The organism is Streptomyces sp. NPDC001599, from assembly GCF_042893535.1.
In the GTDB taxonomy this organism is placed as follows: Bacteria; Actinomycetota; Actinomycetes; order Streptomycetales; family Streptomycetaceae; genus Streptomyces.
Genome location: NZ_JBIAVA010000001.1, coordinates 224513 through 679821 on the forward strand (window position 1 = coordinate 224513; position 455309 = coordinate 679821).

Below are 455309 nucleotides of genomic sequence, written 5' to 3' on the forward strand. Positions count from 1 at the left end.
TCCACCCCCCACCGACCGGGATGGGAGACCCATGGCCACCGGCCTGCTCCTGAGCGGCACGATCGCCGCGCTCCTCACCTCCGTGCTGCCCGCGCAGCAGCACCAGTCCTCCGGCGGGTTCGAGGACCCGCCGCCGGACAAGATCGTCATCAAGGTCGCCACCGTGAACGGCTCCGGCTGTCCGCAGGGCACGGCGGCGGTCGCCGTCTCCGAGGACAACACGGCGTTCACCGTCACGTACAGCGACTACCTCGCCCAGGCGGGCGGCGACTCCGCGCCCACCGACTTCCGCAAGAACTGCCAGCTCAACCTGCTCGTCCACGTCCCGCAGGGCTTCACCTACGCCGTCGCCAGTGCGGACTACCGCGGCTTCGCCGCCCTCCAGCCCGGCGCGAAGGGCACCCAGCGGGCCTCGTACTACTTCCAGGGCTCCCCGAACACGGAGTACCGCACCCACCCCTTCGGCGGCCCCTACAACGACAACTGGCAGGCCACCGACAGCACCGACTGGGCGCAGCTGGTCTGGGCGCCCTGCGGGGTCCAGCGCAACTTCAACATCAACACGGAGCTGCGGGTGAGCACCGGGACCTCCGACCCCGACGAGGTGAGTTTCATGACGATGGACTCCACGGACGGCGACATCAGCACGGTGTACCACCTGGCCTGGAAGGAGTGCCCGGAGTCCTGACCGGGCCGCCGCGGCCCCCTCCGGGGAGTCACCTCGCGGCGGGCGTGCCGTCCGGCCGGCACAGCAGCGGCTTGTCCAGCTCGGCGCAGGGGCGGTGGCCCTTGGAGCGGACGATGTCCTTGCCGACCTCGTCGGCGAGGTAGCGCAGGAAGCCCGCCGCCAGGGAGTCGGCCGGCGGCTCGCCGTAGGTGTAGGCGATCTCCGTCTGCCAGTACGGGTACGCCCCCTGGTCGGCGCCCTCCAGGGTGGCCGGGTAGCCGTCGATGCGGATCTGCCGTACGTCGTCGTGCGCGGCGGCGGCGCCGACCTCGCTGTGGCCCAGGGCCCCCGGGGTCGAGGCCACCGTGTCCAGCAGTGTCCCGGTGCCGCCCACCTCGCAGCGGCCCGGCCGGTCGCGGTCGAGCCCCGCGCAGTCGGGGGTGGTGACCGCCGGCAGCGGGCGGCCGCCGAGGACCTGCCGTTCGAGCGTGGTCCGGGTGCCCGAGCCGGGGTTCCGGCTGACCAGGTGGATGGGGACGTCGTTGCCTCCCACCTGGCTCCAGTTGGTGACGCGCCCGGCGTAGACGTCCCGTACCTGCTTCAGGGACAGGTCCTCGACGCCTGCCCCCTTGTGCACGACCAGGGTGAACAGGGACAGCGCGACGGGCCTCGGCAGCAGCCGCGGCCGGCCGTCGGACTTCGGTCCGTCGCTGAAGGCCAGTCTGTCGCCGAGGCCCCGGCCTTCCGGGAGCCGGGCGCCCGCGCCGGCGGCGGCGAGCGTGTCGAGCCCGTCGACGCTGCCCTTGAAGGAGGTGGCGGTGAGCGGGATGCGGGCGTCCGGGCAGGTCCGCTCGTACTGCTCCGCGGCCTCCCGCAGCACCGGCGCGAAGGCCGTGGAACCCGACAGGTGCAGGGTCCCGGCGGCGCAGTCCAGCGGCGCGGCGGCGTCCTCGCCCCCGGCCAGGGTGAACGCCGACTGGGTGGCGCTGACCAGGATGAGCGAGGCGAGCAGCCAGCGGACCTGGCGCGAGGCGAAGGGGTAGTACGCGGTCTTCCTGATGTTCCCGCCGCGCACCCCGCCGACGATCCCGGCGGTGACCTCCGGCTCGGGGAACTCGGGTTCGGTGAAGCCCTCCTCGCGGTCCAGGACCGCCAGGACCTTGTAGTGCGCCCGGCGGTTGAGGATCACCTTCGGCAGCTTGACGACCCGGCCCGTGGTCTCGAACCCCTCGGCCCCCGGCACGAAGAAGGTGGGCGGCACCTGGGGGCTGCGCTCGGTGACGGTCATGCCGACGACGCGGCGGCCGGGGAAGGCGATGCGTATGCCCACCGGGTCGTTGGCGGGAGCGACGTAGTCGGCGGCGACGACGGGGCTCCAGCCGGCGTTCTCGATCCGCAGCAGGACGACCGAGGGGTCGCGCAGGTTCGTACCGTCCCACTGCATGCGCTGCAACACCGTGGTGTCGGGCCCCGAGGCGGCCGAATCGCGGATCGTGGTGTCCAACTGGACGCGGTAGCCGAGCCGTTTGCGGCCCGCCAGCACGAACTCCCACAGCGCGGCCGCCACGGGCACGGCCAGACCCAGGACGGCGGCCAAGGACCCCCAGGACAGACTCACGTCCGGCTCCCCCTCAGGACGGTGACACGGGAGGCCATGGTGGCGGGGGAGTGGCGGGAGGGGGCGCGGCTCCGGTGACTCCACGGTTCGAATTCACGCGCCGGTCACCTTCGACACCCGCTGTTTTCCGGACATCAACCGCCGCTTTCGCCCGGGACATTGACGCGCAAGCGCTTCGATTCTAGGTTCCGTCACTGCGCCACGTCCGACATCGCGAATGTTGTTCGTGATACCGAACAGACAGGAGTCCCCCATGCGTCGCAGACGAGCCGCACTCCTCGCTCTCCCCACCGCAGCCCTGCTCGCCCTCGTCCCCTCCACGGCGTCGGCCTACCCGAACCCCGGCCGGGTCACCGGCTCCGTCGTCACGCACGACCCGACGATGATCCGCACCGCGTCCGGGCAGTACCGGCTCTACGCCACCGGCGGCGGCATCAGCAGCAAGGCGTCCTCGGACCGCACCGCCTTCTCCGCGGGCGCCGACGCCTTCGGCTCCCTGCCCGGCTGGTGGTCGCAGTACTCCGACGTTCCGGAGGCCTGGGCGCCGGACATCTCGTACCACGGCGGCAGGTACCTGATGTACTACTCCGTCTCGTCCTTCGGCGTGAACACCTCCGCCATCGGCCTCGCGGTCTCCACCACCGGGGCGCCGGGCAGCTGGAGCGACCAGGGCGTCGTCTACACCTCGAACTCCGCCGGCGACTACAACGCCATCGACCCGAACCTCTTCGTCGACGACGACGGCACCTGGTGGCTGTCCTTCGGCAGTTGGTGGACCGGCATCAAGATGATCCGGATCGACCCGGCCACCGGCAAGCAGCTCGCCTCCGACACCGCCCGCCGCTCCCTCGCCTCCCGGCCGACGGGCACCAAGGCCGTCGAGGCCCCGTACGTCGTCAAGCGGAACGGGTACTACTACCTCTTCGCCTCGTACGACGTCTGCTGCGACGGCACCAGCTCCACCTACAAGGTCAAGGTCGGCCGGGCGACCAGCGTCACCGGGCCCTACCGGGACCGCAACGGCGTCTCGATGATGGACAACGGCGGAACGCCGGTGCTGGAGTCGCACGGCAGCGTCATCGGACCCGGCGGTCAGTCGATCATGAACGACGTGGACGGCGACCTGATCGTCTACCACTACTACGACGGCAACGACAACGGCACGCCCAAGCTCGGCATCAACCTCCTGGACTGGAGCAGCGGCTGGCCCGTGGCGTACTGAGCCGCCCGCCGGTACCCACGAGCGCGCCGGCCCCGTACGTCACTCCGGGTCGTCGTGGCCCCGCAGGTGCAGCGAGCGGAGGGCCACCTCGATGGCGAAGCGGTGGTCGGGGTCGGCGAGCCGGTCGCCCAGGTAGGCGTCCAGGGTCCGCAGGCGGTAGCGCACGGTCTGCGCGTGCACGCCCAGCATCTCGCCGACCTGCTCCGCGGGCGCCCGGGTGGACACGTGCACGCGCAGGGTCTCCACCAGCCGGTCGCGCCGCCTGGCCGGCAACTCGTCGAGCGGGGCCAGTTCACGGGCCGCGACCCGGTCGACCAGGGCGGAGTCGGACAGCAGCCACAGGGTCGTCAGGTGATCCTCGCAGCGGATCAGCGGGGCGTCGGGTATGACATCGTCGTCCACGAGCTGAAGCACCCGGCGGGCCCAGCGGACGGAGTCGGCGGCCTGGCCGACCGGCACGGTCAGGCCCACCGCGGCGCGGGTGCCGGCCAGGGCCGTGCGGATCATGTCGAGTCGGGCGGGGGTGAGGTCCCCGGGCACCAGCAGGTGCGGCTGCGGTATGTCGAGGTCGGCGAGGACGTCCCGGTCGAGCCCGGCCTGGAGGTGCTCCGGCGCCGGAGGGTGCAGCGCGACCAGGAAGCAGGACCGGGGCAGCTCCCAGGCGGCGGCCTTGCACAGTTCGGAGACGGCCGTCCGGGGCAGCGGCGAGGCGGCGAGCAGGAAGTGCAGTAACTGTCTTCGTAACGCGGACTCCTCGGAGGCGGCCCGCTCCCGGACCTCCGCGTAGCCCTCGCGGGTGATCGCCTCCAGCTCCTCGACGTAGGCGAAGAGGGCGTCGGCGAAGGCGAGGATCAGCGCGGGGGAGAGGCTGTACTGCCGGCCCAGGGTCTTGGCCCGGCGCAGCGCGATACGGGCGCCGAGCCGGTAGGCACCTTGCAGGACCTCCAGGTCGCGGCCCTCGTAGGCCTCCACCCGGCCGAACCTGCGCAGCAGTTCGTCCCGCAGCTCCGAACTGCTGGAAGGGTCGGCCACCCGGTCCACGAAGGCGGTCAGCGCCTGCTCGACGCCCTGGCGGATCGCGTCCCCGTCCGGGCCGTTGAGCAGCCTGCCGTACACCGGATAGCTGCGGGTGACCTCGGTGCGTATCTCGTTCAGCAGCCCCGGGAGCAGCGGCCGCATGAAGGCCGCGAACTTCTTGGGGAGGGGGTCGAGCGGTTCACCGAGCACCGAAGGACGCGCGATTGAGGGCATGAGTGATCCCTTGCCGTCGACATGTCCGGCGAGGTGGGCCGACCGGGCCCCGCCCTCGGCGGGCGGAGCCTGGACCGGTCCACTGGGCGTTCACCGGTCTGGCAAAGCTGAAGGTAAATCAACTTTGTTGTGTTGTACATCTCTTGGGGAGGAATCGTGTCCCGGTTGTGTGTGCCTTTGGCTGTTACTCGACGGCGGAGTGCCAGTTCTCGGCCAGGACCTTGCCGGCGTCGGGGACGACGGTCCCGGGGGCGTTGAGCCCGGTGAGGTGGGTCCGGGTGTCGTTCAGGGTGACGCTGTTGTTCCCGGCGGCGGAGGGCAGCCCGGTCTTCGCGTTCACCGCGAGGTTGATCAGACCGATGTTCAGGCCGCAGCCGGTGGCGCCGGGCACCGCGAAGGTGCTGTCGTTCTGGGTGGCGCCGGTCAGGTTGATGCGGCTCATCTCGCCGGCCGCGTCCGCGGTGCCGTCGCCCTGGAAGAAGGTCATGCCGAACTCGGGGTAGTTGCGGTTCTCCGGGCGCAGCACGATCGGGTTGGCGGCCGTCCCGATGTAGCAGTTGTCGCCGAGCAGCGGGTTCTCCAGGTGGATGCGGACCGGCAGGGCGACGATGGGCAGGTCGGTGAGGACGCCCGCGGTCTGGTCGAAGGCGTAGGGCGCGCCGGCCGACTCCATGGTGGCGGTGATCTTGTTGAGGCTGGAGTTCTCCAGCGACTCGCAGATGCCCGTGATGACGAATATGTCGCTCGGGCACATCAGACCGAGCAGTCCGCCGGGCACGGTGGCGGGCTCGGCGACCAGCGCGCCGGAGGCGGGGGCGACCACGCTGCTGGTGCCGTCCGCGTTCTGGACGATGCCCATCTGGAGGTTGGTTCTGCCGGTCGTCACCGTGGTGTCGCCCAGTTTGATGGAGCCGCTCGCCGAGGTGGACACCACGCACTGCGGGGTCTTCTCGAAGCCGTCGGCCGCCAGCATCGCCGGGGCGTCCACGGGGCAGCGGGTGAAGGGGGCCCACTCGCCGTTCAGCGCCGGGTCGGCGGCGGTCGCCGTGCCCAGCGAGGCGAAGGCGCCGAGCGCGGTCAGCGCGGACACGGTGGCGAGCCGGGTGCGGGTGGAGATCCGGGGCATGGTGGTGGCCTTCCGTGGAGGTGTGGGACAGGGATCAGCGCTCGGCGACGGGGATCTCGTAGGGCTGGAGGTCCTCGGTGCACTGGCCTTCGTTCTCAGGGCTCGGGAAGACGGGGGCGGCGATCGCGCACGTCTGGCCCTGGACCTGCTTGATGTAGTTGCCCGGACCCGAGACGGAGGCGGTGAGCAGTCGGTCGAGGTCCTCGCCGTCGCTGCCGCAGCCGGTGAAGGCGGGGATGGTCACCTCGCCGGACAGCGCGCCGCCGCTCAGGAGCAGATAGCCGGTGGCCGGCAGGCCGATGAGCTGCTCGCCCCGGCCGTACAGCACCAGGTGGTCACCGGGGAAGTTCGCGGGGTCCGGGTCCTCGGAGGTGAGGGACGTCTCGGTCCGGCATTCGGAACCGACGTCCAGGGGTGTTCCGTTGACCTCGAGGTCCAGCACGTGCAGGACCAGCGGGGCCCGGACGTAGGTGTCGGTGATCGTGGTGAAGTCGGACAGCCGTATCTTCATGCGAGAGTCGATCCGCATGGTCCCCGTCTGCTCCAGCACCATGGTGGCCTTCACCGGGGCGAAGTCGAAGGACAGGAACGTCGCTTCGAAGGGCGGGGTCTGCTTGCGCTCCCGGTAGTGGAAGTTCGCGTACGACAGGGTGTCGAAGATCAGGTACTCCGGATCCGGCGGGCCCGGCACGGGCAGCCCCTGCTCGATCAGCACGCAGGACGGCGGGAGGTACGCGGCGCCCTTCATCTTCTTCACGTTGGCGTAGCCGGTGACATAGGCGTTGAGCGACACATCCGTGGGCGGGTGCTGCTCGTCGTAGCGGCAGGGCGGGACGTCGTCGCGGTCCGCGGCGGCGCCGGGGGTGTTCTCCAGTACCTTCGGCGAGCGCTCGGACTGCCGTTCCGGCCGCCGGTCCCCCGGCCCGTCCCGCCGTCCGTCGCCGTCCGGCGCCCCGGAGGACTCGGCCGGCCCCGACGAGGACGGTGAACCGCTCGGGGCCTGCCCGTCCGCGCCGACCGGTACGGTGGCCAGCAGCCCCTGGCCGGGCGCGTCCTCGGCGAGGGTGCAGTCGACGGTCAGCGAGCCGGGGTCCGCGGTGGCCGGGTCCGCCGCCCCGAGCGCCAGGTCGATCGCGAGGGCGCCGGCGGAGAACGTCAGGTCGCCGTCGCTCCGGCCGGCCACCGAGGGGACGTCTCCCCGCGTCACCAGTGTCAGCGGTCCCGACCCGGGCAGCGCGACGGGCTCGGCGCCGCCCCGCCAGGTCGCCGCGGCCGTGGCCGCGTTCTGGGCGACGCCGACGGCGAGCCGGGTGGCCGCCCGTACCTCGGCCGCGTCGCGCGCGGTGAGGTCCGCGACCGCCTCCGCCGGGAGTTCGACGGTGGTGGTGACGTCGGACGGCGTGAACGCCTCGCCCGCCTCGGCCCGTTCGGGGAACTCCGCCGAGACCCGCACCGTCGCGGGCAGCTGCCCCGAGGGGAGGGTGCAGACGTAGGGGAGTTCGGCCTCGACCTCCTGGGTGCCAGAGGCCGAGGCGGTGGTCGGGACCAGGGCGGCGAGCACGACGAACGCGGCGATCGACGTGGTCCGGGCACGGGCCCGGGACGGCCGCGGGGCGGCTGCTGGCGTGGCTTTCATGCGACTCCGCTCGGATGGCTCGGACGGGGCGCGCCGGTCTGCTCGGGCGCGCGGCACGGGGCCCGCGAACGCCCGGCCGGGGTACCGGCCGGGCGGGCGGGGCTGGTCGGCGGCCTACGGGTTGGAGCCGACGATGGTGGGGATGGCGCCGGTGCTCGCCACCGTGACGGCGTAGTTGCCCTTGAAGGTGGGCTTGGTGGTGGGGGTGACGATCGCACCGCAGTTGACCGGGTTGCTGACCGCCAGTTCACCGGCGGTGCTGTTGATCGCCAGGATGCCGGTGGAGTTGGTGTAGGTGCCGGAGGCCTTGCCCGTCACCGTGAACTTGCAGGCGCCGGCGGTGACGTTGGCCTTGACGTTGCCGACATAGCCCTTGGTGACACCGGTCGAGGCGTTGTAGTCCACCGCGATGACGTCCCACGGGGTGACCGACGTGGTGGTGACGTTGCCCAGGACGCTGGTGCACGGCGAGCCGGACGCGCCGAAGTTCATGGTGGTGATGTCGGCGACGTCCCCGGGGTTGCCGGTGGCGCTCGCCATCGTCCCGGCCGCCGTCGAGGTCGTGCACGTCATGGGGATGGTGGCGGTGAGCACGATGTTGCCGACGTTCACGGCCTTGAAGGCGGCCGGCGAGGGGGTGACCGTCCACACCGTGGAGGGCACCGCCGAGGAGGGGACGGCGGCGAGGCCGAGCGCCGACGCAGCCGCACACACCACGAGGGCCGACCTTCTCATGTTCTTCTTCATGACTCGGACTCTCCTTGAGGGTTGACCGGATTGGGCCGTGACGTTACTCGTCGGAAACATAGGCGAACAATGCGGCCGTCCATGATTCTTTGAAAAGTGGAACAAGCTGTTTCCGGGGTGAGTGAAACGCGATTCGGCTTAGTCATCCGGTGCCAAGGTCGAAGCGTTCGGCTCGCGGTGATCCTGCTCCGCCACCGTCCCATGCGAGAGGGTTCCGATACTCACCCGATGACAAGTGGCCGGCGGGTTCTTGTGACTTCCCTGACAGGTTCCGGATGGCCGAAGTCGGTATCCCGGAAAACTCCGGACCCGGTGTTGCCCGCCGAGGTTACTCGGCCGTAACGTGCCGGTGCGGTGCTCGGTTCCAGGTCGGTGGCCCCCGTCGGCCGGAGCCATGGCGGACGCGTTCCGGCCCACCCTCCATCGGGCCGGGGTGCCCGCCGGCGGGGTCCCGCGGGATCCACACCCCCCGGAACCGCGAGACCCTGCCCTGTCTCCCCGGAGACAAGTGCGGGGCGGGGAGGTTGTCAGCGCGGTGACAAGTTCCGCGGGGGCGCCGGAGATCCGTGCCGCACCCGTTGTCAGTGCGCTTCGGGCCGACTTAACGTGCGGGCCCGCAGCGCGTATCCGATCGGCGTCCGCTGGAGGTGATATGGGAATCGAAGTAGTGGTCGAGGGTCTGACCAAGTCCTTCGGTAAGCAGAGCATCTGGCGGGACGTGTCACTCACTCTTCCGGCGGGAGAGGTCAGCGTGATGCTGGGCCCGTCCGGAACCGGTAAGACCGTTTTCCTCAAGTCGCTCATCGGGCTGCTCAAACCCGAGAAGGGCCGTGTCCTCATCAACGGGGTGGACATGGTGAACAGTCCGGAAAGAGACATCTACGAGACCCGGAAACTCTTCGGTCTCATGTTCCAGGACGGCGCCCTCTTCGGGTCCATGTCCCTTTTCGACAACATCGCCTTCCCGCTGCGCGAACACACCCGCAAGAAGGAGTCCGAGATCCGCCGCATCGTCATGGAGCGGATCGAGGTCGTCGGGCTGCTGGGCGCCGAGGGAAAGCTTCCGGGGGAGATCAGCGGAGGCATGCGCAAGCGGGCGGGACTGGCCCGCGCGCTCGTCCTCGACCCGCAGATCATCCTGTGCGACGAACCGGACTCCGGTCTCGACCCGGTCCGCACCGCCTACATCTCCCAGCTGCTGATCGACCTGAACGCGCAGCTCGACGCGACGATGCTGATCGTCACCCACAACCTCGACATCGCCGCCACCGTGCCGGACAACATGGGGATGCTCTTCCTGCGTCAACTCGTCACCTTCGGCCCGCGCGAGGTGCTGCTCACCAGCGAGGAGCCGGTCGTGGCGCAGTTCCTGGGCGGCCGGCGCGAGGGGCCCATCGGGATGTCCGAGGAGAAGGACGCGGCCACCCTCGCCGCCGAGGCGGACGCCGCCCCCGCGGCCCCGGCCGCACCCCGGGAGATCGTGCCCCAGCTGGAACCCTCGCCGGGCCTGCCGCCGCGCCGGGCCGTCGCCCGCCGGCGTGAGCGTGTCATGGGCATGATCGAGTCGTTGCCGCCCGCCGCGCGGTCCGCCATCCGGGACACCTACGCGAAGAGTTCCGGGGCGGCCACCCTGCCGATGCCCGCCGCCGGGAGCGGCGCGTGATCACCGGCGCGCTGCGGCAGACCGGGCGGCTCTTCGCGCTCGCGGCGGAAGTGGTCCGGGCCGTGTTCCGAAGACCCTTCCAGTTCCGCGAGTTCGTCGAGCAGTTCTGGTTCGTCGCCAGCGTGACCATCCTGCCCGCCGCCCTGGTCTCGATCCCCTTCGGAGCCGTCATCGCCCTCCAGGTCGGCTCCCTGACCGAGCAGCTCGGCGCCCAGTCGTTCACCGGCGGCGCCAGCGTCCTCGCCGTCGTCCAGCAGGCCAGCCCGCTCATCGTCGCGCTGCTCATCGCGGGCGCCGGCGGCTCGGCGATCTGCGCCGACCTAGGCTCCCGCAAGATCCGCGAGGAACTCGACGCCATGGAGGTCATGGGCGTCTCCCCGGTGCAGCGGCTGGTCGTGCCCCGGGTCCTGGCCGCGATGGGCGTCGCGGTCCTGCTCAACGGCCTGGTCTCCGTCGTCGGCATCCTCGGCGGCTACTTCTTCAACGTCATCATGCAGGGCGGCACCCCCGGCGCGTACCTCTCCAGCTTCTCCGCCCTCGCCCAGCTGCCCGACCTCTACATCAGCGAACTCAAGGCGCTGATCTTCGGGTTCATCGCGGGCATCGTCGCCGCCTACCGCGGCCTCAACCCGCGCGGCGGCCCCAAGGGCGTCGGCGACGCCGTCAACCAGTCCGTCGTCATCACGTTCCTGCTGCTCTTCTTCGTCAACATGGTGATGACGGCCGTCTACCTCCAGATCGTCCCGCCGAAGGGAGGCTGAGGTCCGATGGCCTCCCCGCTCGTCTGGCTCGACCGCTCCGGCGACCAACTCCTCTTCTACGTCCGGGCCCTGCTGTGGGTCCCGCGGACCCTGCGCCGCTACCTCAAGGAGGTGCAGCGCCTGCTCGCGGAGGTGGCCTTCGGCTCCGGCGGCCTCGGCGTCATCGGCGGCACCATCGGCGTGATGATCGCGATGACGCTCTTCACCGGGACCGTCGTCGGGATCCAGGGCTACGCGGCCCTCGACCAGATCGGCACGGCCGCGTTCACCGGATTCGTCTCCGCCTACTTCAACACCCGTGAGATCGCGCCCCTGGTCGCCGGACTCGCCCTCTCCGCGACCGTCGGGGCCGGCTTCACCGCCCAGCTCGGCGCGATGCGCATCAACGAGGAGGTCGACGCGCTGGAAGGCATGGGCATCCGCTCCATGCCCTACCTCGTCACCACCCGCATCATCGCCGGCGTCGTCGCCATCATCCCCCTCTACGCGATCGGGCTGCTCTCCTCCTTCCTGGCCTCCCGCTACGTGACCGTCCTGTTCAACGGGCAGTCCCGGGGGACCTACGACCACTACTTCAACCTCTTCCTCTCCCCGACGGACGTGCTGCTCTCCGTCCTGAAGGTGCTGATCTTCAGCGTGATGGTGATCGTCGCCCACTGCTACTACGGCTACCGCGCCTCCGGCGGCCCCGCCGGCGTCGGCGTCGCCGTCGGCCGGTCGGTGCGCAACGCCATCGTGCTGATCAGCGTCACCGACTTCTTCCTCTCGCTGGCCCTGTGGGGCGCGACCACGACCGTGAAGGTGGCGGGGTGAGATGAGCCGACCGGAAGGACACACACTGCGCCGCCGGCTCGCCGGGGTCGTGTTCGTGCTGGTGCCCGCCCTGCTGATCTGGCTGGCCGTCGCCGTCTACGACAAGAAGTTCACCGACTCCGACCCCGTGGTCGTCGAGACCGGCAGCGCCGGCAACCAGATGCACCCCGGCGCCGAGGTGAAACTGCGCGGCGTCGTCGTCGGCGAGGTCCGCGCCATCGACGCCACCGGTGACGGCGCCCGGCTCACCCTCGCCATGAAGCCCGGCGCGCTGGACGACGTACCGTCCGACGTCCGCGCGCAGATGCTGCCCACCACCCTGTTCGGCGAGCGGTTCGTGGCCCTCGTACCGCCCGCGGACCCCTCGCCCGAGCCGCTGGCCGCCGGGGCCGTCGTCCCCCAGGACCGGTCCGCGAACGCCATCGAGCTCCAGCAGGTGCTCGACGACGTCCTGCCGATGCTCACCGCCGTCCAGCCGCAGAAGCTCTCCGCGACCCTGTCCGCCGTCTCGCAGGCCCTCGAAGGCCGCGGGGAGCGGCTCGGCGACACGCTCACCCTGCTGGACGAGCACCTGGCGGAGTTCAATCCCAACCTGCCCGCCCTCAACCGTGACCTCAAGGAACTCGTGAAGGTCAGCCATGTCTACGCGGACGCCGCGCCCGACATCATCACGGCGCTCACCGACTTCACCACCACCAGCGGCACCCTCGCCGAGCAGGAGGCGGAACTCGCCGCCACGCTCGGCGCCACCACCCGGACGGCCGAGGACGTGACGGCCTTCCTGCACAAGAACAAGGACAACATCATCCGGCTCGGCGACACCAGCCGCCCCACCCTGGAACTGCTCGCCGAGTACTCCCCGGCCTTCCCCTGCACCCTGCGCACCCTCGCCGAGTTCGTGCCGGCCATGGACAAGGCGCTCGGCAAGGGCACCGACCGGCCCGGCATCCACGTCGACGTCACCAGCGTCGCCTCGCGCGGCGCCTACCGGCCCGGCCGCGACACCCCGGTGTACGACTCCGGCGGCGGGCCCCGCTGCCCCTCCGTGCCCTATCTCGGCGCCCTGCCCCGGCCCACCGCACAGGCCGCCACCCCGGCGGCCGAGCAGGACCTCGGGCCCGCCAACTCCCCGCAGGAGAACGACCTCGTCAACGAACTCCTCGCCCCCGCCGCCGGGAAGAGCCCCGGTGACCTGCCCGACTGGAGCAGCCTGCTCGTCGGCCCCGTCTACCGCGGTACGGAGGTGACCCTCGGATGACCGGCGCCGACCACGCGCACACCCGGCGCCGTCCGCTGACCGGACCGCTGGTCAAGTCCCTCGTCTTCGTGGTGGTCACCGCCCTCGCCACCACCGTGCTCGGTCTGAGCGTCGCCGGCACCAGTGTCGACTCCGGCTCCGGCACCGGCACCTACAAGGCCCTGTTCACCGACGTCACCGGACTCGTCGACGGCGACAGCGTGCGGATCTCCGGGGTGACGGTCGGCGAGGTGACCGACGTACGCGTCGTCGACCGGCGCACCGCCCAGGTCACCTTCACCGTCCGCGACGACCGCAGGCTGCCCCGCTCGACCACCGCCGCGGTGAAGTACCTCAACATGGTCGGCCAGCGCTACGTCTCCCTCGGCCGCGGCAGCGGCGACCTCACCGGCACCCTCCCGGACGGCGGCACCGTCCCGCTGGAGCGCACCACGCCCGCGCTCGACCTGACCCTGCTCTTCAACGGCTTCAAGCCGCTGTTCGAGGGCCTCTCCCCGAAGGACGTCAACGAACTCGCCGGATCGATCGTGCAGGTGCTCCAGGGCGAGGGCGCCACCGTCGACAGCCTGATCCGCCACGTCGGCTCGCTCGGCACGACCGTCGCCGCCAAGGACAAGGTGATCGGCGAGGTCGTCGAGAACCTCACCACCGTCCTGGACACCCTCAACGACCGCGAGGACGGCTTCGACGACCTCGTGGTCACCCTCCAGAAGCTCGTCACCGGCTTCAACCAGGACCGCAAACCCCTCGGCGAGGCCGTCGCCGCCATGGGCGACCTGACCACCGTCACCGCGGGACTCCTCGAGGACGGACGCGCCCCCCTCAAGAAGGACATCCGCGAACTGGGCCGGCTCTCGGCGGGCCTCGGCGAGCACACCCCGCAGATCGAGGACTTCCTGGAGAAGAGCCCCGCCAAGATGACCGCCCTGGCCCGCCTGTCCTCCTACGGCTCGTGGTTCAACCTCTACCTCTGCGAGGCGCGCGTGAGCGGAGTGAGCACCTCCGACGGCTCGAAGCCGCCGACCGGCATCGCGATCACCGAATCGAGGTGCCGCGGATGACGCGCCCCCGCGGGAAGCCGCTGTTCAGGCCGGTCAAGGAGCGCAACCCCGTCGCCGTCGGCGTCGCCGGACTGCTCGTCCTCACCCTGGTCGCCCTCCTCGTCTACAACGTCGACCGGCTGCCGTTCGGCGGCGGCACCACCTACAGCGCCGACTTCTCCGAGTCCGCCGGTCTCGACGAGGGCGACGAGGTGCGCATCGCCGGCGTCAAGGTCGGCCAGGTCACCCAAGTCGCGCTCGACGGCGCCAAGGTCAAGGTCACCTTCGAGGTCGAGGACGCCTGGATCGGCGACCGGACGACCGCCGCCATCGCCATCAAGACCGTCCTCGGCGACAAGTACCTGGCGCTCGACCCGCTCGGCTCCGGCCGCCAGGACCCCGACGCCCGCATCCCGCTCGCCCGCACCACCTCCCCCTACGACGTGACGCAGGCCTTCCAGGACCTCAGCGGCACCGTCGACGACATCGACACCGGACGGCTCGCGGAGAGCTTCGAGACCATCTCCGACACCTTCAAGGACTCCCCGCCGCACGTGCGCAAGGCGGCCACCGGCCTGTCCGACCTGTCGAAGTCGATCTCGAAGCGCGACGCCAAGCTCTCCGAACTCCTCAAGGGCAGTGCCCGGTTCACCAAGACGCTGGAGAACAACAAGTCCAGTTTCGAGACCCTCATCGAGGACGGCGGCCCGCTGCTCGGCGAACTCCGCGACCGCCGCACCGCCATCAGCGCCCTGCTCAAGGGCAGCCAGGACCTCGGCACCGAACTCGGCGGCCTCGTCAAGGACAACGAGAAGCAGCTCGGCCCCACCCTGAAGGCGCTCGGCCGCGTCACCAGCGTCCTGGAGAAGAACAACACCCGGCTCGGCGAGACCCTCGCGCTGGTCGGCCCGTACTACCGCCTCGTCGGCAACACCCTGGGCAACGGCCGCTGGTTCGACAGCTACCTCTGCGGCGTCGTGCCCCGCGACTACCTGCCCGAGACCTCCCAGCCCGAGACCGGATGCCTGCCCCCGAAACAGTCGGCGGCGGCCCAGGGGAGCGGTGCGCGATGACCCGACGCCGAAAGATCCTCACCGGGGTGCTCGCCCTCGTGGTGCTCGCCGCCGGCGGCCTGGCCGCCGCCCGGGCCCTGGAAGCCGACGGCACCCGCGTCACCGCGTACTTCGACCGCGCCATCGGCGTCTACGCCGGGTCCGACCTGCGCATCCTCGGGGTGCGGGTCGGCGAGGTGGAGTCGGTGGATCCCGAGGGCACCAGGGTCCGCGTCGGCCTCCGCCTGGACGACGGGATCAAGGTCCCCAGGGACGCGCGGGCCGTCGTCGTCGCACCGAGCGTCGTCGCCGACCGCTACGTGCAGCTGACCCCCGCCTACCGAGAGGGCCCCGCCCTCGCCGACGGTGCCGTGCTGCCCGCCTCCCGCAACCACGTCCCCGTCGAGATCGACCAGATCTACGACTCCATCACCGAACTCGGCGAAGCCCTCGGCCCGGACGGCGCCAACTCCGACGGCGCCCTGTCCGAACTGCTGAAGACCGGCGCCGACAACCTCGACGGCAACGGCGAGGCCATCGGCGACAGCGTCGAGGAGTTCGGCAAGGCCGCCAAGACCCTCGACGGCAGCAGCGGCGACCTGTTCAGAACGCTCTCCAGCCTCCAGACCTTCACCACCATGCTGAAGAACAAGGACACCGACGTGCGCACCGCCCAGGAACGCCTGGACGAGGTCGTCAGCTTCTTCGCCGACAACAAGGACGACCTCACCGGCGCCCTGGAGGAACTCGGCAAGGCCCTCGGCCAGGTCAAGACCTTCATCGAGGACAACCGGGGCGAGCTGAAGGAGAACGTCGACCGGCTCGTCCCCCTCACCCGGACCCTGGTCGAGCAACGCGCCTCGCTCGCCGAGGCGCTGGACGTCGCACCGCTGGCCGCCGACAACGTCGTGAACGCCTACAACCCCGACACCCGCACCCTCGACGGCCGCGCCAACCTCAACGAGATCAGCAGCGGCGGCCCGCTGCTGCCGCTGCCCGTGGCCGGGACGGAGAAGACGGAGAAGACGAAGAAGACGGAGAAGGGGGAGGGGAGATGAAGCGCGCAACGCTCCCCAGGGGCCGGACGGCCGGACTCACCGCCGGCTCACTGGTCGCCGTCGGACTCGCCCTCGCCCTGACCGTCGGCGGGGTGAGCGTCGTACCGAGCGGCTTCGACGGCATCGAGGACCTGCCGCTGCCCGGCGGCGCCGACCTCGGCGACCACCCCTACACCGTCACCGCGGAACTCCAGGACGTGCTCAGCCTCGTCCCGCACTCCGCGGTACGGGTCAACGACGTCGCCGTCGGCCGGATCACCCGCATCGAACTCGGCGAGGACGACTGGTCGGCCCGCGTCACCATGGAGATCAACGGCGAGGTGCGGCTGCCGGCCGACGCCACCGCGCGGCTCGAACAGTCCAGCCTGCTGGGCGAGAAGTACGTCCAGCTCGTCGCGCCCGCCAAGGAGACCGGAACCGGCCGGCTGGCCGACGGGAGCGTCATCCCGCTCGCCCGCACCAGCCGCAACACCGAGGTCGAGGAGGTGTTCGGCGCGCTGTCCCTGCTCCTCAACGGCGGCGGCGTCAATCAGCTCAAGACCATCACCCGGGAGCTCAACGCCGCGCTCGGCGGCCGCGAACCCGAGGTCCGCTCGATGCTGAAACGGGTCAACACCCTGGTGGGCGACCTCGACGACCACCGCGGAGACATCACCGACGCCCTCGACGCCGTCAACCGGCTCTCCTCCACCCTCGCCACCCGCAAGGAAGACGTCGGCACCGTCCTCACCGACCTCTCGCCCGGGCTGAAGACGCTGGAGGAGCAGCGCGGGTCCCTGCTGACCATGCTGCGCTCCCTCGACACGCTGTCCGGCGTCGCCGTCTCCACCATCAACGCGAGCAAGGACGACATGATCGCCGACCTCAAGGCCGTCGCGCCGACGCTGAGGGCCCTGGCCGACGCGGGCACGGACCTGCCCGACTCGCTCCAGGTGCTGCTGACGTACCCGTTCACCGACGAGGTGCTGCGCGGGGTGAAGGGCGACTACCTCAACACCTACCTGAGCATGGTCGCCGTGCCCGGGACCGAGGTGATCCCGCCGCTGGTGGACGGGGGCACGCCCGGGCCGTCCCCGTCCACGACCCTGATGGAGGACGACGGGTCCGGCCCTGCCGCCAGGAAGCGGTCCCCGGGAAAGCCGGGCTCCGCCTCGCCGCTCCCGCTGCCGTCCGTGTCCGGGGCCGGACCGGCGTCCGGAGGTGAACACGGGTGATCACCCTCGCCGTACGGCTGAAGAACGTCGCCTTCCTCCTCATCGCCGTCCTCGCCCTCTCCTTCCTCGGCATCCGCTACGCCGACCTGGGCCGCTACGTGGGCGTCGCCGACTACTACACCGTGGACGTGCAACTCCCGCGCACCGGCGGACTGTTCACCCACTCCGACGTGACCTACCGGGGCGTCTCGGTGGGCCGCGTCGGCCCGATCGACCTCACCGCCGAGGGCGTCGTGGCCGAACTCCGCATCAAGAAGTCCGCGCCCCGCATCCCCGCCGACACCAAGGCCGTGGTCGCCGGGCTCTCCGCCGTCGGCGAGCAGTACATCGACCTGCGGCCCGAGAGCGACGGCTCCCCCTACCTCGCCGACGGCACCCGCATCGAACAGGCCGACACCGAGGTGCCCGCCCCCGTCACCGACGTCCTCACCAGCGTCGACGACCTCGTCGGCTCCGTCCCGCTGGAGGACCTGCGCACGGTCGTCGACGAGTTCGGCAAGGCCTTCGAAGGACACGGCGACGACCTCCAGGTGCTGCTCGACAGCGGCAGCGACTTCGTCGAGGCCGCCGACCGCGCCCTGCCGTCCACCACGCTGCTCATCAACGACGGCGAGACCGTCCTGCGCACCCAGGCCCAGGAGGCGCGGGCCATCCGCGACTTCGCCGTCGGCGCGAAGGACCTGGCCGCCGCCCTCAAGGGCTCCGACGCCGACCTGCGCCGCCTGCTCGCCGTCACCCCCGAGGCCGCCACCCAGGTCAGCGGGTTGCTGCGGGACCTCGACCCGAGCCTCGGCGTCGTCCTCGCCAACCTCCTGACCACCTCCGAGGTCGCCGTCACCCGGCAGCGCGGCATCGAGGAACTCCTCGTGAAGTACCCGGCGGCCGTCTCCGCCGGAGCCACCGCCGTCGACGGCGGCAAGCTGGACCTCGGCCTGGCCGTCACCTTCTTCAGCCCCCTGCCCTGCACCGACGGCTACGGCGGCACCCGCTACCGCAACGGTCTCGACCTCGGCACCGCGCCCGCCCTCAACACCGACGCCGCCTGCACCGCCCCGGCGTCGGGCGGGAAGAACGTACGCGGCTCGGCCAACGCCCCGAAGGGCGGCGCGGTCCCCGACCCGGCCACACCCGGCTCCCTGCCCTCGGGCAGCGGCCGGACCACCCCGGCGGGGGGCGGCTCCCCGGCGCTCCCCGGCGCGCTCGCCCTGCCGGGACAGAGCGGTGAGGCACCGGACGACCTGACGGACCTCCTCGCCCCGGCCGCCGGGGGTGCGCGATGAGGCGGCCCCGGATCCTCGCCGGAGCGGGGCTCGCGCTGGCCCTGGCCCTCTGCGGCACCGGCGCGTGGACGTACACGCAGGCCCGCACCGACGACGGGCTCGCGTACGGCCGGGAGCGGGACGAGGCGCTCGCCGACGGGCGCGAGGGCATCGCCGTACTCACCACGCTCGACGCCACCACCCGGCAGCGGGCGGAGCGGAGCATCCGGGACTGGCGTGCCGTCTCCACCGGGCCGTTGCGCAAGGAACTCGGCGCCACCGAGGCGGCGGCCGGGACCTCGGCGCGCGGCACCGTCACCGAGGCCGCCGTCACCGCACTCGACACGCGGTCGGGCACGGCCAAGCTCATCGCCACCGTGCGCGTCGAGGTCACCCCCGGCGGGGCGAAGAAGCCGTCCACCGACCGCAAGCGCCTGGAGGCGGTCCTGGCCCGCACGGGCGAGGGGGAGTGGAAGGTGCGGGCACTGAGCGCCGTACCCGTGGCGGAGGAGAGGGGCGAGGAGCGATGACACCGACGTGGTTGCTGGGCAGGTCCGCTCCGCCGGAGCCCGGCCCCGAGACGGACCCGGACACGGGCTCGGCACCGGACACCGGCCCCGTGGACGCGCCCGCCGAGACCGCCGAGACCGCCGAGACCGCCGGGGACGCCGGGGACGCCGGGGACGCGGCGGCCGAGAAGCGCGGGCGCAACGGGCGCCTGCGGAGGGCGGCGCTGGCCGGGACCGCCGCGGTCCTCGTCCTCGGCGGCTGCGGATTCTTCTACGCGGCCCACCAGCTGCGCTCCGCGGCACCCGCCCGGAACCAGGCGCTCACCGACACCGAGGCCACCTCCCGCGTCGCGGGCGAGGTCGGCAACGCCCTCGCCCGGATCTTCTCCTACACCCCGGACGGCACCGCGGCCGCCGAACGCTCCGCGAGCACCGTCCTCGACGGCCGCGCCGCCCGCCAGTACGAGACCCTCTTCGCCCGGGTCCGCGACGACCTCACCGAGCAGCGCGTCACCCTGAGCACCCGGGCCGTGCGCACCGGAGTGATCGAACTCGACGGGGACAGGGCCCGCCTGCTGGTCTTCCTCGACCAGACCTCCCACCGAGACAAGGGCAAGGGCAAGGACGAGGGTGACGCCGGGGCCACCACCGCCGCGGCCCAGCTCACCGTCACCGCACGGCTCGACGACGACCGTTGGCGGATCGTCGACATCAAGGCCCGCTGACCATGCGCGGGAGACTGGAGCACCCCATGAAACGCGCGGTCCGCCTCCTCGGCGTCGGTCGCTCCCGGCCGCTGCCCGCCCTGGCCCTCGTCCTCACCCTCGTCGCGGGCGGCTTCGCCGCCTGGGCCGGTCAGGACTGGTACCGGGCGGCCCACGACGAGCGTGCCGCGTACGCCGCACAGCGGGACGCGGCACTCTCCGCCGGGGAGCAGGCCGTGCAGAACCTGAACACGCTCGACCACCGCGAGCTGAACCGCGGCCTGGACCTGTGGGAGTCGTCGACCACCGGCGAGCTGCACGACCAACTCGCCTCCGGGCGCGACGAGTTCGCCGCCCAGGTGAAGGAGGCGAAGACGGTCAGCACCGCCCGGGTGCTGTCCGGCGCCGTCACCGAACTCGACGACCGCGCCGGACGGGCCCGGGTGCTGGTCGCCCTGCGCGTCACCGTCAGGGCGGCCGACGGAGCGAAGACCGACAAGGACAGCCGCATGCTCGGCGAACTCACCCGGACCGACGGCCGGTGGAAGCTGAGCGCCCTGGGCCAGGCGCCCGTCGGCGGGACGTCGACCGGCTGAGCCGGTCCCGTACCGCGAGAGCCGGCCGCAGCGAGGAGGACACCGCACCATGTCGACGACCCGTCACCACATCAACCGCCAGCGCCGCCGCCAGGCCCGCGAGACCCGGCCCGCCGCCCCCGCCGCCCCTGCCGCGCGCCCGGAACGCCCGCCGGTCCGGACCGGCGGGCGCGGCGCCACGGCCGTCCTGACGCCCGCGGACGCCGTCACCGCCGACCCGCCCGCGGCCGGGGACGAGAAGGCCACCCCGCCCCGGTCGCGGCGCCCCGCGGTCCTCGCGCTGCTCTGCGCGCTGACCATCCTCCTCGGCGGCTTCGCGGGCTGGGCGCACGCGGAGGCCGAGGGGCTCAGGTCCGAACCCGCCCGCGGCAACACCGCACTGACCGACCTCGCCCGTACCAGCGAGATCAAGGGCCAGGCGGCCAAGGCCGTCGACCGCCTCTTCTCCTACGACCACGCCGACCCCGGCGCCCTCGACAAGGCGGCGCGGGACCTCCTGACGGGCAAGGCCGTCGACCAGCACCGCGACCTGCTCGCCGACGTCCGCGCGCGTGCCGACGAGCAGAAGGCGGTGATCACCACGACGGTCACCGAGAGCGCGGTCGAACGCATCGACGGCGACCGGGCCCGGGTCCTCGTCTACGCCGACCAGAGCAGCGTCGCCACCACCGGCAAGAAGACCGCGACGGACGACAAGGGCAAGGCCGGAGAGGACGACTCCGCCGCCCGGGACGAGGGCGTGTACGCGGCGGCCATGCTCGCCGTCGACGTCGTGCACCGCGACGGACGCTGGCTGGTCTCCGCCCTCGACACCTTCGGCCGCTGAACCGCCCGGCCGGCCGCACCCCCGCCCCGCATCACCTTGCCCGCACCACCTCCGGATCCGACAGGAGTGACGACCATGTCCGTACGCCGTGCCCGACGCCTGTACTCCGGCCGGGCCCGCAAGGGACTGCGCACGACCGCGCTCGCGGTGGCGGCCATGGCGGCCCTCACCGCCTCCCAGGCCCCCGGCCTCACCCGGGACGCCGAGGACAGCCACGCGGGGCCGGCCGCCGACGAACTGGGCCTGCCGACGGCGGACGGCCCGTTCGCCGCGCTCGCGCCACCGGGCGACGGCTCCTACCACACCGAACTCCCGCCGCTGAGGACGCGGAAGGGCGGACCTGTCCCGCCCGCACTCGGACCGGAGATCCGCGCCCAGTCCGGCATCCCGGCCACCGTGCTGCGGGCCTACCGCGCCGCCGAGACGGCCGTCGGCAGGACGGACCCCGGCTGCCGGCTGCCCTGGGAACTGCTCGCGGCGATCGGCAAGGTCGAGTCCGGACAGGCACGCGGGGGCGCGGTCGACGGCAACGGCACGACCCTGCGCCGCATCACCGGGCCGCCCCTCGACGGCCGGGGCTTCGCCCTGATCCGGGACACCGACGGCGGCGCCCACGACGGCGACACGGTCTACGACCGGGCGGTGGGCCCGATGCAGTTCCTGCCGTCGACCTGGGCCCGCTGGGGCGCGGACGGCAACGGCGACGGCCGCGCCGACCCGGACAACATCTTCGACGCGGCGCTGGCGGCCGGACACTACCTGTGCGCCGGCGACCGGGACCTGGGCCGGGCGGCGGACCTGGACCGGGCGGTCCTCAGCTACAACAACTCCCGCACCTATCTGCGCCTGGTCAGGTACTGGCTGGAGTTCTACAGCCGCGGCGTCCACCCCGTCCCCGACGGCAAGGGCGTCGTCCCGAAGAGTCCCGGCGCGGGCGGCGACACCCCGGCGACCGAGCCGGTCGACCGCGAGGGCGGCGGGGGCCGTGGGGACGGCGGTGGCGGCGGGGACGGCGGCATCGTCATCGGCCCGGACCCGGGCACCACGCCGGGCAGCCCAGGGCCGTCCACCCCGACGGTGCCGTCGCCGAGCCAGGACCCCTCCCAGCCACCCACCGACACCCCCACCGAAACGCCCACCGGGTCCCCCAGCGGGACCCCCACCGACACCCCCGCTCCCTCGCCGGACCCGACCGGGCCGAGCCCTTCGCCCACTCCCACGGACGACTGCTCCGCGGAACCGGCAACCGCGTCCCCCGACCCCACGGCCTCCCCGACGGACGCACCCTGCCCGAGCCCGTCGGACACCGCGCCGACGCCGGACACTCCGGCCGGGTAGGGGCGGCCGCCGGGGGTCAGCCCGCCTGGCCCATCCCGGCCGCGTTCGGCCAGCCCGTCGCCGGGACCGACTCCAGGCCGTTGGTGCCCCTGACCTGGGCGGCCGTGAGACCGCCGCGGGCCGGGACGCCGGGCGGGGTGGGCCCGAACGGCGGTGGGTACGCGGCGGCCGGTGCCGGTGCCGGTGCGGGCGCGGGTGCGGGCGCCGGAGCCGGCAGGGGCTGCGGGGCCGGTGCCGGGTGGGGGACCGGCACCGGCCCGGGATACGGCACCGGCTGGGGGCCCGGCACCGGCTGGGGCACCGGCGCGGGGCCGGGCACGGCGGCCGCCGCCGGAGCCACCGGCACCGCCGCGGGGAGCGGCATGCCGGTGCCGGTGCCGGCGGCGGGGGCCGGAGCGGCGGCGAGCCCCGGGGCACCGGCACCGGCGGTCCGGGCGGTGATCGCGCGCATGCCGGAGCCGTTGGTCTCGTACATCAGGCGGTCCACCGCCGCCGTGCCCGAGCTGTAGCCGGTCCCGGTGGCCGGCCCGGGCACGGCGGCTCCCCTCCCGGCCCCGTAGAGCACCTGTTCCAGGCCGGACACCAGGCGACGCACGTCGGCCTGGGGGCGCACCACGAGACGCAGGAAGCGGCTGGACGAACCGATCTTGTTGCCGCACTCCCGGACCAGCACCCGGTGCTCGGTGAGCATGCGGTCGCGCACGGCGGTGCCCTCCGCGCCCACGGGGAGGCGGACGAAGAGGAAGTTGCCCTGGGAGGGATAGACGGTCAGGCCGGGCAGCGCGGACAGCTGGGCCGCCATCTCCAGGCGGTCGCGGCGCACCTGGTGCAGACTCCGCGCGTACTCGGGACCGTGGTCGCGCAGCATGAACACCACATGCTCGGCGAAGGAGTTGAGGTTCCACTTGGGGAGCATGGCGCGCACCCGGCCGGCGAGCGCCGGGTTGGCGACCAGGTAGCCGAAGCGGATGCCGTGCAGCCCGAAGTTCTTGCCGAGGCTGCGCAGCACGACGACGTTGGGGCGCAGCATCGCCTCCTGGACCACGCTGGGTTCGGCCTCCGCGTCGGCGAACTCCAGGAAGGACTCGTCGATCACCACCAGGTCCCGGTCGGCCATCGCGTCCATGAACTGCACCAGCGCCTGCTTGTGCAGATAGCCGCCGTCGGGGTTGTTGGGGTTGCAGACGACCACGGCCCGGGTGCCCCGGGCGCGGACGAACTCGCCGTACCGGGCGAGGTCGAGCGCGAAGCCGCCGGCCTCCTGGAGCGGGAACATGTCGACCCGCTTGCCGGTCTCCATGGGCTGGTCGGTCCAGCGGCCGAAGGTGGGGACGGGGACGGCGAGGGACTCCCGGACCAGCAGGTGGTCGATCCAGGTGATCAGCTCCGTGGAGCCGTTGCCCATCGCCACGCACTGCGGCGGGAGCTGGAGCAGACTGCACAGTTCGGCGGTGATGGTGTCGGCGCTGCTCGGGTAGTACGTGACGATGTCGCGCAGCCGGCCGGCCATCTCCTCGAACATCGCCGGGGTGGGGAAGTACGGGTTGCAGGGGATGCAGAAGTCCACCGGACCGGCCCCCGCCGCCTCGCCGCTCTCCCGCGCCAGCGCCGCCATCGAGGGGCTGTGCGCCGCGGTGCTGCGGAACAACGAGGTGACGTTGCCGGACAAGTGGACCTCCGTAAGTGGGCGGCCCGTGCGGGGGACACGGGCCGCCCCTCTATACGGAGACGGACGGGGCACCGTTCAACGGGTGTGAAGAAAGTGTGCCCGCGACCGGTCGTCGGCTACGCGTCGAACGAGTGGACCGTCGACGTCCGGTACGTCTCGCCGGGCCGCAGCACCGTCGACGGGAACGACGGCTGGTTCGGCGAGTCCGGGAAGTGCTGCGTCTCCAGGCACAGGGCGTCGCCCTGGCGGTAGAGGGAGCCGCCGGTGCCGGTGAGGGTGCCGTCGAGGAAGTTGCCCGAGTAGAACTGGAGCCCGGGCTGGTCGGTGGCGATGCGCAGGGTGCGGCCGGAGGCGTTCTCGCGCAGGGTGGCGATGTGCTCGGGGCGGTCGGTGATGCCCTTGTCGAGCACCCAGTTGTGGTCGAAGCCCTTGGCGGTGACCAGCTGCGGGTGGGCGTCCCGGATGTCCCGGCCGATCGGCTTTCCCCGGCGGAAGTCGAAGGGGGTGCCGGACACCCGGGCCAGCTCTCCGGTGGGGATCAGACCCGCGTCGGTGGGCGTGAAGCGGGAGGCGGCGATCGACAGCTCGTGGTCCTCGATCGTGCCGCTGCCCTCGCCGGCCAGGTTCCAGTAGACGTGGCTGGTGAGGTTGACGACGGTGGCCTTGTCGGTGGTGGCCTCGTAGTCGATGCGCCAGTCGCCGCGCCGGGTGAGGGTGTACGTCACCTTCGCCCTGAGCGTGCCCGGGTAGCCCATCTCCCCGTCGACGCTGGTGTAGTGCAGCACCAGGCCGGTGTCGGAGCCCGCGGTGAACGGCTCGACGTCCCACACCCGGTAGTCGAAGCCGAGGGCGCCGCCGTGCAGGGAGTTCTCGCCGTCGTTGACGGAGAGCTGGTACTCCTTGCCGTCCAGGGTGAAGCGGCCCTTGGCGATGCGGTTGCCGTAGCGCCCGATCAGGGCGCCGAAGTGCGGGCTGCGGGCGACGTAGTCCTCGATGTTGTCGAAGCCCAGCGAGACGTTCGCGTAGCGGCCCCGGCGGTCCGGGATCTCCAGGGACTGCACGACGCCGCCGTACGACAGCACCTTCATGCGCGTGCCGCCGTTCTCCAGCGACCAGCGGTACACCTTCGTCCCGTCGGCCAGCTTGCCGAAGAGCTCCTTCACCGGTTTCCTGCCTCCCGAGGCGTGCGCCGTGCCGCCGACCGCGGTGGCGGCCACACCGGCCGCTGCCGCCGACGCGATGACCGTTCGTCTGCTCAGTTCCATACGTGCGGCTCCTGTACTTCCGTGAGAAGAAGCGGGCCCCGCCGTGAGTGGCGGGGCCCGAGATCCGTTACGAACCCACCCTGCGCTTGTTCCACACGTCGAACCCGACCGCCGCCAGCAGCACCGCGCCCTTGATGACCTGCTGCCAGTCGGTGCCGATGCCGACGAGGTTCATGCCGTTGTTCAGCACGCCCAGGACCAGGCCGCCGATGATCGCGCCGAGGACCGTGCCGACGCCGCCGCTCATCGACGCGCCGCCGATGAACGAGGCGGCGATGGCCTCCAGCTCGAAGTTGAGGCCCGCCTTGGGCGAGGCCGCGTTGAAGCGGGCGGCGAAGACCAGACCCGCCAGGGCCGCGAGCATGCCCATGTTCAGGAAGACCAGGAAGGTGACCTTCTTGTCCTTCACGCCCGACAGCTTGGCCGCGGGCAGGTTGCCGCCGATGGCGTAGATGTGGCGGCCGATGATCGCATTGCGCATCAGATAGCCGAAGCCGACCACCAGCACGCCCAGGATGAGCAGCACGATCGGGGCGCCCTTGTAGCTGGCCAGCAGCAGCGTGACCACGAGGACGGCGGCGATCAGCGCGACCAGCTTGAGCAGGAACAGGTTGAGCGGCGGCACCTCGAGGGCGAACTCCTGCTGCCGCTTGCGGTCGCGGACCTCCTGGTAGACCACGAAGGCGATCAGGGCGAAGCCCAGCAGCAGGGTGAGGTTGTGGTAGTTGGTGTTCGGGCCGACCTCCGGCAGGAAGCCGTTGGCGATCTTCTGCAGGTCCTTGGGGAAGGGGCCGAGGGTCTGGCCCTTGAGGAAGATCTCCGTCAGACCGCGGAAGAGCAGCATGCCCGCGAGGGTCACGATGAACGACGGTATGCCGAGATAGGCGATGAAGAAGCCCTGCACGGCGCCGGCGGCGGCGCCGATGGCCAGGCAGAGGATCACCGCCACCGGCCAGGGCAGGTCGTGGTTGACCATCAGGACGGCGGCCGTCGCGCCGACGAAGGCGGTCAGTGAACCCACCGACAGGTCGATGTGGCCCGCGATGATGACGAGCATCATGCCGATCGCGAGGATCAGGATGTAGCTGTTCTGGAGCACCAGGTTGGAGACGTTGCGCGGCAGCAGCAGGTCGCCGTCCGACCACACCGCGAACAGCACCACGATCAGGCCGAGGGCCATCAGCATGCCGTACTGGCGCATGTTGCGGCGCATGCCGTCGAGCATCAGCTGCAGCAGGCCGCCGCCGGAGGCGGCACCCTCTCTGCCGGGCGGCGCCGGTGCCGGGGTCTTGGCGGTCACGTCCGTGCTCATCGGCTTACCTCTTCGTCCTTCTGGTCCATCTTGTCCTTCGTCATCTGCCGCATCAGCGCCTCCTGCGAGGCCTCGGCCCGCGAGAACTCACCCGTCAGCCGTCCCGCGGCCATCGTGTAGATGCGGTCGCACATGCCGAGCAGCTCCGGCAGCTCGGAGGAGATGAACACGACCGCCTTGCCCTCGGCCGCCAGGCGGTCGATGACCGTGTAGATCTCGTACTTGGCGCCCACGTCGATGCCGCGCGTGGGTTCGTCCAGGATCAGCACCTCGGGACCCGCGAAGATCCACTTGCTGAGGACGACCTTCTGCTGGTTGCCGCCGGACAGCTTGCCGACCGGCTCGAAGACCGTCGGCGCCTTGATGTTCATCGACTTGCGGTAGTCCTCGGCGACCTGCCGCTCACCGTGCTCGTCGACCACGCCCCGCTTGGAGACCTTGCCCAGCGCGGTCAGCGAGATGTTCCGGTTGATGGTGTCGATGAGGTTGAGGCCGTAGTGCTTGCGGTCCTCGGTGACGTACGCGATCCCGTGCCCGACCGCCTCCGGGACGGTCTTCGTGCGGATCTCCCTGCCGTCCCGGAGGACCGTGCCGCCCGCGTGCCGGCCGTAGGTGCGGCCGAAGACGCTCATCGCCAGTTCGGTGCGCCCGGCGCCCATGAGCCCGGCGATGCCGACGATCTCGCCGCGCCGCACCTCGATCGAGACGTCGTCGACGACCTTGCGCTGCTGGTCGATGGGGTGGTGCACGGTCCAGTTGCGGATCTCCAGGGCCGGGGCCGTGCCCTCCTCGGGCTGGTGCGGGGTCCGGTCCGGGAAGCGGTTCTCCAGGTCGCGGCCGACCATCCCGCTGATGATCCGGTCCTCGGTGGTCTCCGCCGCCTTCACGTCGAGCGTCTCGATGGAGCGCCCGTCGCGGATGATCGTGACCGAGTCGGCGACCCGGCGGATCTCGTTCAGCTTGTGCGAGATGATGATCGAGGTGATGCCCTGATCCTTCAACTGAAGGATCAGGTCGAGGAGTTTGCCGCTGTCCTCGTCGTTGAGTGCCGCCGTCGGCTCGTCGAGGATGAGCAGCTTCACCTTCTTCGACAGCGCCTTGGCGATCTCCACCAGCTGCTGCTTGCCCACGCCGATGTCGGCGACGCGGGTCTCCGGGTGCTCGTCGAGACCGACCCGGCGCAGCAGTTCGGTGGCGTGCCTGAGGGTGTCGTTCCAGTTGATCAGTCCGCGCTTGGCGTGCTCGTTGCCGAGGAAGATGTTCTCCGCGATCGACAGGTACGGCACCAGGGCCAGCTCCTGGTGGATGATCACGATGCCGTGCTGCTCGCTCGCCCGGATGTCCTTGAACCGGCAGGTCTCGCCCTCGAAGAGGACGTCCCCCTCGTAACTGCCGTGCGGATGGACTCCGGAGAGCACCTTCATCAGGGTGGACTTTCCGGCGCCGTTCTCCCCGCAGATGGCGTGGACCTCGCCCTGGCGAACGGTGAGCGTGACGTCCGACAGCGCTTTGACACCGGGAAAGGTCTTGACGATCGAGCGCATTTCCAGGACGGGTCCCGCCATGGTCGTGCCTTCCAATCCTTGTTGGGGCCCGGTTAGTTGAGCTTGTCCGCGGAGTAGTAGCCGCCGTCGACGAGGATCTTCTCCCAGTTGCTCTTGTCGACGCTGACCGGCTGGAGCAGGTAGGCGGGGACGACCTTGGAGCCGTTGTCGTACGACTTGGTGTCGTTGACCTCGGGCTTCTTGTCGTTCAGGACCGCGTCGACCATGTTCGCGGCGACCTTGGCGAGCTCGCGCAGGTCCTTGAAGACGGTCTGGGTCTGCTGGCCCGCCTTGATCGACTTCACCGAGGCGATCTCGGCGTCCTGGCCGGTGACGACCGGCATGGCCTTGCTGCCGGAGCCGTAGCCGTCCGACTTCAGGGCGGACAGGATGCCGATGGAGATGCCGTCGTAGGGCGAGAGCACCGCGTCGACCCGGGCGCTGCGGTAGCTGGAGGTGAGCAGGTCGTCCATGCGCTTCTGCGCGGTGCCGCCGTCCCAGCGCAGGGTGGTGACCTGGTTGAGGTCGGTCTGCTTGGAGCGGACGACCAGCTGGCCCTTGTCCATGTACGGCTTCAGGACCTTCATCGCGCCGTTGAAGAAGTACCGGGTGTTGTTGTCGTCGTTGGAGCCGGCGAACAGCTCGATGTTGAAGGGGCCCTTCTTGCCCGCCTTCAGACCGAGCTTGTCGACGATGTAGCCGCCCTGCAGCTCGCCGACCTTCTCGTTGTCGAACGAGGCGTAGTAGTCGACGTTCTCCGTGCCGAGGATCAGCCGGTCGTAGGAGATGACCGGGATGTCGGCGTCCTTGGCCTGCTGCATGACGTTGCCGAGGGACTTGTTGTCGATCGCGGCCACGATCAGGGCGTCCACGCCCTGCGTGATCATGTTCTCGATCTGCGAGACCTGCTGGTCCGGGTCGTCCTCGCCGAAGACCAGCTTGGTCTCGAAGCCCTTGGCCTTCAGTTCCTTCTCGACGTTGGCGCCGTCGGTGATCCAGCGCTCGGAGGACTTGGTCGGCATCGCGATGCCGACGGTGGCGCCGTCGCTGCCCGACTTGTCCTCCTCGCTGCCGCCCTCGCCGCTCTGGCCGCAGGCGGACAGGGTGAGGGCGAGCGAGGCGGCGGAGGCTATCGCGGCGAGTGCGGCTCTGCGGTTGCGCATGGTCATCATCCTTGATGTGAGGGCTGGGTCGGCGAGGCAGGTGTGTGGGATTGTGCGCGGTCGTGTCGTCTTTTGAGAAGGGAGTTTCCGGAACGTTATGACGAGATCTCGAACCGGTTGAGCGGTCCCGGCAGCCGGGTGCCGAGCGGCGCCATGTCGCCGTCCGCCCCGTGCCGGGCGAGCAGGTCGAGGGCGAGCCGGCCGCGCCGCACCCGCTCCTTCGCGGTGGCCAGCGTCAGTTCCCGCAGGTGGTGGCCGTACGGATAGATCCCGGGCGCCTTGGAGAGGCCGAACTTCAGGTACAGCGGGGCGCCGCGCCGGACCAGCTCGGCGACCTCGTACATGCGGACGTAGCCGCCGAGGTCGTCGGGAGCCTCGATGTACATGTCCATCGGCGCGGCCGAAACCCGCCGTATTTCGGTCAGGTGATCCGGCGTCAGGTCGCTGGGGACGTTGATGGAGTCGGCGCCGAGCCGCTCGTACACCGCGTACGAGGCCGGGTTGACCGGACCGACGAGCGCGGAGAGCTTGAGCGTGGTGTCGGCGGGGAGGATGCCGGCCGCACGGGCCCGGTGCAGCGTCCACAGCACGCCCTCGTCGGCGACGAGCAGGCACTTGACGCCCAGCTCGCTCGCGCGCACGGCGTCCTCGACGCACCCGGCGACCGCGGCGTGGCCGCGCGCCCTGAGGCCCGCGCCGCCCGAGTCGGTCCGGGTGGAGCCGCCGATGTCCCAGGTGCCGCGCGGGCCGGTGAACAGGCAGAGCTCGATGTCGCGTTCGGCGGTGGCCTCGACCATCTCGGTGATCTCGGCGTCGGTCAGCATCCACACGCCGCTGCCCTGGCTGATCCGGTGGATCGGCACGTCCAGCCGCGAGGACTCCTTGAGCACCACCCCCAGCGCCTCCGGACCCTCGCAGGACGGGATCTCGGTGCGCCAGCGGCCGCCGCCCGGGAAGGAGTGCGGCGAGGCGTCGGCGGGGTCGGGGGCGGGCGCGGCCAGGCCGAGGGCGGTGAGGGCCTGCTCACCGGGCCTGCGTGCGGCGGCCGTGGCGGAAGCGTCGGTCACAAGCGTTCCTTAGTGTTCGATATGTCGGACGAAGTTCGCGGCCCTGGGCGTGGGTGGCGCGGGCGCGCGACGTCCGTTCCGTTGGGTGTACGCCGGTGCGGAGGCCGTCAGGTCGCCCCCGCACCGGCGTACGGCTCAGGGCAGGGCGTCCGGGTGCAGCAGCACCTTGCCGACCTTCGGGTCGCCGGAGCCCACCAGCTCGATGGCCTCCGAGAACTCCGCGAGCGGCAGCTCGTGCGTCACCAGCGGCCGCGGATCGAGCAGACCGGCGGCGAAGACCCGCACCGTGTGCGCCCAGGCGTCCGGCGGCGCCCCGAAGACGGTGTGCACCTCCAACTGCCGTACGACCAGGTCGGTCGGGTCGAGGCCGTCGGCGCCCGGGGCCGGGATGCCGGTCAGCACCAGGCGCCCGCCCCGGCGCAGCAGCGCGGCGGCGGTACGCGCGGCGTCCGCGGACCCGGCGGTCTCGATCACGACGTCGAAGTCGTCCGTCAGCGGCCGGTCCTTGGTCCGGAAGTCGGTCGCGCCGAACTGCCGCGACAGCGCCTCCCGGTCCCCGCGCGTGCCGACGACCAGCAGCTCGGCGGGGGAGGCGGCGCGCAGGAACTGCACGGCGAACATGCCGAGCGTGCCCGTGCCGACGACGGCGACGCGCTCGCCGGGCCGGGCGTTCGCCTTCAGCGCGGCGGCGGCGATGCAGGCCGCGGGCTCCAGCAGGGCGGCCGCGGTGAGATCGGCGTCCTCGGGCAGGGCGTGCAGCAGCCGGGCGGGCAGGGTCAGCGTCGGGGCCATGGCACCCGGCTGGGTGAACCCGGTCTCCTCGTACCCGGCCGTGCACAGCGTCGTCTCGCCGGCGTGGCAGCGGTCGCACACCTGGCAGTTGCGGAAGCCCTCACCCACGACCTTCCGGCCGACGAGCGAGCCCGGCACTCCGGTGCCGACCCGCTCCACGGTCCCGGACCACTCGTGCCCGGGGGTGAGCGGGTAACGCACGTACCCTTCGGGCCGGTTGCCCTGGTAGACCTCGCGGTCGCTGCCGCAGATCCCCGCGGCGTGCACCCGCACCAGCGCCTCGCCGGGCCCCGGTTCGCGCGGCTCGTGCGGCACGAGCCGGTGCACCCCCGGCGCCTCGACGACGACCGCGTCGCTCATGCCCCGGCCCCCTTGGGGGCGCGCTTCTCCCAGCCCTCGGCCCACAGGTCGAACCGCGCCTGCTGCTGCGGGAACTCCGCCGCCGCGTCGGTGTCCAGCTCGACCCCGAGGCCGGGCGCGTCGGAGAGGTGGAAGCACCCGTCCTCCGGGTCCACCTGCGGGGCGCCCTTGACGACCTTCTTGATCTCCGCGTCCGCGAAGTCGTTGAAGTGCTCAAGGATCTTGAAGTTCGGCGAGGTGAACCCGACCTGGAGCGAGGCCGCGGTGAGCACGGAACCGCCGACGTTGTGCGGGGCGACCAGCGTGTAGTGCGTCTCGGCGGTCGCGGCCAGCTTCCGGGTCTCCCAGATGCCGCCGATGTGGCCGACGTCGGGCTGGATGACGTCCACGGACTGGTCCTCGAACAGCTCGCGGAACTCGATCCGGTCGTGGATGCGCTCACCGGTGGCGACCGGGATGTCGACCTTCTCGGCGACCTTCTTCAGCGCCCTCAGGTTCTCCGGCGGTACCGGCTCCTCCAGCCAGGCCGGCTTGAACGGCGCGAGTTCCCGCGCGAGCCGGACGGCGGTGGACGGCGAGAACCGGCCGTGCATCTCCAGCATCAGCTCCGCGTCCGGCCCGATGGCGTCCCGCACGGCTTCGATCAGCGACACGGCGTAGTTCGTCTGCTGCTGGTCCAGCTCGAAGTGCCCGGTGCCGAACGGGTCGATCTTCAGCGCCCGGTACCCGCGCTCCATGACGCCCTGCGCGGCCTTGTGGTACGCCTCCGGCGTCCGCTCGGTGGTGTACCAGCCGTTGGCGTAGGCCTTGACCTTGTCGGTGACCTTGCCGCCCAGCAGCTGCCACACCGGGACGCCGAGAGCCTTGCCCTTGATGTCCCAGCACGCCATCTCGACGACCGCGATGCCGGACATCACGATCTCGCCCGCGCGGCCGTAGTCGCCGTACTTCATGCGGCGGACCAGGGCCTCGACAGCGAACGGGTCGGAACCGAGAATGTGGTTGGCCTCGGCCTCCTTCAGGTAGCCGAGGAGAGCGTCGGTGTGCCCCAGCATCCGGGTCTCGCCGACTCCGGTGAGGCCCTCGTCGGTGTGCACCTGGACGTACGTCAGGTTGCGCCACGGCGTCCCGACCACGTGTGTGCTGATTCCGGTGATGCGCACGGCGGCTGCCCTTCGCGTTGTTCGATATTTCGTCACTCGTTCGAAATGCTGGCGTGACAGTAAGGACGGGGTGTGCGGGGTGTCAATGGGTCGGACACATAACGGTTTCGGCAGTTTCGGATCGGGGGAAGGATTGAGGTCGCGCGCTTCCCCACACAACATTCACAGTGGCCTCTAGGAACGCGCCCGTCCCGGAACTTAACCTTCCCGCGTCATGGACTACTGCCACCCGTGCCGACGGCACCTCAACGGCGCCCTCGCCTGCCCGGGCTGCGGCACGCCCTGCCACGAACTCCGCGCGCCGGACGACCACCTGACGGCGGGTGAGAAAACCCCGCCCCGGCTCGCGGACAAGGCGACGACGGACGTCGAGACCCCCGACGAGGCCCGTGACGACACCCGTGACGAGGGTGCGGACGCGGGTGCGGGCGACGCCGCTCCCGGCGCCCGGTCCAGCCGCCGTGACCGCAAGGCCGCCGCCCACCGCAGGCGCCGCCGCCGCACCCTGCTCGTCGCCGCGGGCTTCGTCCTGGCGGCCGGGGGACTGAGCCTGGCCGAACTCGGCATGGACGCCCCGCACTCCGCGGAGAAGCCGGCCGCGGCGGGCGGCGAGACGACGGACGGCGAGGCGACGAGGGAGGTGGGCGAGGCGTCGGCGGTCCCGGTCGACGACACCGTGCGGACGACGACGCCCTCGGGCTCTCCGTCCCCCGGCGCATCGGCGTCGACAACGGTGTCGGCGTCCCCGTCGGAGTCCCCGGAGGCCTCGGAGTCCCCGACGGCGACCGGGTCCGACTCCCCGTCGGCCTCCCGCCCTCCGTCCCCGGACCCCACCGGCCCCGCGAACCCGGACCCGTCGTCCCCCGAGTCCGACGACGACCCGCCCCCGACGACGTCCCCCACCCCGCCGGAGCCCCCGGACCCGACCCCCACGGAAACCTGCGACCGTTTCCTGTGGTGGTGCACGTAGGCGTTCCGCTCACGAGGAGAACCTGTACCCGGCGAAGTCGGCGACGTGGACATACCCGATGCGCCGGTAGAGGGCGTTGCTGGTGGGGTTCTCCGGGTCCGTGAAGAGGACGACGTCCGTCGCCCCCGCGGCCAGCGCGGCGCCGCTCACCTCGACCGTCACCGCTCCGGCGTAGCCGCGGCCGCGAAGGTGGGCCGGGGTGTAGACGGGGTCCACCCGGACCATGCCGCCGACGACCGGGGTCGCGGCCGCCATCGCCACGGGGGTGCCCTCCGGGGTCTCCCACAGCGTGAAGTGCCGGTCGCCGAAACGCGAGGCGTCCCAGGAGCCGGCGTCGATCAGGTCGATGGAGCGCTGCTCCCCGACATCGACGCAGAACTCACGGCACCAGCGGACGACTTGCGCACGGTCCTTGCCGCTCGTGCGCCGCCCCCGGCCTTCCGGGGACGGCCGCGGCGCGGTGAGCGTGCCGAGACGGTGGAGATACGTCCGCCAGAAGAGCTCCGGAGCCGCACCCGTGTGCCGCCGCCACGACTCGGCGAAAGCGCCGGCGGTGTCGCGGTCGGCGACGACGTTGGCGGGGGAGTGGCCGAGGCCGGCCAGGCGGGCGGCGAGGATGCCGGTCTGCTCGACGGAGAGGGGCGTGAGGCCCAGACGGCCCTGCGGAGTGAGATAGCAGACCGCACGTACCTCGCCACCTGCCTCGAGCCGGCCGAAGACGCCGGCTGGGGCGTCATGGTCGGCCGCCCCGCGTATCCGCAGCCTCTCGATGTCCGTCAGTGCCGTGTTGTGCAGGGCGGGACGCGAGGACAGGAAGCCGCCGGCTCGGGCGAGGAAGTCGTCGACGTCGTGAGTGAGGTACCAGTCGTCCGGGAGCATGCCGCATGGTCCCAGGCCGCCCTCGGACGGCGACACGGGGCGGTTCGAAACGCGGTGGGGGTCAGCCCTCCGGCGAGCCCTCCCCGACCATCAGACGCAGCGCGTCCCGCAGCGCCACCCGCTCCCCCTCCGACAACCCCGCCAGCGGCTCCCGCGCGAACCGCAGTGACTCCCGCAGTCCCCGGGCCACCCGGCGCCCCTCCTCCGTCGCCGCCGCGACCTTCACCCGTCGGTCGCCGGGGTCGGGCCGCCGCTCGACCAGGCCCCGTGCCTCCAGCCGGTCCACGATCCCCGTGACGTTCGACGGCTCGCACTTCAGCTTCTGGGCCAGCTTCCGCATCGGCAGCGGCTCCAGCGACAGCAGACTCAGCAGCTTGGCCTGCGCCCCGGTCAGTGCGCGCTGCGCCGCCGCCTCCTCGTAGTCCGCGTGGAAGCGGGCCACGACCTCGCCGATCAGTTCGACGACTTCAAGGGTGAGAGCGTCGGGTCGGCGGGTCGTGTCGCGTGGTGTGGCCATGGAAACCAGGGTACCCATTTGTTTGACAAGCTGAAATGTTCAGCCGCATGGTTGTTTCAGTGCATGAAACATTCTCGGCAGGCAAGTCCCGAGCGAGCCCCGAGCAACCCCCAGGAAAGGTGCCCCATGACCGACTCCCCCGCCCTCCCCGCCGTCAACCGCGCATGGCACCTGGTCACCCGCCCGGTCGGCTGGCCGAAGCCCGAGGACTTCGCGCTCGTCGAGGCGGAGGTCCCCACCCCGGGCGACGGGCAGGTGCTGGTGCGCAACCTGTACGTCTCCGTCGACCCCTACATGCGGGGCCGCATGAGCGCCGCCAAGTCCTACGCCGCTCCCTACGAGCTGGACAAGCCCATGCTGGGCGGTGCCGTCGGCGAGGTCGTCGCCTCCAACGCCGAGGGCATCGCCGTCGGCGACCACGTCCTGCACTTCTTCGGCTGGCGCGAGTACGCCGCCGTGGACGCGAAGAGTGCCGTCAAGGTGGACCCGGACGCGGCACCCCTGTCGACGTACCTGGGTGTGCTCGGCATGACGGGGCTCACCGCCTACGCCGGTCTGCTGCGCACCGCCTCCTTCAAGGAGGGCGACTCCGTCTTCGTCTCGGGCGCTGCGGGCGCCGTCGGCAGCCAGGTGGGGCAGATCGCCAAGCTCAAGGGCGCCTCGCGGGTCATCGGCTCGGCCGGCTCGGACGAGAAGGTCAAGCTGCTCCTCGACGAGTACGGCTTCGACGCCGCCTTCAACTACAAGAGCGGCCCGGTGAGCGAGCAGCTGCGCGCCGCCGCCCCGGACGGCGTCGACGTCTACTTCGACAACGTCGGCGGCGACCACCTGGAGGCCGCCATCGGCTCCCTCAACCTGAACGGCCGCATCGCCATCTGCGGCGCGATCTCCGTCTACAACAACACCGAGCCCGCGCCCGGCCCCAAGAACCTCGCCCGTCTCATCCAGACCCGCGGCCGCATCGAGGGCTTCCTGGTCGGCGACCACTACGACCTCCAGCCGAAGTTCGTCGAGGAGGTCGGCCCCTGGGTCCGCACCGGCGAGCTGAAGTACCGCGAGACCGTCGTCGAGGGCATCGAGAACAACCTGGAGGCGTTCCTCGGGGTCCTGCGCGGCGACAACACCGGCAAGATGATCGTCAAGCTCTGACCCTCCGGCGAGGAGGGAGCGGGCTTCACTGGACTTCCGGCATGCGGTAGCGTCATTCCGAAATCCGTCGTGATCGTGGGCGCGAGTCACGGCGGACCTAGGAGGAAGACACCCGTATGCCCATCCAGCAGTCCGAAGTCCTCTACACCGCCGTCGCCACCGCCGAGAACGGCCGCGACGGCCGGGTGGCCACCGACGACGGCAAGCTCGACGTCGTCGTGAACCCGCCCAAGGAGATGGGCGGCAACGGCGCCGGCACCAACCCGGAGCAGCTGTTCGCCGCCGGGTACAGCGCCTGCTTCCAGGGCGCCCTCGGCGTCGTGGCCCGCGCGGAGGGCGCCGACATCTCCGGATCCACCGTCACCGCGAAGGTCGGCATCGGCAAGAACGACGACGGCTTCGGCATCATCGTCGAGATCTCCGCCGAGATCCCGACGGTCGACACCGCCACCGCGCGGTCGCTGGTGGAGAAGGCCCACCAGGTCTGCCCGTACTCCAAGGCGACCCGCGGCAACATCACCGTGACGCTCGTCTGACCGGGGCCGGCCGGGCCGGGAACGGGCCGGCGCGCCGACCGGTAGAGTGCCGCCCATGCGTGATCTTGGGGCGGGGTTCGGTCATCTGCTGAAGGGCCAGCGCTGGGTGGCCCGGCACGGCCGGAGCTACGGTTTCGGGCTCGTCCCGGGCCTGATCACCCTGGTCCTCTACGTGGGCGTGCTGGTCGCGCTCGCGCTGTGGGGCGAGGACTTCGTCGCCTGGGTGACCCCCTTCGCCGACGACTGGTCGAGTCCCTGGCTCGGACTCTTCCGCGGCTTCCTCACCGCCGTCCTGTTCGCCCTCGCCCTGCTCCTCGCCGTCCTCACCTTCACCGCGGTGACCCTGCTGGTCGGCCAGCCCTTCTACGAGGCCCTCTCCGAACGCGTCGACCGCGACGTCTCCCCGGACGGCACGGCGCCCCGCTCGGACCTCCCGCTCTGGCGCGAGCTGTGGATCTCCGGCCGCGACAGCCTGCGGATCCTCCTGCGCGCCGCGGTCTGGGGCGTGCTGCTCTTCGCGCTCGGCTTCATTCCGGTCGTCGGCCAGACCGTGGTCCCGGTGGTCGGCTTCTTCGTCACCGGCTTCTTCCTCACCGAGGAGCTGGCCGCCGTCGCCCTCCAGCGCCGCGGGGTCGAACTGCGCGAACGCCTGGCCCTCCTGCGCTCCCGCCGGATGCTGGTCTGGGGCTTCGGCACTCCGCTGGGCGTGTCCTTCCTGGTGCCGTTCGTCGCCGTGTTCCTGATGCCGGGCGCCGTCGCCGGCGCCACGCTCCTCGCCCGGGAACTGCTGGGCGAGGAGACCCGCGACGGCGCCGAGGACCGGACCGAGGGCGGCCCGGCCGACCCGGCGGTCAGCCCCGGTCAGCCCCCGAGGCACTGACCGCCACGGCCACGATCGCCCGCGCCTGCGCCACGATGTCCAGCCTGTTGCGCACGAACTCCGGGTCGGTGACCGCCCCCGTCGCCGGATCGGTGTTCCCCGCCCCGAACTGAAGCACCGGTGTGTGCACGTGCCCGCCCGGCAGCGTGCCGTGCAGCCCGAGCCGGTCCCGCAGCAGCGTCGCGCGGTAGGCGATCTCGTTGGAGAGGTAGTTCCCGCCGCCGCCCTCCCGGGCCGTCGACCCGGGCGTGGGCCCGTCGGGCCGTACGACCGCCTCGCTGCCTCCCGCCGGGATCTCCGTCACGCTCGTGTTGTCGTACACCGGGAAGCGGCCGGTGTCCGCCGCCGTGATCGCCGCGTACGGCAGCGTGGTCGTCGTCCACTGCGGCTGCGAGGCCGGGTCCGCCACCGGGACCGTCTCCGTGCGGGAGACGTTGTCGTTGTCCGGGAAACCGCCCCGCCAGGCCCCGTTGGTCCGCTCCACGTCGAACCGGCCGACCCGGCCCTGGCTCACCGTGGTGAACAGGTCCACCCGCGGCAGATACGGCCGCAGCGCCCGCTCCACCGTGCCCTCGGCGAAGTCCGCCCAGCGCACCGGGAACACCGCCGTCTCCACCCGGGCGGGCCCGTCCGGGGTGTCGATCACCGTGCCGTCCAGGGCGAGCGCGACGGCGCCGGACGGGTTGGAGATCCGGATGTCCCGGTCCAGCGTGAAGGGGTCGAAGCCGGTGAGCAGCACCCGCTTGACCCCCTTGCCCTGCCCGCCGTGGCGTCCGTCCGGCAGACGCAGGTCGGCCTGGCCGCGCGAGGTGCGCTCCAGCTCCGTCAGCAGCGCGGCCCGCTGCCGCTCGCCCAGACCGAACCCGGGCTCCCAGGTGCGCAGCTCCCGCGTCATCCCGAGCCGTGCCCAGTACAGCGGGCGGTCGTCGTCCCGGCTGAGGTCCCCGCGGGCCGGCCCGCGCCCCTGCACCCGGTCCACCGCCCGCCGCCACAGCGCCGCGCCCTCGCGCGCCACGACGGCACGCGCCTCGCGGTAGGAGTCCGCCCGCCCGAGTCCCCGGGCGAACGCCGGTGCCACCGCGGCGAATCCGGAGCGGCGCAGGATCTCCCGGGGCACGTCCCCGTCGAGCCGCCGCTCCTCCACGGTCGGTGCGGGGGCGGCGCTGCCCGCCCGGGGTGCCGCCGTCGCCGTCGTGGGGGCGGCGAGTCCCGCCACCAGGGCCAGTCCGAGTACGCCGATCCGAACACGTATGGGTCTCAAGGGAGTCCAGGTCCTTCCGTCGCCGTGGGGTGCTGCCGGAACGGCGGCAGTATCCCGTGACGGAAGGGGTGCGCGCCATGGCGCCTGGCAGACCGACTCGTAGCTGTTTGTGAAGGATTCGTACGAACTCCTGATCGGACACCCGATCGCGGACCGCTGGATCACCGCGGCGATTACCGTCGGACCCGGGACGCCCGCGAGCGCGCCGTCCCCGTGAACAGCCCCGGTCCGGGACCTGACGGCCGGGCCGGGGCTCAGCCCCCGGCCCCGGGGTGGCCTACCGGCGTACCGAGAAGCCGTACACCGTCTCCGAGCGGAACACCTCGCCCGGCCGCAGCACCGTGCTCGGGAAGCCCGGCCGGTTCGGGGAGTCGGGGAAGTGCTGGGTCTCCAGCGCGATCCCGTCCCCGGGGGCGAAGGGCTCGCCCAGGTGGTCGGCGGTGTACAGCTGGAGGCCCGGCTCGGTCGTCGCCACCGTGAGCACCCGCCCCGACGCCGGGTCGTACAGCTCGGCGACCTCCTCGGCCGCGTCGGTCACGCCCTTGTCCAGGACGAAGTTGTGGTCGTAGCCCGAGCCGACCTTGCGCGCCCGCCGGAAGTCGAAGCGCGTGTCCGTCACGTCGTCGAGGCCGCCCGTCGGGATCAGCCCGGCGTCGACCGGCGTGATCCGGGAGGCGGCCAGCCGCAGTTCGTGCCCGCCCGCGTGCCCGGAGCCGCTCAGGTTGAAGTAGCTGTGGTTCGTCGGGTTCAGCACGGTCGGCGCGTCCGTGACCGCCTCGTACACGATCCGCAGCGCGCCCGACTCGTCCAGCGTGTACGTCGCCGACATCTCCAGGCGCCCCGGGAAGCCCTCCTCGCCGTGCGGGGAGACGTGGCTCAGCCGGACGCCCTCCTCGACCGCCGCCACGTCCCACACGCGCTTGTCGAAGCCCCGCGCGCCGCCGTGCAGCGTGTTGGGCCCCTCGTTGGGCGCCAGCGCGTACGTCCGCCCGTCCAGCGGGAAGCGCCCGCCCGCGATCCGGTTGGCGTACCGCCCGACCAGCGCGCCGAAGTAGGGCTCCGGGTGCGCCACGTAGCCGTCCAGGTCCGCGAACCCCAGGACCACGTCGGCGGTGTGACCGTCCCGGTCCGGCACCTCGGCCGACTGCACGATCCCGCCGTACGACAGGACCCGCACCCGTACGCCGGCCCGCTCCAGGGTCCAGCGGTGTACCGGGGTGCCGTCGGAAAGTGTGCCGAAGAGTTCGCTCATGTCCGGAACTCTAGGACACGCCCAGGTCAGCGGCCGGGTCAGGGACTCTTCGCGGTGACCGCGCGGTAGGCGATCTCCGCCAGCCTGGCCTGGCCGTCCACACTCGGGTGGAACCAGTCCCAGTGGCTCAACTGGTCCGTGCCGAACCGGAACTCGTGCACCGCGCCGTCGTCGGTGCGGCACCGCCGGTCCTTCGCGCAGACCTCCCGCAGCACCTCGTTGTAGTCCGCCACCCGGTCGCGCACCGTGTTGCGCCGCAGGGTCGCCGCCGAGTCCAGGGAGTCCGCGTCGCCCAGCATCGACGGGCACAGGCCGAGCTTCCACACCTGCTTGCCCAGCGGGTTGGTGCGGCCCTGGGACCAGAGCCGCTTGAGGTCCGGGATGCTCGACACGTACACCTGCGCCTTGGGGAGCTTCTTGCGCAGGGTGGCCATCGCCTCCTCGAACTGCGCCCGGAAGTCCGCCACCGGCGTCATCGCCGAGGTCGTGGACCGGCACGCGTCGTTCGCCCCGGCCATCACCGCCACCAGCTCCGGCTCGCGCCGCGCCGCCCGCGTCACCTGGGCGGTCAGATCCGCCATCCGGGCCCCGGTGACCGCGTAGTTCCAGCTGTGCTCGGCCGCGTCCGCCTTCCCCAGCAGCCGTACGGCCAGCGAGTCGACCTTCGTGCTGCTGCCGGTCGCCCAGGACACCTCCGGGCAGTCCGACAGCACCGCACAGGCGTCGAAGCCGCGCGTGATGGAGTCGCCCACGGCGGCGACGGACGCCGGGCTCGTGTCCCAGGCGGGCGCCGTCCTCGTCCGCTTCGACGCGCTGCCGGAGGGGGCGGGGGAGTCGCCGCCCGCAGCGTCGCAGCCCGCCGCACCCACGCCCAGGACGGCGACGGTCAGGACGGCGAGCGCGGCACGCGCCCGGCGACGGCCGTACCGCGTCCGCTGGTCCGTCCCTCGACCCATACCGGTCCCACCCCTCGGCTCGTGCCTCCACCGTGCTCAACCCATGACACCGCGCGAGGGTTCCCGAGGGCGGCGATGCAACGGCTCACACCCGTACAAGCGTCCTGCCGGGTGAATGGCGGAGGTTTGTCGGCGGCGGGACCGACGGTACGTCACACTCCTTGCCCCGCCGCACGGTAGCCTCGCCATCAACGTGGCCCGCCCGGTCACGGCCGTTCCACCCGTTCCACCCGTTCCGAGAAGTCCCGCTCAGCCCGGAGGTTCCGGTGACGACACGTGGAGTCCTGTACGTGCACTCCGCGCCGCGCGCGCTCTGCCCGCACGTCGAGTGGGCCGTCGCCGGGGTGCTCGGCACGCGCGTCGGCCTGGACTGGATCCGGCAGCCCGCCGCGCCCGGCACCTGGCGCTCGGAGTTCTCCTGGCAGGGGCAGGCCGGCATCGCCTCCAAACTCGCCTCCGCGCTGCGCGGCTGGCAGCTGCTCCGCTTCGAGGTCACCGCCGAGCCCTCCGCGAACGCCGAGGGCGAGCGCTACAGCTGCACCCCCGACCTCGGCATCTTCCACGCCGTCACCGGCATCCACGGCGACATCATGATCCCCGAGGACCGGCTGCGCGCCGCCCTGGTCCGCTCCCAGCGCGGCGAGACCGACCTCGAGTCGGACATCGCCAAGCTCCTCGGCAAGCCCTGGGACGACGAACTGGAACCCTTCCGCCACGCCGGCGAGGGCGCCCCGGTCCGCTGGCTGCACCAGGTGGTGTGACGCCCCGCCCGTCCGCACCCGCGGAGGGAACACGCGTGAAGGGCCCCCACCGGCCGGTGGGGGCCCTTCACGTACGTACGGCGGTCGCTCAGACCGACCGGAACGCGAGCACCACGTTGTGCCCGCCGAAGCCGAACGAGTCGTTCAGCGCGGCGATACGGCCCTCGACCGGCAGCTTGCGGGCCTCGCCGCGGACGATGTCCGCGTTGGCCTCGGCCTCCGGGTCGAGGTTCTCGACGTTGATGGTCGGCGGTGCCACCCGGTGGTACAGCGCGAGCACGGTCGCCACCGACTCCACGCCGCCCGCGCCGCCGAGGAGGTGACCGGTCATCGACTTGGTGGCGGAGACCGCCATGTGGTCGACGTCGTCGCCCAGGACCTTGCGCAGCGCCTTCAGCTCGGCGATGTCACCGGCAGGCGTCGAGGTGGCGTGCGCGTTGACGTGCACGATCTCGGCCGGGTCCAGGTCGTTGCCGTCCAGCAGGTTCTGCAGGGCGGCGGAGATGCCGCGGCCCTCCGGCTCCGGCTGCACGATGTCGTGGCTGTCGGCGGAGATGCCTTGGCCGACCGCCTCCGCGTAGACGCGGGCACCGCGCGCGGCGGCGTGCTCGGCGGACTCCAGGACCAGGACGCCGGCGCCCTCACCGAGGACGAAGCCGTCGCGGCCCGTGTCGAAGGGGCGGGAGGCACCCTGCGGGTCGTCGTTGTTCTTGGACATCGCCATCATGTTGCCGAACGCGGCGATGGGCAGCGGGTGGATCGCCGCCTCCGTGCCACCCGCGACGACGACGTCGGCGCGGCCGGTGCGGATCATCTCGATGGCGTAGCCGATGGCCTCGGCGCCCGAGGCGCAGGCGGAGACCGGAGTGTGCACGCCCGCGCGGGCGCCCACGGCCAGGCCGACGTTGGCCGAGGGGCCGTTCGGCATCAGCATGGGGACGGTGTGCGGGGAGACGCGGCGGACGCCCTTCTCCTTCAGCACGTCGTACTGGTCGAGCAGCGTGGTCACGCCGCCGATGCCGGACGCGATGACCGCACCGAGCCGGTCGGGGTCGACGTGGGCCGCGCCGTCTTCGGCGGGGCTCTCGCCCGCCTTGCCGGCGTACCCGGCGTCCTTCCAGGCCTCCTGCGCCGCGATCAGCGCGAACTGCGCCGAGCGGTCCAGGCGGCGGGCCTGCGGCCGCGGGATGACCTCGGAGGGGTCGACGGCGGCCGGCGCTGCGATGCGGACCGCCTGGTCGGCGGCCCACTCCTGCTCCAGGGGCTTGGCGCCGGACCTGCCGGCGACCAGACCCTCCCAGGTCGAGGCTGCGTCGCCACCCAGCGGTGTGGTTGCGCCGATACCGGTGACGACCACGGTGCGATTGGTCGAGCTCACGGGAATTCTTTCTCCAACGGGATACGGATTCGTACGGCGCCACCGCCGGGCGGCGGGGCAGTCTGCCCGGATCTGCCCGTTACCCGGGTCATGCCCGAGTATCGGCGGATCAGGCCTGGTGGTCGAGGATGTACTTCGTCGCGTCGCCGACCGTCTTGAGGTTCTTGACGTCGTCGTCCGGGATCTTGACGTCGAAGCGCTCTTCGGCGGCGACGACGACCTCGACCATGGACAGCGAGTCGACGTCCAGGTCGTCGGTGAAGGACTTGTCCAGCTTGACGTCCTCAACCGGGATGCCGGCGATCTCGTTCACGATCTCCGCGAGACCGGCGACGATCTCTTCCTGAGTGGCGGCCATGATGGCGCTCCTTCTTTGTTGTCCAGAGGGTGTGGCGGCCCGCCGCGTCGGCGGCAGGCGGTGCTGCTCTCCGTTCCGGACCGGGGTGATCCGGCACGGAGTGCCTAGGGGAGGGTAACGACCGTCGCGGCGTAGACGAGACCCGCCCCGAAGCCGATGACGAGCGCGGTGTCGCCGCTCCTCGCGTCGCCGGTCGCCAGGAGCCGCTCCATCGCGAGCGGAATCGAGGCGGCCGAGGTGTTGCCGGTGGTGCGGATGTCACGGGCGACCGTGACGTGCTCCGGCAGCTTCAGTGTCTTCACCATCGAGTCGATGATCCGCACGTTGGCCTGGTGCGGGATGAAGACGTCCAGGTCGTCCGGGCTGATCCCGGCCGCGTCCAGCGCCTGCTGGGCGACCTTCGCCATCTCGAACACGGCCCAGCGGAACACCGCCTGGCCCTCCTGCGTGATCGCAGGAAACTTGACGTTGCCCTCGGAGTCGACGGGCAGTTCGGAGACGTCGCCGGTGGGGGTCCCCCCGCCGGAGCGAAGCCGGAGGTGGGGGAGGAAGCGGTCCCAGGAGACCGTCTGCTTGATCGTTTCGGCCTTGTCGCCCTCCGAGCCCCAGACCGTCGGGCCGATCGCCGGCTCCTGGGACGGGCCGACCACGACCGCGCCGGCGCCGTCGCCGAACAGGAAGGCCGTGGCCCGGTCCTCCAGGTCGGTCAGGTCGGACAGCCGCTCCACGCCGATGACCAGCACATACTCTGCCGAACCTTCGACGACCATGCCCTTGGCCAGGGTCAGCCCGTAGCCGAAGCCCGCACAGCCGGCCGAGATGTCGAAGGCCGCGGCCTTGTCCGTGCCGAGGCGGTCGGCGATCTCGGTGGCGATGGCCGGGGTCTGGCTGAAGTGCGACACGGTCGAGACGACCACGGCACCGATCCGGGAGGCGTCGATCCCGGCGTCGGCGAGCGCCTTGCCGGAGGCCTCCACCGACATCGCCGCGACGGTCTCCTCGGGTCCGGCCCAGTGCCGGGTCTCGATGCCGGAGCGCGAGCGGATCCACTCGTCGGACGAGTCGATCTTCTCGAGGATCACCTCGTTCGGCACCACCCGGGTCGGACGGTATCCGCCGACGCCGAGGATGCGCGCGTACGGGGCGCCCTTGCTGGGCTTGATCTTCGACATGCTCTCGCGCTCCTTGTCAGGCCTGGGTGTGCTCGGCGACGAGCTCGCGGGCCGCGTCGAGGTTGTCGGGGGTCTTCAGGGCCAGCGTCTTCACACCGGGCAGCGCCCGCTTGGCCAGCCCGGTCAGCGTGCCGCCCGGACACACCTCGATGATCGCGGTGACGCCCAGCTCCTTGAACGTCTCCATGCACAGGTCCCAGCGCACCGGGTTGGCGACCTGGCCGACCAGCCGGTCCAGCACCTCGGTGCCGGAGGCGACGGCCCGCCCGTCCTTGTTGGAGACGTAGGTCACCTTCGGGTCGGCCGGCGTCAGCGCCTTGGCGGCCTCGGCGAGCTTGTCCACGGCGGGGGCCATGTGGCGGGTGTGGAACGCGCCGGCCACCTTCAGCGGGACGACCTTGCGGACGCCCTCGGGCTTGTCCTCGTTCAGCGCGGCCAGCTGCTCCATGGTGCCCGCAGCCACGATCTGACCGGCGCCGTTCACGTTCGCCGGGGTCAGGCCGAGCTTCTCCAGGTGCGCGACGCTCACCTCGGGGTCGCCCCCGAGCAGCGCCGACATCCCGGTCTCGGTGACCGCGGCGGCCTCGGCCATGGCCAGGCCGCGGCGGCGTACGAGGGACAGCGCGGCGGTGTCGTCGAGGACGCCCGCGAAGACGGCGGCGGTGATCTCGCCCACGCTGTGGCCGGCGACCGCGCCGGGGGCGATCTCGGCAATGTCACCGAGTGCCGCGGCGGAGAGGATTCCGGCGGCGACCAGCAGCGGCTGGGCCACGGACGTGTCTCGGATCTCGTCCGCGTCGGCCTTGGTGCCGAAGTGGGCGAGATCGAGTCCGATGGCGTCCGACCACGCGGCGACGCGGTCAGCGGCACCGGGGAGGGCGAGCCAGTCAGTCAGAAAGCCGGGCGTCTGGGCGCCCTGGCCGGGAGCGACGAGTACGAGCACTCTCACACTCTCTCTTGAGGACGGCCACGACCGCCCGTGGGGACAGGGACGAAGAACAGGAGCGGGTTTTGTGGACCCTGTACAAAATCCTAGAGCTGCGGATCTCCGTCGGCCAGACGCCCCAGGATGAGCGCGATCCGCAGTGTGAACGCAGACCGTACATCAGAGGGTGACCACCCGGTGACGTCAGTCACACGTCGGAGCCGGTAGCGCACGGTGTTCGGGTGAACGAAGAGCATCCGGGCGGCGCCCTCCAGACTGCTCGCCTGTTCGAGATAGACGCTGAGCGTCTCAAGGAGCGCCGCCCCCGCTTCCTCCAACGGTCTGTAGATCTCCTCCACCAGTTGCTCACGGGCCGAGGGGTCGGAGGCGATCGCGCGCTCCGGCAGGAGATCGTCGGCGAGCACCGGACGCGGCGCGTCCTGCCAGGCGGTGCACGCCTTCAGCCCGGCCGCGGCGGCCTGCGCGGACCGGGTCGCGGCCAGCAGGTCCGGCACCACGGGCCCGGCGACGACCGGACCCTGCGCGAACGGCCCGATCAGCGACTTCGCCACCGCCAGCGGGTCGTTGCGGCCCCCGGCGATCACCACGAGCCGGTCCCCGAGCACCCCGGTCAGCACCTGGAGCTTGGCGTGCCGGGCCGCCCGCCGGATGGCCTCCACGGTCAGCTCGGAGTCCCCGTCGGGAGCGGTGCCGAGGACGACACAGACGTGCTCGGGCGAGTTCCACCCGAGGGCGGCGGCCCGGGACACGGCCCCTTCGTCGGCCTCGCCGCTGAGCACGGCGTTCACCACCAGCGACTCCAGGCGCGCGTCCCAGGCACCGCGTGCCTCGGCGGCCTGCGCGTAGACCTGGGCGGTCGCGAAGGCGATCTCCCGGGCGTACACCAGCAGCGCCTCGCGCAGCACCGACTCGTCGCCGGGAGCCGCCACCTCGTCGATCGCGGACTCCATCACCTCGATGGTGGTCCGCACCATCTCCACGGTCTGCCGCAGCGTGATCGCCCGGGTCAGCTCGCGCGGGGCGGTCCCGAAGACGTCGGTGGAGATGGCCTGGGGCGCGTCCGGCTGCCGGAACCACTCGGTGAACGCGGCGATGCCGGCCTGGGCGACCAGCCCGATCCAGGAACGGTTCTCCGGTGGCATGGCCCGGTACCACGGCAGCGTCTCGTCCATGCGTGCGATGGCCTGCGCGGCGAGCGAACCGGAGGACTGCTCCAGCCGCTTCAGGGTCGCGGTATGCGGGTGGGCGGGCTGGGCGGGGGCGTCGGGCTTACCGGTTTCGGGTTCGGGCACGTGGACAAGACTGCCTTATCGGGCCGGGCGGGTGTGCCGCCGGGGCTACCGTGAACGACGTGATGGACGTACACCGCGCCGACGAGCGCTACCCGGGCGGTGATCCGGCAGCCGGGATCACCTCCCGCCACGCCTTCTCCTTCGGCCCCCACTACGACCCCGACAACCTGCGCTTCGGGGCCCTGCTGGCCTGCAACGAGGAGCGCCTCGCCCCCGGCGCGGGCTTCGACGAGCACCCGCACAGCCACACGGAGATCGTCACCTGGGTCGTGGCGGGCGAACTGACCCACCGCGACAGCACCGGCCACGAGACGGTGGTCCGCGCCGGGGACGTGCAACGCCTCAGCGCTGCGGGCGGCGTCCGCCACGTCGAACGCAACGACGCCGCCGTCCCCCTCACCTTCGTCCAGATGTGGCTGGCCCCGCACGACCCCGGCGGCGACCCCGCCTACGAGATCGTCCGGGGCATCGCCGACTCCACCCCGTACGCCGTCCCCGAGGCCGGCGCGATGCTCCACGTACGCCGCCTGGTCCCGGGGGAGCGGACGGCGGTGCCGGACGGGGCGTACGTGTACGTACACGTGGTGCGGGGCGAGGTGGACCTGGACGGTGAGCGGCTGGGCCCGGGCGACGCGGCCCGCGTCACGGCCGCCGAGGCGCTGGAGGTGGTGGCGGTGACGCGGGCCGAGGTGCTGGTGTGGGAGATGGCGGGGCGGTGACGCCCCGGGTGACGGATGGGTCAGGGCCGACGGCCCGCTACATACACCGCGCTCCCGTAGGCGTGTCCGTCCGGCTCCTCCACTCGGAATCCGGCTGAGTCGAGGATCGCCAGCAGGGCAACCTGCATGCGGTCGTTGATGTTCTTGTGGTGGAGGACGACCGCGGGCGGGTTCGCGTAGTCGATGCCCCGCGCGAAGAGCTCGAGGGCGGCGTCCCGCAGTTTTGCCTCTGTACGCCAGTCCACGAACACCCCGCCGTCGAGAACGGGATCCACGTGCACGGCGGCCCCGGGGCGCGGGCCCCCTTCCTCGAGGTCTGCCCGGTAGGCGGCCAGTCCCGATCGAGCCAGCTCCCGGCAGACCTCGTCAGCCAGAGCGCTTCGCTCCACGAGGACGGCCGGCGAAGCCTTTGGCGGCAGGTCGAATGTGTGCTCAGTCATGGGCCTCGTTCCCCTCGGTGAGTCGTTGGGTCGTTGTCGGTCGCGCCCTTTGCTGCCCGTTGGCTTGCCTGACGTACGAGTCCAGCAGACTTCTCGACTCCTTCGCGTATTCGGGGTGGTAAGGGACCGACCAGGTTACCGGGGTCCCCTCCTTCAGGGCGCCGGTCAGGACGGAAGCGCAGGCGGGACAGGGCTGCCGCTCCGTGTACAGGGCGGTGATCTGTCCGGGTGTGAAACCCTTCGCTTCCAACTTGCCGAGGATCTCGGTTTCGGAATGACCGGAAAATTTGCTGTTGGCGATGACAAAGTCGCCTGTCTTGGGGTCGTTCCAGCCCGGCACCTTGGCGACGGCGACGTTGTGATCGCCTTCGTAATACTCGGATTCCGTCCGGTACCGGTATGCCCAGTGGCTCATCTCGTCACTGTTGTAAGCGACCAACCCCACGGGGCAACCGCCGACGGCTGCGGGCGCCCGTGCGGTCAGTTTCCCACGTGTCCTGGTACAGGTTTTGACGAATCCGTCGAGTCCCTTGACCCCGATGCGGAACGCGGCGTCTGTAGGGAGACCGAGGGCGCGAAGGGCCTTGTAGGCGTCGGCGAAGCCGATGCCGCTTCGTGCGGCGGCGTCGAATGCCTTGACGGCATCCGCGATGGGTCGGATGATCTTGCCCGCGAAGAGGCTCGCGACGTCCACGACCACCCATCCGCAGCCGCCCCAGCTACCGCTCGCGCCGCCCGGGGCGATCTTCTGGGCGCACTTGATCCAGCTGCCGAAGAGGATGTCGACCGGGTCGACGCCCTTCTGGTACTCGGCGATCGTGATGGTGTGGGTGACCTCGGTGGACAGTTCGTCGGAGGTGTACTCGCCGAGGTAGAGCGTCGCGCCGGAGGGGCACATGTACTGCGTGGTGTCCAGGTCCTCCGCCGTGCACAGGTAGAGGTCGACGACCTCCTTGTACCGGAGCTTCGTGGTCATGGTGCAGTCGCCGTTGTAGAAGAGCTCGTCGATGAAGCCCTCGCAGCCGTCAGACTGCTTCACGACCTCCGGTTCGCCGATCTTCACGATGTGGTCGACCACGTAGAACAGGTCGCCGATGGGAACGCCGGTCTGGTCGACGACCGTTCCCTCGTCGATCTGTTCCGCGTTCGCCTTTGCCTCGGCCTGCTCGGCCGCCTGCTGGGCCGACTCGGCGTACTTCTGGGCGTCCTTGGCAGCCTCCTCCGCCGCCGCGGCCTCGGTGGCGGCGTGGTCGGCGGCGTCCCTGGCGTCCTTGGCGGCCTGTTCGGCCTCGGTCGCCGCGGTGCGGGCCGCCTCGGCGTCCAGGGCGGCCTGGTCGGCGGAGTCGCGGGCGTCCTTCGCATGGCCCTCGGCCCGGCCGGCCGCGCTGTCGGCCGCTGCCGCGTCCTCGGTGGCCTGGGTGTCGTAGGCGATGGTGCGGGTGAGTGACTGTGCGGCCTGGGTCGCGTACGAGGCCGCATCCGCCGAGTACCCCAGGGCCTCCTTGGCGGAGTTGCGCGCGTCCGCCGCGTAACCGAGGGCCTCGGCGGCCAGTGTGTAGGCGGCCTTGGCGTCACCGCTTGCCGCGTTGGCCACACTCTGCGCCTGGGCAGCAGACTCCTCCGCGTTCTGCGCGTGCGCCTCGGCGACGGCCTGCTGCTGTTCGGCGATCGTCTTCGACGACTGTCCGGTCAGTACGGCGAGTCCGGCGGCCGAGTCGGTGGTGACATACGGCGATCCCAGCTGGATGGCGTCGTTGGCCGGTGCGGCGACCTGCGCGGCCGAGTTGCCGGCGTCCACCGCGGCCTGCGCGGTGGTGTAGGCGTAGCCCGTGGACTCGTTGGCACCGGCGAGCGCGGTGACCGCCTCGGCCTTGGCCGCGTCCGCCTCCTTCTTGGCGTCGGCGGCGTGCTGCTCGGCGTCGTCGGCCAACTCCACCGCCGTACGGGCCGCCGTCGCGGCGGTCTTGGACGCCTTGATGGCATCCGCCGCCGCACTGGTCGCGGTCCTCACCGCGGCGTCCGCCGTCAGCTTGGCGGCCTGGGCGGCGTCGGAGTCGGCCCGGGACCGCTTCGCCGCGGCCTCCGCCCGAGTGGCCGCCGCGTCGGCATCGGCTGCTGCCTTGGTCGCCTTGTCCGCCTCGGAACGTGCGGCGACGGCCGCCGTCTCCGCGTCGTCGGCGGCGGCATCGGCGTCGTTGGCCGCCTTCCGGGCCTCCTGCGCATTGTCCTCGGACGCGGACGCCTGGGCATAGGCCTCCTTGGCATCGGCCTTGGCTCGGGCGGCGTTCGCCTTCTGCTCGGCGTCCCAGGCGTCGTCGCGCAGGGCTTTGGCCTTGTCGCGGGCGGCCTCCGCGCCCTTGCGCTTCTCGGTGGCCGTGGTGTCGGCGGTCTCCGCCCGTTCCTTGGCGTCCTTGGCCTCGGTCGCGCGTTGCTGGGCGTTGGTCTTGTGCTCCGCGGCCTCGGCCTGCTTCTGCGCCGCGGTCTCCTTCTCGGCCTTGGCGGTGGCCTCCTCCTTCTCCGCGGCGAGTCTCTTGGCGTGGGCCGTGGCCGCGGCGGCCTTCGCGTCGGCCTCGGCGTTCTGCGTCTCGGTGAGTTTGGCCTTCGCGGTGTCGCGGGCGGCCTTGGCGTTGCTCGCCTGGACGGCTGCAGCCTCCGCTGCGGCCTTGGCCTGCTCCTTGGCCGCCTGAGCGGCGGCGGTACGGAACGCGGCCTGGGTACCGGCTGCCTGCGCCACTGCCCGTGCGGCGATGGTGGCGCTGTCCCCGGCGGAGGCCTTGGTGGCGGCCAATGCAGTGTCGCCGGCCTTCAGCATCGCGTTCAGCGCGGCGGACGACGCCTTGGTGACCTGGTCCTTCTGCTGGCCCACGAGCAGGGCCCGGCCCCGGGGAGAGCCCGCGCCGTCGGCGATGGCGTACGCGGTGGTCAGGGACTCGTCGGAGTCCGCCGCCGCCATGCCCGCGATCTGTGCCTGCCGCCTGATCACCCCGAGCTGCTCGGCTGCCTTGGTCCGGGCAGCGCTGACGCCCTTGGTCGCCTGGGTGAACTGGCCGGTTGTCGGATAGTCGAGATCGTCCGTGCCGTTGTGGCCGGACGGCACGATGTCGAACTTCTGCGGATCGGTGTCGTTGCACCGCCACAGCCACGCGTCCTGGCTGTTGGCGTAGGTGTGCAGGTCCAGACACTTGCCGCTGCCCGTGTTCCGGAGCTGGGTGGTGCGGTTCGGGGTGAACTCCCAGCCCTGGGCGCCGTTCTGCTTGCACGTCCACTGCTGGATGCGGGTGCCGTCGGCCGTTCCGTCGCGGTTCACGTCCAGGCACTTGCCGGAGTTGACGTTCACCAGCGAGTTGCCGTCGATCCGCCACTTCTGGTTGGCGCCGCCGTTGCAGGTGTACATCTGCACCACGGCACCGTCGGCCTTCGAGTTGCCAGCGACCTCCAGGCACTTGTCGGCAGCGGCGTGGATGTGGACGATCATCGGGCTGTCCCCGATCCAGCCCGCTCCACCCGGCGACCAGTAGTCCTGCCAGCGGGCGAGGTGGTCGGCGGTCCAGGACTGGCCCAGCATCTCCCCGAGCGCCTTCGCGCCCGTCTCCAATGCCTGCGTCGCGTCCCGGTTGGCGTCGATGATCTGGCTGCGCTGGGTGGACTGCGCGCCGATCTCCCGCTGCCACTCCGCCGAAGCTGTGGCCACCACCTTGCCGAGCACCCTGCTCGGGTCGAGCGGGTTGCGCCAACCGCAGGCCGCGAACCGCGTCTTGAGATCCTCGACGGCCAGCCGGAACGGCAGGCTGCCGGGCTCGGGGGCGGTGCGGGGGAAACCGCCGGAAGAGAGGAACAGCCGGGCGTCGTCCGCCCCCATCTCGGTGAGACCGTCGGTCAGTTCTTCGTACGCCTGCTTCTCGGCGTACGCCTGTTGCCACTCGTCGCTCGGCAGTGACGGATCGGGGTCACCGTACAGCGGGGCTCCGAGCTTCTTCACCGCCTGGGCGGTCGCCTCGTCGGCCACCGGGGTGGGGTCCTCGTAGAAGAGGCCCTCGTCCTTCCAGTACTGCTCCCCGAGCCACTTCGAGTAGCCGACCTGGCCGAAGAAGTCCTTGCCGGTGGGTACCCCGGGTGGCCAGTAGAAGTCGGCTTCGGACGTGAAGCCGCCGGGGTACGACAGGCCGTCCAAGGGCTTCTTCCAGGTGTCGACGCGTGCGTTGAGCGCGCTGTTGTTCTGGTCGAAGGCGGTCTTGTCTTTCTGGAACGCCACCGAAAGGGGAGAGTCGGCCCAGTACTCGCGATTCGCAGCGAGGCGCAACTGCTCGGGCGTCCACTCCAGAGCGTTTCGCGCCAGGGTGTGCATCTGCGGTCCGCCGAGCCGCAGGGAGTCGGCCATCAGACACTGGTCCTGCCGCAGTTGCTCGGCGGCGTCGGCGTCGAAACCGTCGTAGCTGTCGGCGACGGCACTGGTGCCGGGCAGAGGGCCGTCGGAAGGGGGTTCGGGGCCGATGAGTCCGGCGACCACGGCGCCGATCACCGTTAGGGGTATGAGGGGTGCGGAGGCGACACGCAGTCGTCGGGCACCGGATCTGCCGGGCGGGCCGTCAGATGGTCTGCGGGGGCGTCTGAGACGCACAGGAGCTTCCTTCGTCGATGACGGAGACGGACGAAGACGCCCCGGACGAAGGAACGGAAGGCACGACGAAACCCGTCACCACGCCTGCGGCAGTCCACGGCCGTCCTGTAACCGCGCACCGGAAGAGGAGGCTTCCCACCCGGCGCGCCGGGTCACTGTAGGCATGCGCCATGATCACGTCACAAGATCGCGAACGGCGTCCGGCTGAAACGCAATTGTGGAGAAGTGGTGGCGATTACGCGTGGATTCTGTGTGTCACCTGGGGGGATGCTGTCCCGGTCGGTCGATTCGACTGATGGAGGTTGACCCGAATTCGCCTCTCGGTGCCCGTCGGCCGACAGGTGCTGTGCGGACTACCGCAGGCCGTCGACGAACGCCTGCCAGGCGTGTGCGCCGAGGGTGACGACCGGACCGGCCGGGTTCTTGCTGTCGCGCACGGGGACGGTGCCAGTAGGGCAGTTCTCGGCGACCTCGACGCATTCGCCGCCGTTGCTTCCGCTGTAACTGGACTTGCGCCACTCAACGTTGCTCAGTGCTGTGCGGGACCGCATAGCGTTCCTCCATCACGCGGGTGATCAGTCTCGCCGAGTCCTCGGGGGAGAGGGCTGAGGCTTGCAGTCGAGCGTAGCCGAATGAACGTTCCTTGATCACGTCCGGACTGGCGGTCATGTGCCCGCAGTCGTAGCCGTCTTTGTAGAAGAGGTCAGGGTCGGCGTCGAACCTCAGCAGCGTGAACGTACCCATCATGCCCGCGTGTTGGCCCACGGCAAGGGGAAGGACCTGGATCTGAACCCAGGGGGCAGCCGTGAAGCCCAGCAAGTGGGCGAGCTGGTCGCGCATGACCTCAGGCCCACCGATCTCGCGCAGCAGTGCCGCCTCGTCCAGGATGACCCACAGCGCGGGAGGCTGGTCTCGCTGGAGGATGCGCTGGCGTTCCAGTCGGGCGGCGACCATCTCGTCCACGTTGCCGCCCTCGACGCCGAGCACTGCCCGCGCGTACTCCTCCGTCTGCAGCAGCCCGTAGACCAGCTGCGACTGGTACGTCGAGATGTACGCCGCCTTCGCCTCCATCTCCGCGTACGGCTGGAACCACGTGGGGAGTTGGCTGCGTAGGACGAGTCCGATCAGACGGGAGAACAGTCCGTCCGTGCCCAGCGCGGCGTCCACCCGCTCGGAGAAGTCCCGCGTCGGGACCTTCTTCGTGGTCTCGATCTGGCCGACCAGGGAGCCGGTGCAGAAGATGATGTCGCCGAGCTGGCCCTGCCTGAGGCCGTGGGCCTCGCGCTGGCGGCGCAGCTCCCAGCCGTAGTAGTCGAGTGGGGAGGCGGTCGGGTCGAGGGACTGGATGTTGGCCACTGCGGCACCTCACTCCGGGACTGCGGGGACCACGGACGGCAACACCTCGCGGCGTTCACTTCCGTGCGTAGTCGAGCGTACGCATTCCGTCACGGTGCTGTGGCGTGAATCACGTAACCGGCCCGCAGGCGGCGGACGTCAAGAGCTGGCACCGTGACGAGTGTTGCCTGTCCGGCCCGGTGTGGCGCGTCAGCCCCGTACTTCCGCCAGCACCCCGTCAGTGAAGGGCGGCCACGCCTCGACCGCCCAGGGGCCGAAGGCGCGGTCGGTGAGGGATACGCAGGCCAGGGCGGCGTCCGGGTCGATCCACAGGAACGTGCCGGACTGGCCGAAGTGGCCGAAGGTGCGCGGGGAGGAGGCGGAGCCCGTCCAGTGCGGGGACTTGCCGTCGCGGATCTCGAAGCCGAGGCCCCAGTCGTTGGGGTTCTGGTGGCCGTAGCCCGGCAGCACGCCCTTCGTGCCGGGGTACTGGACCGTCATCGCCTCGGCGACCGTCCGCGGGTCCAGCAGACGCGGTGCCTGGACCTCGGCGGCGAAGCGGAGCAGGTCGTCCACCGTGGACACGCCGTCCTTCGCCGGGGAGCCCGCCAACGAGGTGGACGTCATGGCCAGCGGCTCCAGCACCGCCTGCCGCGCGTACTCGGCGAACGGCATGTCCGCCGCCTTCGCGATGTGGTCGCCGAGCTGCTCGAAACCGGCGTTGGAGTACAGCCGGCGATCCCCGGGCGGGGCCGTCACGCGGTGCTCGTCGAAGGCCAGGCCCGAGGTGTGGGCGAGCAGGTGGCGGACCGTCGCCCCGGGCGGACCGGCGGGCTCGTCCAGCTCGATCGCGCCCTCCTCGTAGGCCACCAGCGCCGCGTAGGCCGCCAGCGGCTTGGTGACCGAGGCGAGCGGGAAGCGGTGCGCGGCCGGGCCGTGGGTGCCGAGGACGGTGCCGTCGGCCCGTACGACGCCCGCCGCGGCGGTGGGGACCGGCCAGTTCTCGATCGACGCGAGGCTCTTCAAGGACATGGCGTCGAGCCTAAGCGGCTCACAGGTACAGCCGCATGGAGGGGTCCGGGTCCCGGGTGAAGCCCATCGACGCGTACAGGGGCTCGGCGTCCGCGGAGGCGGTCAGCATGACGTGCCCGGCGCCCCGCTCGCGGAACCACTGGAGCAGCTCCTCCATGCAGGCGCGGGCGTACCCCCGGCGCCGGGCCTCCGGGTCCGTCGCCACGCTGAAGACGTAGCCGATCAGCCCGTGCGGATTGCCGGCCCTCCCGATCCGGTACTCCAGCGTGCCGGCCACCAGCGCCGCCAGCGCCCCGGGCCGCTCCGGGTGCTCGACGACGAACGCCGCGAAGTCCCCGTCCGGGTCGGCGAGCCTCGCCCGCAGCGTCGGCAGGGACTCGGCGTGCCAGTCGGTGGGCGCGGGCGCCCGGCCCAGCGAATCGATCATCACCTGACGCAGACGGAGCACTTCCCCCACGTCCTCGGCCACAGCACGGCGTACGAGACTCATGCCCGCACGTTAGTGACCGGCCGGGGCGTGTGTCCTGCGTATTTCCCACCGCCGGTTTCTCACCGGGGCCGCTTGCCTGGAGTGCACTCGAAGGTCATAGCGTTGGGGCATGACGGTGATGCAGACCACGGCCGGGCCCCTCGTGCCGAACGCCACCAGCAACGCCACCGGCAACGCCACCGGAACGGACATCTGCTCCGCCCCGCCCCCGCGCCACCCGCGCCCCGACGGGCAGGACCGCTACACCATCAGCGAGGTCGTCGCGTTCACCGGCCTGACGGCGCACACGCTGCGCTGGTACGAGCGGATCGGCCTGATGTCCCACATCGACCGCTCGCACACCGGGCAGCGCCGCTACAGCAACCGCGACCTGGACTGGCTCGACTTCGTCGGCAAGCTGCGGATGACCGGCATGCCGGTCGCCGACATGGTGCGGTACGCCGAGATGGTGCGCGAGGGCGAGAGCACCTACCTCGACCGGCGGGAGCTGCTGGAGTCCACTCGGCGCGACGTGCTGACGCGGATCGCCGAACTCCAGGACACCGTCGCCGTACTCGACCGCAAGATCAGTTTCTACGGGGACGCCGGACGTGCCCGTGAAGGGGAGAGGAACCGATGACCGACAGCAGGATCCCGACGGCACGGCTCGGCACGGGCGGCCCGGAGGTGGGCGCCCAGGGCCTCGGCTGCATGGGCATGAGCTTCGGATACGGCCCCTCGGACGCCGAGGCCTCCCGCGCCACCCTGGAACGGGCGCTGGAGCTGGGCGTGACGCTCTACGACACCGCCGACGCGTACGGCGCCGGTGAGAACGAGCGCTTCCTCGCGCCGTTCTTCAAGGCCCACCGCGACGAGGTCGTCGTCGCGACCAAGTTCGCCCTGACGATCCCGCCGGACGAGCCGACCAAGAGGATCATCCGCAACGACGCGCCGTACATCCGCGAGGCCGTCGAGGCGAGCCTGCGCCGCCTGGACCTCGACGTGATCGACCTCTACTACATGCACCGGCGCGACGTGAACGTGCCGATCGAGGAGACCGTCGCCGTCATGGCCGACCTGGTCCGCGAGGGCAAGGTCAAGCAGCTCGGGCTGAGCGAGGTGACGGGGGACGAGCTGCGGGCCGCGCAGACCGTGCACCCCATCGCCGCCGTGCAGTCGGAGTGGTCGCTGTTCAGCCGGGACATCGAGGCGGGCGTGGTACCGGCCGCCCGCGAACTGGGCGTCGCCCTCGTCCCGTACTCGCCGCTCGGCCGGGGCTTCCTCACCGGCTCCTTCGCCAACGCCGAACAGGACCTCACCGACGGTGACTTCCGCCGTCAGCAGCCTCGCTTCACCGGCGACAACGCGGCGGCCAACGCGGCCCTCCTCACCCCGGTCCGCGACCTCGCCGAGGCCCACGGCGCCACCCTCGGTCAGATCGCCCTGGCCTGGGTCCAGCAGCGGTCCCAGGTCCACGGCCTGCCGGTGATCCCGATCCCGGGCACCCGGAAGCCGGCCCGGGTGGAGGAGAACACGGCGGCGACGAGGCTCGTCCTGACGGAGGCAGAGCTGGCCCTGCTGGAGCCGATCGCGGAGAAGGTTGCGGGGGACCGCTACGCGGACATGACGTTCGCCTCAGCCGGACGGGAGTAGAGCTAAAGCTCCGCCAGCAACTCTGCCTTCTTCGAGGAGAACTCCTCGTCCGTCACCAGCCCCTGCTGATGCAGCTCCCCCAGGTGCCGGATCCGCTCGGCGATGTCGGCCGGGTCCCGCCGGGGCGCCGGCACGGTAATCGGCACCGGGGCGCTCGCGCCCCGTTCCCGCACCGCCGCCAGCACCGCCGCCGCGAACGGCAGCGACTCGTGCACCGGCCCGTACCCCAGCCCGAACACGACCGCTGCCGGATCCTGGTCGGCCTGGGGGACGGCCGGCGCGGCCCCCGCGGCCGCACCGGCCGCCGACGCGTCGGCGTCGCGCGGCAGCAGCCGCAGGTACCCCTCGAACATCTCGGGGGAACGCCACTCCACCCCGCCCAGGTCGGCGACCGGGAAGCTCTGGTCGCCGGCCTTCCACTTCGCCGACGACGCGCCCGTCCAGGACCAGCGGAAGGACACGGCCTTCCCGTCGAAGGACGCCTTCCCGTCGTACGCCTTGAAGTGCAGCGGTGCCTCGGGCGGCGCCACCAGGTAGCGCTCGGTCCGGTCCGACTCGGTCAGCAGCGACCGCAGCTCGTCCGCGTAGTACTCCGCGAGCGTCCCCCGTTCGGCGGGCAGCACCAGCCGGTAGGGGTCGCCGCTCTCCTTCAGCTGTCCGGCCGCCGCCTCGATCAGCGGATCGGCGCCCGCGCGCGGTTCGACGCGCAGCACGACGGTGCCACGCCTGCCGGGCGTGAGTGTCACGCCGGCGATGGCCTCCAGGGGCACACGGCGTTCCCCCAGGGCCTGAAACAGCTTGGGTGTTCGAATCCCCCGTTCGTAGCGGATGAGCACGGAGTCGGACTCGAACTCCCAGGCGGCATGAAATCCGGCCAGTACGTCACCCATGCGGCTCATCGTATGCGGCACGAGCCTTCCCGTCCCCTCCCCGTGCAAACCGGAGTTTCTGCGCCTCTACGCGCGTCCGGCCGCCGTAGCCGCGGACAAACCCGCCCGGCATGTGTCGTCTTCGCCGGCGCAGGCGACCGTGCGGTATGCGCCAACCCCGATCCCCGCGAAGTTCCGCAGGCTGTCCGTGCCCGGCACGAAGTAGCCGCTGTGGCCCCGGGCGTCCCGCGCGGACAGCACCCGCGCCCCGAATCCGGCGGACACCGGATCGGCGCCGTGCCCGAGGCCGCCGACCTCCAGGTACGGCACGTCCTGGATCCAGTCGTCGGCGTCCCGCATCGCCCACACGCGGGCGGAGGTGTCCAGGTGGGAGGCGTTCTCGGCGCGCATGCCCGGGCTGCCGGCCACCGCTATGTCGGTCACCCTCGCGGGGAGCGTGTCGGCGGCGAGGCCGCACACCACCGAGCCGTAGCTGTGGCAGAAGAGGGAGACGGGGGCCTGGCCGGGCAGCGCCCGCAGCAGCGCGTTCAGCCGTGCCGCCCCGTGTGCGGCGCGGTTCGCGGTGGCCGCCTCCATGCCGAGGCCGCTGGGCGAGGTGTAGTCGGCCCAGGCGATCACGGCCGTGCCGGTGCCGGGGCTCGCCGCGCGCTCGGCCGCGTACAGCGACTTCGCCATGCCGACGGGCGCCGCGTACTTCTTGCGGTCGGTGCGCTGGAAGGTGAGCAGTTCGGTGTCCACGCCGGGCACGACGACGGACACGCGCTCGGCGCGGTCCAGGTTCCCGAAGACCTCGGCGACCCTGCCCGAGCCCGCCGGGTCGAAGGCGAGGATGTGCCGGCCGGGGTCGAGCAGCGCCTCGTAGTTGTGCATCCGTCTGCCGGCCTCGCGCTGCCCGGCCGGGGACAGCCGCTTGTCGTGCGTGCGCTCCCGCTCCACCGACCGCGCCTTCTCCAGCGCCGAGCGGTTGGCGAGGTAGCGCAGCTGGACGGGGGCGCCGTTCATGTTGCCGACGGCCAGGGGATACCGGTGGGCCAGGCTGGTGCGCTGCCATGCGGTGAGCGAAGCGAAGAAGCGGGCCAGCCGGGCGGGCGTCGCCTGCGCGTCGGGCAGCCGCCGCCCGTCGATCCGGCCGTGCTCCCAGGCCGTGACGGACGCTTCGAGGGCGGTGGGGCCCCGCTGGTCGCGCAGGGCGGTCCAGCCGGTGGTCGCCAGCATCACGAACACCACGGCCAGGGCGAGCAGTACGCGCCAGACGTTCAGCTGTGGGGAGGTGTCGAAGGAAGTCACTGGGAGGACACACTAGGAGAACGGGCCAGTCTCGCGTGAATCCAGTGACACGGATCACGTTTCGGCGCGGCGCCAGTTCCCGGTGAGCGCGGGCGCCACCTGGTCGAGGTAATCGGCCGTCAGGTCCCGCAGCGCCGCCAGGCTCGCGTCGTCGCGCGCCGACCAGATCCGCTCGGTGACCCGCATCACCGCTCCGAAGACGGCCACGACCACGCGGGGCCGGGGGTCGGTGTCCACGTCGAGGCCCTCGCGGACGGCGACGACCCGGGCGATCTCCTCCTCCAGCTCCGTCGCGCGCCGCAGGTGCGCGGCGAGCAGCGCGGGCGTCGACTCGATCACCCGGTAGAAGCGCATGTGCAGCTCGAGCGGGACCAGCTGCTCGACGGCCTCGCCGATGGTGCTCCAGCTCTCCGCGAGCGCATGGCGCAGCGCGTCCAGGGGCGCCTCCTCGGGCGGACGGGCGAGCACGGCCCGGACGAAGTGCGACTCCGCGAGCCGGGCCACGAAGAACGCCGCATCCTCCTTGGAGGCGAAGTACCGGAAGAAGGTGCGCTGCGAGACGTCGGCGGCCTCGGCGATGTCGTCGACGGTCGTCTCCTCGTAGCCGCGCTCGGTGAACAGTTCGAGGGCGGAGCGCAGGAGCAGGTCCCGGGTGCGCTGTTTCTTGAGTTCGCGCAGGCCAGGACGGGAGACCGCTGGTGAGGTCTCCGGGGGCGCCGACGTGCCGGCCACCTTCAAAAGTTCTCTCCTTCGTACGGTTTCCCCTGTTCAGGCTATATGGGGGATGTCTTGTCAGTTACTGACTCGTGAATTGGTTTGTCAACTGTCAGAGGCTGTCATTAGCCTCAGCGGTATGACTAGTCAGACCACCATCGACAAGCCGGGACCGGGTGACGGCACCCCGGCGGGTTCAGCGCCCGCCAAGGGATGGCGCGGCCATCCGTGGGTCACCCTCGTCACCGTCGCGGTCGGGGTCATGATGGTGGCCCTGGACGGCACCATCGTGGCGATCGCCAACCCGGCCATCCAGGACGACCTGGACGCCAGCCTCGCGGACGTCCAGTGGATCACCAACGCCTACTTCCTCGCGCTCGCGGTCGCCCTGATCACCGCGGGCAAGCTCGGTGACCGCTTCGGCCACCGGCAGACCTTCCTCATCGGCGTGGCGGGCTTCGCGGCCTCCTCCGGCGCCATCGGCCTGTCCGGCAGCATCGCCGCGGTCATCGTCTTCCGTGTCTTCCAGGGCCTGTTCGGCGCGTTGCTGATGCCGGCCGCGCTCGGCCTGCTGCGGGCCACCTTCCCGGCCGAGAAGCTCAACATGGCCATCGGCATCTGGGGCATGGTCATCGGCGCCTCCACCGCGGGCGGCCCGATCCTCGGCGGCGTGCTGGTCGAGCACGTCAACTGGCAGTCGGTGTTCTTCATCAACGTGCCGGTGGGCATCGTCGCCGTCGTGCTCGGCGTCATGATCCTGCTGGACCACCGGGCCGAGAACGCGCCGCGCTCCTTCGACGTCCTCGGCATCGTGCTGCTGTCGGCCTCGATGTTCGCCCTCGTCTGGGCGTTGATCAAGGCCCCCGAGTGGGGCTGGAGCTCCGGGCAGACCTGGGTCTACATCGGCGGGGCGGTGGTCGGCTTCGTCCTGTTCTCCGTGTGGGAGACCAAGGTGAAGGAGCCGCTGATCCCGCTGGCGATGTTCCGCTCGGTCGCGCTGTCGGCCGGTGTGGTCCTGATGGTCCTGATGGCCATCGCCTTCATGGGCGGCCTGTTCTTCGTCACCTTCTACCTGCAGAACGTCCACGGCATGAGCCCCGTCGACGCCGGTCTGCACCTGCTGCCGCTCACCGGCATGATGATCGTCGCCTCGCCGCTGGCCGGCGCGATGATCACCAAGGTCGGCCCGCGCATCCCGTTGGCCGGCGGCATGGTGTGCACCGCCGTCGCCATGTTCGGCATCTCCACGCTGGAGACGGACACCGGCAGCGGTCTGATGTCGATCTGGTTCGCCCTGCTCGGCCTCGGCCTGGCGCCCGTCATGGTCGGCGCCACCGAGGTCATCGTCGGCAACGCGCCGATGGAGCTCTCGGGCGTGGCCGGCGGTCTCCAGCAGGCGGCGATGCAGATCGGCGGCAGCCTCGGCACGGCCGTGCTGGGCGCCGTGATGGCCTCCAAGGTCGACAGCGACCTCCCGGGCAACTGGGCGGACGCGGGCCTGCCGGAGCTGACGCCGGAGCAGGCGGACCAGGCCTCCGAGGCGGTCCGGGTCGGTGTCCCGCCGGTGGCCCCGGGCACCCCCGCCGAGGTCGCCGGGAAGATCGCGGACGTCGCCCACGACACCTTCATCTCCGGCATGAGCCTGGCCTCGCTGGTCGCCGCCGGGGTCGCGGTCGTGGCGGTGTTCGTCGCCTTCCTGACCAAGCGCGGCGAGAACGCCGAGGCGGGCGCGGGCGTGGGCCACATCTGATCCGGCCCCCTGAGTCCGGCGGCCCCGTCCCCCGTTTCGTCCATCAGGGTGACAGGGGCCGCGAACCCTCCCCTCCACCAGACCTAGCAGGTCACAGTGGGTCACGTCCTCCGCAGGGCACGGAGGGCGTGCGGCTGCGGCGCGCTGCCGGAGGGGGGCGGCGCGCAGGCAGCGCGTGCGAAGCAGGCATGACACTCCGCACGGGGGTACCCGAAGTACACAGGGAGCCCATGGAGTTGATGATGGCGAGCTTCGGACATGGATCGCGCAGGCGCCCCCGCTCACGTGGCCGGACGTGGTCACGGACCGGGCCGGATCGCGCGGCGCTCGCGGTGGGCCCCGGCTTCTGGCACCCGTCCGGCTCGTAGGAGCGACGACTCCGGGCGACGGCACCGTCCAGCCCGGCGCGGCGTCACCCTTCGCCCGGATGTTCCCACCCCCGCCCGTCATGGGCGGGGGTGAGCCATGTGCCGCCCCGGCGGGGGCCCGGGGTACGCCCTACGCGTCCCCGCCGGCCACCCCCGGGTCCGCCGCCGTCACGTCGAGCAGCCGGTACCGGTCGATCGCCTGCTTCAGCACCGACCGGTCGACCTTCCCCTCCCGGGCCAGCTCGCTCAGCACGCCCACCACGATCGACTCCGCGTCGATGTGGAAGAACCGCCGCGCCGCGCCCCGGGTGTCCGCGAAGCCGAACCCGTCCGCGCCCAGCGACTGGTACGTCCCCGGCACCCACCGCGCGATCTGGTCCGGCACCGACCGCATCCAGTCGGACACCGCCACGAACGGCCCCTGAGCCCCCGCCAGCTTCCGCGTCACCCAGGGCACCTGCTGCTCCTCCTCCGGATGCAGCAGGTTGTGCTCCTCGCAGGCCACGGCCTCGCGCCGCAGCTCGTTCCAGGAGGTCGCCGACCAGACGTCGGCGCGCACGTTCCACTCCTCGGCGAGGATGCGCTGCGCCTCCACGGCCCACGGCACCGCGACCCCGGACGCCATGATCTGCGCCGGGATCGAGCCGCCCGTGCCCTCGCTGAAGCGGTACACGCCCTTGAGGATGCCCTCGACGTCCACGTTCTCGGGCTCGGCCGGGTGCCGGATGGGCTCGTTGTAGACGGTGAGGTAGTAGAAGACGTCCTCGCCGTGCGGGTGCTGCTCGTCCCCGCCGTACATCCGGCGCAGCCCGTCCTTGACGATGTGCGCGATCTCGAACCCGAAGGCGGGGTCGTACGCCACGCACGCCGGGTTGGTCGAGGCCAGCAGCTGCGAGTGGCCGTCCGCGTGCTGGAGGCCCTCACCGGTCAGGGTCGTACGGCCGGCGGTCGCGCCCAGGACGAAACCGCGCGCCAACTGGTCGCCCATCTGCCAGAACTGGTCGCCGGTGCGCTGGAAACCGAACATCGAGTAGAAGACGTACACCGGGATGAGCGGTTCGCCGTGCGTGGCGTACGCCGATCCCGCCGCGATCAGCGAGGCCGTGCAGCCGGCCTCGGAGATGCCGTCGTGCAGCATCTGCCCGTTCGGCGCCTCCTTGTAGGCGAGCAGCAGATCGCGGTCCACCGACTCGTACTGCTGCCCGAGCGGGTTGTAGATCTTCGCACTCGGGAAGAACGAGTCCATGCCGAACGTGCGGTACTCGTCCGGCGCGATCAGCACGAACCGCTTGCCAAGCTCCTTGTCCCGCATGAGGTCCTTCAGCAGGCGCACAAAGGCCATCGTCGTCGCGATGGACTGCTGGCCCGAACCCTTCTTCACGGTCGCGTACGTCTTGTCGTCCGGCAGCGCGAGCGGCTTCGACCGCACCACCCGGGTCGGCACGTACCCGCCGCAACCCAGGCGCCGGTCGTGCATGTACTGCATCTCCTCGGTCTCCCGGCCGGGGTGGTAGTACGGCGGCGGGCCGGACTCCAGCTCCTTGTCGGAGATCGGCAGATGCAGCCGGTCGCGGAAGCGCTTGAGATCGTCGACCGTCAGCTTCTTCATCTGGTGCGTGGCGTTGCGGCCCTCGAAGTTCGGTCCCAGCGTCCAGCCCTTGATCGTCTTGGCCAGGATGACCGTCGGCTGGCCCTTGTGCTCCAGCGCCGCCTTGTACGCCGCGTAGATCTTGCGGTGGTCGTGACCGCCGCGGCCCAGGTGCAGGATCTGGTCGTCGGTCATGTTCTCGACCATCGCGCGCAGCCGGTGGTCGTCGCCGAAGAAGTGGTCGCGGATGTAGGCGCCGGACTCGGTGGCATACGTCTGGAACTGGCCGTCCGGCGTCGTGTTCATGCGGTTGACCAGCACGCCGTCGCGGTCCTGGGCCAGCAGCGGGTCCCAGGTGCGGTCCCAGACCAGCTTGATCACGTTCCAGCCGGCGCCCCGGAAGACCGACTCCAGCTCCTGGATGATCTTGCCGTTGCCGCGCACCGGGCCGTCGAGGCGCTGGAGGTTGCAGTTGACCACGAAGGTCAGGTTGTCCAGGCCCTCCCGGGCGGCGATGGACAGCTGGCCCAGCGACTCCGGCTCGTCCATCTCGCCGTCGCCGAGGAAGGCCCACACGTGCGACTTGGAGGTGTCCGCGATCCCCCGCGCGTGCATGTAGCGGTTCATCCGCGCCTGGAAGATCGCGCCGATCGGGCCGAGGCCCATCGAGACCGTCGGGAACTCCCAGAAGTCCGGCATCGACCGCGGGTGCGGGTACGAGGACAGCGCGTGCGGCGCCTTGGACTTCTCCTGGCGGAAGCCGTCGAGGTGCTCCTCGCTGAGCCGGTCCAGCAGGTACGCGCGCGCGTAGATGCCGGGTGAGGCGTGCCCCTGGAAGAAGACCTGGTCGCCGCCGTCGCCCTCGTCCTTGCCCCGGAAGAAGTGGTTGAAGCCCACGTCGTACAGGGAGGCGGAGGAGGCGAAGGTCGCGATGTGGCCGCCGACGCCGATCCCGGGCCGCTGCGCGCGCGAGACCATCACCGCCGCGTTCCACCGGGTGGCGTTGAGGATCTTGCGCTCGATCTCCTCGTTGCCGGGGAAGAACGGCTCGCTCTTGGTCGGGATGGTGTTGACGTAGTCCGTGCTGCGCATCTCGGGCACGGCCACGCGCTTCTCGCGGGCCCGTTCGATCAGCCGCAGCATCAGGTAGCGGGCCCGTTCCCGGCCGCGCTCGTCGACGGCGGCGTCGAGCGAGTCGAGCCACTCCTGGGTCTCCTCGGGGTCGAAGTCAGGAACCTGACTGGGAAGGCCGCCAATGATGATCGGACTGCGATCACTGCGATCGGATGCGGAAGCCACGCTGTTCCTTCGCTGTCAGAGGGCCGTTTTTCCGGGTTTCTCTCCGGGTTCCTCCCCGGTTCTTCCCGGGTTTCTGCGCCGATTCCCCCGCCGGTTCCCCATCGTGTACCTCGCGGGGGCAATCGTCATCTGTACCGTGGGGTAACCGGTTCTCCCGTGAGGATCGGGGGCACGTTCATTCGAGTCTCGTACCCACACATGGTTCCCAAATACGCAAACGGGGCAGATAGGTGTGGTGTACGTCACCTTCGGGCCGGACGGCATGGCTGGAGTTGCGGCGACACGGCCGGGATCGTCACCGTTTCGGCGGTCCCAGACGCCGGGTACTTGCGCGATCCGTCCCGCCCGTGTGGACTACGGCCAAGCCTCGCGCACGCGCGTGGCTGAAGACATCTACCGAAACATGATCAGGAGGCAACCCGTGAGCGCGACCGCGGACCACGCGGAGGAGCGGACGAACCCTGCCGCCAGGCTGGGTTTCCAGCCCGGGCAGGTGGTCCAGGAGATCGGCTACGACGACGACGTCGACCAGGAGCTCCGCGAGGCCATTGAGGGCGCCGTCGAGGGCGAGCTGGTGGACGAGGACTACGAGGACGTGGCCGATGCCGTCGTGCTGTGGTTCCGTGACGACGACGGCGACCTGACGGATGCGCTGGTGGATGCCACCACGTACATCGAAGAGGGCGGGTCGATCCTCCTTCTCACGCCGAAGACCGGCCGTGACGGTTACGTCGAGGCCAGTGACATCTCGGAAGCCTCGACGACCGCCGGACTGACGGCGTCCAAGAGCGTCAGCGTCGGCAAGGACTGGAGCGGCAGCCGGCTGGCGACGCCCAAGGCCGCCAAGTCCAAGCGGTAGCCCGGCCGGGCTCCGTGACATTCCGGACTCCGGGCGGGTCGACGGCCGACGGCTGTCGGCCCGTCCGCGGGTCCGCGACCGTCCCTGCGTAGGGTGTTTCCAGCGAATCACCCGCGGAGATCTTCCCGCGGAGAACTTCCTACGGAAGGGACGAACGGGACATGGCGATCCAGGTCGGCGACAAGGCCCCCGACTTCGAACTCAAGGACAACCACGGCAGGGCCGTCCGGCTGTCCGAGTTCCGCGGCCGGAAGAACGTCGTGCTGCTCTTCTACCCCTTCGCCTTCACCGGTGTGTGCACCGGCGAGCTGTGCGAGGTGCGCGACAACCTGCCGCAGTTCTCCGACCGGGACACCGAGGTGCTCGCCGTCTCCAACGACTCCATCCACACCCTGCGCGTCTTCGCCGAGCAGGAGGGCCTGGAGTACCCGCTGCTCTCCGACTTCTGGCCGCACGGCAACGTCTCGCGCGCCTACGGCGTCTTCGACGAGGACAAGGGTTGCGCCGTCCGCGGCACCTTCGTGATCGACCAGGAGGGCGTCGTGCGCTGGACCGTGGTCAACGCTCTGCCGGACGCCCGTGACCTCGCCGAGTACGTGAAGGCGCTCGACGCCCTGTGACCGGCGTCCGCCGGGCCGACACCACGTGATTTGTCGGCTCCGGGGACTGCGGGGCGCGGGAACCCGTCACTAGGATCAACTCGTTGATCCGATATCCACGCACTACGGGGCACCCCGCCCCTGGACACCAATGGAGGACTCGTGGGAGTCAGCCTCAGCAAGGGCGGCAACGTTTCGCTGACCAAGGAGGCCCCCGGCCTGACCGCGGTCATCGTCGGTCTGGGGTGGGACATCCGCACCACGACCGGCACCGACTTCGACCTCGACGCCAGCGCGCTGCTGCTGAACAGCGGCGGCAAGGTCGCCAGTGACGCGCACTTCATCTTCTTCAACAACCTGAAGAGCCCGGACGGATCGGTCGAGCACACCGGCGACAACATCACCGGTGAGGGCGAGGGCGACGACGAGCAGATCAAGATCAACCTCGCCACGGTCCCGGCCGACATCGAGAAGATCGTCTTCCCGGTCTCGATCTACGACGCCGAGAACCGCCAGCAGTCCTTCGGCCAGGTGCGCAACGCGTTCATCCGCGTCGTCAACCAGGCCGGCGAGGCCGAGATCGCCCGCTACGACCTGAGCGAGGACGCCTCCACGGAGACCGCCATGGTCTTCGGCGAGCTGTACCGCCACGGCGCGGAGTGGAAGTTCCGCGCCATCGGCCAGGGCTACGCCTCCGGCCTGCGCGGCATCGCCCAGGACTTCGGCGTGAACGTCTGAGCGACTGTCTCGACACGTCCGGCGCCGCACGGTTTACGTGCGGCGCCGGACGCGCAGGAAACCAGGAACCATCACCCGGGGAGGGACCATCACCATGGGCGTCACGCTTGCCAAGGGCGGCAACGTCTCCCTGTCCAAGGCCGCACCGAACCTCACGCAGGTACTGGTCGGGCTCGGCTGGGACGCGCGTTCCACCACCGGAGCACCCTTCGACCTCGACGCGAGCGCACTCGTGTGCAGCAGCGGCCGGGTGCTCGGCGACGAGTGGTTCGTCTTCTACAACCAGCTCAAGAGCCCGGACGGCTCGATCGAGCACACCGGCGACAACCTCACCGGCGAGGGCGACGGCGACGACGAGTCGCTGCTGGTCGACCTCTCCAAGGTGCCGGCCCACTGCGACAAGATCGTCTTCCCGGTCTCGATCCACATGGCCGACGAGCGCGGCCAGACCTTCGGCCAGGTCAGCAACGCCTTCATCCGGGTCGTCAACCAGGCCGACGGCCAGGAACTGGCCCGCTACGACCTCAGCGAGGACGCCTCCACGGAGACCGCGATGATCTTCGGCGAGCTCTACCGCTACCAGGGCGAGTGGAAGTTCCGTGCAGTGGGGCAGGGGTACGCGTCGGGGCTTCGCGGCATCGCTCTAGACTTCGGAGTCAACGTTTCGTAAAGCCGAGTACGGCGCGGGGGAGCCCCGTACACACACGATTGGGTAGCCAGTGCTTCTGAAAACCTTCGGCTGGTCGTTCGCGGTCACCGCGCTCGGCCTGGTCGCGGCGGTCTTCTACGGGGGGTGGACCGCCTTCGGCATCGTGGCGATCCTCTCCATCATGGAGATCTCGCTGTCCTTCGACAACGCGGTGGTCAACGCCGGGATCCTGAAGAAGATGAATGCCTTCTGGCAGAAGATCTTCCTCACCATCGGCATCCTGATCGCCGTGTTCGGCATGCGCCTGGTCTTCCCGGTCGTGATCGTGGCGATCAGCGCGTCGCTGGGGCCGATCGAGGCCGTCGACCTCGCGCTCACCGACAAGGACCGCTATCAGGAGCTGGTGACGGACGCCCATCCGTCGATCGCCGCCTTCGGTGGCATGTTCCTCCTCATGATCTTCCTCGACTTCATCTTCGAGGACCGGGACATCAAGTGGCTGGCCTGGCTGGAGCGTCCGCTGGCCAAGCTGGGCAAGGTCGACATGCTGTCGGTCTGCATCGCCCTGATCGTGCTGCTGGTCTCCGCGATCACCTTCGGCGCCCACGCCCACCAGCACGGCGGCGCCCATGCCGACAAGGCGGAGACGGTCCTGCTCGCGGGCATCGCGGGCCTGATCACCTACATGATCGTCGGCGGTCTCTCCGGCTACTTCGAGGACAAACTCGAAGAGGAGGAGGAACGCGAGCACGAGGCCGAGGAAGAGGCCGAACGCACGGGCAAGCCCAAGTCGGCCGTCAAGCTGGCGGGCAAGGCCGCGTTCTTCATGTTCCTCTACCTGGAGGTCCTGGACGCGTCCTTCTCCTTCGACGGCGTCATCGGCGCCTTCGCCATCACCAACGACATCGTCCTGATGGCCCTCGGCCTGGGCATCGGCGCCATGTACGTCCGTTCGCTCACGGTCTACCTGGTCCGCCAGGGCACCCTCGACGACTACGTCTACCTGGAGCACGGCGCCCACTACGCCATCGGCGCCCTCGCCGTCATCCTCCTGGTCACCATCCAGTACGAGATCCACGAGATCATCACCGGCCTCGTCGGCGTCGCCCTGATCGGCTGGTCCTTCTTCTCCTCGGTGCGCCGCAACCGCGCACTGGCGGCGGCCGGGGGAGACGGCGACCAGGAGAAGGCGGAGGTCTCCTCCGGGGTGTGAAACCCTTGATCCCCGGGCCGGGGTGCGCCCCCGGTGCGCCCGCACCCCTGGTGTGAACCCGGCCCGGACGAGGAACGCTCTGAGCGGGGCGGCCGACGAGGACGACTCCTCGGGGCCGCCCCGTCGGCGGTGACGCGAAGGTGGGGCGGGAATGGGCTTCTTGGACGGGCTGTGGCGCGGCCGCGAGTCCGAGTTCGACTCGGGCAGCGCGGCGACCAACTCCATACAGCTGACCAAACGGCACAGTCAGGTCTCCCTGACCAAGCAGGGCGCCGCGACCGGCAATCTCCGCGTCAACCTCTCCTGGCGGATGCGGACCTCCGACATCTCTGGCGTCCAGCGGGAGAGCCTGCTGCGGCACCCCTTCAAGGCGCTCAAGCCCCCCGAGGTCGTCGGCCACAGCCAGAGCATGGTCAACGTCGACCTCGACCTCGGCTGCCTCTACGAACTCAAGGACGGCACCCGCGGGGTGGTCCAGCCGCTCGGCGGCTTCCTGGGCGACGTCAACGCCCCGCCGTACGTCAAGCTCAGCGGCGACGACCGCTTCGGCTCGGCCTCCGGCGAGACGCTCTACGTCAACCTCGACCACAAGGACGAGATCAAGCGCCTGCTGCTCTTCGCCTACATCTACGACCAGACGCCGGCCTTCGACCGGACGCACGCCGTCGTCACGCTCTACCCCAGCAACGGGCCCCGCATCGAGATAGGCCTCGACGAGCGGCATCCGCAGGCCCGGTCCTGTGCCGTGGTGATGATCGAGAACGTCAAGGACGAGATCCTCGTCCGCCGCGAGGTGAAGTTCGTCTACGGCTTCCAGGGCGAGCTGGACCGGCTGTACGGCTGGGGTCTGCAATGGGGCCGCGGGCACAAGAGCAAGGCGGAGCGCTGAGCCCCGGCCACCGGCCGCCGTCCGCGAGGGCTACCGGCCGACGAACTGCGGGCCCTGCGGAGGCAGCCGGAAGTCCGGATCGGGCGCCCCGGTGACCGGCTGCGGATAGCCGTAGCCGGACTGCGCTCCCGTGACCCCGGCGGCGGCAGGCGCCTGCGGATAGCCGTACCCGGGCCGGCCGGCGTCCGGCTGGGGGTAGCCGTAGGCGGGCTGGGCCGTCGCCGGCTGCTGCGGATAGCCGTACGCGGGCTGCGTCGGCACGCCGGTGGGCTGCTCGGGCGGCAGGGGGCGGGATGGGCCCGGGAGCGGCTGTACGGCCGTCGGGTGGTCGGGGCCGACCGCCGGCGGCGCGGGGCTGGACTGGGCGGGCGTCGGCTGGTCGGGCGTGGCCTGCGAGGGGGCGGACGGGGCTGCGGGGGCCGTCGGCGTGGCGTCGGGCCGGGGGGCCGACATGGGGTCGTCCGCGCCCTCCGACTCGTCCACCGAGATGCCGAAGTCGGTCGCCAGGCCCTTGAGCCCGTTGGAGTAGCCCTCGCCCAGCGCCCGGAACTTCCAGCCCTCCCCGCGCCGGTACAGCTCGCCGCAGATCAGCGCCGTCTCCTGGCCGGTCTCCGGTGTGACGTCGAAGTACGCCAGCGGTTCCGCGTCGGCCGCCGCGTCGTGCAGCAGGATGCGCAGCGACCGGACGCGGTCGAAGGTCACGCCGTCCGCCGACGCGACCAGCAGGATCCGGCCCACCGAGGGCTCGACGCCGGAGAGGTCCGTCTGGATCGTGTCGGTCAGGCCCTCGGCGACCCGCTTCTTGCCGAGCCGCCAGACCTGGCCGGAGGGATGCCGTGGCTGGTTGTAGAAGACGAAGTCCTCGTCGGAACGCACGCGGTCGTCCGGCCCCAGCAGCAGCGCGGAGGCGTCGACGTCGGGAACCCCCTGCCCGGGAGTCCAGCGCAGCACGGCGCGTACCGTGGTGGCTTGCAGCGGGACGTTCGACCCCTTCAGCATCGCGTGCGTCATGTCGTCATCCTGCCCCCTCGGTCCTGGTCACGACAACGCGGGGGCGGGTACTCGGCTCGCGTCCGCCCGCCTCGGGTCGCCGTCGCCGACACGGCCGGGTTACCTGGAATTCATGCCCGGTGGGAACCTCCGACATCACTACCTACGTACTATTACCGGCCACCTTTCGACGATTCCAGGTCGCCCAGACACCACGGGGGAGTTTAAATGCGTCATTTCGGACAGATAGCCCCTGATGTGCGGAAGCGTCTCTTTCATCAGGAGCCCTGCTCCTTCACGGCGGACTCCCCGGCCAGGCTGCTGTCCGCGGCCCTGGGCGCCACGCTCTACAGTCCGGCCACCCGGCCCAGCCTCGCCGACGACATCCTGAAGCAGGGCGCGCGCGGGCTGGTGTCGATGGTGCTGTGCCTGGAGGACTCGATCGACGACGCCGACGTACCCGTCGGCGAGGCCAACCTCGTCCGTCAGCTCACGGACCTGGCGGAACGTTCCGGCGACGACGTCCCCCTGCTGTTCGTCCGGGTCCGCACCCCCGAGCAGATACCCGACCTCGTACGGCGCCTCGGCCCCGCCGTGCGACTGCTGTCCGGGTTCGTGCTGCCGAAGTTCACCGAGGAACGCGGCATGCCCTTCCTGGAGGCGCTCGCCGCCGCCGAGACCAGCAGCGGCCGCAGGCTCTTCGCCATGCCCGTGCTCGAGTCCCCCGACCTGCTGTACCGGGAGTCCCGGGTCCAGACGCTGGAGGGCATCTTCCGCGCGGTCGACAAGTACCGCGACCGCGTGCTGGCCCTGCGGCTCGGCGTGACCGACTTCTGCTCCTCCTACGGGCTGCGCCGGGGCCCCGACATGACGGCCTACGACGTCCAGATCGTTGCCTCCGTGATCGCCGACGTGGTCAACATGCTCGCCCGCGCCGACGGCACCGGATTCACGGTGACCGGGCCCGTGTGGGAGTACTTCCGCGTCCAGGAGCGGATGTTCAAGCCGCAACTGCGCCAGAGCCCCTTCCTGGAGGGACAGGCCGTCGAACTGCGCCAGAAGCTCATCGAGCACTCCATGGACGGCCTGCTGCGCGAGATCTCCCTGGACCGGGCCAACGGTCTGCTGGGCAAGACCTGCATCCACCCCTCGCACGTGCTCCCCGTGCACGCGCTGTCCGTGGTCAGCCACGAGGAGTTCAGCGACGCCCAGGACATCCTGCGGCCCGAACGCTGCGGCGGAGGCGTGATGAGGTCGGCCTACACGAACAAGATGAACGAGGTGAAGCCGCACCGCGCCTGGGCCGAGCGGACCCTGCTGCGCGCCGAGATCTTCGGCGTGGCGAACGAGGACATCGGCTTCGTGGAGCTGCTCGCCGCCGGACTCTCCGACTGAACGCCGGGCGACCGGACGCAAGCGATCCACAACCGACGCCGGGCCCACGCCGCGGCGGACAACGGGAGGCACGAGTACATGACGGAGCGGGCGCACGCCGAGGGGCACGCCGAAAAGCACGCCGGAGAGCACGCCGGAGTCTGGTCCGGCAGCTGGGTCGCCGAGCGGCTCGGCGTCGGACTCGCCGGCGACGAGGCGCTGACCGGCATGCTGGGGCTCGCCCTGCGCCGCAACCCCAAGCGGGCACACCTGCTCGTCTCGAACGTGCTCGGCAAGCACGTCCCGCAGTCGCCCTCCGTCGTCTACGGCCACGGCGTCGCCCTCGGCCGGCGCGTCCGCGAACTGCTCGGCGCCGAGGAGGCCGAACGCGCCGTCGTCCTCGGCTACGCGGAGACCGCCACCGGACTCGGCCACTCCGTCGCCGACGGCCTGGGCCCCGCGCCCTACCTGCACTCCACCCGCCGTCCGGTCGCCCAAGTCGCCCGGGCGGGCGGCTTCGAGGAATCCCACTCGCACGCGACCTCCCACCTGCTGCTGCCCGAGGACCCGGCGCTGCTGGCCGGCGACGGGCCGCTGGTCCTCGTCGACGACGAGTTCTCCACCGGCAACACGGTGCTCAACACCGTCCGCGCCCTGCACGAGCGCTATCCCCGCAAGCGGTACGTCGTGGTCGCCCTGGTCGACATGCGCTCGCCCGCGGACGCCGGCCGGCTGGACGACTTCGCCCGGGAGATCGGCGCCCGCGTGGACCTGGTGACCACCGCCTCCGGCACGGTCCGGCTGCCGCCGGGCGTGCTGGAGAAGGGGCAGGAGCTGGTCGCCCGGCACGAGGCGACGGCCACGGAGCCGACCGGCCCCGCTCCGGACGCGCCCCCGGCCGGATCCGTCGAGCGCGTCCGGCTGCGCTGGCCGCACGACGTGCCCGACGGCGGACGGCACGGATTCACCGCCGCCCACCGGGCCCGGCTGGAGGCCGCCCTGCCCGCCATGGCGGCACGGATCGCCGACGCGCTCCCCGCCGGCGCCCGACGCGTGCTCGTCCTCGGCTTCGAGGAGCTCATGTACGCCCCCCTCCGCCTGGCCCACACGCTGGAGCAGACCGTGGGCGGCGACGTCGACGTGCGCTACTCCACCACCACCCGGTCTCCCGTCCTCGCCGTCGACGACCCCGGCTACGCCATCCGCACCCGCCTCGTCTTCCCCGCGCACGACGACCCGGCCGACGGCCCCGGCGAGCGCTACGCCTACAACGTCGCGGGCGGCGGCTTCGACACCGTCGTCGCCGTCGTCGACTCGGCCGCCGACACCCCCGCGCTGCACGCCCCGGACGGACTGCCGGCCCGGCTCGCCGCCCACGTCCCGCACGTCCTGCTCGCGGTCGTCCCCTCGTACGTCCCGCGCCCCCCGCACGCCCCCGAAAGGCCCTCCATGCTGCCCGAGCCCCTGCGTGGCCCCGACTTCTCCTCGTACGCGCCCGACGAGGTCGGCTGGCTGCTCCAGGACCTCTCGGACGTGACGCTGGAGGCGCCGACCGAGGAGCGCGAGGAGGCGATCCAGAGCGGCGGCGCGCACTACGCCGAGTCGCTGCCCGTGGAGTACCAGCCCAGCGAGCAGTACCAGGACCTGTTCCACGCGGCGCTCGAGACGTCCGCGGCCCGGCTGGCGCGCGCCGTCGGCGCCGTCACCGAGATCGTGCTCGCGGAACGGTCGCCCCGCCCCGTCCTGGTCTCCCTCGCCCGTGCGGGCACTCCCGTCGGCGTTCTGATGCGCCGCTGGGCGCAGTTCCGCCATGGTCTCGACCTCCCCCACTACGCCGTGTCGATCGTCCGGGGCCGCGGCATCGACGCCAACGCGCTGCGCTGGCTGGCCGACCACCACGACCCCGCCGACGTCGTCTTCGTCGACGGCTGGACCGGCAAGGGCGCCATCACCCGCGAACTCGCCGCCGCCCTGCGCGAATTCGAGGCCACCGACGGCATCACCGGCTTCGACCCGGAAATCGCCGTACTGGCCGATCCCGGCTCCTGCGTACGCACCTACGGCACCCGTGACGACTTCCTCATCCCCTCCGCCTGCCTCAACTCCACCGTCTCCGGCCTGATATCCCGCACCGTGCTCCGCGCCGACCTGGTCGGCCCGCACGACTTCCACGGCGCGAAGTTCTACCGCGAACTCGCCGGCGCCGACCTGTCACCGGACTTCCTCGACGCCGTCGCCGCCCGCTTCCCCGACGTCACGGACACGGTCGACACCCAGGCGAAGGACCTCCTCTCCGCCGACCGCACCCCCACCTGGGAGGGCTGGGCCGCCGTCGAGCGGATCAGCGAGGAGTACGGCATCCACGACGTGAACCTCGTCAAGCCCGGCGTCGGCGAGACCACGCGGGTGATGCTGCGCCGCGTCCCGTGGAAGGTGCTGGCCCGCACCGGAGCCGGCGCCGACCTGGACCATGTCCGCCTGCTGGCCGAACAGCGGGGCGTGCCCGTCGAGGAGGTCGCCGACCTCCCGTACACCTGTGTCGGGCTGATCCACCCCCAGTACACGCGGGGCGCCACCGGCGCCGACGGCAAGGCGGTGACGCTCTGATGCCCGTACTCGTCGCCAGCGACCTCGACCGCACGCTCATCTACTCCGCGGCCGCCCTCGGACTGACCATGCCCGACCTGAGGGCACCCCGCCTGCTGTGCGTCGAGGTCTACGAGAGCAGACCCCTCTCCTACCTGACCGAGACGGCCGCCCAACTGCTGACCGACCTCGGCGACTCGGCCCTCTTCGTGCCGACCACCACCCGGACCCGCAAGCAGTACCAGCGGATCAACCTCCCGGGCCCCGCGCCGAAGTACGCGATCTGCGCCAACGGCGGCCACCTGCTGGTGGACGGCGTCTCCGACCCCACCTGGCACGCCCGGGTGACCGCACGGCTGGCCGACGAATGCGCCTCGCTCGCCGAGGTCCGCGACCACCTGACGAACACCGCCGACCCGCTGTGGGTGCGCAAGCACCGGGTCGCCGAGGACCTCTTCGCCTACCTGGTCGTCGAACGCGACCTGCTGCCCCAGGACTGGGTGAAGGAACTCGCCGTGTGGGCCGAGAACCGCGGCTGGACCGTGTCCCTCCAGGGCCGCAAGATCTACGCCGTGCCCAAGCCGCTCACCAAGAGCGCCGCCGTGCACGAGGTCGCCCGCCGCACCGGCGCCGAACTCACCCTCGCCGCCGGGGACTCGCTCCTCGACGCCGACCTGCTCCTCGCCGCCGACCGCGGCTGGCGCCCGGGCCACGGCGAACTGGCCGACTCCGGATGGACGGCACCGACGATCAGCGCCTTGCCCGAGCGCGGCGTCCTGGCCGGTGAGCGGATCCTCCGCGAGTTCCTGCGCGCGGTGCGCCCGACTCGCTGAACCCGCCGTCCCCGTCCCCGGCACCGCCCCCGGTGCCGGGGCAGCCGTCGTCGTCGGCCGGCGGTTGTATGTCCCGCCGCCCGTCGTCGCCGCGGCCCCGCCGACGGTGACCGGCGCCCGGCCGCAGCAGCCGCATGACGACGAAGACCACCAGCGCCAGGGCGGCCGCCGCGAGGATCACCTTCGAATAGGTGGAGGCGATGCCCGAGACCTCCGACCAGTTGTCCCCCAGTGCGTAGCCCGCGAGCACGAACACGGTGTTCCAGATCGCGCTGCCCAGCGTCGTCAGGGCGAGGAAGACGGGCAGCCGCATCCGCTCCACACCCGCCGGCACGGAGATCAGGCTGCGGAAGATGGGGATCATCCGCCCGAAGAACACCGCCTTGGTCCCGTGCCGGAGGAACCACGCCTCCGTCTTCTCTATGTCGGACACCTTCACCAGCGGCAGCTTCCCCGCTATCGCCACCGTGCGGTCCCGGCCGAGCAGGGCACCGATCCCGTACAGGGCGAGCGCGCCGATCACCGAACCCGCCGTCGTCCACAGCAGGACGGCGATCAGGCTCATCCGGCCGGAGCTCGCCGCGAACCCGGCCAGCGGCAGGATCACCTCGCTCGGCAGGGGAGGAAAGAGGTTCTCCAGAGCGATGGCGAGACCGGCACCGGGGGCGCCGAGGGCGTCCATGAGGTCGTTGATCCACTGCGGTGCCGCACCGCTGTCCGCGGCCGGCTGCGCTGCGATGGCTGTCATGACGACCACGCTAGAAAATCGCGGCTGAAGGGACCCTGAGGAAGACCGCATGATCGATTGCGGTGTACCGCAGGCGGGAATTGCGGTTTTCCGCAGTGTGCCAGCCCACCGCGCCCGACTAGCCTCGCGATCATGCGAGTCATGGCGCGACGTGTAGTGCGGTGCGGGGCGGGCCTCATCCTGGGGACCGCCGCGGCCGCCGTCGAGCTGCTCTTCGCCCTGCTGGCCGGCGTGGCCCTGCTGCCGGTGGCCGCCTGGCCGAAGGGCCGCCGGGCCGTACTGCGCCCGGTCCTCGCGGGCGCGCGGGTCCTGACGGAGCTGGAGCGGGGCCGGCTGCGGATGTGGCTCGACCTGCGCGTCACGCCCGCGTACGAGGACGTGCGGGCGCTGCGGTACGTCGCCTGCCACTGGGCCCTGGGCGTCCTGGGCGGGGTCGTGATGCTGACGGCCGCCATCGGCCTGGCGTACGGCACCTTCGGGCTGTACGGCTGGCTCCTGCTGGACGGCATACGCAACCCCGGTTCGCTGGTCCTCGGCAGTCTGGGCGGCTTCTTCCTCGTGTTCCTCACCGTGCAGGGAATATTCGGTGTGGTGGGACTGGAGGGGCAGCTGGCCCGGCACTTCCTCGGCCCGCGCCACCAGGAGGAGCTGGAGCGGCGGATCGCCGAGCTGTCCGCCAGCCGCGCCGCCGTGGTCGACGCGGTGAACGACGAACGGCGCCGCATCGAGCGCGACCTGCACGACGGTGTGCAGCAGCGCCTCGTCGCCCTCGGCATGCTGCTCGGCCGGGCCCGCCGCAGCCAGGACGCCGGCCGCCGGGACCGCCTGCTGGGCCAGGCCCACGACGAGAGCCGCCGTGCCCTGGACGAGCTGCGCGAGGTGGCCTGGCGGATCTACCCGACCACGCTGGACGAGGCGGGGCTGCGCGCGGCCCTGGAGACGGTCGCCGAGCGGGCGTCCGTACCGGTGGGGGTGGAGTACGACCTGGCCGAGGAGCCCGAGCAGGCCGTGGCGACCGTCGCGTACTTCGTGGTCTGCGAGGCGGTCACCAACGCGGTCAAGCACGCGGCGCCGACCCGGATAAGCGTCGCAGTCAGAGCGGAGGAGAAACGGATGTACGTGAGCGTGCGGGACGACGGCTGCGGCGGGGCGAACGCCGCGGGCAGCGGACTGTTCGGCCTCGCCCGGCGCGTCGCCGCCCTCGACGGCAGCCTCAGCGTGGTCAGCCCGCCGGGAGGGCCGACCCTCGTCGCCGCGGAGCTGCCATGCGGGTGATCCTCGCCGAGGACTCGACCCTGCTGAGGGAGGGGCTGGTGCGGCTGCTGGCGGAGGAGGGCCACGAGGTCCTCGCGGCTGTCGGCAACGCCGAGCTGCTGCTGAAGGCGGTCGCCGAGGACCAGCCGGACGTGGTCGTCGCCGATGTCCGGATGCCGCCCACGCACACGGACGAGGGCCTGCGCGCGGCCCTGGAGATACGCGGACGGTGGCCGGGGGTCGGAGTGCTGGTGCTCTCGCAGTACGTGGAGAAGCGGTACGCGACCGAGCTGCTCACCGGGGAGACGGAAGGAGTCGGATATCTGCTCAAGGACCGGGTGGTCCAGGTCGACGAGTTCCTCGACGCGCTGGAGCGGGTGGCCGCCGGACGCGCCGCGTTCGACCCGGAGGTCGTCCGTCAGCTGCTCGGCCGGACGACGCACACCGACCTGCTCGCCCGGCTGACCGTGCGGGAGCGGGACGTGCTGGCCGAGATGGCGCAGGGCCACACCAACGCGGCGATCGCGCATCGGCTGCACATCTCGCAGAGCGCGGTGGAGAAACACACCAACGCGATCTTCGACAAACTCGAGCTGACCGGAGGGGAGGGCTATTCACGCAGGGTGCTCGCGGTCCTGCGCTACCTGGGGAGCTGACGGGAGCCGAGGGCGATCCGGCAGGAGCGCAAGGGCGCCGGGCTCAGCCGCAGCAGCCGCCACCGCAGCAACCCCCACCGCCACCGCCGCCCGACGACGGCGCCGGTGCGGAGGCCGAGCCGCCGACCGCGACCGTCGACAGCAGCTTCACCGTGTCGTCGTGGCCCGCCGGACAGGCGGCGGGAGCGGAGGACTCGGCCATGGGACGGCTCAGTTCGAAGGTGTCGCCGCAGCTGCGGCAGCGGTACTCGTAGCGAGGCATGGGCACAGATTAACCGGCACGGCCGCCCACAGGTCCCGGTCGGCCGATCCCGGTGATCAGTGACCGGCCCCGCGCTCCTCGCGGATCTGGGTGACCACATGGGCCACCGTCTGCCGGACCGCTTCCGTCTCCGTCAGGAAGTGCCAGTAGTTGGGGTGCCGCCCCTCCAGCGTGGTGATCGCCCGTTCCAGCCGGGCCACGGCCTCGTCCAGGGGACGTGCGTGACGGGGCTCGGGGGTGTTGCGGCCGGCCATGGCCAGGCGCTGGGCGTCGCGGATCGCGAAGCGGGTGCGCTCGATCTCCTGCTGCGGGTCCTTCTGCACGGCGTTCAGCTGCCGCAGCCGGTCGCCTGCCGCCGATACGGCCTCGTCGGTCGAGTTCAGCAGTGCTCGCACCGTCGACAGCAGGGCGGTGGCGTCGGGCCAGCGCTGGTCGTCGCGGGCGGTCTGCGCCTCGGCCAGCTTCCGCTCGGCCTGCCGGACCGATTCGGTGGCCTGGTCCGGCACGTGCTGGAGGTCCTGCCAGCAGGCGGCGGTGAACCGGCGCCGCAGCTCGCTCAGCACCGGCTCGACCTGTTCGGTGCGGGTGGTCAGCGCCTGGGCGCGGGTGCGCAGGGAGACCAGGCGGTGGCCGATCTCGGCGGCGCGCTCGGGCAGTCGTTCCGCCTCGGCGCGGACCGCCTCGGCCTCACGGGTGACCCGTTCGGCCCGCTCCAGGGTCTGGGGCACCCCGTGCTGTCCCGCGCCCTGGTTCAGCCGGGTCAGTTCCGGACCGAGGGTGGCGAGACGGGTGGCGAGGTCGTCCGCCTTCAGACCGGAGCCGCGTGCGGCGTCCAGGGCGTTGGAGGCGGCGAGCAGGGCCTGCCGGGCCCGTTCGACGGCGGGCGCCAGCCGGGCCAGCTGGGTCTCCGCCTTGCCCAGCAGTGGGCCGAGGCCCTCGGCGAAGCGGTCGAGTTCCTGTTTGACCCGGCCCAGCTCGGTCCTGGCGGCGGTCAGTTCCGTGCGGGCGCGGGAGGCGGCCGACGCTTCCAGGTCGTCCCGGTCCAGGTCGTGGGCGTCGACGGCGCTGATGTACTGGTGGCTGACCTCGTCGATGCGCCGGCCGAGGGCATCGAAGTCGGTGACCGCACGCCGGGCGGCGGGGGAGGAGTCGACGGCCGCGATCGTCTCTATCGAGATCCGCAGGTCCCGCTGGGCGGTGTCCAGTTCGTAGAACGCGGCGGCCGCGTCGTCCTTCGCGGTCTGGGCCTCCGCCCGCTGGCTCTCGGCCCGCCCGCCGAACCAGCGCCGTGTACCGCCCCCGGCGAATGCCGCGGGGAGCGCGAGCACGGCCAGCAGGGGCAGACCCATCAGGGTGAGCGTGCCGGTGACCACGCCGGCCCGGCGCCGGCGGAAGCGGTGCGGCAGGCGCTGGGCGCGCGCCACCATCGGCGAGTACGGCTGCGATGGCGTCGCCGTCACATCACTCTCCCGTGTCGTCCGTCCTGCCCGGGTTCATTCTCCCACCCGTTAGGGACGAACACACGGGCCGGTCAGTTCGCGGTTCGCACGGTGATTCTGCCGTCGACGGACCGGGCGTCGACCACGTGCGTGCCGGCGTCGTCGGTGGGCACGGACACGTCGACCGCGCCGTCGTCGGTGTCGGTGGACACCTTGTACGTGGCCCGGGGCAGCGAGATCGTCGCGGAGCCGTCGTCGGTGCGGGACTCCACCTGGTCCGGGACGGTGCCGAGGTCCAGCCGGACCGAGCCGTCGCGGGTGTGCGTCCGCACCTGGCGGGAGGAGACCGCGGCGCGTACGGAACCGTCGTCGGTGCGCACTTCCAGCGGCCCGGAGGAGTCGGTGACGTGCACGGAGCCGTCGCCGGTACGGATGTTCAGCGCGTCCTCGAAGCCGCTGGCCCGCACGCTGCCGTCCCCTTCCTTCACCTTGACGGCGATGCCGCGCGGCACCTCGATGCGGTGCTTGGCCGCGCAGTCGGCGACGACGCCGGAGCAGTGCATCCGCAGCACCAGCCGGTCGCCGTCCATCTTCCAGGTCACCTCGGGGTCCGAGCCGATGGCGACCGACCCGGAGAACCACCGCGTGACCTGGATCTTCCCGGACGCGTGGTCGTCCGAGGCGACGATCTCCAGGGCGGAGTCGTCGGAGTCGACGGTGAGCGTACGGCCCTGGAGGGCGAACGACCGGTGCTCGGGGTCGTTGTCGTCCGAGGCGGAGGCGCAGGCGCTGAGGCCCGCGACGAGGACGGCGACGGCGCCGACGGCGGCCAACGTGCGGACGGGAACGGTACGGGCGGGCATGACGGTCTCCCCCTGGACGGACGACGAGGTGCCGCACCCGGGGCCCTCCGCGCGGCGGAGACCTTCCCGGTGAGGCTCTTCGACCGTACGGAGCGGGCGCTCACGCCGGGATCCGGGCCGCTACCGGATCGAGGGTGGGGTTAACCCCCGACCCCGCCCGAGCACGGTGGGAACGCGTTTGCCGGGCAGCGCCCCGGGCCATGTAGGCTGTCGACTCGTCCTGGGTGCGTAGCTCAGGGGTAGAGCGCCTGCCTTACAAGCAGGATGTCGGCGGTTCGAAACCGTCCGCGCCCACCAGGACCGGCGCCGTCGTCGGCGCGGAGGCCCCCGGAGATCTTCCGGGGGCCTTACGCGTGCGGGCCCTCATGCGCGTGTTTCAGCTCCGACCGGGCGCTCACCTGGTCCGGGCCGGTTATCTCCGACCAGTAGCGATGGGTGCTGACGAACACGGCCAGCTCGCGCTCGCGCTGCCGGAGCTTCTCGACCTCGGCCTGCTCGTCCGCCGACCAGCCGGGGGAGGCCGGGCGTTCGACCTTGCGCCAGCCGTTGTCGTCGCTGAAGCCGTCGAGCGGTTCGACGGACCAGGGAAGTCTCTTGAGCAGGGCCGACAGCTCGGCCCGGACCTGATGCAGTTCCTCCTGACCGGCGAGGAGATCACTGGGGAAATCATAGGTCGTAGCCACGTTTCAATGATACGCCTGTTCGATTTTGAGGCGCGCGTTCCCTTCGGTGGTTCACGCGAAAGGGTGGCCCCGCGGCCCGGCCCGACTGTCAGACCCCTGCCCTACCGTGAAAGACATGGACGGCATGGACGAGCGGATCGCGCCGGGCGTCGACCACGCCGTCTCCAACGCGGTCTGCCGAGGGGCCGGGGTCAGGCTCCCCGGGCAGGTCGGCTTCGAGTATCCGAAGGGCCACTGGATCAGGTCGAACGACTGGCGGGTGGACCTCGAGAAGGGAGACTGACGTCATGTGCCGCAGCATCAAGACCCTGCGTCCGCCCGTGCTGGCCGAGGAGGCCACCGAGGACGAGATCAGGGCCGCCGCCCTTCAGTACGTACGCAAGGTCTCCGGATTCCGTGCGCCCGCCGCGCACAACCAGGAGGTCTTCGACCGCGCCGTCGAGGCCGTCACCGAGGCCACGACCGAGCTGCTGGCCGACCTGGAAATACGGGGAGGCGCCGGAGCGCGAAAGGCCTCCTGACGCCGAGGGGCGGCCCGGCGAGCCGTCTGACGCCGAGTCGTGGCGCCCTCGCGAGCTGGTCGGTCGATGCCCGGCGCCACGCGGCCTCGGGTGCCATGCGGCCTCGGGTGCCATGCCGCTTCCGGCGTCACGCGGCCTCCGGTGCCATGCGGCCTCCGGCGCTACGAGGGACTTGCTGCCACGAGTTTCACGCAGCCATGAGTCTCCGCCGCGCCGCTACGACGCCTCCGTCGTTCGTGGCTGGCGGCGCATCAGGTAGGCCGCTGCCGCGCCCGCACCGAAGAGCGCCACCAGCGACACTCCCGTCGCCAGCCACGTGGCGCCCAGCCACTGGCCGCCGAAGTAGCCGAGGGCGACGCTGTACGCGGCCCAGGCCAGGCCGGCCAGGGCCGACCAGGGGAGGAACTCCCGGACCCGGCGATGGGCCGCGCCGGCGACGAGTGAGACGACCGAGCGGCCGGCGGGGGCGAAACGGGCCAGGACGACGAGGGCGCCGCCGCCGCGGGCCAGGGCGCCGCCGAGACGTTCCTGCGCGGTGGTCAGCCGCCGGGAACGGGCGATCGCGCGGTCCAGCCGTGCCCCGCCGCGCCAGGCGAGGCGGTAGACGGCCAGGTCGCCGACGACGGAGGCGGTCGCCGCGCAGAGCGTGAGGACGAGGATGTCGGGGACGTCCTGCGGGACCCGTCCGGCGGCCGCCGCTCCCGAACCCGCGGCCGCCGCCGTCGCCGCCGTGATCACCAGGACCCCGCTCGGCAGCACCGGCAGGAAGATGTCGAGGAGCACCGAGGCGCCCACCAGCACATAAATCCATGGGCTGCTGACCAGCGACCCGATACTTCCCAGACCTTCGACCACGACAACTCCCCGGTACTCCCCCGTGGGCCGGGCCATGCCGCGAGACGCGGGGACGGCAGGAGCGGCCAATGACAGCCATACAGCGTACGCCCGGGGTGTGACAGAGGGTTCACAGGGGGCTTGTGTGATCGACGCAAGGCGTTCACACGGAGGAGGGGGCCCGCGGCGGTCCGGTCAGGCGGCGACCGGCGTCTGCCGCTCGGGGGCGGACTCGTCCCGCTCGGACACGCGGCGGGCGAGGAGACGGTCCAGGCCGAAGGCGCCGGAACCGGTGAAGGCGAGCAGCAGGAAGGCCCAGCAGAACATGGCGGGGGCCTCACCGCCGTTCTCCATCGGCCACAGGGCGTTCGGCTGGTGCACCTTGAAGTAGGCGTAGGCCATCGAGCCGGAGCAGATGACCGCGGCCGGGCGGGTGCCGAGGCCCAGTAGGACGAGGCCGCCGCCGACCAGTTGGATCACGGCCGCGTACCAGCCCGGCCAGGTTCCCGCGTCGATCGTGCCGCCCGTCATCGCGGCGCCGCCGAGGACGCCGAAGAGGGAGGCGGCGCCGTGGCAGGCGAAGAGCAGGCCGACGACTATGCGGAACAGGCCGAGAACATACGGCTGGGCGCTGGTGCTGTTGAGGCGTGCGGGCATACGGGGGTGCTCCTTCGGTCGGCCGGCCGGGGCGGGCCGGTGGGGGACGGAACCGAGTGGGCTGCCCACGTTAGGTGAGCCTAATGAGTACTTGCAAGTTCAACATTCCGCCATAACCTGACGTGCAGTCACCTGCCCGACGCTGCCGCCGGTCCAGGTGGGAGCGCTCCCACACGCGCGGCGCGGCCCGCCGATGTGACTCGATTCATACCCCGCCCCGCACTCGCCGACTCGTGCCGGAACAACGCCGTGCGGCTACGTCAGCTCCCGGTCCGTGACCGTCCGCAGGACGTTCGTCCCGTCCCGGTTCGCGCGGGCCTGTTCCAGGCGCAGCCGGGCCGACCGCCCCCGCAGGGTCAGCGTCATGATCTGGTTGCCGAACCAGGGCCCGCCGGTCCTGCGCCAGCCCACCGCCGGGGGCGCACAGCGTCCGTGCCGGGCGATGCGCCGCCCGAGGGCCCGCGCCGGAGCGCTCCAGCCGAAGCGGAAGCCGAGGCGGATCGAGACCGGCACCGAGTTGTGGACGGGGGAACAGGTCAGCTGGGCCACCCGCGCGTCGGGCGTACGCCCCGGCCACGACGGCTCGGCCACGTAGGCGTGGTGGACGTCGCCCGACAGCACGCTCACCGTCGCGGGCGCCCCCGGCCCGGTACCGGCATCGGCGATCAGGTCGCCGAGGGCGTCGAAGGACGAGGGGAACGCGGACCAGTGCTCCAGGTCGGCGCCGCGCCGTATCCGTTCCCCGATCCGTGCCCAGCGGGGGCCCCGCTCGCCGCCGCACATCGCGGCGTTCCACGCCTCCACGTCGTGCACCAGGTGGGGCAGCAGCCAGGGCAGGGAGGTGCCGATCAGCAGGTGGTCGTAAGCACCGTCACTGTCACCGTCACTGTCGCCGTCGCCGTCGCCGTCGCCGTCGCCGTCGCCGTCGCCCCGTCCCTCCATGACCTGCTCGCGCAGCCAGGCGGCCTCGCCCGGGTCGAGCATCGTGCGGCGGTCCTCCTCCAGGACGCGAGCCGCGCGGGAGTCGACCATCAGCAGCCGGGTGCGCCCGAAGTCGCGGCGGTAGCTCCAGCGGACGGAGGCCGGATCGGCGTCGGCCCGTGCGGCGAACTCCCGCAGGACGTCGGTGCCGTCGGCCGCCTCCCGGACGGCCGTGTAGAGCGGGTCGGCGGCCAGTTCGTCCGGGGAGAGGTTGCCCAGCTGCTGGTACACCCAGTACGACATCAGCCCGCTCAGCACCCGCTCCTGCCACCAGTCGGTGGCCCGCATGTCGGCGAGCCAGGCGGCGGAGGTGTTCCAGTCGTCGATGACGTCGTGGTCGTCGAAGATCATGCAGCTCGGCACGGTGGACAGCAGCCAGCGCACCTCGGGGTCGAGCCAGGACTCGTAGTAGAGCCGGGTGTACTCCTCGTAGTCGGCGACCTGGGCGCCGGGGCCCGCCTCCACGTCGCGGCGGCCGGCGATCCACTCGCGCGTGGCGTCGGAGATCTCGTCGGCGTACACCTGGTCGCCGAGCAGCAGCAGAACGTCCGGGCGGGCGCCGCCGGGATCGGCCGCGACGCGCGCGGAGAGGGTGTCCAGGGCGTCGGGGCCCACCCGGCCCTTGCCTCCCGAGGGCGGCGCCGCCCAGCGGCAGGAGCCGAAGGCGACGCGCATGCCGTCGTCGTCCCCGGGCGTGGCGATCACCGACGGTGGGAAGCGGGAGTCGCGCGGCGGCCACACGCCCGTGCCGTCGAGCAGCACCTCGTACTCCGTCGCCGTGCCGGGGGTCAGCCCGCCGACCGGGACCAGCGCGTAGTGGTGGTCCGCGATCCTGAAGCTGCGGGCCGTGCCCCGGGCGCCGTCGGCGCAGCGCACCTCGGCCGTGCAGGGGCGGTCCGTCTCGACCCAGACGGTCGCGCACGCACCGTCGGTGTACCTCAGCAGTGGGCCCAGGCGCAGTTCCGCCATGATGATCCTCTCCTCCGTCGCCCCGTACGGTACGGAACGACGGAGGCCGGTGGGGAGGTTCCGCGCCGAACGGACGGTGTACGGGCCGTCAGCAGTTGGCGAGGTAGCCCTGGAGGGCGGACTTCTCCGCCGAGTCGACCGAGAGGTCGTAGTAGTACTTCACCTGCACCCAGGCGCGCACGTACGTGCAGCGGTAGGCGCTGCGCGAGGGCATCCAGGTGGCCGGGTCCTGGTCGCCCTTGGACTGGTTGACGTTGTCGGTGACGGCGAGGAGCTGGGGCCGGGTCAGGTCGTTGGCGAAGGACTGCCGCAGCGAGGTGGTCCAGGAGTCGGCGCCGGAGTCCCAGGCCTCGGCGAGCGGCACCAGGTGGTCGATGTCGACGTCGGAGGAGGCGGACCAGGTGGCCCCGTCGTAGGGGGAGTACCAACTGCCGCTGGTGGCGGCGCAGGAGGAGTCGGTGACGACGTTCGTGCCGTCGCGCTTGAGGATCGTCTCGCGGGTGTTGCAGGTGCCGGACTGGGTGATCCAGTGCGGGAAGAGGTCGCGGTCGTAACCGGTGCGGTCCTCGGTGGCCACCGTGAGGGAGGCGAGGTAGGTGCGGGCGGTGGCGGCGCTGACCGGGGTGGGGAGGGCGGCGGAGGCGGCCGGGCCGTTGAGGAGCCCGGCGGAGGCTATGAGCCCGGTGAACGCGGCGAGGAAACCGAGCCGTCGACGCGCGTAGAACTTCGGCATGCGAACTCCCTTGGGGTGTGGGGGTGTTGGGACGCGGGCAGGGGAATGCTCGCGACGCCGCATGGCGCACAGGTGTGCGGTCGGTTAGAAGTTAGTGACGTGTGCATGGCACGTCCAGGAGTGCGACGAGACTCGTGACAAGAGTTCGAGGCGGGACCTTCGGCCCTCGGTTCCGGCCGAGGGGTCGCGTACGATGGACGGCGCAGAAGGGGAGTAGCTCTTCGCCGGACCGTCGACATACTGCTCAGCCCGCCTGAGCCGGCGCCCGGAGGCAGGCCTCGCACGCGAGGCAGGCCAGCGAGACCTTCGGCAAGCAGTGCACGCCCGTGCCGTACGGCAGGGGTGGATCCGTGTGCTGCCGTGCCGAGGTGTCGCGTGTCGCGGAGGTCGTGAAAGCCGCGCAACCAGCACTCTCGGTGGGGTGGCCCCGACCGATTGAGGAATCTTGATCAGCCTGACCGTGACGGCGCTCGTCTTCGGTGTCGTCTTCCTCGCCGAACTGCCGGACAAGACCGCCCTCGCCGGCCTCGTCCTCGGCACCCGCTACCGCGCCTCGTACGTCTTCGCGGGCGTGGCCGCCGCCTTCCTGCTGCACGTCGTGCTGGCGGTCGCGGCCGGAAGCGTGCTGACCCTGCTGCCCCAGCAGCTCGTGCACGCGATCACCGGTGTGCTGTTCCTGGGCGGCGCCGCCGTGCTGCTGATGAAGAAGGACGACGGGGACGAGGAGATCCGCAAGCCGGAGGACCAGTCCTTCTGGAAGGTCGCCGGGGCGGGCTTCATGCTCATCCTGGTCGCCGAGTTCGGTGACCTGACGCAGATCATGACGGCCAACCTCGCGGCCCGTTACGACGACCCGCTCTCCGTCGGCCTCGGCGCGGTGCTCGCGCTGTGGGCGGTGGCCGGGCTCGGCATCGTCGGTGGAAAGGCCCTGATGAAGCGGGTGCCGCTGGGGCTGATCACGAAGATCGCGGCCGTGCTCATGCTGGGCCTCGGCGTGTGGAGCCTGTGGGAGGCGATCGCCGGCTGAGCGGCCGGCGGGTGCGGAGAGGCGCGTGCCGGTGGCGCGAACCCGGTCTATTTTGTACCGTGGATGAACAAAGTGGCTCCCGCCCGTTCTCCCTGACCGGCGGGCGGGGCCGCCTTGTTCCCTCCCCGCCCCTTGGAGTCTGCCGATGACGGCCACCGCCACCACCGTTCTGCCCGCCCGCGCCCTGCTGCTCGACATGGACGGCACCCTCGTCAACTCGGACGCCGCCGTGGACCGTGTCTGGCGGCGCTGGGCCGACCGGCACGGGCTGGACGGCGACGAGGTCATGAAGGTCGTCCACGGACGGCAGGGCTATGCCTCGATGGCGCTGCTGCTGCCGGACCGGCCCATGGAGCAGAACCACGCCGACAACGCGCGCATGCTCGCCGAGGAGACCGCCGACACCGAGGGCGTCGTCGCGATCCCCGGCGCGGCGGAGTTCCTCGCCTCGCTGCGCGGGCTGCCGCACGCCCTGGTGACCTCGGCCGACGTGGCCCTGTCCACCGCGCGGATGGCCGCCGCCGGGCTCGCGCAGCCGGACGTCCGGGTCACCGCCGAGTCGGTCGGTGCGAGCAAGCCCGACCCGGAGGGCTTCCTCAAGGGCGCCGCCGAACTGGGCATCGCCCCCGCCGACTGCATCGTCTTCGAGGACTCCGGCGCCGGTGTCGCGGCCGGACGTGCCGCCGGGATGCGGGTCGTCGGGGTCGGACCGCGCGCCGGGTTCCACGGGCCGGACGTGGTCGTGGAGGACCTGACGCGGGTGCGCGTCGAGGCCGACGCGGACGGCGGGCTGCGCCTGCACATCGGCTGACGGGGGCTGCCGAGCGGCCCGCCGCCCCTACGGTTCCCGGGTCTCCGACTCCAGCTTGCGGCGGGTGTCCGGGCCGTAGACGCCGACCCTGTCGGTGCGGATGCGGTTCTCCCACTGGTACTGGCGGACGGCGTCCTCGACCTGGCGGTCGTAGTCCCCGTCGAGGTCGCCCCAGTACATCCACTTCTCCTTCAGGCGCTGCTGGAGTTCCACGACCTCCGGGCCCTGGTCGCCGTGGCGCAGTGTGGGGCCGCCGCCGGGGTCCCGGTCGTCCTCCTCGGACTCCTGCGGGGCGTCGTCGGCCGGCGCGCTCGTGCTCCGCGTCGGCTCGGCCGACCGGGACGGTGTGGGCGAGGCGCTCGACGCCGACGGGGACGGCGAGGCCGAGGCGCTCGCACTGGCCGACGGCGAGGCGGACTCGGACGGGGAGGAGGACGCGGAGGGCGACGCCGGGGCGGAGGACGCGCTCGGTTCCGGACTGGGCGGGGCCTCGCTGGTCGACGGGTCCGGCACGCTCGCCCGGACCTCGTCCGGCAGCGCCCCGTCCCGCGACGGGGTGTCGTACGAGAACAGCCCGCTGGCGAAGCCCGCCGCGCCGATCACGACCACGACCGCTCCGGCGGCACTCAGCAGGACGCCCTTGCGCCGCCCTCGCGGTGGCCGTCCGCCGCCTGCGCCTCCCGTCCCCGGGTCCGCCCGGGGGAGGGGCGCGGTGGCGGATGCCTCGAACAGGCGCAGGTCGTGCGCGCTGGGCGAGCCCGCGGAGGGGGCCAGCGGCGTCGGCAGCGCGGAGGTCGCCTCCGTGTCCCCGCCGGGCGAGTCGGTACCGGGGTCGGCTCCGGAACCGGCACCGGCCCCGGCGTCGACGGCGCGCAGTGTCATGGTGGCGTCCGGGTCGGAATCGGACGCGGGCGCGGCGCTGGGCGCACCGGACGCGTCGGGCGCATCCGAAGACCCCCCGGCGTCGGCGCCGTCCAGCTCGACGTACGGCCGTATGCGCAGCGGATCGAAGTCCTCCGCCGCTGCCGCCTGGGCCGTGCGTGCGTCGCGCAGGGCGTCGGACGCCCTGGTTCCGCAGGCGCAGGACGGGGTGTTGTCCACCGCCCTGGGTGTGCCGCACTCCGGGCAGGCGGCCCCCGCCGGCCGGTCCTGCGACGGTTCCTTCTGCTGCTCCACGCGTTCGTCCCTCCCCTCGCGACTCCCCTCGCGAACTCCAGAGATTATGCAGATCTTCTCCATACTTCGGCGCACACGCCCCCGGAATGCCGGCCTCCAGGAGGACTGAAACGGCCATAACTGGTCACACCGACCAGGATGGACCGTGACACCTGTGGAGGTCGGGATGGCCGGAGACGTGCGCGAGACGACGGAGTCGGAGCCGGACCCGGCGCGGCCCGCCGCACCGGGGGAGCGGGAGCAGGTCTCCAGCGGCGTACTCGTCTCCATCGGAGCCCTGCTCCTCGGCATGCTGCTCGCCGCACTCGACCAGACCATCGTGTCGACGGCGCTGCCGACCATCGTCAGCGATCTGGGCGGCCTCGAGCACCTGTCCTGGGTGGTCACCGCCTACCTCCTGGCGGCGACCGCCGCGACCCCGCTGTGGGGCAAGCTCGGCGACCAGTACGGGCGCAAGAGGCTGTTCCAGCTGGCGATCGGGATCTTCCTGGTCGGTTCCGCGCTGTGCGGCATCGCGCAGGGCATGGGCCAGCTGATCGCCTTCCGCGCCCTCCAGGGCCTGGGCGGCGGCGGCTTGATGGTGCTTTCGATGGCGATCGTCGGCGACCTGGTGCCGCCCCGTGAACGAGGCCGCTACCAGGGCCTGTTCGGCGCCGTCTTCGGCGCGACCAGCGTGCTCGGCCCACTGCTGGGCGGGGTCTTCACCGAGCACCTCAGCTGGCGCTGGGTCTTCTACATCAACCTGCCCATCGGCGTCGTCGCGCTCGCCGTGATCGCCGCGGTCCTGCACATCCCGCGCCGCGCCGCCCGGCACGTCATCGACTATCTCGGCACCCTGCTCATCGCCTCCGTCGCCACCAGCCTGGTGCTCGTGGCCTCGCTCGGCGGCACGACCTGGGCCTGGGGCTCCCCGCAGATCATCGGGCTCGCGGTGCTGGCGGTGGTCCTGGCCGTGCTCTTCGTGGCCGTGGAGCGCAGGGCGGCCGAGCCCGTCCTGCCGCTGAAGCTCTTCCGCGTCCGCACCTTCACGCTGTCCGCGGTCATCAGCTTCGTCATCGGCTTCGCGATGTTCGGCGCGATGACGTACCTGCCGACGTTCTTGCAGGTCGTGCGCGGTGTCTCCCCCACCGTGTCCGGTGTGTACATGCTGCCGATGGTGTTCGGCCTGCTGCTGTCGTCGACCGTCTCCGGGCAGATCGTCAGCCGTACCGGCCGCTGGAAGGTGTTCCCCGTCGCGGGCACCGCCGTCACCACCCTCGGTCTGCTCCTGCTGCACCAGCTCGACGAGCACAGCTCCACCGGCGAGGTGAGCGCCTACTTCTTCGTCTTCGGCCTGGGCCTCGGCCTGGTGATGCAGGTCCTCGTCCTCATCGTGCAGAACGCCGTCCCCTACGAGGACCTGGGCGTCGCCACCTCCGGCGCGACCTTCTTCCGGTCCATCGGCGCGTCGTTCGGCGTGGCCATCTTCGGCACGATCTTCGCGAGCCGCCTCGGCGACCAGCTCACGGACGCCTTCCGGGGCGCCGCCCTGCCGCCCGGCGTCTCCGTGGACACCCTCAAGGCCGACCCGCGCGGCATCGGCGCCCTCCCGCCCGCGCTGCGTCCCGACGCGATCCACGCCTACGCCTCCTCCATCACCGACGTCTTCCTGTACGCCGCTCCCGTCGCCCTGCTCGCCTTCCTGCTGGCCTGGTTCCTCAAGGAGGACCGGCTGCGCGGCTCGGTCACGGCGCCGGACGCCACCCAGACCCTCGCCAGCAACCCGGTGGAGCGCTCCTCGCACGACGAGGTGTGCCGCGCCCTGTCGGTGCTCGGCACCCGGGAGGGCCGCCGGGAGATCTACCGCAGGATCACCGCGCGGGCGGGCTACGACCTGCTGCCCGCGTCGAGCTGGATGCTGCTGCGGGTCAGGAAGTACGGCCGGGTCGAACCGGCCCAGCTGGCGGAACGCAGCCCGGTCCCGCTGGCCACCGTGATGGCGGCGGCCCGGCAGGTGGAGGAGCGGCACCTCGCCGTCCGCGAGGGCCCCGACCTGGTCCTCACCCGCCGGGGCCGGGAGGTCGCCGAACGGCTGGCGCTGGCCCGCGAGGACTCGCTCGCCGAACTGCTCGGCGACTGGTGGGGCCCGGACCGCCCGACCGACCTGGTGCGGCTGGTGCGGGAGCTGACCGGGGAACTGTGCGGCTCGGAGCGGGAGCGCCCGCACGAGGGGCGCACGCCCGCGCGGGCAGGCTGAGCGCCGCCGTCAGGAGCCGCGGTCCGGGCGCAGCCGCTTGGCGAACCAGTGCTCGGCGTACGGACTCTCGTTGTAGGCCTCGGTCTCGGTGTAGCCGAGGCGCGCGTACAGGGCGCGGGCCTCGACGAGGTCGCCCCGCGTGTCCAGGACCATGCGCATCGCCCCGAGCGCCCGTGCCGCGTCCTCGGCGGCCCGCACGAGCAGCGCGGCGCCGCCCCGGCCGCGCATCGGGCCGTACAGGAACACCCGGGTCAGCTCGGCGGTGGTGTCGTCCAGCAGCCGGACGCCCGAGGTGCCGGCCGGTGCACCGCCGTAGCGCGCGACCAGCAGGCGTCCGCGGGGCGGTACGAGGTCGGCACCCGGGTACGCGGCGATCTCCCGCTCCAGCTCGTCGGGGTCGGTCGCACGGCCCTCGTGGAGCCGGTACCAGCGGTCGCTCACCTCCGTGTAGTACGCGCGCCAGAGGGCGGCGGCGACGGGGGAGTCGTACGGTTCCGGGTCGACGGTCCAGGTCATGGCCCGCATTGTCGGCCGGGGACCGGTGTCCCGGGCAAGCGTATTTTCCCACCGGTGGGCCGGCGGTGCACGCCGTGCGCCGTTTGAGCGCGGACTGCGGGGCAACACGAACGGCGAACCGGCCCGCTCGTAGAGACGGCAGGCCGACAAACCCGGAAGGCACTCATGTCCACAGGCGTGATCATCGCTTTGATCGTGATCGTGGCGGTCGTGCTCGTCGTCGCGGCCGTCCTTGCCCTGCGCGCACGGGGCCCCCAGCACGGCGGAAGCCTGAAGCGGCGCTTCGGGCCCGAGTACGACCTGGCCGTGGCCCGGCACGACGGCGACACCAAGGCGGCCGAACGCGAACTGGCCGAACGGGTGCGGCGGCACGGGTCGTTGCACACGCGGCCCCTCGAACCCGCCGAGCGCGAGCGCTTCGAGGCGCGCTGGGCCGCGGTCCAGGAGCGCTTCGTCGACTCCCCGCGCGAGGCGGTCGGCGAGGCGGACCGGCTGCTCGCGGAACTCGCCGGCGCCCGGGGCTTCCCGGACGGCGGCCAGTACGAGGAGCAGCTCACGGCGCTGTCCGTGCACCACGCGCACCACGTCGAGGGCTACCGCCGCGTGCACCGCGTGACCCACGCACGCGTGGACGACGCCCGGGACGGGGGTGCGGGCACGGAGGAGATGCGTGAGGCCCTCGTCGAGGCCCGGGCCCTGTTCGAGGCCCTGGTGCGCCAGGACCGCCACGACGACGGCCGGCAGCGGGCCGGTACGGAAACCGGCGGGTCACTCGCGCACCACGCCCCCGCGTCCCACGCGTGGTCGCTCGGCAAGCGCCGGCCGAAGGAGAGCTGAGGAAATGTCCGACGTGACAGGCAAGCACGGCACCCCGACCGAGCCCCGCACCCCCACCGAGCCCGGCACCCCCACCGAGCCCGGCACGGCGGCCGGACCCGGTTCGGCGGCCGAACGCGGTATCCCGGCCGAGTCCGCCACCACTGCCGGTGCCGGCGCGACCCCCGGGCCCGGCGCGACGACCGAGCCCGGCATCACCCACGAGCCCGGCACGGCCCCCGTATTCGGTACCACCGGCGAAACAGCTCCCGTGGCCGGCCCGGCAGGCGGGCCGTCGGACGTCCCGGTGGGTGCCGGCTCGCTCCTCCCGCCCGGGGAGTCCGACCGGCTCGGTGAGCGGCTGCACCAGGCCGTGGCCGGGTTCGTCGACGCGCCGCGGGCCTCCGTGGAGGAGGCCGACCGGGTCCTGGAGGAGATCGCCGCCCGCTTCGCGGACGCCGTGGCGCACCGCCGCCGGACCCTGCGCACCTCGTGGCACGAGGCCGGCGGGGACAAGGACGCGCCGAGCACGGACACCGAGCAACTCCGCCTGGCCCTGCGGGACTACCGCGAGCTGGCGGACCAGCTGATGCGCCGGTGAACGACGGGCGTCACCGCTCCGCCCGGCCCTCCCGCCACTGCCGTACGACCTCTTCGACGTCGTAGGGCTTCAGACCCAGCGGGGGGCCGGGCGGCGGCTTGAACATGACGTCGCGGATCTTGACGTTGATCTCCTCGACGATGCGGCGGACCACCCGCTCCGACGGTGCCTTCGCCGCCGCCTCCAGGGCGTCCTCCGCCTCCTTGCGCAGGGCCAGCGTGGGCGGCAGCACGGAGAATCCCTCGCGGGCCATCTTCCGCTTGACCCACCACAGTTCGTCGTAGGTGCTGTCCATCTCGCCGGGCAGGGGTTTGCCCACGCCCGGCAGCTCGGCGAACTCGCCGCGCGCCTCCGCGTCTCGAATCTGTTTGTCGACCCAGGACTCGAAGTCGACGCCAGGTGGCTTTCGCTCGGTCATGACCCCATTGTGCCGGACGCCGGACACGGCTTCACCGGTCGATCTATCATGCGGCGGCGACAAGCCAACGGGACCTCGAAGGAGCGCACGTGCTCGAACTCACCATGGCCGCCGTCACCGCGGCGGACGCGGGTGCCACGGCCGGCATGCAGATGGCCGACGCGCCCAGCGAGCCGGACGCGGTGCTGCGGGTGGGCAGGGACAAGTCCGTGTGCCGGCTGTCGACGCCGGACGACTGGCTGTTCGTCTCCCGGGTCCACCTGGAATTCCGCTGCGGAGCCGACGGCACCTGGCGGCTGAGCTGGCTGCGCGGCTCCCAGCCGGACCCCTCCAGCGAGGTCCGGCTGACCATCGGCGAACACCGGCAGGCCCTGCCGTACGGCGGCACCGTGCCGCTGCCCAGGGGCGGCAGCGGCGAGGTGGTGGTGCAGGACCGCGCGGAGCCGCGCAGCGTCAACGTCGGCTTCTACCACGAGGTGTAGGCGCGGCCCCGCGCTCGGGCCGGCGGCTCAGGCCAGCACGCGCGCCAGCGCGAAACCGTCGTACCCCTTGGTGCCGACCGTCTGGAGCGCGGTGCCGCTGAGCCGGGGGTGGCTGCCGATCAGCTCGATGGCGGCGCGGGTGCCGCGCACGTCGTCGCCGGTGTCGTCGGCGTCGGCCACCCGGCCGCCGCGGACCACGTTGTCGATGACGATCAGGCTGCCGGTGCTGGTGAGTTTCAGGGCCCACTCGAGGTAGTGCGGGTTGTTGCCCTTGTCGGCGTCGATGAAGACCAGGTCGAAGGGCGGCGGGTTCTCGTCGGCGAGCTTCGGCAGGGACTCCAGTGCGGGACCCACCCGTACGTCGACGAGCGCGTCGAGTCCGGCGCGGGCGATGTTGCGGGTGGCGACCTCCGCGTGCCGGGCGCTGTACTCCAGCGTGACCAGGCGGCCCTCGGCGGGCAGGGCGCGGGCCAGCCAGATGGTGCTGTAGCCGCCCAGGGTGCCGATCTCCAGGATGGTGCGGGCGCCCTGGATCTGGGCGAGGAGCTGGAGGAGCTTGCCCTGGTTGGCGGCGACGTTCACCGGAGGCAGCCCGGCGGCGTCGCTCTCCCTGCGGGCGGCCGCCAGGGCGTCGTCGTCCGGTGCGAGGTGGGTGACGAAGTAGGTGTCGACGTCGTCCCAGACCTGCGACTCGCTCATGCGGGGCCTCCCGTGTGCGTGGTGACGTGTTCCCGGCCCGTGGGCCGGACCTGTGCCCCGCGGCGGAAGAGCTGGCGGGAGCCGCCCTCCGGGCCGGGGGCGACGGCTTCGGCGGGGGTGAAGCCGAGGCGCTCGTAGAAGGCGCGGGCGCCGCTCTCGGTGGCGCCGGGGTGGTCGGCGCCGAAGGTGACCACCTCGATGTCGGCCGGTTCCCGCACCCACCTGCGCATCGCGTCCCGCATCAGCGCACGGCCGACGCCCCCCGCACGGGCCTGCCGGGACACGACCAGCCAGTGGACGTGGTGGACGACCGGCCGGTCCGCGTCCGCGTCCGTGCCGAACAGAAGCCCGCCGAGCAGCTCCGTACCCGTACCCGCGGCCGGGCTCGCACCCCTGCCCGTACCCGGGCTCGCGTCGGTGTCCGGGTACGGGGCGACGGCGACCAGGGCCGCGCCCCGGCGGATGTGCTCGCGCACCGCGTCGTGGAATCCGGCGTCCTCGACCATCGGGCCGAACCAGTGCTCCACCTGGCCCGCCAGGCCCAGGAAGCCGGGGAAGTCCCGCTCCTCTGCGAGTCTGACCATCATCCTGGCAGTCTCGCAGACAAGGGCGGTCAGCGCCGTTGCTCCACCGCCGGTGCCGAGCCCGGCAGCGGGCGGCCCGCCGACTCCGTCATGAACCACACCGCGACGCCGCCGACCACGGCCGCGGCCATCATGTAGTACGCGGGCATCATCATGTCGCCCGTCGCCCCGATCAGCGCCGTCACCACCAGCGGCGTCGTCCCGCCGAACAGCGACACCGACACGTTGAAGCCGATCGACAGCGAGCCGTACCGCACCCGCGTCGGGAACAGCGCCGGCAGCGCCGACGGCATCGACGCCGTGAAGCACACCAGCAGCAGGCCCAGCGCGGCCATGCCCAGGGCCACCGCGAGCAGGCTGCCCTCGCGGATCAGCAGCAGCGCCGGGACGGACAGCAGCAGGAAGCCCGCGCAGCCCGCGGCGATCACCGGCCGCCGCCCGACCCGGTCGGTCAGCGCGCCCGCGAACGGCTGGACGACCATCATCAGCGCCATCACGCCCAGCACCACGAGCAGCCCGTGCGTCTCGTCGTACTTCAGTTCGCTGGTCAGATAGCTCGGCATGTACGACAGCAGCATGTAGTCGGTGACGTTGAAGACCAGCACCAGGCCGACGCAGAGCAGCAGCGCCCGCCACTGACCGGTGACCATCTCGCGCAGCGGCACCTTCACCCGCTCCGTCTCCGCCTTCGCCACCTCGGCCGCGAACGCCGGGGTCTCCTCCAGCCGCATCCGCAGGTACAGGCCGACGATGCCCATCGGGCCCGCGATCAGGAACGGGATGCGCCAGCCCCAGGACATCAGATCGCCGTCCGACAGCAGCGCCGTCATCAGCGTCACCAGACCGGCGCCGCCGATGTACCCGGCGAGCGTGCCGAACTCCAGCCAGCTGCCGAGGAACCCGCGCCGCCGGTCCGGCGCGTACTCGGCGATGAAGGTGGACGCGCCCGCGTACTCACCGCCGGTGGAGAACCCCTGCACCAGCCGTGCGACCAGCAGCAGCACCGGCGCCCAGACGCCGATCGTCGCGTACGACGGAATCAGACCGATGGCGAACGTGCCCGCCGCCATCATGATCATCGTCACGGCGAGCACCTTCTGCCGCCCGACCCGGTCCCCGAGCGGACCGAAGACCATGCCGCCCAGCGGACGCACCAGGAACGCCGCCGCGAAGGCGCCGAAGGTGGAGAGCAACTGCGCGGTCGGGTTGCCCGACGGGAAGAAGACCTTGCCCAGCGTCACGGCGATGTAGCTGTAGACGCCGAAGTCGAACCACTCCATCGCGTTGCCCAGCGCCGCCGCCTTGACGGCACGCCGGACGAGGGCGGGATCGGTGGCGGTGGGCGCGCCGGGGGCACGCGGGACGGCGGGTACGGGACTGGTGCGGAACGGGGGAGTGGCGACGGGGGCGGCCGACAAAACTACGCTCGCCTGCTTTCGACGGGGACAGGGACGGAGGCGGGGGAACGCCACGACCCGCACGGCGGCGCTGTCGCCGGGCCGGAAAGAGCCCGCGGCACTCGGCCACGGGCGGAAAAGCGACCATAGGCGCTGATGCTCCGCTTACGCCCGGTATGCTTTTCGTTGCACTGTGCACCAAAATGGCGTACACGCAGGGGACATGCGCGCGCCGCGTGCCGTTCCCTCACCCGCGCTCTGTGATCCTTCTCGCTCCCCGGGTCGAGAAGCGGGCGGCTGTCAGGTTGAGTGGGGGTCGCCCGCGTCTTCCTCCGGGGGTGGTGCGAGCCTCATAGGGTTCGCGGGAACGACACACCGCGTCCACGAGCGCGGTGCGTACGGTACGAACGGGGCGGGAGGCCGACGAGGCGTGGCGAATGCGGAGCACAGTGGGCGACCGGCGGAGTCCTTCGGAGCCTCGGCCGCCGACGTGACCAGAGCACGATGGCGCGTCGCACGCCTCGGCCTGTGGCTGATCGCCGCCGTCCTGGCCGTACGACAGGTGGCCGCCGTCCTCGGCACCCCGCGCGGGGAACGCCTGACGGACCTGGAGACCTGGGTCGGCGAGCACGGCGTCCTGCACGTGGAGGGGTCCCTCTACGACTCCACGCAGTTCACCGGGACGCCCTTCGTGGGTCTCGTCCTCAAGCCCTTCACCCGCGCCGCCGAGCAGGCCCTCGGCTGGGGCTGGACCTTCGGCTCGCTGCTGCTGGTCGTCGCGCTCGGCCTGGTCGCCGCCCGCGCCCTGCCCCAGCCGGTCGGACGCCGTACGGCGCTGCTGGCGGCGCCGGTCGCCATCAGCCTGCTGATGCTGTCGCTCCCGGTGCGCAACGCGTTCTGGCTCGGCCAGACCAGCATCATCCCGGTCCTCCTCGTCCTGCTGGGCTGCTTCGCCGTACGCGGGGCCCAGGGCGACCGGGTGGGCGGCGTGCTGATCGGCGTCGCCGCCGCCTTCCAGCCGACCGTCCTGCTCTTCGTCCCGCTGCTGTGGTTCACCGACCGCAGACGCGCCGCCGTGTCGACCGGGATCACCTTCGCCGCCTGCACCGCCGTCGCCTGGGCGGCCATGGCCCAGGACTCCTACACGTACTGGGTGCACCACATGGCGGGCGTCGGCCTGGGCGGCGAGGCCGACGACCTCGCCAACCAGTCGCTGCACGGCGTGCTGCTCCGCCTCGGCCTGAACGGCCCGCTGGAGATCGCCCTCTTCCTCCTGCTCGGCGCCGCCGTCGCCGTCCTCGCCCTGCGCCGCGCCGTGCGCTACGCCCGTGACGGCCAGCTCCTGCTCGCCGTCGCCGTCACCGGCTGCGCGGCCGTGGCCGTCTCCCCGGCCACCTGGCAGCACCAGCTGCTGTGGGTGCTGCCCGCCGTCGTCGGCCGGGTCGGCAAGCGGGCCTCGGACCGGTACGTGTGGCCGGTCGCCGTCGTCCTGGTGATGACGCTGCCCGCGAAGATGATGCTGCCGAACATGTCGGCCCTGTACCCGCTGCGGGACAACGTCGTCCTGCTCGCCGCGCTGGCCGCCGCCGTCGCCGTGCCCTTCCTTTCGCGCACGTCGCCCTACTTCGACAACCCGGTCCCCACGGCCTACGCGCCCCCCGTCCCGACCCGGTTCAAGCACGTCCCGCTGCTGCCGTTCCTGCGCCGGGTCCTCACCCGTCCCAACCTCCTCCTGGAGCTGCTCCTCATCCGGGTCACCTACGCCGCCTACTCCCAGGTCCGCCTCGCGGCGACCGGCGGCAGCAACTCGGCGGGCCGGGCGCGCGCCGAGGAGCACGGCACGCAGATCCTGGACATCGAGCGGTTCCTGCACATTGACATCGAGCACGCGATCAACCACGCGGTGGTGAAGGTCGGCTGGCTGCGGGACTTCTTCGACTTCTACTACACGTCGTTCCACTTCGTCGTCCCGCTGGCCGTCCTCGGCGTCCTGTACTGGCGCCGACCCGTCGACTACCGCTGGGCCCGCGCCTCCCTGGGCTTCGCCACCCTGCTGGCCCTGGTCGGCTTCTGGCTCTACCCGCTGGCCCCGCCGCGGCTGATGCCGGGGCTCGGGATCATCGACACCGTGCACGGCGTGCAGGACTTCTCCAAGCCGGACTACGGCACGCTGACGCACCTCACCAACCAGTACGCGGCGATGCCGTCGCTGCACTTCGGCTGGTCCCTGTGGTGCGGGGTGGCGATCGCGATCATCGCGCCGAGGATGTGGATGAAGGCCCTGGGCCTGCTCCACCCGCTCTTCACCGTCTCGGCGATCGTGGCGACCGGCAACCACTGGGTCCTGGACGCGGTGGGCGGCGCGGCGGTGGTCGCGGCGGGCTTCGGGCTGACGTACTGGTTCCAGGGCCCGCGGGCCAGGACGGTCACGGCGGTGGCGGCGACGGAGGCGGGGACGAAGACGGCCCGGGAGCCCGCGGCGGACGTCAGCAGCGATCCCCCGGCCCCGGCGAAGGACCGTACCGGGAGCTGATCCGGTACTCACCCGGCGCCCCGACGGTCAGCCGGGTGAACTCGCCCTCCTGCTTCAGGCACCCGCCGTCGCTGCGCAGCCACGGCGACCAGGCGACCCGCACGGTCACCGCGCCGGGCCTGTCCACGCGCAGCACCAGGTCGGCGGGGGTGGTCTCCACGACCGTGCCGGGCGCGGAGACGAGCGGTACGGCGTCCCGCACCCGGAAGACCTGCCAGTGCGGGTCCCGCCAGACGGGCTCCAGCCAGTCGGGCCGCAGCTCCGGGTCCCGCACCAGCTCCGCCTCCGCCCTGGCCGGGCCGTCCGGCCTGCCGAGCGGAACGACGACGAAGCCGACCGCCCAGCGGTCCAGCCACGCCCGGTAGGCGGCCGCGGAGAAGGTACCGTCGTAGAAGAGACGGCCGCGTTCCACGTCGAGCTGCCGGTTCCAGCCGCGGGCCAGGTTCACGTGCGGGGCGAGCAGGGTGGCCTCGCGGTGGTTGCGGGCGGGCACCACCTCCACCCGTGTCCGGTCGGCGCCAAGCCCCTCCAGGGCCGCCACGACGCCGTCCGTCTCGGCGGCCCAGGCCGGCACGACGGTGGACACCTTCAGATCGTCGACGGTCTTCTTCCCCACCCAGCCCGCGGAGTAGACGAGCGAGACGGCCAGCAGCCCCGGCAGCAGCCGCCGCGACCGGGCCGCGGTGAGCGCCGGAGGGGCGGTGAGCAGCGCGGCCAGCAGCACGGCGGGCGCGAACAGCTCCGCGAACCGCTCGACGTTCGTGCCGACCGGCGAGGCGATCAGATACGTCAGGACGGTCCCGAGCGCGTAAACGGCCCCGCTCCACCGGGCGACCCGCCAGGTACGCGGGGCCAGCACGGTGACGGCGAGGCCGAGCACGACCGGCGGCCAGATGCGGTCCGCCGGCATGGGCTGCTCCCCGGTGAAGGGGAAGAACAGCGTCGTCAGCCCGACGACGGCCGCCGGGGGTATGAGCAGCACCAGGGCCCGCCGCCAGTCCCGCACCAGCAGGAACGCGGCCCCCACGACGGCCAGGAACAGCCCGGCCACCGGCGAGGCCGCCGTCGCCAGCGCCGCGTACCCGGCGGCGAGCCACAGCCGCCGCTCCCGCACCAGCGGCACGCAGGCCGCCAGCGCGAGGGCGACACCGAGCGCGAAGGTGGTCCGGCCCGAGGCGACGTCGCACCACAGCGCGAGGGAGGCGAGCAGCGCGGGCCACACCGGCCGGCGCACCCCGCCCCGCACCATCAGCACGGCCGCCAGCCAGGAGGCGGCGAGACCGGACACGACCGTGACCGTGCGCACGCCGAGCGCCGCCATCAAGTACGGGGATATGACGCTGTAGTTGGCGGTGTGCATCCCGCCGTACCAGAACAGCCCGTACGCCGAACCCCCGTGCCGCGACGCGAAGTCCGCCCACGCCTCCTGCGCGGCGAGGTCACCGCCGCCCGTGGCGAGAAACGCCCACCACACCACGTACAGCGGAATGGTGGGCAACGTGGCGAGCAGCGGCACGCGATACCGGCGCCCGAAGTCGCGCAGGGCGTCGCCCGGACGTCTGTCCTGACCCCGTTCGGACCGGGGGGCGGTGAGTTCGGCAGGGGCCACGGTCGGGGGGTTCCGTTCGGCGTCGTCGGGGGTGCCCGGCGTGGACACACGTGCGAAGACGATAATTCGAACGGAAACGTTGGCCCGGACCGGGCCTGATTACTCGGCCGTGGCGGCCCAGCCGACGAAGGTGGTGAAGGTGGCGGGGGTCAGGGTGAGGACCGGGCCCGCCGGGGTCTTGGAGTCGCGGACGGCGACGGTGGCGTGGAGGGTCACTTCGGCGACCTCGACGCAGTTGCCGCCTTGGTCGCCGCTGTACGACGACTTGCGCCAGGCCAGCCGACCGACCGGCGCGCACTCCACGCACTGGCCGCCCTGGTCGCCGCTGTAGCTGGACTTACGCCACTGGATCCCCGTCAGAGTCGCGTTGCTCTCCATAGCGTTCCTCCATCAAGCGCCGGATCAGCTCCGCCGAGTCTCTGAGGGAGAGTGCGGATGCCTGGAGATGATCGTATCGGAGTGAGCAGTCCTTGACGGTGTTCGGGTTGGCGGTCGGATGCCCGCTGCCGTACCCCTCGGTGTAGATGATGGGCGGGTCTCCCGCGAAACGGTAGACGTCGAACGAGCCTTGGAGGCCGGCGTGCGCGCCCGCCGCGTAGGGCAGGATCTGGACGTTGATCCGTGGGTTGGCTTCGAGGGTCAACAGGTGGGCCAGTTGCTCACGCATGGTCTCCCGGCCGCCCATTTCCTGGCGCAGCGCGCACTCGCTGAGCACGGCCCAGAAGACCGGTGGTTCGTCCTTCTCGAAGATCTTCTGGCGCGCGATCCGGACCGATGTCCGGTCGTCGAGGTTGCTTTGGTCCAGCACTCCGAGGACGGCACGGGCGTAGGCCTCGGTCTGGAGGAGCCCGTGGACCATGTGCGTGTCGAAGGAGTAGATCTCAGTGGCCCGCACCTCCAACTCGGCCACCTGTTGGAACCAGGCCGGAACCTGGCTGCGCATCACCAGGTCGACCAGCCGGGACAGTAGCCCGCCCGTGCCCAGCGCCGCGTCGACGCGTTCACTGAACTCAGGCGTCGGAACCTTCCGGGCCGTCTCGATCTGGCCCACCAGCGAGCCGGTGTAGTTGACGATGTCGCCGAGTTGCCGCTGGGTGAGCCCGGCCGCCTCGCGATGGCGGCGCAGCTCGAAGCCGTAGTAGTCGAGCGGTGACGCGCCCGGGTCGAGGACGTTGATGTGGGTCATGCGCAGAGCCCCCTCTCGCACAACTCGGTCCACGGCGGGACCGGTTGTATCCGTTCGGTAGCCCACGGTAGTCGTGCGACGTCAGGCTCGTGCCGTGAACGAATACTTTCCCTCGGTCCTCCTGGGCCACTGCGCGAACCAGTACCGGATGAGCTTCACGGCCGGTGCGCACTCGGCGCGGCACGTCCGGCGCATCGTCCGCTCGTACCTGCGCGAGTGGGACCTCGCCGAGCTGACCGACGCGGTCGAACTCGGCGTGACCGAGCTGCTGGCGAACGTCGTGCGTCATGTCCCGGACCGGCGCTGCACGCTGCTGTTGCGGCGGCAGGCGGGCGGTGCCCGGGTGGAGGTGGCGGACGGGAGTCCCCGGCAGCCCGTACCGTCCGCCTGGGTGAGCGACGACGCGGAGTGCGGCCGGGGGCTGGTGCTGCTGGACGCGGTGGTCGACAAGTGGGGCGTGGGGCCGGGGCCCGGGGGTGGCAAGACGGTGTGGTTCGAGTGCGGGGTCGGCTCCGCGCCCGACTAGAGCATCCGGGCCAGGCGCCGGGCGGTGGACTCGTCGGCCGGCGTCATCACCGTCATCCGGTGTCCGGTGTCCGGGACATGGGTGGAGACGAAGTTCAGCTGGAGCCGCCCGACGAGGGGGCTGTCGAGGCGCTTCGTCTCGTACTGCCGGGGCAGTACGTCGTGCCGGGCCCACAGCTGGGCGAACTCCTCCGACCGCTCCCGGAGGTCGTCGACGATGCCGGCGGCGGCAGCGGCCCCCAGCTCGGTGCCGATCTCGGTGCGCATCCTCGCGACCATCCGGGCGGCGACCAGGTCGCCGTTGACGTAGCGGCTGCGCCAGTCGGGGTCGGTGAAGAACTGCACCGCGCAGTTGCGCTCACCGGGCGGGATGAGGTCCATGTCGGTGAAGAGGAACCGGTAGGCACGGTTGTAGGCCACCACGTCGAAGAGCGGCGTCTGCAGGCACGCGGGGAACGGGTCGAGCTTGTCCAGGACGGGTTGGAACGCGGCGGGGAGCCCCGGGTCGTCCTCGGCGGGCCCGTCCTTCGGCGTACTCGATCCGGCGAGCCGGTGCAGGTGCCGTTGCTCGACCTCGTCGAGGTGCAGGACGCGGGCGACCGCCCGGAGGACCTGGGTGCTGACGTTGATCGGCCGGCCCTGTTCGAGCCAGGTGTACCAGGTGACGCCGACCGCGGCGAGGACGGCGACCTCCTCACGCCGCAGACCGGGCGTCCGCCTTCGCCCGGTGGACGGCAGGCCCGCCTGCTGCGGGGTCACGCGCTCGCGGCGGCTCCGGAGGAAGTCGCCGAGTTCACGCCGGATCGCGGCGGACCTGGACGCTGTCATGTCATCAGCCTCCCCTACGGAGAACCTGGCATCCAGGTGCTGGTCAGTACCCCCATAAAGGGGCTCCTGGTGCCAGGATAAGCAGCCCTTCATGGTCGAGGTCATGACGACATCTTCCGCACCGAAGAACGACCGTGCCGCGCCACCGCCCGCGCAGGCTCCCGCGCAACCGCCGGCTCCCGGGCTGGGGACGGGGCGGCTCCTGACGACACTGTCGGCGCTGCTGCTGTCGGTGGTCAGCTTCTCGGCCGCGGGCATCGCCGTACCCGACATCGGAGCGTCCCTGGGGGCCACCGCCGCCGAGCAGTCCCTGGTGGTGTCGGTGTACGCGCTGGGGTTCGCCGTCCCGATGGTCCTGGGCGGCAGGCTCGGCGACCTGTACGGGCGACGCCTGCTCTTCCTGACCGGCATGGCCGGCTTCACCCTGTTCTCCCTGGGCGCGATGCTCGCCCCGAACATCACCGTGCTGATCGTCGCGCGAGCCCTCACCGGGATCTCCGCGGCGGCCATGGTCCCTCAGGTGCTGGCGACGATCACGGCGTCGACCCAGGGGGCCGAACGGGCTCGTGCCGTGGCGCTGTTCGGCGCGACCGCGGGCGGGGCCACCGCGATCGGTCAGGTCCTCGGCGGCGTGCTGCTGTCCGCCCCGCTGCCCGGTGCCTCCTGGCGCGCGGTCTTCGCGATGAGCGTGGTCATGGGCGTGACGGCGTTCGGCGCGGCGCTGCGCCGGCTGCCCGACACCCGGGCGCCCGGCCACCGGTCACTCGACCTGGCCGGGACCGCCCTGCTCGGGCTCGCCCTGCTGGCGCTCATGCTGCCGGTCTCCCAGGGGAGCGCCCTGGGCTGGCCGGTCTGGTGCTGGGCGTTGCTGGGGGCGGCGCCGGTGCTCTTCGCGGCATTCTGGCGGTGGCAGCTGCGGCTGCACCGCGGCGACGGCGTGCCGCTCGTACCGCCGCCGCTGTTCCGGCTCGGGTCGTACCGGATCGGACTGGTGATGGCGCTGCTGCTCCAGTCGGCGTTCGGCGCGTTCACGTTCCTCTACGCGGTCTCCACGCAGACGGGGCTCGGCTGGTCGCCCATGCACGCGGCCCTCGTGCTGCTGCCGTTCTCCCTGTGCTTCCTCACCGTGTCGATCTGGTCGGGGAAGCTCGCGCCCCGCTTCGGGTTCCGCAGGCTCCTGGTCGTCGGCGGAATCATTCAGGCCGCGCTCCTGAGCGGCACGGCCGGGTCCGTGTTCGTCCAGGGGGCCGGCCTGGACTCGTGGACGTTCGGCGCTCTGCTCGTCGGGGTCGGGGTAGGACAGGCCTTCATGTTCGGGCCGCTCGTCGGTGCGATGATCGCGGAGGTCCCGTCGACCATGGCGGGAGCGGCGTCCGGCACGCTGCAGACCACCCAGCAAGCCGCGATGGGCCTCGGCGTCGCCGTCGCCGGCGGCCTGCTGGGCGCGGCCCTGTCCGGCTCCACCGTCCCGGCAGGTGAGGCATACACGACCGCGCTGGCGATCTGCATGCTCGTCCAGGCGGCTTTCGCCCTCGTCTTCGCCCTGTGCGCGCTTGTCCTGCCCCGGCGCTGAAAGGGGCCCTGGCTAGGTCAGGGACTCCTGCGACGGTACGACGACCCCGTACATGTCGGCGACGGTGGCGAGGGCGCTGTAGTGCACCTGGCGGGCGTCGAGTTCGGTGTCCGCGACCGGGAGGGCGCGGGTGGCGCAGGCGTCGGCGACGACCGTGGGGCGGTTGCCGCGCAGGAAGGCGCCCTGGGCGGTGAAGGCCACGCACATGTGGGTCATGAAGCCGATGACGACGAGGTCGTTGTTGCCCGCCGCGTCGACGTGCTCGCCGAGGTCGGTGCCGAAGAAGGAGTCCGGCGCCTTCTTGGTGACGACGGGCTCGCCGTCGACCGGTGCGACGCTCGGGTGGATCTGCCCGATCTCGGCCCCGAGGTCGTACGGGCTGCCCTCGCCGCCGTCGTGGACGACGTGGACGACCTTGGCGCCCTCCCGGCGGGCACGGGCCAGCAGTCGGGCGCCCGCGTCCAGCGCGGCCTGCCAGCCTTCGAGTTCCATCACGCCGGTCGTGTAGGTGTTCTGGTAGTCGACGAGGACCAGCGTGGAGTCGGCGAGCTTGGCGGGGGTGTCGTCGAGTCCGCTGAGACGGCGCAGCGTGGTTCTGGGCATGGGGGCTCCGTGGTGTCGGTCGGGATGGTGCGGGGCTGATTGGCCTCTGCCCACGACGCTACGACCGATGACGGGATGTCGGCAATGTCGTCTAACCTGCATATACCGACATGGCCGCGTGACTGCTGGAGGCACCGTGAACTCCGTCGGACGACTGATCGTCGTCGTGCTCTTCGAGGGCGTCGACCTGCTCGACGTGACCGGGCCGCCGGAGGTGTTCTCCCTCGCGCGGCGCGAGACGGAGGACGCGGCGGGCTACGAGGTGGTCCTCGCCGCCGGGGCCATGGCCCCGGTCACCACCGCCGCCGGTGTCCGCGTCCTGCCCGACACCACCTTCGACGACCTGTCCGCGCGGCGCATCGACACCCTGATCGTGCCCGGCGCGGTCGAGATCGACGGCCGACGCCGGGTGCGGGCGGTCACCGACCCCGCAGTGGTCGAATGGGTTCGACGCCTCGCGGCACGGACCCGGCGGGTCACGTCCGTCTGCGTCGGGGCGCACGTGCTGGCCGCCGCCGGACTGCTCGACGGCAAGCGCGCCACCACGCACTGGTCGACCGCGCGGCAGCTCGCCGACGAGCATCCGGCGGTCGAGGTCGACGCCGACCCGATCTTCATCCGCGAGGGCGACGTGTGGACCGGGGCGGGCATCAGCTCCTGCCTCGACCTCTCCCTGGCCCTCGTCGCCGACGATCTCGGCGAGGCGGTGGCGCTGCGGGTGGCCCGGCAGCTCGTGATGTACCTGAAGAGGCCGAGCGGGCAGAGCCAGTTCAGCGTGCCGCTGGAGCAGGTCTCCACGACCCGGCGCGTCGAGGACCTCCGGCACCACATCATGCGCAACATCGCCGCACCGCTCACCGTCACCGACCTCGCGGCCCACGCCCACGTCAGCGACCGGCAGCTCACCCGCATCTTCAAGACCGAACTCGGCACGACGCCGTACGCGTACGTCGAGTCGGCGCGCGTGGAAGTGGCGCGCCAGCAGCTCGAGTCCACGGACGCGACCCTGGAACGCGTCGCCTCCGCCTGCGGCTTCGGGACGGTGGACACCCTGGTCAGGGCCTTCCGCCGCAGACTCGACACGACCCCGACCGAGTACCGGCGCCGGTTCCGGACCCTCCCCGCCTGAGGTGGGATCCCGGCACGGAACGCCGAGCGCGGGGAGCCCCGTCGGGGCAGGTGGCCGAGGGGTCCCCTGCCCCGACGGGGCTCGATCCGCCGGACGGGCGGCTCACCGGCGTCCGGCGAAGGCCGGTGCCGTGCGCGGCGCTCCTCGGCTCAGCCGAAGTTCACGTCGCTGCACCACATGTACGCCTGGTCGAGGTGCGAGGCCTGCCAGATCACGAACAGCACGTGGTGTCCGGTGTACCCGGAGGTCTGGACGGGGAACGTGATGTTCTGTGCCGGAGCGAAGCGGCCGGTCTGCGTGATGAAGTCGAGGTTGCCCCAGCCCAGGGTCTGGGTCTTGGGGTCGAAGCCCTGCTTGCTCACGTAGACCTTGAAGTAGTCGGCACCATGGGACGCCTGGTCGTACAGCTGCACCGAGAAGTTGCTGCCGACGTCGGTGGTCTTCCACTGGCCGGGCTTGTTCAGACTGGCGTTCCTCGCGAGGTTGTTGCTGCAGAGCGTCCCGTCGGGGGTCTTCGCCTGGAACTGGCCACCGAGGCCGTCGCGGAGGGCGCTCATCCAGTTCCACATGGTGTCGGCGTTGGCCTGGAAGGCCTGCCAGCACATGGGGTCCTGGGTCTGCATGGCCGGGTTCGTGTGGTTGCTGCCCCACGTCTGCCAGCACTGGTACGCGCGGGTGGCGGGAGAGACGATGGTGCCGTGGGCCTGGGCGGGGGTGGACCAGGCCAGTGCGCCGACGACCACGGCGAACAGCATGGCGAGCGCCTGGAGGGGCCGGCGCAGGGCCGACCGCGAACGCCCGGTTAACGGACTCGTTGCGTGCATGTGGGGGGAACTCCTTCCAGAGACAAGGCTGTTATGGGAGCGCTCCCAAAGTGACGACTCCTCAATGAAATGTCAATGAAACAGACAAACTTGATCACGGGAGTGGGTCGCGGTCGGGGAATCCGCCCTGGTGCGGGTGTCGGCGCCCCTCCCGTACTCGGGCACCGGCCCCTCCCGCGGCGACTGCGGAAGCACGCCTCGCCGTCGAGTCCCACCCGTCGCATCCGGAGGGGCGACGGCCTACCATGACGCCGCGTCAGTTCACGGTCCCGCGCATCCGGGCCGGCAGAGGAGACCGCCGTCACGGCCGAGTCCCCGCCAGCACCACGCAAGCCGTTCGGTCAACCGTCACTCCATCGAGATGAGGTTCCATGAACCGAAACCGAACCGCCGTCGGCGCGTTCGTCGTGGCCCTGTGCACCGCCGGCCTCGCCCTCGGCCCGGCGAGTGCCGCGAGCGCCGGCGAGGCGAAGTCCCGCGTCGGAGCCGACTGGGAGACCCAGTCGATCGTCTTCACGGCCGCCGCGGGCCACACCAACGACCTCAACGTCTTCTTCATGTACACCAGCGACGGCATCCAGCGGATCGGCTTCCGCGACGTGGTACCGCTCCAACCGGGCGACCACTGCGCGTACTCCTCGGCCGAGGACACCACCGCCGTCGTCTGCGAACTGCCCGCCGACGCCCCCCGTCCCGACCGGATCGACATCCACCTCGGCGACGGCGACGACACGGTCGCCGCCTTCACCCCCGGGGTCGGCACCGTCAGCGGCGGCTCGGGCGACGACGAACTGCACGCCCACACGGCACGCACCGTGCTGGGCGGCGACGGGAACGACATGGTCATGGGGCCCGCCGTGCTGCACGGCGGCGACGGCGTGGACCACCTCATGGGAGACGACGAGAACCAGCGGATGTGGGGTGGCGCGGGCGACGACATGATCGAGGGCTACGGCGGCGACGACACCGTGTACGCCGGCTCCGGCGACGACCATGCCATGGGCGGGGACGGCCGCGACGTCGTCCTCGGCGGCCCCGGCGACGACATGCTGCACGGCGAGGGCGGCGACGACCTCGTCGGTGGCGGCCTCGGAAAGGACACCGTCGACGGCGGACCGGGCCGCGACATCGTCCTCCCGTAGGCGCACCCGGCGCACCGTCCTCCCGTGCGCGCGCCACCCCGTACGAAGGCCCCGCCCCGTGGCGCGACCGGCGTCGCGGGCGCGGTCGGCGTGGTGGCACCGCCGTCGGCGCCCCGGTCACGTGGCGCGGGTCAGCCGGTCGGCCGCTCGAACGTGACCGGCGTCTCGAAGGCCGCCCTGCGGGTCGCGCGGCGCAGCGCCTTCAGGACCGGGGTGCCGAGGGCCAGGGTCAGGACGACGGTCATGGCGGCGCGGCCGCCGTCCCAGCCCAGCGACGTGGCCAGGCAGTAGGCGAGGAAGTGGGCCAGGTTGGCGGGCAGCGACGCGTCCGGGTCGAAGGCGATGTTCGAGGAGAGCGTGTTCATGAAGGTCCAGCCCGCCAGGTTCATCACCGTGCCGTAGGCGAAGGCCGCAAGGAAGCCGTACGCCGCCAGCATCAGCAGCTCCGCGCGGCCGCGCAGGCGGTCGGGGCCCGGCAGCAGGCCCGCGCCCATCGTGAACCAGCCCATCGCCAGCATCTGGAACGGCATCCACGGCCCCACCCCGCCCGTGAGCAGCGCCGACGCGAACATGGTGACCGAGCCGAGGACGAAGCCGAAGCCGGGGCCCAGGACCCGACCGCTGAGGACCATGAGGAAGAACATCGGCTCCAGGCCGGCCGTCCCGGCGCCGATGGGGCGCAGGGCCGCGCCCGCCGCCGCCAGGACGCCGAGCATGGCCACCGCCTTGGGGCCCAGGCCGGACTCCGAGATGGTGGCCGCCACGACGGCCACCAGCAGCACCAGCACGCCCGCGAACAGCCACGGCGCGTCCTGCGTGTGCGCGTTCAGCGACGCGTCCGGCGGGGCCAGGAAGGGCCAGCCGAAGCCCGCCACGCCCACCGCGCTGACCAGCACGAGGGCGGCGACGGAGCGGGGGCCCAGGCGCACGGCGCGGGCCTGGCGCTGGGGAGGGGAGCCGCCGGTCATGACAGGGCCTCCCGAACCTGGGCCACGGTCAGCCACTTGCGCGGCGCCAGCACCTTGGCGACCTGTGGGGCGTAGGACGGCGAGGCCACCACCACGTCCGCCGCCGGGCCGTCGGCGATCACCTCGCCCTCGGCGAGGAGCACGACGCGGTGGGCCAGCTCGGCGGCCAGTTCCACGTCGTGCGTGGCCAGCACGATCGCGTGGCCCTCGGCGGCCAGGCCGCGCAGGATGCCGGCCAGCCGGGCCTTCGCCGCGTAGTCCAGGCCGCGGGTCGGCTCGTCCAGGAGGAGGAGGGGAGGGCGGGCGGTCAGGACGACGGACAGGGCGAGGGTGAGGCGCTGGCCCTCCGAGAGGTCCCGGGGGTGGGTGTCGTCCGTGATGCCGGGGAGCAGTTCCGACAGCAGCGCGAGGCAGGTGCCGGGGGCCGCGTCCGCGTCCCGGTCGGCGGCCGCGCACTCGGCGGCGACCGTGTCGGCGTACAGCAGGTCGCGCGGCTCCTGCGGGACCAGGCCGACGCGCCGTACGAGGTCGCGCGGCGCCGTGCGGTGCGGCACGGCGTCCCCGGCGTGGACCGAACCCGCCGACGGCTCGACCAGGCCGACGAGGGCCGAGAGCAGGGTCGACTTCCCGGCGCCGTTGCGGCCCATCAGGGCGACCGTCTCACCGGGGGAGACCTTCAGGTCGACGTGGCGCAGGGCCTGGACGCGGTCGCGGCGCACGGCGAGGGCGCGGACCTCGGCGGCGTACGGGGTGGGCGCCGAGGGATTCTCCGGGCGCTTTCCGCGGCGGCGCCAGCGGGAGGTGACGGGGCGCGGGGCGGGTGGCGCCGGGAGCGGGGCGGACGGCCGCGGGGTGTGGTCCGGGATCTCCCGGCCGGCCAGGCGTTCGCGCAGCGGGGCGGCCCGGCGGCGGGCGTCCCGGATCGTCAGCGGCAGCGGGGACCAGCCCGCCAGCCTGCCCAGGTCCACGACCGGTGGGTACACCGGGGACACGGCCATCACGTCCGCCGGAGCGCCGAGGAGCGGTGCCTCGCCGGGGGCCGGGAGCAGGACGACCTGGTCGGCGTACTGGATGACCCGTTCCAGGCGGTGCTCGGCCATCAGGACGGTCGTACCGAGGTCGTGGACCAGGCGTTGGAGGACGGCCAGGACCTCCTCGGCGGCGGCGGGGTCCAGGGCGGAGGTCGGCTCGTCCAGGACCAGGACGTCGGGGTGCGGGGTGAGGACCGAGCCGATGGCGACCCGCTGCTGCTGGCCGCCGGAGAGGGTGGCGATCGGGCGGGAGCGGAGGTCGGAGAGGCCCAGCAGGTCCAGGGTCTCCTCGACGCGGCGGCGCATCACGTCCGGGGCGAGGCCCAAAGACTCCATGCCGTAGGCCAGTTCGTCCTCGACGGTGTCCGTCACGAAGTGGGAGAGCGGGTCCTGGCCGACCGTGCCCACCACGTCGGCGAGTTCGCGCGGCTTGTGGGTGCGGGTGTCGCGCCCGGCCACGGTGACCCGGCCGCGCAGGGTGCCGCCGGTGAAGTGCGGGACCAGGCCGCCGACCGCGCCGAGGACGGTGGACTTGCCGACGCCGGAAGGACCGGCGAGCAGGACCAGTTCGCCTTCCGGTACCTCGAAGTCCACGGCCCGGACGGTGGGTTGGGTGGCGCCGTCGTAGGTGACCGACACGTCCTCGAAGCGGATCACGACGGCTCCTTCACGGACGTCTGCACGGCGGTCTCGGGTGCGGGGGTGACGAACGCCGGGAGCAGGCCGAGGAGTACGGCCGCCGCCGGCCACAGGGGGAGGGACGGTGCGACCAGGGGGACCACGCCCGGGTGCAGCGCCGCCGGGTCGCGGGCGGCGGCGAGGAAGAGCAGCGCGGCGACCGTCGCGCCGGAGGCGGTGACCAGCCAGGCCCGGGCGTCCCAGCGGTCGGGGCGGTACCGGGTGCGGACCGTGCGACGGCCGCCGAGCCACAGGCCCGCGACGGCGGCGGCGACACCGGCCAGGAGTACGGGGATGCCGTACGTGCCGCCCGCGGCGGTCAGCAGTCCGTACGTTCCCGCACAGATGCCGAGCAGGCCGCCGAGGGTGAGGGCGGCGGTGGTACGGCGCACGGGGGCCGGTACCTGTGCGGTACGGCCGTAGCCGCGGGCGTCCATCGCGGCGGCGAGGGCGACGGAGCGTTCCAGGGCGCCCTCCAGGACGGGGAGCCCCACCTGGAGCAGGCCCCGTACGCCCCGGTCCGGGCGGCCGCGCAGGCGGCGGGCGGCGCGCAGGCGCTGGACGTCGGCGATGAGGTTCGGCGCGAAGGTGAGGGCCACGACCACGGCGACGCCCATCTCGTACAGGGCGCCGGGGAGGGACTTCAGGAGGCGGGAGGGGTTGGCGAGGGCGTTCGCGGCGCCGACGCAGATGAGCAGGGTGGCCAGCTTCATCGCGTCGTACAGCGCGAAGGTGAGGCCCTCAGCGGTGACCCGGCCGCCGAGGCGGATGCCCTGCGCCCAGTCGGGGAGGGGGACTTCGGGGAGGGTGAGGAGGGTGTGGGTGCCGGGGATGGGGGAGCCGAGGAGGGTGGTGAAGAGGAGGCGGATGAGGAGGACGGCGAGGGCGAGTTTGACGAAGGCGCCGTAGGAGCGGGACCAGGGGGCGTGGGGGCGGCGGGTGACCACCACGTAGGCGGAGACGGTGATGAGGAGGGTGAGGAGGAGGGGGTTGGTGGTGCGGGTGGCGGCGGTGCCGAGGGCCAGCGCCCAGAGCCACCAGGCGCCGGGGTGCAGGGCGCCCCGGCGCTGGTGGCGGGCGGGGGTGGGGGCGCTTGCCCGCGCTGACGGGGTGTCGCCTGCGCCCACCCGTGCCGCCCCAGCGGCACGACTGCCCGCAGGGGATGCGGCGCGATTGCCCGCAGGGGATGCGGCGTTAGCGGGTTGCATTTCTGCGCCGCCTTGACTGCCAGGTCGCCGCGCCGGCCAAAGCCGCCACCACCGCTATGCCCGCGTAGAGGCCGATCGACGGGCCGTCGTCGTCGCCCTCGCCGTCCTCCGTGGCCTTCGGGGCGGCCGAGACGCCGGAGTCCTCCTTCTGCGACACCTGTTCGCCGCAGCCCGACTTCGGGTAGCCCGCTATCGCGCACAGCAGCGCGTTGGTGTTGTAGCGCAGGGGGTCGGCGACGGCGGCCAGGGCGTCGGCCGTGGTCGCGTCGGGGGAGAGCCGGGCGCAGGCGGTGCGGGGGGCGGGCGGGGTCTCGCCGGACGGGGCGTCGGGGGCCGTGCCGAAGTCGAGGACCAGCGCCACCCGCTTGGTGCCGTCCTCGGCCGGGGTCTTCGCGCAGATCGACGCGAAGTCCGCCGTGCCGCGCGGCTGGGCCGCGTCGCCCGAGTTCTCGCTCACCGCGAAGCGGAAGCCCTGGACGTCACCGTCGGAGGGGCGGGTCATGGACGGGCCCTGGGTGGCGTAGACCCACTTCGCGCCGTCGCGGTCCCAGAAGGACCAGTAGCGGTAGCCGGCGGCCTGCGCCTGGCCCGCGGTCCCGATCAGCAGGAACGCGGCCAGGAGGAGGGGGACGAGGCGGCGGGGCGTCACGGCTGCTGCTTCTTGTTGCGGTTGCTGAGCAGGAAGCCGATGCCGACGCCGAAGAGCAGGCAGACGCCGACGAACCACCAGACGCCGAAGGGGGAGTCGTCGTCCTTCTTCTCGTCCTTCGTCTTCTCGTCGTCGCTCGTCGTCGCGGTGTCCTTGGCCGTCGTGCCCTGCGGAGCGGGTCCCGTCGCGTTCAGCTTCGCGACCAGGTCCGTGCCGCCGAAGTCGCGCGGGTCGGTGCCCGTGGCGTGCGCGGCGAAGATCAGCTGGGCGTAGGCGGCCGGACCGCTCTCCCCGGCCCACTTCGCGGCGTTCTTCTTCAGCCAGGCCAGTGGCTCGGCCGCCTTGTCCGCGCCGCCCTGTGCGGCGAGGGCGACGACCGCGTCGGCGGTGTTGCCGTAGTCGGGCTGGTCGGCGGAGCCGCCGAGGGCGGAGACGAGGTGGCCGTCCTTGGCGAGCGTGTCGCTGAGATACGCGGCGGCGTTGACGGCGGCGCGCTCGCGGTCGGGCTTGCCCGCGTCGGCGCAGGACGCGGCGTCGGTCTTCCTGCCCGCCTCGGCGACCAGGCCCTCGCCGAGCGCGCCGAGGACACCCGCGGCGGTCGCGTCCGCGTTGGGGAGCAGCTTGCCGTCCTTGTCGGGCTGGAAGGCGAAGGCGCCCGCGCCCTTGTCCTTCGCGCAGGGCAGGGCGAAGGTCAGCAGGGCGTCGTAGGGGGACTTGCCGTCCTTCTCGACGTCCTCGGGGTTCGTCTCGGTGGCCGTCAGCGCGCCGATGACGACGGAGGTGGAGTTGGCGTCGCTGGGGGTGCCGGGGACGTAGCCCCAGCCGCCGTCCTCGTTCTGTACGGACTTCAGCCAGCCGAGGGCTTCCTCGATCACGTCGCCGTGCCCGCCGACGGCCCACAGGGCCTGGACGGCGGCGGCCGTGTTGTTGGTGTCGACCATGGTCTTGGCGTCGCAGGGCTTGGACGGGTCGGCGCGGAAGGGGGCGAAGGCGCCGTTCGCGCACTGCTGGTCCGTGAGCCACTTCACGGCCGTCGAGGACGGGACCACGCCCGCAGTGTCCTGCGCGAGCAGCGCGAGGGACTGGCGCCAGACACCGTCGTACTGGGGGTCGGTGCTCCCGTACAGCCCGGACGGTGCGGTCCTGGACGGGGAGGAGGACGGCGACGGATCGGCGGCGACCGCGGGCGCGGTGGCGGCGCCGATCACGGCTGTGGCGGCCAGAGCCGCGGCGCTGCTGCGACGGCGGACGTTCATGATCGGCGGGTGCCTTTCCCTGTGCGGGGTCCGGCAGCACGGGGCACCCCCGGCGGCTCGGCCCCGTATGCCTCGACGGTGCCCGTGCGCCGGCGGGTGCCGGGCACGTGAGCCGGTCACATCCGTGCGGGGCAGTCCGGCTCACCGTCCGGGAGCCTCGGGGAGGCTCGGCGGGCGGCTCACGGTTGCGGGTCAGCGCCGGAATTGCACCGGCTTCCCCCCGTACGGGTGATGACGACGCCGCCACCTTACCCGTCTCCCGGGTCCGGGCCGAGGGGTGGCCGGGGCGGGAGCAGCGGCCGGGGATACATTCCCGGGCATGCGGACGGGGAGACTGATCGGGGCGGGGCGTTCGGCCGACGTGTACGAGGTGGACGCGGGACGGGTGCTGCGGCGCGACCGGGAGGGCGTCGGGGACGCGGTGGCCGAGGGCGCGGTGATGGAACACGTGCGGAGGCACGGCTACCCCGTGCCACGGGTGTGGCCCGGGGCGACGGAGTCACCGCGCACGGACCTGGTCATGGAGCGGCTGACCGGGCCGACGATGCTGCGGGCCTGGCAGGACGGGGCATTGGCTCCCCAGGAGGTGGGCGGCATGCTCGCCGGGCTGCTGCGACGCCTGCACCGGGTACCCGCGTACCGCAGCGCCGACCCGGCCGCGCGCGTTCTCCACCTGGACCTGCACCCGGACAACGTGATCCTCACGGCGGACGGGCCCCGGGTGATCGACTGGTCCAACACCGAGGAGGGGGATCCCGCGCTGGACTGGGGCATGTCCGCGGTGATCCTCGCCCAGGTGGCGGCCGCCGGCGGACCGATGTCCGGGCCCGTCGAGGGCACGCTGGCCGCGCTGCTCGCCGATCCCCGTGCCCTCACGCCGGACGGTCTCGCCGAGGCGCTGCGGCGCCGGGCGGCCAACCCGACCATGAGCCGGGACGAGGTGGAGCTGCTGCCCGCCGCGGAGGCGCTGATCCGCTCCCGCCTGGACTGAACGGCGAGGCGCTCAGGGGCGCTCGGCCGCCTCTGCCGTCCCGGCCTCCGTCAGGTCGATCAGCCGGCACACCGTCTCGATGTCCACCCGCACCTGGGCGAGGGAGGTGCGGCCCGCCAGCCAGGTGATCAGGGTCGAGAGCCAGGTGTGCTCGACGACCCGGACCGCCGACAGCTGCTCGGGGGTCGGGTTCTCCAGCCCGCCCATCGCGTCCAGGATGATCGCCGTGGTCTGCCGGGAGACCTGGTCGACCTCCGGGGAGACGCTGCGGTCGGCGAAGGTCAGGGCACGGGCCATCGCCTCGGCCAGCCGGGGCTCGCGCTGCAACGCGCCGAAGGCCCGCATCAGGGTCTGCGCCACCCGGTCCGCGGCGGTCTCGCCGGTGGGCGGGCTCTTGCGCAGGGCGCCGTGCAGCCGCTCCAGCTGGTCGTGCATGGTCGCGACCAGCAGATGCACCTTGGACGGGAAGTACCGGTACAGCGTGCCGAGGGCGACCTGCGAGGACTCCGCGACCTCCCGCATCTGCACCGCCTCGAAGCCGCCCCGGCAGGCCAGCTGGGCGGTCGCGTGCAGGATGCGGCGGCGGCGCTCCCGCTGGCGCTCGGTGAGGGGCGGGGCGGTGGAGCGGTGCGCCGAAACGGGCGCCTTCGCCGCCGGGTTGTGCACCTTGGTCACCTACTTCCTCGGCGCGAGATCCGGGTCCCGCGTCCGGATCCCCCCGAGCCCGGCGCGACGGTGTGCCGCGCCGTGGCGTGAATCACCTGATCCACTCGGCACAGGGTCTCTACCTGCCGGTAGATTCGGAGCCTCTGACGATCAAGTCTGAAACTTGTTCTAGATTAACCTCCCGACGTAGTGTCGCGGGACAGCGCAGTGAGGAGGGGGCCCAGAGTGACCGCCGAGGCCAGTCAGACGGGTCCCCGTCCGGAGCCAGCCGCCGACGGCCTGCCACCGCTGCGCATCGCCCTCCTCACCTACAAGGGGAACCCGTTCTGCGGCGGCCAGGGCGTCTACGTCCGCCACCTCTCCCGCGAACTGGCCCGCCTCGGCCACCGCGTCGAGGTCATCGGCGCCCAGCCCTACCCCGTCCTGGACGACGGACCCCTCGTCGGCGACCGGCTCTCGCTCACCGAGCTGCCCAGCCTCGACCTCTACCGCCAGCCCGACCCCTTCCGCACCCCGAGGCGGGGCGAGTACCGGGACTGGATCGACGCGCTCGAGGTCGGCACGATGTGGACCGGCGGCTTCCCCGAGCCCCTCACCTTCTCGCTGCGCGCCCGCCGCCATCTGCGGGCCCGCCGCGGCGACTTCGACGTCGTCCACGACAACCAGACCCTCGGCTACGGCCTGCTGGGCGACGTGGGCGCGCCCCTGGTCACCACCATCCACCACCCCATCACCGTCGACCGGCAGCTCGAACTCGACGCCGCCGACGGTCGCAAGCGCCGCTACTCGGTCCGCCGCTGGTACGCCTTCACCCGGATGCAGAAGCGCGTCGCCCGCCGCCTGCCCTCCGTGCTCACCGTCTCCGGCACCTCCCGCCAGGAGATCGTCGACCACCTCGGCGTACGGGACGACCGCATCCACGTCGTCCACATCGGCGCCGACACCGACCTGTTCTCGCCCGACCCGTCGGTGCCGCGGGTGCCGGGCCGGATCGTGACGACCTCCAGCGCGGACGTACCGCTCAAGGGCCTCGTCTTCCTCGTCGAGGCGCTGGCCAAGGCGCGCACGGAGCATCCGCGGGCCCACCTCGTCGTCGTCGGCAAGCGGCCCGCCGAGGGGCCCGTCGCCCAGGCGATCCAGCGGTACGGCCTCGAAGGCGCCGTCGAGTTCGTCAAGGGCATCTCGGACGCCGAACTGGTCGACCTCGTGCGGTCCGCCGAGGTCGCCTGCGTGCCCTCGCTGTACGAGGGGTTCTCGCTGCCCGCCGCCGAGGCCATGGCGACCGGCACGGCGCTGCTGGCCACCACCGGCGGGGCCGTCCCCGAGGTCGCCGGACCCGACGGGGAGACCTGCCTCGCGGTGCCGCCGGGCGACGCGGACGCGCTGGCCGCCGGGCTGAACCGGCTGCTCGGCGACCGCGAACTGCGGGCCAGGCTCGGCGCCGCCGGACGCGAGCGCGTGCTGCGCCACTTCACCTGGGCCCGCGCCGCCGAGGGCACCGTCGCCCGCTACCGCGAGGCCATCGGCCACCGTCCCTCCGGCACGAGCACGGGCACGGGCGCCCCGAGCGCCGCGAGTGCCCCGGGGGCCGGGCCCGCGGGCCGGAAGCCGACCTCGGCCCCAGCCCCGACCGCGACCCCGACCACCAGTGACACCGGCGTCTATCCCGAAAGCAGGGCCACGTGCTGACCGTCGACTTCTCCCGGTTCCCGCTCGCCCCCGGCGATCGCGTCCTGGACCTCGGCTGCGGCGCCGGCCGGCACGCGTTCGAGTGCTATCGGCGCGGGGCACGGGTCGTCGCGCTGGACCAGAACGCGGAGGAGATCCGCGAGGTCGCCAAGTGGTTCGCGGCGATGGAGGAGGCCGGTGAGGCCCCGGCCGGTGCCACCGCGACCGCCATGGAGGGCGACGCGCTCGCCCTGCCCTTCCCCGACGAGTCCTTCGACGTCGTCATCATCTCCGAGGTGATGGAGCACATCCCCGACGACAAGGGCGTCCTCGCCGAGATGGTCCGCGTCCTCAAGCCCGGCGGACGCATCGCGATCACCGTGCCGCGCTACGGCCCCGAGAAGGTCTGCTGGACCCTGTCCGACGCGTACCACGAGGTCGAGGGCGGCCACATCCGCATCTACCGGGCCGACCAGCTCCTCGCTCGCATCCGCGAGGCCGGACTCAAGCCGTACGGCACCCACCACGCACACGCGCTGCACTCGCCGTACTGGTGGCTGAAGTGCGCGTTCGGCGTCGACAACGACAAGGCGCTGCCGGTGCGGGCGTACCACAAGCTGCTGGTGTGGGACATCATGAAGAAGCCGCTGGCGACGCGGGTCGCCGAGCAGGCGCTGAACCCGCTGATCGGCAAGAGCTTCGTCGCCTACGCGACCAAGCCGCACCTGCCGACGGTGGACGCCGCGTGACCGCGCCCCGCACCCCCGGCACACCCCGCACTCCGCGCACCGAACACCTCGTCCTGCCCGGCGTCCTCACCGCCGACGAGGCCGCCGCGACCGTCCGGGGCATCCTCGCCGTCCAGCGCGAGGACGGCGCGATCCCGTGGTTCCGCGGGCACCACCTCGACCCGTGGGACCACGTCGAGGCGGCGATGGCCCTGGACACGGCCGACGAGCACGAGGCCGCCGAGCGGGCCTACGCGTGGCTGGCCCGGCACCAGAACCAGGACGGCTCCTGGTACGCCGCCTACGCCGACGGGGACTTCGCCGACGTCACCGACCGCGGCCGGGAGACCAACTTCGTCGCCTACGTCGCGGTCGGCGTCTGGCACCACTACCTCGCCACCGGCGACGACCTGTTCCTGGACAGGATGTGGCCCGTCGTCCACGCGGCGGTCGAGTTCGTGCTGCGCCTCCAGCAGCCCGGCGGGCAGATCGGCTGGCGCCGGGGCGACGACGGCACCGACACCACCGACGCGCTGCTGACCGGCAGTTCCTCCGTCCACCACGCCCTGCGCTGCGCGCTCGCCATCGCCGAGCAGCGCGAAGAGCCGCAGCCCGACTGGGAGTTGGCGGCGGGCGCGCTGCGGCACGCCATCCGCCGCCACCCGGAGCGCTTCCTGGACAAGGGCCGCTACTCGATGGACTGGTACTACCCGGTCCTCGGCGGCGCGCTGACCGGCACGGAGGCCAGGTCCCGCATCAAGGAGAGCTGGGACCGTTTCGTGGTCCCGGGCCTCGGCGTGCGCTGCGTCGTACCCAACCCGTGGGTGACGGGCGGCGAGTCGGCCGAACTCGCGCTCGCCCTGTGGGCGGTGGGCGAGTCCGACCACGCCCTGGAGATCCTCCAGTCCATCCAGCACCTGCGGGACCCGGACAGCGGCCTGTACTGGACGGGCTACGTCTTCGAGGACGAGGCGGTCTGGCCCCGCGAACTGACCACCTGGACGGCCGGTTCCCTGCTCCTGGCCGTCGCCGCGCTCGGCGGCCACGAGGCCACCTGCCAGGTCTTCGCGGGCGACCGGCTGCCGCGGGGCCTGGACCCCGACTGCTGCGTCTGAGGGCCGGCCGGCGTCAGCCCCGGTGGAGACGGTTGGCGACGGCGTGGCCGACGAAGAGGTAGACGACCGCGGCCAGTCCGTACCCGGCGACCACGCGGGCCCAGGCCTCGTCGAAGGTGAAGAGGTCGTGCGACCAGCCGGCCAGCCAGTCGGCCGCGTCATGGACGAACCGCACCAGGTCGTTGGCCCGGTTGGCGTCCAACAGATACATCAGGATCCACAGTCCGAGGATGAAGGCCATGATGTCCGCGATCACCGCGACGGCCGTTCCGGCGGAGTGGGAGCCACTGCGCGTTCGAGGGGACATGCCTTCCGTCTGGCCCGCAAAGCGCGTTCGAAACCTACGGCCCCTCGCCCGGAAGTACCGGTGGGCGAGGGGCCGTTGAGGTGATCGGAGGAGCGGGGCCGGTCAGCCGCGCTGGATGCCCGAGGTGTCCTGGAGGACGCCGCGGCGCCCGTCCTGGGTCTGCGCGACCAGGTTGGCGCCGCGCTGCTCGACGGCCAGGTACCAGGTACCCGGCGCCAGCTCGGCGATTGGCGTCGGGGAGCCGTCCTCCGCGAACAGCGGACGCGGCACCGGCACGGCGAACCAGAACGGGGAGAAGTCCCCGGCCGGCTGCGCCTGCGCCTGCTGCGGGGCCTGCGGCTGGCCGGGCTGGGGCTGACCGGGCTGCGGGTGGCCCGGCTGCGGCTGGCCGCCGAAGGACGGACCGGGCTGACCCGGCTGTCCGGGCTGGCCCGGCTGACCGCCGTACGGCTGCTGCTGGGCGCCCGGGTAGCCGTAACCACCCTGGGGCTGGCCGCCGTAGGGCTGCGGCGCGGCCGGACGGGCGGCCGGGATCAGGGTGCCCTTGAGGGCCGGGAGCAGCGGCGTGGCCACGGCCGCGGCGGCCATGACCAGCGTGGCGACGAGAGCGAGGATCAGGCCCGTCCCGGCACCGATGCCGCTCGCACCCCCGTCGTTGTCGAAGGCGCCCGCCGGGTCGAAGATGTTGCCGAGCGCGCACCACGCGGCGAAGACCGTGAACGCGATGCCGAACTGGCCGAGGTCGAGACCCGCCACCTTCTTGGGCTGCGGCATGGCGCGGTTCACGACGACGAGCGCGGCGCCGATGACGCCCGCCAGGACGACACCGAGCACGACCGAGCCACTGCCCCACAGGCTGGGGATGTCGGCGCTGTCCGGCGCACCGTCGATCGAGTAGATGTCGAGGAACGACGCGATCAACAGCAACACCGCTGCTCCGATCACCACGCCGTCGCCTCGAGTGAGCGAGCGGATATTCACTTCAGGTCCTTCGTAGGTCGTCTCGTCGTCGGTAGAGGCGTCGCTGTCACGACGGCGCCGAAAGGTTCCGGTGTGAAGCGCGGGGGTGGCCCCTCATCGTACGGACGACACTATCGTCCGGACCTCGGGGCTGTCCGCAGGGATCGGGACGCCGGTCACTACCCGCGCAGGAAACTCACGATTCCCTCAGACATCCCCTGCGCCGCCTTCTGCCGCCAACTGCCGCTGGTCAGCAGGGCCGCGTCCTTGCTGTCGCGCATGTTGCCGCACTCGATGAACACCTTGGGAACCGTTGACAGATTGAGACCGCCCAGGTCCGTGCGCGTGACCAGACCGGTGCCGTCGCCGAGGTAGTTCGAGGGCGCGGTGCCCGTGACGCGCACGAAACTGCCCGCGACGCGCTTGCCCAGTTCGGCGGAGGGCGCCACGATCGCGCGGGTGTCGGCGGCCCCCTCGTGCACCGGGCCCGGCATGATCACGTGGAAGCCGCGGTTGCCCGCCCCCGACCCGTCGGCATGGATCGAGATCGCGGCGTCGGCCTTCGCCTCGTTGCCGATCCGGGCCCGTTCGTCCACGCAGGGGCCGAAGGAACGGTCGCCGTCCTGCGTCAGCTTCACGGTCGCGCCCTGCTCCTCCAGGAGGGTGCGCAGCCGGTGGGCCACGTCGAGGGTGAACTTCGCCTCGGGCCAGCCCGCGTTGGTGGCCGTGCCCGTCGTGTCGCACTCCTTCCAGTGCGTGCCGACGTTCACCTTGCGGTTGATCTCGGACGCGTGCTGGAAGTTGGCGGCGTTGTGGCCGGGGTCGATGACGACGACCCTGCCCTCGAGAGGCCCGGAGGCGGGGAGTCCGGAGGCGGACGCGGACGGGGCCTTCGACGTGGGGGCGGGCGAGGAACCCGCGGGCTTCTCGGCGCCGCCCTCGGACGCGGGAGCACCGGAGGCCGACGGCGCCGCCGACGTCCGTACGGCGCCCGCCCGGTCGGAGCCGCCCCCGTCCCCGTCGCCGGGGCCGTCGACCGCCGCGTACACCCCCCACCCGAGCAGCGCCCCCGGCACCAGCGCGGCGACCGCCACGGTCAACGGGCGGCGCAGCGGGGAGCGGCGGGGCTGGGGAGGTTCGAAGTCCGGGCCTGTGTACGACACGTCAGCGACTCTAACCGCGCCCTCAGATCCCCGCGCCGGTTCGCCGCAGGACGCGCAGCGAGTCGGTCGCGGAGACCTCGGTGAACGCGCCGGACGCCAGCGCCCTGAGGTGGACGCGGTAGGGGGCCTGGCCGGTGAACTCGTCGGCCGGGTCGGGGAAGACGTCGTGGATGGCCAGCAGGCCGCCGTCGGCGACGTGCGGGGCCCAGCCCTCGTAGTCGGCGTTCGCGTGCTCGTCGGTGTGGCCGCCGTCGATGAAGACGAGGCCGAGGGGCGAGTTCCAGACCGCGGCGATCTGGGGGGAGCGGCCGACCAGTGCGATCACGTGCTCCTCCAGACCGGCCCGGTGCAGGGTGCGGCGGAAGGTGGGCAGGGTGTCCATCACGCCCAGCTCCGGGTCGACCGTCTCCGGGTCGTGGTAGTCCCAGCCCGGCTGCTGCTCCTCGCTGCCCCGGTGGTGGTCGACGGTGAGCGCGGCGACCCCGGCCCGGCGGGCCGCGTCGGCGAGCAGCACGGTGGAACGCCCGCAGTACGTGCCGACCTCCAGCAGCGGCAGCCCGAGCCCGCCCGCCTCCACGGCGGCGGCGTACAGCGCGCGGCCCTCGTGCGCGGGCATGAACCCCTTCGCGGCCTCGAAGGCGGCCAGGACTTCGGGGGCGGGGCTGGGGGCGGAGGCGGGGGCCGCGGTCATGGGGGCCTTTCGGTGGTCGTGCGGGGTGTTGCAGGGCGTTGCGGGGATGTGCCGGCGCCCCATGCTGCCGTACCCCCCGCCGCGTGGTGCGACAGGGGGTACGGGGGCCGGGCGGGCGGGGCGAGGGTCAGGCGGGGACCGTCTCGCCCGGCAGGGACAGGTCCAGGTCGACCGGGCGGTCACCGCCGTGGGTGGCCGCGTGGGCGAGCGGGGCGTGGCCCGCGGCACGGGCCGCCAGGACGTACGGGCCCTGGGCGGGCACGGCGAGGGCGTAGCTGCCGTCGCCCGCGGAGAGGGTCGCGCCCGCCTGCCGTCCGTGCCGGTCGATCAGGGTGACCTTGGCGCGGGCGACGGGGGCGCCGTCGGCGGCCAGCACCCGGCCCCGGAAGCCGTGCGGGTGCTGCCCGGCCCCGGCGAGCGCCTGCTCGGCGCGGGCCAGGTTCGCGTCCTCCTCGCTGCTCGCGCGCAGCTGCGAGACCGCCGCCGGGGTGCTGCGGGGCAGGAAGAAGGCCAGGACCAGGCCGACGGCGACCGCGCCCGCCGCGATCATGAAGGAGACGCGGAAGCCGTGCAGGGTGGGGACGGCGACGCCGCCCACGTCGTTCGCCGTGTTGGCCAGCACCATGCCGATGACGGCGCTCGACACGGACGTACCGATGGACCGCATCAGCGTGTTGAGGCCGTTGGCGGCGCCCGTCTCGGAGGCCGGGACCGCGCTGATGATCAGGGCGGGCAGGGAGGAGTAGGCGAGGCCGATGCCCGCGCCGATCAGCACCGAGGTGACGACGGTCTGCCAGGCGGCGCTCATCAGGCCGAGACCGCCGGCGTAACCGATGCCGATGATCACCAGGCCGATGATGAGGGTGGTGCGGGGGCCGTAGCGGGCGGACAGGCGGGCGTAGACCGGCGCGGTGAACATCATCGTCAGGCCCAGCGGCGCTACGCACAGGCCCGCGACCACCATCGACTGACCGAGGCCGTAGCCGGTCTCCGAGGGCAGCTGGAGGAGCTGCGGCAGGACGAGGGAGATGACGAAGAAGGAGACGCCGACCATGATCGAGGCGAGGTTGGTGAGCAGCACCTCGCGGCGGGCCGTGGTGCGCAGGTCGACCAGCGGGGCCGCGACGCGCAGCTCCATGAGGCCCCACAGGAGCAGTACGACGACGGCGGCGGCGAACAGGCCCAGCGTGGTGGGCGACGACCAGCCCCAGTCGCTGCCCTTGCTGAGCGGCAGCAGGAAGAGGATCAGACCGGCGGTCAGGCCGAGCGCGCCCGGCAGGTCGAAGGAGCCCTTGGCGCGCAGCGGGGACTCCGGCACGACCAGCAGGGTCAGGGCGATGGAGACGACGCCGAGGCCGGCGGCGCCGTAGTACAGGGCGTGCCAGTCGGTGTTCTGTGCGACCAGGGCCGCGGCGGGCAGCGCCAGACCGCCGCCGACGCCGATCGAGGAACTCATCAGGGCCATCGCCGAGCCGAGCCGCTCGCGGGGCAGCATGTCGCGCATCAGGCCGATGCCGAGGGGTATGGCGCCCATCGCGACGCCCTGGAGCGTACGGCCGACGATCATCGGGACCAGGGCGTCGGTGAGCGCGCTGAGCAGCGCGCCGGCGACCATCACCGACAGGCTGGCGATCAGCATGCGGCGCTTGCCGAACAGGTCGCCGAGCCGGCCCATGATCGGCGTGGCCACGGCTCCGGACAGGAGCGTGGAGGTCAGGACCCAGCTGGCGTTGCTGGGTGAGGTGTCCAGAAGTCGGGGCAGGTCCTTGATGACGGGGACCAGCAGGGTCTGCATCACCGCGACGACGATGCCCGCGAACGCGAGCACCGGGACGGTGGCCCGGGTAGCTCGCCGCGCGGGCTCGTCGGTCGTCGTGTGGGACATGGGGTGGGGCCTCCAGGCCGGAGATGGCGGGTGCGGTGCGTGATCGTGATACGTGCAAGCTGAACCTCGTGCGCCCGGGCAACTATTCCGTTGCTTCGAGTCCCTAACTAATTCTTGACCTTCTCTTGGCGTTCAGGGGAGGGAGACGGAAGGGGAGGGGAGACCGAGGGGGTGGCTGGGGGTGGCTAGGTCGCGAGACCTAGGCCCGTCCGGGGCCGAAATACCGATGCAAGGGGCAGGCGCCGGTTGAGACCATGACACCCATGCTCGAAGCCACCGGTTCCCCCGCCTCCGCCGCCACGCGGATATCCCCGCGCCGTACCCCGCCCACCTGGCTGGTCGTGGCGCTCGCCTGCGCCGGACAGTTCCTGGTCGTGCTCGACGTGTCCGTCGTCAACGTCGCCCTGCCCTCGATGCGGGCCGACCTCGGCCTGAGCGCGCAGGGGCTCCAGTGGGTGGTCAACGCCTACGCCATCGCCTTCGCCGGGTTCATGCTGCTCGGCGGGCGGGCCGGCGACCTCTACGGGCGCAAGCGGATGTTCCTGGTCGGGCTCGGGCTCTTCACGCTGGCCTCACTGGGCGGCGGCCTCGCGCAGGAGGGCTGGCAGCTGCTCGTCGCGCGCGCCCTGCAAGGGCTGGGCGCGGCCGTACTCGCCCCCTCGACGCTGACGATCCTGACCGCCGCGGTGCCGGAGGGCGCGGCGCGGGCCCGTGCGATCGCGACCTGGACCGCCGTGGGCGCGGGCGGCGGCGCCGCGGGCGGTCTGGTGGGCGGCGCCCTGGTGGACGGGCTGTCCTGGCGCTGGGTGCTGCTGATCAACGTGCCGGTGGGCGCGGTCGTGCTGGCGGGTGCCGCGCGGTGGCTGGCCGAGAGCAGGGGCGGCCCGCGGCGCCGGCTCGACCTGCCGGGCGCGCTGCTGGTGACCGCCGGTCTCGCCACGCTGGCCTACGGCATCTCGCAGACCGAGTCCGAGGGGTGGGCGGCCCCGGCGGCGCTGGTGCCGCTGCTGGCCGGACTCGCGCTGCTCGGGCTCTTCCTCCTCGTCGAGGCACGGACGGCGGCGCCGCTGATGCCGCTCGGGCTGCTGCGGCTGCGGTCGGTGGCGTCGGCGAACGTGGCGATGCTGGTGTCCGGCTCGTCGATGTTCTCCATGTGGTTCTTCATGACCCTGTACGCGCAGAACGTGCTCGGCTACTCCCCGCTGGAGGCGGGCCTGGCCCTCGTGCCCAGCTCCCTGGCGGTGATCCTCGGCTCGAAGGCCGCCCCGCGGTTCCTGCCGGTGCTGGGCGCGCGCAACGTGGCGGTGCTCGGCACGCTCGTCGCGGCGGTCGGCTTCGGCTGGCAGTCGACGATGACCGCGGACGGCGGCTATGTGACCGCGATCATGATCCCCGGCGTACTGATGATGCTGGGCGCGGGCATCGCGGCGACCCCGCTGGCCTCGCTGGCCATCTCCGGCGCGGCGCCCGGGGACGCCGGACTGGTCTCCGGGCTGATCAACACCTCCCGGACGATGGGCGGTTCGCTGGGACTCGCGGCGATGTCGACGATCGCGGCCACCCGGTCCGGGGGCGAGGACGCGGGCCCGGCGGCCCTGACGGACGGCTACGCGCTGGTCTTCCGCACGGCAGCGGTGGTCCTGGTCGCCGCGGCCCTCCTGATGTGGACCTGGCTCCCGGCAGGCCGCCCGAAGCCCGAGCTGAAGGCCCACAGCACAGACTGAGCGCCCCAAGGGGGCACCTTCTGTCGCCGGGTCGGTGCAGCGCCCCAAAGGGGCGCGGGGAACTGCGCGAGCAACCCCCACGGGCCCGCGGCCGACGAACCGCCCCGGCCGCGGCCGACGAACTGGCCCGGGGCCCAGTCAGAGCCACCCCTGTCCCCGCGCCGCGCGGAGCGCCTCCGTGCGGTTGCGGGTGGCGGTCTTGCCGATGGCCGCAGAGAGGTAGTTGCGCACCGTGGACTCGGACAGATGCAGCGCGCCGGCGATGTCGGCGACCGTCGCACCGTCCGCCGAGGCCCGCAGGACGTCGCACTCCCGCGCGGTGAGCGGGCTGGGACCCGCGCTGAGCGCGGCGGCGGCGAGCGCCGGGTCGACGACGGTCTCGCCGTCCAGCACCCGGCGGATCGCCCCGGCCAGCTCCTCCACCGGGCCGTCCTTGACCAGGAAACCGGCGGCGCCCGCCTCCATGGCCCGCCGGAGGTACCCGGGGCGGCCGAACGTGGTCAGGATCAGCACCCGGCAGCCGGGCGCCCGCTCCCGCAGCTCGGCGGCGGCGTCCAGTCCGCTCAGGCCCGGCAGTTCGATGTCGAGGAGGGCGATGTCGGGGCGGTGCGTGAGCGCGGCGGCGACGATCTCGTCCCCGGCCGACACCTGCGCGACCACCTCGATGTCGTCCTCCATCCCGAGCAGCAGCGCGAGCGCGCCCCGCATCATGCCCTGGTCCTCGGCGAGGAGGACGCGAACGGGGTGGGCGGGGGGCGTCTCGTCGGTCACGGGGCAAGAGTAGAGGGCAGACGCTCAAGGGCAGGTGCTCAAGGGCAGGTGCTCCAGGGCAGGTACTGGAGGGCAGACGCACCGGAAGCCCGGGGCCTCGCCCGGCGCGGGCGCTACGCCGGTGCGCCCACCGGCTTCCCCTCCGCCGGAACCGGCAGCTCCGCCGTCACCGAGAACCCGCCCCGGGGTTCCACCCCCGCCGTCAGCGACCCGCCCGCCGTGGCGAGGCGCTCCCTGAGCCCGGTCAGACCGGTGCCCGGCCCCTGGGTGGAGAGGGCGGCGCCCGTGCCGTTGTCCGTGACCGTCAGCCGGACCCGGTCCGCACTGCCCGCGACCGCGATCTCGCACCGGCTCGCCCCGCTGTGCCGTACGACGTTGGTGACCGCCTCCCGCACCACCCACCCCAGCAGCGCCTCCGCCTGCGGGGGCAGCGGCGGTCCTGAGCGGCGCACCACCGGGTCCACGTCCGCCGCGCTCAGCGCGGAACGCGCCCGGTCCAGCTCGGTGCCGAGGCTGCCCTCCCGGTAGCCGGTGACCGCCTCGCGGACCTCGGTCAGCGCCTGGCGGCCGACCGACTCGATGTCCGTGATCTGGGTCAGCGCCGCGTCCAGGTCGCGGGGCGCCAGCCGGCGGGCGGCCTCCGACTTGACCACGATCACGGACAGCGTGTGTCCCAGCAGGTCGTGCAGGTCCCGCGAGAACCGCAGCCGCTCCTCCGCCACCGCCCGCGTGGCCAGTTCCTCCCGGGCGGCCCGCAACTGACGTACGGCGTCGGACAGGCTCAGGATCGCGGCCGTCACCATCGTCGACAGGAAGGTCCCGTAGGCGATGTTCAGGCCGTTCCAGCCGTCCTTGACGCCCGCCACCGCACCCGCCACCACCGCCAGCGACCAGCCCCAGCGGCCCAGCCACCGGCCGCGCAGCGCCGCCCCCGCGGCCAGGCCGAGCAGCGGGAAGAACAGCAGCCAACTGCCCCCGTACGCCAGTGCCAGACCACAGGTCACCAGCGCCATGGCGGCCAGCGCCAGCCGCGTGGACGGCGACTCGCGCAGCTCCTTGTCGAAGGAGCGGAAGGCGACGTAGATGTAGAGCGAGTTGAAGACGAACAGGCCGAGGCCGCCGACCCAGGGGTTGGAGCTGTTCCCCTGGAAGATGTTCGCCAGGCTGCCCAGACCCATCAGCAGCCACGGCAGCAGCGTGAAACCGGTGGGCGGCGGCCCCATCCGCTCCGACCTCTCGCCGCCCGCGCCGGCCGGATCGGCCGGATCGGACTGCCGGGCCAGCTGCCACGCGTCCAGACGGCACGACATGCTGCGCAGCCGCCCTCGGGTCCCGGTCATGGGTGTCGGCTCCCTTCCACTCCGGCGCCCGGGGCGCTCAGTCGTTCGCCGCGACACGGCGGTAGGACAGGACGGCGTACGCGCCGAAGGCCAGCAGCCACCCCGTCAGAACGAGAATGGCACCCGCGGGAGGCGCGTGCCCCGTGGCGACCGAGGTGCCCAGCTGCGCGAAGCGGTTGGTCGGGGTGTACGCCGACACCGTGCGCAGCCACTGAGGGAACAGCACCAGCGGGAACCACAGCCCGCCGAGCACCGCGAGACCCAGGTTGGCCACCATGTTCGCCACACCCGTGGTCTGCCCGGTCAGCCGGTAGCCGTTGCCCAGCCCCAGCAGCGTGAACGGCACGGACCCGAGCCACAGCAGCAGCGCCAGCGCCGCCCACTGCCAGGCGGCCAGCCGCACGCCGTTGAGCAGACCGCCCGCGGCGAGCACGGCCGTGATCGCGGGCAGCACGGTGACCGAGGCGGTCAGGGCACGGCCCACGACCACCTGGTGCGGGCGCATCGGAGTCACCCGCAACTGCCGCAGCCAGCCGATGGCACGGTCCTCGGCGACCCCGCCGCCGGTGTTGAGGGCGGAGCCGACCGCGCCGTACGCGGCCATGCCGACCATCGCGCCCGTCTTCCACTCGCCCGCGTCGCCCCCGAGGTTGGTGAACAGCAGGTACATCAGCACCGGCATGGCGACACCGCCGACGACGAAGCCGGGGTCGCGCAGTGTGCGGCGCGTTTCCAGGATCAGGTAGTCCCTCATCGCACGCTCTCCTTCTCCGGCACCGGTGCCGCCGTCGTCAGGGCCAGGAACGCGTCGTCCAGGGACGCGGGGGCGACCTCCAGGCCGCGTATCGCGCCGAGCCGCGCGAGGGCGATCACGGTCGCGTCGGAATCCTCGGTGCGCAGCAGCGCGCGGTCCCCGCGCACCTCCAGCGAGCGGACCCCGGGCAGCAGCGTCAGGTCCCCGGTGGCCCGGCCGGCCAGGTCGAAGGAGACGCGGCTGCCGCCCGCCGCCCGGCGCAGCTCGTCACCGGTGCCGTCCGCGACGATCCGCCCCCGGTCGACGACCAGGATCCGGTCGGCGTGCGCCTCGGCCTCCTCCAGGTAGTGGGTGGAGAACAGGACCGTGCTGCCGCGCCGGGCGTACGCCCGCATCGACTGCCAGAAGGCGTGCCGGGCCTCCACGTCCAGGGCCGCCGTCGGTTCGTCCAGGACCAGCAGGTCGGGGCGGCCGGCCAGGGCGAGCGCGAACCGCACGCGCTGGGTCTGCCCGCCGGACAGCCGGTCCACGCGCCGCCCGGCCAACTGCGCGATCCCGGCCAGCTCCAGGGCCTGCCCGACCGGCATCGGTGCCGGATAGCGGCCGGCCACGAAGGCGACCAGCTCGCCCACGGTGACCCGGGGCACCGCCCGCGCCTCCTGGAGCATCGCGCCCACCCGGCCGGCGCGCACGGCACGCTCCGCGGTCCCGCCGAACAGCTCCACGGTGCCCGCGTCGGGCGGGCACAGGCCGAGCAGCAGCGCGATCGTCGTCGACTTGCCCGCGCCGTTGCGGCCGAGCAGCGCGACCGTCTCGCCGCACTCGATGCGCAGGTCCACGCCGTCGACGGCGCGGACGTCGCCGTAGGCCTTGGCCGCTCCTTCGAAGGCTACGGCGGGGGTGGTGCCCTCAGTCGGTCTCATACCGGTGACGCTACGGAGTCGGCCGGGACGGGCGGCAGATGCGGTTGTCCGGAGTTGGCGATGACAAATGTCATGGGTGGCGGGTGTCCCGTACGGTCGGGGCTGTCCGTGATCGTCGCCGTGCCCGGGTCGCCGTGCCCGGGTCGCCGTGCCCGGGGCGTCGTGTCCGGGAGGAGCAGGAGGGCCATGCCCATCGACGCAGCCGGGGCGCTCGCCGCCGCGCCCAGGGTCCGGGAGATCGCCTGGGACCACAAGGACGTCCAGCTCTACCACCTCGGCGTCGGCGCCGGACGGCCCGCCACCGACCCGCGCGAGCTGCGCTACACCCTGGAGACCCGGCTGCACGTCCTGCCGAGCTTCGCGACGGTGGCCGGCGGCGGCGCCCCAGGGGTGATCGGCACCCTGTCCGCACCCGGCGTCCACGTCGACCTCGCCCGCGTTCTGCACGGCGGGCAGCGTCTGCGCCTGCACCGGCCCGTTCCGGTGCGGGGCCGGGCGAGCGCGGCCTCGCGCGTCGTCGCCGTGCACGACAAGGGCACGGCGGCCGTCCTCGTACTGCGCACCGAGGTCACCGACGCGGACGGGCCGCTGTGGACCGACGAGGCCGAGGTCTTCGTACGCGGGGAGGGCGGCTGGGGCGGTGACCGGGGCCCGTCCGGACGCCCCTCGCCACCGCCCGCCGACCCGCCCGACGAGGTCGTCGAACGGGCCGTGCGCGAGGACCAGGCGCTGCTGTACCGCCTCTCCGGCGACTGGAACCCCCTGCACGCCGACCCGGAGTTCGCGGCGCGGGCCGGCTTCGAACGGCCCGTGCTGCACGGCCTGTGCACCTACGGCGCCGCGCTCAAGGCGGTCGTCGACACGCTGCTGGACGGCGACGTGACCCGGGTGCGCGACTACCGCACGCGGTTCGCCGGGGTGGTGTACCCGGGGGAGACGCTGCGGGTGCGGATGTGGCGGACCGCCGGGACCGGCGGTGCCGGGACGGGGGAGGCGCGGATGGCGGTGAGCGCCGTGGAGCGCGACGACGCGCCCGTCCTCGCCGACACCGTCGTCCGGTACGGATGACGGCAACCTGACGACGACAACGGCCCCGTCCGCCGGATGCGACGAACGGGGCCGGAGCCGCTTGCTTTCGTGTGTGCCTGTGCCTGTGCCTGTGCCTGTGCCTGTGGCTTTGGCTGTGGCTGTGCCCGTGCTTGTCCTGCGCGGGCCGTCAGGCGGCCGTCTCGGACTCCTCGGCCGGCTTGCGGTGGCGGCCCTGTGAAGTCGCCACGCCCTCCTGGCTGGAGAACGGTCCACGGTGCTTGCCGTGGCCGGTGTCGGTCTCGGAAACGTCGGCACCGGCGGCCTGCATCGGCTGGGTCGTGCTGGCGTCGTTCATCGGAAGGAATTCACCCCGTCAACATGATCTTTCCTACAACCGGGCGAGTCTAACCGGCACACCTCGGGCCGAATCCAGGCGGCCACGCCAACCGGCACTACTTCGTTACAAGCCGTGCCAACGGGGCCTGTTGCAGCGGTACGGGGCAGGGACGGGCGGGTGTGGAAGCGCGCGTCGACGACTCCGTCGCGCCGGGGCCGTCGGACGCGTCCGGAGCCGATTCTCCCGTGTCAGCCGATTCCCCCGTGTGTGCCGAATCCGCTGGATCCACCGAATTCACCGCGTCCACGGGGTCCCCCGTGGCTCCCGCGTCGTTCGCCCCCTCCGTCCGCCCGCCGCCCGCGTCGGGTACGGCCAGCCGGGCCACGCCGCACGGCGACTGCGGTGTGGAGCAGGGCAGTCGCAGCTCCCCCTCCGGGGTCCACAGCCCGGCGCCCGTCAACCAGCCCTCGGGCGCGGGGAGATGCCGCACCTGCCGTTCGGCGGGCCGCCACACCCCGACCCAGCTGCCGAACGCGCCGTCCACCCGCAGGGCCACCGCGCAGCGTTCCGGGGTCAGCACCTGCCCCGGCTGGATCGCGAACGGCGTCACGACGCAGTCCGGCATGCGCAGGCACTCCGGGAAGCGCACCGGCAGCGTGCTGCCGAGTACGCCCCAGCCGAGCCGCTCCCGCCCCGGCGAGGGGGCGTCCGAGCCGATCAGCACCAGCCCGCTGTCGGGGTCGGCCAGCAGGAGCCGGTCGTCGCTGTCCGCGGCGATCTGGAGCAGCGGCGAGACCTCGCCGCCCCGTTCCAGGTCCACCACGACCGCCTTGGTGCGCCCGCCGGTCTCCCGGTCCACCGCCAGCATCCGGCCCGTGCGGTCCAGCCAGACCCCGCCCGAGCAGCGGCCGGGGATCTCCACCACCCGCTCCGGGCCGAAGGCGCCGCCCACGACCTGCCACAGCACCGTGGAACGCGGGCCGGCCGCGAGGGCGTACGCCCGCTCGCCGCCCGGGGCCGGCGGCAGCAACCGCAGTCCGGTGGTGTCCGGCGGGCACTCGACCGCGCCGAGCGGCAGCTCGCCGGTGCCGGGCCCGGTTGGGTACAGCAGCGCGAAGACGTGCCGGCCGGCGGCGACGCGGTGGACCAGGACCCGCCCGTCGCCCATCGGCTGCACCTCGGTGCCCGCCTCCTCGGGCTGGTTGCCCGGCAGCGGCACCGCGTACGGCTCGGGGCCGTCCAGGGTCCAGCGCTCCGGGTACCAGGAGTCGCCGTCCTGCCCGCTCCGGGCGAGACGCGCGGCGTAGGCACCCGCCGCCGTGATGCTGCAGCCCGCCCGCGGGGCCCCACCGTTGCCGGGGTCCGCCGAGGACTCGATCGCACAGGCCGTCATCGTTCGGTCACCTCCGGCGACGAAGCTAGTTTTCGCACGAACGGGCGGGGGACCGGAGCGGCCTCCATCACACATACGTGTGTCACAGGAACGATTCGCCTGAGGGAAGGGCACGGTGTGTGCTGCGCCGGACCGGCCCGTCGCGGCGGCGTTCGCGGCAGCGGGCGGGGAGGGTGGTCGGGGAGGGCGTCCGCGGGTACAACGGCGCAGAACCTCCAGGTAGCCTTGCACGCGTGCCCCGTCTGTCAGAAGTCATCGCCGCCCTGGACAACCTGTGGCCCGCCGAGCGGGCCGAGTCCTGGGACGCGGTCGGCACCGTCGTGGGCGAGCCCGACCAGGAGGTCTCCCGGGTTCTGTTCGCCGTGGACCCCGTCCAGGAGACCGTCGACGAGGCGGTGCAGCTCGGCGCCGACCTGCTCGTCACCCACCACCCGCTGTATCTGCGCGGGACGACGACGGTCGCGGCGTCCACCTTCAAGGGCCGCGTGGTGCACACGCTCATCAAGAACGACATCGCCCTGCACGTCGCCCACACCAACGCCGACACCGCCGACCCGGGCGTCTCCGACGCGCTGGCCGGCGCCCTCGACCTGAACGTCGTACGGCCCCTGGTGCCGGACCCGAGCGACCCCGAGGGGCGCCGGGGCCTGGGCCGGGTGTGCGAGCTGACGCACCCCCTGACGGTCCGCGAGCTGGCCGCCCGCGCCGCCGAGCGGCTGCCCGCCACGGCGCAGGGCATCCGCGTCGCCGGCGACCCGGAGGCGACCGTGCGCACCGTCGCCGTCAGCGGCGGCTCCGGCGACAGCCTCTTCGACCACGTGCGGGCGGCCGGCGTCGACGCCTTCCTCACCGCGGACCTGCGCCACCACCCCGCTTCCGAGTTCTCCGCGGACCGCGCGGCCCGTCGTCCCCTCGCGCTGCTCGACGCGGCGCACTGGGCCACCGAGTGGCCCTGGTGCGAGCTGGGCGCGGCCCAGCTCGACGAGATCTCCGACCGCAACGGCTGGGACCTCAGGGTCCACGTCTCGAAGACGGTCACCGACCCCTGGACCGCCCATGTGGCGTCCGCCCCGACCTCTAGCGCAATGGGAGCCCCCAACTGAAAGCCGCGCCCGCCGACCAGATCCGACTCCTCGACGTCCAGGGCCTCGACACGCGGCTCCAGCAGCTCGCGCACAAGCGCCGGTCCCTGCCCGAGCACGCCGAGATCGAGTCGCTGACCAAGGACCACACCCAGCTGCGCGACCTGCTCGTGGCCGCGCAGACCGAGGAGAGCGACTGCGCCCGCGAGCAGACCAAGGCCGAGCAGGACGTGGACCAGGTGCGCCAGCGCGCCGGCCGCGACCAGCAGCGCCTGGACTCCGGCGCCGTCACCTCCCCGAAGGACCTGGAGAACCTCCAGCGCGAGATCGCCTCCCTCGCCAAGCGCCAGGGCGACCTCGAGGACGTCGTCCTGGAGGTGATGGAGCGCCGCGAGTCCGCGCAGGAGCGGGTCGCCGAGCTGACCGAGCGGGTCGGCGCGGTCCAGGGCAAGATCGACGACGCCACCGTCCGCCGGGACGCGGCCGTCGAGGAGCTGGACGGCGAGATGGCCTCGGTGACCAAGGAGCGCGAGGTCATCGCGGGCTCCGTCCCGGACGATCTGCTGAAGCTCTACGACAAGCTGCGCGAGCAGCAGGGCGGCGTCGGCGCGGCCAAGCTGTACCAGCGCAGCTGCCAGGGATGCCGTCAGGAGCTGGCCATCACGGAGCTGAGCGAGATCCGCTCCTCGGCGCCCGACACCGTCGTACGCTGCGAGAACTGCCGCCGCATCCTGGTGCGTACGGCCGACTCCGGGCTGTAGGCGGCGGTCCGGTGGCCGACCAGGCGGCGCGTCCCGCGCGGGAGTTCGTCGTCGAGGCCGACGGCGGGTCGCGGGGCAACCCGGGGCCCGCGGGCTACGGCGCGGTGGTCCTCGACCCGGCGACGGGGGAGGCCCTGGTGGAGGCCGCCGAGTACCTCGGCGTCGTCACGAACAACGTGGCCGAGTACCGGGGCCTGCTGGCAGGCCTGCGCGCGGCCGCGGCGCTGGACCCGGACGCCACGGTGCACGTCCGCATGGACTCCAAGCTCGTTGTCGAGCAGATGTCGGGGCGCTGGAAGATCAAGCACCCCGACATGAAGCCGCTGGCGGCGGAGGCGGCCCGCGTCTTCCCGCCCGGCCGCGTGACCTACGAGTGGATCCCCCGCGCGAACAACAAGCACGCCGACCGCCTGGCCAACGAGGCGATGGACGCGGGCGCGCGCGGCGAACGCTGGTCGCCGTCCGACTCGACGGCGGAACTGGACTCGGCCGCCGCGTACGGCCGCACGGCCGGTCCCGGCGCCGGTACGCGGGCCGCCGCCGACGATGAGCCTCCGGCCGCGGCTGAGCGTCTCGCCCAGGCGGCCCGGGCCGGGTCCGAGTCAGTGGTGCCGGGGCGGGCCGTCGGCACCGGTCGTGCGGCCGGGGCCCGCCGTGAAGGCGGGTCGACCGTCGCGCCTGCCGGTACCGGAGACGGTGGCCGTGGGGAGGCCGCCGGCGCGGGGAGCGGTGCGGCCGCGGGCGAGCGGGTCGCGCAGGCGGCCCGGGGCGAGGGCGCGAGCGCGGTGCCCCGCGCCGCCGAGTCCTCGGCCGACGCCGACGTACGCGCCGCGAAGACCGTGGCCTCGCCCGGCTGGGGACCCCCCGACATGGGTGCCCCCGCCACCTTCGTCCTCCTGCGGCACGGGGAGACGCCCCTCACCCCGCAGAAGCGGTTCTCCGGGAGCGGCGGCAGCGATCCGGCCCTGTCGGCCGTGGGCCGGGAGCAGGCCGAGAGGGTCGCCGCGAGCCTCGCCCGGCGGGGCACGATCGAGGCGGTCGTCGCCTCGCCCCTGGCCCGCACCCGCGAGACCGCCGGCATCGTCGCCGCACGCCTCGGCCTGGAGGTGACGGTCGAGGAGGGCCTGCGGGAGACGGACTTCGGCGCGTGGGAGGGCCTCACCTTCGGCGAGGTCCGCGACCGTTACCCCGACGACCTGGACGCCTGGCTGGCCTCCCCGGACGCGGAACCGACCGGCGGCGGCGAGAGCTTCGCGGCCACCGGAGCCCGGGTCGCCGCCACCCGAGACAGGCTCGTCGCGGCGTACGCGGGCCGCACCGTGCTGCTGGTCTCCCACGTGACGCCGATCAAGACGTTCGTGCGCCTCGCCCTGGGCGCCCCGCCCGAGTCGCTGTTCCGGATGGAGCTGTCGGCGGCGTCGCTGTCGGCGGTGGCGTACTACGCGGACGGCGGCGCCAGCGTCCGCCTGTTCAACGAGACGTCCCACCTGCGCTGAGCGCGGCGGCCTCGCGGGCCAGCGCCTCCACGCGCCCCCAGTCCCGGCCGGCCACCGCGTCCTTGGGCAGCATCCAACTGCCTCCGACACAGCCCACGTTGGGCAGCGCCAGGTACTGCGGCGCGGAGGCCGGGGTGATGCCGCCGGTCGGGCAGAAGCGCGCCTGCGGCAACGGCGCGGCGAGCGCCTTGAGATAGGCGGTGCCGCCCGCCGCCTCGGCCGGGAAGAACTTCATCTCCCGCACCCCGCGCTCCAGCAGCGCCACCACCTCCGAGGTGGTCGACACCCCCGGCAGGAACGGCACCCCGGACCCCCGCATGGCATCGAGGAGCGTGTCCGTCCACCCCGGGCTGACCAGGAACCGCGCCCCGGCCGCCACGACCTCGGTGACCTGCTCCGCGGTGAGGAGCGTGCCCGCGCCGACCACCGCGCCCGGCACCTCGGCGGCGATCGCCCGGATGGCGTCGAGGGCGACCGGCGTCCGCAGCGTCACCTCGATCGCGGGCAGCCCACCGGCGACGAGCGCCCCGGCGAGCGGCACGGCGTCGGCGAGGTCGTCGACGACCACGACGGGCACGACGGGCGCGAGATCCAGCACCGAGGCGGCGGGGGAGGAGGGCAGCGGAGAACTCATGCCCTCATCGTGCCGCCGAACCGCACTCTCTGCAATCACCGTTGCAACCAGTGCAACGCGCGCAACGGTGACGGTCGACGGTTCAGTGGACCTCGTGCACGAGTACGTCCAGCGACCACGGCCGCCCGCCCTTCGCGGGCGCCTCCGCCTCCACCTCGTACCCCAGGTCCCGCAGCGCCTCCACCAGCTCCGCCGGGCCCTCGGGCGCCGTCCCGGACGCCAGCAGGCTCCGTACGATCCGGCCCTTGGTCGCCTTGTTGAAGTGGCTGACCACCTTCCGGGTCGGTGCGTGCAGCACCCGCACGGTCGCCGTCCGCGGGGCGACCTCGCCCTTCGGCTTCCACGCCGCCGCGTACGCCGCCGAACGCAGGTCGAGCACCAGCCCGCTCCCGGCCGCCTCCGGCAGCACCTCGGCCATCGGCGTCCGCCAGTGCGCGCCCAGCGCCCCGAGACCGGGCAGCTTCACGCCCATCGAGCACCGGTAGGAGGGAATCCGGTCGGTCACCCGCACGGCACCCCACAGTCCCGAGAACACCAGCAGCGACCTGGCCGCCCGACGCTTGGCGGCGGCGTCCAGCGAGGCCAGGTCCAGCGCGTCGTACAGCACCCCGGTGTAGATCTCCCCGGCCGGACGCGCACCCGCCGTCAGCAGCTCCACGTTCTTGGCGACCTCGCCGCGCAGCCCCTCGCTCAGCCCGAGCACCTCGCGCGCCTTCTCCGCGTCGCCGGCGCACAGCTCCACCAGCTCGCCGAGGACGGCCTCCCGGGCCGCGGTGAGTCCCGGCAGGGACAGCGACCCGGTCTTCAGCGGGGCACCCCGGCCGGACGCGGCCTTCCCCTCGGACGGCGGCAGCAGGACAAGCACACGTACTCCTTCGCATCGAGCTGGGGCCCCCGATCAGGGTACGGCGTGCCCCTCCCGTGCCTGCTCGACGGCCCGTACCAGCGCCCCGGGATCGTCGGCGTGGCAGCGCACCACCCGGACCTCGCGCCGCCGCCCGAAGAAGGAGACGTGGGTGACGGGCTCGGCGAGTTCGACGGTGACGGAGGTCTGGGACCCCATGGCGAGATCCAGCTCGCCGTCGGCCCGCTCGTGCGTCGCGCGCAGCTCACGCCGGACGGAGGCGATCCGCTCCAGCGGTATCCGTACGTCGACGTGGACGGCGCGGCGGATGCGCAGCGTCCCGGCGGCCGGGTCCAGGACGTGCGGGCGGACCACGGACGCGGCGTGCAGCCCGATCACGATCACGACCGTGTACACGTCCAGGACCAGCACCACGTGGTGCACCGTGGGCCAGTCCCGCAGCAGCACGGACATCATCACGGACTCGACGACACACACGAACGCGAACCCGGCCGTCATCGCGCCCTGCCCCCGCGCGTACCCGAAGACGGACCCGCCGGCCACCGCCCCGTGGGTCCGCCGGGCCGCCCACAGCCACAGACCGGCCAGCAGCCGCAGCTCGTGACGGACGAGGAGGAAGGGGACCGTGACGAACGACGAGCCCGTCATGACCGCCGCTCCCTGGAGACGATCTCCATGGCCCGCCGGATCGCCTCGGCCTGTCCCGGCGCGAAGTCGGCGTACATGGCGCGCAGGATGCCGTGACCGGAGTCGAGGTCGACGCCCTCCGCGGGCAGCAGCTGGGCGGGGATGCAGTCGGCGAGCGCCCGCGCCGCCCCGGCCACCCGGGGATCGTCGGTCCCGGCGTCGGCCAGTTCGTCGAGCAGCGCGTACGCCTGGTGGGCGCGCGCCACCGCCTCCGGCGAGTCGAACGCGCCGCGCAGCGCGGCCAGCAGTCCCTCCCGGTCCTCCGGGGCCGCGGTGCTTTCGATCAAGGCCAGCATCTCCCGGTCCCGGAGGGCCATCGGCGAGCCGGACACGTCCCCCATCCCGGCGAACAGCCCAGCCAGCTCCGGCGACACCGGCCCTTCGGCGGGCAGCCCGCCCTCGGTCTCCAGCAGCGCCCGCAACCGCGCCCGGCGGTCCCGGATCGCCGCCTCCTGCCGCGCGAGATCCGCGTCCAGTTCCTCCAGCACCTCGGTCAGGTCCTTCCCGGCCTCGTCCGCGAGCACGTCCCGCACCTCCGTGAGCCCGAGCCCCAGCTCGGTCAGCCGCCTGATCCGGGCCAGCACGACGACGTGCCGCAGGGTGTACGTCCGGTACCCGTTGGCCAGCCGCTCCGGCTCGGGCAGCAGGCCCTGGTGGTGGTAGTGCCGCACGGTCCGCGTGGTGACGCCGACCGCGTCGGCGAGTTCTCCGATCCGCATGGCCCCAGTAGAAACGTTGACGTTGCGACAGAGTCAAGCGCGACGAGCCCGCCTTCCGGACAGGGGCCTCGTTCCTGTGCCACGATCGAGGGAACGGTTCCCGATCTCTCGGACAGGTGATCAACCGATGCCCCAGTCTGGCGAGCGACCGAAGGAGGGGCGTGACATGACTGCCATGGCACACGAGCCGCTGACGCAGGCAGATGTCCTGTTGGAGGGGTTCCTCGCCCTGGACACGCCGGAAGGCTTCCGGGCCGAGTTGATCGAGGGGGAAATCGTTGTGACGCCGCCGCCGGACGGGGATCACGAGGACTACATCAACCTGATCGTGAAGCAGGTGATCAGGAGGTCCAGGACGGACATGGACGTCTCCGGGAACAAGGGGCTGAAGCTCAGAGGCGGACTTGACCTACCCATGGATCACGCCATCCCGGACGCCACCTTCGCCCCCACCGATCTGCGTCTGTATCGCGGCGCCGATCCCTGGATGCCCTGCCAGGGAGTCGCCATGGTCCTGGAGGTGACGTCCAGCAAACCCCAGGTCGACCGCGAGGCCAAGCGCCGCTGCTACGCGGGTGGCGGTATCCCCCTCTACCTGCTGGTCGACCGGCATGCGTCCTCGATCACGCTGTTCAGCACCCCGCAGAAGATCGACCACCGGGACGACTACCGGGAGCACTGCACCCGCCCCCTCGGCAAGTCACTCACCCTCCCCGCCCCCTTCTCCTTCGACCTGGACACCACCGACTTCCTCTGAGCCCGTCGGAGGGCAGCCCCCGCGGCCGGTACCATGGTCCACACGGCAGACGAGCCGGGCGGGCGGCCGCGTGGAGTCCCTCACGGGACTTCCCGAGGAACGTCCGGGCTCCACAGGGCAGGGTGATGGCTAACGGCCACCCGGGGTGACCCGCGGGACAGTGCCACAGAAAGCAGACCGCCGGAGGCCTCGGCCCCCGGTAAGGGTGAAACGGTGGTGTAAGAGACCACCAGTGCCCAGGGCGACCTGGGCAGCTAGGTAAACCCCACCCGGAGCAAGGTCAAGAAGGAAGCGCCTCGGTGCTTCTGCGCGGACGATCGAGGGCTGCCCGCCCGAGTCCGCGGGTAGACCGCTGGAGGCCGGTGGCAACGCCGGTCCTAGATGGATGGCCGTCGCCGACGGGACCGCGAGGCCCCGTCGGAACAGAACCCGGCGTACAGCCCGACTCGTCTGCCGCCCCTGCCGCTTCGCCCTGTGATCAGGGCCCGGGACCGGGTGGAGCCCCGGCCGGTGCTCGGGCTCCACCCGTCCGCGTTCCGGAGGTCAGACGAAGAGCGGCGTCGGGTTCAGGTCGTCGTACGCGGTGGCCTCCTGGAGGCGGCCCAGGGCCACCGGCACGTCGAACAGGCGGCCCGGTGCGAAGCGGGCCCAGAAGTGCCGCAGTCCCGGCACGATCACCTTCACCACCGGCAGCTCCAGGTCGGGACGCCGCTGGTCGAGCACCAGGAGTTCCAGGCCCCTGCTGCGCACCGACTCGGTGATGGCGTGCACGTCGTCCAGGAGGTCGAGGCGCTGCGGGGCGGGCCAGGACCGGGGGCCGCGCGGCGCCACCCGCGGGTCCGGTGTCAGGTAGGCCTGGTTGGCGAGCGTGGCGTGCCGCCACCAGTGTGTCGGCTCGGGATCGTCGATCCGGTACCCGGACCCGTCGGGCAGGACGTCGCACACCGCAGGCAGCAGCTGGCCCATCTCGGTCAGCGCCCGCCGCAGTGCCGTGCGCGGGTCGAAGTGGGCGCCGAACCCGAAGATGACGTCCTGGGCCGGTTTGTCGAGGCGGCGGGAGAGCGCCGCCATGACGGGGATACCGAAGTCCGAGGTCAGGTCGAGGACCCAGATGTCCCGGTGGACGCGCCGGTAGCCGTGGCGCAGCCGTTCCACGTAGGGCTCGTCGAAGGCGTCCAGGTCGACCGACGGCTGCCGGGTGCGGTTGTACCACCACAGGGCGACCGCGTCCCGCTCGACCAGTTCGAGGAAACCCTGGAGGAGAGCGTCCTCGGGGCTGCTGCCGGCGGCGTTGCCGTTGGAGTCGGCCCACAGGCCGTCACCCTCACCGGCACCGTGCTCCGTGCCCGCCCCCGCACCCGTCCCCGCCCCCGTTCCTCCGAAGTAGAGCATCGACGTGGGCAACAGACGCTGGGTGTTGTGGGTCAGGGACCAGACGGGGGTCCAGTCGGTGGCCCGGGTCTCGTCGAAGGGGGCGCTGACGTGCTGGAAGCGGGAGTGGGTCGCGTTCCAGCGCTCCCGTTGCGCGTACTGCCGGTCCGCGTACAGCTGGCAGTCGTTCGGGTGCACGGCCGCCGGGCCGAGGCCGCGGTAGGAGTCCCGTACCACCGGCTCGTCGCCGTGCCGGGTTCCGCTGTAGCGCTCCACCGCCTCGCACAGGGCGCTGACCCGGGCCTCCGTCTCGGTCAGGCCCTTGCCGCCGCTGAGCGCGCGCAGACCGGAGCGCAGTCCGGCGAGCGTCGCGGAGCCCATCGCCAGGTTGTGCCCGGAGACGTAGGAGGTGACGAAGTCCGGGCAGCCGGGCGCCTGTCTGATCTCCTTGACGACACCGGTCACCGGGTTCACCAGATGACCGTACGTTCCCAGCATCTGCTGCGCCGTCAGCGCCCGGTGGCCGCCGCCCACGGTGACGGCCTTGAGGCGGGACACCGGCCGGAAGGGGGCACGCACCCGCCGGGCGACCAGCCCCGGATCCCCGCACGCCGGGCACTGCCGGCGCCGGCTCACCGGATGGGAGGCGGTGCGCAGCCGGACCGTGTCCATCGTGCGGATGTGGCCCTGCTCCGGATCGCGCACCCCGGCCAGCCACTTCGCCGTCTCCAGGACGGCGATCCCGATGGCGAGGGAGCGGCCCGCGGCCAGCGAGGCGACGGGCCGGGGCAGCGGACCGTCCAGCCCGAGCGCCCGCTGCACCGGCACCTCCGAGTGGCGGTGCCCGCGCAGCCGTACGGAAAGGCAGTGCCAGCAGGGCCCGTCGTCCGGGCGGAAGACCGGGCCGACCCACGGGTCCGCTCCGCACAGCTTCGCGAGCAGCCACGGTCTCCCGGCGGCGCGGTGCGCCGCGTCCACCGCGGCGAGCTGGGGCGACAGATAGTCGTCGCACAGGACGAGGGACAGGTCGGCGTCGCCGCCGGGCGGGGAGACCGCGATCCCCTCGGCCCGGCAGGCCCGCACCACGGGATCCCCCGCCACCCCGGGCAGCGCCTCGACCGCGACGGTGGCGCCCGCGACGGTGGCCGCGGCCCGGCCACCGTCCAGGCCGATCAGATCCCAGTACGCCTGGGCGGCCGGGTCCGTGTCCGGCGGTTCGGGTTCGTCGAACCGCAGCAGACCCGCACCGTCCAGGGCCCGCAGTGCCGCCTCGGCGTCCGCCGCGCCCAGCACCGGGGCGGCCTCGCACAGCACGGCGTGCGGGCTGCGCGTCCCGTCCAGCAGCGGCACCAGGACCTCCGCGGGGTGCCCGTGCAGTGCCGTGACACCGCGACGTGACACCAGATACGTCGCGTCGTCCGGCAGGACCGTGGGGCGTAAGTGGCTCTTGAAACCCACCAGGACGCCGTCCCGCTCAGCGAGCACGGGGGACCCGTCCTTCCGTGCGTCGGAAAGATTCACGCGTCGAGCCGTCCCGCTCTCCGCGTGGCGGCCGGAACGGCGCTCTCGGCCTGGATGCAGAACGTGGAGAGCGCGACCATGTGGTCCGCCACCGAGTCGAGCTCCTCGATCACGAGGGCGGACCGGGCGGGAACGGCGCTGTCGGTGCCGGCGGCACCGGCGGACTTCAGCTGAATGCCGGAGGAAAGCAGATTCATGTCCTCATCCCTTGGTGGTGTGCGACGGGTCTTTCTGTTCCTCGAGGTGCTCCGTGGTGCTCGGTGGTGCTCCGTGCTGCTCCGGGAAAGATTCTGCGAAGTCGGCCCCGCTGCGCACAGTGCCGGGTTCATCACTGCGAGATGAAGAATTCACGTGCGGCCGGAAGTGGCCCTTTAAGGCTCCGCTTGATCACGGTGATCCGCCCCGCGCCACGTGGCTACGCTCGCCGGGACGACGCCCCTTTCGGCTTCCGTGCCCGAGGTTCCGTACACGAGGTTCCGTGCACGAGGAAGAAGGTCCCCGTGAATGCCGTGACCGCCGCCCCGCCCTACGGCCAAGTGCTCCGGCTCGAGGAGCTGTTGCGGGCCGCCCGCGTCCATGACGACGACGTGGACCACGTCCTGTTCCTCGCCACGCACCAGTCCTGCGAGATCCTCTTCGCCGTCGCCCTGCGCCACCTGGAGGAGATCCGCGCGGCCCTGGACGCGGGCGACGCGGACAGGGCCGCGCGCAGGGCTGCCCCGCTGCCGCGGCTGATGGACACGCTGACCCGGCACTTCGACGGTCTCGCGACGCTGACCCCGGCCGCGTTCGAGGACATCAGGACCGCCCTGGGCGACGCGAGCGGATTCCAGTCCGCGCAGTTCCGCGAGCTCGAGTTCCTCTGCGGACTGCGCGACTCCCGCTACCTGACCACGGGCGGCTTCACCGAGGCGGACCGCGCCCGGCTCCAGGCGCGGCTGGGAGAACGCTCGGTGGCCGAGGCCTACCGGGACTTCGCCGACTCGTGCGCGGACCGGCCGGCCGCCGAACGGGTGCGGCTCGCCCTCCTGGAGTTCGACGAGGCCGCGGCCGTGTGGCGGGCCCGGCACGCCGTGCTCGCCGAGCGCTTCCTCGGTACGGCCGTGGGCACCGCCGGGTCGGAGGGCGCCGGCTACCTGTGGCGTGCCGCCCTGCGCCGGATGCTGCCCGAGGTGTGGACCCCGGTGCCGTGACCGGGCGCGACACGGCCCGCGCCGCCCTCGACCGGGACTACTCGCCCAGCTCGCGCGTGCTCGACCTGGACGTCCACCTCGCCCGGTACGCCACCGACAGCGCCCGGGCCCGCGCCGCCCTCCCCGTCCACCTGGACGTGCCCTGCGGCCCCCTGCCCGAGCAGCGGCTCGACCTGTTCCCGGCGCCCGACCCGCACGCCCCGCTGTTCGTCTTCGTGCACGGTGGCTACTGGCAGGAACTCAGCAAGTCCGAAGCCGCCTTCGCCGCCCGGGACTTCACGGCCGCCGGGATCTCCTTCGCGGCGCTCGGCTACGGTCTGGCTCCGCGCTTTCGCCTGCGCGCCATCACCGCGGCCGTCGGCGACTCGCTGCGCCGCATCCGCACCGGCCGGGCCCGCCTGCCCATCGCACCCGGGGCCGTTCACCTGGGTGGTCACTCCGCCGGGGCCCATCTCGTCGCCTGCGCGCTCCTCGACACCGACGGGCCCCACCCGGCGGGGTTCGCCTCCGCGACCCTGATCAGTGGCGTCTACGACCTGGAACCCCTGCGGCACACCTACGTCAACGACGCCCTCGGCATGGACGCCGACGAGGCCCGTGACTGCACCCCGCTGCACCGCCTGCCCGCCCGGCTTCCCCGGCTCGTCGTCGCCGTCGGCGACAACGAGACGGACGCGTTCACCGCCCAGCACCACCGGTTCGTCGGCGCCGCCCGGGCGGCCGGTGCCGACGTGACCGGTCTCGTCGTACCCGGACGCCACCACTTCGACCTGCCCTTCGACCTCGCCGACCCCGGCACGGTGCTGGGCGCCGCGGTGCTGCGGGCCGTGCGCGACAGCCGCTGACCGGTGAGTTTCGGTGGGGGCTTAAGAGCGTGGTCGGGGCGGTCGGACGGTTCCTACGCTGGCGACTGCCGGAAGACCGTGCCGGCGCCCTCGCCCCGTCCCTCCCCGAGGAGTCCTCGTCATGGTCCGTGTGCCCCATCCCAGTGCGGTGTCCGGCGCGGTGCGCCCCGTCGCGGAGCCGACCGTCGTCCACATGGTCGTACGGCACGTGCGGACCCGGCCCGACGCCGTGGCGGTGCGTTCGGCCCGGGGCGCCCTCACCTACCGGCAGCTGTGGCGCCGGGCGCTCGTCGTCGCCGCGGCCCTGGACGAGGCGGGCGTCGGCGCGGGGGACCGGGTGGCGCTCATCGCCGCGCGCACCCCGGACACCGTCGCGGGAGCCCTGGCGGTGATGGCGCTCGGGGCGGCCTACGTGCCCATCGATCCCGAGCACCCCGGTGAGCGCACGGCCGCCGTACTCGCCGGCGCGTCTCCCGCCGCGCTGCTGCACTCGGGACCCGACGCGGCCGCGGGGCTGTCCGTCCGGTCCGTGCCGTTCGTCGACATCGCGGCCCTGCCGGACGCCGAGGCCCCCGACCGTGGCGCCGCGCTGCCGGGCCCGGAGGACATCGCGTACGTCGTGTTCACCTCCGGTTCGACCGGCACGCCCAAGGGCGTCCGGGTGCCGCACGCGTCGCTCGCCAACTACGTCTCCTGGTGCGGCGATCTGGTGGGGTCCGACGGCACCGGCAGCCCGCTGTTCGGCAGCCTCGGCTTCGACCTGGCGATGACGTCGCTGTGGGTGCCGCTCGCGCAGGGCCGCACCGTCGTGACCGTCGCCGGACTGTGGGACCAGGAGACGCTGTTCGGCCAGCGCCCGGAGAAGTACACGTTCGTGAAGATGACCCCGTCGCACGCCCGCTTCTTCGACGTCCTCGCGCAGCCGCCCCGCTACGACCGGACGACGCGGCTGCTGATGTTCGGCGGCGAGGGCCTCGACCCGGCGCTCATCGCCTCCCTGGGCGACCGTCTCGACGGGGTCCGGCTCGTCAACCACTACGGTCCGACCGAGACCACCATCGGCTGCTGTGCGTTCGCCTTCGACCGTGCGACGCTGCCCTCGACACCGACCGTGCCGATCGGCCGGCCCGCCTGGAACACCCGGGCCTACGTCGTGGACGACCAGCTGCGGCCGGTGCCGCAGGGCAGCCCGGGCGAACTGGTCGTCGCGGGGCGGGCGGTCGCCGCCGGCTACCTGGGCCCGCGGCCTTCGGGCGAGCGGTTCATCGACGAGGCCGAGCTGGGCGGTCCTGCCGGGCGCGCCTACCGCACGGGCGACGTGGTGGAGCTGCGCCCGGACGGCACCCTGCTGTACCTCGGGCGCGGCGACGACCAGTTGAAGGTGAACGGCCACCGGATCGAACTCGGTGAACTGCGCCACCACGTGCTGTCCGTGCCGGGTGTCGCCGACGCGGTGTTCGACGTCGTGCGCGGCCCGATCGACACGCTGGAGCTGTTCGTACGCCCCGTCACGGCGGGCGGCACCGAGGACCTGGCCGTCACCGTGCGGTCCGCGCTCGCGGCGGTGCTGCCCTCGGCCCTGGTGCCGGAGGCCGTGCACACCGTGCCGGAGATCGTCGTGAACGCCAACGGCAAGTGCGACGTGGCGGCGACCAGGACGCGCGTGGCCTGAACGAGGAGCCCTCGGGCGGCACGCATCAGCGGGGAGTCAGCGTTTCGTCAGCGCGGGTCGAGATCCTCGATGAGCCCGGTGCAGGACCACCGGGCGATCGAATCCGACACGACCTGGAGTGTGCGACGTGGCGAACCCCTTTGACGACGCGGACGGAACCTTTCTGGTGCTGGTCAACGACGAGGGCCAGCACTCCCTGTGGCCCGCCTTCGCGGAGCGGCCCGCCGGCTGGACCGTGGCCCTCGACGAGACCTCGCGGGACAAGGCGCTCGCCTACGTGGAGGAGCACTGGACCGACCTGCGCCCGCGCAGCCTGCGCGGCCCCTCCGCCGACGCTCCGGCCGCCGACGTCCCGGCAGCCTGACGAGCCCGGCCGAATCGGGGCGTGAGGAGCAGCGGTGGCAGCGGCGGAATGGGCGATCGAGGCCGAGGGCCTGTGCAAGCGGTACGAGCGACACCAAGCGCTCGGCGGAGTCGACCTGGCGGTGCCACCGGGAACCGTGCTCGGCCTGCTGGGTCCCAACGGGGCGGGCAAGACGACCACCGTCAGAATGCTCGCGACCCTGCTCGAACCGGACGGCGGCCGGGCCCGCGTCGCCGGTTACGACGTGGTGCGCCGGCCGGCCGAGGTACGGCGGCGCATCGGGCTCGCCGGACAGTACGCGGCGGTGGACGACATGCTCACCGGGCGGGAGAACCTCGTCCTCATCGGCACGTTGACCCACCTCGGCCGGGGCGCCGCGCGCGCCCGGGCGGCCGAACTGCTCGACCGGTTCGAGCTGACCGGCGCCGCCGACCGCCCGGCGCGCACCTACTCGGGCGGTATGCGGCGCCGGCTCGACCTGGCGGCCTGCCTGGTGGCGAGGCCGTCCGTGCTCTTCCTCGACGAGCCGACCACGGGCCTCGACCCGGTCAGCCGCTCCGGTCTGTGGGACGCGGTCAAGGAACTGGTCGCGGACGGTGTGACCGTGCTGCTGACCACCCAGTACCTGGAAGAGGCCGATGTCCTCGCCGACCGGATCGCGGTCATCGACACCGGCCGTGTCATCGCCGAGGGCAGCCCGGAGGAGCTCAAGCGCACGGCGGGGGAGGAGCGGCTCGAAGTGGCCCTCACCCGGCCGGAGAACGTGGCCCGGGCCGCCGACGCGCTGCGTCGGGTCGGCGGGGGCGAGGCGAGCGCGGACCCGGCCGACGGCACCGTCTCGATCGTGCTGAGCGACGGCATGCGGAGCATCGAGTCCGCCGCGGCGGCGCTGCGCCGGGCAGGCGTGGACGTCGCCGACTTCGCCGTGCGCCGGCCCACCCTCGACGACGTCTTCATCTCCCTCACCGGCAAGTCGGCCTAGCGGCCCTGTCAGGGATCGGGCCGGCCCCGGCCGGATCCGTGACAGGCCCTGGGCGACGGTTGCCGCCAGCAGCGTGACCACGGGGGCATCATCATGCAACGAATCCGCTTCACCCCGGCCGACTTCGCCCGGGTCCGGCTGAGGACGACCGCCGGCCCGCTGGTGGAGAGCGCCTTCGCGTACGGGCTGCTCGGGCGCGGCGTCGGCGCGCCGTTCGCCCGCTGGCGCAGCCAGGTCGGGGAACGGCTGGCCCAGTGCCCGCTCCCGCTGAGCGGCGGCAGTGCCGCCCCCGGCCTCGACGGGCTGATCGATCTCATCGAGCGCAGTGGCCGCTGCGTCAGCACCGACCCCTTGGCCGTCCGGAGCGCGCCGGGCCGGCACTTCCCGCCGGCGGTCGGCGATCTGTCGCTGGTGTGGCGGGCCGCCGTCGCGCCGTACTGGGAGCACGTGCGGGCGTACCTGGAGACCGAGTGCGAGGCCCGCGGCCGCGTACTGATGGCGGGCGGGGTGGAACTGCTCCTGACCACCCTGCACTCCAGGATCACCTGGCGTGCCCCGGTCCTCGAGATCCACGACGGCCCCGACGAGGACATCGACCTCGACGGGCGCGGCCTGGTGCTCACTCCGTCCGTGTTCCTGGCCCACCGGCCGGGCCGGGTCACCCGCCGCCTCGCCGAGAACGGACCGGTCGTCCTCGCCTTCGCCGCGCCGCCCGACACCCATCAGGCGGCCGGACTGTGGGACGAGCCGGACGACAGCGGCCAGTCGCTCGGCGCCCTGGTCGGGCAGACCCGGGCCGCCGCGCTGCACGCCCTGCGCAGCAGTTGCACCACCAGCCAGCTGGCGGACCGGCTCGGCATCTCGGCGGCGGGCGCCAGCCAGCACACGGCGGTACTGCGCAGGGCGGGCCTCATCACGACCCGCCGCATCCGCAACACGGTGCTGCACACCCTGACCCCCCTCGGCGTCGCCCTCCTCAAGGGCATCTCCCCCCGCCCGGCGAAACCGGCCGCCGTGGGAGACCCGGTCCGCCGCCGCCCGGCCGGCGCGACGGTGCGCCACCGCGACCCGCGCCAGGTGACCGGCCTGGCGGCGAGCAGCACTCCCGCCGCCTGAAGCACGGCCCACCACCCCTCCACCCCGGCACCGGGGGCGGCCCTCCCCGCACACTGCGGAGGCCCCGCCCCGGCCCGCCGCGTACCCGGCCACGGCACGCCGGTGCACGGCTCCGGCGCGGAGCGCCCGCCCGCCCGGCGGGCCCGCGGCACCGGCGGGGCGTCCGTGCGGTGGGCCCGTGGTGCCGAAACGGCGGTGCCCGGCACGGTACTGCGTGCCGGGCACCGCCGTTTCGGGGGAAGGCGGCGGGTGTGCCGCTACTCCTTGATCCCGGCCATGTCCCCGGGACGGCCCCGCAGGACCGCACCAGCGGCCAGCAAGGTCGTCATCAGGGTCAGTGCCGTCGCCCCGGCCACCACCGCGACGAGAATCCACGGTGAGCCGCCGGGCACCGCGGTGCCCAGGACGCTCATGCTCAGCGGCACCAGCGTCGCCCCGGCGACCAGGAGACCGAGGATGACACCGGCCAGGGCCACCAGGGACGCCTCGACCGTCATCATCTGGAGCACCTGGCGGCGCGTCGCCCCGATGAGACGCTGGAGCATGAACTCCTTGCGCCGCTCGGTCGTCGCGAGGACCTGCGTGTTGATCAGGGCGAGCGTGGCGTAGCCGACGACGACGCCGAGGACCAGGTACGCCATCCACGCCTGCGTGTCGTCCGCGTCGGCCTGCGCCGCCTCCAGGACCTCCCTTCCGCTCACCTGGAGACCGGGCTGCTCCTTCGTCAGCTCGGAGAGGGACGCGGTCAGCCGGTCGGGGTCCGTGCCGGCGGCCGCGCTCACCAGGATCTGCGGGACCAGCCCGCCGTCCGTGTGCCCGACGAGCAGCGACGCCGGAACGAGCGCGGTCTCGTACCCGCGCCGCCCGTCGACCGTGGCGACCAGCTTCAACTCGACCTGCGTGCCGTCACCGAGCCGCATCGGGACCAGGTCGCCCAGCTCACGGTCCTCGGCGTACCGGGCGGGCAGCACCACCGAGTCGCCGCTCAGGTCGGCCAGGCTGCCGGACGCCGCACGGTAGGCGGTCGTGCGGTCCAGGCCCTCGTGCGTGACGCCCAGCATCGACAGCTCGGTGGGCTGCGGTCCCGTGTCCTCACCCTCGCTGGGCCGCATCGGCTCGTCCGGCTCGATGTAACCGGTCGTGGGGATCTGCGCGGACGCCGCCGCCACCCCCGGCTGCGTACGGACCGTGTCGACGAGGTCGAGCGGCAGACCGCCGGACGCCGACGTCACGACGACGTCCGCGCGCATGTTCTCCTCGAACGCCTGCTTGGCACCGTCGGACTGCGTGGTCTGCATGTAGATCAGGCCGACCGCGAGCCCGCTCGCCAGCATCACCGGCATCACGGCCGAGGCGAGACGGGCCGTGCGGGCCCGCGCGTTGTGCGCCGCGAGTTCACCGGAGAGCCCGGACAGCTTGCTGACCGGACGGCGCAGCGCGGCGACCATGGCCCGCACCACGACGGGTCCGAGCAGACCGAACGCCGCCGCCCACACCATCGCCGCCGGAGTGGCGACCCCGGCCGCGTCCGGCCCCGCCGAACCCGCGGTGCCCCAGGCGAGGGCCGCGCCCCCGGCCAGGCACAGCAGCCCGACGACCAGCCGGAAGGCGCTGAACCAGCGGCGTTGCAGGGTCGCCTCGGCCAGCGCCTCGGTCGGCTTGGTGCGGGCCGCGCCGTGCGCCGCGATGTACGCCGAGCCGACAGCGGTCAGCAGCGCCGTGCACACCCCGGCGATCACCGGCCAGGAGCCGGCCCGGTACGCGATCGAATCCGGTACGACGCCCGCGTCCGCGAACGCGTCCAGCAGCCACTGCCCGAAGCGTGGCCCGGGGATGGTGGCGAGGCCGGTGGCGACGACCGCGAGGAAGAAGGTCTCGCCGAGGACGAGGCGGCGCAGCTGCCCCGGTGTCGCACCGATCGTCCGCAGCAGTGCCATCTCGCGCTGCCGCTGCTGGATCGAGAGGCCGAGCGTGCTGGCCACCACGAACACGGTGACCATCGCCGACAGACCGCCGAACGCCGCGGCGAGCGGGATCAGGTCGCTGCCGTCGGCCACCACGCCGGGGTCTTCGGCGCGGCCCCGCTCGTCCCCGGTCAGCACGGTGATGGGCGAGCCGTCGACGACCTCGCGGACCGCGGCGGCGACCTTCTGCGGGTCGGTGCCGGAGGCCGGGAAGACGCCGATGTTGTCGGTCGTGCCGACGCGGTCGGCGACCCGGGCGGCCTCCGCGTCCGCGAGGAAGACGTCGCCGCCGTCGTCCGGGCCGGTGGCCAGGCCGGAGATCCGGTAGTCGTGCTCCGCGCCGTGGACGAGGAGCCGGACGCGGTCGCCCGTCTTCAGCCCCGCACCGTCCGCCAGCTCCCGGCCCAGGACGATCGTGCCGTCCGCGGCGGGCGCCGCACCCTCGGTGAGCCGGTAGGAGGAGAGCCTGGTCGAGGACCAGCCGTGGCCGGTGACCGAGCCGCCTTCGGACAGGGCCGCCGGGAACGACAGGTCCCGTACGGCATCCTCGACACCCGGGACCTTCGCGATCCGGTCCGCCAACGCGGCGTCCATGTGGGACCGCTCGGGGAAGACCAGCTCCTGCTGGGTGTAGGCGTAGCGCTGGTCGCCGGAGACGACGATCGGCGCGGCGGACAGCCGGTGCGGCGGTGCCGCGTTGTGGATGCCCGTCTCCAGGAGCGCGCCGGAGCCGATGACGATGACGGCGCCGAAGAACAGGGCCACGAACGAGGCGATGAAGCCGCTCTTGTGGAAACGCAGTGTGCGCAGCGAGATACGGATCACCGGTGCACCCCGTGTTCCGGCCGCTGGATCGCGAACGGGTCGCTCCACGTGCCCAGGCTCTGCATCTGCTCCGTGACCTGCTCGACCGTCGGACCTTCGAGCGTGCCGATGAGCCGGCCGTCGGCGAGGAAGACGACGCGGTCGGCGTAGGCGGCGGCCACCGGGTCGTGCGTGACCATCACGATCGTCTGCCGCGCCACGTCCACCGACTGCCGCAGCAGCGTGAGCACTTCGGCGGCGGTGCGCGTGTCCAGGGCGCCGGTCGGCTCGTCGCCGTAGATCACCGCGGGCTGCGTGACGAGCGCCCGCGCGATGGCGACGCGCTGCTGCTGACCGCCGGACAGCTCACCGGGGCGACTGCGCCGCCGGCCCGACAGACCGACCTGTTCGAGGACTTCGTCGACCAGGGCCTTCTTGGGACGGGTGCCCGACAGGCGCAGCGGCAGCGTCACGTTGTCCACGACGCTGAGCGCGGGGAGCAGGTTGAACGCCTGGAAGACGAAACCGATGCGTTCGCGGCGAAACTTGGTCAGGGCCTTCTCCCGCAGCGAGGCGAGGTCGACCCCGTCCAGGTGCACGGACCCCGACGTCGGCCGGTCGAGGCCCGCGGCGCAGTGCAGGAAGGTGGATTTGCCCGCCCCGGAGGGGCCCATGACGGCGGTGAACGTGCCCCTCTCCAGGCTGATGCTGACGTTGTCGAGGGCCGTCACCCGGTTCTTCGGGCCGCCGTAGAACCGGGTGACGGAATCGAGGCGGACGACTGGCTGGGTGTGCGGGTCCTGTGTCCCGTTCATGGGTGTCCTTAGGGCGTGGAAAAGGCAGGGCCGGAGCAGGGGGTGCGGGGCGTGCGACGGGGAGGCGGCACGCCCCGCACCCGTTGGCCGGGTGGTCAGCTGGTCGTGGGCCAGGCGGCGAACTGCCGCAGCCCGTACAGGAGCGGGGGCCGCCCGCTCGGCCGGCGGATGCGTCGTACGCGTCCGTACACGGTCGTGTGGTCGCCCATGCGCTGGGTCAGGGCCACGGCGCAGTCGGCGATGGTGTGCGCGTGCCGGGGGAGATGGGGTCCCGCGGCCTCGGCCGTCCGTTCCCAGTGCGTCTTGCGGAACCGTTCGGAGTCTCCCGAGGCGAAGAGTTCGGCGAGGCCCCTGGCGTCCTCGTGCAGCAGGTTCACGGTGAACTCGCCCGAGGCGAGGACGGCCTGGAGCGTGGGGCTGCCCTCCCGCAGGCACACCAGGAGGGTCGGCGGGTCGAGCGCGACACTGCACACCGACGAGCACGTCATGCCGCGCGGAGTGCCGTCGAGGTCCTGTGCGGCGATCACGGCCACCCCGGTGGGGAAGCTGCCCATCATCACGCGGAAGTCGTCGGACGGTGCGGCCGTGGCCGCCGTCGTCCGGACGGTGGACTGGGTCATCGGATACCGCCTTCTGCCGCCACGGCGACCGGAGGGTTCGGGGTGGGTGGTTCGAGATCGCCCGCGCCGCGGTCGAGAAGGCCGAGGAGCGGGCCCGTCACGGCGGTGGTGGCCACCGCCATCACGGTCAGCGCGAGCACCAGGGGAGCCGTGAGGATGCCTGCCGCGAGCCCGGCCTGGAGCATGATCAGTTCGGTGAGCCCGCGCGCGTTCATCAGCACGGCGATCCGTCGGGACGCCGCGGGTCGCTGACCCCCCAGGCGGGCTCCCAGGTAGCCGCCGATCCCCTTGCCCGCACAGGCGAGCACGAGGGCCGTCACGACCAGCGTCCAGGAGAGCCGGGAGAAGGCCTGGTCGAGCACGGTGACCCCGGTGACGACGAAGAACGCCGGCACGAGCGCACGCCCGGTCCGGGTCAGTGTCGCGACCATCGGCGACCACGGAGTGTCGTCGCCCGTGGGGATCGCGAGCCCCACCAGGGCTGCGCCGAGGATCGCCGTCATACCGAGGTGCTCCACGGCCGAGGCCACGGCGAGCGCCGTCGCCCCGAGCACCACGGTGGCGGTCCGCGGCCGGCGCGCGCACGCCTTGCGCACGGCCGGCACCCGCAGCCCGTACCGCACGGCGAGTGCCCCCGCCGCACCCGCCGCGATGCCGAGGAGGGAGTGCAGGAAGCCCGTCGCGCTGCCGGCCCCCAGACTGATCGCCAGCATGCACAGCAGCCAGCCGACCGCGTCGATCGCGACGGCCGCGGACAGCGCGAGCCGCCCGGCCGACGTGTTGTTCATGCCGCGGTCGGCGAGAATGCGGGCCATGACGGGGACGGCCGTGATGGACATCGTGACGGCGACCATCAGCACGAACGCGGCGGTGGGCGCGGTCCCGCGCACCACCGGGTCGTCCTCGAGCAGCACGTACCCGGCGAGCAGCGCGCCCGCGCACAGCGGCGGGACCAGCGAACCGGCCGCCACCCAGGCGGTGGCGCGCCGCTCGGTGCCGGAAGCGGCCCGCAGTTCATGGGCCAGCCCGACGAGGAACAGCACGAGTCCGGCCTCGGTGACGACTTTCAGCGCGTCCAGCGCGGAACCGGGCAGCACCGCGTCGAACGTGTCCCGGCCGAACAGGTGGAGCACGGCGGGCCCGGCCAGCAGACCCACCACGATCTCGCCGATCACCCCGGGCTGGCGCAGCCGGCGGGCCAGGCCCCGGCCCACCCGGGCGAGCAGCAGAATCGCGGCCAGCAGCGCCGCCAGGTGTGCGGCGTGGCCCAGCGGTTGCAGGGAATCCATCGCGCGGGACCCTCCAGCCGTCGTCGTCAGTGTTGGGCGGCGAAATAGTCGTACGCCTTCGGAAGCGTCTCGGTCAGTCGGCGGGTCTTGTCCCGGATCGCCGCGAACTCCCGCTCCGCCGCACCCGAGTCGGCCAGGGAAAGGGCCGGCGAGTGCTTCAGCTCGATGCCGCCCATGCCGAGCAGGACGCACATGTACGAGTAGGCCGGCAGACCGTGGTAGTAGGGGAAGACCGTCTCCGAGTCGGGTACCTGGGTCTTCCACTTCTCCAGGCGGGCCGCCAGCCCGTCCGGTATGCGCCGGGTCTTCGCGTCGCGCCAGTACTGCGTGTCGTTGCGCTTGGCGGCGACGTAGTGCAGCACGAGGAACTCCCGGATGCCGTCCATGACATGGGCGACCGAGTCGTTGTAGAGGTCCCGCTGGACGGGGTTCCAGGACTCGTCGGGGAAGTACTTGGCGAGCTGCTCGATGGCGTGGTGGATGAAGAAGATGCCGGTGGACTCCAGCGGTTCGACGAAGCCGCTGGACAGGCCGATCGCGACGCAGTTCTTGACCCAGGAGTTCTCGCTGCGGCCGATGCGCATCTTGATGTGGTTGGCCTCGACGTCCGCCGCGGCCGGGCCGACGAACTCGCGCAGGGTGCGCTCGGCCTCCTCCGGGGACAGATAGTCCTTGGCGTACACGTAGCCGGTGCCGATGCGGCCCATCAGCGGGATCGTCCAGATCCAGCCGGCGTCCTGGGCGGTGGCGGTGGTGCACGGAAGGATGCCGCGGGACTTCATGTCCTGCGGGACCTGGAGGGCGACCGCGCTGTCGTTGGGCAGGGTGTCCGCGTAGGAGACGAACGGGACCTCGAGGGCCTTGTTGAGGAGCAGCGCGCGGAACCCGGTGCAGTCGACGAACAGGTCGCCCTCGATGTCGCCGTGCTCGGCCGTGGTGACACCGGAGATCCAGCCGCGCTCGTCCAGGTCGACCTTCTGGACGTCGTCCGTGATGTGCTTGACGCCCCGCTCCACCGCGTACGCCGTCAGGTACTTGGCGAGCAGCGCCGCCTCGAACTGGTAGGCGTAGGGGAACTGCGTCTTGCCCTGGTGCTCCACCATGGTCAGGCCCTGCATCTCGTCCGCGCCCTCGTCGAAGGGCTGGTCGATCAGCGTGCCGTCCAGATGGCGGGGGCTGAGCCCGGCGTCGATGACCGAGGGCATCACGAAGCAGTCCTGGTCGAACCGGTCCGTGGGGCCGTCCTTCAGCCACCAGTCGGTCAGCGGGAACCCGTTGACCGACCGCATCTGCTCGAAGGGGTGGTAGAAGTAGTGGCCCTTCTCCCGCCAGTTCTCGAACCGGACCGCGAGCTTGTACGTCGCGTTGCACGCCGGCATCCAGTCCTTCTCCTTGAGCCCGAGGAACTCGAAGAAGTGCCGGATGTCGCTGAACGTCGCCTCGCCGACCCCGACCGCACCGACCTTGCCGGACTCCACCAGCGTGATGTCGATCCGGTCGCCGAACGCCGCCTTGAAGTACGAGGCCGTCATCCAACCCGCTGTCCCGCCGCCGACGATCACAAGTCTGTTGAGCATGGGGTGACTCCTTTCGCTGACCGACTTCCCGTACACGGGAGGAGCCTAGGAATCAGCCACGGAGCACAACAGGTTGTTAAGTCGGCGCTGAAACACGCCGGTTGAACCGGTCCGGTGGCGGGTACACCCCGGCGTCAGCGAACCGTCAGTGAGGATCGGCATTATGCCGACGTGCCGCACGCGCAGCAAGGGGTACCGAGTGCGTGCGCGTACTCGGCGACCGTGCTCGGGCCCCGGCCATACCTCCCGGGCGCTCGCCGGTGGCGCGAATGGTATTTCCCCCGACCGGTGGACAGAGGCGATATTGGGCCATCCAACCGACGAATACGGGGGCGTTCGCAAATGGACCCAGTAGGCATACAGGTTCTCGGTTCCGTCTCGGTGCGCCACGGCGGCAGGCAGCACACCATGGTGTCGAAGCGCCTGACGGCGATCCTCGCCCTGCTCGCACTCTCGCCCGGCCGCACGATTCAGGCCGACCAGCTGGAGGACGAGCTGTGGGAAGGCCGCACCCTCACCAACGCGCGCAACGCGCTTCAGGCCGGCGTCGGCCGGCTGCGCAGGCATCTGGGGTCGATCACGGGCCGGCGCGGGGACGAGCTGATCCGCACCGTGGGCGGCGGCTACCAGCTCGACGTTCCGGCCGGCGCGGTGGACGCCCACCGCTTCCGTGAGCAGGCGCGCAGCGGTGCCGACCTGGTGGCCGGCGACCCCGCCCTGGCCGCCGTCGTACTGGAATCGGCCCTGTCCCTGTGGCGCGGCCCCGCGCTGAGCGACGTGCACGACGGACTTCGGGTACGCATCGCGGCGGCCGACCTGGAGGAGCAGCGCACCACCGCGTACGAGGATTTGATCACCGCGCGCCTGGCGGTGGACCCGCACCGGATCCCTCTGCCGGAGCTGCGCCGGGCGGCCGCCGAGCATCCCGAACGGGAGCGGCTGAGCGAGCTGTTGATGCTGACGCTCTATCACGCCGGCCGCCAGGCCGAGGCCCTCGACGTGTTCCATCTCGCGCGGCGCAGACTCGCGGACGACATGGGACTCGAACCGGGCCGCGCACTGCACCGTGCCTATCAGGCGATTCTGGAACAGGACGCCAGACTCGGTGAACCACGACAGGTTCTCGCCCATCGCTGAGGTGTCACTGAAGGAATACTGACGAACGGCAGAACGGGGCTGCCACTCCCCGGTCCCACGGCTAAGTTGGAGTACCAGTGGAACTCCGCTCGTTCCGGTCCCGAGCTCTCGAAAGGGTCCCGGAACGGGCGGATTCGGTATGTCCGCTCGGGGATTTAAGGCGGCTCATGGACATCGAACTCAGACATGCGCGTGTCGTCGTCACCATAAGTGAAGCCGGGAGCATTTCCCGCGGCGCGAGCGAACTCAATCTCCCTCAGCCGAGCATCACCGCCCAGCTCAAGCGCATCGAGAGAGCCGTCGGCGGCGAACTGTTCGTGCGCTCCCGGAGCGGTGTCACGCCCACCCCCCTGGGGGAGCGGCTGATCCCGTTGCTCGGCGACCTCGTACGGCGGGCCGACGAGGTGACCGCCCAGGCGAGCTGTGCCACCGCCGGCCAACTGCGCCTGGGCAACACCGAATGGACCCCGCCCGCCCTCGGCGACACCCTGCAGAGCGTGCTGCCCGGCACCACCGTCGCGACCGAAACCCTCTCACCGGCGGCCGCCGTGGCGGGTGTGCGCCGCGGCTCGCTCTCCGTGGCCCTGGTGCCGGGCCCCGCCGTTCAGCCGGGCACCGCGTCCGACGTGGCCGATCCCGCCGTCGGCAGCGAGATCGTCGTGCGCGAGCCCGTCTGGCTCGCGCTGCCCGCGCACGGCGAGTGGTCCGGACGCGCCTGGGTGCGCTACTCGCGGCACCACTGGCTGCACACCGTCGAGGAACGGCTGCTCGAGAGGCCCGGCCGGGCCGGCCCCGACACGGTGCTGCACCAGGTCAGCACGCAGCGCGAGGCGATGACGTGGGTGCACGACAGCGGAGCCGCGGCCCTGGCCACGCCCTCCGGCGCCACCGCCGACGTACGCCTGGACCCGCTTGCGGACACCGAGCTGGTCGACATGCTCCTGGTGTGGCGCCGCGGCGCGGTGACCGAGGAGACCCTGCGCCGCCTGGTGCACGCCGTGCGCGACTACTACTGCGCGTACGCGCGCACGGTGCCCGGCTACTGGGAATGGCTCGTCGAGCACCGTGCCGAGCTGCCCGAACTGCGTCCGCACCTCGCACGGTCCGCAGGCGCACAAGACCCAGGGGCAGAGCCTGTCAGCGCGTGGTCAGCGGCGCGTCAGTGAGGGGTCAGCGCCTACCGCCAGCATCGTAGGCATGACAACAACGAACTCGCTCAACGCCGAGGACCGCGCCAGGATCAAGGAAATCATCTGCGACGTCCTGGAGATCGAGCCGGAGGACATGACCGGCACCAGCCGCTTCAAGGAGGACCACGAGGCGGACTCGATGGGCGCCATCGAGATCCTCTCCCAGCTGGAGCGGACCTTCGGCGCCGACATCGACCAGGCCGAACTCTCCCGCATGGTCAACCTGGACAGCGTCGTGACCGTGGTCGGCGAGGCCGTCGCGGCCCAGCCCGCCCGGGCCAACTAGCCACCGCCGCCTGACGGACACGACGGGAGCGCACGGTGTACGACGAGGAGCAGCAGGCGCGCCGGGTGGTCATCACCGGACTCGGCGCCGTCACCAGCATCGGGCTCGGAGCCCCGGCCTTCCTGGACGGACTGAGGTCCGGCCACAGCGAGGTCAAGCCCATCACGGCCTTCGACACGACCGGCTTCGCGCATGCCAACGCGTGCGAGGTGACCGACTTCGTGCCGGGGGAGTGGATCCACCACGTCGACCCCGAGGAACTGGGCCGGGCCACCCAGTTCTCCGTCGCCGCGGCCAACATGGCCGTCGCGGACGCCGGTCTGAGCCTGCCCGAACTGCGCGAGCGCAGGGTGCTGGTCTCGGTCGGCACCACCGACGCCGAGTCGCGCGATCTCGACACGCTGGCCGGCATCCAACTGGAGGAGGGTCCTGAGCACCTCCCGCCCGGCCTGGCGCGCCGGGCGCAGGCCGGTCACCTGTCCCTCGGCATCGTCCGCGAACTCGGCCTGGAAGACGTCGAGGCCCTGACCATCCCGACCGCCTGCGCCGCGGGCAACTACGCGATCGGCAGCGGCTTCGACGCCATCCGGCACGGTGAGGTGGAGGCCGCGCTGTGCGGCGGCGCCGACGCCGTGTGCCGCAAGACCTTCACCGGGTTCTACCGCCTGGGCACCATCGCTCCCGAGGTCTGCCAGCCCTTCGACATCGACCGCAAGGGAATCCTCACCGGCGAGGGGGCGGGCATCCTCCTGCTGGAGAGCATGGAGTCCGCCCTCGCACGCGGGGCGCGGATCTACGCCGAGGTGCTGGGCTACGGACTGAACTGCGACGCGCACCACCCCGTCTCGCCCGACCGGGACAGCCTCGCCCGCTGCATGGAGATCGCCCACCGCAACGCCGGCGTGGCCCAGGACGACATCGACTTCATCTCCGCGCACGGCACGGGGACGCGGGCCAACGACGCGACGGAGACCGGCGCGATCCGGCAGGTCTTCGACACCCCGCCGCCCGCGGTCTCCATCAAGTCGATGATCGGCCACTCCATGGGGGCGGCCAGTGCCCTGGCGGCGGCCGCCTGCGCCCTCGCCATCACCGAGAACTTCATCCCGCCGACCGTCAACCACCGGGAGACGGACCCCGAGTGCGGACTGGACTGCGTGCCGAACGAGGCCCGCCCGGCCGTCCTGAACGTCGTGCAGAACAACGCGCTCGCCTTCGCGGGCAACAACGCCGTCCTGATCCTCGGCCGTGCGGACCGCGCGACACGCACGGACGGCGCGACACGTACGGACCGCGCGACACGCACGCAACACACGGAGCCCGGCAAGGAGGCCGCGTGATGTCGTCCCTCGTCATCTCCGCCTGGTCGGCGATCACCGCCTACGGCGTCGGCAACACCCCCCTGCGCGACGGGCTCGCCCAGGGACGCGACGCCGTGGCCCCCCTCGACCGCGACGTCCACGACGTTCCCTACCGGCGGGCCGCCCTGGTGCCCGACTTCACCGCCGCCCGCTACCTCGGCAAGAAGGGCGTGCGGACCATGGACCGGGTGACCGCGCTCGCCGTCACCGCCGTCGGGGGACTCGTCGAGACCGTCGCCGAGGAACACGCGGAGCGGTCCGAGCAGACCGCGCTGGTCCTCGGCACCGGCTCCGGCAGCGTCCAGAGCATCATGGATTTCACCAGGGACTCCCTCTCCGGGGAGCGCCCCTACCACGTGGAGGCGGCCCGCTTCCCGAACACCGTGATGAACCGCGCGGCCGGCCAGAGCGCCATCTGGCACCGCATCAAGGGCCCCAACGTCACCGTGGCGGGCGGGTCGCTGACCGGCCTGCTCGCCCTCAGCCACGCGCTGCGGCTGCACCGGGGCGGACACTGCGCGCGCGTGTTCTGCGGGGCGGCCGAGGAGTTCTCCACCCAGCGCGCCTGGCTGGAGTGGCACGGCAGGGCCGACGAGGACCGGGAGGCCCCGCTCGGTGAGGGCGCCGCGGTCCTCCTGGTCGAGACCGCCGAGGACGCCGCGGCGGCGGGCCGCACCGCCCTGGCCCGCGTCGGAGCCGTCCGCTTCCGCGCCCACCGGAAGGCCGACGGCCTGCGCGAGGCGCTCACCGGGTGCGTCCGCGAAGCGCTGGACACGGCAGGTGTGGCGCCCGCGGACGTCCGGTACGTGGCCCCGCTCGGGGGCGGCGGCAAGCTCGCCGCCGAAGAGGAGCAGGCCGTCACCGACGCCCTGCCCGGCGCGCGTCCCGAGTGGACCCGGCTGAGCGAACGCGTCGGCGACACCTCCGCCGCGGCCACCGCGCTCCAGCTGGCCGCCGTCCTGGCCACGGCCGGCGAGCGGGGCCTCGGCCCCGGCGAGGCGGCCCTGGTGACCGGTGTCCAACGAGACGGCCAGGTCGGCTGCGCCGTGCTGGCCGGGAGCTGAGCCGTGCGCACCCCCGCCACCGAACGCGCGGAGCCCCGCCGCAGAACCTCCAGGAGACGAGCATGTCCGTAACCGATCGCCCCGTCGCCCTCGTCAGCGGCGGCTCCCGCGGCATCGGCCGCCATGTGGTGACCCGGCTCGCCCGCGACGGCTACGACGTGGCCTTCTGCTACCAGTCGGACAAGGCGGCCGCCGAAGCGGTCGCCGAGGAGGCCACCGCGGCGGGCGCCCGCGTGCACGCCGCGCGCGCCGACGTGACCGACCACGACGGCGTGCGCGACTTCGTCAAAGCCACCGAACGCGAACTGGGCCCGCTGCACACCGTGGTGTCCTGCGCGGGCATCGTGCGCGACAACCCGCTGGTACTCCTTACGCCGGACGACTGGGACGCGGTCGTGCGGGTCAACCTCGACGGCACGTACCACCTCTGCAAGGCGGCGGTCTTCGCGATGATGAAGCGCAAGGCCGGGTCCGTGATCACGCTGTCGTCCGTGGCCGGCGTGTACGGGAACGCCACCCAGGCCAACTACTCGGCCACCAAGGCCGGAATCATCGGCTTCACCAAGGCACTCGCCAAGGAGTCGGGCCGCTACGGCATCCGTGCCAACGCGGTGGCGCCCGGCTTCATCGACACCGACATGCTCTCCGGTCTGGCCGCCGAGCACGTCGAGAAGATGACCGAGCGGATCCCGCTCGGCCGCCTCGGCCGCCCCGAGGAGGTCGCCGACCTGGTGGCCTTCCTCGCGTCCGACCGCGCCTCGTACGTCACCGGACAGGTATTCGGAGTCGACGGCGGCCTCGTCGTGTGACCGCAAGCCGCCAGACCGGAAGGGGGCCCACCATGCCCAAGAACAAGACGCCCAGGTTCTACTTCTCCCTGCGCAGCCCCTACTCGTGGCTCGCCTACCGCACCGTGATGGCCGAGCACCGGGACCTCGCCGAGCGCCTCGAATGGGTGCCCTTCTTCGAGCCCGACCCGCTCAGCGCCCGGCTCATGGAGGAACAGGGCGGTCGGTTCCCCTACTCGCAGATGTCCCGCGAGAAGCACCGCTACGTCCTCCAGGACATCGGCCGCCTCACCAGGTCCCGCGGGATCGACGTGGTCTGGCCGGTGGACCGCAACCCGGTGTGGGAGGTCCCGCACCTGGGCTACCTGGTCGCGCGCAGCGAGGGCCGCGGCCACGACTACATCGACGCGGTGTACCGGGCCAGGTTCGGCCGGGGCCGCGACATCTGCGACCCCCGGACCATCGAGGACATCGGGTGGGAGCTGGGCATCGACCCACGGCGGCTGTCCCGCGCCGCCGACCAGCCCGAGCTGCGTGCCGAGGGCATCCGCATCCTGCTGGAGGTCTGCGCGGACGGAGTGTTCGGCGTCCCGTTCTTCGTGCACGGCTACAGCCGGTTCTGGGGGATCGACCGGCTCGACGCCTTCGTGGAGCACCTGCGCGCCCAGGAGCAGCCGGCCCCCGAGCTGCCGCGCGAGCTCACCGCGGCCGGCATCGGCACCGCCACCGACGACGGGCACGCGGGCGGCTGCGGCTGACCGTCCCCGTCCCGACCGCCTCACCCCCCCACCCGCACCACCTCTCCACCCACCCTCTTGACCCACCCTCCAACCCACCCATCCACGGCGTGACTTCTGTGACCTTCGCTAGGGGACTGCTATGACACCTGTTCGGACGGTCGGCCTCCCGCTCACCGCCGGCCAGAAGGACATCTGGTTCGACGCGAAACTCTCCGGCGGGGGCGCGATCTACAACAACTCCGCCTACTGGGACATCCGCGGGCCACTGAACCGGGACCTTCTGCGCACCGCGCTCGCGCGGCTCGTCGACGAGTCGGAGTGCCTGCGCGCCCGGTTCGACGAACAGGGCGGCGAACCCCGCCAGTTCGTCGAGCCGATCGGGACACTTCCGCTGGTCGTCACCGACGTCAGCGCCGCACCCGACCCGGCGGCGGCCGCGCGGCAGGCCATCCGCGACGACCTGGCCGTGCCCTTCCCGCTCGACGACGACGCCGACGGGTCCCAGGGACACGGCCCGCTGTTCAGGCTGAGCGTGTTCGTGCTCGGCCCGGAGCGCACCTTCCTCTGCCTGCTCACCCACCACCTCGTCTCCGACGGATTCAGCTACGTCATCTACTTCCAGCGGCTCGCCGAGATCTACGGCGCCCTGCTCGACGGCACCCCGCTCGACGAGGGCCGCTTCCCCCCGCTGGCCGAACTCGTCGAGGCCCAGGCCGCGTCGACCGGATCGGCCAAGGGCGAGCGCGACGCGGCGTACTGGCGGGAGCGGGTGGGCGACGGCCCCGAACTGATCAGCCTGGCCGCGCGGGACGCCCAGCCCGCCGCCTCCTTCCACCAGGAGGGGACGGTGCTGGCCGAGTCAACGGCCGAGCTGCTGCGCACGGTCGCCTGGCAGTCCCGGGTGATCTGGCAGACCACGTTCGCCGCCGCCGTCTTCGCCTACACGGCGCGCACCGCCGCCACCGAGGACGTCCTGCTCGCCCTGCCGGTGACCGGGCGTCTCGGAGAAACGATGCAGCGCATCCCCGGCGTGGTCGTCAACACGCTGCCCCTGCGCCTGACCGTGTCCGGCGACAGCACGCGCGCCGGACTGCTCGCGGCGACGCACGAGGCCTTCTCCCAGGCGCTCAGACACCAGCGTCACCGGGTCAGCCAGATCCGCCGGGACATGGGACTTCCCAGCGACGACCGGCGGCCGTTCGGCCCCTTCCTCAACATGTTCCCGCAGCCCGGGAAGCCGGTCATCGGCCCGTGCCGGGCCACCATCCACACCCCGTCCACGGGGCTCGTCGACGACCTGGAGTTCACCGTCTTCGACAAGGGCGAGGAGGGCATCGGCATCGACCTCAGCGGCAACAGCGCACGCTACGACCGTGCCGAGGTCCGGATGCACCTGGACCGGTTCACCGCCTTCCTGGAGGCCTTCCTGCGGGCCGCGCCCGACGCCCCGCTCGGCGGCCTCGGACTGCTCACCGCCGACGAGCAGGCGGGCCTGACCACCGCGCTCACCGGACCCGTCCGCGAGACGCCCTACCGAGGGGTCGTGGAGCGGGTACGGGAGCACGCCGCGCGGACGCCGCACGCGGTGGCCGTCACCGACGACGGAGGCAGCGTCGACTACGCGGAGCTGGTCGGCCGGGCCTCCGCCCTCTCCCGTGTCCTGACCGGAGCGGGACCCGTGGCCATCCTCTCCGAGCCGGGCCGGGACTTCGTCACCGCCGAACTCGCCGTCCTCGGTGCCGGACGCGCCTTCGTGCCGCTCGACCCCGGGGCGCCGACGGCGCGGCTGACCGCACTGCTGCGCGACAGCGGCGCCGGATTCCTGCTCGCCCAGGGCGAGCACGCCGAACTGGCGCGTGAAGCAGCGCGCGAGGCGGCGCGGGATGCGGCGCGGGAGGCGGCGCGGGATGCGGGCGCGCCCGCCGGCCCACTGCCCGTGCACGTACTCGACGGCCGCGCCGACGCCGCCGACCGGCTGGCCCCGGTCACCGGCGGCCCGCTCGACCTCGCGTACGTCATCTACACCTCCGGCTCCACCGGCAAGCCCAAGGGCGCGATGGTGCAGCGCGGCGGCATGGTCAACCACCTCCTCGCCAAGATCGAGGAGTTCGAACTCACCGGCGCCGACACGCTCGTCCACAACGCACCGGTCACCTTCGACGTCACCGTCTGGCAGACCCTGACGACGCTGCTCGTCGGCGGGCGGGTCCGCGCCTTCGGCCGGGGCGACGCCGCCGACCCCGACGCCCTGTTCCCCGCCATCGGCGCCGAGGAGCTGACCGTCGTCGAGGTCGTGCCGTCGCTGCTGCGCGCCACCCTCGACGTCTGGGACGCGGCGGGCGAGGCACCCGCACTGCCCGCCCTGCGCTGGATGATCTCCAACGGCGAGGCACTCCCCGCCGACCTGTGCAGCCGCTGGTTCGCCCGCTACCCGCGGATCCCGCTCGCCAACCTCTACGGCCCCACCGAGTGCTCCGACGACGTCACCCACGCCTACGTCCGCACCACCGGCGACCTGGACGCACCCGTCGTACCGATCGGCCGGCCGCTGCGCAACACCCGCCTGCACGTCCTCGGCCCGGACCTGCGGCCGGTGCCGCGCGGCGGGCAGGGCGAGCTGTACATCGCCGGCCGGGGAGTCGGCCGGGGCTACCTCGGCGACCCGCGCCGCACCGCCACCACGTTCCTGCCCGACCCGTTCGCCGCCGACGGCTCGCGCATGTACCGCACCGGCGACCACGTCGTCCTGCGCCCCGACGGACAGCTCGCCTTCGTCGGCCGCGTCGACCACCAGGTCAAGATCCGCGGCCAGCGCATCGAACTCGGCGAGGTCGAGACGGCCGTGCGCGCACTGCCCGGCGTCGCCGACGCGGTGGCCGCCGCCGTCACCGACCCGGCCGGCCAGCAGCGGCTCGTCGCCTACGTCGTCGGGGACGGCGCCCGCCCGGACACCGCGGCCGCCCGCGCCCTGCTGACGCAGCGGCTGCCCGGCGCCCTGGTGCCCACCGTCCTCGTCGCCCTGGACGAACTGCCGCTGACCGCGCACGGCAAGGTCGACCGCAAGTCCCTGCCGGCCCCCGACTTCGGGGCCCCCGCACGGGGCCGCGCCGCGCGCACCGACGCCGAGCGCGTCCTGTGCCAGGTGCTGGCCGAGGTCCTCGGGCTGCCCGAGGTCGGCCCCGAGGACAGCTTCTTCGCCCTCGGCGGCGACAGCATCAGCTCCCTCCAGGTGGTCAGCGGGGCACGCAAGGAGGGCCTGGTCGTCACGGCCCGCGACGTCTTCCGGCTCCGCACCCCGGCGGCCATCGCCGCCGTCGCCGGACACGCCGGCCAGGCGGCGCCCGCGGCCGAGGAGGACGGCATCGGAGAGGTGGAACTCCTCCCCGTGGCGGAGCAGTTGCGCGCGCTGGTGTCTCACCTGCCCGAAGAAACGCGTCAGTTCGCGCAGCACTTCGCCGTGACCGTGCCCGCCGAGGTGGACGCGCCGCGCCTGGAGCGCGCGCTCCAGGCCCTCCTGGACCGCCACGACACGCTCCGTCTGCGCCTGACCTCGCCGGTGCCCGGCCTGTGGTCCCTGAACACCCGGCCCCCGGGCGACGTCGCGGCGTCCGACGTCCTCACCACCGCCACCGTCGCCGAGGGCGCCGACCGGGCCGCCCGGCTGGCCGAGGAGCTGGCCGCGGCCCGCACCCGGCTGCGCCCCGAGGACGGCCTGGTCGTGCAGGCCGTACTGCTGACGGAGCAGGACACCCGCACCCTGCTCTTCGCCATTCACCACCTCGCCGTCGACGGCGTGTCCTGGCGGATTCTGCTGCCCGACCTCCAGGCCGCCTGGGAGGCCGTCGCCGAGGGCCGCGAGCCGCGGCTCGACCCCGTGCCGACCTCCTACCGCCGCTGGGCGAAGGCCCTGTCCGAGGAGGCCCGCACCGCGGACCGCATGGCCGAACTGCCGCTGTGGACCGAGCAGACCAGGGGCGCGTCGGTGTCGCTCACCGAACGGCCGCTGGACCCGGCCCGGGACGTGCACGGCAGCGCCGGCCGGCTGCGCGTCGAACTGCCGGCCGAGCACACGGCGGCCCTGCTCACCCAGGTGCCCGGCGCCCTCCACGCCGAGATCAACGAGGTACTCCTGACGGCCCTCGCCCTCGCGCTCGTCGAGCGGGACCGCCGCACCGGATCCGCCAGCGCCACCCGGGCCCTGATCGAACTGGAGGGACACGGCCGCGAGCAGATCGCGGGCGACCTGGACGTCTCCCGTACGGTCGGCTGGTTCACCAGCGTCTTCCCCGTCGGCCTCGACGTGGGCGAACTGGACCGGGCCGAGGTGTGGCAGGGCGGCCCCGCCCTCACCACCGCGCTCAGGCGGGTCAAGACCGCCCTGCGCGCCCTGCCCGACCACGGTGTCGGCCACGGCCTGCTGAGCCACCTCAACCCGCAGACCGCCGCCGTCCTCGCCCGCACCCCCGTGCCGCAACTCGCCTTCAACTACCTGGGCCGGTTCACCACGAGCGGCGCCGACTGGACCATGCAGGCCGGCAGCGCCGGCCAGACCGCGGCCCCGGGCACTCCGCTGCGCCAGCCCGTCGAACTCGTGGCCGTCGCCGAGGACCGGCCCCGGGGCCCCGTGCTCGTCGCCGAGTGGACCTGGGCCTCGGCCCTGCTCGACGAGGCCGACATTCGGGACCTCGCCGCGACCTGGTTCCGCGCCCTGGAGACCCTGGTGGCGCACGCCGGGCGGCCGGGCACCACCGGGCGCATCCCCTCGGACTTCCCGCTCGTCGAGGTCGCCCAGGGGGAGATCGACGCCTACGAGAGCGAACTGGGCGGTGTCACCGACATCCTGCCGCTCTCCCCGCTCCAGCGCGGACTGCTCTTCCAGGCCGAGTTCGACCGCCAGGGCATGGACGCCTACACCCTCCAGGTCGTCATGGACATCGGCGGCCCCCTGGACGCCGGCGCGCTGCGGGCCGCCGCCGTCGCGCTCCTCGACCGGTACCCGGCCCTGCGCGCCGCCTTCCGCGAACGCGACACCGGCCACCCCGTCCAGCTGATCCCCGACCACGTGGAACTGCCGTGGACCGAGGTCGACCTGACCCACGTCGCCGCGGCCGACGTGGACGCCGAGGCGGCCCGCCGCACCGACGAGGAGTGGCTGCACCGCTTCGACGTCACCCGGGGCCCGCTGACCCGGTTCACCGTCTACCGGTTCGCCGAGGACCGGCACCGGGTCGTGTGGACCACGCACCACCTGCTGGTCGACGGCTGGTCCCTGTCCGCCGTGCTCGCCGAGGAACTGGTCACCCTGTGGTCCAACGGCGCCGACACCACCGCCCTCGCCCGGGTGGCGCCCGTCCACCGCTACCTGGAGTGGTCGGCGGCCCAGGACAAGGACGCCGCCCGCGAGGCCTGGCGCGCCGAACTCGCCGACCTCGGGGAAGCGGGCGGCGCGACCCGGCTCGGCCCCGCCGACCGCGACCGCGTCTCCGTCCTGCCCGAGACCCTCGTGGCCGACGTGCCCGCCGAGGTCACCGCCGCGCTCACCCCCTGGGCGCACGAGCGCGGCCTCACCATGAACACCGTGATGCAGGGCGCCTGGGCCGTGGTCCTGGGCGCGCTCACCGGACGACGGGACGTCACCTTCGGCGCCGTCGTCTCCGGCCGGCCGGCCGAACTCGGGGAGGTGGAGCGGATGGTCGGCGCGTTCCTGCACACCCTTCCGGTCCGCGCCCGGCTCGACGCCGCGCAGCCCTTCGAGGCGCTGCTCACCGACCTCCAGGACCGCGGGCTCGGCCTCGAACCCCACCACCACCTGGGCCTCGCCGAGGTGCAGCAGTGCGCCGGCGTCGGCGAACTGTTCGACACCGTCGTCAGCTTCCACAACTATCCGACGGGCGCCCTCGACCGCATCGGCGAGCACCTCCCCGGGACGTCCATGCTCGGCTGGACGGCCCGCGTCATCGCCGAGTACCCCCTGGCCGTCGGCGTCTTCCCCGGTCCGGACGGCCGCTTGCGCGTCGAGGCCCAGTACCGGCCCGACGTGTTCACCGAGGAGCGCACGGACGGATTCGTACGCCGCTTCCTGCGGGTGCTGGAGCGCCTCGCGGCCGATCCGGGCGCGCCGCTCGGCCGCCTCGACACCCTCGACGACGGCGAGCGGCACCGCCTCACCGCCGACTGGGCGGGAACCGGGGCCGCCCGCCCCGAGCCCGCGGCGCTCGCCACGGCCGCCTTCGAGAAGTGGGCCGCCCGCTTCCCGGACAAGCCCGCCGTCTCCCTCGGCGACGAGGTCCTCGACTACACCGAGCTGAACACCCGGGCCAACCGGATCGCCCGTCTGCTCGTCGCCCGCGGCGTGCGCCCCGAACAGCCCGTCGCCGTCCTGCTGCCGCGCTCCCCGGAGCTGGTGGTGGCGGCCCTGGCCGCGCTGAAGGCGGGAGCCGTGTTCCTGCCCGTCGACGTCGACTACCCGGCCGACCGCGTCGGCCATCTCCTCGCCGACGCGCACCCCGCGGCACTGCTCACCGACCTCGCCACCGCCGCCCGCCCGGCGGGGCTGCCGGACCTCGCGGACCTCGCCGGCGGACCCCTGGTCCTGGACTCGGCCGGCACCGCGGCGGAACTGGACCGGCTCTCCGGCGCCGACCTCACCGACGCGGACCGGAACGAACCGCTGCACCCGCAGCACACGGCGTACATGATCTACACCTCGGGCTCCACCGGCCGGCCCAAGGGCGTGACCGTGCCGCACGGCGCGCTGATGGCGATGACGGACAGCCTCACCGAGCGGTTCGCGCTGGACGAGGACGTGCGCGTCCTTCAGTTCGCGTCCTTCAGCTTCGACGCGTCGGTCTTCGGCATCATGCTGGCGCTGCTCAACGGCGGCACGCTCGTGATCGCAGACGAGGAGCACCGCACCCCCGGCCGGCCCCTGGTCGACCTGATCAACGACGCCCGTATCAACCTGGCGGCCCTGCCGCCCGTCGTCGTCGGGGCGCTCCCGGAGGACAGCACCCTGCCCGCGGACCTGCGCATGGTGGTGACCGGCGAGGCGGTCCCCGCCCAGGTCGTCGACCGCTGGGCGGGCTCCGTACGGATGTTCAACGGGTACGGTCCCACCGAGGCCGTCGTCGGCTGCACCGTCAGCGGCCCCCTCGCCCCCGGCCCCGGCCGCCCGCCGATCGGCCGCCCGACCAGCGCCCACCGCGTGTACGTCCTGGACCGCGCCCTGCGGCCCGTACCGGCCGGCGCCGTCGGCGAGCTGTACGTCGGCGGCGGACTGGCCCGCGGCTACCACGGCAGGCCGGGACTGACCGCCCAGCGGTTCGTGCCGGACCCGTACGGACCGGCCGGCAGCCGCATGTACCGCACCGGCGACCTGGTGCGCTGGCTGCCCGACGGCGAGCTGGACTACCTGGACCGCGCCGACGACCAGGTGCAGCTGCGCGGCATCCGCATCGAACTGGGGGAGATCTCCGCCGCGTTGACGGCCGAGCCCGAGGTCGAGCAGGCCGCCGTGGTGATGCGCGAGGACGAGGCGGGGGAGCGGCGCCTGGTGGCGTACGTGGTCGCCGCCGGAGCCGGAGCCGGAGCCGGAGCCGGGGTGGACACCGGTGGGCTGCGCGACCGGCTCGCCCGGGAACTGCCCGACTACATGGTGCCGTCCGCCGTCGTCGCCCTCGACGCGCTCCCGCTGACCACCAACGGGAAGCTGGACCGCACCGCCCTGCCCGCCCCGGACCTCGGGGCCGGAGCGCGCGGACGCGCCCCGCGCACGCCCGTCGAGGAGATCCTGTGCGGCCTGTTCGCCGACATCCTCGGCCGCGACCAGGTCAACGCCGACGACGACTTCTTCGAGATCGGCGGGCACTCGCTGCTCGCCACGCGGCTGGTCAGCCGGATCCGCGGCGTCCTCGGCGCCGAACTGCCCATCCGCGTCCTCTTCGAGGCCCGCACCGTCGTCGCCCTCGCCGCCCGGGTGGAGCAGGCGGACCGGGCCAGGCTGCCGCTGGCACCCGCGCCCGCCGGAACCGAGCGGCCGCTGTCGTACACCCAGCAGCGGCAGTGGTTCCTCAACCGCAGGGAGGGCGCGGCGGACGGCTCGTTCAACTCCGTGCTCGCCTTCCGCCTCACCGGGCACCTCGACACGGACGCCCTGCGGTCCGCGCTGCGCGACGTCGCGGAGCGGCACGAGGTGCTGCGCACCGTCATGCCGGACACCGACGGGATCCCGTCGCTGCGCGTCCTCGACCCCGCCGCGGGCGCACCCGCCGTCAAGGTGGTGGCGCTGCCGCCCGAGGAGGTGACCGGAGCGGTGGCCGCGGAAGCCGACCGCGGGTTCGATCTCACCGAACAGACGCCGCTGCGCGTGCGGGTCTTCCCGGTGGCACAGGACGAGTGCGTGCTGCTCTTCGTGATCCACCACATCGCGTTCGACGGCTGGTCGATGGGCCCCTTCCTCGACGACTTCACCGCCGCCTACCGGGCCAGGAGCGAGGGCCGCGCCCCGCACTGGGAGCCGCTGCCCGTCCAGTACGCCGACTTCGCCGTCTGGCAGCGCGAACTGCTCGGCGCCGACGACCCGGACGGCCTCGCCGCCGAACAGCTCGACTTCTGGCGCGACGCGCTCGCGGGCCTGCCCGACGAGACCCCGCTGCCCGCCGACTTCCCCCGCCCGGAGCAGGGTTCGCGGGAGGGCGACGCGGTGCCGTTCGACGTGGACGCCGGCCTGCGGACGGCGATCGGGGAACTCGCCCGCGCCACCGGCACGACCGAGTTCATCGTCTTCCAGGCGGCGCTGTCGGCCCTGCTGACCCGGCACGGCGCGGGCACCGACGTCCCGGTGGGAGTCTCGGTGGCGGGCCGCACGGACGACGCGCTCTCGGACGTCGTCGGCATGTTCCTCAACACCCTGGTCCTGCGCGGCGACACCGGCGGCGACCCGACCTTCCGGGAACTGCTCGAACGGCTCCGGGAGACCGACCTCGCCGCCTTCTCCCACCAGGACGTCCCGTTCGACCAGGTGGTCGAGGCGCTGCGGCCGCCCCGCAGACTGAACCGGCACCCGCTGTTCCAGGTGTCGCTGACGGTGCAGTACGACGGCGTACGCGACCTCGCCCTGCCCGGACTGACCGCGCGCCCCGAGTACGTGCCGTCCCGGCAGGCCAAGCTCGACCTCGTCGTCGAGCTGGTGCCGTCCTACGACGACGAGGGCATGCGGGGACTGCTGACCTTCAGCAAGGACCTGTTCACGAGGGACACCGCCGAGCGCCTGGTGCGGCAGTTCACGCGGCTGCTGCGGGACGCGGTGGCCGACCCCGGCGTCCGGATCGCGGACCTGGAGATCGAGGGCATCGGGGGCCCGGACCAGCCGACGGAGCCGGCCCACGCCCCGGACGGCCCGGCCCGGGACTTCGCCGAGGTCGTCCGGGAGCTGCCCGAGGTGACCCTTCTCGACCTGTTCGCGGACCTGGTCGCCGAGCAGCCCGACACCGTCGCCACCGGCAGCGGACCCCAGGCACTGTCGTACGCCGAACTCGACCGGTGCGCCGACGCGCTGGCCCACACCCTGGTCGTGGCCGGGGCCGGACCCGAGCGCACCGTGGCCCTCGCCGTGCCGCGGGCGGCCGACCAGGCCCTCGCGGTGCTCGCGGTCCTCAAGGCGGGCGCGGCGTACGTGGCGCTGGCCGCGGACGAACCGGCCGCCCGGATCCGCGACCTGTTCGCGGACGTCGCCCCGGTCTGCGTCCTGACGACGACGGGCATGGCGGGACGGCTGCGGTCCACCGGCGTACCGGTGGTCGTCCTCGACAGCACCGCGCTGCGCGGCACGGCCGACGCCGGACACCGGCCCGTGACCGCCGCGGCGCGGCCCGGACAGGCCGCGTACGTGGTCCGCGGCGGCACGGCGGGCGCGGTGGTCGAGCACCGCACGGCCGCCGCCCGGGTCGTCGCGGCACTCGACGGCGGACGGCCCGGCGACGCGGGGCTGTTCGGGGCGCTGCTCGCCGGGACCGGCCTCGCCACCCGGGAGCGACCGCCCGCCGGCTGGGCCGCACCGAAGACGTTCCCGGCGGACCCGGCCCGGTGGCCGGCCCACGGCTACGTCCTGGACGAGGCGCTGCGTCCGGCCCAGGAGGGCGAGCTGTATCTCGCGGGGGCGGCCGTCGCCCGGTCCTACGCGGGCCGCGCCGGTGCCACGGCAGAGCGGTTCGTCGCCGACCCGTGGGGCGGGGCGGGGGCACGGATGTGGCGCTCCGGCCGGAAGGTGACCCGGGGCGACAGCACCCCGGCACGGCCCGCGGGCCCGTCCAAGGAGGCCGCGGCCGGAGCACCGGAGCGGCCGGCCGCCGAGGCGGCCGCCGACCCGGCCGTGGCCCGGCTCTGCGAGATCGTCGCGGAGGTGGTCGGCGCCGCCTCGGTGGACCCGGCGGAGAACTTCTTCGAGACCCGGTCCATGGACAGCATGAAGTCGCTGCGCCTGGTGGCCCGGGCCCGCAAGGCCGGCTACGAGCTGAGCATCGCCGACGTGTTCACCCACCAGAACGTCGCCGCGCTCGCCGCCGCGCTGCGCCCGGAGCCGGAACCCGGACCGGCGCAGCCACCGACGGCCCCCGCCCCCAGGGACACCATGCGCGTCGCCGCCGAGGCGATCGAGGAGATCGAGAGCCTCGACCACGCCGACACGTTCGCACCGATGCTGTGCATCCGGGCGACCGGCGAGCGCCCGCCCGTCTTCTGCGTCCACAGCGGAGTCGGCCTCGCGCTCTCGTACCTGCCGCTGGCCCCGTACATCGGGGCGGACCACCCGGTCTACGGCATCCAGTCGCCCAGCGTCGTCGACGGCGCCCCGCTGCCCGAGAGCATCGAGGCGAACGCCGCCGCGTACATCGACCTCATCCGCCAGGTGCGGCCCGAGGGGCCGTACCACTTGCTCGGCTGGTCGTTCGGCGGACTGCTCGCGTACGAGATCGCGGTGCAACTGCGGGCCGCGGGACACGAGGTGGGCCTGCTGGCCAACCTCGACTCCTACCCCCGGACCGGCGCGGTCGACGAACGGGACGTCCAGGGCAGCCTCACCTGGCTGCTGGAGGGCATCGGGCACAGCCGCGACGAGTTCGGCGACCGGGACCTCACCCCGGCGGACATCGTCGACGCCCTGCGCCGCGACGGCAGCGCGCTGGCCCGGATGGGAGAGCAGCGGATGGCCCGCATGGTGGACCTGATGGCCCGCCACCAGATCCTCAACACCCGTTACGAACCCCGCCGTTACGACGGCGAGATGCAGCTGTTCCTGGCCGACCGCTCGCCCTGGGGAGAGGAGACGGACAAGGAACGCCTGTGGGCCCCGTACACCAGGGGCACCGTGACCACCCACCACGTCGACTGCGCCCACGACGACATGCTCAGCCCCGGCCCGCTGGACGAGATAGGCCGGGCGGTCGCGGCGCGGCTGGAACGGCTGCACGCCCCGTCGCGGGACGTGCCGCACCGGGCGACGGGCACCTCCCTGGACGAACGGAACCCGTCATGACGACCACCCTCCCCAAGGCGCCGTCCCCCGCGGCGCCCGCCCCCGGCCGGGACCCGCTCGGGAATCCCCTCCCCGACGGGCCCCGGCCGGGCAGAGCCCGCACCTTCGGCACCGAGGTCCTCGCCGTGCTGGGACGCAGGCTCAGGCGGCTGCGCCGGGGGCCCGGCCGGGCCATCGGCGTCGTACTCAACCCGCTCGTCTCGATGGTGCTGCTCGGGTACCTGTTCCGGGACGCCATCACGCTGCCCGCCGGCGGAAGCTACGTCGAGTACGTCTTCGCCGGAGGCGCCGTCCAGGTGGGGCTCGCCTGTGTGGGACCGACCGCCGTGTCCATGGCGATGGACCTCCAGGGCGGCATCGTCGACCGGTTCCGCTCGCTGCCGATCAGCCGGTCGGCCGTGCCGCTGGGGCACACCGCGGCGGACTTCCTGGTCGCCCTGGCCGCGCTCGCCGTCACCACGGGCGCCGGGCTGCTGCTCGGCTGGCGCTCGCACACCGGGCCGCTGCCCACGCTCGCCGGGTTCGCTCTGGTCGCGGTCTTCACGTACGTGATGCTCTGGCTGGGCGTGCTGCTCGCCATGACCCTGCGCAGCATCGAGACGATCAGCGTCGTCGCGCCGTTCATCGTCGTCGTGCTGCCCTTCCTGTCCAGCGCCTTCCTCTCCCCGCAGACCATGCCGGGCGCGATCCGCCCGATCGCCGAGTGGAACCCGGTCAGCGCCGTCATCGCCGCCTGCCGCGACCTGTGGGGCAACCCCGCCACCACGAGCCCCGGCTTCGTCGGCGAGCATCCGCTGATCGTGGTCGCGGTGACCCTGGGCGTGCTGTTCGCGGCCTGCCTCGCGCTCAGCCTGCGCCGATTCCGAAAGCCCTGAGACCGAAGCCGTAAGGAACACCCACCATGCCTGTCACAGAACGCGCGGCGGCACCCGACCCCGCCTCGCTCGACCTCACCGACCCGCAGACCTTCCTCGACGTCGACCAGCACGCCATGTGGCGCAGGTTCCGCACCGAGAGCCCCGTGCACCGGCACCCGGCGGGCCCGTCCACCCCCGGGTTCTGGGTGATCTCCCGGTACGCGGACGCGGTCGCCGTGTACCGCGACAACAAGCGGTTCACCTCCGAGAAGGGGACCGTCCTCACCACCCTGCTCCAGGGCGGGGACTCGGCCGCCGGCAAGATGCTCGCCGTCACCGACGGAGTGCGCCACCGCGAGATCCGCAACCTGATGCTGAAGTCCTTCTCGCCGCGGGTCCTCGCGCCCGTCATGGACGGCGTGCACCGGCACACCCGGGAACTGCTCGGCACCGCCGTCCGGTCGGACCGGATCGACTTCGTCACCGACGTCGTCGACCACATCCCGATGCACACCATGGGCGACCTGCTCGACATCCCGGCCGCCGACCGGCCGCAGCTGGTGGAGTGGAACACCCGGACGCTGTCGCGGCACAGCTCCGAGGAGAGCGAGTTCGAATCGCTCCTGGCACGCAACGAGATCCTGCTCTACATCTCCCAACTCGCCGCCGAGCGACGGGCGAAGCCGGGCGACGACGTCCTGAGCACCCTGGCCACCGCCACCATCGACGGCAAGCCGCTCACCGACGACGAGATCGTCCTCAACAGCTACAGCCTCATCCTCGGCGGCGACGAGTCGACCCGGATGTCAATCATCGGCGGGCTGATCGCGCTGGCCGAGAACCCCGAGCAGTGGCGCCGCCTCAAGAGCGGCGAGGTCACCTCGGACGCGGCCACGGAGGAGATCCTGCGCTGGACGACGCCCGCCATGCACTTCGGGCGCCGCGCCCTGGTCGACGTGGAGCTCGGGGACCGGACCATCAGGGCCGGCGACGTGGTCACCCTGTGGAACGCCTCCGCCAACTTCGACGAGGACGTCTTCACCGACCCGTACACCTTCGACGTCGGCCGCACCCCCAACAAGCACGTGGTCTTCGGCCACGGCCCGCACTTCTGCCTCGGCGCCTTCCTGGGCCGGGTCCACGTGAACGCCATGGTGGAGGCGCTGCGCGCCATGGTCGCCGACATCACGCTGCTCGGCCCCCCGCAGCGCCTCTACTCCAACTTCATCCAGGGCTACAGCGGCCTGCCCGTCGCACTGAGCGCGGAGCCGGCCCCCGAGGAGGTTCGCTGAGATGCGGCACGAGACACGGACCACGGGCGGCACCACGCTCGCGATCCTGCACACCGGAACCCCGGCCGACGCCTGGGACGAGGAGGGCTGGGCGCAGGTGCGCCGCCGGACACGGGTCCTGCTCGACTCGTACGGGGTGGTCCTGCTGCGCGGTGCCCGGATCCCAGACGTCACCGCGTTCCACGCCGCCGTCAGCGGCTTCGGCAGCGACCTGATCGAGAGCTACCGCGGCGGCAACACCCCCCGCAAGACACTCTCCGACGGCGTCTTCACCTCCACCGAGTACCCGGCGCGCTACGACATCACCCTGCACAACGAGCTGTCCTACGCCCGCGCCTGGCCCGACCGCCTGTACTTCTGCTGCCTGGACGCGCCCGACACCGGCGGCGCCACCCCGGTCTGCGACGGCGAGGCCCTGCTCGGCGCGCTCTCCCCCGACGTGCGGGAGCGGTTCGCCGGCGGCGTGGTCTACCGCCAGTACCTGCACGGCGGCGCCGGGCTCGGCAAGTCCTGGCAGGACACCTTCGAGACGGACGACAAGGCGGCCGTCGAGGAGTTCCTCACCGAGTCGGGCGCCGACTTCGCCTGGACGGCCGACGGCGGCCTGCGGGTCGCCCAGCACCGGCCCGGCGTCCGCAAGAACCCGCGCACCGGCCGCGACACCTGGTTCAACCAGGCCGACCAGTGGCACCCCTCCAACCTCCCCGACGACGAGGAGGAACTGCTGCTCTCCCTGACCGACTCGTACGACGACCTGCCGCACTGGGTGACGTACGCCGACGGCACCCCCCTGTCCGACGGGGACCTCGCCGAGGTCCGCGCGGCGCAGCGCGAGCACATGGTGGCCGAACCCTGGCAGCGGGGCGACCTGATGATCGTCGACAACCTCTCCGTCCTGCACGGCCGACAGGCGTTCACCGGTACGCGCAAGGTCGTCGTCTCGATGACCTGAGCGGGGCGCACCGGACGGTTCGGGAGGGGCCCGGCGCAACTGCCGGGCCCCTCCGACACGGCACACACCAAGGGGGGCGTACGGATGACAGTGCTCGACGACATCGTGGCGGGGGCGCGCGAGGATCTCGCGGAGCGCCGGCGCGCCGTACCGGAGGCGGAACTGAGACGGCGGGCGGCGGCACGCGGCCCGGGCAGGGACTGCGGGCCCCTGCTGAAGGCCGCGGACGGGCGCCCCCGGGTCGTCGCCGAGGTGAAACGCGCGAGTCCCTCCCGCGGCCCGCTCGCCCCGATCGACGACCCGGCCGCGCTCGCCGCGGCGTACGAGAGGGGCGGCGCGGCCGCGATCAGCGTGCTCACCGAGGGCCGCAGGTTCGCCGGCAGCCTCGCCGACCTGGACGCGGTGCGGGCCGAGGTCGCCCTGCCCGTGCTGCGCAAGGACTTCGTCGTGGACCCGTACCAGGTCTGGGAGGCCCGGGCGCACGGCGCGGACCTGGTGCTGCTGATCGTGGCGGCGCTCGAACAGCCTCTGCTGGCTGACCTGTCGGCACTCGCCGCGGAGATCGGTCTGACACCGCTGGTGGAGACCCACGACGAGGCGGAGGCCGAGCGCGCGCTGGCGGCCGGAGCGCGGGTGATCGGCGTCAACGCACGTGATCTGCGCACCCTGAGCGTGGACCGGTCGACGTTCGCCCGAGTCGTTCCGCACCTGCCGCCCGACGTCGTACGGGTGGCGGAGTCGGGCGTGCGGACGTCCGCCGACGTGGCCGAGTACGGGGCGCTCGGGGCGGACGCGGTGCTGGTGGGAGAGGCGTTGGTCACCGGCGGGGTCGACGCCGCGCAGCTGTGCGGCTGAGCGTCTGCCTGGCTCGGTTCGGGGGCCGGGAGCGGGTCGCGGCCGGTTCTCGCGCGGTTCCCCGCGCCCCCGAGACGCGCCCCCGAGACGCGCCCCCGCCCGCGCCCCTGAGACGCGCGGCGGAGCCGCGCACTCAGGGGCGCGGGGAACTGCGCGATCAGCCACGACGGACCGGCACCCGGCCCCCGGCACCGGCCCCGCAGACGCCCAGCCGCTCCCCGCCCAGCCGCGCAGCGACCGTCACCCACCGCTCCAGCACCCCCGCCGCCGCCCCCGAGTCCACGGCCCGCGCCGCACGGTCCAGGCCGGACGCCAGGCGTTCGGTCACCGGCCCGGTGCCACCGTCGAACGCGGCCAGCCCGGCCGCCGCCGACAACAGCACCGCGTCCCTGACCGGCCCCCGGGCCCCGGCCAGGACATCCCGGGCGACCCGCGCGTTGAACGCCCGGTCCCCGCCGCGCAGCGCTCGCGCGGCGGCCCGCGGGACCCCGATGTCCCGCGGGTCGAACGACTCCCGGCGCACCGCGCCGCCGGTGACCGACCACACGGTGGAGGTAGTGGTGACCGTCAGCTCGTCCATCCCGTCGTCCCCGCGGAACACCAGCGCGTCCGTGCCCCGCCGCGCGAGGACTTCGGCGATGCGCGGGCCCAGCGCCGGATCGGCGACCCCGATCGCCTGGGCCGCCGGCCGTGCCGGATTGGTCAGCGGGCCGAGGGCGTTGAACACCGTACGGATGCCCAGCTCGCGGCGCGGCCCGGCGGCATGCCGCATCGCCGGGTGGAACAGCGGCGCGAAGCAGAACGTGATGCCGGTCTCCTCGGCGACCGCTCCCACCGCCTCGGCCGGCAGGTCGAGCGTCACCCCCAGCTCCTCCAGCACGTCGGCCGACCCGCAGGCCGAGGACGCGGAGCGGTTGCCGTGCTTGACGACCTGGGCACCGGCGCCGGCCGCCACGAGCGCCGACATCGTGGAGATGTTCACGCTGTGCGAGCCGTCGCCGCCGGTCCCCACGATGTCGAGGCAGCGCCCCGGCACCGTCAGCGGCACCGCGCGGCCGAGCATGCCGCGCGCCAGGCCCTCGATCTCCCCGGCGGTCTCGCCCTTGGCCCGCAGGCCCATCATCAGGGCGGCGAGCCGGGCCGGGCCCGCCGCCCCGGCCATGGCCTCCTCCATCGCCCATTCGGTCTGGGACGTGGACAGGTCCCGGCGGTCCAGCAAAGCATTCAGCAATTGGGGCCAGTTGTTCACGGCGACCTCCTGGTGAGTGATGGCTTCCATTTCAGTCTGGGAAATTCGACGGCCCCTTTCCAGACCACTTCCGTGCCCTCCGTGCGGTCCAATTCACCCCCGTTCTTCCCCCGTTCTCCGGTCAGAAAAGGGATGCGAGCAGCATGCAGGTGGCAATGAACGTCGTCCGGGACTCCGGGGTCCCCCTCACGTCACAGATCCAGCGGTTCATCAAGAGCGAGGTCGCTTCCGGAGTGCTGCACCCGGGCAGCCGGCTGCCCTCCAGCCGCAGCCTCGCCGACGACCTCGGCGTCTCGCGCAGCGTGGTCGTCGAGGCGTACGGACAACTCGTCGCCGAGGGCTATCTGGAGGCGGTGCAGGGCGCGGGCACCCGGGTCGTACGGCACCTGCGGCCCGCGCCGGTCCTGCCGACGCTGCTGGAGGAGGGCCGGGTGCCGGACGTGCGCTGGGACCTGCGCCCCAACGCCCCCGCGTTCCCGCACTTTCCGCGCCGCGACTGGCTCACCTGCTACCAGCGGGCCCTGCACACCGCCGACCAGGCCGACCACGACTACCCGCCGCCCGCCGGAGTGCCGGCCCTGCGCACCGAACTGGCCCACTACCTGGGCCGGGTGTGCGGGGTGCCCAGCACACCGGAGCAGATCATGGTCGTCTCCGGCTTCGCCCAGACCCTCGGCCTGCTCGGCGCGGCGCTGCCCGGACTGGGCGTGGACGCCCTGGGCATGGAGGACCCGGGACATCCGCGCCAGCGCCGGTTCGTGCGCGAGTGCGGACTGCGACCGGTGCCCCTGCCGGTCGACGCGGAGGGCATCGACGTGGCGGCGGTGCGTGCGTCGGGGGTACGGGCGGTGCTCGTCACACCCGCCCACCAGTACCCGACCGGCGTCACCCTGTCCGCGCGCCGCCGCGCGGAACTCGTCGCCTGGGCCCGGGAGACCGGGGGCTGGATCGTGGAGGACGACTACGACGGCGGCCTCTGGTACGAGCGCGGCACGCCCCGGCCGCTCGCCCTGCGCCGGCTCGCCCCGGACCACGTCGTCTACGCGGGCACCGCCAGCAAGACGCTCGCCCCCGGCCTGCGCCTGGGCTGGGTCGCGGCACCGCGTGCCCTCCTGGCCCCGCTGCTGCGCGCCCGCGCCCGGCACGACCTCGGCACCGACAGCCTGGCGCAGCTGGCGCTGGCGCAGTTCCTGCGCAGCGGCCTGTACGACCGTCACCTGCGCCACCTCAACGCCCGGTGCCGGGAGCGCCGGGAGGTCCTTCGGACGGCGGTGCGCCGGCATCTGCCCGGCGCCACGCTCCTGGGGCCCGCGGCCGGACTGCACGCGTACGTCCAGCTGCCCCCGCACACCGACGAGGCGGCGCTGGTGGCGCGGGCGCTCGGCCGCTCCGTCCTGGTGCGGGGCGCGGCGGCGTTCCACGCGCGGCCGGGTCAGGGGGCGCCCGCGCTCGTGGTGGGGCATGCCCAGCTTCCGCGCACGGGGATCGGGGAGGCCGTCGCGGAGCTGGGCGCGGTCATCGGCTGACCGGCGCGGCGGCCGACTCCAGGAAGTTGTGCATCATGGCCAGTCCGCCCGTCGTCATCACGGACTCCGGGTGGAACTGCACCCCTTCGACGGGCAGCGTCCGGTGCCGCAGCCCCATCACACAGCCGTGATCGGCGGCCACGGCCGTCGTCACCAGCTCCTCGGGCAGCGGCTCGGCGACCAGCAGCGAGTGGTACCGCGTCGCCTCCAGTGTGTGCCCCAGCCCCTGGAACAGCCCCGCCCCGTCGTGCCGCACGGTGCTGGTCCGTCCGTGCATCACCTGCTCGGCCACCTCGATCCGCCCGCCGTAGGCGAGGCCGATGGCCTGGTGCCCCAGACACACGCCGAGCAGCGGCACCCGCCCCGCGAACTCGTGCACCAGCTCCACGTGCCCCGAGTCGGCCGGGTGCCCCGGACCCGGCCCGAGCACGACGGCATCCGGCTCCAGCCCCGCCAGGGCGGCGGGCGTCCGGGTCAGTGAGCGCACGACTCGGGTGTCCGCGCCGAGCGTGCGCAGGTACTGGTCGATGATGTGGACAAAGCTGTCGTACGCGTCGATCAGCAGAACCCTCACGGCAGCAACTCCTCTCCGGTCAGCGCCCAGTAGGCCGCGCCCATCTTCGCCAGGGTCTCCCGCCACTCCGCCTCCGGATCCGACTGGGCGACCAGGCCGGCCGAGCTCTGTGTGGAGTAGGTGGCGCCGTCGTACTCGATCGTGCGGATGCACAGGGCGAGTTCGCACCAGCCGCGGACGTCGATCAGCCCCACCGCGCCCGCGTAGCTGCCGCGGCGCTCTCCCTCCAGGACGTCGATGATCTCCATGGCGCGGACCTTGGGCGCCCCCGTCATGGTTCCGGCGGGGAACGTCGCGCGGACCGCCTGCCACACGTCCACGTCCGGCTCGAGCCGGCCGGACACCGTCGACACCAGGTGGAAGACGTGGGAGAAGGCCTCCACGTCCATGAGCCGGTCCACCGGCTGGGTGCTGGGCCTGCTGATCCGGCCGATGTCGTTGCGGCACAGGTCGACGAGCATGATGTGCTCGGCCTGCTCCTTGCCGGACTCCCGCATCTCCTTGACGCGTTGCCGGTTGACCTCGTCGTCGGGGCCGCGCCGGGCGGTGCCCGCGATGGGCCGCATCACGATCTCGTCCCCGGCCCCGCCGCCGGGCTCGATCCGGAAGAACAGCTCCGGGCTGGCGCCGATGAGCGTGCCGCCCGCCCTCGGCATCAGGTACATGTACGGCGACGGGTTCCGCGCGCGCAGCCGCCGGTAGACGTCGAGCGGCTCCAGGTCCGTGGTGACATCGATGCGGTGCCCGATCTGGATCTGGTACAGGTCGCCGACCGCGATGTGCCGCAGACAGCGGTCCGCCCGGTCCAGGAACGTGTCGCGGCGGACACTGTCGTGGACGGAGCGGGGGGCGGGTGCCGGCGGCGCCGCCACGGCGGCGGCCCGCCCCGCCTCGGCGGCGGCCTCGGCGACCCGGGCCGCCGGCCCCGCGTCCGCGAACCCCGCGCCGTGGGCCCGCAGATGGCGGGGAGCGCCGCCCTCGACGTCGTACCAGACGGTGTCGCGGAAGAGCGAGAGCGTGATGTCCGGGCCGTGCGGCTCCTTGGTCCGCGGGGTCAGCGTCTCCATGTGCCAGGCGGACTCGTACGCGAACGAGGACAGGAAGCCGAACGCGTACCCCTCCTCGGGCACGTCACCGCGCAGCGCGAAGACCCGCTGGGCCCGGCCGAGGGCCGCCCACAGCATGTCCTGGCCGGTGAAGCGCAGCCGGAACGGGCCGGTCGCCGGGACCGGCGGCGCGTCCCGCGTGAGCCCCGCCGATCCGGCGGCGCGCGCGAGGGCCGCCGCCACGGCCGGGACGCCGTCGACGTCGAGATACGAGTCGTACACCCGGATCTCGGCGACCCGCCCCACGCCGACGACGGCCGAGCGCCGGTCCTCGCCGCTCCCGGCCGGACTCTCCAGGAGGAACACGTCCGCCGAGGGGCGGCCGCCGGTCAGCCGGGTGTAGAGGGCGAGCGGTTCGTGCGGGGGCAGCCGGGTGGAGGCCATCCGCACATCAATGGTTTCCGTTTCCGTTCCATTCACGACGAGCTCCCCGCCGATCGAAGGTGATGGACGGGAAGAGTCAATCAACAGCCCGGCGAACGCGGCCAGACCAATTCGGTGGGGCCGATGCGGTCCATTCCTGAATTGCTTGACCGGACGGCCGGAGCGGATATGTAGTGAACGCGTATTCGCCCCTCTTCGAGGAAGGCACGGCCATGGAAGTCCTGGAAAGAAGGACCGCCGAATTCGCTGATGTGCGCCGGACGTTCCCGGCCGCCCAGCAACCCGACTGGCCCGACCCCGCCGCGCTGCGCGACGTCACCGACGGGCTCGCCGCCGCCGCACCGCTGGTCACCGCCGGCCAGTGCGCCGAACTGCGGGGGCGCATGGCGGCCGTCGCCCGCGGCGAGGCGATCCTGTTGCAGGGCGGCGACTGCGCCGAGACCTTCGCGCAGGTGACCCCCGACTCCGTGCGCCGCAAGCTGAAGACGCTGCTGCAGATGGCCGTGGTCCTCACGCACGCCACCGCCCTGCCGGTCGTCAAGGTCGGCAGGATGGCCGGCCAGTACGCCAAACCGCGCTCCAGCCCGGTCGAGCGGCAGGGCGCACTGGTCCTGCCCTCGTATCGCGGGGACGCGGTCAACGGCCTGGAGTTCACCGCCGCGGCCCGCACCCCCGACCCGGTCCGCCTGCGCACCATGTACGAGGCGTCGGCGAGCACACTCGAGCTGGTACGCACCCTCACCACGGGCGGCTTCGCCGGCCTGAGCCAGGTGCACTCCTGGAACCGCGGGTTCGTGGCCCGCTCACGCGCCGGGGAGCGGTACGAGGCGCTCGCCGACGAGATAGGCCGCAGCCTCGCCTTCATGCACGCCTGCGGCATCGACACCGGGGAACTGGGCACCGCCGAGTTCTTCGTCAGCCACGAAGGGCTGCTCCTCGACTACGAGGCGGCGCTCGTGCGCACCGACCCGGAGACCGGCCGGTCCTGGGCGGGCAGCGGACACCTGCTGTGGATCGGCGAGCGCACCCGCCAGGCCGACGGCGCGCACGTCGAGTTCTTCTCCCGCATCGACAACCCGATCGCCGTGAAACTCGGCCCGTCCACCCGCGCCGACGACGTCCTGAGGCTGATCGACCGCCTCGACCCCCACCGCGAGCCGGGCCGCCTCACCTTCGTGGTGCGGGCGGGAGCGGAGCGCGTACGCGACGTGCTGCCGGTCCTCGTCGAGAAGACCGCCGCCGAGGGCGGCCGGGTGTGCTGGGTCAGCGACCCGATGCACGGCAACACCACCACGGCGCCCAGCGGCCACAAGACCCGCCGCTTCGAGACGGTGCTCGACGAGGTACGGGGCTTCGTGGAGGTCCACCGCGCCCTGGGCACCCACCCGGGGGGCATCCACGTCGAGTTGACCGGCGACGACGTCACGGAGTGCGTCGGCGGGGGCGACGAACTCCTCGCGGAGGACCTGCCGGCCCGCTACGAGACGGCCTGCGACCCGCGGCTGAACCACACGCAGTCCCTGGACCTGGCGTTCCTGCTGGCGGAGATGTACCGCGACCAGTGACCGCGGCCGGCCGGTCACTCGCCGTGCCGCACCCCGGCCACCACGTCGTAGGGCGGGTCCTGCTCCAGGTAGAAGTGCTCCCCGGGCAGCGTCCGCAACCGGAACGGCCCCCGGGTGACCTCCCGCCAGGCCGCCGTCTGCGCCACGGTCACCCGGGGGTCCTCGGTGCCCACCAGCGCCGTGACCGGGCAGGACAGCGGCTCCGCGGGACCGCGCCCGTAGGCCGAGAGCATCCGGAAGTCGGCCCCGATGTAGGGCACCACCAGGTCCAGGAACGCCGGATTGTCCAGCAGCTCCGGGTCGGTGCCGCCCAGTTCGAGCAGTGTCCGCACCACCGCGGCCTGGTCCCAGGCGGCCGCCGCCGCGGCGTCGGGAACGTGCAACTGCGGGGCCCGGGCGCCGGAGGCGAAGAGGTGGTCCACGGTGCAGCCCGCCGCCTCCAGGGCCCTGGCCACCTCGTAGGCGACGGTCGCCCCCATGCTGTGGCCGAAGAGGGCGAGCGGGCGGGCGTCGTCGACGGCCAGCAGCTCCGCGGCGATCTGCCCCGCCAGCGGCCCGATCGCGGTGGCGGGCGGCTCCCCGAACCGCTCGGCGCGCCCCGGATAGCACACCGCGTGCACCTCCAGCTCGTGCAGCGCCCTGCCCCAGCCGCGGAAGAAGTAGGGCGAGCCGCCGGCGTGCGGAAAGCACACCAGGCGCCGTTCGGCGAACGGCCTCGGTTCCACGACCTGCGTCCACAACATGCTGCCCCCAGGGATCGTCACTCGCGCCGGCAGCCACCGGTGCCCGGACGAGGCTGTCGGGCCGCACTGACGCCCCGCTGACAGGGCGGCCCCGCCAGGGGTGTCAGCCGCCTGTCAGGCCGGCGCGCCAGCATGGACCGTACGGGAGCGTCCGCCCGAAGCGGCCGACGCCGCCGCACGCCTCCGCCCTCTCCCGCAGGAACCTCCTGTCCGCCCGCGAACCCAGGAGCACCATGCCTCCGGCCACCTCGACGTACCCCTCGATCACCGAGGCGACGATGATGCCGCGCCTCATCAGGATCGGCCCCAACCTCTACGGCGCCGTCTTCACCCTGATGAAGCTGCTCCCCGCCCACTACATACTGCAACGCGCCGAGGAGCGGGGTGAGCTGGGGGACGACACGGTCATCGTGGAGACCACCTCCGGCACCTTCGGACTCGCCCTGGCCATGCAGGCCGCCCTGATGCGGCGGAAGCTGATCCTGGTCAGCGACCCGGCCATCGACGCCAACCTGTACCGCAGGCTCACCGACCTCGGCGCGCGCGTCGAGATCTGCCGGGAGCCCGCACCGGTCGGCGGCTTCCAGACGGCCCGGCTCGACCGGCTCGCCGAGATCCGCGCCGGACTTCCCGACAGCTTCTGCCCGGAGCAGTACAGCAACCCGGACAACCCCCGCTCGTACGGCACGGTCGCCGACCAACTGCGGCGCACCCTCGGCACCGTCGACTGCCTGGTCGGCCCGGTCGGCTCGGGCGGATCCATGTGCGGCACCACCCGCGCCCTGCGCGCCCACACCCCGCACACCGTCGCCCTCGGCGTCGACACCCACCGCAGCGTCCTGTTCGGCCAGCCCGACGGCCCGCGCGAGCTGCGCGGACTCGGCAACAGCCTGTGGCCGGCCAACCTCGACCACCCGGTCTTCGACGAGGTGCACTGGTTGTCCGCGGCGGAGGCCTACGCCAGCACCCGGGCGCTGCACGCCCGGCACGCCCTGTTCCAGGGCCCCACCAGCGGCGCCGCCTACCAGGTCGCCCGCTGGTGGGCCGGCCGCAACCCCGACCGCACGTGTGTGGTGATGCTCCCCGACGAGGGCTACCGCTACCAGGCCACGGTCTACGACGACGCCTGGCTCGCCGCGGGCGGCCACACGGCGGCGGACCGGCCCGCCGAACCCTCGCGGGTCACCGACCCGGGGGCGGTGGGGGAGCGCTGGTCCCGCCTCGTGTGGCGACGGCGGTCCTACGACGCGGTACCCGGCGTCGTGCCGCGCGCCGCCGCGCCCGGTGCCGCGCTGCCGGAAGGGGCCCTGTCGTGAGCGGCCGCGGCGAGGACACCGGCCGCCTCACCGGCACCCTCGCCCCGCGCACCCGCCGCATCGTCTACGGCGAGCAGAGCCCCGGCGAGATCCGCCGCGAACTCGAACCCATCACCACCGTCGACCTCGCGCACGTGGTGATGCTCGCCGAGAACGGGCTGCTGCCGGGCGAGGCCGCGGCCCGGCTCATCGACGCCGTACGGCGGCTGCGGGCCGGCGGCTTCCGGGAACTGGAGGGCCTGGACGCCCCGCGCGGCGCCTACCTCATGTACGAGGGCCACCTCTCCGCCGAACTGGGGCCCGACGTGGGCGGCAGGCTGCACACCGCCCGCTCCCGCAACGACATCAAGGCCACCGTGACGGCGATGCGGCTGCGCGACGAACTGACCGGCCTGCACGGGGAGCTGATGCGCCAGCAAGGCGTACTCCTGGCCCGCACCCGCGCGTACGCCCACGTCGTCATGCCCGTCTACACGCACTTCCAGCCCGCGATGCCCGTCACCTACGGCTACTACCTGGCGGGCATCGCCGCCGCCCTGGACCGGGACCTCGCGGCGCTGCGGCACACGGTCGGCGAACTGGACCGCTGCCCCCTGGGCGCGGGCGCCGTCGCCGGCACCGACCTGCGGGTCGACCCGGAGCGCACGGCCGTCCTGCTGGGCTTCTCGGCGCCGCCGCTGCACGCCACCGACGCGGTCGGCGCCCGCGACACCCTGCTGCGCGGGCTCGCCGTGACCGCGTCCGCCGCGGTCACCCTCAGCCGCCTCGCCACCGACCTGCAACTGTGGAGCACCCAGGAGTTCGGCTTCGTCGACTTCCCCGAACGGCTCGTCGGGGGCAGCTCCGCGATGCCGCAGAAGCGCAACGCGTTCCTGCTCGAACACGTCAAGGCCAAGGCGGCCCTCGCCATCGGCGCCTGGACGGCGGCTGCCTCGGCGATGAAGTCGACCCCGTTCACCAACTCCATCGAGGTCGGCACGGAAGCCGTCTCCGCGGCCTGGCCGGCCCTGGCCGCCGTGCGGGACGCGATCCAGCTCGGCCAGGTCCTGGTCTCCGGGGCGCGCCCGGCCGCCGAGCGGATGGAGACCCGCGCCAGGGAGGGCTTCGTGACGGCCACCGTCGTCGCCAACCGGATGGTCGCGCAGGGCGTCCCGTTCCGTACGGCGCACCACACGGTCGGCACGGCCGTGCGCAGGGCGGTCGAGTCCGGCGCCACCGAACTCGCCGCGCCGACGCCCGACGGACCGCGGACACCCCCAGCCGCACTGCACGAGGTGGTCGCGCAGCTGAACCGCGGCGGCGGCCCCGGAGAGTGCGGCAAGGCGCTGGACACCCTGCTCGGCCGCCTGGGCGAAGAGGCGGACTGGGCCGCCGCGCACCGCGCACGGCAGCGACAGGCACGTCGGCTGCTGGACACCGAGGCACAGGCGATCGTGGCGCGCTACGCGCCGGGAGGCACCCGATGAACGGCACCTGGATGGCCTTCGTGGAGAGCAACACCACCGGTACGGGACGGGAGTTCTGCGCCGCCGCCCGCGCCCGCGGCCTGCGGCCCGTGCTGCTCGCCCGCGACCCCGGACGCTACCCCTACGCCGCCGAGGACGCCGTCGACACCCGGCTCCTGGACACCTGTGACCCGGACGCCGTGCTGCGCGCCCTGACCGGTCTCACCGCGGACGGCGGCCTCGCGGGCGTCACCTCCAGCTCCGAGTACTACGTCGCGACGGCCGCCCGCGCCGCCGCGGCGCTCGGACTGCCCGGGCCCGACGGTGCCGCGGTGGCGGACTGCCGCGCCAAGGACGTACAGCGGGAACGGCTCCGCCGCGCCGGGGTGCCGGTACCGGCGTTCGAGGCCGTCGCGGACGCCGCGGCGGCCGTCGCCGCGGCCGAGTCCCTCGGCCACCCCGTCGTGCTCAAGCCGGTCAGCGGCTCGGGCTCGGTCGGCGTACGCCTGTGCCGCGACGCCGACGAGTCCCGCCGGTGGGCCCGGCGGCTCCTGGACGACGGCGCCAACGCCCGCATCCTGGTGGAGGAGGCGGTGCACGGGCCGGAGTTCTCCGTCGAGACCTTCGACGGCGAGGTCGTCACGGTGGTCGCCAAACACGTGGGCCCGACACCGTACTTCGTGGAGACGGGCCACGACGTCCCCGCCGCCGCCCCGCGTTCCACGACCCACGCCCTGGGCGAGACCGCGCTGCACGCCCTGTCCGCGCTGGGCCTCGGCTGGGGTGCCGCCCACACCGAACTGCGCTGGTCCGCGGGCGGCCCGGTCGTCATCGAGGTCAACCCGCGCCTGGCGGGCGGCATGATCCCGGTCGCCGTGCGGGCCGCGCTGGGCCTGGACCTGGTCGACGCGGTGGTGGCCCGTGCCGCGGGCCTCCCGGCCGCCGCCCCCGGCACCGGCGCGGGCCACGCCGCCGTGCGCTTCGTCCGGGCCACCCACGAGGGCCGGGTGAGGGCCGTACGGGGACTGCGCGCGGCCGCGGCGGCCCCCGGGGTCCTCGCCGCACGCGCGAGCACCGCACCCGGCCGCGACCTGCGCATCACGCACTCGTTCCAGGACCGGCTGGCCTGCGTGGTGGCCGCGGCGCCCGCCCCGGTGCAGGCCGTCCGCCGCGCCGTGGCCGCCGCGGATCTCATCGAGGTCGACGTGGAGCCCGTCCCCGCCCCGCACCCTTCACGAGAGAGGGCCGCCACCCCATGACCGCGACGAGCCACTCCGGCCGGGCCCCCGAGGAAGCCCGCCCGCACACCGCGGAGTTCACCACCGCCGTCCCGCGCTGGCGGGCCCCGCACGCGGGCGGGCCCGGCGTCGGCACCCACCGGACCGGCATCCCCCGCGACCTGGTCGACGGCCTGGAGGACACCGCCCGCGCCCTCGGCACCGACCTGCCCGTCCTGCTGCTCACCGCGCACGCGCGCGTGCTGGCCACCCTCACCTCCGAGCGCCGCGTCGTCTCCGGGTACCTACCGCCGGAGCGGGGGGCTTCGCCGCGCGCCCTGCGACTGACCGTCGACCCCTCCACCTGGGCCGGGCTGAGCGAGGCCGTCGCCGCCGCTCCGCAGGCGGCGACCGGGGCGCCCGACGCCGCGCCCGACGCCGTGCTCGACCTGACCGGGCTCACGACCGGCACCCCCGGCACCGGCCCGGGGGCCGTGCTGCGGTTCGCGTGGGCTCGGGACCCCGGCGGCCTCACCCTGCACGTGACGTACGACCTCGGTGCCTTCGACGGCCACCACGCCGCACGCCTGGCCGGATACCAGCGGGCCGCCCTGCGCCTGCTCGCCGAGGACCCGACGGCCCGTCACGACCGCCGCAGCCTGCTCTCCCCGCAGGAGACCGCGACCCAGCTCTACGAACTCGCCGGTCCCCGCGTCGACGTGCCCGCCCTCACCTTCGTGGACCTGTTCCGGCAACAGGCGCGCAAACGGCCCGACGCCCCCGCCGCCGCCCACGGCGACCGGACCTGGACCTACCGGGAGCTCGACGCGCGCTCCGACCGCGTCGCACGGCTGCTGACCGCGGCGGGAGCGGGCGCCGAGGACGTCGTCGCCGTCGTCATGGACCGCACCCTGGACTGGATCGCCAGCGCCATCGGCGTACTCAAGGCGGGCGCCGTGTACCTCCCGATGCCGGGCGGGCTGCCCGTGGAACGCCTGGCCGTCCAACTCCGGGAGGCCGTCTGCGTGCTGGCCCTCACCGACCGCCACTGCGAGAGCGCCGTACGCAAGGCCGCCGCCGAACTCGAGGGCAACGGCCCCGCGGTCGTGACCGTCGAGGGGACGGCGACCGGCCCCGACGGCCCGCTGCCCGAACCGCCCGCTCCCGAACAGGCCGCCTACATCTACTTCACCTCGGGCTCCACCGGCGCCCCCAAGGGGGCCCTGTGCGAGCACGCGGGCCTGCTGAACCACCTCTGCGCGAAGATCGGCGACATGGGGCTCGCGGCGGGCCGGGGCCAGGTCGTGGCGCAGACCGCGTCCGTGGGCTTCGACATCTCCCTGTGGCAGTTCGCGGCGCCGCTGGTGGCCGGCGCGACCACCCGCATCATCGACACCGACGTGCTGCTCGACGTCTCCGGGTTCCTCGACGAACTCGTCGACCGCAAGGTGACCGTCGCCCAGACCCTGCCCGCCTACCTGGACGTCCTGCTGCGCCACCTGGAGCGCCACCCGCGCGATCTCGGCGCCCTGCACACCCTCTCCGTCACCGGCGAGGTCCTCGGCCTCGAACTCGTCCGCCGCTGGTTCGCCGCCCACCCCGGCATCCGCCTCGTCAACGCCTACGGCGCCACCGAGGTCTGCGACGACACCATGCACGAGGTCCTGGACGGCGTCCCGGCGCGCGGCTTCGTGCCGCTCGGGCAGTCACTGCCGAACGTCAACACCTACGTACTCGACCACAACCTGGAGCTGGTTCCCCTCGGCACGACCGGCGAGATCGCCTTCTCCGGCGTCTGCGTGGGCCGCGGCTACATCAACGACGAGGAACGCACCCGGCAGTCATTCGTCCCCGACCCCTTCCGCGCCCACACCCGCATGTACCGCACCGGGGACTTCGGCCGCTGGCTGCCCGACGGCCGCCTGGAGTTCCTGGGCCGCCACGACGAACAGGTGCGGATCCGCGGCTACCGCATCGAGCTGGGCGAGATCGAGCACCACCTGGCGACCATGGCGGGGGTGCGGGACGTCGCGGTCGTCATCGACGGCGGCCCCGGCGCTACCCGCACCCTCGTCGCCTTCCTCACCACGGACGAGGCGGACCCGGCCACGGACGAGACGGACCCGGCCACCGACGACGCGGCCGCGCGGGCCCGCGACTTCCTCGCGGGGCTGCTGCCCGACTACATGGTGCCCACCTACTGCCACCGGCTCGAACGGCTCCCGCTGACCGCCAACGGCAAGGTCGACAAGACGGCCCTGGCCGAACTCGCCGGCACCCTCGGCCACGGCGGTGCCACCCGCACCGCCCCGGCCACACCCGAAGAACGGCGCCTCGCCGTGGCCTGGGCCGAAGTGCTCGGCGTCCCCCTGGAACGGATCGGGCGGGACGACAGCTTCTTCGCGCTCGGCGGCACGTCCCTGGCCGCCGCGCGGCTCCTCGTCCACCTCGGCCGCCGGCTGACCCTCGCCACCCTCGTCGCCCACCCGGTCCTCGCCGACCTGGCCCGCGCCCTCACCCGCGGCCACCCCGGCGCGTCCCGGCGCCCGAACCGCCCCAGGCTGCTGCATCCACTGCTTGCGGTGCGCAGCCCGCACCACACCCTGGTCTGCTTCCCCTACGCCGCCGGGAACGCGGTCAACTACCGCGCGCTCGCGCGGGAACTGGAGCGCGACGGCGTCGCCGTGTACGGGGCCGAACCGCCCGGCCACGACTTCGCCGACCCCGACGAACCCCTGCTCGACGTGCCGGAGCTGGCCCGGCGCGCCGGCGACGAGATCCTCGCCCGCATCACCTCGCCCGTCCTGCTGTGGGGCCACGGCGCCGGCGCCGCCGCCGCACTGGAGACCGCGCGGCTGCTGGAGGCGGCCGGCCGGCCCGTCGAACGCGTCTTCCTCGGCGCCCAGCTGCTGCCCGACACGGCGGTGCTGCGGGCCGAACTCGCCGAGCTGGCGGCCGTGGACCGGCGCACGCTGCTCGGCCGGCTGCGCGGCGGCCACGCCTACGTGGAACTGGACGGGTACCAGCCGGAGCGGGCCGAGGTCGCCGACCGTGCCTACCGGCACGACGTGGACACCTCCCACCGGCACCTCATCCGGCTCCAGGAACAGCCGCGGCCGCACCGCCTGGCCGCCCCCGTCGACGTCGTCGTGGCCCGCGACGACCCGCAGACCGCGCAGGCGGCACGTGCCGTCGGCGCCTGGCGGGCGCTCGCCGAGCGCGTCACGCTCCACGAACTGGACGACGGCGGCCCCTACTTCATCACCACCCGGCCGGCCCTCAGCGCGGCCCGGATACGGGCGGCGACCACCCGTACGCCCGTGCGGGACAGACCCGTCGAGGACAGGAGTCGCACGTGACCACGACCGACTACCGGCAGGTGGCCGCCACGGGGGTCAGCACCGCCTTCGGCACCTTCGGTGAACTGCTCCAGGGCGCGCTGCCCGAGGAGGACGGAGACTTCCTGGTCACCCTGCCGGTGGCCCGCTGGTCCACGGCACGCTTCGTCCTCACCCCGGACCACGCCCGGGTGACCGTGGAACCGGGGCACAAGAAGAAGGCGCTGCGGCTGGCCGGGATGATCCTCGACGACGCCGGAAGACCCGGCGGCGGGACGCTGGTCATCGACAGCACCCTGCCCGAGGGCAAGGGCCTGGCCAGTTCCTCCGCCGACCTGGTGGCCACCGCACGGGCCGTCGCCAACGCCCTGGGCGAACCCATGCCGCCCCGCCGGATCGAGTCGTACCTGGCCAGGATCGAACCGACCGACGGCGTCCTGTACCCGGCGATCGTCGCCTTCCACCACCGCAGCGTGCGGCTGCGCGCGGAACTCGGCTCGCTGCCCCCGATGACGGTCGTCGGCATCGACGAGGGCGGCGCCGTAGACACGGTCGCCTTCAACGCCATACCGAAACCGTTCACCACGGCCGACCGGCGGCAGTACGCCCGCCTCCTGGACCGCATCACGCGCGCGGTGGCCCGCCGCGACCTGGCCGAGGCCGGCCGCGTGGCCACCGAGAGCGCCCGGATGAACCAGGTACTGCGCCACAAGAGGTCGCTGGAGCCCATGATCCGCGTCTGCGAGGACGTCGGCGGCCTCGGCGTCGTCGTCGGACACAGCGGCACCTCGCTCGGGATCCTGCTGGACACCACGGCGCCCGACAGCGCGGGCCGGCTCGCCGCCGCCGCGCAGCGGTGCCGGGAACTGGAGGGCAACGTGACGGTCTTCCACACCCTCAGCTTCCACTGAGCCGGACGGGGGTCCACCAGTCGGTGGACCCGAAGTTCAACCGGTCGCCGCTGTCGGCACCACACCCCGGACGAAGAGCATGGATGCCATGAAGAATCTCACCGTACGCATGGCTCGTTGGAGCGCCGTCCACCCCTGGCGGGGCATCGTCGGCTGGTTCGTGTTCGTGGTCCTGTGCCTCGGCGTCGGCATCTCCGTCGGCACCAACGAGGCGAGCACCGAGGACTTCCGCATCGGAGAGGCCGGACGCGGCGAGGCGATCGCCGCCGAGGGCGGATTACAGCAGCGCCCCGTCGAACACGTCCTGATCACCGCGAAGCCGGGCACCGGAAAGATCGACATCGCCGCCGCCGACTCGGCCGCCGCCGACGTCGCCGCCCGGATGGCGGGACTGCCCGAGGTACTCACCGTCGAGGACCCGGTACGCAACGCGGACGGCACGGCGGTGCGGGTCACCGTCACCATGAAGGCCCCGGAGCGGGAGGGCAAGGACCACGTCGACCCGCTGATCGAGCAGACCGAGGCCGTGCAGGAGGCCAACCCCTCGCTGCGCGTCGAGGAGACCGGATCGCCGTCCATCAGCAAGGGCGTCGACAAGCTGCGCGGCGACGACCTCGCGCGCACCGAGATGATCGCCCTGCCGGTCACCCTCGTCACCCTGCTGCTGGTCTTCAGCTCCGTGGCCATGGCCCTCGTGCCGCTGCTGCTCGCCCTGTCCTCGATCGCCGCGGCCGTCGGCCTGTCGATGGTGGCCTCGCACGTCTTCCCCGACAACGGCATCGGCATCAACATCATCCTGCTGATCGGCCTCGCCGTCGGCGTCGACTACACGCTCTTCTACCTCAAGCGCGAACGTGAGGAGCGGGCCCGCGCCGGCGGCAAACTGAGCCCGCAGGCCGCCGTCGAACTCGCCGCCGCCACCTCCGGCCGGGCCGTCGTCGTCTCCGGTCTCGCCGTCGCCGTCTCCAGCGCCACCCTCTACCTCGCCGACGACGTCATCTTCTCGTCCATCGCCACCGGCGCGATCGTCGTCACCCTCGTCGCCGTCGTCAGCTCCCTGACCGCACTGCCCGCCCTCCTCGCCAAGCTGGGCATGCGAGCCGAGCGCCGCGCCGAGCGCCGGGCCGCCCGGGGGCTCGCACCGAAGAAGCAGAAGACGCACCTGGCCGGCTCCGGCCGCCTGACCGCCGCCGCGCTGCGCCCCGTCGGCAAGCACCCCCTGGCCACGCTCACCGTCGCCGTGGCCGCGATGCTCGCTCTCGCCGCCCCGGTCCTCGGCCTCAACCTCACCGACATGGGCCGCGAGACGCACTCCCGCACCATCGAGGCCATGCAGGTCTACGACCGGCTGAACGCGGCCTACCCGGAGCTGAAGGCCATGCACCAGGTCGTCGTCCGCGCCGACGCCGACCGCTCGCCCGAGGTGACCGCCGCCCTGCGCGAACTGGCCGCCGACGTCAAGGACGACCCGCGACTGAGCGGCGACTCCCGGCTGAGCACCTCGCCCGACAAGCGGATCAGCATGCTCCAACTGCAGGTCCCGCACCACGTCAGCAGCGACGAGGCCCAGTCCTCGCTCAAGGACATCCGCGACACGTACCTGCCGGAAACCGTCGGCCGGGTGCAGGGCGCCGAGGCCGCGGTGACCGGTGACGTCGCCCGCTACGCCGACTACCCGGTCCACCAGGAGAAGAAGCTGCCGCTCATCCTCGGCGCCCTGCTCCTGGTGACCTTCGCCATGACCGTGTGGGCGTTCCGCTCCGTGGTCCTCGGCCTGGTCGGCATCGTCCTCAACCTCCTGTCGGCCGCCGCCGCGCTCGGCGTGCTCGTCATGGTCTTCCAGCACACCTGGGCCGAAGGCCTGCTCGACTTCACCTCCACCGGTTCGATCGGCGCCCGCGTCCCGCTGTTCCTCTTCGTGATCCTGTTCGGCCTGTCGATGGACTACCAGGTCTTCGTGATCAGCCGGATCCGGGAGGCCGCCCTGCGCGGAGTCCCGACCCGCCAGGCCGTGATCGAGGGAATCGGCAGCTCGGCGAGCGTGGTGACCAGCGCCGCCGTGGTCATGGTCACGGTCTTCGCCAGCTTCGCGGCCCTGCACATCATCGAGATGAAGCAGATCGGCTTCAGCCTCGCGGTCGCCGTCCTCCTGGACGCCTTCGTCATCCGCATGCTGGTCCTGCCGTCCATGATGCTGCTGCTCGGCGGCGCCAACTGGTGGCCCTCGCGGGCGGTGCGCCGAGCCCTGCGCAGCACCGAACCGGCCCCCCGCACCCTGGAGTCGGTAAACTGATCGACTCGACCGTCGGCCCCGCAACTCCCCTGCGAGCGAGGTGACTCACCGTGGCTCAGTGGCAGCAGCAGCCGGGCGACCGGCTCGTGCCGGACCGCATCCGCGGATGGTATTCGGCAGGCTGGCTCCTGTTCGGCCTGCTGCCCCCGGCCGTCGCCGTGTTCGACGCGTCGCCGGCCCGGAGGTACTGGGTCCTCGGCCTGCTCGCACTGATCGCGCTGTGTCACCTCGCCGTCGTCACCCGGCAGGACAACCCCGTCCTGCGGCCCCGCACCTACCTCGCCGTCCTCGGTCTCGTCCTCGGCGGGACGTCCTACCTGCTGGACGGCGGGGCCGCCTTCTACATGGTGTCCCTGCCGCAGTTCTGGCTCTTCGCCCGCACCCCGCGCGACGCGGGCGCGCTCAGCGGGGCCGCCGCCGCCCTCACCGTCCTCGGCAGCACGCTCGGCCAGGGCTGGAGCCCCCAGTTCCTCACCGGCAACGTCGTGCTCACCATGGTCGCCTACGGCGTCGGCCTGGGCCTGGGGCTGTGGGTGCACCGCTTCGTCGGCCAGAGCAACGAACGCCAGGAGCAACTGACCGCCGAACTCGCCGTCACACAGGAGGAACTGGTGGCCGTGTACCAGCAGCAGGGCGCGGCCGAGGAGCGTGAACGGATCGCCCGGGAGATCCACGACACCCTCGCCCAGGGCTTCGCCTCCATCGTGGTGCTCGCGGAGGCCGCCCGCGCCGCCACCGTCACCGACCCCGCACGCTGCGTCGAACAGCTCACCTCCATCGAGCAGACCGCCCGCGAGAACCTCGCCGAGGCCCGGGTGCTCGTCGGCTCCGCCCCCGAGAGCGGCGTCGCACCCGGCTCCCTGGCCACCACCCTGCGCCGGACCCTGGACCGCTTCGTCCAGGACACGGGCCTGACCGTCACCGCCGAACTGCGCGACATGGAGCTGGACCAGCGCACCCGCGTGGCCCTGCTGCGCTGCACCCAGGAGTCCCTCGCCAACGTGCGCAAGCACTCGGGGGCCTCCACCGTCGGCGTGATCCTCACCGAACTCGCCGGCGTCGTCGAGCTGGAGATCACCGACGACGGCTGCGGCTTCCTCGTCGAGGAGTCCCACGGCTTCGGCCTCGACGGCATGCGCCGGCGGCTGGCCGAACTCGACGGCGAACTTTCCGTCACCAGCTCCCTCGGGGACGGCACCCGTATTCTCGCCAGCCTTCCCACGCACAGTCAGGACTGACCATGACCGACACCGCAGCCGGCCGGATCCGTGTGGTCGTGGTCGACGACCACGCCGTGATGCGCGCCGGAGTCATCGCCCTGCTGACCAACGAGCCCACCATCGAGATCGTCGGCGAGGCGAGCGACGGCCGCGAGGGCGTGGGTCTCGTCGAGCGGCTCGCCCCCGACGTGGCCCTGGTCGACCTGCGCATGCCGGTACTCGACGGGGTGGCCGCCACCACCGAGATCGTCGCCCTTCCCGTCGCCACCCGGGTGCTGATCCTCACCACCTACGACACGGACGTCGAGATCGAACGAGCCGTGGAGGCCGGCGCCGTCGGCTACCTCCTCAAGGACACCACCCGTGACCAGCTCGCCGACGCCATCCGCTCGGCGGCGCGCGGTGAGACGGTCCTCGCGCCCAAGGTCGCGGAGCGACTCGTGGCCCGGATGCGCCGCCCCGAACCGGTCGTGCTCACCGCCCGCGAACGGGACGTGCTGCACGCCGTCGCCGACGGCCTGTCCAACGCCGAGATCGGCCGCCGCCTGGTCATCGGCGAGGCCACGGTGAAGACGCACCTCCTGCGGGTCTTCGCGAAACTCGACGTCAGCGACCGCACGCGCGCCGTCGTGGTCGCCCTGGAACGCGGACTGCTCGTGCGCTCCTGAGCCCGTCCGAGGTTCGGCAACCCCATAGGTGATCCACATCCTGCTCGCCTATGCTCCACAGCGGGGACGGGGCTGCGCGAGAGGGGATTCGAACATGACGTACCGTCACACACCCTTGCGCCAGGCGGTCGAGGACCCCGGACAACCGGAGGAGGCCCCCGGCGGCAGCGGCACCATCCCCGCCCCGCGGCTGGGCCGGTTCGTGCTCCTCGCGGCCCTGTTGTGCTACTCCAGCATCACCCTGCTCAACATCCTCAGCTCCCACTCCTCCGTCGTCGAGGTGTCCGCGGCGACCCTGTGCCTGCTCGGCATCCTCGGACTGCAGGTGCTGCACTCCAGACCCGGTGCGAACCTCGCGTCCACCGGCCAGAAGGCCCTGACCCTGGGCGTCCAGGCACTTCTGACCTACCTCCCCCTCCTCGTCTTCCGGACGCAGTGGGGCTCCATGGCGGGTTTCCTCGCGGGCTCCCTCCTGCTCCTCCTGCCGCCGCGGCAGGCCTGGCTGCTGTACGGGGTGGTGGGCGCCTCGATGCTCGCCCCGCCGCTGCTCGTCGACCTTCCGGTGGTCGAGACGTTCTACTACGTCCAGTCCACCCTGCTGACCGGGCTCGTGATCTTCGGCCTCACCCGGCTCGCCGACCTGATCCGCGTCCTGCACGAGACCCGCGGTGAACTCACCCGCGTCGCGGTCACCCAGGAACGCCTCCGGTTCGCCCGGGACCTGCACGACCTGCTCGGGTACAGCCTCTCGGCGATCACACTCAAGGGCGAGCTGATCCACCGCCTGCTGCCCGCGCACCCGTCCCGGGCCAAGTCCGAGGTCAAGGACGTCCTCACGATGTCCCGCCAGTCGCTGGCCGATGTGCGCATCGTGGCCAGCGGCTACCGCGACATGTCCCTCGAGGACGAGGTCGGCTCGGCCCAGTCCGTGCTCAGCGCCGCCGACGTGCGCGTCGTCGCGCGGGTCAGGACCGGGCGGCTGGACCAGGAGCTGGAGACCGTGTTCGCGACGGTGCTCCGCGAGGCGGTCACCAACGTACTGCGCCACAGCCGCGCGACGTTCTGCGAGATCGCCGCCGAACGGGACGCCGGCCAGGTGCGGCTGATCGTCGTCAACGACGGGGCGGCGAAAGGCCATCGGGACCCGTCACCGCACAGCGGAAGCGGCCTGGGCAACCTGCAGACCCGGCTGCGCGCCGTCGACGGCAGCCTGAGCGTGGAGCAGGACGACGACGGCATGTTCCGGGTCGTGGCCCGCGTTCCCGAACAGCGCAGTCCCGGCGGCGCGGCCGGCGCGGACTGGGAGGACCGGGCGGGCGACAGCCAGTCGGCGGCGTGACCCGGTCGGCGGCGTGAAAATTGAATTGTTTGCGCTCTCAACGGTGTTGATAAGCTGCCGGGACTGATCGCTGTGCCAAAAGGGGGGCGCGCCGCGATGATTCGGATATTGCTGGCCGAGGACATGAACATGGTCCGGGGGGCGCTGGTGGCGCTTCTGGGTCTGGAGAGGGATCTGGAAGTCGTCTGCGAACTGGAGCGTGGGGACGAGATCATCGACGCGGCCCTCAGGGTCAAGCCCGACATCGCGGTGATCGACATCGATCTGCCGGGCCTGGACGGTCTGAGCGCCGCCGTCCAGCTGCGGGAACGTCTGCCCAGCTGCAAGACTCTCATGCTCACCAGCCTCGGCCGCCCGGGCACCCTGCGCCGGGCGCTCGCCGCCGAGGTGCACGGCTATCTCCTCAAGGACGAGTCACCGGCCGAACTGGCGCACGCCATCAGGCGGATCGTCGCCGGACACCGGGTCATCGACTCCAAGCTGGCGCTCGCCTCGTGGGGCGGTGCGCAGAGCCCGCTGACCGAGCGGGAGACGGAGGTGCTGCGCCGTGCGGCGGAGGGCTCCGAGGCCAAGGAGATCGCCTCCGCCCTGCACCTGTCCACCGGGACCGTGCGCAACTACCTCACGACGGTGGTCACCAAGCTGAACGCCCGCAACAGGGTCGACGCGATCCGCATCGCCCGGGACGCCGGCTGGCTGGTCTGACACCGGCGGCTCATCCGCCGTCGTACGCGGGCGGCGCCATGCCCGCCGCCGCCAGATAGCGGAGGATGCCCTCCGTCACGTGCAGCGGCAGCGGCAGTTCCGCCTTCGCCCGGTCCGGGGTGACCGGCCAGGCCAGCATGGCCACCACGAGCGCGGCCTCGGGCCGGTGCAGCACGACCCGGTGCGGACAGTCGTCGGCCTCCAGCGAGAGCCCGGAGTCCATCATGGTCAGGACCATCCCGCGCGGAAGCCGCACCGCCCGCTGCCCCGGCAGCCAGACCAGGGGCAGGGGCGCGTCCGGCGTCAACGGGAACACCGACAGCAGCGGGCCCCGCAGGTCCTCGACGCCGAGGGTGCGCACCACCAGGTGGGACAGCCGGCTCAGCACCGGAAGCAGGACCTCGGTCAGGTCGACGTGCGGTTCGGCGACGTTGGCGAGGACCACGGGCCCCAGCTCCATCCGCCGCAGCACCTCCCGTACCTCGGGCCCGGGACGGTCCACGCAGTCCAGGCCCCAGCGGCTCTTGAGCACCAACTGGTCGTGGCCTTCGTCGTGCTCGACGGTCACGTCCTCGGACAGCGACCAGAGGTGGACCGTGACGACGTCAGCAGGCGTGTCCGGCATTGCCTGCCCTCCTTTCGAGGGGACCTGCCGCCCACTAGAACGCGGTCAGGGTATAGGACGGGGCGTCAAGGAGCGGCTCACCGGTCAGCACCCAGCGGTGCAGCTCCTGGAGCCGCCGTGACGGCTCGATCCCCAGCTCGCGCACGGACGCCTCACGCAGCCTCCGGAAGGCCTCCAGAGCCTGTGAGGGGCGCCCGCTGCGGTAGAGCGCGACGATGAACTGCGCGTGCAGGTTCTCCTGCAGCGGATACAGCGTGGTGAGCGCGGTCAGCTCGCTGACCAGGTGCGCGTGCTGACCGAGCCGCAGCTCGGCGTCGATGCGCGACTGGACGGCGGCCAGCCGTACCTCGTCCAGCCGCAGCGCCTCGGCCCGCAGGGCACCCGAGGAGCGCACGTCGCTCAGGGCCTGCCCGCGCCACAGGGTGAGCGCGTCCGACAGCAGCAAGGCACCCTGCCGGTCCTCACCGCGGCCGATCGCCTGCTCACCCTCCCGCACCAGACGCTCGAACACCCGGGCGTCCACCCGTACGTCGGGCATGTCGAGCCGGTAGCCGCTGTGCCCGCGGCTGAGGACCTCCTTGGGATCGACGCACGGAGTGCGCCGGGAGACGGCGGCGGCGATCCGCTGCCGCAACTGCTTCACATACGTCTGCACAGCAGCCGACGGACCGGCCGGGGGGCATCCCTCCCACAGCTCCTCGGCGATGGCGGCCATGCTCATCTCCCGCCCGCCGCCGACCGCGAGCAGTGCGAGCAGCCTGCGCTGCTTGGCCGCGCTGGGGACGATGGAGACACCGTCCACCGAGGCCGTGAACGGTCCGAGCAATCCAATGTCCAGATAGACCATGCCAGTTACCTCTTCTCCCGGATGGCGTGAGCCTGGCATCCGGCGCCGGGCGGGCGACAGTGAGGGCGCCACGAGAAGGAGGTGAATCCTGCGAGCCCGCAGGTATGAGAACTTCATACGCCGCAGGTGGCGGTGGGTGCGAAGGGCGGGCAGCCGTCATCCTTCCGCCGGCCCCGACAGGTCGATGCCGTGCACCGGGACGTCCGGGGCGGCCGCGACGGTGCGCAGCAGCCGTGTGAAGCGGGCGCACAGAGTCTCGACGGTGGACCGGTCGAACAGATCGGTCCGGTATTCGACCACGCCGTCGACTCCGCCACCGGCGCCGTCGGCGGTCCTCCGCTCGGACAGCCCGAAGGTCAGGTCGAACCCGGCGGAACCGGTGCCGGTCAGGTCCACCGTGGCGGACGCGCCCGGCAGCTCCAGCCTTTCGGGCAGGGGCGGGGCGAGCACCAGCATCACCTGGAACAGGGGCCGGCCGAACACGGCCCGCCCACTCGCCGCCCGCCGCGGCCCCTGCGCCTGAACGACCAGGTCGAAGGGCACGTCCTGGTGGGCGAACGCGCCCAGATCGGCCTCCGCGACCCGGCCGAGCAGCTCACGGAAGGTCGGCTCGCCCGAGGTGTCGGTGCGCAGGACGAGCGTGTTCACGAAGAAGCCGACGAGGTCGTCGAGTTCCGCGTTCGCACGGTCGGACACCGCCGTGCCGACCGGGATGTCCGTCCCCGCGCCGAGGCGGGTGAGCAACGCGGCCACCGCGGCGTGCGCCACCAGGAAGAGGCTGGCCCGCTCGCCCGCGGCCAGCTCCAGGAGCCGCTCGTGCACGTCCGCGGGGACGGTGAACGCCACCGTCCCGCCGCCGGGTGCCGGACGCCCGGACGACGGCCGCTCGGTCCGGGCGCCGGGCAGCACGACGTGCTCCGGCAGGCCGGTCAAGGTCTTGTCCCAGTAGGCGAGTTGACCGGCCCGCAGGGCGCTGGGCTCCTCGTCGGTGCCGAGCAGTTCACGCTGCCAGCGGGTGAAGTCGGCGTACTGGACGGGCAACGGCGCCCAGTCCGGGGCGCCGCCGCCCACCCGGGCCCGGTACGCGGTGCCCAGGTCGCCCAGCAGCCGTCGCAGCGAGGCGCGGTCGCAGGCGATGTGGTGGAGCAGCAGGAGCAGCGTCCGGTTTCCGGGGTCCTGCGTGGTGAAGAGCACCGCACGCAGGGGAAGCTCGCTCTCCAGGTGGAAGGGGCGGGCGATCGCGGTGCTCAGCGCCTTTGGCAGCCGGTCCGCGGTGACGGACCGGACGGCGAGCGCCGGGCGGGCGGCCGTGACCGGCAGGATGTGCTGGACCGCCTGTCCGCCGTGCTGCCGCACGAGGGTACGCAGGGTCTCGTGCCGGGCCGTGAGGTCGCCCAGGGCGGCACGGAGCGCCGGCTGGTCCAGCTCGCCCTCCCAGCGCAGCACCAGGGGGACGTTGTAGGTGCTGTCGGGGCCGTTGAGCCGGTGCAGGAACCAGAAGCGCCGCTGGCCGAAGGAGAGCGGGACCGGCTCCTCGCCCCGTTCCGCGGCCGGCGCGAGCCGGGGGACGGGCGGGGGCCCCGGTGGCACGGAGGTCCCGCCCCGGTGGTCCGCTCCGCCCAGACGGTCGGCGAGCCCGGCGACGGTCGGGTGGCGGAAGACGTCCCGGACGTCCAGCTCCGCCCGGACGCCGAGGCCGGCGCGGCGCACCAGGGAGACCAGCCGTGTCGCCCGCAGGCTGTCGCCCCCGAGGTCGAAGAAGTCGTCGTCGGCGCCCACCTCCTCCACGTCGAGCAGGTCGGCGTACAGACCGGCCAGCTCCGCCTCCAGCGGTGTGCCGGGAGCGCGTGAGGGCGTGTGCGCGCCGGCGTGGGGGGAGGGGAGCGCCGCGCGGTCCAGTTTCCCGTTGGGGGTGAGCGGCAGCCGGTCGACCGGGACGAACAGCGACGGCACCAGATGCGCCGGAAGCCGCGCGCGCAGCCACTCCCGCAGCCGGGCGAGCGCCGGCCCGGGACCCTCGGCCGCCGTGTCGCGGGCGGGCACGACGTAGGCCACCAACCGTGCGGCCCCGTCGGCTCCCCGACCGCCGTCCGGCCCGGTGCGGGCAGGACCGTGCGGATCACCGCAGCTCGCCAGCACGGCGCCGCCCGCCACCCCGGGGGCGGCCAGCAGCGCCGCCTCGACCTCGGCCGGTTCGATCCGGAAGCCACGGATCTTGACCTGGTCGTCCGCCCTGCCGAGATACTCCAGCGAGCCGTCCCGACGGGCGCGTACCAGGTCGCCCGAGCGGTACAGCCGGGACCCGGCGGGGCCGAAGGGGTCGGCCACGAAGCGCTGCGCCGTCAGGGCGGAGCGGTGCAGATAGCCCCGGGCCACCCCGGTGCCCGCGACGTACAGCTCACCGGGCGCCCCCGGGGGGACCGGGCGCAGCCGGTCGTCCAGTACGTACAGCCGCGTGCCGGCGACGGCCCTGCCGATCGGGACGGCCCGCGCCGCACCGTGCTCGCGGGCCAGGTCGAGCCGGGTCGACAGGACCGCGGTCTCGGTGATGCCGTACATGTTGACCAGGACCGGCGCGGAGTCCGGGTGCCGTTCGTACCAGGAACGCACGACGGCGGGGGAGAGCGCCTCACCGCAGAAGATGATCCGGCGCAGGGCCAGTTCCCGTCCCCGCTCCGGGGCTTCGGCGTCGGCCTGCTCCAGCGACCGGAAGGCGGAGGGCGTCTGGTTGAGCACCGTCACCCGCTCCCGCACCAGCAGGTCGAGAAGGGCGTGGGGGGAGCGGCTCACCTCGCCGGGTACGACCACCAGCCGGCCACCGTGCGCGAGGGCGCCCCACATCTCCCACACGGAGAAGTCGAAGGCGCAGGAATGGAACATCGCCCACGTCTCGTCGGGGCCGAGACCGAACTCGGCGGCTCCCGCCCGCAGCAGCGCCACCGGACCGCGGTGCGGGACCACCACACCCTTGGGGCGGCCGGTGGACCCGGAGGTGTAGATGACGTAGGCGGCGTGGTCGGGCGTCAGCGGCGCCGTACGGTCCGCGTCGCCGAGATCCGCCTCGCTCGGCTCCGCCTCGCTCGGGGTTTCCGTCGGGTCCGTCCCGGACAGCACGCACACCGGCCGCGCGTCCGCGAGGATGCGTGCGGTGTGCTCCGGCGGCCACCCCGGGTCGAGGGGGAGGTAGGCCGCGCCGGTCTTGGTCACCGCCACGATCGCGGTGAGCAGGTCCGTGGAGCGGGGGAGCAGGACGGCGACGGTGCGTTCGGGGCCCGCGCCGCGCCGGACCAGCGTCCTGGCCAGCCGGTTGGCGCGCGCGTTCAGCTCGCCGTAGGTGAGCTGCCGGTCGCCGTGGGCGACCGCCGGGGCGTGCGGAGTGCGCGCGGCCCAGTGTTCGAACAGCTCGGGGAGCGTACGGGGCGACAGGGGTGCGGGAGTGCCGACGCGCGGGACGAGCAGCCTGCGCTCCTCGGGCGCCAGCAGATCCAGCTCCCCGGCCGGGCGCCCGGGTTCGTCGGCCAGCTGGTCGAGCAGGCGTACGCAGCGGTCGGCCTCGGCGGTGACCTCCTCGGGCGTGTACCGCCCGGCCTCGGCCTGCGCCTCCACCATGAGCCCGGTCCGGCCGCGTTCCGGCCTGATCGCGACGGAGAGATCCTCCACCGCACCGATGTTGAGCTGTCTGAGGGTCATGGGCCGCCCGGCGAAATCGCGGCCGAAACTGAACGGGACGATGTTCGCGCTCAGCCGGTACGGCGCGTGCGTCGTCCCGGTGAGGCCGAGGTCGCGGCGGAGGTCCTCGTACCGGTAGCGCTGGTGGCCGAGGGCGAGGGCGGTCGCCTCGTCGACGGTCCGCACCAGGTCGGCGACCGGCCGGCGCAGGTCGACGGGTACCCGCAGAGGCAGCACGTTCGAGGCCGCACCGGTCACGGCACCCGCCGTCTTGTGGGTGCGGCCCGCGACCGGGAACCCCACGACGACCTCGTCACCCCCGCCGGCCCGGGCATGCTCCAGCAGGACGGCGGAGGTGGTCGCCAGCACCGTCCAGTCGACGCCCAGCGCGCGTGCGCGGGCGCGGAGGGCGGCCACCCGGTCCTCGCGCATCCGGGAGACAGCACGCACCGGGGCCCCGCCCGGCCGTCCGGAGTCCGCCCGGCCGGGCGCGTCGGACGGGGACGGCCCCGGCCGTACGGCTCCCCGCCAGCCGGCCAGCTTCGCCGTCCAGAACTCGCGGTCCGCCTCGAAACCGGGCGTGGAGCGGTAGGCACGCTCGGCCTCGAGCAGGGTGTCCAAGGGCACCTGGTGGCCGGGCCGCGGGCGCTCGCCGTGCTCCAGCGCCGCGTAGACCTCGCCGAGCCGTCGGGCGAACAGCGCCAGGCCGAAGCCGTCCACCACCAGATGGTGGACGAGGAGGTACCAGCAGACCCGGTCCGCGGACAGGCGCAGGAACGCGGTCCTGAACACCGGGCCGTTCTCCAGGTCGAGCGGCCGGCCGAGATCCGACCGCATCCAGTCCAGCGCGGCGGCCAGGGGTGCGGGCTCCCGCCGGAAGTCGACGACGGGGATCCGCCAGTCGGGGAGGGGGCCGACCCACTGCCTCGGCTCCCCGGAGGCCGTGACGGAGAACCGGGACCTGAACGGCTCGGTCTCCGCCACGGCGAACCGGAAGGCCCTCTCGTACAGGTCCGGATCGAGGTCTCCGGCGATCTCGAACGCACTCGCCAGCTGGTACCGGCCCGGGGGCGCCAACTGCTGCCCCCACCAGATCCCCTGCTGCATCGTGGTGAGCGGTATCGACGGGTGCCCCGCCGCGCGCACGTGCTCCGGCTCGTTGCTCATGGAGTGCGCACCGGCCCCTTCCGTGGTGCCTCGGCGGCCCACTGTTCGAGGAGGACGCGGCCTACGTCGCCGAGCGCGGCGGGGCCACCCATCTCCGTGTGTGTGCAGTCGACCGGCCGGACCTCGAGCGTCCCCCTGATCAGCGGACGCCACCGGCCGAGCGCGGTCTCGGGCGCGTTGCCCCGTGCGGTGAACAGCACGCAGTTCCCGCCGAACGGGCGTGGCGCGTGCAGGCCCGCGACCCGCACGTTGTTGGTGAGGGCCCGGGCCAGCGCGGCGATCCGCTGCTCGTCGAACGAGGCCAGCAGTCCCTCCCGCGCACGGGTGACCTCCACGAACCGCGGATAGGTCAGCGACTCGCCCGCCGGCAGGCGGGGGCGGTCGTAGCCGAAGAAGTCCAGGAGCATCGCGAGGACGTCCCGGCCGGCCAGCGATCCCGCGGCGGCCTCGGCCGAGGCCGCCGCGTCGAAGGTGTCCGCGCCCTGGCCCGCGGGCACGGCGTCCAGGAGCGCCAGCGTCTCCACCGACTCGCCGCACTCCTCCAGTTGCACGGCCATCTCGTGGGCGACCACCCCGCCGAAGGACCAGCCGAGGAGGCGGTAGGGGCCCGTGGGCCGGACGGACCGGACCTGGCGCAGGTAGTCCGCCGCCATCTCCCGCACGGACGCCGGCAGGGCTGCTGACCCGTCCAGTCCCCGGGCCTGGAGGCCGTACACCGGCCGGTCCGCGCCGAGCGGCTTGGTGAGTCCGGCGTAGCACCAGGACAGGCCCGCCGCCGGGTGCACGCAGAACAGGGGCGGCTCGCCGCCCGACTCCCGCAGCGGCAGCAGGACCGCGTCGCCGGTTTCCCCCCAGGGCTCCCGGGCACCGCGCCACCCGTCCTCGGCCCTCGTGCCCTCCACGGCCACGTCCTCCGGTCCCTCCGCGGCCACGTCCTCCGGTCCCTCCGCGGCCACGTCCTCCGGTCCCACCGCGGCCACGTCCTCCGGTCCCACCGCGCGGTTCGTCCCGCGCGCGACCCGGGCCAGCGCCCCGACCGTCGGGTGCTCGAAGACGTCCTGCGCCGTGAGGACGAGACCCGCCCGGCGCAGCCGGCTCAGCAGCCGGATCGCCATCATGCTGTCGCCGCCGAGGTCGAAGAAGCCGGCGTCCCCGGCGACTTCGGGGAGCCCGAGCACCTCGCGGAACGCCCGCGCCACCAGCTCCTCCCGCGCTCCGCCGGCAGCGGGGGCGGCGAGCCGGGGGCCCGCCCGTCCGACGGCCGGGAGAGGGTTGGCCTCCAGCGGCTGTGCGCCCGCCGGCGGCTTCCCGCGGTCGAGCTTGCCGCTGCCGGTGCGCGGCAGCACCGGTGCCGTTTCCAGCTCGGCCGGGACCATGGGGGCCGGCAGCCGTTCGGCCGCCCAGTCCCGCAGCGCGTCGCGGCCGGGGAGGCGGGCCCCCTCCGCGGGCACCAGGCAGGCCACGAGCCGGGCGCCGCCACCGTTCCCCTTCCGGACCCGGACCATGGCCTCGGCGACCGCCGGGTGCCGGGCGAACACCGCCTCCACCTCGCCGGGTTCGACGCGGACGCCGTTGACCTTGACCTGGGCGTCCACGCGGCCGCGGAAGTCGAGCCGGCCGTCGGGCCGCCAACGGGCCAGGTCGCCGGTCCGGTACATCCGTGCGCCGGGCGGGCCGAAGGGGTCGGCGACGAAACGCTCCGCGGTCAGCCCGGTCCGGCGCAGATATCCCCGGGCGAGACCGTCCCCGGCCAGGTACAACTCGCCCTGGCGGCCTGCCTCCACGGGGTGCAGCGCACTGTCGAGCACGTAGGCGCGTACGTGGTCCAGCGGCCGTCCGACGGGCGGTGCGTCCTCCGGCACCGGACCGTGGCCCGCCGGGGCGGCGGCATGGACGGTGGCCGCCGTGGCGAGGACGGTCGCCTCGGTGGGCCCGTACGCGTTGAGCACCCGGGTGCCGGGCATGGTCTCCCGGAGCCGCGCGGCGAGCGTCGCGGGGAGTGCCTCGCCGGTCGTCGCGACGGTCCTGGCCGACACCTGGAGGCCGCCGGCCCCCACCAGCCCGGACAGGACCGAGGGGATGGCGTACAGCAGACCGCCCGACCAGCGCGGCGGGTCGCCGTCGAGCAGCGACAGGAGGCTGTCGGCCACCTCGACGCTGCCGCCCGCCGCCAGCGCGGGGAAGATCTCGGCCACCGACACGTCGAAGCCGAAGGGGCTCGCCGCCAGCACGTGTGCCAACGACTCGGCGTCGAACTCGGCGGTCGCCCAGTCCACCAGTGCGACCACACCGAGGTGCGGTACCACGACCCCCTTGGGCGTACCGGTGGAGCCCGAGGTGTAGACGACGTACGCGGGATGCGAGGGCCGCAGCGGCTCGGGGCGGTCGGTGTCGGTCGGTGCCGTGGGTGCGCGGCGCGCCAGCGCCTCGGCCGTCGCGGGGCTGTCGAGCCGCAGGGTCGTGACCGGCCCGGTCGCGAGGTCCGCGGCGCGGGAGTCGGTGGTGGTGTCGGTCAGCAGGCAGACGGGTCCTGCTTCCTCGACCATGAAGCGGAGCCGCTCGGCCGGGTGGTCGGGGGCGAGCGGCAGGTACGCGGCACCGGTCTTGAGCACCGCGAGCATCGCCACGACCGTCCCGGCGCCCCGGGGAAGCAGCAGCCCGACGACCGACTCCGGCCCGGCACCCCGGTCGAGCAGGAGACGGGCCAGCCGGTTGGCGCGCTCGTGGAGTTCGCCGTGGGTGAGCCTCTCGTCGGCACCGATGACGGCGACGGAGTCGGCGTGCCTGAGGGCGGCGCTCTCCAGCAGGTCGACGAGGGTGCGGCCGGGTGCTTCGCGGGCCGCGCCGCCCGACCAGGAGCGCACGGCCGCCACCTCGTCCGCCGCCAGCAGGCCCAAGGCGCCCAGCGGGCGTCCCGGACCGGCCACGGCCGAGGACAGCAGCCGGGCGAAACGCCGGGCGTGTGCGTCGAGTTCGGTGACGGAACAGCGGTCCGCCGCCCCGCGGAAGACGACCCGCAACCGCTGGTCCACGGGATCGTCGTCGAGTACGACGCGCAGGTCGTGGACCGGTTCCGGCACCAGGTCGTGGGCCCCCGCGGACAGGTCGTCGAAGCGCACGGCCCCGGGAGTGCGGACGTCGGCGACCAGTCCGAACGGCCGGGGCCGGTCGTCCGGCGTCCCGGCTCCGGGCCGCCCCTCCCGGGGGCCCGGCCCCCGGCGGGTGAGGGCCGCGCGCGACTCCCGGGCGACGTCCTGGACCAGTTCGGCGAAGGTGGCGGAGGACCGCACGGTCAGCCGGAGCGGCACGACGGAGCCGCTCGCGTCCGGGACCCGGCCGCTCACCCGGCTCGCCGGTCCGGTGACCGGCAGCCCGAGCACCACGTCCGTGGCGCCGGTCGTCCGGTGGGCGTAGGCCGCCACGGCGGCGCGCAGCACCGCCCGGGCCGGCACACCGGCGTAGCGGGCGGTGGCGGCCACGCGCGCGGTGTCCGGGCCGCCGAGCGTCACCGGGCGGGAGCCGGCCGGTTCCCGCGACCGGCCGGCGTCCCGGTCGGTGCGGCGGTCGGTGCGGCGGTCGGTGCGCGTGTCCCGGCGGTCAGCCATGACCGGCCCCTCCCGGCGCCGCGAGGGGCTGCGACGTGTACTGGTGGAAGCCCCGGCCCGACTTGCGTCCCAGGTGGCCCTCGGCGACGAGACGGGCCAGCAGCGGGCAGGGCCGGAAGCGCTCCTCGCCGGTGTGCCGGCGCAGCACCTCCAGTGAGTCGGCGACGGTGTCGAGACCGATGAGGTCGGCCGTGCGCAACGGCCCCATGGGGTGGCCGAAGCAGTCCTGGAAGATGCGGTCCACGGTCTCGGCGTCCGCGGTTCCCTCGCCCAGCACGGCGGCCGCCTCGTTCAGGGTCGGCATCAGCACCCGGTTCGTCACGAAGCCCGGAGCGTCACGCACCACGAGGGCGTGCTTTCCGACCCGGGCGAGGAACGCCTGCGTGCGCTCCACGGTGTGGGCGCTGGTCTCCGGCGCGCGGATCACCTCCACCGCGTCCATGACCGGCGCCGGGTTCATGAAGTGGGTGCCGATGACACGGTCGGGGCGGGCCGTGAAGGACCCGAGACGAGCGACCGGGATGCACGAGGTGTTGGACGCGAAGATCGTTTCGGCTCCGCAGATCCGGTCCAGCCTCCGGAGGATCCCCTCCTTGACGTCCTCGTCCTCCCGGGCGCACTCGACCACCAGGAGAGCGCCCGCCAGATCGGCCGGTTCGGCGGACCAGGTCACGAGCGACTCGGTGCGGGACGCGGGGGCGGCCTCCCGTGTCCGCCGGGACCCCCGGCGCAGCAGCGTGGCCGTCCTGATCCCGGCGCGGAGCCGGGCCGGCCCCGAGGCCAGCGCCCCGGGGTCGTTGTCGACCACGACCACGGGGTGTCCGGCTTCGGCGAAGCACTGCGCCACACCGGTCCCCATCGTGCCCCCGCCGACGATGCCCACCAGCGCTTCGGCCGGAACGGTCCGCGCGGCCTGTTCGGTCCGCGCCATGTGTCGAACGTCTGTCTGATCGTCCACGGTCGCAGGTCTCCTTCAGCTGCTCGTCGGGTGGATGGGCCACAGGCCGGACAACGGTTCACCGGGGGCGCGGACGGCCGCACCCAGCATCGCGAGGAGTCCTTCGACCAGGGCCAGGGCGTCGGCCCGGTCGAAGAGTTCGGTGCGGTAGTCCAGCGAGACGGACAGCTCGTCCGGCCCCGGCCCTTCGACGACCGACCAGGAGAGGGCCGGCCCGCCGCGCTCGGGCGGCACGGTGAGCCGTCCCGCGTCCGTGCCGGGCCACCGCACGGGGGCCACCTCCACTCCGTCCCCCGAGCCGAGCGCCGCGGGCAGCGCCTGATGGGAGTACGCCACGTCGAACAGCGTTGCCCCGCCCCGCTTTTCGGGCAGCCCGGCGGCGCTCACGATGTCGGCGAGCGGCAGGTCCCGGTGCCGTTCCGCGTCGGCGACGACCCTTCGCACCCGGTCGGCGAGCTTCTCGAAGGACGGGTCGTCGGCCAGGTCCAGACGCAGCGGCAGACTCCGTGCGAAGGGACCCGTACCGGCGCGGGACGACGAGCGGGACGGCGCCGTGCCGGTCAGCCCGATCAGCACCTCGTCGGTCTCCGTGTGCAGGGCGAGCAGGGCGGCGAGGGCCGCCAGCACGCTCTCCCCGGCCCCCGAACGCCCCACCGCGCGGGCCAGGCCGTCGGGAACCCTGGTCCCGACGGTGGCGGTGGCGTGGGTGCCGTGGGCGGGCCGGGACCGGCCCAGCGGCGTCGCCTCGGCCAGTCCCGCCAGGGTCCGGCGCCAGTAGGCGACCCGCTCCTCCCGCCGGGGTCCCGGGCGGGCCCCGCCGGGCCCACCGGACGGCGGGCGGGGCCCTGCCGGGCGTTCCTCCGGGCGGGCGTCGCCCAGGCCGTACAGAGCGAGCAGGTCCGGGAGGAACAGCCCGGGAGGATCACCCTCGTCGCCCTGCCGGCGGGTGGTCACCAGCAGGACGTGCCGGTCCGGGCCCGTCGTCGCGAGGAGTGCGTGGAGCGGGCGGCCCGACGCCGGATCGCACCGGACCGCGGCCTCGGCCCGGGCGATCTCCCTGGCGGCGACGAGGGGCTCGCGCTCGCCGGAGACGTCCGCGGTGGTGAGGAGGCCGTCGTCGGCCGGAGAGCCCTGCCCCACGGCTCCGGCGCCGCCGGCCCGCGACTCCTCGTGGCACCGCGCCAGCTCCGCCAGTGCCCTGCGGAGCGCCGGGAGCCGCAGCTCGCCGCGCAGTTCGAGGCAGCCGACGACGGGGGTGGCGGGCGGCGGGACCACCGGGGGAGGACCCCCCGGGAGGTCGCTGAAGCACCTGTTCTCGTCGTCCGCGACGGCGTTGAGCAGCTCCAGGAACGCCTCGGACATGGTGGAGATCGTGTCGGCGTCGAAGAGCCGCGTCGCGTACTCCATCGTGACCACGATCCCGTCCTCGTCCGCCGACTCGCCGACGACCATCGAGAGGTCGAACTTCGCCGTGCCGGGGGGCAGTCCGGGGAAGTGCGGGATGATCTCCGGATCGTGCGCCGGTCCGACGGCGACCTCGCCGAAGGCGGCGGCCGGGGGCAGCGTCTGGTGCACGTACATCACGTCGAAGAGCGGGTTGCGGCCGGGATCACGGTCGGCCGCGACCTCGCGCACGACCCTGTCGAACGGGATCTCCTGGTGGTCGAGGGCGCCGAGCACCACGCCGCGCACCTGGCGCAGCAGTTCGCGGAAGGTCGGATCGCCCGACAAGGTCGGATCGCCCGACAGGTCCGAGCGCAGCGCGACGGTGTTGTTGAAGAAGCCGAGCAGACGCCACAGCTCGGGCCTGCTGCGGCCGACGGTCGAGGTGCCCACGACGATGTCCCGCTGGCCCGACCAGCGGGCGAGCAGCACCTTGAGCGCGGTGAGCAGCACCATGAACAACGTGGCCGTCTCATGGGCGCCCACCTCGCGCAGCCGCTGCACCAGGGCGCCCGGCACGGAGAAGAGGTGGGTCGCACCCGCGAAGTCCCTCCGGCCCGGCCGCGCCCGGTCGGTGGGCAGCTCCAGCGCGGGCGGATCGCTCAGCCGTGCACGCCAGTAGCTCAGTTCCCCCTCCAGACGGGCACCGGCCACCAGCTCGCGCTGCCACCGCGCGTAGTCCGCGTACTGCACCGGCAGCGGCTCGATGTCGGGGGCACGGTTGTCCAGGCGGGCCGTGTAGAACTCCAGCAGCTCCTGCTTCTGGATCTGCGGAGCCCAGCCGTCGTTCACCGCGTGGTGCATGCACCAGCAGACGAGGTGGTCGTCGTCGCCGATCCGCACGACCGTCACCCGTACGAGAGGGTCCGCGGCGATGTCGAAGACCCGGCGCATCGCGGAGGTGACGACCGCACCGGCCGCGGCCCGGGGGTCGTCCTCGCCGGAGACGTCCAGGTACGTGAAGAAGTCGCCCAGTTCCGGCCGGATCACCAGCCCGGGGCTTCCGTCGGCCTCGACGAGATTGGAGCGCAGCACCTCGTGGTGGCGCGCCAGGTCCTCCCAGGCGAGCCTGAAGTTCTCCACGTCGAGGGGGCCGCGGTACCGGGCGGCGCCGGGCAGGTTGTAGAGCGTGGTCGTCGGGTCGAGCTGGTGGTGGAACCAGATGCGCTCCTGCCCGTACGACAGCACCGGCTCGCCGCCCGGGACGATCGGCGGCAGCCCGGCGTCGGACGCCCCGGCGACGACCGGGTCCTTCGGCGCCTCGGGGGCGCTCGGCGGCTTCGACGCGGGCCCGTGCGGCGTCCGGCCGTCGATGGCCTCCGCGAGCGAGCCGACGACGGGATGGTCGTAGATGTCCGCCATCTTCAGCTGGACCCCGTGCCGGGCGCGTACCCGGTCCAGGAGCTGGAGGGCGATGACGGAGTTGCCGCCGATGGAGAAGTAGTCCGCGTCGGCCGGGACCGCGTCCGCGTGCAGCAGCTCGACGAGGGTGTCCCGCAGCCAGTCCAGAACGGCGGGGGGCGCCTCCTCGGTCGGTTGCCGGGACGGGTCATGGTCCTCGCCCTCGTCCTGGTCCTCGTCCTCGCTCTCGTCCTGGTCCTCGTCCTGGTTCTGGTTCTGGCCCTGGTTCTGGTGCGAGGGGAGTACTTCACCCAGGGGCCCGGCCCAGCAGCGCACGCCGGTGAACGGATGTCCCGGCAGCGGAACCCGGCCCGCCGACGGGTGGGCCCGCAACGCCGGCCAGTCCACCCCGACACCCAACTCGTACAGCCGGCCCAGCAGTTCCAGGGCGGCGGTGTCGGGGTCGGTGCCGGGCCGCAGGCGAAGCACGCGGGCGTCCGCACGACCGTCGAGGTGGACCGTCAAGCGGTCACTGATCTCGCCGCGGGACGCCAGCTCCACGAAGACCACGGGGCCTTCGGAGAGCTGCTCGTCCGCCGCGGCTCGGAGCTGTTCCGTGTCCAGCGGGCTGCCCGCCACCGCCGGGTCCTGCCCGCTGCGTGCGCGCCGCAGCGCGGCGGTGTCCTCGGCGCTCAGGCCGCCCCGCAGGAACCGGGCGGTGAAGCGGGAGACGCCCGAACTCATCACCCCGTCGGGCGAGACGCCCGCCCGGACCAGCCGCTGGTAGGTCGCGAGTTGTCCGGCGACCATCGCGGCCCGGTCGGCCGGTACGGGCAACGCGTCCGGCAACGCGTCCGGCATCTCGTCCGGCGACCGGTCGCGCCGCTCGCCCGTGGCGGCGTCCGCGGAGAGCAGGAAGACCACCCGGGGCGCGACGGCGGGGCCGGTGGCGGGGCAGGCGGCAGCCCCCTCGGCCCCCTCGGCGGCCCCGAGCCGACGCCAGGTGACCTCGGCGGCCAGGCGCGCCGCGAGCTCGGAGGTGTCCCGGGCGACCACGGACGCGCGGTGGGCGTGGTGGTCCCGGCCTTCGTTCAGCGTGCGCGCGACCTCGGCCAGCGGGTGGGCGCCGTGGCGCAGTTCGAGCGACAGGGCCTCGCACTGGGAGAGCAGGTCCGCCCGGCTGCGGGCGGACACCGCGACCAGCTGCGGGGCGCCTTCGGCCGGGCCTGCCGTGGCGGTCACCGGCGGCTGCTCCACCACGCAGTGCGCGTTGACGCCGCCGAGGCTGAACGAGCTGACGCCCGCCCGGCGCGTCTCGTCGTCCCACGGTTCGAGCGAGGTGACGACCTCCAGGCGGGCGCCCTCCAGGTCGACCTCGTCGGCGGGCTCCTCGAAGTGCAGTGAGGGGTACAGCTCGCCGTGGCGCACGCTGAGGACCGCCTTGACCAGCCCGGCGATCCCCGCGGCGTGGTCCAGGTGCCCGATGTTGGTCTTGACCGAGCCCACCTTCACCGTACGGTCGCCACCGGGGCGGGCGAGGGCCAGGCCCTCGGCCTCGACCGCGTCGCCGAGCCGGGTGCCGGAACCGTGGGTCTCGATGTACCCGGCGGCCGACGGGTCCAGCGCGGCGCTCCGCCACGCCCTGGTGATGACCTCGGCCTGCGAGCGGGCACTGGGGGTGCTGATGGTCGCGGAGTGCCGCCCGTTGTGCAGCACGGCGCTGCCGCGGATCACGGCGTGCACGAACGCGCCCTCCGCCAGCGCCCGTTCCAGCGTGGTGAGGACCACCACCGCGCCGCCCTCCCCGGCACCCGCACCGTCCGCGGCGCGGTCGAACGCCCGGGACCTGGCGGTGGGCGAGACGATGCCGGGGAAGTCGGCCACCGCGGTCGCCGGGGGAACGACCGGGCGCAGGCTCACCCCGCCCACGACGGCGTAGTCCGCGTCGCCGGCACCGAGTTCGCGGCACGCCTGGTGGACGGCGACGAGTGAGCCGTTGCAGCCCGTGTCCACGCCGTAGCAGGGGCCGGTGAAACCGAAGAAGTGGGAGATCCTGGCCGGCAGGGCACACGGGATGTTCCCGTTCATGCTGAGCGTGCCCTGCTCGCGCACCAGAGGTGCGTAACCGCTGTTCGGCGAGCTGAAGACCACTGCCGTCTGACTGTCCCGGAGCCCGGCCGGGGCGTAACCGGCGTTCTCCAGTGCCTCCTCGGTGAGCTGGAGGGCCAGCCGGTGCTGCGGGTCGGTCACCTCCGCCTCGCGACGGGACATCCCGAAGCGCTGGTGGTCGAAGAGGTCGATCCGCTCCAGGTAGCCCTGCTCCGGATAGTCGTGCCGGGGATCGAGTCCGGTGGTCCGGATCCGTTCCGGCGGGATCGGACGCACCGAGTCCCTGCCCGCCCGCAGGTTCGCCCGGAACGCGGCGAGGGAGTCCGCCTGCGGGAACCTGGTGGCGATGCCGATCACCGCGACGGCCGCTCTGCCGTGCGTCACGTCCGTACCGCTCATGTCACCTCTCCGTTCACGCGGGTCAGAGCTCGTATGTGGCCGGCGGGGCGGGTTCCGCGCCCTGGGCGCGCTCGCCCAGGCGGTCGGCGACGCGCCGAGCCTGGGCGGCGATGGTGACGCAGTCGAACAGCTCGCCCACCCGCAACGCCCCGGGCCACCGCTTGTCCAGCCGGTCGTGCAGGTCGATGACCTTGATCGAACTCCCGCCGACGGCGAAGAAGTTGTCGTCCGGCCCCGAGCGGGAGTGCCCGAGGACCTCCGCCCAGACCCGTCCGACGGCGCTCCGGTGCCCGCTCCAGTCCCCGCCCGCGGTGCCCCCGTCCGCGGCGCCCCCGGAGTCCGGCCGGTCCGCCGGGATCAGCGTGCGGAGCGCGGCCCGGTCCGCCTTGGTGCTGCGGTCGAGCGGCATGCGCTCGACCGGTACGAACAGCGTCGGCGTGGCCTGCTCCATCAGTCGGCCCCGGCAGTGTTCGCGCAGCGCCGCCGGGTCCGGCGGCCCGCCGCCGGGTGCCGCCAGTACGAAGGCGATCACCTGGGGCTCGTCCCGCCCGGCGGGTTCGCACAGCACCACGGCCTGCGCCACGCCCGCGTGGTCCTCCAGCACGGTTTCGATCTCACCGAGTTCGATCCTGGTACCGCGGATCTTGGTCTGGTCGTCCGCCCTGCCGTGGTAGTGCAGCGCGCCGCGCTCGTCGACGCTGGCGACGTCCCCGGTGCGGTAGAGACGCCGGCCGGGCGGCCCGTAGGGGTCCGCGACGAAGCGTTCGGCCGTACGGGCCGGCTGGTTCGCGTAGCCGAGGGCCACGAGGGGGCCTGCGACGTACAGTTCGCCCCGCTTCCCGGCCGGGACCTCGCGCAGCCGCTCGTCCAGGACCAGGGTCCGCGTTCCCGGCCAGGGCCGCCCGATGGGGACCCGGTCCCGGCTGCCGTCCGGATCGGCCTCCACCGTGCAGGTGATGGTCGTCTCGGTCGGCCCGTACTCGTTGACGATCCGGGTCCGGGGCAGCCGCTCGTGGTGCGCGCCCACCAGCTGGGGGGTGCACGCCTCGCCCCCCACGACCACCGTCCGCAGTGTGCCGGGCAGGCCGCCGGGGTCCTGGAGCACCGCCCGGTAGTAGGAGGGGATGTTGAACAGGTGGGTGACCCGGTGTTCCCTGGCCAGCCGGGTGAACTCCGCGACCCGCACGAGCTGCCGGGAGTCGGGGAGCACCAGCTTGTGACCGCCGGTGAGCGACCAGAACATGCCGCCGAGGATCCCGTCGAAGGACAGCCGCAACGCGATCAGGAAGACCGAGGGCCCGGTGCCGTACACCGGCCCCCGGCAGCCGACGGACGCCGCGAGCTGTTCCCGGCCGACCAGCACGCCCTTGGGCACGCCGGTGGAGCCCGAGGTGTACGCGACGTAGGCCGGGCCGCTCTGCTCGTCGACCGGCGGGCAGGGGTCGGCAAGGGGCTCCCGGCCCTCCTCGACGAGCCGCGCCAGGGGGAGATCCGCCGCGTCGAGGACCGTCGGCGGGGCGGGCATCGCCGCGAGCACGGAGTCCGGCACGGCGTCGCCGCCCTCGCTCAGCACCACCGCGCAGTCGACGTCCCGGCACAGGGCCTCGAACCTCCCGACGGGCAGGTCGGGTTCCAGGACCGCCCAGGTGGCACCGGTGCGCAGTGCGGCGAGCATGGCGACCACGGACAGGGCGCTCTGCCGCGTCCGGACGCAGACCACCCGGCCCGGCCGCAGCCCGTGCCGCCACAGCAGCCGCGCGAGACCGGCCGAGGCGCGGTCCAGCTCGCGGTACGTCAGCGAGTCACCGCCGACGACGAGCGCGGTCGCCTCGGGCACCCTGACCACCTGGCTCCGGAAGGCGGTCCACACCGGCCGTACCTTCACCGCGGCGCCGGGGCCGTTCATGCCGCACCCGCGAGGACGCGTGTGTGGCCGGGGGCCTCGGGCAGCGGTTGCTCCGGGTCCACGGTGAGCACGAGGCGTTCCTCGTCGGTGGCCGTCGCCCGGTAGCCGACGAAGCGCATCGTGACCAGCATGTTCCGGTTGACCTCGGTCGGGACGAAGTGCGCGACGGGACGCCGTCCGGCTGCCAGGGCCTGCCGGGTCAGGTGGTGCAGCAGCACACCCCCCGCCCCCCGGGAGGCGACCCGGCAGGACATCAGCATCAGCCGCAGGACCGCGTCCCGGCCGACGAGTTCGGTGACGGCCAGGCCGACGATCCCGTAGTCGCCGAAGCGGTCGCGGAGCGTGGCCAGCAGCACCTGATGGTCCGGCGAGCGGCTCAACCGGGCCAGTTCGTCGCGGCCGTAGGTGAGCCCCGTGCTGTTGAGCTGATGCGTGCGGACGGTCAGCTCCCCGGCCCGGGACAGGTCCTTCCCGGTGGCCGGGCGCACCTCCATGACCAGGCCGAGCGAGTCGAGGAAGGCCTGGCGTCCTTCGGTGAACTCCGCCTCGGCCTGCCGGCGCTGCCACTCGGCCCGGTAGAGCCGGCGCCGTCCGGTGGCCTCGGCGGTGACGTGCTCGGGCTGGAAGTCCCGGAACTTCGGGAGCCGTCCGGCCGCCGCCGCCGGGTAGCAGCGGACCATGGGGAGTTCGCCGGCGACCTCCGCCCGCTCCACCGGGTCGTTGTCGACGAACGCGACGGTGTCCAGACCGATGTTGAGGGCCTTCGCGATCCGGCGCACCGCATCGGACTTGGCGCCCCAGCCCACCTGCACCGCGCAGAACCAGTCGGACAGCCTGCGCTCCGCCAGATGGCGCTCGGTGGCACCGCGTTCGCCGCGGCCGGCGGCGGCGTGCAGGATGCCGCGACGGTCCAGCTCGGCCAGGGTCTCCAGCGCCGCGGGGAAGGGGGCGGGATCGTCGCCCTCCAGCACCACTCCGTCCCACAGCGTGTCGTCGAGGTCCCACACGAGGCACTTGACGGTGGGAGCGCCCGCCGCCGTCACGAGGCGCCTCCGGAAGGACCGGCTCCGGCGGGGCGGTCCGTGCCGGCCGCCGCGCCACCGAAGCGCCGTAACACCTGTTCGGCTATGTGAAGTTCGGACACTTGTTGGGCTCCTTCGATGATCTCCATGACCTTGGCGTCGCGGAAGTGGCGGCCGGCCCTGCTGTCGGGCGCGCAGCCGGCCGAGCCGAGCACCTGGACGGCGTCGCGGCCGGCCCTCGCCGCCGCGGCGGCCGCCGCGTACTTGGCCATGAGCGTCTCGGGCACCCCGCGCCCGGGGCCCGTGGCCCGCGCCTCGGCCGCCCTGCGGGCGAGTTCGCGGGCCCCGGCGGCGTCCACCGCCGCCCCGGCCAGCAGCGAACGGACCAACTGGTGGTCGCCCAGGGGGATGCCGTGCTGCCGCCGCGCCGCCGCATGGGTGGCGGCGTCCTCGACGCACGCCTCCGCCATGCCCACGCACCCCCAGGCGACCGTGAAGCGTCCGTGGTCGAGCGCGGTCCCGACGACATGGGTGAGGCCCAGGCCGGGAGGGGCGACCAGCCGGCACCGGGGCACCCGCACCCGGTCGAAGGACAGATGGGCGATGCGGGCGGCCCGCATGCCGAGCTGGCCGTTCACCGGCTCCCGCTCGACCCCGGCACGGTCCGCGTCCACGAGCACGGCGGCCGGCCTCCCCCCGTACGTGCCGAGCACCAGGAACACGTCGGCGACCGCACCGAAGGTGACCCACCTCTTGCGGCCGCTCACGACCAGTTCCCGGCGGCCCGGCCGGTCCGACGCCTCGATGCGGGTCTCCACCGCGCCCAGCGCGCTGCCGGCCGCCTGCTCGGTCGCGGCGAAACCGGCGGTCAGCTCGCCGCCCGCCAGCCGGGGCAGCCAGTCCGCCCGCTGCTCCACCGTGCCCCAGCGCAGCAGCGCGGCCGCGACCATGCCCTGTACGGTCAGCAGCCCGCGCAGGGCGCTGCACTCACCGCCGATCCGGGCGGTGATCTCCCCGAGCGCGAGCGGATCGAGTCCCGCGCCCCCGTACCGCTCGGGCAGGTCCGCGGCGAGCAGTCCGGAGGCGGCGAACTCCGCGCGCACGGAGTCGGGCAGTCCGCCGTCCTGGTCCCAACGGGCGGCACCGGCTCGCGCGGCCGCCGCCATGTCGCCCGCCACCCGGGACAGGTGCGGGGGCGTCGAGTCCGCCGTCGCGGCACCGGGACTGCTGTCAGAAGCCCTCGGCATGCGCTTCCCCCCGCTCGGGCGTGCCGGTCTTGCGCCGGACCAGCTCGGCGATGCGGTGGGCGGTCCTGAAACTGTCCAGATCCAGGTCCTCGACCTCGACGGTGAGGTCGAAGCGGCTCTCGACGAAGGTCACCAGCTCCAGCGCGAACAGCGAGTCGGCCAGGCCCTGGGCGAAGTAGTCGTCGTCCGCCTGGACGGGCCGGCGCAGCGCCGCGCTCAGAAAGCCGGTGATCTGCTCGGTGATGTCGTTCATGCCACCCTCGTTCATGCCACGTCCTCCTGAGGACCTGTCTCGACCAGCAGCAGGCTCCACGCCGCCACCGGGCTGACGTTGATCAGGACCGCGAGGTCGCCGGGGGCCAGGTCCTCGCGGTCGAGTGCGGTAGTGAGATTGAGGAAGACGTCGTTGGGACCGAGGTGTCCGTACTTGCGGAGGTTGTGCCGGCACGCCGGCAGCAGCTCGATGTCCAGGGCGTCCTCCAGGAAGGTGAAGCTCCCGGCGGACAGGTTCTGGCTGGCGAAGCCGCCGACGTCCCCGCGGCCGATCCCGTTGCGCGCCAGCAGGTCGCCCAGCATGGCCGAGAGGCGGTTGCGCGTCTCCACGGCCAGGCGGAAGGAGTACGTGCCGGGCTCCGTGCACTGTTCGCGCCACTGAGCGGTGGGGCGGTCCCGGTAGTCGACGTGGAAGAGGTCCCAGTAACGTCCGTTGGTCAGCTGCATGATGTCGCGGACCCGTAGGTGCCCGCTGCGGGAGAGCAGCAGGGCCTGCCCGCCGTCGCCGTTCACCGTGACGGGGTGGCGGTAGCGCAGGGCGGCGGCCGGTTTGCTGCCGTGCACGACCAGGACGTCGTCCAGAGCGGGGTCCGCGGCCAGCAGCCCGCGGGCCGCCAGCAGGGCCGGGGTGATGGAGACACAGCCGAGCCCGCCCACCGAGAAGGTGACGGCGTTGTCGGCGCCGAGCCGCTGCTGGAGCCGGGTCGCCTCGGAGCTGAGGAAGGTTTCCTGGACCCGCGACTCCACCAGCACCAGCGCGCCCAGGTCCCGGGCGTCGAGTCCGGCCCGTCCGAGCGCCCGGCGCGCGGCGCGTTCCGCGAGCGTGACCGGGCCGAGCCGGTCGTCCGCCCGGATCGTGTCGATGCCCAGGGCGTCGCGGGTGGCGCGCTCGGTCTCGTCGAGCGTCCGCACCTCGGTGATCGGCAGGGAGTGCTCGGGCAGGTACCAGGCGGCGCTGCGGACGGCGACGGGTGCGGACATCGACTTGCCTCCATGCTTGTGCGAACGGCGCATGCGGAAGCGCGGGAGTCAGCCTGCCCGCGGGGCCGTACGGCCGCCATGTCCTTAAGCAGGCGGCAAATTCGCCAGGTGGGCGGGGCGGCACAAGCAGGGGGAGCCCCGCCCTCCGAAAGGAGGCGGCAGGGCTCCCGCGACCGTACGAGCGTCAGGCGAACGCCGGCATCACCCGCTCCGCGATCAGCCGCAACTGGGTGTTCACGTCGGCCGCCCCGGCGAGGTCACGTCCCGTGAACGCCCGGACCAGGGCACGGTCGGTGATCGCGCAGATCATGTGGTTGACACCGCTGGGCGCGATGTCCCGTTCGATCTTCTCCCGGCACTCCTCGGGCGTGCCCGCGACCGAGAGGCGCTCGGCGATCTCCGGGGTGGTCAGTTCGATGCCGCGGGCCAGGTCGCCCGCGCCGATCGCGTCGACGACCGGCTTCAGTTCCGCCGGATCGACGCCGTTGCGGCGCAGCTGCTCCTGGGGCATGGAGGAGGCGTAGATGCCGACCATGCTGCGCGCCGCCTCCTTGGCGGCCGCCGAGTCGGGTCCGGTGGCGAAGACCACCCAGGCCCCGATGTCCAGCGCACGCCAGTCCTTGCCGGCTCGCTCCGCGCCCGCCCTGATGTGCCGCACCGCGTAGTCGTAGGCCTCGCGGGTGTAGCTCAGGGCGTGGTGGCAGCCGTCCGACAACTCACCTGCCGCCTCGAAGGACTTCGGCCCGCGCATCGCGCCGAGCTTCAGCGGCAGCCGCTCCTGGACGGGCCGGGCGAAGGTGAACAGGCCGTCGTACGAGAAGAACTCGCCGTCGTGCGTGATGGCGCCCTCGTCGAGGAACGTGCGCATCACGTGCAGGGCTTCCTTGACCCGGGACAGCGGCCTGGTGCGGGCCCAGTCGATGCGGTACTGGGCCAGCAGGCCGAAGTTGCCGCTGGACAGGACGCCTTCGGCGCGGCCGCCCGAGAGTTCGTCGAGCGTGGCGAGTGCCTGGGCGATCAGGGTCGGCTCGCGCAGCGTCACCGGGGAGACGCTGGGCCCGAGGCGGATGCGGTCGGTACGGGCGGCCGCCGCGGCGAAGAGGAGCCAGAGGTCCTTGTGCCAGGTCTCGTCGGCGGCGTAGCAGGCGTGGAAGCCGAGTTCGTCGGCGAGCCGGATCGACTCCAGGGAGTCGGCCAGGGGGTAGTCGGGGAGCATCGCGTAGCTGAACTTCACGAGCGCCAACCTCCGTCGTGGGGAACGGTGCTCTGCCGCTACCGAGGATGTGAGTCCGCGCTGCCGCTGTCCAGAGACCGTGGCTTCGAAATTTTCGGACGTGTGATCCCTCTTTTCCGGCGGACATGGTGAGTGAATGCTGAAGGACGCGGTTCTCCGTGGATTGAGTGGCGCATGAGCTGCAACTCCCTCTCCAGGGCGGCATCCTCCGGGACGTCGAAGGTTTCGAAACTTCTACCGAAACTGTTGACGCTTGATGGGTGCAGGTCAACACTGTCGCCGTTGTCCGAACCCGCAGGAGAGGAACACCCCCCATGAACCTGCTCGTCCAACCGAGGCGCCGCAGACGCGGTCCCGTCACCCTGCTCGTCAGGAGCGCGTGGGCCGTCGCGCTGGCGGCGCTCGCCGCGCTGATGCTGCCGGGCACCGCCCAGGCCGACACGGTCGTCACGACCAACCAGGAGGGCACCAACAACGGCTACTACTACTCGTTCTGGACCGACAGCCAGGGCACCGTCTCCATGAACATGGGCTCCGGCGGTCAGTACAGCACCTCGTGGCGCAACACCGGCAACTTCGTCGCGGGCAAGGGCTGGGCCAACGGCGGGCGCAGGACCGTGCAGTACTCGGGCACCTTCAACCCGTCGGGCAACGCGTACCTGGCGCTCTACGGGTGGACGTCCAACCCGCTCGTCGAGTACTACATCGTCGACAACTGGGGCACCTACCGGCCCACGGGCGAGTACAAGGGGACCGTCACCAGCGACGGCGGCACCTACGACATCTACAAGACGACCCGCGTCAACAAGCCCTCCGTCGAGGGCACCCGCACCTTCGACCAGTACTGGAGCGTCAGGCAGTCGAAGCGGACCGGCGGCACCATCACCACCGGCAACCACTTCGACGCGTGGGCACGGGCCGGGATGCCGCTCGGCAACTTCAGCTACTACATGATCATGGCCACCGAGGGCTACCAGAGCAGCGGCAGCTCCAACATCAACGTCGGAGGGACCGGCGGCGGCGACAACGGGGGCGGCGACAACGGGGGCGGTGGCGGCGGGTGCACCGCCACCCTGTCCGCCGGGCAGAAGTGGGGGGACCGCTACAACCTCAACGTCTCCGTCAGCGGGTCCGACGACTGGACGGTGACGATGAACGTGCCGTCCCCGGCGAAGGTCATGTCGACCTGGAACGTCAACGCCACCTATCCCAGCGCGCAGACGCTGACTGCCAAGTCGAACGGCAGCGGGAACAACTGGGGCGCCACCATCCAGGCCAACGGCAACTGGACCTGGCCCAGCGTCTCGTGCAGCGCGGGCTGACCCACCCCACCAGCGGAGAGGAGGAATCACTCGCTATGCGTACCAGTACCGTCCCACGTGCGTCCTCGCGTCCCCTGCGCACTCTTGTCACCGGCGTCGCCGTCACCGCGCTCGCCGCCGCGGGCACGGTGGCGGCCACCGCCGCCCCGTCCCAGGCCGCGGCCTGCAACGGCTACGTCGGCCTCACCTTCGACGACGGACCCTCCGGCACCACCCAGTCCCTGCTCAACGCGCTCAGGCAGAACGGGCTGCGGGCCACCATGTTCAACCAGGGCCAGTACGCCGCCCAGAACCCGTCCCTGGTCCGGGCCCAGGTCGACGCGGGCATGTGGGTCGCCAACCACAGCTACACCCACCCGCACATGACCCAGCTCAGCCAGGCCCAGATGGACTCGGAGATCTCCCGCACCCAGCAGGCGATCGCGGGCGCCGGCGGCGGGACGCCCAAGCTGTTCCGGCCGCCGTACGGCGAGACCAACGCGACGCTCCGGTCGGTCGAGGCCAAGTACGGGCTGACCGAGGTGATCTGGGACGTCGACTCCCAGGACTGGAACAACGCCAGTACCGACGCGATCGTGCAGGCCGTCTCACGGCTCGGCAACGGCCAGGTCATCCTCATGCACGACTGGCCCGCCAACACGCTCGCGGCCATCCCGCGCATCGCGCAGACCCTGGCGGGCAAGGGACTGTGCTCCGGCATGATCTCGCCGCAGACCGGCCGCGCGGTCGCTCCCGACGGCAGCGGCGGCGGGGGAGGAGACGGCGGGGGAGGGGGCGGCGGCTCCTGTACCGCGACGCTGTCCGCCGGGCAGCGGTGGGGGGACCGGTACAACCTGAACGTCTCCGTCAGCGGGTCCGACGACTGGACGGTGACGATGAACGTGCCGTCCCCGGCGAAGGTCATGTCGACCTGGAACGTCAACGCCACCTATCCCAGCGCGCAGACGCTGACTGCCAAGTCGAACGGCAGCGGGAACAACTGGGGCGCCACCATCCAGGCCAACGGCAACTGGACCTGGCCCAGCGTGTCCTGCACCGCGGGCTGACCGAGCCGGGCCCGCGACCCCCGGTCCGTACCCGTCGGCACGGCTCACGGGTACGGACCTTCGGTCACTCACTCACCCAGCGACCGCCCCGCCACCCGTGCCAGATGCCGCCCGAACACCTCGCGCGCCTCGGGCGTCAGCGTCCGCAGGGCCACCAGCGCCGTGATCACGACGTCGCACAACTCCGCCTCCACGTCGTCCCAGGTGTGCGTGACACCCTTCCTCGGGTTCTGGCCGGTCGCGCCGATCACCGCCTCGGCGACCTCGCCGACCTCCTCCGACAGCTTCAGCATGCGCAGCAGCAGGCCCTCCCTGCCGCCGACGGGCTGGTCCGCCTCCAGCCACGTCCACAGGGCGTCGACGGTGGTCCAGAGGTCGTCGGCGCGCGCGCCGTCCGGGGTCTCGCTCATGTGGAGCAGCGTGCCACGTTCCCGACGGGCGTCAGTCGAAGAGTGTCTCCTGGCGCCCCTCGGCCGCCCGGCGCAGCCGCCTGTTCCGCGCCCCCACGACCACCGTCGTGGCCGCCGCCGTCACCGCGAAGGCGGCCGGGACCATCCAGTTCCGGTTGACCGCGTGACCGAGGGCGTGGTCGAGCGAGAGCCGGCCGGGGCCCGAGACCGCGAGGCCCGCGGCCGTCAGGCCGAGGGAGACGGCGTACTCGTAGCCGCCCGCCTGGGCGAAGAAGCCGTTCGGGGCGTGCACCGCCGCGGCGCCCGCCATCGCGCCGACCGCGGCCGCGCCCGCCGCCGGAGTGGCCAGTCCCAGCGCCAGCAGTGTCCCGCCGCCCGCCTCCGCGAGACCCGCCGCGGTGGCGCTGGCCCGGCCCGGCGCGTAGCCCATGGCCTCCATGGCCCGGCCGGTCTCCCCGAGGCCGCCGCCGCCGAACCAGCCGAGCAGCTTCTGCGTGCCGTGCGCGGCCAGGACCCCGCCGGTACCCAGGCGGAGCAGCAGCAGTCCGAGATCCCGCCGGTCACAGCACTTCACGTCGACTCCCTCGCGGACGGTGGCGGCTCCTTCGACCACCGTCGCCCGACCGCGGCGTCCGGGCCCGTCGCCGGGCGCCGTTCGGGTGGTGGCGGGCGGCGGCGGGCGGTACGCCCGGTGGCGGGGGTGCGGAGCCGGTGTGACGCTGCCGCCATGACCATTCAGACCACGCGACTCAGCGACCCGGCCGTCCGCGCCTTCGTCGCCGCCGTCAACGCCCACGACCGCGAGGCCTTCCGCGCGCTGCTCGCGCCGGACGCCACCATGGCCGACGACGGGGACGACCGGAACCTCGACCAGTGGATCGACCAGGAGATCTTCTCCTCCAACGGCCACATGGAGGTCGACAACGAGTCGAACGGCGGTCGCGCCCTCATCGCCCGCTACCGCAACGACACCTGGGGCGAGATGCGCACCCGGTGGGACTTCACCGTCGACGAGGACGGCCGGATCGCCCGCTTCGAGACCGGGCAGGCGTAACGGGGAAACGGTGCGGCAGCCGTTCCGCCCACCGGTGCGACCGGTGTGGCGGGACGGCTGCCGCCTCCCCCCTCGGTGTGGCCCGTGGAGCGTTGTGGAAGGCCAACGCTTCAAGTGTGAAGTTCTGGTGAAGGGAATTTGAGCATACGTCCGCCGTCGGCTGCAATAGCGCGGACCTCGCAATTCCGATTGTATGAAGCGGCTCAGCCGCGCCCCACGTACGGCATCGCCGTCGCCATGACCGTCGCGAACTGCACGTTGGCCTCCAGGGGCAGCTCGGCCATGTGCCGCACCGTGCGCGCCACGTCGGCGACGTCCATCACCGGCTCGGGTGCCGTCTCCCCGTTGGCCTGGAGCGCGCCGGTCTGCATGCCGGCCGTCATCTCCGTCGCCGCGTTGCCGATGTCGATCTGGCCGACCGCGATGCCGTAGGGACGGCCGTCCAGCGACAGCGACTTGGTCAGGCCCGTCAGCGCGTGCTTGGTCGCCGTGTACGCCACCGAGTGCGGACGCGGCGTGTGCGCCGAGATCGAGCCGTTGTTGATGATCCGGCCGCCCTGAGGGTGCTGTTCTTTCATCTGCCGGTACGCCGCCTGCGCGCACAGGAACGCCCCGTTGAGGTTGGTGTCCACCACGTGCCGCCAGGCCTCGTAGGGAAGGTCCTCGACCGGCACGCCGCCGGGACCGAACGTCCCCGCGTTGTTGAACAGCAGGTCCAGTCGCCCGAACCGGTCGCGCACGGCGCCGAAGAGAGCCGCCACGTCCTCCGGGCGCGACACGTCGGCGCGGACGGTGAGCGCCGTGCCGCCGCCCGCCGGTGCCGCCGCGGCCGTCTCGGCCAGCGGCTCGGGGCGGCGGCCGGCCAGGGCCACCGACCAGCCTGCGGTGAGCAGTTCGACGGCGACCGCCCGGCCGATGCCGGATCCGGCGCCCGTGACGACGGCGACCCTTCGCGCGCGGGCGCTCTCTTCTGCGGTGCGTTCCTCGGCGGCGCTTTCCTCGTCGGGGGTTCTCGCGGTGTTCATGACTCGGCAGCGTACGGGTCGGGGAACATGCGGAACTCATCCGTCCGACATGCGATCGACATGTCCGTGCCAAACCGGGGTCGTTCCGGGCGCTTCGAATGCCCCTTGCAACCACCGCAAGGGGAGGAACGGATGACACCCGCGAACCACCAGGCGCAGTCCTCGCACGCGCCCGAACTCCGCGCCGCCGCCCGCAGCCTGGGCCGCCGCCGCTTCCTGACCGTCACCGGCGCCGCCGCCGCGCTCGCCTTCTCCGTCAACCTGCCGGCCGCCGGCACCGCGAGCGCCGCCGAGCTGGACGCCGCGCAGCTGACCGCCGACCCCTTCACCCTCGGCGTCGCCTCGGGCGACCCGCAGCCCGGCTCGGTGCTGCTGTGGACGCGTCTTGCCCCGGTGCCGTACCAGGCCGACAGCGGACTGCCCGCCAAACGCGTCGAGGTGAGCTGGGAGCTGGCCCTGGACGAACGGTTCCGCCGCGTCGTCAGAAGGGGCCGGACCACCGCCCACCCCGAGTTCCACCACACCGTGCACGTCGAGGTCGACCACCTCGCGCCCGGCCACGTCTACCACTACCGCTTCCGCGCCGGCCGGTACGTCAGCCCGGCCGGCCGCACCCGCACCGCGCCCGCGCAGCACAGCCGGGTCTCCGGCCTCACCTTCGGCCTCGTCTCCTGCCAGAAGTACGACCAGGGGTACTACACCGCGTACCGGCACCTGGCCCAGGAGGACGTGGACGTCGTCTTCCACCTCGGCGACTACCTGTACGAGTACGCCGTGAACGCCACCGGCGGCTCCCGCGCCTACCCCGCGGGCACCCTGCCCGCCCACTTCAACCACGAGACGGTGACCCTGGAGGACTACCGCCTGCGGTACGCCCTCTACAAGTCGGACCCCGACCTGCGGGCCGCGCACGCCGCGCACCCCTTCGTCGTCACCTGGGACGACCACGAGACCGAGAACAACTACGCCGACGAGACACCGGAGAACAGCGTCCCGCCCGAGGAGTTCCTCATCCGCCGGGCCGCCGCCTACCGGGCCTACTGGGAGAACATGCCGCTGCGCCGCCCGCAGCTGCCCGACGGCCCGGACCTGAGGCTCTACCGCCGGCTGCACTGGGGACGGCTCGCCCAGTTCGACGTCCTCGACACCCGGCAGTACCGCTCCAACCAGGCCTACGGCGACGGCTGGCAGTTCCCCGGACCCGACTCCGAGGACCCGGGCCGCACGCTCACCGGCGACGCCCAGGAGCGCTGGCTGATCAACGGCTGGCACCGGTCGAACGCCCTGTGGAACGTGGTGCCCCAGCAGGTCACCTTCTCCCGGCGGTACAACTCGACGAGCACGCCGTCCAAGGTCTCCATGGACTCCTGGGACGGCTACCCGGCCTCCCGCGAGCGGGTGCTGGCCGGCGCGCAGGCCGCCGGGATCGAGAACCTCATGGTCCTCACCGGCGACGTGCACGTCTCCTACGGCTTCGACATCAAGCGCGACTTCGACGACCCGGACTCCCGGACCCTGGGTACGGAGATCGTCACCACGTCCGTCACCAGCGGGGGCGACGGCGCGGAGAAGCCGTCCAACTGGGACACCCTGATGGCCGCCAACCCGCACCTGAAGTTCTTCAACGGGCGGCGCGGCTACGCCACGGTGTCCCTGGGCCGCGAGTCGGCGCGCGCCGACTTCAAGACGGTGTCCCACGTCAGCACCGAGGGCGCGCCGCTCACGACCGCCGGGTCCTTCGTGACGGAGGTGGGGGAGCCGGGGCTCACGCCGGCGTGACGACCGGCTCCGCCGCTTCTCCCTGCTCTCCCCGCTCTCCCTGTTCTCCCTGCTCTCCCGGGTAGCGGACGCCGACGCGGTCCCGGATCGCGTCGAGCGTCCGCATCACCGCCAGCGTGCCGTCCAGGGGGACCAGCGGCGACTCGGTCTCCCCGGCGCGCAGGGCCCGCATCACCTCCTCGGCCTCGTGCCGCAGGCTCTCGCGGGGGCCGTCGGCCGGGTCGGCGCGGAACTCCTGCGGGTCCCGGCCGGTCCGGTGCAGCACGAAGCGGTCCGGGAAGAAGAAGCCGTCCGGGACGTCGATGCGGCCCTCGGAGCCGGTGATCGAGGCGGAGTTGGGCGTGCCGCCGGTGATGGAGCAGTGGACCGAGGCGAGCGCGCCGCTGTCGTAGGAGAGCAGCGCGCCCGTCTGGAGGTCGACGCCCTCCTCCGAGAGCACCGCCCGCGCCGCGACGTCCGAGGGCTCACCGAGCAGCAGCTGGGCGAACGACACCGGGTACACGCCCAGGTCCAGCAGTGCGCCGCCGCCCTGCGCGGGGTCGCGGAGCCGGTGCGCGGGCGGGAAGGGGCCCGCGAGGCCGAAGTCCGCCTGGAGGCTGCGGACCTCGCCGATCGCGCCGTCGGCGACCAGCTCCTTCAGGCGCCGCACCAGCGGGTTGCAGTACATCCACATCGCTTCCATGAGGAAGACGCCCCGTTCGCGGGCGAGCGCGACCAGTTCACCGGCCTCGCGCGCGTTCAGCGTGAACGGCTTCTCGCACAGCACGTTCCGGCCCGCCTCCAGGCACAGGCCGGCCGCGGTCCGGTGCGCCGAGTGCGGGGTCGCGACGTACACCACGTCGACGTCCTCGTCCCGCGCCAGCGTCTCCCAGCCGCCGTACGCCCGCGGTATCCCGAACCGCTCGGCGAACGCCTTCGCCGACGCCTCGGTCCGCGAGGCCACCGCCACGACCTCCGCGTCCGGCAGATCGACCAGATCCGCCGTGAACCGCGCCGCCATCCCGCCGGTCGCGAGAATCCCCCAGCGCACCTTCTGCCCGGTCACCGCTGACACCCTGCCCCACCCTCGTTCAGGTTCGTTCGTCGTTCGTCGTTCGTGCGTCGTTCGAGTTTGTTCGTTCAAGTCCGTACGAGCTGAGAGCATAGGTGGCGGATCTGTAGAAGAGGGAGGGGCACATCACATGCCCGAGCGCGGGCCGTCCACGCACATGCCGCAAACGTCTCAGTCGTCGCGAATACCGCACAACCTGCCCGCCGCCCGGCGGGTGAGTCTTCTCGTCACCTTCATCCTCGGCAGCCTCACCGCCACGCCGCCGCTGGCGATGGACATGTACCTCCCCGCGCTCCCGGAGGTCACCCGGTCCCTGGGCGCACCGGCCGCGACCGTCCAGCTCACGCTCACCGCCTGCCTGGCCGGCATGGCCCTCGGGCAGATCGTCGTCGGCCCGATGAGCGACAAGTGGGGGCGCCGGCGTCCGCTGCTGGCCGGACTCGCCGTCTACGTCGTCGCCACCGCGCTGTGCGCCGTCGCGCCGAACGTGGAACTCCTCGTCGCCTTCCGGCTGGTCCAGGGACTCGCGGGCGCCGCCGGGATCGTCATCGCCCGGGCCGTCGTGCGCGACCTGTACGACGGCGTGGCCATGGCCCGCTTCTTCTCCACCCTCATGCTGATCTCCGGCGTCGCGCCGGTCGTCGCGCCGCTCATCGGCGGGCAGATCCTGCGGGTGACGGACTGGCGGGGCGTGTTCGTCGTCCTCGTGGTGGTCGGGGTGGTGCTGGGCGTCGTCGTGTGGGCCCGGCTGCCGGAGACGCTGCCCGTCGAGGAGCGGCACGCGGGCGGCGTGGGCGACACCCTGCGCGCGATGCGGGGGCTGCTCGCCGACCGCGCCTTCACCGGGTACATGCTCGCGGGCGGGTTCGCCTTCGCCTCGCTGTTCGCCTATGTCGCGGCGTCGCCCTTCGTCGTGCAGGAGATCTACGGAGCCTCCGCGCAGACGTTCAGCCTGCTGTTCGGCCTCAACTCCGTCGGGCTCGTCGTGGTCGGGCAGATCAACGGCAAGGTTCTCGTCGGGCGGGTCAGACTGGACCGGGTGCTCGGCATCGGCCTCCTCGTCGTGGTCGCCGCGGCGACCGTGCTGCTGCTGATGTCCCTGGGCGTGTTCGGCGAGGTCGGGCTCGGGCCGGTCGCCGCCGCGCTGTTCGTGCTGATGTCGGCGATGGGTCTCAGCCTGCCCAACACCCAGGCGCTGGCGCTGATGCGGGTGAAGAAGTCCGCCGGTTCCGCCTCCGCGCTGCTCGGCACGTCCTCCTTCCTCATCGGCGCGGTCGCCTCGCCGCTGGTGGGGATCGCGGGGGAGGACACCGCCGTACCGATGGCCGTGGTCCAGCTGGCGTCCGCGGTGCTGGCGCTCGGCTTCCTCGTGACCATGTGCCGCGGGCAGGGAGCAGGCAAGGGAACAGGCAAGGGAGCAGGCAAGGGAGAAGACAACTGAGCGCTCCGAGACTGCGCAGCGACACCCCGGAGCGGGCCGGACTCGACCCCGGGCAGCTCCGTCGTGCCGTCGCCCGGGTGCACGACCTCACCACCGGCGAACGCCCCTGGGCGGCGGGCGCCGTGGTGGCCGTCGGACGCGGGCCCGTGCTCGCCGCCGAGGCCGCGGCGGGGTGGGCCGTGCGCTACTCCTCCTACGACCCGGACACCGACGCGGGCGTGGAGCTGCCGGAGGGCTCGCGGGTGCCGATGAGCGTGGACACGCCCTTCGACCTCGCCTCGCTGACGAAGCTGTTCACCGCGGTGGCCGCCGTGCAGCAGATCGAGCGGGGCACGCTCGGCATCGACGCGGAGGTCGGCGCCTACCTGCCGGACTTCCGGGCCGCGGCCGAGCACCGCGTCACCGTACGGCAGCTGCTCACCCACACCTCCGGGCTGCGGCCCGAACTCCCGCTGTACGACTGCGACGCCACCGCCGACAAGGAGGAACGGCTGCGGCGGCTGCGGGCGGAGCCGCCGGTGGGGGTGCCGGGCACGTACTGCTACTCGGACCTGAACATGCTGCTCCTGCAACAGGTGCTGGAGCGCATCACCGGGCGGGGGCTCGACGTCCTCGTCCGGGACGGGATCACCCGGCCGCTGGGCATGACGGCGACGGGCTTCGGACCGTGTCCGGGCGCCGCGGCCACGGAGGACCAGCGGCGGCCGTGGGCCAAGGCGGACCGGGGGATGCTGCGCGGGGTCGTCCACGACGAGAACGCGTGGGCGCTGGGCGGGGTGGCCGGTCACGCGGGGCTGTTCTCGACGGGGCGGGACCTGGCGGTCTTCTGCCGGACACTGCTGGCGGGCGGCTCCCACGGGCCCGCGCGCATCCTCGGGCCGGACTTCGTGGAACTGCTGCTGGCCGAACCGGGGCTCGGGTTCGCCCTGGACCAGCCGTGGTTCATGGGCGAGCTGGCGGGGCGCGGGGCGGCGGGGCACACCGGTTTCACCGGCACGATGCTGGTCCTCGACCGGGCGACGGACACCTTCGCGATCCTGCTCGCCAACACGGTCCACCCGCGCCGCCGCGCTCCGGACAACCGGCCCCGCGCGGCGCTGTGCACACGGGTGGCGCGGGCGGTGCGGGCCTGATCGTCCGCGGGGTGGGCGCCCGCGGCGGCCTGCGCGGGCGCGCTACGTCCGGTGGGTGGGTCGGGGCCGCGCCGGGGGGTGTCCGTCCTCGGAACGGCGCGAAATCGGTCGGCCACGGAGGCTCGGGGCGCGGACGCGCCAACCGCTGCGGGCGGACGCCCCCCGACACGCCCCCTTCTCGCCGTACCTACCGAGCTGCGGGCAGTCGTGCCGCTGGGGCGGCACGGGTGGGCGGTGGGGGTACCTCCCAGGCCGTTCAGGCACTGGGGGAGGCACCCCGCTACGCCGGGCCGCGCTCCCCCTCGCGCCCGCACCCACCCCGGGTGCCGAGACCGCGCCGGGTCACGCGACCCACCCCGCGCCCGCACCCTCCCCGGGCACCGGGCAACGCCGGGCCTCGCAACCCGCGGAGCGCCTCGTACAATCTCCGGGTGAACGACCCCGCCGCCCCCGCCGACACCCTGCGGGCCGCCCTCGCCGACCTCGTCGACGGGCTGCCGCCCCGACAGGCCGCCCAGGCCGTGGAGCGGCTGATCGCCAACTACCGCGGGGACACCCCAACCGACGCCCCCATCCTGCGCGACCGCGCCGACGTCGTCGCCTACGCCGCCTACCGCATGCCCGCCACCTTCGCCGCCGTGCGCTCGGCGCTCGCCGCGTTCGCCGCGGCCGTGCCGGACTGGGTGCCGGGCAGCCACGTGGACGTCGGCGGCGGGACCGGCGCCGCCACCTGGGCCGTCAGCGACACCTGGGCCGGGACGCGGCCGGTGACCGTGCTCGACTGGGCCGAACCCGCGCTCGCCGTCGGCCGGGAGATCGCCGCCTCGCTCCCCGCCCTGCGCGACGTCCGCTGGCAGCGCTCGCGGATCGGAGCGGCGCTCGCCGTCGAGAGCGCCGACCTCGTCACGGTTTCCTACGTGCTCAACGAGCTGACCGCAGCCGACCGCGCCGCCCTCGTCGACACCGCCGCCGGCGCCGCGCGGGCCGTCGTGATCGTCGAGGCCGGAACCCCCGCCGGCTACGCCCGCGTCATCGATGCCCGCGACCGGCTGATCGCCGCCGGGTTCCGGGTCGCCGCGCCCTGCCCGCACAGTGCCGCCTGCCCCATCGTGCCCGGCACGGACTGGTGCCACTTCGCGGCCCGCGTCAGCCGGTCCAGCCTGCACCGGCAGGTCAAGAGCGGGTCCCTCGCGTACGAGGACGAGAAGTTCAGCTACGTCGCCGCCACCCGGCTCCCCGCCGAACCCGCCGCCTCCCGGGTGGTCCGGCGTCCGCAGATCCGCAAGGGCCAGGTGCTGCTGGACCTGTGTGAACCCGACGAGCAGCTGCGGCGTCGTACGGTCACCAAGCGGTACGGCGACCTGTACAAGGCCGCCCGCGACGCGGCCTGGGGCGACTCCTGGCCGCCCGGGGAGGACTGAGGAAGAAGTGGAACGTGACGTGCGGCGCGCCCTGCGGATCGTGATCGCCGAGGACGACCCGCTGCTGCGCGAGGGGCTCGCCCTGCTGCTGCGGGCCGAGGGCATGGACGTGGTCGCCACCGCGGACACCGCCGAGTCGGTGCTCGCGGCCATCGACGAGCACGAGCCCGATGTCGCCATCCTCGATGTGCGGATGCCGCCCACCCACACCGACGAAGGGGTCCGCGCGGCCGTCGAGGCGCGGCGGCGCCGCCCCGGACTGGCCGTCCTGGTGCTGTCCGCCTATGTGGAGCAGTCCTTCGCCACCGACCTGCTGACCGGGGGAGTGGGCGGTCTGGGGTATCTGCTCAAGGAGCGCGTCGGGCGGGTCGAGGAGTTCATGGGCGCGCTCGGGCGGGTCGCGGGCGGCGGTACCGCCATCGACCCGGAGGTCGTCGCCCAGTTGTTCACCCGGACGCGGCAGGACACCCGGATGGAGCGGCTCAGCCCGCGGGAGCGGGAGGTGCTCGGTCTGATGGCCGAGGGCCTGGGCAACAGCGCCATCGCCGGACGGCTCGTGGTCACCGACGGCGCCGTCCACAAGCACATCCGCAGCATCTTCGCCAAGCTCGACCTCTCCCCGGCCGACCAGGTCGACCGGCGGGTGGCGGCCGTTCTGCACTACCTGGAGAACGCGCGGGCACCGCGCCACTGAGCGGCCGGGGACGCCTCGGTCGGCTCCCCGGGCCGTGCTGCCGTTCTCGCAGCCTGCGCAGGAGCTCCTGCTTGTCGGCGAGACGTTCCGTCTTGTCAACCTGATAACTTCGAAGCATGGCCACCACCCGGAAATCCGCCCGCACCACGCCCCCCGCCGCCGAGCGGCCGCACCCCGACGCCACCCGGCGCAGTCAGCGGTCCCGCCAGGCCATCTACGACGCCGCCCTCGCCCTGGTCGGCGAGGTCGGCTACCCGAAGACCACCATCGAGGGCATCGCCGCCCGCGCCGGCGTCGGCAAGCAGACGATCTACCGGTGGTGGTCCTCGAAGGCGCAGGTCCTGCTGGAGGCCTTCCTCGATCTCGGCGAACAGGCCGTACGGGCTCAGGGGCAGGGGGAGCCCTACGCGATTCCGGACACGGGCGACATCGCCGCCGACCTCAAGGCCGTACTGCGCGCCACCGTCGACCAGCTGTACGACCCGAAGTTCGAGGCGCCGTCGCGCGCCCTGGCCGCCGAGGGGCTCGTCAACGAACAGCTCGGCCGGGAGTTCGTCGCCAAGCTCCTGGAGCCGTCGCTCCAGCTGCACGTCGACCGCCTGCGGGCCGCCCAGGCGGCAGGACAGGTGCGGCCGGAGATCGATCCGCGCATCGCGCTGGAACTCTTCGTCTCGCCGCTCGCCCAGCGCTGGCTCCAGCACACGGCGCCGATCTCCTACGCCTACACCGACACCCTCGTCGACTACGCGCTGCACGGGCTCGCCCCGCGGTGACCGAAGACGCCTGACCAGGGAAGTTTGTCCCTTCGCGACCCCGAAGCGCGCAATGGTGCGACGATAGGGCATGCTGGTGCGCACGACGGCGAGGCAAGGGGATAGATGAGCGCGGAGTTCGGCGGTCGGAGCGGTCTGCAGGGCAAACTCTCCTCGTGGCTGCGCGGACGCCGCCCCAAGGAGGCCGCCGGAGACGGTGGCCGGGAGGATCTGCTGCTCGCCGCCGCCGGTGCCGGACTGCCCCTGGCGCCCGCCGCGCACCCCGCCGGATACCGTTGCTCCTGCGACCGCGTGGGCTGTCCCACCCCCGCCCGGCACCCGGTGTCGTTCGCCTGGCAGACGCAGTCCACCACCGACCGCGCCCAGATCGAGCGCTGGGCCCGGCACCAGCCCGAGGCCAACTTCATCACCGCGACCGGCATGGTGCACGACGTGCTCGACGTGCCGCTGGAGGCCGGTCGGGAGGCGGTGGAGCGGCTGCTCGCCGCCGGTGTCGAGGTCGGGCCGGTCGCCGAGAGCGACGACGGGCGCATGCTGCTGTTCACCCTCACCCGCGGCACCCCCGAGGACGAGGACGAGTGGTGGCCCTGCGAGCTGGACTGCCACCCCGAGACCATGGACGAGCACCCGGGGCTGCGCTGGCACTGCCGCGGGTCCTATGTGCTGGTGCCGCCGGCCCGGCTGCCCGGCGAAGGCCGGACCGTGCACTGGGTGCGCGGTCCCGAGCACCCGCTGCCGGATCCGCTGACGCTGCTGGAGACCCTCACCGACGCCTGCTCCCGGCACGCCGGTGCGGAGAGCGACCACGAGCAGGACTCCTGGCCGCTGCGCCGCTGAGCGCCCCGGGCTCTCCTATTCGCCCTTGCCCGACGTCAGGCCCTGGACCCGGCCCAGTACCGACACCTGCCCGTCCGCCGGGTCGAGCGCGACCTCGTTGGAGACGAACTCCATCGTCAGTGACTGCTTGATCTCGCCGTCCGTCAGCGCCAGCACGTCCTTGTTCGGCGTCGGCACGGACGCGCCCCGCGCGGCGGTCTGCTTCTCGAAGTGGCGGGAGGTGAAGAAGACCAGCGCCCCGCCGTCCTTGGTGCGCAGCGCCAGCGGCGCGTAGTCGCCGTTCGTCAGCGGCTCGTCGATGTACTGCGTGACCAGGCCGGGGCGGGTCGAGCGCTTCTCGCGCAGCGCGCGCCAGGAGCTGGTGTGCACACCGTCCGCGAAGGTCTTGCCGCCGTCCTGAAGATACGTCGTGTAGCCCTTGCTCAGGCCGGCCGGCGGGACGCTCACGTCGGTGGAGTTCGCGGGGACCGCCTCGGCCCAGCCGTCCTGGTCGGTCTTGAACTCGGGCACCTTGCCGGGGGCGACCAGCGTCAGGTACGCCGCCTCCCAGGTCTCCTCCAGGCCGTCCCGGGTGAAGACCAGCAACCAGCGTGCCTTGCCGCCCTTGTTGGCCTCGGTGTCCGCGACGAACCAGCGCGGCCAGCCCGCCTTCTTCGGGATCGTGAACTTCGCGTCGGTCAGCTCCAGCGGCTCGTGCGCCGGATTGCCGTCCGGGTGGTTGGCCGCCCCCGCCTTCAGTCGCGCCGAGTCGATCGCGGCGAGGGCGCCGGTGGTGTGGTCGGCGTCCAGGGAGGCGTCGTACGCCTTGTCGGCCGCGTTGTACGCGGTGGTGAACTGCTCCAGCGCCTTCGCGGCCTCGGCCCGGGTGGCCGAGGGGAGTACCTCGCGCTCACCGTGCACCACCACGCAGCCGCTCGCCGTCAGCGACAAAGCGGTCGCCGAGGCGGATATGAGCGCGTACTTCTCAAGCCTGCGGGGCCTTCGAGGGCCGCGATCCTGGCTCATCAGGTTCCTTCACCTTCCCCTTCCCGGAGGCGAACCCTACCGGGGCGAGGAAGAGCGCGAGCGTCGGGACCAGGTACAGCAGCCACACCGTGACCTGGAGGACGGTCGGGTCGGGCTGGAAGTTGAACACGCCCTTGAGCAGGGTGCCGTACCAGCTGGAGGGGTCGACCGTGTCGCTGATGTCGAAGGCCAGTTTCGTCAGGCCCGGCACCAGGTCGGCCTCCTGGAGGTCGTGCACGCCGTAGGCCAGGACGCCCGCCGCCACGACGACCAGCATGCCGCCGGTCCAGGTGAAGAAGCGGGCCAGGTTGATGCGCAGCGCGCCCCGGTAGAACAGCCAGCCGAGCAGGACCGCCGTGGCCAGTCCCAGCGCCACCCCGATCAGCGGGCGCGGGGTGCCGTCGCTCGCCGCGTGCACCGACGCCCACACGAACAGCGCCGTCTCCAGGCCCTCCCGGCCGACCGCCAGGAACGCGGTGGCCACCAGCGCGCCGGTGCCCATCGCCAGGGCCGCGTCCAGCCTGCCGTGCAGCTCCGCCTTCAGGTGCCGGGCGGTGCGCCGCATCCAGAAGACCATCCACGTCACCAGGACCACGGCCAGGATGGAGAGCGAACCGCCCAGCGCCTCCTGCGCCTTGAAGGTCAGCTCCTGCGAGCCGAACTCCAGCGCGCAGCCGAAGCCGAGCGCGATGGCGATCGCCACGCCGATGCCCGCCCAGATGGGCTTCAGGGCGTCCCGGCGGTCCGTCTTGACCAGATAGGCGATGAGGATGCAGACGACGAGGGAAGCCTCCAGGCCCTCGCGCAGTCCGATCAGGTAGTTGGAGAACACGGTTACGCCTCCTTGCCGAACAGCGTGCTGCCCCACCAGTCGTCCGCGTCGCGGACCCCGGGCGGCACGGCGAAGACCGCCGAACCCACGTGCTGGATGTACTCGTTGAGCGCGTCCGTCGCCAGACTGCGCTGCACGGGGACGAAACCCGTGCGGATGTCGCGCTGGTAGGCGAGGAAGAACAGACCGGCGTCCAGGCGGCCCAGGCCGTCCGTGCCGTCGGTGAAGGAGTAGCCGCGGCGCAGCAGCGTCGCCCCGCCGTTGGAGTCGGGGTGCGCGAGCCGGACGTGCGCGTCGGGCTTCATCGCCTTCAGGAACGGCTCGTCGCGCTCCTTCGCCTTGCCGACCGGCGCGCCCTCGCCCTTGTCGCGGCCGAACACGTCCTCCTGCTCCTGGAGGGAGGTACGGTCCCAGGTCTCGATGTGCATGCGGATGCGGCGGGCGACGAGGTACGAACCGCCCGCCATCCAGGCCGGTCCGTCCTTCTCGGCGGCCCAGACGAACTTCTCCAGGCGGTCCTTCTCCGTGCCCGCGATGTTGCGGGTGCCGTCCTTGAAACCGAGCAGATTGCGCGGGGTCTGCTCGTCGGGCGTCGTCGACGAGGTCTTGCCGAAGCCGAGCTGCGACCAGCGCACGACGACCTTGCCGAAGCCGATGCGGGCCAGGTTGCGGATCGCGTGCACGGCGACCTGGGGGTCGTCGGCGCAGGCCTGGACGCACAGGTCGCCGCCGCTGCGGGCCTTGTCCAGATTGTCCCCGGGGAACTTCGGCAGGTCGGCCAGGGCCTCGGGGCGCCGGTCGGCGAGGCCGAACCTCGTGAAGAGGGACGGCCCGAAGCCGATGGTGAGGGTCAGCCGGGACGGCTTGAGACCCAGCGCCTCGCCGGTGTCGTCCGGCGGGGCCTCGGGCAGGCCGCCGTAGGCGCCCTCGCCCACCGCGTGACCGGCGGTCATCCGGCGGGCCGCCGCCGTCCATTCCTTGAGCAGCGCCACGAGGGCGGCGCGGTCCTCGGTCGTCACGTCGAACGCGGCGAAGTGCAGGCGGTCCTGCACCGGTGTGGCGATGCCCGCCTGGTGCGCCCCGTGGAAGGGCACGGCGGAGCCCGCGTCGGCACCGGCCGGGGCCGCGTCGGCACCGGCGCGGTCCATCGCCACCGCCCCGCCGGCCGCCGCGGCGGCGCCGAGCGCGAGGCCCGCGCCGCCCCAGCCGATCAGCGACCGCCGGGAGGGTGAGGGGGCCGGTGCTGGGGAGTCGGTGTCCGTCATCTCGCCCTCCACGCCTACTTCGCGACCACGGCCGCGGCCAGCTTGGACAGCGGCTCCGCGAGCGCGTTGACCGCGTCCGACAGCTCCTTGCGATCCGCCTTGCCGACCTTGTCGTAGGAGGTGAACTCGTAGGAGGAGGTGCTCGGGCGGTACTGGTCGAGCAGCTTGTCCAGCGCCGCGAACTGGCGGTCCAGCTCCGTCGTCAGCGCCGCGTCGTTCTCCTTCGCGACCGGCTTCAGCAGCGCGTACGACTGCTGCGCGCCCTCCACGTTGGCCTTGAAGTCGACCAGGTCGGTGTGCGAGTAGCGCTCCTCCTCGCCGGTGACCTTGCCGGTGGCGACCTCGTCGAGCAGCTCCTTGGCGCCGTTGGCCATGGAGGTGGGGGTGATCTCGGCCTTGCCGACCCGGTTCTGCCAGTCCTTCAGGTCGGTGACCAGGGTGGCGGCCAGCTCCTTCTCGCGGTCGCCGATCTTCCCGTCCTGCCACAGCGCCTTCTCCAGGCGGTGCCAGCCGGTCCAGTCGGTCGCCGGGTCCTGGCCGTCCTCCAGTCCGTCCTCGCGGACGTCGACCTTCGGGTCGATGTCGCCGAAGGACTCCGCGACCGGCTCGGTGCGCTCCCAGCCGATGCGGGAGGGGGCGTACGCCTTCTTCGCGGCCTCCAGGTCACCGGCCCGGACGGCCTTCGCGAAGGCCTCGGCCTTCGGCAGGGTCTCGTCGGCCTGCTGCTGGACGTACTGGCGGTAGGCGGCCACGGCCTTGTCGAGACGCGGGTCGCGCGCGGCGGCCTTGCCGCCGGTGGCCTTCACGTCCTGGCGGATGCCCTTGCCCTTCATGCCGGGCTTGCAGGCGATCCGGTAGTCGCCCGCCTTCACCTCGGCGGTGACCCGCTGCTTGGTGCCGGGGCCGATGTTCTCCCGCTCGGTGACCACCCGGTCGTCGGGGAAGAGGAGGTAGACCTCGGTGACCTTGGAGCCCTTGTTCTCGACGGCGAGTTCGACGTGACCCGCCGGGAACTCGGCCTTCGACACCTCGCACTTGTCGTCCGTCGCCGTCACCGTGATGACGTGCTCGCCGTCCTCGGCGCCGCTCTTCTCCGTGCAGCCCGTGACGGCGGCCAGGGCCGCGGCGGTGGCTACGGCGGTGACGAGGGAGAGTCTGGCGGCTCGCATGCGGGCTCCAAGGGATGGCCGAAAAGTGCGCGTGACGGTCCTCACAGGGAAGGTGAGGCTGGCCTAACATACCTAAGGATTTCCTAAGCAAAACCCGTCCATGCGGTGATCCGAATCTCATGGACGGTGTATGAGCACGGGCCGGTCACGGTGGCTCAATGAAGTGCTCATAGGAGAGTCAAAGGTGCGTCAAGGATGGTCCTGCCGGGAGACGACGGTCCTCACGGCGAGCGGTGCGGGACGACGAGGAGCGCGCCCGTGCGCGGATGCGGGAACACCTCCACCGGCTGGTCGTAGACCTCGGACAGCAGCCCCTCGGCGAACACCTCCGACGGCGGGCCCCCGGCCGCGATCCGGCCCGAGCGCAGGACCGCCACCCGGTCCGCGTACGCCGCCGCGAGCGCGAGGTCGTGCAGGACGACGACCACCGCGTCCCCGGCCCGCGCCCGCTCCCGGCACAGCCGCAGCACGAGTTCCTGGTGCCTGAGGTCCAGGGCCGCGGTCGGCTCGTCGAGCAGCAGGAGGGGAGCGCGCTGGGCGAGGACGCGGGCCAGGGCCACCCGGGCCCGCTCGCCGCCGCTGAGCGCGGAGAAGGGGCGCCCGGCGAATCCGGTCACCTCCGTGCGGGCCATCGCCTCGGCCACGGCCGCGTCGTCCTCGTCCTCCCGGTCGCCGCCCGCCCAGGGCGCCCGGCCCATCCGGACGACCTCCTCCACCGCGAACGGGAAGGACAGCGACGCCGACTGCGGCAGCACCGCCCGGCGCAGCGCGAGTTCGGGCGCCGACCAGTCCGACACCGGGCGGCCGTGGACGCGTACGACCCCCTCGGCGGCCGGGACGTCGGCGGCCAGGGCGCCCAACAGGGTCGACTTGCCCGCCCCGTTGGGGCCGACCAGGGCGAGCACCTCGCCCGCGCGGACCTCCACGTCCACTCCGTCGAGGACCGGCCGCCCGCCGAGGCGCACGCGCACTCCGGTGGCCTCGGCCAGGAGGTCGCCGGGGGCGGCCGGGGGCGGCGGCGCCGGACGGGACGACACCAGCCGCGGCAGTTTCAGCATTCTCATGCCCAGCCTCCCTGTCTGCGCCGGGTGCGGCGCAGCAGCCAGAAGAAGAACGGACTGCCCAGCAGCGCCGTCAGCACCCCGAGCGGCAGTTCGGCCGGCTCCGCGACCGTGCGGGCGGCCAGGTCGGCGGCGAGCAGGACCAGGGCGCCGAGCAGCGCGCTGCCCGGGATCAGGAACCGGTGCCCGGGCCCCGCCGCCATCCGCAGCAGGTGCGGGACGACGAGTCCGACGAAGCCGATGACACCCGCCACGCTCACCGCCGCCGCGGTCAGCAGGGCGATCACCAGCACCAGCACGATCCGCAGCCGCTCCACGTCCACGCCCAGGTGGCGGGCCGGACGTTCACCGAGCGCCAGGAGGTCGAGGCGGCGGGCGTACAGCGGGGCCAGCCCGAGGCCGAGCGCCGCGCACGGCAGGACCGCCAGCACCTTCGGCCAGGTCGCCTGGGCGAGCGAGCCCAGCTGCCAGAAGGTGATCTGGTTGACCGCCGCCGTGTCCGCGAAGAACAGGAACAGCCCGATCAGCGCGCCCGCGAAGGCGTTCACCGCGATGCCCGTGAGGATCAGGGTCACGACCTCCGTACGGCCGCCCGAGCGGGACATCGCGTAGACGACCAGGACGGTGACCAGGCCGGAGACGAAGGCGAACACGGACACCGTCCAGGTGCCGAGGAAGTTCAGGCCGAACGCGATGGCGGCGACCGCGCCGACCGCCGCGCCCGAGGAGACGCCGATGACCCCCGGCTCGGCCAGCGGGTTGCCGAACACGCCCTGCATCAGCGCCCCCGCGCACCCGAGCGAGGCGCCGACCAGCAGGGCCAGCACGATCCTGGGGAACCGCACGTTCCACAGCACCGACTCGGCCACCCGGTCCAGTTCCGCGCCGCCGAGCCCCGTCCGGTGCAGCAGCGAGCCGAGCACGTCGCCGACCGGGATCGGGTAGGCGCCGGTGCCGGCCGCGACCGGGACGAGGACCAGCAGACCGGCGGCGAGGGCGGCGGTCAGCAGCCAGGCGGTGCTGCGCCGGACACGGGGGGCGGCCGGGTCCGCGGGCGCCTGGGGGCGGACCGGCTTGTCCAGTACGGTCACTTGGCGCCGTCCTCGCCGTAGAGCTGCGCCACGACCGACTTCAGCACCTGGTCGGTGCGCGGGCCGTAGTTGAGCAGTACGCCGTCCTCGACCGAGACGATCCGGCGGTCCATCCCGGCCGGGGTCTGGGCGACGCCGGGGATCTTCACCAGCCCGTCGACGCCGCCCACCGATTCGAGTCCCTTGCTCATCACGAGGATCGCGTCCGGCGCGGCCTTGGCGAGGGCCTCGCTGGTGATGGCGGTGAAATCCTTGTCGAGGCCGGAGGCGGCGCCGGCGTCCACCGCCCCGGCCGCCTCGATCAGCGAACCGGCGCCGGAGTCCTTGCCGCCGATGAGGTAGACGGAGGCCGAGCCGCGCAGGTAGAGGAAGGCGACCCGCGGCTCCTCCCCGTGCGGAACGTCCCCCCGTACGGCCTCGATCCGCTGCTCCGAGCGCCGGGTCAGCTCCTTCCCGGCCGCCGGTACGCCGAGGGCGTCGGCGACCGCCCGGATGCGCGTGCCCACGTCGTCCAGGCCCCCCGCCGCCTCGACGAGGAGCACCGGGACCCCGGCGGCGCGGATCTGGTCCACCGCCTCCTCGGGGCCCGAGGTGGTCTCGGCGAGCACCAGGTCGGGCTTGAGCGACAGCACGCTCTCGGCGGAGACGTCGTGGCCCCGGGTCACCACCGGGAGCTTCGCCGCCTGTTCGAAGGTGGCGGTGACGTCCCGGGCGACGACCCGGTCGCCGAGCCCGAGGGTGAAGACGATCTCGCTGAGGCTGCCGGAGAGGGGGACGATCCGCTCGGCCGCCCGCACCGTCACCCGCTCGCCGTCGGCGGAGGGGACGGTGACCGGGAGGCGGGGCTCGGGTGTCCTCGCCAGTGGTTCCACCCGGTTCGCGACGGTCCCCCCGGCCGGGGCGGACGACGAGCCACCGCCGTCGCCGGGTGCGGCCGCGGTGGAACCTGCGCATCCCGTCGCGGTCAGGGCCAGGGCGAGCACGGACAGCAGTGCTCCCGCCAGGGGGTTTCGGGGGCGTCGCACGGTGTCCGTTCCTCTCGTCGGGCCGCAGACGAGCGGCCGGTGCCGGTCGACTAGAGCTTAGGTTAGCCTTACCTTTGTTCGCTACCGGCCCCCCGATCCGGAGGACTTCGCATGCCCGCCCGTCTCCGCGCCCTGGTCACCCTGGTGTGCGCGGCCGTTCTCGGCGCCCTGCTCCCCGTGACCGCCGCACACGCGGAGAGCCGGACCGTGCAGGGCGGACGCCTCGACTGGGGCATCAAGTCCTCGTTCCAGACCTATGTCACCGGGCCCGTCGCGAAGGGCAGTTACTCCCTCAACGGGGGTGCGGCCACCGTCGGCGGCAGCTCGTTCCGCTTCCACTCGGCGACCGGCACCTACGACGGTGACACCGGCACCTTCCGCGCCGCCTTCTCCGGGGGCGTGCACTTCCTCGGCCACCGCACCGGCACCGGCGCGTACCAGCTCGACCTCACCCTCAGCCGTCCCACCATGAGCCTCTCCGGCTCCACCGGCACGCTCCACGTGGACGTCGTCAGCAAGGCGAAGGACACTGGGGCGGTCACGACGTCCCGTCAGGTGCCCTTCGCCTCCCTCTCCCTCGGCGGCATCGACATGAGGGGCGGCGGCAGCACCGTCGCCCTGAACAACATCCCCGCCACCCTCACCGCCGAGGGCGCCCGCTCCTTCGCCGGGTACTACACCGCGGGCACCGCGCTCGACCCGGTGAGCCTGTCCGCCGACGTCCGGGCGTCCGCGCCGGGGCAGGAGAGGCAGCCGTCCGGCACCCCCTCCCCGTCCGCCGAGTCGCCGAAGCCCGCGAAGACGTCCGGCGGCGCCATCCGGGACGGCGCCGTCGACTGGGGGGTGCGCCGCACCTTCCGCGAGTACGTCACCGGCGACATCGCCGACGGCGAGTGGGCCCTCACCGCGGGCGCCCAGGACGGCGGCGCGCTCTTCCGCTTCCCCGGCGGCGAGGGGACGTACGAGGACGGCGACCTCACCGCCGCCTTCGAGGGCACCGTGCGCTTCACCGGCGCCCACGGCCTCGACCTGAGCCTCGACAACGTGCGGGCCGTCGTCGAGGACGGCAAGGGCATGCTGTACGCCGATGTGACGAGCCCGGACCTCAAGGAGAAGAAGGTGCCCCTGGTCACCTTCACCGCGGGCGAACCGAAGCCGGCCGACGGCCTGGTGAAGGTCACCGAGGCCCCGGCCGAGCTCACCGCCCGCGGCGCGAAGGCCTTCGGCGGCATGTACCGGGCCGGCACCGCGATGGACCCCGTGTCCCTCGCCGTCGCCCTCACCGCCGACGCGGAACTGCCCGCCCTGCCCGACCTCGGCAGCGAGCCCACCCCCAGTGCGAGCCCGCAGCCCGAGCAGACCGGCGCCGACACCTCCGCAGCCCCCGTCGCGAGCACCACCGACGACGGCGACTTCCCCGCACTTCCCGTCTCCCTCGCGGCCGGCGCCCTGCTGCTGGCGGCCGCGGCCCTCGTGGCCGTCGCCCTCCGCAGGCGCCGCGCCCGGCCCGCCGCGTCCCCCTCGGACCCGGAGCAGGGCTGAACACCCCCGACACCCAAGGAGAACCGAGCCATGCCCGTCAGACGACGCCGCTCCACCGCACTGGCCGCCGCCGTGGCCACGGCCGCTGCCCTCGGCGCGACCGCCCTCGCCACGCTGGGCGGCGCCACCAGCGCCTCGGCGGCCGAAGCCCCGCTCGCCGACTACGAGTTGACCTGGGGCATCAAGCAGTCCTACCGGACGTACGTCGGCATGTTCGGCAGCTTCACCGCCTCCGAGGGCGCCAGTCAGGCCGCGGGCAACGGCGCCTTCACCTTCACCGACGGCACCGGCACCTACGACACCACGGCGCAGACCGTCGACCTCGCCTTCCAGGGCAAGCTGGTGAGCGCCTCCGCCGCGCACCGGTTCGAGGTCACGCTCACCGACGTGCGCTTCGACAGCGGCGCCGGTGAGATCACCGCCGACGTGACCACGGTCGACACCTCCGGCGCGACGCCCACCAAGAAGGGCGACGACGTGCCGCTCGCCAAGGTCGCCGTGACCCGCGCGATGACCGACATGGCGACCACCCTCACCACCGAGGCGGGCGAGTACCTCGGCAGCGCGAGCTACGCGGGCGCGGCCGGAGACCCGCTGACGGTGGTCAAGAAGACACCGCCGACCACGGAACCCACCACCGGTCCCACGACCGAGCCAACCGGGCAGCCCACCACCGGGGAACCCTCCAAGGAGCCGACCACCGGGCCGACCGAACCGGAACCGACCGACCCGGAACCGACCGACCCGCAGACCACACCGGCCACCCAGGAGCCGGGCCCCGCGGCGAGCACGAGCGCCTCGCCCTCGGCCCCCGCGAGCGCCGCCCCCGCCAAGGGCGCCGTCGCCGACGGCACCCTCGGCTGGGGAGTGAAGGAGTCCTTCCGCGCCTACGTCGTCGGCACCATCGCCAAGGGCCGGATCACCGTCTCCGGCGGGGCCGCCCAGGCCGCCGGAAACGGTGCGTTCACCTTCAAGGACGCGACCGGCACCTACGACACCGACGCCGACAAGCTGACCGCCGTCTTCAAGGGCGCCGTCAACTTCAAGGGCCACGAGTCGGGCGGCACCTACGGCCTCGACCTGACCCTGAGCAACCTCAAGGCCACCCTCGACGGCGGCACCGGCAAGCTCAGCGCCGACGTGAACAGCCTCGGCACGCAGACCAAGGGCGTGGTCCTGGCCGACCTCGAGGCGAAGTCCGGCGACCTGAAGGCCGCGCAGGACGTCATCACCGTCGACGACGTCGCCGCCACGCTCACCGCGGCCGGCGCCAAGGCCTTCGGCGACTTCTACCAGGCGGGCACCGCGCTCGACACCGTCGACCTGTCGGTGGCGCTCAGCGACGACGCCCAACTGCCGGACGGGGGCGGCTCGGACACGTCCGGCGGCACGTTCGGCGGCTCCGGCACGGCGGGCGGCTCCACCGGCGGGGGCACCGGCACTGCCGGGGGTGCCGGTTCGACCGTCGGCGGCACCGGAACGACCACCGGCGGTTCCATCGGCGGCGGCAGCCTCGCCTCCACCGGCTCGGACATACCCGGCCCGGCGCTGGGCGCGGCGGCCGGTGTCGCGGTCGTGGTCGGCGCGGGCGCCGTGTACGCGACGCGCAGGCGGCGGACCCAGGCGCGGTCCGCCGAGTAATCCCTTGCGGGCCGGGGCGGTCGGCGCCCGATACTGTCCGGATGGAACGGGCGGTGCGGGAAGCGACATCGGGACCCCTGGTCCTGGACGTCCGGGGCCGCCCCGGCCCACCGCCGCTGCGATTCGTCCGGGCCCGGGACGGCGCCCCGCCCACGCTCCACCTGGGCGACCGCCCCCTCACCCGGGCCCGGTGGCACGGCGAAGGCTGCTGCCGCGAGCTGCACCTGCGCCGCCTGCCCGGCCACCGCTCCCCGCTGCCGCCCCTGCGCGCCGCGTCGATGCGCACACCGGACGCCGACTGGCGCCACCGCTGTGCCCGGTGGCTGGAGGACTCGCCCCACGGCCCGCTGCACGACGGACGCTGGTCGGTCACCGCACGCGCGTCCTTCACTCCCGGCATCTGGACCGAGGACTTCGTACGGGACTGGCCCGACACCGTCCTCGAACTGCTCTGCGGAGGCGGCTGGCACGGCGTCCTGCCCCTGCGCCCGCTCTCGCCCCCCGACGCGCCGCGCGTGAAGGCGTACCGCAAGCACGCCCGGGACGGCACCCTCGCCCCGGTCCTGCTGTGGTGGGTGTCGTTCCTCGACGGCTGGCTGATCCTGGACGGGCACGACCGGGCCTTGGCGGCCTTGGCGGAGGGCGCCGGACCAGCCTGCGTGATACTCGCCCGGCTGCCAAAGGAGGCGCAGTGGCGCCGGACCGCCGACGCGGTCGCCGAGGGGCACGCGGAGCGGATGTCCCGGCTGTCGGAGCGCCCCGCCGGACCGGGAACCGAACGCCAACGCGCCGCCCTGGAACGCGGGTACGCCGACGCGCTCGCCACCCTCCCGTACGACGAGGCCCCCACCCCGCTCTGGCCGCCCGCGGACGATGCTTGAATGCCCCGGTGACCGACTACGACGTACTGCGCGTCTTCTGCGCGCCGAACGACGGATACGGCAACGAACTGGGCGTCGTCCGGGACGGATCCGTACTGCCGGAGCCCGAGCGGCGGCAGGAGCTGGCCGCGAAACTCGGCTTCAGTGAGACCGTGTTCGTCGACGACCCCGAGCGCGGCGTCGTCGACATCTACACGCCCACCCTGCGCCTGCCCTTCGCCGGGCACCCCTGCGTCGGCACCGCCTGGCTGCTCGACGTGCCCGAACTCGTCACCCGGGCCGGCGTGGTGGGCGCCCGGCTGGACGGCGAGTTCAGCTGGATCGAGGCCCGCCCGGAGTGGGCGCCGCCGCGCACCCTGCGCCAGTACGCCACCGTCGCCGAGGTCGACGACCTCGCGGTGCCGCCGAAGGGGGAGTGGATCTACGCCTGGGCCTGGGAGGACGAGGCGGCGGGACGGGTGCGGGCCCGCGCCTTCCCCGGTCGCGACGACGGCATCGACGAGGACGAGGCGACGGGGGCGGCGGCGCTGCTGCTGACCGGACGCCTCGGCCGCGCCCTCAACATCACCCAGGGGGTCGGCTCCCAGATCCTCACCGCACCGCAGCCCGAGGGCTGGGTCGAGATCGGCGGGCGGGTACGCCTGGAGCGGTGACTCAGGCGGACAGCGGGAACTCCTCGCCCAGGGCCCGGAACACCGCCGTGTTCAGGGCGAAGGCGCGCTTGCACTCGGCGACGACCCGCTGCTTCTCCAGGTCGTCCGCGTGGATGCCGTCCAGCAGCTCGCGGTACTCCCGCTTGAAGGCGGCCGGGTTGGAGATCTCCTCGAAGACGTAGAAGCGGACCCCGTCGCCCTTCCTGGCGAAGCCCCACGTCCGCTCGGCCTTGTCGCGGATGATCTGCCCGCCCGACAGGTCGCCCAGGTAGCGCGTGTAGTGGTGGGCGACGTACCCCGCGGGCCACTCGTCGGCGCACTCGCGCACCCGGGCCGCGTACGCCTCGGTCGCGGGCAGCGCGGTCAGGCCCGCGCGCCAGTCGGCGCCGCGCAGGTGCGCCAGGTCCCGCTCCAGGGAGGCCAGCCGCATCAGCTCCGGCCGGACGAACGGCCCGGCCACCGGGTTCGCCGCCAGCCGTCCGGCGGCGGCCTCCAGGGCTTCGTAGACGAACCACAGCTGCTCGGTGTAGCGCGCGTAGGCGTCGACACCGAGCCGCCCGCCCAGCAGGTCGCTCATGAACGTCGAGGTCTCCGCCTCCACGTGCTGCTCGTGGGAGGCGGTGCGGATGAGCGTCGAGAAGGAGTCCATGAGCATGATTTTCTATGGTTAGGCTTACCTAAGTCAATAGGCTTGCCGACGGGCTGTCGGTAAAAGCGTACCCACCCGGACGCGAAACGGCCCGCCCTCCGAAGGAGAGCGGGCCGTCGAGCGACGTGCGTCGAGGTCAGGGCAGCGTCAGGATCTCCGCGCCCGAGTCCGTCACCACCAGGGTGTGCTCGAACTGCGCGGTCCGCCTGCGGTCCTTCGTCACGACCGTCCAGCCGTCGTCCCACATGTCGTACTCGTGGGTGCCGAGCGTCAGCATCGGTTCGATCGTGAAGGTCATCCCGGGCTGGATGACGGTCGTCGCGTGCGGGCTGTCGTAGTGCGGGACGATGAGCCCCGAGTGGAACGACGAGTTGATGCCGTGGCCGGTGAAGTCCCGCACCACCCCGTACCCGAACCGCTTCGCGTACGACTCGATGACCCGGCCGATGATGTTGATCTGGCGGCCCGGCTTGACCGCCTTGATCGCGCGGGCCAGCGACTCCCGGGTCCGCTCGACCAGCAGCCGGCTCTCCTCGTCCACGTCGCCGACCAGGTAGGTCGCGTTGTTGTCGCCGTGCACCCCGCCGATGTACGCCGTCACGTCGAGGTTCACGATGTCGCCGTCGCGCAGCACCGTGGAGTCGGGGATGCCGTGGCAGATGACCTCGTTGACCGAGCTGCACAGGGACTTGGGGTAGCCCCGGTAGCCGAGCGTCGAGGGGTAGGCGCCGTGGTCGCACATGTACTCGTGCGCCACCCGGTCCAGCTCGTCCGTCGTCACGCCGGGCGCGATGTGCTTCGCGGCCTCCTCCATCGCCCGCGCCGCGATCCGCCCGGCCACGCGCATCGCCTCGATGGTCTCGGGCGTCTGCACCTCCGGTCCGGTGTACGGCGTCGGCGCGGGTTTGCCGACGTACTCGGGCCGGCGGATGTTTCCGGGCACGGAACGGGTGGGGGAAATCTCCCCTGGGACGAGCAGCGACTGGCCAGACATGCAGCGAGTCTAACCAGCACGCATGGGGGAACATGTCGGTGGCGAGAGGAGCTGTCCCATGGCCCTGTTCAAGAAGCGCACGGTCGGCAAACCGGGCGAGTGGTTCTACTGCCTGGAGCACCAGAAGGTCGAGGAGGGCCCGGACTGCCCGGGCAAGGACCGCTTCGGACCGTATGCCACCCGGGCCGAGGCCGAACACGCGATGCAGACCGCACGCGAGCGCAACCTCCAGTGGGAGAACGACCCCAGGTGGCACGACGCGTCCGCCCCGGGAAGCGCCGACGGCGACCGGGACGACTGATCAGCCGCTCGCGGCGTCGGCTGCGCGCTTCTCGCGCAGCCGCACCGCGTGCTCGTTCGTCCGCGCGTCGTACGTCATCATCGTCGGCAGGCACAGCGCCAGCACCCCCACCGCGCCCGCGCACAGCAGTCCGCCCGACCACACCGACGCCCGCACCCCGACCAGCGCGGCCGTGCCGCCCGCCCGGACCTGGCCGAGCTGCGGACCCACCGAGTACGACAGCAGCTCGATCCCGGCGAGCCGGCCGCGCAGCTCGTCCGGGATGGTCTGGTTCCACATCGCGCTCCGGAAGACGCCGCTGACCATGTCGCAGGCACCGGCGAGCACGAAGCACAGCAGTACCAGCCACACGTTCCCGGCGAAGCCGGCGGCGGCGATCGCCACGCCCCACCCGGCCGCCGCGAGCACCACCATCCGCCCGTGCCGGTGCACCCGCGACGTCCACCCGCTGCTCACGCTCACCAGCAGCGAGCCCGCCGGAATCGCCGCGTACATCAGTCCGAGCGACCACTCGGCGTCCAACTCGTCGGCCAGGAACGGCAGCACCGCGAGCGGCATCGCCAGGAGCATCGCCGCGACGTCGACCGCGTAGGTGCCCAGCAGCTCCTTGCGGCTCCACGCGTACCGGGCGCCCTCGGCGATCGCCGCCCACGACGGTCTGCCCGCCTCGTGCGAGGCGGGCGAGGAGGCGAGCCCCGCCACCAGGGCCACCGAGGCGGCGAAGGTGACCAGGTCCACCGCGTACGCCCAGCCGAGCCCCGCGTACGCCACCACCACGCCGGCCAGCGCCGGTCCGGCGATCCCGCCGACCTGCCAGCGCAGCGCGTTCAGCGAGGCGGCGGCCGGCAGGTGCTCGTGGGCCACGATCCGCGGGATCAGCGAGTCCAGGGCCGGGCGCTGCACCGCGCCCAGCGCCGAGGTGAACGCGGCGATCACGTACAGCGGCCACACGGCCGGGCTCGGCAGCAGCGCGTTGACCAGCAGCGCCGCGCACAGCACGCCCTGACCGGCCTCCGTCCACAGGATCAGCCGCCGCTTGTCCCAGGCGTCGGCCAGCGCACCGCCGTACAGCCCGAACACCACCAGCGGCACCAGCTCCACGGCACCGATCGCGCCCACCGCCGCGGCCGAGTCCGTCAGCTCCTTGATCTGCACCGGCAGCGCGACGAAGGTCAGGAAGCTGCCGAAGTTGGTGATCAGCCCCGAGACCCACAACCGCCGGAAGTCCCGGGAGGCCCGCCAGGGGGACAGATCGGGCAGCAGGGCCCGCAGGCCGGTGGGCGGGTCGACAGGCGCGTCGACGGCCGATTGGGCGGGCCTGTCGGCGGGCGCGTCGGCGGGGGAGGTGTCGGTCACGAGGGGTCATCGTCCGGCGGCGGGACGAGCGCGGGCAACAGGTTTTCCCGGCGGCCGCCGGTTCGGGCCGGGGTGGGGCCCGGCGGGGCGGCGATGGTCGTCGGCCGGACGGCCGCGGTCGTCGGTCGGGTCGGGTGGTCGTCGGTCGAGTGGTGGTGGTCGTTGTTCGGGCCGGGGTGGGGCCCGGCGGGGCTGCGATGGTCATTGGCCGGGCGGCCGCGGTCGCCGGGTCGGGCCGGGGCGGCCGTCGGTCGGGTGGCGGTGGTCATCGGTTGGGCCGGGGTGGCTGGCGGTTGGGTGGTGGTCGTCGGTCGGGTGGCGGTGGTCGTTGTTCGGGCCGGGGTGGATCCCGGCGGGGCTGCGATGGTCATTGGCCGGACGGCCGCCGTCGCCGGGTCGGGCCGGGGCGGCCGTCGGTCGGGCCGGGGCGGCCGGCGGTTGGGCGGCGGTGGCCGTCGGTCAGGCCGTGGCTGGCGCCCGGCGGGCCGCGGCTGTCGTCGGTCGGGCCGCGGTCGTCACCAGCCGGACGGTGGCGGGGCCGTCAGGTGGTCGGCGAGGCGGGAGAGGCGGTCGCGGAAGCGGCGGCGGCTCCGGGGCGGCGGCACCGCGTTCTCCCCGGCCGACGCGCTGACCAGGTGCTGCACGGTGTCCAGGTCCAGCTCGGCTCCGTCGGGGACGGACAGCGTCTCGTGCGCCATCGCCGTCAGCTCCCGCTCGCCCGGTGCGCGGTCGGTGCCCAGCGCCAGCACCGTCGCACCGGCCCGGCGGGCGTCGTGCACCCGCTCCAGGAGCCGGGCACCGGGGTCCTCGGGCGTGACCACCAGCAGCGTCTCCCCGCGCCGGGCCGCCGCCAGCCGCCCGAGGCCGACCGCGAGATGCGCCGGGTCCGAGGGGCGCGCGCCGTGCCGGACCAGCGTCGGAGCCAGCTCCGGCGTCCCCGACCAGGCGGCCTCGTCCACCAGGTGCGCCGCCAGGTGCCAGGGCTCGTACTCGGGGGTGCCCACCAGCAGCAGACCGCCCCCGTGCGGCACCACCGACCCCCGCAGTGCCCCCGCGAACCGCCGGGTGGCCCCCAGCCACTCGGTCCCGGCGAGCACTTCCCGCAGCAGCGCGACCCGTACGGCGTCCATGCGGCCGCATCCTGCCGCAACCCCCCGCACGCGGTCCGGCGTTCGCCCCGGATTCACCCGGCCCGGGGACCGCCGCCCGGCGGGCGGGACCCGTACCCCTGGGCTGGCCGTCGCGGACGTAGGGTCGGCCCATGACCTCTACCGACAGTGCTGCACACAACGCCCCCGCCAAGGCACCGGCCAAGGACCCCTGGGACCTGCCCGACGTCTCCGGGCTGGTCGTCGGCGTGCTCGGCGGCACCGGCCCGCAGGGCAAGGGCCTCGCGTACCGCCTCGCCAAGGCCGGCCAGAAGGTGATCGTCGGCTCCCGCGCCGCCGAGCGCGCCGTTGCCGCCGCCGAGGAGATCGGGCACGGCGTCGAGGGCGCCGACAACGCCGAGACCGCGCGCCGCAGCGACGTCGTGATCGTCGCCGTACCGTGGGACGGCCACGGCAAGACCCTCGAATCCCTGCGCGGGGAACTGTCCGGCAAGCTCGTCGTCGACTGCGTCAACCCGCTCGGCTTCGACAAGAAGGGCGCCTACGCCCTCAAGCCCGAGGAGGGCAGCGCCGCCGAACAGGCCGCCGCCCTGCTGCCGGACAGCCGGGTCGCCGCCGCCTTCCACCACCTCTCGGCGGTCCTCCTCCAGGACCCGGAGATCGACGAGATCGACACCGACGTGATGGTGCTCGGCGAGGAGCGCGCGGACGTGGAGATCGTGCAGGCCCTCGCGGGCCGCATCCCCGGCATGCGCGGCGTCTTCGCCGGACGGCTCCGCAACGCCCACCAGGTCGAGTCGCTGGTCGCCAACCTGATCTCGGTCAACCGCCGCTACAAGGCACACGCCGGGCTCCGCGTCACGGACGTATGAGGCGATGGGGGACACTGGTCGGTACCAGTGTCCCCCCGACAGGAGCCGTTCCCATGCCCCGCCTCGCCCTCTACGCCCTGGTCGTCTGCGTACTCGCCGTGGCCGCCGCCGTCGTCTCCTTCGTGCGGGGCAGCATCGTGATCGGCGTCGTGTGGGTGCTGCTGTCGGGGCTGTCGTCGAACATGTGCTGGTACTACGCCAAGCGCGGCCGGGACGCCCGCCGCGCCGCGTCCTCCACGTCCGTCACCGGCTGAGCGGCCTCAGCCGCCCGGCGTGCACAGCGGGTCGGTCTGCCAGAAGCGGTACAGCTCGAAGCCGCAGTACGTGTCGACCTCGCCGATCCCCAGGCCCCGCAGCAGCGCGTCGATCGCGTCGAAGAACGCGCCGTTGAGCGCCGGGATCCACAGCAGCGCGAACACGATCAGCAGCCCGAACGGCGCGAGCGGCTCCACCTGCCGCCGCACGTTGTACGACAGCCAGGGCTCGATCACGCCGTAGCCGTCCAGGCCCGGCACCGGCAGGAAGTTCAGGATCGCGGCCGTGACCTGGAGCAGCGCGAGGAACGCCAGCGCCAGCCGGAAGTCGCGCGGCACGCCGTCCAGCGCGTCCAGCCAGAACGGCGCCGTGCACACGACGGCGAACAGCACGTTCGTCAGCGGGCCCGCCGCCGAGATCAGACTGTGCCGCCAGCGCCCCCGGATCCGCCCGCGCTCGATGAAGACGGCGCCGCCGGGCAGCCCGATCCCGCCCATGATCACGAAGAGGACGGGGAGCACGATGCTCAGCAGGGCATGGGTGTACTTCACGGGGTTGAGCGTGAGGTAGCCTTTCGCGCCGACCGAGATGTCGCCGCTGTGCAGCGCGGTGCGGGCGTGCGCGTACTCGTGCAGGCACAGCGAGACGACCCACGCGGCCGTGACGAAGAGGAACACGGCGAGACCCGGCTGCTCGGCGAAGCCGGTCCAGGTGGCCCAGCCCGTGACCGCGGCGACGGCGACGATCCCGAGGAAGACGGGGCTGATCCTCCGGTCGCTGGGGCGGGCGGTGGCGGTGGACATGGAACTCCCTGACTGTCGGGCACGCGTGACGGCACCCGCGGGGTGCGGGACTGCCCGACCGTACCGGGCGCACGGGGAGAACGTCTCGTGCGGGGCGGACGGTTCCGCGCCGGGGCCGGGGCCGGGGCCGGGGCCGGGGCCGGGGACGGGGACGGGGCCGGGGCCGGGGACGGGGACCGGGACGGGGACGGGTACGGGGAGGGCGGCGGCGGCCGGGCACGCCGTGCGGACAAAACCCCGTGACCGGCTCCGACGGCAGCGGGGACAATGGTCCCGTGCGCTATCGCATCCTCGGCACCACACAGGTACTCCGTCCCGACGGCACGGCCGTCCCGCTCGGCGGGGCGCGGCTGCGCGCCCTGCTGACCGTGCTCGCCCTCCGGACCGGCCGCGCCGTCCCCGCGGGGCTGCTGGTGGAGGAGGTCTGGGGCGGGGACCCGCCCGCCGACGCGACGGGCGCCCTCCAGGCGCTGGTCGGGCGGCTGCGCCGGGCGCTGGGCGCCGAGTCGGTCGCCTCGGCCGACGGCGGTTACCGGCTCGCCGCCGCCCCCGACGACGTCGACCTGCACCGCTTCGACCGGCTCGCCGGTGAGGGCACCCGCGCCCTCGCCGACGGCGACCCCGCCAAGGCGGCCGTCGTGCTCGACGACGCGCTCGCGCTGTGGCGCGGGCCCGTCCTCGCCGACCTGCCCGACCGCACCGCCGAGGCGGCCCGCTGGGAGACCCGGCACTTCGACGTCCTGCGCGCCCGCCACACCGCCGCCCTGGACCTCGGGCAGGCCGAGCAGGCCCTGCCCGAGCTGACCGCCCTGTGCGACGGCCACCCCCTGGACGAGCCCCTCCAGGCGCTGCGGCTGCGCGCCCTGCGCGACACCGGCCGCACCGCCGAGGCACTGGCCGCCTACGAGGCCGTACGCCGCCTCCTCGCCGACCGCCTCGGCACCGACCCGGGACCCGAGCTGCGGGCCCTGCACGGCGGGTTGCTGGCGCCCGCGGACCCGGCGAGGCCCGTGGCCGCCGATGCCCCGCCGGGGCGCCGGAAGCCCGGGACGCCCGGGTCGGCCGGGGCGTCCGAGTCCGCCGAAGCACCCCGCACACCCGCCGCCGGCTCCCGTCCCCGCGGCAACCTGCGGGCCCGGCTCACCTCCTTCGTCGGCCGGGACGGTGACGTGGAGACGCTGCGTGCCGATCTGGCGACCACCCGGCTCGTCACCCTGCTCGGGCCCGGCGGCGCCGGGAAGACCCGGCTGTCGCAGGAGGCCGCCGAAGGGGCGGGGGACGCGGCCCCCGACGGGGTGTGGCTGGCCGAGCTGGCCCCCGTGGACGACCCCGCCGACGTACCGGAGGCCGTCCTGACCGCCGTCGGCGCCCGCGAGACCGTGCTCTACCGCGCCGGTGCCGAGGAGATGCGGGCCGCCACCGCCTCCGAGGGGCAGGACACCGCCGTCGAGCGGCTCGTCGAGCACTGCGGCCGGCGCCGCATGCTGATCGTCCTCGACAACTGCGAGCACGTCGTCGACGCCGCCGCCCGCCTCACCGAGGAACTCCTCGCCCGCTGCCCCCACCTGACCGTCCTCGCCACCAGCCGCGAACCCCTCGGCGTACCGGGGGAGTCGCTGCGCCCCGTGGAGCCGCTGCCCGAGCCCGCCGCGCTGCGGCTGCTCGCCGACCGGGGCGCCGCCGCCCGCCCCGGTTTCCGCGTCGACGCGGACGAGGAGACCGCCGCCGCCTGCGCCGAGATCTGCCGCCGCCTCGACGGCCTCCCGCTGGCCATCGAACTGGCCGCCGCCCGGCTGCGGATGCTCACCCCGCGCCAGATCGCCGAGCGGCTCGACGACCGCTTCCGCCTGCTCACCTCCGGCAGCCGTACCGTCCTGCCCCGCCAGCAGACACTGCGCGCGGTCGTCGACTGGTCCTGGGACCTGCTCGACGCGGACGAACGCGACGTGCTGGGGCGGCTGTCCGTCTTCGCGGGCGGCTGCGACCTCGCCGCCGCCGAGGCCGTGTGCGGACCCGCCGCACTGGACGCCCTCGGCTCCCTCGTCGACAAGTCCCTCGTCGTGGCCGCACCGGTGACCGACCGCCTGACCGGGGACGGCATGCGCTACCGGCTCCTGGAGACCGTCGCCGAATACGCGGGCGAGCGCCTCGACGAGACCGGCGGACGCGCCGCCGCGGCCCGCGCCCACCTGACGTACTACCGCGAACTCGCCCGCACCACCGACCCGTTGCTGCGCGGTCCGCAGCAGCTCGCCGCCATCGAGCGGCTGGAGCGCGAGTACGAGAACCTGCGCACCGCCCTGCGCCACGCCGTAGCCGAGCGCGACGAGCAGGAGGCGCTGTGCCTGGCGCTGTCGCTGGTCTGGTACTGGCAGATGCGCGACCTGCGGGTGGAGGCCCGGAACTGGTTCGTCGAGGTGATGGCACTCGGCCCGGACCCCTTCGCCGAACCGGGCACCCCCGCCCGGCCGGTGTGGGAGCGGTGCACGTCCGCCCCGCCGCCGATGACCGGCGAGGTCCTCGCCGAGGCCCGGCGCGGGGTGCACCTGGCCCATCTGGCCTGCATGGACACGGAGCTGGACGCGTGGCAGAACCCGGCGGCCCAGCGCAAGCTGCGCATCATCGCGGACACCTACGAGCCGGGGATGCCGCAGACCTGTTCCAGCCCCGGCCTGCTCTGGTTCTACTCCGTGATGCTCACCGGCGACATGGACCGGCTGCGCGAGATCATGGACGCCACCCTGCGCACCTGCCGCGAGACCCCGGGCTACGAGTGGGAGCTGGCCGGGGGCCTGCAGATGCGCGCCCAGATGCTCGCCAACCGCACCGACTGGGCGGGCGACGCGGTCCGCGACGCAGACGAATCGCTGGAGATCTACCACCGGCTCGGCGACGCCTGGGGCATGGCCGAGGCACTCTCCGGGCGGGCCGAGGCCCGCGAGCGCGTCGGCGACTACCGGCGCGCCGCCGCCGACTACCGGGCCGCCGCCGAGCACGCCGTGCGGCTCGGTGCCCACGCCCAGGTGGACATCCTCGACGCCCGCCTCGGCAGCGTGCTCCTGGAGGCGGGCGACACGGAGCGCGGCGAGCGGGTGCTGCGCGGGGTGATCGACCGCACGGCCGGGACGGGCCACAACGGCGCGATGCCCGCCGCCCGGCTGTTCCTCGCCGGACACCTGGGCATGACCGGGCGTACGGCCGAGGCGGGCGAGCAACTGCGGCTGCTGCGCGAGGAGTTCTCCATCGCGCACTTCGTGGTCTTCGACGCCTTCATCCTCGCCGCCGAGGCCTGGCTCGCCACGCTGGAGGACCGGCACGAGGAGTGCCTGACCGGGATCCGCAAGTCGCTGGCACGGGCCGAGGACCCGCTGTCCGCGGCCATCGCCCCGCACATGCGCTCCGCCTACCTGACCATCGCCGCGATGGCCCTGGCCCGCCTGGACGGGGGCGGCCGGGCCGCGGACGGCGCCCGGTGCCTGGGCGCCGCCGAGGCGATGCTCCCGCCGGGGCACGTGTCGACGGGCATGGAGCGGGACGCGCGCGGGCGGGCCGTCGAACGCGTCCGCGGGGTGCTCGGCACCGAGGCGTACGACGCCGCGTACGCCGAGGGCGGCCGGCTCTCCCCTCAGGAGGCCGTCGCCCTCGTCTGACGCCTGCCGCACGGGCGCGGATCAGGTCTTCGTACGGAACTTGTGGATGGCGATCGGTGCCATCACCGCGGTGATCGCGGCCGCCCAGCCGAGCGTGATCCACAGGTCGTGCGCGACCGGGCCGCCCACCATCAGCCCGCGGGCCGCGTCGGCGAGCGTGGACAGCGGGTTGTAGTCGGTGAAGGACTGGAGCCAGCCCGGCATCGACTGCGTCGGCGCGAAGATCGAGGAGCCGAACTGGAGCGGGAACAGCACCATGAAGCCCATCGCCTGCACCGACTGCGCGTTCTTCAGGACCACGCCCAGGGTGAGGAACACCCACATGATCGAGGAGGCGAACACCGCCGACAGGCCCACCGCCGCGAACAGCCCGGCCCAGTGGTCGATGTCGAAGCCGACCAGAACCGCGACGATCATCAGCACCGTGGTGGCGAACAGCATCCGGGCCATCTCGACCGCGATCTTCGCGAAGAGCACCGAGCCGCGCCCGATCGGCAGCGACCGGAAGCGGTCCATGACACCGGAGTTGAAGTCCTGGCTGAAGCCGGTGCCGACGCCCTGGGACAGGGTCATGCTCATCATCGCGATCATGCCGGGGATGACGTACTGCACATAGCCGTCCTGCCCGCCGCCCAGGGCCTGGCCGATCGAGCCGCCGAAGACGTACACGAACAGCAGGGTGAAGACGATCGGCATCAGCAGCGCGTCGAACATCGACTCCGGGTCCTGCCGGATCCACAGCAGGTTGCGGCGGACCAGGGCGCCGGTGTGCCGCACGTGCGCGCGCAGCGAGATGCGCGCGTCCGGAGCGAGCGCGGCGGTGGCGGCTGGAGTGGTGGTGGCGGCTGGAGCGGTGGTGATCGAAGGGGCGGCGCGAAGCGCCTCGGGCGGGGTGGCGGTGGGAGACGGGCGGGCGCTCATGCGGCGACCTCCTCGCGGGTGTCGTCGGTGGCGGGGGCGGGGTCCTGCGGGGCACTGGCGCGGTGGCCGGTGAGGGACAGGAAGACCTCGTCCAGGCTGGGGAGTTCGGTGGTGACGGCGGAGACGGTGATGCCGCGCGCGGTGACCGCGCCGACCACGGCCGTCAGCTGCTCGTCGCTGAGGATCGGCACCAGCACGGCACCGCGCTCGGCGTCCACCGTGGAGCTGGCGAGCCCGGTGATGCCCAGCTCGTCCAGGTAGGCGGCGAGCGGGCGCAGTTGCAGCGGGTCGGCCGGGCGGACGCGCAGGGTGCGGCCGCCGACCTTGGCCTTCAGCTCCTCGATGCCGCCGTTCGCGATGACCTTGCCGCGGTCGACGACGGTCAGCTCGGAGGCGAGCTGCTCGGCCTCCTCCATGTACTGGGTGGTGAGCAGCACGGTGACGCCGTCGCCGACCATGCGCTTGACCTCGTCCCACACCTCGTTGCGGGTGCGCGGGTCCAGGCCGGTGGTGGGCTCGTCCAGGAACAGCACGGCCGGGTGCCCGATCATGGAGGCGGCCAGGTCGAGCCGGCGCCGCATGCCGCCGGAGTAGGTGGACGCGGGCCGCTTGCCGGCCTCGGTGAGCGAGAACCGCTCGAGCAGCTCGTCGGCGCGGGCGCGCGCGTCCCGGCGGGACAGGTCGAGCAGCCGGCCGATCATGTAGAGGTTCTCCCAGCCGGGGAGCTTCTCGTCCACGGAGGCGTACTGCCCGGTCAGCCCTATGACGCGGCGCAGCTGCCGCGGCTGCCGTACGACGTCGTACCCGACGACGTGCGCCTGGCCCGAGTCGGGGGTGATGAGGGTGGACAGGATGCGTACGAGGGTGGTCTTGCCGGCGCCGTTCGGACCGAGCACGCCCATCACGGTGCCCTCGCGCACGTCCAGGTCGACGCCGTCCAGCGCCTTGGTCTCGCCGTAGTGCTTGACCAGCCCCCGCACGGTGACCGCGCTGTCCGCGGCCCGGGGGATGTCGTCGATTCGCTTCATGCCCCAGACGATGGCAGGGGCCACCGACAAACCGCCGACAGTCCGCCGACAGCCCCGATATCCCACCGACAACCACCGCAACCATCAATTGAGCAACCACTACGGTGAGCAACCAGGTCCGCGAGAGCGGCGCCGGTTTAGGCGCAAAGAGGGGCCCCGCCGACGGGGGAAGATCGGCGGGGCCGGTGGCCGTACCGCGATGGCCTACTGGTGGACGGAGCTGGTGGGCGGGATGGTGGACGGAGCTAGTGGACCGAGTGCTCGTCCGCGGGGAAGGTGCCGCCGACGACGTCCTCGGCGTACGCCTTCGCCGCGTCGCCCATGACCTTGCGCAGGTCGGCGTACTGCTTGACGAACTTCGGCACCCGCCCGCCGGTCAGCCCGAGCATGTCGGTCCACACCAGCACCTGGGCGTCGGTGTCCGGGCCCGCGCCGATCCCGACCGTCGGGATGTGCAGCGTCCGGGTCACCTCGGCCGCCAGCTCGGCCGGCACCAGCTCCAGGACGACCGCGAAGGCGCCCGCGTCCTGGACCGCCTTGGCGTCGCGCAGCAGCTGCTGGGCCGCCTCCTCGCCGCGGCCCTGCACCCGGTAGCCCATGGAGTTGACGGACTGCGGGGTGAGGCCGATGTGCGCCATCACCGGGATGCCGGACTCCACCAGCAGCTCGATCTGCCGGTGCGAGCGCTCGCCGCCCTCCAGCTTGACCGCGCCGACCCCGGCCTCCTTGACCAGCCGGGTCGCCGAGCGCAGCGCCTGCACCGGGCCCTCCTGGTAGGAGCCGAAGGGCAGGTCGCCCACGATCAGGGCGCGGCTGGTGCCCCGTACGACCGCGGCCGAGAGCATCGTCATCTCGTCCAGGGTGACGGGCACGGTGGTCTCGTAGCCGAGGTGGCAGTTGCCCGCGGAGTCGCCGACGAGCATCACCGGGATGCCGGACTCGTCGAAGACGGACGCGGTCATCGCGTCGTACGCGGTGAGCATGGGCCACTTCTCGCCGCGCTCCTTGGCGGCGGTGATGTCCCGGACGGTGATACGGCGGTTGATCTTGCCCCCGTACAGCGCCCTGCTCCCGTCGGCGGGGGTGCGCTGCGGCGTCTGGGCAGCCGAAAGCTGCGTCATGGCAACGGCTCCTTCACGTCATCTCGAGGCGCCCTGACGGCGTCCCCGGATCCCTTCCATGGTGGCACTTGTGGCGCCCCGACGGCTAGGGGACCCCGGTCACGTACCCGCCAGGGGGCAGAGTACGGCCCATGGGGTCAAATGTGCCCGTTCTGTCACAGAGCCGCCCGTCCCGGCACAGCGCGGAACTTCGCGGGACGGCCCGTACGTCCTCGTGCCCGTACGGCCGTCCAGGGCGGCGGGAACGGAACCGATCATCCCCTATGGTGCTGAGTCACAGGGGGCGACGGTGTGCACAGCAGGCAGTGAGGCAACGGTATGGCGCAGCAGGCGTACATGACGGAGACGGACAGCGGCGGCTCGGACCCCGAGCGCCGGGAGAACCGGATTCGGCGCCTGTTCGACCGGGCGGTCAGCGGCTGGCGCGGCGACCGGCGGATCTGGCGCCGGGGCCTGGTCACGGCCGTGGTCGCGCTGCTCCTGTCGGCGGTCATGGCGGCCCACTCGCACATCCCGAACGCCATCGGCAACCTCGGCAGCCTCACCGAGACCTTCCTGCCGTGGTTCGGCCTGCTGATCCCGGTGCTGCTGGTGATCGCCCTGGTCCGCAAGTCGGCGACGGCGCTGATCGCGCTGATCCTGCCGGTGTGCGTGTGGCTCAACCTCTTCGGCGGCCTGCTCTTCGACAAGACCGGCTCCGGCGGCGACCTCACCGTGGCCACGCACAACGTCAACGCCGACAACGCCGACCCGGCGGGCACCGCCCGTGCCGTCGCCGCCGCCGGTGCGGACGTGATGGCCCTGGAGGAGCTGAAGGCGTCCGCCGTACCGACGTACGAGAAGGCGCTGGCGGCGAAGTACCCGCACCACGCGGTCGTCGGCACCGTCGGACTGTGGAGCAAGTACCCGGTCAGCGACGTGAAGCCGGTCGACATCGAGCTGGGCTGGAAGCGCGCGATGCGCGCCACCGTCGCCACGCCGTCCGGGCCGATCGCGGTGTACGTCGCCCACCTGCCCTCCGTACGGGTGAAGCTGGAGGCCGGATTCACCGCGCGGCAGCGGGACAAGAGCGCCGACGCCCTCGGCGAGGCCATCTCCCACGAGAAGCTGCCCCGCAAGATCCTGCTCGGCGACCTCAACGGCACCATGAACGACCGCTCGCTCACCGCGATCACCTCCCAGCTGCGCTCCCCGCAGGGCGCCGTGGGTGACGGCTTCGGCTTCAGCTGGCCGGCGTCCTTCCCGATGGCCCGCATCGACCAGATCCTGGTCACCGGCGTGGAGCCGATGACCAGCTGGACCCTCCCGGCGACCGGCAGCGACCACCTGCCGATCGCCGCGCGTGTGAAGGTCGACACAACGGCTTCCTAGAATTCGCCTGCGGAATACCTGCCCTGAGAGTCTTTGTTCCGTACGGGAACATACAGTCGTCCCCGCCCGGCCCTCCCGGCCTCCCGTACGCAATCCCGCTCTCGAAAGGCGAGACCCCCTCATGCCCCTGGCCCTGCTCGCCCTTGCCGTGGGCGCCTTCGGCATCGGTACCACCGAGTTCGTGATGATGGGCCTGCTGCCCGACGTCGCGGACGACCTCGACATCTCGATCCCCACCGCCGGCCACCTCGTCTCCGCCTACGCGCTCGGTGTCGTCATCGGCGCCCCGCTGCTCGCGGCGGCGACGACCCGGATGTCCCGTCGCGCCGTCCTGATCGCCCTGATGGCGCTGTTCGTGGTGGGCAACGCCCTGTCGGCCGTCGCCCCCGGCGAGATCTCCCTGCTGGCCGCCCGTTTCGTCAGCGGCCTGCCGCACGGTGCCTTCTTCGGCGTCGGCGCGGTCGTCGCCACCGGCATGGTCGCGCCGGAACGCAGGGCCCGCTCCGTCTCCCTGATGTTCCTCGGCCTCACCGTCGCCAACATCGTCGGCGTCCCGGCCGCCACCGCCATGGGCCAGCAGCTCGGCTGGCGGGCCACCTTCCTCGGCGTGAGCGCGATCGGCGTGGCGGCGATAGCGGCGCTGGCCTTCCTGATCCCGCGCGACAGCGCCCCCGCCCCCACCACCGGCCTGCGCGGCGAACTGGCCGCCCTGCGCTCCCTGCCCGTCTGGCTGGCGCTCGGCACGACGGTCGCGGGCTTCGGCGCGCTCTTCGCGGCCTACAGCTACATCACGCCGATGCTGACCGACGCCGCCGGATTCGCCGAGACCAGCGTGACGCTGCTGCTCGCCCTCTTCGGCGTCGGCGCCACCGCGGGCAACCTGCTCGGCGGACGTCTGGCCGACCACTCCCTGCGCGGCACCCTCTTCGGCGGCCTCACCTCCCTCGTCGTGGTGCTGGCGCTGTTCCCCCTCCTCATGCGTACGCCGGTCACGGCGGCCGCGTCGGTGGCCCTGCTCGGCATGGCCGCCTTCGTCACCGGGTCCCCGCTCCAGCTGATGGTGATGGAGAAGGCCGCGGCCGCCCCTTCCCTCGCCTCCTCCGCCAACCAGGCCGCCTTCAACCTCGCCAACGCCGGCGGCGCCTGGATCGGCGGCCTCGCCCTGGCCGCCGGATTCGGGGTCACCTCCCCGGCGACGGCGGGCGCGGCCCTGGCGGTCCTCGGCCTCGGGGTCGCGGCCACGGCATGGACGGTGGACCGCCGCCGCGCCGCCACCGCACCGGCCCCCGCCCGCGAGCGCGTGGTCGCGGGGCACGTGCCGGAGCGGGTGGACGCGGTACGGCGGTGACGGGCGCCCGCCCGGCGCACGTCGGCGGAAAGGGCCGTGCGGAGCGGCCCGCCCCCGCAGCATGATGGGGCCCATGATCGTCCACACCACCGCCCCCGCCCGCCTCGGTGAGACGCGGCTGCCGGACGGACGCCTGCTCGGCTGGGCCGAGTGGGGCCCGCAGGAAGGCACGCCGGTCCTGCTGTGCCCCGGCGCGGCCACCGGCCGAAGCCTCGGCTTCGGCCCTGACGCCGTGGCCGCCCTCGGTATCCGCCTCGTCTCCGTCGACCGGCCCGGCCTGGGCGCGTCCACGCCCGCACCCGGCCGGACCTTCGCCGACTTCGCCGCCGACGTGCGGGAGTTGTGCGCCCGGCGCGGCTTCGACCGCCCCGCCGTGGTCGGCAACTCGCAGGGCGCTCCGTTCGCCCTCGCCTGCGCGGAGGCGGGCCTCGCCTCCGCGCTGGCCCTGGTGTCGGCCGCCGACGAGGTGGCGGCCCCCGAGTTCGCCGCCGTACTGCCTGCCGAACTGCGTGCGTTGACCGAACGCGCGGTGCACGACCCCTCGGGCGCCGAGGAGTTCTTCGCGGGTTTCGACGCCGAGAGGATGTGGGACCTGGTCATGGACGGCAGCCCGGACTGCGACCTCGCCGTGTACCGGGACCCCGGCTTCTCCGCCGCCTACCGCCGCGCCCTCGCCGAGGGGTTCGCCCGGGGCGCGGCGGCCGGCTACGCCCGCGACGCGGTTCTGGCCATGGGACGGTGGCCCTTCGCCCTCGGCTCCCTCGCCCTGCCCGTCGACATCTGGTACGGCGAGCACGACACCGCCCACTCGCCCGACAACGGCGCCCTGCTCGCCTCCCGCATCCCCGGCGCCCGCCGCCGCGTCGTCCCCGGCATCGGCGGTGCCCTGCTGTGGACGCACGCCGAGGAGATCCTGACGTCGCTGACGCACGGCGCGGCCCGCTGACGCCGCCGCACGTCCGAGTGACAGGGGAGCCGCATCCCGTCACCCTGCGTCGCCACTCCGTCTAACGTGACGCCCATCGCGACAGGACGCGTACGGCGGAGGGGTGCGGATGTCGGTGAACGGCGAGGCGGACGAACCGGGTTGGGAGGTCGACCCGGACGACGAGTGGGGCGTGGCCGTGCTCACCACCGTGGGGAGGCAGCTGAAGCTGCGCCGCGAGGCGGTGGGGATGCGGGCGGGCGACTTCGGGGTGGCGGTCGGTTACGGCGAGGACCTCGTCTACAAGGTCGAGGGCGGGAAGCGGATCCCCCGGCGGGAGTACCTGGAGAAGGCGGACCAGGTCCTCGACGCTGGCGGTCTCATCGCCGCGGCCTGGGAGGATGTGAAGAGGGTCCGGTACCCGAAGCACGTCCGGGACTTGGCGAAGATGGAGTCGCAGGCGGTCGAGTCGCTTTCGTACGCCACCCACAACTTGCACGGTCTCGTCCAGACCGAGGAGTACGCCCGGGCCCTGTTGGCCACGCGGCGCCCGGCGCTGTCGGAGGGGGAGCTGGACAGGGCGGTCGCCGCACGGATGGCCCGCAAGGCGATTTTCGAGCGGGATCCGGCTCCGGAACTCAGCTTTGTCCAGGAAGAGGCGACGCTGCGGCGACCCGTAGGCGGCAAGATGGTCCTGCTCAGGCAGCTCGAACACCTGCTGGAGGTGGCGCGGTTGCGGCACGTCGAGGTTCAGGTGATGCCGACGTCCCGCGGTGACCACCCGGGAACAGGGGGACGGATCCAAGTGCTCAAGTTTGGGGACGGCACGGCCGTGGGCCGGGCCGATGACGAGTTCGACAACCGGCCCGTCACCGATCCCCGTCAGTTGCGCATCCTCGAACTGCGCTATGGAATCATCCGGGCCGAGGCTCTGACCGCCAGGGAGTCAAACGCGTTCATCGAACAACTGCTGAGGGAGACATGAGCCGTAACGGCGAGCCTGAAGACACCACCGACCTGCTCTGGTTCACGAGCAGCTACAGCGACAGCAGTAACCCGAGCGACTGCGTCGAGGTCGCGATATCCCCCGCCACCATCCACATCCGCGACTCCAAGCGCCCCGACGGTCCCCGCCTCGCCGTCGAATCGGCGACGTGGACGACGTTCGTGGCCTGGCCGGGCGCGGTCAGTCCTCGGGTTTGATCTTCGAGGCCACGAAGAGCAGACCGGCCGTTGCCGCGATGAGGACTCCGGCCAGTTCTTCGTAACCGGTGAAATAGGCGATGGGGATGGCAATGCCGCAGGCTGCTCCGAGCAGCTCGAAGGAGCCCCCGATCAGCCGCCGGGGGCGATTCGCGGGCGGCGGGTTATGGGGGTTCGGCGGGCTTCGCCAGTAGTGGACGGGGTCCGCTCTGGGCTTCCAGCCGTCCGCCCGGAGTTCCAAGTACTCCGGGTGGTGGCGGGCGTAGCCCAGACGACGGGGCGCCAGGCGCTGCCATGGCACCCGGCCCAGGCGGATCGCGATCCAGGCGAGCCCCGGCAGACAGGCGACGGCCGCCCAGATGGCCGCGACCACCCGCTCCCCGGTCGAGGACGACAGGATGCCCAGCAGCCGGTCCAGTTGGCCGCTGGCGGCGTAGGCGATCAACGCGGCGACGGAGAGCACCGCCGCGGTCCGTTCTATCTGGTGTCCGGTGTGGCAGCGGGCGCAGCGTGGCACGGACACGATCTCCATGCGCCAGGTGGAGCGCAGGACGATGATGAACGGGGTCATGGTGGTGTCCGCGTCCCTGTGCAACCCCAGGACGTGGTCGTGCCACGACGGTGGAGTCTCCTCCCCGCAGAACCAGCACTCCCGCACCACGAACTTCCCTTCCCCCGGCCGTTGTGCGACGTGGATCGCAGTGTAGGTGCGGTCTTCATCGACGCCAACAGCCTTGCCGAACGGGCCCTGCCCGGCCCCGGACGCGCTGGTCCGGGGCCGGGTGCGGTGCGGGACTGCGGTCGGGTCAGACGCTCGTCGTGTGGGCGTGGGCCGCCGCGTCGCCGAAGGGTGCCGAGACGCCGAGGCCGCCGGTGACGGCGAACGGGCCGGACTCCGCGTGGAGGCCGGCGGCGAACGCGCCGTCGCCCGCGACGAGGGCCGTGCTCGCGGTGAGGCCGATGCCGCCGGACACCTGGTCCAGGTCCGCGTCGGAGATCTCGGCCGTGGCGACCTGGGGGACAGTGTTCATAGCAGGTCTGTTCCTTTCATGGGGAAGGGGAGCGGTGCGGTACGCACGCCCGATGTCCGGAGTGGGGGTCCCGGTACGGGCCACCGGCGTGCCGCGCACCGATCAAAGCACGGCGGTGAACGGCCCACCATCGGCGTGCCGTTCACCGCCGTTGCCCGGCGTCGCCGACTTCACCAGTGTGTGAATGCGGTCAGGGAAAGCGTCTGGATCTTCACGCCATCCCCTGAGGCGAAGGGCTCTCCCGCGCCCCCACGCGCGCGGTCCGCCCAGTGGCCGGTGACCGCGCCCCGACCCTGCGACCGAGTGATGAACGCTGTGGAGATTCACGGCTTTTCCGGGACCGATCCGAGGCGGGGTCCCGACCCACGGGGGTGTGACACATCAGCACCTCCGTCGGCCTCAGCGCAGGAGCCGCTCCACGAACGCGTCGAGGTTGCCGCGCAGGCGCTCGATCTGCTGCTCGACGGTGAGGGACTCCTCGATACGCCCGCCCGGTGCCGCCTTCTTCCGGCCCCGCACGTACAACGAGCAGTCCAGGTCGGCACAGATGTAGAGGCCCACCGAGTTGCCCTCACGGCCGGCCCGGCCCGCCTTGGCCGCGGTCGTGAGGGAGACGCCGTTGCCGGGATGCGTGGTCAGGCACAGCGAGCACATGCTGCGTCGCAGGAAGCCGCGGCTGCCGGAGGCGGAGCGCAGGGACAGGCCGACGAGTCCGGTGGCGCGCTCGAAGACGAGATAGCCGCGATCGGGCGCGGACAGATCGGACCAGCCCAGGAAGTCCAGGTCGTCCCAGTGGTCGAGGTCCGCCAGGTTCTTGGGCAGGGGGAGCCGTTTGGCCGCGCCCTTGGAGCAGTTGACGAACGAGGTGCGGATGTCGTGCTCGGTCAGGGGTTTCATGAAGGATCCTTGGAGGGTCGTACGGTGAGGCCCGCCACCAGGGCGGCGAGCAGCAGGACGCCCGCCGAGCACCAGTAGGCGACGGAGAAGCCGTGCACCGTGCCCCGGTCGAGGGCCGCGCCGTCGTGGGCCGGAGCGCGCCCGTGCGCCTGGACGTAACGGCTGGTGGCGCCGGTGGCGATGGTGTTGAGCAGTACGGTGCCCAGCGAAGCGCCCATCTGCTGCACGGTGTTGAGGACGGCCGAGGCCACACCGGCGTCCTGGGCGGGCACCCCGGCGGTGGCCGTCGCGTAGACCGGCATGAAGGTCAGGCCCATGCCCAGACCGAGCAGCAGCAGGGCGGGCAGCACGTCCGGGACGTACCGCGCGTGCACACTCAGGCCGCTGAGCAGCACCATGCCGGCGGCGGCCAGCACCATGCCGGTCGACATCAAGGTGCGCGGCGCCGTGCGGGGCAGCAAGCGGGCCGCGATCTGGGTCGCGCCGATGACGATGCCGGCCGAGATCGGCACGAAGGCCAGGCCCGTGCGCACCGGCGGGTAGCCGAGGACGACCTGCAAGTAGTACGTCAGGAACAGGAAGACGCCGAACATGCCGACGGTGGCCAGGCCCATCGTCGCGAGCGATCCGGCGCGGACCCGGTCCTTGACGAGGCGCAGCGGCAGCAGCGGGCTCGCCGCGCGGCTCTGCCACCACACGAATGCGGCGAGCAGGACCACCCCGGCCACGAGCAGCGTGAGCACGGTCGGGCTGGACCAGCCGCGGGGCTCGGCCTCGCCGAAGCCGTACACGAGAGCGACGAGTCCGCCGCAGCCCAGCAGCGCGCCCGGCACGTCCAGGTGCCCGCCCCGGCGGCCGGAGCGGTCGCGCAGGAAGGCCGGTGCGCCGAGCAGGGCGGCCAGCGCGATGGGCACGTTGACGTACAGGGACCAGCGCCAGTTCAGGTACTCGGTCAGCAGACCGCCGACGATCAGCCCGACCGCGCTGCCGCCGCCGGCCAGCGCACCGTAGACCCCGAACGCCCTGGCCCGCTCCTTGGGGTCGGTGAACGTCGTCGCCAGCAGGGACAGGGCCGAGGGCGCCAGGACCGCCGCGAACGCGCCTTGCAGGGCCCGCGCCGCGAACAGCATTCCCGGACCGGCCGCGGCGCCGCCCAGCGCGGAGGCCGCGGCGAACCCGGCCAGGCCGATGACGAAGGTGCGCTTGCGGCCCACCAGGTCGGCGATCCGGCCGCCGAGCAGCAGCAGCCCGCCGAAGGCCAGCGTGTAGGCGGTGATGACCCACTGCCGGTCGGCGTCCGACATGCCGAGGGCACGCTGGGCGGAGGGCAGCGCGATGTTCACGACGGTGCCGTCGAGGATCACCATCAACTGGGCGAGGGCGATGACGGCCAGCGCCCACCAGCGCTTCGGATCCGGTGCCGGAACCTCGCGGTCCGGGGAACGGCCGGTGGCCGTGGAAGGGGCGGACGGGAGGGATTCCCCTCCGGGACGTTTCTTGCTCATGGCGATCACACGCGTTTCGTGTCGAAGTGCTGTCGAGAGAGCCGGCCTGGGACGGTCGCAGTGGTGACGACGGGCCGGATACGGAGCACGGGGACACGCCCCCGCGGCCCGCGCGGCGAGGAACCGCACAGGCCAGGACGTCTCGTGACGCGACACCTCAGGAAGATGCCGAGGACAAGAAACAGGAGGGGGGAAGAATTACCGCGCGCCGCAGAGGAGGGAGGGCACACGGCCGGAGGCAACTATGGCCGCAACGCATTCGGCACGGTCCATGTCTCTCGCCTCCTTCCGGGCAGGGCACGCGATGCGTGTCGACGCCGAGCGCGCCGAGCGGGGTGGCAGAGAACCTGCCACGCGAAATCCCGGACAGGCTATCCCATCGGCGCCTCGGCGCCACCGGGTTTGCCGGCCGCCCGCGCACGGGGAGCCGCTGACCGGAGATCCAGGTGATGCCGACGACGGGTTCGGCGGTCGGCCGGTCACGGACCCCGGCGGCCACGCATCCTCGAACCGCGGTGTGGCAGTATCCGGGGCCGAGGCGCTGCCCTCCGGGAGTCAGTGGCCTTCGTCCGACAACTGCTGGGGGAGCCATGAGCTGTAAGGACACATCCGGACACCTTGCCGACCCGGCCCGGTTCAAGAGCAGTTGCAGCGGCACCGGCGAGCCGGTGACGTGGACGATGTTCGTGGCCGGGGCGCTCGCGGAATGACGGACCCCATGTCCCGCCCCACCGGTGACATACCGGCCGAGATCGGCCCCTACCGGCTGGAGCGGCTGCTGGGCGAGGGCGGGATGGGCCGCGTCTACCTCGGACGTACGCCCGCCGGGAGTGCCGTGGCCGTCAAGGTCGTCCACCGTGCGTACGCCGCCGACCCGGAGTTCCGCAGGCGGTTCGCGCTGGAGGTCGCGGCGGCCCGGCGCGTCCAGGGGCTCTACACCGTTCCCGTCGTCGCGGCGGACCTGGAGGCCGACGAGCCCTGGCTGGCCACGGCCTACGCCCCCGGGCCCTCCCTCCAGCAGGCCGTCGGCGAACGGGGACCGCTGCCCGCCGACGAGGTGCTCGCGCTGACGGCCGGGGTCGCCGAGGCGCTGGAGACGATCCACGCCGCCGGAGTGATCCACCGGGACCTGAAGCCCTCCAACATCGTCCTCACCGCCGACGGACCCAAGGTCATCGACTTCGGCATCGCCCGCGCCGCGGACGTCACGGCCCTGACCGCCACGGGCATGCGCGCCGGAACGCCCTCCTACATGGCGCCCGAGTACATCCGGGGGCAGCAGGTAACCGAGGCCGGTGACGTCTTCGCGCTCGGCCTCGTCGCCCACTTCGCCGCCACCGGACGGCTCGCCTTCGGCGGCGGCAGCGACCCGTCAGTGGCGTACCGGATCCTGGAAGCGGCGCCGGACCTCGACGGCTGCCCCGCGTCCGTGCGCGGTGTCGTGGCCCGCTGCCTGGAGAAGGACCCGGCCCGGCGCCCGACGCCCGCCGAGGTGATCCGGCTCTGCGGCCGGGCCGCGAACGGGGACTTCGACGACGGCCGCACCCCCACCGTCGTGTCCGCGCCCCCGGCGACCGGCCCGGACGCGCCCACCGCCACCGCCCCGGCGCGCACCCCGGCCCCGGACGCCGACCCCGAGACCCCGTCCACACCGCCGTACGTCGCCCTGCTCGGCGTCTTCGGTGTCATCGCCCTGGCCGTCGTCCTGATCGTGACGCTGCTGCCCTCGTCGGAGGAACGCCCGAAGGCCAAGTCGCCGTACCCGGTTGTCGCGGCGACCGCGATCTTCGCCAAGGGGACCAGCGGCATGGCGTTCAGCCCGGACGGCGCGACGCTCGCCACCGGCGGCGAGGACGGCAAGGTCAGGCTGTGGAACGTCGCCACCCGCAAGGTGCGTGCCACGCTCGTGGAGAAGGGCTGGTACGGCCCGAGCAGCGTGGTCGGCGTGACGTTCGGCGCCGACGGGAAGACCCTGGTCACGAGAACCGGCACCCACCTGGTCGGCGTCTGGGACGTGGCCCGGCGCCGGGAGGTCCGCCGCATCGAGGAATCGGCCTACTCCCTCGCCCTCAGCCCCGACGGCAAGTGGATCGCCCTGGGCGACAGCGCGGGTGCCAACCTGTGGGACCTCGGCCGCCGCAGTGAGGACCCGCGTGCCCACCTGTCGCAGAACCTGCACGCGACGGACATGGCGTTCAGCCCCGACGGCAGGACGCTCGCCTCCGTCGGCGACTTCTCCGACCAGCGCTACCAGGTGGACAACGAGCCGGCCAAGCTGTGGGACCTCACCCGGCTCGACCCGGAGCCCTACGGCCAGGGCGACCCCCGCCACGACCTCGCCCTCGACGACGTCACCTACGCCGTCGCCTTCAGCCCCGACGGCAAGACCCTCGCCACCGGCGGCCAGGACGGCGCCGTACGGCTGTGGGACGTGGCCACCGGCCGCCCGAAGGCCACCCTCACCCACCGCTTCGTCACCGAGGCCCGGGACCTGGCGTTCAGCCCGGACGGCAGGACGCTCGCCGTCACCGCCGAAGGCCGGGTACTCCTGTGGAACCTGGCCGGCCGCAAGCCCAGCGCCATCCTGGCCGACGACGAGACCGGCTTCGGCGCCGACATCGGCGAACTGGCCTTCAGCCCGGACGGCCGGCTCCTCGCGGGCACCACCACCGGGGGCGGCGCCCCCGAGGAGACCGCCGCTCCGGGCACCACCGCCGAGGCCGACGCAGCGAAGGACAGCGGCGTACGGCTGTGGAAGATCCCGACAGGGACCGCTCGTTGAGCGTGCCCACCCTGACGGAACCCGACCCGTGCGCGGTACTGGTTCAGCCGGGCAGCGGGGCGTCCAGGCGGCTTCGCTCCGCCTCGCTCAGCTCGAGCCGGGTCGCCCCGGCGGAGTCCAGGATCGACGCCGGGCGGCTGGCACCCGGTACCGGGATCACCGCCGGGGAGCGGCTCAGCAGCCACGCCAGGGCGACCTGCTGCGGGCTGACGCCGTGTGCGGCCGCGACGCGGTGGAAGGCCGTGCCCGCGGCGGTCGGGCCGCGAGTGCCGTCGAGGGAGCTGGGTGAGATGCCGCCCAGTGGGCTCCAGGGCAGGAAGGCCAGCCCCAACCGGGTGCTCAGCCGCAGCTCGGGCTCGCTGTCGCGGACGGCCGGCGAGTACTGGTTCTGTACGGACACGAGGCCGTGGCCGAGGATCGCGTGCGCTTCCCGGATCTGGCCGACGGTGACGTTGGAGATCCCGGCGGCGCGGATGGTGCCGGCGTCGAGCAGCTCCCGCAGCGCGCCCACGGACTCCGCCCAGGGCACGGCCGGGTCCGGCTTGTGCAGTTGGTAGAGGCCGATGGCCTCCACGCCCAGGCGCTTCAGGGACGCCTCCGCGGCGCGTTTGAGGTGTTCGGGGGTGGCGTCCACGGTCCAGCTGCCGTCTCCGGGGCGGCCGCGGCCGCCCTTCGTGGCGACGAGCAGGCGGGAGGTGTCGCCGCCGTAGCAGGCCAGGGCACGGGAGATGAGCAGCTCGTTGTGGCCGGATTCGCCGGCGTGCCAGTGGTAGCTGTCGGCGGTGTCGATGAGCGTGACACCGGCGTCCAGGGCGGCGTGGATGGTGGCGACGGCCTGCCGTTCGTCCGGTCGGTGCTCGATGGACAGGGGCATGGCGCCCAGGCCGATGGCGCTCACGACGGTGTCGCCGATGGTACGGCTCTGCATGGATGGGTCCGTTCCTCAGGAGGCGGAGGCGGAGGCGCCGTCGGCGGCGGCCAGGGCTTCGGTCACGGCGTCGGGGAGCCAGTCGGCGGTGCGGGAGAAGGAGAAGCCCAGTTCTTTCGCGCGGGCGTTGCTCATGGCGTAGTGCCGGTCGAACGAGAACGGCGAGGCCGGCTCGCCCACGGCGACGCTGCGGTACCGGGCCTCCTTGCCGGCCCGCGCGGCGATGACGGCACCGAGGCCGTAGACGTCGAGCGGGCCGTCGGAGCAGGCGTTCACCGGCCCGGTGGCATCGGTGAGCGTCGCCGCCCACCGCAGCAGCTCCGCCAGTTCCTCGTAGTGGATGAAGACCGTGGGCAGCGCCTCGGCGTGCACGGTGACCGGTGTACCGCGGCTGATGCGCCCGGTGTAGTGCGCGAGCCGCCCGGTGAACTCCGCCGCGCCGCCACCGAGGACATGGGCGCTGCGTACGGTGGCGAAAGCGAAACCGCTGTGCCGGGCCAGTACGGCCTCGGCCTGGCGCTTGCCTTCGGCGTAGTGCTCCTGGAGGTAGGCCGGGTCGTGCCAGGGCAGGTCCGTCCGGACCAGCCAGGCGGCCGGATCGACCGTCTCCTCGGGAACCGGTGTTCCGGGCGGGACCGCGGGCAGCGCGGCGGTCGCCGGATCGTAGACCTCGATGGTGGAGGTCATGACGTAGCGCCGGGTGCGGCCGCTGAAGGCCCGGGCGGCGATCGCGGCCTGCACCGGGGTGTAGCAGACCTGGTCCACGACCGCGTCGAAGGTGCGCGACCCCAGTGCGGCGATCAGGCCGGCCTCGTCGTCACGGTCGGCGACGAGGTGCTCGGCCCCTTCCGGTGGCGGGGCGGAGCCGCGGTTGACCACCGTGACCCGGTGGCCCGCCGCCAGCAGGCGCCGCACCACAACCTTGCCGAAATAGCGGCTTCCGCCGATCACGCAGATCCTCTTCATGCCCCCATCCTGAACACCTACAGTCGACAGCAGAAGTGCTCAATTACTGGCTACGTATTAAGGATTACTGTTGATCGATGTGCAGCGGCTCCGTGTCCTGCGGACGGTGGCCGAACACGGCAGCTTCAACCGGGCGGCGGCTGCCCTCCGCCTCACCCCCTCGGCCGTCTCCCAGCACGTCGCCGCACTCGAGCGCAGTCTCGGAGCCCAGGTCGTCGCGCGCAGTACCCGCGGAGTCACCCTGACCCCGGCCGGCCGGATCATGGTCGGGGCCGCCGAGTCGGTGGCCGCGGAACTCGTCCACGCCCAGCGGCAGGTCGATCGACTCGGCAGCGGCCGCACCCAGGTCACCATCGCCACGTTCACCAGTGGGGGCAGGCTCCTGCTGCCCGGCGCGCTCACTCAGCTGGCCACCGCCCACCCCGACACCGTCGTCCACGTCAGGGAGGCCGAGCCCGAAGACAGCCTGCCGCTGGTCCGCCAAGGAGCAGTGGATCTCGCACTCGCCTACCACTTCGACGGCCCGCTGCCCGGCCGGCTCGGCCCGACCTCCAGCCTGGAGTGGACGGCACTCTTCGAAGACCCCCTGCACGTCGTCCTGCCCGACGCCCATCCCCTGGCAGACCGGGAGTCACTCGACATCGCGGAGCTGGCCGCCGAGCCCTGGGTGCTCGGCTGCCTCAAGACCGAGACATACCTGCGCCGTTACGCCGAACGTGCCGGTTTCGACCCTGAGGTGCGCAGCACGACGACCGACTACTTCTTCGCCCGCTCGCTCGTCGCCGCGGGCCTGGGAATCTCACTGATCCCCTCCATCGCGCAGACCCCGCCAGTGGCGGGAGTGCGCACCGTCCCGATCGTGCCGCCGTCCCCGACCCGGCACATCGGCGTTGCCACCATCCCGCGCCGCGGTCTTCCCCAGGTCGTGACCATGGTGCGAGCCCTCCAGCGACAGGCAGCGCTGCTGGACGGGACCGACCCGCACCTCACGGCGTGACCGCGTCGGTCCTCATCAGGCTGAGGGAGACCGGGGGACCGGCCCGAACATCACGCCCGTCAGCGCCCGGAAGGCGGCTTCCGGATTCCGCCCGTCCAGCAGGCCGTCAAGGTTGTGGGAGAGCAGCAGCGTCGCGAAGCCGTGGGCCATCGACCAGGCCGCCGTGAAGCCGATGACCGGATCGTCGTCATGGCCCTCCACGGCCGTACGGAGCATGCTCCGCGTCTGTTCGCGTGCGGCGAGCAGTCCGGGGTCGTCCGCGCGCAGGAGTTCCGGCCGGAACATGACCTGGAAGTGTGCCGGACGGGCGGCGGCGAAGCGTACGTACCGGACACCCAGGTCACGCAGGTCCTCCGCCTCGCCCAGTGCGGCGGCCAGGAGGCTGTGCCCCTCGGTGGCGATGGCGGTGAGAAGTCCCGACCGGTCCTTGAAGTGATGCGCCGGCGCCGCGTGGGAGACGCCCGCGCGGCGGGCCAGGTCGCGCAGGGACAGGGCTGCCGGCCCTTCGGCGGCGATGACGTCGAGGGCCGCGTCGAGCACGGCCCGCCGCAGGTCTCCGTGGTGGTACGGGCGTTCGGGGCGCGCGGGGCGTTCGGTGGGCATGCGGGCAGCCTAGCGTCATCTAGTCATTGACAAGATGACGTGGTGAGGGAAGTCTGAGCCCGGACAAGCCGTGCGGGCCGAGGGCAAGGGGAGCCGTCTTGAGCAACGACAACGGACGCGTGAGGCAGATGTGGCACCTCTTGGAGCCCCTGCATGCCGTCGTCTACTTCGCACCCCAGGTCTTCGAGGAGGCCGCGTCGCTCGGCTACGGCACCGGCGAGCGCTGGCCGAGCTACTTCGCCCTGCGGGCGGCGCCGCTCGGAGCGCCCGGATCCCGCCAGGTGGCCTCCGCGTTCTACAGCTTCAGCCCGCGGACGGTCGCCGCGCACATCCCCGCCGCCTGGGACGTGGCCGCACCGGCCAAGGTGATCGACGCCCGGACGCGCGGTGTCGACCGGGCGTACCGAGCGCTCCTCGGCGCGCGGACGGACAGCCCCGAGGTCGCCGAGGCCGCGGCACTCGCCCGTCGGGCGGCGGAGGCCGCGCCTACCGCGGGCCGCCCGCTCGCCGCCGCCAACGCCGGGCTGCCGTGGCCGCAGGAACCGCACCTCGTGCTGTGGCAGGCCGCGACGATCCTGCGCGAGCACCGCGGCGACGGTCATCTCGCCGCGCTTTTGACCGCGGACCTCGACCCGGTCGAGGCGCTGGTGTCGTTCGCCGCGATCGGCGCGGCGCCGGCCCACGTCTTCGCGAGCCGCGGCTGGACCGAGCACGAGTGGGCGGCCGCCCGCGAACGGTTGCTCGTACGGGGACTGCTGAACGCCGACGACTCCGCGACCGACGCGGGCCGTGCCCTGCGTGCCGAGATCGAGCGCCGCACCGACGAACTGGCCGCCGCTCCCTGGCGGAGCCTCGGCGACCAGGACACCGCGAGACTCGCCGACCTCCTCGGGCCCGTCTGGCTCGAGGTCCTGGGCTCGGGGATGCTGCCGCGCGACACCACGCTCGGCATCGGAAAGGTCTGACGTCCCGCGCCGCGTGGGCAGGCCGTCGCGGTCTGTCAACCCACTCCACCTTGTAGCCGAAGCCCGCCCTACAGCACCGGCAGCGACTTCCGCAGCTCGAACGCGGTGACCTGGGAGCGGTACTCCTCCCACTCCTGCCGCTTGTTGCGGAGGAAGAAGTCGAAGACGTGTTCGCCGAGGGTCTCGGCGACCAGGTCGCTGCGTTCCATCAGGGCGAGGGCCTCGCCCAGGTTCTGGGGGAGGGGCTCGATGCCCAGGGCGCGGCGCTCCGCGTCGGAGAGGGCCCAGACGTCGTCCTCGGCGCCCGGCGGGAGTTCGTAGCCCTCCTCGATGCCCTTCAGACCGGCGGCGAGGAGGACGGCGTAGGTCAGGTACGGGTTGGCGCCGGAGTCGATGGAGCGGACCTCGACGCGGGCCGAGCCGGTCTTGCCGGGCTTGTACATCGGGACGCGGACCAGGGCCGAGCGGTTGTTGTGGCCCCAGCAGATGTAGGAGGGGGCCTCGCCGCCCGCGCCGGCGGTGCGCTCGGTGCCGCCCCAGATGCGCTTGTAGGAGTTCACCCACTGGTTGGTGACCGCGGAGATCTCGGCGGCGTGGCGGAGCAGGCCCGCGATGAACGAGCGGCCCACCTTGGAGAGCTGGTACTCGGCGCCGGACTCGTAGAACGCGTTGCGGTCGCCCTCGAAGAGGGAGAGGTGGGTGTGCATGCCCGAGCCCGGGTACTCCGAGAACGGCTTCGGCATGAAGGTGGCCTGGAGGCCCTGCTCCAGGGCGACCTGCTTCATGACCAGGCGGAAGGTCATGACGTTGTCGGCCGTGGAGAGCGCGTCCGCGTAGCGCAGGTCGATCTCCTGCTGGCCGGGGGCGCCCTCGTGGTGGGAGAACTCCACCGAGATGCCCATCGACTCCAGCATGGTGATCGCCTGGCGGCGGAAGTCCATGCCGATGTTCTGCGGGGTGTGGTCGAAGTAGCCGGAGTTGTCGGCGGGGGTCGGGACCGAGCCGTCGACCGGCTTGTCCTTCAGGAGGAAGAACTCGATCTCGGGGTGGGTGTAGAAGGTGAAGCCCAGGTCCGAGGTGCGGGCCAGGGCGCGCTTGAGGACGTAGCGCGGGTCCGCGAAGGACGGCGAGCCGTCCGGCATGAGGATGTCGCAGAACATGCGGGCCGTGCCGGGGGCCTCCGCGCGCCACGGCAGGACCTGGAAGGTCGACGGGTCCGGCTTGGCGATCATGTCGGACTCGTAGACCCGGGCGAAGCCCTCGATCGCGGAGCCGTCGAAACCGATGCCCTCGTCGAAGGCCTGCTCCAGCTCGGCCGGGGCCACGGCGACGGACTTGAGGAAGCCCAGCACGTCCGTGAACCACAGGCGTACGAACCGGATGTCGCGCTCCTCCAGCGTCCGGATCACGAACTCCTGCTGCTTGTCCATCTTCCGCTTCCCCATCCTTGCTGGTCAGGCCGCCTGTCTCCGGTACGGCGGGAGGCGGTCGGGCACTTGAGCATCACACCACAGCGCCGTTACGTGTGCGTTGCGGACCTCCGTCGGCCGGCCCACCCCGTGACCGCAGCGTAGAGGCCACCTGTTCGATCGGGCCATTCCGGGGATCCGGCCGGGACAGATCCTGTGCCCGCCCTACGAAGGACGGGCCCCGCGCCATTACGATCAGCGGACCTCACGGTCGTCCGTTCCCCAGATTCCTTCCCAGAAGGGCAACACCCCATGGGTTCCGCCAAGAAGAGCAGCAACACGGCGCGACAGGCCCGCATAGCCGAGATGCGGCGTGCCGAGGAGGCCCGCAACCGCCGGAACCGGATCCTCACGATCACGCTCAGCACCGTGGTCGTCGCCGGTCTCGTCGTCGGCGGCGTCCTCCTCGTCCGGTCGCAGTCCGACGACTCCTCCGGCGACACGGCGTCCGACGGCAAGACCTCGGGCAAGTTCGAGACCGGCGCGGACGGCGTACGGACCTGGAAGGGCGACCTGGGACGCAACCACGTCACCAAGAAGGTGACCTACCCCGTCGAGCCCCCCGTCGGCGGCGACCACAACCAGGTCTGGATGAACTGCAACGGCGACGTCTACACCAAGCCGCTGAACAACGAGAACGCCGTGCACTCGCTGGAGCACGGTGCCGTCTGGGTGACGTACACCGACAAGGCGCCCGAGGCCGACGTCGCGAAGCTGGCCGCCAAGGTCAAGAAGACGCCGTACTCGCTGATGAGCCCCGACGACAAGCAGAAGGACCCGATCATGCTGTCCGCGTGGGGGCACCAGCGCACGGTGACCGGCGCCGACGACCCGAACGTGGACAAGTTCTTCGAGAAGTTCGTGCAGGGACAGCAGACCCCCGAGCCGGGGGCCGCGTGCACCAACGGGCTGTCCCAGTGACCCCGAAACGGGCCGGCTGGATCGCGGGGGCCGCGACCGCGGTCCTCGTCGCGGCCGGCGGGATCACCTACGCGGTCGCCGGGGACGACGGCGGCGGCAGGACCCCGGCCGCCGACTCCGCGGACGCCGGTTTCGCCCGGGACATGTCGGTCCACCACCAGCAGGCCGTGGAGATGTCGTACATCGTGCGCGACCGCACCGACGACGAGGAGGTGCGGCGGCTCGCGTACGACATCGCGCAGACCCAGGCCAACCAGCGCGGCATGATGATCGGCTGGCTCGACCTGTGGGCGCTGCCCAAGGTGTCGTCCGACCCGCCGATGACCTGGATGGGCATGGGCGACGCGCCCTCGGCCGGTGAGGGGTCGCTGATGCCGGGGATGGCCACCGACGCCGAGATGAAGAAGCTCGGGACGCTGGACGGGAAGCAGGCCGAGGTCTACTACCTCCAGCTGATGACCGAGCACCACAAGGGCGGCGTCCACATGGCGCAGGGGTGCGTCGACAGGTGCACGGTCGGCGTGGAGAAGCGGCTGGCCCGCGGGATGGTGGAGTCGCAGGAGTCGGAGATCCGGCTGATGGCCGACCTGCTGGCCGAGCGGGGCGCGAAGCCCCGGGCGTGAAGCGGCCGGCGTGAAGTGACTGGCGTGAAGCGGCTGGCGTGAGGTTTCGGACATGACGCGGTAACACGTCCGTCGCCCCATCGCGTCGTTCTGACGATTACAGTGGACGCGTGCCTCGACTACGCCTCGCCCTCAACCAGATCGACTCCACCGTCGGCGACATCGACGGCAACGCCGAGTCGGTCCTGCGCTGGACCCGGCACTCGGCCGGGCAGGGAGCGCACCTGGTGGCGTTCCCGGAGATGATGCTCACCGGGTACCCGGTGGAGGACCTGGCCCTCAGGGCGTCCTTCGTCGAGGCATCCCGCGCCGCCCTGCGCTCGCTCGCGGCGCGGCTGGCGGACGAGGGGCTCGGCGGAGTCCCCGTGGTCGTCGGTTACCTCGACCGTTCGGCGACGGCCCGGCCGAGGTACGGCCAGCCCGCCGGCGCCCCGCAGAACGCGGCGGCCGTGCTGTACGGCGGCGAGGTGGCGCTCAGCCTCGCCAAGCACCACCTGCCGAACTACGGCGTCTTCGACGAGTTCCGTTACTTCGTGCCCGGCGACACCCTGCCCGTGGTGCGGGTGCGCGGCGTGGACGTGGCGCTGGCCGTCTGCGAGGACCTGTGGCAGGACGGCGGCCGGGTGCCGGCCGCCCGCTCGGCGCGGGCCGGGCTGCTGCTCTCCGTCAACGCCTCCCCGTACGAGCGGGACAAGGACGACACCCGGCTGGAGCTGGTGCGCAAACGCGCCCAGGAGGCCGGTTGCACCACCGCCTACCTCGCCATGACCGGCGGGCAGGACGAGCTGGTCTTCGACGGCGACTCGATCGTCGTCGACCGGGACGGGACGGTGCTGGCCCGGGCGCCGCAGTTCACCGAGGGCTGCCTGGTGCTGGACCTCGACCTGCCCGCCGCCGAGGCGGAACCGCCCACAGGCGTGGTGGACGACGGACTGCGCATCGACCGGGCGGTGCTCTCCGAGCAGCCGGTGCCCGAACCCGCCGCCGGGCCGTGGCTGTCCGGCGGGCACGCCGAGCCGCTGGACGACGACGAGGAGGTCTACTCGGCCCTCGTCACCGGCCTGCGCGCGTACGTCGTGAAGAACGGCTTCCGCTCGGTGCTGATCGGGCTGTCCGGCGGCATCGACTCCGCGCTGGTCGCGTCGATCGCCTGCGACGCGCTCGGCGCGGAGCACGTGTACGGCGTCTCGATGCCCTCCAAGTACTCCTCCGGGCACTCCAGGGACGACGCGGCCGAGCTGGCCCGGCGCACCGGTCTCCACTTCCGCACCGTGTCCATCGAGCCGATGTTCGACGCGTACACGGGCGCGCTGGAGCTGACCGGCCTGGCGGAGGAGAACCTCCAGTCCCGCCTGCGCGGCACCCTGCTGATGGCGCTCTCCAACCAGGAGGGCCACCTCGTGCTGGCCCCCGGCAACAAGTCGGAGCTGGCGGTCGGCTACTCGACGCTGTACGGCGACTCGGTGGGCGCGTATGGGCCCATCAAGGACGTGTACAAGACGTCGGTCTTCCGGCTCGCCGAGTGGCGCAACCGCGCGGCCCGGGACCGCGGCCGCACTCCGCCGATCCCGGAGAACTCGATCACCAAGCCGCCGAGCGCGGAGCTGCGCCCGGGCCAGGTCGACACGGACTCGCTGCCGGACTACCCGGTGCTGGACGCGATCCTCGCCCTGTACGTCGACCGGGACCGGGGCGCGGACGAGATCGTGGCCGCCGGGTACGACCGGGAGCTGGTGACGCGGACGCTGCGCATGGTGGACACCGCCGAGTACAAGCGGCGGCAGTACCCGCCGGGCACCAAGATCTCGCCCAAGGGCTTCGGCAAGGACCGCCGCCTGCCGGTCACCAACCGCTGGCGGGAGCGCGGGTGAGGCGGCCGGCCGGGGCGGCGGGGCCGGTCAGCCCTCGCGCTTGAGGTCGGCCAGCACCTTGTGCAGCGGCTCCGCCACCCGGCGCCGGTACTCCTGGATCGCCCAGCCGTTGCCGTCCGGGTCCGTGAAGTACATGAAGGTGGCGCCGTCGTCCGGGGAGTACTGCACCGGCTCCGAGACCTCCAGACCACGGGCGGTCAGCTCCGCGTGGGCCGCCTTGATGTCGGCGACGCAGAGCTGGAGGCCCTGGTACGAGCCCGGCTCCGGCCGGGTCTGACCCTGGGCCATGTCCCAGATGGCGTCGCCGAGGGCGACCGAACAGCCGGAGCCCGGGGGCGTCAGCTGGACGATCCGCATGCCCGGCATGACCTCCTGGTCGATGTCGACGTGGAAGCCGACCTTGTCGCGGTAGAAGTCCCGGGCGCGGTCGATGTCGCTTACGGGGAGCGGGATGACTTCGAGCGTGAAGTCCATGGCGTGACTCCTTCGGCTTTCGTCAGTAGTGGTAGCGCGCCTGGACGATGACCAGCAGGTCGTCGGTGGGCTTGTACACAAGACGGTGCGTGTCGTCGATGCGCCGTGACCAGTAGCCGGACAGGTCGCCCTTGAGCGGCTCCGGCTTGCCGATGCCCTTGAACGGGTCACGGGCGATGTCGGCGATCAGTCTGTTGATCCGCTTGGTCACCTTCCGGTCGCTCTCGGCCCAGTGGACGTAGTCCTCCCAGCCGTGGGACGTGAAAGTGATCCTCACGCCCGCTCCGCGTCCGGGTCGATCAGCTCACGCTGCCGTGCGTCGCCCGCCTCGGCCTCCGCGATGGAGTCGAGCAGCCGGCGTGCGTTCCGCGGCGAGCGCAGGAGATGCACCGTCTCCGTCCACGCCGTGAAGTCCTCCTCGGACATCAGCACGGCGTTCCCCTTGCGGGAGGTGATGTGCACCGGGGCGTGGTCCTCGTTGACCTGCTCTATCAGCGGGAACAGATTCTGACGGGCTTCGCTGGCGGTGATGGACATACCAGTGCCTCCCTTCCTCGGCTTGTACAAGATATCGTACGAGTCTGGGACGGTCCACCGGAAAGCGGGAGCGCTACGTCCCGGCGCCCGCACGCCGTTCCCCGGTTACGCTCAGCCCGTACGACCTTGATCCCACCCGGGCCCGTGTGCCCCACTGTCCGACAGGAGGCCGAGATGACGGCGCCGGGGCGCAGGAGCAGTACCTTCACGCGACTGCTGCGGCACGGTTTCACCGATCCCTCGGCCGCCGAGCGGCTGCTGGACGGGGCCGAGCTGGCCGAGCTGCGCGCCGATCCCGTCCTCCTCGAGGCGCTGGGCGCCACCGCCGACCCGGACCTCGCCCTGCACGGACTGGTACGGCTCCTGGAGGCGCAGCCCGAGGCCACCGCCCGCCAGGAGCTGCTGGACACCCTGATAGCGGCCAAGCCGCTGCGCGACCGTCTCCTCGGTGTGCTCGGGGCCTCCGAGGCGCTCGCCGACCACCTCGCCCGGCACGCCGGGGACTGGCAGGCCCTCGTCACGTACGAGCCGCGCGACCTGCACCGCGGCGTCGAGGAGTTCGAGCGGGGGCTCGCCGAGGCCACCGACCCGGTCTCCCTGCGCGTCGCCTACCGGCGCTGCCTGCTGTCCATCGCCGCCCGCGACGTGTGCGGCACCATCGACGTCGCGGAGACCGCCGCCGAGCTGGCCGACCTCGCCACCGCCACCCTGCGCGCCGCCCTGGCCCTCGCCGAGGCCGCCGCGCCCGAGGACGCCGCGCGGTGCAGGCTCGCGGTGATCGCGATGGGCAAGTGCGGCGGACACGAGCTGAACTACGTCTCCGACGTCGACGTCATCTTCGTGGGGGAGGCGGCGGACACGGGCCCCGACGCCGACGAGGCCAAGGCGATGCGGGCCGCGACCTCGCTCGCCGCGCACATGATGCGGATCTGCTCCGAGACCACCGTCGAGGGCTCCATCTGGCCCGTCGACGCCAACCTCCGCCCCGAGGGCCGCAACGGCCCCCTGGTGCGCACCCTCAGCAGCCACGTCGCCTACTACCAGCGCTGGGCCAAGACCTGGGAGTTCCAGGCGCTGCTCAAGGCCCGCCCGGTGGCAGGCGACCCCGGGCTCGGCGCCGAGTACGTCGCCGCCCTCCAGCCCCTGGTGTGGCAGGCCGCCGACCGCGAGAACTTCGTCCCGGACGTGCAGAAGATGCGCCGCCGGGTGGTGGAGAACATCCCCGTCACCGAGGTCGACCGGCAGCTCAAGCTCGGGCCCGGCGGCCTCAGGGACGTCGAGTTCGCCGTGCAGCTCCTCCAACTGGTGCACGGACGGGCGGACACCTCCCTGCACAGCGGCACGACGCTGGACGCCCTGGCGGCCCTCGCCGCGGGCGGCTACGTCGGCCGGACCGACGCCGCGCAGCTCGACGAGGCGTACCGCTTCCTGCGCTCCATGGAGCACCGCATCCAGCTGCACCGGCTGCGCCGCACCCACCTCGTGCCCGAGGAGGAGGCCGACCTGCGCCGCATGGGGCGCTCCCTGGGCCTGCGCAACGACCCGGTGACCGGGCTGCTGCGGGCCTGGCGGCGGCACGCGGCCGTCGTCCGACGGCTGCACGAGAAGCTGTTCTACCGGCCGCTGCTCGACGCCGTCGCCCAGCTCGCCCCCGGCGAGGCCCGGCTCAGCCCCGAGGCCGCCCGGGAACGCCTGGTCGCCCTCGGCTACGCCGACCCGGCCGCCGCCCTGCGGCACCTGGAGGCGCTGGCGTCCGGCGTCACCCGCAAGGCGGCCATCCAGCGCACCCTGCTGCCCGTACTGCTCGGCTGGTTCGCCGACTCCGCCGACCCGGACACCGGACTGCTCAACTTCCGCAAGGTCTCCGACGCGCTCGGCACCACACCCTGGTACCTCAGGCTGCTGCGCGACGAGGGCGCCGCCGCCGAGAACCTCGCCCGGGTGCTCTCCGCCGGGCGGCTCGCCCCCGACCTGCTGATGCGGGCCCCGGAGGCCGTCGCGCTGCTCGGGGACGGCGTCGCCGGGGGACTGCGGCCGCGCGGCCGGGCCCAGCTGGAGCAGGAGACCCTCGCCGCGGTCCGCCGCGCCGACGACGCCGTACAGGCCGTCACCGCCGTGCGCGGCGTACGGCGCCGGGAGCTGTTCCGCACGGCCGCCGCGGACATCGTCGGCTCCTACGGCACCGAGTCCCAGCCCGTCGAGGCCGACCAGGGTGCCCTGGTGGACCTGGTCGGCGGCGCCGTGTCCGACCTGACGGCGGCGACGCTCGCGGGCACGCTGCGGGCGGTCGTGCGGGACAAGTGGGGCGACGTCCTGCCGACCCGGTTCGCGATCATCGCCATGGGCCGCTTCGGCGGACACGAGCTGGGCTACGGCTCGGACGCGGACGTGCTGTTCGTGCACGAGCCCCGCGACGGCGTGGACGAGCGCGAGGCGGGCGACGCCGCCAACAAGGTCGTCTCCGAGATGCGCCGCCTGCTCCAGGTGCCGAGCGCCGACCCGCCGCTGCTGATCGACGCCGACCTGCGGCCCGAGGGCAGGTCGGGGCCGCTGGTGCGGACCCTGAAGTCCTACGAGGCCTACTACCGGCGCTGGTCGCTGGGGTGGGAGTCGCACGCCCTGCTGCGGGCCGAGTTCGTCGCCGGGGACGAGGAGCTGGGGCGGCGCTTCATCGAGCTGATCGACCCCCTGCGGTACCCGGCGGGCGGACTGGAGGAGGACGCCGTACGGGAGATCCGGCGGCTCAAGGCCCGCATGGAGTCCGAGCGGCTGCCGCGCGGGGCCGACCCCAAGCTGCACGCCAAACTGGGGCCGGGCGGTCTCTCCGACGTGGAGTGGACCGTGCAGCTGCTCCAGCTGCGGCACGGCCACGAGATCGCCGGGCTGCGCACCACCCGGACGCGCACGGCGCTGGCCGCCGCCCGCGACGCCGGGCTGATCTCGGAGGAGCACACCGCAACCCTCGACGAGGCGTGGGTGCTGGCGACCCGGGTCCGCAACGCGGTGATGCTGGTCCGCGGACGGGCCGGCGACACCTTCCCCACCGACCCGCGCGAGCTGGCGGCCGTCGGCCGCTACCTGGGCCACGGCTCGGGCCACGCGGGCGACATGCTCGACGAATACCGCCGCACGGCCCGAAGGGCACGGACGGTGGTGGAGGAACTGTTCTACACGTAACGGCTGCCGTCGTAGCTGCGGGCAGTCGTGCCGCTGGGGCGGCACGGGTGGGCGCAGCGGCACCCGGCCGGCGCCGGTTCGCGACCCCTCCCCCCGTACACGCCCCGCACCCTCAAGCCCGCCCGGGCAACCACACCCTCCGCCGCCGCGCAGCGACCGGCACCATGCGAGGCAACCGGTACGGCAGGCTCCCGTACCAGACGTAAGCCACCCCGTACCCGAACGCCAGGCACGCCACACCCCCCACCGCGTCCAGCCAGAAGTGGTTCGCCGTCGCCACGATCACCACCAGCGTCAGCGCCGGATACACCAGCCCCAGCACCCGCACCCACGGCACCGACGCCAGCGCGAAGATCGTCAGCCCGCACCACACCGACCACCCGATGTGCATCGAGGGCATCGCGGCGTACTGGTTGGACATGTTCTTCAGGTCCCCGGACGCCATCGACCCCCACGTCTGGTGGACCATCACCGTGTCGACGAAGTGCCCGCCGTTCATCAGCCGGGGCGGGGCCAGCGGGTACAGGTAGTAGCCGACGAGGGCGACACCCGTGGTCGCGAAGAGCACCAGCCGGGTCGCCGCGTAACGGCCGGGATGGCTGCGGAAGAGCCACACCAGGACACCCAGAGTCACCACGAAGTGCAGCGTGGCGTAGTAGTAGTTCATGCCCACGACCAGCCAAGTCACCGAGTTGACGGCGTGGTTGACGGACTCCTCGACGGCGATGCCCAGTTGCTGCTCGACGCGCCAGATCCAGTCGGCGTTGCGCAGCGCCGCGGTCCGCTGTTCCGGCACCGCGTTGCGGACGAGGGAGTACGTCCAGTAGCTGAGCGCGATCAGCAGGATCTCGAACCACAGGCGCGGTCGGCGCGGGGTGCGGAGCCGGGACAGGAGGCTCTTCCCCGTCGTCCCAGTGACGGGGTGTGGAACGCTGTCCTCCTGGCGTTCCCGAGTCCTCACGGTCGCGTCACCCATAGGCATGAAGTCTGCCAGAAAAGCCTTCTTCCACCGATCATCCCTCAGGTGGATCCGACCCGCATCCGCCCCGGAGCCGCGCCCCGCACGAGGGTCAGGGGCGGCCGCGCTCGCCCGGCGCCGACGCCGTGGAGCCGCGCACCACCAGCTCCGGCATGAACACGAACTCGCTGTGCGGCGCGGGCGTCCCGCCGATCTCCTCGAGGAGCGTGCGCACCGCCGCCTGACCCATCGCCGGGACCGGCTTGCGGACCGTGGTGAGCGGCGGGTCGGTGAAGGCGATCAGCGGCGAGTCGTCGAAGCCGACGACCGAGACGTCCTTGGGCACGTCCAGGCCCAGCTGCCGGGCCGCGCGTATCGCGCCCAGCGCCATCATGTCGCTGGCGCAGACCACCGCCGTGCAGTCCCGCCCGATGAGCGCGGAGGCCGCCGCCTGGCCGCCCTCCAGCGTGTACAGCGAGTGCTGGACCAGCTCCTTCTCCACCGTCTCGGCACTCAGCCCCAACTGGTCCTGGACGGTGCGTACGAAGCCCTCGATCTTGCGCTGCACCGGCACGAACCGCTTCGGCCCGAGGGCCAGTCCGATCCGGGTGTGGCCGAGCGAGACGAGGTGGGTGACGGCGAGGCTCATCGCGGCCCGGTCGTCGGGGGAGATGAACGGCGCCTGCACCTGCGACGAGAAGCCGTCGACCAGGACGAAGGGCACGCCCTGCGCGCGCAGCCGCTCGTAGCGCTGCATGTCGGCGGTGGTGTCGGCGTGCAGCCCCGAGACGTAGATGATGCCGGCCACCCCGCGGTCGACCAGCATCTCGGTCAGCTCGTCCTCCGTGGAGCCGCCCGGCGTCTGGGTGGCGAGGACCGGCGTGTAGCCCTGGCGGGTCAGCGCCTGCCCGATGACCTGGGCCAGCGCCGGGAATATCGGGTTCTCCAGCTCCGGGGTGATCAGGCCCACCAGGCCCTCGCTGCGCTGCCGCAGCCGCACGGGGCGCTCGTAGCCCAGCACGTCGAGGGCGGCGAGCACGGACTGGCGGGTGGTGGCGGCGACGCCCGGCTTCCCGTTGAGGACGCGGCTGACGGTCGCTTCGCTCACCCCCGCCTGGGCGGCGATGTCGGCAAGCCGTGTGGTCACAGGGGTGGACTGTACCTGTCGGCCGCTGCCTTGCACACCGATCGGGCGCCGTGGGCGGCCGGTTGGACGGCCCGTCGGACGGCCCGGCGCGGGCTGCTGCGTCATCGCGCTCCCTCGAGAAAGTGGCGGCAAGAGCTTGCAGAGTCTTGCACAACCCGCCCGATACCGCTCGGGCCCCGTAAACAAGCGTCTCATGACGGTCGCCGAGAGGTCACGCACGGATAACTTCGGAGATCTCTTGCACATTTTTGCAGCAAGACCTTTCGCCGGGCTTTCAACGCTGTTACGTTCACGTCGCCCGACGGCAGCAACGAAGCGGTCGGCGGTCGGCAGGAGCGGCGGACGGGCCCGCACCCTGCACCACACGGGCTTTCACCCTCAAGGAGAACTCATGCGGCGTGGCATAGCGGCCACCGCGCTGGTGGCGTCCCTCGCCCTGGCGGCGACGGCGTGCGGCGGAGACGACGGCGGCGACAGCGAGTCGGGCGGACCGGTCACCATCACTTACTGGGACACCTCCAACGCGACCAACGAGGCGCCGACCTACAAGGCCCTGGTCAAGGAGTTCGAGGCCGCCAACAAGGGCGTCAAGGTCAACTTCGTCAACGTGCCGTTCGACCAGGCGCAGAACAAGTTCGACACCGCCGCGGGATCCAAGGGCGCCCCGGACGTGCTGCGCTCCGAGGTCGGCTGGACGCCCGCCTTCGCCAAGAAGGGCTTCTTCCTGCCGCTGGACGGCACCGAGGCCCTCGCCGAGCAGGACAAGTTCCAGCCCAACCTGATCGAGCAGGCCAAGTACGAGGGCAAGACCTACGGCGTCCCGCTGGTCACCGACACCCTCGCCTTCGTCTACAACAAGGCGCTCTTCGAGAAGGCCGGCGTCGAGGCTCCCAAGACCTGGGACGACCTGAAGAAGGCCGCCGCCACCATCAAGGACAAGACCGGCGTCGACGGCTACTGGGCCTCCACGGCCGGCTACTACGCGCAGCCTTTCCTGTATGGCGAGGGCACCGACACGGTCGACGCCGACGCCAAGAAGGTCACCGTCAACGCCGCCGAGGCGAAGAAGGGCTACGGCACCTGGCTGAGCCTCTTCAACGGCAAGGGCCTGCACAAGGCCGACACCACCGCGGACGCCTACGCCCACATCCAGGAGGCGTTCGTCAGCGGCAAGGTCGCCTCGATCATCCAGGGCCCGTGGGAGATCACCAACTTCTACAAGGGCACGGCGTTCAAGGACAAGGCCAACCTCGGCATCGCCACCGTCCCGGCCGGCTCCACCGGCAAGGCGGGCGCCCCGACCGGCGGCCACAACCTGTCGGTCTACGCCGGCTCGGACAAGGCCCACCAGGAGGCGGCGCTGAAGTTCGTGAACTTCATGACCTCGGCGAAGTCCCAGGAGACCGTCGCCCTGAAGAACTCCACGCTGCCGACCCGCGACGACGCCTACACCGACAAGGTCAAGGCCGACCCGGGCATCGCCGGCTTCCAGACGGTCCTGCCCGCCGCCCAGCCGCGCCCGGCGCTGCCCGAGTACAGCTCCCTGTGGACGCCGCTGGACGACGAGCTGCCCCAGATCGCCGGCGGCAAGAAGTCCCTGGACGAGGGGCTGGGCGACGCCGAGACCGCGATCGCCAAGCTGGTGCCGGACTTCAGCAAGTAGGTCCAGCCGACCGCCGGGCCCCCGCACTGGGGGAGGGGCCCGGCGGTCACCGGCCGTGCGCCGCGCCCCTGAACTTCCGATCCTCCCGTTGATCGCTCCCGAAGGTGTCGAACCATGACAGTCGCCATCGACCGCGCGACCGGCAAGCGCCGCGGTGACCGCACCCCGCGGCCCGGCCTCGGCCGGCGTCTGAAAGACGGCTACCAGAAGCACTGGTACGCCTACGCCATGATCACGCCGGTGGCCGTCGTGATCGGCGTCCTCGTGCTGTACCCGCTGGGCTACGGCCTCTACCTCACCCTCACCGACGCCAACAGCCTCAACAGCGGGCGCACCATCGGCGTCAACGAGATCGAGGCCACCTACAAGTTCATCGGCCTGGACAACTACGCCGACATCCTGTGGGGCCCGACGGCCTACGACCGCTTCTGGTCGCACTTCATCTGGACCATCGTGTGGACGGCGGTCTGCGTCGGCCTGCACTTCTTCATCGGCCTCGGGCTCGCCCTGCTGCTCAACCAGAAGCTGCGCGGCCGCACCTTCTACCGGCTGATCCTCGTCCTGCCCTGGGCCGTGCCCACCTTCGTCACCGTCTTCGGCTGGCGCTTCATGCTCGCCGACCAGGGCATCATCAACTCCGCCCTGGACTGGCTGCACCTGCCGACGCCGGCGTGGCTGGAGGACACCTTCTGGCAGCGCTTCTCCGCGATCATGGTCAACACCTGGTGCGGCGTGCCGTTCATGATGGTCTCGCTCCTCGGCGGCCTCCAGTCCATCGACAACAGCCTCTACGAGGCCTCCGAGATGGACGGCGCCAACGCCTGGCAGCGCTTCCGCTACGTCACGCTCCCCGGTCTGCGCTCGGTCAGCTCCACGGTCGTCCTGCTCGGCATCATCTGGACCTTCAACCAGTTCGCCGTGATCTTCCTGCTGTTCGGCAACACCGCCCCCGACGCGCAGATCCTCGTCACCTGGGCGTACCAGCTCGGCTTCGGACAGCAGCCGCGCGACTTCGCGCAGTCCGCGGCCTACGGCATCCTGCTGCTGGCCATCCTGATCGTCTTCACCTCCTTCTACCGCCGCTGGCTGAACCGCAATGAGCAGCAGCTCGCGAACTGAGGCAGGAGCCGCCATGAGTACAAGCACCGCGCCCACCAAGGCCCCCGCCGAGCAGGTCACCGCGTCCACCGCGCCGCCGCGCAAGGTCCGCGGCCGCGGCGAACGCAGCCGCGCCGCGTCCCTCGCCTCCCACGGCGTGCTGACCCTCGCGAGCCTCGTCGCGCTCTTCCCGGTCGCCTGGCTGGTCTACCTGTCCCTCGGCCCGGACAAGAACGACTATCTGCACCCCGGACGCATCTGGTCGAAGATGACCTTCGACAACTACGCGTTCGTGCTCCAGGACACCAACTTCTTCGACTGGCTGAAGAGCTCGCTGATCGTCTCGCTGGGCACCACGGTCATCGGCGTCATGGTCGCCGCGACGACCGGCTACGCGGTCTCGCGGATGCGCTTCCCGGGCTACAAGAAGCTCATGTGGGTCCTGCTGGTCACGCAGATGTTCCCCATCGCGGTCCTGATCGTGCCGATGTACCAGATCCTGTCGAAGCTCCAGCTCATCGACAACTACTTCGGCCTGATCCTCGTCTACTGCTCGACCGCGGTGCCGTACTGCGCCTGGCTGCTCAAGGGCTACTTCGACACCATCCCGTTCGAGATCGACGAGGCCGGGCGGGTGGACGGGCTGACCCCGTTCGGCACCTTCTTCCGGCTGATCCTGCCGCTGGCCCGGCCGGGCCTCGCGGTCGCCGGCTTCTACAGCTTCATCACCGCCTTCGGCGAGGTCGCCTTCGCCTCGACGTTCATGCTGAGCGACACGAAGTACACCTTCGCCGTCGGACTCCAGAGCTTCGTCAGCGAGCACGACGCCCAGCGCAACCTGATGGCGGCCACTGCCGTGCTCGTCGCGATACCCGTCTCCGCGTTCTTCTACCTCGTGCAGAAGAACCTGGTGACCGGCCTCACCGCGGGCGGCACGAAGGGCTGACCGCCGCCCGACCCGGAAAACGTCCGGCCGCGGTGCCCATCCGGCCCCGCAGCACCGCGGCCGGCCGCCCCTTCCGCCACCGACGCCTCCACTCCGTTCCGCTCCGTTTCGCTACGTACCAAGGACGACATGAGCCAGCAGCCTTCCGCCGCACCGGCCCCCACCTCCGCCGTCGCCACCGTCTCCGAGCGCCACGACTGGTGGCGGGACGCGGTCATCTACCAGGTGTACCCGCGCAGCTTCGCCGACAGCAACGGCGATGGCATGGGCGACCTGGAGGGTGTCCGCACCCGCCTGCCGTACCTGCGCGACCTGGGCGTGGACGCCGTGTGGCTCAGCCCCTTCTACGCCTCCCCGCAGGCCGACGCCGGCTACGACGTCGCCGACTACCGGGCCGTCGACCCCATGTTCGGCACCCTCCTGGACGCCGACGCGCTGATCCGCGACGCCCACGCGCTGGGCCTGCGCATCATCGTCGACCTGGTGCCCAACCACTCCTCCGACCAGTACGAGTGGTTCAAGCGCGCCCTCGCCGAGGGCCCCGGCTCCCCCTCCCGGGACCGCTACCACTTCCGCCCAGGCAAGGGGAAGAACGGCGAACTGCCCCCCAACGACTGGGAGTCCATCTTCGGCGGCCCCGCCTGGACCCGGGTCACCGAGCCCGACGGCACACCGGGGGAGTGGTACCTGCACCTGTTCGCGCCCGAGCAGCCCGACTTCAACTGGGAGCACCCGGCCGTCGGCGACGAGTTCCGCTCCATCCTGCGGTTCTGGCTCGACATGGGCGTGGACGGCTTCCGCATCGACGTCGCCCACGGCATGGTGAAGGCCGAGGGCCTGCCCGACCTGGGATCCCACGAGCAGCTGAAGCTGCTGGGCAACGATGTCATGCCGTTCTTTGACCAGGACGGCGTCCACGACATCTACCGCCAGTGGCGGCTGATCCTCGACGAGTACAGCGGCGAGCGCATTTTTGTCGCCGAGGCCTGGACCCCGACCGTCGAGCGCACCGCCAACTACGTCCGCCCCGACGAGCTGCACCAGGCGTTCAACTTCCAGTACCTGGGCACCCACTGGGACGCCGAGGAGCTGCGCACGGTCATCGACCGCACGCTGGACGCCATGCGCCCGGTCGGCGCCCCCGCCACCTGGGTCCTCTCCAACCACGACGTCACCCGCCACGCCACCCGCTTCGCCAACCCGGCGGGCCTCGGCACCCAGATCCGCCTGGCCGGCGACCGCGCCCTGGGCCTGCGCCGCGCCCGCGCCGCGACCCTCCTGATGCTGGCCCTGCCCGGCTCGGCCTACGTCTACCAGGGCGAGGAGCTGGGCCTCCCCGACGTCGTCGACCTGCCCGACGAGGTCCGCCAGGACCCGGCGTACTTCCGCGGCGCCGGGCAGGACGGCTTCCGCGACGGCTGCCGCGTCCCGATCCCCTGGACCCGCGAGGGCTCCTCGTACGGCTTCGGCGACGGCGGCAGCTGGCTGCCGCAGCCGGCGGGCTGGGGCGAGCTGAGCGTAGAGGCGCAGACCGGCGAGCCCGGCTCCACCCTGGAGCTGTACCGCGAGGCCCTGGCCGTCCGCCGCGCCACCGCCGACCTCGGCGCGGGCGATGCGGTCGAGTGGCTGCGCGCCCCCGAGGGCGTCGTCGCCTTCCGGCGCGGCGAGTTCGTCTGCGTCGCCAACACCACCGGCGAGTCGGTGGCGGTGCCCGCGCACGGGCGCGTCCTGCTGGCCAGCGGCGAGATCACCGAGGCGGCAGGCGAGGCGAAGGTACCGGCCGACACGACGGTGTGGTGGACCCGGGCCTGATGCCCGGCAGAACCCGCTGCCAGGAGGCCCGCCGCGTTCCGAGGAGGGGAGCGGCGGGCCTCGCCTCGTATGCGGTGCGCTAAACGTCAAATTCGGGCAACTGTCGATCAGAAATTGGCTATGTAGCGCCTATGAAGGGTGTGAAGTATCGATGAAGATCGGCTGGCGTCATGAGCGGTCCACCGGGACCGGACGCGAGTTCTGATCGGCCTGCCGACCGGCTCGCGAGGGCGCCTCGGTCGAGCAAGGGAGCAACACGTTGAATGCCGGCTTGCGAGCCCTGTCCGGGTGGCGCGGCGTCGTGGCAGCGCTGACGGCCCTGGTCATGGTCCTGGGTATCGATCTGCGTCCTGCCGCGGGCGACGAAGCGACCTGGGCCTACTCCAGATCCGACGTGCTGGAGGCGTGGAAGGCCGGCGGGCCGGGTGTGCGCGAGGCCGCCGAAGCGGTCCTGGCGGGAACGGGCGCCGACGTCCAGACCTTCATGGCCGAGGACCTGCCCCGGCTGGAACTGGACGACCTACGGGTCAAGGTCGCCCAGGTCATGGCCAGGGGTGGTCCGGCTGTGCGGGACGCGGCCAACCTGGCCCTCAGCGGGGATGCCCCGCAGCTGCACGGCTTCCTGGACGACGGGTTCGCTCCGGCCCACGAGGAAGACCTACGGGTCGAGGTGGCGCGGGTCATGGCCACCGGCGGGCCGGGGGTGAAGGCGGCGGCCGGTGTGGCCCTGGAGGGCACGGCCGACGACTGGACCGCGTTCCTCCAGGAAGGCCGGTACCAGGCGCTGGAGGACGACAACCGGGTCCAGGTCGGTCGCCTCATCGCCCTGGGCGGGCCGAACGTCAAGCTGCTCGCGGGTCAGGCCATGGACGGAACCGCCGAGGACATCCAGGAGTTCCTGGACCACGGGTGGGAGATCGCGGCGGCGCGCGACCAGGAGACGCTCACTGTCGCCCAGCTCGCCGAACTCGCCGACAAGGCGCAGAAAGAGGCCAACAAACTGACCGAGGAGGCCAAGGAGGAGGCAGCCAAGGCGAACGCCGCCACCGAGGCGGCCAAGCAGGCGGCGCTGGTCGCGGCCAAGGAGGCCAAGGAGGCCAAGGAGTCGGCCGGCGAGGCGGCGGCGGCAGCCTCCCGTGCGGCCGCGGCGGCCGACCGCGCGGCCCAGGCGGCCCGTACGGCGGTGTCCGCGGCGGCGGCGGCGAACGCGACCGCCCGCGTGGCCGCCACGGCGGCTGCTCAGGCGGCCTACGCGGCCAGCAGGGCCGGCAACGCGGCGTCCTCGGCCAGGGCCGCGGCCGGTGCGGCGGCCGGTGATGCCGCGCAGGCGAAGAAGGCGCGCGAGGCCGCGCAGAAGGCGCGGGACGCCGCCAAGGGCGCGCGAAAGGCGGCGGACGCGGCTGACCAGGCGGGTATCGCCGCGGACAGCGCCGCGGCGGCGGCCGGAGCAGCGGCCAGCGCGGGAGCCAACGCGGCTGCCGCCGCTGCGGCGGCCGCGGATGCCGATCGCTGGGCCGGTGAGGCGGGGGCCAAGGGCGACAAGGCCGCCGCGGCGGCAGCCCGCGCGAAGCGGCTCGCGAACCAGGCCACCCGCGCGGCGAACTCCGCGCAGACCAATGCCAACCAGGCGGGCAAGGCGGCCCGGCAGTCGCGTGACGCGGCCAATGAGGCCGCCGAGCACGCCGAGGCCGCGGCGAAGGCGGCGGACAAGGCGGCCGACGAGGCGGGCAAGGCGGTCGACGCCGCCGCCGCGTCCACCGAAGCCGCGAACGCGGCCACCGACGCGGCCGACGACGCGCTGTCGGCGGCCGAGCAGGCCTCGGGAGTGGTGACGCTGGCCCGCCAGGCCGACGCCGAACGGCTCGCCCAGCAGCAGGCCGAGGCCGTCCTGTCGGCCGAGGAGGCCAACCGGGCCCACGAGGCCCGGGTGGCCGCCGCCGAGTGGGAGATCGGCCGTCTCCAGCAGCTCAACACCCATACGCGAACGCTGCTGGACGAGGCTGCGGCGGCGTCCGACCCGGCCGTCACGGCCGCCAAGGGGCGGCAGGCCGCGGTCAACATGCTCGGCACGGCCGGTACCTGGGTGAGGGACGCCGCCGAGGCGGCTGTGACCGGTACCGACGCGGACGTGGTCGAGTTCGTGCGTACTCGGCTGGCTCTCGCCCTCGAACAGGACGACCGGGCGAGTGTCGCGCACATCGCCGCCACCACCGACATCCCGGCCCAGCAGCAGGCGGCCCTGGACGTGCTGGACAAGCCGATCGACCAGGTACGGGAGTTCCTGCGCACCCGCGCCTACCCGGGCAAGGCGGACGACGACCGGGTCGCCGTCGCCAAGATCATGGCCCAAGGCGGACCGGGCGTGCGGACGGCGGCCTCCAAGGCGCTGGACGGCACTGCGACCGACGTGGCCGAATTCCTGGAGACGGGGCAGTACCGGGCCCGTGAGGACGACGACCGGGTCGAGGTCTCCCAGGCCCTGGCCAACGGCGGTCCCGAAGTCCAGGCCGCGGCACAGGCCGTGCTCTCGGGACCGGCGTCCGGACTGCGCCCCTTCCTGGAAGTCGGCCTGCACAAGGCGCGGCAGCGCGACGGCAATGCCGCCGCGCACATCGCCGAGGTCAACACACTGCTGAAGGCCGCCTACGCGTCGGCGTCGCTTGCCCAGAAGGACGCCGCCGAAGCGCAGGAAGCGGCCGCGAAGGCCCGCAAGGACGCCGCGGACGCCGTCAAGTGGGCCGACAGGGCCGAGGACTCCGCCAACCTGGCGAAGAACTACGCCGAGGAGGCCGACAGCTCCGCCGACCAGGCGGAGAAGTCCGCCGAGCGTGCCGCCGAGTCCGCGAAGACGGCCCGCGCGGCAGCCGCCTCGGCCAACTCGGCCGCCCAGTCGGCCGCCCGCTCCGCGGAACGCGCCCAGCACTCCCGCACGATCGCCTCGGGGTACGCGGCACAGGCCAGTACCTCCGCCTACCAGGCGGGCCTCTCCGCCGTGGCCGCGGGCAAGGACTCCGACGCCGCCGCGGCGGCCTCGTCCGAGGCCATCAGGGCCGCCGCCGTCAAGCTGGTCGAGGAACTGAAGGCGCAGATCCAGGAGGAGGCGTCCCAGGAGACCAGCAAGCCACTTTCCGACAAGGAGCTTCGAAGGGCGCTCGAGAAGCGCCTGGTCGCATACCGTGGTGGCCGACTGGGGGAGCTGAGACCCGGCGAGACGCTCCTGGTGTGCGGCGGTGACGGGGCCGGCGGCATGGGCTGCATCACCAGTACCTACCTCGACCGCCTGATCGCCTGGTACGTGGGTGCCGAGGAGATCGAGAAGTGCCTCACGACCAAGTCGGTCAGGTGCCTCGACGACCTCGCGCTGAGCGCGCTCAGGCTGAAGGTGCTCCGGAAGACGCCCTGCAAGAACAGCTTCCTTCCGGGCACGCGCGTCCTGATGGCCGACCGTCGCACCAAGGCGATCGAGGACGTCCGGGCCGGCGACCGGGTACTGGCCACCGATCCGCTGTCCGGGCGCACGGAAGCCCAACCCGTTGAGGGAACGATCGTCGGCAAGGGCCTGAAGAAACTGGTCCGGGTCGACGTCCTGGGAGCTGACGGCGGACGCCCGGACTCGGTGGTCGCCACCGACGGGCATCCGTTCTGGGTGTCGGGCGACCGCGACGCCTGGCTCGACGCCGCCGACCTCGTGCCCGGAATGCGGCTGCGCACCGCAGCGGGCGACCAGGCCCGGGTCGTCGCGACACGGGCGTGGAGCGCGCCCGAACAGCGCGTCCACAACCTGACGGTGGCGGAACTCCACACCTACTACGTGCTCGCGGGAGCCACGCCGGTACTGGTTCACAACGCCGGAAAGTTCTGCGGTCCCGATGCCGACGCTCTCGAGGAATGGGACGAGGCGACGTTCGGAAGCGTCGAGGAGACGGCGAAATACCATCTCGACAAGCACGGCAAGGGAAGGACGCTGGCCGAGTACACCAAGGAAGCAAAAGACCTCTGGAACAAGACGGATGCGAAGGACCGCATACCCTGGAAACTGAAGAACGGCGAGGACGGCTGGAAGATCAGAGGCGGCCTGTTCGGCGGCGAGGGCATCTACACCAAAGCGGGAAAGATAGTTACCTGGCATGACTGATTCGACCGCATTTCGCGAGGCCTTCCAGGAGTTCAGGGCCATGCCCTATCCGGACCATCCCCGCATGGAGAGGCTCCGCGACTGGAATTCCCTTCTGCTGGATCTCGACGGGCATGTCGCGGGGTATGCCACCAGAGTGAACGACGGGCGCTTGGCGGCCTGGGAGGTGCCGGACGTCGATTCCCTGGTCCTGGACGCGGAGTCCCTCCGCCGGGACCTTGGCGACATCCGCCCCGAGCGGGAGGAGGACGCCGGCCTCCTGGACGCCTACCGGACGTACGTCGCCGCGCTCGAGCGGTTGGTCCGGGAGCTGGCGTCGCTGGCGCATCGAAAAGACCAGTGAGGGGTCCGGCCTCGACAAGATGCCCCGGACGACAAGGTTCGACGAGAGAAGTCGACGAGAAGGGATACCCGTACCGATGTCCGTACCTCGTTCACGCGCCGCGCTGACCGCCGGCCTGCTGGTCGGCGCGGACGCCATCTGCGCGGACGACGCGGGCGGGCCGCTGCTGCGCCAGAAGGACGGCAGGACGGGGCCGGCCGCACTGAGCAGCCGTTCTCGGGGCAGCGCAACCGCCAGCGGCCGGCACATCGGCCGGAGCACGTTCCCGCGCGGCGCCAACTGATCCGACGGGACAGCGCACACGCCGAGGCGCCCCGGGAGGCTTCTCCCGGGGCGCCTCGGCGTCCGGCGCCAGTTCGTGAAAATTCTTTCCGATACTTTCAATACTCTTGCCGCAACTCTTGCGGCAGCGCTACGGTCTCGCCGGGGTCGGACCCGAACGAGCCGTACTCGCAAGGAGCTCACGCCTGTGATACCGAGATGGCCGGTGCCTGCCACGCGCCGTACCGCACGAGTGAGACGGGTCGCGGCCGTCACCGTGACCGCGCTCGCCGCCGCCCTGCTTCCCCCGCTCGCCGCGGGGGCCGACGCCCCGCCCGCGTCCCCGTCCGACGCGAAGCTGGCGAAGACCGCCGCACGCCACGACCTGACGCGTGAGCAGTTCTACTTCGTCCTGCCGGACCGGTTCGCCAACGGGGACGCCAAGAACGACCGCGGCGGTCTGACCGGCACGCGGCTCACCACCGGCTACGACCCCGCCGACAAGGGCTTCTACCAGGGCGGCGACCTCAAGGGCCTGACCGAGAAGCTCGACTACATCAAGGGGCTGGGCACCACCTCCATCTGGATGGCGCCCATCTTCAAGAACCAGCCCGTCCAGGGCACCGGCAAGGACGCCTCCGCCGGCTACCACGGGTACTGGATCACCGACTTCACCCAGGTCGACCCGCACTTCGGCACCAACCAGGACCTGAAGAACCTCATCTCCAAGGCCCACGCCAAGGGCATGAAGGTCTTCTTCGACGTCATCACCAACCACACCGCCGACGTCGTCGACTACGAGGAGAAGTCCTACGACTACCTCTCCAAGGGCGCCTTCCCCTACCTGACCAAGGACGGAAAGCCCTTCGACGACGCCGACTACGCGGACGGCGAGCGCCGCTTCCCCCGCGTGGACGCCGGCTCCTTCCCGCGCACCCCGACGGTCCCGGCCGCCAAGAAGAACCTCAAGGTCCCCTCCTGGCTCAACGACCCGGCGATGTACCACAACCGGGGCGACTCCACCTGGGCCGGCGAGTCGGCCACCTACGGCGACTTCAACGGCCTCGACGACCTGTGGACCGAGCGTCCCGAGGTCGTCGGAGGCATGGAGAAGATCTACCAGCGGTGGGTGAAGGACTTCGCCATCGACGGCTTCCGGATCGACACCGTGAAGCACGTCAACATGGAGTTCTGGACCCAGTGGGCGACCGCGCTGGACGCCTACGCCGCCAAGAAGGGCCGCGACGACTTCTTCATGTTCGGCGAGGTCTACTCCGCCGACACCTCCGTCACCGCGCCCTACGTCACCGAGGGCCGCCTGGACTCCACCCTGGACTTCCCCTTCCAGGACGCGGCCCGCGCGTACGCCTCCCAGGGCGGCAGCGCCCAGAAGCTCGCCTCGGTCTTCGGCGACGACTACAAGTACACGACCGACAAGGCCAACGCCTACGAGCAGGTCACCTTCCTCGGCAACCACGACATGGGCCGCATCGGCACCTTCCTGAAGCAGGACGACTCGAAGGCCACCGACGCCGAACTGCTGAAGAAGGACAAGCTCGCCAACGAGCTGATGTTCCTCAGCCGCGGCAACCCGGTGATCTACTACGGCGACGAGCAGGGCTTCACCGGCGCCGGCGGTGACAAGGACGCCCGCCAGCCGATGTTCGCCTCCCGCACCGCCGACTACCTCGACGACGACCAGCTCGGCACCGACCGCACCCACGCCGAGGCCGCCTACGACACGAGCGCCCCGCTCTACCGGCAGATCAGCGCCCTCGCCAAGCTGCGCAAGGCCCACCCGGCCCTCGCCGACGGCGTCCAGACCGAGCGCCACGCCGCCGACGGCGCCGGAATCTACGCCTTCTCCCGCACCGACGCCAGGACCGGCACCGAGTACGTCGTCGCCTTCAACAACGCCGGCACTGAGAAGAGCGCCGCCTTCGCCACCGGCTCGGCCGAGATGGCCTTCCGCGGCATCTACGGCACCGACGCCACCGTGAAGTCGGGCGCCGACAAGAAGGTCACCGTCACCGTGCCGGCCGGGTCGGCCGTCGTCCTCAAGGCCGCGGGCAGGCTCGCCCAGCCCACCGCCGAGCCGACGATCACCCTCCGCGCCCCGGACCCCGGAGCCACCGGCACCGTCGAGCTGAGCGCCGACGTCGCGGGCGGACAGCTCAACCGCGTCGTCTTCGCCGCCCAGACCGGCGACGGCAAGTGGCGCACCCTCGGCACCGCCGACCACGCCCCCTACAAGGTCACCCAGGCCATCGACGCGGACACCCCGGCCGGCACCGCCCTGCGTTACAAGGGGGTCGTCGTCGACTCGGCGGGCCGCACCGCGAGCGCCACGGCCGCGTCCACCACCGGCACCCCGCCCGCAGAGGAGGTGCCCACCGCCGCCTCCCGGGACTACGCGGTCGTGCACTACAAGCGCGCGGACGGGAACTACGACGACTGGGGCCTGTACGCCTGGGGCGACCTCGCCGACGGCGAGGCGACCACCTGGCCCGAGACCCACCCCTTCACCGGCCGCGACGCCTACGGCGCCTTCGCCTACGTCAAGCTCAAGCCGGGCGCGTCGAACGTCGGCTTCCTCGTCATCGACAAGGACGGCAACAAGGACGTCGCCGCCGACCGCACCATCGACGTCACCGAGACCGGCGAGGTGTGGATCGAGCAGGGCAAGGAACAGGTCGCCACGGAGCGGCCCGAGTACCCCGCCCAGGACACCACCAAGGCCGTACTGCACTACCACCGCGCCGACGGGGACTACGACGGCTGGGGCCTGCACGTCTGGGGCGACGCCGCGAACCCCACCGACTGGGCCAAGCCCCTCCAGCCGGTCGGGACCGATCCCTACGGCGCGGTCTTCGAGGTGCCCCTCACCGAGGGCGCGAGCAGCCTCAGCTACATCGTCCACAAGGGCGACGAGAAGGACCTGCCCACCGACCAGGCCCTCGACCTCAAGGCCGACGGCCACGAGGTGTGGCTGCTGAGCGGCCAGGAGGACTACCTGCTGCCGCAGCCCGCGGGCTCGGCCGCGGCCGTCGACCTCACCACCTCCAAGGCGGTCTGGATCGACCGGAACACCGTCGCCTGGAACGGCTCCGAGGGCGCCGCCTCCACCCAGCTGCTCGCCTCCCGCACCGGCACCATCACCGCCCAGGACGGCCGGCTCACCGGCGACGACCAGCAGTGGCTCCGCCTCACCAAGAGCGCCCTCACCGACGCCCAGAAGGCGAAGTTCCCGCACCTGAAGGAGTACACCGCCTGGTCCGTCGACCCGCGCGACCGCGACCGGGTCCGCGAGGCCCTGCGCGGCCAGGTCGTCGCCTCCCAGCGCACCGCCACCGGCGCCCTGCTCGCGGCGACGGGCGTGCAGACCGCGGGCGTCCTGGACGACCTCTACGCGCGCCGGGCGACCGGGGCCGACCTCGGCCCGGTCTTCCGCCACGGCCGGCCCACCCTCTCCGTGTGGGCGCCGACCGCGCAGGACGTGAAGCTGGAGATCGGTGACCGCACCGTGCGGATGCGCCGCGACGACGCCACCGGCGTCTGGTCCGTCACCGGCCCGAAGTCCTGGAAGGGCAAGCCCTACCGGTACGCCGTCAAGGTCTGGGCCCCCACCGCGGGCAAGGTCGTCACCAACAAGGTCACCGACCCCTACTCCCTCGCCCTGACCACCGACTCCGAGCGCAGCCTCGTCGTCGACCTGGACGACCGCTCCCTCGCCCCGCGCGGCTGGGAGCACTACCGCAAGCCCGAGGCCGTCCCGCTGCGGGGACGCCCAGATCCAGGAGCTGCACATCCGCGACTTCTCCGTCGCCGACCCGACGGCGGACGCGGACCACCGGGGCACCTACCTCGCCTTCACCGACGAGAAGAGCGACGGCTCGAAGCACCTGCGCGAACTGGCCGAAGCGGGCACCTCCTACGTGCACCTGCTGCCCGCCTTCGACATCGCCACGATCCCCGAGAGGAAGTCCGAGCAGACGGCGCCCGACTGCGACCTCGCCGCCCTCCCGGCCGACTCCGACAAGCAGCAGGAGTGCGTGACGAAGGCCGCCGCCAAGGACGCCTTCAACTGGGGCTACGACCCGTACCACTACACGGTCCCCGAGGGCTCCTACGCCACCGACCCGGACGGCACCGGGCGCACCGTCGAGTTCCGCAAGATGGTCAAGGCCCTCAACGAGGACGGCCTGCGCGTCGTCATGGACGTCGTCTACAACCACACGGCCGCGAGCGGCCAGGCGAAGACCAGCGTCCTCGACCGGATCGTGCCCGGCTACTACCAGCGGCTGCTCGCCGACGGCTCGGTGGCCAACAGCACCTGCTGCTCGAACACCGCCACCGAGAACGCCATGATGGGCAAGCTCGTCGTCGACTCGGTCGTCACCTGGGCCAAGGAGTACAAGGTCGACGGCTTCCGCTTCGACCTCATGGGCCACCACCCCAAGGCCAACATCCTCGCGGTCCGCAAGGCGCTGGACGGGCTGACCCTCGCCAAGGACGGCGTCGACGGCAAGAAGATCATCCTGTACGGCGAGGGCTGGAACTTCGGCGAAGTCGCCGACGACGCCCGCTTCGTGCAGGCCACCCAGAAGAACATGGCCGGCACCGGCATCGCCACCTTCTCCGACCGGGCCCGCGACGCCGTGCGCGGCGGCGGCCCCTTCGACGAGGACCCCGGCGTCCAGGGCTTCGCCTCCGGCCTCTACACCGACCCGAACTCCTCGAAGGCCAACGGCACCGAGGCCGAGCAGAGGGCCCGCCTGCTGCACTACCAGGACCTGATCAAGGTCGGGCTGACCGGCAACCTCGCCGACTACGCCTTCACCGACACCGACGGCAAGGAGGTCAAGGGCTCCGAGGTCGACTACAACGGCGCCCCCGCCGGATACGCGGCGGCACCCGGCGACGCCCTCGCCTACGCCAACGCCCACGACAACGAGACCCTCTTCGACGCGCTCGCCTTCAAGCTGCCGAAGGACACGTCCGCCGACGACCGGGCCCGCATGCAGGTCCTCGCCCTGGCCACCGCCGCCCTCTCCCAGGGCCCGGCGCTCTCCCAGGCGGGCACCGACCTGCTGCGCTCCAAGTCGCTGGACCGCAACTCCTTCGACAGCGGCGACTGGTTCAACGCCCTCCACTGGAACTGCGCCGACGGCAACGGCTTCGGCCGCGGGCTGCCTCCGGCCGCCGACAACCAGGACAAGTGGCCGTACGCCAAGCCGCTGCTGGGCTCGGTGCGGGCCGGCTGCCCGCAGATCACGGGCGCCTCGGCGGCGTACCGGGACCTGCTGAAGATCCGCACCGGCGAGCAGGACTTCTCCCTCGCCACCGCGGCGCAGGTGCAGTCCCGGCTCTCCTTCCCGCTCTCGGGCAAGGACGAGACCCCCGGAGTGATCACCATGCGCCTCGGTGACCTCGTGGTCGTCTTCAACGCCACGCCCGAGCGGCAGGAGCAGCGCCTCGACGCCGCGGCCGGAACCGGTTACCGGCTGCACCCGGTGCAGGCGGCGGGCGCGGACCCGGGGGTGAAGGAGGCGGCGTACGCGGCGAAGACCGGCACGTTCACCGTGCCGGCCCGTACGGTCGCCGTCTTCCAGCGGGCCGGCTGACGGCAGGAGGTCTGCGGTTAGGGTGAGCCCTGCTGTCCACGCCAACGGGAGGGCTCATGCCGCAGATCATCGTCGACTACTCCGACCGGCTCGCCGGCGACTTCGACCGGCCCGCCTTCGCGCGGGCCCTGCACGAGGCCGTCGTCGAGATCGCGGCCGCCCGGCCGCCGGCCTGCAAGACGCAGTTCCGCCGCACCGAGGACACCGTGGTCGGCCCCGACGCCGAGGGGCACGCCGTCGTGCACGTCACGCTCGGGCTGCTCGCGGGCCGCACCAAAGAGACCAAGGTGCGGCTGACCGAGGCCGTCCTGGAACTGCTGCGGCAGTACGCGAAGCCGGGCGACGGCCTCGCCCTGCACGCCTCCGCCGAGGTCCGCGACCTGGACCCGTCGTACCGGAAGTTCGAGAGCTAACCGGCCAGTGCGATCAGTCGGCCGACCAGGTTCCCGAAGGGGCCTTCGGCCGGCTCGTCCGCGAGGACGCGGCGCATCAGGGCGCCCATATCCTCGTCGTAGGCGGCGCTCACCGCCAGCAGCGCGGCGAAGTCGTGCACGAGCTGCGCCTCCAGTTCGGCGCGCGGGATACGGCGCCCGTCCAGCCAGATCAGGGCCGTCGACTCGGCGAGCGAGATCCAGGAGCGGACGACCAGTTCCAGCCGTGCGGGCGGCTCGGTGACGTCCAGGTGCGAAAGGATCTGGACATACGCGGCCTGCCGTACGGAGTCCACCAGCGCGTTCGTGGTGGACGAGCCGACGGCCGGCCCACCGCGCATCAACGCCGAGAACCCGGGGCCGTGCTCGTCGACGAAGTCGAAGTAGCGGCCCATCACGCGCAGCAGCCGCGCGCCCAGCGGACCCTCGTGGGGCTCCACGAACCGGGCCGCCAGATCGTCCGAGGCGCGCTGCAACGCGGCCTCGTACAGGCTGAGTTTGCCGGGGAAGTAGTGGTAGACCAGGGGGCGCGAGATGCCCGCCGCCGACGCTATCTCGTCGATGGAGACCTCGTCGGGCGAGCGGCGGCTGAACAGATCGAGCGCGACGCCGATCAACTGCTGCCGCCGCTCCTCGACGCCCATTCTGCGGCGCACCCCGGTAGTCATACGAACACCTTACCGATCGAATCCGGCCTCGAACGGGCCGGACCGGGCATTGGTGTTCACATGTCGAGCACGAGCCGGGTGCCGAGACACCGGGACACGCAGATGAGCATCGAGTCGCCGCGCTCCGAGTCGGTCAGCAACTCGTCCCGGTGATCGATCTCGCCCTCCAGCACCTTCTGTTGACAGGTCCCGCACCAGCCCTGCTCGCAGGAGTACGGCGTGTTCGGCAGCTCGGCGCGCACGGCGGCCAGCACCGAGGAGTCGCCGGACACGGTCAGCGTGCGCCCGCTGCGGCGCAGCTCGACCTCGAACTCCGCGTCGCCGTCGGCCGTCGTACGCGGCGCGAACCGCTCCAGGTGCAGTGCGGCGCCCGCCGGAAGACGTTCCTCCACGGCCGCCACCAGGCCCTCCGGGCCGCAGCAGTACACGGCCGCGCCCTCGGGGAGGTCCGCCAGGAACGCGTCGAGACCGGGCCGGCCGTCCTCGTCCTCGGCGACGACGGTGACCCTGCCGCCGTCCGGGTCCAGCTTCTCGATCTCCTCCAGGAACGGCATGGACGCCCGCGTCCGCCCGCCGTACAGCAGCCGCCAGTCGGCGCCCTCCGGCAGTGCCCGCAGCATCGGCAGCACGGGCGTGATGCCGATGCCCCCGGCGACGAACGCGTAGGCGGGCGCCTCGACCAGCGGGAAGCGGTTGCGCGGTCCGCGCACCTCCAGTTCGGTGCCCTCCTGCACCTGCTCGTGCACCTCGCGCGAGCCGCCCCGCCCGTCCTCGACCAGCCGGGCGGCCACGGTGTACGACGAGGTGTCCTCCGGGTCGCCGCACAGCGAGTACTGCCGTACGAGTCCCGAGGGCAGTACCAGATCCAGGTGGGCACCCGGCTCCCAGCGCGGCAGGCCGGTCCCCTCCAGACGCAGCCGCACCACCCCGTCGGCCAGCCGCTCGTGCGCGGTCACCAGCAGCGTCAGCCCGCGGGAGCGGGGCCGCCCGGAGACCGGCGGGTCCAGCGCGGGCGGCGGCCGCAGCGGCGAGCCCTGGACGCGGCGCCGCAGCACCCGGCGGACGGCGAGCGCGGCACCGCCCGCGAGGAGCAGGACCGTCGGCTTCCGCAGTCGTGCCATGAGGGGGACAGGCTTGTTGGACATGGCGTCAATGTACTGGCGGGTAGTTCGGTGAGGAACCCTTCTGCCGGTACTTGTTGACGCAACTGTCAGCAAGGGCTCCGGCGGTGGTCACGGTCGGCTAGCGCAGGCCGCCGATCGTCCGCCCGCCGTCCAGCGTGCCCTTCAGCTCGGCCCGCGCGCCCTGCTCGGCCTTCGCGGTCAGCAGATTGCCGTCGGCGGAATCGCTGATGCCGCCCGTCGCCTCGACCGACTCGGTGTCGGGGCCACCCGCCGCGAGCAGGTACCAGTGCCCGCCCTCCGACTTCCACAGCACCCCGGCCAGCACCTGCGGATCACGCTCGCCGCACGCCGGCACGTCCTGCGCCTTCGCCGCCACCGCACCCTGCACGCCGCCCGGCGTCCGGAACTGCGCCAGCACCCGGGCCCCTTCGCCGCGCCAGGTCTCGGCACGGGTGCACACCCACGCGCCCGAACCCGTCCCGTCGGGCAGCGGCTGCGTCGCGAACTCCCAGGCGTTCACCGAACGCACCCCCTGCCCGCGCACCGCGCCCAGCGAGCACGCGTACGGCGCCCAGGCGTCCAGCGCCTTCGCCCCCGAGGCGTCCTTCGCCGCCCCGGGACGCCCGGTGGTGAGCCGGGCCGGCACCAGCTCGCCCAGGTCGGTCACCACCCGGGTGTCCGAACCGTCGGTCAGCTCCAGCGCGTTCCACGACGTACAGGCCCCGGACTGCTGCTGCACCGGGCTGGCCAGCGGGGCCGTCACCCCGTCGGTGAGCGTCAGCTCCCTGGCACCGGAGTCCGGCTCGACGAGATCGCGCGCCGCCGCCTTCGTCACCCAGGGTGCCGTCAGGTAGCGGACGTTGCCGTCGGCACGCCCCAGCACCACCGCGGTCGCCGCGGCCCGGCCCGCCCCGTCGGTCCGCGCGAAGTCCAGGGCGGCACCGGCGGAACCGTCCTTCGGCTCGGCGTACCGGACCAGGCGCAGTCCGTCGTGCAGGATCACCACGCGCGCGGTGTCGACTTCCCCCGCGTACAGCAGCTGCGGGGGGCCGGCCGGACCCCCGGTCTGGGTCCCCGGCGTCGCGGACACCCCCACGCTCTCACCGGGCCGGGCCCAGACGGCCAGGGCGCGGCGCAGCAGCTCCTCGTCGCCGGTGAGGCCGCCCCGGGCCGGCCACACCGAGAAGTCCGTGCGTGCGGACGTCTCCCACGCGGCCGGCGCGGCCTTCGTCAGCCTGCCGGGATCGAGCGCGGCCTCGGCCGCCGGATTCTGCGCGTACGGCGGCGCGGCGGCACCGTCCGGCCCCCAGCCCTCCCCGGGCAGGCCGAGGAGCGCCCCGCACACCACCAGCGCCGCCGCGGCGACCAGTGCGGCCTTCGTGTGCTGCCGCCGACGCAGCAGATCGGTCGGCCGGGCCTGCAAGGAGCAGGGGTCGAACTCTGGCGAGCCGAGCAGCCCGTACTGTCCCGGTACCCCGTCGGCCTCGCGCAGCGCGGCGTCCGCGTCGGCGACCCCGGCGGCCCGCAGCACCTGCCGCACCCCGTCGTCGGGGAGCCCCTCGAGACCGCGCAGCACGTACGCCGCCCGGCCCGGCCCGGACAGCGCGGACAGCCGCTGGTCCAGGGCGAGTTCGTCCGCGCCGCCCGAGCGCGGGAAGAGCTTGAGGCCCCTGACGTGGGGCAGCACCGGCGGCAACTGCGATCGCCGGGGCCACGCCCGCCGCCGCAGCGGGAGCCCCGCCTCCAGCGCCGTACGCACCACCCGCAGCCGGACCAGCGCGTACCCGGGGTCGACCTCGCGGCCGGTGGACTGGGCCGGAATCACCGGGGTCGTCGTCCGGTTCCTGGGCAGGGCACGCTGGGTGAGGGCGTGCGCGGACAGGACCCGGCGGCCCCGGCCGAGACCCGGCGGCAGCACCAGATAGGCCAGCCGCGCCAGGCGCGGATAGTGCTCGACGAGCGCGGCCTCGGCCTGCTCGACGTCGACGACCGGGTCGGCCGGGGAGGCGGAGGACGGTGCGGGGCGCGGGGCGACATCCTGTGGCTGCACGTTCAGCAGAACGAGCGAACGGGGCGATGGTCACCGTACGGCGGCCCGGGCAGGGCGCGGAGGCGCGCTACTCCTCCGGTTCCACCAGGAGCCGCGCGTAGTTGGCCATCGACCGCTGGTAGCGCGGCAGATGGGGTGCGAGCGCGCCCAGCACCAGGGACAGTCCCTCGCGGTCGCGGCCCATGCTCGACAGGCAGAGCGCGAGCGTGGCGCGCACGGCGTCGTCCAACTCGTCCGACGGGGCGACCAGCTCCGGCGAGAGCAGCTTCACGCCCTCCTCCGGGTGCCCGGTGTTCCGCAGCGAGCTGGAGAGCTGGATCTTCGCCCGCCGCCCCTTGTAGGCGCTGGCCTCGCCGAGCCCGCGTTCCAGCGCCTCGCGGTACAGCGGCACGGCCCGGTCGGAGTGGCCCGTGGAGTCCCAGGCGCAGGCCCGCTCGAACAGGCCGAGGGGGCTGTCCGCGGGCAACTCGTCGGCGAGGGCGTCGACGACCGCCCGGAAGTCGGCGGCATCCTCCTCGGCGTAGTCCTCGAACGCCGCCCAGGCGGCCGTCACGCGCTCTTCCCAGTCCCGGTCCACGGGCCCACTCTCGCACGGCGTCCGCACGACGGCACCCGGATACTGAGCACTTCGCGCTCCGCGCCCGTATCGATGACGGGGCCCCTCGCCGGGGCTCCGTGCGGCATGTCGCCCCAGCGGACCGGAGGAACACATGAGGCTGACCCGACCGATGCTCGCACCGGCCGCCCTTGCGGCGGTCCTGGCGCTGACGGGCTGCGGCGCCGACGGGGACGGCACGGACACCGTGCCCGCGACGGCGACCGGCAGCCTGGAACACCTGGCCGCCGCGGCCGAGTGCACCCCGAACATGCAGACCGACGCCGACACCATCCGCCAGGCCCTGTGCGGGAAGGGCGACGGGAAGTACGTCCTCGCGACCTTCTCCACCGACCGCGGCCAGCGCGAGTGGATCAACACGGCCAAGGACTACGGCGGCTTCTACCTGGTCGGCCGCAAATGGGTCGCAGTCGGCCACGAGGACGTGGTGGCGGACCTGCGCGGCACCCTCGGCGGGACCCTGGAACAGGGCGTCCAGCACGGGGGCGGCGGCGCCGGGCACCCGGCCGGGCACGGCGAGCACGCCGGGCATTCCGGCTGACCGGAGGCGGACGCGCGAAGGGGGCCGGTGACGGAAATCCGTCACCGGCCCCCCTTCTCAGCGCCGGGCCGGGACCGCTACTGGCAGTCCTCGCCGCGGTTGATGCAGTCGACCACCTCGTTCATCAGGTCCTCGTCCATGACGTTGATGAAGTCGTTGTGATCCGTGATCGGCTTGTGCAGCTGCTCCGGGAAGCTGTCCACGGCGTACGGGTTCTGCACCTGTCCGTTCTCGACGGTCGGGGTGGGAATGTCGTACGCGAGACGGATCTGCAGCTGGGGCACGGCCTGGAAGCCGTTCGCGCAGCTGCCGTCCTCCTGGACGAACGCCATGTGGTCCCGGTGGTTGGCGCTGTCGATGTTCTGGCCGTCCCAGCAGCTCTGGAAGTTGACCGTGCGCAGCACCTGGCTGCCCTCGGGGCACAGCGGATACTTGTCCGTCACCTGCCGGTCCTCGAAGCCGGAGCAGCTCCACGAGGTGTTGGCGTTGGCGTCGCCGTTGGTGAAGGACTTGGCGTCACCGGTGATGACGCGCAGGAACTTCGGCATCGCGACCACGTCGCCCTGCCGGCTGCCGACGAACCTGATCTGGGCCTCGGCCGGCTTGAGGATCTTGCCGATGTTGCCCTCGGCGCCACCGCCCTGGTCGTTCGCGTCGAACTCCTGCGTACCGTCCTGGAGGCGCAGCACCGGCCAGTAGTACGTGGACTTGTCGCCCTGGTTCTGGCACGAGGTGTCCGCGTTGGCGAGATCCTCGTCGCTGGAGAAGGCGTCGTTGTCCTGGTTGCCGACGTAGTCGTGCGTGTGGTGCGCGCCGTTGTCGACACCCGGGGCGGCGATCAGGTTGTCGCTGTTGAACAGGTTGTTCTCGTTGACGCCGCAGTCCGTGGTGAAGCTGCCGGTGGAACCGCCGTCGCCGTCGGCGGCCAGACCGTTGCGGCTGTTGCGGGAGTTCGGCTGGACGTCGTTGATGTCGACGAAGTCCTCGGCGACCGGGCCCGCGACGCCGTTGCCGTTGTCGTCGTTGCCTTCGTTGCCGCCCTGGTCCTGGCCGCCGTCGTCCTGGCCGCCGTCGTTCTGGCCGCCGTCCTGACCGCCGCCGTTCTGCTGGTCCGCGGGACGCCCCTGGCATCCCGCCAGCTCGTCCAGGTTGTCGTCGGCCTTGCCACCGGCCCGGTTGATCTCCAGCTGGATCCGGTCGATGATCGCCTTCCGCCGGTCCTTGAGCGGGCCGAGAATGGTGTTCTGGACGAACTGCGAGTCGCCCGCCTGCGCCCGCCGGGTGGTGGCGAGGCGCTGGTAGGCATTGGTGATCTGGCTGTCCATCGTGGCCAGTTCGCCGTCCACCTCCCCGCGCGCCCGGTCCGGCACCTCACGGATCTTCTGGCCGACGTCGGGGCAGTCGATCGTCGCGACCTGCGCGCCGGCCGACCTGGTCCGGTTGTGGCCCCCATGCTCCTCGTGCGCCGAAGCGTAGAAGTTGGCCCAGACCAGCCCGCCCCCGCCGACCGCCAGGGCCGCCGCCCCGGCAACGATCTTGGTGGCCAGCGGCGTACGGCGTTTTCTTGTGTTGCGTCCCATGGAACTCCTCAAACTTCCTTGCGGGGGCATCGCTTGCGGGGCATCGAGGGCGCCCGACAGGAGTGAAGCGGCTCCCATCCATACGGAAGCCGCTCCGGAGGTGTTCACCCGACTCGGGAATTGCTGGGGCCCCTGGGGCCCCCGGGGCGCGTCACAGGGTCAGCGGCCGCGGTCCAGATACGCCAGAACCGCCAGGACACGGCGGTTGTCGTCGTCCGAGACCTCCAGGCTCAGCTTCGCGAAGATGTTCGCCGTGTGCTTCGCGATCGCCCGCTCCGTGACGACGAGCTTGCCGGCGATCGCCGCGTTGGTCCGGCCCTGCGCCATCAGCTCCAGCACCTCCAGCTCGCGCGGCGTCAGCCGCTCCAGCGGCCGGTCCTCCGCCGCACGCCGGCTGAGCAGCTGCTGGATGACCTGCGGGTCCATCGCCGTACCGCCCGACGCCACCCGCCGTACGGCGTCCACGAACTGCTCGGCGTCGAACACCCGGTCCTTGAGCAGGTAGCCCACTCCGCCGCTCCCGTCGGCCAGCAACTCGCGCGCGTACAACTGCTCCACGTGCTGGGAGAGGACCAGCACCGGCAGCCCGGGGCGGTCGCGGCGGGCCTGCAACGCGCACTGCAGGCCCTCGTCGGTGAGCGTGGGCGGCAGCCGGACGTCGACCACGGCGACGTCCGGCTGCAGTTCGGCCAGGGCCCGGGACAGCTCGGGGCCGGTCTCGACGGCCGCGGCGATCTCGAAGTCGTGGGCCTCCAGGAGCCGGACCAGTCCGTCGCGCAGCAGGAACAGGTCTTCGGCTAGGACAACGCGCAAGGGATCTCCATGGTGACCATGGTGGGGCCGCCCGCGGGCGAGCTGACGGCCAGGACGCCGTCGAATGTACCGAGTCGGCGCTCCACCCCGGCCAGGCCCGAGCCCGCTCCGATCGACGCACCGCCCTTGCCGTTGTCGGTGACGGAGAGGCGCAGCCGCCCCTCCGCGTAGTGCAGGTCGATCCAGGTCCGGTCGGCGCCGGAGTGCTTCACGGCGTTGGTGAGGATCTCGCTGACCGCGAAGTACGCGGCCGACTCCACGGGTGCCTCGGCGCGGCCGGGCAGGTCGACCTCCACCTCGACGGGGACGGGCAGCCGCAGCGCCAGGGCCCGTACCGCGTCGCCCAGACCGCGTTCGGCGAGCACCGGCGGGTGGATGCCGCGCACCAGTTCGCGCAGCTCGGTCAGGGCGTCGGCGGAGGACCGCCGGGCCTGCGCGAGCAGTTCCCTGGCCTTCTCCGGGTCCTTCTCCAGCAGCGCCTCGATGGTCCCCAGGTCCATGCCCATGGCGACCAGCCGGGCCTGCGCCCCGTCGTGCAGGTCCCGCTCGATGCGGCGCAGTTCGGCGGCGGAGGTGTCGACGGCGTCGCGCCGGGTCTCGGTCAGCACCCGTACCCGCTCGGCGAGTTCGCCCTGGCCGGAGCCGAGGAGCGCGCCGGTGAGCCGGAAGTGGGCGCGCAGCAGCAGCGGGGTGAGCCAGAGGGCGGCGACGAGGAGTACGGCGCCCAGCCCGGCGGCGTAGAAGGCGGAGGTCTGGTCGGTGACCTTGACGAAGCCGTACCAGTACCCGTCGGGCAGCACCCGCCACAGCCCGGCCGCGATGACGAAGCCCTCCAGCGGGTAGAGCACCAGCGCGAAGGCCAGCAGCGCGCTGACGAAGCCCGCCGTCATGTCGACCGGCAGCCACCGGATGTCCCGCCAGGTCGCCGGGTCACGGAGCATCCCGAAGGTGCGGGCCCACGGATTGGCGTCCTCGGGCAGCGGCCGGTACGCCCGCGGGATCCGCACCCCGCCCCACTCGGCGGCGAGCAGCCGCCGCCGGTCCGCGAACGCCCGTACCCCCGCGAGCACCCACGGCGTGGTGACGATGCCGACGCCGATCGGGATCAGGGCGATGGAGACGAGGGCGAAGCAGAAGCAGACCACCGCGCCGGGCAGGGAGATGAACATGAGGGCCAGTCCCCGCGCGCCCGACAGCGCGACGTTCCGCGCCCGCCCCCGTGTCCGTGGCCCCTGTGTGCTGCTCTTCGTCTCGATGCTCATGGCATCAGTCTCGCCGAGGCGAACGGGGCGGGTCACGGGGCCGGGCACCCCGATCAGGGGGTGGTGCCAGATACACCTCCGCCCCCTCCGCCCCCTCCGCCCCCGCCGGGCCCGGTGGCGGCGTCGGCGGCGGCGAGGACCTTGGCCTCCGTGTCCGGGTCCAGGCCGACGGGAGGCCGGTCCGGGCGACGGGGTGCCGGGCCGCCGAGGTCCCGCAGCCAGGCCCAGGTGTCGGCCACGGTGTCGGCGGCCGGGCGGCAGTCCAGGCCCGTCGCCAGGGCCCGGGAGACGTCCGCGCTCTGGAGGGCGTCGTGCAGGTCGCTGCCCGGGGGTGTCCACACCGGCAGCTGCCCCCACGGCTCGACACCGGCGGCGAGGACGGTCTCGGGAGGGGTCCAGCGCAGCCGCGCCGCGCCGCCGGTGACCGTGGCGCAGGCGTCGAGCAGGTCACCCATGGTGGTGTGCCCCGGCGGGGAGGCCAGGTTGCAGGGCCCGCTCAGCTCGCGCTCGACCGCGCCGAGCACCCAGGCGGCGAGGTCGCGGACGTCGACGTACTGCAGGGGCAGCTCCCGCGGGCCGGGGGCGAGGACCGGGCCGCCGCGGGCCGTGCGGTTCAGCCACCACGGCAGCCGGCCGATGTTCTCGTACGGGCCGAGGATCAGCCCGGCCCGCACCAGCACCGAGCGGTCCGCGCCGAAGGCGTCCAGGACGGCCAGTTCGGCGCCCCGCTTGTCCCGGGCGTAGTCGCTCTGCCCGGCGTCCGCCGAGGCGCCGTCGACGAGCGGGGCGTCCTCGGTGTACCCGGCGGGCGGCGCCCAGGCGTACACCGAGCAGCTCGACACGTACACGTACCGTCCGGCGCGGCCGCGCAGCAGCCGTGCCGCGTCCCGCACCGCGCGGGGCGCCGCCGACCAGGTGTCGACGACGGCGTCCCACGCGCCCTCGGCCAGGGCGGCGAGCCCGTCGGGCGCGGTGCGGTCGCCGTGCAGCGCCCGCGCTCCGGGGGGCGGGGCGTGCCGTCCGCGGTGCAGGACGGTCACCTCCCAGCCGCGGCCGAGCGCCGCCTCGACCACGGCCCGCCCCACGAACTCCGTACCGCCCAGCACCAGTAGCCTCATGCCGTCACTGTGCCGGGTGCGGCGGCCGGAGGGAACGGCGCTCTGCCGTGGGCAGACGGGCGGTGGACGGGGTTCAGCGGCCGGTGGGCGGCGTGTACTTGTAGCCGACGCGCCGCACGGTCTGGATCGTCTGCCGGTGCTGCGCGCCGAGCTTCCGGCGCAGCCGGGCCACGTGCACGTCGACGGTGCGGCCGTCGCCCACGTGGCCGTAGCCCCACACCGTGGTGACCAGCTGGTCGCGGGTGTGCACCCGGTGCGGGTGCGCCACGAGGTGCGCGAGGAGTTCGAACTCCAGGTAGGTCAGGTCCAGTTCGCGTCCGTCCACGGCGGCGCTGCGCCGTACGGGGTCGATCCGGACGAGCGGGTCCTCGCCGTCCGCGTGCGAGGGTCCGGCCGCGCCCAGGGGGTGGAACGGCGGCTGCTGGTCGGCGGGGACGAGCACCAGGTAGCCGACCATCGGCGGCCGGCCGGGCAGCGCGGGCAGCGTGTGCGGGGGCGCGGGAAGCCAGGTGGCGCCCGGCGGCAGCAGGTCCGAGACGTCCACCACCTCGTCCCGGTCCACGGCGCGCAGCCGGTGCCGGGAAGCACTCCCGCCCGGAAGGGCGGAGGCGGCGGGGCCCGCGGTGCGGGGGTGGGTGGAGGAGTCGAGGGTGGCGGTGGAGAGGGAACGGGTGGTCGCCATGAGACGTCAGCTCTTTCGCGCGAGAGGTTCGTCGGGAGGGGCGACGGGCGCGAGTTCGTGGTCGGGCGCGTCGCGGGACGTACGTCGTGCGCACCGGCGGCAGGCGCGGAAGGCCTGGGAGGTGTGGCTCTCTAGCGGGCCGGCGCGATCGTCGCGCGGCAACACACCCGGTCGAAGTCGTCGTGCTGACGGGAAGGCCAGAAGGGCTCGAGGTCGTGGCGACCCGTCGCTGCGTACTTCCGGAAGCTGGCCATGGGCCCATTGAAGCAGACGGCGGCGGGGGAGAGGAGACTCCTCTCAGTGCGTGGACGCCGACTGGCCGGAACCGGCTGCCCGAGCGGTCATCCCACCAGCCGTCTGCGCCAGTTCAGCGGGGACACGGTGATGGCCCGGCCCGGATCGCCGTCCCACTGCGTGGACAGGCCGGACCCCGCGAAGGCCGCCACGACCTCGTGCCCGACGGCCGTGGTCGTCTCCTCGGAGCCGTCGAAACCGCCGTAGTGCAGCATGAGCCCGTGCCCCTCGGCGGCGGCCTCGGTGCTCTGCCGGTGGAAGAAGACGAAGCCCCGGGCGCCCTCGCGCTCCGCGCCTATCTCGGCGGTGCCGCAGCCCCGGCAGCAGGTGAAGTTCTCCCGGGCGGTGACACCGGCCGCGTCCAGGGCTCGGAAGACCCGGGTGAGCCGGTCCGGGTCGGTGGTCTCCTCGCCCCAGGACTCCTGCTCGGCCAGCCGCTCCAGCCACAGCCGGTCCACCAGCCGCCGGGCCTGGGCGGGGGACACCGGCCGCTCGCCGTACTCGCCGCCGACGAGGTGGTCCTCCGCGGTCTCGGAGAGCGTCCTGCGGGTGTCGTAGCCGCAGCGGAGCTGCTCGCGCACCCGCCGCTCGACCTGCTCGCGGACCTCGTCCGGCAGGTCCGGGACCTCTTCCTGCGGCGGGACGGGGACCGGCTCCCAGGCGACGTCCCTGTCCCAGCCGGGCTCCTGGCGTGCCCAGCCGGTCAGGAGGCCGGCCACGCGGTGCGGGTCGTCGAGGCCGGTGCCGAAGAACGCGTCCGCGGCGGCCCGGTGCTCCAACCGGTACTCCCCGCCGTCCTCGTGCCAGACCTGGGCGAAGACGTCGGGGACGTCCGGTATCCGCTGGATCACCAGAAAGCGGTCGCCGGTGTGGCCGATGCGCGTCACCAGCTCCCGCAGCTCCGCCGCCCGGATCCGGGTGTGCGTCTGCCAGTTCTCCGTCTCGACCCTGATGGCGAGGTCCCCGTCGTTCTCCATGACCCCACCCTCGCACGCGCCACTGACACCGCGGCCGGGGCCGCGGTGGCCGCGGTCAGACCTGGCCGGCCTTCTCCAGCGCCGTGCAGCAGGTGTCGACGAGCAGGCGCGTCACGACGTACGGGTCGACGTTGGCGTTGGGGCGGCGGTCCTCGATGTAGCCCTTGCCGTCCTTCTCGACCTGCCACGGGATGCGCACCGAGGCGCCGCGGTCGGAGACGCCGTAGGAGTACTCGTTCCACGGGGCGGTCTCGTGCAGGCCGGTGAGGCGGTCGTCGATGCCGGCGCCGTAGTTCTTGACGTGGTCCATCGGCTTGGAGCCCTCACCGAGCGACTCGGCGGCGGTGATGATGGCGTCGTAACCCTCGCGCATCGCCTTGGTGGAGAAGTTGGTGTGCGCGCCCGCGCCGTTCCAGTCGCCCTTGACCGGCTTGGGGTCCAGGGTGGCGGAGACCTCGAAGTCCTCGGCGGTGCGGTAGAGCAGCCAGCGCGCCACCCACAGCTGGTCCGAGACCTCCAGCGGGGCCAGCGGGCCGACCTGGAACTCCCACTGTCCCGGCATGACCTCGGCGTTGATGCCGGAGATGCCGAGTCCTGCCTTGAGGCAGTTCTCCAGGTGCGCCTCGACGACGTCGCGGCCGAAGATCTCGTCCGAGCCGACACCGCAGTAGTAGCCGCCCTGTGCGGCCGGGAAGCCGCCCTCGGGGAAGCCGAGCGGGCGGGCGCCCTTGAAGAAGGTGTACTCCTGCTCGATGCCGAAGACCGGCTCCTGCGCGGCGAAGCGCTCGGACAGCTCGGCCAGCGCGGCGCGGGTGTTGCTCGGGTGCGGCGTCATGTCCGTGTCCAGGACCTCGCACAGCACCAGGATGTCCTCGCCGCCGCGGATCGGGTCGGGGCAGGAGAAGACCGGCTTGAGCACGCAGTCCGAGGAGCTGCCCTCGGCCTGGTTGGTGGAGGAGCCGTCGAAGCCCCAGATCGGCAGGGCGTCCAGGCCGGCGGGGGCGTCCGTGATGATCTTCGTCTTGGAACGGAGCTTGGCCGTCGGCTCGGTGCCGTCGATCCAGATGTACTCGGCCTTGAAGGTCACGGGGCCACATCCTTCGGGGTGGGTCTCGGCGCACGTGCGGGTGCGGCGGCGCGGGGGCGGCAGGATGCCGCGTCTACTGCCGTGCAGCGTGCCAACGGGCGATTTCCCGGCCGTTGCCCGTATGTGAACCCCGTGTTACCCGGGCTCGTTGTGGTGCGGCTCACGCCCGTCGTCCCCGGCCGCCTCCCGCACACCGGTCAGGAAGCCCCTGATCGCCGCCAGTTCCCGCTCGTCGTAGCCGCGCAGCAGCTCCACCGCCCGCCCGATCAGCGGTCCGAAGTGGGACCAGCCCAGCGCCACGGCCCGCTCGTCCACCTCGACGGTGACCCTGCGCCGGTCCCGTTCGTCGCGCACCCGGCGCACGTGACCGGCCCGCTCCAGCCGGTCGACCAGCGCCGTGGTGCCCGCGGAGTTCAGCCCGAGGGCGGCGCCCAGGCGCCCGGCGGTCATCGCCTCGCCCGCCCGCGCGGCGTCCATGAGCGCGATGAGTGCGCGGACGTCGGTGGGGTGCATGCCGTTGCGCTGTGCGAACCGCGCGCTGTGCGCGCCCAGTTCGACGGCGACCGCGCGCAGGAGGTGGACGATCTCCAGCTCCGGTCCCTGGTCGGACATGCGGGCGCTCCCTTCGGTCTCTTCTGTCTCCGCGGTAATCGCCTCGCTCGACAAGTATCTCGTTCAGCGAGATGATACCGGAGGAGCAGGAACAGGGAACAAGCGAAACAGGGGGCACCGCTCATGAGCGCTCGCGGTCCGTACGACGCCGGCCGTTTCCACGACGCCTACGACAAGGTCATGGCCAAGTGGCCCACGGGGACCGAGTCGGTGACCGTCCCCACTCCCTTCGGCGTCACGCACGTCCATGTGACCGGACCGGCCGACGGCCGCCCCCTCGTGCTGCTGCCGGGCGGCGGTGCGGCGACCTCCGCGTCCTGGTACGCCCAGGCCGCCGAGCTGTCCCGCACCCACCGCGTCCACGCCGTCGACCTGATCGGCGCGCCGGGCCGCAGCGCCCCGGCCGGGGACCGCCACCCCCGTACGGTCGCCGACCTCACCGGCTGGCTGGACGGGCTCCTCGACGGCCTCGGCATCGCGGAGACCGACCTCGGCGGACACTCCTACGGCGCCTGGATCGCCCTGCACCACGCCCTGCACGCGCCCGGCCGGGTACGCCGCCTGTTCCTCCTGGACCCGACCCAGTGCTTCGCCGGGTTCAAGGCGGCCTACCTGCTGCGCGCGCTGCCGATGCTGCTGCGGCCCACGCCCCGCCGGGTCCGCGCCTTCCTGGAGTGGGAGACCGGTGCGACCCCGCTCGACGCGGACTGGCTCGCCCTCCAGGAGGCCGCCGTCGGCTTCCCGGAGCGCAGGCCGGTCACCGGACCGCGCCCGGCCCCGGAGGCGCTGCGCGCACTCCGGGTGCCGGTCCTGCTGCTCCTGGCCGAGAACAGCAGGACGCACGACGCCGCCGAGGTGGCGGCCCGGGCGCGGACCCTGCTGCCGCACGTCGAGACGGCCGTCCTGCCGGACGTGTCCCACCACGCGCTGCCCCAGTCCGCGCCGCCCGGCCTCGGCCGCCGCCTCGGCGACTTCCTCACCGCGCCCGCCGGCTGAGCCTCAGCCGACCTTCTCGATCAGCGCCCGCCGGATCAGGAACTTCCCCTCCTCCCGGACCTGTTCGAAGGCCGCGTTGTTGAGCAGCGCGCAGCTTCCCGAGACCGAGTTCACCTCCACGGTCGTGGACTTGCCGTTGTCGAGGTTGGTCACCCTGAGCTTCGTGCCCACCGGGAACCGGTCGCTGGAGGCGGCGGGCGCGCCGCCCTCGCCGGAGAGGGTGACGGTGGAACCGGCGCAGACCTGCTCCCCGGCCTGCGCGGCGCCTCCGGCCCGGTCACCGGCGTCCTGCTGGGGCGGCTGCGCGGCCTGGGAGTCCTGAGCCTGAGGGTCCTGCGCCTGGGAGCCCTGAGCCTGGGGGTCCTGAGCCGACTCCCCGACCGCGCACCCGGACGCCGCCTGCTTGCGCTCGATCTCCGCGACGACGGCCTCGCGGTTCTCGATCCGGGCCTGCGACTGCGCGTCGGGATTGGCCCGCTGGCCCTCGATGAACCGCTGGTTGTTGCCGAGCGCGGTGGCCAGGCCCTGGCAGACGCCCGAGTCCTGGGCGGCCTTCGTCCGCGCTTCCTGGGTGGTCTGGGCGGCGTTCGACGCGTTGGCCGCGAAGAAGGCGCCGCCACCGGCCACCGCGGCGGCGCCGACCAGGAGCGCGATCTTCTTCTGCGTACCGAGAGTTCTCCTGCGCGACATGCGCGCCTCCTGAAGAGGTAGGGGAGCGTACGCCGCTATGTACGAGATACCGAACGGAGTTGCTCACCGGTCGCGACGACACCTGCGCGTAACCTGCGTCACACCGTCGAGTCCCGGTCTAGCGGGACAGGGCGTCCCGGACCGCCTCGTCGGTGCGGCCCACCACGGCCGTTCCGTCGTCCGCCGTGATGATCGGGCGCTGGATCAGCTTCGGGTGCTCGGTGAGCGCGGTGATCCAGCGGTCGCGTGACGCCTCGTCACGGGGCCAGTCCTTCAGTCCCAGTTCCTTGGCGGCCGCCTCCTGGGTGCGGGTGATGTCCCACGGTTCGAGTCCGAGCCGGGTGAGCACCTCGCGGATCTCGTCCGCGCTCGGTACGTCCTCCAGGTAGCGGCGGACGGTGTAGTCGGCCCCCTCCGCGTCGAGCACGCTGATCGCGCTGCGGCACTTCGAACAGGCGGGATTGATCCAGATCTCCATGCCGGACACGGTAACCGGAGGGGTGTCGAAACTCGTTCACCACGTGGGTCACAGCGGCCCCGAAAGCCCTTGTGGGCAGGGGCTTTTGTCAGTGGTGGGCAGTAAAATAGAAGCAGTGTTCGAGGGTGTCGCCGGGAGGTCCGGACGGCGCCCTGACCGCGACAGGAGGATGCCCGTGCCCGCTGCCGCACTGAAGCCGAAGCCGTTGCCCACCCAGTCCACCGCCAAGCGGCCCGTCCTGCTCGACCTGCCGTACGAACCCGTGGAGAAGCGTCCGCTGCCGGCGGGCCGCCCCCGCGAGTGGTACGTGACGCACAACCGCCGGCTCAAGGCGATGCGGCTCGCCATCGCCCTGCTCGACTCCGGCGTCTACCTGCCCAACCAGGCGCGCAACGAGAGGATACGAAGCGCTGCCCTGACCATCGGGGTCCACCCGCCGTCGGACACCACGTGCCACATGGTGCGGGCGTTGATGCGGTACTCGCGGTGAGCGGGACGCCGGGTGCCCCTTCTTGCGGGCGCCCGGCGTTCGAAGGCCGGGTCTACGCCGACAACTCCCGTTCCAGCGGCGTCCGGAACCGCGGCGTGATCCGGGTCGTGCCCACCCAGGACGACAGGCGTTCGGCCTCCGTCCCGATCGCGGCCTCGGCGTCGCCGCCGATGTCCTCGCCGGTCGGCAGCCGCCAGACGATCTCGCCGTCGGCGCGCTGGGCCCAGCCCCCGACCACGCGGCCGTTCCACCACACGGTCGGTCCGACGTTGCCGCTGCGGTCGAAGAGCATCGGCCGCAGCTCGGGGGCGAGGTACCAGTCCCGCTGCTGCCAGCCCATCGCGGTGGGATCCAGCGCGGGCAGCAGTGCCGCCCACGGCTCGGCGGGCCCGGCGACCGGGCCGGTGTCCCCGGAGACGACGTACCCCGTGCCCTCGTCCAGCGAGACCGCCTCCGCGCCGATCGCGGTCAGTGCGCGGCGCACCTCCGTCACCCGCCACCCGGTCCACCACTTGAGGTCGTCCTCGGTCGCCGGACCGCATGCCGTCAGCCACCGGCGCAACAGCTCGGCCTGGGCCTCGCCCGGGTCCAGCTCGGGATGCTCCGGCGCCGGCGCCCAGCGGAACTGACTGGACGTCCACGAGCCCAGCGGCCGCCCCCGCACCACCTTGCCCTCGACGCCCAGCACCCTCAGCAACTGGGTGGAGACGGTGTGCACCCCTTCGTAGCTCTTCCCGGCCGCGTAGACGTACTGCTCCTTGAGACGCGGCTCGTCGCGGGCCAGTTCGGCCGCCGTGGCCTGGCCGCGCCGGGCAAGCGCGGCCAGTGCGGACGCCTCCACCTCGGTCAGCCAGGCGGCGTCCGGCGCCCCGGCCGCCGCCATGTTCTTGAGCAGTCTGGCCCGCTCCCGGGCGGCGACGGTGCGGCCGGTGGAGGCGTGCACGACCGCCGTCAGCTCGGTGGGGAACACGAACACCGTGTGCCGCATGCCGTGCATCCGGACCAGCGCCCCGTCCTCGTACAGCGCCCGCTCCGTCTCGCCCACGGTCTTCGCCGCGTCCGCCAGCCGCGCGCCCACGGCCAGGTGCACCGCCGCCGGGTCCGTGCCGTGCAGGGCCACCAGCGATCCGGCGACCTCCTCCGGACTCCCCGCCCGCGCGGCCCCCGCCAGCCGTTGCCGCAGGGCCAGCCGCTGCCGCCGCTCGGCCGTCCCGATGTGCCGCCGTCCGCCGTCATCCATGGGGCCCTCCGCCCGTCGTCACGTCCGTAGCGTCCTCGGTACGGACATCGTGCCCGACCCCACTGACAGGCGGCGGCGCACGGCGGTCAGAGTCCGGGCGCGCCCCACACCGGGAACCAGCGGCCCAGGTCGCCCTCCACCGGCAGTTCGCCGGCGAGCACCGCCCGTATCCGCAGCTCCAGCGCGTTGTCCCGCTGCTGCCGTTCGCCGGCCAGGGGCGCGAAGGGGTAGAACGTGCCGCGCTTGTAGAGGTAGACGAGGGCGAGCCGCCGCCCGTCGTCGTCCGCGAAACCGGCCAGGGAGCACAGCAGCCGCGGGCCGAACCCGCCCGCCTCCAGGGTGCTGTTCACCGCGTGCAGATCGTTCACCAGGAGGGGCAGCTCGCCCGGGGAGCGCTGCGAGACGAGCCAGGAGTAGCCGTAGGAGTCGTGGGTCAGCTCCACCGGGGTCCGGCCGGCGTCCGCGTCCAGCAGGGCGCGGATCTCGCGGTGGGTGCGCTCGAAGGCGGCGCCCTCGACCGTCGCGAAGCACACCGCCCCCTGCCCGGTCGGACGGAACCCGGCCGCGGCCTCCAGGCCCACGGCCGCGGAGGGCAGCGCGAAGAGCCGGTCCAGATCCGGGCCCACGGCCCTGGAGCGGCCGAGCAGGATGTCCAGCAGTCCCATGCCCGCGCCTCAGGCCCTGCCGGGAGCCGGTGCCTCGCCCAGCTCGGTGGAGATCCGGCCCAGCTGGTCGAGCCGCTGCTCCAGGCTGGGGTGGGTGGCGAAGAACCGGCCGAGGCCGGGTTCGCTGCCGAAGGCCGGGGTGAAGTAGAAGGCGTTGAAGGCCTGGGCCGTGCGCAGGTCCTTGGTCGGGATGCGGGCGATGTCGCCGGTGACCTTGGTGAGCGCCGACGCAAGCGCCGAGGGGCGTCCGGTGAGCAGGGCCGCGGCCCGGTCGGCCGCCAGCTCCCGGTACCGGGACAGGGCCCGGATCAGCAGGAAGCTGAGCGCGTACACGGCCGCCGAGACGCCCATCACGACCGCCAGCACGGCCATCGTGTTCTGGTCCCGGCGCCCGCCGAAGAGCTGGGAGTAGAAGGCGAACCGCACGATCAGGCCCGCGATCACGCCGAGGAACGACGCCACCGTGATCACCGCGACGTCCTTGTGCGCCACGTGCGACAGCTCGTGCGCCAGCACCCCCTCCAGCTCCGCGGGTTCCAGCCGCCGCAGCAGCCCGGTCGTGACACAGACCACCGCGTTGTCCGGATTGCGGCCGGTGGCGAAGGCGTTCGGCATCTCCATCTCCGACACCGCGACCACCGGCTTCGGCATGTCGGCCATCGCCGCCAGCCGGTCCACCACCCCGTGCAGCTCCGGATACTCCTCCCGCTCCACCACCCGGCCGCGCATCGCGAACAGCGCGATCCGGTCGGAGAACCAGTACTGCGCCCCGAACACCAGCGCCACGATCACCACGACCAGGACCCAGGACTTCAGCAGCGCAATCAGCGCGGCGACGAAACCCACGTACAACAGGCCGAGCAGGAACAGGGTGATCCCCATGCGCACGGTCAACCGCCGGTCGCTCCGGAAGCGGCTCTGCATCTCTACCACCTCGCAGTCGGGCACTCGTCCCGCTGTCCAGTGTGCACCCGGCGCCCCCGGAGGCCGGGCGCCCGGAGGCCGGGCGCCCGGAGGCTAGGCGGTGTCGAGCGGCGCCAGCCGCCGGGTGATGCGGTCGAACAGCTCGGTCAGCGGCTCGCCGATGTCCCGGCCGAACTCGCTCAGCCCGTACGTGACCCGGGGCGGCGTCGTCGGCTCGACCTCCCGCCAGACCAGGCCGTCCTCGACCAGCACACGCAGGGTCTGGGCGAGCATCTTCTCGCTGATGCCCTGGATGCTCTCGCGCAGCTCGTAGAACCGGAGGTCGTTGCGCCGCAGGGCGATCAGCACCCAGATGCCCCACCTGCTGGTCACGTGGTCGACCATGTCGCGCGCCAGGCAGTCGGTGTGAAACACGTCATACCGCGCGCCGGTCTCGACGCGTCCGGGCTGCAAACCTTCTGTCATGTCATGAGCTTACCTTCAGGTATGCCCTTACCAAAAGTTAGCCGGTGCTCCTAGCGTGAAGATCCACAGAGGACATCCGACAAGGAGCAGATCATGATCGTGGTGACCGGGGCCACCGGGAACATCGGCCGGCCGCTGACGCGGGCGCTGGCAGAGGCGGGCGAGCAGGTGACGGCGGTGTCACGGCACCCGGCGGCGGTGCCGGACGGCGTCCGCCACCTGGTGGCCGACCTCGCCGAGCCGGCCGGCCTGCGGCCCGCGCTGGCCGGGGCCAAGTCGCTGTTCCTGCTGCTGTCCGGCGACCTGCACGCCGTCGGCGCCGACCCCGCCGACCTCATCGGCGAAGCCGCGCGGAGCGGGGTCCGCCGCGTCGTCCTGCTCTCCACGCTCGGCGTGGTGACCAGGCCCTTCGGGACGACGCGGATCGCGATGCGCGAGCTGGAGGACACGCTGCGGGAGTCCGGCCTGGAATGGGCCGTCCTGCGACCGGGCGGCTTCGCCTCCAACGCGCTGTGGTGGGCCGAGTCCGTCCGCGCGCGACGGGTCGTTGCCGCCCCCTTCGGCGACGTCGGAGTGCCGGTCGTCGACCCGGCGGACATCGCCGCGGTGGCGGCGGCCGGCCTGCTGGAGGACCGGCACACCGGCGCGGCCTACGAGTTGACCGGCCCGGAGGTGATCACTCCGCGCGGGCAGACGGAGGCCATCGCCGCCGCGCTGGGCTCGCCCGTGGCCTTCCACGAGCTGACCCGGGAGGAGGCCAGGGCCGCCATGGCCCGGAGCATGCCGGCGGAGCTCGCCGACGACACCCTCGACATCCTCGGCAACCCGAGCCCGGCCGAGCTGCGCGTCAGCCCGGACATCGAGCGCGTCCTCGGCCGGGCCCCGCGGCCCTTCGTCGACTGGGCCGCCCGCAACGCCGACGCGTTCCGCTGAGGGGCGGCGGCCTGTGCGGTGCGGGCGGTACTAGTAGGGCGCCCGGAAGTTGACGTAACCGAGCAGCACGATCACCGCGGCCACACAGCCGAGCACCACGACGGTCGACACCCACGACGACCGGCGCCGTGAGCCCACGTGCTCGGGGTCGGCGCGGAAGGGAACCGGGCCGGGCGGGTTCTCCTTCCAGCGCGCGGCAAGCATCCGGGCGCGCGCCGAGGGCTCCTTGTGCTCGGCACCCTCCGCCCACCTCAGGTCGTACTCGCGCTCCTCGTCGTCGCGATCCGGCATCTCCGGCACTCTCCCCGTCCCCCCGACGTCAACCTGGCTCGAACAACCGTGTCAGTAGACATGATTCCGGCCCGACCGCACCCTGTGAAGGGTTTTCGGCCACGCACGACGGCGCCCCCGCCCCCGGGAAACGGGGACGGGGGCGCCGGTCGGATCGGCGTGACCCGTCGATCACACGTCGAAGTACATCTCGAACTCGTGCGGGTGCGGACGCAGCTGCAGCGGCGCGATCTCGTTGGCGCGCTTGAAGTCGATCCACGTCTCGATCAGGTCCGGCGTGAACACGTCGCCCTGGAGCAGGAACTCGTGGTCGGCCTCCAGGCGGTCGAGGACCGCGCCCAGCGAGGTCGGGACCTGCGCCACGTTCGCGTGCTCCTCGGGAGCCAGCTCGTAGAGGTCCTTGTCGATCGGCTCGGCCGGCTCGATCTTGTTCTTGATGCCGTCCAGGCCCGCGAGCAGCAGCGCCGAGAACGCCAGGTACGGGTTGCCGGAGGCGTCCGGGGCGCGGAACTCGACGCGCTTGGCCTTCGGGTTCGAGCCCGTGATCGGGATGCGCATCGCGGCCGACCGGTTGCGCTGCGAGTACACCAGGTTCACCGGCGCCTCGAAGCCCGGCACCAGGCGGTGGTACGAGTTCACCGTCGGGTTGGTGAAGGCCAGCAGCGACGGGGCGTGCTTGAGGATGCCGCCGATGTAGTAACGGGCGGTGTCCGACAGACCGGCGTAGCCCTGCTCGTCGTAGAAGAGCGGCTCGCCGCCCGACCACAGCGACTGGTGGACGTGCATGCCCGAGCCGTTGTCACCGAAGATCGGCTTCGGCATGAAGGTCGCCGTCTTGCCGTTCTTCCACGCCACGTTCTTCACGATGTACTTGAAGAGCTGGAGGTCGTCCGCGGCCGCGAGCAGCGTGTTGAACTTGTAGTTGATCTCCGCCTGGCCGGCGGTGCCCACCTCGTGGTGCTGGCGCTCGACCTGGAGGCCGGAGCGCTCCAGCTCCAGGGAGATCTCGGCGCGCAGGTCGGCGAAGTGGTCGACCGGCGGGACCGGGAAGTAGCCGCCCTTGTAGCGGACCTTGTAACCGCGGTTGTCCTCCAGCGCACCGGTGTTCCAGGCGCCGGCCTCGGAGTCGATGTGGTAGAAGGACTCGTTCGCGCTGGTGGCGAAGCGGACGGAGTCGAAGACGTAGAACTCCGCCTCCGGGCCGAAGAACGCCGTGTCGGCGATGCCCGTGGAGGCCAGGTACGCCTCGGCCTTCTTCGCCACGTTCCGCGGGTCGCGGGAGTACTGCTCGCCCGTGATCGGGTCGTGGATGAAGAAGTTGATGTTGAGGGTCTTGTCCCGGCGGAACGGGTCGACGCGCGCGGTGGACAGGTCCGGGCGCAGGGACATGTCCGACTCGTGGATGGCCTGGAAGCCGCGGATCGAGGAGCCGTCGAAGGCCTGCTCGTCGTCCGGGTCGAACGCCGCGGCGGGCAGCGTGAAGTGCTGCATGACGCCCGGCAGGTCGCAGAACCGGACATCGACGAACTTGACGTCCTCGTCCGCGATGAACTTCTTGACGTCGTCGGCGTTCTGGAACATCCAGCTCCTCCTACTCCCGACCGTCCCGCCGGGTTGGTAGATCGTTCGTGCGGCCAGTGCGGGTGGCACACGCTTCCTCGACCCTAGGGACGGGTGATTTCTCGGGCGTGACCCATTTGTTTCGCAGAAGTTAACCGGCTCCCTCCCCAGCCTAGGCCGGATCGGGGGCCCGCACACCCCGCCGTTCCCGGTACGTATACGGGCGCAGTACCGTGTTCGGGTGGACAACAGGCAAGCAATCGGATCGTGGCTCTCCGGCCCCCGCGCGGCCGTGGAAGAGGCCGGCGCCGATCTCGGGCACCGCGGCGAGCAGCTCGGTCTGCCCGCGGAGGGACCGGGTTCGATCGCCCGCCCGGGCAGGCGGCTCGGCGCCCTGGCCGTCGACTGGGCCCTGTGCTCCCTGATCGCATACGGCCTGATCACGGGCAGCTACGGGCAGACGGCGAGCAACTGGGCCCTGCTGATCTTCTTCGTGCTGAGCGTGCTGACCGTCGGCACGGTGGGCTTCACCCCGGGCAAGCGCCTGTTCGGCCTGCGCGTCGTGGACCTCGCCACGGGCCGACCCAGCCCGCTGCGCGCCCTGCTCCGCTCGGTCCTGCTGTGCCTCGCCCTTCCGGCGCTGATCTGGGACCGCGACGGCCGGGGCCTGCACGACCGGCTGGCGCGCACCGTGGAAGTCCGGATCTGACACCCACGCGCCACGACGCGGCCACGCACCACGCCGTCGGCCACGCGCCACGACGCCGGTACGGCGATGGGGGCGGCCCGAGTGAACGGGCCGCCCCCATCGCCGTACCGGCGTTTCAAGTCCTACGGGTCGGCGCTGGTCAGCGCTGCTTGGGGTTGCCGCCCCTCGGCATCCGCATGCCCTTCGGCATCGGGCCCTTGGGCAGCGGCATGTTGCTCATCAGGTCGCCCAGGGCGCGCAGCCGGTCGTTGGTCACGGTGACCTGCGGGCCGCTCAGGACGCGGGGGAGCTTGAGCATGGTCGTGCGCAGCTTCTTCAGCTCGACCTGCCCCTCGCCGGTGCCCACGAGCAGGTCGTGCACGGGGACGTCGGCGACGATGCGGTTCATCTTCTTCTTCTCGGCCGCGAGCAGGGACTTCACCCGGTTCGGGTTGCCCTCCGCGACCAGCACGATGCCGGCCTTGCCGACCGCGCGGTGCACCACGTCCTGGTTGCGGTTCATCGCCACCGCGGGGGTCGTCGTCCAGCCCCGGCCGATGTTGTCCAGCACGGCCGCAGCGGCGCCCGGCTGTCCCTCCATCTGCCCGAAGGCCGCCCGCTCGGCCCGGCGCCCGAAGACGATCGCCGTCGCGAGGAAGGCGAGCAGCAGGCCCAGGATGCCGAGATAGATGGGGTGACCGATCCAGAAACCGATCGCGAGGAGGACACCGAAGACGACGATGCCGACACCCGCGAGCACAAGACCGATCTTCTTGTCGGCCTTGCGGGTCATCTTGTAGGTCAGAGCGATCTGCTTCAGTCGCCCGGGATTCGCAGCGTCCGCTGCAGGTTCCTTCCTCGCCATGGCACGAAGTCTACGTGCCCCCGAAAGCGCCGACGACGGCAGTGCCCGGCCGTGCCCGTCGGGGGAGGGGCGGGACGCGGTCAGGGGCGGCCGGTGACGGACTGCCGCAGCGCGCGCTCGGTCTCGATCCGGTCCTTGGCGCGGCGGCGGTCCTCCAGGACGGAGTTCCAGGCGTTGCGCCGGGCGGTGCGCTGGCCGCCGCTCATCAGCAGCGACTCGACGGCCCGCAGAGCGGTGGTGAACGACGGGATGGCGGTGGCGCGGACGGCGGTGGGGCGGACGGCGGTGGGGCGAACGGGCGCGGCCTGCATCGTGGAGGTCCCCCCTCGGTACGGCTCCGGGTACGGAGACGGGTGTACGTGGCGGTGTACGTGCTGTGATTCCAGGGTCACTGATTGGTGTTACCAGGGCGTGACCCGCCGGTCAAACGCACATGAAGCCGAGTCGCCGGGTCCTGGAACGGGCTCGCGGCCCCGACCGGTGCCCTCATCAGCGAGGACGGTCGGGGCCGCGGCGTATCGGCCATTACTGGCCAGTAGTGACTTGTGCGGGAATTCACACGGTGGCGGACCGGCGCTGCTCCATGGCCATTCCGTAGAGCCGTCCGGCCCGGTAGGACGAGCGGACCAGCGGGCCCGACATCACGCCGGAGAAGCCGATCTGCTCGGCCTCCTCCTTCAGCTCCACGAACTCCTGCGGCTTGACCCAGCGCTCCACGGGGTGGTGGCGCACGGACGGACGCAGGTACTGCGTGATGGTGATCAGCTCGCAGCCGGCCTCGTGCAGCTGCTTCAGCGCCTCGCTGATCTCCTCGCGGGTCTCGCCCATGCCGAGGATCAGGTTCGACTTGGTGATCAGGCCGAAGTCGCGGGCGTCCGTGATGACCTTCAGGGAGCGCTCGTAGCGGAAGCCCGGGCGGATGCGCTTGAAGATCCGCGGGACGGTCTCGACGTTGTGCGCGAAGACCTCGGGGCGGGACTCGAAGACCTCCCTGAGCAGCTCCGGAACGGCGTTGAAGTCCGGGGCCAGCAGTTCGACCTTGGTGCGGCCCGCCTCGCGGCCGGCGGTCTGCTCGTGGATCTGGCGCACCGTCTCCGCGTACAGCCACGCGCCGCCGTCGGGGAGGTCGTCGCGGGCGACGCCGGTGATGGTGGCGTAGTTCAGGTCCATGGTGACCACGGACTCGCCGACGCGGCGCGGCTCGTCGCGGTCGAGCGCCTCGGGCTTGCCGGTGTCGATCTGGCAGAAGTCGCAACGGCGGGTGCACTGGTCGCCGCCGATGAGGAAGGTCGCCTCGCGGTCCTCCCAGCACTCGTAGATGTTGGGACAGCCGGCTTCCTGGCAGACCGTGTGCAGGCCCTCGCTCTTCACGAGGTTCTGCATCTTGGTGTACTCGGGGCCCATTTTCGCCCGCGTCTTGATCCACTCGGGCTTGCGCTCGATGGGGGTCTGGCTGTTGCGGACCTCCAGGCGCAGCATCTTGCGTCCGTCGGGTGCGACTGCGGACACGACCGGCTCCCTAGCGTTTGATTCTTCGGCGTTGTTCAGGGTACGCCCGTTGATTTGTTGGTCGGCGTTGGTGCTGGCCTTGCTGGGGGCTGCCGCCCCCAGGTCCCGCTTCGGCGCTGACGGGCCTCGTCCTTGAACGCCGGACGGGCTGGATTTATGCCGCCGGGGCTTTCTCGACCACCCTCGGCTTCAGCTCCGCGTTCTCCAGGACGTCGCGGAGGTGGCGCTCCGCCACCGGGAGGACCTCCTCGATGGTCACGTCGCGGACGAGTTCGCCCGCCAGGGACGCGACGCCCGCGTCGCGGATGCCGCAGGGGATGATCTTGTCGAACCACTTGTTGTCGGGGTTCACGTTCAGCGCGAAGCCGTGCATCGTGACGCCCTTGGCGACCCGGATGCCGATCGCGGCGATCTTGCGGTCCTCGCGGCGCTGGCCCGCGTTGGACGGGGCGTAGTCGGGGCCGTTGAGGCGGGGGTCGAACTCGTCGTCGCTCAGGCGCGGGTCGAAGTCCAGCGAGAGGCCGCCGAGGGCGGGGCGCTGCTCGACCGGGTCGCCGAGGATCCAGACGCCGCTGCGGCCCTCCACCCGGGAGGTCTCCAGGCCGAACTCCGCGCAGGTGCGGATCAGGGCCTCCTCCAGGCGGCGGACGTGGGCCACCACGTCGACCGGGCGCGGGAGCTTCTGGATGGGGTAGCCCACCAGCTGGCCCGGGCCGTGCCAGGTGATCTTGCCACCGCGGTCCACGTCGATCACCGGGGTGCCGTCCAGTGGACGCTCGCTGTCCTCGGTGCGCCGGCCGGCGGTGTAGACCGGCGGGTGTTCGAGGAGCAGCACGGTGTCGGGGACCTCGTCGACGAACCGCGCGGCGTGCACCCGGCGCTGTTCGTCCCACGCCTCCTGGTACTCGACGCGATCGGCACCGAACCCCATCCGGACGAAGCGCAGCTCACTCACGGCACGTGCCTCCCTGCAAGGTCGTAAGGCACGAAGCGTGCCCACGCCACTGTACGACCGCCCGCGCGTCGTCAGCCGGGCGGGCAATCCTCACACGATCGGATGAATGCAGGGCGAATTGTGCGATCGAGTGCTTACTCTCCGCTACATTCACGCCGTTCACGAGGCCATAAGGGCTGCTCACAGGCGCTCCGGGCAATCGAACGCCCGGAAGGCAGGAGACCGCACCGCACCATGACGGAACGACCCGCGCAGCGCACCCCCAACCGCCAGCTCGCCGCGCTCATCGCCGAAGCGGGGTTCTCGAACGCGGGTCTCGCGCGTCGCGTCGACCAGCTCGGACTCGAACACGGCCTGGATCTGAGATATGACAAGACGTCCGTCACCCGGTGGCTGCGCGGTCAGCAGCCCCGCGGCACCACCCCGGCCCTGATCGCCGAGGTCTTCACCCGGCGCCTGGGCCGCCGCCTGACCGCCCAGGACCTCGGCCTGGACGCCTGCGCACCCGTCTACGCGGGCCTGGAGTTCGCCGGGAGCCCGGAGGAGGCGGTCGACATCGTCGGCGGGCTGTGGCGCAAGGACTCCGGCAGCCACGCCGAGCTGCGGAAGATCGCCTTCACCCCGGCCGGGCTCGTCGTGCCCAGCCGCGACTGGCTGATCGGCCGCCCCGACGAGAAGGTGGCCCGCGTCGAGGTGCCCGTCCGCATTCCCGCGCAGGGCCGCCCGGCGACCCCGCGGCTCGCCGTCCCGCTCGACCCGTCCAGGCGCCGGGCCCCGGCCGAGCGCGGCCCCGGCCAGAAGGTCAGCGGGGGCGACCTCGCCGCGCTGCGCTCCGTCGGCGAGCTGTTCCGCAGCCTCGACGACCGGTACGGCGGCGGACACGCCCGCCAGGCCCTCGTGCGCTACCTGGAGCACGAGCTGGAGCCGATGCTGCGCGGCACCTACGGCGAGCAGACCGGCCGCCGCCTCTTCGCAGCCGCCGCCGACCTGACCCGGCTCGCCGGCTGGACCTCGTACGACATCGCCGCGCACGGCCTCGCCCAGCGCTACTTCGTGCAGGCGCTGCGGCTCTCGCAGGCGGCCGGGGACCGGGCGTACGGCTCGTACGTGCTGGTCACCATGAGCCGGCAGGCCGTCTACCTGGGCCACGGGCGCGAGGCCGTGCAGCTCGCGCGGGTGGCGCAGCAGGGCGTGGGGACCTCCGCGCCGCCGGTCGTGCAGACCCTGCTGCACGCCGCCGAGGCGCGGGCGCACGGGCTGCTCGGCGAGGTGCGGGCCTGCACCGCCGCCCTCGTACGGGCCGAGCGGGCGCTGGAGGCCTCCCGGCCCGGCGACGAGGTGCCGCACTGGGCGCGGTTCTTCGACGAGGCGCAGCTCGCCGACGAGTTCGGACACTGCCACCGCGACCTCCAGCAGTTCCGCGCCGCCGCCCAGCACGCGGAACGCTCGCTGCAACTGCGCGCCCCCGTCTACGCCCGCAGCCGGCTGTTCTGCCGGGTCGTCCTCGCCACCGCCCGGCTCGGCCTCGGCGAGCTCGACCAGGCCTGTCAGCTGGCCGCCGAGGCGGCCGGGCAGGCCGCCGAGATGCGTTCGGTGCGCGCCGCGGAGTACGTCCGCGACTTCGAACGCCGCCTGGAGCCCTACCGGGACGCCGCGCCGGTGCGGGGGTACCGGGACAAGGTCGCCGCCCTGGGGTAGCGCCGGTCCGGGCGGGACGGCCCTAGGCCGCGTGGGCCGTCGCCGTCGGCTCCGCCGAGTGCATCGGGCGGCCCGCGCCGAGGTCCCTCAGGATCGCCGCCGAGGCCCGGTGGCCCGAGTGCAGGGCGCCCTGGGCGGTGCTGGTGTCGCGGTGGTCGCCGCACACGTACAGCCCGGCCAGCAGCCGTACCGGCCTGCGTGGATCGTGCGGCGGGCGCATCGCGGGCACCGCCTCGGGCGTGTGGTGCACGGCGAGGGTCTCCCAGCGGGTGGTCGGGGTGCCGTAGAGCCGGGACAGGTGGATGCGCACGGCGGTGTCGAGGTCGGGCGGGGGAGGGCCGAGGACCGTCGACGAGACGAGCGTGCGGCCGGCCGGCGCGCGGGACGGGTCCACCTGGCTGACCTGCGCCGTGTGGGCCACCGGGCCGCCCCGGTCGGCGTCGAGCAGCAGGGCCGCGCCGGTGGTCGTCGGCTCGTCGGTCGTGTGGTGGACCACCGTCACCGGGTGGAAGTCCGGCACCCTCAGCCCCGGCAGCAGTCCGGCCGCCGCGCGGGCGTCGGTCGCCACGAGCACGGCCCGGCAGCGGATGACGCCGTGCTCCGCGGTGGTCACCGCGTTGGTCGCGACCGAGGTGACGCGGACGCCGGTGTGCACGGTGCCCGGCGGCAGCGACCGCGCCATGTGCTCCGGCAGAGCCTCGGCGCCGCCCTCGGGGAGCGCGAGCCGTCCGCCGGCGAAGGCGCGCAGCGCGAGGTCCGCGCACCGGCTGGACGTCGTGAGGTCCGGGTCGTACAGCAGGGCGGCGAGCAGGGGCCGCAGGAAGCCGTCGATCGTGCGGGCCGGCAGCCCGCGGGCCGCCAGCGCCCGGGCGGCGGGCAGCTCCGGCCGGGCCAGCAGCCGTTCGGCCGGCGTGTGCGCGAGCCGGGCCAGCGCGGCACCGAGCCGGGCCTGGTCCACGGCGGTGCCGAGCGGGGCGCCGGCGCGGGTGCGGGGCGCGGCGGCGGGCCTGCCGGACGTGCCGGGCGCGTTCACCGTGCGCCGGGGCGCGGGCATTGAGCGCCGTGGCGCGGGCATTGAGCGGGGGGCGCTCGCGAGGGCGCGCACCGCATGGAGTGCGCCCCGTGCGCTCCGTACGCCCGACGGGGCGCCCGCGTGATGGTGGCGGCCCTCGCTATGCAGCAGGACCCCGGGGGCGAAGGGCAGCAGCGCGAGGCCGTCGAGCCCGGGGGTGCGGCGCAGTTCGGGATACGCCGTGGACAGCAGCTGTCCGATTCTGTCGAGCCGGAAACCGTCGACCTTCTCGGTGGCCATCCGGCCGCCCACCGTGTGGGCGGCCTCCAGGACCGTGGTCGTCACTCCAGCGCTGGTCAGCCGTTGCGCCGCGGCGAGTCCGGCGATCCCGGCCCCCACGACGACGACGTCCGCCTGGTACGCGGGCTCAAGCACGTGCCCCTCCTCGAGGTTGCGCGGCCGCTGGAGACGTCATGCCCCCAACAGGCTTGAGGAATACCCGAGTTCGAGACGAGGTTAGGGCGCGAAACGGTCAACGGGAATCGCCCGGGGGCAGCACACGGTCGCACAGCGGTCGCATGAGGGTGCGATACGGACAGTGAGCGGTCGGTGTGCGTCGGCTTGCGTTCAGCATGTGTCGGGGTGCGTTCAGATGTGCCGGCGTGCGTCCAGACGTGTCGGGGTGCGTCCAGATGTGTCGGCGTGCGGTCGACAGTCGGTCCGCGCGGTCGGGACGGCGGCGCGTGGATCACAGCGCCGCGCGGATCGCCCCGTCGATCTCCGGGAACGCGAAGCGGAAGCCCGACTCCAGGAGGCGGGCCGGGAGGACCCGGGCGCTGCCGAGGACGTCGCCCGCCATCTCGCCGAGCGCGGCGCGCAGGACCGGCGCGGGCACCGCGAACGGCGCCGGGCGGTGCAGCACCCGGCCCATGGCCACCGTCACCTCACGGTTCGTCACCGGCTGAGGGGCGGTCAGGTTGAAGGGGCCGGAGAGGTCGTCCCGGTCCAGGAGGTGCCGGATCGCCGCCACCTCGTCGTGCAGCGCGACGAAGGACCAGTACTGCGACCCGTCGCCCATCCGCCCGCCGAGCCCCGCCCGGAAGAGCGGAAAGAGCCGTCCCCAGGCGCCTCCCCGGCGCGCGACGACCAAACCCGTGCGCGTGAACACCGTCCGCACGCCCGCCTCCTGCGCGGGGGCCGCCGCGGCCTCCCACTCCACGCACAGGCCCGGCAGGAATCCCTCGCCCGGCGGCGCGCTCTCGTCCACGGGACGGTCGCCGGTCTCCCCGTAGTAGCCCATCGCGCTGCCGTTCACGAAGACCCGCGGCGGCCGCTCCATCGCGGCGACGGCCTCCGCGAGCGCCGTCGTGCCGTGCACCCGGCTGCTGCGGATGCGGGTCTTGTACGCGTCGGTCCAGCGGCGGTCGCCCACCCCGGCCCCGGCCAGGTTGACCACCGCGTCGCAGCCCTCCAGCCCGGCGGCGTCCACCCGCCCGTTCTCGGGGTCCCAGCGGACCTCGTCCGCGCTCTCGGGGGCGCGCCGCACCAGGCGCACCACCCGGTGCCCGTCCGCGGTCAGGGACCGCGCCAGGGCGGCGCCGATCAGACCGGACGCTCCGGCCACCGCGATGCGGGAACGGTCGCCGGCCGGGCGTCCGTTGTTCATGTGCCCGCCGTTCATGTGCCCGCCGTTCATGTGCCCGCTGTCCGTGGGTCCTTCGCCCCTGTGCCCGTCGTCCGTGTGTCCGTCGTCCATGTGCCTGCCATCCGTGTGTCCGTTGCCCATGTGTCCGCCGGCTACGTGTGCGCCGACCACGTGTCCGTCCTCCGTGGGCCCATCCTGCCGGGTGGCCCCGGAAAATCCCCGGACCGGGCCCCGGCACCGCGTCGTACAGTGATCGTCATGCCAGCCCCGCACATACGCCGCGCCAGGTCCGAGGACGAGCACCCGCTGCGCCGGATCGACCTCGAGACCTGGTCCCACCTGCACGCCGTCTCGCCCCCGCCGGGACCGGACGACCCGTTCTTCCGGGACACCTGCGGCCCGGACGCCCACCTGGTCGCCGAACTCGACGGCGCCCTCGTCGGCTATGTCCGCCTCGGACTTCCCACCCCGCTGGCCTCCAACACCCACGTCCGCCAGATCCGCGGCCTCGCCGTCGCCGGCGCGGCCCGCGGCCACGGCGTGGGGCGGGCACTGGTCCGGGCCGCCGTCGAGGAGGCCCGGCACGAGGGCTTCCGCCGGATCACCCTGCGGGTCCTCGGCCACAACACGGCCGCCCGGCGCCTCTACGAATCGGAGGGCTTCGTCGTGGAGGGCGTACAGCCCGAGGAGTTCCATCTCGACGGCCAGTACGTCGACGACGTGCTGATGGGGCAGATGCTGACCGCGCTCACGCCGTGACGGTGCTCACGACGTGAGCGGCTCGCCCGTGTCCACCGCCCGGGTGGCGTCCGCCGCGTCGCGTGCCTCGGGGGCCACCTCGTCCGCCGTCAGCGCGTAGCCGGTCTCCGCGTCGGAGGTGGAACGGGCGAACACCACCCCGTACACCCGGCCGTCGGTGGTCAGCAGCGGTCCGCCCGAGTTGCCGGGGCGGACCGTGGAACGGATCGAGTAGATCTCCCGGGTCACGTTCTCGTCGTTGTAGATGTTCTGGCCGGTGGCGCGGACCCGGTTGGCCACCGTCGCCGCCCGCAGATCCAGGTCGCCGTTCTGCGGATAGCCCGCCACCACCGCGGCGTCGCCGCGCGAGGCGTCCTCGTCGAACCGCAGCACCGGCGCGCTCAGGTCCGGGACGTACAGCACCGCCACGTCCTTGTCCGGGTCGAACAGCACCACCCGCGCCTCGTGCGCCGGGCCCACGCCGCCCACCCGCACACTCGGGTCGTCGATGCCGGCCACCACGTGGGCGTTGGTCATCACGTGCTCCGGCGCGTACACGAAGCCGCTGCCCTCCCGGCCCTGGGTGCCGGTCACGCCCTCCACCTTCACCGTGCTCAGCTTCGCCGCCCGGGTGGCCGCCGCCGTCACGCTGTCGCCGGAGGGTTCGGCGACCTCGGCGGCCGACTCGTTCTCGAACGGGTTGAAGACCTGCGGGAACCCCGCGTCGGCCAGTGCGGACGTCGCTCCCGAGAACCACGCCGGGGTGGTGTCCGGCATCACCCGCTGCACCGCGCCCAGCAGCGACGAGTCCCGGATCGCCGAGGTGAGCAGCGAGGACGAGGACGCCGCGAGCACGCTCGCCGCCACCCAGGCCACGATCAGCGCCGCCGCCGCGTTCGCGACCGCGCCGCCGACCCCGTCGGCCACCCGGAGCGGGCCCGCGGTCATTTCTCCGCGCAGCCGCAGCGCGAGGCGTCCCGCCAGTTCGTGGCCCGCCATCGCCGGCAGCAGCACCGTGACCACCGCGACCACCGTCGCCGCCGTCGAGCCCCGCTCCACCAGGTCCGTCACCCACGGCAGGACCCACACGCCGAGCGCCGCACCGCCCACGAAGCCCGCCAGCGACACACAGCCGGCCACCAGGCCGCGCCGGTAGCCTGAGGCGGCGTAGGCCAGCACCACCAGCGCCAGCACGATGTCGAGCAGGTCCACGCGAACCGCCTTTCTGCCGGGTCCCGGGACCCTCAGTACGTTCCGTGCCGGGCCGATGATCAGCCTGGTGCGCACGACTGTCCGGAAAACGACCATCTGTGCGAGCGAGTTGTGTGCGGGCCGGTCAAGGGTGAAACGCCGTGCACCGGGACGATGGTTCCACCGGGTGGCACAGCACACATCGCGGACAGAGCGGATCCGCCGGACAGTGGGACCATGCGAGTCTTCCGAGGACCGCGCCGGGCCCGGGAGCGACGGGCCGCCCGCATACCCGGCGCCGTGCGCATGCCGACCGCGGCACGGGCGCTGCTCGGCGCCCTGCCCGGGCTGGCCGCCGTCGCCGCGCTCTTCCTGTGCGCGAACGGGGTGGAACGGGCGGCCGACGCCGATGCCGAGGCCGTTCCGGCCGCCGCCGGCGAACGGTACGCCGCACCCCGGCCCGACATCGTGCCCCGGTCGGTCTGGCTGGGCGGCGCCGCCCGCGCCCAGCCCGCCCCGCGCTACGACGACAAGGTGGTCGCCGTCTTCGTCCACCACACGGACACGCCCAACGGCTACGACTGTGCCGACGTGCCGGCCATCCTCCGCGGGGTGTACCAGGGCCAGACCGGCGCCCGGGACTGGGACGACATCGGCTACAACTTCGTCGTCGACCGCTGCGGCACCGTCTACGAGGGCCGGGCCGGCGGCATCGACCGGCCCGTCACCGGCGCCCACACCCAGGGCTTCAACCACCGCACCACCGGGATCGCCGCCCTCGGCACGTACACCGCCGGGGTGCCCGTGCCCCACGAGCTGACCGACGCGATCGCCGCCGTGGCCGCCTGGAAACTCGGCGAGACCGGCACCGATCCGCGCGCGAAGGTCGCCCTGGTCTCCAGCAACGGCCTCAGCCGCTACGCCGCGGGCGCCACCGCCATGCTGCCCGCCGTCGCGGGGCACGACGACGGCTACCAGACCAGTTGCCCGGGCGCGGCGCTCACCGCCCGCCTCGCGGACATCCGGGACACGGCGGCCCGCCTCCAGGGCCGGGCCTGACCACCCGGGCGGGCGGTGCGCCTCGGTCCGCGCGTCACTCCGGTCCGAACCTCGCCCACACGCGTGGCAGGCGCTCGGCGAGGGCGCGGTCGTTCTCCAGGTCGATCGGTGCGCCCAGCGGTTCGGGGGGCGCGGGCGCGATACCCAGGTCCGGGGCGACGGTGCCGGTGAGCTGCTCGTAGGCCTCGTCGGCCGCGTAGCCCAGCTCCTCGCCGTCGCCGTCCAGCTCCTCGTCGAAGTCGTCCAGCAGCTCGGCGAGCGAGTCGGGCTCGTGCACCGCGCCCTCGTACACCTCGCGGCCCTGGCCGATCAGCCAGCACCGGAAGAAGTCGAAGGCGTCGTCGCTCGCCCCGCCGAGCAGCACCCAGGCGGCACCCCACAGGTCCCAGGTGCAGGCGCGGTTGTAACGGGCCTCGAAGTGGCGGGCGAAGTCGAGCACCAGGTCCGGGTCCATGCCGAGCAGCCGCTCCACGAGCAGGTCGGCCTGGTCCTCGGGATCGCCGTCGGCGCGCTGCCGGGCGGCGTCGATCAGCTCCCAGAACTCCGTCTCGTCCATCACGGGTCCAGCATCGGCCCTGGGCGGGGGCGGCGCACGCGGAGTGCGGCGGATCGTTATGTGCGGATGCCTGCGGCGGCCTGTGCGGGTTCGGTGGGGGTGCGGGTAGCGCCGTTTGTGCGGTGGGTGGGTCGGGGCCGCGCCGGGGGGTGTCCGTCCTCGGAACGGCGCGGAATCGGTGGGCTACGGGGGCTCGGGGCGTTGACGCGCCAACCGCTGCGGGCGGACACCCCTCGACACGTCCCCTTCTCGCCGTACGCGGCTTTCCCCACCAACGCTCCGCGTCCCGCCCCTCGCCGTACGCGGCTCTCCCCGACCCGGCGCGGGTCCTGTTACGCCGCCGCCGCAGCTGCGGACAGTCGCCGCCCCCCCGCCGCTGCGGGCAGTCGTGCCGCTGGGGCGGCACGGGTGGGCGGCGGGGGTACCTCCCAGGCCGTTCAGGCACTGGGGGAGGCACCCCGCTACGCCGGGCCGCGTCCCCCTCGCGCCCGCACCCACGCCGGGCACCGGGTGCGACGCCGGGCGCGTGACCCACCCCGCGCCCGCGTCCACCCCGGGCACCAGGCAACGCCGGGCCGCGCGACCCACACCCCCCGGGCAACCGGACCACGCCGGCCCGCGGCACCCGGCGCTCAACCCCCGTACAACCCCGCCAACCGCCGCGCATCCCGCGCGAACCGCTCCCGCAGCGGCGCCGGCGCCAGCACCTCCACCTCCGGCCCCAGCCCCCTGAGCTGCGCGTGCGCGACCTCCTCCGACTCCACCGGCAGCGCCACCGTCACCCAGCCCTCCGCGTCCGGCGCGCCCGCCGCCTCCAGCGCCTCCCGGGCCGACAGCGCGTCGACCGCGTACGGCAGCCCGCGCACCCCCCGTTCCGACAGCCGCACCACGACCTCCGCCCGCAGGATCGACCGCGCGAACTGCTCGGCCCGCTCGGCCCAGAACGCGGGCAGGTCGAAGCCGTCGTCCCGGACGAAACGGTCCTCGGCCGCCTCCACCGCCGTGAACCGGTCGATGCGGTACACGCGGAAGGGCCCGTCGCCCGCCGCCCGCGCCACCCGCGCGCACACGTACCAGACCCCGGCCTTCAGCACGAGCCCGTACGGCTCCAGCTCCCGGACGACCTCGTCCGCCCCGCGCCGGTAGCGCGCGGCCACGCGCCGGTCGTCCCAGACCGCGTCCGCCACCGCGGGCAGCAGCTCGGGCGTCTCCGGCTCGCGGAACCAGTTCGGCGCGTCCAAATGGAAGCGCTGGGCCGCCGTACGGGACGCGTCCCGCAGGGAGGGGAGCAGGGCCGCCGACACCTTCAGGCGGGCCGCCGAGGCCGCGTCCTCCAGGCCCATCTCGCGCAGCGCCCCGGGGACCCCGGACAGGAACAGTGCCTCCGCCTCGCCCCGGGCCAGCCCGGTCAGCCGGGTACGGTAGCCGCCGACCAGGCGGTAGCCGCCGGCCCGCCCCCGCTCCGCGTACACCGGCACGCCCGCCTCCGACAGGGCCTGCGCGTCCCGTGTCACGGTCCGCTCCGACACCTCCAGCTCCCGGGCCAGCTCGGCGGCGGTCATGGTCGGGCGGGACTGGAGGAGCAGCACCATCTTGATGAGGCGGGCAGCGCGCATGCCCACATGATGCAGGAGACGCGGAAGGCCCCCGCCGGGGGCGGGGGCCTTCCGTTCGTCGTGACTCCGGGACCTCTACAGGCCGTAGCGCTCGCGCGCCTCCTTCACGGCCGTCGCCTTGACCTCGCCGCGCCGGGCGAGCTGGGCCAGGGCCGCGACCACGATGGACTCGGCGTCCACGCCGAAGTGGCGGCGGGCGGCGTCACGGGTGTCCGACAGGCCGAAGCCGTCGGCACCGAGCGACGAGTAGTCCTGCTCGACCCACTGCGCGATCTGGTCCGGGACCTGACGCATGTAGTCGGAGACCGCGAGGACCGGACCCTCGGCGCCCTGGAGCGCCCGGCGGACGTACGGCACCCGGTCCTCGCCGCGCAGCAGCGCCGCGTCGGCGTCCATGGCGTCCCGGCGCAGCTCCGTCCAGGAGGTCGCCGACCACACGTCGGCGGCCACGCCCCACTCCTCGGCGAGCAGCCGCTGGGCCTTGAGCGTCCAGTGGATCGCCGTGCCGGAGCCGAGCAGCTGGATGCGCGGGGCGTTGGCGGCCGGGGTCAGGCCCGCCGTCTCCGCGGTGTTGAAGCGGTACAGGCCCTTGACGATGCCCTCGTCCACACCGGACGGCTTGGCCGGCTGCGGCATCGGCTCGTTGTAGACCGTCAGGTAGTAGAAGACGTTCGGGTCCTCGCCCGGGGCCGCCTCGCCGTACATGCGGCGCAGACCGTCCTTGACGATCGCCGCGATCTCGTACGCGAACGCCGGGTCGTAGGAGAGGGCGGCGGGGTTGGTCGCCGCGATGGCGGGGGAGTGGCCGTCCGCGTGCTGGAGGCCCTCACCGGTGAGGGTGGTGCGGCCCGCGGTGGCGCCCACCAGGAAGCCGCGGCCGAGCTGGTCGCCGAGCTGCCACATCTGGTCGGCCGTGCGCTGCCAGCCGAACATCGAGTAGAAGATGTAGAACGGGATCATCGCCTCGCCGTGCGTCGCGTACGCGGTGGACGCGGCGATGAAGTCGGCCATCGAGCCGGCCTCGGTGATGCCCTCGTTGAGGATCTGGCCGTTCTTGGCTTCCTTGTAGTACATCAGCTGGTCGCGGTCGACCGGCTCGTACGTCTGGCCCTTGGGCGAGTAGATGCCCAGGGACGGGAAGAGGCTCTCCATGCCGAAGGTGCGGGCCTCGTCGGGGACGATCGGCACCCAGCGCTTGCCGGTCTCCTTGTCCCGGACCAGGTCCTTGACCAGGCGGACGAAGGCCATGGTCGTCGCGACGTTCTGCGAGCCGGAGCCCTTGTCGAAGGACGCGAACGCCTTGTCGGCGGGGGCGGGCAGCGGTGCGAGCGGGTGGACGCGGCGGGCCGGGGCCGGACCGCCGAGGGCGGCGCGGCGCTCCTGGAGGTAGCGCACCTCGGGGGAGTCGGCGCCCGGGTGGCCGTAGGGGACCACGCCGTCGACGAAGGCGCTGTCCGCGATCGGCAGGCCGAGCAGGTCGCGCATGTCCTTGAACTCGTCCACCGAGAGCTTCTTCATCTGGTGGTTGGCGTTCTTGGACGCGAAGCCGCGGCCGAGGGTGTGGCCCTTGACCGTCTGGGCCAGGATCACGGTCGGCGCGCCCTTGTGGGCGAGCGCGGCCTTGTACGCGGCGTACACCTTGCGGGACTCGTGACCACCGCGGGAGAAGTGGAAGCAGTCGAGGATCTTGTCGTCGGACAGGAGCTTCGCCATCTCGGCGAGCTGCGGGTCCTTGTTGAAGAAGTCCTCGCGGATGTAGGCGGCGTCGCGGGTCTGGTACGTCTGGACCTGGGCGTCCGGTACCTCGCGCAGACGGCGTACGAGCGCGCCGGTGGTGTCGAGCTGGAACAGCTCGTCCCAGGCCGTGCCCCACAGCGACTTGATCACATTCCAGCCGGCGCCGCGGAACTGGGCCTCCAGCTCCTGCACGATCTTGAAGTTGGCGCGGACCGGACCGTCGAGGCGCTGCAGGTTGCAGTTGATGACGAAGGTCAGGTTGTCCAGGCCCTCGCGGGAGGCGAGGGTGAGCGCGGTGGTGGACTCCGGCTCGTCCATCTCGCCGTCGCCGAGGAACGCCCACACGTGGGAGTTGGTCAGGTCCTTGATGCCGCGGCTGGTCAGGTAGCGGTTGAACCGCGCCTGGTAGATCGCGGAGATCGGGCCGAGGCCCATGGAGACGGTGGGGAACTCCCACAGCCAGGGCAGGCGGCGCGGGTGCGGGTAGGACGGCAGCCCGTTGCCGCCGGCCTCGCGGCGGAAGTTGTCCAGCTGCTCCTCGTTGAGGCGGCCGTCGAGGAAGGCGCGGGCGTAGATGCCGGGGGAGGCGTGGCCCTGGATGTAGAGCTGGTCGCCGGAGCCGTCACCCTCCTTGCCCTTGAAGAAGTGGTTGAAGCCCGTTTCGTAGAGCCAGGCCGCGGAGGCGAAGGTGGCGATGTGGCCGCCGACGCCGTACTTGCTGCCGCGGGTCACCATCGCCGCCGCGTTCCAGCGGTTCCAGGCGGTGATCCGCTGCTCCATCGCCTCGTCGCCGTCCACGGTGGGCTCGTCGGCGGTCGGGATGGAGTTGACGTAGTCGGTCTCCAGCAGCTTCGGCAGCGCCAGGCCCGCGCCCTCGGCGCGCTCCAGCGTGCGGCGCATCAGGTACGCGGCACGGTGCGGCCCGGCCGCCTGGGTGACGGCGTCCAGGGAGGCCTGCCACTCGGCGGTCTCCTCGGGGTCGCGGTCCGGGAGCTGGTCGAGCTCGCTCGGCTGGATGGCTTTGGGGTCGGTCGTCATGTCGCCGCCTTCCTCAGTCGAAGGGGGTTCCCTCATCGGCAAGGGTTCGGGGGTGCCCTAGGTCTTTGGCAGGACAGGGCTGGGGCTTGGGTGCTGTAACACCTGCGGCTTCCGCCGCGCGGCCCGTCTGTGACTGTAACTCCCTGATCGATGATCGATCAAAGGGTTGAGGGGCAAAAACTCTTGATCACGAGAAAGTCGGCACGGGGTGCCTTCGGCGATGGCACGGAGTGACCTTGAGGTGGGAGGTTTGTGCAGGTGAGCGCGGTGCGGCTCGGGTGGTTCGGCTGTGTCGCGGGTGCGGGCCCGTCGTGGTTTCTCGCGCAGTTCCCCGCACCCCTGGGAACGGCTGCGCCGCTCTCCAGGGGCGCGGGGAACTGCGCAAACCGGGGTCTGGGGGCGGAGCCCCCAGGGTCGGGACGGGAAGGGGCGGCGGGGGCGAAGAAGACTAGGGGCGGGGGGCGCAGCCGAGGACGTGGGACTTGACGATCTCCGGGATGCGGGGGTCCCGGCGGCGGAAGGCCGCGACCAGCTCCTCGTGCTCCTCCGCGTAGGACTGCTGCACCGTGCCCAGCCACCGTATCGACAGTGCCGTGAACACCTCGATGCCGAGGCCCTCCCACGTGTGCAGCAGCACCGAGTTGCCCGCCGCCCGCACCAGCTCCCGGTGGAAACCCACCGTGTGCCGCACCTGACCGGTGCCGTCGGAGACCCGGTCGGCCTCGTACAGCGCGGCGACGTGCGGCTCCAGGGCCGAGCAGTCCAGGGCGAGCCGGTCCGCCGCCAGCTCGGCCGCGATGGCCTCCAGACCGGCCCGGACGGGGTAGCTCTCCTCCAGGTCGGCGGCGGTCAGGTTCCGCACCCGCACGCCCTTGTTCGGCGCCGACTCGATCAGCCGCAGCGACTCCAGCTCCCGCAGCGCCTCCCGCACCGGCGTCTGGCTGACCTCCAGCTCGGTCGCGATCCGGCGCTCCACGATCCGCTCGCCCGGCTGCCAGCGCCCGCTGATGATCCCTTCCAGGATGTGCTCGCGGATCTGTTCGCGCAGCGAGTGGACGACGGGCGCGGTCATGGGAGCTCCTTCGGGAGGGTCGCCTTTCGGACCCCTGGGGCGGCTGACGCTTAGACAATACGGCCGTCACGGCGGGCGGGAAGGGCGCATGGGGGCGCTTTTACGCAGGTGAGACGAGACTTACACAGCGTGCCCCGGCCGGAACACGGCGATGCCCCCACCCGGGAAGTTCCGGGCGGGGGCATCGCAGGGGCCCACTGGCGGGGGGAATTACAGGCCGAGCTCGACCTCGAACTCGCCCGCCTCCAGGATCGCCTTGACCGCCGTCAGGTAGCGGGCGGCGTCGGCGCCGTCCACCAGACGGTGGTCGTAGGACAGGGTCAGGTACGTCATGTCGCGGACGCCGATGACCGGGCCGTCCTCCGTCTCGATGACGGCCGGACGCTTGACCGTGGCACCGATGCCGAGGATGGCGACCTGGCCCGGCGGCACGATGATCGTGTCGAACAGCGCGCCGCGCGAACCGGTGTTGCTGATGGTGAAGGTCGCACCGGCCAGCTCGTCCGGGCTGATCTTGCTGGCCCGCACCTTGCCCGCCAGGTCGGCGGTCGCCTTGGCGATGCCGGCCAGGTTCAGGTCACCGGCGTTCTTGATGACCGGGGTCATCAGGCCCTTCTCGGAGTCCACCGCGATACCGATGTTCTCGGTGTCGAAGTAGGTGATGGTCCCCTCGGCCTCGTTGATCTTGGCGTTGACCGGGGCGTGGGCCTTGAGGGCCTGCGCCGCCGCCTTGACGAAGAACGGCATCGGCGAGAGCTTGACGCCCTCGCGCGCCGCGAACGCGTCCTTGGCACGGGCGCGCAGCTTCATCAGACGCGTGACGTCGACCTCGACGACCGACGACAGCTGGGCCTGCTCGTGCAGCGCCTTGACCATGTTGTCGCCGATGACCTTGCGGATGCGCGGCATCTTGACGGTCTGGCCACGCAGCGGGGAGGCCTCCAGAACGGGGGCCTTCTTCGCGGCGGGCGCGGCGGGCGCGGCGGCCGGAGCCGGAGCGGCGGCCTTCGCGGCCTCGGCGGCGGCGACGACGTCCTGCTTGCGGATACGGCCACCGACGCCGGTGCCCTTGACGGTGGACAGGTCGACGCCGTTCTCGGCGGCGAGCTTGCGCACCAGCGGGGTGACGTAGGCGCCGTCGTCCACCGGCTGGGCGGCGGCCGGAGCGGCGGCCGGGGCCGGCGCGGGCGCCGGGGCGGCGGGCTGCGGAGCCGGGGCCGGCGGCGCCTGCGGGGCAGGAGCGGCCGGGGCCGGAGCGGCCTGCGTGGGAGCCGGGGCCGGAGCCGCCGGAGCCGGAGCCGGGGTGGGCTCGGGCTGGGCCGGGGCGGCGGGGGCTGCCGGGGCAGCCGCCGGAGCGGCACCCGCCGCACCGATGACGGCGAGCTTGGCGCCGACCTCGGCCGTCTCGTCCTCGCCGACCACGATCTCCAGCAGCGTGCCGGAGGCGGGCGCCGGGATCTCGGTGTCGACCTTGTCGGTCGAGACCTCGAGCAGCGGCTCGTCCTCCTCGACGCTGTCACCGACCGACTTCAGCCAGCGGGTGACGGTGCCCTCGGTGACGGATTCGCCGAGCGCGGGCAGGACCACGTCCGTGCCCTCCGCGGAGCCGCCGGCAGCGGCGTCGGCGGTGGGAGCGGGCGCCGGGGCGGCCTGCTCGGTGGAGGGCGCGGCAGCGGCGGGCTCGGGAGCGGGCTCGGCGGCCTGCTCGGCCTGCGGGGCCTGCGGGGCCTGCTCGGCGGCCGGGGCGCCGCTGCCGTCGTCGATCAGCGCCAGCTCGGCGCCGACCTCGACGGTCTCGTCCTCGGCGACCTTGATGGAGGACAGCACGCCGGAAGCGGGGGCCGGGATCTCGGTGTCGACCTTGTCGGTCGAGACCTCGAGCAACGGCTCGTCGGCCTCGACGCGCTCACCCTCGGCCTTCAGCCAGCGGGTGACGGTGCCCTCGGTGACGCTCTCGCCGAGCGCCGGAAGGGTTACGGAAACCGCCATGGTTTCGGTTGCTCCTTACGAAAGTGCGGAAGTCTGTGTCGTCGCGCCCGAAGACCGAAGCGGTCAGTCGTGCATGTGGAGCGGCTTGCCGGCCAGCGCCAGGTGGGCCTCGCCGAGCGCCTCGTTCTGCGTCGGGTGGGCGTGGATGAGCTGGGCCACCTCGGCCGGCAGCGCCTCCCAGTTGTAGATCAGCTGCGCCTCGCCGACCTGCTCGCCCATACGGTCGCCGACCATGTGGACGCCGACCACGGCACCGTCCTTGACCTGGACCAGCTTGATCTCGCCCGCGGTCTTCAGGATGCGGCTCTTGCCGTTGCCGCCCAGCGGGAACTTGATCGAGACGACCTTGTCCGCGCCGTAGACCTCCTTCGCCTTGGCCTCGGTGAGACCGACGGAGGCGACCTCCGGGTGGCAGTACGTCACCCGCGGCACGCCGTCGTAGTCGACCGGCACGGTCTTCAGGCCGGCGAGCCGCTCCGCCACCAGGATGCCCTCGGCGAAGCCGACGTGCGCGAGCTGGAGGGTGGGGACGAGGTCACCGACGGCGGAGATGGTCGGGACGTTGGTCCGCATGTACTCGTCGACGAGGACGAAGCCGCGGTCCGTCGCGACGCCGTTCTCCTCGTAGCCCAGGCCCTGCGAGACGGGGCCGCGGCCGATGGCGACGAGCAGGACCTCGGCCTCGAACTCCTTGCCGTCGGCGAGGGTGACCTTGACGCCGTCCTGGGTGTGCTCGGCCTTCTGGAAGAAGGTGCCCAGGTTGAACTTGATGCCCCGCTTGCGGAAGGCGCGCTCCAGGAGCTTGGAGCTGTTCTCGTCCTCGACCGGGACGAGGTGCTTGAGGCCCTCGATGACCGTGACCTCGGAACCGAAGGACTTCCACGCGGAGGCGAACTCGACGCCGATGACGCCGCCGCCCAGCACGATCGCGGACTTCGGTACGCGGTCCAGCGTGAGGGCGTGGTCCGAGGAGATGATCCGGTTGCCGTCGATCTCCAGGCCCGGCAGGGTCTTCGGCACGGAGCCGGTCGCCAGCAGGACGTGGCGGCCCTCGACGCGCTGACCGTTCACATCGACGGAGGTGGGGGAGGAGAGCCGGCCCTCACCCTCGATGTAGGTGATCTTGCGGGAGGCGACCAGACCCTGCAGCCCCTTGTACAGGCCGGCGATCACCTCGTCCTTGTACTTGTGCACGCCGGCCATGTCGACGCCCTCGAAGGACGTCTTGACGCCGAACTGCTCGCTCTCGCGGGACTGGTCGGCGACCTCGCCCGCGTGGAGCAGGGCCTTGGTGGGAATGCAACCGTTGTGCAGGCAGGTGCCGCCGAGCTTGTTCTTCTCGATCAGGGCGACGTCCAGGCCCAGCTGCGCCCCGCGCAGGGCCGCGGCATAACCACCGCTACCACCGCCGAGGATCACTAGGTCGAAAACGGTGCTGGCGTCGTTCGCCACGTCACGTCCTCCATGCATGTGCGCCACGCCGGTCTCCAGTGACCGGTCGGCGGCTGGTGTCCGGCCGCTCATTGTTCTCGGCCCTTGGGTGGGCCCTGTCCTGCCGGGCTCCATCTTCGCACTTGTGAGAGGCGAACGAGACGTGGGGCCGGGGTGTGAGACGCCCCACGTTCGCGCTCGTCCCCCACACTACGACCGGCTCCCCGCCCGAACTGTGACGGTCTCCCGATCCGTGGCCCCACCGGCGTGCGGTTCTCTCGGCCGACGCCAGGACCGCCGACCAAGGGGCGCGGGCCTGTGTCGATCTGCGGCTGCGCCGCGTGGGCGCGACGCCCGGCGGTTCGTCGGCCGACGCCGGGACGGCCGACCCAGGGGCGCGGGGAACTGCGCGACGAGCCACGACGGACCCGCAGCCGCACGATCACCCGCGCCCCAAACCTCTTAGGCGCCCCCGGCCCGGCTAGCCCAGCTCACCCGCAGCCGCCAGCTCGGCAACCCGCACCAGCGTCCGCACCGCCGTCCCCGTGCCGCCCTTCGGCGTGTACCCGAACGGCCCGCCCTCGTTGAAGGCCGGACCCGCGATGTCCAGGTGCGCCCAGGTGATGCCCTCGCCGACGAACTCCCGCAGGAACAGACCGGCCACCAGACCGCCGCCCATCCGCTCGCCCATGTTCGCGATGTCCGCGGTCGGCGAGTCCATGCCCTTGCGCAGGTGCTCCGGCAGCGGCATCGGCCACGCCGGCTCGCCGGACTCCTCCGCCGCCTCGTGCACCGCGGAGCGGAACGCGTCGTCGTTCGCCATGATCCCGTACGTACGGCTGCCCAGCGCCAGCATCATCGCGCCCGTCAGCGTCGCCACGTCGATGATCGCGTCCGGCTTGTCCTGCGAGGCCGCCCACAGTGCGTCGGCGAGCACCAGCCGGCCCTCCGCGTCGGTGTTGAGCACCTCCACCGTCTTGCCGCTGTACATGCGCAGCACGTCGCCCGGGCGCGTCGCGGAGCCCGACGGCATGTTCTCGGCCAGCGCCAGCCAGCCGGTCACGTTGACCTCGAGGCCGAGCCGCGCGGCGGCGACCACCGCGGCGAACACGGCGGCGGCACCGGCCATGTCGCACTTCATCGTCTCGTTGTGCCCGGCCGGCTTCAGCGAGATGCCGCCCGAGTCGTACGTGATGCCCTTGCCGACGAAGGCGAGGGACTTCGTCGCCTTGGGCGAGGTGTACGACAGCTTCACCAGCCGCGGACCCGACGCCGAACCGGCGCCGACGCCGAGGATGCCGCCGTAGCCGCCCTTGGTGAGCGCCTTCTCGTCGAGCACCTGCACCTTGATGCCGTGCTCCTTGGCGGCCGCCTGCGCCACCGCGGCGAACGCCTCCGGGTTCAGGTCGTTCGGCGGGGTGTTGACCAGGTCGCGGGCGCGGTTCAGCTCCTCGGCGACGGCCGCGGCGCGCTCGATCGCCGCCTTGTACGCCTTGTCGCGGGGCTTGCCGCCGAGCAGCGCGGCCTCCGCCAGCGGGGCCTTGCCGTTGCCGTTGGCCTTCGCCCTGGCACCCTTGGCGTCCTCGGCCGACGCCTTGTACGCGTCGAAGGAGTACGCGCCGAGCAGCAGGCCCTCGGCGACGACACCGGCGTCGGCGGCCTCGGTGAGCGGCAGGGCGAAGGCGGCCTTCTTGGCGCCGGCCAGGGCGCGGGCGGCCGCGCCGGCGGCCCGGCGCAGCGCCTCGGGGTCGAAACCGGCGTCCTTCTCGGGCTCGGCACCGAGGCCCACCGCCACCACGACGGGCGCCTTGAAGCCGGACGGAGCGGGCAGCTTCGTCACCTCGCCCTCGGCGCCGGAGGCGCCGAGGGTCTCCAGGACGCCGGCGAGCCGGCCGTCGTACGCCTTGTCCACGGCCTCGGCGCCCGGGGCGACGGACGGGCCGCCTGCGCCCTTGGCGACGCCGATCACGATCGCGTCGGCCCGGAGGCCGGGCGCCGCGGCGGTGGAGAGAGTGAGAGCAGTCACGGTGGTGAAATCTCGCTTCCGTATGAAGTCTGGTGTGGCCGAATGCGGGTGGGTCGACCGGGCCCGACATCCGACCCTAGATCCCTCCTGCGATGCGGTCCTCGCCTGGGCAGGCGAACACTCGGCACGAGCCTACGCTCGCGCCCGGCCGCGCTCCCTCCCGCGGGGCCGTGGTTTCCTCGCGGCCGTGCGGGTGGGAGATCATTCCGGGGGCATGCCGCCCACCCGCCTTCCGCACTCTGGAGCACTTCCCGTGAGACGCCCGGTCCTGCCGACAGCCCTTCTCCTGCTGCTGCTTGCCGGCTGCACGTCGGCCCCTGGCGGCGGTGACGACGGCGACGGCGGCGGCGACAGCGCCGGCGAGGCCGCCGGCCACTGGCGGCCGACGCCCGGCACCGCCTGGCAGTGGCAGCTCAGCGGCAGGCTCGACACCTCCGTCGACGTACCGGTCTACGACATCGACGGCTTCGACCACGGCAAGGCCACGGTCGCGGGCCTGCACGAGGACGGGCGCAAGGTCATCTGCTACGTCTCCACCGGCGCCTGGGAGGACTTCCGGCCCGACGCCGACGAGTTCCCGGCGGCGGTGCTGGGCAAGGGCAACGGCTGGGAGGGCGAGCGGTGGCTGGACATCCGTGCGACGGACGTCCTGGAGCCGCTGATGGCCGAGCGTCTCGACATGTGCCGCGACAAGGGCTTCGACGCCGTGGAGCCGGACAACATGGACGGCTACAAGAACGAGACCGGCTTCCCGCTCACCGGCGACGACCAGCTCCGCTACAACCGGCTGATCGCGAAGCTCGCCCACGACCGCGGGATGGCCGTCGGCCTGAAGAACGACCTGGACCAGATCCCGGACCTGGCCGACGACTTCGACTTCGCCGTCAACGAACAGTGCGCCCAGTACGGCGAGTGCGCCGACAACCAGCCGTTCATCGACGCGGACAAGGCGGTCTTCCACGTCGAGTACGAGCTGCCGACCGAGCGCTTCTGCGCCGACTCGCGCGAGCTGCGGCTCAGTTCGATGCTGAAGAAGTACGCACTGGATGCGTGGCAGGAGGCCTGCTGAGCCCGTGAGCCCGCGGCTCAACCGAGGACGAGGACCAGGAGGGCGGTGGTGGCCGCCGTCTCCGCGACGCCGCCGAAGACGTCGCCCGTGACGCCGCCGAAGCGGCGGACGCAGTGGCGCAGCAGGAGTTCGGCGGCGGCGACCGCGCACCCGACGGCGAGCGCCGTGCGCAGCGCGTCGTACGGGCCCAGGTACGCGCCCGCCGCCGCGCCGGCCAGCGCGACGACCGCCGTCGCGGCCAGCGCCCCGCCGGCCGGGACCACCCCGGCGACCGCCGCGCCCAGGCCCTCCGGGCGGGCGGCGGGCACTCCGGTCCGGGCCGCCGTCGTGAGGGCCAGCCGGGCGACGGTCGCCGACACCACGGCGGCGAGCGCGCCCCGCGCCCACGAGCCGTCGTAGGCCTGCGCGAGGGCGGCCACCTGGGCGAGGAGCGTGAACAGCAGGGTGAGCACGCCGAACGGTCCGATGTCCGACTGCTTCATGATCCGCAGGGCGTCCTCGGCGGGCTTGCCGCTGCCCAGTCCGTCGGCGGTGTCGGCCAGTCCGTCCAGGTGCAGTCCACGCGTGAGTACGGCGGGGACGGCGGCCGTGGCGACGGCGGCGAGCAGGCTCCCGGCGCCCAGGGCGAGCAGCAGGAGCCCGGCGCCCGCGGCGGCGACGCCGACGGTCAGCCCGGCCAGCGGCGCGCACAGCATGCCGCCGCGCGCGGCGTCCCGGTCCCAGCGGGTCACCTTGACCGGGAGCACGGTGAGGGTGCCGAAGGCGAAACGGAGGCCGTCGGGGGAGGGGGTCCTGAGCACCGGCGCAGACTACCCGGCGGTCGGCGGGGTGTGGGCGGGCGCTGGGGATAAAGTGCGCATATGGGAGATTGGTGGCAGCGCAACATCATGGAACCGGGCAAGCTGCCGCTGCTCCTCGCGCTGGCGGCGTTCGTGCTGACGTTCGCGATCACCCGGGTCATCACCCGTCTGATCCGCGCGGGCAAGGGGCCCTTCGGGAACGTCAAGGCGGGCGGGGTGCACATCCACCACGTCGTTCCGGGGGTCGCGCTCACCGTCGTCGGCGGCTTCGGCGCGGTCGCGGGGGGCCGGCACGGGGTCTGGTCGGCTCTTGCGGCGGTGGTCTTCGGCATCGGGGCGGGGCTGGTCCTGGACGAGTTCGCGCTGATCCTGCACCTCGACGACGTGTACTGGAGCGAGGCCGGGCGCAAGAGCGTGGAGGTCGTGGTGGTCACCGCGGCCCTGGTCGGGCTGGTCCTCGCGGGCTTCACGCCCTTCGGCGTCGACGGCATGTCCCAGGACGAGTTGCAGGACCGCACGAACGTCATCGCGACGGTCGCGGGGAACTTCCTGTTCTCCCTCCTCGCCCTGGCCAAGGGCAAGGCGCGGCTGGCGATCTTCGGGGTCATCGTGCCGTTGGTCGCCCTGATCGGCGCGGTTCGTCTGGCCCGGCCCGGCTCTCCTTGGGCCCGCCGGTTCTACGCCCGTCGGCCGCGGGCCCGCGCACGGGCCCGGGTGCGCGCCGACCGCCACGACCGCCGCTGGTCGGGGCCGCGCCGCGTCGTCCAGGACTGGATCGGCGGCCGCCCGGACCCACGGTGATGGGGTGGGTGCCTGCGGCGGCCTGCGCGGGTGCGCTACGTCCGGTGGGTGGGTCGGGGCCGCGCCGGGGGGTGTCCGTCCTCGGAACGGCGCGAAATCGGTCACTTACAGAGGCTCGGGGCGCGGACGCGCCAACCGCTGCGGGCGGACACCCCCCGACACGCCCCCTTCTCGCCGTACGCGGCTTTCCCCGCCAACGCTCCGCGTCCCGCCCCTCGCCGTACGCGGCTTTCCCCGCCGACGCTCCGCGTCCCGTTCGTCGCCGTACGCGGCTTTCCCCGCCGACGCTCCGCGTCCCGTTCGTCGCCGTACGCGGCTTTCCCCGACCCAGCCGCGCGTCCTGTCACGCCGCCGCCGCAGCTGCGGACAGTCGCCGCCCCCCGCCGCCGCTGCGGGCAGTCGTGCCGCTGGGGCGGCACGGGTGGGCGCAGCGGCACCCCGCTACGCCGGGCCGCGTCCCCCTCGCGCCCGCACCCACCCCGGGCACCGGGTGCGACGCCGGGCGCGCGACCGATACCCACCCCGGGGGACAGGACCACCCCGGTCCACCGAACCGCGTTCACTCGCCCCCGGTCGCGGCCCCGCCGTCGGAGATCTCCGGCAGCTCCGCTGCCAAGGACGCCGCCGCCTGGACCAGGGGCAGCGCCAGCAATCCACCCGCGCCCTCGCCCACCTTCACGCCCTGGGACAGCAGCGGCTCCATCGCCATCCGGTCCAGCGCCTTGGCCTGGCCCGGCTCCCCGCTGTCGTGCGCCGCCAGCCACCAGTCCGGCGCCCGGAAGGCGACCCGCTGCCCGACCAGCGCGCACGCGGCCGTCACGACACCGTCCAGGACCACCGGCACCTTCCGCACCGCGCTCTGCAGCAGGAAGCCCGTCATGGCGGTGAGGTCAGCGCCGCCCACCGTGGCGAGGAGTTGCAGCTGGTCGCCGAGGACCGGACGCGCACGGCGCAGCGCGTCGCGGATCGCCGCGCACTTGCGCATCCAGGCCAGGTCGTCGATCGGCAGCCCGCCCCGGCCGGTGACGACCGACGCGTCCGTCCCGCACAGCGCGGCCACCAGCGTCCCCGCCGCCGTCGTACCGCCCACGCTCACGTCGCCCAGCACCACCAGGTCGGTGCCCGAGTCCGCCTCCTCGTCGGCCACCGCCATCCCGGCGCGGAAGGCGGCCTCCGCCTCCTCGAGGGTCAGCGCGTCCTCGATGTCGATACGTCCCCCGGCCCGCCGCACCCGGTGCCCGGCGACCTCGGCCGGCAGCTTCTCCGGGTCGCAGTCCAGGGCCATGTCGACGACGCGCACGGGTACGTCCAGGCGCCTGGCGAGCACCGACACCGGCCGGCCGCCCTCCAGCACCTCGCGCACCAGGTCACCGGCACCGCCGGCGGGCCGCGCCGACACGCCCAGCTCGGCGACCTTGTGGTCGCCGGCGAAGAGCACCACCCGGGGACGTACGACGGGCCGTACCGGTACGGCGGACTGGGCCGCCGACAGCCACTCGCCCAGGTCGTCGAGGCGGCCCAGCGATCCGGGCGGGACGGCCTGACGCTCCCGGCGCGCCTCCGCGTCGCGACGTACCCCGCCGTCGGGGCGCTCGATCAGGTCGGTGAAGTCGTCGAGATTCAGCGAGCTCATTCGCCGAACAGTACCGGCCCCGGTCGAACACGAAGGAGGGCCCGTGGACGGCAGGTCCGGGCGGCGTCGTTGCGCCCCGGATCGCGCTCACCTACGTAACGTTTCGCCTGGAATGTCCAACGTGCCCGTGTACGTCTCGTGTCGGGAGCCGCTCGTGTCCGCAACCTCCGCCCCCTCGGTGCCTCCCGTCCCCCCGTACGGGCCGTACCGCGAGGACTGCCCCTGGTGCGGCTCGCGGCGACTGCGGGCCCGGCTGCGCGGTGACGGGCCGCGGCAGGGGGCACCCCACCGGTCTCCGGTCGAGCGGTGTGCGGACTGCCGGCACGTCTTCCGGAATCCGCCGCTCACCCCCGGCCCCGAGCACCCCCTGGTCCGGGCCGGTGTCCGGCTCGGACACCGGCTGGCCGCCCGTGCGCTGTTCCGCCACTGTCCCGAGCCCGAGAGCTGGCTGGACATCGGCACCGGGGACGCCGACTTCCCCCGGACCGCCCGTACGTACTTCCCGTACACCGCGTTCGACGGCCTGGACGTCACCCACCGGGTGCTGCGGGCCCGCGCCGTGGAGCGGCTGGAGGAGGCGTTCGTCGGGCGGCCGACGGATCCGCACATCGCGGCCCGGCTGCGGGGACGCTACGACGTCGTGAGCCTCTTCCAGTATCTGGAGCGTGTTGCGGACCCCCGGGCGGAGTTGCGGGCCGCGCTGCGGATGCTGCGGCCCGGCGGGCATCTGCTCGTCGACGTGGCCGACCCGCGTCGGCTGCTGCGCGTCCACCCCGTCGGGCTGGGCGCCGAACTCGTGGCCCAGGGCTGCACGGTCCTCACGGGCGCCCGGGGGCACCGCGTCGTCGCGCGCAAGGACGGCTCAGCCCCGTAGCACCAGCGCCTGGCCCGCCACCACCAGCAGCACCTGCTCGCACTCGGCCGCGAACGCCGCGTTCAGGCGGCCGAGTTCGTCGCGGTAGCGGCGGCCGGACGCCGTGGCCGGGACGATGCCCGAACCGACCTCGTTCGACACCGCCACCAGCGTGCGGCGGGTGGTGCGGACCGCCTCCGCCAGCTCCCGCACCCGGTCCCTCAGCGCCCGTTCGCCGCCGTCGGCCCACTCCTCGTCGTCCCACGCGCCGACCGCGTCCATCGCGTCCGTCAGCCACAGGGACAGGCAGTCGACGAGGAGGGGCGGGCCCTCGTCCTTCAGGAGGGGGACCAGGTCGCAGGTCTCGGCGGTGCGCCATGAACCGGGGCGGCGTTCCCGGTGCGCGCCGACCCGGGCCGCCCATTCGGTGTCGCCGGCCCGGGAGCCGCCGGTGGCCACGTAGAGGACGTCGGGGAAGGACTCCAGCCGGCGTTCCGCCTCCACCGACTTGCCCGACCGGGCACCGCCCAGGACGAGCGTGCGCCGCGGGACGTCGGGCACGTCCTCGTACGAACCCACCGCCAGCGTCGTGCCGTCCGGCACCGCCCGTGCGCCCGCCGCCGCGAGCCGCCGCGCCAGCTCCCGGCCCGGCGGCACGTCGTGGTCCAGGTGGACGGCGACGACGTCCGTCGTCGGGCCCGCCGCTCCCACCGCCCGCAGCCGCGCCAGCGCGTCCGGCCGCCCCACGACGTCCGCGAGGACCAGGTCGTACGGCTCCGCGGGCTCCTCCAGGCCCGCCGGGGCGCCGCCCGGCGGCACGTAGAGGAGCCGTCGGCCGTCGGGTCCCGTCACGGCGTAACCCGTGCCCGGCGCGTCCAGCGCCACCGCCCGCACCCGGTGACCGGTCAGCAGCGCCAGTTCCCGCCCGTCCGGCACCCGGCCCGGCTGCGGCAGCCCGGCCGGCACCTCCACGGCGGGGCCGTCGTGCGGGTGGGAGAGCAGCACCTGCCGTACGCCGGCCAGGGAGTGCCCGGCCCTCGCGGCGGCGAACGCGGCGCCGGGCGTCAGGTCGAGCAGCAGCGCCCCGTCCACCAGCAGCGCGGTCGCCGCACGCGCGTCCTCGCCCTGCGCCGCGGCACAGGCCGCGCAGGGACAGTCGGGGCGGGGGAGTCCCGCGGGGGCACCGGTGCCGAGCAGAGTCACGTCCACGCACCGATTTTCGCCGGTCGCCCGGTGACATGCGCGCCCGAGTCCCCCGAGGGGCGGGTGCCGCGGCCGTTCTCGCCGCCGGGGTCCCCCTACGGGGCCTTCTCCCCGGGCCTTCTACGGTGTGCCCGGTTCAGCGCATAGGCTGCGGGCGGAGGACGGATCAAGATCCGGCTTCCGCTCTGCATGTGCTCACATCTTGGAGGCGTACATGGCGGCATGGACGTGGCGGTTCGAGGCGGCCGACGGGACGGAGGTCCAGCCCGCGGTGCAGCCCGAGGAGTTCACCACGCAAGGGGACGCCGAGTCCTGGATCGGGGAGCAGTGGAAGGACCTCCGGGCGGGCGGCACCGACCAGGTGCGGCTCTTCGAGGACTCCACCGAGATCTACGGCCCGATGAGCCTGCACGCCGAGGAGGCGGAGGCCGATGCCGAGGCCGAGGCGGGGACCGAGGCCTGAGGCCCGGGGGCGGGGGCGGCTCCGCCCCCGTCACTGCTCGCCGAGCGTCACCTCGGCGGTGTGCTCCTTGCCGTCCCGGGTGTACGTCACCTTCGTCCGGTCGCCCGGCCGCATCGACGCCAGCGCCTCGGACAGCGAGGTGATGGTGGTGATGTCCGTGTCCCCGAGCTTGACGACGACGTCCCCGGGGCGCAGGCCGGCGTCGTCGGCGGCCCCGCCGTCGCTCACCTCGACGACGGCCACCCCGGCCGGGCGGTAGCTGTCGTCGACGACCGTACGGGCGGTGATGCCCAGCGCGGCCCGGCCCGAGTCGGTGACCTTGCCGTCCTTGATGATCTGCCCGGCCACCGTCGACACCATCGACGCCGGGATCGCGAACCCGATGCCGGGCGCCGCGCTGTCGCCGAGGCCCGGGTCGGTCGCCGCCAGCGTCGGGATGCCGATCACCCGCCCGTCCAGGTTCACCAGGGCGCCCCCGCTGTTGCCCGGGTTGATGGCCGCCGACGTCTGCACCATGTTGGCGATGGTCGCGCCCGTGCCGCCCCCGCTGCTGCCCTCCGTCACGGTCCGCCCGGTCCCCGACACGATGCCCTGCGTCACGCTGGAGGACAGGCCGAGCGGCGAGCCCATCGCCAGCACGATCTGCCCCACCTCGACCTTCGCGGAGTCCGCGAAGCGGGCCGCCTTCACGCCCTCGGGCACCTTGTCGAGCTTGATGACCGCCAAGTCCTGCTCCGGGTAGGAGGAGACCAGCTTCGCGGTCAGGGCGCCCTCGGCGCGGGCCGTCGTCACCCGGAAGGACTTGCCGTCCCCGACGACGTGCGCGTTGGTGACGACGTGCCCCTTGTCGTCGTACACGACCCCCGACCCCAGGGAGTCGCCCGCCTGGATCTGTACGACCGACGGCAGTACGTCCTTGATCACCCGCTCGTAGTCGGCCTCCAGCTCACTGGCCGCGCGCGGTGCCGCGGCCTGCGCCGTGTCGCCCTCCCGTGCGCTCCCCGAACCCCGGTCCGCCCCCGGACCGGCGTCGGAACAGCCGGTCGCGAGCAGCAGGGCGCAGGCCGGTACGGCCACCGGAGCGAGCAGACGGCGCAGACGGGTGCGGGGAGTGTCCATGGCCCGAGTCTCACCGCGCCCCCGGCGCCCGGCTCCCGGTGCACACCCGAACGGGCGCCGCGGCCGGGCGGGTGGTGGTACCCGGCGGGTGGGGGACGGCTAGCCGCGCACCCCGCACAGGTGCAGCAGCGCCGCGACCGAGCGGTACGGGTCCGTCCGGCCGGCCCGCTCCTCGGCGGCCAGCAGGGCCTCGAGGTCGGCGGGGGGCGCGGCCCCGTCGGGCGCCGTGTCCGTGAAGACCCGTACGCCGTACCAGGTGTGCAGCGGTGCGCCGATGCCCGCGAGCTTCGCCGTCAGCGTCGCCAGCCGGTCCGCGCGGACGTCGAGGCCCAGGCGGTTGCGGTAGTTCGTGGTGTCGAAGGCGGCCAGCGCGCCCGCCCAGTCGCCGTGCAGGCCGGGGCGCAGCGCGAGCGCGTCGCCGTTGCGCACCACGAGCGACAGCAGGCCGCCGGGTGCGAGCATCCGGGCCAGCCCCGCCAGCAGCGGGTCGGGCTCCTCGACGTACATGAGCACGCCGTGGCACAGCACCACGTCGAAGCTGCCCGGCAGGAAGTGCACGCCGGTGTCCCGGCCGTCGCCCTCGACGATCCGCATCCGCTCCCGGATGCCCTCGGGCTGGCCGGCCAGGGCGTCACGCGCGGCGGCGATCATCGTCGCGTCCCGCTCCACGCCGGTCACCTGGTGCCCGGCCCGTGCCAGCCGCAGCGCCTGGGTGCCCCGGCCCATTCCGACGTCGAGCACGCGCAGCCGCCGGCCCACGGCGAAACGCCCGGCTATCTGCTCGTCCAGCTGCCGGGCCACCAGCTCCTGCCGTACGACGCCCCGAAGCCCGGACAGCCCCGCTGTCCAGGCCTCGGCCGCGCCCTCGGTGAACGGCGTCGTGCTCAGGGCCGCTCCCCACGCTTGACCTGGGGCTTGGGCAGCCGCAGCCGGCGCATCTGAAGCGAGCGCATCAGCGCGTACGCGACCGCGCCGCGGCGGCGCTCGTCCGGGAAGCGCTCCGCGAGCCGCTTCTTCAGCCGGAAGCCGGTGACGATCGAGTCCAGCACGATCAGCACGATCACGACCAGCCACAGCAGCAGCGCGACGTTCTGCAGGGAGGCCACCCGGATCATGCTCAGCACGAGGATGATCACGGCCATCGGCAGGAAGTACTCCGCGATGTTGAACCGCGAGTCGACGAAGTCGCGCGCGAACCTGCGGACCGGGCCCTTGTCGCGGGCCGGCAGGTACCGCTCGTCGCCCTTGGCCAGCGCCTCGCGCTGCCGGGCCATCGCGGTCCGCCGCTCCTCGCGCTGCCGCTTGGCGGCGTCCTTGCGGGTCATCGGCGTATTGGCGACGCTGCGGCGCTGGGACTGGGCCACGCTGCGCTTGGGCGTGGGCCTGCCCTTCGGGGCCTGCGGGTCACGGGGCTGATTGGAGTCGGTCACCTGCGCACTGACGGCGCTCTGGGCCTTCTCATCCTTGGCACGGCTACGGAACACAAAACCCAAGGGTACGGGGTGCGGGGGTGTGGGCCCCAGTCCGGTGGGGAACGATCCGGCAACGCCGGTCGTCTGTATGGGGACAGAGCGGATGTACGGAGCGGATGCCGTGTACAGCCCCGGACACCGGGATTTTCCGGACAACCCGGGGAGCACCTACTCCCTGCGCCGGACGGGGAACGTACGCAGTCGTCCTTGGGGATGAGCGCATCCGTCCCCGAACAGTGCGGTAATGGATGCAGGGCCCGTACTGTGGGTTCTGTTGCAGTCGCTGGAGCTGGAGTCGGTCAGAAGGGGGCGCGCGAAGCCCATGAGCGGTGTCATGAAGCGTATGGGGATGATCTTCCGCGCGAAGGCCAACAAGGCCCTTGACCGGGCCGAGGACCCGCGCGAAACCCTCGATTACTCGTACCAGAAACAGCTGGAGCTGCTGCAGAAGGTGCGCCGCGGCGTCGCCGACGTGGCGACCAGCCGCAAGCGGCTGGAGCTGCAGCTCAACCAGCTCCAGTCCCAGTCGGGCAAGCTGGAGGACCAGGGCCGCAAGGCGCTGGCGCTGGGCCGCGAGGACCTGGCCCGCGAGGCGCTCTCCCGGCGCGCCGCGCTCCAGCAGCAGGTCACCGATCTGGAGACGCAGCACGCCACCCTCCAGGGCGAGGAGGAGAAGCTCACCCTTGCGGCCCAGCGCCTCCAGGCCAAGGTGGACGCCTTCCGCACGAAGAAGGAGACCATCAAGGCCACCTACACGGCGGCCCAGGCGCAGACCCGCATCGGCGAGGCGTTCTCCGGCATCTCCGAGGAGATGGGCGACGTCGGCCTGGCCATCCAGCGGGCCGAGGACAAGACCGCCCAGCTCCAGGCCCGGGCCGGTGCCATCGACGAGCTGCTCGCCTCCGGCGCCCTCGACGACCAGTCCGGCATGCACAAGGACGACATCCAGGCCGAGCTGGACCGGCTCTCCGGTGGTACGGATGTAGAGCTGGAACTGCAGCGGATGAAGGCCGAGCTGGCCGGGGGCTCCACCTCCGACCGCCAGGCCATCGAGGGCGGCCAGGGAGAGGGCCAGACCTCGTCGCAGCCCCAGCAGCAGCCGCAGGACACCCCGCGCTTCGACAAGCAGTAGCCCACGGCTAGGAGGGCCGACATGATCGTACGGATCATGGGGGAGGGACAGCTGACGCTGGCCGACGGCCGGCTCGGTGAGCTGAACAAGCTGGACGACGAACTCCTGGCCGAGATGGAGAACGGCGACGGCCCCGGCTTCCGCGCGACCCTCCAGGCCCTCCTGGCCAAGGTCCGCGAACTGGGCGAGCCCCTCCCGGACGACACCCTGGAGCCGTCCGACCTCATCCTCCCGTCCCCGGACGCCACCCTGGAGGAGGTCCAGGAGCTGCTGAGCGACGACGGCCTCATTCCGGGCGGTGCGTGAGGGACACGGGTGGCTCGTTCGTCGCCTGGTGACGCAGGTCGGCAAGCACAGCCCGTCCGGCGTTCGAGGACGAGGCCGTCCAGGCCGAAGCAGGGGGTCTGGAGGGCGCAGCCCCCCAGTCAACGCCCACTGCACGCGGGCCCACTCATAAGACACCCCGACTCCAGTTACCGTGAAAAGCCGTGAGCACCCTCGCGAGAGCCCGCTGCGTCTTCGGCGCCCACCCCTCCACCATGGACACCGCCCTCGCGGTGGTCGTCCTGGTCTGCATGGTCGCCGGCTCCTTCGTGGACCCGCACGGACCGGAGGGCGTCAGCTGGGGGCTGCGCACCCCCGACGCGCTCAGCCTCGCCCTCATGACCGCCGGCGCCGCCGCGCTCGCCTTCCGGCGCCGCCAGCCGATGGCGGTCCTCGTCGTCACGGGCTGCGTCTCCGTCGTCGAGAGCGTCACCGGCGACCCGCGGGCCCCGGTGGTCATGTCGGCCGTCATCGCCCTCTACACCGTCGCCGCCTCCACCGACCGGCACACCACCTGGCGGGTCGGCCTGCTCACCATGACCGTGCTCACCGGCGCCGCCATGCTGGCCGGCCCTCTGCCCTGGTACGCGCAGGAGAACCTCGCCGTCTTCGCCTGGACCGGCATCGGCGCCACCGCCGGGGACGCCGTCCGCAGCCGCCGCGCCTTCGTACAGGCCATCCGGGACCGGGCGGAGAAGGCCGAGCGCACCCGGGAGGAGGAGGCGCGCCGCCGCGTGGCCGAGGAACGGCTGCGCATCGCCCGCGACCTGCACGACGTGGTCGCCCACCACATCGCCCTGGTCAACGTGCAGGCCGGGGTCGCCTCGCACGTCATGGACAAGCGGCCGGACCAGGCCAAGGAGGCGCTCGCCCACGTACGGGAGGCCAGCCGCTCCGCGCTGGACGAGCTGCGGGCCACCGTCGGCCTGCTCCGCCAGTCCGGCGACCCCGAGGCACCGACCGAGCCCGCCCCGGGCCTCGCCCGCCTCGACGAACTCGTCGGCACCTTCCACCACGCCGGACTGCGGGTCGAGGTGGCCCGCACCGACCAGGGCATTGAGCTGCCCGCCGCCGTCGACCTGGCCGCCTACCGCATCATCCAGGAGGCGCTGACCAATGTGCAGAAGCACGCGGGACGGCAGGCGAAGGCCGAGGTCAGCGTCGTACGGGTCGGGCCGGACATCGAGGTGACCGTCCTCGACGACGGCACCGCCGAGGGCGAGGCCCCGGACGGCACCGCCGAGGGCGGCGGACACGGGCTGCTCGGCATGCGCGAGCGCGTCACCGCCGTGCGCGGCACCCTCACCACCGGTCCCCGCTACGGAGGCGGTTTCCGCGTGCATGCGATCCTTCCGGTCAAGAACCGCACCGACGCCACCAAGGACCCCGTATGACGATCCGTGTCCTGCTCGCCGACGACCAGGCGCTGCTGCGCAGCGCCTTCCGGGTGCTGGTCGACTCCGAGCCCGACATGGAGGTGGTGGGGGAGGCGTCCGACGGCGCGGAGGCGGCCCGGCTGGCCGCCGAGCAGCGGGCCGACGTGGTGCTGATGGACATCCGGATGCCCGGCACGGACGGTCTCGCCGCCACCCGCATGATCAGCGCCGACCCGTCCCTCGCCCACGTCCGCGTGGTCATACTGACCACCTTCGAGGTCGACGACTACGTGGTGCAGTCGCTGCGGGCCGGCGCCTCCGGCTTCCTCGGCAAGGGCTCGGAGCCCGAGGAACTGCTCAGCGCGATCCGGGTCGCGGCCGGGGGCGAGGCGTTGCTGTCGCCGACCGCCACCAAGGGGCTGATCGCCCGCTTCCTCGCCCAGCACGACACGTCCGACGAGGAGCGCGACCCGGCCCGCGCCGAACGGCTGGAGTCGCTGACCGTGCGGGAGCGCGAGGTACTGGTCCAGGTCGCCGGCGGGCACTCCAACGACGAGATCGCCGAGCGGCTGGAGGTCAGTCCGCTCACCGTGAAGACCCACGTCAACCGGGCCATGGCCAAGCTGGGCGCCCGCGACCGCGCCCAGCTGGTCGTCATCGCGTACGAATCCGGGCTGGTCCGTCCAAGGGTGGAGTGACCTCTACCCGCGTGTACTGCGGAGGGAGTAGGCGCGGGATAAGGAAATGGACCTGGGGCCTAGGGATACAGGGCCACGCATGGCCCAGGGTGTTGGGGTGGGCGCTCACCTGTGTGCCCGCGACCGGCGCTGCCATGTGCCCCGTCCCCCGCTCGGCCACAGAAGAGAGACCCTCACCCATGTCCTGGCTGTCGAGATTCAGCCTCGCGCAACGGGCCCTGATAGGCCTGATGTCGATCGTCGCGCTCGTCTTCGGCGCGATCGCCATCCCCCAGCTCAAGCAGCAGCTGCTGCCCACCATCGAACTGCCCATGGTGTCCGTGCTGGCTCCGTACCAGGGCGCCTCGCCGGACGTGGTCGAGAAGCAGGTCGTCGAGCCGATCGAGGACAGCCTCGAAGCGGTCGACGGGATCTCGGGCGTCACCTCCACGGCCAGTGAGGGCAACGCCGTCATCATGGCGTCCTTCGACTACGGCCCGGACAACCAGCAGCTCGTCGCCGACGTCCAGCAGGCCGTGAACCGGGCCCGCGCCCAGCTCCCGGACGACGTGGACCCGCAGGTCATCTCCGGCTCGACGGACGACATCCCGACCGTCGTCCTCGCCGTGACCTCGGACAAGGACCAGCAGGCGCTGGCCGACCAGCTCGACAAGACGGTCGTCTCCGAGCTGAAGGACATCGACGGCGTCGCCCAGGTCGTGGTCGACGGCGTCCGCGACGTCCAGGTCACCGTCACGCCGGACCCGGCGAAGCTGGCCGCGGCCAAGGTGAGCCCGCAGGTGCTCGCCCAGTCCCTCCAGGCGGGCGGCGCGACCGTGCCGGCCGGTTCCTTCGACGAGGCGGGCGCCAACCGCACCGTCCAGGTCGGCGGCGGCTTCACCTCGGTCCAGCAGATCCAGGACCTCATGGTCACCGGTGAGGGCGTCGACGAGCCGGTCCGCCTCGGCGACGTCGCCACCGTCAAGGAGGAGGAGGCCAAGGCCGACTCCCTGACCCGCACCAACGGCAAGCCGTCCCTCGCGGTCGCCGTGACGATGGACCACGACGGCAGCGCGGTCTCCATCTCGAACGCCGTCGAGGACAAGCTTCCCGACCTGCGCGAGCAGCTCGGTTCCGGCGCGACCCTCACCGTGGTCAGCGACCAGGGACCGGCGGTTTCCAAGGCCATCTCGGGCCTGACCACGGAGGGCGGGCTCGGTCTGCTCTTCGCCGTCCTGGTCATCCTGGTCTTCCTGGCGTCGATCCGCTCCACCCTGGTCACCGCGGTCTCCATCCCGCTGTCGGTGGTGCTGGCGCTGATCGTCCTGTGGACGCGCGACCTGTCGCTCAACATGCTGACGCTGGGCGCGCTGACCATCGCCATCGGCCGCGTCGTCGACGACTCGATCGTGGTGCTGGAGAACATCAAGCGGCACCTCGGCTACGGCGAGGAGCGCAAGGACGCCATCCTGAACGCCGTCCGCGAGGTCGCCGGGGCGGTCACCTCGTCCACGCTCACCACGGTCGCCGTGTTCCTGCCGATCGGTCTGGTCGGCGGCATGGTCGGTGAGTTGTTCGGCTCGTTCAGCCTTACCGTCACCGCGGCGCTGCTCGCGTCCCTGCTGGTGTCGCTGACGGTCGTCCCGGTGCTGTCGTACTGGTTCCTGCGGCCTCCGAAGGGCACCCCCGAGGACGCGGCCGAGGCCCGCAGGCTGGCCGAGGAGAAGGAGGCCAAGAGCCGCCTCCAGCGCTTCTACGTCCCCGTGCTGCGCTTCGCCACCCGCCGCCGGCTGACCAGCGTGGCCATCGCGATCGTCGTCCTGGTCGGCACCTTCGGCATGGCGCCGCTGCTGAAGACCAACTTCTTCGACCAGGGCGAGCAGAAGGTCCTCAGCGTCAAGCAGGAGCTGAAGCCCGGCACCAGCCTCGGTGCGACCGACGAGCAGGCCAAGAAGGTCGAGAAGCTCCTCGGCGACACCGAGGGCGTCAAGGACTACCAGGTCACCATCGGTTCATCCGGCTTCATGGCCGCCTTCGGCGGCGGCACGGACACCAACCAGGCCTCGTACCAGCTGATGCTGGAGGACTCGGCGAACGCCGAGGACGTCCAGGACCACATCGAGGACGGGCTGGCCAAGCTCGGCGACGGCATCGGCACCACCACGATCGCCGCCGGTGACGGCTTCGGCAGCCAGGACCTGAGCGTCGTCGTCAAGGCGGCCGACGGGAAGGTGCTCCGCGAGGCCGCCGAGCAGGTCCGCAAGACGGTCGCCGGCCTCGACGACGTCACCGACGTCACCAGCGACCTGGCGCAGAGCGTCCCGCGCATCTCGGTCAAGGCCAACGCGAAGGCCGCCGACGCCGGGTTCACCGACCAGACGCTCGGCGCGGTCGTGGCCCAGGCGGTGCGCGGCACCCCGGCGGCCAAGGCGACCCTGGACGACACCGAGCGCGACGTCGTCATCAAGTCGGCGCAGCCCGCCCGGACGATGGCCGAGCTGAAGGCGCTGAACCTGGGCGCGGCCAGGCTCGGCGACATCGCCACCGTGCAGCTCGTGGACGGTCCGGTCTCGATGACCCGCATCGACGGGCAGCGCGCGGCGACCATCACCGCCAAGCCGACCGGCGACAACACCGGCGCGGTCGGCGCGGACCTCCAGTCGAAGATCGACGGCCTGGACCTGCCGGCCGGCGCCACCGCCGAGATCGGCGGCGTCACCGCGGACCAGGACGAGGCCTTCGTCAACCTGGGCCTGGCCATGCTCGCGGCGATCGCCATCGTGTTCATGCTGCTGGTGGGCACCTTCCGGTCGCTGGCCCAGCCGCTGATCCTGCTGGTGTCCATCCCGTTCGCGGCGACCGGAGCGATCGGCCTGCTGATCGCCACGGGCACCCCGATGGGCGTCCCGGCGATGATCGGCATGCTGATGCTGATCGGCATCGTGGTCACCAACGCGATCGTGCTGATCGACCTGATCAACCAGTACCGCAAGCAGGGCTACGGCGTGGTCGAGGCCGTCGTCGAGGGCGGCCGCCACCGTCTCCGCCCGATCCTCATGACGGCCCTGGCGACGATCTTCGCCCTCCTCCCGATGGCGCTGGGCGTCACCGGCGAGGGCGGCTTCATCGCCCAGCCGCTCGCGGTGGTGGTGATCGGCGGCCTGATCACGTCGACCCTGCTGACCCTCCTCCTGGTCCCGACCCTCTACGCGATGCTGGAGCTCCGCAAGGAGCGCCGCGCGAAGAAGCGGGCCGCGAAGAAGGGCGGCGGCGACGTGCCGCCGCAGCCGGCGGCGTCGGACGAGCCGGAGCCGGCGCAGGTCTGACGGCGGCGGCAGCACGCAAGGAGGGTGTCCCCACCGCTCGGTGGGGACACCCTCAGTGCTCTCGCGCGGCAAGAACCGCCTACGGCAGCGCCAGCATGCGCTCCAGGGCCAGCTTGGCGAAGGCCTCCGTCTCCTGGTCCACCTCGATGCGGTTGACCAGGGTGCCCTCGGCCAGGGACTCCAGCGTCCAGACCAGGTGGGGGAGGTCGATGCGGTTCATGGTCGAGCAGAAGCAGACCGTCTTGTCGAGGAAGACGATCTCCTTGTCCTCGGCGGCGAAACGGTTCGCCAGGCGACGGACCAGGTTCAGCTCGGTCCCGATGGCCCACTTGGAACCGGCCGGGGCCGCCTCCAGGGCCTTGATGATGTACTCGGTCGAGCCGACGTAGTCCGCCGCGGCGACGACCTCGTGCTTGCACTCGGGGTGCACCAGGACGTTCACGCCCGGTATGCGCTCGCGCACGTCGTTGACCGAGTCGAGGCTGAAGCGGCCGTGCACCGAGCAGTGGCCCCGCCACAGGATCATCTTCGCGTTGCGCAGTTCCTCCGCAGTCAGCCCGCCGTTCGGCCGGTGCGGGTTGTAGACGACGCAGTCCTCCAGGGACATGCCCAGGTCCCGCACCGCCGTGTTGCGGCCCAGGTGCTGGTCGGGCAGGAAGAGGACCTTCTCGCCCTGCTCGAACGCCCAGTTCAGGGCGCGCTCGGCGTTGGAGGAGGTGCAGATGGTGCCGCCGTGCTTGCCGGTGAACGCCTTGATGTCCGCCGACGAGTTCATGTACGACACGGGCACGACCTGCTCGGCGATCCCGGCCTCGGTCAGCACGTCCCAACACTCGGCGACCTGCTCGGCGGTGGCCATGTCGGCCATGGAGCACCCGGCCGCCAGGTCGGGCAGGACCACCTTCTGGTCCTGCGAGGTCAGGATGTCGGCCGACTCCGCCATGAAGTGCACACCGCAGAAGACGATGTACTCGGCCTCCGGGCGCGCCGCCGCGTCCCGGGCCAGCTTGAAGGAGTCGCCCGTGACGTCGGCGAACTGGATGACCTCGTCGCGCTGGTAGTGGTGACCGAGCACGAAGACCTTGTCACCGAGCTTCTCCTTGGCCGCACGGGCGCGTGCGACCAGGTCCGGGTCGGAGGGCGAGGGCAGGTCACCGGGACACTCCACACCGCGCTCGCTCCTCGGGTCGGCCTCGCGGCCGAGCAGCAGCAGGGCGAGGGGCGTCGGCTGTACGTCGAGCTCCTGGGTTTGGGCGGTGGTCACGACACGCACCCTTTCTACTTTCGTCGACCCTTTTCGTCGAACTGACGCTATATATCATAACCGGTTCACGTCACTTTGACGATGCCCATAGTGTCGGTGTGACATGAATCCCGGTGCCCGAGCGGCCTTCCACAGCCGCTGACCGTCTGCGCGGGCATGTGCGAGCATGAAGGGAACGCCGAGGACAAAGACTCGGTCCCGCCCGGAATGAATCCGCGGCTCCGTCGGTTGAAACCGTCGGCAAGCAGTCTCCGTACAACCCGGGAGAGATGTAGATGTCCGTATCGGACGAGACCACCACCGTCACCGACGGCATCATCCTGACCGACGCCGCCGCGTCGAAGGTCAAGGCGCTGCTCGACCAGGAAGGCCGCGACGACCTCGCGCTGCGCGTCGCCGTCCAGCCCGGCGGCTGCTCCGGCCTGCGTTACCAGCTCTTCTTCGACGAGCGCTCGCTCGACGGCGACGTGGTCAAGGACTTCGGCGGCGTGAAGGTCACCACCGACCGCATGAGCGCCCCGTACCTGGGCGGTGCCACCGTCGACTTCGTGGACAGCATCGAGAAGCAGGGCTTCACGATCGACAACCCGAACGCGACCGGCTCCTGCGCCTGCGGCGACTCCTTCAGCTGACAGCCGGCAGGCAGGGTCGCGCCGCGTCCCGGTGCGCGAGAAGGGGGGGGGGGGGGGGGGGGGGGCCCCCCCCCCCCCCCCCCCCCCCTTCTGCCATCCCTCGGGTGCGGCGTCACCCGGCCCCGGACGGCGCCGGCAGCCGCGCGCCCGGCTTGTGCACCGGGACGTCCTTGCCGTCCGAGCCCACGACCGGCCGGTCGCCGAGCGGCTCGTCCAGCGGCACCGTCCGCTCGTACTCCTTGGCGATCAGGATGCAGACCTGGTCCGGATGCGGGGTCTCGGTCACCGTGACGGTCACCTTCCCGCCGCTCTCCTTCGCCTTCGCGTCGTAGTCGGAGCACACCCCGCCCGTGAAGTGCACGGTCAGTTCGCCGTCGGCGGCCGTGTAGCCGCTCACGCGGACGTCCCGCGGCTCCCCGGGCCCGGCGGTCGGCTCGTCCGGGGCCGACGGGGAGGTGGGCGGCGTGGCGGGGCCCGCCGTGGTCAGGAACCTCGGCTCGACCGCCGGATACGTGACCGTCACCGCGTCCCGCGCCCCCGGCGCCCGCACCTCGAACAGCCAGGACGGCACCAGCGTCTGCTGCCCCCGTACCGGATGCGCGGCCAGCCCGAACACCGCGTCCTCGACCGTGGCGGTCTGCCGCTTCCCCGCCCCGGGCCGCTCCGGGGCACCGGTCGGCGGCCCGCAGGGCGTGTCCGCCCCGTCCTGATGCGGTACGGGACTCGCGCAGCCGCCGATGCCCCCGACACCACCGGCCCCCGCGCCGGAACCGGCACCCGGCGCGTTCAGCAGCGCCAGCGTCTCCTCCGCGTTCAGGACGGGGTACGTGTCCCCCTTGACCGGTGCCTTCACCCGGCCGCTGCCGCCGACCACCTCGCCCTGGGCCCCGACGACGATCCCCGTCGTCCAGCCGTACGAGGGCAGCCCGCCCACCTCGGGTTCCGCGTTCACGGCCCGCCGGGCGCCCATGACCTGGCTCGCGTCGAGCTTGGCGTCGTCCTGGCCCAGCGCCTTCAGTACCGGTGCCGCCGCCTTCTTCGCGGCCGCCTCGCCCACCGGGTTCCCGTCGGCGGAGGGCGCCTTGCAGACCGGCCCCTTCTTGCAGTTGTCGGTGCCGGGTGCGTAGCGGTGGAAGGTCCAGGTGCCCGGCGCCTGACGACTCACCGTGAGCAGCGGCCCGGAACCGTCCTTCGCGTTCCCGACCCTCCACGCCTCGCCCTGGGTGCGGGGCGCGCCCTCGACGCCTAGCGCCTCGGCCAGCCGGGCCACCTCGGCCTCGGTGACGTCGCCCTTCGCTTGGTAGACGGGCGCCGAGCCGGGGCCCTCGGGGAGCGGACCGGCGGCGCGGTAGGTGACGCCGTACGGGTCGGGCTCGCCCGGCGCGATGCCGTTCGAGCCGCCCTCCGGGGACGACGCCCCGTGGTCGTCCAGGGGGAGCGGCGGGGGAGTGCCGTCGCCCGACGCGCCGGACGCCGTACCGCCGTCCGGGTCACCGTCGGCGGCGGACGTGGCCACGTAGGCACCGCCGGCCCCGACGAGCAGCACCGCGGCGGCGACCGACGCGACCGCGACCGCCCGGGGGCGCCGCCGCGCGGGACGCCCGCCGCCGGCCTCGTCGGCGGTGTCGTCGTTGTCGGGTCGCTCGGTGTTCACCGCATCGCTCCTTCGGCTGTTACTGGGGACAGCGATGGGACGCGGTGGGGCCGGAACCGGTTCCCGGTGACGGCGCGGGTCGCCCGAACGGCCGTACGGCCGCCCGGCGGCGCTCAGTCGCCGTAGTCGGACATCGCGTCCAGCAACCGGGCCGAGGCCGGCGGCACCCGGACGCCGTGGATGAGGGCGAGGGGCACCGGCCGGGCGGAGGCGTCGGCGGGCGCCGACCAGCGCGGTGTCATCCGGGCGCAGTCACCGCGCAGCGACGCCAGGTCGCCGTCCAGGTCGGCCGGAGCGGGGTCGGCGGTCCTCAGGTTCGTCATAACAGAACCGTAGGCACGTCCCGTGCCGCGAAGAAAGTTGTACTACCGGGTAGTTTCGCCTGCTTCAGCCTGGCCGCGCCGCCGGGTAGCGTGAACCGTCAACCCGCCTCCCCTCAGGAGAGAGTCCACGCCGTGCGCATCGCAGTCACCGGCTCCATCGCCACCGACCACCTCATGACCTTCCCCGGCCGCTTCTCGGACCAGCTCGTCGCGGACCAGCTGCACACGGTCTCGCTCTCCTTCCTGGTCGACCAGCTGGACGTACGCCGGGGCGGCGTAGCCGCGAACATCGCCTTCGGCATGGGCCAGCTCGGCACCCGGCCGGTCCTGGTCGGCGCGGCCGGCTCGGACTTCGACGAGTACCGGGCCTGGCTCGACCGGCACGGCGTCGACACCGGCTCGGTCCGCATCTCCGAGACCCTGCACACCGCCCGCTTCGTCTGCACCACGGACGCCGACCACAACCAGATCGGCTCCTTCTACACGGGTGCGATGAGCGAGGCCCGCCTCATCGAGCTGAAGACCGTCGCCGACCGGGTGGGCGGCCTCGACCTGGTCTCCATCGGCGCCGACGACCCGGAGGCGATGCTCCGGCACACCGAGGAGTGCCGCGCGCGGTCCATCCCCTTCGCCGCCGACTTCTCCCAGCAGATCGCCCGGATGAACGGCGACGAGATCCGGATACTGCTGGACGGGGCGACCTACCTCTTCTCCAACGAGTACGAGAAGGGGCTCATCGAGACCAAGACCGGCTGGAGCGACGCCGAGATCCTCGACCGGGTCGGCCACCGCGTGACCACCCTGGGCGCGCGGGGCGTGCGCATCGAGCGGGCCGGCGGGGAGACCATCGAGGTCGGCGTCCCCGACGAGGAGCGCAAGGCCGACCCCACGGGCGTCGGCGACGCCTTCCGCGCGGGGTTCCTGTCGGGACTGGCGTGGGGTGTCTCGCTGGAGCGGGCGGCGCAGATCGGCTGCATGCTGGCGACGCTCGTCATCGAGACGGTCGGTACGCAGGAGTACCAGCTGCGGCGCGGGCACTTCATGGAGCGGTTCACGAAGGCGTACGGGGACGAGGCCGCGGGGGAGGTTCAGGCGCACCTGGGCTGAATGCGGGGTTGCGACTACGGGGGAGCCCCTTGCGGAGCGGTGCCGTGTGCGGGTGCGTCGTGGTGGTTCGCGCCCACGCGGCGGAGCCGCACATCGACAGGGCCCCGCGCCCCTTCTCGGCGTCAGCCGGTCCGGCGGACCAGGTAGGCCGTTCCCTTTTCCGCCGGTTCCTCGCCCACGTACTCCTGTCCCCGCATCTCGCACCACGCCGGGATGTCCAGGCGGGCCGCCTCGTCGTCGGAGAGGACGCGGACGATGCCGCCGACGGGGACGTCGCCGATGACCTTGGCGAGTTCGATCACCGGAATGGGGCAGCGCCGGCCCAGCGCGTCCACGACGAGGTCGGGGCCGGCCGCACGGACGGTGTCCGTCGCGGCCGGCGCCCCCAGCTTCTCGCGCACCGCGGCCACCGTGCCCGGGAGCACCTCCAGGAACCGCTCGACGTCCTCGGCCGGTGTCCCCGGCGGCAGCGACACCCGGACGTTGCCCTCGCTGAGCACCCCCATCGCCCGCAAGACGTGGCTCGGCGTCAGCGTGCTGCTGGTGCAGGACGATCCGGACGACACGGAGAAGCCGGCGCGGTCCAGCTCGTGCAGCAAGGTCTCCCCGTCGACATAGAGACACGAGAAGGTGACGACCCCGGGCAGCCGGCGCGAGGGATCGCCGACCACCTCCACGTCCGGCACCAGCTCCGGCACCCGGGACCGGATCCGCTCCGTCAGCTTCCGCAGCCGGGCCGCCTCCGCCGCCGCCTCGGCCCGCACCGCCCGCAGCGACGCCGCCGCGGCCACGATCGCCGGCAGGTTCTCGAAACCGGGCGCCCGCCCCGACTCCCGCTCGTCCCCGGGCCCTTGCGGCGCGAACCGGACCCCCTTGCGTACGGCGAGCAGCCCCACTCCCGCGGGCCCGCCCCACTTGTGGGCGCTGCCCGTGAGCAACGACCAGTCGCCCTCGACCCGGCCCCAGCCCAGCGACTGGGCCGCGTCCACCAGCAGCGGCACCCCGGCGGCCCGGCAGGCCTCCGCCACCCGGGACACCGGCTGCTCGGTGCCCACCTCGTGGTTGGCCGACTGGAGACAGGCCAGCGCGGTGTCCTCGCGCAGGGCCGCCGCGTACGCCTCGGGATCCACCGCGCCCGTGCGGTCCACGTCCACCTGCGTGACACTCCCGCCGTCGGCCTCGTGCGCCTCGGCCGCATGCAGTACGGAGGAGTGTTCGACGGCTGACACGATCAGGTGGCGTCCGACGCGCCGCCGCCCGGCCAGCGCCCCCGCCACCCCTGAATGCACCGCCCGCGTCCCCGAAGGAGTGAACACCAACTCGTCCGGCCGACACCCCACGCACTCGGCCGCCGCCTCCCGAGCGGCATCGAGCAGCAACCGCGCCCGCCGCCCTTCGCGGTACAGCCGAGCAGGATCGGCCCACCCCTCGTCAAGAGACGCCAACAGCGCCTGTCGCGCGACAGGATGAAGGGGAGCAGCGGAAGCAGCGTCGAAGTAGGCCACACAGCAACGCTAGAACGCCGGGGACTGAAGCGCCCCGTCAGGGGCGCGGGGCTGTGACATGTGCGGCTCCGCCGCGCGGGCGCGACAAGCCACGACGCATCGTCAGCCGCCCACGAAACCGCACCTCCCCGCCCCGTAGGCGCCCCCGTCCCACCCTTTCTGGGTGACCCCCGGCGCGTATGCCACCCTCCCCGCGACCCCCCGGAGGGCGTCGGCTAGGGTTTGGTCCGCATAAACATCAAACCCCTGCCCGACGCAGGGCGGCGACCGACCAGCGAGAAGGCAGGCCGCAGCCAACCGCGCGGGCGAGACTCTCGGGAAGGCGCTACGTGAGTCCCAACGGCTCCGACCGCTCGCCGCGGCGCCCGATGCGGCGGAAGCTGCTGCAGGCACTGACCGCGGGCCTGGTCCTGGCGACCGCCACCGGTTGCACATACGAGGACTTCCCCCGCCTCGGCATGCCCACCCCCACCACGGAAGAGGCTCCGCGGATCCTCTCCCTGTGGCAGGGCTCATGGGCCGCCGCGCTGGCCACCGGCGTGCTGGTGTGGGGCCTGATCCTGTGGAGTGTCTTCTTCCACCGGCGCAGCCGCACCAAGGTCGAGGTCCCTCCGCAGACCAGGTACAACCTGCCCATCGAGGCGCTGTACACCATGGTTCCGCTCGTCATCGTCTCGGTGCTGTTCTACTTCACCGCGCGTGACGAGTCCGATCTCATGAGCCTCAACAAGAAGCCCGACCTCACGGTCAACGTGGTCGGCTTCCAGTGGAGCTGGTGCTTCAACCACATCGAGGACGTCCCGGGCTCCACCGGCGACGCCAAGACCTCCAAGGAACTGGCCGGCATCCCGGACCGGTTCATCGAGGACTTCCCGGCCAACGCCGGCGGTGTCTACGACTGCGGTACCCCCGGCACGGAGAACCCGCAGACCGGCAACCCCGGCCCGACCCTCTGGCTCCCCAAGGGCAAGACGGTCCGCTTCGTCCTGACCTCGCGTGACGTCATCCACTCCTTCTGGGTGGTGCCGTTCCTCATGAAGCAGGACGTGATTCCGGGCCACACCAACGCCTTCGAGGTCACCCCCAACAAGGAGGGGACCTTCCTGGGCAAGTGCGCCGAGCTGTGCGGCGTGGACCACTCCCGGATGCTGTTCAACGTCAAGGTCGTCTCCCCGGAGCGCTACGAGCAGCACCTCCAGGACCTCGCGAAGAAGGGGCAGACCGGTTACGTTCCCGCGGGCATCGCTCAGACGAGCCACGAGAAGAACCGGGAGACGAACAACCTGTGAGCATCCTCAACGAACCCCAGGGTGCCTCGGCAGCGGAGGACTCGTACGAGAACGAGCTGCCGGTACGGCGCAAGCAGCCCGGCAACGTCGTGATCAAGTGGCTCACGACCACTGACCACAAGACGATCGGCACGATGTACCTGGTGACGTCGTTCGCGTTCTTCGTGATCGGCGGCGTGATGGCGCTCTTCATGCGCGCCGAGCTGGCTCGACCTGGTCTTCAGATCATGTCGAACGAGCAGTTCAACCAGGCGTTCACGATGCACGGCACGATCATGCTGCTGATGTTCGCGACGCCGCTGTTCGCGGGCTTCGCGAACTGGATCATGCCGCTGCAGATCGGCGCGCCGGACGTGGCGTTCCCCCGGCTGAACATGTTCGCCTACTGGCTGTACCTGTTCGGCTCGACCATCGCGGTGGGCGGGTTCCTGACCCCCCAGGGCGCGGCCGACTTCGGCTGGTTCGCCTACTCGCCGCTGTCCGACGCGGTGCACTCGCCCGGCATCGGCGGCGACCTGTGGATCATGGGTCTGGCCTTCTCCGGCTTCGGCACGATCCTCGGCTCGGTCAACTTCATCACCACGATCATCTGCATGCGCGCGCCCGGCATGACCATGTTCCGCATGCCGATCTTCACCTGGAACGTGCTGCTGACCGGTGTGCTGGTCCTGCTGGCCTTCCCGGTGCTGGCCGCGGCCCTGTTCGCGCTGGAGGCCGACCGCAAGTTCGGTGCCCACATCTTCGACTCGTCCAACGGCGGGGCCTTGCTGTGGCAACACCTGTTCTGGTTCTTCGGGCATCCAGAGGTCTACATCATCGCGCTGCCGTTCTTCGGCATCGTCAGTGAGATCATCCCGGTCTTCTCCCGCAAGCCGATCTTCGGCTACATGGGTCTGATCGGCGCGACGATCGCGATCGCGGGTCTGTCGGTGACGGTGTGGGCCCACCACATGTACGTCACGGGCGGCGTGCTGTTGCCGTTCTTCTCCTTCATGACCTTCCTGATCGCGGTCCCGACCGGTGTGAAGTTCTTCAACTGGATCGGCACCATGTGGAAGGGCTCGCTGTCCTTCGAGACACCGATGCTGTGGTCCACCGGCTTCCTGATCACCTTCCTCTTCGGTGGTCTGACCGGTGTCATCCTGGCCTCGCCGCCGCTGGACTTCCACGTCTCCGACTCGTACTTCGTGGTGGCGCACTTCCACTACGTGGTGTTCGGCACCGTGGTGTTCGCGATGTTCGCCGGCTTCCACTTCTGGTGGCCGAAGTTCACCGGCAAGATGCTGGACGAGCGCCTGGGCAAGATCACGTTCTGGACGCTGTTCGTCGGCTTCCACGGCACGTTCCTGGTCCAGCACTGGCTGGGCGCCGAGGGCATGCCGCGTCGCTACGCCGACTACCTGGCCGCGGACGGCTTCACCGCCCTGAACACGATCTCGACGATCAGCTCGTTCCTGCTCGGTATGTCGATACTGCCGTTCTTCTACAACATCTGGAAGACCGCCAAGTACGGCAAGAAGATCGAGGTGGACGACCCGTGGGGCTACGGCCGTTCGCTGGAGTGGGCGACCTCCTGCCCGCCGCCGCGGCACAACTTCCTCACGCTGCCGCGCATCCGCAGTGAATCCCCCGCCTTCGACCTGCACCACCCCGAGATCTCCGCGATCGACCAGCTGGAGAACGTCGGCCACGGTGAGAAGGCCCTCGCCGGCGGCAAGGAGGCCGGGAAGTGAAGATCCAGGGCAAGATGTTCATCTGGTTGAGCGTCTTCATCCTCGCCGTGGCGGTTGTCTACGGCTACTGGTCCAAGGAGCCGGCCGGTACCACGGCGCTGTTCCTGGCCTTCGGCCTGGCCATCATGATCGGCTTCTACCTCGCCTTCACGGCGCGGCGGGTCGACGCGGGGGCGCAGGACGACATGGAGGCGGACGTCGCGGACGACGCCGGCGAGGTCGGGTTCTTCAGCCCGCACAGCTGGCAGCCGCTGTCCCTCGCGGTCGGTGGCGCCCTCGCCTTCCTGGGCATCGCCGTCGGCTGGTGGGTCATGTACTTCTCGGCACCGATCCTCATGGTCGGCCTGTTCGGCTGGGTCTTCGAGTACTACCGCGGTGAGAACCGCACCCAGTAGCACGCGGACCCAGTAGCACGCGTCGAGCGCGAAGGGGCCCGGACACTCCGCCAGGAGCGTCCGGGCCCCTTCGTCTGCCGTACGGTCTCTCACCCTTCCGGCTTACCCACCGCGCCGCCGTTGACGTCTCTCCCTAGCGTGAGGCCATGAGCAACACGGTTCACTTCCAGGCGCGGGGGCGTACGGTCGTCGGCTGCACCCTGCTGGTGATCGCCCTCGGCGCGAGCGTCACCGCCTGCCTCGGCGACGACGACAACCCACTGTCCGCCACGCCCTACGACGCGGCCGGCCAGATCTCCTTCAACGGCCCCACGGACGCCGGGAAGAAGGCCGACCCGGACAAACCCCTGGAGGTGGTCGCCGAGGGCGCCGACGGGCGCATCACGGACGTCACGGCCATGGACGCGGCCGGACGCCACGTCGCGGGCGAGCTGTCCGCCGACGGAGCCCGCTGGCACAGCACCTCGCCCCTGGCGGCCAACGCCAGCTACACGGTGCGCGTCAGCACCGAGGACGGGGACGGCGCGCCCGGCCGCAAGGTGCTCACCTTCGAGACCGGCAAGCCCGGCGCGAAGAAGACCCTGGACGTCACCTTCGGGCCCAAGGCGGGCGCGTACGGCGTCGGTCAGCCCATCACGGCGGAACTGAGCCAGCCGGTCAAGGACCCGGCCCAGCGGGCCATAGTGGAGCGCGCCCTGAAGGTCGACTCCACCCCCGCCGTGCGGGGCGGCTGGTACTGGGTGGACGACAAGAAGCTGCACTACCGGCCCGAGGAGTACTGGCCCGCCCACGCCACCGTCAAGGTCCACAGCACCCTGGACGGCATCAAGATCGGCGACCGGATGTGGGGCGGCAAGGCCAAGCCCCTGAAGATCACCACGGACGACCGCGTGGTGGCCGTCACCGACGCCGCCGCCCACACGCTGACGGTCTACCAGGACGGCGAGGCGATCCGGGAGATCCCGGTCACCACCGGCAAGCCCGGGTTCGAGACCCGCAACGGCGTCAAGGTCGTCCTCGGCAAGGAATCCTTCGTACGCATGCGCAGCAGCACCGTCGGCATCGCCGAGGGCTCCTCGGAGTCGTACGACCTGCCGGTCTACTGGGCCACCCGGGTGACCTGGAGCGGCGAGTACGTGCACGCCGCCCCCTGGTCCGTCGGCTCCCAGGGCATCGCCAACGTCAGCCACGGCTGCGTCGGCATGAGTACCGACAGCGCGGAGTGGTTCTTCAACACGGTCCAGGAGGGCGACCTCGTCGAGGTCGTCAACTCCGGCGGCGAGACGATGGAACCCTTCGGCAACGGCTTCGGCGACTGGAACATGGACTGGACCAAGTGGCGCACCGGCAGCGCCCTGACTGGCGGCACCGGTGCGTCGAACAACCAGGACACGGCACGTCTACGCCCAACGGCTGTGTGAGGTTTTGAAGGGGCGCGGGGAACTGCGCGACCAGCCACGATGGCGCGGCACACGCGACAAGACCCGCACCCCCGAGCTGGAAGGCGCCCCTAGACTCCCTGCAGCCGCTTCTCCCGCAGCAGCGCGGCCAGCGCACCCGCGAACTCCACCGGCTCCACCGGCAGCGTCACAGCCGCCTCCGCCCGGCTCCACGTGGCCAGCCACGCGTCCTGCGGCCGGGCGATGAGCAGCAGCACCGGCGGGCACTGGAAGACCTCGTCCTTGATCTGGCGGCACATGCCCATGCCGCCCATGGGCACGGCCTCGCCGTCCAGGACGCAGACGTCGATCCCGCCCTTGTCCAGCTCCTTGAGCACGGCGGCCGGGGTCGCGCACTCCACGAACTCGACCACGGGCACGTCCGGAGCCGGCCGGCGGCCGGTCGCGAGCCGCACCTGTTCGCGGGTGTTGGAGTCGTCGCTGTAGACCAGCACCGTGGCGGTCGCCTGCATGCTTCCTCCGATACGCGGTGAGACCGGTGAAGGCTGTCGTAGCCCGTTGGGGCGGATGCTACTCCCTCGAACGTCCCGTCAGCACTGGTTCGGACAGGCCTTCGACAGGCCGCCGACGGGCCGTTCGATGGGCCATCCGGGCCGTACAAGCAGGGGGAACACACCGAACGGCACCCCCCGGGGTGAGGGCGGGATAAGCGACCGACATAATGTCGGTCGTGGCGACAGCAACGACAGTAGAAACCGGGCACGCGCACCCGTCGGTCAACCGGCCGAACCTCACCAGCGTCGGAACCATCATCTGGTTGAGTTCCGAGCTGATGTTCTTCGCGGCCCTCTTCGCGATGTACTTCACCCTGCGATCGGTGACCGGCCCGGACTTCTGGTCCGAGAAGGCCGACGCGCTGAACATCCCGTTCTCCGCGACGAACACCACGATCCTGGTGCTCTCCTCCCTCACCTGCCAGCTCGGCGTGTTCGCGGCCGAGCGCGGTGACGTGAAGAAGCTCCGGATGTGGTTCATCGTCACCTTCGTGATGGGTGCGATCTTCATCGGCGGTCAGGTGTTCGAGTACACCGAGCTGGTCAAGCACGAGGGCATCTCGCTCTCGTCCGACCCGTACGGCTCGGCGTTCTACCTGACCACCGGCTTCCACGGACTGCACGTGACGGGCGGACTGATCGCCTTCCTGCTGGTCCTCGGCCGCACCTACGCGGCCCGGAGGTTCACCCACGAGCAGGCGACCGCCGCCATCGTCGTGTCCTACTACTGGCACTTCGTCGATGTGGTCTGGATCGGCCTGTTCGCCACGATCTACCTGATCAAGTAGTCGCGGCACGCACCCGCGCAATACCAGAAGCATCGACGCAGAAGATCCTGACACCGGGGTAATCCGTGAAAAAGCTCTCCGCACGACGACGCCATCCGCTGGCGGCCCTCGTCGTCCTACTCCTCGCGCTGGCATGCACAGGGGGGCTGTACGCCGCGTTCGCACCCGCGAGCAAGGCGCAGGCCGATGAATCCGCCCAGTCCCTCGCCATCGACGAGGGCAAGAAGCTCTACGCCGTCGGCTGTGCCAGTTGCCACGGCACCGGAGGGCAGGGCACCACCGACGGTCCGAGCCTGGTCGGCGTGGGCGCCGCGGCCGTCGACTTCCAGGTGGGCACCGGCCGCATGCCGGCCCAGCAGCCCGGCGCGCAGGTCCCGAAGAAGAAGGTCATCTACTCCCAGGCGGAGATCGACCAGCTCGCGGCGTACATCGCGTCGCTGGGTGCCGGTCCGGCGATCCCCTCGGAGGAGAAGTACGGCCCCGAGGGCGCGGACATCGCCAAGGGTGGTGAGCTGTTCCGCACCAACTGCGCGCAGTGCCACAACTTCACCGGCAAGGGCGGCGCCCTGACGCACGGCAAGTACGCGCCGAGCCTCGAGGGTGTCGACCCGAAGCACATCTACGAGGCCATGCAGACCGGCCCGCAGAACATGCCCTCCTTCCCCGACACCACGCTGTCGGAGCAGAACAAGAAGGACATCATCGCCTACCTGGACGCGGTCAACGGTGACGACACCGAGAGCCCCGGTGGTCTCAGCCTCGGCGGACTCGGCCCGGTCAGTGAGGGTCTGTTCGCCTGGGTGTTCGGACTGGGCGCGCTGATCGCCGTCGCCGTCTGGGTCGCCGCTCGGACCGCAAAGGCCAAGAAGTCATGAGTAGCCAAGACATTCCAGAAGAGAACCTGCCGGCAGAGCAGGACCGCCCGCACGGCGCGGCCGCCCGGCCCGCGGACGAGACGAACCCGTTCGCCGACCCGGGTCTGCCGCCCCACGAGCCGCGGGTCCAGGACGTCGACGAGCGGGCCGCCAAGCGGTCCGAGCGCACGGTCGCCCTGCTGTTCACGCTGTCGATGCTGGCCACCATCGCCTTCATCGCCGCGTTCGTGGCGATCGACGTCGACAAGTCGGTCTACATCTTCCCGCTCGGTCACATCAGTGCGCTGAACTTCGCGCTCGGCATGACGCTCGGCGTCGCGCTGTTCGCCATCGGCGCGGGCGCGGTCCACTGGGCCCGCACCCTGATGTCCGACGAGGAGGTCGCCGACGAGCGTCACCCGATCGAGGCGTCCCCCGAGGTCCGTGCCAAGGTCCACGCGGACTTCAAGCAGGGCGCCAAGGAGTCCGTGATCGGGCGCCGCAAGCTGATCCGCAACACGATGCTGGGCGCGCTCACCCTGGTGCCGCTCTCCGGCGTCGTCCTGCTGCGCGACCTCGGTCCGCTGCCCGGGACCAAGCTCCGCCACACCCTGTGGTCCAAGGGCAAGCTCCTCGTCAACATGAACACCAACGAGCCGCTGCGTCCCTCCGACGTCGCGGTGGGCTCGCTCACCTTCGCCATGCCCGAGGGCCTGGAGGAGCACGACGAGGACTTCCAGAACGAGATCGCCAAGGCCGCTCTGATGATCATCCGGCTGGAGCCGGACTCCATCAAGGACAAGCGCGAGCTCGAGTGGTCGCACGAGGGCATCGTGGCGTACTCGAAGATCTGCACCCACGTCGGTTGTCCGATCTCCCTGTACGAGCAGCAGACGCACCACGCGCTCTGCCCCTGCCACCAGTCCACCTTCGACCTTGCCGACGGCGCCCGGGTCATCTTCGGTCCCGCCGGTCACGCCCTGCCGCAGCTGCGCATCGGCGTGAACGACGAGGGTTACCTCGAAGCGCTCGGCGACTTCGAAGAGCCCGTCGGTCCTGCTTTCTGGGAGCGCGGATGAGTACTGCAGCCAACGAACCGTCCCGCTCACGCGGGAAGGCACCGGCCGGCGAGCGCGTCGCCGACTGGGCCGACGGCCGGCTGGGGATCTACTCCCTGGCCAAGGCCAACATGCGCAAGATCTTCCCCGACCACTGGTCGTTCATGCTGGGTGAGGTCTGCCTCTACAGCTTCATCATCATCATCCTCACGGGTGTGTACCTGACGCTGTTCTTCCACCCGTCGATGGCCGAGGTCGAGTACCACGGCTCGTACGTGCCGCTGCAGGGCCAGATGATGAGTGAGGCGTACGCCTCCACTCTGGACATCAGCTTCGACGTCCGCGGCGGTCTGCTGATCCGGCAGATCCACCACTGGGCCGCGCTGATCTTCCTGGCCGGCATGTTCGTGCACATGATGCGCGTCTTCTTCACCGGCGCGTTCCGCAAGCCGCGCGAGGTCAACTGGCTGTTCGGCTTCCTGCTGCTCGTCCTCGGCATGTTCACCGGTTTCACCGGTTACTCGCTCCCGGACGACCTGCTCTCGGGCACCGGCATCCGCTTCATGGAGGGTGCGATCCTGTCCGTGCCGATCGTCGGCACGTACATCTCGTTCTTCCTCTTCGGCGGCGAGTTCCCCGGCCACGACTTCGTGTCCCGGTTCTACTCGATCCACATCCTGCTGCTGCCGGGCATCATGCTCGGCCTGCTGGTGGGCCACCTGATCCTGGTCTTCTACCACAAGCACACGCAGTTCGCGGGTCCCGGCAAGACCAACAAGAACGTCGTCGGCATGCCGCTGCTGCCGGTGTACACGGCGAAGGCCGGAGGCTTCTTCTTCCTGGTCTTCGGTGTGATCTCCGTCGTGTCGGCCATCGCCACGATCAACCCGATCTGGGCCATCGGGCCCTACCGGCCCGACCAGGTCTCCACCGGCGCCCAGCCGGACTGGTACATGGGCTTCTCCGAGGGCCTGATCCGTGTGATGCCCGGCTGGGAGATCAACGCCTGGGGCCACACACTCGTCCTGGGCGTGTTCGTCCCGCTGCTGATCTTCCCGCTGGTCCTGGCGGCGATCGCGGTCTACCCGTTCATCGAGTCCTGGGTCACCGGCGACAAGCGCGAGCACCACATCCTGGACCGCCCGCGCAACGCCCCGACCCGTACGGCCTTCGGTGTCGCCTGGCTGACCGTCTACTTCGTGCTGCTGATCGGTGGCGGCAACGACCTGTGGGCCACCCACTTCCACCTGTCGATCAACGCGATCACCTGGTTCGTCCGCATCGCGTTCTTCGTCGGACCGGTCGTCGCCTTCATCGCCACCAAGCGGATCTGCCTGGGCCTCCAGCGCCGGGACAAGGACAAGGTGCTGCACGGACGCGAGTCCGGCATCATCAAGCGCCTGCCGCACGGTGAGTTCATCGAGGTGCACGAGCCGCTCAGCCAGGAGCAGCTGCACACGCTCACGGCGCACGAGCAGTACCAGCCGGCCGAGATCGGCCCGACGGTCGACGAGAACGGCGTCGAGCGCAAGGTGAGCGGCACGCAGAAGCTCCGTGCCAAGCTCAGCGAGTCGTACTACGGCGAGGAGTCGCAGATTCCGAAGCCGACCGTCGAGGAGTACAAGGAGATCACGAGCGGCCACGGCCACCACTGACCCTCCAGCGTCGCCACACCACGGTCGAAGGGCCCCGTTCCGTTCTGCGGACGGGGCCCTTCGCCCTGCCCGGGGCTGGATAGGGTGGGAGCACGATCCCGTCGACGACACACATGATTCAGGAGCGGCTATGAGCGCTGTGACCCCCGCTGGAGGCGACACCACGGCGGACCGCTCCTGGCCCGCCCTGTTGAACGGACTGCTGGACGGCCGCGACCTGAGCGCGGACGACACCGCCTGGGCGCTGGACGTGATCATGCGCGGCGAGGCGACCGACGTGCAGATCGCCGGGTTCGCGGTGGGCCTGCGGTTCAAGGGGGAGACCGTCGAGGAGATCTCCGGGCTTGTCCGCACCATGTACGAACACGCCAACGTGATCGAGGTGCCGGGCAGGACCGTCGACATCGTCGGCACCGGCGGCGACGGCGCCAAGACGGTCAACATCTCCACCATGTCGGCGATCGTCCTGGCCGGCACGGGGGCGAAGGTCGTCAAACACGGCAACCGGGCCGCCTCCTCGGCGTCCGGGGCCTCCGACGTCCTGGAGAAGCTCGGGGTCAACCTGGAGCTGACGCCGCAGCGGGTGGCGGAGGTCGCCGAGGAAGCCGGCATCACCTTCTGCTTCGCCGTGAAGTTCCACCCGGCGCTGCGCCACGTGGCGACGGCCCGCGGTCAGCTCGGCATCCGTACGGTGTTCAACTTCCTGGGTCCGCTGACCAACCCCGCCCGGGTGAAGGCCCAGGCGGTCGGGGTCGCCCACGCCCGGATGGCACCGATCGTCGCCGGTGTCTTCGCCGAGCGCGGCCACTCGTCGCTGGTCTTCCGCGGCGACGACGGACTCGACGAGCTGACCACGACCTCCACCTCCCGGGTCTGGGTCGTGCGCGACGGCCGGGTGACCGAGGAGACCTTCGACCCGCGGGACGTCGGGATCGAGCTGGTGCCGGTCGAGGCGCTGCGCGGGGCCGACGCCTCCTACAACGCCGACGTCGCCCGCCGCCTGCTGGCCGGCGAGCAGGGCCCGGTGCGGGACGCGGTCCTGCTGAACTCGGCGGCGGCCCTGGTGGCCCTGGAGCCCGGTGAGGGTCCGCTGGCGGGGCAGCTGCGGGCCGGGATGGACCGGGCGGCCGAGGCGATCGACTCCGGGGCGGCCCGGCGGGTGCTGGAGCGCTGGGTGGCCGTCAGCAACGCCTGAGCGGCAGTACGGCAGGCAGTACGGCAGTACGGCAGGCAGTACATGTGACGTGCGTCCCGCGATCCGGAACCGGGTTGCGGGACGCCGATCATTTCCCCTAGGTTTTTCGACAGGTCATGAGTGACAGTCATGAGGCCCCGGCCGACTGTCCGGCAACCCTCCGTCCGTGGCGGGGTGCCCCGGGTGAGGACCAGGTCGTGGACAGCAAGGTCCACGGCAAGCGCGGACCCCTCGCGGAACCAGGGGTCCTGGGTCGTCCGAGGGAGTCTTCCGTGAACCAGCGAATGCGATAGGGCCGCAGAGCCCCGCCTCCGCACACCCCTTTTCTTCTCTTCACAGCGCCCTGCCGCGCGCTGGTCCTCACGGGAGTCCGCCATGTCCGTACCCACCGCTGTCGCCACCCCGCTGCCCGTCCTCGGCCGGGACGTCACCGTGCCGCTCGTCACCGGCGGTCAGGTCACCTACGCCGCGCTCGACTACGCCGCCAGCGCGCCCGCGCTCCAGCGGGTCTGGGACGACGTGGCCGCCTACGCGCCCTACTACGGCAGTGTGCACCGGGGCGCCGGGTACCTCTCGCAGCTGTCGACCGACCTGTTCGAGAACGCCCGCGGGACCGTCGCCGGGTTCCTCGGCTGCCGGGACGACGACCAGGTCGTCTTCACCCGGTCCACCACCGACTCCCTGAACCTGCTCGCCGCCGCGCTGCCCGCCGACTGCCGGGTCTTCGTCTTCGAGACCGAGCACCACGCCTCGCTGCTGCCCTGGCGCGACGCCGACGTGACCTACCTGGACGCCCCGCGCACGCCCGCGCAGGCCGTCGAGACCCTGGAGCGCGCCCTCGCCGCCCGCGAGCCGTACGGACCCGCCCTGGTCTGCGTCACCGGCGCCTCCAACGTCACCGGCGAGCTGTGGCCGGTGCGGGAACTGGCCGCCGCCGCGCACGCGCACGGCGCCCGGATCGTGCTGGACGCCGCCCAGCTCGCCCCGCACCACCCGGTGAGCGTGCGCGACCTGGACGTGGACTGGGTCGCCTTCTCCGGCCACAAGCTGTACGCGCCCTTCGGCTCCGGCGTGCTGGCCGGGCGGGCCGACTGGCTGCGCGAGGCCGAGCCGTACCTGGCCGGCGGCGGCGCCAGCCGCAGTGTCTCCCGGCGCGCGGACGGCGGCGTGGACGTCCAGTGGCACGACAGCGCCGCCCGCCACGAGGCCGGGTCGCCCAACGTCATCGGCGCCTACGCGATCGCCGCCGCCTGCAAGGCGCTCACCGAGGCCGGGTTCGACACGCTGGTCGCCCGCGAGGAGTACCTGATCCGGACGGTGCGCGAGGGCCTCGCCGAGGTGCCCGAGGTGCGCGTCCTCTCCCTCTTCGGCGACGACGCGCCGCGCGTCGGGGTGCTCTCCTTCGTCGTCGAGGGCTGGAACAGCTCGCACTTCGCCGCCGCGCTCTCCGCCGAGTACGGCATCGGCGTGCGCGACGGCCTGTTCTGCGCCCACCCGCTGGTGCGCACCCTGCTCGGCAGCGACCCGCAGACGCAGGGCGAGTGCGGCGCGCCCGAGGCGGCGCCCGGCGAGAAGTCCCTCAACGCCATCCGCGTCAGCTTCGGCGCGGGCACCCCGGACGAGCACGTGGAGCGGTTCGTGAGCGCCGTCCGGGAGCTGGTGAGCGACGGCGCCCGCTGGAACTACCGCACCGAGGACGGGCGCTGCGTGCCCGACACGACGTCCGGCGACACGGCGTCCGGCGACACGGCGCCGGTGACCGGCACCGCCGCCTGAGCCGTCCCGGCCGGCAACCGGGCCCCCAGCAGCACCATCCGCAACGCCCGTTCCGTGGCCTCGGTGAGAAGCTCGGAGGCGCGCAGCAACGCGTCCGCCAGGGCCATCGGCGCCGGCATGATCCCGTGGCAGGCGTCCACCCCGGGCACGTCGTGCGCGCCCTCGCCGAGCGTGCCCGCCAGGGCGAGGACGGGCCGGCCGGAGAGCTTGGCGCGGCGGGCCACCTCGGCCGGGACCTTGCCGCGCGGCGTCTGGTGGTCCAGGGCGCCCTCGGCGGTGAGCACCAGGTCGGCCCGGGCGAGGCGGGCGTCCAGGTCGAGGTGGCTCAGGAGCACGTCGAAGCGGGGCAGCAGCCGGGCGCCGACGGCGGCGAGCCCCGCGCCGAGACCGCCGGAGGCGCCGGTGCCGGAACCCGTCCGCAGGTCGGTGCCGACGACACCGAGGTCGCGGGTGAGGACGCGCGCCCAGTTCTCCAGCCCGGCCGACAGCTCCTCGACCTGCGCGGGCGTCGCCCCCTTCTGCGGCCCGAATACCCGGGCCACGCCCCGCTCGCCGCACAGCACGTTGTACGGGTTGCAGGCGACGAGCAGCTCGGTGTCCTTCAGCCGGGCGTCCAGACCGGACGGGTCGATGCGGACCAGGCGGTTCAGCTCCCGTCCGCCGGGGCCGAGTTCGAAGCCGTCCGCGTCCAGCAGCCGGGCCCCGAGCGCCTGGAGCGCGCCCGCGCCCCCGTCGGACGTACCCGAGTCGCCGCAGCCGACCAGGACGCGCCGCGCCCCGGTGCCGAGGGCGGCGCGGATCAGCTCGCCGACGCCGTACGTGGTGGTGGCGCCGGGGTCGCGCAGGGCGCGGGGGACCAGGGACAGGCCCGCGACGGCCGCCATCTCCACCACCGCCGTGCCCCCGGTGCCGAGCAGCGCGAAGTGGGTGCCGACCCGGTCGCCGACCGGGCCGGTGGCGGCCAGCGCCACCAGCCGCCCGCCGGTCGCCTCCGCCAGCGCCACGGCGGTGCCCTCGCCGCCGTCCACCAGCGGGATGCGGTCGATCTCGGCGTCCGGCAGCACCCGGCGGACGCCCGCCGCGATGGCGTCGGCGGCGGCCCGGGCGGACAGGGACTCCTTGAATCCGCTGGGGGCCACGACGACACGGTTCAGCACAGGGGACGGAGAGGACATGGTGGGCTCCTTCAGCGGGTGACGGGCACGCCGAGCAGCGGCCAGACCGCGGCGGCGAAGAACAGCACGAGCAGGGCGGTCAGCGGCGCCAGTACGGCGGACAGCCGCAGCAGGTCGCGCGGGGTGTAGGTGGGGACGCCGGGCACGTCGGAGAAGAGCGTGACCGGCTTGGCGGAGGCCGGGAGCGTGTGGCAGAACCCGGCCGCCGCCGTAGAGGCGAGCGCGGCGGCGACCGGGTTGACCCCGGCGCCGACGGCCGCGGCGATCACCAGCGGGACCAGCACGGAGGAGCGGGCGGAACGGGACTGGAGGACCAGGTGGGCCGCCGTGCTCACCGCGACCACCACGCCGAGGAAGACGGCCGGGGCGACGTCCGCGGGCAGGCCCGACACCAGCCACTGCGCCGCACCGGAGTCGGCCAGCGCGACGCCCATCGCCATCGTCGCCGCCATGAACAGCAGCAGCGACCACGGCACGGTCCTCAGCGCGTCCTTGAGCCGTACGGTGCCCAGCGCGGGGGAGGAGGCGACGACCGCGCCGATCAGCGCCACCACGGCGGGGGAGACCCGGTGCAGGGGCTCGCTGCACCACAGGGCCACCACCGTGGCCAGCAGCAGCGCGCAGCGCTTCTCGGCCTGTGTCCAGGGGCCGGTGACCGGGCACTCGCTGTGCCGCTGTATCTCCTCGGCGGTGATGCGGACGGGCCCCGCGCGGTCCGCGCGGCGCGTGGTCGTCAGCAGGACCGTCTCCGCGGCGAGGTGGGAGGAGGCCACCGCCAGCGGCAGGCCGAGCAGCAGCCACTGGGTGAAGCCGATCCGGTCCCCGGTCGCCTCCCACAGCACCGACACCGTGATCAGATGCGCACCGGCTCCGATCAGGGTCGCCACCGCCGACAGCAGGATCACGGTCGGGAACAGCAGCGCCAGCATCACGACCAGTCGTTTCCGGTCGGCGAGCGCCTTGGCGAGGGCGAGGAACACCGGCAGTGCGAGCGCCGCCCGGCCCGAGGTGGCCGGCACCGCGAAGGCCGTGACGACCAGCGCGGCCGTCGTCAGGTGCACCAGCTGCCGCACCGTGCGCGCCCCGCCCACCAGGAACGCCGCCGCCCGCCCCGCGAGCCCGGTCCGGGCGACCGCGGCGGCCAGCACGAACGCGCAGATCAGCAGCCACACTGTGTCGTCACCGAGGGTGCCGAACAGCGTGTCGCTGCTGATCACACCGGTCGCGGTGAGCGCGAGTCCGGCGCCCAGCGCGATGTACGTGTCGTCGATCGGCGTACCGATCCAGGCGCAGGTGGCCAGCGCGAACACGGCGAGGGTCAGGCGCGCGTCGCCGCCCAGGGCGGGGAAGTTGGCGGGGACCGCCAGCAGCGCGCACAGGGACAGCGCCGCGCACAGGGCCGCCGCGAGGCGGAGGTTCAACGTCACGCCTCGAGCGTCCACGGGCGCGGTGAGCCCTCAATGAGGGTCACATGAAGGAAACTTCACCGGACCGCGGGACGCGGGCCTCACCAGGCCGGCAGCCGGTACCCCATCCCGCGCACCGTCTCCACCTGCTGCGCGCCGAGCTTCTTGCGCAGGGCCCGCACGTACACGTCCACGATGTTGGAGCCCGGGTCGAAGTCGTAGCCCCACACGTGCGACAGGATCTGCTCGCGGGACAGTACCTGCCCCGGGTGGCGCAGGAACAGCTCCAGGAGCACGAATTCACGGGCCGTCAGGTCCACGGTGCGCCCCTCGGCGCGGGCGCGGCGGGTGCGCAGGTCGAGGCTGAGCGTCCCCGACTTCAGCACCGTCACCTCCGGCGCCCTGGCCGCCGTCCGCAGGCGCAGCCGGACCCGGGCGAGCAGCTCCTCGAAGCGGAACGGCTTGGTCATCCAGTCGTCGGCGCCGCCCTCCAGCCCGGCCACCGTGTCCCGTACCGAGTCCCGTGCGGTCAGCACGATCACCGGAGTCGTCACCCGGGCCTCGCGCAGCTCGCGCAGCACCGTGAAGCCGTCCCGGCCGGGCAGCCCGATGTCCAGGACGACGAGGTCGAATCCGCCGGTGAGGGCGTACTCGTAGGCGGCGTCGCCGTCGGCGACCGCGGTGGTGGTGAAGCCATTGGCGCGCAGGCCCTTCTGGACGAAGGAGGCGATGCGTTCCTCGTCCTCGACGATGAGGATGCGGTTCATGGTCGTGCCTCTTCCAGAGTGAGTACGAAGGTGGCGCCGCCGCCCCGGGTGGTGCGCAGGTCGACCCGGCCGCCGTGGCCCTCGGCGATGGCCCGCACGATGGACAGCCCGAGTCCGGCGCCCGTGCCGCGCACCCCGCGGCGGGCCGTGCCGCGGCGGAACCGCTCGAAGATCACCTCGGCGTCCTGCGGCTGGACGCCGGGCCCCGAGTCGGCGACGTACAGCTCGATCCGGGAGCCGTCGGCGCGGGAACCTATGCGGACCCGCTGACCGGCCGTGGTGTGCTGCACGGCGTTCTGCGCGAGCTGCACCATCGCCTGGGTGATCCGCTGGGGGTCGAGGTGGGCCTCCCGGTCGGCGACCCCGTCCAGCACCCACTCCCGGTCGCCGAGGGTGCGGGCCTTGACGTAGATGTCGGCGGTGAGTTCGGCGAGCTGCACCGGTTCGGGGGTGACGAAGTCGGGGCGCTCGGCCTTGGCGAGCAGCAGCAGGTCCTCGACGATGCGGCTCATCCGGTCCAGTTCGTCGGTGACGAGCCGGACGGTCTCCTCGCGCTCCGCCGGATCGTCGCCCATCAGTTCCAGGTGGCCGCGCACGATGGTGATCGGGGTGCGCAGCTCGTGCCCCGCGTCGTCGACGAACCTGCGCTGGGTGGCGAAGGCGCGCTCCAGCCGGTCCAGCATGGCGTTGAACGTCTCGGCGAGCGCGGCCACGTCGTCGTGGCCGTGCACCGGGATGCGCCGGGTCAGGTCCTGCTCGGTGAGCTGGGCCGCGGTCGTGCGCACCAGCCGCACCGGTTTCAGGATGCGGCCCGCCACCACCCAGGCGATGCCGGTCGTCATCAGCAGGGCGACGCCGGAGATGGCGAGCAGGACGCGGAACACCTCGTCCGCGCGCGCCTGTTCGCGCCCCGGGTGGAAGGCGACCACGAAGGCGGCCGCCGGTTCGCCGCCGTAGCGGGCCACGGTGACCTTGGCCCAGCGGATCTCGCCCTCGGGCCGGTCCAGGGTGCCGGAGGAGTCGGGGGAGGCGTAGATGCGGCGCCGGGCGTCGGCGTCCTCGTGCAGGGGCCGGCCGACCGGGATCTCGCGCTGCTGGATAATCTGCGTGGGACGGCTGCCCACCTCGCCCACCAGACCGACCAGTTCCTCGTCCAGATCGGCGTACTGCCGCTCCAGGAACACCCGCAGCAGCCGGCCGGGGTCGGTGAAGGGGCGGCCCGTCTCCGGATCGAAGCCCTGCTCCTCGAAGTTGGCGAACTCGCCCGCCTCCTGCGCGAGCAGACCGTTGATCCGCTGGTCGGTGTCGCGCAGCAGGATCGAGCGGGTGGTCGCCGCCACCGAGGCCAGCGCGACCGCCATCACGAGGAGCAGCCACAGCAGGATGCGGACCCGGGCCGAGATCCGGCGGCGCTCGCGCTCACCCGTCGCCGGGTCCTTCGTCGGCGTCGGCACCCCGGTCGTCGTCATCGTCGTCATCCGAAGGGCCGTCGGTGACCGGCGGCCGCGTCACCACCTGGTCGCTGGGCGTCGGCTCGGGCGAGGAGGAGGCCGGCGCCGGGGTCGGGGATCCGCTCTCCAGCTCCACCTTGGCCGGGACCCTGGGCTCCTGCGGGCTGTCGGTCAGGGCGAAGCTGGTCGCGGCGATGCCGAGTGGGATGAGGACGACGGCCGCGAGGGCAGCCATCCGGCGGGAGAAGACCATGCCGCGATTGTGGGTCCGGTACCCGGCGGTTCCGATGAGTTCTGGATGAAGAAGGCTTCATCTGTCCGTCGTCGGACCGCTGCGGGTCCGCTGTGGCTGGTCGCGCGGTTCCCCGCGCCCCTTTGGGGGCGCGTCCAACTCGCGGTGTCTCAGTTGTCGAGGCCGATCGCGAACGCCGCTTCCAGGTCGTGCTGGGAGTACGTGCGGAACGCCACGTGGGTGTCCGTGCCCTCCACGCCCGGGATCTTGCTGATCCGGCCGGGGATGACGTCGGCCAGGTCCTCGTGCTTGCTCACCCGCACCATGGCGATCAGGTCGTAGGTGCCGGTGACGGAGAAGACCTCGCTGACGCTCTCCAGCGCGGCGATCTGCTCCGCGATCTCGGGAATGCGGTCCACGCTGGTCTTGATGAGGACGATCGCGCTGATCACGGCTGGTTCTCTCCCTCGGGCGCCGCCACTGGAACGCCACCAACTCTAGTCGTACGTCCGAACCGCACCCAGGCGAAGACGAAGCCGAGACCGAAGCCCACCAGGTGCGCGAGGTACGCCACCCCCGGACCGTCGCCGGCCCGCCCCGCCGCCAGCCACTGCAGGGAAACCCAGAACGGCAGCACGACCCAGGCCGGGAAGCGCAGCGGCAGGAAGAAGAGGAAGGGCAGCAGGCTGGTCACGCGGGCCCGCGGGAAGAGGAACAGGAACGCGCCGAGGACCGCGGAGATCGCCCCGGAGGCACCGACCAGGGACTCCTGGGAGTGGGCGTTGGCCCCCGCGTAGCCCACCAGGGCCAGGTAGCCGCAGCCGAGGTAGAACAGGGCGAACTGGAGCCGGCCCATCCGCTCCTCGGTCATGGCGCCGAAGACGTAGAGGAAGAGCATGTTGCCCAGCAGGTGCACCCAGCTGCCGTGCACGAACAGCGCCGTGGCCGGGGTGAGCGCCGACCCGGGGGAGTCCTCGAACAGTTCTGCGGGGATCACGCCCCAGCGCCGGAAGTAGGCGCGTTGCGCCGCCAGGACCTCCTCCCCGGTGCCGTACACCGGATTCAGGCCCGCCGCCGGGCTGATCAGGAACAGCAGACAGCACAGCGTGATCAGCGTGTACGTCACGGGCGCCGCCCGGCGCCGCGACGAGCGGGCCCCGACCAGCGCCCCGACCGCGGAGACCGTGGTGCGGACCGCCTTGCTCCAGTTGCGGATCATGGACACAGAGCATGACGTAACGGGCGCGAGCGCTCATAGCGCCTCGCCGCCGTGGACACGCGGGCGTCGGGTACCCGCCAGGCCGTAGGGTTACGTGCCACACGCACCGGGGGAGCCCGGCGCGTCACCGACACTGGAAGAGAGTGAACAGCCACGATGACGGTTCCCCTGCCGACCGACACGACGCGGTGGCGCTGCACCCTCTGCGGCAACCTCACCCGCTTCGACGTGACCCGGGCCTCGAAGGTCGTCGAGTACGTGCACCTCGACCTGGCCGGCGAGCCGACGGTCGAGGAGCGCGAGGTGCTCAGTGAGACCATCGAGTCGGTGCGGTGCCGCTGGTGCAACGCCGTGGACCAGGTGGAACTCGTGGACAGGCCGGGTGCCGCCTCCTGAGGGGAGCGGCCCCGCACCAGGCGATTCCGGCCCGGGATCGCCCTGAGACATTGGGGTGACGGATGGTGGAGACACATGGCGGGGGGCCGGGCGACGGCGCCGCTGAGGTGCTCGACCGCCCGCTGCCCGACGGCGTGCGCCGCCGGGTCGTGCAGATCGTGTCCGACGGCTTCGGCTCGCTCACCCTGGGCGAGCTGCCCGCACAGCTGAGGCAGTACGCCAGGTTCGCCCCGAACCGCCGGGCCAAGTTCGCCGGCAACGCCATGGCCGCCGCGGTGGAGACCGACCCGCTCTTCCGTCAGCGCATCGGCGAGAAGTTCCGCGACGCCCAGCCCGAGCTGGCGGACGCGCTGGACGCCGGGTCCGCGCTGCCGGCCGCCGACCCGCTGGACGTGGCCGCCGCGGCCTACGTACTGCGTCCGCACGGGTGGGTGAAGCTGGTCACCGCCGCCGGTGAGGAGGCGCAGCGCGCGGACGCCGAGCGTGCCGACAAGGAGAGCCGCGCGGAGCTGGAGCGGCTGCACGAGGAGCTGGCCCGGGCCCGGGAGCACACCAGGACCGAGACCGAGCGGCTGCGCGGCGAGCTGGACACGGCGAAGCGGGAGACCGAGTCGCTGCACCGCAAGCTGCGCTCCGCCCTCAGCGACGTCAAGCGCGGCGAGGCGGCGCTGCGCAAGGTCCAGGCCGAGCTGGACGCCGTACGGGCCGAGGGGCAGACCCAGGTGTCCGCGGCCGAGAGCGAGACCCGGCGGCTCAAGGCCCGCCTGGGGGAGGCAGAGGCGGCCCTGGAGGCCACCCGCAAGGCCGCCCGCGAGGGGCGCAGTGTCGAGGACATGCGCGTACGGCTGCTCCTGGACACCCTCCTCGACGCCACCCAGGGGCTGCGCCGCGAGCTGGCGCTGCCCCCGGTGTCCGTGCGGCCCGCCGAGACCGTGGACGCGGTCGAGCCGGGCCGGATGACGCCGAAGGACATCGCCAACCGGGCCCTGTCGGAGAACGACCCGGCGATCCTCGACCAGTTGCTTGCACTGCCCCAGGCGCACCTGGTCGTCGACGGCTACAACGTCACCAAGACCGGCTATCCGCAGATGCCCCTGGAGAAGCAGCGGTTGCGGCTGCTGGGCCAGCTCTCCCAGCTCGCCGCGCAGACCGGCGCCGAGATGACCTGCGTCTTCGACGGGGCCGAACTCGTCGCTCCGGTGCTGCTCGCGCCGCCGCGCGGGGTGCGGGTGCTGTTCTCCAAGCCGGGTGTCACCGCCGACGAGCTGATCCGGCAGCTGGTGCGGGCCGAGCCGCCCGGCCGGCCGGTCATCGTCGTCTCCACCGACCGCGAGGTCGCCGACGGCGTGGCGCGCGCGGGCGCACGCCCGGTGGCGTCCGTGGTGCTCCTCAAGCGGCTTTCCTAGCCCGCAGTCGGCTTCCGGCCACTTCTCTTCACTTCCGTACCAACCGTAACGTAGGCGCTCTATGCCCGAATTGACGGAACCGTCACGCAACGTAGCGTCAGAGGGGCGTCACTGCAGGTGAGTTGTGGCGAAAAACGCGGTGCGTAACCGTGATTTTTCGGCGGAGGATTTGAACTGATCACGAGTGGGTCACTAGGGTCACCCTTCGAACCCTCGAACGGGTGATCCCTCTCAAGAAGGAGCTCGTCTCCGTGGCGTCCCACCGTCGTCCCAAGCAGCCGAGCCGCACGCGCGTGACCGTGCTCACCACCGCTGCCGCCGCCGCTGTCGCTCTCAGCTCCCAGGCCGCCAACGCCGCCCCGAGTGAGAAGCCGAGCAAGGACGAGGTCAAGGCCAAGGTCGACAAGCTCTACGAGGAGGCCGAGCAGGCCACCGAGAAGTACAACGGCGCCAAGGAGAAGCAGGAGAAGCTCCAGAAGGAGATCTCCACCATCCAGGACAACGTCGCCCGCGGCCAGGAGGAGCTCAACGAGCTGCGCGACGGCCTCGGTTCGATGGCCAGCGCCCAGTACCGCTCCGGCGGCATCGACCCCTCGCTCCAGCTCTTCCTGTCCGCCGACCCGGACAACTACCTGGACAAGGCCTCCACCCTCGACCAGTTGAGCGGTCAGCAGGTCGAGGCGCTGAAGAAGATCCAGACCAAGCAGCGCGACCTCGCGCAGCAGCGCTCCGAGGCCTCCGAGAAGCTCAAGGACCTCTCCGCCACCCGCACCGAGCTGGGCAACAAGAAGAAGGAAGTCCAGGGCAAGCTCTCCTCCGCGCAGAAGCTGCTCAACACGCTCACCGCGCAGGAGAAGGCCGCCCTCCAGCAGGATGAGCAGCGCTCCAACCGCGCCAGCGAGCGCCAGGTCCTCACCGGTGGCAAGTCCACCCCCGCCTCCGGCCGCGCGGGGGCCGCCTTCGCCGCCGCCCAGGGCAAGATAGGCACGCCGTACGTCTACGGCGCCACCGGCCCGTCCTCCTTCGACTGCTCGGGCCTGACCTCCTGGGCGTACGCGCAGGCCGGCGTCGGCATCCCGCGCACCTCCCAGGCGCAGGCCAACTACGGCACGCGCATCTCCTCGTCGAGCCAGCTCCAGGTCGGCGACCTCGTCTTCTTCTTCAGCGACCTGCACCACGTCGGCCTCTACGCCGGCAACGGCCAGGTCCTGCACGCGCCGCGCACCGGCACGAACGTCCGCTACGAGTCGATGAGCACCATCGGCGGTCCGTTCATGTTCGGCGTACGGGTCTGACCGCACCCCGCGTCCGGGGCCGACCCGGACGGCCCGCGCCACCCGAAGTCGTCCCCGCCGTGCCGCCCGTTCGGGCGAATCACGTCCGGGCCCTGTGACCCCCGCCCCGCCGGTGACCTGCGTCAGCGGCGGGGCGTCGTGTTGCGCGGCGCCCAAGGTCGTTGGCCGGTGCCCCGCCGGGGGGTTACTGTCTGCCGCGTTTCCCTGTCCGCCAGCGGAAGGAGTGCGGCTTCCCGTGGGGTCCCATCGCCGCCTTGCACCATCCGGGTTCGACCGTGGCTCCACCGCCGCCGTCGGCCTGCTCTCCGTGGCCGCCGCGCTCCTGGGCGCCGTACCGGCCGCGGCCGCCCCGCACGACGACCGGCGGGCGGAGGTGGACCGGCTCCACACCGAGGCGGAGCAGGCGACCGAGGCCTACAACAAGGCCGACGCGCGCACCGACGCGCTGCGCGAGGAGGTCTCGACCGCGCAGGAGTCCATCGCCCGCCAGCAACAGCGCGTCAACACCATGCGGGACGCGCTCGGTTCGCTGGCCGGGGCCCAGTACCGCTCCGGCGGCATCGACCCGTCGCTGGCGCTGCTGCTCTCCGCCGAACCGGACGACTACCTCGACCGGGCCTCCGTACTCGACCGGATCACCACCCGCCAGGCGGGTGAGCTGAGGGAGCTCCAGCAGGCGATGCGCGACCTCGCCCAGGACCGTGCCGAGGCGGCCCGCAAGCTCACCGAGCTGGAGCAGGGCCGCAAGGCCGTCGCCGCCCACAAGAAGACCGTGGAGCGCAAGCTGGCCAAGGCCCGCGCGCTGCTCGCCGCCCTGCCGGACGACGAACGCGCCGCCTACGGGCGCGGCTCCCGCTCCGGCCGCGAGGACCTGACCGCCCTCGCCGGTGCCGCCGCGCCCGCCTCCGGCCGGGCCCAAGCCGCCTTCGCCGCCGCCCGCTCCGCCCTCGGCAAGCCCTACGTCTGGGGCGCCAACGGGCCTTCCGGCTTCGACTGCTCGGGCCTGACCCAGTGGGCCTACGCGCAGGCCGGAGTGGGCATCCCGCGCACCTCCCAGGCGCAGTCCGGCGCCGGGCGGCACGTGTCCCTGGCCGAGGCGCGCCCCGGCGACCTGGTCGCCTACCGCGACGACGCCAGCCACATCGGCATGTACGCCGGCAACGGCCAGGTGATCCACGCGCCCTACCCCGGCGCGCCGGTGCGCTACGACCCGGTCGGCATGATGCCGATCTCCTCGGTCACCAGGGTGTGACCCCACGGCCCCTCCGGCCCGCCGCGTCCACCGCGTCCGCATCGCCCGGTGCCTTCCGCGGTCCGGCGCCCGTACGATCGGGAAGGTGGCTGGTCGAAGGCGGGTGTCGGGGTTCTCGGTGGTGGCGCTGTGCCTGCTGCTGGTCGCGCTCGTGGGCTGCGGCGGCCGGACCGCGACCGACCCGTCCCTGACCGACGTCCAGCGGGTGCTCGACCGGCGGGCGGCGGCCGTCCTCGCCCACGACGCGGCCGCCTACGCGCGCACCGGCACCGGCACCGGCTTCGGCAACCTGAGCGCGATCCCGCTCGCCGCCTGGTCCTACCGGGTACGGGACGTGGAGCGCACCGGCGACACCGCCACCGCCGACGTCGAGCTGCGCTACCGCGTCGAGGGCTACGACCGGGGCCCGGTCTCCGCGGGCCGCACCGTCCGGCTGAGCCGGGACGGCACGACCGGGACCTGGTCCGTCGCATCCGACCGTCCGGCCAAGGAGTCCGGCCAGCAGCCCTGGGACCAGGGCGCGGTACGGGTCGTGCGCGGCACGCACAGCCTCGTCCTCGGCGTCGGGCAGTCCGCCGCCGCCCTGGGCCGCTACGCCGATCTGGCCGACCGGGCGGTGCCCGCCGTCTCGGACGCCTGGGACGGCGACTGGTCCCGCCGGGTGGTCGTGGTCGTCCCCCGGTCGCTGGAGGGCATGGCGGGCCTGCTCGGCTCGCCCGCCTCGTCCTACCGGGGCATCGCCGCCGTCACCACCGGGGAGACGGGCGGCCGGGAACACGCCCCCGCGGACCGGGTCATCGTCAACCCCGACGCGTACGGCCTGCTGGGCAGCCTGGGCAAACAGGTCGTGCTCACCCACGAGACGACCCACGTCGCCACCCGCGCCGACACCACCTCCGCCACCCCGCTGTGGCTCTCCGAGGGCTACGCCGACTGGGTGGGCTACCGCGGCAGCGGACGGACCGCCGCCCAGGCAGCCCCCGAACTGGCCGACGCGGTCGCCGAGGGCCGGGTGCCCGCGCGGCTGCCGACGGACGAGGACTTCGGCTTCACCGCCGACGCGGAGGCACTGGCCCGCGCCTACGAGGGCGGCTGGCTGGCCTGCCGGATGATCGCCGAGCAGTGGGGCGAGGACCGGCTGGACGCGTTCTACCGCTCCGTGGGCACCCACGACGACCGCGCCGGCGCGGTGGAAGCCGCACTGCACGAGGTGCTCGGAACGACACCGGACGACTTCACGACACGCTGGCGGACGTACCTGCGGACGCAACTCGGGTGAGCCGCGCGGCGGGCTCTCCGGCCGGGCCGGGGCGGTGTGGGAGGGGCTCAGGGCGTTCCGGCGGGCGTGTCCGTGGGTGTGGGCCGGTCGAGGGGGGCGGGCCGTGCGGCCGGGGTCCCGCGGCGCGGCGTGCTCCGCCACAGCGCGCGTGCGGCGAGGAGGGCGGCGGTCACCAGCAGGCCGTTGCGGACGAGCAGGAGCGCGATGCCGACGGGGGTGCTCGCCACCACGTCCGCGAACAGGAGCGGGAACTCGAGCAGCGTCAGCGGGGCGGCCGCCAGCACCAGGGCCACCGGCACCCGCATCCGGCTCGCCCGGAAGCACCGGCAGACCGCGCCGAGGCCCACCAGCCACACCAGGTACTGCGGGCTGATCACCCGGCTGGTCACCGTGAACATCAGCACCGCCACGAAGGCCGCGTCCGCCGCCGTGTGCGCCGCGAACCGGGGGGCCGTCGGCCGCGCGGCCCGCAGCCGCCACAGCAGCAGCCAGCCGAACGCCACCGCGCTCAACCCCAGCGAGACGGTGCCCACCGTGTCCACGTGCGGGCCCAGGAACTCCATCGAGCCGTAGTTCAGCAGCACCCCGCCCTCCCAGCCGAAGTGCCGGGCGACGTGGAAGACCAGCGAGCCCAGCGACTCCACCTCGACGCCCCGCTCGCGCTGGAACGTCAGGAACGCGAACGCCCCCGGCATCGACACGGCGAACAGCGCGGCCAGCCCGGCCCCGCTCACCGCGGCGGCGACCCACGGCCCGCGCCCCCGCATCCCGACGAGCACCAGCGCCGGCCACACCTTCAGCAGCGCCCCGACCGCCGCCAGGGCACCCGCCACGCGCGGATGCCGCCCGGCGGCGAGCAGCGCGGCCACCGCGACGGCCGTGACCATCACGTCGTAGCGGGCGTACACCGTGGGACCGAGCAGCGGTACGCCCGCCACCCACACCCACGACCCGCGCGGTGAACGCCCCGCCCCCCGGCCGGCGTGCCACAGCAGCGCCAGGACGGCCGCGTCCGTGACACACGCGAGGACGAAGAAGGCCGTCGCGTACTCCAGAAAGGGCAGCAGGCCGGGGGAGAGGACCGCGAAGGCCGCCGCCGGCGGGTACTGCCAGGTGACGTCGTCCAGCGGAAACGTTCCGGTGCGCAGCACGTCGGCCCAGTCCCGGTAGATGACGGACACGTCGCTCGTGACGTCCGGACCCGGGAAGACCACGACCTTCAGCACGAACAGCAGCAGCACCAGCCGTGTGGCGCCCCAGGCCGTCAGCAGCCACACCGGTGACCGCCCCGCGTCCCTCGTCTCCACCTGCTACCTGCCCGTCCGTGCCCGCCTCGTACCTGCCTGTCCCCGCCCCGCACCTGCTTGTCCGCCGGTGCGGCCATGATGACCCGGACACCTGTGGGCGTGCCACAGGACGCGACCGGGGCCCGGCTCCCCGAGGCCGGTTCGGTAGGGTCGGCGGCGTGCGCAAGACCTTGATCGTGACGAACGACTTCCCGCCCCGCCCGGGCGGCATCCAGGCCTTCCTGCACAACATGGCGCTGCGCCTGGACCCCGAGCGGCTGGTCGTCTACGCCTCCACCTGGAAGCGCGGCCGCGAGGGCGTCGAGGCCACCGCCGCCTTCGACGCCGAGCAGCCCTTCACCGTCGTACGCGACCGCACGACGATGCTGCTGCCGACGCCGGGCGCCACCCGGCGGGCGGTGGGCCTGCTGCGCGAGCACGGCTGCACGTCGGTGTGGTTCGGCGCGGCCGCGCCCCTCGGCCTGATGGCCCCGGCCCTGCGCAAGGCGGGCGCCGAGCGCCTCGTCGCCACCACCCACGGCCACGAGGCGGGCTGGGCCCAACTGCCCGCCGCCCGGCAACTGCTGCGCCGGATCGGGGAGTCGACGGACACGATCACCTACCTCGGCGAGTACACGCGCTCCCGGATCGCGGGCGCGCTCACGCCCGAGGCCGCCGCCCGGATGGTGCAACTGCCGCCCGGCGTCGACGAGAAGACCTTCCACCCGGCCGGCGGCGGCGACGAGGTGCGCGCCCGCCTGGGCTTCACCGACCGCCCCGTCGTGGTCTGTGTCTCCCGCCTGGTCCCGCGCAAGGGCCAGGACACCCTGATCCGGGCCATGCCGCGCATCCTCGCCGCCGAGCCGGACGCCGTCCTGCTGATCGTCGGCGGCGGCCCCTACGAGAAGGACCTGCGCCGCCTCGCCGAGGAGACCGGCGTCGCCCGCTCCGTCCACTTCACCGGCGCCGTGCCCTGGTCCGAACTGCCCGCGCACTACGGCGCCGGGGACGTCTTCGCCATGCCCTGCCGCACCCGCCGGGGCGGCCTCGACGTGGAGGGCCTCGGCATCGTCTACCTGGAGGCCTCCGCGACCGGCCTGCCCGTCGTCGCCGGCGACTCGGGCGGCGCACCCGACGCGGTACTCGACGGCGAGACGGGCTGGGTGGTCCGGGGCGAGGACCCGAACGAGTCCGCCGACCGCGTCACCGCCCTCCTCGCCGACCCGGAACTCCGCCGCAGGATGGGCGAACGGGGCAGGACCTGGGTCGAGGAGAAGTGGCGCTGGGACCTACTGGCCGAGCACCTGAAGGCGTTGCTGTAACGAGGGTGCCTTGTCAGCACGGTGAGCGCGACCGACCCAGGGGCGCGGGGAACTGCGCGCTCGGCCACGACGCACGTGAAGCCGCCGACGAAGCGAACCCGGCACCCCAGAAGGCGCCCCTACTTGGCGTAGATCGCCTCGATCTCGTCCGCATAATCCTTCGCCACAACATTCCGCTTCAGCTTCAGCGAAGGCGTCAAGTGCCCCGAGTCCTCGGTGAACTGCGCCCCCAGCACCCGGAACTTCCGCACCGACTCCGCCTTGGACACCGCCGCGTTCCCGTCGTCGATCGCGTCCTGGATCGCCGCGAGCAGTTCCGGATCCTCCCGCAGGGACATCGCCGTCGAGCCGGCCGGCTTCCCGTGCTCCGCGCACCAGCGCCCCAGGAACTCCTCGTCGATGGTGACCAGCGCGCCCACGAAGGGCCGCCCGTCGCCGACCACCATGCACTCCGCGACCAGCGCGTGCGCGCGGATGCGGTCCTCCATGACGGCCGGGGCGACGTTCTTGCCGCCGGCGGTGACGATGATCTCCTTCTTGCGGCCGGTGATCCGCAGGTAGCCGTCCTCGTCCAGGGTGCCGATGTCGCCGGTGTGGAACCAGCCGTCGGCCAGCGCCTCCGCGGTCGCGCCCGGGTTGTTCCAGTACTCCTTGAACAGGTGCTCGCCGTGCAGCAGCACCTCGCCGTCGTCCGCGATGCGCACCACCGAGCCGGGCAGCGGCTGGCCCACCGTGCCGATCTTCTGCCGGTCCCAGGGGTTGAAGGCGGTGGCCGCGCAGGACTCGGTCAGGCCGTAGCCCTCCAGGACCGTGAAGCCGATGCCGCGGAAGAAGTGGCCGAGGCGCTCGCCGAGCGGGGCGCCGCCGGAGATGGCGTACTCGCCGCGCCCGCCGAGGACCGTGCGGAGCTTGCTGTAGACGAGCTTGTCGAAGACCTTGTGCTTGATCTTCAGTCCGACGGACGGGCCCGACGGCGTGTCCAGGGCCTTGCTGTACGCGATCGCGGTGTCGGCGGCCCTGTCGAAGATCTTGCCCTTGCCGTCCGCCTGAGCCTTGGCGCGCGCCGAGTTGTACACCTTCTCGAAGACGCGCGGCACCCCGAGGATCAGCGTGGGCCGGAAGGCCGCCAGCTCGTCGGTGAGGTTCTTGATGTCGGGGACGTTGCCCAGCTTGATCGGCGCGATCATCGGCGCGACCTGCACCAGGCGACCGAAGACGTGGGCGAGCGGCAGGAAGAGGAGGACCGAGCACTCACCGGTGCGGAAGAGCGGGCGCAGCCGTTCCACCACGTTGCCGCACTCCGCGAAGAAGCTGCGGTGGGTGAGGACGCAGCCCTTGGGACGGCCCGTGGTGCCCGAGGTGTAGACGATGGTCGCGGGGTCGTCGGCCTTCGCGATCGAGCCCCGCTCCTCGACGGTCCGGTCCGTGACGTCCTGGCCCAGGCGTCCCAGCTCCTCCACACCGCCGGCGTCGATCTGCCAGACGTTCTTGAGGGCGGGCACCTGCTCGCGCACCGACTCGACGGCGGCGGCGTGCCCGGCCGACTCCACGACGCACGCCGTGGCGCCCGAGTCGCTGAGGATCCACTGCACCTGCTCCGGCGAGCTGGTCTCGTACACCGGCACGGTGATCGCGCCCGCGCTCCAGATCGCGAAGTCCAGCAGCGTCCACTCGTAGCGCGTGCGGGACATCAGGCCGACCCGGTCGCCCGGCTGGACACCGGAGGCGATGAGGCCCTTGGCGGCGGAGTGCACCTCGGCGAGGAAGGCGCGCGCGGTCACGTCCTGCCAGGCGCCTGACACCTTGCGGGCGATGACGGCGACGTCCGGATGCTGCGCGGCGTTTCTGCGGACGATGTCGGTCAGGTTTCCGTCCGCGGGGACCTCGTACAAGGCCGGAAGGCTGAACTCGCGCAAGACTGCTGCTCCTCATAGGGCGCCGGCGCCACGACGTTGTGTGATGCGACGGTGCGGTCCAAGGCTCGGGCTGTGGCTCCGGAGGACTCATGCGGGATTCACATGTTGAAATCCAGAGCACGACTGGACGGCCCGGACGTTACCCGCCGGTATGCGTTCTCCGACAGGGGGTCCCCGCGAGATGTTCGCTGCGTCACACGGATGGGGTTTGCTTTGCGCACAGTAGTCGACGGATCAACCGACCAGCCAGTAACCGCAGGTCCGACCGCCACTGTTCACATCACGCGCGCGCTGCTTACGCTTGATCGCCATGGCACCCACACCGCCCCGTAACACGAGCACGCGCGTCCACGTGGTCAGCGACGTCCATGGCAACGCCCGCGACCTGGCCAGGGCCGGCGACGGCGCCGACGCCCTGATCTGCCTCGGGGACCTGGTCCTCTTCCTCGACTACGCCGACCACTCGCGCGGCATCTTCCCCGACCTGTTCGGCGTCGCGAACGCCGACCGCATCGTCGCGCTGCGCACCGCCCGCCGCTTCGACGAGGCGCGGGAGTTCGGCAGGCGGCTGTGGGCGGAGACCGGCGGGGAACCGCGCGAGCTGATCGAGCGGGCGGTGCGCAAGCAGTACGCCGAGCTGTTCGCCGCCTTCCCCACCCCGACGTACGCCACCTACGGCAACGTCGACGTGCCCCCGCTGTGGTCCGAGTACGCCGGGCCCGGCACCACCGTGCTCGACGGGGAACGGGTGGAGATCGGGGGCCGCGTCTTCGGATTCGTCGGCGGCGGCCTGCGGACCCCGATGAACACGCCGTACGAGATCAGCGACGAGGAGTACGCCGCGAAGATCGAGGCCGTCGGCGAGGTGGACGTGCTGTGCACCCACATCCCGCCCCAGGTGCCGGAACTGGTCTACGACACGGTGGCCCGGCGCTTCGAGCGGGGCAGCCTCGCGCTGCTGGACGCGATCCGCCGCACCCGTCCCCGCTACGCGCTGTTCGGGCACGTCCACCAGCCGCTTGCCCGGCGGATGCGCGTCGGGGCGACCGAGTGCGTGAACGTCGGCCACTTCGCCTCGACGGGGCGGCCGTGGGCGCTGGAGTGGTGAACGTGTGCGGCGGCCCCGCGCAGGTGGGTGGTGGCATTCGCCGTCCCCGTGCGCGATAGCCTTCACGCGGCACACACGTGCGCGCGACGGGCGCACGACGACCTCAGTAGCGGCCCGCATCCGGAGGAGCCACGGCGATGGCGGAACACACCAGCTCGAGCATCACCATCGAGGCGGCCCCGGCCGACGTCATGGCGGTGATCGCCGACTTCGAGCGCTACCCGGACTGGACGGGCGAGGTGAAGGAGGCACAGGTCCTCGCGACCGACGCGCAGGGCCGTGCCGAGCAGGTCCGACTCGTCATGGACGCCGGTGCGATCAAGGACGACCAGACGCTGGGCTACACCTGGACCGGCGAGCACGAGGTCTCCTGGACGCTGGTGAAGTCCCAGATGCTGCGCTCCCTGGACGGCTCCTACCTGCTCCGCCCGGCGGGCACCGGTACGGAGGTCACCTACCGCCTCACGGTGGACGTCAAGATCCCCATGCTCGGCATGATCAAGCGCAAGGCGGAAAAGGTCATCATCGACCGTGCCCTGGCAGGCCTGAAGAAGCGAGTCGAGTCGAAGTAACCCAGCCGCAGGCAGCCGAGGCGGCAGCCGCAAGCAGCCGCCGCCACAGCCGCGGGCAGCCCTCGCCAACGCAGCCGAGCCCGCCGCAGCCGCGGGCAGTCGACGCCGCCGTCGCTGCGGGCAGTCGTGCCGCTGGGGCGGCACGGGTGGGCGCAGCGGCACCCCGCACCGCCGGGCTGCGGACCCCCCCGGCACCGGCACCGGCACCGGCACCCCGCCCCGCCGACGCACCGGTACCGTTCACCCCCATGCGCACCCTCCTGATCACGGGCCCCGGCGGCACCGGCCGTACCACCGTCGCCGCCGCCACCGCGCTCACCGCCGCCCGCGAGGGCACCCGCACCCTCCTCCTCGGCACCGACCGCGACGACACCCTCGGCGCCGCACTCGGCGTGCGCACCGGCCCGGCGCCGACCCCCGTCGAACCCGGCCTCACCGCGTGGCGCCCCGACGCCGCCCAGGGCTTCCGGGACGCCCTCGCCGCCCTTCAGGACCGCGCCGCCTCCGCCCTCGACCTCCTCGGTGCCTCCCGCCTCGACCCCGAAGAGCTGACCCCGCTCCCCGGCGCCGACGACCTCGCCCTGCTGCGTGCCCTGCGCGAGGCCGCCCTCGCCGAGGCGCACGACCTCCTCGTCGTCGACCTCCCGCCCGCCCCGCGCGCCCTCGCCCTGCTCGCCGCGCCCGAGGAACTGCGCCGCGGCCTGCGCCGCCTGCTCCCGCCCGAGCGACAGGCCGCCCGCGCCCTGCGCCCCGTCCTCGGCCGGCTCGCGGGCGTCCCCATGCCGACCGAGGCGCTGTACGAGGCCACCGCCCGCTGGGACCTGGAGCTCGCCGCCGCCGAGTCCGTCCTGGCCGACCGGAACACCGTCGTACGGCTGGTCGCCGAGCCCGGACCGGCCGGAGCCGACGCCGTCCGCGCCACCACCCTCGGCCTCGCCCTGCGCGGCCTGCGCACCGACCTCCTGGTCGCCAACCGCGTGCTGCCCGAGGACACCCCGGCGGACAGCTGGCTCAGCGGCCCCCTCGCCCAGCAGCGCAAGACCCTGGAGGAGTGGCGGGGGGCGTACGACGTCCGCGCCGTCGCCCATCTCGGCCACGACCCGCGCGGCACCGACGACCTCGCGGCCCTCGGCGTGCCCGGCGTCAACGCGGACGCCTCCCCGGTCGAGTGGCCCGTCACCGACCGGCTGGCCGAGGACGGCGTGCTGGTCTGGCACATCCCGCTGCCCGGCGCCGTACGCGAGGAGCTCGACCTGGTCCGCCGCGGCGACGAACTGGTCGTCGCCGCCGGGCCGTTCCGCCGCACCGTCCCGCTGCCGTCGGCGCTGCGCCGCTGCACCGTCGACGGGGCCGCCCTGCGCGACGGCACGCTCGCCGTGCGGTTCGCGCCCGACCCGGAACTGTGGCCGCGGGGGCGATGACCCGACGGGACCCCGGACCACGGGCCCGTTCGGGTAACGTCGTAAGGACGAACCGTAGTCAGGAGTCCGTCATGAGCGAAGAGCTCCCCCCGTCAGAGGCACCCCGCCCCGACGAGGCCGACGCGGTCGACGAGACGCGAGCGGCCGACGAGACGCACGGGGCGGCAGAGGAGCCGCGCGCGAGCGACGCCGACGCCTGGGCGACCGCGTGCGCCGAGGACCTGGAGGCCGAGAAGGCCCGCCGCCGGGCCGCGTACGGGCCGCCGCCCGGCTCGGCCGCCGAGGAGCTGCGCCGGCTCGTCGACACCGTCGCGGACAAGCTGTCCGGTCTTCAGTCCCCGCTGCTCGGCCAGGTCGCCGGACCCGCCGCCCAGCAAGTGGTCCGGCAGGTCGTCCAGCAGGCCAAGGCCGCCGTCGAACCGGTCATCGAGCGCAACCCCGACCTGTTCGACCACCTCGCCGCCGCCGGTGGTGAACTGCTCGCCGCCTACCGCTCCGCCGTCCAGAACCAGGAACGCCGCTGGACCACCGGGGACACCGCGCCCAAGGACTCGCGCGACCCCCGTGACCTGGACGAACGCGACACCGACGGCCGCGACGAGGGCGACGGGGGCACCGGCCCGGGGCAGCGCATCGACCTGGACTGAGCCCTGCCTCGGGTACGGTTGCCCTTAGCGGGGCTCGACCGAACTGAGGGATTCATGGGACTCACCATCGGCGTCGACATCGGCGGCACGAAGATCGCGGCCGGCGTGGTCGACGAGGAAGGCAACATCCTCTCGACCCACAAGGTGCCGACCCCCACCACACCCGAGGCCATCGTGGACGCCATCGCCTCCGCGGTGGAGGGCGCGCGCGTGGGGCACGAGATCGTCGGCGTCGGCATCGGTGCCGCCGGATACGTCAACCGCCAGCGCTCCACGGTCTACTTCGCGCCCAACATCGACTGGCGCCAGGAGCCGCTCAAGGAGAAGGTCGAGGCCCGCGTCGGCCTTCCGGTCGTGGTGGAGAACGACGCCAACGCCGCGGCCTGGGGCGAGTACAAGTTCGGCGGCGGCAAGGGCCACCGCAACGTCATCTGCATCACCCTCGGCACCGGCCTCGGCGGCGGCATCATCATCGGCAACAAGCTGCGCCGCGGTCACTTCGGCGTCGCCGCCGAGTTCGGCCACATCCGCATGGTGCCCGACGGCCTGCTGTGCGGCTGCGGCTCGCAGGGCTGCTGGGAGCAGTACGCGTCGGGACGGGCGCTGGTGAGGTACGCCAAGCAGCGCGCCAACGCCACCCCCGAGCGCGCCGAGGTGCTGCTCGCGCTCGGCGACGGCACCCCCGACGGCATCGAGGGCAAGCACATCTCGGTCGCCGCCCGCCAGGGCTGCCCGGTCGCCGTCGACTCCTACCGGGAGCTGGCCCGCTGGGCCGGTGCCGGCCTCGCCGACCTGGCCTCGCTGTTCGACCCGTCCGCCTTCATCGTCGGCGGCGGCCTCTCGGACGAGGGCGACCTGGTCCTCGACCCGATCCGCAAGTCGTACAAGCGCTGGCTGGTCGGCGGCAACTGGCGCCCGGTCGCCGACGTGATCGCCGCCCAGCTCGGCAACAAGGCCGGCCTGGTGGGCGCCGCCGACCTGGCGAGAGAACCCGACCCGATCATGTGACGGTCACTTCCCGACTCCGGGAGCTGCGCTCACCCGAGGGGCGCGGGGAACTGCGCGACCAGCCACGACGAACCGGCAGTCGCCCACGGACCCCGCGCCCCGACCCATGAGGCGCCTGATCATGCGTTCCCGTAAATTGACGGCATGGCAACATCCCTCCCGGCGCTCCCCAACTCCCGCACCGAACCCGACGGTTCCGCGGTCATCCGCGTCCTGAGCTACAACATCCGCTCGTTGCGCGACGACACCGATGCCCTCGCCCGCGTCGTCAAGGCCTGCGCGCCCGACCTCGTCCTCCTCCAGGAGGCCCCCCGCTTCTTCCGCTGGCGCAAGAAGATCACCCGGCTCGCCGCCGCCGGCGACCTGGTCCTGCTCTCCGGCGGCGGCACCGCCGCCGGCCCCGCGCTGCTCTGCTCCCTGCGGGCCACCGTGGAGCGCACCGAGGACGTGCTGCTCCCGCTCACCCCCGGCCGGCACCGGCGGGGACTCGCCACCGCCGTGGTCCGGATCGGCGGCGCCCGCATCGGCGTACTCAGCACCCACCTGTCCCTGGACGCGGACGAGCGGCACGAACAGGCCGGGCTGCTCCTCGACCACCTGGCCACCCTCGGCGTGAAGCACGCCGTGGCGGGCGGCGACCTGAACGAGCGCCCCGGCGGCCGCACCTTCCGACGGCTCGGCGACGGGCTGCGCGACTGCTGGACCGCCGCGCCCTGGGGCGGCGAGTACACCTTCCCCGCCACCGCCCCGGACCGCCGTATCGACGCGGTCTTCGTCACCGAGGGCATCGAGGTGCTGGGCTGCGGGGTGCCGTCGGGACTGCCCGGGGTGGCCGAGGACGACCTGAGGGCGGCCACGGACCACCTACCGGTCCTGACCGCCCTCCGCGTACCCGCGACCGCCTGACCCCGGGGCCCGGCCGGCCACCCGGCTACACCACCGCGCCCCGCCCCGGATCGTCGTCGTCCTCGTCGCCCGTCCGCATCCGCACGACCAGGGTGGCGAAGCCGCCGAGGAAACCGCCGATGCTCAGGGTCGTCAGCCACCAGGTCATGTCCCAGCCGAGCACCACCGCCAGCAGAAGCAGGACCGGGCCGCCGAGCACGCCCAGCCAGGCGAACTTCGAGGTGGGATCGGTCTCGGGCAGCGGCGGCGGCTCGGGCGGCACGAAGTGGCCCTCGTCGTCCGCGTCGAAGTCGTCGTCGGACGGCTCGGCGGGCGTGTGGTCGCGGGGGCCGATGCCGGGCGCGAACGCGACGGAACTCCCCAGCGGCCGGTCCGAGGAGGGCCGGTCCGCCGAGGGCTTCTCGTCGTTCACCTCGGGCTCGAGCAGCGCCAGGTCCTCGACCGACTTGAACGGCTTGGCGCCCGGCGGGTCCGGGGGCTCCTCCCCGTACCCGGCGACGATCGAGGCCCAGGCGGCGTCCTCGTCGAACGGCGCGTCCTGCGCCTCGGGCCCGCCGTCCGCAGCGCGCTCCCGTCCCTCGCGGTGCTCCCGCTCCAGGTCCCGCTCCTCGCGGTCCTCGCGGTCGGAGTCGTGCTCAGCCACCTGCGGTAGTCCCTTCCTTGCCGAGACCGGGCTCCGGTTCCCCGACGGAACCGGGCGCGAGCCGGCCGATGAACGCGACGCTCTGCGCGAAGATCCGGTCCGCATCGTGGTCCAACGTCGCCACGTGGTAGCTCTGTTCCAGCAGGACCTCCGTCACGTCCGTCGACGACACCCGGCCCAGGATCCGCGCCGAGTCGGCCGGCGGCACCACATGGTCCCGCGGGCTGCGCAGCAACAGCAGCGGCTGCGTCACCTGCGGCAGGTCGCCGTCGGCGAGACGGAAGAAGGCGCGCAGCGAGTGCGCCGAGTGCAGCGGCACCCGGTCGTACCCCAGCTCCGCGCTGTGCGGCTTGGCGATGTCGCTGGCGATGCCCTTCGTCGCGGGCACCAGGTGGCGCAGGACCGGAAGGGCGTGCTGGGCGACGCCGTGCATCCGGTTCGCCGGGTTGACGACGACGACGCCCGACACCGCGTCCCCGTGCTTGGCGGCCAGCCGCAGCGCCAGCGCGCCGCCCATGGACAGACCGGCCACGAAGACGCGGTCGCAGCGCTCGCGCAGGGCGCGCAGCTCGCGGTCCACCTCCGCGTACCAGTCCTGCCACCCGGTGACCTGCATGTCCTGCCAGCGCGTGCCGTGCCCGGGCAGCAGCGGCAGCGCCACGGTCAGGCCGTGCGCGGCCAGGTACCGGGCCCAGGGCCGCAGCGACTGCGGGGAACCGGTGAAACCGTGACAGAGGAGGACGCCGACCGCACCGCCCTCGTGGCGGAACGGCTCGGCTCCGGGCAGGACCGACACGTCTCGGTCTCCTGTCGTCAGGGATACTCGCGGGTCTTTCACCGTACGCGACCGCACGGACACCGACCAGGGCCGTCGGGGCCATTGACGGTGTCCCGGGATAGGGTCTGACCCACGGACACGGGAGGCACTGGGTTGTTGTACGGCGCGATGAAGGTCACCGTCGGGGGGTCGCTGAAGCTCGCCTTCCGGCCCTGGGTGGAGGGCCTGGAGCACATCCCGGCCGACGGCCCCGCCATTCTGGCGAGCAACCACCTGTCGTTCTCCGACTCGTTCTTCCTGCCCGCCGTCCTCGACCGCAAGGTGACCTTCATCGCCAAGGCCGAGTACTTCAACACCCCCGGGGTCAAGGGCCGGCTGACCGCCGCCTTCTTCAAGGGCGTGGGCCAGCTCCCGGTGGACCGTTCCGGAGCGCGCGGCGCGGGGGAGGCCGCCATCAAGAGCGGCATAGAGGTCCTGGAGCGCGGCGAGCTGTTCGGGATCTATCCCGAGGGCACCCGCTCGCCGGACGGCCGCCTCTACCGCGGCAAGCCGGGCGGGCTGGCGCGCGTGGCCCTCGCCACCGGCGCGCCCGTCGTCCCGGTCGCCATGATCGACACCGAGAAGATCCAGCCGCCCGGCCAGGTGATGCCGAAGCTGATGCGGCCCGGCATCCGCATCGGCAAGCCGCTGGACTTCTCCCGTTACCAGGGCATGGAGCACGACCGTTTCGTGCTCCGCGCGGTGACCGACGAGGTCATGTACGAGATCATGAAGCTCTCCGGCCAGGAGTACGTCGACATGTACGCGACCGCCATGAAGCGGCAGCTCGCGGAGGCGGCGAAGGCGGCCAAGGCCGAGAAGGCCGCGAAGGCCGAGAAGGACCGGGCCGGGACGTAGGCGCGGGGAGGGGGGACATGGCCAGACGCGAGAGAGTCATGAGGATGTCGGTCGAGCAGCCGCTGTGGCGCGCGCTCGCCGGCTACCGCGTGCTCACCATGCTGTACGCGATCGGTTTCTTCGCCACCGCCTGGTCCGGTTTCGCCCGCCCCTGGCTCGCCGTCGCCTACTACGCGGTCCTCTTCGTCTGGACCCTGGCCACCCTCCCCAAGCTCGCGAACGCGGCGAGCTGCACCAAGCGGTTCCTCACCGCCGACCTCACCGTCGCGCTGGCCGGCATCCTGCTCACGCCCTTCGCCGACGCCCACGAACGCGTCGCGGACGGCGGCCCGACCCTGCCCTCGATATGGACCGCCGGGTCCGTGCTGGCCTTCGCCGTCAAGGGCGGCTGGCGCTGGGCCGCCGTGGCCTCCACCCTCGTCGCCGTCGCCAACCTGGTCGAACGCGGCACGCCGGCCCGCGACACCGTGCACAACGTCATCCTCGTCTGGGTCGCCTCCATCGCGATCGGCTACGTCGTCGAGGTCGCCCGCGCCTCCGAGCGCACCCTCGCGCGCGCCCTGGAGATCGAGGCGGCGACCAGGGAACGCGAGCGGCTGGCCCGGGACATCCACGACAGCGTGCTCCAGGTGCTGGCGATGGTGCAGCGCCGGGGCGCCGTCATCGGCGGCGAGGCGGCCGAACTGGGCCGGCTGGCCGGTGAGCAGGAGGTGGCCCTGCGCACCCTGGTCTCCGGCGGCCTGGTGCCCGTCTCCCGGGTCTCCGAGGACGCCGCCGACGGCGCGCTCGTACGGGTGGTCGAGGAACGGGAGGGGACGGACCCGGACGGCCCCGTCGACCTGCGTGCCCTGCTCGCCCCGTACGCCGGCTCCCTGGTGAACCTCGCCGATCCGGGCGCCCCGGTCCTCCTGGCCCCGGGTGCCGCGCGGGAACTGGCCGCCGCCGTGGGCGCCGCGCTGGACAACGTCCGCGAGCACGTCGGCGAGCGGGCCCGCGCCTGGATCCTGGTCGAGGACGAACCGGACGAGGTGATCGTCACCGTCCGCGACGAGGGGCCGGGCATCCCGCCGGGGCGGCTCGCCGAGGCCGAGGGCGAGGGACGGCTCGGCGTGGCCCTGTCGATCCGCGGCCGGCTGCGCGACCTCGGCGGCACGGCCGAGCTGATCTCGGTGCCCGGACAGGGCACGGAGGTCGAACTGAAGGCACCGAAGAAGAACGCCGGTACCACCGCGCGGGGGAAGGCAGCGGACCATGAGTGAACGACACGACCGCGAACGACGCGACCCCGAGCGGCGGGACCCCGGCCGCCGGGACCCGATCAAGGTCATGGTGGTCGACGACCACCCGATGTGGCGCGACGCGGTCGCCCGGGACCTCGCCGAGTCCGGCTTCGACGTGGTCGCCACCGCGAGCGACGGCGACCAGGCGGTGCGCCGCGCCCGGGCCGCCGCCCCCGACGTCCTCGTCCTCGACCTCAACCTGCCCGGCAAGCCCGGCGTCCAGGTCTGCAAGGAGGCGGTCGGCACCGACCCGAAGCTGCGCGTGCTCGTGCTCTCGGCGAGCGGCGAGCACGCCGACGTGCTGGAGGCGGTCAAGTCCGGCGCGACCGGTTACCTGCTGAAGTCGGCCTCCACCGAGGAGCTGCGGGACGCGGTGCGCCGCACGGCCGCGGGCGACCCGGTCTTCACCCCGGGCCTCGCCGGACTCGTCCTCGGCGAGTACCGCCGCCTGGCCTCCGAGCCCGCCCCCGCCGCGGGCACCGACGACCCCGGCGCGCCCCGGCTCACCGACCGGGAGACCGAGGTGCTGCGCCTGGTCGCCAAGGGCCTGAGCTACAAGCAGATCGCCGAACGGCTCGTCATCTCACACCGCACCGTGCAGAACCACGTCCAGAACACCCTCGGCAAGCTCCAGTTGCACAACCGCGTGGAGCTGGTGCGGTACGCGATAGAACGGGGTCTGGACGACGCGTGACCCGCGCGGGACAGTGGAGTGGCCTCAACCACCCACTGTGGCAAGGGGATTACGCGATGAAGGTCGGAGTACTGACCGGAGGCGGCGACTGCCCCGGGCTCAACGCCGTCATCCGGGCCGTCGTCCGCAAGGGCGTCCAGGAGTACGGCTACGACTTCACCGGCTTCCGGGACGGCTGGCGCGGCCCCCTGGAGGGCGACACCGTCCCGCTCGACATCCCGGCCGTCCGCGGCATCCTGCCCCGCGGCGGCACCGTCCTCGGCTCCTCGCGCACCAACCCGCTCAAGCAGCGGGACGGCATCCGGCGCATCAAGGACAACCTCGCCGCACTCGGCGTCGAGGCCCTGATCACGATCGGCGGCGAGGACACCCTCGGCGTCGCCACCCGGCTCGCGGACGAGTACGGCGTGCCCTGCGTCGGCGTCCCCAAGACCATCGACAACGACCTGTCCGCCACCGACTACACCTTCGGCTTCGACACAGCCGTCGGCATCGCCACCGAGGCCATCGACCGGCTGCACACCACCGCCGAGTCCCACATGCGCGTCCTGGTCGTCGAGGTCATGGGCCGGCACGCCGGCTGGATCGCCCTCCACTCGGGCCTGGCCGGCGGCGCCAACGTCATCCTCATCCCCGAGCAGCGCTTCGACGTCGAGCAGGTGTGCGCCTGGGTGACCTCCCGGTTCCGGGCCTCCTACGCCCCGATCGTGGTCGTAGCCGAGGGCGCGATGCCGCGCGACGGCGACATGGTGCTCAAGGACGAGTCACTGGACTCCTACGGGCACGTCCGGCTGTCCGGGGTCGGCGAGTGGCTGGCCAAGCAGATCGAGAAACGCACCGGCAAGGAGGCCCGCACCACCGTCCTGGGGCACGTCCAGCGCGGCGGCACCCCCAGCGCCTTCGACCGCTGGCTCGCCACCCGCTTCGGACTGCACGCCGTCGACTGCGTGCACGACGGGGACTTCGGCAAGATGGTCGCCCTGCGCGGCACGGACATCGTCCGGGTCCCGATCGCCGAGGCCACGGCCCGGCTGAAGACCGTCGACCCCGCGCTGTACGAGGAGGTCGGCGTGTTCTTCGGCTGACGTCCGGCAAGACGGCCGCTGACCGGCGACGGTGGGCCGAGGGTCGTATATTCGGCCCGGAGCCCACCAGGACGGAGCGGTCATGGAGATCCTTGCCTTCGGCGTCCAGGCCGACGAGAAGCCCCTGATCGAGCGGGCCTTCCGCGACCACGAGGACATTCGCTGCCTGGACGTCTTCCTCAACGAGGACACCGCCCCCATCGCGGCGGGCCACGAGGTCGTCTCCACGTCCGTCAACGCCGACCTCGGCGCGGCCGTCCTGGAGATCCTCGCGGCCGGCGGCACCCGGATGGTGGCCCAGCGCTCCACCGGCTTCAACAACGTCGACCTGGACACGGCCGACCGGCTCGGCATGACCGTGGCCCGGGTGTCGTACTACTCGCCCCACTCGGTCGCCGAGTTCGCCTGGGCCCTCGCCATGGCCGTCAACCGGCGGATCGTGCGCGCCTCCATCCGCACCCGCGACTTCGACTTCCGGCTCGACGGACTGATGGGCCGGGACCTGCACGGCCGCACCGCCGGCGTGCTCGGCACCGGCAAGATCGGCGAGGCCTTCGCCCGGATCGCCCACGGCTTCGGCATGCGCCTGCTCGGCTGGGACGTCGCAGAGAACCCGGCCTGCGCCGAACTGGGCATGCGCTACGTGCCGAAGGACGAGCTGCTGGCCCGCTCCGACCTGATCACCCTGCACGTCCCGCTGATGGCCGAGACCCGGCACCTGATCGACGCGACCGCCCTGAAGGCGATGCGCGACGACGCCATCCTGATCAACTCCAGCCGCGGCGGCCTGATCGACACCGCGGCCCTCGTCGGCGAACTGCGCGCGGGCCGCTTCGCGGGCGTCGGCCTGGACGTGTACGAGGCGGAGGCGGGCCTGTTCTTCCTCGACAAGTCCCTGGAGGCCGTCGAGGACGACACCCTGGCCCGCCTCGTCACCTTCCCGAACGTCCTGGTCACCTCGCACCAGGCCTACTACACCGAGGACGCCGTCGGCCAGATCGTCGACACGACGGTGCGCAACGTCCTCGACTACCGGGAGGGCCGCCGCTCCGAGAACGTGCTCGTACCGCGCAGCTGACCGGCCAGCTCCCGCACGATCGCGGCGCCGTTCAGGGTCAGCACCGACTCGGGGTGGAACTGCACTCCGGCGAAACCCGGCCCCCGCAGCGCGTGCACCTCGCCGCCCGCCGAACGGCTCACCTCGACGCCGTGCGCGGCCAGTTCGGCGGCCGCCGGGTCGTCGCAGCGCGCGGTGAAGCTGTTGTAGAAGCCGACCGTCTCCGGCCTCCCGAACAGGTCGATCTCCGTCTGCGCACCCTGGTACGGCACCTCCTTGCGGACGATGTCCAGCCCCAGCTCCGCCGAGATCAGCTCGTGCCCGAGGCAGACGCCGAGGACGCCGTGCCGGTTCGCCGCGAGCACGTCGGCGGTCAGGGACCGCAGGAAGCGCATCTTCGGATCGGCCGGGTCCGAGGGGTCACCGGGGCCCGGGCCCAGAACCACCGGGCCGCCCTCGTGCCCGAGCACCGCCTCGCGCAGCCCCGGCCCGTCGTACCGCCGGACGCTCACCGCCAGCCCCGAGGAGCGCAGCACGTGCGCGAGCATCGCCGTGAAGGTGTCCTCCGCGTCCACGACCAGGGCGTGCCCGGACAGCTCTGCCGACGGCTCCTGCATCCGCAGCCAGAACGGGGCCAGCGAGGCGCGGCGCCCGTCCAGCGCGGCCCGCACCCGGGGGTCGTCGGCCAGCCGCGGGCGCCCGGCCTCCGTACGCGGCCGGGACGGGCGTACGCCCAGCGCCGCCAGCACGCCGGCCGCCTTGGCATGGGTCTCCGCGACCTCGCCCGCCGGGTCCGAGCCGCGCACCAGCGTGGCGCCGACCGGCACCCGCAGCCGCCCGGCCGCGTCGATGTCGGCGGTGCGGATCAGAATGGGGGAGTCCAGGGTCTGGGGGCCGGGCTGCCCCGGCCCGTCACCAGGGTCCCGGCCGAGCAGCGCCAGCGCGCCCGCGTAGTAGCCCCGTCCGCCGGTCTCGTGCCGCTCGATGACCCGGCAGGCGTTCTGCACCGGCGAGCCGGTGACCGTCGCCGCGAACATGGTCTCCCGCAGCACCTCCCGCGCGTCCAGCGAGGACTTCCCGCGCAGCTCGTACTCGGTGTGCGCGAGGTGCGCCATCTCCTTGAGCCGCGGGCCGACGACCACCCCGCCCATGTCGCCGACGGTGCACATCATCTTCAGTTCCTCGTCGACGACCATCGACAGCTCCTCGATCTCCTTGCCGTCGGCGAGGAAGTCGAGCAGGTGCTCGGGAGTCGGCCCCTCGGCGGGGTAGCGGTACGTGCCGCTGATCGGGTTCATGACGACCGTGCCCCCGGACATCCGCACGTGCACCTCCGGGCTGGCCCCCACCAGCGTGCGGTCCCCGGTGTGCACGACGAACGTCCAGTACGCGCCCCGCTCGCCCTCCAGCAGCCGCCGGAACAGGGCCAGCGCGTCGGCCCGTCCGAACCCGGGGATCCGCCCCTCGTACGTCCGCCGGATCACGAAGTTGGCGCCCTCGCCGCGCCCGATCTCCTCGTCCAGGACCCGGCCGACGATCCCCGCGTACTCCTCGTCGCCGACGTCGAATCCGCCGCCCTCGACCCGGACCTCGTGCGCGGGCAGCTGCGCCAGCGCCTCGGCGAGCGGGATGTCGTGGCGCTCCTCGGGGGTGAGCATCAGCAGGGGTGTGCCGTCGTCGCGGACGTCGAAGCCGCGCTCGCGGATCTGGCGGAAGGGGACGAGCGCCAGCCCCTCGTCGGGCAGGTCGGCGAGTCTGTCGTGCTCGGTGACCGGGCCGAGCAGCAGTTCCACGAGGTCGTGATCGCGGCCCGGGGCGCGGCGGCGGAGCAGTGCGAACGGGCGGGGGTCGGCCAGGAGGCCGTCGAGCGGTGTCATGGTCCGGGTCCTTCTCGGTTGTCGGAGAGGAACGGACCCGGGCTCAAAAACACCGAAGGCCGCCCCTCGGGCGGCCTTCGCGAGTCCTGAGTCGCGCGCAGTCAGCGGGCCGCCGGATGAGCGGTCCACCACCAGTTCTGGGTCGAGTGCGCGAACATACGGCGCAGCGTACCCCACCGTGTCCCGTCCACAGGGCGTTACGCCTGTCTCACTCCCTGGGCATGCGGCGAGAGCGCCCATCCGACCCCGTACTGTTGAGCCCGTGACCGTGAACGCTAAGACCAGCCCGAGTGCTGGCAACACCTGGCGAGACCTGCCCGCGGCGCAGCAGCCCGAGTACCCCGACACCGAGGCTCTGCGCGCAGTGATCGCGGACCTCGAGTCGTATCCGCCGCTCGTCTTCGCGGGCGAGTGCGACCAGCTGCGCGCCCGGATGGCGGCCGTCGCCAAGGGAGAGGCGTTCCTCCTCCAGGGCGGCGACTGCGCCGAGGCCTTCGACGCGGTGTCCGCGGACCACATCCGCAACAAGCTCAAGACCCTCCTCCAGATGGGCGCCGTCCTCACCTACGCCGCGTCCGTGCCCGTGGTGAAGGTCGGGCGGATCGCCGGCCAGTACTCCAAGCCGCGCTCCAAGCCGACCGAGACCCGCGACGGCGTGACGCTGCCGACCTACCGCGGCGACTCCGTCAACGGCTTCGACTTCACCGAAGAGGCCCGGATCCCGGACCCCGAGCGGCTCAAGCGCATGTACCACGCCTCGGCGTCCACGCTGAACCTGGTGCGCGCCTTCACCACCGGCGGCTACGCCGACCTGCGCCAGGTGCATGCCTGGAACCAGGACTTCGTGAAGTCCTCCCCCTCCGGCCAGCGCTACGAGCAGCTCGCCCGGGAGATCGACAACGCGCTGAACTTCATGCGGGCCTGCGGCACGGACCCGGCCGAGTTCCAGACCGTCGAGTTCTTCTCCTCGCACGAGGCGCTGCTGCTCGACTACGAGTCGGCCCTCACCCGCGTCGACTCGCGCACCGGGCAGCTGTACGACGTCTCCGGGCACATGGTGTGGATCGGTGAGCGCACCCGGCAGCTGGACCACGCGCACATCGAGTTCGCCTCGCGGATCCGCAACCCCATCGGCATCAAGCTCGGCCCGACCACCACGGCCGAGGAGGCGCTGCAGTACATCGAGCGTCTGGACCCGGAGCGCGAGCCCGGGCGGCTGACCTTCATCGTCCGGATGGGCGCGGACAAGATCCGCGACAAGCTCCCGGAGCTGGTGGAGAAGGTCACCGCCTCCGGCGCCACGGTCGCCTGGATCGCCGACCCGATGCACGGCAACACCTACGAGGCGGCCTCCGGTCACAAGACCCGCCGCTTCGACGACGTGCTCGACGAGGTCAAGGGCTTCTTCGAGGTGCACAAGTCGCTCGGCACCCACCCGGGCGGCATCCACGTCGAGCTGACCGGCGACGACGTCACCGAGTGCGTGGGCGGCGGCGACGAGATCTTCGTCGACGACCTCCACCAGCGCTACGAGACGGCCTGCGACCCGCGGCTCAACCGCAGCCAGTCGCTCGACCTGGCGTTCCTGGTGGCGGAGATGTACCGGGACCAGTGACGGTCCGCCCCCGGGCGGGCGGGTGAAATGGGGCGCGGGTCACACGGGATCCGCGCCCTTCCCACTTTTGCCGGCCTTGCGCCATGGGTAAGGTTAGGTTTGCCTCACCGATCAGTCGGGCCCCCCGGTCGTCGGTACGGCACGACCTTGTACCCCGCCCGGGAGGTGAACCGCGTGTTCGTCTGCAGCTGCTTCGGTGTCACCGAGGAACAGGTGAAGAGCCACGCGGAGGCCGGCGCGTGCACGCCCCGGCAGATCGCCTCCGCCTGCAAGGCGGGCACCGACTGCGGCGGCTGCGTGCGGCGCATCCAGGCCCTGCTCGGGCGCGGCGCCTGCCCCCGCCGACAGCTGGCCGACCAGGGCGCCCCGGTCCTCTCGGAGCTTCCCGAGGCGGCCTAGCCGCACCTCCGGTTCTGCTAGAGGGAGCCCGGGCCGGACGGGTCCGGCTGGGTCTGCTCGATGACCGTCGACAGGTACAGCGACTCGCCCAGCTTCTCGATCAGGTCGAGCTGGGTCTCCAGGTAGTCGATGTGGTGTTCCTCGTCGGCGAGGATCGCCTCGAAGACGTTGGCCGACGTGATGTCGTGCTTGGCCCGCATCACCTCGATGCCCCGGCGCAGCCGGTCGATCGCCTCCAGCTCGATCTCCCGGTCGGCCTGGAACATCTCGGTCACGCTCTGGCCGACCCGCACGTGGAAGAGCCGCTGGTAGTTCGGCAGGCCGTCCAGGAGCAGGATGCGGTCGGTGAGCACCTCGGCGTGGCGCATCTCGTCGAAGGACTCCGCGCGCGTGTACTTCGCGAGCTTGGTCCAGCCCTTGTGGTCCTGCAGCTTCGCGTGCAGGAAGTACTGGTTGATGGCCGTGAGCTCGGCGGTCAGCTGCTCATTGAGGAACTCGATGACTTCCGGGTCGCCCTGCATCGCTTGACGCTCCTTCGAACGGGAACAGGCGTGTTGCGCGGCATGATTGCACCGGCATCGAAGATCGTCCAGTAAGTCTTGACTTAGTAAGTAAGTACAGGCTTAGTCGGTTTGGTCGGCATTGCTGGCTTTTGCCCGAATGTAAGTGGGGTGGGTCAGGGGCATCGGTCCGGGTCTGTCAGGATGGAGGCATGGGTCAGCCGGTGGAACACGGATCGGGAGAAGACGGTTCGCAAGGAGCGTCGCGGTTCGAGCTCCCGCCCGGGCAGCGGCTACAGCGTGGCTGGCCCGTCACGCACTACGGACCGGTTCCCAAGTTCCGCCCCGAGCGGTGGGAGTTCCGGGTCTTCGGCGCCACCACCGACGACGAGAAGCACGGCTGGACCCACGACGAGTTCAGCGCCCTGCCCTACACCACGGTCGTCGCCGACCTGCACTGCGTCACGAAGTTCAGCATGCTCGGCGCCGAGTGGGGCGGCGTCCCGGCCACCACGATCCTTCGGCTGGCCCCGCCCGCGCCCGCCGTCACCCACGTGATGGTGTGGGCCGAGTACGGCTTCAGCTCCAACCTCAGGCTGTCCGACTTCGCCGCCGAGCGCACCCTCTTCGCCACCCACAAGGACGGCGAGCTGCTCACCGCCGAGCACGGCTTCCCGCTGCGGCTGGTCGTGCCGCACCTGTACGCCTGGAAGGGCCCGAAATGGGTGCGCGGCATCGAGTACATGACCGCCGACCGGCGCGGCTTCTGGGAGGAGCGCGGCTACCACAACATCGGCGACCCCTGGCGGGAGCAGCGCTACTCCTACCAGGAGGAGCCCGGGGACGGCCCGGAGCCGTGACCGCCGTACGGTCCCCGCGGGTCAGCCGTCGCGCAGCCTCTTCAGCCGCGCCACGTCCGCCGCGTGTCCCTCCTTGCCGCCGGGCGTCTCGATGACCAGCGGCACGCCCTCGGTCGCCGGGTGCGTCATCAGCGCGCGGAACGGGTCCTCGCCGATGTGACCGGCGCCGATGTTCTCGTGCCGGTCCTTGTGGGCTCCGGCCACGTCCTTCGAGTCGTTGGCGTGGATCAGCTTCAGCCGGCCCTCGCCGACGGTGTCCACCAGCAGGTCGAGGGTCCGGTGCATGCCGGAAGGGCCGGTCAGGTCGTGGCCGGCCGCGAAGATGTGGCAGGTGTCCAGGCACACCCCCAGCTTCGGATGGGCGTCCAGCGCCTCGAAGTACGGCCCGAAGTCCCAGGTCCGCGAGCACAGGGAGGCGCCCTGCCCCGCCGTCGACTCCAGCAGCAGGTACGGGTCGTCGTCGTGGGTCAGCTCGTCCAGCAGCGGCAGCATGTGCTCGCGCACCTGCTTCAGCGCCACCGACCTCTCCCGCCCGCCGGTCGCGCTCCCGGTGTGCACCACCACGCCGAGCGCCCCGATGGCCCGCCCGCGCCGCAGCGAGTGCCGCAGCGACTCGACCGACCGCTCCACGGTCGCCTCGGTGTGCGAGCCGAAGTTGATCAGGTACGGGGCGTGCACGTACGCCGGGACCGACCCGGCCGCACAGGCCTCGCGGAAGGCCTCGTCCTGCTTCGGGTTGCCGGCCGGGGTGGCCCAGCCGCGCGGATTGGCGACGAAGACCTGCACGGTCTCCGCCTTCAGCTCACGGGCGTAGGACAGGCCGACGGAGTGCAGCCCGCCGGCCACGGGGACGTGGCCGCCGACGGGGTTGCGCGGCACGGGGGAGGGGGATGCGGATGCGGTGCTCATGTCCGCACCAAGGATGCCAGGACAGGTGGGCGGACCCCGGATCAGGGTAGGACTGCACCAGCGCACCAGCGCACCAGCGCACCAGCGCACCAGCGCACCAGCGCACCAGGGCTGCCGAGCCGGCGGAGGGTACGCGTCGTCGCGCAGGGCCACCGGACCGGGCATCGCGGGCCGGCCGCCGGCCTGACCCAGGTCGCCGTGCGGGGTGAGCACCGAGACGTCCTCGTGGTGGCTCCCGCCGGTGCAGCGGTGCCCGCCGCCGGGGGAGCCGGTCAGCACGTAGCGGGGCGGGACGACGACCCCGCCGCCGACCGGGTCGCCCGCCGGGCCGAGGACGCTCGCCCGCCAGTCGTCGCTGACGGCCGTCCGTGCGACCGGTACCGCCATGGCGGCGGTCCGCGACGGAGGAAGCAGGGAGGGCAACAGCCCTTTGCGCGCGGTCCGTCGACCAGGTGTCCGGCCTGCTCGGCCGCCGGGTCAGCGGATGGTGATGGTGACCGTCGACCCCTCGGGAGCCGTGTCCCCGCCGTCCACGGACTGCTTCTTCACGGTGTCGCCGAACAGCCCGAGCAGCCCGCGGTCCTCGTCCACCTCGAAGCCCGCGTCCTCGAGCTTCTGCTTGGCGTCGTCCACGCTGTCCCCGACCACGTCCGGGACCTCGATCATCCGGGGCCCCTTGGACACCGTGAGCGTCACCGTGTCCCCCTCGGCGGCCCGGCCGCCCGGCTCCGGCGTCTGCCGGGCCACCTGGCCGCTGTCGTACTCCGAGTTCACCCGCTCGTCGGCGACCTTCACCTTCAGGCCGGCCCCCTCCAGCTCGGCCCGCGCCTCGTCCAGGTCGTCGCCGGTGACGTCCGGAACGTCGACCGGGCTGCCCTTGCTGACGACCAGGGCGACCGCCGAGCCCGCGCGCACCGTGGTGCCGGACCCGGGCTTGGTGGAGATCACGAAGCCCTTGGCCACTTCGCCGCTGAACGCCCGGGTCACCATGCCCGGCTCCAGCCCCTCCTCCTCGAGCAGCGTGCGGGCCTTGTCCAGCTTGTAGCCCGTGACGTCCGGCAGCTTCACGGTGTCGGGGCCGTCGGAGACGGTGAGGGACACGGAGTCGTTCTTCCGGATGCGGTCGCCCACCCCGGGGTCGGTGCTGATGACCTTGCCGCGCTCCACGGTGTCGCTGTAGGCGTGCCGCACCTTGCCGACGTCGAGACCGGCGTCGTCCAGCCGGTCCCGGGCCTGCGCCTCGGTCTTGGACAGCAGCGGCGGCACCTTGGTGAACTGGCCGGAGTTGATGTACCAGACGCCCGTGCCGACCCCGAGCACCAGCAGGACGGCCACGACGATCGTCAGCGGCCCGCGGCGCAGCCGCAGCCGCCGGGACGGGGAGGGGGCGGGCGGGGGAGCGGCGAGCCGGCTGGTGCGGTTGACCCCGTCCGAGGCGAAGCGGCCGTCCGGGCCGGCGGACTCGTCGTCCTCGTTGACGGGCAGCGGCCGGGGCATCGTCAGCGCGCGCGGGATCACGCTCGTGCGGTCCTCGGCGTTGTCGTGCTCCGCGGCGAGCGCCTGCGGCGGCACCGCGTCCAGCTGGGCCGCGCTCAGCGACTCACGCGCCTCGCGGGCCCGCGCGAGCAGCGCGACGGCGTCGTGCGGCCGGATCTCAGGGTTGCGCGCGGTCGCCGCGGCCACCAGCTCGTCCAGCTCGTACGCCATCTCCGGCACGGCGGCCGACGGCGGCGGCACGTCCTCGTGGAGGTGCTTGTAGAGCACCGCCGCGGGGGAGTCCCCGTCGTGCGGCTTGGCGCCGGTCAGCATCTCGTACAGCACGACACCGCACGCGTACACGTCGACCCTGGGGTCGGCGGTACCGTGCTCGATCTGCTCGGGCGCCAGATAGGAGACGGTGCCGAGGACGGCACCGGTGGTGCTGGTCACCGTGTCCACGGCGCGGACCAGGCCGAAGTCGGCGACCTTGACCCGGCCGTCGTCCCCTATCAGGACGTTCTCCGGCTTCATGTCCCGGTGCACGAAGCCCGCCCGGTGCGCGGCGCCGAGCGCGGCCAGGACCGGCTCCAGGATGTCCAGCGCGGCCCGCGGCCTGAGCGCCCCGCGCTCGCGCAGCACGTCCCGCAGGGTGCAGCCCGCGATGTACTCCATCGCCAGGTAGACGTACGCCCCCTCGGCACCCTGGTCGAAGACCTGGACGACATTGGGGTGGTCGAGCCGGGCCACCGACTTGGCCTCGCGGATGAACCGCTCGACGAAGGTGGCGTCGGTCGCGAGCGTCGGGTGCATCACCTTCAGCGCGAGCACGCGGTCCAGGCGGGTGTCCACGGCCCGGTAGACCGTGGCCATCCCGCCGACCGCGATCCGCGCCTCGACGCGGTACCGGCCGTCGAGCACCTGCCCGACGAGAGGGTCCTGAAGGGTCGTGTCCACGCAGGTGAGTGTACGAGCCACCACGGACACCCCGCGCCGCCGAGCAGAATGGGACCGGTACTGAAGCGCACCTGTGACGTATCGAACATAGCTGCGGGCGATCGTGCCGCAGGGGCGGCACGGGTGGGCGATGGGGGTACCTCCCAGGCCGTTCAGGCACTGGGGGAGGCACCCCGCAACGCCGGGCTGCGCACCCCACCCCCGCCCAGCCCCGGCACCGGTCCGCTAGAAGGCGGGCCGCTCCGGATCCAGCACCGCCAAGCCCTCCGCGGGAGACGACGCCTCGGCGAAGTGCCGCCGCGGAATCCGCCCGGCCCGCCGGGCCAACCTCCCCGCCTCCACCGCGGAGCGCATCGCGGAAGCCATCAGCACCGGCTCCTGCGCCCGCGTCACCGCCGAGGCCAGCATCACACCCGCGCACCCCAGCTCCATCGCCAGCGCCACGTCCGAGGCCGTACCGGCCCCGGCGTCCAGGATCACCGGCACGCGCGCGTGCTCCACGATCAGCTGGAAGTTGTGCGGGTTGCGGATCCCGAGCCCGGACCCGATCGGCGAGCCCAGCGGCATGATCGCCGCGCACCCGACGTCCTCCAGCTTCCGCGCGAGCACCGGGTCGTCGTTGGTGTACGGCAGGACGGTGAACCCGTCGTCCACCAGCGTCTCCGCCGCGTCCAGCAGTTCGACCGGGTCCGGCAGCAGGGTGCGCTCGTCGGCGATGACCTCCAGCTTGACCAGGTCCGTGCCGAGCGCCTCGCGTGCCAGGCGGGCGGTGAGCACCGCCTCCCCGGCGGTGAAGCAGCCGGCCGTGTTCGGCAGCACCCGGATGCCGAGCCGCTCCAGCACGGACAGCACGGAGCCGTGCACCGACGCGTTCACCCGCCGCATCGCGACGGTCGTCAGCTCCGTCCCGGAGGCCACCAGCGCGCGCTCCAGCACGTCCAGGCTGGGCGCCCCGCCCGTACCCATGATCAGGCGGGACGCGTACGTCGTGCCGCCGAGGACGAAGGGATCGTCGGCCATGGTCAGCCTCCTTGGACGGCGGTGAGGATCTCGACACGGTCGCCGTCGGCCAGGGCGGTGGCGGACCACCGCGCGCGCGGGACGACGGTTTCGTTCAGGGCGGCGGCCACTCCGGACGGTGCCGCGGTGAGCGTGCCCACCAGCGCGTCCAGGGCGGTGCCGGGAGCCACCTCGCGCGGCTCGCCGTTGACGGAGATGTTCATGCGGGCTGCTCCGAGAGTGCGGGGACGGCGTTGAAGCGCCTGGGACTGAAGGGACGGGCCTCCTCCGACAGCTCCCCGCCGGTCAGGGCGTCCGCCATGACGTCGCCGGTGACGGGGGTGAGCAGGACGCCGTTGCGGTGGTGACCGGTGGCCAGCAGCAGGCCGTCCAGGGCGGTCGGGCCGAGCAGCGGGGCGTTGTCCGGGGAGCCGGGGCGCAGACCCGCGCGGGTCTCCGTCAGGGGCAGCTCCGTGATGCCGGGGACCAGCTCGTGCGCGTCGCGCAGCAGTTCGTAGACGCCGCCCGCGGTGACCGTCGTGTCCCAGCCCAGCTCCTCGCTGGTGGCGCCGACGACCAGCTCGCCGTTCTCCCGGGGCACCAGGTAGACATGGTTGCCGCGCACCACGGCGCGCACGGTCCGGTTCAGCAGCGGCGCCCGTGCCCCCGTCCGCGGCATGGCCAGCCGCAGCACCTGTCCCTTCACGGGCCGCACCGGCGGAATTACTGCCTCCGGCACGCCCCCCAGCCGCCCGCTCAGGCTGCCCCCGGCCAGCACCACCTGCCCGGCCTCCAGGGCGGTGCCGTCGGCGGTGACGACGCCCGCGGCCCGGTCCCCGCGCCCGACGGTGAGCCGCTCGGCCCACACCCGGTGGAAGACCACGCCCGCGTGTTCACAGGCGGCCACCAGCGCGCGGGCGAGGCGGCGGGGGTCGATCTGGTGGTCGCCGTCCACCCGGAGCCCCCCGCGCACGCCCGGCGCGAGCATCGGCTCCAGGCGCCGGCACTCGCGCCCCGACAGCCACTCGGACTCCAGGCCGGAGCGCTGCTGGAGCGCGTGCAGTTCGCGCAGGTGGGCGCGGTCGTCGGCGTCCAGCGCGACGGCGAGCGTGCCGCAGCGCCGGTAACCGAGGTCGTGGCCGGTCAGCTCGGTCAGCTCGGCCGCGAACTGCGGGTAGCGGCGGGCCGAGGCGAGGTTCAGCGCGAGCAGCGTCTCCTCGCCGTAGTGCAGCTCCGTGACGGCGGCGAGCATCCCGGCCGCCACCTGGGCCGCCCCGCCGCCCGGCTCGGGGTCCACGAGGGCGGTGACGAGCCCGCGCCGCGCGGCCCGCCAGGCGGTGACGAGCCCGATGATCCCGCCGCCGACGACGAGCACGTCGGGCGTACGGGACGTACGAGGTGTGTGCGCAGGCGTGTGCGATGGAGACGACAACGGAGACGACATGGGCGTCCAGCCCCTCCCTTCGCCGGCATGACCCGGATCAGGTTCGTACGGTCGGAGGCCGCCAGCCTCCCTCTCAGCCCGGTGCGTCCGGGCTCCCGCGAGTGCTTTACGTCGGCCACCCTAGCCCGCAGCGCGTCGCACGGGTAAGGGAGCCTCACCGACCGGCGAATCGCCGGGTGTCTATGGTGATCGGGTGAGCGAGCAGACGCGGGAACGGGGACAGGGACCGGCGGCGGACGCGGAGCGCCGGGTGGTCGTGGTGGGCGCCGGGATGGCGGGCGTGCAGACCGCGGTCGCCCTGCGGGAACAGGGTTTCACCGGCCCGGTGACCCTGATCGGCGCGGAGCCGCACCAACCGTACGACCGCCCCCCGCTGTCCAAGGCCGTCCTGCTCGGCACCGCCGAGGGCTCCGCCTTCGACGTCGACTTCGAGGCACTCGGCATCACCCTGCGGCTGGGCTGCGAGGCGCTGGGCGTGCGCACCGGCGAGCACGTCCTGGACACCTCCGAGGGGCCCGTGCCGTACGACGTCCTGGTCCTGGCGACCGGTGCCGAACCGGTCCGCCTCCCCGGCGCCGAGGGCGTGCCCGGCGTGCACCTGCTGCGCACCCTGGACGACGCGGAACGACTGCGGCCGGTGCTCGCCCGGCAGCACGACGTCGTGGTCGTCGGCGCCGGCTGGATCGGCGCCGAGTTCGCCACCGCCGCGCGCGAGGCGGGCTGCGCGGTGACCGTGGTGGAGGCCGCCGACCGGCCGCTGGCCGACGCGCTGCCCGCCGAGGTCGCCGCGCCGATGACCGCCTGGTACGCCGACGCCGGAGCCGAACTGCGCACCCACGCGCGCGTGGAGCGCGTCGAGCCCGGCGGCCCCGGTGAGCCCGGCCGGGTCGTCCTCGACGACGGCACCCGGCTGCCCGCCGACGCGGTCGTCGTCGGCATCGGCGCCCGCCCGGCCACCGGCTGGCTCGCCGGCTCCGGCATCGCCCTCGGTGCGCACGGCGAGGTCCTGGCCGACGACCACCTGCGCACCTCCGCGCCGGACGTCCACGCGGTCGGCGACTGCGCCTCCTTCCCCTCCGCCCGCTACGGCGAGCGGCTCCTGGTGCACCACTGGGACAACGCCCTCCAGGGCCCGCGCACGGTCGCCGCCGACATCGTCGGCGCCCCGGGCGGCGAGGCCCCGGCGGCCTACGACCCGGTGCCGTACTTCTGGTCCGAGCAGTTCGGCCGCTTCGTGCAGTACGCCGGTCACCACACCGCCGCCGACACCACTCTGTGGCGCGGCGACCCCGCGAGCCCGGCGTGGACGGTCTGCTGGCTGCGTGAGGGCCGCCTGATCGCCCTGCTCGCGGTGGGCCGCCCCCGCGACCTGGCACAGGGCAGGCGCCTGATCCAGGCGGGCACGCCGATGGACCCCGACCTGCTGGCCGACCCGGCGAAGCCGCTGAAGGCGGCGACGGCGGCCACGGCGTAGCCAGGTTTCCCACTGTCAGTGCCAGGTGGCAGGCTGGAGGCGTGACCGAGATTGACGCAAAGACCGATGCTCTCGTGCCCGCCTGGCTCACCGTTCCCGACATCGCCGAGATGCTCGGCGTCGAGGTGACCCGGGTACGCCAGCTGATCAAGGAGGGCCAGCTCATCGCCGTACGCCGCGGTGAGAACCGCGCGCTGCACATCCCCGCGGCCTTCATCGACGAGGACAAGGTCGTCAAGGGCCTGGTCGGGACCCTGACGCTGCTGCGGGACGACGGCTTCAGCGCCGAGGAGATGCTGGAGTGGCTCTTCACGCCCGACCCGAGCCTGCCCGGCACCCCCGCCCAGGCCCTGAGTGAGAATCGCGGTACGGAGGTGAAGCGCCGCGCCCAGGCGCTCGCCGTCTGACCGGCCCCTCGCCGATCCGCCACACCGCCCGGCGTGCGGGCCACGCACGCCGGGCGCCCGTGCCCGTACGCCACCGTCGCGCGGCCCGTCATGGGCCCGCGCCACCCGACCCGGGGGACACCCGCATGCCCGCCACGCCCGCCACCACCGCCCGCGCCCGGCTCGCCGACGCCCGGCTCTACCTGTGCACGGACGCCCGCCTGAGCCAGGGCGACCTGCCCGAGTTCCTGGACGCCGTGCTCGCCGGCGGCGTCGACATCGTGCAGCTGCGGGACAAGGGAATGGAGGCGGCGGAGGAGCTGGCGCACCTGGAGGTCTTCGCCGACGCCTGCGCCCGTCACGGCAAGCTCCTCGCCGTCAACGACCGCGCGGACGTCGCCCACGCCGCCCGCGCCGACGTGCTCCACCTCGGCCAGGGCGACCTTCCGGTGCCCGCCGCCCGCGCGATCCTGGGCGACGACGTCCTCGTCGGCCGCTCCACGCACGCCGAGTCCGAGGCCACCGCGGCCGCCGCCCAGGAGGGCGTCGACTACTTCTGCACCGGCCCCTGCTGGCCGACCCCCACCAAGCCCGGCCGCCACGCACCCGGCCTCGACCTGGTCCGCCGCACGGCCGCGCTGGGCACCGACCGCCCCTGGTTCGCGATCGGCGGCATCGACCTCGGCAATCTGGACGAGGTGCTGGACGCGGGCGCCCGGCGCGTGGTCGTCGTCCGCGCGATCACCGCCGCCGAGGATCCGGGCGCGGCGGCGGCCGAGTTCGCGAAGCGGCTGCGGCAGGCGGCCCCGGCACCGGCGTAGCCGCACGCCGCCGCCGTGCGTCGTGGCCGGCGGGCAGGTGTCCAAAGGGTGGACAACAACTCGACAATGTGGACAAAAGTCCCGCATCCGGTTGGGTGACCGCCGCACCCTGGCTAACCTGCCCATATGGCCCTCGGAACCGCAAGCACGAGGACGGATCGCGCCCGCACGGTGCGTGACATCCTCGCCACCGGCAAGACGACGTACTCGTTCGAGTTCTCGGCGCCGAAGACGCCCAAGGGCGAGAAGAACCTCTGGAGCGCGCTGCGGCGGGTCGAGGCCGTGGCCCCCGACTTCGTCTCCGTGACCTACGGCGCCGGCGGCTCCACACGCGCGGGCACGGTCCGCGAGACCCAGCAGATCGTCGCCGACACCACGCTGACCCCGGTGGCCCACCTCACCGCCGTCGACCACTCCGTCGCCGAGCTGCGCAACATCATCGGCCAGTACGCCGACGCCGGGATCCGCAACATGCTGGCCGTGCGCGGCGACCCGCCCGGCGACCCGAACGCCGACTGGATCGCGCACCCCGAAGGCCTGACGTACGCGGCCGAACTGGTCAGGCTCATCAAGGAGTCGGGCGACTTCTGCGTCGGCGTCGCGGCCTTCCCCGAGATGCACCCGCGCTCCGCCGACTGGGACACGGACGTCACGCACTTCGTCGACAAGTGCCGGGCCGGCGCCGACTACGCCATCACCCAGATGTTCTTCCAGCCCGACTCCTACCTCCGGCTGCGCGACCGGGTCGCCGCGGCCGGCTGCGCCACCCCGGTCATTCCCGAGGTCATGCCGGTGACCAGTGTGAAGATGCTGGAGAGGTTGCCGAAGCTCAGCAACGCCTCGTTCCCGGCGGAGCTGAAAGAGCGGATCCTCACAGCCAAGGACGATCCGGCGGCTGTACGCTCGATCGGAATCGAGTTCGCCACGGAGTTCTGCGCACGGCTGCTGGCCGAGGGAGTGCCCGGACTGCACTTCATCACGCTCAACAACTCCACGGCTACGCTGGAAATCTACGAGAACCTGGGCCTGCACCACCCACCGCGGGCCTAGACCGGCCGCACGTATTTGCGACACACTGCGTAACGGCCACTGGGAGAGGGGCGTACATGGGCTGGACGGTCCTCTACATCGCGTTCGGCGGCGTCGCGCTGTGGCTGCTCGGCGAGGTGCTGCTGCAGTACAAGGCGCGGCTGCGCTGGCGGCTGCTGGCCTTCGCCGGCTTCGTCGGCGTCGTGGCCGGTGTGCTGATGTCGAACGTGCTCGTCATCGGCGTCGGCGCCGCCGCCTTCGCCGTCGGCCAGACCTACGTCACCCTGTCGTTCCGCCGCGGCTTCGAGGCCGGCTGGGCGGTCAACGCCCCGGCGAGCCTCGTCGGCAAGCGCGGGCGTCCCGAACGGGGCCGCCAGGAACCGACGTTGGAGGTCTCCGGGCCCGAACCCGCCGAGGGCGGCCAGGGCCGGCACGACGGCTACGACGAGCGCGCCCAGGGCCACGCCCCGGGCCAGGACGACACCGGCTCGTACGGGCACGACGACTACGACCGCGACGACGTCTTCACCCCGGCCCGCCCCGCCGACCCCGCGGCCGCGGAGACCACCGCCGTCTACGCGCCGCAGCCCATGCCGGACGACACCGGTTCCTACGGCGTGTACGCGGACTCCGGGTACGGCACCGGGCAGCAGCAGCAGCAGCCGGCGGCGGCCGCGACGGGCGCCGACCAGTCCTACGCCTACGACTACTCGGGCTACGGGCAGCAGCAGGGCTACGGCTACGACACCGGCGCCCAGCAGCAGTACGCCGCCTACTCCGACCCGTACATCGGCACCCACACCTACGGCGGCGGGGCGTACGACACGGGCGGTTACGACACGACCGGCGGGCAGCAGCAGTACGGCCAGCAGGGCCAGGGCTACGTGCAGGACCAGTACGCCACCGGCGCGCCCGGCGGTTACGGCGGCGAGACCCCGGCAGGCGGAGTGTGGGTGCCGCAGCAGCGCAGCACCGACGACCCCTACGGCGGCGAACTCCCGCCCGAGCAGCAGCCCTACCCCTACCAGGACGACGGCCGGACACAGGGTCAGGGCCAGGGCTACGACGAGCAGTACCGCTTCTGACCAGCAGTACCGCTTCTGACGAGCAGTACCGCCTCTGAGGAACCCGGCCGCTCACTGGGAGCCGCGGAACTCCGGCCCCTCCACCACGAGTCCGGCGACCAGCGCGCCCGACATGCCCGCGTGCGGCAGACCCCCGCCGGGGTGGGACCAGCCGCCGACGGTGAACAGGCCCTCCGTGCGGGTGCCGTTCGCCGGGTGCAGCAGCCGTCCGCCGGCGCCCGCCAGCGACGGCGCCGGAATCACGCCGTCCGCCGCGCCGGTGTCCGCCGCGATCTCGGCCGGGCTGCGCACCTCGTGCCACAGGAGGCGGTCGCGCAGGCCCGGTACCGCCCGCTCGGCGACGCCGATCAGCTGCTCGGCCCGCCGGGCGGACTCGTCGGTCGTGGCCCGCTCCGACTCGCCGTCCAGGGCGGGCACCACCGCGCTGAGCGTCACCGCCTCGTGGTCCGCGTCCGGGACCAGGGCCGGGTCGTCGGGCCGCAGGACGGTGACGGTCGGCCGCGCGGCCATCCCGGGAGCGGCGCCGAACAGGCGGTCCAACTCCGCCTCACGGTCCGCCGCGTGCACCACGGTGCGGTGCGCCGTGCCCGCCGGACGGCTGCCGCGCAGTGCCAGCAGCACCGTCAGCCGGCTCGCCCCACCGCGCTGCGGCGGCACCTCGTCCCCGCCGCGCACCGGCACCCCACCGCACAGGCGGTCCAGCACGCCCGGTGCCACGCCGGAGACGACGAACTCGGCCTCCGCCACGGCCCCTTCGGCCAGCTCCACGCCCGCCACCCGGCCGTCCTTCTCGACGATCTGGGTGACCTCGGCCCCGAAGCGGAACTCGACCCGGCGGGCCAGACAACGCTCGTACACCGCCCGCGCCAGCTCCCGCAGACCGCCGCCGCGCACGTACCAGACCCCGAACGCGTACTCCATGTACGGGAGGACCGCGGCGTTCGCCGGGGCGGTGCGGGGATCCAGGCCGTGGGCGAGCGCGTGGCTCTCCAGCAGGGCGGCGAGCCGGGCGTCGCGCAGCTCCCACGCGCCGACCTCGGCGAGTGTGCCGGCCCGGCGGGTGCGCAGCAGCCGCTTGTGCGGGACCGCCGGATAGGGCTCGCGCTCGGCCAGCACCCGCCAGTCGGGCCACAGGGGCTCCTCCAGGAGGGGACGGCGGGTGCGGTCCCAGGTCTCCCGGGCCCGCACCAGGAAATCGCCCCAGCGCCGCCCGGCGCCCGCACCGAGCGCCGCGTCCAGGGCGGCGACGACACCCGCCCGCGAGGCGTTCGGCAGCGAGACCTCGGTGCCGTCCGCGAACACGTGCCGGGACGACGGGTCGACCTGGACCAGCTCGACGCGGGACTCCAGCGGCTCCTTGCCGGTCTTCACGAACAGATCGCGCCAGACCGCGGGCAGCGGGAGAAGGCCGGGGCCGGTGTCGAAGCGGAAGCCGTCCCGCTCGAAGCGGCCCAGGGCTCCGCCGTAGGTCCGCGCCCGCTCGTACACCACCACCCGGTGGCCCGCGACGGCCAGCCGGGCGGCCGCCGCCATCGCGCCCGTCCCGGCGCCGATCACCGCAATCCGTGCCATGCCAGGGACTTTATCCGCCGCCACCGACACCCCCGTGCGAGGGCTGAGCACCGGAACGGACGTCCAGGTGACCGGTCGGCTGCGCCGCGCCGTGGGGCCGGGTGCGCAGGACTGAGTAGCTGTACCTAGTGCCGCAGATGAGTACGCGGGCGGATGGGCCCCGACCTGCGTGAACGAGAGAGTGGGGACACGGAGAGGGGGCACGGCTCCGGCACCGGCGACACGGGGCGCCGGAACGGAGCCGGGCCCGCGATCCGCTCCTTCCGCCGGCCGGGGCCGGCGGGAGCGAGACACGGGGGAGCCCGGAGGGACGACCGGTGACGGGAGTCCCGACGAGGGGACGTACGGGGGAGCAGGAGAAGGCGCCGGTCCGACGGCGGCCCGCGGGGGACGCGGCCGCCACGGACCGGCGTTCTTCGTGCACCGCCGCCCCCGCCCGCCGGTCGGCCCCGGCAGCTCCGCCCCGGCCGGCTCAGCCCCGGCCGCTCACGCGTCCCTGGAGCAGCCGGGACAGCGCGGCGTGCACGTCGTCGAGCGAGCGCTCCGGCTGGAACGCCTTCCAGTCCAGTGCCGCCACCAGGACCATGCCGACCAGTGCGGCGGCGGTCAGCGGCACGTCGATGTCCTCACTGAACTCACCGCTCGCCACGCCTTCGCGCAGGACGCCCTCCACCACCGCCACGGCCTCCTGCCGGACCACCAGCAGCGTGGACTGCCAGGCCCGGTTGGTGCGCCACAGCTCGGCGACGTACAGCTGGGTGAAGGCCGGGTAGCGGTCGATGAAGACGAGCCCCGCGCGGATCATCGCGTCCAGGGCGTCGACCCGGCCGCGGCCCTCCCGGGCGGTCCGTTCCGCGGCCTGCCGCAGCGAGGCGGTCAGGAGGCCGACACCGTGCCGCAGCAGCTCCTCGAAGAGGACGGACTTGCTGGCGAAGTTGTAGTAGACCGTGCCCTTCGCGACCCCGGCGCGCTCGGCGATCTCGTCCACGGTGGTGGCGGAGAAGCCCTGCTCGGCGATGAGGGTGACCGCCGCCTCGTAGAGCTTCTGCCGGGTGGCCTCGCGACGGCTGCCGCTCTGCGAGGCGGTGCTGCTGCTTTCCATGGTCCCGATTCTCACAGCACCCCTGCGCGGCGGCGTCACCGCAGGCCCGCGCACGACCCGAACCGAACGGCCGATCGAATCGAAAGTCCAGGTCAGAACGGATTGTCAGTGCCATACCTCACGATGGGCACATACGGCACCTCCTGCCAGGACGTGCCGTCACGGAGACGACAGGAGGATCGTCATGGCCCACTCGTCCGCAGCCGCCGCCCGGCGGCGCCGCGCAGCCGGCCCTGCACCCTCACTGACCGGACCGGCGAGCGACGTGCACCCCGTGCTCCGCCGCACGACCGCCCCGCCCGCCGCCCTCGACCTGCTCGCCCAGGCCCGGGCCGGGCTGGAGGAGGCCACCGCCCTCGAAACGCCGAACGAGCGCTACGCGACGGCCCACCTCGCCGCCCTGCGCACCGCCGCCGCGGTGCTGGCCGCGCGCGGCCGCCCGGAGACCGGCCCACGGGCCAGGGCCCGCATCCGCAGCGCCTGGGACGTGCTGCCCGAGATCGCGCCCGAGCTGTCCGACTGGAGCGCGCTGTTCGCCTCCGGCGCGCGGCGCCGGGCCCGTGCCGAGGCGGGCATCCGGGGCGCGGCCGGCAGCCGGGACGCCGACGACCTGATACGCGACGTGGCGATGTTCCTGCGCCTGGTGGAGCGGATGCTGGTCCTCCAGCCGGTCCTGCCCCAGCCACGCCCCGACGCGGACCCACCGGGCCCCGAGCGCCCCCGCCGTTCCGACGCCGGTCACCCGGGCCGGGACCTGCCGGACGCCGGATGAGCGGGTGACGAGCGGGGTGCCCGGCGGGCGCGGCGGAGGCAATAGGGTGGGAGTCGCCTGAAGCCTCCCCCTCCCCGCACCGGGCGGGGGCGGCAGCCCGTTCGCTCCGCCCGAGTCCGAGGCGGTGCCGCGCCGAGGAGTCAACTGCCGTGTCGGACCCGATGCGCCCGCCCGCCTCCCACCCCCGGCCGCACACGGCGGCTCCGCGCTCCGAGCCCTCTCGTTCCCGGGCCGCCCTGCGCACCGCCGTGGTCTGGGACGTCCTCCAGGACGCGCTGGACCGCCGGGTGAAGGCCACGGGCCGGCCGACGCTGGACGTCCTCGACACCGGCGGCGGCAGCGGCAACTTCGCGGTGCCCGTGGCCGGGCTCGGCCACCGCGTCACCGTCGTGGACCCGAGCCCCAACGCCCTGTTCGCCCTGGAGCGCCGGGCCGCCGAGGCCGGTGTCGCCGACCGCGTGCGGGGCGTCCAGGGCGACGCCCACGGCCTCTTCGACGTGGTCGAGCGCGGCGGCTACGACGCGGTGCTGTGCCACGGCGTCCTGGAGTACGTCGACGACCCCGCGGAGGGTGTCCGCAACGCGGTGGCGGCGCTGCGCGAGGACGGCGTCCTCAGCCTGCTCGCCGCGGGCCTCGGCGGGGCCGTGCTCGCGCGCGCCCTCGCCGGCCACTTCACGGAGGCCCGGCAGGCACTGGCCGACCCGGACGGCCGCTGGGGCACCGGTGACCCGGTGCCGCGCCGGTTCACCGCCGAGCAGCTCACCGGGCTGGTCGAGGCCGCCGGGCTGCGGATCGGGGCCGTGCACGGTGTACGGGTCTTCGCCGACCTCGTGCCCGGCGTCCTGGTGGACACCGAGCCCGGTGCGATGGACGCCCTGCTGAAGCTGGAGGCCGCGGCGGCCGAACTCGCCGCGTTCCACTCCGTGGCCACCCAGCTCCATGTGCTCGGCGAGACGCGAGGAGCCGACGAGGCCTGAGCGCCCGGTGGGGTAAGGCGCTGATCAGGGACGCGACTGCAGATGGAGTACGCCACAGGCCCCCCGAACGGGGGGCAGTCGCCGTATGATCGAGGGAGACGGCCCGGCATGACGGGTCGGCCGCTGGGGAATGGGAACTTCAGCGAGCCGGTACGGCCATGACGGAGTCCGGTTGGTCAATTGGCGCAGAGGGGCGGGTTTCACGGGGGCGATTCCCTGCCTATCCTGAAGGGACCCCCCGGGTCGCCCCGGCGACTGCACGATGAGGAGGACTCCGTGCCGCTCTCGGAGCACGAGCAGCGCATGCTCGAGCAGATGGAGCGAGCGCTGTACGCCGAAGATCCCAAGTTCGCGACAGCGCTCGAGGGAAGCGGGCTGCGTACGTACACCCGGCGACGGGTCTACCAGGCGGTCGCGGGCTTCCTTGTAGGTATTGCGCTCCTCATGGCCGGTATGGTCGCCCAGCAGGTGTGGCTCAGCGTGGTGGGCTTCCTGGTCATGCTGGGGTGCGCGGTGCTCGCCGTGACCGGCTGGCGCAAGGCCCCCAAACCGGGCGAGCAGCAGCAGGCGGCCGGTGCCGGACCGCAGGCCGCGCGCCGCCAAGGACGACAGAAACGCTCGATGATGGACCGCATCGACGAGCGCTGGCAGCGTCGTAGGGACGAGCAGCAGGGCGGCCAGTAGCGGCGTCCGAGCAACCGCTCACCAGCACATGCGCGTGAGGGGGTGACCACCGACCGGGTGGTCACCCCCTCACGCGTACCCATGAGCGCTCGTCGACGCGCCGAGACACCGGCCCGGGACGCCGGCCCGGGACACGGGACCGGGACATGGGACCGGGACACAGGATCGGGACACGGGGCCGGGACGCCTGCCCGGGGCGCCGGCCCGGGGTGGGGTCGGCGCCCGTTCGGCTCAGCCCTGCTGGTCCGACGTCCTGCGCCACTCCGGCCGGGCGGCCGCGGCCCGCCGTTTCAGGGCCGTCCACCGGGCCGACACCGTCCAGGTCACCCGGACGGCCGAACGCGGGGCGAACCGTGCGCGCAGCCGCGTTCCGCGGCCGACCGTGGCCCGCAGTCCGGCGGTCGCCAGCCGCACATCCTCGGCCAGCCCCGCGGTCGGGCGCGGGTGGGGCGCGTAGAGGACCTGCTCCACGGCGTCCGCGACCCGGTGCACCGCCTGTGCGGCCGTCGGCTCGAGCCGGCCCAGCCGGACGATGCGGGCGGCCGCCTTGCGCGGGGTCTGCGACTCCTGAGGCAGGATGCCGAGGTCCCACGCGGCGTCGGTCAGCTCCTGCCACACCGCGAGGGTGTGCGGGCCGACGTCCGCCGCACCGCGGCCGTGCGCCCCGAGCCGTACCGCCCTGGCGCGCAGCCGCCACAGCATCGGTGCCAGCGGAAGCAGCAGCACCACGAGCCCGGCCAGGGCCCAGGCCAGCAGCGCGTACCACTTCGGTCCGTCGCCCCCGGTGACGGGCACGGCCACCGCGGACTCGGTGGAGCAGGCGTCCAGCCTCTTGTCCTGCGGGGAGCAGGTGTCGCTCGAGGAGGGCGCCGCGGACGGCTCCGTCTGTGCGCTCTGCGACGGCAGGGCCGGGTCCGGCACCGAGCTGCCCGGCCGGTCCGTGATGGTGTACGCCGGGGTCGAGCCACGCGTCGGCGTCGGCTCGAAGCGGGTCCAGCCCACGCCCTCGAAGTACACCTCGGGCCACGCGTGGGCGTCCCGCAGCCCCACCGACACCGAGCCGTCCGCCTGCGGAGAACCCGGCGCGAAGCCGACCGCGACCCTGGCCGGAATGCCCAGGGAACGGGCCATCGCCGCCATGGCGAAGGAGAAGTGGACGCAGAAGCCCTCCTTGTCCTTCAGGAACCGGGCGATCGCCTCCGAGTCGTTGCCGACCTTGACCTGGGTGTCGTACTCGAAGCCGCCGTTGACCGCGAAGTACTCCTGGAGCTTGACCGCCTGCTCGTAGGGGTTCGCGGCGTCGGCGGTGACCTCGCGGGCGGTCCGGGAGACCACGTCGGGCAGCGAGTCCGGCAGCTTCGTGTACTCGCGCGTGAGCGCCGCCGACGGCGGTGGGGCCGCGGCGAGCTGCTGCGCCGTCGGCTGCACGTTCAGGCTGCGCACCTCGTACTTCAGCCCGCGGGTGTTCTGGCCGTGGTCGCCGACCAGGGTCATGCCGACGGGTTCGAAGCGCCAGTTGCCCGCGACGCGCACACCGCTGGGCGGGTAGGGCATCGGCAGCCAGTCCTGCGCGTACCAGTCCGCGGCCGAGACCAGGGCCCGGGACTCCGTGCGCTTGATGTCGGGGCCGAGCCCGGCCGGGGTGGGGAAGGTGCCCTCCGGAACGGCGGTGATGCGCCGCTTGGACGGCTTCCACGTGGTGCCGTCGAAGTCGTCCAGGGACACGATGCGCAGGTACAGGTCGGACAGGTCCTCGGAGTCCGTCTGGACGGAGAGGACCTGGCGGTCCTCGTTGACGTTCAGGCTGTCCCGCAGGGAGACCAGCGGGTTCACCGCGGAGATCGTGCCGCCGCCACCGGTGCCGGAGCCCACGCCGCCGCCGGCGCCGTCCAGCAGCCCGCCGTCCATCGCGGGCAGGGCGAGCGGCACCACCAGTGCGATGCCCAGCGCGAAGGCACCGATACGCCGCCCGGTGCGGACCGGGGCGAGGGCGCGCCCCTGCTCCGGGCCCGGCGGGCGCGAGGAGCCGCCGAAGACGCGGCCCCACTGCGAGAGCCGGTCGCGTCCCTCGGCCAGGAGCAGCATCAGATAGCCGACCGCCGCGACCAGGAACCAGAGCCAGTCGGCGCCGCCCTCGGACAGCCCCGCGGCCACCGAGTAGAGGGCGAGCAGGGGCAGGCCGGCCGGGGCGGCACTGCGGAAGGTCACCGCGAGGGTGTCCACCAGCAGCCCGATCACCAGGACGCCGCCGACCAGCATCAGCCGGATGCCGTCGGACTCCAGCGGCGCCGGGATCGCGTACCGGGCGATGTCGTCGCCACCCTGCTGGAGCAGGTCGGCGAAGCGCTGGAAGGCCTGCGGGCCGGGGATCAGCCCGGCGAGCGCCTGCTGCCGGGCGAAGACCAGGGTCAGCAGTACCAGCGTGACCACGGCCTGCGCGGCGATGGTCAGCGGCCGGGCCAGCGGCACCCGCCGGGCCGCCGCGCCCACCCCCGCCTGTACCGCCAGCAGCACCGCCGCCTGAAGGATCCACGTGGCCGGTTCCACCAACGGCAACAGCGCACAGGCCGCCATCAACGTGGCCGCCCAGGCACACACCGCCAACCGCGCGCGCCCGCTCATCACGCCCCCTCTGTGCCGGCCGGCGCCGCGAGGCCGGTGCGTTCGTGGTCGGCCAGGCGCCACACTTCCTCCACGGTGGCACCCCGGGGGACCGCCACCGCGGTCCAGCCCGCCTCGCGGAGCATCCGCAGCCGTTCGTCGCTCCCGGCCGACGGGCCGGGCACGTCGGTCGGCTCCCGGGCCCACGTCTCGCTGTCCAGGACGAAGGCGACGGCGCCGCCGCCCCGCTGCCGCATCTTCGCCACCACCGTGGCCTGCTCCTCGTCCAGGTCGCCGAAGAAGGCCACCAGCAGCCCCTCGTTCCCGCCGCGCAGCATGTCGTACGCCCGCGACAGACTCGTGTCGTCGGAGTGGTCGATCACGGCGAGGGTGTCCATCATCAGACCGGCCGCGTCGGCCGTCCCCTGGCTCGCGCCCGCGAAGCCGTCGGCGCCCTCGCCCGGCACCGCGTCGCCGGTGCCGGTGAGCAGCCGGACGGAGAAGCCCCGCTCCAGCATGTGCACCAGCACGGACGCTGCGCCCGACACCGCCCACTCGAAGGCCGAGTCGGGTCCCGCGCCCTCGAAGGCCACGACCCGGGTGTCGAGCAGCACCGTGCAGCGGGCCCGCTGCGGCTGCTCCTCGCGGCGCACCATCAGCTCGCCGTAGCGCGCGGTGGAGCGCCAGTGCACGCGGCGCAGGTCGTCGCCGTAGCGGTACCCGCGCGGGATCACGTCGTCGTCACCGGCCAGGGCGAGCGAGCGCTGGCGTCCCTCGCCGTACCCCTTCGCCTCACCGCTCAGCCGCACCGGCGGCAGCGCCTCCACGCGCGGGATCACGGTCAGGGTGTCGTACGTCGAGAAGGAGCGGGTCAGCTCGCACAGGCCGAACGGGTCGGTCAGGCGCAGCTGCAGCGGCCCCAGCGGGAAGCGGCCGCGCAGGTCGGAGCGGATCCGGTAGGACACCTCGCGGCGACCGCCCGGCTCGACCCGGTCGAGCACGAAGCGGGGCCGCGGACCGAGTACGTAGGGCACCCGGTCCTGGAGCATCAGCAGACCGGTGGGCAGCCGGGAGACGTTGTCGACGCGCAGATGCACCCTGGCCTCGCTGCCCGCGGGGACCCGCCCCGGGGAGAGCCGGCGACTGCCCGCGACCCGGTAGCGCGTGCGGTAGAGCACGGCCGCGCAGACCAGGGGCAGGGCACCCAGGAGCAGCCCGACGCGCAGCAGGTCGCTCTGGCCCAGGACGTACGCGCAGACCGCGGCCGCGATGCCGGCGGCCAGGAAGGAGCGCCCGCGGGTGGTCAGACCGGAAAGGGCGGTCCGGATGCCGCCGCCCTCGCCCCGGTCGGCCTCGGACCGGTCCGTCCCCCCGGCGTCCATCACAGCCTCCGCGGCGGCTGCTGACCGTACGCCGACGTGCCGCGGCCCATGCCGAAGCCCGTCTGCTGCTGAGGCTCCGCGGGCACCGCGGTGCGCTGCAGGATCTCCTGGACGACCTGCTCGGCGGTGCGGCGGTTGAGCTGGGCCTGCGCCGTCGGCAGCAGCCGGTGGGCCAGGACGGCGACCGCGAGGGCCTGCACGTCGTCCGGCAGCGCGTAGTCCCGTCCGCCCAGGGCGGCGGAGGCCTTCGCCGCGCGCAGCAGGTGCAGCGTGGCACGCGGCGAGGCGCCGAGTCTGAGGTCCGGGTGGGTGCGGGTGGCGGCGACCAGATCCACCGCGTACCGCCGGACCGGGTCCGCCACGTGGACGCCGCGGACCGCCTCGATCAGCTTCAGGATGTCGTGCGCGTGCGCCACCGGCTGGAGGTCGTCCAGCGGGCTGGCCCCGCCGTGCACGTCCAGCATCTGCAACTCGGCCTCCGGGCTCGGATAGCCGATGGAGACCCGGGCCATGAAGCGGTCCCGCTGGGCCTCGGGAAGCGGGTAGGTCCCCTCCATCTCGACCGGGTTCTGCGTCGCCACCACCATGAAGGGACTGGGCAGCTCGTAGGTCTGGCCGTCGATGGTGACCTGACGCTCCTCCATCGACTCGAGGAGCGCCGACTGCGTCTTCGGCGACGCGCGGTTGATCTCGTCGCCGATCACCACCTGCGCGAAGATCGCGCCCGGCTTGAACTCGAAGTCCCGCCGCTGCTGGTCCCAGATCGACACCCCGGTGATGTCCGAGGGCAGCAGGTCGGGTGTGAACTGGATCCGGCGCACGGAACAGTCGATGGACCGCGCCAGCGCCTTGGCCAGCATGGTCTTGCCGACGCCCGGCACATCCTCGATCAGCAGGTGTCCCTCGGCCAGCAGCACGGTCAGCGAGAGCCGTACGACCTCGGGCTTGCCCTCGATCACGTCCTCCACCGAACCGCGGACCCGCTCGACCACAGCGGTCAGATCTTCCCCCACGCTCCCGTACGCTCGCGCGGCGGTGCCTCCACGGCTCGCCTGATCGTCATAGGTCGTCACCCGGCCCTCCTCGGCCTTTCCCCGCACTCCCTGGGAAGTGGGGGTACCCCAACTTGCCGGCCGGCCCCGCACCGCGGACCGACCCACCCCGAATCACGGACACCGAGCGGAAAAAGTTCCGCACGACACCACTTCCCGCATTCTTGCCGCCGTTACCGATTCGTGTCACTCGCCTGTGGACAACTGGCCGCGATATGTCGGCCCTTACGGCCTTTGCGGAGCTTGCACGGCGGGATCGTCGGGGCGGGCCGCCGGATCAGGCGGGGTCGACCTCGCGCAGCAGCCCGGTCTTCACGTCGAAGACGAAACCGCGTACGTCCTCGGTGTGCAGCAGGAACGGCGAGGTGCGCACCCGCTCGATCGACTGCCGCACGTCCTGGTCGGCGTCCCGGAAGGCCTCCACCGCCCACGCGGGACGCTGGCCCACCTCCAGCTCCAGGTCGTGCCGGAACTCCTCGGTGATGGTCTCCATGCCGCAGCCCGTGTGGTGGATGAGGACCACGCTGCGGGTGCCGAGCGCCCGCTGGCTGATGGTCAGGGACCGGATCACGTCGTCGGTGACGACACCGCCCGCGTTGCGGATCGTGTGGCAGTCGCCCAGCTTCAGGCCGAGCGCGGCGTGCAGGTCCAGGCGGGCGTCCATGCAGGCCACGACGGCGACGCGCTGTACGGGGCGGGCGTCCATGCCGGGGTCGGCGAACGCCGCGGCGTAGCGTTCGTTCGCCTCGACGAGCCGGTCGGTGACGGTGTGGTCGGCCGCTATGGCGGATTCGGAGGCGGCGGGTACCGATGCAGAAGTCGTCATATCCATGACGTTACTGGCCGTCCCTGCCCGTAGCCCGCTGTGAAGCGGGACAAAGAACGTCATCGAGGCTTGTTGTGAGCCAACCCACAGGGTGGCCGGATTGCGGCCGTACGAGTGAAAAGCCGTTCGATGCCGGTTTGCTGACACCGGTGTCCGCGACGCGCAGGCCGGTTGATTGACCGGGCGACACCGTGGACTAAAGTGACGCGAAGCGGGAGGCGAGGTCCTCCCTGCTGGACTGAATTCCCCGGAGACCTGGGCGACGTCCCGCCAGATCTCCCCACGTGCGCGGCGCGTACGTACGGCTCGGCCTCCTCCCGCTCCCGGCCGGCCGACGCTTTTGGCGCCGGCAGGCCTCCCCTTCAGATGCGAGCGGGAGGGGACCCGGCAGTGCGTGACGCCGCGCCGGAGCTGAGAGGCCGCCCCACTTGAGCCAGAGTCGACACGTCCCGGTGATGCTCCAGCGGTGTCTGGACCTGCTGGCACCCGCCCTCACCGAGCCGGGAGCCGTGGTCGTCGACTGCACGCTGGGACTCGGCGGGCACAGCGAGGCGCTCCTCGAACGCTTCCCCGAGGCCCGGCTCGTCGCCCTCGACCGCGACAAGGAGGCCCTGCGCCTGTCCGGCGAACGGCTCGCTCCGTACGGCGAGCGCGCCACCCTCGTGCACGCCGTCTCCGACGAGCTGCCCGACGTGCTCGACCGGCTCGGCGTCCCCCGGGTCCAGGGCGTGCTGTTCGACCTCGGCGTCTCCTCCATGCAGCTCGACGAGGCCGACCGCGGCTTCGCCTACGCCCAGGACGCCCCGCTCGACATGCGGATGGACCAGAGCACGGGCATGAGCGCCGCCGAGGTCCTCAACACCTACCCGCCCGGCGAACTCGTCCGCATCCTGCGGGCGTACGGCGAGGAGAAGCAGGCCAAGCGGATCGTGTCCGCCGTCGTGCGCGAGCGCGAGAAGGAGCCGTTCACCAACAGCGCCCGCCTCGTGGAGCTGATCCGCGCGGCGCTGCCGCAGGCCGCCAAGCGCACCGGCGGCAACCCGGCCAAGCGCACCTTCCAGGCCCTGCGCATCGAGGTCAACGGCGAGCTGTCCGTCCTGGAGCGGGCGATCCCGGCCGCCGTCGAGTCGGTCGCGGTCGGCGGGCGGATCGCGGTGCTGTCGTACCACTCGCTGGAGGACCGGCTGGTCAAACAGGTGTTCGCGGCTGGCGCCGCCAACACCGCGCCGCCCGGCCTGCCCGTCGTCCCCGAGCAGTACGCACCGCGGCTCAAGCTGCTCACCCGCGGTGCCGAACTCCCCACCGAGGAGGAGATCGCCGAGAACCGTCGCGCGGCACCGGCACGGCTGCGCGGCGCCGAGCGCATCAGGGAGTCCCTCGGGTGAAGGGACCCCCTCGGGCGGAGCGAGCGAGGCAGGCCGGGCACCGGTGCGGACGGCACCCTCTGGGGGGTGCCGTTTGGATCAGGTCGGCTCCAGGAGACGGTGCCTTGTGGCCGGCCCCGGCAAGATCCAGACGACACCCCCCAGGGGAGGGCGTGTGAGCAGGAAACCCGAACTGAAGGGCAGGGCCGCCCGACTGGCCCGGCTCCTGCCCACCGGCGGCCCCCGGGGCCAGGCGGCCCGGGCGCCGTTCGTCCTCCTGGTCGTCGTCCTCCTCGGCGGCGGCCTCATCGGGCTCCTCGTGCTGAACTCCGCCCTGAGCGAGGGCTCCTTCCAGCTGGACGACCTCAAGCAGCGGACCAAGGAACTCACCGACGAGGAACAGGCGCTCCAGCGGGACATCGACGCCTACTCCGCCCCCCGGGCCCTCCAGCGCCGCGCCCGTGAACTGGGCATGGTGCCCGGTGGCGACCCCGCCTTCCTCGACCCCGACGGCAAGGTCAAGGGCTCGCCCAGGCCCGCCCCCGCCGCGGCCACCCCGCTCGTCCTCGCTCCCGAGGCGCTGGCCTCGACGTCCGCCGGCGCGTCCACGGTCACGCCGTCCCCCTACACCGAGCCCTCCGGCCCGGCCCCCACGCCCACCGCCGCGGCCGCGTCCGGCACCGCCGTCACCCCCACCACCGCGGCGCCGCCCACCCCGACCCCGACTCCCGGCAGGTGACGGAAGTGTCCGACAGGGAACCGCCGCGCCGCCGGGTGCCCGGACCCGCGAGGCCCGTCCGCCCCGGCGGCGGGCGCCGCCCGGGGCCCGGCGCCCGGCCCACCCGCAGGCCAGGACCGCCCCGCCCGGCGCCCCGCGCCTTCCGGCTGGGCAGCCCGCGCCCCCGGCTGCGCATGATCGGCCTCGCGCTGACCCTGGTGCTGGCCGCGTTCGTCGTACGGCTCCTCCAGGTGCAGGCCGTCGACGCCGGCACCTACTCGGCGAAGGCCGAGCAGAACCGCTACGTCGTACACACCCTGCCCGCCGAGCGCGGCGGAATCACCGACCGCAACGGGGTCTCCCTCGCGAGCACCGTGGACTCCTACGACATCACGGCCGACCCCACGATGTTCACCCGCGAGCAGCTGAAGGTCGACGACGGACCCGAGCAGGCGGCGGCGCTCCTCGCGCCGATCCTCGGCCAGGACCAGGAGAAGCTGGCGAAGGTGCTCCGCCCGAAGAACAAGGAGCTGCGCTACGTCCGCCTCGCGCGCCGGCAGACCCCCCAGGTCTGGAACCAGATCAAGGACCTGAAGACCGCGCTCACCACGAAGGCGGAGACCGACAGGGCGACGGTCAACGTGCTCGGGGGCGTCTTCGCCGACCCCAGCAGCAAGCGGGTGTACCCGGGCGGCGACCTCGCCGCCGGCATCCTCGGCTGGGTCGGCGCCGACGGCAAGGGCGGCGGCGGCCTGGAGCGGCAGCTGGACAAGACGCTGGCCGGCGAGGACGGCAAGATCCGCTATGCCCAGTCCGGCGGGCGCCAGGTGCCCACCGCCGGTTCCACCGAGACGCCCGCCGTGCCGGGCAGCGACGTCGAGCTGACCATCGACCGCGACATCCAGTGGGCCGCGCAGCACGCCATCAGCGAGCAGGTGGAGAAGTCCAAGGCGGACGGCGGCTACGTCATCGTCCAGGACACGACCACCGGCGAGATCCTCGCCATGGCCAACTCGCCCGGCTTCGACCCGGGCGACCTCGCCCACGCCGACCCCGCGGCGCTGGGCAACGCCGCGCTCCAGGACGCCTTCGAACCGGGCTCCACCGCCAAGGTGCTGTCCATGGCGGCCGTGCTGGAGGAGAACGTCGCCACGCCGGGCACCCACATCACCGTCCCCAACCGGCTCAAGCGCGGCGACCGGCTCTTCAAGGACGACATCGACCACCCGACCTGGTACCTCACGCTCAACGGCGTGCTCGCCAAGTCCAGCAACATCGGCACGATCATGGCCACCGGAGAGCTGGGCAAGACCCAGGCCGAGGCCAACAAGGTGCTCTACTCCTACCTGCGCAAGTTCGGCCTCGGCGGCTACAGCGGGCTCGGCTTCCCCGGCGAGACCAAGGGCATCCTCGCGCCGCCCGACCAGTGGTCGACCTCACAGCAGTACACGATCCCTTTCGGCCAGGGCGTCTCCGTGAACGCGCTCCAGGCGGCCTCCATCTACTCGACCGTCGCCAACGGCGGCGTCCGCATCGAACCCACGCTGGTCCGCGGCACGAAGGGGGCCGACGGACGCTTCACCCCGGCCCCTGAACCCAAGAAAACCCGTGTGACCAGTGAGAAGACCGCGAAGACCCTCTCACAGATGCTGGAGTCCGTCGTAGACGACGAGGAGGGCACCGGTACCAAGGCGCGCATCCCCGGCTACCGGGTTGCGGGCAAGACGGGCACGGCCAACCGGGTGGATCCGGCCACCGGCAAGTACCACGGCTACACCTCGTCCTTCGCCGGGTTCGCCCCCGCCGACAAGCCCCGCGTCACCGTCTACTGCGCCATCCAGAACGCCACCGAGGGCAGCTACTTCGGCGGCCAGATCTGCGGCCCCATCTACAAGCAGGTCATGGAGTTCGCCTTGAAGACCCTTCAGGTCCCGCCCACCGGGGCCGCCCCCGCGAGGCTCCCGGTCACCTTCAAACCCTGAGCCGTACCGCCCCTCCCCTCGCACCGAGCCCGTACCGAGCCAGCGCCGATTCAGTACCGAGCCACCAGGAACCACCCGTGACGACGATCACCCCCGACCCCGGGAACCAGAGCGCCCCCCAGGCCTCGCCCCAGCCCTCGCTTCGCCCGCAGGCGGGTACTCCCGGTACGCTCACCGCCGTGCCACACCCTGATCAGTCCCAAACCACCCAGAAGGGCCACCCCGTGACATACCCGGGACCGCCCCGGCCGGTGCGGATCTCCGCCACACCCCTCGCGGAGCTCGCCGATCAGCTGGGTGCCTCCGCGCCGGACGGCTCCGCCGAGGTCACGGGCATCACCCACGACTCGCGCGCCGTCCGCCCCGGTGACCTGTACGCCGCCCTCCCCGGAGCCCGCGCCCACGGCGCCGACTTCGTCACCCAGGCCGCGGGCCTCGGTGCCGCGGCCGTGCTGACCGACCCGGCCGGCGCGGAGCGCGTCGCCGCCACCGGTCTGCCGGCGCTCGTCGTCGACGACCCGCGCGCGCGGATGGGGGAGCTGGCGGCCACGATCTACGGCCACCCCGGCCGCGACCTGCTCCAGATCGGCATCACCGGCACCTCCGGCAAGACCACCACCGCCTACCTCGTCGAGGGCGGCCTGCGCACGGCGAAGTCCACCGGGCTGATCGGCACGGTCGAGATGCGCATCGGCGACGAGCGCATCAAGTCCGAGCGGACCACGCCCGAGGCCACCGACCTCCAGGCGCTGTTCGCGGTGATGCGCGAGCGCGGCACCGAGGCGGTCGCCATGGAGGTCTCCAGCCACGCCCTGGTGCTCGGCCGCGTCGACGCCTGCGTCTTCGACATCGCGGTCTTCACCAACCTCAGCCCGGAGCACATGGAGTTCCACTCCGGCATGGAGGACTACTTCCAGGCCAAGGCGCAGCTCTTCACCCCGAAGCGCAGCACACTGGGCGTGGTCAACGTCGACGACGAGTACGGGCGCCGCCTTGCCAACGAGGCCACCGTCCCGGTCGTCACCTACTCCGCCGAGGGCCACCCGGACGCCGACTGGCGCGCCGACGAGGTCGAGGTCGGCCCGCTGGACTCCACGTTCACCGTGCTCGGGCCCAAGGGCGAGCGGATCGCCGCCAAGTCGCCGCTGGCCGGGCCGTTCAACGTGGCCAACACCCTCGCCGCGATCGTCTCCCTCGCCGCCGCCGGGCTCGACCCGCAGGCCGCCGCCGACGGCGTCGCCGCCGTACCGGGCGTGCCGGGCCGCCTGGAGCGCGTGGACGTGGGCCAGCCCTACTTCGCGGTGGTCGACTACGCCCACAAGACCGACGCCGTCGAGTCGGTGCTGCGGGCCCTGCGCAAGGTCACCGAGGGCAGGCTGCACGCCGTGCTCGGCTGCGGCGGCGACCGGGACACCACCAAGCGGGAGCCGATGGGCGCCGCCGTGGCCCGCTTCGCCGACACCGCCGTACTGACCTCCGACAACCCCCGCTCCGAGGACCCCCTCGCGATCCTCGCCACCATGCTCCAGGGTGCGGCGTCCGTGCCCGCGCACGAGCGCGGCGAGGTACAGGTCTTCGAGGACCGGGCCGCCGCGATCGCCGCCGCCGTCGCCCGGGCCGAGCCCGGCGACACGGTGCTGGTGGCCGGCAAGGGCCACGAGCAGGGCCAGGACATCGCCGGGGTCGTCCGTCCCTTCGACGACCGCGAGGTGCTGCGCGAAGCCATCAAGAAGACCCAGGGACGAGATCCCGAATGATCCAAGGGACGAGATCCCGAATGATCCAGCCGATCCTGATCCTGATCCAGGGGACGAACTTGTGATCACCCTCTCACTCGCCGAGATCGCAGAAGTCGTCGGCGGGCGGATGCACGACATACCGGACCCGTCCGCCGAGGTCACCGGGCCGGTCGTCCGGGACTCCCGGGAAGCGGGGCCCGGCAGCCTCTTCGTCGCCTTCGTCGGCGAACGGGCCGACGGCCACGACTTCGCCGCGCAGGTCGTCGAAGCGGGTGCGGTGGCCGTCCTCGGCTCCCGCCCCGTCGGCGTGCCCGCGATCGTCGTGGACGACGTCCAGGCCGCCCTCGGCGCCCTCGCCCGGCACGTCGTGCGACGCCTCGGCACCACCCTCGTGGCTCTCACCGGGTCGGCCGGCAAGACCAGCACCAAGGACCTGATCGCCCAGGTCCTGCGCCGCAAGGCGCCCACGGTGTTCACGCCCGGCTCCATGAACAACGAGGTCGGGCTGCCGCTCACCGCGCTCACCGCCACCGACGAGACCAGGTTCCTCGTCCTGGAGATGGGCGCCCGCGGCATCGGCCACATCCGGTACCTGTGCGAGCTGACCCCGCCGAAGATCGGTCTCGTCCTCAACGTCGGCTCCGCGCACATCGGCGAGTTCGGCGGCCGGGAGCAGATCGCCCAGGCCAAGGGCGAGCTCGTCGAGGCGCTGCCGCCGGCCGAGGAGGGCGGCACCGCGGTCCTCAACGCGGACGACCCGCTCGTACGGGCCATGGCCTCCCGAACGAAGGCGAAGGTGATCCTCTTCGGAGAGTCCGGCGAAGCGGACGTTCGCGCCGAGAACGTGCGACTCACGGACACCGGACAGCCTTCCTTCAGCCTTCACACACCCTCCGGTGCAAGCGATGTGACCATGCGCCTGTACGGTGAGCACCACGTGTCGAACGCGCTCGCCGCGGCCGCCGTCGCCCACGAGTTGGGCATGTCCGCAGACGAGATCGCCACCGCGCTCTCCGAGGCGGGCTCCCTCTCCCGCTGGCGGATGGAGGTCACCGAGCGCCCGGACGGCGTGACGGTCGTCAACGACGCCTACAACGCGAACCCCGAGTCCACGAAGGCCGCGCTGCGTGCGCTGGTCGCCATGGGCAAGGGACGCCGGACGTGGGCGGTGCTCGGCAAGATGGCCGAGCTCGGGGACGAGGCGCTCGCCGAGCACGACGCGGTCGGACGGCTCGCCGTCCGGCTCAACGTCAGCAAGCTCGTCGCGGTCGGGGGCAGGGAAGCCCGATGGCTGCAACTGGGCGCATATAACGAGGGTTCGTGGGGTGAGGAGTCGGTGCACGTGTCCGACGCACAGGCGGCGGTCGACCTGTTGCGCAGCGAGTTGCGCCCAGGAGACGTCGTGCTCGTGAAGGCGTCCCGTTCGGTGGGTCTGGAAAGCGTCGCCACGGCGCTCCTCGAGACCGGCGCCGAGGGTGAGGTTGCCGCCCGATGATGAAGCAGATCCTGTTCGCAGGAGTCATTGGCCTCTTCCTCACGCTGGTCGGCACCCCGCTGCTGATCAAGCTCCTGGCCCGCAAGGGCTACGGCCAGTACATCCGCGACGACGGACCGCGCGAGCACGCCAGCAAGCGCGGTACGCCGACCATGGGTGGTATCGCCTTCATCCTGGCGACGGTCGCCGCGTACTTCCTCGCCAAGGGCATCACCGGCTATCTGGACCCCGACATCGACGCGGGGCCGACCTTCTCCGGTCTGCTGGTGATCGGCCTGATGGTGGGCATGGGCCTGGTCGGCTTCCTCGACGACTACATCAAGATCGTCAAACGGCGTTCGCTGGGCCTGCGGGCCAGGGCGAAGATGATCGGCCAGCTCACCGTCGGCATCGCCTTCGCCGTGCTCTCGCTGCAGTTCGCGGACAACCGGGGCAACACCCCGGCGTCCACGAAGCTGTCGTTCATCACCGACTTCGGCTGGACCATCGGCCCGGTGCTGTTCGTCGTCTGGGCGCTGTTCATGATCCTCGCGATGTCGAACGGCGTGAACCTGACCGACGGCCTGGACGGCCTGGCCACCGGCGCCTCCGTCCTGGTCTTCGGCGCCTACACCTTCATCGGCGTCTGGCAGTTCCAGGAGTCCTGCGCCAACGCGCTGACCCTGACCAACCCGGGTGCCTGCTACGAGGTGAGAGACCCGCTCGACCTCGCGGTGGTCGCGTCCGCGCTGATGGGTTCCTGCCTCGGCTTCCTGTGGTGGAACACCTCGCCGGCCAAGATCTTCATGGGCGACACCGGTTCGCTCGCGCTCGGCGGTGTGCTCGCGGGTCTGGCGATCTGCTCGCGCACCGAACTGCTGATGGCCATCCTCGGCGGCCTGTTCGTGCTGATCACCATGTCGGTGGTCATCCAGGTCGGCTCCTTCCGCCTCACCGGCAAACGAGTCTTCCGGATGGCGCCACTCCAGCACCACTTCGAACTCAAAGGCTGGTCCGAAGTCCTTGTCGTGGTCCGTTTCTGGATCATCCAGGGCATCTGTGTGATCGTCGGACTCGGCCTCTTCTACGCGGGATGGGCAACGGACAAGTGACCTCCTCGGTGCCTTCGGAATTCAGCGGCAAGCACGTCACCGTCGCCGGGCTCGGCGTCTCCGGCGTCCCGGCGGCCAAGGTGCTGCACGGGCTCGGCGCGCACGTCACCGTCGTCAACGACGGCGACGACGAGCGGGCCCGGACGCAGGCTGCGGAGCTGGAGTCGCTCGGCGTCACCGTGCGCCTCGGCGACGGCGACACCCTGCCCGAAGGCACCGAGCTGATCGTCACCGCACCCGGCTGGAAGCCCACCAAGCCCCTGTTCACGGCGGCCGGGCAGGCCGGCGTCCCGGTCTGGGGCGATGTGGAACTGGCCTGGCGGCTGCGCGGCCTGGACGGCCGGAAGCCCGCGCCCTGGCTCGCCGTCACCGGCACCAACGGCAAGACCACCACCGTTCAGATGCTCGCGTCGATCCTGAAGGCGGCCGGTCTGCGCACCGCCGCCGTCGGCAACATCGGCGTCTCCCTGCTGGACGCGGTCACCGGCGACACCGAGTACGACGTGCTCGCGGTCGAACTGTCCAGCTACCAGCTCCACTGGGCGCCCTCGCTGCGCGCCCACTCCGCGGCCGTGCTCAATCTCGCCCCGGACCACCTCGACTGGCACGGCTCGATGGAGGCCTACGCCGCCGACAAGGGGCGTATCTACGAGGGCAATCGCGTCGCCTGCGTCTACAACGTCGCGGACCGGGCGACCGAGGACCTGGTCCGCGCCGCCGACGTCGAAGACGGCTGCCGGGCGATCGGCTTCACCCTCGGCACGCCCGGGCCCTCCCAACTCGGCGTCGTGGAGGGCCTCCTGGTCGACCGCGCCTTCGTCGAGGACCGGCAGAAGAACGCCCAGGAGCTGGCCGAGGTCTCCGACGTCAACCCGCCGGCCCCGCACAACATCGCCAACGCCCTTGCCGCCGCGGGCCTCGCCCGTGCCTTCGGCGTCTCCGCCGCCGCCGTACGGGACGGGCTGCGCGCCTTCACACCGGACGCTCACCGCATCGCGCACGTCGCCGACGTGGACGGGGTGGCCTACGTGGACGACTCCAAGGCCACCAACACCCACGCCACCGAGGCCTCCTTGGCGGCCTACGAGTCGATCGTGTGGATCGCCGGCGGGCTGGCCAAGGGCGCGACCTTCGACGAACTGGTCGCGGGTGCGGCGAAGCGGCTGCGCGGCGCCGTCCTCATCGGCGCCGACCGCGCGCTGATCCGCGAAGCCCTGGCGCGACACGCGCCCGAAGTACCCGTGGTCGACCTCGACCGGACCGACACTGGTGCGATGCTCCAGGCCGTCCAGGAGGCGCGGCGGCTCGCCCGGCCCGGTGACACGGTGCTGCTGGCCCCGGCCTGTGCCTCCATGGACATGTTCACCAACTACAACCAGCGCGGTGACGCGTTCGCGCAGGCCGTTCGCGAACTCGGCGCCTGACCCGGCCGCCTCCTGCCGCCGGGTGAACTCGGGAGGACGCGTGGGACGGTCCATGCCGACGTACAGCGGAGGCCGCGATGCCCGGTAGTCCCCAGAGCCGCACCGGACGTCCGCCCGTGCAGCGGACCGTCAAGCGACCCGCCGCGCCCGGGCCGCCGCACGACAACGGCGTGCTCCGCCTCTACCACCGGTTGCGCCGCGCCTGGGACCGGCCGCTGACCGCGTACTACCTGATCTTCGGCGGCAGCCTGCTGATCACGGTGCTCGGCCTGGTGATGGTCTACTCGGCGTCCCAGATCACCGCCCTCCAGCTGTCGCTGCCCGGCTCGTACTTCTTCCGCAAGCAGGCCCTCGCGGCGCTGATCGGCGCCGGTCTGCTGGTCGCCGCGATGAAGATGCCGGTCAAACTGCACCGGGCGCTGGCCTATCCGATCCTCGCCGGTGCCGTCTTCCTGATGATCCTGGTCCAGGTGCCGGGGATAGGAGTCGCGGTCAACGGCAACCAGAACTGGATTTCGCTCGGCGGCTCCTTCCAGATCCAGCCCAGCGAGTTCGGCAAGCTGGCCCTGGTGCTGTGGGGCGCGGACCTGCTCGCCCGCAAGCACGACAAGAAGCTGCTGACCCAGTGGAAGCACATGCTGGTGCCGCTGGTGCCGGCCGCGTTCATGCTGCTCGGGCTGATCATGATCGGCGGCGACATGGGTACCGCGATCATCCTCACGGCGATCCTGTTCGGCCTGTTGTGGCTGGCCGGCGCGCCCACCCGGCTGTTCGCGGGGGTGCTCTCGATCGCCCTGCTGCTCGGCTTCATCCTCATCAAGACCAGCGCGAACCGCATGGCCCGGCTCAACTGCCTCGGGGCCACCGACCCGGGCCCCGGCGACTCCTGCTGGCAGGCCGTGCACGGCATCTACGCCCTGGCCTCCGGCGGACTGTTCGGTTCCGGGCTCGGCGCCAGTGTGGAGAAATGGGGTCAACTCCCCGAAGCGCACACCGACTTCATCTTCGCCGTCACCGGTGAGGAACTGGGCCTGGCGGGGACGCTGTCAGTGCTCGCCCTGTTCGCGGCTCTAGGCTATGCGGGTATCCGCGTGGCCGGACGCACGGAGGACCCCTTCGTGAGGTATGCCGCGGGAGGCGTGACCACCTGGATCACGGCCCAGGCCGTGATCAACATCGGTGCGGTCCTCGGGCTGCTGCCGATCGCCGGTGTCCCGCTCCCGCTGTTCTCCTACGGGGGCTCCGCCCTGCTGCCGACCATGTTCGCCATCGGTCTGCTGATCGCCTTCGCGCGTGACGAACCCGGTGCGCGGGCGGCGCTTGCGTTGCGGCAACCTCGCTTTGGTAGAAAGCGGGGAGCCAGGGGACCCGCGGCCAAGCGGAGCCCTGGGAGTTGGAACACGATGCGACGGCGCGCCTCGAAGGCGCGCCCGTCCGGAGAGCGGTGAATTTCGGTGCATGTCGTACTCGCCGGCGGAGGAACCGCGGGCCACATCGAGCCCGCGCTCGCCCTCGCGGACGCCCTGCGCAGGCAGGATCCGACCGTGGGGATCACGGCCCTGGGCACGGAACGCGGCCTGGAGACCCGCCTGGTGCCCGAGCGGGGTTACGAGCTGGCGCTGATCCCGGCCGTACCGCTGCCGCGCAAGCCCACCCCCGAGCTGATCACCGTCCCGGGCCGGCTGCGGGGGACGATCAAGGCGACCGAGCAGATCCTGGAGCGCACCAAGGCGGACGCCGTGGCCGGCTTCGGCGGCTACGTGGCGCTGCCCGCCTACCTCGCGGCCAAGCGGCTCGGCGTGCCGATCGTCGTCCACGAGGCCAACGCCCGCCCCGGCCTGGCCAACAAGATCGGCTCGCGCTACGCCAGCCAGGTCGCCGTCTCCACTCCCGACAGCAAGCTGCGCAACTCCCGCTACATCGGCATCCCGCTGCGCCGCTCCATCGCCACCCTCGACCGGGCCGCCGCGCGCCCCGAGGCCCGCGCGATGTTCGGTCTCGACCCCAACCTGCCGACGCTGCTGGTCACCGGCGGCTCGCAGGGCGCCCGCCGGCTCAACGAGGTCATCCAGCAGGTCGCGCCCTGGCTCCAGCAGGCCGGCATCCAGATCCTGCACGCGGTCGGACCCAAGAACGAACTGCCGCAGGTCCACCAGATGCCGGGAATGCCCCCGTACATCCCGGTAAGTTATCTGGACCGGATGGACCTCGCGTACGCCGCCGCCGACATGATGCTCTGCCGCGCGGGCGCGATGACCGTCGCCGAACTCTCCGCCGTCGGGCTCCCGGCCGCCTACGTCCCGCTGCCCATCGGCAACGGCGAACAGCGGCTCAACGCCCAGCCGGTGGTCAAGGCCGGCGGCGGACTGCTGGTCGACGACGCGGAACTCACGCCGGAGTGGCTCCAGCAGAACGTCCTGCCCGTGCTCGCCAACCCGCACCGGCTGTACGAGATGTCCCGCGCCGCCGCCGAGTTCGGCCGCCGGGACGCCGACGACCTCCTCGTCGGCATGGTGTACGAGGCGATCGCCGCCCGTGCGCGCCGCTAGACACGTCTGACGGAAGGCAGGGGAGCGTGGCCGGACCGACCATCGCCGAGCGCGGTGCACGCCAGCAGGAGTCGTCCGGCCCGCCCCGGGTGCGCCGGTTCCGCCCGCCCCGCCTTCGTACGATCATCATCCTCGCCGTGGCGCTCGTGCTCGTCGCGGGCGGCACCGTCTGGGTGCTCTACGGCTCGAACTGGACGCGCCTGGAACAGGTGTCGGTCTCGGGAACACGCGTCCTGACGCCCGCGCAGGTGCGCGAGGCCGCCGACGTGCCGGTCGGGGACCCGCTGATTTCGGTCGACACGGAGACGGTCGAGGCCCGGCTGCGCCGGAAATTGCCCCGCATTGACGAGGTCGACGTGGAGCGTTCCTGGCCGCACGGAATCGAGCTGAAAGTGACCGAGCGTACTCCGGTCCTGATTGCCCAAAAGGGCCGAAAGTTCGTGGAAGTGGACGATGAAGGCGTCCGTTTCGCCACGGTTTCCAAGGCCCCGAAAGGCGTGCCCGCGCTGGAATTGGAACCCGCCCGTTCCGGCTCCGCCGCGGCGAGCCTGCGCCGCTTCGACGACGACCGCCTGGTGCGCGAGGCGGTACGGGTGGCCGGCCGGCTCCCGCACGAGGTCGCCCGGGACACACGGGTCGTCAAGGTCCGTTCCTACGACGACATCTCGCTGGAGTTGAGCGGCGAGCGGACCGTGTCGTGGGGGAGCGGTGAGCAGGGTGTGCAGAAAGCCCGCGCACTCACCGCGCTCATGAAAGCGACGCCGGACGCGCGGCACTTCGACGTGAGCGTTGCCACCGCCCCCGCGTCATCCGGGAGTTGACGGGTATACGCGCAGGCCAGCACCCTGGTTGGGCAGCGCTACGGCTGATCACATAGGGTGAAAAGAAAAACGGGAGGTTCGGCGTGTTCGTTGAACGTGCGCCACTTGTCGACTTAGTGTCCTGTTCGGAAGAGTCCAAGGAACAGACACACTGGTAACCCTAAACTTAAGCGTTAGGGTTCGGGTCGGCGCTACGGACCGTCCCAATCGGCATCAGTCGTCGGGTCGCGGGGGCATCAGTGCTTCGGCGGTCGGGCGACACGTAACTCGAGGCGAGAGGCCTTCGACGTGGCAGCACCGCAGAACTACCTCGCAGTCATCAAAGTCATCGGTGTCGGCGGCGGTGGTGTCAATGCCATCAACCGGATGATCGAGGTCGGTCTCAAGGGCGTCGAGTTCATCGCCATCAACACCGACGCGCAGGCGCTGTTGATGAGCGACGCCGACGTCAAGCTCGACGTCGGCCGCGAACTCACCCGCGGACTCGGCGCCGGAGCCAACCCGGCCGTCGGCCGCAAGGCCGCCGAGGACCACCGCGAGGAGATCGAGGAGGTCCTCAAGGGGGCCGACATGGTCTTCGTGACAGCCGGTGAAGGCGGCGGCACCGGCACCGGCGGCGCGCCCGTCGTGGCCAACATCGCCCGCTCGCTGGGCGCCCTCACCATCGGCGTGGTCACCCGCCCGTTCACCTTCGAGGGACGGCGCCGGGCCAACCAGGCCGAGGACGGCATCGCGGAACTCCGCGAAGAGGTCGACACCCTCATCGTCATCCCCAACGACCGGCTGCTGTCCATCTCGGACCGCCAGGTCAGCGTGCTCGACGCGTTCAAGTCCGCCGACCAGGTGCTGCTGTCCGGTGTGCAGGGCATCACCGACCTCATCACCACCCCCGGCCTGATCAACCTGGACTTCGCCGACGTGAAGTCGGTCATGTCCGAGGCGGGTTCGGCCCTCATGGGCATCGGCTCGGCCCGCGGCGACGACCGCGCGGTGGCCGCCGCCGAGATGGCGATCTCCTCGCCGCTGCTGGAGGCGTCCATCGACGGCGCCCGCGGCGTGCTGCTCTCCATCTCCGGCGGCTCCGACCTCGGCCTGTTCGAGATCAACGAGGCCGCCCAGCTGGTCAGCGAGGCCGCCCACCCCG

The 455309-nt window shown here is 72.7% G+C and carries 396 protein-coding genes, 1 tRNA gene, 1 other RNA gene, 2 pseudogenes and 3 riboswitches (1 of these 403 cut by a window edge); of the genes and pseudogenes, 199 read left to right on the forward strand and 201 right to left on the reverse strand.

The genetic code is table 11. The features are described 5' to 3' along the window. Positions 1–31 precede the first annotated feature (31 nt). Positions 32–688, forward strand: a complete 657-nt coding sequence (locus ACFYZ3_RS01080; RefSeq protein WP_161379076.1) for a DUF4360 domain-containing protein — start codon at positions 32–34, stop codon at positions 686–688. 28 nt (positions 689–716) lie between these two features. On the opposite strand, the gene ACFYZ3_RS01085 is transcribed toward ACFYZ3_RS01080, so the two are convergent. After that, complete coding sequence (locus ACFYZ3_RS01085; RefSeq protein ID WP_388513042.1) at positions 717–2285, reverse strand: substrate-binding domain-containing protein; 1569 nt, start codon at positions 2283–2285, stop codon at positions 717–719. A gap of 253 nt (positions 2286–2538) precedes the next feature. On the opposite strand from ACFYZ3_RS01085, the gene ACFYZ3_RS01090 reads away from it, so the two are divergent. Then, complete coding sequence (locus ACFYZ3_RS01090; protein WP_388513044.1) at positions 2539–3507, forward strand: arabinan endo-1,5-alpha-L-arabinosidase; 969 nt, start codon at positions 2539–2541, stop codon at positions 3505–3507. A 39-nt stretch (positions 3508–3546) separates the two neighbouring features. Here ACFYZ3_RS01090 and ACFYZ3_RS01095 read toward each other — a convergent pair whose 3' ends face one another. From ACFYZ3_RS01095 to ACFYZ3_RS01110, 4 genes are all read right to left on the reverse strand, one after another. Next, positions 3547–4758: a helix-turn-helix domain-containing protein gene (locus ACFYZ3_RS01095; RefSeq protein ID WP_361001098.1), complete on the reverse strand. Its 1212-nt coding sequence runs from the start codon at positions 4756–4758 to the stop codon at positions 3547–3549. Positions 4759–4942: 184 nt separating this feature from the next. Then, the gene (locus ACFYZ3_RS01100; RefSeq protein ID WP_388513046.1) at positions 4943–5884 is read right to left on the reverse strand and encodes a hypothetical protein; all 942 of its coding nucleotides are present in this window, start codon (positions 5882–5884) and stop codon (positions 4943–4945) included. A 34-nt stretch (positions 5885–5918) separates the two neighbouring features. Further along, positions 5919–7520 carry a DUF6801 domain-containing protein gene (locus ACFYZ3_RS01105; RefSeq protein WP_388513047.1) on the reverse strand — a complete coding sequence of 534 codons (1602 nt, stop codon included), beginning with the start codon at positions 7518–7520 and terminating at the stop codon, positions 5919–5921. A gap of 114 nt (positions 7521–7634) precedes the next feature. Further along, a complete protein-coding gene (locus ACFYZ3_RS01110) occupies positions 7635–8267 on the reverse strand; it encodes a hypothetical protein (RefSeq protein ID WP_388513050.1) in 633 nt (210 codons plus the stop codon). A 652-nt stretch (positions 8268–8919) separates the two neighbouring features. On the opposite strand from ACFYZ3_RS01110, the gene ACFYZ3_RS01115 reads away from it, so the two are divergent. The 14 genes from ACFYZ3_RS01115 (at position 8920) to ACFYZ3_RS01180 (ending at position 22358) form a co-directional block, all read left to right on the forward strand. After that, positions 8920–9930 carry an ABC transporter ATP-binding protein gene (locus ACFYZ3_RS01115; RefSeq protein WP_388513052.1) on the forward strand — a complete coding sequence of 337 codons (1011 nt, stop codon included), beginning with the start codon at positions 8920–8922 and terminating at the stop codon, positions 9928–9930. Further along, complete coding sequence (locus ACFYZ3_RS01120; RefSeq protein ID WP_388513054.1) at positions 9927–10691, forward strand: MlaE family ABC transporter permease; 765 nt, start codon at positions 9927–9929, stop codon at positions 10689–10691. The genes ACFYZ3_RS01115 and ACFYZ3_RS01120 overlap by 4 nt, the downstream gene beginning before the upstream one ends. 6 nt (positions 10692–10697) lie before the next feature. Beyond that, entirely contained in the window at positions 10698–11504 is an 807-nt protein-coding gene (locus ACFYZ3_RS01125) for an ABC transporter permease (protein ID WP_115741938.1), read from the forward strand. A 1-nt stretch (position 11505) separates the two neighbouring features. Beyond that, positions 11506–12762 carry an MCE family protein gene (locus tag ACFYZ3_RS01130; RefSeq protein WP_388513057.1) on the forward strand — a complete coding sequence of 419 codons (1257 nt, stop codon included), beginning with the start codon at positions 11506–11508 and terminating at the stop codon, positions 12760–12762. Further along, complete coding sequence (locus tag ACFYZ3_RS01135) at positions 12759–13823, forward strand: MCE family protein (protein WP_388513059.1); 1065 nt, start codon at positions 12759–12761, stop codon at positions 13821–13823. Before ACFYZ3_RS01130 ends, ACFYZ3_RS01135 begins: the two co-directional genes overlap by 4 nt. Then, positions 13820–14875: an MCE family protein gene (locus tag ACFYZ3_RS01140; protein WP_388513062.1), complete on the forward strand. Its 1056-nt coding sequence runs from the start codon at positions 13820–13822 to the stop codon at positions 14873–14875. The genes ACFYZ3_RS01135 and ACFYZ3_RS01140 overlap by 4 nt, the downstream gene beginning before the upstream one ends. Next, positions 14872–15912, forward strand: a complete 1041-nt coding sequence (locus tag ACFYZ3_RS01145) for an MCE family protein (protein ID WP_388513063.1) — start codon at positions 14872–14874, stop codon at positions 15910–15912. The genes ACFYZ3_RS01140 and ACFYZ3_RS01145 overlap by 4 nt, the downstream gene beginning before the upstream one ends. Continuing rightward, complete coding sequence (locus tag ACFYZ3_RS01150) at positions 15909–17126, forward strand: MCE family protein (protein ID WP_388513065.1); 1218 nt, start codon at positions 15909–15911, stop codon at positions 17124–17126. Before ACFYZ3_RS01145 ends, ACFYZ3_RS01150 begins: the two co-directional genes overlap by 4 nt. Beyond that, the gene (locus ACFYZ3_RS01155) at positions 17123–18406 is read left to right on the forward strand and encodes an MlaD family protein (RefSeq protein ID WP_388513067.1); all 1284 of its coding nucleotides are present in this window, start codon (positions 17123–17125) and stop codon (positions 18404–18406) included. Before ACFYZ3_RS01150 ends, ACFYZ3_RS01155 begins: the two co-directional genes overlap by 4 nt. Next, the gene (locus tag ACFYZ3_RS01160) at positions 18403–18915 is read left to right on the forward strand and encodes a hypothetical protein (RefSeq protein ID WP_388513069.1); all 513 of its coding nucleotides are present in this window, start codon (positions 18403–18405) and stop codon (positions 18913–18915) included. The genes ACFYZ3_RS01155 and ACFYZ3_RS01160 overlap by 4 nt, the downstream gene beginning before the upstream one ends. Further along, positions 18912–19619, forward strand: coding sequence for a hypothetical protein (locus ACFYZ3_RS01165; RefSeq protein ID WP_388513071.1), 708 nt, complete (start codon positions 18912–18914; stop codon positions 19617–19619). The genes ACFYZ3_RS01160 and ACFYZ3_RS01165 overlap by 4 nt, the downstream gene beginning before the upstream one ends. 26 nt (positions 19620–19645) lie before the next feature. After that, positions 19646–20194, forward strand: a complete 549-nt coding sequence (locus ACFYZ3_RS01170; protein ID WP_388513073.1) for a nuclear transport factor 2 family protein — start codon at positions 19646–19648, stop codon at positions 20192–20194. Positions 20195–20243: 49 nt separating this feature from the next. Continuing rightward, on the forward strand, positions 20244–21020 hold the full coding sequence (locus ACFYZ3_RS01175) for a hypothetical protein (RefSeq protein ID WP_388513075.1): 777 nt from the start codon (positions 20244–20246) through the stop codon (positions 21018–21020). A 75-nt stretch (positions 21021–21095) separates the two neighbouring features. Continuing rightward, the gene (locus tag ACFYZ3_RS01180) at positions 21096–22358 is read left to right on the forward strand and encodes a lytic murein transglycosylase (protein ID WP_388513076.1); all 1263 of its coding nucleotides are present in this window, start codon (positions 21096–21098) and stop codon (positions 22356–22358) included. A 16-nt stretch (positions 22359–22374) separates the two neighbouring features. On the opposite strand, the gene ACFYZ3_RS01185 is transcribed toward ACFYZ3_RS01180, so the two are convergent. From ACFYZ3_RS01185 to ACFYZ3_RS01220, 8 genes are all read right to left on the reverse strand, one after another. Beyond that, entirely contained in the window at positions 22375–24027 is a 1653-nt protein-coding gene (locus ACFYZ3_RS01185) for a pyridoxal phosphate-dependent aminotransferase (protein WP_388513078.1), read from the reverse strand. Positions 24028–24143: 116 nt separating this feature from the next. After that, positions 24144–25292 (reverse strand): aldose epimerase family protein, encoded by a 1149-nt coding sequence (locus ACFYZ3_RS01190; protein ID WP_388513080.1) that lies wholly within the window; start codon positions 25290–25292, stop codon positions 24144–24146. A gap of 67 nt (positions 25293–25359) precedes the next feature. Then, a complete protein-coding gene (gene mmsB, locus ACFYZ3_RS01195) occupies positions 25360–26604 on the reverse strand; it encodes a multiple monosaccharide ABC transporter permease (RefSeq protein ID WP_388513082.1) in 1245 nt (414 codons plus the stop codon). Further along, positions 26601–28169, reverse strand: coding sequence for a multiple monosaccharide ABC transporter ATP-binding protein (gene mmsA, locus ACFYZ3_RS01200; RefSeq protein WP_388513084.1), 1569 nt, complete (start codon positions 28167–28169; stop codon positions 26601–26603). Before mmsA ends, mmsB begins: the two co-directional genes overlap by 4 nt. 32 nt (positions 28170–28201) lie before the next feature. Next, positions 28202–29311: a multiple monosaccharide ABC transporter substrate-binding protein gene (gene chvE / locus ACFYZ3_RS01205; RefSeq protein WP_388513086.1), complete on the reverse strand. Its 1110-nt coding sequence runs from the start codon at positions 29309–29311 to the stop codon at positions 28202–28204. Between the two features lie 95 nt (positions 29312–29406). Continuing rightward, complete coding sequence (locus ACFYZ3_RS01210) at positions 29407–30378, reverse strand: hypothetical protein (protein WP_388513088.1); 972 nt, start codon at positions 30376–30378, stop codon at positions 29407–29409. 135 nt (positions 30379–30513) lie between these two features. Beyond that, entirely contained in the window at positions 30514–31530 is a 1017-nt protein-coding gene (locus ACFYZ3_RS01215; RefSeq protein WP_388513089.1) for a zinc-binding dehydrogenase, read from the reverse strand. After that, positions 31527–32693: a mandelate racemase/muconate lactonizing enzyme family protein gene (locus ACFYZ3_RS01220; RefSeq protein ID WP_388513091.1), complete on the reverse strand. Its 1167-nt coding sequence runs from the start codon at positions 32691–32693 to the stop codon at positions 31527–31529. Before ACFYZ3_RS01220 ends, ACFYZ3_RS01215 begins: the two co-directional genes overlap by 4 nt. A 214-nt stretch (positions 32694–32907) precedes the next feature. Here ACFYZ3_RS01220 and ACFYZ3_RS01225 point away from each other — a divergent pair, with 214 nt between their 5' ends. Continuing rightward, the gene (locus ACFYZ3_RS01225) at positions 32908–33663 is read left to right on the forward strand and encodes a hypothetical protein (protein ID WP_388513093.1); all 756 of its coding nucleotides are present in this window, start codon (positions 32908–32910) and stop codon (positions 33661–33663) included. Between the two features lie 9 nt (positions 33664–33672). Here ACFYZ3_RS01225 and ACFYZ3_RS01230 read toward each other — a convergent pair whose 3' ends face one another. Both ACFYZ3_RS01230 and ACFYZ3_RS01235 read right to left on the reverse strand, forming a co-directional pair. Continuing rightward, the gene (locus ACFYZ3_RS01230) at positions 33673–34542 is read right to left on the reverse strand and encodes a GNAT family N-acetyltransferase (RefSeq protein ID WP_388513095.1); all 870 of its coding nucleotides are present in this window, start codon (positions 34540–34542) and stop codon (positions 33673–33675) included. Between the two features lie 61 nt (positions 34543–34603). Continuing rightward, positions 34604–35059, reverse strand: a complete 456-nt coding sequence (locus tag ACFYZ3_RS01235) for a MarR family transcriptional regulator (protein ID WP_361014770.1) — start codon at positions 35057–35059, stop codon at positions 34604–34606. Positions 35060–35185: 126 nt separating this feature from the next. Here ACFYZ3_RS01235 and ACFYZ3_RS01240 point away from each other — a divergent pair, with 126 nt between their 5' ends. The 3 genes from ACFYZ3_RS01240 to ACFYZ3_RS01250 all read left to right on the forward strand — a co-directional run bounded on the left by ACFYZ3_RS01240 (position 35186) and on the right by ACFYZ3_RS01250 (position 37624). Then, complete coding sequence (locus ACFYZ3_RS01240; protein ID WP_388513098.1) at positions 35186–36208, forward strand: NADP-dependent oxidoreductase; 1023 nt, start codon at positions 35186–35188, stop codon at positions 36206–36208. Between the two features lie 116 nt (positions 36209–36324). Then, on the forward strand, positions 36325–36744 hold the full coding sequence (locus tag ACFYZ3_RS01245) for an organic hydroperoxide resistance protein (RefSeq protein WP_388513100.1): 420 nt from the start codon (positions 36325–36327) through the stop codon (positions 36742–36744). Between the two features lie 55 nt (positions 36745–36799). Further along, the gene (locus ACFYZ3_RS01250) at positions 36800–37624 is read left to right on the forward strand and encodes an EI24 domain-containing protein (protein ID WP_388513103.1); all 825 of its coding nucleotides are present in this window, start codon (positions 36800–36802) and stop codon (positions 37622–37624) included. Here the strand turns inward: ACFYZ3_RS01250 and ACFYZ3_RS01255 are convergent. The 3 genes from ACFYZ3_RS01255 to ACFYZ3_RS01265 form a co-directional block, all read right to left on the reverse strand. Continuing rightward, positions 37596–38885, reverse strand: coding sequence for a pyroglutamyl peptidase (locus ACFYZ3_RS01255; RefSeq protein WP_388513106.1), 1290 nt, complete (start codon positions 38883–38885; stop codon positions 37596–37598). The two genes, ACFYZ3_RS01250 and ACFYZ3_RS01255, sit on opposite strands and share 29 nt — an antisense overlap. Before the next feature lie 277 nt (positions 38886–39162). Then, positions 39163–40137, reverse strand: a complete 975-nt coding sequence (locus tag ACFYZ3_RS01260; RefSeq protein ID WP_388513108.1) for an aldose epimerase family protein — start codon at positions 40135–40137, stop codon at positions 39163–39165. 38 nt (positions 40138–40175) lie between these two features. Next, a complete protein-coding gene (locus ACFYZ3_RS01265) occupies positions 40176–41093 on the reverse strand; it encodes an SGNH/GDSL hydrolase family protein (RefSeq protein WP_388513111.1) in 918 nt (305 codons plus the stop codon). A 266-nt stretch (positions 41094–41359) separates the two neighbouring features. On the opposite strand from ACFYZ3_RS01265, the gene ACFYZ3_RS01270 reads away from it, so the two are divergent. Then, positions 41360–41854 (forward strand): DUF3145 domain-containing protein, encoded by a 495-nt coding sequence (locus ACFYZ3_RS01270; protein WP_003976415.1) that lies wholly within the window; start codon positions 41360–41362, stop codon positions 41852–41854. 88 nt (positions 41855–41942) lie between these two features. Here the strand turns inward: ACFYZ3_RS01270 and ACFYZ3_RS01275 are convergent, their stop codons facing one another. The 5 genes from ACFYZ3_RS01275 to fasR all read right to left on the reverse strand — a co-directional run bounded on the left by ACFYZ3_RS01275 (position 41943) and on the right by fasR (position 47000). Then, positions 41943–43232 (reverse strand): beta-ketoacyl-[acyl-carrier-protein] synthase family protein, encoded by a 1290-nt coding sequence (locus ACFYZ3_RS01275; RefSeq protein WP_388513113.1) that lies wholly within the window; start codon positions 43230–43232, stop codon positions 41943–41945. A 109-nt stretch (positions 43233–43341) separates the two neighbouring features. Then, positions 43342–43590, reverse strand: a complete 249-nt coding sequence (locus ACFYZ3_RS01280) for an acyl carrier protein (protein ID WP_003976417.1) — start codon at positions 43588–43590, stop codon at positions 43342–43344. A gap of 104 nt (positions 43591–43694) precedes the next feature. Further along, entirely contained in the window at positions 43695–44762 is a 1068-nt protein-coding gene (locus ACFYZ3_RS01285) for a ketoacyl-ACP synthase III (protein WP_388513116.1), read from the reverse strand. A 16-nt stretch (positions 44763–44778) separates the two neighbouring features. Beyond that, positions 44779–45705, reverse strand: coding sequence for an ACP S-malonyltransferase (locus ACFYZ3_RS01290; RefSeq protein WP_388513118.1), 927 nt, complete (start codon positions 45703–45705; stop codon positions 44779–44781). A gap of 89 nt (positions 45706–45794) precedes the next feature. After that, positions 45795–47000 carry a fatty acid biosynthesis transcriptional regulator FasR gene (gene fasR, locus ACFYZ3_RS01295; RefSeq protein ID WP_030863943.1) on the reverse strand — a complete coding sequence of 402 codons (1206 nt, stop codon included), beginning with the start codon at positions 46998–47000 and terminating at the stop codon, positions 45795–45797. A 62-nt stretch (positions 47001–47062) separates the two neighbouring features. Between fasR and ACFYZ3_RS01300 the strand changes: the two genes are divergently transcribed. After that, entirely contained in the window at positions 47063–47719 is a 657-nt protein-coding gene (locus ACFYZ3_RS01300) for a pirin family protein (RefSeq protein WP_388513959.1), read from the forward strand. Positions 47720–47739: 20 nt separating this feature from the next. Here ACFYZ3_RS01300 and ACFYZ3_RS01305 read toward each other — a convergent pair whose 3' ends face one another. The 6 genes from ACFYZ3_RS01305 to ACFYZ3_RS01330 form a co-directional block, all read right to left on the reverse strand. Continuing rightward, positions 47740–48159 (reverse strand): hypothetical protein, encoded by a 420-nt coding sequence (locus ACFYZ3_RS01305; protein WP_388513120.1) that lies wholly within the window; start codon positions 48157–48159, stop codon positions 47740–47742. After that, entirely contained in the window at positions 48152–52537 is a 4386-nt protein-coding gene (locus tag ACFYZ3_RS01310) for an RICIN domain-containing protein (protein ID WP_388513961.1), read from the reverse strand. The genes ACFYZ3_RS01305 and ACFYZ3_RS01310 overlap by 8 nt, the downstream gene beginning before the upstream one ends. A 593-nt stretch (positions 52538–53130) precedes the next feature. Continuing rightward, positions 53131–53328, reverse strand: a complete 198-nt coding sequence (locus ACFYZ3_RS01315) for a DUF397 domain-containing protein (RefSeq protein ID WP_388513122.1) — start codon at positions 53326–53328, stop codon at positions 53131–53133. Then, the gene (locus tag ACFYZ3_RS01320) at positions 53297–54133 is read right to left on the reverse strand and encodes a helix-turn-helix domain-containing protein (protein WP_388513124.1); all 837 of its coding nucleotides are present in this window, start codon (positions 54131–54133) and stop codon (positions 53297–53299) included. The genes ACFYZ3_RS01315 and ACFYZ3_RS01320 overlap by 32 nt, the downstream gene beginning before the upstream one ends. Before the next feature lie 189 nt (positions 54134–54322). After that, positions 54323–55144 carry a serine hydrolase domain-containing protein gene (locus ACFYZ3_RS01325; protein WP_388513127.1) on the reverse strand — a complete coding sequence of 274 codons (822 nt, stop codon included), beginning with the start codon at positions 55142–55144 and terminating at the stop codon, positions 54323–54325. A gap of 19 nt (positions 55145–55163) precedes the next feature. After that, positions 55164–55634, reverse strand: coding sequence for a GNAT family N-acetyltransferase (locus tag ACFYZ3_RS01330; protein WP_388513130.1), 471 nt, complete (start codon positions 55632–55634; stop codon positions 55164–55166). 109 nt (positions 55635–55743) lie between these two features. Between ACFYZ3_RS01330 and ACFYZ3_RS01335 the strand changes: the two genes are divergently transcribed. Both ACFYZ3_RS01335 and ACFYZ3_RS01340 read left to right on the forward strand, forming a co-directional pair. After that, positions 55744–56253 carry a MerR family transcriptional regulator gene (locus ACFYZ3_RS01335; protein WP_388513133.1) on the forward strand — a complete coding sequence of 170 codons (510 nt, stop codon included), beginning with the start codon at positions 55744–55746 and terminating at the stop codon, positions 56251–56253. Next, complete coding sequence (locus tag ACFYZ3_RS01340; protein ID WP_388513135.1) at positions 56250–57266, forward strand: aldo/keto reductase; 1017 nt, start codon at positions 56250–56252, stop codon at positions 57264–57266. Before ACFYZ3_RS01335 ends, ACFYZ3_RS01340 begins: the two co-directional genes overlap by 4 nt. 2 nt (positions 57267–57268) lie before the next feature. Here the strand turns inward: ACFYZ3_RS01340 and ACFYZ3_RS01345 are convergent, their stop codons facing one another. The 3 genes from ACFYZ3_RS01345 to ACFYZ3_RS01355 all read right to left on the reverse strand — a co-directional run bounded on the left by ACFYZ3_RS01345 (position 57269) and on the right by ACFYZ3_RS01355 (position 60181). Then, positions 57269–58156: a DUF4429 domain-containing protein gene (locus ACFYZ3_RS01345; RefSeq protein ID WP_388513137.1), complete on the reverse strand. Its 888-nt coding sequence runs from the start codon at positions 58154–58156 to the stop codon at positions 57269–57271. A 66-nt stretch (positions 58157–58222) separates the two neighbouring features. Further along, entirely contained in the window at positions 58223–59443 is a 1221-nt protein-coding gene (locus ACFYZ3_RS01350; RefSeq protein WP_388513139.1) for an alpha/beta hydrolase family protein, read from the reverse strand. A gap of 54 nt (positions 59444–59497) precedes the next feature. Beyond that, positions 59498–60181: a TetR family transcriptional regulator gene (locus ACFYZ3_RS01355; RefSeq protein ID WP_388513142.1), complete on the reverse strand. Its 684-nt coding sequence runs from the start codon at positions 60179–60181 to the stop codon at positions 59498–59500. Between the two features lie 115 nt (positions 60182–60296). On the opposite strand from ACFYZ3_RS01355, the gene ACFYZ3_RS01360 reads away from it, so the two are divergent. Continuing rightward, on the forward strand, positions 60297–61907 hold the full coding sequence (locus tag ACFYZ3_RS01360; protein ID WP_388513145.1) for an MFS transporter: 1611 nt from the start codon (positions 60297–60299) through the stop codon (positions 61905–61907). Between the two features lie 188 nt (positions 61908–62095). Continuing rightward, positions 62096–62242: pseudogene (locus ACFYZ3_RS01365) on the forward strand (small hydrophobic protein); the annotation flags it as partial. Between the two features lie 163 nt (positions 62243–62405). Here ACFYZ3_RS01365 and aceE (ACFYZ3_RS01370) read toward each other — a convergent pair. Then, positions 62406–65162, reverse strand: a complete 2757-nt coding sequence (gene aceE, locus ACFYZ3_RS01370; RefSeq protein ID WP_388513146.1) for a pyruvate dehydrogenase (acetyl-transferring), homodimeric type — start codon at positions 65160–65162, stop codon at positions 62406–62408. Positions 65163–65583: 421 nt separating this feature from the next. On the opposite strand from aceE (ACFYZ3_RS01370), the gene ACFYZ3_RS01375 reads away from it, so the two are divergent. The 6 genes from ACFYZ3_RS01375 (at position 65584) to ACFYZ3_RS01400 (ending at position 70109) form a co-directional block, all read left to right on the forward strand. Further along, entirely contained in the window at positions 65584–66021 is a 438-nt protein-coding gene (locus tag ACFYZ3_RS01375; RefSeq protein WP_007449195.1) for a DUF3052 domain-containing protein, read from the forward strand. Between the two features lie 161 nt (positions 66022–66182). Then, entirely contained in the window at positions 66183–66641 is a 459-nt protein-coding gene (locus tag ACFYZ3_RS01380) for a peroxiredoxin (protein WP_388513149.1), read from the forward strand. Between the two features lie 141 nt (positions 66642–66782). Further along, complete coding sequence (locus ACFYZ3_RS01385) at positions 66783–67358, forward strand: calcium homeostasis/redox stress adaptation protein (RefSeq protein WP_003976436.1); 576 nt, start codon at positions 66783–66785, stop codon at positions 67356–67358. 94 nt (positions 67359–67452) lie between these two features. Continuing rightward, positions 67453–68028 (forward strand): TerD family protein, encoded by a 576-nt coding sequence (locus ACFYZ3_RS01390; RefSeq protein WP_003976437.1) that lies wholly within the window; start codon positions 67453–67455, stop codon positions 68026–68028. 49 nt (positions 68029–68077) lie between these two features. Next, complete coding sequence (locus ACFYZ3_RS01395; protein WP_356858862.1) at positions 68078–69220, forward strand: DUF475 domain-containing protein; 1143 nt, start codon at positions 68078–68080, stop codon at positions 69218–69220. 151 nt (positions 69221–69371) lie between these two features. Next, positions 69372–70109 carry a hypothetical protein gene (locus ACFYZ3_RS01400; RefSeq protein WP_003976439.1) on the forward strand — a complete coding sequence of 246 codons (738 nt, stop codon included), beginning with the start codon at positions 69372–69374 and terminating at the stop codon, positions 70107–70109. Positions 70110–70139: 30 nt separating this feature from the next. Here the strand turns inward: ACFYZ3_RS01400 and ACFYZ3_RS01405 are convergent, their stop codons facing one another. Then, positions 70140–71120 (reverse strand): TerD family protein, encoded by a 981-nt coding sequence (locus ACFYZ3_RS01405; protein ID WP_388513153.1) that lies wholly within the window; start codon positions 71118–71120, stop codon positions 70140–70142. Positions 71121–71327: 207 nt separating this feature from the next. On the opposite strand from ACFYZ3_RS01405, the gene ACFYZ3_RS01410 reads away from it, so the two are divergent. From ACFYZ3_RS01410 to ACFYZ3_RS01420, 3 genes are all read left to right on the forward strand, one after another. Next, a complete protein-coding gene (locus ACFYZ3_RS01410; RefSeq protein ID WP_388513155.1) occupies positions 71328–72494 on the forward strand; it encodes an HpcH/HpaI aldolase/citrate lyase family protein in 1167 nt (388 codons plus the stop codon). Between the two features lie 78 nt (positions 72495–72572). Then, complete coding sequence (locus ACFYZ3_RS01415; protein WP_388513157.1) at positions 72573–75080, forward strand: phosphoribosyltransferase; 2508 nt, start codon at positions 72573–72575, stop codon at positions 75078–75080. After that, on the forward strand, positions 75080–75892 hold the full coding sequence (locus tag ACFYZ3_RS01420) for an HAD family hydrolase (RefSeq protein ID WP_388513160.1): 813 nt from the start codon (positions 75080–75082) through the stop codon (positions 75890–75892). Before ACFYZ3_RS01415 ends, ACFYZ3_RS01420 begins: the two co-directional genes overlap by 1 nt. Here ACFYZ3_RS01420 and ACFYZ3_RS01425 read toward each other — a convergent pair. Further along, positions 75810–76640 (reverse strand): DedA family protein, encoded by an 831-nt coding sequence (locus tag ACFYZ3_RS01425; RefSeq protein WP_388513163.1) that lies wholly within the window; start codon positions 76638–76640, stop codon positions 75810–75812. The two genes, ACFYZ3_RS01420 and ACFYZ3_RS01425, sit on opposite strands and share 83 nt — an antisense overlap. 132 nt (positions 76641–76772) lie before the next feature. Between ACFYZ3_RS01425 and ACFYZ3_RS01430 the strand changes: the two genes are divergently transcribed. Together ACFYZ3_RS01430 and ACFYZ3_RS01435 are read left to right on the forward strand one after the other, a co-directional pair. Further along, positions 76773–77915 carry a sensor histidine kinase gene (locus tag ACFYZ3_RS01430; RefSeq protein WP_388513165.1) on the forward strand — a complete coding sequence of 381 codons (1143 nt, stop codon included), beginning with the start codon at positions 76773–76775 and terminating at the stop codon, positions 77913–77915. Then, a complete protein-coding gene (locus ACFYZ3_RS01435; RefSeq protein ID WP_356858846.1) occupies positions 77906–78550 on the forward strand; it encodes a response regulator transcription factor in 645 nt (214 codons plus the stop codon). The genes ACFYZ3_RS01430 and ACFYZ3_RS01435 overlap by 10 nt, the downstream gene beginning before the upstream one ends. Before the next feature lie 43 nt (positions 78551–78593). Here the strand turns inward: ACFYZ3_RS01435 and ACFYZ3_RS01440 are convergent, their stop codons facing one another. The 3 genes from ACFYZ3_RS01440 to ACFYZ3_RS01450 form a co-directional block, all read right to left on the reverse strand. After that, positions 78594–78812, reverse strand: a complete 219-nt coding sequence (locus ACFYZ3_RS01440; RefSeq protein ID WP_011028303.1) for a zinc ribbon domain-containing protein — start codon at positions 78810–78812, stop codon at positions 78594–78596. A gap of 56 nt (positions 78813–78868) precedes the next feature. Continuing rightward, positions 78869–80272, reverse strand: a complete 1404-nt coding sequence (locus tag ACFYZ3_RS01445) for a hypothetical protein (protein ID WP_388513167.1) — start codon at positions 80270–80272, stop codon at positions 78869–78871. Positions 80273–80343: 71 nt separating this feature from the next. Then, the gene (locus tag ACFYZ3_RS01450) at positions 80344–81114 is read right to left on the reverse strand and encodes a DUF4097 family beta strand repeat-containing protein (RefSeq protein ID WP_388513169.1); all 771 of its coding nucleotides are present in this window, start codon (positions 81112–81114) and stop codon (positions 80344–80346) included. Positions 81115–81336: 222 nt separating this feature from the next. Here ACFYZ3_RS01450 and ACFYZ3_RS01455 point away from each other — a divergent pair. Then, a tRNA-Val gene (locus tag ACFYZ3_RS01455) sits at positions 81337–81411 on the forward strand. A gap of 50 nt (positions 81412–81461) precedes the next feature. Here the strand turns inward: ACFYZ3_RS01455 and ACFYZ3_RS01460 are convergent. Beyond that, positions 81462–81797, reverse strand: a complete 336-nt coding sequence (locus ACFYZ3_RS01460) for a hypothetical protein (protein ID WP_388513171.1) — start codon at positions 81795–81797, stop codon at positions 81462–81464. A gap of 115 nt (positions 81798–81912) precedes the next feature. Between ACFYZ3_RS01460 and ACFYZ3_RS01465 the strand changes: the two genes are divergently transcribed. Next, the gene (locus ACFYZ3_RS01465) at positions 81913–82080 is read left to right on the forward strand and encodes a hypothetical protein (RefSeq protein WP_388513172.1); all 168 of its coding nucleotides are present in this window, start codon (positions 81913–81915) and stop codon (positions 82078–82080) included. A gap of 4 nt (positions 82081–82084) precedes the next feature. Then, positions 82085–82318, forward strand: coding sequence for a DUF2277 domain-containing protein (locus ACFYZ3_RS01470; RefSeq protein WP_388513173.1), 234 nt, complete (start codon positions 82085–82087; stop codon positions 82316–82318). A 216-nt stretch (positions 82319–82534) separates the two neighbouring features. On the opposite strand, the gene ACFYZ3_RS01475 is transcribed toward ACFYZ3_RS01470, so the two are convergent. From ACFYZ3_RS01475 to ACFYZ3_RS01490, 4 genes are all read right to left on the reverse strand, one after another. Continuing rightward, positions 82535–83209, reverse strand: coding sequence for a DedA family protein (locus tag ACFYZ3_RS01475; protein ID WP_388513175.1), 675 nt, complete (start codon positions 83207–83209; stop codon positions 82535–82537). A gap of 138 nt (positions 83210–83347) precedes the next feature. Next, positions 83348–83809 carry a DoxX family protein gene (locus ACFYZ3_RS01480; RefSeq protein ID WP_356858830.1) on the reverse strand — a complete coding sequence of 154 codons (462 nt, stop codon included), beginning with the start codon at positions 83807–83809 and terminating at the stop codon, positions 83348–83350. Positions 83810–84064: 255 nt separating this feature from the next. Continuing rightward, on the reverse strand, positions 84065–85759 hold the full coding sequence (locus tag ACFYZ3_RS01485; RefSeq protein ID WP_388513178.1) for an alkaline phosphatase D family protein: 1695 nt from the start codon (positions 85757–85759) through the stop codon (positions 84065–84067). 88 nt (positions 85760–85847) lie between these two features. After that, complete coding sequence (locus ACFYZ3_RS01490; RefSeq protein ID WP_388513180.1) at positions 85848–86492, reverse strand: HNH endonuclease family protein; 645 nt, start codon at positions 86490–86492, stop codon at positions 85848–85850. 445 nt (positions 86493–86937) lie between these two features. Here ACFYZ3_RS01490 and ACFYZ3_RS01495 point away from each other — a divergent pair, with 445 nt between their 5' ends. Beyond that, complete coding sequence (locus ACFYZ3_RS01495) at positions 86938–87519, forward strand: TMEM165/GDT1 family protein (protein ID WP_328560214.1); 582 nt, start codon at positions 86938–86940, stop codon at positions 87517–87519. 145 nt (positions 87520–87664) lie between these two features. After that, positions 87665–88330, forward strand: coding sequence for an HAD-IA family hydrolase (locus ACFYZ3_RS01500; protein ID WP_361014843.1), 666 nt, complete (start codon positions 87665–87667; stop codon positions 88328–88330). A gap of 27 nt (positions 88331–88357) precedes the next feature. Here the strand turns inward: ACFYZ3_RS01500 and ACFYZ3_RS01505 are convergent, their stop codons facing one another. Continuing rightward, positions 88358–89506, reverse strand: coding sequence for a peptidoglycan-binding protein (locus ACFYZ3_RS01505; RefSeq protein WP_388513184.1), 1149 nt, complete (start codon positions 89504–89506; stop codon positions 88358–88360). Positions 89507–89672: 166 nt separating this feature from the next. Here ACFYZ3_RS01505 and ACFYZ3_RS01510 point away from each other — a divergent pair, with 166 nt between their 5' ends. Beyond that, positions 89673–91742: a DHA2 family efflux MFS transporter permease subunit gene (locus tag ACFYZ3_RS01510; RefSeq protein WP_388513962.1), complete on the forward strand. Its 2070-nt coding sequence runs from the start codon at positions 89673–89675 to the stop codon at positions 91740–91742. A gap of 9 nt (positions 91743–91751) precedes the next feature. Here the strand turns inward: ACFYZ3_RS01510 and ACFYZ3_RS01515 are convergent, their stop codons facing one another. Beyond that, on the reverse strand, positions 91752–92258 hold the full coding sequence (locus ACFYZ3_RS01515; protein WP_388513186.1) for a GNAT family N-acetyltransferase: 507 nt from the start codon (positions 92256–92258) through the stop codon (positions 91752–91754). Between the two features lie 165 nt (positions 92259–92423). Between ACFYZ3_RS01515 and ACFYZ3_RS01520 the strand changes: the two genes are divergently transcribed. Both ACFYZ3_RS01520 and ACFYZ3_RS01525 read left to right on the forward strand, forming a co-directional pair. Further along, positions 92424–93095, forward strand: a complete 672-nt coding sequence (locus ACFYZ3_RS01520) for a hypothetical protein (protein WP_388513188.1) — start codon at positions 92424–92426, stop codon at positions 93093–93095. A gap of 4 nt (positions 93096–93099) precedes the next feature. Further along, entirely contained in the window at positions 93100–93675 is a 576-nt protein-coding gene (locus ACFYZ3_RS01525) for a hypothetical protein (protein ID WP_388513190.1), read from the forward strand. 10 nt (positions 93676–93685) lie between these two features. Here ACFYZ3_RS01525 and ACFYZ3_RS01530 read toward each other — a convergent pair whose 3' ends face one another. Continuing rightward, positions 93686–94093, reverse strand: a complete 408-nt coding sequence (locus ACFYZ3_RS01530; protein ID WP_388513193.1) for a DUF1992 domain-containing protein — start codon at positions 94091–94093, stop codon at positions 93686–93688. Between the two features lie 89 nt (positions 94094–94182). Between ACFYZ3_RS01530 and ACFYZ3_RS01535 the strand changes: the two genes are divergently transcribed. Beyond that, positions 94183–94575 (forward strand): hypothetical protein, encoded by a 393-nt coding sequence (locus ACFYZ3_RS01535; RefSeq protein WP_193782873.1) that lies wholly within the window; start codon positions 94183–94185, stop codon positions 94573–94575. Between the two features lie 27 nt (positions 94576–94602). Here the strand turns inward: ACFYZ3_RS01535 and ACFYZ3_RS01540 are convergent, their stop codons facing one another. Genes ACFYZ3_RS01540 through proP form a run of 3 tightly spaced genes read right to left on the reverse strand, consistent with a single transcriptional unit; the run spans position 94603 to position 97276 of the window. Continuing rightward, entirely contained in the window at positions 94603–95274 is a 672-nt protein-coding gene (locus tag ACFYZ3_RS01540; protein WP_361014853.1) for an O-methyltransferase, read from the reverse strand. Next, positions 95271–95861, reverse strand: a complete 591-nt coding sequence (locus ACFYZ3_RS01545; RefSeq protein ID WP_388513195.1) for a GNAT family N-acetyltransferase — start codon at positions 95859–95861, stop codon at positions 95271–95273. Before ACFYZ3_RS01545 ends, ACFYZ3_RS01540 begins: the two co-directional genes overlap by 4 nt. Positions 95862–95887: 26 nt before the next feature. Beyond that, positions 95888–97276: a glycine betaine/L-proline transporter ProP gene (gene proP / locus ACFYZ3_RS01550; protein WP_388513197.1), complete on the reverse strand. Its 1389-nt coding sequence runs from the start codon at positions 97274–97276 to the stop codon at positions 95888–95890. A gap of 409 nt (positions 97277–97685) precedes the next feature. Here proP and ACFYZ3_RS01555 point away from each other — a divergent pair, with 409 nt between their 5' ends. Further along, positions 97686–99788 (forward strand): bifunctional glycosyltransferase 87/phosphatase PAP2 family protein, encoded by a 2103-nt coding sequence (locus ACFYZ3_RS01555; protein ID WP_388513199.1) that lies wholly within the window; start codon positions 97686–97688, stop codon positions 99786–99788. Here ACFYZ3_RS01555 and ACFYZ3_RS01560 read toward each other — a convergent pair. The 3 genes from ACFYZ3_RS01560 to ACFYZ3_RS01570 form a co-directional block, all read right to left on the reverse strand. Next, a complete protein-coding gene (locus ACFYZ3_RS01560; protein ID WP_388513200.1) occupies positions 99742–101397 on the reverse strand; it encodes a hypothetical protein in 1656 nt (551 codons plus the stop codon). The genes ACFYZ3_RS01555 and ACFYZ3_RS01560 overlap by 47 nt on opposite strands. A 99-nt stretch (positions 101398–101496) precedes the next feature. Then, positions 101497–101775 (reverse strand): DUF397 domain-containing protein, encoded by a 279-nt coding sequence (locus ACFYZ3_RS01565; RefSeq protein WP_388513201.1) that lies wholly within the window; start codon positions 101773–101775, stop codon positions 101497–101499. Further along, entirely contained in the window at positions 101735–102583 is an 849-nt protein-coding gene (locus ACFYZ3_RS01570; protein WP_388513204.1) for a helix-turn-helix domain-containing protein, read from the reverse strand. The genes ACFYZ3_RS01565 and ACFYZ3_RS01570 overlap by 41 nt, the downstream gene beginning before the upstream one ends. A 94-nt stretch (positions 102584–102677) precedes the next feature. On the opposite strand from ACFYZ3_RS01570, the gene ACFYZ3_RS01575 reads away from it, so the two are divergent. Next, a complete protein-coding gene (locus tag ACFYZ3_RS01575; protein ID WP_388513206.1) occupies positions 102678–103109 on the forward strand; it encodes an ATP-binding protein in 432 nt (143 codons plus the stop codon). On the opposite strand, the gene ACFYZ3_RS01580 is transcribed toward ACFYZ3_RS01575, so the two are convergent. Further along, entirely contained in the window at positions 103106–103936 is an 831-nt protein-coding gene (locus ACFYZ3_RS01580) for a helix-turn-helix transcriptional regulator (protein ID WP_388513208.1), read from the reverse strand. The genes ACFYZ3_RS01575 and ACFYZ3_RS01580 overlap by 4 nt on opposite strands. Positions 103937–104039: 103 nt before the next feature. Between ACFYZ3_RS01580 and ACFYZ3_RS01585 the strand changes: the two genes are divergently transcribed. Continuing rightward, positions 104040–105509, forward strand: coding sequence for an MFS transporter (locus tag ACFYZ3_RS01585; protein ID WP_388513211.1), 1470 nt, complete (start codon positions 104040–104042; stop codon positions 105507–105509). A gap of 12 nt (positions 105510–105521) precedes the next feature. Here ACFYZ3_RS01585 and ACFYZ3_RS01590 read toward each other — a convergent pair whose 3' ends face one another. After that, positions 105522–106112 (reverse strand): cysteine hydrolase family protein, encoded by a 591-nt coding sequence (locus ACFYZ3_RS01590; RefSeq protein ID WP_388513213.1) that lies wholly within the window; start codon positions 106110–106112, stop codon positions 105522–105524. Between the two features lie 136 nt (positions 106113–106248). Between ACFYZ3_RS01590 and ACFYZ3_RS01595 the strand changes: the two genes are divergently transcribed. Continuing rightward, positions 106249–107241 carry a GlxA family transcriptional regulator gene (locus ACFYZ3_RS01595; protein WP_388513214.1) on the forward strand — a complete coding sequence of 331 codons (993 nt, stop codon included), beginning with the start codon at positions 106249–106251 and terminating at the stop codon, positions 107239–107241. A gap of 149 nt (positions 107242–107390) precedes the next feature. Here ACFYZ3_RS01595 and ACFYZ3_RS01600 read toward each other — a convergent pair whose 3' ends face one another. After that, positions 107391–107996 (reverse strand): lytic polysaccharide monooxygenase, encoded by a 606-nt coding sequence (locus ACFYZ3_RS01600; RefSeq protein ID WP_388513217.1) that lies wholly within the window; start codon positions 107994–107996, stop codon positions 107391–107393. A 440-nt stretch (positions 107997–108436) separates the two neighbouring features. Between ACFYZ3_RS01600 and ACFYZ3_RS01605 the strand changes: the two genes are divergently transcribed. Beyond that, positions 108437–109207 (forward strand): calcium-binding protein, encoded by a 771-nt coding sequence (locus tag ACFYZ3_RS01605; RefSeq protein ID WP_388513219.1) that lies wholly within the window; start codon positions 108437–108439, stop codon positions 109205–109207. Between the two features lie 131 nt (positions 109208–109338). Here ACFYZ3_RS01605 and ACFYZ3_RS01610 read toward each other — a convergent pair whose 3' ends face one another. The 5 genes from ACFYZ3_RS01610 to ACFYZ3_RS01630 all read right to left on the reverse strand — a co-directional run bounded on the left by ACFYZ3_RS01610 (position 109339) and on the right by ACFYZ3_RS01630 (position 114997). Further along, a complete protein-coding gene (locus ACFYZ3_RS01610; RefSeq protein ID WP_388513221.1) occupies positions 109339–110175 on the reverse strand; it encodes an ECF transporter S component in 837 nt (278 codons plus the stop codon). Next, entirely contained in the window at positions 110172–111863 is a 1692-nt protein-coding gene (locus tag ACFYZ3_RS01615; RefSeq protein WP_388513222.1) for an ABC transporter ATP-binding protein, read from the reverse strand. Before ACFYZ3_RS01615 ends, ACFYZ3_RS01610 begins: the two co-directional genes overlap by 4 nt. Continuing rightward, positions 111860–113011 carry a CbiQ family ECF transporter T component gene (locus ACFYZ3_RS01620; RefSeq protein WP_388513224.1) on the reverse strand — a complete coding sequence of 384 codons (1152 nt, stop codon included), beginning with the start codon at positions 113009–113011 and terminating at the stop codon, positions 111860–111862. The genes ACFYZ3_RS01615 and ACFYZ3_RS01620 overlap by 4 nt, the downstream gene beginning before the upstream one ends. Positions 113012–113078: 67 nt before the next feature. After that, positions 113079–113741 (reverse strand): SCO2322 family protein, encoded by a 663-nt coding sequence (locus tag ACFYZ3_RS01625; RefSeq protein WP_388513226.1) that lies wholly within the window; start codon positions 113739–113741, stop codon positions 113079–113081. Next, positions 113738–114997, reverse strand: coding sequence for a prenyltransferase/squalene oxidase repeat-containing protein (locus ACFYZ3_RS01630; RefSeq protein ID WP_388513228.1), 1260 nt, complete (start codon positions 114995–114997; stop codon positions 113738–113740). The genes ACFYZ3_RS01625 and ACFYZ3_RS01630 overlap by 4 nt, the downstream gene beginning before the upstream one ends. Positions 114998–115126: 129 nt before the next feature. Continuing rightward, positions 115127–115217: riboswitch (cobalamin riboswitch) on the reverse strand. 99 nt (positions 115218–115316) lie between these two features. Between ACFYZ3_RS01630 and ACFYZ3_RS01635 the strand changes: the two genes are divergently transcribed. Then, positions 115317–115988 carry a phosphotransferase gene (locus tag ACFYZ3_RS01635; protein WP_388513231.1) on the forward strand — a complete coding sequence of 224 codons (672 nt, stop codon included), beginning with the start codon at positions 115317–115319 and terminating at the stop codon, positions 115986–115988. 12 nt (positions 115989–116000) lie between these two features. Here ACFYZ3_RS01635 and ACFYZ3_RS01640 read toward each other — a convergent pair whose 3' ends face one another. Further along, on the reverse strand, positions 116001–116663 hold the full coding sequence (locus ACFYZ3_RS01640; RefSeq protein WP_388513233.1) for a TetR family transcriptional regulator: 663 nt from the start codon (positions 116661–116663) through the stop codon (positions 116001–116003). 216 nt (positions 116664–116879) lie between these two features. Between ACFYZ3_RS01640 and ACFYZ3_RS01645 the strand changes: the two genes are divergently transcribed. From ACFYZ3_RS01645 to ACFYZ3_RS01655, 3 genes are read left to right on the forward strand one after another with little or no spacing between them, the layout of a single operon-like run. Further along, entirely contained in the window at positions 116880–118343 is a 1464-nt protein-coding gene (locus tag ACFYZ3_RS01645; RefSeq protein ID WP_388513234.1) for a glycosyltransferase family 4 protein, read from the forward strand. Continuing rightward, the gene (locus ACFYZ3_RS01650) at positions 118337–119071 is read left to right on the forward strand and encodes a class I SAM-dependent methyltransferase (RefSeq protein ID WP_133885966.1); all 735 of its coding nucleotides are present in this window, start codon (positions 118337–118339) and stop codon (positions 119069–119071) included. The genes ACFYZ3_RS01645 and ACFYZ3_RS01650 overlap by 7 nt, the downstream gene beginning before the upstream one ends. Then, positions 119068–120165: a prenyltransferase/squalene oxidase repeat-containing protein gene (locus ACFYZ3_RS01655; protein ID WP_388513237.1), complete on the forward strand. Its 1098-nt coding sequence runs from the start codon at positions 119068–119070 to the stop codon at positions 120163–120165. The genes ACFYZ3_RS01650 and ACFYZ3_RS01655 overlap by 4 nt, the downstream gene beginning before the upstream one ends. 13 nt (positions 120166–120178) lie before the next feature. Here ACFYZ3_RS01655 and ACFYZ3_RS01660 read toward each other — a convergent pair whose 3' ends face one another. The 5 genes from ACFYZ3_RS01660 to ACFYZ3_RS01680 form a co-directional block, all read right to left on the reverse strand. Further along, positions 120179–120472, reverse strand: a complete 294-nt coding sequence (locus ACFYZ3_RS01660; protein ID WP_115741843.1) for a hypothetical protein — start codon at positions 120470–120472, stop codon at positions 120179–120181. A gap of 102 nt (positions 120473–120574) precedes the next feature. Continuing rightward, positions 120575–121453, reverse strand: coding sequence for a hypothetical protein (locus ACFYZ3_RS01665; protein ID WP_388513239.1), 879 nt, complete (start codon positions 121451–121453; stop codon positions 120575–120577). 158 nt (positions 121454–121611) lie between these two features. Continuing rightward, positions 121612–122595, reverse strand: coding sequence for an N-acetylmuramoyl-L-alanine amidase (locus ACFYZ3_RS01670; protein WP_388513242.1), 984 nt, complete (start codon positions 122593–122595; stop codon positions 121612–121614). A 22-nt stretch (positions 122596–122617) separates the two neighbouring features. Then, positions 122618–123286: a class I SAM-dependent methyltransferase gene (locus ACFYZ3_RS01675; RefSeq protein ID WP_388513245.1), complete on the reverse strand. Its 669-nt coding sequence runs from the start codon at positions 123284–123286 to the stop codon at positions 122618–122620. Positions 123287–123413: 127 nt separating this feature from the next. Continuing rightward, the gene (locus ACFYZ3_RS01680; RefSeq protein WP_388513248.1) at positions 123414–125171 is read right to left on the reverse strand and encodes an MFS transporter; all 1758 of its coding nucleotides are present in this window, start codon (positions 125169–125171) and stop codon (positions 123414–123416) included. 263 nt (positions 125172–125434) lie between these two features. Here ACFYZ3_RS01680 and ACFYZ3_RS01685 point away from each other — a divergent pair, with 263 nt between their 5' ends. Next, complete coding sequence (locus ACFYZ3_RS01685) at positions 125435–126895, forward strand: MFS transporter (protein ID WP_388513251.1); 1461 nt, start codon at positions 125435–125437, stop codon at positions 126893–126895. A gap of 138 nt (positions 126896–127033) precedes the next feature. Here ACFYZ3_RS01685 and ACFYZ3_RS01690 read toward each other — a convergent pair whose 3' ends face one another. The 4 genes from ACFYZ3_RS01690 to ACFYZ3_RS01705 all read right to left on the reverse strand — a co-directional run bounded on the left by ACFYZ3_RS01690 (position 127034) and on the right by ACFYZ3_RS01705 (position 130683). Next, the gene (locus ACFYZ3_RS01690) at positions 127034–127666 is read right to left on the reverse strand and encodes a response regulator (protein ID WP_388513253.1); all 633 of its coding nucleotides are present in this window, start codon (positions 127664–127666) and stop codon (positions 127034–127036) included. A 113-nt stretch (positions 127667–127779) separates the two neighbouring features. Further along, positions 127780–129006, reverse strand: coding sequence for a sensor histidine kinase (locus ACFYZ3_RS01695; RefSeq protein ID WP_388513254.1), 1227 nt, complete (start codon positions 129004–129006; stop codon positions 127780–127782). A 37-nt stretch (positions 129007–129043) separates the two neighbouring features. Beyond that, positions 129044–129760, reverse strand: coding sequence for an ABC transporter permease (locus tag ACFYZ3_RS01700; RefSeq protein WP_388513256.1), 717 nt, complete (start codon positions 129758–129760; stop codon positions 129044–129046). Beyond that, on the reverse strand, positions 129757–130683 hold the full coding sequence (locus tag ACFYZ3_RS01705; protein WP_388513259.1) for an ABC transporter ATP-binding protein: 927 nt from the start codon (positions 130681–130683) through the stop codon (positions 129757–129759). Before ACFYZ3_RS01705 ends, ACFYZ3_RS01700 begins: the two co-directional genes overlap by 4 nt. Positions 130684–130869: 186 nt before the next feature. Here ACFYZ3_RS01705 and ACFYZ3_RS01710 point away from each other — a divergent pair, with 186 nt between their 5' ends. Beyond that, entirely contained in the window at positions 130870–131751 is an 882-nt protein-coding gene (locus tag ACFYZ3_RS01710) for a MaoC/PaaZ C-terminal domain-containing protein (RefSeq protein WP_388513261.1), read from the forward strand. Between the two features lie 148 nt (positions 131752–131899). Here ACFYZ3_RS01710 and ACFYZ3_RS01715 read toward each other — a convergent pair whose 3' ends face one another. Together ACFYZ3_RS01715 and ACFYZ3_RS01720 are read right to left on the reverse strand one after the other, a co-directional pair. After that, complete coding sequence (locus tag ACFYZ3_RS01715) at positions 131900–132067, reverse strand: hypothetical protein (protein WP_388513264.1); 168 nt, start codon at positions 132065–132067, stop codon at positions 131900–131902. 97 nt (positions 132068–132164) lie between these two features. Further along, positions 132165–133442 carry a hypothetical protein gene (locus ACFYZ3_RS01720; RefSeq protein ID WP_388513265.1) on the reverse strand — a complete coding sequence of 426 codons (1278 nt, stop codon included), beginning with the start codon at positions 133440–133442 and terminating at the stop codon, positions 132165–132167. A gap of 233 nt (positions 133443–133675) precedes the next feature. Between ACFYZ3_RS01720 and ACFYZ3_RS01725 the strand changes: the two genes are divergently transcribed. Genes ACFYZ3_RS01725 through ACFYZ3_RS01735 form a run of 3 tightly spaced genes read left to right on the forward strand, consistent with a single transcriptional unit; the run spans position 133676 to position 136781 of the window. Continuing rightward, positions 133676–134545, forward strand: coding sequence for a Nif3-like dinuclear metal center hexameric protein (locus tag ACFYZ3_RS01725; RefSeq protein ID WP_388513267.1), 870 nt, complete (start codon positions 133676–133678; stop codon positions 134543–134545). Further along, on the forward strand, positions 134542–135285 hold the full coding sequence (locus ACFYZ3_RS01730) for a zinc ribbon domain-containing protein (protein ID WP_388513964.1): 744 nt from the start codon (positions 134542–134544) through the stop codon (positions 135283–135285). Before ACFYZ3_RS01725 ends, ACFYZ3_RS01730 begins: the two co-directional genes overlap by 4 nt. 11 nt (positions 135286–135296) lie before the next feature. Continuing rightward, the gene (locus tag ACFYZ3_RS01735; RefSeq protein WP_388513269.1) at positions 135297–136781 is read left to right on the forward strand and encodes a bifunctional RNase H/acid phosphatase; all 1485 of its coding nucleotides are present in this window, start codon (positions 135297–135299) and stop codon (positions 136779–136781) included. Here ACFYZ3_RS01735 and eda read toward each other — a convergent pair. The 4 genes from eda to ACFYZ3_RS01755 all read right to left on the reverse strand — a co-directional run bounded on the left by eda (position 136756) and on the right by ACFYZ3_RS01755 (position 139686). Then, entirely contained in the window at positions 136756–137415 is a 660-nt protein-coding gene (gene eda / locus ACFYZ3_RS01740; RefSeq protein ID WP_388513271.1) for a bifunctional 4-hydroxy-2-oxoglutarate aldolase/2-dehydro-3-deoxy-phosphogluconate aldolase, read from the reverse strand. The two genes, ACFYZ3_RS01735 and eda, sit on opposite strands and share 26 nt — an antisense overlap. An 82-nt stretch (positions 137416–137497) precedes the next feature. Continuing rightward, a complete protein-coding gene (gene yaaA / locus ACFYZ3_RS01745) occupies positions 137498–138280 on the reverse strand; it encodes a peroxide stress protein YaaA (protein ID WP_388513273.1) in 783 nt (260 codons plus the stop codon). Positions 138281–138313: 33 nt separating this feature from the next. Next, positions 138314–138928 carry a hypothetical protein gene (locus ACFYZ3_RS01750; protein ID WP_388513275.1) on the reverse strand — a complete coding sequence of 205 codons (615 nt, stop codon included), beginning with the start codon at positions 138926–138928 and terminating at the stop codon, positions 138314–138316. Next, the gene (locus ACFYZ3_RS01755; RefSeq protein ID WP_388513276.1) at positions 138925–139686 is read right to left on the reverse strand and encodes a MerR family transcriptional regulator; all 762 of its coding nucleotides are present in this window, start codon (positions 139684–139686) and stop codon (positions 138925–138927) included. Before ACFYZ3_RS01755 ends, ACFYZ3_RS01750 begins: the two co-directional genes overlap by 4 nt. Before the next feature lie 175 nt (positions 139687–139861). Between ACFYZ3_RS01755 and ACFYZ3_RS01760 the strand changes: the two genes are divergently transcribed. Both ACFYZ3_RS01760 and rnpB read left to right on the forward strand, forming a co-directional pair. Then, positions 139862–140443 (forward strand): Uma2 family endonuclease, encoded by a 582-nt coding sequence (locus tag ACFYZ3_RS01760; protein ID WP_388513965.1) that lies wholly within the window; start codon positions 139862–139864, stop codon positions 140441–140443. A 50-nt stretch (positions 140444–140493) separates the two neighbouring features. After that, positions 140494–140896: RNase P RNA component class A (rnpB, locus tag ACFYZ3_RS01765), an RNA gene on the forward strand. A gap of 90 nt (positions 140897–140986) precedes the next feature. On the opposite strand, the gene ACFYZ3_RS01770 is transcribed toward rnpB, so the two are convergent. Both ACFYZ3_RS01770 and ACFYZ3_RS01775 read right to left on the reverse strand, forming a co-directional pair. Next, positions 140987–143299 (reverse strand): TOMM precursor leader peptide-binding protein, encoded by a 2313-nt coding sequence (locus ACFYZ3_RS01770; RefSeq protein WP_388513279.1) that lies wholly within the window; start codon positions 143297–143299, stop codon positions 140987–140989. Positions 143300–143331: 32 nt separating this feature from the next. Then, entirely contained in the window at positions 143332–143532 is a 201-nt protein-coding gene (locus ACFYZ3_RS01775) for a hypothetical protein (RefSeq protein WP_361014936.1), read from the reverse strand. A gap of 303 nt (positions 143533–143835) precedes the next feature. On the opposite strand from ACFYZ3_RS01775, the gene ACFYZ3_RS01780 reads away from it, so the two are divergent. The 6 genes from ACFYZ3_RS01780 to ACFYZ3_RS01805 all read left to right on the forward strand — a co-directional run bounded on the left by ACFYZ3_RS01780 (position 143836) and on the right by ACFYZ3_RS01805 (position 149507). Further along, positions 143836–144528, forward strand: coding sequence for a tryptophan 2,3-dioxygenase family protein (locus tag ACFYZ3_RS01780; protein WP_388513281.1), 693 nt, complete (start codon positions 143836–143838; stop codon positions 144526–144528). Further along, positions 144525–145373, forward strand: a complete 849-nt coding sequence (locus tag ACFYZ3_RS01785; protein ID WP_388513284.1) for an alpha/beta hydrolase — start codon at positions 144525–144527, stop codon at positions 145371–145373. Before ACFYZ3_RS01780 ends, ACFYZ3_RS01785 begins: the two co-directional genes overlap by 4 nt. Positions 145374–145494: 121 nt before the next feature. Next, positions 145495–147045, forward strand: a complete 1551-nt coding sequence (locus tag ACFYZ3_RS01790) for an amino acid adenylation domain-containing protein (RefSeq protein WP_388513286.1) — start codon at positions 145495–145497, stop codon at positions 147043–147045. A 127-nt stretch (positions 147046–147172) separates the two neighbouring features. Next, a complete protein-coding gene (locus ACFYZ3_RS01795; protein ID WP_361014943.1) occupies positions 147173–147409 on the forward strand; it encodes an MbtH family protein in 237 nt (78 codons plus the stop codon). 34 nt (positions 147410–147443) lie between these two features. Beyond that, positions 147444–148391, forward strand: a complete 948-nt coding sequence (locus tag ACFYZ3_RS01800; RefSeq protein ID WP_388513289.1) for an ATP-binding cassette domain-containing protein — start codon at positions 147444–147446, stop codon at positions 148389–148391. Positions 148392–148484: 93 nt separating this feature from the next. Continuing rightward, positions 148485–149507: an ArsR/SmtB family transcription factor gene (locus ACFYZ3_RS01805; RefSeq protein WP_388513291.1), complete on the forward strand. Its 1023-nt coding sequence runs from the start codon at positions 148485–148487 to the stop codon at positions 149505–149507. Between the two features lie 257 nt (positions 149508–149764). On the opposite strand, the gene ACFYZ3_RS01810 is transcribed toward ACFYZ3_RS01805, so the two are convergent. The 5 genes from ACFYZ3_RS01810 to ACFYZ3_RS01830 form a co-directional block, all read right to left on the reverse strand. Continuing rightward, positions 149765–152296, reverse strand: coding sequence for an FtsX-like permease family protein (locus tag ACFYZ3_RS01810; RefSeq protein ID WP_388513293.1), 2532 nt, complete (start codon positions 152294–152296; stop codon positions 149765–149767). Further along, on the reverse strand, positions 152293–153090 hold the full coding sequence (locus ACFYZ3_RS01815; protein WP_388513295.1) for an ABC transporter ATP-binding protein: 798 nt from the start codon (positions 153088–153090) through the stop codon (positions 152293–152295). Before ACFYZ3_RS01815 ends, ACFYZ3_RS01810 begins: the two co-directional genes overlap by 4 nt. A gap of 95 nt (positions 153091–153185) precedes the next feature. Beyond that, positions 153186–153710: a flavin reductase family protein gene (locus ACFYZ3_RS01820; RefSeq protein WP_388513298.1), complete on the reverse strand. Its 525-nt coding sequence runs from the start codon at positions 153708–153710 to the stop codon at positions 153186–153188. After that, on the reverse strand, positions 153707–154999 hold the full coding sequence (locus ACFYZ3_RS01825; protein ID WP_361014954.1) for a cation:proton antiporter: 1293 nt from the start codon (positions 154997–154999) through the stop codon (positions 153707–153709). The genes ACFYZ3_RS01820 and ACFYZ3_RS01825 overlap by 4 nt, the downstream gene beginning before the upstream one ends. Positions 155000–155025: 26 nt before the next feature. After that, complete coding sequence (locus tag ACFYZ3_RS01830) at positions 155026–156576, reverse strand: tryptophan halogenase family protein (protein ID WP_388513300.1); 1551 nt, start codon at positions 156574–156576, stop codon at positions 155026–155028. Between the two features lie 408 nt (positions 156577–156984). Between ACFYZ3_RS01830 and ACFYZ3_RS01835 the strand changes: the two genes are divergently transcribed. The 12 genes from ACFYZ3_RS01835 to trpC all read left to right on the forward strand — a co-directional run bounded on the left by ACFYZ3_RS01835 (position 156985) and on the right by trpC (position 178628). Continuing rightward, on the forward strand, positions 156985–157713 hold the full coding sequence (locus ACFYZ3_RS01835; protein WP_388513303.1) for a BTAD domain-containing putative transcriptional regulator: 729 nt from the start codon (positions 156985–156987) through the stop codon (positions 157711–157713). A gap of 167 nt (positions 157714–157880) precedes the next feature. After that, a complete protein-coding gene (locus tag ACFYZ3_RS01840; RefSeq protein ID WP_388513305.1) occupies positions 157881–158879 on the forward strand; it encodes a LysR family transcriptional regulator in 999 nt (332 codons plus the stop codon). 31 nt (positions 158880–158910) lie between these two features. Next, complete coding sequence (locus ACFYZ3_RS01845; protein ID WP_388513307.1) at positions 158911–159189, forward strand: acyl carrier protein; 279 nt, start codon at positions 158911–158913, stop codon at positions 159187–159189. Between the two features lie 35 nt (positions 159190–159224). Further along, positions 159225–160529, forward strand: a complete 1305-nt coding sequence (locus ACFYZ3_RS01850; RefSeq protein ID WP_388513310.1) for a beta-ketoacyl-[acyl-carrier-protein] synthase family protein — start codon at positions 159225–159227, stop codon at positions 160527–160529. Next, complete coding sequence (locus ACFYZ3_RS01855) at positions 160529–161614, forward strand: beta-ketoacyl synthase N-terminal-like domain-containing protein (protein ID WP_388513313.1); 1086 nt, start codon at positions 160529–160531, stop codon at positions 161612–161614. Before ACFYZ3_RS01850 ends, ACFYZ3_RS01855 begins: the two co-directional genes overlap by 1 nt. 62 nt (positions 161615–161676) lie before the next feature. After that, the gene (fabG, locus tag ACFYZ3_RS01860; protein ID WP_388513315.1) at positions 161677–162423 is read left to right on the forward strand and encodes a 3-oxoacyl-ACP reductase FabG; all 747 of its coding nucleotides are present in this window, start codon (positions 161677–161679) and stop codon (positions 162421–162423) included. Between the two features lie 32 nt (positions 162424–162455). Then, positions 162456–163160: a DsbA family protein gene (locus ACFYZ3_RS01865; protein ID WP_361014967.1), complete on the forward strand. Its 705-nt coding sequence runs from the start codon at positions 162456–162458 to the stop codon at positions 163158–163160. 121 nt (positions 163161–163281) lie between these two features. Beyond that, positions 163282–174672, forward strand: a complete 11391-nt coding sequence (locus ACFYZ3_RS01870; protein WP_388513317.1) for an amino acid adenylation domain-containing protein — start codon at positions 163282–163284, stop codon at positions 174670–174672. After that, entirely contained in the window at positions 174669–175547 is an 879-nt protein-coding gene (locus ACFYZ3_RS01875; RefSeq protein WP_361014971.1) for an ABC transporter permease, read from the forward strand. The genes ACFYZ3_RS01870 and ACFYZ3_RS01875 overlap by 4 nt, the downstream gene beginning before the upstream one ends. Positions 175548–175573: 26 nt before the next feature. Beyond that, on the forward strand, positions 175574–176821 hold the full coding sequence (locus tag ACFYZ3_RS01880) for a cytochrome P450 (protein WP_388513320.1): 1248 nt from the start codon (positions 175574–175576) through the stop codon (positions 176819–176821). 1 nt (position 176822) lies between these two features. Then, entirely contained in the window at positions 176823–177773 is a 951-nt protein-coding gene (locus ACFYZ3_RS01885) for a TauD/TfdA family dioxygenase (protein ID WP_388513323.1), read from the forward strand. A gap of 84 nt (positions 177774–177857) precedes the next feature. Next, positions 177858–178628: an indole-3-glycerol phosphate synthase TrpC gene (gene trpC, locus ACFYZ3_RS01890; RefSeq protein WP_388513326.1), complete on the forward strand. Its 771-nt coding sequence runs from the start codon at positions 177858–177860 to the stop codon at positions 178626–178628. A 157-nt stretch (positions 178629–178785) separates the two neighbouring features. Here trpC and trpD (ACFYZ3_RS01895) read toward each other — a convergent pair whose 3' ends face one another. Beyond that, the gene (trpD, locus tag ACFYZ3_RS01895) at positions 178786–179907 is read right to left on the reverse strand and encodes an anthranilate phosphoribosyltransferase (protein WP_388513328.1); all 1122 of its coding nucleotides are present in this window, start codon (positions 179905–179907) and stop codon (positions 178786–178788) included. 113 nt (positions 179908–180020) lie between these two features. On the opposite strand from trpD (ACFYZ3_RS01895), the gene ACFYZ3_RS01900 reads away from it, so the two are divergent. Beyond that, on the forward strand, positions 180021–181403 hold the full coding sequence (locus ACFYZ3_RS01900; RefSeq protein ID WP_388513330.1) for a PLP-dependent aminotransferase family protein: 1383 nt from the start codon (positions 180021–180023) through the stop codon (positions 181401–181403). On the opposite strand, the gene ACFYZ3_RS01905 is transcribed toward ACFYZ3_RS01900, so the two are convergent. Together ACFYZ3_RS01905 and ACFYZ3_RS01910 are read right to left on the reverse strand one after the other, a co-directional pair. After that, on the reverse strand, positions 181393–181977 hold the full coding sequence (locus ACFYZ3_RS01905; protein WP_361014982.1) for an aminodeoxychorismate/anthranilate synthase component II: 585 nt from the start codon (positions 181975–181977) through the stop codon (positions 181393–181395). The two genes, ACFYZ3_RS01900 and ACFYZ3_RS01905, sit on opposite strands and share 11 nt — an antisense overlap. Further along, positions 181974–183503, reverse strand: a complete 1530-nt coding sequence (locus tag ACFYZ3_RS01910) for an anthranilate synthase component I family protein (protein WP_388513332.1) — start codon at positions 183501–183503, stop codon at positions 181974–181976. Before ACFYZ3_RS01910 ends, ACFYZ3_RS01905 begins: the two co-directional genes overlap by 4 nt. Before the next feature lie 176 nt (positions 183504–183679). Here ACFYZ3_RS01910 and ACFYZ3_RS01915 point away from each other — a divergent pair, with 176 nt between their 5' ends. Continuing rightward, positions 183680–185032 (forward strand): class II 3-deoxy-7-phosphoheptulonate synthase, encoded by a 1353-nt coding sequence (locus ACFYZ3_RS01915; RefSeq protein ID WP_388513335.1) that lies wholly within the window; start codon positions 183680–183682, stop codon positions 185030–185032. Between the two features lie 14 nt (positions 185033–185046). Here the strand turns inward: ACFYZ3_RS01915 and ACFYZ3_RS01920 are convergent, their stop codons facing one another. Next, positions 185047–185775 carry a thioesterase II family protein gene (locus ACFYZ3_RS01920; protein ID WP_388513338.1) on the reverse strand — a complete coding sequence of 243 codons (729 nt, stop codon included), beginning with the start codon at positions 185773–185775 and terminating at the stop codon, positions 185047–185049. Between the two features lie 233 nt (positions 185776–186008). Here ACFYZ3_RS01920 and ACFYZ3_RS01925 point away from each other — a divergent pair, with 233 nt between their 5' ends. The 10 genes from ACFYZ3_RS01925 to ACFYZ3_RS01970 all read left to right on the forward strand — a co-directional run bounded on the left by ACFYZ3_RS01925 (position 186009) and on the right by ACFYZ3_RS01970 (position 200227). After that, complete coding sequence (locus ACFYZ3_RS01925) at positions 186009–187091, forward strand: cysteine synthase family protein (protein ID WP_388513340.1); 1083 nt, start codon at positions 186009–186011, stop codon at positions 187089–187091. Then, positions 187088–188557, forward strand: a complete 1470-nt coding sequence (argH, locus tag ACFYZ3_RS01930; RefSeq protein WP_388513343.1) for an argininosuccinate lyase — start codon at positions 187088–187090, stop codon at positions 188555–188557. The genes ACFYZ3_RS01925 and argH overlap by 4 nt, the downstream gene beginning before the upstream one ends. Further along, positions 188554–189795, forward strand: a complete 1242-nt coding sequence (locus ACFYZ3_RS01935; RefSeq protein WP_388513345.1) for an ATP-grasp domain-containing protein — start codon at positions 188554–188556, stop codon at positions 189793–189795. Before argH ends, ACFYZ3_RS01935 begins: the two co-directional genes overlap by 4 nt. Beyond that, the gene (locus ACFYZ3_RS01940) at positions 189792–193112 is read left to right on the forward strand and encodes an amino acid adenylation domain-containing protein (protein WP_388513347.1); all 3321 of its coding nucleotides are present in this window, start codon (positions 189792–189794) and stop codon (positions 193110–193112) included. The genes ACFYZ3_RS01935 and ACFYZ3_RS01940 overlap by 4 nt, the downstream gene beginning before the upstream one ends. Beyond that, the gene (locus tag ACFYZ3_RS01945) at positions 193109–194002 is read left to right on the forward strand and encodes a kinase (protein ID WP_388513348.1); all 894 of its coding nucleotides are present in this window, start codon (positions 193109–193111) and stop codon (positions 194000–194002) included. Before ACFYZ3_RS01940 ends, ACFYZ3_RS01945 begins: the two co-directional genes overlap by 4 nt. 88 nt (positions 194003–194090) lie before the next feature. Beyond that, the gene (locus ACFYZ3_RS01950) at positions 194091–196295 is read left to right on the forward strand and encodes an MMPL family transporter (protein WP_388513350.1); all 2205 of its coding nucleotides are present in this window, start codon (positions 194091–194093) and stop codon (positions 196293–196295) included. A gap of 50 nt (positions 196296–196345) precedes the next feature. Beyond that, a complete protein-coding gene (locus tag ACFYZ3_RS01955) occupies positions 196346–197533 on the forward strand; it encodes a sensor histidine kinase (RefSeq protein WP_388513352.1) in 1188 nt (395 codons plus the stop codon). Between the two features lie 2 nt (positions 197534–197535). Beyond that, positions 197536–198183, forward strand: coding sequence for a response regulator transcription factor (locus ACFYZ3_RS01960; RefSeq protein ID WP_361015002.1), 648 nt, complete (start codon positions 197536–197538; stop codon positions 198181–198183). Between the two features lie 94 nt (positions 198184–198277). Beyond that, entirely contained in the window at positions 198278–199522 is a 1245-nt protein-coding gene (locus tag ACFYZ3_RS01965) for a sensor histidine kinase (protein WP_388513355.1), read from the forward strand. A 96-nt stretch (positions 199523–199618) separates the two neighbouring features. Further along, entirely contained in the window at positions 199619–200227 is a 609-nt protein-coding gene (locus ACFYZ3_RS01970) for a response regulator transcription factor (RefSeq protein ID WP_361015005.1), read from the forward strand. Between the two features lie 10 nt (positions 200228–200237). Here the strand turns inward: ACFYZ3_RS01970 and ACFYZ3_RS01975 are convergent, their stop codons facing one another. From ACFYZ3_RS01975 to ACFYZ3_RS02030, 12 genes are all read right to left on the reverse strand, one after another. After that, the gene (locus tag ACFYZ3_RS01975; RefSeq protein ID WP_388513358.1) at positions 200238–200852 is read right to left on the reverse strand and encodes an NADH oxidase; all 615 of its coding nucleotides are present in this window, start codon (positions 200850–200852) and stop codon (positions 200238–200240) included. Positions 200853–200886: 34 nt separating this feature from the next. Continuing rightward, the gene (locus tag ACFYZ3_RS01980) at positions 200887–201699 is read right to left on the reverse strand and encodes a BTAD domain-containing putative transcriptional regulator (protein WP_388513360.1); all 813 of its coding nucleotides are present in this window, start codon (positions 201697–201699) and stop codon (positions 200887–200889) included. 156 nt (positions 201700–201855) lie between these two features. Continuing rightward, a complete protein-coding gene (locus ACFYZ3_RS01985; RefSeq protein WP_388513361.1) occupies positions 201856–206535 on the reverse strand; it encodes an amino acid adenylation domain-containing protein in 4680 nt (1559 codons plus the stop codon). Then, the gene (locus ACFYZ3_RS01990) at positions 206532–210140 is read right to left on the reverse strand and encodes an amino acid adenylation domain-containing protein (protein WP_388513363.1); all 3609 of its coding nucleotides are present in this window, start codon (positions 210138–210140) and stop codon (positions 206532–206534) included. Before ACFYZ3_RS01990 ends, ACFYZ3_RS01985 begins: the two co-directional genes overlap by 4 nt. Next, on the reverse strand, positions 210133–211098 hold the full coding sequence (locus ACFYZ3_RS01995) for a 3-hydroxyacyl-CoA dehydrogenase family protein (protein WP_388513365.1): 966 nt from the start codon (positions 211096–211098) through the stop codon (positions 210133–210135). Before ACFYZ3_RS01995 ends, ACFYZ3_RS01990 begins: the two co-directional genes overlap by 8 nt. A gap of 15 nt (positions 211099–211113) precedes the next feature. Further along, complete coding sequence (locus ACFYZ3_RS02000) at positions 211114–216390, reverse strand: condensation domain-containing protein (protein WP_388513368.1); 5277 nt, start codon at positions 216388–216390, stop codon at positions 211114–211116. Between the two features lie 22 nt (positions 216391–216412). After that, positions 216413–218296, reverse strand: coding sequence for an amino acid adenylation domain-containing protein (locus ACFYZ3_RS02005; protein ID WP_388513371.1), 1884 nt, complete (start codon positions 218294–218296; stop codon positions 216413–216415). Further along, complete coding sequence (locus ACFYZ3_RS02010) at positions 218293–219339, reverse strand: HAD-IIIC family phosphatase (protein ID WP_388513373.1); 1047 nt, start codon at positions 219337–219339, stop codon at positions 218293–218295. Before ACFYZ3_RS02010 ends, ACFYZ3_RS02005 begins: the two co-directional genes overlap by 4 nt. After that, the gene (locus ACFYZ3_RS02015; RefSeq protein ID WP_388513375.1) at positions 219336–220565 is read right to left on the reverse strand and encodes an acyl-CoA dehydrogenase family protein; all 1230 of its coding nucleotides are present in this window, start codon (positions 220563–220565) and stop codon (positions 219336–219338) included. The genes ACFYZ3_RS02010 and ACFYZ3_RS02015 overlap by 4 nt, the downstream gene beginning before the upstream one ends. Beyond that, the gene (locus ACFYZ3_RS02020) at positions 220549–220833 is read right to left on the reverse strand and encodes an acyl carrier protein (RefSeq protein ID WP_388513377.1); all 285 of its coding nucleotides are present in this window, start codon (positions 220831–220833) and stop codon (positions 220549–220551) included. Before ACFYZ3_RS02020 ends, ACFYZ3_RS02015 begins: the two co-directional genes overlap by 17 nt. Continuing rightward, entirely contained in the window at positions 220830–221819 is a 990-nt protein-coding gene (locus ACFYZ3_RS02025; RefSeq protein WP_388513379.1) for a 3-oxoacyl-ACP synthase, read from the reverse strand. Before ACFYZ3_RS02025 ends, ACFYZ3_RS02020 begins: the two co-directional genes overlap by 4 nt. Positions 221820–222003: 184 nt before the next feature. Beyond that, positions 222004–223053: an LLM class flavin-dependent oxidoreductase gene (locus ACFYZ3_RS02030; protein ID WP_388513382.1), complete on the reverse strand. Its 1050-nt coding sequence runs from the start codon at positions 223051–223053 to the stop codon at positions 222004–222006. Between the two features lie 314 nt (positions 223054–223367). On the opposite strand from ACFYZ3_RS02030, the gene ACFYZ3_RS02035 reads away from it, so the two are divergent. Together ACFYZ3_RS02035 and ACFYZ3_RS02040 are read left to right on the forward strand one after the other, a co-directional pair. Then, positions 223368–224375, forward strand: a complete 1008-nt coding sequence (locus ACFYZ3_RS02035) for a glycoside hydrolase family 11 protein (RefSeq protein ID WP_388513384.1) — start codon at positions 223368–223370, stop codon at positions 224373–224375. A 35-nt stretch (positions 224376–224410) separates the two neighbouring features. Further along, positions 224411–225421 (forward strand): polysaccharide deacetylase family protein, encoded by a 1011-nt coding sequence (locus ACFYZ3_RS02040; RefSeq protein ID WP_388513387.1) that lies wholly within the window; start codon positions 224411–224413, stop codon positions 225419–225421. Between the two features lie 68 nt (positions 225422–225489). On the opposite strand, the gene ACFYZ3_RS02045 is transcribed toward ACFYZ3_RS02040, so the two are convergent. Continuing rightward, the gene (locus ACFYZ3_RS02045) at positions 225490–225831 is read right to left on the reverse strand and encodes a MazG-like family protein (protein WP_388513389.1); all 342 of its coding nucleotides are present in this window, start codon (positions 225829–225831) and stop codon (positions 225490–225492) included. Between the two features lie 31 nt (positions 225832–225862). Continuing rightward, positions 225863–226405, reverse strand: a complete 543-nt coding sequence (locus ACFYZ3_RS02050; RefSeq protein WP_361015036.1) for a DoxX family membrane protein — start codon at positions 226403–226405, stop codon at positions 225863–225865. 153 nt (positions 226406–226558) lie between these two features. On the opposite strand from ACFYZ3_RS02050, the gene ACFYZ3_RS02055 reads away from it, so the two are divergent. Continuing rightward, a complete protein-coding gene (locus tag ACFYZ3_RS02055) occupies positions 226559–226885 on the forward strand; it encodes a nuclear transport factor 2 family protein (RefSeq protein WP_121711466.1) in 327 nt (108 codons plus the stop codon). A 203-nt stretch (positions 226886–227088) separates the two neighbouring features. Here the strand turns inward: ACFYZ3_RS02055 and ACFYZ3_RS02060 are convergent, their stop codons facing one another. Then, positions 227089–227910 carry an SDR family oxidoreductase gene (locus ACFYZ3_RS02060; protein WP_388513392.1) on the reverse strand — a complete coding sequence of 274 codons (822 nt, stop codon included), beginning with the start codon at positions 227908–227910 and terminating at the stop codon, positions 227089–227091. Positions 227911–228042: 132 nt separating this feature from the next. Between ACFYZ3_RS02060 and ACFYZ3_RS02065 the strand changes: the two genes are divergently transcribed. Then, positions 228043–229689 (forward strand): alkaline phosphatase D family protein, encoded by a 1647-nt coding sequence (locus tag ACFYZ3_RS02065; RefSeq protein WP_388513394.1) that lies wholly within the window; start codon positions 228043–228045, stop codon positions 229687–229689. On the opposite strand, the gene ACFYZ3_RS02070 is transcribed toward ACFYZ3_RS02065, so the two are convergent. Then, positions 229676–230734, reverse strand: a complete 1059-nt coding sequence (locus ACFYZ3_RS02070) for a Gfo/Idh/MocA family protein (protein WP_388513396.1) — start codon at positions 230732–230734, stop codon at positions 229676–229678. The genes ACFYZ3_RS02065 and ACFYZ3_RS02070 overlap by 14 nt on opposite strands. Positions 230735–230870: 136 nt before the next feature. On the opposite strand from ACFYZ3_RS02070, the gene ACFYZ3_RS02075 reads away from it, so the two are divergent. From ACFYZ3_RS02075 to ACFYZ3_RS02100, 6 genes are all read left to right on the forward strand, one after another. Continuing rightward, positions 230871–232181, forward strand: coding sequence for a multidrug effflux MFS transporter (locus tag ACFYZ3_RS02075; protein WP_388513398.1), 1311 nt, complete (start codon positions 230871–230873; stop codon positions 232179–232181). A gap of 77 nt (positions 232182–232258) precedes the next feature. Beyond that, positions 232259–233314: a serine hydrolase domain-containing protein gene (locus ACFYZ3_RS02080; protein ID WP_388513400.1), complete on the forward strand. Its 1056-nt coding sequence runs from the start codon at positions 232259–232261 to the stop codon at positions 233312–233314. A 431-nt stretch (positions 233315–233745) separates the two neighbouring features. After that, the gene (locus tag ACFYZ3_RS02085; RefSeq protein WP_388513402.1) at positions 233746–234735 is read left to right on the forward strand and encodes a small ribosomal subunit Rsm22 family protein; all 990 of its coding nucleotides are present in this window, start codon (positions 233746–233748) and stop codon (positions 234733–234735) included. A 31-nt stretch (positions 234736–234766) separates the two neighbouring features. Beyond that, positions 234767–235429, forward strand: coding sequence for a response regulator transcription factor (locus ACFYZ3_RS02090; protein ID WP_361007946.1), 663 nt, complete (start codon positions 234767–234769; stop codon positions 235427–235429). A gap of 116 nt (positions 235430–235545) precedes the next feature. Then, positions 235546–236202 (forward strand): TetR/AcrR family transcriptional regulator, encoded by a 657-nt coding sequence (locus tag ACFYZ3_RS02095; protein WP_361007173.1) that lies wholly within the window; start codon positions 235546–235548, stop codon positions 236200–236202. 105 nt (positions 236203–236307) lie between these two features. Then, the gene (locus tag ACFYZ3_RS02100) at positions 236308–237039 is read left to right on the forward strand and encodes a bifunctional DNA primase/polymerase (protein ID WP_388513404.1); all 732 of its coding nucleotides are present in this window, start codon (positions 236308–236310) and stop codon (positions 237037–237039) included. 15 nt (positions 237040–237054) lie between these two features. Here the strand turns inward: ACFYZ3_RS02100 and ACFYZ3_RS02105 are convergent, their stop codons facing one another. The 7 genes from ACFYZ3_RS02105 to ACFYZ3_RS02135 form a co-directional block, all read right to left on the reverse strand. Then, positions 237055–238044, reverse strand: coding sequence for a hypothetical protein (locus tag ACFYZ3_RS02105; protein ID WP_388513405.1), 990 nt, complete (start codon positions 238042–238044; stop codon positions 237055–237057). Then, positions 238004–238876 carry an iron uptake transporter permease EfeU gene (gene efeU, locus ACFYZ3_RS02110; RefSeq protein WP_388513408.1) on the reverse strand — a complete coding sequence of 291 codons (873 nt, stop codon included), beginning with the start codon at positions 238874–238876 and terminating at the stop codon, positions 238004–238006. Before efeU ends, ACFYZ3_RS02105 begins: the two co-directional genes overlap by 41 nt. 2 nt (positions 238877–238878) lie before the next feature. Beyond that, on the reverse strand, positions 238879–240141 hold the full coding sequence (gene efeB / locus ACFYZ3_RS02115) for an iron uptake transporter deferrochelatase/peroxidase subunit (RefSeq protein WP_388513409.1): 1263 nt from the start codon (positions 240139–240141) through the stop codon (positions 238879–238881). A gap of 14 nt (positions 240142–240155) precedes the next feature. Continuing rightward, on the reverse strand, positions 240156–241310 hold the full coding sequence (gene efeO, locus ACFYZ3_RS02120) for an iron uptake system protein EfeO (RefSeq protein WP_388513412.1): 1155 nt from the start codon (positions 241308–241310) through the stop codon (positions 240156–240158). 221 nt (positions 241311–241531) lie between these two features. After that, on the reverse strand, positions 241532–242374 hold the full coding sequence (locus ACFYZ3_RS02125) for a heme ABC transporter ATP-binding protein (protein WP_388513414.1): 843 nt from the start codon (positions 242372–242374) through the stop codon (positions 241532–241534). Next, positions 242371–243462 carry a FecCD family ABC transporter permease gene (locus tag ACFYZ3_RS02130; RefSeq protein ID WP_388513416.1) on the reverse strand — a complete coding sequence of 364 codons (1092 nt, stop codon included), beginning with the start codon at positions 243460–243462 and terminating at the stop codon, positions 242371–242373. The genes ACFYZ3_RS02125 and ACFYZ3_RS02130 overlap by 4 nt, the downstream gene beginning before the upstream one ends. Continuing rightward, entirely contained in the window at positions 243459–244487 is a 1029-nt protein-coding gene (locus ACFYZ3_RS02135) for a hemin ABC transporter substrate-binding protein (RefSeq protein WP_388513418.1), read from the reverse strand. Before ACFYZ3_RS02135 ends, ACFYZ3_RS02130 begins: the two co-directional genes overlap by 4 nt. Positions 244488–244598: 111 nt before the next feature. Between ACFYZ3_RS02135 and ACFYZ3_RS02140 the strand changes: the two genes are divergently transcribed. From ACFYZ3_RS02140 to ACFYZ3_RS02155, 4 genes are read left to right on the forward strand one after another with little or no spacing between them, the layout of a single operon-like run. Further along, positions 244599–246029 carry an HtaA domain-containing protein gene (locus ACFYZ3_RS02140; RefSeq protein ID WP_388513420.1) on the forward strand — a complete coding sequence of 477 codons (1431 nt, stop codon included), beginning with the start codon at positions 244599–244601 and terminating at the stop codon, positions 246027–246029. A gap of 30 nt (positions 246030–246059) precedes the next feature. Then, entirely contained in the window at positions 246060–247670 is a 1611-nt protein-coding gene (locus ACFYZ3_RS02145) for an HtaA domain-containing protein (RefSeq protein ID WP_388513422.1), read from the forward strand. A 53-nt stretch (positions 247671–247723) separates the two neighbouring features. Further along, a complete protein-coding gene (locus tag ACFYZ3_RS02150) occupies positions 247724–248551 on the forward strand; it encodes a hypothetical protein (protein ID WP_388513423.1) in 828 nt (275 codons plus the stop codon). Positions 248552–248559: 8 nt separating this feature from the next. Beyond that, positions 248560–249204 carry a PhzF family phenazine biosynthesis protein gene (locus ACFYZ3_RS02155; protein WP_388513425.1) on the forward strand — a complete coding sequence of 215 codons (645 nt, stop codon included), beginning with the start codon at positions 248560–248562 and terminating at the stop codon, positions 249202–249204. 1 nt (position 249205) lies between these two features. On the opposite strand, the gene ACFYZ3_RS02160 is transcribed toward ACFYZ3_RS02155, so the two are convergent. Both ACFYZ3_RS02160 and map read right to left on the reverse strand, forming a co-directional pair. Beyond that, on the reverse strand, positions 249206–249853 hold the full coding sequence (locus tag ACFYZ3_RS02160) for a heme oxygenase (biliverdin-producing) (protein ID WP_388513426.1): 648 nt from the start codon (positions 249851–249853) through the stop codon (positions 249206–249208). 136 nt (positions 249854–249989) lie between these two features. Continuing rightward, complete coding sequence (map, locus tag ACFYZ3_RS02165; protein ID WP_388513428.1) at positions 249990–250847, reverse strand: type I methionyl aminopeptidase; 858 nt, start codon at positions 250845–250847, stop codon at positions 249990–249992. 58 nt (positions 250848–250905) lie between these two features. Here map and ACFYZ3_RS02170 point away from each other — a divergent pair, with 58 nt between their 5' ends. Beyond that, on the forward strand, positions 250906–251148 hold the full coding sequence (locus ACFYZ3_RS02170; protein ID WP_388513430.1) for a hypothetical protein: 243 nt from the start codon (positions 250906–250908) through the stop codon (positions 251146–251148). On the opposite strand, the gene ACFYZ3_RS02175 is transcribed toward ACFYZ3_RS02170, so the two are convergent. Both ACFYZ3_RS02175 and ACFYZ3_RS02180 read right to left on the reverse strand, forming a co-directional pair. Continuing rightward, on the reverse strand, positions 251149–252504 hold the full coding sequence (locus ACFYZ3_RS02175; protein WP_388513432.1) for an MFS transporter: 1356 nt from the start codon (positions 252502–252504) through the stop codon (positions 251149–251151). Between the two features lie 515 nt (positions 252505–253019). Then, positions 253020–253634 (reverse strand): hypothetical protein, encoded by a 615-nt coding sequence (locus tag ACFYZ3_RS02180; RefSeq protein WP_361007201.1) that lies wholly within the window; start codon positions 253632–253634, stop codon positions 253020–253022. Positions 253635–253765: 131 nt separating this feature from the next. On the opposite strand from ACFYZ3_RS02180, the gene npdG reads away from it, so the two are divergent. Further along, on the forward strand, positions 253766–254485 hold the full coding sequence (npdG, locus tag ACFYZ3_RS02185; protein WP_388513434.1) for an NADPH-dependent F420 reductase: 720 nt from the start codon (positions 253766–253768) through the stop codon (positions 254483–254485). Positions 254486–254538: 53 nt separating this feature from the next. Further along, positions 254539–254739, forward strand: a complete 201-nt coding sequence (locus tag ACFYZ3_RS02190; RefSeq protein WP_388513435.1) for a hypothetical protein — start codon at positions 254539–254541, stop codon at positions 254737–254739. A gap of 6 nt (positions 254740–254745) precedes the next feature. Here ACFYZ3_RS02190 and ACFYZ3_RS02195 read toward each other — a convergent pair whose 3' ends face one another. Next, positions 254746–255543, reverse strand: coding sequence for a site-2 protease family protein (locus ACFYZ3_RS02195; RefSeq protein WP_361007207.1), 798 nt, complete (start codon positions 255541–255543; stop codon positions 254746–254748). Between the two features lie 239 nt (positions 255544–255782). On the opposite strand from ACFYZ3_RS02195, the gene ACFYZ3_RS02200 reads away from it, so the two are divergent. Beyond that, on the forward strand, positions 255783–259193 hold the full coding sequence (locus ACFYZ3_RS02200) for a BTAD domain-containing putative transcriptional regulator (RefSeq protein WP_388513437.1): 3411 nt from the start codon (positions 255783–255785) through the stop codon (positions 259191–259193). A 21-nt stretch (positions 259194–259214) separates the two neighbouring features. Here the strand turns inward: ACFYZ3_RS02200 and ACFYZ3_RS02205 are convergent, their stop codons facing one another. From ACFYZ3_RS02205 to panB, 3 genes are all read right to left on the reverse strand, one after another. After that, positions 259215–260114, reverse strand: a complete 900-nt coding sequence (locus ACFYZ3_RS02205; protein WP_388513439.1) for an ABC transporter permease — start codon at positions 260112–260114, stop codon at positions 259215–259217. After that, positions 260111–261142, reverse strand: coding sequence for an ATP-binding cassette domain-containing protein (locus ACFYZ3_RS02210; RefSeq protein WP_388513440.1), 1032 nt, complete (start codon positions 261140–261142; stop codon positions 260111–260113). The genes ACFYZ3_RS02205 and ACFYZ3_RS02210 overlap by 4 nt, the downstream gene beginning before the upstream one ends. A 245-nt stretch (positions 261143–261387) precedes the next feature. Then, positions 261388–262263, reverse strand: coding sequence for a 3-methyl-2-oxobutanoate hydroxymethyltransferase (gene panB / locus ACFYZ3_RS02215; protein ID WP_282090264.1), 876 nt, complete (start codon positions 262261–262263; stop codon positions 261388–261390). Between the two features lie 318 nt (positions 262264–262581). On the opposite strand from panB, the gene ACFYZ3_RS02220 reads away from it, so the two are divergent. The 5 genes from ACFYZ3_RS02220 to ACFYZ3_RS02240 all read left to right on the forward strand — a co-directional run bounded on the left by ACFYZ3_RS02220 (position 262582) and on the right by ACFYZ3_RS02240 (position 267110). Then, entirely contained in the window at positions 262582–263634 is a 1053-nt protein-coding gene (locus tag ACFYZ3_RS02220) for an endonuclease/exonuclease/phosphatase family protein (RefSeq protein WP_361007217.1), read from the forward strand. Between the two features lie 121 nt (positions 263635–263755). Further along, positions 263756–264982 (forward strand): MFS transporter, encoded by a 1227-nt coding sequence (locus tag ACFYZ3_RS02225; protein WP_388513441.1) that lies wholly within the window; start codon positions 263756–263758, stop codon positions 264980–264982. Between the two features lie 73 nt (positions 264983–265055). Beyond that, positions 265056–265928 carry an alpha/beta fold hydrolase gene (locus ACFYZ3_RS02230; RefSeq protein ID WP_388513443.1) on the forward strand — a complete coding sequence of 291 codons (873 nt, stop codon included), beginning with the start codon at positions 265056–265058 and terminating at the stop codon, positions 265926–265928. A 109-nt stretch (positions 265929–266037) separates the two neighbouring features. Next, positions 266038–266892: a helix-turn-helix domain-containing protein gene (locus tag ACFYZ3_RS02235; protein WP_388513444.1), complete on the forward strand. Its 855-nt coding sequence runs from the start codon at positions 266038–266040 to the stop codon at positions 266890–266892. Further along, positions 266889–267110 carry a DUF397 domain-containing protein gene (locus ACFYZ3_RS02240; RefSeq protein WP_388513445.1) on the forward strand — a complete coding sequence of 74 codons (222 nt, stop codon included), beginning with the start codon at positions 266889–266891 and terminating at the stop codon, positions 267108–267110. The genes ACFYZ3_RS02235 and ACFYZ3_RS02240 overlap by 4 nt, the downstream gene beginning before the upstream one ends. On the opposite strand, the gene ACFYZ3_RS02245 is transcribed toward ACFYZ3_RS02240, so the two are convergent. The 4 genes from ACFYZ3_RS02245 to ACFYZ3_RS02260 form a co-directional block, all read right to left on the reverse strand. Next, the gene (locus ACFYZ3_RS02245) at positions 267094–267681 is read right to left on the reverse strand and encodes a hypothetical protein (RefSeq protein WP_388513446.1); all 588 of its coding nucleotides are present in this window, start codon (positions 267679–267681) and stop codon (positions 267094–267096) included. The two genes, ACFYZ3_RS02240 and ACFYZ3_RS02245, sit on opposite strands and share 17 nt — an antisense overlap. 235 nt (positions 267682–267916) lie before the next feature. Continuing rightward, positions 267917–268141: a hypothetical protein gene (locus ACFYZ3_RS02250; RefSeq protein WP_388513448.1), complete on the reverse strand. Its 225-nt coding sequence runs from the start codon at positions 268139–268141 to the stop codon at positions 267917–267919. A gap of 399 nt (positions 268142–268540) precedes the next feature. Continuing rightward, entirely contained in the window at positions 268541–269038 is a 498-nt protein-coding gene (locus ACFYZ3_RS02255; protein WP_388513449.1) for an FBP domain-containing protein, read from the reverse strand. After that, on the reverse strand, positions 269035–270543 hold the full coding sequence (locus ACFYZ3_RS02260; protein ID WP_388513451.1) for an MFS transporter: 1509 nt from the start codon (positions 270541–270543) through the stop codon (positions 269035–269037). The genes ACFYZ3_RS02255 and ACFYZ3_RS02260 overlap by 4 nt, the downstream gene beginning before the upstream one ends. A gap of 718 nt (positions 270544–271261) precedes the next feature. On the opposite strand from ACFYZ3_RS02260, the gene ACFYZ3_RS02265 reads away from it, so the two are divergent. Continuing rightward, positions 271262–273325, forward strand: coding sequence for a WD40 repeat domain-containing serine/threonine protein kinase (locus tag ACFYZ3_RS02265; RefSeq protein ID WP_388513452.1), 2064 nt, complete (start codon positions 271262–271264; stop codon positions 273323–273325). Positions 273326–273368: 43 nt separating this feature from the next. Here the strand turns inward: ACFYZ3_RS02265 and ACFYZ3_RS02270 are convergent, their stop codons facing one another. Further along, a complete protein-coding gene (locus tag ACFYZ3_RS02270) occupies positions 273369–274253 on the reverse strand; it encodes an aldo/keto reductase (RefSeq protein WP_388513453.1) in 885 nt (294 codons plus the stop codon). 15 nt (positions 274254–274268) lie between these two features. Continuing rightward, a complete protein-coding gene (locus ACFYZ3_RS02275; RefSeq protein WP_388513454.1) occupies positions 274269–275219 on the reverse strand; it encodes an NAD-dependent epimerase/dehydratase family protein in 951 nt (316 codons plus the stop codon). Positions 275220–275298: 79 nt separating this feature from the next. Between ACFYZ3_RS02275 and ACFYZ3_RS02280 the strand changes: the two genes are divergently transcribed. Further along, the gene (locus ACFYZ3_RS02280) at positions 275299–276216 is read left to right on the forward strand and encodes a LysR family transcriptional regulator (RefSeq protein WP_388513967.1); all 918 of its coding nucleotides are present in this window, start codon (positions 275299–275301) and stop codon (positions 276214–276216) included. 15 nt (positions 276217–276231) lie between these two features. Here the strand turns inward: ACFYZ3_RS02280 and ACFYZ3_RS02285 are convergent, their stop codons facing one another. Further along, positions 276232–276819 (reverse strand): TetR/AcrR family transcriptional regulator, encoded by a 588-nt coding sequence (locus ACFYZ3_RS02285; protein WP_388513456.1) that lies wholly within the window; start codon positions 276817–276819, stop codon positions 276232–276234. Positions 276820–276947: 128 nt separating this feature from the next. Between ACFYZ3_RS02285 and ACFYZ3_RS02290 the strand changes: the two genes are divergently transcribed. Continuing rightward, a complete protein-coding gene (locus ACFYZ3_RS02290) occupies positions 276948–277784 on the forward strand; it encodes a hypothetical protein (protein ID WP_388513969.1) in 837 nt (278 codons plus the stop codon). Positions 277785–277852: 68 nt separating this feature from the next. Here ACFYZ3_RS02290 and glnA (ACFYZ3_RS02295) read toward each other — a convergent pair whose 3' ends face one another. Continuing rightward, positions 277853–279214: a type I glutamate--ammonia ligase gene (gene glnA, locus ACFYZ3_RS02295; protein WP_003976572.1), complete on the reverse strand. Its 1362-nt coding sequence runs from the start codon at positions 279212–279214 to the stop codon at positions 277853–277855. Positions 279215–279505: 291 nt separating this feature from the next. Here glnA (ACFYZ3_RS02295) and ACFYZ3_RS02300 point away from each other — a divergent pair, with 291 nt between their 5' ends. The 3 genes from ACFYZ3_RS02300 (at position 279506) to ACFYZ3_RS02310 (ending at position 282668) form a co-directional block, all read left to right on the forward strand. Further along, a complete protein-coding gene (locus ACFYZ3_RS02300) occupies positions 279506–280174 on the forward strand; it encodes a DUF3105 domain-containing protein (protein WP_388513457.1) in 669 nt (222 codons plus the stop codon). Beyond that, positions 280171–280797 carry a DUF305 domain-containing protein gene (locus tag ACFYZ3_RS02305; protein ID WP_388513458.1) on the forward strand — a complete coding sequence of 209 codons (627 nt, stop codon included), beginning with the start codon at positions 280171–280173 and terminating at the stop codon, positions 280795–280797. The genes ACFYZ3_RS02300 and ACFYZ3_RS02305 overlap by 4 nt, the downstream gene beginning before the upstream one ends. 110 nt (positions 280798–280907) lie before the next feature. Then, a complete protein-coding gene (locus tag ACFYZ3_RS02310) occupies positions 280908–282668 on the forward strand; it encodes an NAD+ synthase (protein ID WP_388513460.1) in 1761 nt (586 codons plus the stop codon). A gap of 27 nt (positions 282669–282695) precedes the next feature. On the opposite strand, the gene ACFYZ3_RS02315 is transcribed toward ACFYZ3_RS02310, so the two are convergent. From ACFYZ3_RS02315 to ACFYZ3_RS02325, 3 genes are read right to left on the reverse strand one after another with little or no spacing between them, the layout of a single operon-like run. Further along, positions 282696–283142 (reverse strand): VOC family protein, encoded by a 447-nt coding sequence (locus ACFYZ3_RS02315; protein ID WP_388513462.1) that lies wholly within the window; start codon positions 283140–283142, stop codon positions 282696–282698. Positions 283143–283164: 22 nt separating this feature from the next. Beyond that, on the reverse strand, positions 283165–283419 hold the full coding sequence (locus ACFYZ3_RS02320; protein WP_030189135.1) for a Txe/YoeB family addiction module toxin: 255 nt from the start codon (positions 283417–283419) through the stop codon (positions 283165–283167). Next, positions 283416–283679, reverse strand: coding sequence for a type II toxin-antitoxin system Phd/YefM family antitoxin (locus ACFYZ3_RS02325; RefSeq protein ID WP_052839935.1), 264 nt, complete (start codon positions 283677–283679; stop codon positions 283416–283418). Before ACFYZ3_RS02325 ends, ACFYZ3_RS02320 begins: the two co-directional genes overlap by 4 nt. 174 nt (positions 283680–283853) lie before the next feature. Between ACFYZ3_RS02325 and ACFYZ3_RS02330 the strand changes: the two genes are divergently transcribed. Beyond that, a complete protein-coding gene (locus tag ACFYZ3_RS02330) occupies positions 283854–286856 on the forward strand; it encodes a bifunctional [glutamine synthetase] adenylyltransferase/[glutamine synthetase]-adenylyl-L-tyrosine phosphorylase (protein ID WP_388513464.1) in 3003 nt (1000 codons plus the stop codon). Between the two features lie 112 nt (positions 286857–286968). Here the strand turns inward: ACFYZ3_RS02330 and ACFYZ3_RS02335 are convergent, their stop codons facing one another. Both ACFYZ3_RS02335 and ACFYZ3_RS02340 read right to left on the reverse strand, forming a co-directional pair. Further along, positions 286969–287832: a phosphatase PAP2 family protein gene (locus ACFYZ3_RS02335; RefSeq protein WP_388513466.1), complete on the reverse strand. Its 864-nt coding sequence runs from the start codon at positions 287830–287832 to the stop codon at positions 286969–286971. A gap of 94 nt (positions 287833–287926) precedes the next feature. Beyond that, positions 287927–288961 carry a LacI family DNA-binding transcriptional regulator gene (locus ACFYZ3_RS02340; RefSeq protein ID WP_003976582.1) on the reverse strand — a complete coding sequence of 345 codons (1035 nt, stop codon included), beginning with the start codon at positions 288959–288961 and terminating at the stop codon, positions 287927–287929. A 391-nt stretch (positions 288962–289352) separates the two neighbouring features. Here ACFYZ3_RS02340 and ACFYZ3_RS02345 point away from each other — a divergent pair, with 391 nt between their 5' ends. The 9 genes and pseudogenes from ACFYZ3_RS02345 (at position 289353) to ACFYZ3_RS02385 (ending at position 305256) form a co-directional block, all read left to right on the forward strand. Beyond that, on the forward strand, positions 289353–290624 hold the full coding sequence (locus ACFYZ3_RS02345; RefSeq protein ID WP_388513467.1) for an extracellular solute-binding protein: 1272 nt from the start codon (positions 289353–289355) through the stop codon (positions 290622–290624). Between the two features lie 114 nt (positions 290625–290738). Continuing rightward, positions 290739–291743, forward strand: coding sequence for a carbohydrate ABC transporter permease (locus ACFYZ3_RS02350; RefSeq protein WP_388513468.1), 1005 nt, complete (start codon positions 290739–290741; stop codon positions 291741–291743). A gap of 13 nt (positions 291744–291756) precedes the next feature. Further along, positions 291757–292668, forward strand: coding sequence for an ABC transporter permease subunit (locus tag ACFYZ3_RS02355; protein WP_356865935.1), 912 nt, complete (start codon positions 291757–291759; stop codon positions 292666–292668). 129 nt (positions 292669–292797) lie between these two features. After that, positions 292798–294480 (forward strand): glycoside hydrolase family 13 protein, encoded by a 1683-nt coding sequence (locus ACFYZ3_RS02360; RefSeq protein ID WP_388513469.1) that lies wholly within the window; start codon positions 292798–292800, stop codon positions 294478–294480. A gap of 301 nt (positions 294481–294781) precedes the next feature. Beyond that, on the forward strand, positions 294782–298615 hold the full coding sequence (locus tag ACFYZ3_RS02365) for a polymorphic toxin-type HINT domain-containing protein (protein ID WP_388513471.1): 3834 nt from the start codon (positions 294782–294784) through the stop codon (positions 298613–298615). Further along, positions 298608–298958 (forward strand): hypothetical protein, encoded by a 351-nt coding sequence (locus ACFYZ3_RS02370; protein ID WP_388513473.1) that lies wholly within the window; start codon positions 298608–298610, stop codon positions 298956–298958. The genes ACFYZ3_RS02365 and ACFYZ3_RS02370 overlap by 8 nt, the downstream gene beginning before the upstream one ends. 76 nt (positions 298959–299034) lie before the next feature. Further along, the gene (locus ACFYZ3_RS02375) at positions 299035–299241 is read left to right on the forward strand and encodes a hypothetical protein (RefSeq protein ID WP_388513474.1); all 207 of its coding nucleotides are present in this window, start codon (positions 299035–299037) and stop codon (positions 299239–299241) included. 186 nt (positions 299242–299427) lie between these two features. Further along, positions 299428–304843 (forward strand): annotated as a pseudogene (gene pulA / locus ACFYZ3_RS02380) (pullulanase-type alpha-1,6-glucosidase). A 56-nt stretch (positions 304844–304899) separates the two neighbouring features. Next, positions 304900–305256: a 5-carboxymethyl-2-hydroxymuconate Delta-isomerase gene (locus ACFYZ3_RS02385; RefSeq protein ID WP_388513476.1), complete on the forward strand. Its 357-nt coding sequence runs from the start codon at positions 304900–304902 to the stop codon at positions 305254–305256. Here ACFYZ3_RS02385 and ACFYZ3_RS02390 read toward each other — a convergent pair. The 4 genes from ACFYZ3_RS02390 to ACFYZ3_RS02405 all read right to left on the reverse strand — a co-directional run bounded on the left by ACFYZ3_RS02390 (position 305253) and on the right by ACFYZ3_RS02405 (position 309693). After that, positions 305253–305918, reverse strand: coding sequence for a TetR/AcrR family transcriptional regulator (locus ACFYZ3_RS02390; RefSeq protein WP_388513970.1), 666 nt, complete (start codon positions 305916–305918; stop codon positions 305253–305255). The two genes, ACFYZ3_RS02385 and ACFYZ3_RS02390, sit on opposite strands and share 4 nt — an antisense overlap. A gap of 80 nt (positions 305919–305998) precedes the next feature. Continuing rightward, the gene (locus tag ACFYZ3_RS02395; protein WP_388513972.1) at positions 305999–307063 is read right to left on the reverse strand and encodes a PDR/VanB family oxidoreductase; all 1065 of its coding nucleotides are present in this window, start codon (positions 307061–307063) and stop codon (positions 305999–306001) included. A gap of 121 nt (positions 307064–307184) precedes the next feature. Continuing rightward, on the reverse strand, positions 307185–309116 hold the full coding sequence (locus ACFYZ3_RS02400; protein WP_388513478.1) for a hypothetical protein: 1932 nt from the start codon (positions 309114–309116) through the stop codon (positions 307185–307187). Between the two features lie 67 nt (positions 309117–309183). Continuing rightward, the gene (locus ACFYZ3_RS02405) at positions 309184–309693 is read right to left on the reverse strand and encodes a tetratricopeptide repeat protein (protein WP_388513479.1); all 510 of its coding nucleotides are present in this window, start codon (positions 309691–309693) and stop codon (positions 309184–309186) included. 133 nt (positions 309694–309826) lie between these two features. On the opposite strand from ACFYZ3_RS02405, the gene ACFYZ3_RS02410 reads away from it, so the two are divergent. Then, positions 309827–310273, forward strand: a complete 447-nt coding sequence (locus tag ACFYZ3_RS02410; protein ID WP_388513480.1) for a hypothetical protein — start codon at positions 309827–309829, stop codon at positions 310271–310273. Positions 310274–310350: 77 nt separating this feature from the next. Here ACFYZ3_RS02410 and ACFYZ3_RS02415 read toward each other — a convergent pair whose 3' ends face one another. The 8 genes from ACFYZ3_RS02415 to ACFYZ3_RS02450 form a co-directional block, all read right to left on the reverse strand. Then, a complete protein-coding gene (locus tag ACFYZ3_RS02415; RefSeq protein WP_388513482.1) occupies positions 310351–311853 on the reverse strand; it encodes a DUF1996 domain-containing protein in 1503 nt (500 codons plus the stop codon). 159 nt (positions 311854–312012) lie between these two features. Then, positions 312013–312666, reverse strand: coding sequence for a response regulator transcription factor (locus ACFYZ3_RS02420; protein ID WP_361007292.1), 654 nt, complete (start codon positions 312664–312666; stop codon positions 312013–312015). Next, entirely contained in the window at positions 312651–313928 is a 1278-nt protein-coding gene (locus ACFYZ3_RS02425; protein WP_388513483.1) for a sensor histidine kinase, read from the reverse strand. Before ACFYZ3_RS02425 ends, ACFYZ3_RS02420 begins: the two co-directional genes overlap by 16 nt. Before the next feature lie 53 nt (positions 313929–313981). Continuing rightward, entirely contained in the window at positions 313982–315046 is a 1065-nt protein-coding gene (locus ACFYZ3_RS02430; RefSeq protein WP_388513485.1) for an SDR family oxidoreductase, read from the reverse strand. 73 nt (positions 315047–315119) lie between these two features. Next, positions 315120–315728: a winged helix-turn-helix domain-containing protein gene (locus ACFYZ3_RS02435; protein ID WP_388513487.1), complete on the reverse strand. Its 609-nt coding sequence runs from the start codon at positions 315726–315728 to the stop codon at positions 315120–315122. A gap of 341 nt (positions 315729–316069) precedes the next feature. Continuing rightward, positions 316070–316999 carry a DUF6891 domain-containing protein gene (locus ACFYZ3_RS02440; protein ID WP_388513488.1) on the reverse strand — a complete coding sequence of 310 codons (930 nt, stop codon included), beginning with the start codon at positions 316997–316999 and terminating at the stop codon, positions 316070–316072. Positions 317000–317054: 55 nt separating this feature from the next. Next, the gene (gene glnII / locus ACFYZ3_RS02445) at positions 317055–318086 is read right to left on the reverse strand and encodes a glutamine synthetase (RefSeq protein WP_388513489.1); all 1032 of its coding nucleotides are present in this window, start codon (positions 318084–318086) and stop codon (positions 317055–317057) included. Between the two features lie 135 nt (positions 318087–318221). Then, the gene (locus ACFYZ3_RS02450; RefSeq protein WP_388513490.1) at positions 318222–318698 is read right to left on the reverse strand and encodes a MarR family transcriptional regulator; all 477 of its coding nucleotides are present in this window, start codon (positions 318696–318698) and stop codon (positions 318222–318224) included. Between the two features lie 123 nt (positions 318699–318821). On the opposite strand from ACFYZ3_RS02450, the gene ACFYZ3_RS02455 reads away from it, so the two are divergent. Beyond that, positions 318822–319694, forward strand: coding sequence for an alpha/beta fold hydrolase (locus tag ACFYZ3_RS02455; protein ID WP_388513492.1), 873 nt, complete (start codon positions 318822–318824; stop codon positions 319692–319694). A gap of 3 nt (positions 319695–319697) precedes the next feature. Here ACFYZ3_RS02455 and ACFYZ3_RS02460 read toward each other — a convergent pair whose 3' ends face one another. Together ACFYZ3_RS02460 and ACFYZ3_RS02465 are read right to left on the reverse strand one after the other, a co-directional pair. After that, positions 319698–320384, reverse strand: a complete 687-nt coding sequence (locus tag ACFYZ3_RS02460; protein WP_388513493.1) for a hypothetical protein — start codon at positions 320382–320384, stop codon at positions 319698–319700. A gap of 118 nt (positions 320385–320502) precedes the next feature. Beyond that, complete coding sequence (locus ACFYZ3_RS02465; RefSeq protein ID WP_388513494.1) at positions 320503–320862, reverse strand: arsenate reductase family protein; 360 nt, start codon at positions 320860–320862, stop codon at positions 320503–320505. 175 nt (positions 320863–321037) lie between these two features. Here ACFYZ3_RS02465 and ACFYZ3_RS02470 point away from each other — a divergent pair, with 175 nt between their 5' ends. Then, positions 321038–321352: a hypothetical protein gene (locus tag ACFYZ3_RS02470; RefSeq protein ID WP_003976610.1), complete on the forward strand. Its 315-nt coding sequence runs from the start codon at positions 321038–321040 to the stop codon at positions 321350–321352. 52 nt (positions 321353–321404) lie between these two features. Here ACFYZ3_RS02470 and ACFYZ3_RS02475 read toward each other — a convergent pair whose 3' ends face one another. The 4 genes from ACFYZ3_RS02475 to ACFYZ3_RS02490 all read right to left on the reverse strand — a co-directional run bounded on the left by ACFYZ3_RS02475 (position 321405) and on the right by ACFYZ3_RS02490 (position 324646). Then, positions 321405–322592 (reverse strand): winged helix DNA-binding domain-containing protein, encoded by a 1188-nt coding sequence (locus ACFYZ3_RS02475; RefSeq protein ID WP_388513496.1) that lies wholly within the window; start codon positions 322590–322592, stop codon positions 321405–321407. An 86-nt stretch (positions 322593–322678) separates the two neighbouring features. Then, positions 322679–323257, reverse strand: coding sequence for a hypothetical protein (locus ACFYZ3_RS02480; RefSeq protein ID WP_388513497.1), 579 nt, complete (start codon positions 323255–323257; stop codon positions 322679–322681). A 9-nt stretch (positions 323258–323266) separates the two neighbouring features. Beyond that, the gene (gene htpX / locus ACFYZ3_RS02485; RefSeq protein WP_388513499.1) at positions 323267–324181 is read right to left on the reverse strand and encodes a zinc metalloprotease HtpX; all 915 of its coding nucleotides are present in this window, start codon (positions 324179–324181) and stop codon (positions 323267–323269) included. A gap of 93 nt (positions 324182–324274) precedes the next feature. Further along, positions 324275–324646 (reverse strand): winged helix-turn-helix transcriptional regulator, encoded by a 372-nt coding sequence (locus ACFYZ3_RS02490; RefSeq protein ID WP_388513501.1) that lies wholly within the window; start codon positions 324644–324646, stop codon positions 324275–324277. Between the two features lie 93 nt (positions 324647–324739). Here ACFYZ3_RS02490 and ACFYZ3_RS02495 point away from each other — a divergent pair, with 93 nt between their 5' ends. Further along, positions 324740–325579 carry an SDR family oxidoreductase gene (locus ACFYZ3_RS02495; protein ID WP_388513502.1) on the forward strand — a complete coding sequence of 280 codons (840 nt, stop codon included), beginning with the start codon at positions 324740–324742 and terminating at the stop codon, positions 325577–325579. A 30-nt stretch (positions 325580–325609) separates the two neighbouring features. On the opposite strand, the gene ACFYZ3_RS02500 is transcribed toward ACFYZ3_RS02495, so the two are convergent. Beyond that, entirely contained in the window at positions 325610–325870 is a 261-nt protein-coding gene (locus ACFYZ3_RS02500) for a hypothetical protein (RefSeq protein ID WP_388513504.1), read from the reverse strand. A gap of 171 nt (positions 325871–326041) precedes the next feature. Beyond that, complete coding sequence (gene glnA / locus ACFYZ3_RS02505; RefSeq protein ID WP_361007324.1) at positions 326042–327451, reverse strand: type I glutamate--ammonia ligase; 1410 nt, start codon at positions 327449–327451, stop codon at positions 326042–326044. 220 nt (positions 327452–327671) lie between these two features. On the opposite strand from glnA (ACFYZ3_RS02505), the gene ACFYZ3_RS02510 reads away from it, so the two are divergent. Next, positions 327672–328139 carry an RDD family protein gene (locus ACFYZ3_RS02510; RefSeq protein ID WP_361007326.1) on the forward strand — a complete coding sequence of 156 codons (468 nt, stop codon included), beginning with the start codon at positions 327672–327674 and terminating at the stop codon, positions 328137–328139. A 139-nt stretch (positions 328140–328278) separates the two neighbouring features. Here ACFYZ3_RS02510 and ACFYZ3_RS02515 read toward each other — a convergent pair whose 3' ends face one another. The 4 genes from ACFYZ3_RS02515 to lipB all read right to left on the reverse strand — a co-directional run bounded on the left by ACFYZ3_RS02515 (position 328279) and on the right by lipB (position 331447). After that, positions 328279–328983: a DUF4191 domain-containing protein gene (locus ACFYZ3_RS02515; protein WP_003976619.1), complete on the reverse strand. Its 705-nt coding sequence runs from the start codon at positions 328981–328983 to the stop codon at positions 328279–328281. A gap of 80 nt (positions 328984–329063) precedes the next feature. Next, positions 329064–329294: a hypothetical protein gene (locus ACFYZ3_RS02520; RefSeq protein WP_388513505.1), complete on the reverse strand. Its 231-nt coding sequence runs from the start codon at positions 329292–329294 to the stop codon at positions 329064–329066. 244 nt (positions 329295–329538) lie between these two features. Beyond that, entirely contained in the window at positions 329539–330492 is a 954-nt protein-coding gene (gene lipA, locus ACFYZ3_RS02525) for a lipoyl synthase (RefSeq protein WP_388513506.1), read from the reverse strand. A gap of 154 nt (positions 330493–330646) precedes the next feature. Next, positions 330647–331447, reverse strand: coding sequence for a lipoyl(octanoyl) transferase LipB (gene lipB / locus ACFYZ3_RS02530; RefSeq protein ID WP_388513507.1), 801 nt, complete (start codon positions 331445–331447; stop codon positions 330647–330649). 234 nt (positions 331448–331681) lie between these two features. Between lipB and ACFYZ3_RS02535 the strand changes: the two genes are divergently transcribed. Beyond that, the gene (locus tag ACFYZ3_RS02535; protein WP_388513509.1) at positions 331682–333145 is read left to right on the forward strand and encodes a regulator; all 1464 of its coding nucleotides are present in this window, start codon (positions 331682–331684) and stop codon (positions 333143–333145) included. Positions 333146–333167: 22 nt separating this feature from the next. Here ACFYZ3_RS02535 and ACFYZ3_RS02540 read toward each other — a convergent pair whose 3' ends face one another. Further along, positions 333168–334592 (reverse strand): NAD(P)/FAD-dependent oxidoreductase, encoded by a 1425-nt coding sequence (locus tag ACFYZ3_RS02540; protein WP_388513510.1) that lies wholly within the window; start codon positions 334590–334592, stop codon positions 333168–333170. A gap of 313 nt (positions 334593–334905) precedes the next feature. Beyond that, the gene (locus tag ACFYZ3_RS02545) at positions 334906–335823 is read right to left on the reverse strand and encodes a TIGR01777 family oxidoreductase (protein ID WP_388513973.1); all 918 of its coding nucleotides are present in this window, start codon (positions 335821–335823) and stop codon (positions 334906–334908) included. 237 nt (positions 335824–336060) lie between these two features. Between ACFYZ3_RS02545 and ACFYZ3_RS02550 the strand changes: the two genes are divergently transcribed. Continuing rightward, positions 336061–336561, forward strand: a complete 501-nt coding sequence (locus ACFYZ3_RS02550) for a GNAT family N-acetyltransferase (RefSeq protein ID WP_388513512.1) — start codon at positions 336061–336063, stop codon at positions 336559–336561. A 6-nt stretch (positions 336562–336567) separates the two neighbouring features. Here ACFYZ3_RS02550 and ACFYZ3_RS02555 read toward each other — a convergent pair whose 3' ends face one another. Next, on the reverse strand, positions 336568–337752 hold the full coding sequence (locus tag ACFYZ3_RS02555) for a MarP family serine protease (RefSeq protein ID WP_388513514.1): 1185 nt from the start codon (positions 337750–337752) through the stop codon (positions 336568–336570). Positions 337753–337863: 111 nt separating this feature from the next. Between ACFYZ3_RS02555 and ACFYZ3_RS02560 the strand changes: the two genes are divergently transcribed. Then, on the forward strand, positions 337864–338790 hold the full coding sequence (locus ACFYZ3_RS02560) for a peptidoglycan recognition protein (RefSeq protein WP_388513515.1): 927 nt from the start codon (positions 337864–337866) through the stop codon (positions 338788–338790). A gap of 34 nt (positions 338791–338824) precedes the next feature. On the opposite strand, the gene ACFYZ3_RS02565 is transcribed toward ACFYZ3_RS02560, so the two are convergent. From ACFYZ3_RS02565 to ACFYZ3_RS02595, 7 genes are all read right to left on the reverse strand, one after another. Further along, positions 338825–339346 carry a DUF4240 domain-containing protein gene (locus tag ACFYZ3_RS02565; protein WP_388513975.1) on the reverse strand — a complete coding sequence of 174 codons (522 nt, stop codon included), beginning with the start codon at positions 339344–339346 and terminating at the stop codon, positions 338825–338827. A 632-nt stretch (positions 339347–339978) separates the two neighbouring features. Beyond that, the gene (locus ACFYZ3_RS02570; RefSeq protein WP_388513517.1) at positions 339979–340962 is read right to left on the reverse strand and encodes a helix-turn-helix transcriptional regulator; all 984 of its coding nucleotides are present in this window, start codon (positions 340960–340962) and stop codon (positions 339979–339981) included. 75 nt (positions 340963–341037) lie between these two features. Next, on the reverse strand, positions 341038–343737 hold the full coding sequence (gene aceE / locus ACFYZ3_RS02575) for a pyruvate dehydrogenase (acetyl-transferring), homodimeric type (RefSeq protein WP_361007342.1): 2700 nt from the start codon (positions 343735–343737) through the stop codon (positions 341038–341040). A gap of 448 nt (positions 343738–344185) precedes the next feature. Continuing rightward, entirely contained in the window at positions 344186–344809 is a 624-nt protein-coding gene (locus ACFYZ3_RS02580; protein WP_003976633.1) for a GntR family transcriptional regulator, read from the reverse strand. A 210-nt stretch (positions 344810–345019) separates the two neighbouring features. After that, complete coding sequence (gene sucB / locus ACFYZ3_RS02585; protein WP_388513518.1) at positions 345020–346798, reverse strand: 2-oxoglutarate dehydrogenase, E2 component, dihydrolipoamide succinyltransferase; 1779 nt, start codon at positions 346796–346798, stop codon at positions 345020–345022. 63 nt (positions 346799–346861) lie between these two features. Next, the gene (gene lpdA / locus ACFYZ3_RS02590) at positions 346862–348250 is read right to left on the reverse strand and encodes a dihydrolipoyl dehydrogenase (protein WP_388513519.1); all 1389 of its coding nucleotides are present in this window, start codon (positions 348248–348250) and stop codon (positions 346862–346864) included. A 460-nt stretch (positions 348251–348710) separates the two neighbouring features. Next, the gene (locus ACFYZ3_RS02595; RefSeq protein WP_388513520.1) at positions 348711–350255 is read right to left on the reverse strand and encodes a leucyl aminopeptidase; all 1545 of its coding nucleotides are present in this window, start codon (positions 350253–350255) and stop codon (positions 348711–348713) included. Between the two features lie 253 nt (positions 350256–350508). On the opposite strand from ACFYZ3_RS02595, the gene ACFYZ3_RS02600 reads away from it, so the two are divergent. Beyond that, a complete protein-coding gene (locus ACFYZ3_RS02600; protein WP_388513522.1) occupies positions 350509–351324 on the forward strand; it encodes an endo alpha-1,4 polygalactosaminidase in 816 nt (271 codons plus the stop codon). Positions 351325–351341: 17 nt separating this feature from the next. Here ACFYZ3_RS02600 and ACFYZ3_RS02605 read toward each other — a convergent pair whose 3' ends face one another. Continuing rightward, positions 351342–352124 (reverse strand): adenosylcobinamide-GDP ribazoletransferase, encoded by a 783-nt coding sequence (locus ACFYZ3_RS02605; RefSeq protein WP_388513523.1) that lies wholly within the window; start codon positions 352122–352124, stop codon positions 351342–351344. A gap of 60 nt (positions 352125–352184) precedes the next feature. Between ACFYZ3_RS02605 and ACFYZ3_RS02610 the strand changes: the two genes are divergently transcribed. Continuing rightward, positions 352185–352925 carry a hypothetical protein gene (locus tag ACFYZ3_RS02610; RefSeq protein WP_388513525.1) on the forward strand — a complete coding sequence of 247 codons (741 nt, stop codon included), beginning with the start codon at positions 352185–352187 and terminating at the stop codon, positions 352923–352925. Positions 352926–353484: 559 nt separating this feature from the next. Here the strand turns inward: ACFYZ3_RS02610 and cobT are convergent. After that, a complete protein-coding gene (gene cobT, locus ACFYZ3_RS02615; RefSeq protein ID WP_388513526.1) occupies positions 353485–354558 on the reverse strand; it encodes a nicotinate-nucleotide--dimethylbenzimidazole phosphoribosyltransferase in 1074 nt (357 codons plus the stop codon). Positions 354559–354670: 112 nt separating this feature from the next. On the opposite strand from cobT, the gene ACFYZ3_RS02620 reads away from it, so the two are divergent. Continuing rightward, positions 354671–355432 (forward strand): class I SAM-dependent methyltransferase, encoded by a 762-nt coding sequence (locus ACFYZ3_RS02620; protein WP_388513527.1) that lies wholly within the window; start codon positions 354671–354673, stop codon positions 355430–355432. Here ACFYZ3_RS02620 and ACFYZ3_RS02625 read toward each other — a convergent pair. Further along, complete coding sequence (locus ACFYZ3_RS02625) at positions 355421–356620, reverse strand: bifunctional adenosylcobinamide kinase/adenosylcobinamide-phosphate guanylyltransferase (RefSeq protein WP_388513529.1); 1200 nt, start codon at positions 356618–356620, stop codon at positions 355421–355423. The genes ACFYZ3_RS02620 and ACFYZ3_RS02625 overlap by 12 nt on opposite strands. Before the next feature lie 208 nt (positions 356621–356828). Here ACFYZ3_RS02625 and ACFYZ3_RS02630 point away from each other — a divergent pair, with 208 nt between their 5' ends. Beyond that, a complete protein-coding gene (locus ACFYZ3_RS02630) occupies positions 356829–357077 on the forward strand; it encodes a hypothetical protein (RefSeq protein WP_115746341.1) in 249 nt (82 codons plus the stop codon). Positions 357078–357107: 30 nt separating this feature from the next. Here the strand turns inward: ACFYZ3_RS02630 and ACFYZ3_RS02635 are convergent, their stop codons facing one another. The 3 genes from ACFYZ3_RS02635 to ACFYZ3_RS02645 form a co-directional block, all read right to left on the reverse strand. After that, complete coding sequence (locus tag ACFYZ3_RS02635; protein ID WP_388513530.1) at positions 357108–358196, reverse strand: S1C family serine protease; 1089 nt, start codon at positions 358194–358196, stop codon at positions 357108–357110. Between the two features lie 99 nt (positions 358197–358295). Then, a complete protein-coding gene (locus ACFYZ3_RS02640) occupies positions 358296–358997 on the reverse strand; it encodes a class I SAM-dependent methyltransferase (protein ID WP_388513531.1) in 702 nt (233 codons plus the stop codon). Positions 358998–359080: 83 nt separating this feature from the next. Then, a complete protein-coding gene (locus ACFYZ3_RS02645) occupies positions 359081–359719 on the reverse strand; it encodes a DUF3043 domain-containing protein (RefSeq protein ID WP_388513976.1) in 639 nt (212 codons plus the stop codon). 283 nt (positions 359720–360002) lie between these two features. Here ACFYZ3_RS02645 and ACFYZ3_RS02650 point away from each other — a divergent pair, with 283 nt between their 5' ends. The 5 genes from ACFYZ3_RS02650 to ACFYZ3_RS02670 all read left to right on the forward strand — a co-directional run bounded on the left by ACFYZ3_RS02650 (position 360003) and on the right by ACFYZ3_RS02670 (position 366503). Continuing rightward, complete coding sequence (locus ACFYZ3_RS02650) at positions 360003–360800, forward strand: PspA/IM30 family protein (RefSeq protein WP_388513532.1); 798 nt, start codon at positions 360003–360005, stop codon at positions 360798–360800. A gap of 21 nt (positions 360801–360821) precedes the next feature. Then, entirely contained in the window at positions 360822–361106 is a 285-nt protein-coding gene (locus tag ACFYZ3_RS02655; RefSeq protein ID WP_003976649.1) for a hypothetical protein, read from the forward strand. A gap of 182 nt (positions 361107–361288) precedes the next feature. Continuing rightward, on the forward strand, positions 361289–362518 hold the full coding sequence (locus ACFYZ3_RS02660) for a sensor histidine kinase (RefSeq protein ID WP_388513533.1): 1230 nt from the start codon (positions 361289–361291) through the stop codon (positions 362516–362518). Next, the gene (locus ACFYZ3_RS02665; RefSeq protein ID WP_388513534.1) at positions 362515–363198 is read left to right on the forward strand and encodes a response regulator; all 684 of its coding nucleotides are present in this window, start codon (positions 362515–362517) and stop codon (positions 363196–363198) included. The genes ACFYZ3_RS02660 and ACFYZ3_RS02665 overlap by 4 nt, the downstream gene beginning before the upstream one ends. Before the next feature lie 179 nt (positions 363199–363377). Further along, the gene (locus tag ACFYZ3_RS02670) at positions 363378–366503 is read left to right on the forward strand and encodes an efflux RND transporter permease subunit (RefSeq protein WP_388513535.1); all 3126 of its coding nucleotides are present in this window, start codon (positions 363378–363380) and stop codon (positions 366501–366503) included. Between the two features lie 79 nt (positions 366504–366582). On the opposite strand, the gene nadA is transcribed toward ACFYZ3_RS02670, so the two are convergent. Further along, on the reverse strand, positions 366583–367767 hold the full coding sequence (gene nadA, locus ACFYZ3_RS02675; protein WP_388513536.1) for a quinolinate synthase NadA: 1185 nt from the start codon (positions 367765–367767) through the stop codon (positions 366583–366585). A gap of 275 nt (positions 367768–368042) precedes the next feature. Between nadA and ACFYZ3_RS02680 the strand changes: the two genes are divergently transcribed. Further along, positions 368043–368399, forward strand: a complete 357-nt coding sequence (locus ACFYZ3_RS02680) for an iron-sulfur cluster assembly accessory protein (RefSeq protein ID WP_031030770.1) — start codon at positions 368043–368045, stop codon at positions 368397–368399. Between the two features lie 112 nt (positions 368400–368511). Here ACFYZ3_RS02680 and ACFYZ3_RS02685 read toward each other — a convergent pair whose 3' ends face one another. Continuing rightward, positions 368512–370053 (reverse strand): hypothetical protein, encoded by a 1542-nt coding sequence (locus tag ACFYZ3_RS02685; RefSeq protein WP_388513537.1) that lies wholly within the window; start codon positions 370051–370053, stop codon positions 368512–368514. Between the two features lie 113 nt (positions 370054–370166). Continuing rightward, complete coding sequence (locus ACFYZ3_RS02690) at positions 370167–370376, reverse strand: hypothetical protein (protein WP_388513538.1); 210 nt, start codon at positions 370374–370376, stop codon at positions 370167–370169. A 132-nt stretch (positions 370377–370508) separates the two neighbouring features. On the opposite strand from ACFYZ3_RS02690, the gene ACFYZ3_RS02695 reads away from it, so the two are divergent. Then, on the forward strand, positions 370509–371483 hold the full coding sequence (locus ACFYZ3_RS02695; protein WP_388513540.1) for a carbohydrate kinase family protein: 975 nt from the start codon (positions 370509–370511) through the stop codon (positions 371481–371483). Positions 371484–371605: 122 nt separating this feature from the next. Here ACFYZ3_RS02695 and ACFYZ3_RS02700 read toward each other — a convergent pair whose 3' ends face one another. Then, positions 371606–372988, reverse strand: coding sequence for a cysteine desulfurase/sulfurtransferase TusA family protein (locus ACFYZ3_RS02700; RefSeq protein WP_388513542.1), 1383 nt, complete (start codon positions 372986–372988; stop codon positions 371606–371608). 329 nt (positions 372989–373317) lie between these two features. On the opposite strand from ACFYZ3_RS02700, the gene coxB reads away from it, so the two are divergent. The 4 genes from coxB (at position 373318) to ACFYZ3_RS02720 (ending at position 377826) form a co-directional block, all read left to right on the forward strand. Then, positions 373318–374277, forward strand: coding sequence for a cytochrome c oxidase subunit II (gene coxB, locus ACFYZ3_RS02705; protein ID WP_011028168.1), 960 nt, complete (start codon positions 373318–373320; stop codon positions 374275–374277). Beyond that, positions 374274–376010: a cytochrome c oxidase subunit I gene (ctaD, locus tag ACFYZ3_RS02710; RefSeq protein WP_003976660.1), complete on the forward strand. Its 1737-nt coding sequence runs from the start codon at positions 374274–374276 to the stop codon at positions 376008–376010. Before coxB ends, ctaD begins: the two co-directional genes overlap by 4 nt. Continuing rightward, positions 376007–376405 (forward strand): cytochrome c oxidase subunit 4, encoded by a 399-nt coding sequence (locus ACFYZ3_RS02715; protein ID WP_109031778.1) that lies wholly within the window; start codon positions 376007–376009, stop codon positions 376403–376405. Before ctaD ends, ACFYZ3_RS02715 begins: the two co-directional genes overlap by 4 nt. A 146-nt stretch (positions 376406–376551) precedes the next feature. Then, positions 376552–377826, forward strand: a complete 1275-nt coding sequence (locus ACFYZ3_RS02720; protein ID WP_388513544.1) for an Ig-like domain-containing protein — start codon at positions 376552–376554, stop codon at positions 377824–377826. An 89-nt stretch (positions 377827–377915) separates the two neighbouring features. On the opposite strand, the gene ACFYZ3_RS02725 is transcribed toward ACFYZ3_RS02720, so the two are convergent. Beyond that, positions 377916–378317 (reverse strand): hypothetical protein, encoded by a 402-nt coding sequence (locus tag ACFYZ3_RS02725; RefSeq protein ID WP_030186374.1) that lies wholly within the window; start codon positions 378315–378317, stop codon positions 377916–377918. Between the two features lie 209 nt (positions 378318–378526). Here ACFYZ3_RS02725 and ACFYZ3_RS02730 point away from each other — a divergent pair, with 209 nt between their 5' ends. The 6 genes from ACFYZ3_RS02730 (at position 378527) to ACFYZ3_RS02755 (ending at position 385685) form a co-directional block, all read left to right on the forward strand. Next, on the forward strand, positions 378527–379147 hold the full coding sequence (locus ACFYZ3_RS02730) for a heme-copper oxidase subunit III (RefSeq protein ID WP_003976664.1): 621 nt from the start codon (positions 378527–378529) through the stop codon (positions 379145–379147). 65 nt (positions 379148–379212) lie between these two features. Beyond that, positions 379213–380022, forward strand: a complete 810-nt coding sequence (locus tag ACFYZ3_RS02735; RefSeq protein ID WP_087809788.1) for a c-type cytochrome — start codon at positions 379213–379215, stop codon at positions 380020–380022. Then, positions 380019–381080 (forward strand): Rieske 2Fe-2S domain-containing protein, encoded by a 1062-nt coding sequence (locus ACFYZ3_RS02740; RefSeq protein WP_356864444.1) that lies wholly within the window; start codon positions 380019–380021, stop codon positions 381078–381080. Before ACFYZ3_RS02735 ends, ACFYZ3_RS02740 begins: the two co-directional genes overlap by 4 nt. After that, positions 381077–382714 carry a cytochrome bc complex cytochrome b subunit gene (locus tag ACFYZ3_RS02745; RefSeq protein ID WP_011028167.1) on the forward strand — a complete coding sequence of 546 codons (1638 nt, stop codon included), beginning with the start codon at positions 381077–381079 and terminating at the stop codon, positions 382712–382714. Before ACFYZ3_RS02740 ends, ACFYZ3_RS02745 begins: the two co-directional genes overlap by 4 nt. Positions 382715–382844: 130 nt before the next feature. Beyond that, positions 382845–383909 (forward strand): anthranilate phosphoribosyltransferase, encoded by a 1065-nt coding sequence (trpD, locus tag ACFYZ3_RS02750; RefSeq protein ID WP_388513546.1) that lies wholly within the window; start codon positions 382845–382847, stop codon positions 383907–383909. A 112-nt stretch (positions 383910–384021) separates the two neighbouring features. Continuing rightward, positions 384022–384138: riboswitch (SAM riboswitch) on the forward strand. Between the two features lie 146 nt (positions 384139–384284). Beyond that, positions 384285–385685: an aminotransferase class V-fold PLP-dependent enzyme gene (locus ACFYZ3_RS02755; RefSeq protein ID WP_388513547.1), complete on the forward strand. Its 1401-nt coding sequence runs from the start codon at positions 384285–384287 to the stop codon at positions 385683–385685. On the opposite strand, the gene ACFYZ3_RS02760 is transcribed toward ACFYZ3_RS02755, so the two are convergent. The 7 genes from ACFYZ3_RS02760 to ACFYZ3_RS02790 form a co-directional block, all read right to left on the reverse strand. Beyond that, the gene (locus ACFYZ3_RS02760; protein WP_388513548.1) at positions 385592–386860 is read right to left on the reverse strand and encodes a glycerate kinase; all 1269 of its coding nucleotides are present in this window, start codon (positions 386858–386860) and stop codon (positions 385592–385594) included. The genes ACFYZ3_RS02755 and ACFYZ3_RS02760 overlap by 94 nt on opposite strands. A gap of 11 nt (positions 386861–386871) precedes the next feature. After that, positions 386872–388287, reverse strand: coding sequence for an SLC13 family permease (locus ACFYZ3_RS02765; RefSeq protein ID WP_388513549.1), 1416 nt, complete (start codon positions 388285–388287; stop codon positions 386872–386874). 80 nt (positions 388288–388367) lie between these two features. Next, positions 388368–389033 carry a response regulator transcription factor gene (locus ACFYZ3_RS02770; RefSeq protein ID WP_388513550.1) on the reverse strand — a complete coding sequence of 222 codons (666 nt, stop codon included), beginning with the start codon at positions 389031–389033 and terminating at the stop codon, positions 388368–388370. Then, positions 389030–390502 (reverse strand): ATP-binding protein, encoded by a 1473-nt coding sequence (locus tag ACFYZ3_RS02775; protein WP_388513552.1) that lies wholly within the window; start codon positions 390500–390502, stop codon positions 389030–389032. Before ACFYZ3_RS02775 ends, ACFYZ3_RS02770 begins: the two co-directional genes overlap by 4 nt. Then, positions 390453–390737, reverse strand: coding sequence for a small secreted hydrophilic protein (locus ACFYZ3_RS02780; RefSeq protein ID WP_388513553.1), 285 nt, complete (start codon positions 390735–390737; stop codon positions 390453–390455). The genes ACFYZ3_RS02775 and ACFYZ3_RS02780 overlap by 50 nt, the downstream gene beginning before the upstream one ends. Positions 390738–390886: 149 nt before the next feature. Further along, the gene (locus tag ACFYZ3_RS02785; RefSeq protein ID WP_007448778.1) at positions 390887–391168 is read right to left on the reverse strand and encodes an Lrp/AsnC family transcriptional regulator; all 282 of its coding nucleotides are present in this window, start codon (positions 391166–391168) and stop codon (positions 390887–390889) included. Beyond that, entirely contained in the window at positions 391165–391935 is a 771-nt protein-coding gene (locus tag ACFYZ3_RS02790) for a rhomboid family intramembrane serine protease (protein ID WP_361007399.1), read from the reverse strand. Before ACFYZ3_RS02790 ends, ACFYZ3_RS02785 begins: the two co-directional genes overlap by 4 nt. A gap of 156 nt (positions 391936–392091) precedes the next feature. Between ACFYZ3_RS02790 and ACFYZ3_RS02795 the strand changes: the two genes are divergently transcribed. The 5 genes from ACFYZ3_RS02795 (at position 392092) to ACFYZ3_RS02815 (ending at position 397563) form a co-directional block, all read left to right on the forward strand. Further along, positions 392092–392331, forward strand: a complete 240-nt coding sequence (locus tag ACFYZ3_RS02795; RefSeq protein ID WP_052841425.1) for a hypothetical protein — start codon at positions 392092–392094, stop codon at positions 392329–392331. A 62-nt stretch (positions 392332–392393) separates the two neighbouring features. Then, on the forward strand, positions 392394–393737 hold the full coding sequence (locus ACFYZ3_RS02800; protein WP_388513555.1) for an NYN domain-containing protein: 1344 nt from the start codon (positions 392394–392396) through the stop codon (positions 393735–393737). Between the two features lie 251 nt (positions 393738–393988). Further along, a complete protein-coding gene (locus ACFYZ3_RS02805) occupies positions 393989–395032 on the forward strand; it encodes an NlpC/P60 family protein (protein WP_388513978.1) in 1044 nt (347 codons plus the stop codon). A 235-nt stretch (positions 395033–395267) separates the two neighbouring features. Next, positions 395268–396284, forward strand: a complete 1017-nt coding sequence (locus ACFYZ3_RS02810; protein WP_388513557.1) for an NlpC/P60 family protein — start codon at positions 395268–395270, stop codon at positions 396282–396284. Between the two features lie 85 nt (positions 396285–396369). After that, complete coding sequence (locus ACFYZ3_RS02815) at positions 396370–397563, forward strand: hypothetical protein (RefSeq protein WP_388513559.1); 1194 nt, start codon at positions 396370–396372, stop codon at positions 397561–397563. Between the two features lie 47 nt (positions 397564–397610). On the opposite strand, the gene ACFYZ3_RS02820 is transcribed toward ACFYZ3_RS02815, so the two are convergent. After that, positions 397611–398870, reverse strand: coding sequence for a glycosyltransferase 87 family protein (locus ACFYZ3_RS02820; RefSeq protein ID WP_388513560.1), 1260 nt, complete (start codon positions 398868–398870; stop codon positions 397611–397613). A gap of 158 nt (positions 398871–399028) precedes the next feature. Between ACFYZ3_RS02820 and ACFYZ3_RS02825 the strand changes: the two genes are divergently transcribed. Then, on the forward strand, positions 399029–400171 hold the full coding sequence (locus ACFYZ3_RS02825; protein WP_388513561.1) for a glycosyltransferase family 4 protein: 1143 nt from the start codon (positions 399029–399031) through the stop codon (positions 400169–400171). A gap of 119 nt (positions 400172–400290) precedes the next feature. Here the strand turns inward: ACFYZ3_RS02825 and ACFYZ3_RS02830 are convergent, their stop codons facing one another. Next, complete coding sequence (locus ACFYZ3_RS02830; RefSeq protein ID WP_388513563.1) at positions 400291–402087, reverse strand: AMP-dependent synthetase/ligase; 1797 nt, start codon at positions 402085–402087, stop codon at positions 400291–400293. Positions 402088–402397: 310 nt separating this feature from the next. Between ACFYZ3_RS02830 and ACFYZ3_RS02835 the strand changes: the two genes are divergently transcribed. The 6 genes from ACFYZ3_RS02835 (at position 402398) to ACFYZ3_RS02860 (ending at position 407749) form a co-directional block, all read left to right on the forward strand. Then, positions 402398–403195 (forward strand): metallophosphoesterase, encoded by a 798-nt coding sequence (locus tag ACFYZ3_RS02835; protein WP_388513564.1) that lies wholly within the window; start codon positions 402398–402400, stop codon positions 403193–403195. 137 nt (positions 403196–403332) lie between these two features. Further along, on the forward strand, positions 403333–403767 hold the full coding sequence (locus ACFYZ3_RS02840) for an SRPBCC family protein (RefSeq protein WP_388513566.1): 435 nt from the start codon (positions 403333–403335) through the stop codon (positions 403765–403767). A gap of 248 nt (positions 403768–404015) precedes the next feature. Next, positions 404016–405188, forward strand: coding sequence for an ArsA-related P-loop ATPase (locus ACFYZ3_RS02845; RefSeq protein WP_388513567.1), 1173 nt, complete (start codon positions 404016–404018; stop codon positions 405186–405188). 71 nt (positions 405189–405259) lie between these two features. Then, on the forward strand, positions 405260–405835 hold the full coding sequence (locus ACFYZ3_RS02850; protein ID WP_388513568.1) for a carbon catabolit repression protein: 576 nt from the start codon (positions 405260–405262) through the stop codon (positions 405833–405835). 54 nt (positions 405836–405889) lie between these two features. Further along, positions 405890–406843: an ROK family glucokinase gene (locus ACFYZ3_RS02855; protein ID WP_007448618.1), complete on the forward strand. Its 954-nt coding sequence runs from the start codon at positions 405890–405892 to the stop codon at positions 406841–406843. Between the two features lie 144 nt (positions 406844–406987). After that, positions 406988–407749 carry an endonuclease/exonuclease/phosphatase family protein gene (locus tag ACFYZ3_RS02860; protein WP_388513569.1) on the forward strand — a complete coding sequence of 254 codons (762 nt, stop codon included), beginning with the start codon at positions 406988–406990 and terminating at the stop codon, positions 407747–407749. Positions 407750–407774: 25 nt separating this feature from the next. Here ACFYZ3_RS02860 and ACFYZ3_RS02865 read toward each other — a convergent pair whose 3' ends face one another. Both ACFYZ3_RS02865 and ACFYZ3_RS02870 read right to left on the reverse strand, forming a co-directional pair. After that, the gene (locus tag ACFYZ3_RS02865; protein WP_388513570.1) at positions 407775–408392 is read right to left on the reverse strand and encodes a hypothetical protein; all 618 of its coding nucleotides are present in this window, start codon (positions 408390–408392) and stop codon (positions 407775–407777) included. Continuing rightward, positions 408385–409188: an alpha/beta hydrolase gene (locus ACFYZ3_RS02870; RefSeq protein ID WP_388513572.1), complete on the reverse strand. Its 804-nt coding sequence runs from the start codon at positions 409186–409188 to the stop codon at positions 408385–408387. Before ACFYZ3_RS02870 ends, ACFYZ3_RS02865 begins: the two co-directional genes overlap by 8 nt. 150 nt (positions 409189–409338) lie before the next feature. Between ACFYZ3_RS02870 and ACFYZ3_RS02875 the strand changes: the two genes are divergently transcribed. The 5 genes from ACFYZ3_RS02875 to ACFYZ3_RS02895 all read left to right on the forward strand — a co-directional run bounded on the left by ACFYZ3_RS02875 (position 409339) and on the right by ACFYZ3_RS02895 (position 414204). Continuing rightward, positions 409339–410067 carry a lysophospholipid acyltransferase family protein gene (locus ACFYZ3_RS02875; RefSeq protein WP_388513574.1) on the forward strand — a complete coding sequence of 243 codons (729 nt, stop codon included), beginning with the start codon at positions 409339–409341 and terminating at the stop codon, positions 410065–410067. A 17-nt stretch (positions 410068–410084) separates the two neighbouring features. After that, entirely contained in the window at positions 410085–411326 is a 1242-nt protein-coding gene (gene macS / locus ACFYZ3_RS02880) for a MacS family sensor histidine kinase (RefSeq protein ID WP_388513575.1), read from the forward strand. Beyond that, complete coding sequence (locus ACFYZ3_RS02885; protein WP_388513576.1) at positions 411319–412041, forward strand: response regulator; 723 nt, start codon at positions 411319–411321, stop codon at positions 412039–412041. The genes macS and ACFYZ3_RS02885 overlap by 8 nt, the downstream gene beginning before the upstream one ends. A gap of 56 nt (positions 412042–412097) precedes the next feature. Beyond that, a complete protein-coding gene (locus ACFYZ3_RS02890; RefSeq protein ID WP_388513578.1) occupies positions 412098–413126 on the forward strand; it encodes a 6-phosphofructokinase in 1029 nt (342 codons plus the stop codon). Between the two features lie 82 nt (positions 413127–413208). Then, positions 413209–414204 carry a 2-hydroxyacid dehydrogenase gene (locus tag ACFYZ3_RS02895; protein WP_388513580.1) on the forward strand — a complete coding sequence of 332 codons (996 nt, stop codon included), beginning with the start codon at positions 413209–413211 and terminating at the stop codon, positions 414202–414204. On the opposite strand, the gene ACFYZ3_RS02900 is transcribed toward ACFYZ3_RS02895, so the two are convergent. Both ACFYZ3_RS02900 and ACFYZ3_RS02905 read right to left on the reverse strand, forming a co-directional pair. Then, the gene (locus ACFYZ3_RS02900; protein ID WP_388513582.1) at positions 414156–416060 is read right to left on the reverse strand and encodes an anthranilate synthase family protein; all 1905 of its coding nucleotides are present in this window, start codon (positions 416058–416060) and stop codon (positions 414156–414158) included. The genes ACFYZ3_RS02895 and ACFYZ3_RS02900 overlap by 49 nt on opposite strands. Positions 416061–416161: 101 nt before the next feature. After that, on the reverse strand, positions 416162–416218 hold the full coding sequence (locus ACFYZ3_RS02905) for a trp operon leader peptide (protein ID WP_078516689.1): 57 nt from the start codon (positions 416216–416218) through the stop codon (positions 416162–416164). Between the two features lie 104 nt (positions 416219–416322). Here ACFYZ3_RS02905 and ACFYZ3_RS02910 point away from each other — a divergent pair, with 104 nt between their 5' ends. Further along, on the forward strand, positions 416323–417675 hold the full coding sequence (locus ACFYZ3_RS02910; protein ID WP_388513584.1) for a class II 3-deoxy-7-phosphoheptulonate synthase: 1353 nt from the start codon (positions 416323–416325) through the stop codon (positions 417673–417675). A 165-nt stretch (positions 417676–417840) separates the two neighbouring features. Beyond that, positions 417841–418074 (forward strand): bacterioferritin-associated ferredoxin, encoded by a 234-nt coding sequence (locus ACFYZ3_RS02915; RefSeq protein ID WP_164883559.1) that lies wholly within the window; start codon positions 417841–417843, stop codon positions 418072–418074. A 17-nt stretch (positions 418075–418091) separates the two neighbouring features. On the opposite strand, the gene bfr is transcribed toward ACFYZ3_RS02915, so the two are convergent. Beyond that, positions 418092–418595: a bacterioferritin gene (gene bfr, locus ACFYZ3_RS02920; RefSeq protein WP_007448529.1), complete on the reverse strand. Its 504-nt coding sequence runs from the start codon at positions 418593–418595 to the stop codon at positions 418092–418094. Between the two features lie 191 nt (positions 418596–418786). On the opposite strand from bfr, the gene ACFYZ3_RS02925 reads away from it, so the two are divergent. Next, entirely contained in the window at positions 418787–419434 is a 648-nt protein-coding gene (locus ACFYZ3_RS02925) for a sulfite oxidase-like oxidoreductase (protein WP_115741686.1), read from the forward strand. Between the two features lie 21 nt (positions 419435–419455). On the opposite strand, the gene ACFYZ3_RS02930 is transcribed toward ACFYZ3_RS02925, so the two are convergent. From ACFYZ3_RS02930 to thiO, 5 genes are all read right to left on the reverse strand, one after another. Further along, complete coding sequence (locus ACFYZ3_RS02930) at positions 419456–420343, reverse strand: deoxyribonuclease IV (RefSeq protein ID WP_388513980.1); 888 nt, start codon at positions 420341–420343, stop codon at positions 419456–419458. A gap of 477 nt (positions 420344–420820) precedes the next feature. Beyond that, complete coding sequence (gene pknB / locus ACFYZ3_RS02935; protein WP_388513585.1) at positions 420821–422776, reverse strand: Stk1 family PASTA domain-containing Ser/Thr kinase; 1956 nt, start codon at positions 422774–422776, stop codon at positions 420821–420823. Positions 422777–423001: 225 nt separating this feature from the next. Continuing rightward, positions 423002–423796, reverse strand: a complete 795-nt coding sequence (locus ACFYZ3_RS02940) for a thiazole synthase (RefSeq protein WP_361007444.1) — start codon at positions 423794–423796, stop codon at positions 423002–423004. A 2-nt stretch (positions 423797–423798) separates the two neighbouring features. Then, positions 423799–423999 carry a sulfur carrier protein ThiS gene (gene thiS / locus ACFYZ3_RS02945; RefSeq protein ID WP_003976708.1) on the reverse strand — a complete coding sequence of 67 codons (201 nt, stop codon included), beginning with the start codon at positions 423997–423999 and terminating at the stop codon, positions 423799–423801. Further along, positions 423996–425219: a glycine oxidase ThiO gene (thiO, locus tag ACFYZ3_RS02950; RefSeq protein WP_388513586.1), complete on the reverse strand. Its 1224-nt coding sequence runs from the start codon at positions 425217–425219 to the stop codon at positions 423996–423998. Before thiO ends, thiS begins: the two co-directional genes overlap by 4 nt. Continuing rightward, positions 425217–425328: riboswitch (TPP riboswitch) on the reverse strand. Its footprint overlaps the gene before it by 3 nt. 84 nt (positions 425329–425412) lie before the next feature. On the opposite strand from thiO, the gene ACFYZ3_RS02955 reads away from it, so the two are divergent. The 5 genes from ACFYZ3_RS02955 to ACFYZ3_RS02975 all read left to right on the forward strand — a co-directional run bounded on the left by ACFYZ3_RS02955 (position 425413) and on the right by ACFYZ3_RS02975 (position 430014). Beyond that, on the forward strand, positions 425413–426693 hold the full coding sequence (locus tag ACFYZ3_RS02955) for an NAD(P)/FAD-dependent oxidoreductase (protein ID WP_388513588.1): 1281 nt from the start codon (positions 425413–425415) through the stop codon (positions 426691–426693). A 41-nt stretch (positions 426694–426734) separates the two neighbouring features. Beyond that, complete coding sequence (locus ACFYZ3_RS02960) at positions 426735–427100, forward strand: Rv2175c family DNA-binding protein (protein ID WP_388513589.1); 366 nt, start codon at positions 426735–426737, stop codon at positions 427098–427100. 125 nt (positions 427101–427225) lie between these two features. After that, positions 427226–427900 (forward strand): thiamine phosphate synthase, encoded by a 675-nt coding sequence (gene thiE / locus ACFYZ3_RS02965; RefSeq protein WP_388513590.1) that lies wholly within the window; start codon positions 427226–427228, stop codon positions 427898–427900. A gap of 126 nt (positions 427901–428026) precedes the next feature. Next, a complete protein-coding gene (gene metF, locus ACFYZ3_RS02970) occupies positions 428027–428950 on the forward strand; it encodes a methylenetetrahydrofolate reductase [NAD(P)H] (protein ID WP_109031815.1) in 924 nt (307 codons plus the stop codon). Positions 428951–429006: 56 nt separating this feature from the next. Further along, a complete protein-coding gene (locus ACFYZ3_RS02975; RefSeq protein ID WP_388513591.1) occupies positions 429007–430014 on the forward strand; it encodes a hypothetical protein in 1008 nt (335 codons plus the stop codon). 51 nt (positions 430015–430065) lie between these two features. On the opposite strand, the gene ACFYZ3_RS02980 is transcribed toward ACFYZ3_RS02975, so the two are convergent. Continuing rightward, entirely contained in the window at positions 430066–431586 is a 1521-nt protein-coding gene (locus tag ACFYZ3_RS02980) for a phytoene desaturase family protein (protein WP_388513592.1), read from the reverse strand. A 472-nt stretch (positions 431587–432058) separates the two neighbouring features. After that, positions 432059–432688 (reverse strand): TetR/AcrR family transcriptional regulator, encoded by a 630-nt coding sequence (locus ACFYZ3_RS02985; protein ID WP_011028140.1) that lies wholly within the window; start codon positions 432686–432688, stop codon positions 432059–432061. A 184-nt stretch (positions 432689–432872) separates the two neighbouring features. Here ACFYZ3_RS02985 and ACFYZ3_RS02990 point away from each other — a divergent pair, with 184 nt between their 5' ends. The 3 genes from ACFYZ3_RS02990 to ACFYZ3_RS03000 all read left to right on the forward strand — a co-directional run bounded on the left by ACFYZ3_RS02990 (position 432873) and on the right by ACFYZ3_RS03000 (position 435121). After that, positions 432873–433460, forward strand: coding sequence for an SAV_6107 family HEPN domain-containing protein (locus ACFYZ3_RS02990; protein ID WP_388513594.1), 588 nt, complete (start codon positions 432873–432875; stop codon positions 433458–433460). A gap of 149 nt (positions 433461–433609) precedes the next feature. Further along, on the forward strand, positions 433610–434437 hold the full coding sequence (locus ACFYZ3_RS02995; RefSeq protein ID WP_388513595.1) for a methyltransferase: 828 nt from the start codon (positions 433610–433612) through the stop codon (positions 434435–434437). Positions 434438–434713: 276 nt separating this feature from the next. After that, the gene (locus ACFYZ3_RS03000; protein WP_011028137.1) at positions 434714–435121 is read left to right on the forward strand and encodes a spore wall synthesis complex protein; all 408 of its coding nucleotides are present in this window, start codon (positions 434714–434716) and stop codon (positions 435119–435121) included. Between the two features lie 231 nt (positions 435122–435352). Here ACFYZ3_RS03000 and ACFYZ3_RS03005 read toward each other — a convergent pair whose 3' ends face one another. The 4 genes from ACFYZ3_RS03005 to ACFYZ3_RS03020 all read right to left on the reverse strand — a co-directional run bounded on the left by ACFYZ3_RS03005 (position 435353) and on the right by ACFYZ3_RS03020 (position 440988). Then, on the reverse strand, positions 435353–437743 hold the full coding sequence (locus ACFYZ3_RS03005) for a DUF3488 and DUF4129 domain-containing transglutaminase family protein (protein ID WP_388513597.1): 2391 nt from the start codon (positions 437741–437743) through the stop codon (positions 435353–435355). After that, entirely contained in the window at positions 437743–439104 is a 1362-nt protein-coding gene (locus ACFYZ3_RS03010; protein ID WP_388513598.1) for a DUF58 domain-containing protein, read from the reverse strand. Before ACFYZ3_RS03010 ends, ACFYZ3_RS03005 begins: the two co-directional genes overlap by 1 nt. Continuing rightward, positions 439104–440177 (reverse strand): AAA family ATPase, encoded by a 1074-nt coding sequence (locus ACFYZ3_RS03015; protein WP_388513599.1) that lies wholly within the window; start codon positions 440175–440177, stop codon positions 439104–439106. The genes ACFYZ3_RS03010 and ACFYZ3_RS03015 overlap by 1 nt, the downstream gene beginning before the upstream one ends. A 256-nt stretch (positions 440178–440433) precedes the next feature. Next, positions 440434–440988: a beta-class carbonic anhydrase gene (locus ACFYZ3_RS03020; RefSeq protein WP_388513600.1), complete on the reverse strand. Its 555-nt coding sequence runs from the start codon at positions 440986–440988 to the stop codon at positions 440434–440436. Positions 440989–441410: 422 nt separating this feature from the next. Here ACFYZ3_RS03020 and rsmH point away from each other — a divergent pair, with 422 nt between their 5' ends. The 11 genes from rsmH to ftsZ form a co-directional block, all read left to right on the forward strand. After that, positions 441411–442367 (forward strand): 16S rRNA (cytosine(1402)-N(4))-methyltransferase RsmH, encoded by a 957-nt coding sequence (rsmH, locus tag ACFYZ3_RS03025; RefSeq protein ID WP_388513601.1) that lies wholly within the window; start codon positions 441411–441413, stop codon positions 442365–442367. A gap of 154 nt (positions 442368–442521) precedes the next feature. Next, on the forward strand, positions 442522–443085 hold the full coding sequence (locus ACFYZ3_RS03030) for a septum formation initiator family protein (protein ID WP_388513602.1): 564 nt from the start codon (positions 442522–442524) through the stop codon (positions 443083–443085). Then, a complete protein-coding gene (gene ftsI / locus ACFYZ3_RS03035) occupies positions 443082–445046 on the forward strand; it encodes a cell division protein FtsI (protein WP_388513603.1) in 1965 nt (654 codons plus the stop codon). Before ACFYZ3_RS03030 ends, ftsI begins: the two co-directional genes overlap by 4 nt. Positions 445047–445270: 224 nt before the next feature. After that, positions 445271–446803, forward strand: a complete 1533-nt coding sequence (locus ACFYZ3_RS03040; protein ID WP_388513604.1) for a UDP-N-acetylmuramoyl-L-alanyl-D-glutamate--2,6-diaminopimelate ligase — start codon at positions 445271–445273, stop codon at positions 446801–446803. Positions 446804–446864: 61 nt separating this feature from the next. Beyond that, positions 446865–448280 carry a UDP-N-acetylmuramoyl-tripeptide--D-alanyl-D-alanine ligase gene (murF, locus tag ACFYZ3_RS03045; RefSeq protein WP_388513606.1) on the forward strand — a complete coding sequence of 472 codons (1416 nt, stop codon included), beginning with the start codon at positions 446865–446867 and terminating at the stop codon, positions 448278–448280. After that, on the forward strand, positions 448280–449371 hold the full coding sequence (mraY, locus tag ACFYZ3_RS03050) for a phospho-N-acetylmuramoyl-pentapeptide-transferase (protein ID WP_087809845.1): 1092 nt from the start codon (positions 448280–448282) through the stop codon (positions 449369–449371). Before murF ends, mraY begins: the two co-directional genes overlap by 1 nt. Before the next feature lie 8 nt (positions 449372–449379). Beyond that, a complete protein-coding gene (gene murD / locus ACFYZ3_RS03055; protein ID WP_388513607.1) occupies positions 449380–450795 on the forward strand; it encodes a UDP-N-acetylmuramoyl-L-alanine--D-glutamate ligase in 1416 nt (471 codons plus the stop codon). 77 nt (positions 450796–450872) lie between these two features. Beyond that, a complete protein-coding gene (gene ftsW / locus ACFYZ3_RS03060; protein WP_388513609.1) occupies positions 450873–452243 on the forward strand; it encodes a putative lipid II flippase FtsW in 1371 nt (456 codons plus the stop codon). A gap of 6 nt (positions 452244–452249) precedes the next feature. Continuing rightward, on the forward strand, positions 452250–453344 hold the full coding sequence (gene murG, locus ACFYZ3_RS03065) for an undecaprenyldiphospho-muramoylpentapeptide beta-N-acetylglucosaminyltransferase (RefSeq protein ID WP_361007475.1): 1095 nt from the start codon (positions 452250–452252) through the stop codon (positions 453342–453344). 26 nt (positions 453345–453370) lie between these two features. Further along, the gene (gene ftsQ, locus ACFYZ3_RS03070) at positions 453371–454165 is read left to right on the forward strand and encodes a cell division protein FtsQ (RefSeq protein ID WP_388513610.1); all 795 of its coding nucleotides are present in this window, start codon (positions 453371–453373) and stop codon (positions 454163–454165) included. 288 nt (positions 454166–454453) lie between these two features. Then, positions 454454–455309 carry the 5' portion of a cell division protein FtsZ gene (ftsZ, locus tag ACFYZ3_RS03075; RefSeq protein ID WP_161380268.1) on the forward strand. The gene runs 347 nt beyond the window's last position, so only the first 856 of its 1203 coding nucleotides appear in the window; it begins with the start codon at positions 454454–454456; its stop codon lies off the right edge, out of view.

What these genes read in the sequence shown, in the direction of transcription:
- ACFYZ3_RS01080 (WP_161379076.1), top strand. Translation starts at nt 32, where the DNA reads ATGGCCACCGGCCTGCTCCTGAGCGGCACGATCGCCGCGCTCCTCACC.
- ACFYZ3_RS01090 (WP_388513044.1), top strand. Translation starts at nt 2,539, where the DNA reads ATGCGTCGCAGACGAGCCGCACTCCTCGCTCTCCCCACCGCAGCCCTG.
- ACFYZ3_RS01095 (WP_361001098.1), bottom strand. Translation starts at nt 4,758, where the DNA reads ATGCCCTCAATCGCGCGTCCTTCGGTGCTCGGTGAACCGCTCGACCCC.
- ACFYZ3_RS01100 (WP_388513046.1), bottom strand. Translation starts at nt 5,884, where the DNA reads ATGCCCCGGATCTCCACCCGCACCCGGCTCGCCACCGTGTCCGCGCTG.
- ACFYZ3_RS01105 (WP_388513047.1), bottom strand. Translation starts at nt 7,520, where the DNA reads ATGAAAGCCACGCCAGCAGCCGCCCCGCGGCCGTCCCGGGCCCGTGCC.
- ACFYZ3_RS01110 (WP_388513050.1), bottom strand. Translation starts at nt 8,267, where the DNA reads ATGAAGAAGAACATGAGAAGGTCGGCCCTCGTGGTGTGTGCGGCTGCG.
- ACFYZ3_RS01115 (WP_388513052.1), top strand. Translation starts at nt 8,920, where the DNA reads ATGGGAATCGAAGTAGTGGTCGAGGGTCTGACCAAGTCCTTCGGTAAG.
- ACFYZ3_RS01125 (WP_115741938.1), top strand. Translation starts at nt 10,698, where the DNA reads ATGGCCTCCCCGCTCGTCTGGCTCGACCGCTCCGGCGACCAACTCCTC.
- ACFYZ3_RS01130 (WP_388513057.1), top strand. Translation starts at nt 11,506, where the DNA reads ATGAGCCGACCGGAAGGACACACACTGCGCCGCCGGCTCGCCGGGGTC.
- ACFYZ3_RS01135 (WP_388513059.1), top strand. Translation starts at nt 12,759, where the DNA reads ATGACCGGCGCCGACCACGCGCACACCCGGCGCCGTCCGCTGACCGGA.
- ACFYZ3_RS01140 (WP_388513062.1), top strand. Translation starts at nt 13,820, where the DNA reads ATGACGCGCCCCCGCGGGAAGCCGCTGTTCAGGCCGGTCAAGGAGCGC.
- ACFYZ3_RS01145 (WP_388513063.1), top strand. Translation starts at nt 14,872, where the DNA reads ATGACCCGACGCCGAAAGATCCTCACCGGGGTGCTCGCCCTCGTGGTG.
- ACFYZ3_RS01150 (WP_388513065.1), top strand. Translation starts at nt 15,909, where the DNA reads ATGAAGCGCGCAACGCTCCCCAGGGGCCGGACGGCCGGACTCACCGCC.
- ACFYZ3_RS01160 (WP_388513069.1), top strand. Translation starts at nt 18,403, where the DNA reads ATGAGGCGGCCCCGGATCCTCGCCGGAGCGGGGCTCGCGCTGGCCCTG.
- ACFYZ3_RS01165 (WP_388513071.1), top strand. Translation starts at nt 18,912, where the DNA reads ATGACACCGACGTGGTTGCTGGGCAGGTCCGCTCCGCCGGAGCCCGGC.
- ACFYZ3_RS01170 (WP_388513073.1), top strand. Translation starts at nt 19,646, where the DNA reads ATGAAACGCGCGGTCCGCCTCCTCGGCGTCGGTCGCTCCCGGCCGCTG.
- ACFYZ3_RS01175 (WP_388513075.1), top strand. Translation starts at nt 20,244, where the DNA reads ATGTCGACGACCCGTCACCACATCAACCGCCAGCGCCGCCGCCAGGCC.
- ACFYZ3_RS01180 (WP_388513076.1), top strand. Translation starts at nt 21,096, where the DNA reads ATGTCCGTACGCCGTGCCCGACGCCTGTACTCCGGCCGGGCCCGCAAG.
- ACFYZ3_RS01190 (WP_388513080.1), bottom strand. Translation starts at nt 25,292, where the DNA reads ATGGAACTGAGCAGACGAACGGTCATCGCGTCGGCGGCAGCGGCCGGT.
- mmsB (WP_388513082.1), bottom strand. Translation starts at nt 26,604, where the DNA reads ATGAGCACGGACGTGACCGCCAAGACCCCGGCACCGGCGCCGCCCGGC.
- mmsA (WP_388513084.1), bottom strand. Translation starts at nt 28,169, where the DNA reads ATGGCGGGACCCGTCCTGGAAATGCGCTCGATCGTCAAGACCTTTCCC.
- chvE (WP_388513086.1), bottom strand. Translation starts at nt 29,311, where the DNA reads ATGCGCAACCGCAGAGCCGCACTCGCCGCGATAGCCTCCGCCGCCTCG.
- ACFYZ3_RS01215 (WP_388513089.1), bottom strand. Translation starts at nt 31,530, where the DNA reads ATGAGCGACGCGGTCGTCGTCGAGGCGCCGGGGGTGCACCGGCTCGTG.
- ACFYZ3_RS01225 (WP_388513093.1), top strand. Translation starts at nt 32,908, where the DNA reads ATGGACTACTGCCACCCGTGCCGACGGCACCTCAACGGCGCCCTCGCC.
- ACFYZ3_RS01230 (WP_388513095.1), bottom strand. Translation starts at nt 34,542, where the DNA reads ATGCTCCCGGACGACTGGTACCTCACTCACGACGTCGACGACTTCCTC.
- ACFYZ3_RS01235 (WP_361014770.1), bottom strand. Translation starts at nt 35,059, where the DNA reads ATGGCCACACCACGCGACACGACCCGCCGACCCGACGCTCTCACCCTT.
- ACFYZ3_RS01240 (WP_388513098.1), top strand. Translation starts at nt 35,186, where the DNA reads ATGACCGACTCCCCCGCCCTCCCCGCCGTCAACCGCGCATGGCACCTG.
- ACFYZ3_RS01245 (WP_388513100.1), top strand. Translation starts at nt 36,325, where the DNA reads ATGCCCATCCAGCAGTCCGAAGTCCTCTACACCGCCGTCGCCACCGCC.
- ACFYZ3_RS01250 (WP_388513103.1), top strand. Translation starts at nt 36,800, where the DNA reads ATGCGTGATCTTGGGGCGGGGTTCGGTCATCTGCTGAAGGGCCAGCGC.
- ACFYZ3_RS01260 (WP_388513108.1), bottom strand. Translation starts at nt 40,137, where the DNA reads ATGAGCGAACTCTTCGGCACACTTTCCGACGGCACCCCGGTACACCGC.
- ACFYZ3_RS01265 (WP_388513111.1), bottom strand. Translation starts at nt 41,093, where the DNA reads ATGGGTCGAGGGACGGACCAGCGGACGCGGTACGGCCGTCGCCGGGCG.
- ACFYZ3_RS01280 (WP_003976417.1), bottom strand. Translation starts at nt 43,590, where the DNA reads ATGGCCGCCACTCAGGAAGAGATCGTCGCCGGTCTCGCGGAGATCGTG.
- ACFYZ3_RS01285 (WP_388513116.1), bottom strand. Translation starts at nt 44,762, where the DNA reads ATGTCGAAGATCAAGCCCAGCAAGGGCGCCCCGTACGCGCGCATCCTC.
- ACFYZ3_RS01300 (WP_388513959.1), top strand. Translation starts at nt 47,063, where the DNA reads ATGGACGTACACCGCGCCGACGAGCGCTACCCGGGCGGTGATCCGGCA.
- ACFYZ3_RS01305 (WP_388513120.1), bottom strand. Translation starts at nt 48,159, where the DNA reads ATGACTGAGCACACATTCGACCTGCCGCCAAAGGCTTCGCCGGCCGTC.
- ACFYZ3_RS01310 (WP_388513961.1), bottom strand. Translation starts at nt 52,537, where the DNA reads ATGGCCGACTCCCTGCGGCTCGGCGGACCGCAGATGCACACCCTGGCG.
- ACFYZ3_RS01315 (WP_388513122.1), bottom strand. Translation starts at nt 53,328, where the DNA reads ATGCGGTCCCGCACAGCACTGAGCAACGTTGAGTGGCGCAAGTCCAGT.
- ACFYZ3_RS01325 (WP_388513127.1), bottom strand. Translation starts at nt 55,144, where the DNA reads ATGTCCTTGAAGAGCCTCGCGTCGATCGAGAACTGGCCGGTCCCCACC.
- ACFYZ3_RS01330 (WP_388513130.1), bottom strand. Translation starts at nt 55,634, where the DNA reads ATGAGTCTCGTACGCCGTGCTGTGGCCGAGGACGTGGGGGAAGTGCTC.
- ACFYZ3_RS01335 (WP_388513133.1), top strand. Translation starts at nt 55,744, where the DNA reads ATGACGGTGATGCAGACCACGGCCGGGCCCCTCGTGCCGAACGCCACC.
- ACFYZ3_RS01340 (WP_388513135.1), top strand. Translation starts at nt 56,250, where the DNA reads ATGACCGACAGCAGGATCCCGACGGCACGGCTCGGCACGGGCGGCCCG.
- ACFYZ3_RS01345 (WP_388513137.1), bottom strand. Translation starts at nt 58,156, where the DNA reads ATGGGTGACGTACTGGCCGGATTTCATGCCGCCTGGGAGTTCGAGTCC.
- ACFYZ3_RS01360 (WP_388513145.1), top strand. Translation starts at nt 60,297, where the DNA reads ATGACTAGTCAGACCACCATCGACAAGCCGGGACCGGGTGACGGCACC.
- ACFYZ3_RS01380 (WP_388513149.1), top strand. Translation starts at nt 66,183, where the DNA reads ATGGCGATCCAGGTCGGCGACAAGGCCCCCGACTTCGAACTCAAGGAC.
- ACFYZ3_RS01390 (WP_003976437.1), top strand. Translation starts at nt 67,453, where the DNA reads ATGGGCGTCACGCTTGCCAAGGGCGGCAACGTCTCCCTGTCCAAGGCC.
- ACFYZ3_RS01400 (WP_003976439.1), top strand. Translation starts at nt 69,372, where the DNA reads ATGGGCTTCTTGGACGGGCTGTGGCGCGGCCGCGAGTCCGAGTTCGAC.
- ACFYZ3_RS01405 (WP_388513153.1), bottom strand. Translation starts at nt 71,120, where the DNA reads ATGACGCACGCGATGCTGAAGGGGTCGAACGTCCCGCTGCAAGCCACC.
- ACFYZ3_RS01410 (WP_388513155.1), top strand. Translation starts at nt 71,328, where the DNA reads ATGCGTCATTTCGGACAGATAGCCCCTGATGTGCGGAAGCGTCTCTTT.
- ACFYZ3_RS01415 (WP_388513157.1), top strand. Translation starts at nt 72,573, where the DNA reads ATGACGGAGCGGGCGCACGCCGAGGGGCACGCCGAAAAGCACGCCGGA.
- ACFYZ3_RS01420 (WP_388513160.1), top strand. Translation starts at nt 75,080, where the DNA reads ATGCCCGTACTCGTCGCCAGCGACCTCGACCGCACGCTCATCTACTCC.
- ACFYZ3_RS01425 (WP_388513163.1), bottom strand. Translation starts at nt 76,640, where the DNA reads ATGACAGCCATCGCAGCGCAGCCGGCCGCGGACAGCGGTGCGGCACCG.
- ACFYZ3_RS01430 (WP_388513165.1), top strand. Translation starts at nt 76,773, where the DNA reads ATGCGAGTCATGGCGCGACGTGTAGTGCGGTGCGGGGCGGGCCTCATC.
- ACFYZ3_RS01435 (WP_356858846.1), top strand. Translation starts at nt 77,906, where the DNA reads ATGCGGGTGATCCTCGCCGAGGACTCGACCCTGCTGAGGGAGGGGCTG.
- ACFYZ3_RS01440 (WP_011028303.1), bottom strand. Translation starts at nt 78,812, where the DNA reads ATGCCTCGCTACGAGTACCGCTGCCGCAGCTGCGGCGACACCTTCGAA.
- ACFYZ3_RS01450 (WP_388513169.1), bottom strand. Translation starts at nt 81,114, where the DNA reads ATGCCCGCCCGTACCGTTCCCGTCCGCACGTTGGCCGCCGTCGGCGCC.
- ACFYZ3_RS01465 (WP_388513172.1), top strand. Translation starts at nt 81,913, where the DNA reads ATGGACGGCATGGACGAGCGGATCGCGCCGGGCGTCGACCACGCCGTC.
- ACFYZ3_RS01470 (WP_388513173.1), top strand. Translation starts at nt 82,085, where the DNA reads ATGTGCCGCAGCATCAAGACCCTGCGTCCGCCCGTGCTGGCCGAGGAG.
- ACFYZ3_RS01475 (WP_388513175.1), bottom strand. Translation starts at nt 83,209, where the DNA reads ATGGCCCGGCCCACGGGGGAGTACCGGGGAGTTGTCGTGGTCGAAGGT.
- ACFYZ3_RS01480 (WP_356858830.1), bottom strand. Translation starts at nt 83,809, where the DNA reads ATGCCCGCACGCCTCAACAGCACCAGCGCCCAGCCGTATGTTCTCGGC.
- ACFYZ3_RS01485 (WP_388513178.1), bottom strand. Translation starts at nt 85,759, where the DNA reads ATGGCGGAACTGCGCCTGGGCCCACTGCTGAGGTACACCGACGGTGCG.
- ACFYZ3_RS01490 (WP_388513180.1), bottom strand. Translation starts at nt 86,492, where the DNA reads ATGCCGAAGTTCTACGCGCGTCGACGGCTCGGTTTCCTCGCCGCGTTC.
- ACFYZ3_RS01500 (WP_361014843.1), top strand. Translation starts at nt 87,665, where the DNA reads ATGACGGCCACCGCCACCACCGTTCTGCCCGCCCGCGCCCTGCTGCTC.
- ACFYZ3_RS01510 (WP_388513962.1), top strand. Translation starts at nt 89,673, where the DNA reads ATGGCCGGAGACGTGCGCGAGACGACGGAGTCGGAGCCGGACCCGGCG.
- ACFYZ3_RS01515 (WP_388513186.1), bottom strand. Translation starts at nt 92,258, where the DNA reads ATGACCTGGACCGTCGACCCGGAACCGTACGACTCCCCCGTCGCCGCC.
- ACFYZ3_RS01520 (WP_388513188.1), top strand. Translation starts at nt 92,424, where the DNA reads ATGTCCACAGGCGTGATCATCGCTTTGATCGTGATCGTGGCGGTCGTG.
- ACFYZ3_RS01525 (WP_388513190.1), top strand. Translation starts at nt 93,100, where the DNA reads ATGTCCGACGTGACAGGCAAGCACGGCACCCCGACCGAGCCCCGCACC.
- ACFYZ3_RS01530 (WP_388513193.1), bottom strand. Translation starts at nt 94,093, where the DNA reads ATGACCGAGCGAAAGCCACCTGGCGTCGACTTCGAGTCCTGGGTCGAC.
- ACFYZ3_RS01540 (WP_361014853.1), bottom strand. Translation starts at nt 95,274, where the DNA reads ATGAGCGAGTCGCAGGTCTGGGACGACGTCGACACCTACTTCGTCACC.
- ACFYZ3_RS01545 (WP_388513195.1), bottom strand. Translation starts at nt 95,861, where the DNA reads ATGATGGTCAGACTCGCAGAGGAGCGGGACTTCCCCGGCTTCCTGGGC.
- ACFYZ3_RS01565 (WP_388513201.1), bottom strand. Translation starts at nt 101,775, where the DNA reads ATGGAGAGCAACGCGACTCTGACGGGGATCCAGTGGCGTAAGTCCAGC.
- ACFYZ3_RS01570 (WP_388513204.1), bottom strand. Translation starts at nt 102,583, where the DNA reads ATGACCCACATCAACGTCCTCGACCCGGGCGCGTCACCGCTCGACTAC.
- ACFYZ3_RS01580 (WP_388513208.1), bottom strand. Translation starts at nt 103,936, where the DNA reads ATGACAGCGTCCAGGTCCGCCGCGATCCGGCGTGAACTCGGCGACTTC.
- ACFYZ3_RS01585 (WP_388513211.1), top strand. Translation starts at nt 104,040, where the DNA reads ATGACGACATCTTCCGCACCGAAGAACGACCGTGCCGCGCCACCGCCC.
- ACFYZ3_RS01590 (WP_388513213.1), bottom strand. Translation starts at nt 106,112, where the DNA reads ATGCCCAGAACCACGCTGCGCCGTCTCAGCGGACTCGACGACACCCCC.
- ACFYZ3_RS01600 (WP_388513217.1), bottom strand. Translation starts at nt 107,996, where the DNA reads ATGCTGTTCGCCGTGGTCGTCGGCGCACTGGCCTGGTCCACCCCCGCC.
- ACFYZ3_RS01605 (WP_388513219.1), top strand. Translation starts at nt 108,437, where the DNA reads ATGAACCGAAACCGAACCGCCGTCGGCGCGTTCGTCGTGGCCCTGTGC.
- ACFYZ3_RS01610 (WP_388513221.1), bottom strand. Translation starts at nt 110,175, where the DNA reads ATGACCGGCGGCTCCCCTCCCCAGCGCCAGGCCCGCGCCGTGCGCCTG.
- ACFYZ3_RS01630 (WP_388513228.1), bottom strand. Translation starts at nt 114,997, where the DNA reads ATGAACGTCCGCCGTCGCAGCAGCGCCGCGGCTCTGGCCGCCACAGCC.
- ACFYZ3_RS01635 (WP_388513231.1), top strand. Translation starts at nt 115,317, where the DNA reads ATGCGGACGGGGAGACTGATCGGGGCGGGGCGTTCGGCCGACGTGTAC.
- ACFYZ3_RS01660 (WP_115741843.1), bottom strand. Translation starts at nt 120,472, where the DNA reads ATGTCCCCTCGAACGCGCAGTGGCTCCCACTCCGCCGGAACGGCCGTC.
- ACFYZ3_RS01675 (WP_388513245.1), bottom strand. Translation starts at nt 123,286, where the DNA reads ATGACCGCGGCCCCCGCCTCCGCCCCCAGCCCCGCCCCCGAAGTCCTG.
- ACFYZ3_RS01680 (WP_388513248.1), bottom strand. Translation starts at nt 125,171, where the DNA reads ATGTCCCACACGACGACCGACGAGCCCGCGCGGCGAGCTACCCGGGCC.
- ACFYZ3_RS01685 (WP_388513251.1), top strand. Translation starts at nt 125,435, where the DNA reads ATGCTCGAAGCCACCGGTTCCCCCGCCTCCGCCGCCACGCGGATATCC.
- ACFYZ3_RS01695 (WP_388513254.1), bottom strand. Translation starts at nt 129,006, where the DNA reads ATGACCGGGACCCGAGGGCGGCTGCGCAGCATGTCGTGCCGTCTGGAC.
- ACFYZ3_RS01700 (WP_388513256.1), bottom strand. Translation starts at nt 129,760, where the DNA reads ATGAGGGACTACCTGATCCTGGAAACGCGCCGCACACTGCGCGACCCC.
- ACFYZ3_RS01705 (WP_388513259.1), bottom strand. Translation starts at nt 130,683, where the DNA reads ATGAGACCGACTGAGGGCACCACCCCCGCCGTAGCCTTCGAAGGAGCG.
- ACFYZ3_RS01710 (WP_388513261.1), top strand. Translation starts at nt 130,870, where the DNA reads ATGCCCATCGACGCAGCCGGGGCGCTCGCCGCCGCGCCCAGGGTCCGG.
- ACFYZ3_RS01715 (WP_388513264.1), bottom strand. Translation starts at nt 132,067, where the DNA reads ATGAACGACGCCAGCACGACCCAGCCGATGCAGGCCGCCGGTGCCGAC.
- ACFYZ3_RS01720 (WP_388513265.1), bottom strand. Translation starts at nt 133,442, where the DNA reads ATGACGGCCTGTGCGATCGAGTCCTCGGCGGACCCCGGCAACGGTGGG.
- eda (WP_388513271.1), bottom strand. Translation starts at nt 137,415, where the DNA reads ATGAGTTCTCCGCTGCCCTCCTCCCCCGCCGCCTCGGTGCTGGATCTC.
- ACFYZ3_RS01750 (WP_388513275.1), bottom strand. Translation starts at nt 138,928, where the DNA reads ATGACGGGCTCGTCGTTCGTCACGGTCCCCTTCCTCCTCGTCCGTCAC.
- ACFYZ3_RS01755 (WP_388513276.1), bottom strand. Translation starts at nt 139,686, where the DNA reads ATGCGGATCGGAGAACTCGCCGACGCGGTCGGCGTCACCACGCGGACC.
- ACFYZ3_RS01760 (WP_388513965.1), top strand. Translation starts at nt 139,862, where the DNA reads ATGGCACACGAGCCGCTGACGCAGGCAGATGTCCTGTTGGAGGGGTTC.
- ACFYZ3_RS01775 (WP_361014936.1), bottom strand. Translation starts at nt 143,532, where the DNA reads ATGAATCTGCTTTCCTCCGGCATTCAGCTGAAGTCCGCCGGTGCCGCC.
- ACFYZ3_RS01790 (WP_388513286.1), top strand. Translation starts at nt 145,495, where the DNA reads ATGGTCCGTGTGCCCCATCCCAGTGCGGTGTCCGGCGCGGTGCGCCCC.
- ACFYZ3_RS01805 (WP_388513291.1), top strand. Translation starts at nt 148,485, where the DNA reads ATGCAACGAATCCGCTTCACCCCGGCCGACTTCGCCCGGGTCCGGCTG.
- ACFYZ3_RS01815 (WP_388513295.1), bottom strand. Translation starts at nt 153,090, where the DNA reads ATGAACGGGACACAGGACCCGCACACCCAGCCAGTCGTCCGCCTCGAT.
- ACFYZ3_RS01820 (WP_388513298.1), bottom strand. Translation starts at nt 153,710, where the DNA reads ATGACCCAGTCCACCGTCCGGACGACGGCGGCCACGGCCGCACCGTCC.
- ACFYZ3_RS01825 (WP_361014954.1), bottom strand. Translation starts at nt 154,999, where the DNA reads ATGGATTCCCTGCAACCGCTGGGCCACGCCGCACACCTGGCGGCGCTG.
- ACFYZ3_RS01830 (WP_388513300.1), bottom strand. Translation starts at nt 156,576, where the DNA reads ATGCTCAACAGACTTGTGATCGTCGGCGGCGGGACAGCGGGTTGGATG.
- ACFYZ3_RS01835 (WP_388513303.1), top strand. Translation starts at nt 156,985, where the DNA reads ATGGTGTCGAAGCGCCTGACGGCGATCCTCGCCCTGCTCGCACTCTCG.
- ACFYZ3_RS01840 (WP_388513305.1), top strand. Translation starts at nt 157,881, where the DNA reads ATGGACATCGAACTCAGACATGCGCGTGTCGTCGTCACCATAAGTGAA.
- ACFYZ3_RS01845 (WP_388513307.1), top strand. Translation starts at nt 158,911, where the DNA reads ATGACAACAACGAACTCGCTCAACGCCGAGGACCGCGCCAGGATCAAG.
- ACFYZ3_RS01855 (WP_388513313.1), top strand. Translation starts at nt 160,529, where the DNA reads ATGTCGTCCCTCGTCATCTCCGCCTGGTCGGCGATCACCGCCTACGGC.
- fabG (WP_388513315.1), top strand. Translation starts at nt 161,677, where the DNA reads ATGTCCGTAACCGATCGCCCCGTCGCCCTCGTCAGCGGCGGCTCCCGC.
- ACFYZ3_RS01865 (WP_361014967.1), top strand. Translation starts at nt 162,456, where the DNA reads ATGCCCAAGAACAAGACGCCCAGGTTCTACTTCTCCCTGCGCAGCCCC.
- ACFYZ3_RS01870 (WP_388513317.1), top strand. Translation starts at nt 163,282, where the DNA reads ATGACACCTGTTCGGACGGTCGGCCTCCCGCTCACCGCCGGCCAGAAG.
- ACFYZ3_RS01875 (WP_361014971.1), top strand. Translation starts at nt 174,669, where the DNA reads ATGACGACCACCCTCCCCAAGGCGCCGTCCCCCGCGGCGCCCGCCCCC.
- ACFYZ3_RS01880 (WP_388513320.1), top strand. Translation starts at nt 175,574, where the DNA reads ATGCCTGTCACAGAACGCGCGGCGGCACCCGACCCCGCCTCGCTCGAC.
- ACFYZ3_RS01885 (WP_388513323.1), top strand. Translation starts at nt 176,823, where the DNA reads ATGCGGCACGAGACACGGACCACGGGCGGCACCACGCTCGCGATCCTG.
- trpC (WP_388513326.1), top strand. Translation starts at nt 177,858, where the DNA reads ATGACAGTGCTCGACGACATCGTGGCGGGGGCGCGCGAGGATCTCGCG.
- trpD (WP_388513328.1), bottom strand. Translation starts at nt 179,907, where the DNA reads ATGGAAGCCATCACTCACCAGGAGGTCGCCGTGAACAACTGGCCCCAA.
- ACFYZ3_RS01900 (WP_388513330.1), top strand. Translation starts at nt 180,021, where the DNA reads ATGCAGGTGGCAATGAACGTCGTCCGGGACTCCGGGGTCCCCCTCACG.
- ACFYZ3_RS01915 (WP_388513335.1), top strand. Translation starts at nt 183,680, where the DNA reads ATGGAAGTCCTGGAAAGAAGGACCGCCGAATTCGCTGATGTGCGCCGG.
- ACFYZ3_RS01920 (WP_388513338.1), bottom strand. Translation starts at nt 185,775, where the DNA reads ATGTTGTGGACGCAGGTCGTGGAACCGAGGCCGTTCGCCGAACGGCGC.
- ACFYZ3_RS01925 (WP_388513340.1), top strand. Translation starts at nt 186,009, where the DNA reads ATGCCTCCGGCCACCTCGACGTACCCCTCGATCACCGAGGCGACGATG.
- ACFYZ3_RS01935 (WP_388513345.1), top strand. Translation starts at nt 188,554, where the DNA reads ATGAACGGCACCTGGATGGCCTTCGTGGAGAGCAACACCACCGGTACG.
- ACFYZ3_RS01940 (WP_388513347.1), top strand. Translation starts at nt 189,792, where the DNA reads ATGACCGCGACGAGCCACTCCGGCCGGGCCCCCGAGGAAGCCCGCCCG.
- ACFYZ3_RS01950 (WP_388513350.1), top strand. Translation starts at nt 194,091, where the DNA reads ATGAAGAATCTCACCGTACGCATGGCTCGTTGGAGCGCCGTCCACCCC.
- ACFYZ3_RS01960 (WP_361015002.1), top strand. Translation starts at nt 197,536, where the DNA reads ATGACCGACACCGCAGCCGGCCGGATCCGTGTGGTCGTGGTCGACGAC.
- ACFYZ3_RS01965 (WP_388513355.1), top strand. Translation starts at nt 198,278, where the DNA reads ATGACGTACCGTCACACACCCTTGCGCCAGGCGGTCGAGGACCCCGGA.
- ACFYZ3_RS01970 (WP_361015005.1), top strand. Translation starts at nt 199,619, where the DNA reads ATGATTCGGATATTGCTGGCCGAGGACATGAACATGGTCCGGGGGGCG.
- ACFYZ3_RS01975 (WP_388513358.1), bottom strand. Translation starts at nt 200,852, where the DNA reads ATGCCGGACACGCCTGCTGACGTCGTCACGGTCCACCTCTGGTCGCTG.
- ACFYZ3_RS01980 (WP_388513360.1), bottom strand. Translation starts at nt 201,699, where the DNA reads ATGGTCTATCTGGACATTGGATTGCTCGGACCGTTCACGGCCTCGGTG.
- ACFYZ3_RS01985 (WP_388513361.1), bottom strand. Translation starts at nt 206,535, where the DNA reads ATGAGCAACGAGCCGGAGCACGTGCGCGCGGCGGGGCACCCGTCGATA.
- ACFYZ3_RS01990 (WP_388513363.1), bottom strand. Translation starts at nt 210,140, where the DNA reads ATGGCTGACCGCCGGGACACGCGCACCGACCGCCGCACCGACCGCCGC.
- ACFYZ3_RS02000 (WP_388513368.1), bottom strand. Translation starts at nt 216,390, where the DNA reads ATGAGCGGTACGGACGTGACGCACGGCAGAGCGGCCGTCGCGGTGATC.
- ACFYZ3_RS02005 (WP_388513371.1), bottom strand. Translation starts at nt 218,296, where the DNA reads ATGAACGGCCCCGGCGCCGCGGTGAAGGTACGGCCGGTGTGGACCGCC.
- ACFYZ3_RS02015 (WP_388513375.1), bottom strand. Translation starts at nt 220,565, where the DNA reads ATGCCGAGGGCTTCTGACAGCAGTCCCGGTGCCGCGACGGCGGACTCG.
- ACFYZ3_RS02020 (WP_388513377.1), bottom strand. Translation starts at nt 220,833, where the DNA reads ATGAACGAGGGTGGCATGAACGACATCACCGAGCAGATCACCGGCTTT.
- ACFYZ3_RS02025 (WP_388513379.1), bottom strand. Translation starts at nt 221,819, where the DNA reads ATGTCCGCACCCGTCGCCGTCCGCAGCGCCGCCTGGTACCTGCCCGAG.
- ACFYZ3_RS02035 (WP_388513384.1), top strand. Translation starts at nt 223,368, where the DNA reads ATGAACCTGCTCGTCCAACCGAGGCGCCGCAGACGCGGTCCCGTCACC.
- ACFYZ3_RS02040 (WP_388513387.1), top strand. Translation starts at nt 224,411, where the DNA reads ATGCGTACCAGTACCGTCCCACGTGCGTCCTCGCGTCCCCTGCGCACT.
- ACFYZ3_RS02045 (WP_388513389.1), bottom strand. Translation starts at nt 225,831, where the DNA reads ATGAGCGAGACCCCGGACGGCGCGCGCGCCGACGACCTCTGGACCACC.
- ACFYZ3_RS02055 (WP_121711466.1), top strand. Translation starts at nt 226,559, where the DNA reads ATGACCATTCAGACCACGCGACTCAGCGACCCGGCCGTCCGCGCCTTC.
- ACFYZ3_RS02060 (WP_388513392.1), bottom strand. Translation starts at nt 227,910, where the DNA reads ATGAACACCGCGAGAACCCCCGACGAGGAAAGCGCCGCCGAGGAACGC.
- ACFYZ3_RS02065 (WP_388513394.1), top strand. Translation starts at nt 228,043, where the DNA reads ATGACACCCGCGAACCACCAGGCGCAGTCCTCGCACGCGCCCGAACTC.
- ACFYZ3_RS02075 (WP_388513398.1), top strand. Translation starts at nt 230,871, where the DNA reads ATGCCCGAGCGCGGGCCGTCCACGCACATGCCGCAAACGTCTCAGTCG.
- ACFYZ3_RS02095 (WP_361007173.1), top strand. Translation starts at nt 235,546, where the DNA reads ATGGCCACCACCCGGAAATCCGCCCGCACCACGCCCCCCGCCGCCGAG.
- ACFYZ3_RS02100 (WP_388513404.1), top strand. Translation starts at nt 236,308, where the DNA reads ATGAGCGCGGAGTTCGGCGGTCGGAGCGGTCTGCAGGGCAAACTCTCC.
- ACFYZ3_RS02105 (WP_388513405.1), bottom strand. Translation starts at nt 238,044, where the DNA reads ATGAGCCAGGATCGCGGCCCTCGAAGGCCCCGCAGGCTTGAGAAGTAC.
- efeB (WP_388513409.1), bottom strand. Translation starts at nt 240,141, where the DNA reads ATGACGGACACCGACTCCCCAGCACCGGCCCCCTCACCCTCCCGGCGG.
- efeO (WP_388513412.1), bottom strand. Translation starts at nt 241,310, where the DNA reads ATGCGAGCCGCCAGACTCTCCCTCGTCACCGCCGTAGCCACCGCCGCG.
- ACFYZ3_RS02125 (WP_388513414.1), bottom strand. Translation starts at nt 242,374, where the DNA reads ATGAGAATGCTGAAACTGCCGCGGCTGGTGTCGTCCCGTCCGGCGCCG.
- ACFYZ3_RS02140 (WP_388513420.1), top strand. Translation starts at nt 244,599, where the DNA reads ATGCCCGCCCGTCTCCGCGCCCTGGTCACCCTGGTGTGCGCGGCCGTT.
- ACFYZ3_RS02145 (WP_388513422.1), top strand. Translation starts at nt 246,060, where the DNA reads ATGCCCGTCAGACGACGCCGCTCCACCGCACTGGCCGCCGCCGTGGCC.
- ACFYZ3_RS02160 (WP_388513426.1), bottom strand. Translation starts at nt 249,853, where the DNA reads ATGGACTCCTTCTCGACGCTCATCCGCACCGCCTCCCACGAGCAGCAC.
- map (WP_388513428.1), bottom strand. Translation starts at nt 250,847, where the DNA reads ATGTCTGGCCAGTCGCTGCTCGTCCCAGGGGAGATTTCCCCCACCCGT.
- ACFYZ3_RS02170 (WP_388513430.1), top strand. Translation starts at nt 250,906, where the DNA reads ATGGCCCTGTTCAAGAAGCGCACGGTCGGCAAACCGGGCGAGTGGTTC.
- ACFYZ3_RS02180 (WP_361007201.1), bottom strand. Translation starts at nt 253,634, where the DNA reads ATGGACGCCGTACGGGTCGCGCTGCTGCGGGAAGTGCTCGCCGGGACC.
- npdG (WP_388513434.1), top strand. Translation starts at nt 253,766, where the DNA reads ATGACCTCTACCGACAGTGCTGCACACAACGCCCCCGCCAAGGCACCG.
- ACFYZ3_RS02190 (WP_388513435.1), top strand. Translation starts at nt 254,539, where the DNA reads ATGCCCCGCCTCGCCCTCTACGCCCTGGTCGTCTGCGTACTCGCCGTG.
- ACFYZ3_RS02195 (WP_361007207.1), bottom strand. Translation starts at nt 255,543, where the DNA reads ATGTCCACCGCCACCGCCCGCCCCAGCGACCGGAGGATCAGCCCCGTC.
- ACFYZ3_RS02205 (WP_388513439.1), bottom strand. Translation starts at nt 260,114, where the DNA reads ATGAGCGCCCGCCCGTCTCCCACCGCCACCCCGCCCGAGGCGCTTCGC.
- ACFYZ3_RS02210 (WP_388513440.1), bottom strand. Translation starts at nt 261,142, where the DNA reads ATGAAGCGAATCGACGACATCCCCCGGGCCGCGGACAGCGCGGTCACC.
- panB (WP_282090264.1), bottom strand. Translation starts at nt 262,263, where the DNA reads ATGACGCAGCTTTCGGCTGCCCAGACGCCGCAGCGCACCCCCGCCGAC.
- ACFYZ3_RS02220 (WP_361007217.1), top strand. Translation starts at nt 262,582, where the DNA reads ATGGCGCAGCAGGCGTACATGACGGAGACGGACAGCGGCGGCTCGGAC.
- ACFYZ3_RS02225 (WP_388513441.1), top strand. Translation starts at nt 263,756, where the DNA reads ATGCCCCTGGCCCTGCTCGCCCTTGCCGTGGGCGCCTTCGGCATCGGT.
- ACFYZ3_RS02230 (WP_388513443.1), top strand. Translation starts at nt 265,056, where the DNA reads ATGATCGTCCACACCACCGCCCCCGCCCGCCTCGGTGAGACGCGGCTG.
- ACFYZ3_RS02235 (WP_388513444.1), top strand. Translation starts at nt 266,038, where the DNA reads ATGTCGGTGAACGGCGAGGCGGACGAACCGGGTTGGGAGGTCGACCCG.
- ACFYZ3_RS02240 (WP_388513445.1), top strand. Translation starts at nt 266,889, where the DNA reads ATGAGCCGTAACGGCGAGCCTGAAGACACCACCGACCTGCTCTGGTTC.
- ACFYZ3_RS02245 (WP_388513446.1), bottom strand. Translation starts at nt 267,681, where the DNA reads ATGACCCCGTTCATCATCGTCCTGCGCTCCACCTGGCGCATGGAGATC.
- ACFYZ3_RS02250 (WP_388513448.1), bottom strand. Translation starts at nt 268,141, where the DNA reads ATGAACACTGTCCCCCAGGTCGCCACGGCCGAGATCTCCGACGCGGAC.
- ACFYZ3_RS02255 (WP_388513449.1), bottom strand. Translation starts at nt 269,038, where the DNA reads ATGAAACCCCTGACCGAGCACGACATCCGCACCTCGTTCGTCAACTGC.
- ACFYZ3_RS02260 (WP_388513451.1), bottom strand. Translation starts at nt 270,543, where the DNA reads ATGAGCAAGAAACGTCCCGGAGGGGAATCCCTCCCGTCCGCCCCTTCC.
- ACFYZ3_RS02265 (WP_388513452.1), top strand. Translation starts at nt 271,262, where the DNA reads ATGTCCCGCCCCACCGGTGACATACCGGCCGAGATCGGCCCCTACCGG.
- ACFYZ3_RS02270 (WP_388513453.1), bottom strand. Translation starts at nt 274,253, where the DNA reads ATGCAGAGCCGTACCATCGGCGACACCGTCGTGAGCGCCATCGGCCTG.
- ACFYZ3_RS02275 (WP_388513454.1), bottom strand. Translation starts at nt 275,219, where the DNA reads ATGAAGAGGATCTGCGTGATCGGCGGAAGCCGCTATTTCGGCAAGGTT.
- ACFYZ3_RS02285 (WP_388513456.1), bottom strand. Translation starts at nt 276,819, where the DNA reads ATGCCCACCGAACGCCCCGCGCGCCCCGAACGCCCGTACCACCACGGA.
- ACFYZ3_RS02290 (WP_388513969.1), top strand. Translation starts at nt 276,948, where the DNA reads ATGTGGCACCTCTTGGAGCCCCTGCATGCCGTCGTCTACTTCGCACCC.
- glnA (WP_003976572.1), bottom strand. Translation starts at nt 279,214, where the DNA reads ATGGACAAGCAGCAGGAGTTCGTGATCCGGACGCTGGAGGAGCGCGAC.
- ACFYZ3_RS02300 (WP_388513457.1), top strand. Translation starts at nt 279,506, where the DNA reads ATGGGTTCCGCCAAGAAGAGCAGCAACACGGCGCGACAGGCCCGCATA.
- ACFYZ3_RS02315 (WP_388513462.1), bottom strand. Translation starts at nt 283,142, where the DNA reads ATGGACTTCACGCTCGAAGTCATCCCGCTCCCCGTAAGCGACATCGAC.
- ACFYZ3_RS02325 (WP_052839935.1), bottom strand. Translation starts at nt 283,679, where the DNA reads ATGTCCATCACCGCCAGCGAAGCCCGTCAGAATCTGTTCCCGCTGATA.
- ACFYZ3_RS02330 (WP_388513464.1), top strand. Translation starts at nt 283,854, where the DNA reads ATGACGGCGCCGGGGCGCAGGAGCAGTACCTTCACGCGACTGCTGCGG.
- ACFYZ3_RS02335 (WP_388513466.1), bottom strand. Translation starts at nt 287,832, where the DNA reads ATGGGTGACGCGACCGTGAGGACTCGGGAACGCCAGGAGGACAGCGTT.
- ACFYZ3_RS02345 (WP_388513467.1), top strand. Translation starts at nt 289,353, where the DNA reads ATGCGGCGTGGCATAGCGGCCACCGCGCTGGTGGCGTCCCTCGCCCTG.
- ACFYZ3_RS02350 (WP_388513468.1), top strand. Translation starts at nt 290,739, where the DNA reads ATGACAGTCGCCATCGACCGCGCGACCGGCAAGCGCCGCGGTGACCGC.
- ACFYZ3_RS02355 (WP_356865935.1), top strand. Translation starts at nt 291,757, where the DNA reads ATGAGTACAAGCACCGCGCCCACCAAGGCCCCCGCCGAGCAGGTCACC.
- ACFYZ3_RS02360 (WP_388513469.1), top strand. Translation starts at nt 292,798, where the DNA reads ATGAGCCAGCAGCCTTCCGCCGCACCGGCCCCCACCTCCGCCGTCGCC.
- ACFYZ3_RS02370 (WP_388513473.1), top strand. Translation starts at nt 298,608, where the DNA reads ATGACTGATTCGACCGCATTTCGCGAGGCCTTCCAGGAGTTCAGGGCC.
- ACFYZ3_RS02375 (WP_388513474.1), top strand. Translation starts at nt 299,035, where the DNA reads ATGTCCGTACCTCGTTCACGCGCCGCGCTGACCGCCGGCCTGCTGGTC.
- ACFYZ3_RS02385 (WP_388513476.1), top strand. Translation starts at nt 304,900, where the DNA reads ATGCCGCAGATCATCGTCGACTACTCCGACCGGCTCGCCGGCGACTTC.
- ACFYZ3_RS02390 (WP_388513970.1), bottom strand. Translation starts at nt 305,918, where the DNA reads ATGGGCGTCGAGGAGCGGCGGCAGCAGTTGATCGGCGTCGCGCTCGAT.
- ACFYZ3_RS02395 (WP_388513972.1), bottom strand. Translation starts at nt 307,063, where the DNA reads ATGGCACGACTGCGGAAGCCGACGGTCCTGCTCCTCGCGGGCGGTGCC.
- ACFYZ3_RS02410 (WP_388513480.1), top strand. Translation starts at nt 309,827, where the DNA reads ATGAGGCTGACCCGACCGATGCTCGCACCGGCCGCCCTTGCGGCGGTC.
- ACFYZ3_RS02415 (WP_388513482.1), bottom strand. Translation starts at nt 311,853, where the DNA reads ATGGGACGCAACACAAGAAAACGCCGTACGCCGCTGGCCACCAAGATC.
- ACFYZ3_RS02425 (WP_388513483.1), bottom strand. Translation starts at nt 313,928, where the DNA reads ATGAGCATCGAGACGAAGAGCAGCACACAGGGGCCACGGACACGGGGG.
- ACFYZ3_RS02430 (WP_388513485.1), bottom strand. Translation starts at nt 315,046, where the DNA reads ATGAGGCTACTGGTGCTGGGCGGTACGGAGTTCGTGGGGCGGGCCGTG.
- ACFYZ3_RS02435 (WP_388513487.1), bottom strand. Translation starts at nt 315,728, where the DNA reads ATGGCGACCACCCGTTCCCTCTCCACCGCCACCCTCGACTCCTCCACC.
- ACFYZ3_RS02440 (WP_388513488.1), bottom strand. Translation starts at nt 316,999, where the DNA reads ATGGAGAACGACGGGGACCTCGCCATCAGGGTCGAGACGGAGAACTGG.
- ACFYZ3_RS02450 (WP_388513490.1), bottom strand. Translation starts at nt 318,698, where the DNA reads ATGTCCGACCAGGGACCGGAGCTGGAGATCGTCCACCTCCTGCGCGCG.
- ACFYZ3_RS02455 (WP_388513492.1), top strand. Translation starts at nt 318,822, where the DNA reads ATGAGCGCTCGCGGTCCGTACGACGCCGGCCGTTTCCACGACGCCTAC.
- ACFYZ3_RS02460 (WP_388513493.1), bottom strand. Translation starts at nt 320,384, where the DNA reads ATGTCGCGCAGGAGAACTCTCGGTACGCAGAAGAAGATCGCGCTCCTG.
- ACFYZ3_RS02465 (WP_388513494.1), bottom strand. Translation starts at nt 320,862, where the DNA reads ATGGAGATCTGGATCAATCCCGCCTGTTCGAAGTGCCGCAGCGCGATC.
- ACFYZ3_RS02475 (WP_388513496.1), bottom strand. Translation starts at nt 322,592, where the DNA reads ATGGATGACGGCGGACGGCGGCACATCGGGACGGCCGAGCGGCGGCAG.
- ACFYZ3_RS02480 (WP_388513497.1), bottom strand. Translation starts at nt 323,257, where the DNA reads ATGGGACTGCTGGACATCCTGCTCGGCCGCTCCAGGGCCGTGGGCCCG.
- htpX (WP_388513499.1), bottom strand. Translation starts at nt 324,181, where the DNA reads ATGCAGAGCCGCTTCCGGAGCGACCGGCGGTTGACCGTGCGCATGGGG.
- ACFYZ3_RS02490 (WP_388513501.1), bottom strand. Translation starts at nt 324,646, where the DNA reads ATGACAGAAGGTTTGCAGCCCGGACGCGTCGAGACCGGCGCGCGGTAT.
- ACFYZ3_RS02495 (WP_388513502.1), top strand. Translation starts at nt 324,740, where the DNA reads ATGATCGTGGTGACCGGGGCCACCGGGAACATCGGCCGGCCGCTGACG.
- ACFYZ3_RS02500 (WP_388513504.1), bottom strand. Translation starts at nt 325,870, where the DNA reads ATGCCGGATCGCGACGACGAGGAGCGCGAGTACGACCTGAGGTGGGCG.
- glnA (WP_361007324.1), bottom strand. Translation starts at nt 327,451, where the DNA reads ATGTTCCAGAACGCCGACGACGTCAAGAAGTTCATCGCGGACGAGGAC.
- ACFYZ3_RS02515 (WP_003976619.1), bottom strand. Translation starts at nt 328,983, where the DNA reads ATGGCGAGGAAGGAACCTGCAGCGGACGCTGCGAATCCCGGGCGACTG.
- ACFYZ3_RS02520 (WP_388513505.1), bottom strand. Translation starts at nt 329,294, where the DNA reads ATGCAGGCCGCGCCCGTTCGCCCCACCGCCGTCCGCCCCACCGCCGTC.
- ACFYZ3_RS02535 (WP_388513509.1), top strand. Translation starts at nt 331,682, where the DNA reads ATGACGGAACGACCCGCGCAGCGCACCCCCAACCGCCAGCTCGCCGCG.
- ACFYZ3_RS02545 (WP_388513973.1), bottom strand. Translation starts at nt 335,823, where the DNA reads ATGAACAACGGACGCCCGGCCGGCGACCGTTCCCGCATCGCGGTGGCC.
- ACFYZ3_RS02550 (WP_388513512.1), top strand. Translation starts at nt 336,061, where the DNA reads ATGCCAGCCCCGCACATACGCCGCGCCAGGTCCGAGGACGAGCACCCG.
- ACFYZ3_RS02565 (WP_388513975.1), bottom strand. Translation starts at nt 339,346, where the DNA reads ATGGACGAGACGGAGTTCTGGGAGCTGATCGACGCCGCCCGGCAGCGC.
- ACFYZ3_RS02570 (WP_388513517.1), bottom strand. Translation starts at nt 340,962, where the DNA reads ATGCGCGCTGCCCGCCTCATCAAGATGGTGCTGCTCCTCCAGTCCCGC.
- aceE (WP_361007342.1), bottom strand. Translation starts at nt 343,737, where the DNA reads ATGACGACCGACCCCAAAGCCATCCAGCCGAGCGAGCTCGACCAGCTC.
- ACFYZ3_RS02580 (WP_003976633.1), bottom strand. Translation starts at nt 344,809, where the DNA reads ATGACCGCGCCCGTCGTCCACTCGCTGCGCGAACAGATCCGCGAGCAC.
- sucB (WP_388513518.1), bottom strand. Translation starts at nt 346,798, where the DNA reads ATGGCGGTTTCCGTAACCCTTCCGGCGCTCGGCGAGAGCGTCACCGAG.
- ACFYZ3_RS02610 (WP_388513525.1), top strand. Translation starts at nt 352,185, where the DNA reads ATGGGAGATTGGTGGCAGCGCAACATCATGGAACCGGGCAAGCTGCCG.
- cobT (WP_388513526.1), bottom strand. Translation starts at nt 354,558, where the DNA reads ATGAGCTCGCTGAATCTCGACGACTTCACCGACCTGATCGAGCGCCCC.
- ACFYZ3_RS02620 (WP_388513527.1), top strand. Translation starts at nt 354,671, where the DNA reads ATGTCCAACGTGCCCGTGTACGTCTCGTGTCGGGAGCCGCTCGTGTCC.
- ACFYZ3_RS02630 (WP_115746341.1), top strand. Translation starts at nt 356,829, where the DNA reads ATGGCGGCATGGACGTGGCGGTTCGAGGCGGCCGACGGGACGGAGGTC.
- ACFYZ3_RS02635 (WP_388513530.1), bottom strand. Translation starts at nt 358,196, where the DNA reads ATGGACACTCCCCGCACCCGTCTGCGCCGTCTGCTCGCTCCGGTGGCC.
- ACFYZ3_RS02650 (WP_388513532.1), top strand. Translation starts at nt 360,003, where the DNA reads ATGAAGCGTATGGGGATGATCTTCCGCGCGAAGGCCAACAAGGCCCTT.
- ACFYZ3_RS02655 (WP_003976649.1), top strand. Translation starts at nt 360,822, where the DNA reads ATGATCGTACGGATCATGGGGGAGGGACAGCTGACGCTGGCCGACGGC.
- ACFYZ3_RS02665 (WP_388513534.1), top strand. Translation starts at nt 362,515, where the DNA reads ATGACGATCCGTGTCCTGCTCGCCGACGACCAGGCGCTGCTGCGCAGC.
- ACFYZ3_RS02670 (WP_388513535.1), top strand. Translation starts at nt 363,378, where the DNA reads ATGTCCTGGCTGTCGAGATTCAGCCTCGCGCAACGGGCCCTGATAGGC.
- ACFYZ3_RS02680 (WP_031030770.1), top strand. Translation starts at nt 368,043, where the DNA reads ATGTCCGTATCGGACGAGACCACCACCGTCACCGACGGCATCATCCTG.
- ACFYZ3_RS02690 (WP_388513538.1), bottom strand. Translation starts at nt 370,376, where the DNA reads ATGACGAACCTGAGGACCGCCGACCCCGCTCCGGCCGACCTGGACGGC.
- ACFYZ3_RS02720 (WP_388513544.1), top strand. Translation starts at nt 376,552, where the DNA reads ATGAGCAACACGGTTCACTTCCAGGCGCGGGGGCGTACGGTCGTCGGC.
- ACFYZ3_RS02725 (WP_030186374.1), bottom strand. Translation starts at nt 378,317, where the DNA reads ATGCAGGCGACCGCCACGGTGCTGGTCTACAGCGACGACTCCAACACC.
- ACFYZ3_RS02730 (WP_003976664.1), top strand. Translation starts at nt 378,527, where the DNA reads ATGTCGGTCGTGGCGACAGCAACGACAGTAGAAACCGGGCACGCGCAC.
- ACFYZ3_RS02740 (WP_356864444.1), top strand. Translation starts at nt 380,019, where the DNA reads ATGAGTAGCCAAGACATTCCAGAAGAGAACCTGCCGGCAGAGCAGGAC.
- ACFYZ3_RS02745 (WP_011028167.1), top strand. Translation starts at nt 381,077, where the DNA reads ATGAGTACTGCAGCCAACGAACCGTCCCGCTCACGCGGGAAGGCACCG.
- trpD (WP_388513546.1), top strand. Translation starts at nt 382,845, where the DNA reads ATGAGCGCTGTGACCCCCGCTGGAGGCGACACCACGGCGGACCGCTCC.
- ACFYZ3_RS02755 (WP_388513547.1), top strand. Translation starts at nt 384,285, where the DNA reads ATGTCCGTACCCACCGCTGTCGCCACCCCGCTGCCCGTCCTCGGCCGG.
- ACFYZ3_RS02760 (WP_388513548.1), bottom strand. Translation starts at nt 386,860, where the DNA reads ATGTCCTCTCCGTCCCCTGTGCTGAACCGTGTCGTCGTGGCCCCCAGC.
- ACFYZ3_RS02770 (WP_388513550.1), bottom strand. Translation starts at nt 389,033, where the DNA reads ATGAACCGCATCCTCATCGTCGAGGACGAGGAACGCATCGCCTCCTTC.
- ACFYZ3_RS02775 (WP_388513552.1), bottom strand. Translation starts at nt 390,502, where the DNA reads ATGACGACGACCGGGGTGCCGACGCCGACGAAGGACCCGGCGACGGGT.
- ACFYZ3_RS02780 (WP_388513553.1), bottom strand. Translation starts at nt 390,737, where the DNA reads ATGGTCTTCTCCCGCCGGATGGCTGCCCTCGCGGCCGTCGTCCTCATC.
- ACFYZ3_RS02790 (WP_361007399.1), bottom strand. Translation starts at nt 391,935, where the DNA reads ATGATCCGCAACTGGAGCAAGGCGGTCCGCACCACGGTCTCCGCGGTC.
- ACFYZ3_RS02795 (WP_052841425.1), top strand. Translation starts at nt 392,092, where the DNA reads ATGACGGTTCCCCTGCCGACCGACACGACGCGGTGGCGCTGCACCCTC.
- ACFYZ3_RS02800 (WP_388513555.1), top strand. Translation starts at nt 392,394, where the DNA reads ATGGTGGAGACACATGGCGGGGGGCCGGGCGACGGCGCCGCTGAGGTG.
- ACFYZ3_RS02835 (WP_388513564.1), top strand. Translation starts at nt 402,398, where the DNA reads ATGGCACCCACACCGCCCCGTAACACGAGCACGCGCGTCCACGTGGTC.
- ACFYZ3_RS02840 (WP_388513566.1), top strand. Translation starts at nt 403,333, where the DNA reads ATGGCGGAACACACCAGCTCGAGCATCACCATCGAGGCGGCCCCGGCC.
- ACFYZ3_RS02845 (WP_388513567.1), top strand. Translation starts at nt 404,016, where the DNA reads ATGCGCACCCTCCTGATCACGGGCCCCGGCGGCACCGGCCGTACCACC.
- ACFYZ3_RS02850 (WP_388513568.1), top strand. Translation starts at nt 405,260, where the DNA reads ATGAGCGAAGAGCTCCCCCCGTCAGAGGCACCCCGCCCCGACGAGGCC.
- ACFYZ3_RS02855 (WP_007448618.1), top strand. Translation starts at nt 405,890, where the DNA reads ATGGGACTCACCATCGGCGTCGACATCGGCGGCACGAAGATCGCGGCC.
- ACFYZ3_RS02860 (WP_388513569.1), top strand. Translation starts at nt 406,988, where the DNA reads ATGGCAACATCCCTCCCGGCGCTCCCCAACTCCCGCACCGAACCCGAC.
- ACFYZ3_RS02875 (WP_388513574.1), top strand. Translation starts at nt 409,339, where the DNA reads ATGAAGGTCACCGTCGGGGGGTCGCTGAAGCTCGCCTTCCGGCCCTGG.
- macS (WP_388513575.1), top strand. Translation starts at nt 410,085, where the DNA reads ATGGCCAGACGCGAGAGAGTCATGAGGATGTCGGTCGAGCAGCCGCTG.
- ACFYZ3_RS02885 (WP_388513576.1), top strand. Translation starts at nt 411,319, where the DNA reads ATGAGTGAACGACACGACCGCGAACGACGCGACCCCGAGCGGCGGGAC.
- ACFYZ3_RS02890 (WP_388513578.1), top strand. Translation starts at nt 412,098, where the DNA reads ATGAAGGTCGGAGTACTGACCGGAGGCGGCGACTGCCCCGGGCTCAAC.
- ACFYZ3_RS02895 (WP_388513580.1), top strand. Translation starts at nt 413,209, where the DNA reads ATGGAGATCCTTGCCTTCGGCGTCCAGGCCGACGAGAAGCCCCTGATC.
- ACFYZ3_RS02900 (WP_388513582.1), bottom strand. Translation starts at nt 416,060, where the DNA reads ATGACACCGCTCGACGGCCTCCTGGCCGACCCCCGCCCGTTCGCACTG.
- bfr (WP_007448529.1), bottom strand. Translation starts at nt 418,595, where the DNA reads ATGCAGGGCGACCCGGAAGTCATCGAGTTCCTCAATGAGCAGCTGACC.
- ACFYZ3_RS02925 (WP_115741686.1), top strand. Translation starts at nt 418,787, where the DNA reads ATGGGTCAGCCGGTGGAACACGGATCGGGAGAAGACGGTTCGCAAGGA.
- ACFYZ3_RS02930 (WP_388513980.1), bottom strand. Translation starts at nt 420,343, where the DNA reads ATGAGCACCGCATCCGCATCCCCCTCCCCCGTGCCGCGCAACCCCGTC.
- ACFYZ3_RS02940 (WP_361007444.1), bottom strand. Translation starts at nt 423,796, where the DNA reads ATGGCCGACGATCCCTTCGTCCTCGGCGGCACGACGTACGCGTCCCGC.
- thiS (WP_003976708.1), bottom strand. Translation starts at nt 423,999, where the DNA reads ATGAACATCTCCGTCAACGGCGAGCCGCGCGAGGTGGCTCCCGGCACC.
- thiO (WP_388513586.1), bottom strand. Translation starts at nt 425,219, where the DNA reads ATGTCGTCTCCGTTGTCGTCTCCATCGCACACGCCTGCGCACACACCT.
- thiE (WP_388513590.1), top strand. Translation starts at nt 427,226, where the DNA reads ATGCCCGCCACGCCCGCCACCACCGCCCGCGCCCGGCTCGCCGACGCC.
- metF (WP_109031815.1), top strand. Translation starts at nt 428,027, where the DNA reads ATGGCCCTCGGAACCGCAAGCACGAGGACGGATCGCGCCCGCACGGTG.
- ACFYZ3_RS02975 (WP_388513591.1), top strand. Translation starts at nt 429,007, where the DNA reads ATGGGCTGGACGGTCCTCTACATCGCGTTCGGCGGCGTCGCGCTGTGG.
- ACFYZ3_RS02980 (WP_388513592.1), bottom strand. Translation starts at nt 431,586, where the DNA reads ATGGCACGGATTGCGGTGATCGGCGCCGGGACGGGCGCGATGGCGGCG.
- ACFYZ3_RS02985 (WP_011028140.1), bottom strand. Translation starts at nt 432,688, where the DNA reads ATGGAAAGCAGCAGCACCGCCTCGCAGAGCGGCAGCCGTCGCGAGGCC.
- ACFYZ3_RS02990 (WP_388513594.1), top strand. Translation starts at nt 432,873, where the DNA reads ATGGCCCACTCGTCCGCAGCCGCCGCCCGGCGGCGCCGCGCAGCCGGC.
- ACFYZ3_RS03005 (WP_388513597.1), bottom strand. Translation starts at nt 437,743, where the DNA reads ATGAGCGGGCGCGCGCGGTTGGCGGTGTGTGCCTGGGCGGCCACGTTG.
- ACFYZ3_RS03010 (WP_388513598.1), bottom strand. Translation starts at nt 439,104, where the DNA reads ATGGACGCCGGGGGGACGGACCGGTCCGAGGCCGACCGGGGCGAGGGC.
- ACFYZ3_RS03020 (WP_388513600.1), bottom strand. Translation starts at nt 440,988, where the DNA reads ATGGATATGACGACTTCTGCATCGGTACCCGCCGCCTCCGAATCCGCC.
- mraY (WP_087809845.1), top strand. Translation starts at nt 448,280, where the DNA reads ATGAAGCAGATCCTGTTCGCAGGAGTCATTGGCCTCTTCCTCACGCTG.
- ftsW (WP_388513609.1), top strand. Translation starts at nt 450,873, where the DNA reads ATGCCCGGTAGTCCCCAGAGCCGCACCGGACGTCCGCCCGTGCAGCGG.